Raw genomic sequence first — 439,360 nt, 5'->3', positions numbered from 1 at the left:
GGGTTCGCGGCAAATAATCAGGGAATCTTTCTAATGACTAAAAAAGCTTTTTTCAATAAGAAATTAAATCCTCCTTATGTCGGAATTCCTAAAAAAAGATTCTCAGCTTCGTTATTCTCATTCTTGAAATGGAAATTCCTAAGTAGCTTTTTTTGATCCAAATATCCTTATGTCTCTTTTTATATAAACTTCAGTCTAAAACAAAAAGAGCAATTAGAGTTACCGGATTTTACTAAGCAAAGATCTAAATTTGTATGACACCAGGTCTTTTTGAGGCTTTTCCGGATCCTGAAATCGCACTTGACAATTTATTGTGCGCTGCATAAAATTGGTCTATTCTCAGTGAAGAAAACAGAGGAAAACAATTATGGAAAAAGAAATAAAAGAAGCGCTTAACTTTGCAATTGGAGCGGCAAAATCCCTCCGTGAGCAAGCGGACAGCATCCTTCTTAAAGTTGAAAAAGAATTCAAAGAACTTGCATCGAAAGGAGCTCAAGATCAATCCGAGGTCGCTAATAATCTCAGAAAATATATCGAAGATGCTCTTCACTCCGTAGAGGGCGTTGCGGGTCAAGTCAACTCTAAGGTAGAGGAAGTCAAATCTAAAGTAGAACAAGGCGTTTCATCTGCGAAAGCAACTTTGAACGGTGCTTCAAAGTCCAAAGCAGACTCTACTACCCCTAAAAACTAATCTTTTCCTTCCTGTATTCTTAAAATGCAGGAAGGACTTTGATCCTCTCCAATTGTTCATAAATTCAATTTCAAAAATTTCCTTTCGTCCAATCGAATTATTTATAAAACCCCTTTAATTGAAAATAGAATCAAATTCCTTTTTTCAATTCGATTGATATTGCATGGTGTCAATTTTGTATATTCTGAAATTTGAATGTATTTGGTGCGTATTTGGAAATTGTTCGAATCAAAGTTGCGGCGAAAGTTGATTCTTTTAAACGGTTTTTTTGAAATCAATGATAGTAATAGAAATTTTAGTTTTCCATCTCGGAGAGCAGGTCAGGTGTAAATTTTAAATCTAATCTTAGAATTAAAGATTCTCTCGGAGAAAGTTTTTCTTCTTCCATCGGAATTTCAAAGGACGTATTCATCATCGCTACGTTCAGATCGATTTTTCTTTGAATCAGTTTTTTCAGGGTCTCTTTCTTTTTCTGAAATAATTCTTCTTTGGAAATTCCTAAGTTTAAAAATGTTTCCTCGATTAGATCGATCGTCTTGTAATCGGAAGCAATCGCAGAATATGTAAAAGAATCCAGTTCCATCTCTTCGAGAAGTGCTTCCCAGAGTTTGGCCGTTTTGCGTTCCATGTTTCTACATTCGTAACCTTGACAGATGGAAGTTCCGTAAAAAGAATAATTTTGACTCAGAGGATCGCCGCTAAAAATAGGATGAATCATACACCCGATTCTTTTATCAAATGCTCCAAGAAAGGGGCAATTGTAGGTATGTTCGTCTTTTCGTTGTATGTTTTCTTCTTTTTTCTCCCTGACTTTTCGATATTCGGCCATGGTCCAAGATTTCTGAAAGTCGACTGAATTTTTAAATTCTTTCGTTCTTTCCGAGATGAGATTTCGGATTTCATCCGGATTTAGATCTAGGTTGAATATACCGCAACAGGAGCCGCAGGAAAAATTACCGTTTTCGGGTTGGCAAAGACTCAAGGATCAACGATTCTGAATGGAGTTTTTTTCGGTCTTGAATCCTGGAAAGCTAAGTTCTAATTCCTTTGTCTCCGGATTTTCAATGACGCTACAAAGCATCGGAATGATCGTCATTCGATTCTCGTTGAATACGATTACCTTCCCTCGAAACTTTTCTATCTGTTCTCCGATATAATCCTGTTTTACGACTGGCGCTACTACGAGAGAAGTTTCTGGTTTGATTCCGCGAAAGAAAAGATGATTGTTAGAATTCGTGGAAACAAGGAAGATGCTGGTCTTTTCCAATTCTTCCAGCTCCATTAGCAAATTCTCATAATAATACTGAAATGAAATCAGATAACCGTCCGCCGAATCTTTTAGAATTTGGCCGCGTCTGTAAAGTTCGATCCACTGAATCATTTTTTGAATCGTATCTTTGTTGATTTGAAGGACTTCCTGAATGTTGCTTATCAAAGGACTGATTTCCAATTTTTTGAAATCGCTCAAACATTGATAGATTAAATCCCACCACTTTTTGATTTCAACGGCGTCATCGGGATTGTTCGGAATATATTTTCCCAAAGAATGATGCTGGTGGTCGCTGAAAATGATTCCGCCGACGATTTTGGAAAATTCTTCAAAAGAATAAATCAGAGATTGTATCAGTTCGAAAGAGGATTCAGTCTCCTCTTTTTGTCTTTGAGTGAAGTTAGAATAAGAGGCCGCGATGTTGGAAGGATAGAATTTTGCAATCAGTGATGGATTGATGATTTTCTGAATTGGTTTTCCCTTGGTAGGGTCGGTCATTATCTGCTGGTTTGGAATTCCATGCAGAGAGTAGTTGGTCCAGGTCAAGTCGTTGGTATCAAAAATTCGTCGGGCGTATTCTTTGGCTAAGAAAAGAGACTCTCCGATGCTTCTGTCGCTGAATAAATAAGAATAGAATTGAATCGTAAAATCGATCGTATTTTGATTATCTATGATTTCCCAGTTGGTTCCGATAAAACTTTTGATTCCTGACATGAGGAAGGCTCCGGCAAAGTTGTTCATCAAATCGGAGTTGAGCGTTCTGGATGCGTTTGAATTCGACTGACAAGAATTGCTAAACACCAAATCGGTGTTAAATCCCGAATTCTTAATCTCCCTTGCCTTAAGAATTTTTCCTTCGGAAATCTGCCATCCGTTTTCCAAAGGATCATCGGAGAAAAAAAGATGCCCGGAGTAGTGGATGATGTTCTTTCCTTTGATCAAAGAAAGAAGTTTCAATTTTGTGACTTGTTTTCCGCCGATGAATTCGATTTCAAGTCGGGAAGGTGAGACTTTTTCGCTCAACACTTTGAAAAGTTGTTCTCCTTCCTTTTGCGCCCATTCCAAATCTTCGGTGGGGTCCGCAATGATGAGCATTCTTAGTTTTTCTTTTTCTTTATAAGAACCTTGGCTGGATTCTCCTCTCACTGTTTTTCCAATGAAGAATTTATCGGATAAGAAGCAGGTTCCGTCGTGAAGTAATTCCCATGGAATGACTCCGAGTTTTGGATCAATATTCAAGTGAAGGTATTTTTCCGTTGTGAGACGGAGCTTTTCCTGGATTGGTGCAGGAAAAAATTGATCGTAAAAGGTTTCTCCGAGGATTTTCAACTCGTGAAGAATTTCGGTTTCGAGAGTCTTTTGACTCATTCCTTTGGAGTTTACAGCGTTGGAAACTCTGACTAAATTTTCAATTTCCTTAATATACTCTAAAATGAGGTCTTCGTCGATCGTAGATTGAAGGTGCGACTCCGACCCGCTTCCGGACGTATCTAAGATGTTAAATACGTTAACGGTTCCGACTCTGTCTATGATCAAGTTTAACATAAATATGAATCCAGGATCAGATTATAACAACGGAGCGATTTTTCCAGAAATTCTTTTTTTACGCTGAAATAAAAAACAAAAACCTTCACGGCGAGGATTTGAATTCTTCGCAGTGGAGGTTTTTATATTCGGGAACTTTTTCTAATATTTTAGGCTTCGAGCAGGATGAACAAATCCAAAGATTTGGAATGGTCCTTTCCTTGAAATTCTACGGTATATTTTCCTTCTCTCAATCCGGAGAAATTGGCGATTCCTTCGTTGTTGAATTGATTTGAAAGGATAAACCTAGTATCTTTGTAGAGATTCACTCTTTGAAAAGAGTCTGCGTCCGGAGATTCGATCTTAACGCTTAAAAACGCGGTTTCCGGAGTTTCTTGAACCAATTGATAAGTGAACTTCGAATTATCGAGAACCTTTTCTTCAAAGACTACGAATTCAGACGGATCCTTCGTTACTGCGGAACGCATGGAAGGTGCATAGTCCACTCGAGTATTGATTTGCAGAGATTCCACGAGGCTTTCAAAGATTCGCGCGCCTGACTTTCCCAGCTTTACTACGATAGACTCCTTGGAAGGGGATTTTCTCGCCAACTCCAGAGCAACATAACGTTTTAAATACTCAGGTACGTCCTTCGCCAAATATCCCTTTAGATCGGCTTTTTGCAGATCGATAGTTTCCTGAAACTCGGAATACTTTCCTTGTTGAGCGGCTTGGTTTAAATACGATACAGTCGCGGAATTAATTCCTGCTTGGATCGATTCTTCCATTTGTATGAGCTGATTCTGCAGATTTTTATCTGTTTCCACATTGCCCGACTCTCCGTTCAAGAGTGAGAGCAAAAGCTCGTTATTTTGATTTATTTCTGATCCCGAATCCATTTTGGTTCTCCAATAGGTTAAAAAGACGGAATTTTTTAAAAATCCAAATCACTAAAATCGAGCTTTTTCTGAATTTTTTCAATTAAACGCAAAAGGGTGACGCTTACGTTTCCTTCCGAAATTCCAATGAGATCGGCAACTTCTTTATAGGGCGTTCTTGCGAGGAAATGCCCCTTTTTCTTCTTATCCAGTAACTTTTTACGCTGCTCGTATTTCTTTTTCAGTGCATGCGAAGTTTTATCCACTTCCATGGGAAGAATGGGGGATATCTTCGCGGTATTTTTCTGTTTTTCTTTGAGATCGAGAATATTCAAATAAAGGGACGTAATTTTGTCCTCCATTCTAATATTTTCTTCTTCCCGATTGGAAAGCTCCGATCTGAGTTCCAGAATCTTGTCTTTGAGGGTTTGTGCGGTATGTCCGGTTTTATCGATCAGATATTGAACTTCGTCTTCGTTTAAGTTGAGGTAGTAGATATAAGAAAGTTTAAAAATGACTCTTTTATCTACGCCGATTTCTTCCAGTGCTTGGTTGAATCGATCGGAGAGTTCAACGGCCTCTTCGTGCAACTCGGGACGAGTATCCGGTTCGTCTTCTATGGTTGCGTATTCTTTCCCTTCTTTGCTGATTTTACCGAGGTTAGTAACTTTGAGTTCTCGTTTGGTTCTTTGCCAATCGATGAGCATATTCCGCAAAACTGAATAAAACCAGGTTCTAAAACTGGATTTTCCACGGAAGCTCCCAAAACGGGAACCGGTTTTCAGCCTTTCAAATGCGTAGATGAAAAAGTCTCCGGCGTCGTCCTCGCTCAGATGGAAGATCTTCATCGGAAAATTGTAAATATCTTCCGAATAGATTTCGAAAAACTGCTTGAGCGCCTCTCCATCTCCTTCTCCGCAACGGGTGACGAGGTCTATAGTTTTATCTTTTGACAAATTCATTTTGTATGAGTTACTTGCACTAGGTTTAAGTCCAAATGAAAAGATTTCTCTTTATCGCGATCTGGACCGCGTTCCATCTGAGCATGGAAGCGGAAAATAATAAAGTAATAAATTATCTAGTTCCAGTCAAAACCGATCAACTGGAAAACAAAATTACCTCTACGTTTGGCGAATCTCGAGGCGATCATTTTCATAATGGAATGGATATTTCTTCCATGAACGAGGGGGTTCTTGCGATGGCGGACGGAAAAGTCTTATACAGCCGTTACGCGGAAGATCATCCTTTTGAGGATGAACTCGGGACCGGAAATTCGGTTTGGTTGGATCACGGCGGGGGTAACTTTACCGCCTATTACCATCTAAAGGACGGCAGAATTTCTAAATTACTAAAACCTGATTTAATCAAGGCCGGAGAAAAGATCGGAGTCACCGGAAATTCCGGTCACTCCAGCGGAGCCCATCTTCACTTTGTTGTACTTCGGAAATACGGATTGGAAATTCTGGATCCTCTGAAATTTCTTTCTCCGATTCCGGATAGCGCCGTTCCTGAAATTTCGAGCCTTCTTGTTCACGTGAACGGAAAGTTTACGAATATCAACGATGGGGATAATATCAATCTTTCGAAAGAGTTTCCTTTTACGGTTTCGATCGTGGATGCCGGAGAAAAAAAATCGCAGAGAAGAGGAATCACCAAGGTTCAATATTTCTTAAACGGGGAGGCTCTCCGGTCTGCGGAATTTGGTTCTTTACAATATTCTTCATCCGAATGGAAGAATCCGGACGGTTTTGCGTTTACGAATCTCTATCATAAAGACCAGTATTTGGTCGGAAATCTCAATTTAAAATCGGGTGAAAACACGATTAAGGTCGTAGCCTGGGATTTTCGAGGGAACGTAAACGAGAGAAGTTTTACTTTTTACGTGAGTAGACTTTAGATTCTAATTATTTGAGTGATTGGAATAATCTCGCCTGAGTTTTGTTAGGTGCCGGCGAAGACGAATTATACAATAAAAATAAAATGACTAAAGAAGAAAAGAAAGCGTTACTTTATATACCTGTTGACAAATCCAACTGGACTGAGTTGGAAACGTTATTTGAATCAAAAGGCGGCCCCCATAATTGCTGGTGTATGGTATGGCGTAATATGGAAGGAAAAGACCGTTCAAACAAAACCGACAAAAAAGATTCTTTAAAGAAATATGTTGAGAATAAATTTCCGATAGGACTTCTATGTAAAAAAAATTCTGAACCTATTGCTTGGTGTTCCATTGCACCAAGAAATAGTTATAGAGAATTGCAAGGAGACAGCACACTGGATAATGTTTGGTCTTTGGTCTGTTTTTTTATCAAGAGGGAATATCGGCAAAAAGGAATAACTGAAGAACTTATTAAAGAGGCAATAAAATATGCCAAAGCCAATGGAGCGCAATACGTAGAAGCGTATCCAGTTGACCCTGATTCTCCGAGTTATAGGTTTATGGGGTTCAAACCGCTATTCGACAAGATGGGTTTTGATTTTAAATACAAAGTCGGACAACGCAGAAATGTAATGACAGTAAGTGTCTAAAAAACAAAGAATCTCCGACGATGTCTTGCTAAAAGATAAGTATAGACGCTTCGAGAAAGCAGATTACAAAGTTAATAATTTCTGATTCGGATCCAATGTAATCCTATAAAACATTTCGATGATTCCGCTTATATAATGCATTGTTTTAAAAAATACGGAATTCAAATTGTTGCGAAGTATAGATTCTTCTCTTCTCAGAAATTCGACTTGCAAGTAAGTAGTGAGTCTCATTCCTTCAAGAGCGCCTCACGTATTGAAAACATTAGAAGCAAGATCCGCGGACGTTCGGAAAAAATCCGTCGTAATTTCCCGCTTTCTCGAATGAAGAAACCATGTTCCGAGAAAAATCTGATTGAAAAAAGTCTGAATACGGACTTGAAGTCCGTTTGAGATCAGATTGCGGCGAAATAGAAATTCGAAAAAAAACTTATCCCACGTTTCCCGTGATCTTATTCTTGTTAATCGGCTTGAGTTGTTCCCCTATGGAATAAAAAACGGAACGATCTCCCAACAAATCTGCGAGTCTCAAAAAAAGTTCCTGCACCGGCTGAATCGAATACGTGTCGTGCGCCCGGATCACTCTTTTTTCCTCGGAATTTTCCACGATATGAAAGAATACGGGAGATTCTCCTTTGTAACAAGCGAGAAGAGAGTAAAGTTTTGGAATCAACTCTGGATCTTCGGTGTGTCTTTCTTCCAAACGAAGATGAAGTGATTTTTCCAGTCGTTCTTCTATGGTAGCGTCGTCTAAAATTTCGATACTATTTACTTTGATCTGACCTCTAAGTTCCGCGTCTCCAACTTCGATCTTATCGAGATCGCCCTTGATAAAGATGGCTTGGTCTTCCTTTATAAAATCCTTATATTTCTGATAGGTTCTTGCGAAGGCAACACATTCGATTTCGCCGGTTCTATCTTCGAGTTTGAAGTTTGCGAATTCCTCATTCCGCTTGCTTAGTTTTACGTTTTTGGAGGAGATAACTCCGGCTACTTCTACCTTGGTTCCCGATTTGAGATCGTCGAACTTTTCGATTGGAATCGTTCGTAAACTTTGGAGTTGTTTTTCATATTTATCTAATGGATGACCCGATAGATAAAGTCCGGCTACCGCCTTTTCCCTTTTTAATTTTTCGTCGATTTCCCATTCGAGTGCGTCTTTGGGAAGGTTGAGAGTGAAAGAGCCTTCGTTTCCTCCAAAAAGGGAAAACTGACCTTCGTTGGTTCTCTCCTGCTCTTTTTGAGCAAAAGTAAGAATCGAGTCCACAGACTCGAAAAGGCATTTTCTCGTAAAACCGAAGGAGTCCAAGGCACCGGCCTGGATGAGAGCTTCGAACACTTTTTTATTGATCAGTCTCGTGTCGATGTTGAGCGCAAAGTCTTGGATGGATTTGAAACCGCCCGCCCTGGTTCTTGCTTGAATGATACTATCGCCCGCGGATTCCCCCACACCTTTCATCGCCGAAAGTCCGAAACGAATCGTTGTATCGTCGATCACGCTGAAAGACGTCTGAGATTCGGAAACGTCCGGATTGAGAATTCGAACTCCCATCTCTCGAGCGTTATTGATGTATTTTACAATATCGGTTGTTTTTCCGTGGTCGGAAGCGAGCAAAGCCGTCAAATATTCGATCGTATAATTCGCTTTTAAATAAGCCGTTTGATAGGTGATCATCGCGTATGCGACCGAGTGGGACTTGTTAAATCCGTAACCACCGAATCTTTCCAATTGTTCGAAGATATCTTTGGCGACTTTTTCTTGTGTGCCTTGCTTAACCGCGCCTTCTACGAATTGCCCTTTCAGTTTTTCCATAAGGTCGGCTTTTTTCTTCGCCATCGCCTTACGAAGCATGTCGGAATCACCGACGGAAAATCCTCCGACAACGCGGGAGATACTCATCACCTGTTCCTGATAAACAGGAACACCGAAGGTTTCTTTTAGAATGGGTTCGCAAGCGGGATGCGGATAGGTAACTTGTTTTTTACCGGATTTACGATCCAAGTATTCGTCCAACATCCCTTCCCCCATCGGACCGGGACGATACAACGCGATCAAGGCTACGATTTCGTCGAAGTTACTTACCTGGCTTTTAGCGACTAGATCCGTGATACCCGTGGATTCTAACTGGAAGATTCCCAGGGTGTTTGCCTTTCGAAGAAGTGCGTAAGTGTTCTGATCTTCGTAGGAAATCTCGTCTAGGTTGATTCGATTTCCTCTTCTTTGTTCTATGAGTTTGATTGCGTGATCCAGGGTCGTTAAGTTTTTAAGACCCAAGATATCCATCTTGATCAGACCGATACTTTCCAGATTGTTCTTATCGTATTGAGTTACGATGGATCGAAAACCCGGTCTTTCTTTTTCCGCCACTGTGGAAAGAGGAACTACTTCTTCGAGAGGATAAGGAGAGATTACGACACCCGCAGCGTGTCTTCCCGGTTGACGATAGTTTCCTTCCAATCTTTGAGCGATCGCAAAGATCTTATGATTGATATCGTCCTTTTCGGAAAAGTTTTTGAGCTCCGAAGAAGTGTTGAGCGCTTCCGCGATCGACATTCCCAATTTGTTCGGGAACGCCTTGGTCATATCGTTGGCTTCTCCAAAAGGAAGATTCAAAACTCTCGCGACGTCTTTAAGAGCGGCTTTTGCGGCAAGTGAGTTGAATGTGATAATCTGACCGACCCGTTCCTCTCCGTAACGTCTTCGGATATAATTGATGACTTCTTCTCTCCGTTCCACGCAGAAATCTGTATCAATATCGGGCATGTCCTTTCGATCGGGATTTAGGAATCTTTCGAAGAGGAGATTGTGTTGCAGTGGTTCTACGTTCGTGATTCCGAGCGCAAATGCTACGATCGAACCCGCGGCGGAACCTCTCCCGGGTCCGACCGGAATTCCGTTTCTTTTTGCATAGTTGATGTAATCTTGAACGATCAAAAAGTAACCCGCAAATTTCATATTCTTGATCGTGTTGAGTTCGAAGACGACTCGGTCTTTGATTTCCGGGGTTAAACTAGGATATTTCCTTTCGATTCCTTCCCAGATCAATTTTTCAAGATAAGAATCGGCGTCGAACCCTTCGGGAACCTCGAACTCCGGAAGTAGATAGTTGCCGAAAGTAAGTTTAAGATTTACTTTATTGCTTATTTCTAATGTGTTGTGGAATGCTTCCGGAATTTCGGGAAAAATTCTCGCCATCTCATCCGGACTCTTCACATAAAACTCGCCGTTAAAACCGAATTCCATCGGGTCGGTGATTCTTTTCTGCATTCCGATTCTGAGAAGAATGTCCTGAGCTTCTTGGTCCGTTTTTTTTAGGAAGTGAGAATCGTTTGTAACGACTAAAGGAATGCCTGTTTTTTTACCGAACTCATAGATTTGTTTCGCGACGATCATCTGTTCGGGAATTCCGTGATTTTGAATCTCCAAGTAAAAATCTTCTTTGCGAAAGATTTCATGAAGTTTGCCGGCGAGCTGAAATGATTCGTCGATCTTTCCTTCCAGGATTTTTCGATTCACTTCTCCGGCGAGACAAGCGGTCAAACAGACAAGGCCTTCGCTGTGTCGATCCAAAAGATCGTAGTCGATTCTCGCCTTCTTATAAAAACCTTCCGTATACGATTTGCTGGAAAGACGTATTAGATTTTTATAACCTTCTTCGTTCTTTGCAAGGAGAATCAGGTGATACGCGTTTCCATCCGCGATTTTTACCATTTCGGTTTCTTGTTTGCGGTTGGGAGAAACGTAGAATTCGCTTCCAATGATCGGCTTTACGCCTTGTTTTGTCGCCTCGTTGTAGAATTCAACGGCTCCAAACATGTTTCCGTGATCGGTCATTGCAACCGAGGTCATGCCAAGTTCTTTGACGTGTTGCATGAGCTCTTTGATACGGATAGCCCCGTCGAGCATGGAGTAGTTTGTGTGCAGATGAAGGTGGGCGAAATCCTGCATTGTAAGGGACATAATAGAATTTCGGCGAATCCGACGTCAAGAGTCTAATGGTCCGAAATTTATAAGTTAGACCGATTTCCGAAACTTTTTAGAAAGAAGAAATTTTGAAGTTCGTGTAGAAAATGGAAGCGCGGATTTTAGGGAAAAATGCCGCGGTAAAACGGGCTCTCGATACGGATTCTCTTCGTTTCATAAAATGGAACCATTTTTGTTTCTCTTTTTTGGTTTTCTAAAAATATGCTTCGTTTTCAATTTCTTCGTTTGGATTCGATCTTCGTTGAATTCTCCCAAAAGTTTGAAAGGGTCGGAACTCCAATGAAAATTTAACAACCATACATCTTTTTGAAAGTTCATATATGGATAGAAAGAAGGAATCTGTGGGGACTCCGGCGTTTTTCTTGCTAGGGCTTGATAGAGGCGGATTTATTTTTAGGATTACGCGCTCTTACTTAGTTTCATAAATTATATAATTAAAATTGAATTTGTCCCTTTTGGACGAAGAAGATTTTCTCGCTTCTCGTAATTTTGTTCTGAGTCATCGTTTTGATTTTTCCGACAAATTATATGCTTTGAAAAAAACTTGCTTAGGAATCAAGGTCCGGAATCGAGCAGTTCTAAGATAGAAATTATAAAATTAAGCCTTTGGAAAAATGACCGGTTCTAATCGTTTCAACCAATTCTTAAAATACTCCTCTAACTCTTGGGAACGACCATGAGAACTTGCGTGATAGATTCGAAAATCTTTTTGGTTTTGAATCTTATCCGCATAGAGCATTTGATTTACTTCCAGAAGCGGTGAAAGTTCGATTTCATCTATGGATTGAATCGTTCTTTTCGAAAGATAGGAATTTGCCGTCTTTCGATATTCCATAACGAGCATCATCACATAACCTTCCACGTCGCTCGCTCTCGGATGATTTTCACGCAGGTCCGTATCTGATTGAAAAATCGGGTGAAGGCAAAACGCTCTCTTTGCAAATTCGCTCGCCCCGATTTCGGAAAGGATTTCCAATCCTTCATCGATATGACGGATCAAAGGAACTTGGGATCTTTCCGCCTTTTTCTCTCCATAGAATTCACGAATCCATTCGTACTCTTTCGAAGTTGTCATTTTTGGTTTGGAAGCGATTCTTTCTAAGAAACTGTCCTATTGGAAGAATTCGGTGAAGCACCGTTTCTCGATATTCTATTTAAATTGGGCTTTGGGGCCTCTTTCAAGTAGAATATCGAAATTGGAATGAGCAAAAGATTCTTAACCTTTCGGCGGCAACGGGCCTAACTTATCCAAGAGGAGTTGGTTGACTAATTCAGGATCCGCCTTCCCTTTGGAAATCTTCATCACGTATCCCACAATGGCGCCTAACGCGCGGTCTTTTCCGCTTTTGTATTTTGCGACCGCGTCTTGATTGTTTGCAATCGCTTCTTCTACGATTCTTTCGATTTCCTTGTCGTCTCTCACGACGAGAAGATTTTTTTCGGTTACGATCGTTTCGGCGTCTTTATCGGAAGTTAATAATTCTTCAAAAACGGTTTTTGCAATCTTACCGGAAATCTTTCCGTCCGCGATGAGCTTTACAAGTGCGCCGATTCTTTCCGCAGAAACAGAAAATTCTGATATTGTAATGCTTTCTTTGTTTACGATTCCGAGAATTTCGTCTTTCACCCAGTTCGAAGTTCTTTTTGCGTCTCCGGAAACTTTGAGAGCGTCTTCAAAATAATCCGCGATTTCTCTTTCCGCAGTGAGAACTTCCGCGTCGTATTTCGGAAGTCCCAACTTTTCCACAAAACGATTTTTTCTTTCGTTCGGAAGTTCGGGTAGTTTTGTGCGAACGTGTTCGACCGTTTCTTTTTGGAGAATGATTACCGGAAGATCGGGGTCCGGAAAGTAGCGATAGTCGTGACTCATTTCTTTGGTTCTCATCGTTACGGTTTTGTTCGCAACCGAATCCCAGAGTTTTGTCTGTTGTTGAAAGGTCTTTCCTTCGAGAGCCATTTCTTTTTGCCATTCGACTTCGTAGTCGATCGCCGCTTTCACAGCTTTGAAAGAATTGAGGTTCTTGATTTCAACTCTTGTTCCGAATTTATCCGATCCCTTCGGACGAATGGAAACGTTCGCATCACAACGGAGTGAGCCTTCTTCCATGTTGCAATCGGAAACTCGGATGTATTTCAGAACGGATTTTAAAGAATTCAGATAATAGTATGCTTCGTCAGAGGATCTCATATCCGGTTCGGAGACGATCTCGATAAGCGGAGTTCCGGCTCTGTTTAAATCGACATAGGATTGTGGAACGTTCGGATCCGCGGAGTGTATTAACTTTCCTGCGTCTTCTTCCATGTGAATTCTCGTCAAACGCACATAACGTGAAGATTCTTCTCCTTTGATCGTAAAGGTAACGCCGCCGCCCGTGCAGATCGGTTTGTCGAACTGGGAGATTTGATAACCTTTCGGAAGATCCGGATAAAAATAATTCTTTCGATCGAATTTCGTAAAGAGTGTGATATCACAACCGAACGCGAGTCCCGCCATGATTGCTTTTTCCAGAGCCAGTTCGTTCAGGACCGGAAGGGCGCCGGGGAGACCCAAACAAACCGGATTTGTCTGAGAGTTCGGAGGAGCGCCGAACTTGGTAGCGCTGGTCGAAAATATCTTCGATTCCGTATTGAGTTGTGCGTGCACTTCCAGTCCGATGACTGTTTCAAATTCTGCCAACTGTATCTCCTTTTCCGGATTGTCATCCCAAACCGATCGGGGATTCTATCCCTAATCCTCGGAAGACGATCTCTAAATGTAGTCTCGGGAAAGCGGAATCTACGGGCAACGGATTTTTTATGAAACAGATCCTCTGTATAGCAAACCAGAAAGGCGGAGTCGGCAAGACGACTACGGCGGTTCACCTCGCCTTCGGTCTCGCTTTGAAAGGAGAGCGTGTTTTGCTTCTGGACTTGGACGCCCAGGGAAATGCGACTTCCGTTTTCCCGGCGGAAAAACCAATTGCGTCTTCTCTCGAAGATGGAAGAGAAAGAAGCCTTTATAGAATCTTCCGAGACGGAGGCAATCCTTCCGAAGTTTTGATTTCCACAAGAATGGAAAAATTGAAACTCGGTCCTTCCCATCCGTCGCTCGCAGAAGTGGATGTGATGCTTTCCGGAAAAATCGACGGATTCTTCCAGCTGCGAGATTCTTTGGAAACGATCAAAGACGATTTCGATTATGTCATCATCGATTGTCCTCCGAGTCTTTCCATGATTACCTTAAATGCGTTTGTAGCATCGACGGGACTTCTGGTTCCTCTTCAGGTTTCGAAATTTTCCCTGGACGGAATCGAAGCCATCTTAGACGCTCATAAGAATACCGTGAAACGTTTCAATCCTTCTCTGAAAGTTTTGGGCGCAGTTCTCACAATGTTCAATCCGAGGACGACCCTTTCCCAAACCTTGGAACCGATGATCGAACCGTATTTGAAATTATTTTCCTCAAGAATTCCTCCGTCCGTAAGCGTGGAAGAAGCTCATATGTTAAAACAAACTCTTTTTGAATACCAGCCAAAAGGAAAGGCTTCCAAATGTTATCATGGTTTAGTAGAAGAGGTTCTGGCTCTTGGCTAAAAAGGATCTCCTAAAACAAGCGGCCGGGGCTCACGTTCGTAAAACCTTGGGAGGAGACAATTCTCCCGAAGGCGAATCTCACGATAATACCGCAACGGCTCCCAAGGAATCGAATTCGACGGATTCTTCCCAAGACCTTGTTACACAACCTTCCGAGATTCGTTTGGAAGAGAACGTTTTCAAACGGGAACCGGAGAAAGCCGAAAATTCATCGATTCAGAATTCATCCTCTTCCGAGGCAAGAGAGGAAAAACATTTGCCCAAAAAGAACCACCTCCACAGGATAAGCAGTGTCATGAGATTGGAAGATTATACGAAACCGGAATCCCCTGAAAGAGAAGGATCCTCACGTTTTTTAAAGATTGCCGGAGTGATTCTACTCGCGCTTGCGATTTGGTTTTTTTGGCCCGCAAAACACGAGATCTATATGGACATCGATAAGATGACTCCGGAGAAGGTTTCGGGAATGAGCTCTCAAAAAGAATACCATTTCTCTCATGGACAGGACTTCTTTATCTATTATAAGAAAGGTTGGTCCACACCCAAAAGAGTTCGTCTTTCGATTTACAAAACTGACGGCGGAAAGGAAGAATTTTCGGTTCAAGAAAAGGACTTTCGGAAGAGTTTTGAGAAGTTCCAAACCTATTACGACGATACGTTCTTCGATCAGCAGGGATCTTACGAAGTGGAGATTCGAGACGAAGACGGAGAACTCCTCGTAAACAAAAAGTTTACGATTGATTGAGTTTTTCAAACGATTCCTTATACAATATAAATTGAATGAACTTAGAGTCTAAATCCTTTCAAAACGGAATGAATTCCTTTGTCTTAAAGGCGCTTGTATTTATCTTTTTAACTTTTCTTTTTGCAAACTGCGTCAAAGAACCGATTCCGCCGAACATTCCTGCGGGTGCGAAGTTCGAGAAACAATTCAACGCCTACGTTTTTACGGAACCTGGAAGAAGAAGAATCTACTACGACAACGGAAAAATCTACCAAGATTGTGAAATCAACGAATTGGGTATAGAAAACGGGATCTGCAAGTTTTATTCTAAATACGACGATCGATTGTTGTCAAGAGGTCGTTTTGAGAATGGGGTTCGCCGCGGAGAATGGAATTGGAATTTCGACAACGGAAATCCTTACATTCGACAAAGTTTTGGAAAAGGAAATCGAAAGCCCGAAGTTTTGATGAGCGGGGACGAAGGAAATGAAGAAGGTTCTTACGAAAGATTTTACGTGAACGGCCAGGTGGAGTTGAAGGGAAGTTATTTGGACGGATATAGAAACAACCTCTGGCAGAAATTCTATCCGGACGGTGAACTGGAATACACCGGCTATTATAAGAATGGAAGAAAGATAAGAACCTGGTTTTATTATTATCCGACTCATAAAACCGAAGCGATCGAAGTTTTTGACGAGAGCGGTGACTTTCTTTCGAGGACAACTTTTCTTCCCGATGGAACTAAGAATTGCGAGATGTCAAAGGGGTCTCGGACGATCTGCGAAACATTAGCTTCCTCTAAAAAGTGAATTCGTGAAGTTTACTTTTGGAATTTTATTTCTTCTCGTAGTCTATCTAAGCGTTTATTTTTCTCTTACAATTTCCAATCTCTGGATTCTTCTTTCCACTTTCTCGGTCGTCCATATCGGGCTTTTTCAATCCTACCGAGAAACCCTGAACTTAAAATTTTATCTTCTCTGCTCGAGTCTCCATCTTTTGAGTATTCTTCTGATGAATTTGTATTTCCGACAAACTTAAAAATTGGCAAGGAAGGAACTGGTAAAACGTTCTCTCCCGCTTAGATTCTTTACAAAGGACCAATCTAATTCTATAAATCAAAGGAAAATTCTTCTGAAGTTTATACATTTGAACGTTTGAATCACCAAAGAGGAAACTGGCGATTGGTTTCGCTCGAAGGTTCTACAGATCGAAATTTCTTTTCTAAAACTCCGGAAAAAAAGAACGGTAGAATTTCTTTGCAGCAAAAAGTCTTTCCTTTGAATCCCGCCAAGTGTAATCGTAATCGTCCCAAGGATCGAGAGGTTTAAAACGACTAAGGCGGGATTAAAAGCAAATATCTCGCCTTTTATAAAATTGCGGGTGGAGTCGTTTTCTCGAATTCTTTAGCTTCGACAATCCGTCCTTTGGAGCACAGAGCATTTTGCTTTGGATCGAATTTCTGATCCAAAGCGCGGCATAACCTTACTCACAGGTTGTCTGGATCTTAAAAAAAGCCTGTCGGAACTCCGACAATTCTCTGTAAAAGTCGCCCGCCCCGCCCAAATTTCGGGTGGTGGGGAGCGGCGGCGGGAAAATCTCGGCAGACTTTCCTCTATCATAAAATTCTAATTTTGCAAGCACAATCCCCCGTGTAGGAACTCCTAAAAACCCTTGTCTCGGGAGGATTCTCTTTGTTTCCCCCGACTTATAGGAAAGGTGATGCAGATCTTGAACTCTCTGCGCGCGTTTATGGGCACTTCCGCGGGGAGAAACGAGCGATTGCGGGAAAAATCGGTTGCATTGGTTCCTATCAGTAAAATCGATCTTTCGAAAGCACAAGGTTTCAAATGTAGAAGTTCATCAAAAACTCTGAGCGGGATCTTGTTGATCCTAAATCGTTTTTTTAAATTGCGGATACTATTCTGCAAATCGGATTTGAATTTTCTCAAACTTTCAACCGAGTAAATCGATCAAGGGAAATCGAAGAGTAAGCTTAAAATTTAAATAAGTTAGAATATTCTAAAACTATAATTTATTGAACAGGGGTTTTGTTAAACCGACTTTCCGGAAGTGAAGTCCAAAATCCAGGTATTCATCGAAAGAACCGTAAATAGAAGCACCACAAAAAGGATGATCCCTATGATCGAAAAACTGATAAAGATCGTGTTTCTGATAATTCTAAACTGAAGATAACTAATCGAAAGTGTGATATTTCCCGCAGGAGTCAGCTCGTCGCTTTTTCCCATTCTAAAATAATTGCGAATGTAAAACAACATCAGAAAAAAGATCAAGACCAACAGCAGGATCCCGAATTCAAAGGAATAGTGTTTTTGCAGAAGAAAGATCGGGATGTAGACGAGATTTCCCAGAACGATTCCCGCGGCCATGATGATAACGAAATGGAAAAGAACCGGAAGCCATGAAATTTTGGAATTTGAATTGGACTGAAATTCGCCTTCTTCCCCGTTTTGCGCCGTTTCCAAGACTCCGAAACGATCTGCGATTTTTTTACCGTAAACTTTTGGAATCGCAAAACACATATAAACGAGAAATCCGGTCAAAGTGAATAAGGCTAAGGAAGAAATCGTCCCGATGATCGGGGTTTGCGGAATACTCCTCATGGGATGCTGAAGAGACATGAGCACTGGAAGAATTGAAATCAAATAAAGACTTCTATTAAGAAAAGTATAAAACCAAGCTCGGTAGTAAAGACTCAAAAAAGAAGTCACCGATAAGAATATTAGAAATCCGTAAATAAACAGCATGATCTTCTGTCCGAGAAGAATTCTGTTCAATCGGTCTACCGTGGCGTCTAACTGTGCGTCGACGGGGATCGTCTTTTCGTTCAATTCTTCCATCACTTTGGAAGTCAGTACGATTTTTGAGATCAATCCTCTTTCGATTCCCCACTGCGGTGCGAGTTCTCTTCCCGACCCTTCCAGAAGAGCTTCCATCGAATCCATATCCCTTGGATCATAAAAGACGGGTTCAAAGGATATATTAATCAGACAGAACGATAAAATGATGAAGGGAAGTATTTTAGAGAGTATTGTTTTCATAAATTGATTAGAGGAGGAATACAAAGATTGCGGTCATTGCAATTCCCAAAACGCCGAGCGCGACCAGGATCGTGATTAACAATCCGGAATCTTCGGTAGTTTGAGAACTCTGGGAACTCGCCTTGGAAGGTTGTTTTCCCGTTGGAATCGTTTTTTCTCCCGTGTATGGTTTTACTTTGATTGAATTTTCTTCTTCGTAGATTTTTCCGAATATATCGCCGCCTATCTGAACCACGGTTTCGTTTTCGACTCCGTTGTTTTTCGAAGTAATTACGGTTCCCGGTACGGGGCGAATTTGCCCTTCCGGAGTTTCCAACTTCATAGATTCTATAATCACCTGCGAAGAAGTGTCGGCTTTTAAAAGTTGAATCATAACCTTATCGCCGGTTTTTAACGAATTGATCTGAACTCCCGAAACGGGAGAAAGAACGAATTTCATCGGAATTACCCTTGCACCGGAAGGAATATACTGTTCTACGGATTCGACCGGTTTTCCAAATTCCATATTTGGAGTGGAAGATTCAAAGGAAGGAAGACCTTCGTCACTACCGCCGGAAATATCCGCTGAAATTTCCTCTGAGATATTTGAGTTGTTTTCTTCCTCAAGTTTAGCCCGATCCGAAATCATATAAAAAATTTCAATATCAGGTTTAGAATTTCCTGCGGCTTGATTGATCACCTGATTGAGAATATACGAAATCTTTTCGTTATCTTTATTCTTCAAATAGTGCATGAGCTGTTCCATAAAATCGTCTGATTTTCCATTGGCTTGAAAGAGCTCATTTAATTTGTTCGTGAGATTCTTAAGTTGTTTCCCTTCGTATTTCAATTTTTGGCAAAGATTTGCAATGTCTTTGTGAGAGGAAACGGAAAGTTGTATGGATGAGATGTTATCGGACTGACCAACTGCGACTACTTCCAGTTTATCGATCTTTGCGTTTTGAATATCGATAACGCTTGTAAAGAGAATGTGTATCGAAGAAACGCTGTCACGAGAGATAAATTGAAACGAATAGACCTGATTGGAGCTCATGTATTTTTAACTTAAGAAGGCTCCGTTTTGGAAACTTTCTTCTTTATTTTTGACATTCTGGTTCGGATTCAGAGAATTGTCAAACTAAGGAAGGTTTTAACCTTCTAAATTTAAGAGTTTTTTGATGAAGTCAAATTTGTTCCGGGGTTCTCTGATATTTCTGGTAACCTCCCGCTATATACGGGGGTCCCGGGTCGCAGGTCTCCTATCTTTAAAGTCTAGACTTTCGTTTATCGTGATGGCAGTGGGAGTTTCACTGTTGATCGTAGTCTTATCCATCTTCAACGGATTTCAAAGACAGGTAAAAGAATCTCTTTGGCAAGGCGGTCCTCACATCACCATCGAAAATAATTTCGACTCCGGTGATATCAAGAATTACGAAAAGGTCGTAGCTTGGATCAGTAAGAATCCTTACTTAAAAGAAAGAATCGTTTCCATCGGCGGGAGTATCACAAGCCACGGTCTGATTCAAAACAGCAATTCGTTTATTCCTATTATGGTTCGTGCGCTTCCTGTTGAGAACATTCAGGATTTAATCGGAAATCGTCTTCCGAACTTTCCAAGAATCGTTCATCACAACCGCGAAGAGATAATGAATTATAATTCGGAAAATCAAGTGTTGATCGGTAAGGAAATGGCCGGGCTTTATAACTTTGATTTAGGAGCGAATCTTACGATGGCCGTTCCTGGAGGAAGATTTTCTCTTGGAAAGGGTGTGGACGTTTCGATCAAAACCTTTCGTACCGTCGGATTTTTTAAGACCGGTTATTATAACTACGATACACATTACGTTTTTCTTTCTCTTCCGGTAGCACAGAGATTCTTCAGCTTAAAAAATTCGGTGAATCAGATAGCAATCAAAGTGAAGTCTTTGGATGATCTGCAAAATTGCAAAAGAGAAATTCTTAAAGAATTCAGAGATCCTGAATTTGAAAACGAGATCGGTTATTCGGCTTCCTTCGGGGTAAGAACGATTGCGGAAGAACAGGAAAACTTTTTTACGGCTCTAAAGTTGGAAAAGACGATCATCTCTATTATCGTTTTCTTATTTATCATTCTCGCGGCATTGGGAATGGTCGCCAGCGTTTACAGTTTAGTGAGAGCTAAGAGAAAATCGATCGGGGTCTTAAAGGCTCTCGGATTGCCTTCTTCCGGCATTCTACTTATCTTTACGTTAAATGCGATGGTCGTAGGGATTTTGGCGTCAATTGTCGGCGGCGTTTCCGGAATTTTTATCGCGAGTAATTTGGAAACGATCGTAAACGCGCTTTCCGAACTTATCAACATGGTCGGGTTTTATTTTTATCATTCCGAATGGACGAACGTAGAATTGGTTCCGAAGGACGTCTACTACTTTGATCATATTCCCGTCGACATAGACATTTCATTTATCTTTATGGTGACGACCGCCGCTACGATTCTTTCCGGAATCGCGGGTTATTTCCCAGCAAGATGGGCCGCCGGACTCAATCCTGTGGACACAATAAGGAACGACTAACGTGAGTCTGATACAAGTAAGAAGTTTAGTAAAAAATTATCATATTCTGGATAAGGAATTTAAGATTCTGGATCATCTGGATCTCGACGTCGAAGAAGGGGAGATCGTTTCCGTAGAAGGAAAATCGGGAATCGGGAAATCGACTCTTCTCAACATTCTCGGATCCATGGACACTTATGATTCCGGAGAAGTGAACGTTTGCGGAGTTTCCTTGGATCAAATCTCTGAAATCGGAAAAGAGAAATTTAGAGCGGAGAAAGTTTCTTTTATCTTTCAACACCATCTCCTTCTTCCTGACTTTACCGCGCTCGAAAACGTGAGCATTCCTCTTTTGATCAACGGAGTTCAACCAGGAAAGGCAAGACAACTTTCGATAGAGATGTTGGATCGGGTCGGTTTAAAGGATCGTCACGATAACTTTCCTTCTCAGTTGTCCGGAGGAGAAAGTGCAAGAGTCGGCGTTGCGAGAGCGCTTGTCGCCGGAAAGAAACTCGTTCTTGCGGATGAGCCTACCGGGAATTTGGATCGTGAGAATTCTAGAAATCTAATGGCTTTGATTTTAGAACTTCAAAAAGAATTTCGTTTTTCCATGGTGATCGTGACGCATGACATGGAGCTCGCAGCTCTGGCTCATCGAAGAAACACGATGGCCGGCGGAAAGTTACAGCCGATTTCCTGAACTTTAAAATCGGAGACGGAGAATATTTCGTTCTTGGTTTCAACAGGCAAAGGAAGCTGGAAAAAGGCTTGTAAGAAAATTTCAATCCGTCCTCAAGCTAAATCGGTAAAAGCAGAATTTCAAAAGTAAATCGATCTTTCCTACGTTCTCGTAACTTTCGACTTTGAAAAAGAAAATTCGAAAGGATTCGGGAAGATTGGTTATCTGTTTGAAAAGAAGTTATGGAGAAGGATCAGCCGATGTTGTCGGAAACTTGTCTGCATTGTGGGACCAATCGATCGATCTGGAACGAACGGGGAAAGATCGGTTGTATTCATTGTCTGAAGCTGTTTCGAAAGGAATATCGCACCCATCTTCGGAATGAGAATATCGATTTTTCCTCTCGCTACCTCCAAGGGGCTGAGTCGGAGCGGTTTTCCCGTTTTGAATCCCTCTCGGAGTCCAAAAAGATTCGAAAGTTGGATCAAATGGCTCCTCCTTTTACCTTTCGTTTTAGAATCAGCCGCAATCTATCTGGCAGAATTTATCCGGCAACCTCCGGAGTTCCGACCCAAATTCTAAGATCCTTCTTATCGGAAAGAATGGAGGTCGATCAGGCCCACCTTCGGACGAAAGACCTCCCGGTGCGGATCCCTTGGGGAGAAGGAAATCTATTTTGGGGCGACGAAGATCATATTCGTTGGGAAATTCTCTCTTCTTCGGTCGGCGAATTGTTCCGAAAAATCGAAAGTTCTCCTCTGGAAAAAATGGAGAATCAGAATTTTTTTGATTACGATCAGGAATTGGGTTATGTCACTTCTTGTCCCACAAATGCGGGGTTGGGAACCAAAATCAGCCTGAAATTCTCCACAAAGATCTGGAAAAAAGAAGGAGTTCCTACTTTTAAGGTCCCCGGTTTTTTGGAGTTTTACCTTGAAAATTCTTCAGAATTCGCCGTTTTTTATCTGAAAAATTTTGCTTATTCTCAAAAAAATTCCTTTTTAAATTTAGTTTATTATTTAGCCTTACAGGTGGAACCGGGGTTTTAGCCCGGAATTTTTACTCTAACTTCCGTTCCTTTTTTGAAAACGTTCCGATATTGAAATTAAAAGCAGAACCTCACTCTCGGGTGGGAAATTGGATGCGAATTCAGTCTAATCATTACAAATAAAACACAAAGGCGCTGTTATGCTGGAATTTACAAAAAGAGCCAAAAGAGTCATCAACGAGATTGCTCAGGATGAGGCGAAGCGTCTTGGTAGCGATTATATCGGGCCGGAGCACATCCTTCTCGGTCTTCTCAAAGAAGAAGATTCGGTCGCTATCAAAATCCTGAACAACCTCAATATTAACCTCAACGAGTTGCGTAAAGAGGTAGAAAGAAGAACGCGTGAAGCATCCGGGGCATTGCTCATGGACGTCGCAGGTGGTCAGGATCGATATCAAAAAATTATCGAACTCTCCAAGGAAGAAGCAAAACGTCTCAAACACAACTACGTAGGGACGGAGCACATCTTGCTCGCTCTCTTGAGAGATAACAATAATATCGCTGGCGGCGCTCTCTATTCTTTCAGCGTAAATTATAATGTTATAAAGAGCGAAATTCTTCGTTTGCTCGGAGCTCCTCCTACGAGTTCCGTCGGAGTTAGCTCGGCCGCTCAAACCGGGCCGCAAGGAACACAACCACGTCAGGAGAAAACAAAAACTCCGATCTTAGATGAGTTTGCACGCGACCTCACTCAACTTGCAAAGGATAAGAAGTTGGATCCTGTTGTGGGAAGAGCGATTGAAATTCAAAGAGTGATTCAAATTCTATCTCGGAAAACAAAAAACAATCCGGTTCTTGTAGGAGAATCCGGTGTGGGTAAAACCGCAATCGTAGAAGGGCTTGCTCTTGCGATCGTTGAAAAAAGTGTTCCGGATCTTTTATTCGAAAAAAGAGTTCTCTCTTTGGATCTTGCGTCTTTGATCGCAGGAACTAAATACAGAGGAGAATTTGAAGAACGTCTGAAAAAGATCATGAAGGAAATTACAACTTCCACAAACATCATTATCTTTATCGACGAGCTTCACACTTTGATCGGAGCCGGAGCTGCTGAAGGCGCCGTGGATGCTGCAAACATTCTCAAACCTGCATTAGCGAGAGGAGAACTCCAGTGCATCGGCGCGACTACGAGTGCGGAATATCGGAAATACATCGAAAAAGATTCTGCGTTGGAAAGAAGATTCCAAGTCGTAAAAGTTGCGGAACCTTCCGTGGACGATGCGATTCAGATTCTCCAGGGATTGAAAAAGGCCTACGAAGCTCACCACAAAGTGAGATATTCGGATAAGGCTCTGGAACAATCCGTAAAGCTTTCCCATAGATATATCAACGATCGTTATCTACCAGATAAAGCGATCGATATCATCGACGAGGCCGGAGCAAAAGCCCGTTTGGCGAACTGCGCCCGTCCTCAATCGATCAAGGATCTGGAAGAGGAAATCAAATCTCTCGCGACCAAAAAAGAAGAATTGGTTCGTGCGCAAGAATACGAGAAAGCCGCCGGCGTTCGCGATGAAGTGAACCGCAAAAAACAGGCGATGGAAGAAAAGATTCGTTCTTGGCAAGAGAAGATGGAAGACTTCGCGGTCAACATCGAAGAAGACGATATTCTTTCCGTGATCTCATTGTGGACCGGAATCCCATTGGAAAAAATGGAAGAATCCGAATCCGATAAACTTCTCCGACTCGAAGACGAGTTGAAGAAGCGGATCGTTGGTCAAACCGACGCGATCGAGAAAATCGCGAAAGCGGTGCGTCGTGCGAGAACAGGATTCAAGAGCGAAAGACGTCCGACTGGATCTTTTATCTTCCTCGGACCGACGGGAGTCGGAAAGACAGAGCTCGCAAAAGCGCTTGCGAATTTCCTCTTTGGAAACGACGACGCGATGCTTCGTGTGGATATGTCCGAATACATGGAACCACACGCTGTCAGCCGTTTGATCGGAGCGCCTCCCGGTTATGTTGGTTACGATGACGGAGGTCAGTTGACCGAGTTTGTCAGAAAGAGACCTTATTCTATCATTCTTCTGGATGAGATTGAAAAAGCGCATCACGACATTTTCAATATTCTCCTTCAGATCATGGAAGAAGGAAACTTGACCGATACGAAAGGCCGTAAAGTCAACTTCAGAGATACGATCATTATCATGACTTCCAATATCGGAGCGAAAGAAATTCAATCCGGTGGAAGACTTGGTTTCGAAGATCGTAAGGACGAAGCTGCGAAATATAAGTCCGATCAAACTCGCGATCAGTTGAAAAAATACTTCAATCCGGAATTCTTAAACCGCGTGGACGAAGTCATCTACTTCGGATCTCTCACCAAAGAAAATATCATGGCTATCATCGATATTATGGTGATCGATACGAACAAAAGATTCCGCGAAAAGGCGATCCATGTTTCGATTACTGGTGCGGCCAAAGATCATATCATGGATATCGGTTACGACGAAAAGTTTGGAGCGAGACCTCTTCGGAGAGTTTTTCAAAGAGAACTTGAAGATCATATGGCAGTCCAGACCCTCAAAGGCGCTTACAAGGAACCTACTAAAATCGAAATCGATTTCAAAGAAGGAAAACTTGATTTCGTGGAAACTCCTTGGACCGACTACAAACCGGCTGACGCGAAAGCCGGAGGAGACGACAATTCTTCCGGTAATCCCGAAAGGTCGGAAGAAATTGCCTTAGTCTAAAGGATGCCGATTCTCATTCCTGTATTGATTCTGGTTTCGTATCTTCTGATTCGGAGGATTTGGTTCCATCTGAGGAAAATCAGAACCATTGCAGGGATTGAGAAAATCTCTCTCTGCGTTTTTCACCCCGATTTATTTCTTCCCGAGGTACGGGTCTTCTACAAGTATTACTTTCAGGGCGGAGTTTACTACGGCTCGGGATATATGCTCTTGACCGACTTCCTCGGTCAGGAAGAATACTCAATCTATCGAAATACGGACGGTCTCCCGGTTCTCGAAATGGAAGACCAAGTCGTTCTTTCCGAAGAACAGATCGAGCATTTTCTAATGCAGAAGTATCCTAGTATCATCGTTTATATCGATCCCGTAGAACCGTTTCATTCTCTCATTGATTGTATCAATGCAAAATCGATGAGAATGACCGCCTAAAGATTCAAGAGAGTATCAAAATGCCGATTCGAAAATTACGTTCCGCCTTTCTATTTCTAAGCGTCCTTGTAGTATTTCATTCTTCTTTAATATACGCGCAACCCAGCCAAGAATATTCTTCCGCTCTGAAAGAATTCGAAGGGAAGAATTACGAAAAATGTCTGGAGATCATTCGTGCCCTTCATGAAAAAGGTGCAAGATCCTACGAATCGCATTATCTCGCAGGTCATTGTCATTTCGCGGCGGGGAGAACGAAGTCCGCGGGCACTCATTGGTCCGAAGCCCTTTCGATGAAACCGGGAGACCCGGCCGTCAGCCTGGACTTTGCAAGATTTCTTTTGAACAACGGAAGAGAAGACGACGGACTTGATATCATCGCCCGCGCCTATGAACTCAATCCACGCAACAAGGACGTTCGACTTCTTTTTGGAACGGCTCTTCTTTATAACGGCAAAGCAAAGGACGCGCTGAGTATTACCGAAAAATTAAAGGCTGAAGATTCGAACGATTATCGTCCACTGGTTTTGGAAGGTCAGATTTACTATTATCTGGGAAGTATCGAAAAAGCGGAAGTGAGTTTAAAGTGGGCGAATTCTTTAGTTCCAAATAATGCAAACATTTTAAACAACTTGGCTCTCGTTTACGAAAAGGCGTCCAACCAAGAAAACAAAAAGGGAAAGTTTTCAAATGCGAAGAACTATCTCAATTCTGCGAAGGAACAAATCGAATCCGCTTTGAAGATCGAACCGGAAAATGTTCATTTCAAAGGTAACCTCAGAAGAATCGAAGCAAAACTCAATGCCCTCTCAAATAGCTGAACAAACCGTCCTTTTTAATACTCTCGGATGTAGGCTCAATTTTTTTGAGTCCGATGGTTTGTTTTCTTCTCTCACAAAACACGGGTATCGTTCCGCGGAAGCGGAAGAACATCCCGAAGTTGTCATCATCAATACATGCACGGTCACGAATAAGGCCGATTCTCGAAATCGAAACACAATTCGGAATGCGATCAAAAAATTTCCCGGTTCGCAGATTTGGGTTACTGGTTGTTACGCGGAAACCGATCGTGAGTCGATCGAGGCAATTCCGGGTGTGGCGGGTGTTGTCGGCAATACCGAAAAATCAAAACTTCCATCGATGATACTGGAAAAGAAGGGGCTCATAGGCGCGGAAGATATGCTTGGTGTCGCGTATGATCGCTTTTCTTATTCCGATGTTTTGCCAAACGGACATACTCGCGCGTATTTGAAGATTCAAGATGGATGTAATCGAAAATGTTCTTATTGTAAGATCCCGCAAGCGCGCGGTTTGGGAGTCAGTCGGAAATACGAAGATGTTCTCGATCAGGTTCGATTTTTACAAGATCATGGAGTTGGAGAAATCACTCTTACAGGCGTGAATCTCGGCTGGTATCGAGACGCGGAAAATAAAAAAGCCTTCAACCGCGTTTTAAAAGATATCTTAAGTATATTAGAATATTCTAGACTTCGAATTTCCTCGATCGAGCCGCCCGATGTGGGAGGCGAACTCGCGGAATTGATGTCTCATCCACGGTTTACTCCGTTTCTTCATATTCCTCTCCAAAGCGGAAGCGCTGAAATCTTGAAAAGGATGAAGCGAACTTATACTCCGGAGACCTTCCGCAAAAGGGTGGAGATCGCGAAGGAAAAAATTCCCGGTCTCTTTTTAGGAACCGACGTGATCGTCGGTTTTCCCGGAGAAACGGAAGAAATGTTTCATGAAAGCGTAAGAATGGTTGAAGAACTTGGATTCGCAAAGATCCACGCCTTTCCGTTTTCCGTCAGGAGAAACACGTTAGCCGAAACCTTCACCGATTCCGTAAGTAAGGAAATCAAAAAAGAAAGGGTTCATATTCTGAATTCCCTTTCGAGAAACTTGCATAAGAATTATGCGATTGCAGAAACCGGAAAAGTTCGTGAGGCGATTCTCGAACAAGGTGGAACTGCGGTGACTGACAATTATCTTAAGGTAAGAATTTCCGAAGAAGAATTAAAGAATCTAAAAAGCGGTCAGTTTTTGAACGTGGAACTTTCGGAATATCACACGGATGACGATAAAGAAGGAATTTTTTTCGGTCGAGTTTTTAGATAAGAATTTTATATTCTCAGTTCTCAAATTTGAGTCGGTTTAAAATTCAATACGGTAATTGGAACCTTCACTTCCGAGACTTGTATAATGAAACTTTAAATTTAGAGGTAGAATCAGCTTCACTTTCAAAATTTGTTTTTACAATATCTACAGTTTCAACCTTTACGAATTTAAAAAAATCAAGATTTACGTTCATAGATGGAAAATTAATTTCCGGAATTTATCCTTTTGAACACGAAATCGGCGAAAAAAGATAAAAGCTTTTTCAAAAACTTTAGAATGTAGGAACTCCTATTAGGAAAATCAATCGACTAAGGGCGTATCCGTAGGAACTCGGCGTTCTTTTGTTCCGGCTGGATTCGTTTTTTAATCAGCTTTTCCTTGCAGATTTTGGATAAACTATAAATTAAAATTCTTAAAACGAAATAAAGTCTATGTTTTTCAACCTGATTCTTTGAGATCAAAAAAAATCCCGGAGCCCTCATTTTTGAAAGGGTAGATAAATCTCCACGAGGGCTTCCTCTGAATTATAGAATTCTAATGTTAGATACCCACCGAAAACTTTTAAGAGCGCGCTATGGATTTTCAATCCTTGACCGGCCGACTCAATGATTTCCGGTTCCCTTTTTGAGATCTTATTTTTGATTTGAATCAGAATTCCTTCCTTTTCCTGAAAAGAAATCGAAACCTTCTTCCTCTTTCCTTCTCCTGAATACGAATGACGGACTGCATTTCGAATGGATTCTCTGCACGCGTAAAAAAGGATCTCTAAAATTTCAGGTTTTGAAATCGGAAAATTTTCTTTGAGTTTGGAATCGTAATTCCAAACGAACCAGGAGATTTCAAATTCGGAACCCATGCGGAGAATCAAAGCGTCGATCAGACCGAGCCTTTGAATTTCCAAGCTTGTATCAGGTAATTCGCTCAAAAAACCCGAAACCTTTTTGTGGAGATCGGTCAAAACTTGGATCTGTTCTCCGATAATCGGATCGAATGGTAATTTCGATAATTCTAATATAGAAGAATGGATGTCCGGGAGAACTTCATCGTGAAGGATTTGTCTGGTCCTATAATCGGCGATTCTTTGTTCTTCCATGTGTTTTCTTTGCAGCGAACTTAGAGCTTGAGAGTTGCTTTCTACAAAAAGCGAATTTAACATCCAAGCGACGGCCCCTTTTGCGATTTCAATTTCCTCTTCCGCGTAAAGACCGCCGTCGATTTTTTGGCCTAAAAATAAAAATCCTGTTCCGGAATGGTCGCTCTCTGCTTTTAAACAAAGCACATAACCGAAAGAATTCTCGTCGTTTAAATAAGCGAGTCCGTCTTTTTCAAAAATTATATTAGAATATTTGAATTCAATTTTTTTCGAAGAATCGGTAGGTGTGGGGAATTGTAGAAGTAAATCCGGAATAAACGGGATTTTTTTTTCGTTTAAAAAAAATGCCTTCGAAGTTTCTAAAATTTTAGAACATAAGATTTCGAAAGAAATTTGGAATCTTATTTGAATTTCTTTTTCTTCCGGCGATTGGTTTCCGTAAATTCCTTTCGGGATCATGATAGATCTTAGAATGGAATTTTCCTCCAATCTCAAATCCTTGTTCTTTTTTAAAAGTAAGGTTCGTGAAAGAATATAAACGTAAGAAATGCAGAGAAAGAGTTCGATTTTCTGAAATTTCCAAATGCCGAGAATCAAATAGACCCCGGAAAGACAAAAAAATCCGAGAATGGCGTTTTTCCATTCACGGCGTAAGCTGATTTTTGGCAAAATTCTTCCCGTAAAAATTTCATAGGAAATCAAGGCTTTTCCTAAAACCAAAATGGCCGCTGCGACAAACAATTGAATTCCGATTAAAAACCCATAAAAAAGAAAAGGATTTCTCTGCGATTGTAAGACCGGATCCTCCGATATTCCCAGACCTTTTCCCAAAAATAAAAAGAAAACAAGAATCAAAACCCCGAGAAGTAGGAATGACGTTGTATATAAATAAGGGACCGCCTTTTCCCTTGCGATTTCAGGAAGAATCGGCTTTGAAATTCGAAAAGACTTGAGCGCTGCGATCGGAATTAGGATACAAACAAAAATATAGATCAAATAAGATAGACGGAACGAAAAAGGAACTATATTCCAGAAATTGAATAGAGATAGATTGGAATCGAATCTACGAACCCAAAAAGTAAAAAATATATAAGCAAACGTTTGAGCTAAGATTAAAATCCAAAGGATAAACCGGTAGAATCGATTCTGTTTTAAAAAACCTACGAACCAGATGATAATAAAAAACCAACCGAAAGGTATGAGAATCAATCCGAAGATTCCGGGAAAAAAATAAATTGCAGGATAACCCGAAACTTCGAATAACCCAAATTCTCCGATCCAAGAAAAAAATCCGAAAAGAAAAGAAGCAGAGATTAAAATTAAAATTGTGAAAGCGGCGGAACGATCTTTTTTCTCTAGGTTCACGTAAGTTGTCGACGAGAGCCAAAGTAGAAGAGAGGATAAAAAAAGAAAAATGGAACAGATAAAAATCTCAGGATCAAGATTCAATGTTTGTTTCCCATCGGATCCATTCTCCCGATCCGTTTCTGTAATAAGCGCTGCCGTCCTCTTCCCATTGAAGAAAACGATTCTCTCTTACGATCAAAGCCGCTCTGGTTCTAGCTACTTTTTCGTCGGAGCTGGATTCGTTTAGATCCCAAGCCGCATAAATTTGTCCGTTGATTCTGCTGATCGTACGTTTGTCCTTAAAGCCGAGACGGGTTGCGATTTGTTCGTTACTTTGTCCCGCGGCTAACATTCTCGCAACAGTCCTTTCATTCGGTTCTAAGATAGCCATAGGAGAATTGTCATCTTGATCTTTTACTTCTACGATTCGAGATTCGATTTCGGGATCGATAAAACTTTTTCCTTCGTAAGCGAGTTGAATCAAAGGTACGATCATATGCGGAAGGAGATAATTGGACTTACGGACATAAGCGTAGTGACTCAGAATTCCAGATTTTCGGAAGGTCCGGAAATATTCGTCGCTGTCCTGAATGGAATAGATGACCACGGGTTTTCTGGGAAATTCTTTTCGAAGTGCGACTATGGTTTCAATGCCGTTTAACGTTCCTGACAATCGAACATCGATGAGAATTACGTCGAATTCCTTCTTTAAAGAAACCTCGATCGCTTCTTCTCCGCTTGCACCTTCGTGAACGATCTTGAATTTACCGGTTTCCTTTAAACCGGCTACGAGAGCCTTTCTAAGCTTTTCGTTATCCTCTACGATAAATAGTTGGAGTGGATTTGCGTTCATGGAGTGACGACCAGATTCTAAGTTTTTTTGTCCTTCTCTGTCAAGCACTTGAGTGCTTTGATTCGAGCACCCAAAGGGATGAATTTCTTTTTTAAATCTTATATGGTTTCCGACATGAAAAGAATTATTGAAGTCACTCTTTCCTTCTTTGCTCTTGCGATATTCTCTCCGGTTTTTATCGCAGTGAGTTTGCTTGTTCTAATCGTCGACGGTAGATCGATTTTTTTCCTGCAAGAAAGGATCGGTTTATCAAAAAAGCCGTTTCGAATTTACAAATTCAGAACGATGAAAAACGGCGAAATTACAAAACTCGGTCATTGGCTTAGAATAACCGGTGTTGACGAATTACCGCAGATCTGGAATATTTTCAAAGGTGATATGGGAATCGTAGGCCCGAGACCGCTCACTCGATTCGATATCGATCGATTGGGTTGGAATCATAAATACTACGACATTCGTTGGACCGTGCTTCCGGGAATAACCGGCTTATCGCAGTTATACGCAGGGATGGGGTCTCGGATTTCCTTTCGATTCGATCGTTCGTATTTAAAAAATCGGAATCTAGGTTTGGATATTCGCATTATTTTATTAACATTTGTGATAAATGTATTTGGGAAAAAAAGAATCCGTGAAAAATTAAAAGTTGCCCTTAACCGTCGAAAAGAATCGATTCGTTGGAAATATTGGAGAGAACATTTTAGAAAAAATGAAAGCCGTCCTTTACCAAAAATCGATTCTCAAGTATTGGAATTAAATCCTAACGAAATGAGTTCCATCGCATATTCCCTCGCCATCTTTCAACTTGGCGAAGCCGGTGAAGGGAAGATTGCGAAACAAATCGATAAGACCATTCTTTTCGGCATCGATGATTTTTACCGAGAAGCGCTAAAACTTTTCGTAAAAGAAGAGGGAAGGCACGCAAGAATTTTGGGCGAATGTGTTCGAGCCCTCAAAGGAGAATTGATCGAATCCAATTGGACGGAACGATTGTTTCACTTCGGGAGAAGGCTCTTGGGAGTCCGTTTAAAATTGATGGTCTTACTCGCAGCGGAAGTGATCGGAATCTGTTTTTATAGAAAACTCGCCGATAAAATTCCGAACGGTTTCGTCAAATCGGCGTTATTAGAAGTAGTGAAAGATGAGGAAAAACATCTGAAATTTCATAGCGACTTTTTCAGAATTCGAGTTCGTAACTTTTTCACAAAAATTCTCTTTCGATTCCTCTGGAGATTAATCTCGCTCGCGGCTTGTGTTACGGTGATCTTGGATCACAGAAAGACTTTTAAAGTTTTAGGAATTTCGAACTGGAAAACCTTTCAGAAATTCCACGGGATCGCAAGGTCGACGGAAAATTTTATTCTCGAGGGTATCCACTGGAAGTTATCCGGAAGCCGTTTTCCGCTCTTGGATCCATAGAGATTTGATTTCAGGGATTCAATTTATTTCCTCTCGGGTTATAGATTGAAAAGAAAAATCAACGCTACGGTTCTCTTAACGTTTTCTTTTTCGATTGCTGTTAGACAGAGTTCTCTGGGAGAATCCTGTGAAATAAGAAAAAGGAGAACCTATTGTGGAACAGTGGATTGCGCTTTTTAAGAAACATTGGCTCAAAGGTATCGGTCTGATTTTACTTCTGCTAGTAAATCCGATCGTTTGTATCGGACCCGGTCATAGAGGTGTTGTAACGAATCTAGGGTCCGTTTCGGATCGAATTCTCGGAGAGGGGATTAATTTTGTGGCGCCGATACTTCAATCGGTAAAAAGTATCGACGTAAGAATTCAAAAGGTGGAGGCGAATTCAACCGCACCTTCCAGCGATTTGCAGGAAATTCATACGATGATCACACTCACGTATCATCTTTCTCCGAACCAAGTGAATAAACTATATCAGGAAATTGGAATGGACTACGAAGAAACGATCATCGTCCCCGCGATTCTTGAAACGATGAAACACGTAACCGCTCAGTTTACGGCTTCGGATCTCGTGATCAAAAGGGAAACGGTTTCGCAGAAGATTCACGACCTTCTCCACACCAAGTTAGGTAAGTTTTATATTCTTGTCGACGAAGTCTCCATGAAGGATTTCGAATTTTCTAAAACGTTTTCGGAATCGATCGAATTAAAACAAAAAGCGGAACAAGATGCGCTTCGCGCGAAGAACGAATTGGAAAGGGTGAAGATCGAAGCCGAACAACAAATTGTGAACGCTCGTGCGGAAGCGGAAACCTTAAGGCTGAAGTCGCAGCAGATCACACCGATGATGGTCGAAATGGAAAGAATCAAAAAATGGGACGGAAAATATCCGGATACTTATTTGGGTAGCGGCGCGAATACGCTTTTTCAAATTAAATAAATGGATCTGAGTTCGGAGGGTCTATTTATCTTTCTTCCGAAACGCTTGAATTTTTAATTTTTTGAAACCATTCATCTTTTTGAAGGTCGATTTGAAAATGGGAACGGACTTCTTCTTCGAATCTCGAAGCGGTTGTCTTTTCCCAATGATGAATACATCGTTTTGCACTTTCCGATTTGTATTTTAAGAGAGGACCTTTTCCAAAAATTCCACCGACATAACTGTTACATTTTTCACATTCATAAAATTCTACAGTGATCGGAGGTAATAAGTAGTAAGGTCCTCGATCGTATATCAAAGCGCATCCAATGGGAAAAATCGCGGTAAGAATGACTGTTGCAATTTTTTTGAAGTCACTCATAAAAGATCGGCGTTGGATTTTGAATTCATAAAAAAGTCTCAGTTCGAAGCGGGTTTATTTCTAAGACCGGATAAATTCGTCCGTTGTGTCTTCTTCTTCTTTCAGATCGTAAAAACCGTATTCGAAATCTTTTCCGGCAACCACTTCCAAACCGTAGACGTGCTCGGAAATTCTTACATTCTTAATGATATCAAGATGATACATCTCGGCTAAGAATTTCATCTTATCCAAAGAAATCTTATCGTTGATTTTCGGTCCTACTGAAAATTCATTTTTAACCCAATCTAAGACGATGAGTTTTCCACCCTTTCTCATCGAACGGATGAGACCGTCCATGGCAAGACCCGGATCCGGGAATGTGGATAATACTAAAGAAGCAAAGACCGCGTCCGGCGTAGGCACCCATTCCGGCAAAAGTGGGTGATCCGATTTCTCTATAAAGAACGGCGTGAAGTTGGTGATCTCGTCTCGATTTTTCCAATGTAGAATTTCATCGATCAACTCTTGCTGACATTCTCCGCCCCAAATCCAAGCTTCTTTCGGGAGTTGTTTTTTGAGTTCTAAGGTGAAGAAACCGAGGCCCATTCCGAAATCGACGAGATGGCTCACGTCCTTTAAGCTAAAGTGTTTGAAAACCACTTCCGGAGGTGTGAGCTCGCGTCGTTTACTGGAAATTAAAAATTCCTGATATTCCGGGTTTTCATAGTAATCGAGGTCGCTCATCCGTTTCTCACTCTGAATTATGTCTAATGGATTTGATAGGAAAAGTCAAACCCGAAATCAAATTTGTCCGGACCGACACTTTATCTCAAAACGAGCCCCAGTGGGATTCTTTATTAAATTACGCGGTTTCGGCTGACGATATAATAACCAAGACATTCCTTTTATGAAAATCATAACCCGGATCATACTATTATTTTCATTCTTGGCTTTGGTTTCTTTTCCGGGAGCTCAGGATTCTGTCTTGAATAACACCCAGGTGGAAAACTACAGTGTAGCAAATTTGATAAATGCGGAAATTTTAAAAAAGGATGAAAACTCGATTCGTATTTCTTGGGAGGCTCCGAGAGAAACCGGAGAAATCATCATCGCCCGTTCTTCCAGTATGATAGACACTCCTGAAAAATGTATGGTAGCAGATTCATTGGGAAAGTATCCTAGTGGGATTGCCGGTGGAGTAACTCAGATATTCGATTATAATCTCAAACCGGGAACCTATTATTATGCGGTGATTCTGGCCCACCACGTTAAAAAAAATACGATCAAACTTATACCGGGACGAAACTTTACTACGATTCCGGTTATCGTAGAGCAAGCGTTAGTTCCCGGGAACACAAACACTGAAAACAAAACTCCGGATCTTCCGGACGACGCAAGAATTACGGATCTAACTGTCAAAAAAGAAGGAAAATATCTGAGATTGAACTGGTCTCCTTATGATAAGGCGATTCCTAACGCAACCGTTTATACGGTTTACCGTTCTTCGGAGCCTATGTCCTCCTTATCATTGATGCGAAAGGCCGAAAAACTCACCGAGCTGAGTCATCCCGAAACTACGTTCCTGGATCAAGACCTCGGAAAATCACAGACTTGGTTCTATGGAGTCAGCGTTCGTTCAGGGGCAAAGGAAATTCTTCCTCTGATAAACGGGCAATCCTTTACTCGTTTTTTCTATATCGGAACTCCTAACAAAGAAAATCCCGAAAATATTACAAATTTAGAATATCCTTACGATGAAATGCATGTTAAAGATTTAACCGCAAAGCCGGAGGAGCTGAACGTTAAACTGGAATGGAAGGCGCCAGAAAAAGCGGATACAAACACTACTTATACGATCTACCAGGCTCTCAAACCATTGAGCGGGGGAACGGCTACTTTTCTCGGCGGGAACGTTCGAAAGTTAGGCGAAATCGCGCATCCGGAAACGGCCGCGCAGATTCGTTTGAAATCGAGAAGCACTCAAGTCTATTTCGGAGTGACCGTAAAACGTCAGAATAAGGAAGAATTTAGTCTTGTTGAAAACGAATCCTTTGTGGCGATCGACGCGGATCCGAACGTGATCGGTACGGAGAATCAAGAAAATGTGCAAAATGACAATAACCCAAAAGTTCAAGACGAGAACAAAGGGCAACCTGCAAAACAAGAGGAGGATTTTTCCGGAACGGACGATGAAGTTGACACCGTTCTCAGAAGAACCTATTGGAAACGAGCCTATACGGATGCCGTTCATGACTTAAAACCGTTCACCGGAAACGGAAATACGGTCGAAGTAAGAGGAAAGGCGAAATTTTTCACTGGACTCTCTCACTATAGAAAAGGCAATTATAAGGAAGCGCTTAAGTTTTTGATCAACAAAGATAGTAAATTTTACAACGCAGAACGCTCTGAATTTTGGTCGAAGCGCTGTCTGTCTCGGATCTCCGGAGGAAGTCCATGAATCGTTCTATTATATTAATTACGGGTTTTTTGTTTATTTGCGCCGGGTTATTGACCGGGGTTTATCAAACCACGATTCAAGACGAAGATTCTAAACGTAAAAACGTTTTGGAAAGAATCAAAGAAGGCGAGGAATACTTAAAACAATCCAACGCAAAGTCTGCGGAAAAAGCCGTGGATATTTTTTCCGAACTTTCAGCCAGAGAAATTCCCGACGAACACTCCTTTCGCGTAAAATACGATATGGGAAGAGCCTTGGAAAGAAATCAGGACAGTCTTCTCGCTCTGGGAATTTACAGAGAACTGAATCAGAAAGAAGGTTTATCCAGAGACGAAAGATCCAAGGTCGCCTATTCGATGGGAAATCTTCTTCTCCAACTCAATCGAGATGAGGAAGGAAAAGGTCATCTTGAGGAGGTTCTAAGAATTTCTGCAGAGCCGAAACTTCGTTCTAACGCGTTATCCGCCATTGCAGACTATTATATGAAAAAAGGGAATTACGATCTTTCCCGAAAAAACTATGTTCTCGCATTACAAGAAGATCCTGAAAACGTAAAGGCGAGGGTTCGTTGGGGGAAATCCTTACGAAGAATGGGGAAAGATTGGTCCTCATACGACGTCTACGACGATTACGCGCAAGCCGGATTCTACTTCGATCCCGAAAAGGAAAAAGTAAGCTCCGAATTTCGAAGTGGAATTTTGGAAAAAGCGAGACAGCTTTATGTTCGTAAACAGTATTATGGGGCGATTGAAACTTTCAAAAAAGCTTTGGAGATGGGAATTAGCCCGAAAGCGGAAGAACAGGCATTATTCTACATTGCAGAAAGTTACGAAGCGATCGGAAAATCGGATTCTGCACTTCAATATTTGAATCGAGTTCTGGGAAACCAAGACGGTTCTCTGGATCAAAACGCGCTCTTTCGAAAAGGCACCGTTTATTTTAAGAATGGAAAGTATGATAAAGCGGCGGCTCTTTTCCAAGAAGCGACTGACAAATATCCGGATTCTCCAGTGGGAAGAAAAGCAAGCGCTTGGAAAAAAGAATCCTTAGATCAAGTGGAAGACAATCTTCACTATAAGGAATCGGACAAGGCGAAAAGCAAAGAAGACTTGGAGACGGAAAAGTTCGACTAAGAAGAAGTCTCCGTCTTAATAAATTCTTCGTCCTTGAGTTCGATCTTAATTCCGAGAATATCGTAGATCGAATTCGGAATGTCCACGATCGCTTTGATTTTATCCTTTAGGACCTGTGTGTATTTTCCGTAAAGAATCGTGGGCACCGGATTTACTGTGTGAACGTCCACTGTAAGATCCTCCAAGTTCCCGTGATCCGAGGTTATGATCAGTTGGTCCATTTCAGGATCCAGAGCTTCGGTTACCCCTTTTAAAAAAGATTCCAATTCGCCGATATACTTTTCAGCCGCTTCCCAGTTCATCTTATGCCCGACCTTGTCGGTCAGAAAAAATTCATAGATACAAAGAGTGTAATCGTCGTTCTTGCAATTTTGAATGATCGATTTTCCGGTTTCATAGGGGTCGCGGACACGAAGAAGGTCGTCCGATTCTTCCAAAAGTCCTTGCGAGAATTCTTTTAAATATTCGTGAGTTATATCCATATAAAGCCCTTTACCTTCCCTCAGGTGCTCCATGGTTTTGAGAGGTCGATCGCTCGCCATCTGAATGAGGGTCGAAGCCGAAACGTGACGAGGATTTTTTTTGATATATTCCGCAAATGCGGGAGAATAACAGTTCAGAAGATCTACTTTGAAGCCGTGCTCATCCAGAACCCGAATGATGGAATATTTACTGATGATTTTTTTCAGAGTGAAAGTCGGAAAACCGCTCAAATGTCTTTGAAGAACATTACAAGCGTTGATTCCGGTCCAGAGGGAAGTCTGGCCCGTCGCGCTCTGAGGAAGGCCTTTGATTCCTAAAGAAGCATCCGTTTTGATAAAGGCGGTTTTTTTAAGAATTTCGGAAGATTCTTCAGGGATCGGTTTGTTTGCGAGCGGTAAAAAGAAGGATTTTGCGTATCGAGCAAAGGGATTCGTAGCCGGATCATTGGGCCCAAAGCCGATTCCGTCGATGAACATATAAAAGATCATAGTTTTCTGTCTGGTTTTCTTCTTTCAGGTTAGACCAAAAGGTCCGATACTAAGAACAGTGACGTCGAACTTTTACAAAAAAATCGTCTTTGCCCTCACACTCATTCTCTTAGGGCTGATTCCTGTTTCCATCCCTTTTTTATACGAAGAATGGAAAGAGTCTTCTATGTCGTTTCCCCTCAATCCGGTCGGAAATGAGAATTTTTTAAAAAGGCAGAACTTTCTAAAAGTATGGATGGAAGCGAGAAAGGCGCCTCTTTTTGAGGCCGGTTCCAAGATCGAATACGGACTTAGAAACGATCCGCTTCCTAAAAATGCGAAGGAACTCGGCGAAAGTCTTTTGAAGAATTTGGAGCTCAAGTCGATCAAAATTTACGATTCCTCTTATCGTCTGATTTATTCGAACGAAGAGACAAAGGAAGTATTCAACGGCGATTTGAGGTTAGGCGATTTAAGAATCGAACCCGCCGGAATCAATTTCGATCGTTCCGGTGTGCCGATCTATCGAAGTCAGGACGGAGAATGGTTTCTCTGGATGAAAGGTTTCGCTTTGGGAAAACATCTTTCCTTGCCTTTTAACATTCGGGAAAAACAAGTATATTGGATTTTCGAATCCAAAAAAAACGGAACCGATTCTTTACTCGGCTCGAACGATATTCGATCCTTGGAATATCCTGATAACATCGAAGAAATATTAGCTGAATTTAATAAACCTACCGGGGAGTGGAAGGACCGTCCCCTTTGGGAAAAAAATAAAATCGGAAACAATACGATTTTTATATCCTATGAGAAGGGATCGAGACTCGGACAATTTTTTCGGATATTTGTCTTTGTTTCCTTTTTGTTAGGTTTTTGCGGATTGGGAATGATTTCCTCTACGTTGGTGCATTCCATCATCGTAGAAAAAGAGTTTGATAATAAGGAAAAAATTCTTAAACTCAGGGACGTCTTTTTAAGAATTTTGTTACTGTTGCGGAGGGAGAACTGATGACCGGATTAAAACTTAGAATTTCCCTTCTATCCTTATCGGTAATTTCCTTTTTTTTCTATTTGCTGGTTCCTTATTTCCCGGAAGGCATATATTACAAAAATAGAATTAATTCTATATTCGTGAATTTTAACCAAGAACTCAATCGGTTGGAGTCGGGTCTGAGCGACGTAAAGTCCGTATCGGAACTGGAAAATCTACAGTTGGAATATCCTATGGTTTCTGGATTGAAGCTGATCACCGAAGCCGAACTTACCGCGAGAAAAGACCCGGATGGAAAATTATTGGCCGAAACTTTGAAAGAAGGCGCGAGTCGACTGTTCTTTCTAAAACCGTTTTTGGTTCTTTGCCTACCGGTTCCCGCGGAAAAAAGACTGATACTTGCCGAATTGAGGGAAGACAGCCTACGAGTTACTTTTTCGGGAACGGAGTCCATAATCATTCCGGATCTAAAATTCGGCGGTTATATCGAACCTGGGAAAAAATATCACGGTTTGAGCGGAGATCAGATTTCTTCTTTGCTGATCGGAGCTTTGAATCATTCGGAAAATGCGGTGAATCGAATACAAATCGGAACCGTTCCATTTATCGGATATTATTATGCGACATCGGAAAAAACAAACGGCTTTCTAAAGGGAATTCTGATTTTAAAACCAGGAAACGAAGGTCTTCCTTTTTTATTCTTATCCGGCTTTCTGGCCCTTTTGTTTCTGATCGACCTTATGATTCGAATTTTGAGGATGAAGAAGGATTTATTCTCGGATAAAGAAGGAAAAGAAATCCAGGATTTGGTGGGACAGATCTCAAAAGGAGTCAACGGACTTCAACTTGCGAAACAAAAAGCGTTGGAGTTGGTGGATAAGGACAAACACAACGAGATCAGAACCTTGTCTTCCGAAGAGGTGGATTCGGATTTGAAAACGATGCCGATCAGTCTCCAAGAAGTTAAAAAGGAAGGTGGAACTTCCATCTTTGTGCTTCCTTTTGAACTCAAGGGAGAAGGTTATATTTCTCCGGCCTATCTCCGCGACCCCGAAAAATTCAAAGTTCATCCGGTTATTTCTCCCGAGATTGAAAAGAAAAGATCGGAGATTTTTAACTCCGAATTACAGACTCTGATTTCAAAGGTAAACGAACCTTCCTCTGAAATTCCGAAGAAGCCGGAAGAGCCGAAAGTGGTTCTTCAACGACAAATGCCGGCTGAAGAACCGATCCAAAACAAACATTTGGATTTGGGGCCAGGTTATATGAAATGGTTGTCTTCGCTTCCGATCCGAGATCGAAGAAAAATCCTGGAGGTTTTGGACGAACTCGGTTACGGATTGGAATCCGAATATTCATTTATTTTAAAATACTATATCTCGGTGTTTTCTTATCTCAAACTGAGCGGTTTTGCGATCAACTACTACGATCGAAGAAACGGAAGTTATACTCCTTTTGTAACCTACGGTTTGAAAGAAAAAACCGCAGAGAATATGATATTTCTCTACGACGATCAATACATCGGGAAAGAATCCGGGAGTTATTCTCTGATCGGAATCACCGAAGAAAGAAAGAACGATCGATTCTTCCGAAAAAAATTCGATCCTGCTGATTTGGAATCTTGCATTTCGATTCTAACGATTCCACTTTCCAATTTTGGAATACCGTTTCGATTTTTCCTATTCTACAAGGATCCGCCGACCGAAGAGAACGCACTGGAGATAGAAAATCTGATCTTTCATTCTTTAGAACCTGTGATTAAAGCGTTTGAGGAATACGATCGAAAAATATTGGGGGAATTGTTCCGCGATAAACGGGACATCGTTTCCTCTCGGATTCATATGATGAGAATCGCGACCGACGGAGAAAGGGGTGTTACGAAATCCTTCAAAGTGGAATTTCACGGAAAGGATTTTAAAAAACTTGAATCCGATCGAAAGAAAGTAATGTCGCAGATCGCCGAAATTATCGGACCGGAAGATATGTGTTTTGGAATCGGAATCGGCGCTTTCGGAATGTACACAAGAAAAGATTTAGAAGAACAGGTTCGCGCGTTCTTGGATCAAACCGATCATGGTTACGACTTTACGGTCGATGTATATCCGGCGAACGGAAAAAATCTTTTCACTTATCTCTAAGAATTGTTCCGAAACGATGAATCACTCTCGTTTTACGATTCTTCTGATTCTATTCGCGGTTTCTTTTCAAACACTTGTTTCCAACGAGGAGAATCGAAAGGAGTGGAATCGGGCCGCGAAAGAAAAAATTCTCAAGATGAACGAAAAGGAAGAAACCACGGAATCGATTCCTTATCTTGAGAAATACGTGGAAAAAAATCCATCCGATCTCACTTTTAAACTCTGGTATGCGAGAGCCTTATTTTATCGTAAGGATTTGGAATTACCTGGACACGCAGAGGATGTTTTTTCGAGAATGGAGAAGCTCAAAAAGATTCGGGAAAATTATCTTCAATCCGCAAAAATTTTCGAAGAAGTTTTGGAATATCTCGCACAAGCGACTCCGCGCGATCCAGATCTTGGGAAATGGCATTTTTTATGGGCTATGTCGGAATGGTATGCGGGACGAGACGACAGAGCCGTTCAAATTTTTAAAAAGGCTTTCAAGTACGATTTTCGACTCAACGAAGCGAACTACAATATCGCGAGTATCTATCAAGCGTTGGGTCAGTTGAAGGATGCGGATATTTATTTTAGAATGTTTCTCAAGAATGATAAAGAAATGAGAGAGGAAAATTGATGGCGAGAGTAGACAAACGATTTCAGCTACTCATGACGGAAGAAGAACTCGAACTTTTAAAAAACGAAGCCGAAAAAAGAAATCTTTCAGCGGGAGAGATGTTAAGACTTTCTTTGAGGAACGAAGTCTATCGCTCCGATTCGTACGAACGTCTGGAAGCGCTCAACATTCTAACGAGTATTAAAGAAGAATGAGATATTATCTTTCAAAATCGTTACTGGAATCTTTGATCGAAGGCGCTCCCGATCAGAAAACGATTCTTCTCGAATCGATCGGGAATCTAATCAGAGAACAGCACTTATTTTATACGGGGACGATTTCAATTCTTCCGATTTTGGAAAAACAAAAGGATCCGATGCAGAAGGATATTATCTGGACTCAGGTGAAACGTCTTTGTCTGGAAATTTTGGATTTTAAATCCGAAAATCTTTCCTTGGCTCAGAAATTGTCCAAAGAATTCGGAAACGCAGATTGGATTTGGAACGAGATTGCGGTCGCGATTGAAAAGGATTTGGACGGTTTTATCACGATCGAAAAAAATCTCCCGAATCAGAAGATGATCAAGGTTTTACTCGCTCAGGAAATAAACTTCAACGGGATCACTTAAGCTCGAAACTTGATCCTTTCCAGTTTGGAAATGATAAGCCTTGTTGTACGCGCTGATTCTAAAATAATAGGTAGTGCCCTTTTTTAAAAAGAGCTGATTCTTTTCCAAAAGAATTTCCGCGTTCAGGGAAATGATCCGATTATCCACACAAGTATTGAGTTTATTATAATATTCTTGAATATTGCTTGCATTTTTACCTTCCGGCAAACCGGTGATCGGATCCAGATAGTCCGAGGCAGGATGTTTGGACCTCGTTTTTTTATTCGGGGCCTCGTTTGTCAAAGGGTAGGTTCCCCGAATGATTCCGACCATTCGGTCCGGATGGATTCCGTAGTGAATGAAATATCCGCCTCCGTTGATCACGTCTCGTTCCGGGTTGGACTTCCAAGTCAAGCAGACGCTCGGTCCGGAATCGTCGATTGAATTGTCAGAAACCATTAAGCCGAGCGGACGAACGGGGGGATTTGTCTCGCGATAGGTGAGGGCAATATTTTTCAGCTCAGGAGTTTGGTTTCCGCCCGCGTCGGACTTAAACTTGACTCTCCATTGATAGTAACGAAACGGAAGAAGATCTTCCTTGTTTTCGGAAATGCCTAAAAACTTCCTTAGGGAATTTTTGAGAGAGATTCGATATAAATCAGGGTCCAACGAATCCAGTTTAAAAGATTCTAATTTTCTTAAGTCTACTGCGATCCAAGCCGGTCCTTCCGAAGTCGGATGAAAAACCGTAGGAGATACGCGGAAGTAAAGTTCCATTGCCGAAGATTTTGGAATGCTCGCTTTGATTTCGATTTCTTCCAAAAAAGCGCTGGAATATTTGCTTTTGTAAACCGGAGAAATTGCAGTTCCGAATTTCGACTGGGTTGTGTGCGTGTCCGGGTCGAAATCTTGTATCGGGAAAGAAACGTCTTCCGCATTCGGATTCGGTTTTCCTCGGAATACGGCGAAGTTTTCCATCCATCCGTAATAAGAGCTCGCGATTCGAAACGAAGTCGTGTCTTCGGGGTGAAACCCCATTCTTATCAGATTTTTATTCGCGGGAATCGATCCTCTTGCGGATTCTTTTCCATTCAGATATAAAACGATTTCTCTTTCCGAAGGATTGAAATAGAGAAGAATTCGATTCCACTGATTTTTTTTGAGAATCGTGTTCGAGACAAGTTGAAGGGAAAGGAATCTTTTTTCTTCGGTTTCAAAAAAAGAATAAAACCCCGCTTTTAACTTATCATCCGCGATTTTGAGATCCCAACCGAACGTACTTCCCGAGGTTTCATAAAGTTTCGAAATTAAGGTCGCGTCTTTTTCAACGGTTCCCGGAAGAATGCTGAAAGCGATGTAAAATTCTTCGGTAAGGTCTTTGGAAGTAAGAACTCCCGCGTTGGAATGTGCGATTCTGATTCCCGTTCTTTTTCCGGAAAATCGAGCGCTTCTTTTTGCGTGGAGGACGTTTTCGGAATCCGGAAGAAAGGAAGAGGAAAGAACTTTATAATTTCCTGATATATCTTTTAGGTTGGCCGGTTCTCCGGAATCAAAACTGAGATAGAGATCGGATCCGAAACTTCGATCTCGGGTTTGAAGTTTAAGAGTTTTTTGTTCCCCATTTTTCCCCGAAAGTTCCAAACCGTTTCTCTGAAGATCGTTTAGAGAAAGAATCTTAGTTTCGGGAAAAATAGGAAAAAAGGAAAGAGAAAAAAAGAGAAAAGTCGGAAGGGCGACTAACGTGGTTTTATAATTCGTAATCCATCCCATCCGGTTTTCGATTATGAGTTTAACGTTTCGAGTTGATTGACTCTTCTTTCGTGGCGTCCGCCCTCGAAAGGTGTTGCGACCCAAGTACGAACGATATTAAGAGCCAATTCTTTTCCGAGAATTCTTCCGCCTAAAACTAGAACGTTTGCGTTGTTGTGGCGTTTGGATAATTCAGCGGTCAATTGATCGTGGCAAAGCGCGGCCCTGATTCCGCTCAGGCGGTTGGCTGCTATGGATGCGCCGATTCCGGTTCCACAAAGAGCGATCAAACCCTCCACTTCTTTGGAAAGAACTTTTTTACAAGCCTCTGAAATGACGATCGGATAGTCGACGGAGGTTTCGTCTTTGGTTCCGTAGTCTACGATTTCCAATTCTCCTGCAAGCGCGGTGCGGAGAAATTCCTTGAGCTCAAAGCCTCCGTGATCCGAGGCGATTCCGATTTTTTTCATGATCTATATTTGTTTATGTCCCGACCGAACTCAGGATTCAAGCAAATAATTCTTTGTTTTATCGTCAAAAGGGAGATTCGTGGAATTCTACAAAACGGATTCTTTATAAGCCTTGGGCATCGCGTCCCAAAACTCAACCTGGAGTAAGAAGAGGGAAAGATAGATCATTGAAAAGTTCTCTTCCGAGACCTTCTCTCCTTTGAGAGAATACGTAGTCGCGTCGTTCAATCTTGTGAGAAGTTCGCGTTTTTGTTTGAGATGGGTTGTGAGTAGTTCCCATTCTATAGAATTGAGGGATCTCGTTTTTTCATCCGAAAGAACATAGTTTTCGTAATAAGAATTCAATTCGTCGTAGTTCGCGAGTTGACGGTTCCAATCCGAAAATAGAATCGAATATTCCTCTTCGCTGAATTTTTTGTTTTGAATACAGTTCACCGATTGAAATCGGGTAAGTCCTTCCTTGTAAGCGATTGTTTCCGCGATCCTTTTTTTCTCCTCCAAAGATACCGTGGATTTAAAAAGATTGGAAAGCTCCGAAGACGCTGCTTCGTTTGTAAAACAATCCTGAATCGGAAGTTGTGTGAGAAAGTTTAATCCGGAAGCGTTGAGGCGACCGGATGCGAATCCCAGAAAGATAAGGATGTAAAGAATTCTTCTGAATCGCAGATTTTTCATTTCGCCTTAGATTCAAATTCTTTCATAAAGGAAATGAGTTTTTGAACTCCGGCGAGAGGCATAGAGTTGTAGATCGAAGCGCGAAACCCGCCGACCAATCTATGCCCCGCCAAACCGTGAAGGCCGTTCTTTTCAGCTTCGTCCAAAAATTTTGCGTCGAGATTCTTATCCTTCAGTAGAAAAACGGCGTTCATCCGGGAACGAGCCCGTTTCTGAACGGGACAAGTATATAGAGAGGACATATCGATGAAGTCGTATAACAACTTCGCTTTTTGTTCGTTCACTTTTTCAATGGCTTCCACTCCTCCGAGTTTTAACAACCACTCGAAGACCAGCTTCGCGATATAAATGGAATAGGTCGCCGGCGTGTTGTAGAGCGACTTATTCTTTGTCATCACCTCGTAATCCAAAAGAACCGGAATTTTTCTTCCGGAGATTCCGATCAAATCGTTTCGAATGATCAATACGCTCAGACCGGAAGGCCCGATATTCTTTTGCGCGCCTGCGAAGATAACTCCGAAATCTTTTATGTCGATTCTGCGGGAGAGTAGTTCGCTCGTCATATCGGCTACAAGGGGAATTTGTTTGATCTTTGGAATCTCAGAATATTGGGTTCCATAAATCGTATTGTTGGAGGTGATATGAAGATACTTTCCTTTTCCTGAAAGCTTGCTTTCATCGAGAAGAAGCGGAACTTCCGTGAATTTGTTTTCAGTCGCGTCATAGATCACGTTGACTCCGTTGAACTTGAGTCCTTCTTCCCAGGCTCTTTTTGTCCAGATTCCGGTGTGAGCAATGTCGAAACTTTCTCCTTCTTTGAGAAGATTGAGCGGGAGGGCGGAAAAATGAAGCGTGGCTCCTCCTGAAAAGAACGCGATCGAATAATCGTCTCCGATATTTAAGAGAGTGCGTAAGAGAGACTCCGCTTCTTTGAGGACGTCCTCGAAGAGAGGTTCTCTGTGACTCACTTCCATAATGGACATTCCGGAGCCCTTATAATTTAAGAATTCGGCCGCCGCGATTTCCATTACTTCGTTGGGTAGCATGGCCGGTCCCGCGCCGAAATTGTAAATTCTTTCCTGGAATTGATACATATAGGATAAGGTTGCAAAGGGGAGTTTGGGGATCAACTTTCTTCTCGGAAAGAAGTCTCCGGATCGGGAAAAATCCTTGTCGCGATAGAATGCTTGATGATAGCCTATCCCCTGGTCAAACGACTGCTTTCTCTTCCGGAGATGAAAAGGAGTATTTTAGAATGTTCAGAATCTTGATAACACTTGTGTGCGTTGGTTTTTCTTTCTCTTTGTTTTCCCAGGATAATTCTAAACTCGGAGAAAAAGAAATTCGTTCTTCCGGAAGGGTTCAGTTTATCAACCGTTCATCGGCCAGAGCCGGAGAAGAGGTCAAAGGAACCAATGAGAAGGTCGGAGCGGGCTTGGCCGAGATCTTAAAAAAAGAACCGAACAAAAGTCATACTCAAGGCGGGGTAAGCGTTACCCGAGTCGCTCCCGAAGACAAAAAATTCGGAGCCGATATTTTCATTCTTTCCGAAGATTCGGATTACGGACATATCAATTCGATCCAAAGAATTTTGGCAGGGTTTGTTAAATTGAATTTCGGTTACGACGATAAGAACGCCGACATTCTCGCGACTTATATTCTTTATTACAACGCGATTCATAGAAAGGATAAAACTTACATAGAAAAGAAATATTCCAATTCCGTAATTAAGGTTTTAAAACCCGCGTCGATCGGTATTTCAAAACGTTATTCCGAATGGCCGGGAAAAACGGAAATTTTAGTTCCTTTGGTGGAAGATATTCTTGGAAAAGACGTTCATACGGATGAATTGGAAGACGAAGTCAATAAAGACCTCGATAAAAAGAAGGAAGGACAATCCGAAAAGGATAAGTTCGACGATCTTCAGAGAGAAAAGAATAAGAAAGAATTAGAAGAAATCAAAAGAAGAAAAGAAGAAAACCAGAATAAACAGAAAGAGCTGAACGATAAAGAAGTCAAGACGGATAAAGAACTGCAAGAGCTCAACAAAGACCCCGTTAAAAATAAACAGGAAATCGTAGAGAAGAAAAAGGTAAAAGAACAGGTTCAACAGGAAAAGGAAGTCGTTAAGAAAGAAGAACAAAAACTCAAAGAGAAAGAAAAGGAAGTCGTCAAAAAGGACGAAGAACGAAAGAGCAATAACAATTCCAGTTCCTCGAACTCTTCCAATTCTTCCAAATCCAGCGATTCTAAAAGTGATTCCGGAAGCAAGTCCGGTAGCGATAGTAAATCTTCTTCCGATGATAAGAAGTCCGAAGCCGAACTGAAAAAAGAATTGGCTGATACCAAAAAGGAATTAGAAACCAAAAAAGAAGAAGAAAAGAAAAAAGAAGAATTCGACAAGAACGTAGTCGGAGGTAAAATTCTTTTCCTAAAAACTTTGAAGTATTTGGACAAAGGTCATTATAACAACGAGCTTCAGGTTTTAGATCCGACCAAAGACGATACGATTTTTCGAGGAGACTTTAATAAGATCTGCGGAAGAACCTTCGAGATCGTAGATGGAAAAGCCCTTGTAATCGGATTTGAGGACGGTCACTCTTCCAATCACAAACTGATCCTAATCGATCAGGAAACCTTAAAACCCACCATTTCAGCAGAGGATAACATTTTCTGGCGTTCTCCGATGATCGTAAAAGGGGATGAGATTTACGCCTTTGAAGAAGTTCAGGAAAAATACTATCTTTCTCGTTTTGGAAAGGACCTTAAAAAACAGGCAAAATCTTCCGAAGAGATTAGCCCGAATTCAAACGTAACCTTTTACGGAGAAAAGATTTATGTTACCGGAAAGGAAGAAGGTTCGGGAAGCATTCAGATCACAGTTTTTAACAAAGCAGACTTGAAACTGATCAAGAAGATCAAGCCGTAGTTAGAATTTGAAGGAAACGTTACATTCAATACGCTTATATTGTATGGCGTGCCAAGGCGACTGATCGACTAACTTACGCGTGAAGTCGGAAGGTTATTTAGAATCCACAAAATCTCAATAGAGGTTTTGTGGGAGTTCCCACATGCGAAACTTGTTACTTGCAAAAAGTGTAATTTTATTATGGAGGGAAAGTCTGCCCGGAATTTTTCCGCCACCCGCCCCGCTGCCCGAAATTTGCATAACCTTACCCAAAAGTTGAGAGGAGATATAACAAGGATCGTCACGGGGCATGAGTTTTGTTGGAGTTCCTACATGAGAATTTTTTCTTGCAAAAAGTGTAATTTTATGATAGAGGAAAGTCTGCGGAATTTTTCCACCACCCACCCCTCCACCCGAAATTTGGGCGGGGCGCACGGACTTTCACGGAAGAGCGTCGGAGTTCCGACAGATTTTCGTCCGACTCAGACAACTTACGGGTAAGACAATATTGGAAAAGTATAGGAGAGGCTAATTTAAAAAATAATAATATTGTGGATTGATAATCGATCTTTTTTGTGTCGATTTGTAAAATGCTTGCGCCAGAACTTGATCAAAAGATTTTGAAAAATTTTCAACTTGGCTTTCCTTCTGAATTTCTTTTTTAGTATTGATAGAATAAAGTAAACAGTAGATAGATGCGATTTTTCCTTTATCCGTTCATTCTATTCTTTTTTTGTCATTGCGGAAGATATATGAAAGAGCAGCCGTTCGATGGAAACGAGTCTATAAAAAAATTCTTACGGGCACAGATCCAAAGCGGAGAATTTCCGGCTTTTCAATACGTGGTCGTCAGCCCCGAATCTGAACTGTTTAACTTCAGCGAAGGCCTTTCCGATATCGCGAAAAATTCTAAGATCACAAATCGGACGACGATGATGATTTACTCGATGACAAAAGTGATCACTGCGATTTCGATCCTTCAGTTGGTCGGGGAGGAAAAGATTTTTCTTGATGACCCGGTTGTTAAATATCTTCCCGAAATCCCTTATGGTAAGGAGGTCAAGGTCCGTCATCTTTTGTCGCAAACTTCCGGAATTCCGAATCCAATTCCCTTGAGATGGGTTCATCTTCGAGAAGAGCACGATCGTTTTGACGAGCAAGCCGATCTCGCTTCTATTTTAGCCGAACATCCGAAATTGGAATTTCGTCCTGGCTTTAAATACCGTTATTCTAATATATCCTATTGGCTTTTAGGAAGAATCATAACAAAGGTTTCGGGAATCTCTTTTGAAGAATACGTTCGGACTCATATTTTGAAACGATTGGGTCTAAAGGAAAAGGAGGCGGATTTTATCATACCGGATTCTTTGTATCACGCGAAGGGTTATTTAAGGGAATGGTCCCTGTTCGATTTTTTAAAATCGTTTTTGGTGGATAAAAAATTCATCGGTCGATATGAAAACGGATGGTTGGCGATGAACGACCATTATATGAACGGAGCATCTTTTGGCGGGATGATTGCTTCGGCCCAAGCTGTATCGAAAATTCTCCAGGATTTGTTAAAGGAGAATTCGAAACTTTTAGGAAAAAAGGAAAAACATCTCCTATTTGAACGGCAAAAAACCTCGAAGGGAGAGCCAATCGAAATGAGCTTGGGTTTTCATATCGGAGCCGTAAACGAAAGGATATATTATTTCAAGGAAGGGGGAGGCGCGGGATTTCACGGCGAGTTAAGAATTTATCCGAAGGAAAAAATCGCTACCGTGATTATCGTGAGTAACAGCGCCTTCGACGTAGATTCTTTGCTGAACAGATTGGATGGAACGTTCTTGAAATGAATTCATTCTTCTTAGAAACGCGGAGGTTCGACTGTTTTCGAAAGTTCGTTTCCGATATGTTTGAAGAAAATCAAAAACCCGTTCAACGCGCGATGGAATGAAAGTGTCAGCCGAAATGAAATATAAAAATTAGCGATGAGGCTTTGAGTTTAAGGACCCCCTTAATTGAAGAGGAAAGGTTGAAAGTCGTTTAGCAATTTTTTTCTAAACAGCTTTCAACCCTAAAAAGAGATTTATTTTTTCTTTTTAACGGGAGAAATCGTCGAAACTTCCTCTAAGAATTTACGAATGTTCGAACGAGCCGCATTTTCGTTTGCAAGACGCAATCTAACTACGCCAATCAACGCATCACTCATCGTCGCCTCTCCGGAAACGTCAATCAAAGCTTCTTTGATAACTTCGTCTTTTTTGCGAAGTGTATATTTAACTTTTGTATTTACTTTAAAAGTTGTTCCGAAAGTAGGCTGATCCACGTCGACGATTTCGATTTTTAAATTCCAATTGTCGCCAAGTGTTTCTTCAATTTTTTCAAAAAGATTGGCTTCTACGATAGAGTCCTTAACTGCCGCCGTAAAATTCTCATCGGAAATTTTAGATTTCCAGAATGGAAGAGTGGTACTTCCTCCCGTTGATTGCTCTACAAAGATTTTATCTCCTACTTTATTCGGGGATTTGTAGTCTGCTACTTTCATACCTTCTCTAGTTGCGGGAAACGCGCAATTTCCAAGTGCAACGACGATGAGTAAACACAATAGTTTCTTATTCATTTTTTTCCTTTTTGGTTAGTGAAATACTAAGCCTAAATAACGGAATTTACGTTAGGCTTTCATTTATCAATTAAAATATTATAAATAAATCACATTTTAATTTTTGAAATTATTTGCATCTACTGATTCAGTTACAGTGTAACAAACGCAATAATACGGAATTAAGAAATGTTGTTTGTATTATTGTGGTGGCCGATATTCTTAAAAGGGTCTATTTCGACCCTTTGGAAACCATAAGAAATCGAGTTTGTAGTGTTACTAAAAACTTAAAGATTGACGTTTGCTTTTCGTTTGATTTTTTATCTCAGAGAAGTCAATTCTCTGTAGGCGCGAACAACTCCGTCTGCGATCGTCTTTGTGAACGTGAGAGCCACTCTCGCTTTTTCGGAAGCGATCATCACTTCATGAGCGTCCACCGAATTCGGATCGAAAACCATCTTTTGAGTCAGCTCGTCCGCTTCCACTTGAAGATCGTTTACCGAAGTCATCGCATTCTTCATGGCTTCCGAAAAGCTCTCGGCGACGTAATCGGGAGAGACCGGTTGCTTTACATCTTTGTAATGTCTATCTTCCGTAGTGAACACGTTTACTTTGTCACCTTTCGGAGTTAATGGATGCGCTTTGCCGCCATTGTAACCGGAATTATAAGTATACCAGAGTGAAGAATTAGAATTGATTTCCATGATTATGCCCTACCTATTTCCAAGGCTTTGTTAAACATCGCTTTGGATCCGTTGATCATCTGTACGTTTGCTTCATAAGATCTGGAAGCCGAGATCATATCCGTCATCTCAGTGACGATATTGACGTTCGGCATTTCGACGTATCCTTTTTTTGGTCCGATCTGAATCGAGTCCGGGTGAGTCGGGTCGTAAACCAAACGAAGAGGAGTCATATCCTTTTCTATCTTCATCACCTTTACACCTTTTCCTTCCCCGGGAGAAACTCCGAACGGATACACAGGACTATTCCATCTGGTTCTTAGATTGACCGGAGTCATGACAACTCTGTCCCTTCGGAACGGTCCGTCTCCATTCGTATTTCTCGTGGTTGTCGAGTTTGCGATGTTGTTGGAAATCACATCCATTCGCAATCTCTGCGCGGATAAGCCTGTTGCGGAAATGTTGATTGAAGAAAAAAGTCCCATGGCTACTTCCTAAACGGTAAAGTTATGTCTCATTAAAATCAATTCAAGGAAAATATTTTAGTTCTTAAGCCATTCTCATGACTTGTTTGAGATCTCTGTAGTTCTGATTGATCCTCTCGGACATCATCATGTATTGCATCTGGGAATTGGATGCTTCTACGACCTCTTTCTCGACGTCTACGTTGTTCCCATCCGCTCTCATCGTAGTCAAATAATCGATATTTGCCTTCGGTTGAACTTCCCGATAATCCAGAGGTTTGAAGAATGAAATGTGGCGGTCATCGGAAATCTGAGTCGGAACCTCTTTTACGGCCTCGATCTTTTCGGATTCGATCGCCCGTTTGATCATCGATTCGAAGATTACTTCAGACCTCTTAAAATGGGGAACATCCGCGTTCGCAATATTGTCTGAAATTACTTTTCTCTTCAAAACGGAACTATTCATTCCTCTTTCCAGTAAATCCTGGGTTTTCATGAAATGGGTTTTCTCAAACATTATTTCTCTCCCCTCAAAAAAATCGGTTGAATTTGCGTTTTCCACGAGAGATTTTTTTTAGTTAGGAAAGTTTTTTTCGTCCGAAGGAATATAAGGACGCTAACAACTTGAAAGCGAATCTTAAAATGTCAGACAATTCAGAAACAGTCGAAATTACTCCGGATCTTACCATCCTCTTTAACGACTATTATGCATTTCGAACCATGCTCATGGACGCTATCGCTAAAAAGCCGAAGTCGATCATTCTCAATCTGGGGGATATTCCGGTGATGAATTCGATTTCCATAAGCTCTCTGGTTTGGTTTTTAAAGAATGCCAGATCGGAAGGAATCTCCTGCACGATTAGCGCGATTCATCCCGACCTCCTAAATACGTTTGAGGTTCTGAACTTAAAAGAATATATCGATCATCAGTGATTCTCCCGCTTTCGTCCCCTGATTCTTCTCACAAACTGCGATCGCTTCCCGTTCTTTGACTCCGATTTTCATTGGACAAGCAAGGAAGGATCTCTATGTTTGAATCTATGAAAAAAATTGTTCTCATTCTAACTCTTGCGCTCATTCTTCTTTCCTCCTGTAAAAAGAAGGAAGAGTTGATTTTGGGGGATTGGGTAAAAGTAAAGAATTGTCCTGAAAAGGGTGAATGTAAGGATCCGGATAAAGGGAAGGGAAGTCATCTTCTCATTCTCCCGGACGGCTTGGCAAAATATGATACCTTTCATCTTACTTATAAAATGAAAGACGATGATATTCATTTTAATCTCGCGGATCTGGCCTTTGATTTGGAATATAGAATTCTGAAAGTGAATGAAAGGGAACTTCAACTCCTAAACAAAAAAGAAGATAACATAGAGTTCTTTGAAAAGAACTGAGTCGGACCGATATTTTTTCCTCTAAAAAAAAAGTATGAAACGACTTCTATTTCTTCTGCTCCTAACTTTCTGTTTCTCCGGATTTCTTTTTGCGGAAGACGAAGAGGAAAATCTTCCGGGGAACGTTTCCCCGACTCCGAACTTGGACAATTCCGGTTCGCCTACCGACGCGGCGAGAAGAAGGGTACAAATCGCGGCTCTCAATACGGAGACGGTGAATCTTATTCGGGCTAACAATCTCTCGAAGGCTTCCGCTAATATCGAAAGAATCAAGAAGTTGGATGAGAATACGGTGGAATATCATTATCTCAAGGGTTCTTTTCTTTATGCTCAGGGTCGATATCCGCAAGCTAAGAATTCTCTTCTCAGGGCGATTCAGATTCAGCCGGGGCACGACCCTTCCTATTATCAACTCGGGATGATTTTTGTTCAGAGAAACAAATGGCCGCGATCCCTGGAATACTTTCAGAAAGCCGTAGAATTATCGAATTACAATCCATTCTATAGAATCAATCTAGCTCTCGCATATTTCGAGACCGGAAATTATCTTCGCGCAAAAGCGGAAGCGGAAAGGGCGATCGAACTAAAACCGAATTTTAGAGCTGCCAAACTTCTTCTCTTAAAATCGAATTTCCTTTTGGGCAACAAGGCGGACGCGTATTCTCAGTGTGTGGAATTCGTAAAAGACGGCTTTCAATCCAGAGAATACATGCTAATCCATGCAAGACTTGTAATGGACCTTCATCAGAATTTTAGAAAAGCGATTAAAATCTACAATCTCTACGGAGAACTGCCTTTTCAGGAAAAAAGATTTTTAGCTCACGCCTATTACAATACGGGGAATTATCGCGCTGCAGCCGCGACTTATCAACAAGTGATTCAGTTTAGAATTGCGGAAGAAGAAGATAAGATCGAATATATACGTTCTCTTTCTTTTATCAAAGATTACAGGAGATTGGAATCTTTTGTGACTTCTTGGCTGCAAGAGGAGCCCGATAAGAGGAGAAAGGTGCAGGAAGCATTAGACATCGCAGAACTCCTTAAAGACAACGACTCGAAAGTTTTTCATATGTTCCCTTCCCGGTCTCCTTATTGAATAAGGATTTCAGTCGGAACTACGACGCTCCTCTGTGAAAGTCGCGCGCCCCGCCCGAGTTTCGGGTGGAGGGGAGTGGAGGCGGAAAAACTCCAGTGACTTCCCTATATCAAAAAATTCTAATTTTGCAAGAAAAAATTCCCGTGTAGGAATTCCTACAAAACCCTTTTCTCGGGACGATTCTCGTTGAATCTCCTCTGAACTGCGGGTAGGTTCTGTCCTAAGGTGGAGAGACTGGTTTGCCGGAAAAAATCGAGAGATTTCTTCTCTATCACAGAGTTGCATTTTGTACAACGATAATTAGGAGCGGGCTTTTGTCGGAACTCCGACAAAAATTTTTAAAACGTTAGCTTTCCCGTTTGGTCGGGATTCGAATCAAATAAACGACTACCAGAACTCCGATAAGAGAAACCAGAATTTTTACGGCTAAGATTGGAATAAAAAAGAAAACGGTGGTTCCGATCGATATAAAGATCATCGAAATCGCAATGATCTTGGCCCGAAGAGGAATCATCTTGTGAATTCTCCAGTCCCGAATGTAGGTTCCGAAATACCGATTGTTCATAAGCCAATTGTAAAATCGATGGGAGGTCCTCGCGTAACAAGCCGCAGACAAAAGTAAGAATGGAGTCGTTGGAAGAATAGGAGTAAAAATTCCTATGATCCCCAGGACTAAGGAAATAGAACCCGCGACAAATAGGAAAAAACGAATGAACCTGGATCTATGAAGTCGAACCTCGTCGCTATAATCTTTCTGTTCCATATTCTATAGAATGAAACCGGCTTTGGACAATTCAATTCTTTTCCGTATCCAAGCCCGGCGTGAATCCGTTCGAATAAAGTTCTTAGAAAAAGCCTGCGCTTTTCAGGAATCCTTCATGTTTCTTTCCAGGCGCGATCCGCATCCAACCAATCGTTTAAAATTTGAGCGTCTTTTTTCTTTGCGAACTCTTTCAGCGGTTCCAACTCAAGGGGAGAATATTGTTTTGCTAACTGGAACAGAACGTCCAACTGAGCCACCGTATGGTCCAAGTCTAAAGAATTTAGATATCGAAGGTAAAGAGACAGATACTTTAAATTTTTTTGAAGAAGCCAAAGAATCGCATAGGTTCCCGTTTCCAGTTCTTCGTGTGTAGAAAGTCCTTCGTCATCGTTCTCTTCGTTGAATTCGATCAAGGCTTCTATGTATTCCGAAACCGAAATTTCGATCAAAGGATCAAAGGTTCGAATTTCCGAAAATAGAGCTTGTTCGTCGAACGTTTGATCTTCGATCGTTACTCCGAAACCGAACCACGGATCCGAGTCCTCGAAGATAGGATCGGATAAAACGAGATCTTCCGCATTTTTAAGAATTCTCCTCCAAGTATCGATCGCGTTCCTGATGGAGGCCGGACTTAGATCTTCTATTGGAACTAATACAAGATGACCCGTAAACCCTACCTCGGGATCCATCTCAACGATACGAATCATAAATTCCGTTTTCATAATGTATCACCGTTAAAAGTTAGAATTAAAAATTCTAATAAATACACTCTTTTGCTTCCCCTTTTTGAAAAAAGATCATCCGAAGAAAAATTTTGAAATCGAACTTGGTTTTTTTCAAGTGAATCCAAAAGGATTCTTTTTATTTCAACTTTTAGATCGGAGCTGATTCTTTCTTTATCGTAAATCCGACGAAGGAATTGCAAAGATCGAAACCGATTTTAAAATTTTCCGCAAAAGTTCTAACGCGGATATCCTTCGAACAAAACTATAACTTTAAGAATAGATTTCCGGAAAAAATTCAATATCGAGAATTCTCTGTGCTAAGACCCGCAAAAGCATTTGTCCAAAGAGAAGTCGATCTGCTTCTTGGATTTTCACGACTTCGCAGTCTTCGTGAGATACGAACAAATAAGCGGGCTCTTTGTGGATCGTCTTTTTCAGAGGATTGCTTAAAATCCAGTTCTGACCAAACTCGATAATACAAGGAACGTCGTCCAGTGATAGTTCTTTATTTTCCAAAGCTTCCAAGAATTCTTCATTGTCACCTTCTTCGATTGCTTCCGGCTCCCATCCTCCAACATTGATTTTTCCGTTTTCGTCCAATCCGAAAAAACCGATTGAACCTCCTCCGAAGTCTTCGTAATAAATTCCATTGTGAATTTTAGTGGTTTTTACGTAGCTCTTAGGCAGACTTTTTTCGGGAAATTTGGTAAACGGGGGGCGGCAGATAAGCTTTGCGTTTTCATCCGCAAGATCCTTAATTTTGATTTCGGCGATTAAAGTTTTTTCCGTTTCATTGACTGAAAAAGAAATCAGACTTTCGGAAAGTTTTTTAAGAATGTCTTTGTCTTCTTCGTTTTCCGTCAGAAATGAGAAGTGTTTTATAAATGCTTCCTTAGGCGGATTTGAATCGAGCGTAGATTTCCATTCAGAAAGAAAATCTGCGGGAGAATCGTCCTTGTACCCTTTTTTAAGTTTTTCGTTTATAAGCTTTTCTGCTTCCTTTATACATTTATCCTCCGAATCGAAGGTTTTTGTCTGTGTTTGTCCCGCGGTTCCCGTTTTTCCAAAGGTTACCGTAAAGGAAAGTCCGGAGGATTCTAATTTCCAAAATTTATCGGATGTTTCATTTTGAAAAGTAAGTGTACGTTTGATCATGGAACCTCTTTTGAAATTGAATATATTAAAATTAAAGAATATACATTTGAATCAATATATTTAAAAAGTAAATTATTTTTGAATTTGGCATCGGATGATTTTGGAAATATTCAAGGATTGTGTAATTGAAAGAAATTGACGGCTTCCTGGTTTGCTAAAGGTTTTGCAGTCACATCGTTGATATCGAATTGATCGTTGACTGCTTTTGCCTGATCGAAACTATGATGAGCATTTGGATAGACCGTCATTGATATAGAATTGCCGGTTCCGATACCGGCGCCTAAGGTTTGCGCACGAGCGATTCTATCATCACAAAATCCACCGGTATAAAGTGGATCTAATTGCGCCGCGAGAATCTTGAGATGTGTGTAAGGTAGATAGCTGCTTGTAGAAATTCCGCCGAAAGCGCTGTTTAATCCGCAACCGGGGTAATACGAAATCACCGCTTTGAAAGGTTTTGGATATTTAGTTCTGTATTGAAGTGTGGAATTCGTATCCACGGTTGAGATTACGCTGCTTCCTCCGTGAGACCATCCTAGTAGAACGATTCTCTCGTTCTGAATGATTGCAGATCTTCGTACGTAATCTAAAGCAGCGTATGCGTCCGTCGGTCGATCTGTAACCTCGGAGGTTCCTATGCCGGATCCGTTACCACACTGATTTTGTTCTGCATTTCTTGGGGTGAAGCTATCCAAAAGCAAGGTTGCGTATCCCAGATTCTTTCCGCGTCCGGCCCACTCGGTAAAAAGAGAAGCAACACCCCTGGTAGGGTCGTTGTAAGAATAAGCGCCGCCACAGCCGTGCATCATAACGATCAGAGGGAACTTTCCGAGCCCGGCCGGTTTTGAAAAATATCCGATGACGAGGATATTTTGAGAAGGGTTAAATATTTGAATTTTGTAATTTGTCAATTCGGATTCTTGATCAATTAGAACCGGTCCGGAAATCACATTTTGATACTCTTTCGCTTGAGCAATTCCAAGAAGAGTGATGAGCGGAATTTCATCCTTCGAATCTTTACAGCTCACGAAAAGAAGAATGTTCAGAAATAGAAATGTTTGAATGGAAGATTGTCTCATGGGATGGATAACAGCGAGTTCTGAAATTATTTCAGTTTTAATCTGCTTTTTTTTATCGGATTATAGAATGAAAAAATAGTCGAGGAACCGATCGATCTGTTACCGTCTTCTTCATTCTTTTGGAATTGGGAGATTGTAAAAAAGACAGATTTCATTTTATCGAAGAAAAAAGTAAAAAGGATTGCCAATTCTAAGTTCTTAGCATTTGTCTTTGCAAGTTCGGACTTCCGCTTTGTAATTCTCAGTTTGAAGAATCCAAGGAGAAAAACAAAGAAATCAGGGCCTCTGATTTTTACCTGACTATCAGCTGAAATACTCTATCAGTACATATCTTTGAGGGAGCATTTTACCAAAATGTTTTGCGACCTCGGGACGAATATGTATAACCTTCTCCTTCTTTATGAATAGTTGGATACTTTTTCTGGATCAGCATCTTGGAAAAACGATGTTGCTACTAAAGAACAACTATAGACACTTCCAAGGATACCTTAATAGAAGTCTCAGGAAAGAGATCTGGTGCGAAATCGAATTACACAACTAATTCCAATGTATTATTCGGGAAAAATAAATTTCTTAAAAAAATCCATAGAAACTTTTTTTCTATTCTTTTCAAGAAAGCAAGGATACCGGCTCTAAAACGGTGATAGTTCCGAAAAAGATCGCACTGGAATCTTAATTTTCTCCTTTGTCTGAATGAATTTTACCCTGAATTCGTTTTGATATGGCTCGAACGAACGTAACGTTATGCGTCATTTTTGAAATCGAGTGAATATTTTTCGCAGAATGATGGATTTGTCCAAAGATGCTTTTGTTTTCGGCGGACGGATTTTCCGGAACGGCCGATAAAATAAAAAAGCCGGACTTTCTACAGTCCGGCTTTATAATTTTAGAAAGAAGGAAACCTTTTAGGTTTCTTTAAGAGCAGCTACGATTTCTTGCGTAGCTTTTTTTCCGTCCTGGAAATACATCAAAGTATTGTCTTGGATGAAAAGAGGGTTCGGAACTCCGGCAAATCCTGGGCTCAAGCTTCGTTTGATCACGATAACCGTTTTTGCTTTGTCAACGTCCAAGATCGGCATTCCTGCGATCGGGCTACTTGGATCCGTTTTTGCGAGAGGGTTTACAACGTCGTTTGCACCGTTTACGATTACCACATCGACTTGTTCGAAAGTTGGATTGATTTCATCCATTTCTTTCATCTTGTCATAAGGGATATCGGCTTCCGCAAGAAGAACGTTCATGTGACCTGGCATCCTTCCTGCAACAGGGTGGATCGCAAATTCTACGTCGATTCCTCGGTCCGTAAGAATATTATAAAGATCTCTTACTGCGTGTTGTGCTTGTGCAACCGCCATTCCGTATCCAGGAACGATAACAACTCTTTGCGCCATATCCAAAAGCATCGCAACTTCTTCTGCGGACGTACTTTTGGTTTTTCCAGCGTAGATGTCTTCTCCACCTTTGGAAGTATCAACCGCCGCACCGAGTCCTCCGAAGAGAACGTTAGCAAGAGAGCGATTCATCGCCTTACACATAATCTGTGTTAGGATGATTCCGGAAGCTCCTACAAGAGATCCTGCGATAATCAAAACGTTGTTTCCAAGAACAAATCCTGTCGCCGACGCCGCGATTCCGGAATAAGAATTCAAGAGAGCGATAACGACCGGCATATCGGCTCCACCGATCGGCATTACGAGAAGAATTCCTAAAACGGAACCAACCGCAACAACATACCAATACCATTCTATCTTCTCAGGCTCGATCACTACGAAATAACTCAGCGCGATAGAACCGAGGAAGAAAATGATTTTTACGAGTTGATCGCCCGGATAACGAACCGCTTTTTCGGAAAGAAGTCCTTGGAGTTTTCCGTAGGCTACAAAACTTCCAGTTAAAGTCACTGCGCCGATGATTCCGGAGGCCGCAGTAGAAACCGTGAACTGATACGATTTTAAAACTTCGAGATTGGTTCCTTGGTGAATCACTTCCATCACCGCCGCACCTGCGACAAGAAAGGAAGCCAGACCTCCGAATCCATTGAGGGCCGCAACGAGTTGAGGCATAGAAGTCATCTCAACTTTAACGGAAAGATAAACTCCGATCGCGGTTCCAACGATGAATCCAGCTAAGATATATTCATAGGCGAGACCTTTTTCAACGAGCGCGGCCGCGACTGCGAAGAACATTCCCACCGCACCTAAGAAGTTTCCGCGAACCGCAGTCTTCGGGTGAGAAAGAAGTTTCAATCCTACGATAAAAAGAACGGAGGAGAGAAGATAAATTAAATTGATAATCGATTTTTCCATATTCTTACTTTTCTTTCTTCTTGAACATTCCTAACATTCTGTGGGTGACTAAGAATCCACCGATCACGTTGATAGTTGCGGCAACCATTGCAACAAATCCGATGATGTTGATCAAAGGGCCGTTCACGGAATGTAGAGATAAAATCGCCCCAATGATCGTGATTCCGGAAATAGCATTGGAACCTGACATAAGAGGGGTATGTAAAAGAGGAGGAATTCTTGTGATGACCTCAAAACCTACGAATACGGCTAATAAGAAGATCGTCAGGTAACCTACGAACTGTTCCATTATAACTTTTCCTAATCAGAGATTCCTTCCCAAAGAGCATGGAAAGGCCGGGTAAACCGATGGGATCACTTTTCAGAAACTCCTGTCTCCTGAAAACCTTTTTTTCTCAAGAGACAGGCGTCGCATTTTCCACAGGCTTTGCCGTTTTGCGGGTCATAACAGGAGAATGTGAGATGAAAAGGAACATTCAATTTACTTCCCAAGAGAACGATTTCTTTCTTCGTAAGATTCTGTAGAGGAGTTATGATTTTAAGCGGAGAACCTTGACTTCCTTTTTTCGTTCCGAGTTGAATCGCCATCTCGAACATCTTAATAAATTCTGGTCTGCAATCCGGATATCCGGAATAATCCATTGCATTGACTCCAATGTAGATCGAATCCGATCCGGTTCCTTCTGCGAGCGAAGTTGCAAAGGAAAGAAAAAGAATGTTTCTTCCGGGAACATACGTATTCGGAATTTCATCCTTTCCTAACGAATTCTTCGGAACCTTAATCGACTTTTGAGTAAGAGACGATCCTAGGAACAATTCCGGTTTTAACTTTTGAATCGTATGTGGAATTCCTAGTTTACGAGTGATTTTTTTCGCAAAGGACAATTCGATTCTATGTCTTTGTCCATAATCAAAAGAAAGCGCTCGAACCTCTTTGCCATCGGCGATCGCTTGATAAAGACAAGTTGTAGAATCCAATCCTCCGGATAGAAGAACGATCGCCTTATTGCCGGAATTTTTTATTTTGGAATCGGATTTTTTTCGATTCGGATTCTTACTTATATCTGAATTCAAAACTCGCCTCTCTTTTCAGTGAGAATTTTTCGGACCTTCGTAGATACAAGCGCTTGTACAGGTTTCGTTGAGAGTAATTTTATACAAAAGAGGAAGAAGTGGTTTGAGATGATTCCAGAGCCAGATAGAAATATTTTCCGAAGTCGGATTCTCCAGGCCTGGAACGTCGTTGAGATAATAATGATCGAGATGATTTTCGATGAGAGGTTTTACGATCTTACTGACTTCCGCATAATCGATCAACCAACCGGTATGAGGATCGATTTTACCTTTGAGATGAAGTTTAAAACGAAAGCTATGACCGTGAAGTCTTTTGCATTTATGGCCGTCGGGTACGTTGGGAAGAAGGTGAGCGGCGTCGAAGCGGAATTCTTTAGTGAGTTCGATTTCTTCCATGAGGTCCTGCCCGAGTTGAAGAATACGTTCGGAAGATCTAAGAGTTTTACGGGATCAGGAGAAGAATGCTTTGAAAAAGCCGGTCTTATTTAACCAGCTCTTTCAGAATTTCTTGTCTTTTTTGATCTTTCTGATGTTCGTTCAAAACCAACCATTCTCTTTTGATTTGTTTTGAGCTTACGCCCTTAAGTTCTGCGTATTTGTTAAGAAGTTTTGCAGTTTTCTGGTTCATATCGACCAAAAAACTGGAAACCGAGTCTCTGTCAAGTAACTCCAATAGGAATCGCTTCGGAGAAGAAATTTCTGGAGGAGTTCCTACGTTTTCGAAGCATCGTCTGCTTCTGGAATCGGACAAAGGCTACTTCCATGATTCCAATGTTTCCGGAGTTCCGACTTTCTACAGGGCAGATAGAAATCGATACGCAGAGCCTTGGTCGCCCAAACGAAGTATAAGAATTCCGATTTATCTTTTAGAAGAATTCTCCGGAGGCAGATTCGAGCTCTTCTGGAAAACATAGGAGTTCCTACATTTTTATGTCTCGCAAGCTCAAAAGCGAATCCAAAGAACCAAGGGGTTCTTCTGAAGAAATCTTTCCGCGGATCTTGACATTTTCCAAAAAAAACCCGATCTTATGTCTCTTAGAAGGAAGAATTTTTTGAAAGGAAAGTTCCGCTTTCCAAGTTGTAGGAACTCCCCGGATCGGCCCTTTTTTTTCGATCGTATTCTCCTTAAAAAAAGAATCGATTTCCAAAAACAAAGGATGTTTCGAGTCCAGAGAGATTCTCGCGATCGTATTTAGATTTGAATCTTCGGTCGCAAGTAACTCAGCATCTTGCTCCCTATGGGTCGCAAGATGGGTCGGAACTCCGAAACTCAATTCCCAAAAAGTGGAGCCCTCGTTGCTCATCGCCTTTCTTCCATAAAGCAAAACGGCTCTGACGGTTTGTTCTGGGGTTTTTAATTCCAAGAATTCATTCTGATCGGGATAAAAAAGATAAGCACTTTGATATTCCTTTGACAACCTTATCTGAAATTCTCGGGAATCCATCTTCTCAGGAAGGATGCCCCATTCCATACCGCGAATCGATGGTAGCCCGGAGATAAAAATCGAATCCAGGATTTTTCTTCTTTCTTTTATTGAATTCAAAGAAAGATCTCTACCTTGATATTCCAAAATATCATAATATACAAATATATCTTCCCCTCTTCGATTTTTTTCCAACCATCCGAGGATATGGGCGTTCTCTTTTACTCTGGAGAATTCTCGAAAAAGGGAATGGAATTCGTTTTCAAAAAGAAAACCGTTTTTTGTCCAGAGAAACAAACCGGAAGAATGGAGAATGGCTTGGGCAGAAATTCCATCCGGAAAAAGAAGAAAGTGTGTTCCCTTTGAGATTTGATTTTTCAAAAAAGAAGAAGGAGAAAGCCAATTTTTGGGTAAAGAAGGATCGGTCCTTTTTGAAATGGAAACTTCGTCGAGTCTTTCGAGTTTTCGATTCGGAAACCAAGAGGAAAGAATTCTTAAAATGGGAGTCGTTTTAAAATTGAGCTTCGAAGTAAAGAAATTGTTTAGAAGAATTCCGGTTTCTAAATCAAAAAGGTCGGCAACGATCTCGATCAAAAGAGTCTCGTGAATTTTAATATTTTGTTTTCCGAGGAGAAGTTTGTGAAAGAATATTTTCTCCGGTACCGGAAAGGTATTCCAAATCGAAAACAAGATTTCTTTATCTCGGATATGCAAATTGATAATTTGATTCGCATTTTCTAAAAGGACATCGGTTCGTATCGCGGATTTGGAAGAAGGATTTCCCGTCAGAAGAGAAATCGCTTCCGGGACGTCGCCGATTTCTTCGATCGCAGATCGAATCATCCAGAGCGGTTGATTCAAATATTCGGAAACTAAGGTTAGAATTCGCTCCTCTTTCAGAATCGGTTTTTCTTTTTTCCCCGCGAGAAACCCAAAGACAAGATCCAATTCCTCCAAAGGACAATGGCAGAGAAACGACGTTAGGAGATATCGTCTTCGAACGGAATCCGATTCTTCTCTGTATTCTTGGATCAATTTTGAAAAAGATAACACTGGATTGATTTCTGGGTTTGTTTTGTTTTTTGCATAGATTTGCGGGAAGTCATTCTTTTTTGGATGAAAAAGAATCAGAAAAATAAAAACGGATAAAAACTTTTCTTGCTCAAACAGTCCGATTTTATAAAAGTAAACTCCCTTAAAAAAATAAATATTCGGTAGTGTATGAGAAACTTCAGCTTACAATTTTTAAACTTTTGGAATCGTATTCCGCTTTGGATACGCCGTTCTTTTTGGTCGATCCTTGCCATTCTCCTTTTTGCAAAGATCGGATTTTCCTTTTTGCTATTTTTAAAATCTCCTCGTTTGAGTGGAGAATTGAAAGTATCCGGAATTTCAAAACCCGTCTCTGTGATCAGGGATTCTTATGGTGTCCCGCACATTCGATCCGAAGATTCTCATTCCGCCTACTTTGCATTAGGTTATGTAACCGCGAGCGATCGTTTGTTTCAAATGGAAATTCTTCGAAGGGCAGGGAAAGGAGAATTATCCGAAGTTTTAGGAGCGGATTTGATTCCGGCGGATACTTTTTTGCGGCAAATGCTCTTAAGAAGAACCGCCGAGAAGATGCTTCAGGAAGCATCTAAAGGAAATCCCCAAGCTTGGAAAGAATTGGATTCTTTTTTGGAAGGAATCAATTTCTTTTTACAAACCGAAGCGCTGCCGATCGAGTTCGCCGTTCTCGGATACAAACCGAAACCGTTCGATCGTCTGGATGTATTGAGCGCTTTGTCTCTTTTATCTTTTTCTTTTGCTGAAGCGCTTCGTTTGGATCCGCTTCATTCCACCTTAGAGAAAAAACTTCCGAATCGAAATGTCGCGGAATTGTTTCCGCGACACGATAAAGAGGATCGATTTTCCACTCTGGAAAATCAGCCGGCTTATTCTCCAAAAGCTATGGCGGATAAAGGATCGAGTTCGATTATAAACGGAACCGCCGTTTCTTCTCTGATAAAAAGTTCTGAAGACTTTTCGGACGTTTCGAAAACTTTTCAGAAAGTGGATTCGATCCTAAGGGATCTTCCGGTTTTTACGGGGAGCAATTCCTGGGTGATCGCTCCTTCCAGATCCGCAACCGGCGGTGCAATTTTAGCAAACGATCCCCATATCGCATTTAGCAACCCCGGGACTTGGTATGAAGTTCATTTGAAAGTCGGCGAGCACGAAACCTACGGTTATCATTTTCCTATTCTCCCGTTCCCTTTGATCGCGCATAACGCGAAAAAGGCTTGGGCTTTGACGATGTTGGAAAACGACGATATGGATTTTTATCGTGAAACTCTTCATCCCACACAACCGAACTTAGTAAAAGAAAAAGGGAACTGGGTTCCGATTCAAATTCTCAAGGAAAAAATTCCGGTAAAAGGAGAAGAGGCGAGAGAGATCGAAATTCAGGTGACTTCTCACGGTCCCATCGTTTCAAAACCGATTGAAGGATACGACGGGCCCGTCATTTCGGTTCATTGGATCTTTCACCACCTTTCAGTTCCGATGTTGGATACGGTTTATAGTCTGGGTCGTTGTTCTTCTCTAGAAGAATGTTCTTTTATCGTACCTTCTCTTCCCGCTCCGGGTTTAAACGTTTCTTATGCGGACGTAAAAGGAAACATCGCTTGGTGGGCCGTGGGAAGATTTCCGATCCGAGGGAAGAAGAGCAATCCGCGAAAAATTTTAGACGGAGCATCGGGAGACGACGACGTGATCGGTTATCTTCCTTCTTCTCAAAATCCGAAATTAATAAATCCACCCGAAGGAATCATTCTCACCGCAAACCATCTTCCGGTGTATGAGTTAAAGGGTTACGGAAAACCGGAAGGTTATTGGCAAGAATCCGATCGCGCGAGAAGAATCTACGAAGTTCTTTCTCAAAGACAACAATGGTCTGTGGAAGATATGAAGAAGCTTCAGACCGATGTTCTTGCTCATTCCGCGAGAAGTATCGTACCTTTGATCGCGGGAGAATTGGAAAAAGACAAAGAATGGAACGGAGTTTTCCGAGAGGCTCTGGAAGTTTACAAAGCTTTCGACGGAGAACACACGTTAGACTCCTCCGGGGCGACGGTTTTTCAGACTCTCAATCAATTCGTAATGCTCAATCTTTTATCCGATGAATTGGATCCGAGGGAGATCGCGATTTACGGTCATAATGCGGAACACTGGAATGCGTATAAGGCGATCCTTTCCGATCCGGATTCTACATTTTGGGACGATCTTTCAACTCCGGTCATCTTGGAAACAAGAAGAGAAATTCTAATCCGGGCTTTCGAACAAACGGTTCGTTATCTTTCTCAAAAACACGGAGGAGCCGCATCTACTTGGAAATGGGGAAAGGCGCACAAGATCACGTTTGAACATCCGATCGGAAAGGTTCCGGTTCTAGGTTTGATTTTTAACCAAGGGCCGTTTTCCGTCAATTCGGGGGAGGCGATCGTAAACATCATGGCGCAACAGGATATCAATCCGGAAATGACTCCGAAAGTGGGCCCGTCAAAAAGAAGAATCATCGATCTGATGCATCCGGAAAATTCCTGGTCGGTTTTGCCGACCGGGAATTCCGGTAATCAAGGTTCCCCTTTTTACGGAGATCAGATTGAGATGTTCCTTAAAGGAGAATTTCGATCCATTCGATTTACACAATCGCAGATTGAACAAGATTCAAAACACGTATTAAAATTCGTTCCGGAATAAATATTCCAATTTTTTAATACATGTGATCTATCATCTTCGCTTCGAAATTTTGGGATCGTTTTAAAAGATTAAAAGCCTTTTTTTCGTGCAAACCTTCTATGACCTTGTACATCGCAAGGGCATAGGGGGAATTTTTATCTTCCCCCATGGAATCGTAGTGTTCCTTCCACAAAGGATAATCGAACCCGTTTTCTTCGCCGAATTCCGCAAAACCTTCGTATTTCCAATCGCCGATATAATAATCCGGATCAAAGAGATCGCTCATATTCATCGTTGCACCTTCGATCACGAATTGAAAGACGACAACCTCCGGATTTTCTTTTGCAAATTTTCGAATCGCGTCTTCCGCAAAGGCAATCAGTTTATCAACTTGAAACGATCTTTGGAAAGGATCCTTTTCCACTTTGATTCCTTTTGTTTCTAAGAATTTCAATACTTCCTTTCTCGTTTTCGAATCCGCGATGCTGAGAGCCGATTTTGGATTTTGTAAATCCGGATCGACTCCGTTTTCCAAAAGATATCGGATAAAGGGCATTTTATCCTGAGCTCCGGGGCTGCACGCAAAATGAAGAGGAGTATAGATTTCGTCTCCTCTCCAATTTGAAGGAGAATTCAAGTCTCCTCCATTCTCATGTAAGAATTTTAGAATATTTAGATGTTCATAGGGTTCGTGATTGGACGGACCGAAACAGGCTTCGTGGATGGCGTTTCTTTCGTACACCTTAACGTTTGGATTCGCCTTTTGTTCTAAGACGAGATAACGAACTATATCCAATTTTCCTAAACTGGCCGCTCTTGGTAGAAGGCTCGGTTCGAAAGTCAGACCTTGTTCGAAGAGAAATCTTAAACATTCTAAGTTAGAGAACGTGGCGATTTCCAAAAGTGTGTAGTTTTCGTTTTTGAGATTCGGATCTTTGAGATCGATTCCAAAGGTTTGATACAGTTTTAGAATTTCAATTTTGCCTTTCGCCGCGGCTTCGAGAATGTCCTTTGGATCCGGTTTTATATTTTTATTTAGAAGATAACTTACGACCTCGCTTTTACCGCGATCTCTGCACGCATAAAAGTGAAGAGAAAGATTGCCGGAATCCCTTGTGTCTAAAGAAAACCCGATGCTTTCAAAATATTCCAATGCGGGAACGTTGTTTTCGCTCGCGGCAAAGAACAAGGGAGCGGCGCCGTAGAAATCCTTTCCTCGAGTTTCGATTTCTTCTTGGATTCTTTCGATATTTCCCTTTTCAATCCATTGAATCATCCGATAACGGTCTTCCGTTTTTGCTTTTTTGAATGGTTGCTGATTTTTTTCGGTCATTGATGCTTTGTTTTCCTCGATTTCCCTGATTTCAGAGAGAAATTGGAAGATCTATTCTTTCTTACGTTTTGCTTCCTAAGTCTAATCGAGTTCTTTTCAAATTCTTCTTGGATTATAATTAGAAAACTTCGGAGTCCTTGCCAAAACCTTGGAATGTAGGAGCCCAATCAGAATTGAAGAAAATAGAAGCGTATCGAAAATCCTTAGAGTGTGGGAACTCCCCCATCAAAGGAATGATTTTTTGAAAAGTCTAAGAGAACAAAATATTGGCCGTTTGTAGGGGCAAATGCGAATTTCTTTTCGCGTTTGCAGGGGAAGTTCTCAGTCGTCCCGCAATTTTATGGATCGTTCCGAGGTAGGCGGGACAAGGTTGTCTCTTCGAAAGACTTTTGCAATTTTTGAGTACACAAGATTTTTTAGAAAAGGTTCGATTCGATTAAAAAAAGAAAAACCTGGTTTGAGAAAGAATTTCGATTTCGAATTTTCAAAGAATTTATTTCTTAAATTCTAAAAAGGAACGTTTTGAAAAATCTTCGAGTGAATATTCGATATCTTGAATTAGAATTCAGATTCTTCCGAATGAAATTTCGTTTTGAGAGTCTTTGCATTCTTCCCTTTCTCTTTGAGATAACGAACGATGGCTTCCGTATCTCCGTGAGTGAGAAGAATTTCTTCCGCTTCCGTAGAGGAAATCGTTTGAACCAATTCATTCCAGTCGGCGTGATCCGAAAGAGTAAACCCTTTGCTAAAACTTCCGTTCTTTCTATTTTTTGAAAGTTGCATCCAGCCGGAACAAAAGGCGCTTCGGATCTTTTTAGATTCCGGATTGGGAATCGGAGAACCCGGAGGAGCGAGAAAAACAAAATGATTTTTAGAATTCGGATTCCATTGATCCAAAGGTTTTGTTTTAGGAAGATGAATTCCCGATTCTTCGTATCTCGAGTTCATCGAAAGAATGGAATCGTGAACAAAAAAATCCAAGTCGATCCCTCGCTCCTCCGCCGCGATCGACAATCCTTTTAGAATTCTCTGCGCCTTCCCGAGCGAATATCCGTAGAGCAATGAGATCGAGTCTAGGTTTCTATTTTCCAAAATAAAGTTTAGAATATTCTGAAATACAGATGTAGTATTTTCCCAGATATAATACGGTTTTGCAAAGGTCGCTTCCGAAAGAAACGTATCACATTTGAGAATTTCAAACGGTTCGCAGGTAGGATCGGAAACCGTTTTGTAGTCTCCGCTGATCACGGTCACTTTCCCTTTGTATTCGATTCTTACCTGGGAAGATCCAAGGATATGACCCGCGGAGTGAAGGCTGATTCTTACCCCGTTCGTATATACGGCTCTTCCGTAAGGAAGGGTTTCGATCCGCGCTTTTTTTCCGAGGCGTTCCTGCGTGAGATGAAAACCGGATTCTGCACAGAGATAATGAGCGGAACCCTTTCTCGTATGATCGGAATGTGCGTGTGTTAGGATCGCCCTCGGCACTCCCTTCCAAGGATCGACATAAACATCGGCTTGAGGAATATACAATCCGGCGGGTGTTAAGACGATCATTTCCATTGACTCCAGAGAATTTCTTTTTCAGTCTGGATCGAACGTATTTTCATGAGCAGAGAAGAAAAAATCAGAAGATTAGCTCTCGTCCAATCCGAGGTCACCGATTGTAAGCTTTGCAAGCTTCACACGACTCGAACACAAACGGTCTTTGGAGAAGGCAATCCGGAAGCCGAGGTGGTTTTTATCGGAGAAGGTCCCGGCAAACAAGAGGACTTGACCGGCCGTCCCTTTGTGGGCCGCGCCGGAGAACTCTTAACAAGAATCATCGAAAAGGGAATGGGAGTTCCGAGAGAATCCGTCTTTATCGCAAACATCGTAAAGTGTAGACCAACCCTCGATATGAAATTCGAAAAGGATCGTCCGCCGGAAGACGAAGAGACCAGAGCCTGCGCTCCGTATCTTCTCAGACAACTCGAAATCATTCAACCCAAGGCGATCATTACTCTTGGAAATCCATCCACACGGTTTATCTTAAACACAAAGGAAGGGATTACAAAACTCAGAGGAAATTGGGGTTCTTTCTATGGAATCCCGGTGATGCCGACGTATCATCCGAGTTTTGTAATTCGAAACGGAGGGGAGAACAGTCCTCTCAAACGAGACGTCTGGGAGGACATAAAGAAAGTTATGGATTTGCTGGGTTGGAAGAAACCTTCTTAGGCTCCGCTTCGGTTTCCTTTAACCAGTTTGCGATTCTCTGATAAATATCGGAAGGTGCGTCTTCGTAAGCAAAAAGACCAAGATGATCGTAATCGATCGCCATTCCGTTGTCTCTTCCCGCTTCAAAATATTCCTTCTTCCCTTTTTTTCTTTTGTAAACGGGATGAATACTTTCCGTCGGGGAGATGTTATCGATTCTTCCCCCGATAAAAAGAGAAGGGAAATTTGTGTTTTCAAATGATTCCCACGTCTTCGGATTTTCTTCCAGAGCCGGAAGATAATTAAAGAGATTTTGATAAACGAAGAGGGTAGTAGGATCATCGGCGTCGAAAGAGATAAAACGTTTGCAGAAGCTGTCCTTGTTTTTACAGGAAGAACTGATATCGGAACCCAATCTTTTTTCGGCCTTCATCTGTTCGATAAAACTATCGTTGTATTTATAATCCATTCCCGTTCCGAGAAAAAATACCTTTGCGATGTCCGGAATTTTTTTGGCTTTGAAAGAATGGAGGAGCGATTGTCCGCCTAACGACACGCCGCCGAGAATGTATTCTTTTTTACCGGTAACTTTTTGGATTCTTCCGATCACTTCCGGAATCAAATTCTCTCCGACGTCTTTGAGGTTTATATTTTTGTGATCTTCGAAATGAAGAAGCCAAACCGAAAATCCGTTTCCGTTTAAAACTCCGATCAGACCCGATTTATCTCCAAGATAAAGGGCCTTTTTATTGATTAAAACTGGATCCACGATTAAAATCGGAGGATAAGAAGAATTCTCATAGGAGAACGTAGTAAGATAGACGTTCGGAGCTATGTTTGCCGTTTGTGAAGTGAATTTTTGATCGGTAATGACCACATAACGTGTGCACCCGATCGCCAAAACGACGAGAACGAACGCGATCGTGAAAAGTTTAATTTTTGTATATTTCATTCTTAAAATCCAAAATGGTTTTAGTTTCTTTTATCCAGCCAGGAAACGATCGGGCCGAATATTTCTTTGTCCGCGTGTTTTCCCACGATCAAGTCCGTATGTCCGTAATCGTCCGAATGTCCGTTGGATCGGGAAGCGATAAAAAGAGATTTGTCCTCGGAAGAAATCGTGTCATACGCATAACGGAGAGAATACGACATTCCCAATTTATCTCTTCTTCCCGCGACGAAAAGAATGGGAATTTTGATATTCTTAAGATTATCGGAATAGGATATCTTCTTATCTAAACTTCGCATTTCTCCGCTTTCGGCGAGATCTTTGAACTGTAGAATTTCATTCTTCGCACCCGGATTGATGGAAGTCGTTTTTACTCCGGAAAGAATCGAAGGATCGATATTGGCCTTGTGCCAAAAAAGTTCTTCAAAAGATTTTTGGGGAAGAAACGGAATTCCCGTTCCACCTTGAATGCCGGCCCAGGTTTCGGTCGGAATCACGGGCCAAAGATTCATGAGCCAAGTTAGAGACCCCCAGCGTCGAATCGCGGAACTCGGTGGATCCATGATCGCGGGAGAACCGAGTGCGACAAAGTTTGCGATTCTCTTTTCGTCCAGACTTCCCACTCTTCCATAGACTACCATTCCGCCCATGCTATGACCGATCCAATTGACCTTGTCCTTTCCGGTAGAATTTAACACGTGTTTGATGGCTGCATCCACGTCGTATTTGATATAGTCGTCCATGCTGTAAGTGAATGTCTTATCTCCGAAAAAAAGAGACGGATAACCAGCGTCCCTTCTTCCTCTCAGATCCAACAACCAAACGTCGTAACCTTCTTTTTGAAGCCTTCCTACAATGGAACTTTTCTCGTTGATCTTCAGATAGGTTCTGTTGGCGATCAATCCGTGGCATAATATAACGGGATATTTTTTTGTGATGTTTCCGGAAAGCGGAGGGAAATGTTCTAAAGTCAGATCCCAGCCGTCTTCCGTTTTTGGATGATGGATTTCGCCTTGAAGCTGAATGCTCGCTTGGCATTGGGAAATAAAAATTCCCAGGATAAGAATCAAAAACGTTCTTTGGATATTCGATTTCATTTATAAATCAGTCTATCGACTTCAATAGAGAGGATCAAGTAGAATTTAATAAACGAAGAACGAAGTCCAACCATAAACCAAGAGGAATGGATGATTCTTCTCGGCTTTCGGTTTATGGTTGGATCAAAGGTTCTTTCAAATTCTTAAAAGGAGAATTTAGAAAATTGGAATTCACTTTTTAACTTTGAAGCCGACTTTGAGAAACTTATCAATCTTCGGTTTTACAACGTAATGACAATACGTTTGTTCCGGATTGGATTGAAAATAGTTTTGATGATAGTTCTCGGCGGGATAAAACTTTTTCAACTCTTCCACTTGAGTCACGATCGGACTCGAAAAATTTGCGGAAGCTTTTTGGATCGCTTCTTCCGCTTGTTTTTTTTGTTCGGAAGAATGATAGAAGATGATCGAACGGTATTGAGTTCCAATATCGTTTCCTTGTCGGTTTAACGTAGTCGGATCGTGACAGATCCAGAAAATTTCCAAGATCTCGGGAAAGGTAATCACTTTTGGATCAAAGGAGATTTGAACAACTTCGGCGTGTCCCGTTGTTCCCGAACATACGGAACGATAATCCGGATTCTGAGTCTGCCCGCCGGAATATCCGGAAACGATCGATTCTACACCTTCCACCATTTGATAAACCGCTTCGAGGCACCAAAAACATCCGCCGCCTAGTGTTGCTAATTCCATACTTTCCTCTCGATACAATTTGCCATTACAAATCAAACGGGCAAGTCCGTTTTTGCGGAATAGAAAGGGCGTAACGAAGATTAGATCTTAACCGTCACCGCAAAGACGATAAATTTTTCTTCTTTGGAACGGGACTTGTGATAGTCAAAGACCGGGTCGTAAGAACGAAAGTATCTTCCCTCCAATCGTATCATCGCCTGTTCGTTCGGAATGTAATCGAGGGTAAGAGTTCCACCCGAAGTCAAAAATCCGTTTTTAGTTCCCGATTGTATGATCGTTTGATCCCGATCATACATTCTCTCGATACGAATCGAAGTTCTAAACTCTTCGATCGGTCTCCAAGTAATCCAGAACGTTCCGATATACCATTGTCGATATGCGTTCACGCCCGGGTCTGGAACCCTTTGGATCCCGACGTCTCCGGAACCCGCTATGATGAAGAATTTCGTAAAGTGATATTGTAATATTAGATTATTATAATATCTAGTTTGTCGTCTTTCATTGTCAGGAGCTTCGTTTCCGATAAAAGTGTTGTGAGTGATTCTAAGCTTATCCGTTACTTGAAAGTCGATTTGAGTTCCGATCGCTTTGTCCCGATTGGTTTCGGTGATGTTGGACCAGCCGTTCATCAGATGCAGTTGAAAGGAAAGTTTTTGAGAATACTGATAGGAAAGCCGAAACCCGCTCGAATAATAAGGAACATAGTCGAGCGCGAGCGCCCGGGAATAATTCCAGTTTGAATGGGAAATCCAACTTTCAAGACCGATGTTCCCGAAATAAATTCCCGTGTCGAGCCAGAGATTTTTTGCGAGTTTGATTCCTGCGTAGGCTTCTTGAATATTTCGAACCGAGAATTGATTGGAATTTTTTTCGGAAGTAACTTCGTTTTTGTAATTCGAGTTTACGGAATTACCGAATTGAAACGCGACTCTTCCTCGATATTGATCCGTCTCCACTTTTCCGTCGATATGAGCTAAGTTGACATTAATCTCGTCCCAACGTGCCGGTTGTGTGAGATATTTATTGTCTCTGTTCGGAGACGCGTAAGGGTTGTGTGCATAGTAAGAATCCGCAAAAAAACCGAACTTTGGCGCCTTTGGATCCGGCTTGGATTCTTCTTTTTTTTGATTTTCTTCCTTTGTTTCGGTAGGAAGATTCGCTTCCGGTTTATTAGAAGAATCTAAACTCTGAATCTGTGCCTTGTCCGTTTTTTCATCCTTCTTCTCTTGAGCGATGATCGAATCGGAAAAGAATAAAACGGAAAAGAGTAGAATCCAGGCCGGAATACCGAAAGAGGCGATGCGAAACATAAAATCGAAGAGAGTCCCTTGAGTTATAGAAATCGTCTTTTGCGACTTTTGTTTTTTAAAAAATTCTAACTGAAAAAGATTCTGTTTATGTATCATGATTGAATCTTATAAAATCGTTTTCAAAATTCAAGAGAACGGAATCAAATTGAGATTAGAATTCGGTTCTTGGAGTTAAGAAAGAATTAAGATCCTATAAATTCCGGGTAAAAAAATCCAGTCAAAAAGAAGAACCGCGTCCCTTGAATTGGAACGCGCATTTGTAAAACGAATTCTAAAATTTAGTCATGTAACCGAGATTGATCACGAAGTGATGTTTTGCGATGTGTTGTTGCTGGTAAGAATGGAGAAGATAACTCTTGGAAGTCGAGTCCATCGGAAGAGACTGAATCGCGGAAGCCACGGTTTGATTTACGGTTCCATGAATTTTGGAAGGATCCGCGACTTTTCCATCCTCAGCGTTGTTGTCGGCCTGTACTCCGCTGGCTTTCGGATAAACTCGATCATTGTCGAAGAGGTAAAGATCGGGACGATAGACGTCGCTGACGCTTACATTCATATCCTTAAAATTCAGCTGTAGTTTCGCGGTGATGTCGGTAACTCCGGATCTTCTGTCCGTATTGTTGTTAAAGTATTGATAACCCACTTGCATTCCGGGAACAAATTTGAAGTCCTTGTTCAATTCGTATTCGTGACTGATCGCAGCTCTGTGATGACTGTTCCCTTGATTGAGTCCGGCGGTTTCCGAAGAGATCCGATAGTTGGAAACTATTTCCGGTTTCAGAAATTCGAGAAAGTTCGGCTTCCATCCTAAGGTATAGTTGAAGAGGCTTGAGTTTGTCGGATAGTTCGCGCTATTGACGACCAAAAATCCTGTGAAGAACTGGCCGATCGAAGTATTCCATTCGTAGACGATCTGTCCGATGAAAAAATCCCTGAGTCCGTTGTTTTCTTTTCTCGGCTTGATCTGATTCGGATCAAACGTTAACTGACCGGATTGTAGGGATTGAATTACCTTACTCGTTTCGTCGGCTCCTCCAGGAGCGGATTGATAAAAGAAATCGTTATCGGTATTGGATCGGCCGACCAGAGGATTGGCCAGGATCAGGTTCATTCTAAAACCCGGAATCGGCGTGAAAAAATTTATAAACGTTCCTAAAACGAGTCCTTGCGAGAACGTTTCGTAAGATTCGTTGTTTCTTCTACTCAGTCTTTCACCGAAGAGGCTATTCCCCAAAACATAGACGTCGTTGGCAACCGTTTGACTGAATCCGAATTCAGGTTTTTTATCCGTCGCTTTCGGAAGATTTTTCGGATTGTCCTCCGGAATTCCAGACTGAATATCCGGAGTCTGTCTGTCTTGCGAGGAAACCGAAAATACAAAAATGAAAAAAGGAATCAAAGTTTTTATTAAGTGTTTCATAATATTCTTATTAACCGTTCGTGGAAGTTTCGATTTTCCGAGTCGACTCAATCCGATTGACCTTCGAGTTTACGATAAAAATTCCGGTGATAACCAGTAATGCTCCAATTATATCGAAAAGATTCAGGGATTCTCCTAAAAACCAAGTCGTCACCATGGCAACCACCGGAATCAAGTTTCCGAAAATTGCGGCTTTATCCGGACCCACTTTTTGAATTCCATAATTCCAAAAAAGATACCCGAAGAATGTGGTAAACGCGGCCATATACAAGATTGCGAACCAGGCTGAATTTGGGGTCTTAGTCCATTCTATGTGATAGTCTCCGCTGAAAAGGATCAAGACAAGCAAGGATAACGTTCCAAAAAAAGAAGTGAACGTCGTGATTTGAACGGTCGAAATTCCTTTGAGATACTTTTTCATTCCTACCGAATAAAAAGCCCAGCAAGCGGCGGCTAAGAAAATAAAAAGAATCCCTTCCCCTTCCAAAACGGATCTTATCGTACTCAGGTTTCCGTCCGAGATCACTACAAGAACGCCGAAAAAAGAAACTGCTGTTCCAAGATACTGGAGAAATACGATTTTCGTTTTTAGAAGAAGATACGAAAGAAAAATCGTAATCGCAGGTCCGAGCGCTATTATGATCGCTGCGTTGATCGGTGACGCCTTTTTCATCCCTATGAAAAAAAAGAAATTAAATCCGAACACTCCGACGATTCCGAGAAGGATAAAACTTTTGAGATGTTCTTTGTTTACCTTGAGGAGTTTTCGGTCGTTTATAAAAACAAAAATAAAAAGCAGAAAAGAGCCTAAGATAAACCTTAAGGCGCCGGTTTGAGCTGGAGAAAAATAGAGAAGCGCTTCCTTTGCGACTTGGAAGGTGGTTCCGGTAATGAATGCGAAAAGCACGAGACAAAAATACGGTTTGATCAAGTTCATCCTAATTCCTTTCTTCGTTTGCGAGAAGCGTTTCATACTCTTTGAGTTTTGTCTTGGTAAGCTTGATCGTAACTTCCAGATCTTTTTTCTTTTGTTCCAGGGCTGTTAGATGTGCGTTAAGAATTCGAATCCTTTTATTTAAGGGAGGTTTTAAATTCTCACCCTTGGAAATTTTATCCAAGATACAACCTTCTTTGATAAACTCCTTGATCCCTTCCAAAGGCATATTCAATTCCTTTAAAGTTCGAATGACTTTTAAATGTCGAATCTCCTTTTCGGAATATTTTCGATCTTTGCCGTGACTTCTTTCGGGGCGAGGTAAAAGTCCCAATTTTTCGTAATAACGAAGAGTATGCGGGCTGAAGTTCGTAATTTTAGAAATTTGGGAAATACTAAGGGTTTCACTCATCGGATTCTCCTGACTGGAAATCATAGCGCTTAGACTTAGCTCTAAGTCAAGATTCCATTCCAAAAAAAATTATTTTTTTTTAAAAAAGAAAAGGATCCGACTTAACGTCTACGATTTTTGACTCACCTAGAGTAAGCTCTAAGTTCGCTGTTTGCGAAAAACGAAGTCAAAAAAGAATCAAAAAGAGCGCCTGTTTTTTGTTATTTTTCTATGACACAGAAATCCCTCCCTTCCTTTAAAAAATCCGATCTTTCCTCGGGAAAGTTAGCCGAAATCATGGCCGATCGGATGTTGTCAAAACAATCCGATCGAGATCTTTTCTGGAAAGCGTTTCAATCAAAAAAGAAAAAAGCGCCCGCCAACTTTTTGGAGCAGTTTGAAAAACTCTACGGATTCCAACCTCCTGTAGAGGTTTTAGAATGGGAAAATCTACGATTTGCATACGAGCAGATCATGTACAACGTAAGCGATATTTGGAATATGATCGATCACGAAGGCGGACTTCAGATCGACGATGAGTCGGACGAGGACGACTATGATTCGGATTATCGCGCCGTTTCCTTTCAAAAATTCCTTTTAAAAAAATCCAAGAGCTTGGAAGAGCAAGTGAATTCGATTCTCGGATCCTATCAGGGGCTGATGTTTTTATTGACCGGCGTTGCAGACTTCGGGTCCGATGGGGGCGGGGACAGTTGTTGGGTTAATTTATTCCCGCACGCTGAAGGTTCCGCAGAAGTACATCGATACAATCACGAAATCGGAGAATTGGAAGACGAACCATTCTTCTCTATGAGTCATTTTATCGCCTCTAATTGGTCTTCGGAAGAGGACGATTACGACGACTATGACGATGAGGACGAAGAAGAGGATTCTCCGGAGGAAAGAATCGAATCCGTTTTGGACGAGAAGATTCTCAAACAATACGAAACCGATGCTCAGAAGAAATATGATAAAAGACCGTTTTACACAAAGTCCTTGGATCTTTTTGAAAGATCTTCTTGGCTCTTAGGGCATTCTTACGGAGATCCTGCCTATGCTTTCGCCGAAAAAATGTCTTCCGCGCCGAAGTTTAAGGATTGGGAAGCGGAAAAGAAATTTTTAGGAAAGTCCCATTCTCTCGCCGCATATTGGATTCTCGCCCATTACTTTATGAAGAACGAGAAGGCTTGTAGAGAAGCTTGTATGATCGCGAAAACACTTCCGGGTAAAATTCTTCCGGGAATCGCGAAATCGGTATTATCCTTACTCGACGGCCAATCGGATTCTCTGGGACGAGTGAAGGGAAAAAAATTACAGGATCTAAGGGATCAAACATTCAAAAACTGTGATATTTCCCAGATCGAGCCGGAAAACAAAAAACTTTTGGAAGAGGTGACCGGTTTATCCGGAAAGAAAAAAATCGCAACCGGGGATTTGAAAAAAAGAATTCAAAACGGAGACGATCCACTTTCTTTAATGGAAGAATTTCCCGAAGACGTGGAGACTCACGATTTTCTTTTAAAAGAAATCGGAAAAAAAGATCCGAAATTCTCGAAAACGGTGGAACAGTATTTTAAGGAAAGAACGGATTCTACTTATAACGAGTGGCCTTATAAAAAAGAAGACCTCGATCTACGTCTTTCTCTTCCGATTTCCGCTGCGTTTAGACAAGGATTGAATTACGACGTAGAAAACAAAAAGGCGTACGCAGGAATCATAAAAACGTTAGGAAAGTTCGACGACCAGAATGCGATGAACGCGTTTCGAGACGCGATCCGAAAATTAAAACAAGACGATAAACGTCTGGAAGAAGTTGTGGGGTGTTTGTTGGAAAGCGAACACGAAGAGGCGCTTTCGATCTGGACCGAGGCCGCGTGGAAATTCTTTGAAACCTTGGACGGCGCTTTGGAAAAAAAGAAAAAGGTGGAAGACGAAGGACCGAATCTAAACAACATCTTCACCGTCTTCAGTTATCTGCAACAGGCTTTGAACGAACGTCTGTTAGTTGGAGATGAAGAATCCGGGAAACTGGCCAATAAGGTACTTACTTACAGAAAAAATCTGAGTATTTTCGGGATCGCGCTTGGATATGCGTTTGCTGTTTCTGCAAAACTCGGATTTAAGGAGAATTTGGAATATATACGGATTTATTTAGAGTTGGGTTCCCAGATCAAGGGAAGCGGAAGGGACGCCTATCTCGAGTTTAATCAAATCGTAAATCTTTCCGAAGGTTCGATTGCTTGGGCGGTTCTGGATCCCGAAAGCGCCAAACCCGGATTAAAAGAACTTTTTGAAAAGGCGGAAAAAAATCCTAGTCCTGGAATTTCGATCGATCTGATCGCTTGTTATCTTTCTGGTCTTTTGATGCTGGAACCGAGCCGGGAAGAATGGATTCAAGTGGCCCATAGAATATTAGGAAATCGTGGTGAAGAATACAGAGCTTACGGTCCGATCCGCGCCGTAGGGAAGGCGAAGATTCAGGAATTAAAAAACCATCTCTACTATCACGTTTATGCGGATCCGAATCCGATGGTCGATTATACTTGGACTTACTTGGAACAAGCCGCGAGAAACTCGTGGATTCAAATCGAAGAAAAAGAACTTCCGGCTTTTGACGACGACGATGAATACGCAAATCGTCTCTCTAAAAATCCGAAAGAACTGCCTGGGGCGATTTTAAAACCCGAAAAATACAGCATTCAACACGTGTTTCAAAATATTAGGGAAAAAAAATTCGTGGATCCGAGCGTCGTCAAAATCGGAGGCCCGTGGTTGGAAGAATCGCTTCGTTATTCCGGAGACGAATACAGATATGGTGGAAACTACGATCGTTGGGAGGCTATGAAAGCTCTTTTTATTCAGGGCGAATCCGCCGTTCCGGTTTACGCAAGAATATTAGATCTTCCTTATGCTGGCGCTGATTGGAAACTTTACTGTCTTCAATTTATGAGGTTTATCGAGAAAGAATCGAAAAAATGGGCTCAAGTCTTAGGGATGAACGAAGAGTCCATCGAGGCGATCGTAAATTCAAATTCGGCGGAATGGGCGGCTTGGGGGGATCTCTTGGCCGCAAAACTATTTCTTCTCAAAGGAAAGGGGGCTTTCGAGACGATCCTAAAGTTGGTCAAAAGAAGACTAAGTTACACGGATCCAAATAGTTACACTTCTTCTTCGACGGAAGAAGCGCTTGCTTCCAGACTTCCTTCGATTCTTCCCTGGTTTGGAAGAGAAGGGGACAACTCGCTGGAAAGTTTATGGAAAGAATCTAAAAAAGAATCCGAAGGCCGATATATTTTAGATTCGGCGGCGAAAAAAAATCCCGAGATCGTTCTAAGTGAACTTCCCGAATTGGGAGAAGAAGGAATCGAACTTGAACAAAGAATCAACGGAGGAGAATACGGCCCGAGATTCTGGATTCAATTGAGTTCCAAGGAAGTAAAATTCGGGATCGAAGAATTTTATCTGCATAACATTTTGGAAAATTCGAGAGCGGAATCGAAGTTGGATTCTTCCCTACTCAAAAAGGATTCTCAAGAAATCCTCTCCGGAATTTGGAAGATGGCTCAGATTTTGGGTTACAAGGTCGCGAAGAAAAAAGCGAAGAAAAAGCGCTGAAAAGGGGATCGTTGGCCGGAGTTCCGACCTTCGCGGCGCGGAGCCGCTTGTATTCTTGAGAAAACCTCCTTGAAAATGTGTGAGTTCCTACTTTTTGGGGACTTCCGGGAAGGCTTGTCATCGCAGAGGAAGCGAAAAACTCCGGAGTTCCGACCTGAAAGTCCGCTGTTGGATCCGAAACTCCGGAAAATTCTCCCCAAAAGTAGGAACTCACACATTTTTCCTTTTCTCGGCCTTTCTTATCTCTTACACTGGTGGAATCCCCGGAGGTTCCATGATTCAGAACAATTATTTTTCGGACACTCAAGATATCCAGGATCACTTTGAACACATTCTTCCCTGGACCGAAATCATCCTCGATTACGAAAATGAATTCTCCGACATTTCAGACGGAGGTCCGACCAACCCTTCGGAAGCGAAAGAATATTATAAAACGGTTTTACAAACGGTCGGGGACCTTGCCGGAAACATTCTATCCCCTCACGTTGCACAATTGGATCGGGAAGGATTGGGATTCAAAGACGGAAAGGTAGAATTTCCGCCGAAGATGCTGGAATTGGTTTCGAAGGTCGTCGAAGCCGGGGTCCAAGCCTACGGTTTTTCCAGAAAGTATGGCGGGCTCGGAATCCCCTGGACCGTGAAATCATTTATTTCCGAAATCTTTTATCGCGTCGATGCGTCACTCGCCATTGCGATCGGATGTGTAAATCTCGCCGAAATTTTAGAACGTCACGCGTCGAAAGAGATGAAAGACGAATGGATACCACGTTTGGCCGCCGGAGAATTCGTCTGTGCAATGGGGCTTACCGAACCCGATCACGGATCCGATCTTCCCAATCTTCGAACCAAAGCTACAAAAGATCAAAATGGGAATTGGGTCTTGAACGGAACCAAACGTTTTATCACCCACGGCTGCGGATTCGGAGAAACCCCCGCGATTCTTCTAACGTTAGCTCGTTCGGGAGAAGTTGGCTCCGGAGCCAGAGGACTTTCCTTTTTTCTCGTCCAGAGCACGGACGTTCAAATTGCCGGAATCGAAAGCAAACTGGGCCTTCACTGTTCTCCGACTTGCGAGGTTGTCTTTGAGAATTCTCCGGGGCTTCTTATCGGAGAAGAAGGATATGGCCTCATAAAATATACGATGGGAATGTTGAACGGAGCGAGAATGGGAATCGCACAACAGTCGACGGGACTCGCCACAGCCGCATATTACGAAGCTTTAAAATACTCGAAGGAAAGAATTCAATTCGGAAAACCACTGATCGAAATCCCGGCCGTAAAAAAAATCATCGATCGTCTCGAAAGGGAAACCCTTGCGATGCGTTGTCTGACCTTGGAAGGGTCGAGAGTGATGGATCGTTATTACTGGCGTGCGCTTCGATTGGAAAAAAAAGGAGCCTCCGAAAAGGAAGCTAAGAACGATACCGTGGTTCGTTATTGGGAAAAGATTGCAAATGTCCTTACGCCGATTAGTAAATTCTACTGTTCCGAATCTTGTCTCAAGGTAGTCAGCGACGCACTCCAGGTTCACGGTGGCGCGGGTTATACGGAAGACTATGATATCGCGAGAATCTATCGAGATGCGAGAATCACAACTATCTACGACGGAACTTCCCAGATTCAAATCAACGCGAGTATCGGAGGTATTACTTCGGGACTGACTCATACTTTCGGAGAATATCTAACCGAACTCGTCAACCGACTGGATTCCTCACTCGCGCATAAATTGTTTCACGGATTTCAGGAACTCGTTTCTCTTTATAAGGATCTACCCGGCAGGGAAGACAAGGATACGTATGCGGAAGAAGTTGTTATGACTTGTTCACGACTTCTCTCGGGAATTCTTCTCGAACTTTCCTGCCGCAGAATTCCGGAAGAGAGAAAACAAAGCCGTCTCAAACACGCCAAGGATTATCATTTGGATACCCTTTCCATCTTAGAGGGAAATCTCGCGAAGTTAAAGGAAGTCAGCGGAGTTCCAGCTTAAATATAAAATGGAAAGTCATTTTTTTTTCAAACAAGGAAAGGATCGAAGAAGCGACCTTTCCATAAAGAAATATGAATTTCTCTTCTCGACGAAAGTCTTTTAATAAATTCTTCTCCGGAAATTCTTGACAAAAAAAGAAATTTAAGAAGATTGGATTTATTATGAGCATCTAAGCCCTCCTATATCCATAGAAAATTCAAATTCTTTAATATTCTATTTTCATTCTTTATCAACACTACTACGAATCGAACTTGTGCAGGAGGAATATCCATGCCAAATTCAAATCCAAATTCTTTCGGGCCCGACCCGTCGACTCCTCATCCCTTTCCTCAATATCCGAGGATCGGTTTTTTAAAAAATTTCATTCGATCTCCCCTGATTGAAATCGGCGATTATACTTACTACGATGATCCGAATGGAATTGAGAATTTCGAAGCAGAGAATGTTCTCTATCATTATGAGTTCAGCGGAGACCGTTTGGTCATCGGTAAATTCTGTGCTCTTGCGACCGGCGTAAAATTTATCATGAACGGAGCCAATCACAACATGAGCGCCTTTTCGACTTATCCGTTTGCGATTTTCGGAAACGGATGGGAATCTTCTATGCCGCAAATTCGAGATCTTCCGAATAAAGGTGATACGATAGTTGGTAACGACGTTTGGATCGGAACGAATTCCGTCGTTTTGCCCGGAGTAAAAATCGGAGACGGAGCCATCATCGGGGCCTACTCGGTGGTTTCTCGAGATGTTTCTCCTTATTCGATCGTAGCGGGAAATCCGGCTCGTGTCGTTAGAGAGCGATTTCCAAAAGAGATCGTCGAAAAACTTCTGAAATTAAAATGGTGGGACTGGACTTCGGAGAGAATTACAAATTCGTTAGAGTTTCTTACGGCTCTCGATTTTAAAGTTTTAGAAGAATTCGCTTAACAAAAAACTATTTTTTAAAATTCCGATTTTCGGGGGAGAATTTCAATCTCCCTTTTTTCGAATACAAGACTTGTTCTTTCTATCGAAAGGATTGGTGACGATTTCCAAATTTGTGATCCATTGTTTTCCGGTCTTTGGACAGTGATACAGGATCGCGCCCGAGCGATCGTGATAACCGATGACGTCTTGAAATAGAATTACAATTTCGGAATATATCTTTTGTTTAGTTTTGAAATCCTCCGTTTTTCCGAGTTCTTTAACGAGTGGAAGGGCCTTTCTGAAAATTTCGGAATCTTTCTCCTTCTCTCCCCCTTTTTCCAGAAGATTTTCCAGTGTCTTCGTGGCTACGGCGCCGTTTTTTTCGAGGTCGATATGATCCGTAAGTTTGGAAAATTCCTCCAATACAAAACTTGCCTTTCCTTTGTGCGCGTGTAAAGTCCCGAAACAAAGGATGATCATTGTCATCGCGAAAATTCCAGAAATTCTAAAATTGAGACTCATATTTGAAATTAAAATCGACCCGGCTGGAAATCGAAAACCAAAATTAAATTCGAATTCCCATAATTCCGATCGAAAAATAATTCACGTTTTTATAAAATTGTCCCCACTTGGATTTTGGGATATTGTCTTACGAGAACATCCCTCAAGGTAGAATTCACGTCCGGGGAACACGTTCTTCCACATTCTAAAACTAAAAGGAAATTGAATATGAAATACGATTTGGCTTTGATAACGGGCGCCTCCGGCGGATTGGGAGCTGAGTTTTGCAATCAGCTCGCGGCAAACGGAAGCAATCTAATCCTCACCGATTTATCTCCGAGTTCTCTCAAAAGTCTTCAAAACGATTTGGAGAAAAAATACGGGATCGAAGTTCATACCATTCCCGCAGATCTTTCAATTTCGGAAGGCCGTGAAAAAATCGTTTCTTACTTAACGAAAAAGAAACTAAAGCCGGATTTATTGATCAACAATGCGGGACTCGGATACATCGGCGATTTTGCGAATGAACCGGAGTCCAGTTTTCTCACAACGATTCGAGTCAACGTGGAAGCGTTGAGCGCTATGACTCGAAAACTTCTTCCGATCATGATAACAAACGGGAAAGGACGAATTCTAAACCTGGCCTCTACCGCTTCGTTTCAACCGGTTCCCTATTTTACGATCTACGCCGCGAGTAAGGTTTTCGTTTTGTATTTTACGGATGGATTGAGTTACGAACTTAAAGGCACCGGTGTGAGCGTGCACGCAGTGTCGCCGGGACCGATTCGAACTCCGTTTTTTGGCAAGGCTTTTCCGAAGGGATTCAAATCGCCGGATTTATTCTGGCTGACTCCGGCAAAAGTGGTAAAGACTGCTCTTTCCGGAATGGACCGAGGAAAAACTATCATCGTAGTCGGCTGGGTCAATCGGATTCAGCAAATTCTCACTTCAATTTTACCACGGAGAACAGCGGCTTGGATCGGATCGATCGTTTTCTCCATAGGAAAAAAAAGAGAAAATTAGAATTTTAGAATATTCTTTTAAACTCCGTTGCTCGCAGTCAGAAGGATCGGTTCCCGGTCCGTGACCACGATCGTATGCTCCTGTTGAGCGACGTAACTTCCGTCCCTAGTCACGAGTGTCCATCCGTCCGAGGTTTCCATCGCGATTTCGGATTTTGTCGAAATAAAAGTCTCTATCGCAAGAACCATTCCTGATTTTAGTTTTTGCGAATATCTTTTGTCTTCGTAACAAGGAATGTATTTCGGCGCCTCGTGTAAACTTCCGCCGGTTCCATGTCCCATTAAATTTTTGATCACAGTAAATCCGTATGATTTCGCTTCTTCGTGAATTGCTCTTCCAATGTCGCTGATTCGGTTTCCCGCCTTTGCCTGAGAGACTCCTTTATAAAGGGAGGTGCGAGAACAATCCACCAAGGAACTAAGAATCGGATGCGCCTGCCCTAAGATAAAAGAACTTCCGTTATCTCCAAAGTATCCGCCGAGTTCAGCCGAGACGTCGATGTTGATCAGATCCCCGTCTTTTAAAATCTTTTTTGAGGAAGGAATCCCGTGCGCGATTTCACGGTTCACGCTAATACAGGTGGTTCCGGGAAAATTGTATGTGATCGCCGGGGCAGATCTGGCTCCGTAACTTTTCAAGAGATTGAGTCCGAAGTCGTCCAATTCTTTGGTGGACATTCCTGATTTTGCGAACGATTTCATTTCTTTTAGGACGAGGCCTACGATTTTTCCGATCGTTTTCAAACCGACCAGATCATTTTCCGTTTCAATGGACATATAACTTTCCCCGATTCGATTTTTTAAATTCGAATTGGGAAGTCAATGGATTACTTACCCGTATAGACATTGGAAAAAAGATTCATCACAGATTATCATTTGAAAACAATAACTCTTTTGGGTTACTTGGAGCCAAATTCTTCCTTTTTTTTTCGTAAGTTTAAGAATCATTCCAAACCTTTCGTCACTTAATTCTAAATTATAAAAGAATAGAAGCAAATGCCTCCTGAATCACCTAACATATTAAATCATATTCAGCCGATCGAATACGACAAAGGTAAGGTTATTTTCCGTCAGGGAGATCCTTCCAAAAATCAGATGTTTTTTATTTCAAAGGGTTCCGTCGTTTTGTCCGAAACCGTAGATGGAAAAGAACGTGCGATATGTCGCATCCATGAAAATAATTTTTTCGGGGAAATGGCTTTGTTAACCGGCGGAAAAAGAACTGCTTCCGCAATTTCTGCGGTGGACGGAGTTCGTTTGATTTCCTTGGACAGTAGCATTATCGAAAATATGATTCAAAAAAATCCCAAGTTTATGTTTCGAATGCTTCTAACGGCGGCGAGTCGACACTATCGGGAAGAATTGAACTTCTCGAAATTGGAATACCTAGTAAAAATCGATCCTTCCAATTTGGAATTTGCGGACGACTATGAGAATTGTAGAATCCATAATCTTGGAGTCATCAGCAGAATCTACGGTCATCTTAGCAATTATTTTCCGCCCGGTAAATTTCTGTTTCGTTCCGGAGAACCTGCTTCGGAAAAACTTTGGTTTGTTCTCCAGGGAAAATTAGTACTTTGTAAAACGGCGAAAGACGGTTCCGAATCGGAAGTCCGAGACTATCATCCCGGCGATTTATTGGATCTATCTTCTCTTATCGGTTCTAATCCGAGAGTTTTTGCTGTGAAAGCGGTGGACGATACTGCGGTTGTGACTTCCATCGATCGTAACTTGTTGTATCGAGTTCTTACCTTGAATCCTAAATTATTCTTCAACGTGTTTAAGACGATAGTCTACGATTTTACGATTCTCAACCACTGTTTTAAGATGAGTAAGGTCGGAGAGTCGAATCTTTCCAACGGAGTTGTCCACGTTCCCGAAACGGAAGAAGTCAGGGGTGAGAGCGGGGAAGGGCTGGACCATTTAACCGAAGAAGCTTCCACCGCCGTTTGTGAGGACGAAACTTCTTCGGGATCAAACTCCGAGCCGGAAACGGTCGGAGCTCCGAGTAAGGAAAATTCTAGGGTCTAAATCCGAAAAAGAGTTCTTCAGACGGAAGATTTTTGCGCGCCGTAAGAATGAACGTATTGATCTTTCCTTTTCCTTTGATCTCTACGTCCTCTCTTTTTTCCATCGCAAATTCTTCAGAGATTAAATTTGCCGTGGAATGTGTGACTTGAATCTGACCGCTTAAACCGTGCGACTCCATTCTACTCGCAACGTTGACCGCGTCACCCCAAATATCATAGATAAACTTTTTAGTTCCTATTACTCCAGCTACTACGGGTCCAGTGTTGATCCCGATCCTCATATCAAGTTTTAGATTTCCTTCCTTAATTCTAAATCGTTTGAGCATATCCATCATTTCCCAAGCCATATGAGTGATTGCTAATGTATGATTTTTTCTTGGCTGTGGAAGGCCGCCTACTACCATATAAGCGTCGCCGATCGTCTTAATCTTCTCGAGACCGTATTTTTCGGCCATAAGATCGAATGCGGAAAATACCTTGTTCAAGATACGGACTACCTTTTCAGGATGAAACTTTCCGGCGATTTCCGTAAAACCCACGATATCGGCGAATAGTATGCTCGCCTCGCTAAAACTCTGAGCGATCACGGAGCTATCTTTTTTAAGTTTATCCGCGATGGACTTTGGAAGAACGTTTAATAATAGTTTTTCAGCCCTTTCCTGTTCCTTTTGTACTTTAGCATAAGCTTTGGCCAGCTCTTTTCTCGCCTTTTCGTTTTCGTCCAAGGTGATCCTAACCGTTCCAAGTACTTGATTGTATCGATCTGCGATCTGTCCTACTTCCGTAAACGGTTCCACCGGAACATTATAACTCAGGTCTCCCGTTTTTTTCTGATGTTCCATAACGAGAAATAGATCGATCAGTTCGGTCGTTGCGCGATGTTCTGAAATATTTAATCCTTGGTATTCTTCTTCAGGATCGACCCTCAATTTGAAAAATCGATTGATCGTATAAAAAAATAGATAGGAGGTTCCGAAAACAAAGGCGCCGATCGAAACAACTCCTAACAATTGTATCTGAATCTGCTGCCATCTCGTTAAGCCTGAGTTTAGAATCTGAAGGTTTCCGAAAACTCCGACACAAATCGTTCCAAAAATTCCCATTCCCAAGTGGACCGGAACCGCGCCTACAGCATCGTCAATTTTAAATTTTTCTAATATATCTTCAATCGGAGAAACGAGAATGCCCGCAAGAATTCCGATCAATCCGGCCTCCATTGCGTTGACCACGTTAGCACAGGCGGTAATTGCTACAAGGCCGCCTAACGATCCGTTTAACGGAAGAACCGCATCCGGATAACCTTTTCGAAACCAACCTACGAAAAGACCCGTGAACATGGCTGCGCCTGATGCGAGAACCGTATTTAAAAGAACGGTTGGAACGTGTTTATCAAAAGCGAGAGTACTTCCTCCGTTAAATCCGAACCAACCGACCCAAAGAATAATTCCACCTAACATCGCTAAGGGGAGATTGCTTCCGGTGACTTTGCGCGGAGGTTCGCCTTCCACAAACCTTCCGGTTCTAGGTCCGACTACTAGTAAAAAAGCGAGTGCGACCCAGCCGCCTACGCTATGAACTACGGAGGATCCGGCAAAATCCCTAAATCCTAAAACCGAAAGCCAGCCGTGAGTTTCGGATTGGTAGAGTCCGGCCCAAACCCAATGTCCCGCGATCGGATAGATAAAACCAGATATCAGAATCGTTGAAATGATATAAGAAACGAACTTGAGTCTTTCGGCAATAGCACCTGACACTATAGTGGCCGCGGTTCCGCAAAATACCAATTGGAAAAGAAAAAACGCGGGGCTCCAGATATCGTCTGGCGGAAATACGGGAAGGAACCAGGAAGTTCCGAAAATCCCTTTCCAAGACTGACCGAACATCAGACCGAACCCAAGAAACCAAAAAAGAACGGTGGCGATTCCGAAGTCGGCAATGTTTTTGATTGCGACGTTGATGGAATTTTTTGCCCTTGTCAGACCGGATTCTAAGATTAAGAATCCACCTTGCATTAAAAGGACAAGTCCGGAGCAGAGTAAGATCCACAGAACATCGGTTAGAGATTTTTCAGTCGAGCCCATAAACATTAAATGCATGCATATTTCCTGTAAAATTGAATCCCAAATTTTTACTACTTCAGATTTTTCCCAAATTCATCATCTCTAGATATACGAAAACAAACTTGTTTCGGAATATCGCAAAGATAACTTAGGGGACAGTCTTTTTTGTTTTTATAATCGGTCCGTTATGTTTCCATTCCTAGGCCCAACGGCTTGTAAGGAACAAAATGATTCTTCCCTTGGAATAAGAAACGGAACATCATAACGTTGTAAAACGATTTATTAGAATTCTTTTGAGAAGCACGTCGCTCCTTTTAGGGAGAAAGATTATGATTAAAATTGAATGCACTTTTTAATGCGAAGAGCGCAATTGATGCAAATTGCAGATTCTTTGAATAAAATGTTCACTTCTTCGGCAGAATTAAGAAGATTCTTCCGGCTGTTTGAATTCTGCCCGCTTGTTCTTCGGCCTTCTCTCCGGTCCCTAAGAAATAATCCAGCCGTCCGTGTCCGGTTATCTTCGATCCCCGATCGTGAACAAAGACCAGACGGTTTTCTTCGGTGATCACGGGCGATTCGAAGGAAATCAATACGGGAATGCCTAAGGGGATTTTCGGGTCCATCGCGACCGATCTTTTCGGAATGAGTTCGATTCCTCCGCTTCCCCTCGGCGCCGAGGATTCTTTTTGAAAGAATACATAACGGGGATTTTTTAAAATCGCGGCCTTGACTTCTTGCGGATGATCAAGAATACATTTTCTGAGATCCGATGGGATCAAACTTTGACAAACACCGTTCAGAGATTCGGCGGGGCTGATATACTTATGTCCGTTATCGGAAGAATACGTTATACGAAATCGATTCTGTCCCGGAATTTGAACTATCGCGGAGCCTTCTAACTGTGCCAAGTGAAGATCTACAATTTTGACGTAAACGATCGGCCTGGCTCTAAATTTCCAAAAAGAAGAATCTTCTATTTGGATTCTCGTTTCATAGGGAAGAAATTTTCCGTTGAGATTCTTTCCGACTACCGTTTTCGAGTTTTGTTTTTTTACGACCAAATCGGATGGTGTTTGCAAGATCGGAAAAACAAAGTCGCCTTCCGCTCGCTCTCGTCCTTCTATAATAACTTCGTAATATCCGGTAATCTTTCCTTCGTCCGGATCGGAAGTTTCCAGAATAAAGAACGATTTTTGAAACTCGATTCTTCTTTTTTCCGGATTTTCCTGTTTTAGAATACCTTTCAATTTTTCCAGGGCGGTCAAAAATTCTCTTCTATCGTAGGAATGTTTGTGAAGTTTTATTTTCCATTTCACTGGCAATCTTTCAAAGTAGGACTTTGATTCTCGAAAGGCGCGTTCTAAGTTTTCTACGTCATCCGTTCCTTGGATGGTCGGTGTTTTTTTTAAGCGAGTAAATCCCGATTCTTCCAATTCCTTTGCGTAAAATTCTGTAAAATTGATCAGGAAGATCATGCAGAAAAAGAGAAATGTTTGCATTCTTAAATCGACTCCGGATAGAGCATCAGTCTATATTCCGATGGTGTCATTCCGGTTAATGTCTTAAAGGATTTTTCCATCTCTCTCGCGGAAACAAAACCCGATCTTCTGGCGATATCCAAATGTTTTAGGTCCTTTCTCGTTTTTAAAAGGTGTTTTGCTTCTTCCACTCGATATTGATTCGTGTAACCCTCAAAAGATTGTAGTTTAGAGGTTTCTTGAATAAATTGTTCGAGGTCGAAAGGTGTGATTCTCAAGATGCTCGCTAAGTCTTCTTTAGTCAGTTCCGGATTCTTAAAAATTCTTTCTACTTTGAATAAATGATCGATGCTGAACTGAAGAGAAGGCGCTTTGTTTTTAGATTCGGGATCCGTTAGACGATCTGGTTTTCTTAATTTTTCCTGCAACTGCTGAATATCATAAGCTCGACTTAGGAACTTTCTTCTTACGAACTTTTCGCGATCCGATAAACTGATCATAACCACGACATAAATCGTGGGAAGCGCGAGGACATAAGCGTGAACGGTATATTCGTTGTATTGAAACACATCCAAATAGTAAAGAAGGGTAATCATTACACTTCCTACGATCGGAATCATACAAAGGGTGATTTTTCTCGCGGGTTTAAAGGAGCGAAAAACCAAAACGGTACAAATAATGATCAAACTGCAAGCGACGATGTAAGTCCAGGCGAATATCCGAACCGCGAGCGGACGATGAGGAAGAAAGGAAGTGTAAACCGCCAAAAGCAAAACTACGATCGCTCCTCCGAATAACATTCTTTGAAGAAATTTCGGAAGAGAAGAGGGTAAAAGGAATTGGTACATAAAATGCAAGGAACACGCAAGGGCAAGTAACGCAAAAAGCGGCGGTGTGATGTTTTGAAATTCGGGAAACATCGGCCAGAGATATTTGTATCCGCTTGCAAAACAGGCCCAGCCTTCGAGAGATACGAAAATCAAAAAGCCCACGGTATTCAAATAAATCGAATCCAAAGTCTGACGATAAACGAATATCGTAAGTAAAGAAATAAAAAGACTGAGAACCAACATAAAAAGGATGATAAGGTTTCTATAATAACTTCCTTTTTCATATTCCAAACCGGATTCCAGTAACAGCGGGAAATTGATAATCGAAGAAGTCTGAATCCAGAGATAATATATATTTTCAGCGTTCTTATCCTCCGACGGTTCCAGATGAAATACGGGATAGTAATCGTCCACGGATCTTTCAGAATACTGAAATCTGTCTCCGGAAATTTGAACCGAGGATTTGGAGAAAACCTTCGCCGCGTCCAAGGTAACCTGAGGAATTCGTAGAAAACATCTAGATCTTGGATATTCTTTGATGCTGAATCGAATCCAAACGGCTTCTTTTATAAACCCGAATTTGACGAAATGTTTTTTGAGTTCCGAATAAGGAAGATCGGTTTTCGGTTTTGTCGGAATCGAATCGGAAGGATTCCGGTCAGTCGCAATTTCTATTTTTCCGAACTCGCAGATTTCAGTTTGAGGATTCGAATAAAGCAGATTAGGCGAAACAAAGCTTAAAAATACAAAGAAGAAAACTTTGTCAGTTTTCAATATACTTTTCGTTTTTGTGAAAAAATAGAACATTCTAATAATCTAAAGTTTTAAGAAGAATGGAAACGTTCTAAAAACGAGGTTATTCCGTTTTTAGAACCTTCTTCTTAGCCGAGACCTAAGCGGTCTTATATTATCAAGGGCTCCAATTCCAGTCAAGAGTTCCAAATAATTTCGCGGACTTTTTCTGCGGTTCCTAACATCGAAGTCCAAAATTAAAGATCAAAGCTAAAGCGGGAAAGAATTCGAATTTCCGTTAATCCGATTTCGATTAAGCGAAGTGTAGAAAATTCTAAAGTTGTCGAGCCTTGGGCGGTAATTTAGACTGAAAAAAAAACGGATTTCCACAACCGTATCGAAGCTTTTATAAGAACCGATACTTTTTCGCCCTTGAGTATAAAATCATTGACTACCTACCTACTGGTAGGTAGGTTTGGTTCAAAATGAAACTCGTCGGAGACACAAGCGAAAAGATTGTCAACCTTGCCAGGGATTATTTTCAGAGCGTCGGATTTCAGTCCTTTAGCTTTCAAAACATAGCGGACGATCTCGGGATCAAAAAGTCTAGCGTTCACTATCATTATTCTTCGAAGGAAGAATTGGGTTTGGAACTTCTTGAGATATTTTTCAAAAACTTTGAAGAATATACGGAAAATCTTAAGGAAAGACCTCCGAGGGTCCGTTTGTTCGGATTGTTTAAACTCTACGAAGCATATACCGGAGATAACGAAAAGATATGTCCTTTTGGAGTTGTCGGCAGCGAATACCACGTCCTTACGCAGCCGATCCGTGATAAAGCTTTGGTCCTTCACAACCAGCATCGTGATTTTTTGATTCAAACCCTGAACGACGGTGTTAAGGACGGTTCCTTCGTTCTTCCATTGAATTCTAAAGAAACCGCAGATCTCTTTATGTCCGCGATCCAAGGTGCGATGCAAATAGCAAGGATTCGAAAAGATAGGGATTACTTTCCTAGAATAATCAAAAGTCTCAAATCGATGATTCAAATTAAGGAGCATAAAAATGCCGGCCACTGATACGATTACAAAAGTTAACGAAGAACTCGCTAGGATGTCTGAAAAAATGGCGAAAGAATACGGTATTCGTCTGGAATTGCCGCCGAAATCTTTTAAAGAAATGAAGGGAGCGTTTTTAGAAATAGAGCCAAAAAGAATTTTAGTAAGCTTTCCGTATGACGCGCGTTTTGCGAATCCGATCGGAATGTTTCAGGGCGGGATGCTCTGCACTGCTTTGGACAACACGTTCGGTCCGCTCTCTTACATAACCACGAAAAGACCTTGTGTGACTACGGATCTTTCGACTCAGTTTTTTAGATCGTTTGGACCTCAAGACTCCTATATTGAAATCGAAGCCAGAGTTGTCGCAAAATCGCCGGCGATGTTGACTATGCTCGCGGAGGTTCGGAATCCGAAAAAGAAGCTCGTTGCGACTTCCACAACGAGTATGTTGATCTTACAGGATTCTATGTTAAAACGAATGAGCGGTAGACAGGAAGACCAAGAAGAATAGGATTTTTTCTTCTTTAAAAAAATCCTCCCGTCTTCCGACCCTTGAGATAAAACCGGAAGACGTTGGGATTCTGATCCTTACATTTCATCGATCGAAATCTATCAAATCCTCTTTGGTTTTCTTTATCCGGACGACTTAGGTTCTTAAGAAAATTCGATTTATGCTTTCGTCTTTGTGAAAAGGAAACGTCGGGAATTCGTTTTTAAAAAATACTTAATTCTAAAATTGTTTTCCTAAACGTTAGTTGCAATCAACCTGGCCGCAATTGTCCCTTTCTTCCTCGGTTTCCAGAGTTACGTGCGCGATTTGAAGTCCTTTTAGAATGGTCCTTGCTTCGGATTTGATGTTTCTGCGGCGTTCCGAAGAAAGATCGTTTTTTAGAACAAGATGGGCGGTCAGCGCGTTTTCTGTGGTGCTCAAAGACCAGATATGAACATGATGAATATTTAATACTCCATCTATCAACTTGAGTTGTTCCTCCACAGTTTCTGAATGGATTGTGCCGGGTGCGGAGTCCAGACTCAGGCGAAGGCTTTCTTTAAAAAGTGGTATGTTTCCGTATAAAATGATCAGTCCGATGAGAAGTCCGGCCACAGGATCGATCCAGTAAATTCCTTTCCATTGAATGAGCAAACCGGAGACGATCACTCCCAAGGATACCATTCCGTCCGTGAGCAGATGGAGATAAGCCCCCTTTAGGTTTAAGTCGCTGTCTTTACTTTTGTGAAACAAAAACGAAGTGGAAAAGTTTACAACAACTCCTGCGAGAGCGACGATCGCGATCATACCTCCGGAGACGGGGCTCGGTTTGGAAAATTTTTGGATCGATTCGTAGACGATAAAAGCAAACGTTCCAAAAAGAAGAATCGAGTTGAAAAGACTGACCAAAATCGAAGACTTCTTCAAACCGTAAGTAAAACCGGGAGAAGGTGCTCTTTGTTGAAGTTTGATCGCAATCCACGCGAGAAAAAGAGAACTTACGTCCATCAAGTTATGCCCCGCGTCCGACAACAAAGCGAGGGAGCCCGACCATAACCCGATTCCTGCTTCGAGAGCGGCGTATAAAAGATTGCAAGTCATTGCGATCATCAACGCTCTGCTCGAACTATGATGGATATCATGAGCGTGAGAGTGATCGTGAGAATGGTTGTGCGAGTGATGATGACCCATGTTTACTTCCAAATTGAGTTAGAGTTCAGTTCCCAGATTAGCGGTTCCACCGGTTTGTAAATAGAAAAAAAATCGTTGTTGAGAATGGGTTCTCTAAAGGAGGCCATCAAGCGATCTTTCTCGAAGAAGCCGCATTTATTAGACTTTTCTAAAATAATGTTTAAACTTTTGAAATTGATTTCCTATTATCGAAAAAATTTTATTTCGTGAAATCGTTTGATTCTTCTTTGGATTCGAGTTTTAAAATCGGGAATTCAAAGAGGAATCGATTTTTGTTTTTTTTGATTGGAAATTGTCGCGCTTAGAATTTCTTCCAGCTTGAGGATTCTTTCCGAGTTGTTCAGCCCTTTGTAGGCACGGATGAGATTTCTCAGATTTTGAACGTTCTTTGGATCTCGGATTCGCAAACGTTCCCCGACGTCAACGGATGAGTGGATTTCCCCGGCTTTTCTCAACATTCTCGAAGTATAACCTAACATTTTATCATCAGAAGGGACGGCCTTCAAATATTCATACGCGCAAAAAGCGGCTTTGTCGTATTCCCTCAAACGAAAGTAAGCAAAGCTGAGTTCCTTTAAGGCCGCCGGATGTGTTTGTTTTCCGTCTCCGATTTCGTTAAAAAATTTATCCAATGATTTTTTATCTTTTTTGGAAAGTTTGATTTTTACTCTTTTAGGAACCGTTCCATTCCATTCAATTTTCATAATAGAGAGATCGTCGGTAAGGACTCCTTCTCTTTCGAGTTGCGAGTTGATTCTTTCCAGGTTTCCTTGGGATTCTTCAACGATGCGAAGAATTCTTGTCTCATCGTAATTCATGTTTTTTTTGCCGTCGATGTTTTCCAAAAGAATATCGTCTCTTCCGTCCGATCCGTTAAAAAGGACGTCGCCGGGTAAAAATTGAAACGTCTGAACGGAAAGGGTTCCCTCTACGAGTTGCGATCCGAGTTTTCTGTAAAACACATTCTCGCCCAGAAAAGAAGCGATCCCGTCTCGATAAAGAATGGAATAAGGATGTTCGGCGTTCATATAATATGTAAAGCCTGTGTCGTCTTCGATGACTCCGAGTACGATAGAAACCAGCATGGAACCTTCAAAACTTTCGAAAACTCTATGCAATTCTATGAATGCGTTTTTCAACCATCGTTCGGGATAAAGATCTTTCATAAACGCGCTGAAGCGGGTCCTTTCTATGATCGATTTAAAAACCGCGCCCAAAACCAGGGCGCCGCCGGCTCCTTGCATCGATTTTCCCATCGCGTCCGCGTTGAAAAATACGGTGAGTCTTCTTCCCTTAAGAACGATACTTTCGGTTTTACAAAGATCGCCTCCGATTTCGTTTCGGAGATTCTTAAATTGAAACTGCTTTTTCTGTTTGATAAAAAATTCGATCTTAACGTTTTCACTCTTCGCGTTATTCTGTCCGAGAGGATTGATGAGTAAGGAAGTGAGAAAATAATCTCCGTCCTGCTGATCTTTGAGCTTGCTCATTTTATCCAGAGTGTCAGTCAGTTCCCTCGTTCTTTCCTCCACTCTTTGTTCAAGATTTGCATTGAGTTCTTCGGTCTTTGCGTGAAGTTCGCTGAATCTTTCGGCGAGAATGGTAGCGATTCCCATCACGTAAAAGAAAAATCCGTATTTGCTCAGAGCCAAGCCTGTATTAAAGAATAAAGAATCCAACACGTCGAAGATCGCCGTAAACGTGATGATTACGGTGCCTAAGAACAATCTTTTTGCCGCCGGAAGTTTCAGCCTTATACCTTTGATTAGAACGTAGAAGTTTACGGGCACCGCGTAAAAGATCGCTCCCATTTGCCAAACCCTTAGCAAATATTCGGAGATATACATCGGAGTAAACAAAGTCGGAATTACTAGGAGGACGTTGAAGACCGAATAATAACGAATCGGGGAAATTGTCTTTCCGTAAAAAAGCTGACTCATAAACGTAAAATAACTCGAGATACAAATATACAAACCGATCAATTCGATTCTTTGAATCAGAGTGGAATCGATCGGATTTTCAAAGACGACCGAAGATCTGGTGTAAATATAGAGCCCGAGTAAAAGGGCGAAAAGACCGAACGAAAAATTGTGTCTTTCTTTTCTTCGTTTTAAAAAAAGAAAAAGATGGTAGAGTCCGGTGGTGATATAAATTCCGATCAGGATAAGGGCAATACGGTCCTGCTCTTTGTATATGAGTTCTTTATAATATCCGATTTCGTATCCGGATGTCAGATAAAATCCTGTATGGTCGTATTTCGGATCTCCGGAAATTTTTACGACTAAGCGGTTCCCTTTCGATTTTAGAACTTCACGATCGATTTCATAAACCTGACCTCGAACGGTTCTGTGGAATATTACTTTCTCCTTTGAGACTTCCCCTTCCTTGGCTATAATTTTGCCGTTGATGTAAATTTCGAACGTCTCTCCGATTTCCCCGAATCGAATTCCGGGTTCTAAGGGACTTTCCGCAAACCGATCCGGTAGATCGAACTCCGTATAAAAAGTAAACCGATGGAGCGACGAATTGTGAGAATAGAATTTGTTCACCCAGATCGGAAATATTGGAACGTTCTTCCATTCGGAATCAGGAACAAAACGTTCCTCCAAAAAACGGTTTTCAAATCGATCTAAAATTTTCCATCCTTTCGATCCACAATTTTCTTCCTGATCGCAATTTTTCGTCAGATCGATCGAGTTTTGCGAAAATAGCGAAGTTTGAGTAAGTAAAATTAGGATGAAAGTATATGCGAAAGTTCTAAACTGATGATTCATTTTTTTTACGGGGAAGGCCTTCCATTCGAACCGTTACGACTTGGACTTTACAAAGGATAACGCTCACGATCCGTTATCGAAGGTTTCGATTTTTCTTCCTGAATGGAAACGGAATGACCCAGGGGAGAATGAAACGGAACGCTCCGTTTACAAGCATATTTTTCGCCGGAAAACTTTCGGATTCCATTCCGTCTTTTCGGAAAGAAAGGAGAGTTTCGATTTTTCGCTGATAACGGATTGCTTTGATTTTTCGTTTTCGAAATCCGGCCTTCTTCTCTTTTTATAAAAAATGTCAAGAAAGAGGCCGGGAAAGTAAACTATTGTTGCAATTGTTGTCAAAAGATGCATTTATTGTCGATTTATGTTTGGGAAGAAATTGACTAAATCGATCTTTATCATTCTTTTATTGTTATGTCACAGCCTTGGTGCGTATCAAGAGGACGGTCATTTTTATACGGTTCAAACCGTTTTAAATAATTTCCATACCCCTTCTCCGCTTACCAAAGATGAAACGGCTCTTGTAGCGTTTTGCGCGCAACTTCCGGACGAAGTTCCGGAACTGGATGCAATCGGGGTTTATAGAAAACTTGCGATCGATTATCCCTTCCAATATCTTCTCTGGGTTTTTACGGATCAAGGTTCGCGTTATACGCTCGGAAGAATGGCTGAAGTTCAGCAACTTCTGCATGGGTTGACCGGCGGGAACAGCGAACACCTCAGAAATATCGCAATCGTGGTTCTTGATCGACTCAGAAACGAACTAACTTCTAAAAAGGAAAAACAACCTGAAAAACTATGCGCTTTAGGATTCGCTTTTCACCTTTTAGGAGATTCATTCGCACATCGTAAATTATACAATTCTAATAAAATGTATCCTACGGGAAGAGGACACGCGTCCGATATGACTCTTCCGGATCATCCCGTCCATAGCGACGACCGAGTGACCGAATGGGAAAAATACGCAAAAGGGATTCCCAATCTTTTCCGTTCCCAACTCAAAGAGATTATCGTGAAGGACGATTTCCCGAAAGTTAGAGAGCTTACGGGGAACGACAATCCTTGGCATTGTATTTTTGGAACCAAGTGTGAAGACAATATGAGGAAAATCTTATTGAACCGTTTGAAAATATCGAACTCTTTTCCAAAATATGATCCTTTACAAAAAGAAAGATATCAAGCGAGTAATTGTCAGGAATATGTTCAGAAGGTTGTGGAGTTGAGAGACATTCCGATTACTCCAAATTGTGAAAAATCTTGGAAGGCTTATAAAACCGTTTCTTTAGAAGTCTGGAAAGCGCTCGGTTACTTTCAGAACGAAGATTCTCGAAAACAAATCGAACTTTATAACGGAGACGATCTATGGTAGAAACTGTCGAAGAGGAAAGCCCTCGAAAAAAAAGAAAACGCAAGGTAAAACGCAATTCGATCTGGGGAGAAATCCTCATCGTCTTTGCGGGTTTACCGATTCTGATCGTCTGGGTCACGTTACGCACGTTTGTCTGCTGGGGAAATCTCGGCTTTTTCGGAGAATTGTTTTGCAGGGTTTCCGGCTTTATAAAACCGATTCTACTGATTTCCACGCTCGCCCTTTTAGTGATAACGATCTTTGATCTGCATAAACTGGGAGACGAATTGGAAGAATTGCCGAAATGGGCTTGGAAACGAAGTTATAAAGGATTTCGCTCTTTGGACGGCTGGGAAAAATTTCATTTAATATTCTCCTTTGTTTCTTTTTTGGGAGCTTTGGTTATCGGGATTTATCTTTTGAATCGTTTTGAATTTAGTTTATTTTAATATATTAACATAATTGTCGGGGTTGTAATGAAAAAGTACGAAGCGGTTGTGATCGGCACCGGTTTCGGCGGAGCCGTAAACGGTTGTAGATTGAGTAAAAAATGGCCGGGTCAGGTTTTGATCCTGGAGCGGGGAAAACGATATCCAAAGGGTTCTTTCCCGCGTTCTCCGCACGACATGGCCAAAAACTTCTGGAACGTTCCCGAAGAAAACAAGACAAAATTGAGACCGGGGAAACTTTCAAAGTTAAACCAGACAGGTTTATTCGATATTCGGAACTACCCGAACATGGACGTCGTTTTATCGGCTGGACTTGGTGGCGGATCTTTGATCTATGCGAACGTTTTTTTAGAACCCCCGGATCATATCTTCGACGAAAGATGGCCGGAGACCGTTAAAAAGAAAAGTCTCACATCGTATTATAAAATTGTAAAGGAAGTTCTGGGATCTCGGCCGATTCCTATCAACAACGATCCGAGAAGAAGAGTCGTTCGCACCGAACTCTATCAGAAATTCGCAAAGTCCCAAGGAAGGGAATCGAAACTCGCCGATATTAACGTATTCTTCGGAAATGATTTTAAAAAGCCGACAGAGATAGGACTTCAGGAAAAAAATAGATACGGAGCCGTTCAAACTTCCTGCACTTACTGCGCGGAATGTGATATCGGATGTAATTCCCATTCTAAAAATACCTTGGATCTTAATTACTTGTTCGTGGCCGAGAATAAATACAAAGCCGACGTTCGAACGGAACATCTCGTTCAAAAGATCGTCCCGGTTTCCTCGGATGGAACCGACGATCCGTCCGCACACGGTGAACACGGATATCGGATTTATTTTCTCGATCTTTCCTCGGCAAACCGAGGCCTTGATTCCGTTCTTACAAAAAGGGTCGTGGTCTCCGCAGGAACGTTAGGCACCACCGAGCTTCTTCTCAAGTGTAAGGAAGAATACAAAACTCTTCCCGATATTTCGGAACATATCGGAAAACAATTTTCCGGAAACGGAGATTTTCTATCCTTTGCTACTAAAGGAACACAACCGGCGGATCCGAACTACGGTCCGGTCATCACTCAGTACACAGACTATAATCTTTTCAAAAATTTCGATCCGAAAAAAGCTTTCGTTTTGGAGGATGCAAGTTATCCGGTCTTTGCCGCATATTTTGCCGAGGCTGCGATCCCGTTCATTTTTAGAATCGGTTTTTTCTTTCACATGATCGGAGAACTCTTCAAACGTTTTTTGAGCGGAAAGATATTCGGAAAAATCGGTTTTCTTATGAGCGAAGTTATGAAAGGGGATATGTCCTACACATCCCTGGTTTTACTTTGTATGGGGGTGGATCGTTCTGACGGAAGAATGGTGTTGGATCGAAAACGAGGTATTCAAGTGCAATGGCCTCAAAAGAATAGTATGCCTCTTTACGAAGCGATTTTGGACGTAACAAAAAATTTCGCCTCCTTCGTAAAGGCGAAGGCTCATTTTGCGATGCCGACTTGGGCATGGCCGATCCGTAACAATGTCTCCGTACACCCGTTAGGCGGTTGTATCCTTGGGAATTCCAAAGTGAATGCGGTGACTTCGGCGGAACCGAAAACGTTCGGTCAGGTTTTTTCGTATTCAGGGCTCTATGTTGCGGATGGAAGTCTTTCTCCGACCGCAATCGGGGCCAATCCTTCGATGACGATCGCGGCTCTTTCCGAGCGCGTTGCGGAAGGAATCACGGGGATAAAACCGACGCCAAAACTTTAATAAAAATAACAATTCTGCAAGCAAAAGCACAATACCGGGAATAATTGGTCAAAATTCTTCGTCTAACAGCCTTGCAGAATTGTTGAAACAAAAATAACATTGGTTTTAGGATTATTATGAATAGTGCAACGGAATCCATCAAAGACACACTTGAACTGATCAGACCATATCTACCGTCTGCGGTTGTCCGAAAATTGGCAGATTCCAACGAGTCGAAACTCCAGCGTTCTCAGTCGATCGAAGGCGCAGTCCTTTTTTTTGACGTCGTAGGTTTTACTCCTACAACTTTGGCTCTTGCGGCAAAAGGTACGAGAGGAATTGACGCTCTTCAAACCGTTCTTTCTAATTATTATACCGCGCTCTTAGACCACATGAATCAATGGGGTGGTGCGGTTTATCAATTTGCGGGAGACTCGGTTCTTGTAAGTTTCGAAAAAAAGGAAGACGAAACGGATGCGGACGCCGCGTTGCGCGTTGCCAATTGTGCATTAGGAATTTTTAATTCGATTTCTGAATACAGTTCCAGTCAACTTTTGGGAGAAAACGTCAATCTTCCGGCGAGAGTCGGTCTTGGTTACGGAGAATATCATGAATTCATTTTGGGCGATCCGGATCGTTTTTTAAGAGCCGTTATCGCGGGAGCGCCGGTCGACGATTCGATTTCGGCCGAAAAACTGGCGTTAGGCGGAGAGATCATTCTCAGCGCGAAACTATGGGATCTTCTTCCGGATTCAAAAACCGGAGAAAGTATAAATTCCAACTTCGTACGTCTGATCGATTGTGAAAGAATCGACAATAACTATGTTCCTCCCTCCCGTTCCGAAAACGCGGAAAGGATCTCTTCGGAGCGTTTTTTCAAACGTTGCAGACGTTTTATCGTTCCGGAGTTGTATCAGAGAATTACAAACGTTCACAGGGCGTTTTCCGGAGATTATCGGGAAGTCGCGGCGGCATTCGTACATATAGATTCTCCTTTGGAATCCAGCACCGATTCTAAGAATTTTAACGACTTTTTTGTTTATATTCAAGGTATTGTTGCCGCTTGTTCGGGAACGTTCGTTCTTACGGATTTGTCCGATAAGGGTGCGCTTTTTTTGATTCTTTTCGGAGCGCCTGCGGCTCTGGAAAACAAGGAAGCTTTAGCGGCGCGTTTTGCGCTACGGCTGACAGAAGGGGCTTCGGCTTTTCCGGCAGCAAAAAATCTACAAACCGGAATTTCCACGGGGATGGCCTATTGTGGAGATTTGGGAGCTCCTTTTCGAAAGGACTTTACCGCGATCGGAGAAATGATGAACATCGCGGCTCGTCTTTCCACGTTAGCTGGACAAACGGGAATTCTAATCGATTCCCAAACCAAAAGTAAGTTGGGTAAGAATTTTACCTTCCATGAAATCGGAGACATCGAGCTCAAAGGTGTGAGCGGCGTTAAAAAGGTTTTTCAACTCACCGGGGAACAAAAAAACATACCAGGTTTGCTCATCCAATACAGAGATCCAATGATCGGAAGAAAGGATGAGATCGATCGTCTTCACAAAATGCTCGATACTTCGATGGAGAAAGGCGGAGTCGTTTGTAGAGTGATCGCGGATGCCGGACTTGGTAAGTCCCGATTGACGAATACCTTTATCGATCAGGCTTACGATCGAGAAGTTGAGATTCTCATCGGTTATTGTTATCCTTACGAAAAATTTACCCCATTCTATCCTTGGAAAGAATTGCTCAGTTTGTTTCTTGGAATTTTCGAAGACGACTCGATCGAAACCAGAGTTTTCAAGGCGGAAAATGCATTAGAGAAATTGAATTCGTTTGATATCGCATGGGCGAAAGCTCTTGTCGCTTTGATGGGGGTTCCGGTCGAAGAAGATCCTTTGACCCGCGAGATCGACAGAAAACAAAAGAACGAAAGACTTTTCGAAATCATCATTTCCTTACTGCAAGAACGCGCGGAACGAAAACCTCTTTTATTGATTTTCGAAGATGTTCACTGGATCGACGAACTTTCCAGCCGACTTTTGGAAAAATTAGCCGCCAGACTTCCTTCGATGAAAGCCATGTTGATTTTGGTTTCCAGGCCGGAAGGGCAGTTTGCGGAAGAATCCGTGGCGCCGAACGAGGAACTCATTCGTTTGAAGGAATTTAAACCGGAGGAAGCGAGAGATTTTCTCGTTCATAAATTCAAGATGGATACGAGCCAGGAGGATTTTTTGGATCAGATTCTAAATCGATCCAGTGGAAATCCGTTTTTTCTTGAATCCATCGTTCACAATTTGATCGAAGAAGGAACTTTGAAAAAATTGGAGAATGGAACCCTTTCTCCTTCGGAAACAACAAGGGATATCCAAATACCGAACACACTCAACGACGTTTTACTCGCTCGTGTGGATCGTTTGCAGGAACGGGAAAAGATCGTTTTAAAAACGGCGTCGGTGATCGGACGTTTGATCAACGTTCAGACGCTCAATCATCTTCTTCCAGTGGAATTCCGTTCCGAAATTCAAAACATTCTACAGAGTTTGGAAGGATTGGATCTGACTCCTTTGGAGATCACCGATCCTCTTACTTACATTTTTAAACATATCGTAATCAGAGACATCGTGTACAATACACTTCTTCATTCGACGCGTGAGGATTTGCACAAACGAATCGCATCCTTTATCGAAGAAGAGAACGAAGGCAATATCGTCGAGATGGCGGATATCCTTGCGTTTCACTATCAGCAGTGCGCCGATTACGAAAAGGCTTCCAAATATTCTTTGATGGCCGCCCGTAAGGCGAGAAGTCGATACGCAAACCGAGACGCGATTTATCACTACGGTCAAGTTCTGGAAATGATCGTTCAAGCGGGTAAAAGTAAAAGTGATCTTTATTATGAGATTACTCAAGAATTGGCCCACGTTCATCGACAATTGGGCGAATATTCCAAAGCGGAAGCGCTTTTTATGGATTGTTTGGAGAATAAGTCCACTTTGAATCTGATTCGCTCCTACACCGGTTTGGGCCAGGTCTATCAAGAACAGGACGATATTCCCCGCGCGATGGAGGCGTTGGAAACGGCGCTTCGATTTACCGGAATCCGCGCACCGGGAAGCAGACCGGATACGATTTTTAAAATCGTATTACAACTTCCTTTTGTTCTTAGATTTTCCCTTTTGGGACCGTCTTATACTTCCGCCAATAAGGCTGAAAGATTACGTTTGAGATGTATGATTTTGGTGACACTCGCAAAGTTATACATCATGAAGGACATCAAAAAATTCGGTTGGTCCGTATTTACCCAATATAACGCCACTCAACGGTTTGACGATCCTGTTCGTCAGTCCCTCGCCGAATGCGCGTTAGGTCAGGTCTTCTTCGGATTGAATCTTTTCGGACCTTCCAAACATTTTTTGAGCAAGGGAATGGAGCTCGCTGAAAAAACCGGAGATCCTTATGCAAGGGCGATCGGTTTTCTCGTGCACGGAATCTATTATATGATGCAGAATCGTCCGGATTTGGGTCTTCCCTATCTTCACGATTCGGTAGCGATCTATAGACAAGTCGGTGAAAAGTGGGATCTGCTTTCAGCGCTTTCTTCCGGAGGATTCCTCTATTATTTCCAATCCGATTTTAGAACCGCAAAGAAATACTTTGATGATATCGGCGAGTTGGCGAGCGACCTCGGAGCTCAGTTACAGTTGCGGTGGACTCGTATTTGGTCCCCATATTTCGGATATCTTCTCGGAGAAGTCGATCCGTCGGATTTAGAAAAAAGACTGATGGTCGAGGCGGAAAGGGCTGCGTCTGAAAACGATGTGATGAACGAGCTTTCTACGATCAATAAACTTCTCAAACTTACGATCTACGAAGGTTGGACGGAAAAAGCCGCTTATTGGTCTAAAAGAAGTTATGAAGGATTTTTAAGATGTGAAGTGAAATTTCCGCAACTTCAAATCGGAAACGTCTATCTTGCGGAAGCAGCGCTTTTTGCACAAAGAGAAACGGGCGATAAGAGTTTGAACAAAATCATTCAATACGGTCTAAAGAACGGATTGAAATTAGGAAAGTCGTTACCGTATCTCTACGGCCCGGCTTTGGTTTTAAAAGGAAAATTAAAATTCTATTCAGGAAACGTTAAAAAGGCAGAATCGATCTTCAAGGAAGCTGAACTTTTTCTTTCCAATACGATGAACCGTTGGGAATACGCGACGGCGTTGTATGAAATCGGCCAGCTCCTAAGAGATCAAGAGCGTGTCTCGACGGCGAAATCGATTTTTCAGGAACTGGATGCGAAGAGGGATCTAAAAAGATTGGAAGCCAATCCTCTCTATTAGTCTTTTTTAATTAAGAAGAATATTCGATTTTCTGAATGTGATGACTTTGGCGCTCGCTCGCGGCTTGAAATCGGATTGGATGTCCGATTTCAAGGGGTTTCAAAAGATACTTATCGAAATTGTAGGGAAATTCGATTCTTCTTTTACTTTGCTTTTCTGCCGGCAAAGAAGGCGATCGCTCCGATCACATACAATTCATAATCCTTAAAATTCTCTTGGAGAGCCGCCTCTAAATCGGAAAACGTGTCTTGGGTATTATGAAAAACCCCTCTTCGGTTTAAATTTTTCATTCCTCTGCGAGAAAGATAATGGGTTTGTCCAAGGTCGTGTAGAGCGGTCGATCCGAAAATTACCCCTTCCGGATTTCGAATTTTGAGAAGATTTCGAAATGCAGTCGACGCCTTTTCGCGGATCGCTCCCGGAACACAATGAAAGAGAAAACTTAAACCTATGGAATCGAATTTTTCATTCGTTTGGATCGGTTCGAGTATATTGGCCCGGTAAGCGTTGAATGTACCTGCGAGATGCGATAAACGTCTCCTCGCTTCGATAAGACTGTTTACGTTTAGATCCATCACCGAAATTGCGGGTTTTTCAACCGGGAATTTTGCCTTTTGTAAAAGATAACCGGTGCCTACGCCAATGTCGAGATGATTGGCGGTGAGATATTTATTGTAGAGCTGAACCATATTCTGAGGAGGACAACGCCAGAACCATCGGCTGATGATGTGTAAAACCACTAAGTCGTAGATTCTTAAAAAACTACTCGTATAGACCTGTTGTCCTTCGATCACTTCCTGGCTGTATTTGTCTTCGGACAATCCGAGATCGATATAAAGCTGATTTTGTTGCATTTTTACGCGAGTTCCTTTTTTTCTTTTTGTATATTGAACTATAGAGTAGGCTGAAAGCGTGAAGGTCGATTCTCTATTTTTTTTGAGTAAGAATTTATTTTTGATACTTCGTGTTTGTTTTTGTTTAAAATAAAACGTAATTTGATTTTTTCATTTTACGCTTTGTTTTAAAAGTTATATCAATGTATTCTAAATTAGAAATTTAGAATACATTGCGTCCTTGTCAATTTTAATATTGGAGCTTCGGCAGATTCTTCTGATAGGAGTTTCACGGAGATTTTTCAGTTTCCTTATAGGCCGGAGCAGATCGAAGCTGCAGTATGTTCCGCTACGGCCGAAATGGTCATAACGGGGTGGAATCCGATGGAGGATGGAATCACGGATCCGTCGGCGATGAATAGATTCTTATATCCGAAAACTTCTCCGGTTTCGGAAACAACACCTTTGTCCGGATTGGCTCCTAAATGACAACCTCCCATCGAATGTACGGAAAGAATCCGATTGAACAATAGGAAAGTCGCAAGAGGACCGAACTGTCCCCCGTAGGCGTCTCCAACTTGTTGCATGGAAGCGGTCATGTTCTGAATGAGAGTTTGATTCTCCTTTGAATACTTCCATTTTACGTCGATGTCTTTTCCACATCGAACGATTCTTCCGTTTGCATTGTCTCTTCCGATTGCGAAGAGATTTGTCATGTATTTTGGATCGCCTGCGCCAGGAGCGCCTGGAGGTAGAGGTTTAGAAATCCATCCCTTCTTGAAGATGAAAGGAAGAATCCACTTCAGACTTTTCCAGAAAAGAGGGCCGATCATTCTTAAAAACCAATTCGGCTTTGCGATTCCTAAGGAAGCAAGAACCGTCATCACGGGTTCGTTGAAAGTAGGAGCCGCCATCGTATACTGAAATCCGTTCGGAAAATAATTGATCACCGTCGTTACATCGGGTCCGTCCCAGGGTTTGAGATCGGTTTTACTCGATTCGATTCCTCCCAAGAAATCCCCGTTTCCGGAATATCCTTTTCCGAGTTGTTTGCTCAAATTCGGCAACGTTTTGTAATAATCTCTGCTTTTAAAAAGAATTCGATTGGTTCCCAGCGTACCTGCGGAAAGTACAACCCTCTTTCCGGAGACTGAATGTTTTTCTCCGGTCACAGTGTTTTCATAATAAACGATATAACCTCCCTTTGGGTCGGGGGCGATATGCGAAGCCAGAGAATCCGTTTGAAAAACGGCTCCGTTCTTTTGAGCGTCTGCAATATAATTAAAATCTAATGTATTCTTGGCGCCGTGGTTGCATCCAAATTCGCATTCTGCACAACGTAGGCAAGTGGATTGTCCCGGTCTCGCAGCCTTTAACCAACTGACCGCTTCGTCCGGATCAAAGTGAGGATGTCCATTGAGATCCGCCGCCGCCTTGAACTTATTTCTTTTCGGAAGGTCCCATTCGGCAGGAACGGGTTTTACGTCGAGTTTGGAGGCGACTTTATCGTAATACGGATCCAGATATTTTCGATTGAAAGGGGCCGGCCATCTAGGATCTTGAAAAACCGCGTCGTCCGGACGAATGTGAATATTCGCGTAGATCAAGGATCCGCCGCCGAGACCGGAAGCGGTGACCGTTCCGAGTCCGCTGAAAAAATTCAGTTCATAAAGTCCTAAGGATTTTTTCTTTTTGGGATAACGCCAAAGGAGATTGTTCACGTTCTGCACGTCCCTGGGAAACATTCCCGGAGCATATTTTTTTCCACGTTCCAGAACTAAAACCTTTTGTCCTTTTTCTGAAAGACGTAGGGCGCTGATGGAGCCGCCGAATCCGGATCCGATTACGACCGCGTCGTATTGTTGTACGTTGTTGTTTGACATTCTTCCTTCCGAAAAGAGATTTAATAAATTCTAATATATTCGCTTGTGTCAGTATTTTTTCAAAGCCTGAAGTATGAGCGGATATACGTCTTTGTGGGCGTTTTTCCCAAAGATACAATCGATATGTCCGTAACCCGGTATCACGTGACGCGAGTATTGGGAGGGGTTGAAACGATTGATCAGAGTTTGATAGGTTTTCTCCGTACTTTCCGGAAGATAACATTGATTCTCAGCGCCGTGAATAAAAGTGATCGGAAGATTTAATCTTTCCATGTGTGTGACGTAATCGTCTGCGCCGGTCGCGGTTACGACCTTGTGAGCGCGGATCATCTTGGAAAGATGTTCGAAAGCTTTGATGTTCGCGACTCCGAACATTTCTCCGAGTCCGTATCTATAAGTTTCTTCATTCAAATTGTCTAATTTGTATAAACTTCCGTATAAAAACGAGATTCTTCTACTGACCGGATTGACGTCGTGGGAAAAGAAAGACTGAGGTTGAAGGGCGAGAACGGAGTTAAAAAATTTATCCAACCAATCCGCGTTATCCGTAGTATATGCAGTCAGATCTTCGATTCCCATCAAGTCCATCAACTCGGCGGTATGAAGTCCCACTTTGATATCCATCGCGGTCGGAACTTCGACATCTGCCGAGATTTGAGAGAGGACCACTGAGCGGACTCCCTCCAAACCTGCGAGTAAAGCCATCGTAAACGTAGTCGCCCCGAAACAATGCGCCACAACTTGGATTTTATCCACTCCGGTGAGTTCGCGAACTTTTTTCACCGCCGCCGGATAATCTTTGGTCGCGATCACGTCTCCCGTGTTCGGAAGAGGGGCCGAAGGAAGAGCGATCGAAGTTCTATAATCGAACATCCAGATGTCATATTTGTTTTCGAAAAGATATTCGAGCAGATTGGTTTCGATCGTATCGATGCTGAAGATCAAACTGGAAACGCCAAGACCCGGAGATAAGAGTACGGGCCCTTTATTGCCGCCTTTGTATCGCAAGAGACGGAGGTCGGCTCCGTCGTCCGCTTTGAAAAAATAAGTTTCCGGAGTGGAAACACGAAGAGGTCTTTTGGTTCTCGGTCTTGCATCCTTGTCCCAAGGAACGATCGCACTTGCAACTCCGCCGTACACGTCATAGAGCGCTCCCGTAAAAAAAGCTCCGAATTTCGCCATTCCCTTAACCGTGTCCGCGATCGACTTGGAATTGATTACTTTCATCGTAGTCATCTGTTTTGCAAAGTCTTCGGGAAGAATATGGAGAATTCCCTTTGCAAAAACGGGAGAAGTTTCCGATTCACCGTCGTAGATCGTGACAAAAAGTGTGCTCGTGTCTCTCCAGATATTCGTGAGCCCGTCGTTTTGTACCCATTTGGCTCCTACGAAAAGATAACGTTTGGATTCTTCGGTTTGGAGAATCATCTTATAAACCATGTTTCTAGTTTCGATACGATCCTCTCGGTTGACAAAAAGAAGAAAGTCACCGTTGGTAACGGTGATTACGTCTTTGGAGATCATAGGAGCTCTTACGGTGCCGAATAACGTAGCCTTGTGTTCCGGATTTGCGATCATCTCTTCCAAGTTGTTGCTTCGAATCGTAAGTAAGAATTCGAAAGAACTTTTTTCGTCCTGCCCGATTTGAAATCCTCGTTCGTAATCTTCTTTCGACTGAGTGGAATAGAATCCTTTCATACATTCTGTGAACTCGATTCCCAAAACGGATTCGTCGACGACTTCCGTATTTTTCGGATGAGAAGGAAGGCTGTAGTCAATCTTGCTTCCTTTTGCGGAAACGAGTTTTTCACAGGCCCTTTCCGAAATCGCGCAGATCGTAAGAAGTGGATTGACTCCTAAGGATCGAGGAATTACGGAACCGTCCATTACATAGAGTCCGTCGTGTGTCACAGCTCCGCTCTTTCCGGAAAAAACCTGACAGTTTTCGTTTACGACCGAAGAAGCCGCGTCTTCTCCCATCGGACATCCGCCGAGAGGATGGACGGAGATCAAGTCCTGATCCGTCAATTTGTTCCATACGGGATTCTTAATATACGTTCCATTTAATGGAATCGTGGATTCTTTTAGGATATTGCTTATCTTTTCAAAAATCGGTTTTTTGCCGACATTCGGCCAGGAAATACGAAGACGATCGTCTTTTAAAAACATCTTACCGTCGTTATCGTCGTGAGCCATGACAAGATAGGTCTGTGTGTTGCGAACGGCTCCGTGAAAAGGACCGAGAATAAAACTTATGAAAATTCGAATTTTCTCAAGAATCCAAGTTACAAAACCTCTTTTTGTTTTGATGCCTGTGAGTTTGGAGCCAAGGGCAAAAACCGCAGGTAATTGACCTCGGATCGCTCCCGGAATCGATCCTTCTTCGATGATCATTCCGTCTTCGAGTTTCGAAGCGCTTTTTCGCGTATCGATGACCCCCGTAATACAAGGACCGACCGGTCCGTTTCCATTCTGCTTTTTGCTTCCAAAACCGATCCCGTTAATCTTGGCCGTTCCATTATAAGAAAAGCCTAACATATCTCCGTTTCCGCTAAACCGAACCCCGACTTGATCGGAAAGGTTAAGTCCTTTTTCTTTGGATCTAAGGAGAATCTCGGTGGAACCCAAAGCTCCGGCGGAGAGAACGATCGTATTTGCCCGTATAAAAAGTTCGTCTTTGCTGAATTTTTCCCGATCCACTCCGAGAGGAATGAAGTGAACCAACCAATAGCCGTCCTTCTTTTCAAGATAATTGACTTTAACTTCTGTGAAGATCTGCGCGCCGAAGTTGACCGCATCGGGAAGATAATTCATCAAGGTCGTGTTTTTGGAAGAGACGTTGCAGCCCGTAACACAGTCGCCGCAGTTTGTACAAGCGTCTTGTTGAACTCCTACGTGATTGATCTTGGATTCGAAAGTGACGTTGATCGGAGTCGGATAAAATTCTTTTCCCAAATACGCTGCGGATTTTTTGAGAGCCTCGTGTTTCGGAAGATTGGAATATTTTTTAGGAATCGTATTCGGCCGGAGCATTTCTTCGGCCCTGGAATAATAAGGGTCCAATCCGTGATCCTTGGCTTCTTTGCGAATGCTCGCAGGCCAGGATTTATCTTGAAAAACTTCGGGAACGGCGCGAAGACTCACGTTGGCGTTGATAAGAGAAGTGCCGCCTAAACCGCAACCGACAAGGACATTGATGTCCTTGTTAAAGTGAAAATCGTAAAGCCCGTGTTGATGACCGATATGTTTGTCTTCGTAATTGGCTTGTACCTCTTCAAAAGCTTGAAGTTCTTTATTCGGAAATTCTCCAGGTCGAATTTCTTTTCCTCTTTCTAAAAGACAGACTTCGATTCCCGCTCTAGAAAGACGGGACGCGGCGATCGCGCCGCCGTAACCGGAACCGATAACGATCGTATCGTATTGACCTTTGATTTTTTCTATGGACTGTGATATTTTTTTAATCAATGTTTTTGCCTGGGTTAAATTGGCAAAATATTTCCAAAAAAGGAAAATATTGCAAGAAAAATAGTGAACGAACCTGCCAAGAATTGATAATATTTTGCCAAAGCGAAAGGATACTCGCGAAAAAGAGAGTTCTGGTTTGTTTCTGAATTTTGTATCGAAAAAGAAAATTTGGGGAATCGCCTTGGAAAACCAAAGGCTATTTTCGGAGAGAAAACTGGGAGGTTTACGTTTTTCTAATTCAATACCTCTTTTCGTCATTCTTTGATTGACGTTTTAGGCGAGAATCCCGGATCATGAAATTCAGAAAACTGAATATGATTGTTTGATTCCATTCTGAAATTCTAACTCCTCACGATCCTGGAAAAGGGAAGGGAGTTTTGTATCCATTTCAAAATCAGAAGGAATCAAATGTCACAACCAAATTCACTACTCACCTCGTACGGCTGGAATCCGGACCTATTTCTCCCGGAACCTTTGGTCGATCTCATACCCGCACGGGTCATTTCAGTCTACGGAGAATATTCTAAAATTCTAACGCATTCCGGAGAACGTCGCGGAATTTCGTCCGGAGTTTTGTTATCCTCCGGAGAATCTCTTGTCACGGGAGATTGGATTCTTGTTCGAGAAATCGAAGGAGACGATCTCTGTATCGTGGAACGAATTCTTCCGAGAAAGACCTTATTAAAAAGATCGAACCCCGGAAAAAAAAATCAAGCGCAGGCGATCGCTTCGAATATCGATTTGTTGCTCGTGGTCATGGGACTCGACAACGATTACAGTCCGAGAAGAATCGAACGTTATCTCTTCTTGGCTCGGATCAGCGGCGCCGAAGTCTCGATCGTTTTGAATAAGCGGGATCTTTGCGAGGATCCGGAGGCAAAATTCTTAGAAATCAAAAAAATTGCGGGCGAAATTCCCGTGATTATGATTTCCGCTTTGGATCCAGGACAAACCGAAAGTCTGATGGACTTCGTTCAACCGGGAAAGACGATCGCTCTCTTGGGTTCGTCCGGAGCCGGTAAGTCGACAATCATCAACTCTTTGTTAGGTGCCGAGGTTCAAAAAACGAACACCCTTAAGAGTAGCGACGGAACCGGAAGGCACACAACGACTCATAGGGAACTTTTTCTTTTGCCGCAAGGCGGCATTCTGATGGACAACCCCGGGATTCGGGAAGTTGGTCTTTTCTCCGGAGGAGATGAGAACGAGATCGAACTCATCTTTCCGGAGATCGCAACCGCCGCCTTGGAATGTCGTTTCCGCGACTGCACCCATCGAGAGGAACCCGGTTGTGCTGTTCAAGCCGCGATCGAAGCGGGGACGATCCAAGAGGAACGTTATGCGTCTTATCGAAAACTCCTGAAAGAATTGCAGGCTCACAAGGTTCTTACGGATCCGTCCGAAGCTCGAAAACGGAAACAAAAGGACAAAGAAATGGCCAAGGCTTTGAGGAATCGCCTGAAAGATAAGGGAAGAACGTAGATTTCGGGCTCCTCCGAGGGTTTTCTTTCGAAGAAAAATCCTTTTTTTAAAAAATCCTCGGAGGAAGATCGTTTTTTAAGAACCAAATATAAACTTTCCGGGACTTTAAATCGTATGAAAGACAAAACCTATATAGAACTTTTAGACAAGGCCAAGTCAGGAGATTTGCGCGCCTGGACCGTTTTGCAAAAAAGGTTTTCGCGTTTTGCAACTCGATTTGTATCGAAGATTCTCAAAGACGAGGATCTTTCCCAGGACGTGGTTCAGGAATCCTTTTGGGATCTTTATCGAAATCTTGAAAAGATCACAACCCCCGCAGCCTTTCCTTCCTTACTCAAAAGGGTCTTGATCAAACACGGGGATCGTATTCTTCGAAAAAAAGAAAATCAGGCTTTGATTTTTGTGGATCCGAATCGGATGGATCGGAATTCGAAAGAATTACATTCCACGTTTTTGGAAAAAGAATGTTACGATACCATTTTTAAGAATCTTAAAAAATTGGATCCGGACGATCAAAAACTGATCGAGTTGTATTATTACAAGAATTTCACGTTAGACGAAATTTCTAAGTCCGAGGGAAAGACGCTCTCTTTTATCAAAAAAAGACATCTTCATCTGAAGAATATTCTGAGAGACGGAATCGGAGAGACGTTCAGACCGGAAGCCCGTATGAGGCTTTTATTAGCGGCTTAGGAGAAGAATTTGGAAGCGACTCAATTCTATCCGAACGGACAGATCGAAAACGTTTATCTCGAACAAAGAAAGGTTTTTCTCTGGGGAGAAGTAAACGATAACTCGGCCCGATATCTGATCGATCGATTCTTATATTTGGAAGCGGTGGATCCGACAAGACCGGTCACACTTTTTATTCATTCTCCGGGTGGATCGACTTACGCTGGTTTGGCGATTCTGGACGTGATGAAAAACGTTCGAAATCCGGTTTATACCGTTTGTTTGGGAATGGCAATGTCCTTTGGGGCAGTTTTACTTCTTTCCGGCGACAAGGGAAATCGGTCAGCATATCCTCACAGTAAAGTTTTGATTCATCAACCGCATGTTATGGGAGAGTTTAAGGGGCCGGCCGAGGACATTCGAATTTTTGCGGAATCCGTCAAAAGGGAAAAGGATTTGTTAAACGAAATCATGGCAAAGGCAACGGGTCAATCTCTGGAAAGAATCGTTCAAGATACGGATCGGGATTCTTGGTTTTCCGCGAAGGAAGCTTTGGAATACGGCATGATCGATAAGATCATCGGAGGTGAATCCTAAAATTCTAGGATTCTTAGGTTTAATAAACTTTACTCTAAGAATCCGATTCTTATATCTCAAGGCTTAATTTTGAAATAGAAATCGGAAGATTCTAAGTCTGAAATCGACGTAATTTTCTAAAATCGATCGTCTCCTGTTTTACGGCGGCTTGCAAAAAGGATCCCCCTCGAAAAAACCTTTTTACTCTTAAAACGGACGGCGGATATAATACCAAAATACCCGTTTCTAAATCTGGTTTCTGTATTCAAAATGAGATTTTTCTTACTCTTCGGCGCGGCTCTGCTGCTCAATTATTCTGTGATCGCCGAGTCTGCGTCGCCGGAGAACGGAAAAGTATCTAAACTTCAAAATTCCGGAAACTTTCGAACCTTCGTACATTACTTTAAAGATGCGGGTAAGGAAGACTTCAAAGAAAAAATTTTCTCTAAGGTTTCGGGACTGGATTTTCAGAACATTCCTTCGGAGATCTTTTCGCTTGGATTTTCAAAAGAAACGGTTTGGTTTTATATTCCTTTGGAGAATGACACCAAAAATGAATTCAACGGAGAATTCGAAGTTTATAATCCTTATTTGGAAGAAGTCGACATTCACTATAAGTACGGACATGAGCGGATAACGCGCGAGATTTTAACCGGCGCCAATCGTGTTTATGAAGGGAATTTCCCTTCTCTTGATTTTTATCTGAGACCGGGAGAGTCCATTCAAATCGTAGTTCGTATCAAGAGTGGAACTCCACTTAGAATTCCACTTCTCCTGGAATCCGAAAAAAAATTCGGTCTTACGAAACAGTTTCGATTAGTGATCGTCGGACTGACTCTCGGCTTCGGGATCGCGATGAGTCTCTATAATTTTTCCCTGTATTTTTTCTTTAGAACCAGATCGTATCTGTATTATTTTTTAATGATCACCTTTTTTTCGGTCTATCTAACTTCTTGGGACGGACTGTTTCTAAATCTATTTAAGCCCGAATACGGGAAATACTATCTTACGGTCACGCTCATTCTCGTTTATACCGCGAGCCTTTTTTTGTTTTTATTTTCTCTTGAATTTTTATATCCGGAAAAAAAAAGCAAAAAAGCGAAAGCTGTCACGATCCTCTATTCTATCGTCAATTTGTCCCTGATTCCGGCCTCGATCGTAGCGCCGATTCAATTAAATCAGTTTTCGTATTATTGGATTCTAATAAATAATTTACTCATAGTCTACTTTTGTTTTTTAAGAATTCAGGAAGATTTTAAATCGGCAAAAATTCTTCTGTTTATCCATCTGATCTTTCCGACGGCTGCGATCGTAGTGAATCTAAGCGCGACCGGAATTCTTTCGATCAACTTTGTTTCACTTCACGTTTTGAAATTGGCTTTTATTTCTCAGTCGATTCTATTTTCGATTATGCTTGTACAAAGAATTAAGGATTTGGAATTTAAACTCAAAGAAGGTCTTCAGAGCGAGATCCATAAGAACATCGTTCTTCTTAAGAAAGAGATTCAACAAAGAAGAGAGACTGAATGGGAGTTGATCCAAGCGAAGGAAATGGCGGAGAAGGCTTCGAAGGTAAAGAGCAGCTTTCTTGCAAATATGAGCCATGAAATCAGAACTCCTATGAACGGAGTTCTCGGAATGGTTCAGTTGTTGGGAACCACAAAACTGAACGAGGAACAAAAAGAATACACTAAGATTCTTTCCGGTTCGGCTAAGTCGCTTTTGCAGATCATAAACGACATTCTTGATTTTTCAAAGATCGAAGCCGGAAAGATTATCCTGGATAAGGAAGTTTTCTCGATTCGTTCCGTTCTGGATGAGATCCACGATCTCCTCCGTCCTCTTGCAAAACGAAAACAGATCGAATTCAATTTGGAAGGTAAATACGATATACAAGAATTTGTTTCCGGAGATCAGCTGAGACTCAGACAAATTCTTTGGAACCTTGCGGGTAACGGAATTAAGTTTACAAATCAGGGAAGTGTGGTTTTAAAAGTTTCGCAGAAAAAAATTTCGCGGGACAAGGTTTCCATCGAGTTCGTCGTATCCGATACCGGAATCGGAATTCCGCAGGATAAGCAGAAACAAGTTTTTGACGCGTTTTCGCAGAGCGATTCTTCAACCGCGAGAAAGTTCGGAGGCTCCGGTCTGGGACTGAGCATCACGAAACAATTGATCGAGCTTCAAGGCGGAACCTTATCCTTGGAAAGTAAGGAAGGTAAGGGTTCTAGGTTCGCGTTTTCCATCGAGTACGACAACGCTTCGCAGTCCGATGTGGATACTATTTTGGAACCCGAAAAGACAAGGGAGCTGAACGAAGTTTATACGAATGTAGTTCCTAAAAAGATGCGTATTCTCGTAGCGGAAGACAATGAAACCAATTGTCTTTTGATTGAAAGGGCTTTAAAAAAACTCGGCTACGATCCTGTCGTAGTTCACAACGGCCGGGAAGTCATCGAAAGAATGCAGTTGGACGTTTTTGATATCGTTTTGATGGACATTCACATGCCCGAAGTTGACGGAATCGAAGCGACGAGTTGGATTCGTTCTCGGAAAGAAAATCTAGAATTACCGATCATCATCGCTCTGACCGCGGACGCGATCGATAGTAACAAGGAAAAATACATCGCTTTAGGTCTGAATGATTGTTTGGTTAAACCTCTGGACTTGGTAGGTCTCAAGTCAACTTTGGATTATTGGTCCGGGCGGATCGAGACCTTTCAATGGAAACTTTGATAAAACAGAATATTCTAATATTCTGTTTGGATTATTAATTCCCTGAGAATTTCCATAAAATTTTTCTTAAATAGATCGAAAGAATCAGGCGTCCATCGATTTGAATCGTAGTTTAGAAGAATCGTCATTTTTTTCTGATAAGTGGAAGCGGAAACAAAAACGGATTGGGACACGGAAGGATGCACAGTAAACGAAAGGTTTGTTACTCTGAAATTTTGAAATTTAGGTAGGTCCGGTAAAATACCCACGTTGCTCAAAACGCTAGATTGCGGAAATCTTTGCAAGAGGGCGGAGAGGGTCTTGATTCCGTTTGGTTTACTCAATATCTGATCCGCAGCCGGGATAAGTCCGTAGAAGGAGACGTCGTTGTTTCCGTTTCGGATCTGAGCTCTGAGTCCGTCCGAAATTTCTTTCGCGATCATCCAAGGATTGGAGTCCTTCCGGACAAAGATCCCGAGCGTAAGAAGGGTGATATAAAGTCCTAATGTTTCACTCGGTACTTTTTCGGATAGATTCGGTTTTAGATCCGCAGGATTGGAAAGGTTCAGAAGAATCGGGTCTGTGGTCTCAAACATAGAATACAATGCGAGCAATTGTGCGGCTCCGACGATCCCGTGGAGCGTGGTCTCTTTCTGTTTACAAAGGGAAAGAAGGATTTCCAATTCCGATTCACTCAGTTGAAAGCTCGTCAAAACTGGATTTGTTTCCCGGTTTTTTTTGGAAAACGAAGGTAAAGAGGCGATTCGAACCGGAGGTCCTTCCGAAGGGGGAGATATTTTCGGTTTATCGGAATTCTCCTTTTCGATTTTTAATAAGGAAAGAACCGATTTCGGCAGACATTTTTGATTAATAATATTAGAATAATCTAAAATATTTTCCGTTTCCTTGAATACGTCGATTAAAAACGATAATCCGGATCTTCCGTCGGCGATGCTGTGATGAAAGATAATGCTCAGGATCCAATTCCCGGAGAAGGAACGAAAAAAAACGGCACGGATCAAAGGGCATTCCCCCTCTGAAAAAGGAATCATAACTTCATGCGCTAATCGATTTTTCCAAAGCTCATTCTCAAAGTCGAGAATCTTGAGGGGAATTTTTTTTTCGAAAACCGTCTTGAACATAAGGCCAGACTCGTTTCCAAGTTCCACTTGGACGTTTGCGAGGGGGTGTTTTTTTTGAACTATATCGAGCGCCCTTCGAATCAGATCCGGGTTCAAATCCCCTTCTCCTTCCGCGATTACCGCGAAGTTCATGGAAGAAACCCGATCTAAAAGCCAAAAAGTAGATTCGGCTTTATCGAGAAGTCGTTCTTGTATGTTTTCTTGAGAGTTTTCGTTGTTCCGAGTTTGCATCGCTCGTCTTTATTCTATGTCTGCGGTTTGAAATCCACCGATTTGGAAACTTTGGAAAGATTTTCGGTCGGATTTTTAGAATTCCCTCGGAGCATACTTTTAAAATCATTAAAGCGAATTCCATAACGTTTCATCGCCGGAAGTACAAAATACGAAGTAAGTTGTCTTAAGTAGAAGGGTTGATTGACCACGAAGTGATGAATTCCGTGAGTCGCTCCGAAGTTAAAACAGAAAAGATGGAAAGGTAAGACGAACCAAGAGTTTAGAACCTGGGTTTGGTTGTAAACGTTGGATACATCGCCATAATAGTGCATATTGGAAGAGACCACCTGAATTGAAGTCTGACGGATCCAATTTGGAACGAGATAAACGACCGCGATAGTGTTTAGGATAGGAAGGATGGGATTCAGAAACGAAAGTTGACCGAACGGGTGAACTGCAATAATATTCAAAAAATAGAATGTATTTAGTATTAGGAAACAATACCAGAGGAAAAAGAAAGTTTCTCTGTAAGGGCCGATAATTCTAGGAGCTGTAATTTTGCGAAGATAGAAATGCGCGTCTTTGCCGACCTTCCATCCTTGAAGAATCAAAGCCATATTTCCGTCGATCATCGTCAAAAATCTCCGTAAACCGAAGGGCATTCCGTTTCCTATCATTCTTTCTTCCACGTCTTCTTTATTTCCCGAAACTTTATGGTGTAAAAGATGAATTTCTCTTCGAAACCAAGGGTTCACCGTGTTTGCCCTAAATAACCAGACGATCCAAAACATGCAGTTTTGAATTTTAGAATTCCCTTTGTGGTAAAGATTGTGAATCAGATCGTGTTCGATCTCGTGTAATAAGGACGAAAAGAACGCGTTAGACGCGATGCAGAGCCAAAACGGAATTTTGTCGGCAATATAAAGTCCCGCAAAAAGAATCATCAACAGTGCTGAAGCAAGTGTGATTCCCAAGCCGATCGTATCCTGGTATCGTGTTAAGAATGGAAATCGATTTCGGATTTTTGCGTCCCAAAAACGAATCCATCGTATGATCTTTACGGATCTTTCTTTTTCGGAAAGAACCTCGTAGGATTTTTTTGTCATTTTCAGAGGAGCATTCATGAATCACCTGATTTCAAGTTTAGCAGATTCGGTGTTATGCTAACTCGCTTCCTGGGATCTGTCGTCCCAGTTTATAAACCGGGTCTCTTCTCCAGAAAATTTCAAATTGGATGTAAGAAATAGGGGATGTTCCAAAAATTTCAGAATGTAGGAACTCCTATTCGAATGTTTCGGGAGGAACTCGTTCGAATGTTCACGAATCGAGAAAGAGATCTAATCTGTTGGAACTCCCGCTTTTTATTAAGAGTTTGAGTTTTGTATTCGGCGTTTTTTTTGGAGGTTTTCGGACAAGCTCTAAAAGTTCTTTTTCGTATTTTTCTCTCTATATTCCGAAGGAGGAAGTCGGATTCTTTTTAAAAAGGAACGATGAAACGAAGTTTTACTTCTAAATCCGGCCTCGTAGGCGATGTCCAAAATCGATCTTTCAGGTTCTTTTACCAAAAGTTCGCAAGCTTCCCGAATTCTATATTCGTTTACGAGCGCTGCAAAATTCTTACCCATCTCCTGATTGATAAATTCCGAAAGCTGATGAGACGTGAGCGCGAGTTCATCGGCTAACAAAGACAAGGTGAGATTCTCGTCTTTGAATAGTTTTTCTTTTTCCAAGCAGATTAGGAGATTGTCGCGGATCACGTTTAGATCCAAACCCTGCAAAAGAGAGCGCGCATATTTTTTGGCGGATTCTCTCGCAACGCTCTGGAGATTCTGAAAATATTGGGGATATTTTCTTCCTATAAGATATGAGATACAAAGACTCAAGGACATCAAAGAGGAGCTTATCTTAAGGAATATTCCATTTTTATGAAATATAAATAAAGCAGCCGTTGAATGGTTGATCGTGGTCGCAAAAAGAATGTAGAGTAGAACTCTCGCCGTCCATTCCCGCCGAAGAATTTCGATTTGAAAGAGAGTTCTACTTCCTTTTAGAATTAGTATCAGATATCCGACCAGAATTCCCAAAGGAAATACGCTGATCCAATCCGTTTTACCTCTGTTTTCGAGAAAAAATCTGATTCCATCATGAATCGTAGCGTCGGGTACAAAAAAACTCACGGCGAAAAAAAGCCAAAACATTCCCGCTAGAATCCAATGTTTTCCTTTGATTCCGAACTTAGTCTTTTCAAAATTCGGATCCTGTATGATGTTGTGGATTCCATAAAGAATCGGCCCTATCGTTCCCAAAACGGGAAGATACAAAAGAACTATATGCGGGAACGATTCTTCAGCGTTTGTCGTGATACAAAGGACGCTGACTTGCAAACAAGTTAATCCTAAAAAGAGCGCGGCCAACAAACGATTGAGCGCCGTTTTTCTTTCCAAGACGAGTTGTCCGAAACAGAGTAAAATGCCGAGATAGGATCCGAAGATGGTAAAAGAAAAGAAGAATGAGGACAAAATTTTCATAAAAATTTAAAATCGACGAAGGAGCAATATCCCATTCTAAAAATATGTCAAGGATTTACGGGATTCTTAAAATTATACAAAGAAGAATAAAGTAAAGAATCTTAATATTCTCAAAGATCCGGTTTTGATCGACGATGAAGATGTACTCGACTTCCGTTTCGTTTCGGATTTTTTAAAACGAACTCGAGTGAACATCGGAATTTTGCGGAAATGAAGATTCCGTTTCCTTCCAGTCTGGAAGAAGGATTTTTCCTCCGGAAAGAGTCGCGATTTCTTTTATATTGCAAAAAACCCTTTCAAAAATTGAATAACGAAATTTCTCCAGAGGGACTTCTCCTTGGGTTGTGGAGGCAAGGAGTACTTTTTCTTTGATAAGTTTATGAAATAATTCGACTCCGATCAAAGATCGAACTCCCGATTTTTCCAATATCGAAAGCGCATCGGAAAGGAAAATCGTCTCTCCTTTTGGGATCGTAGCACTTTTTAGAAAGTTAAGAATTCGTGTAACGATAAAAAGGGAGTAGATGTCTTCTCTTTCAAAATGTTCGGAAGGAATCGCCATGGAAGTCAATCTGGATAAGAATACGTCCGATTCGTTTCTTTCCGGAAAACCCGCCGCGATCGGAGAATTGGGGGTCAGATAAAAAAGAGAAGCCCCCATCAATACGGGTTGTCCCGCGTTGAATTGAAGGGTTTGAATCATCGAATCCAAAGTTTCCATCGGAAGCCCTAGGATTTGGTAGGAAGTAATCTGGAAACCGAGTTCAAAACCTTCTTTTACGATCTGAAGATATTTTTCGATTGTATGAGGTCTTTTTGTAGTTTCCCTTACGAGTTTATCCGAGCTGACTAACGCAAGATTTAGGTTTGTAAAACCCGCTTTCTTCATCAGAACCAAAAGTTCCGAATCCAAGCTGATATAGGAAATTCCGTTCATGGCTACAAATTGAACGTCTTTTTCAGGGAAGTTTCGGATCAATTCTTCGCAGAGTTCTTTCATCTCAGGTTTGAAAAAGGTAAGATTGTCGTCTTCAAAATCAAAGACTCGATAACCGAGTTGGTAGGATTCCTTGATTTCATTTAATACGTTCTCGACCGTGTTTCTTCGATACTTAGTTCCAAACGTAGTGTGAACCGAACAAAAACTACATCGATGAGGACAACTCCTGGACGTGATGATAAAACGCATCGGCTTTCCCTCGAAAAGATAGTGTTCTTTTGAAAGGGAAGTTAGATCGGGCGGCGGAAGTTCACGAATGGAAAAATTTTCTCCGATCGGATTGAAAATCATCTTTCCGTCTTCTTTCCAGCCGAGCGAATCAACGGTAGCATAACGTTTTCCGTTCTTAAATTCTTCCAAAAAATCACAGATCGGTTTTTCGCCCTCGCCTCGAATGATAAAGTCCACGTTCGGATCGGAAAGCATCAATTCCGGACAAGCGGAAACATGAGAACCTCCCATAAGAATCGGAACGTTCATCGTTTCTTTGATTGCCGCCGCGATTTTTAGGGCTTCTCTGTAATAAGGGGAGAATAAAGAAGAGATTCCGATAAGATCCGGTTGAAGAATTTTCACGTCCTTAACGATGTCTTCGTAAGAAGCGCCGAAGCGAAAGTATTCGAAAAATGTGGAGAAAGGGCTTTTGTCCGCAACCGGGTAGAATTGTTTTAAATATTTGAGTTCTTTCGGAATCGAAAGAGTTTTTCTCCCAGCGAGTTTATCGCCGTTGCCTCTATGAAAATCGCGAATGATCACTTCTACATCAGGCAAGAATTTTTGAACGGCGCTTTTAAGATAGCAAAGACCGATGGGTTGTAATCGGATATCGGTATCATAAAAATCCTCCACCGGCGGCTGAATGAGCAAAAGACGCATGACACCATGGAAACCGAAACGACTTCAAGATCAAGCGGTTCGTTTACCATTGAGTAGCGATTCCTGAATTTTATCCATTGACCAAAGAGGAATTTCGGGTTATACTGCGCGGGCGATTAAAGGAGAAGCGGAAATGACTTACAAACCTACGAAGCCTGCGATGGATCTGAGTAAACTTCTGGTGCAACTTGCGAAAGATACATCGGTTGGAACTTTAGAAGGAGTCCGTTCCATCTTGACTGAATCTTTCGATTGGTCTTCGAAGCAGCTTTCTCAACTTTCGGACATTCCTTTGATACAGGATACTAGCTTTGCGGAATTTCTTTCCAAATCGGGAGAATCGCTCAAAAACGCCGGTGAAAAAACGGAACAGGGACTTTCACAGGCGCTCGCTTCGACAGCGAAAGCGATGCATCAAGCGTTAGACGCGCTTGAAATGGCCGACGTTGTCGTAAAACGAACCCTTTTCGAAAATATTCCAGTCTCCAGTATCGTCGGAGAATCTTTTGCTGGAATGGTTACAACTTCTCATATCAAAGCTTCTTTTAGAATTCACGGAGCCGATGTCGGTTATCAAGATGTAATAAAGGATTGGAAAGAATCCAAACTTCCTCATCTAATCCTTTGTGTTCCCGGTTTATTTTGCGACGAAGGGCTTTGGAACGCAAAGGGGGAAGTTCCCATTTCCGAAACGATGAAAGAATCCGGATACTATCCGATCTATCTTCGATTTAATCCGGGAATTCATCTTTCCACAAACGCAAAAGCGATGTTGGAACTCGTCGAACAATTACTCGGTTCACCGGAAGTTGCTGAAAAAACGTTAGACGTCATAGCATATAGCCAAGGCGGTTTGATTTTTAGAAGCGCTCTATATCAGGCAAAGTTGAAGAATAGCGACTTTGGAAAAAGAATCAGACACGCTCTTGTAATCAATTCACCGGACGGCGGATCTTATATCGAAAAAATCGGATTTTGGCTGGGATTAGGAGCGGAATCTCTTCCGATTCTTCCGGTAAGTATCATCGGCTTTATCGGAAATCAAAGAAGCGACGCGATCAAAGACCTTTCTCACGGAATCATTCGAGAGGAGGATTGGGTTCAAAACAAGCAGATACAGAGATACGTAAACGATTCTTATTTCGGAGAATTGGACGAGATCGACGCAACCCAGATCTACAGTCTTGTCACAGAGGAAGAATCTAAATGGTCCTCGTGGATCGGAGACGGAATCGTGGAAAAACCGAGCCTTACTTTGTTAAGCGACAAGGTTTATCGTAAAAAACCAAATCCGGAAGCGAGAGTTTTTTGTCTTTTGGAAACCTCTCACTATCAAGTGATTACACATCCGCAAACGAAAGAAATCTTAAAGAATGTTTTGAAAAAACGCTGATTTTTCTTTTTTGAATTCCAACTTTTAAAAAGGAAAATCAGACCCGAAGAAAAAACGTTTCCTTACGATCGATCCATAAAAATGAAAAACCTTTCTTTCTTTATTGGAACGACTCGCGACCTTTGGGATTTTGGTAGTTTCTAAAATGAAATCGGAATAGGGAAAAATGAGTTCAGAAATCGTTTCTAAAAATGAAGTTCAAATCGTCGGCATTTCGGAAGTAACCAAAAATCAGGATGAAATATCCGGCAAGGGAAAGATTGGCGGACTTTGGCATCGATTTTTTGCCGAAGGAATTTTGGATAAAATTCCGAATAAAAAAGAACCGGCAAACCTTTTTGCGGTTTATACGGATTATGAATCGGATGAATCCGGAAAATACCGGATTCTGATCGGAGCGGAAGTAACGGACGGAAGTTGGGTTCCGGAAGGAATGGAACTTCGAAAAATTCCAAAAGGAAAATACTCGAAGTTCACGAGCGATACCGGTTCGATCGCAACCGTCGTCATCGCGGTCTGGCGAAAAATTTGGTCCGACTCCGAGTTAAAATCAAAAAGAGCCTTTCAGTCGGATTTTGAATTCTACGATCAGAGGACTTCCAATCCGGAATCCGCTCAAGTCGAAGTTTTTATTGGCATGAAATAGGCTTTGGACCGGAAGGGGACCGTTCAGAATTTCAAACCTCCCGAAAACAATCCGCCTTTTGGGGAATGTCGTTAAGTTTCCCGATGGTATTTTACATTATTTTAAAGTACAATTTTCGATTTGCATCCGCGAGCGATCGATGCGGGGTCAACAAATTATCTGGGACGATAGATTCCTTTTTATGTTGATCAATTTGTTGACCGGAGCGGAGAGCGCGGCCCTGCGCGATTTCGGATAACGCGCTTTATTCGTTAACCGGCGCAGTGGCGCGGCCAATTTTTACTCGAAAGGTCGTTCCAATAGAATTGGTTTTCTTAAAATCGATCTTAATAACAGATAACTGAGAAGTCCGAAGGGGCCGAACAAAAACGTTGTTATTTGACAGGGAAGCACTAACCAACGGGAAATTCCCAACTTTCGGGCATTCGCACTTTCCCAGGTTCCTACAAAAAGATCGAATGCGAGATAGTGAATCCAGCCCGCAACCAAAACCGTCGGGTTTTGGAAAAGCAAAGTGATTCCTTCCAAAGATCCGAAGTCTCCTAATGTTTTCCCAAAACTAGATATTAATAAAATTGAATATATCCCTCCGAACAACAGTGTTCCGAGTATTCCGGTTGTAATCAATCCTGTGTATTTCCAGTTCGGTAAAACGATTAAAAGAATCCATCCTGCGAGTGCGGTTTTGTTTACGATTTCGAATAGTAATGATAGTTCCACGATTAAGCTCCTTTCAGCGACGTTTTGATATTTTTTTTGATTAAAAACGGGAGAATGATACTTCCAATCATTCCGAATCCGCTGACATAAAGCCCGATTTGAATCTGAAGCGACGGATATAGGATACTTTCTCCGTTTAGCGCCTGTAAGGTTAGAAGTAGAATCAAACCGGTCAAGAAGACCGAAAAACTTCGGATAGATCTGACGATGTTCCTTTCCGGAAAATTGAAAGTTCCTAGAATCAATGCAATCATCGGTATCATCTGCATCGCGTGGATTCCGATAAAGTGCGGAATGCGCATATCCCCTGCGATCGTGCTCCATCCCAGGATCGGAAGACCGGGGCCTCCTTCTTCTGCGCCGAAAGTATGTCCGCCGTTCGACTTTAAAATTCCCAATTTCATCGCCTCGATTTGTTCTGGTTTTGGAATCGTCATAAAAAATCCGATAATCATCCCGAGGGCGGCGATAGCCATTCCCCAACGAAACGATTCCAAAAGGGGTTTGTTTTCCGATTTAAGACGTAATAGGTAAAAAGCGATTAGTATATGAGAAAACCATAATATTGTAATGGCGGTTCCCATCAGGCTGAAAATCATTCCGTTTAACGGGCTTGTTATATTGAAATGACTCGGTTCACCTCGGAATGCTTGTCCGTAAATCGCGACGTCTTCTATCATCAACATGATTGTAATCACCCAGGAAAGGTTTCGAATCGTTTTTTCATGTCCTTTTATATATTGAAGAATCCAAACGAGTGTGAACGAATATACGGAAGTCGAGAGCGCAAACTTGATAGGTTTGAGCCAGACTGGCGCGTTCGTCACCTGTCTTTGATCAATAAAGAAGGCGGGAAGCAGGAAAAAAAGACTGAGCATTACTAAAATTCCATTCCAAAACAAGGGGGGATTTGTTTGGGAATGTTTAAAAAGGGCGCCTATGATTCTCATAAAACCTCCAAAAGAGCCTTGACCCTTTTGACTTATATGTTTTCACTGTATACATTAATGTTGATTCCGTCAACATTAAAAAGTAGTCACTGACAACATTTTATGAAAAAAAAGATTCCCTCAAAAAAGAAAATTTTGGAAAAACCGATTCCTGATTCTTATCACCACGGAGATCTTAAAAAGGCGATTATTCTCAAATCCGAGGAGATCTTGGAAAAAAACGGAATCGAGGGGCTGAGTCTTCGTGATATCGCCGCAGATCTCGGAGTCAGTCACGCCGCACCTTACAGACATTTTCCGAGAAAGATCGATTTGCTTTTTACTCTCGCGATTCGCGGTTTTAGCGATTTGGCGGAGGAGATGCGTCTTGCCTGGGAAAGCAGCGAGGATCCGGTAGCGAGACTTCGTTCGTCCGGAACACGTTATGTGAAACTGGCTTTAAAACATCCTCGGAGAACCGAACTCATGTTTGGCGGTGCTCTTGCCTGCGAGTCGGAAGCTCCGGAGGAACTGCAGACGACAAGTAAGGATTCCTTTATGGGACTTTATAAAATCATTGAAGACGGACAGAGTCGAGGTTTTTTTAAAAGCGGGGACACGCTTGGTCTTTCGTTTACACTCTGGAGTCTTGTTCACGGATTTGCGGTTTTAACAAACGGAAAACAGATTCCTCCTCAGGTTTTTCAGGAACGTTCTCTAGATACGATCTTAGAATCATCGCTTTCCTCAATTCTCGATGGAGTGGTTCTTTAGATCCCGTTTTTCTTTTCTGTTAGAAAAGACTTGTAAGCAAAGTTTGTTCTTATTCAGTAATCTCGTTTTCGGGAATAAAGAATGAAATTTACTAAAACTAAGTTGATCCCTCTTTGGAGTGCGTTTTTCCTCTTACTCCTTGCCTTTTTTTTCAAACCAAAGGATTTGGGAAAACCATACAATCCTTACTTTCAAACTCTCAATGAAGAATTGAAAGCGCACGGACCTGGGAAACCTGTAGTTCTGTTAGATCTGGATCGTTTGGATGAGAATCTAAAAATTCTTAAACAAAACCTAACACCTCCTTTGCATTATAGAATTGTAGTAAAGTCGCTTCCTTCTTTGGATTTGCTTCGGTATATTGTCCGTTCCACCGGAAGCAGACGTTTGATGGTTTTTCATTCCGGAGATCTTGTGATGCTTTTGCAAGATTCTGAATTCAAGAATTTTGATATTCTCTTGGGTAAGCCGATGCCGGTTAACGCGCTTAAGGATATTCGTTCTAAAACTAACGTTTCAGATTTTCAAAAAATTCACTGGCTAGTGGATACTCCGGAAAGATCAAACGAATATCTTAGGTTTTCAATTCAGGAGAATCTAAAACTCTCCGTCAATTTGGAAATCGATATCGGACTTCATCGAGGTGGTTTCCCCGAACCGTCAAAGATTCTTCCTTGTTTAGAGTTGATAAAGTCAAATCCCGATCGTCTCCATTTTTCAGGGTTTATGGGATACGAACCGCACGTAGCCTCGGTTCCCGTGATCTTCGGCGATAAAAAGGAAGCGATTCAAGAATCCTTAAGGAATTCCCTGTTAGTATATTCATCTTTTGTTAAGTTATCTAAGGAGAAATATCCTGACTTTTTTCAAAAGGAAATCATTCAGAACGGAGGCGGCAGTAAAACCTATCGTTTCTATCAGAAATTTGGGAACGGTATCGTGAACGACGTTTCGGTCGGATCCGCTCTCGTAAAACCTACGGATTTCGACGTAGTAAGTTTAGATGAACATTCTCCCGCCGTTTTTATTGCCGCTCCGGTTTTAAAACGACTGGAAGGTACGAAGATTCCGTTTCTGGAATCCTTTTCGTTTCTTTTTCCTCTTTGGGATCCGAATCAAGAACTCACATACTTTACCTATGGTGGAGCATTTTCGGCTAAAAAAGAATCGCCTTCCGGGCTTCAGGATAATTCCCTTTTTGGAACGAGTACGAATCAAGGAATTTTGAACGGTTCTTTTTTGACTGGGCTTTTTCCGAACGACTTCGTATTTTTCAGACCTACGCAGAGTGAGAAGGTCATGTCCGAACTAGGGGAAATTTATCTCGTTCGAAAAGGAAAACTTTCGGGAAAATGGAAGACGTTTGTGAATTGATCTTCCATTGAGAATTCGGGACATTGTGAATTCGATCGTTGTTTAGAAGGATTGCGAACCGATTTTTGGACGTAAACCCCGTTTTGTTAAACGAATCTTGCTACGAAAGTGAAAACAGAGGAAATAGAAATGCTGAATATTAGAGAAGTTGCAATTACCGATTTGGATCCGGTCTCCCTTCTTTTTGACGAATACCGCAGGTTTTATGAAAAGACATCGGATCTTTCCGAAGCCTCCAAATTTTTAAAGGAAAGAATTTTAAAGGGAGAATCCAAAATCTTCGTCGCTCTGGACGCACGGGGTTTTTATTGCGGATTTACTCAGTTATACCCTTCTTTTACTTCTCTTTCCATGAGACGAACTTGGATTCTGAACGATCTTTTTGTGCGACCCGAGTATAGAAAACAAGGTGTTGCAAGCGCCTTGATCCAACAAGCGGTTTCTTTTGCAAAAAGCACGGACGCAAAGTATCTTTCGCTTTCCACGGCACACGAAAATCTGACCGCTCAGAAACTCTACGAATCCCTTGGTTTTATCAAAGACGAAACGTTTTTTCATTATTCTCTGGATGTTTAACTCCGTTTGAATGTGAATACTGTATGAATCTCAAAGGTTTATTTTTGATTACGGTTGAATCGCGATGAATATGGATCCTATGACATCTGAAATGGCCGGCAAACCTTGTCCTCGTTGCGGAATTCGATTTGAGTGCGGAGCGGAAGCGCAATCCTGTGCCTGTTTCTCCGTCAATCTTTCTTCTCGAGCGAAAGAATTCATCGAAAAAAAATATCAGGATTGTCTATGTGTTTCTTGTTTACTGGAGTTGAGTTCGCAAAAATCGGATTAAGACAGGCCTTGAACACGATCGATCGGTTACAAAGTAGATTCAAAAATTATAATCTATTTTTAGAAACACACTGAAAATCGTTCGTCCCGGGATGCTCGACCATTCAATCCTTCCTTCATTTTTGAGAAGAAGTTTACGCACCAGATCGAGACCGAGTCCGCTTCCTTCTCCGGCTCCTTTTGTGGTAAAGAAAGGTTCGAAAATTCTTTCAGCAATTTCTTCCGGAATTCCGGGGCCGTCGTCTTCGATTTCCACAACCGCTTCTTGATCGTTTTGGAAAAGTTTTACCGAAAGTTTTCCTTTGAATTCCATTGCCTGCAAAGCGTTATAAATCAGATGTGTCCATACTTGGACGATTTCTTCCCTTACACAAAATACGGGTGGAACCTCTTCGATGTCGGTAACAAGGTTCACACCTCTCCGAATGTAGTGCTGATAAACGGTGAAAACCGTATCCAGAGTTTCTTTGATTTGAACCTTTTTGGAAGAGCTTTCAAGGCCCGCATCGGAGTAACTTCTCAGTTCGAAAAGAATTTTGGAAGCCCTCTCGACGGAAATCTGAATTGTGTCCGAATTACGGAAATAAATTTCTTCCAAATAAACGTATTCCAGTAGGGTTTCCCGGTCCGTCATCTGGAAGAGCGGTTTAAAATCGTCGTTTATGTTTTCGATTCCCATATCCGCTATCGTATCGGCGAGTGCGTCCGGTTTTGGTATTCCCCATTCGTGTAAGGTTTTACTGATGTTCTTTCTTCTTCTCCTAATTTCCAAACCGGCGATCCCGTTGTCGCCACTTCTACAAAAATCAATAAATTGAATATAGAGCATTCGTTCCTCAGGCGTTGCCGAAGAAAGTATAGAATGCACCGTCGGTAACATGGACCTCATCTTCGGTACGGAGGCGAGAAGAGTCTGATTGGACGCTTTGATCGCACCCAAAGGATTGTTGAGTTCATGACTGATCCCGGCGGAAAGTTGTCCGAGTGTCGTCATTCTCACGGAATGTAAAAGTTGATTTTGCGCCTTTCGCAGATTTTCAAGAGCTTCTTCTAAATGTGTTTTTTGCGCCTCAATGAGTTCGTTCCTCTTTTTAATTTCATCACTTTCTCTCAGAGCCGCTTGTGTTGCGATTTTTTCTTCGAGATACATGGAAAGATCTTCCCTCATTTTATCCATCGCCGTCATGAGCGCTCCGATCTCGTCCTCTCTCGGATAATATGCCCTCGCGGAAAGATTTCCCTTTGCAATTTGTTCTGAATATGCGATGGCCTTTGAAAGACCGCTTAAAACGTATCGGTCGAAGGAAAATCGAAGTGTAAGAAGAATTAAGCCGAGGATGGCTAAAGTTGAAATTAGGGAAATGATCCAGAGATAAATTAAGTCTCCGTAATATAATGAATCCGGAATGGACACTCGAACGGCCCACGGTTTAGGGGAATCCCCCAATAAAATAGGATAATAGTAGTGGGTGTATTCATCTTTGGATTCTAAAAACGGTTTTCCTGAGGCGATTTCTTCGGTGATTTTCTTTCGTTCGATATCTTCCGAAATTAACATTCCGACCGTTTCCGGATTTTTTCCGTTTGCCGCGTAGGAGCCTTCTGGCGATATAAACGCGAGATAACCCTGATTTCGAAACGGTCGAATCGATCCGATTTTTGTTTGCATCCTTTGGATGGTTACGTCCACTCCTACCACCCCAGCGAACTTAGAATTTCTGAAGACCGGGGCTACGATAGAAACCATCAGTGTTTGTTTTCCGGATACGATATAACTCGTAGGTTCGGTCAGAAATTCTTTTTTCGTTGCCCTCGGAACCGAATAATAGAATCCCTTAGGTCCGGTGTCTTCGTAGTTTACGCAATTCTCATATACTAATTTTTCTTCGTCTATGGCTCGATTCACGTATGGGACGAATCTTCCGGAGGTGTCGTGACCTTTTGTGTATTTATATCTTTTATCCAGGCCGTCGAATGCCTGAGGTTCGAATACGGCCCAGACTCCGAAATAGTCCGGTTGGATGTGTAAGAATCTGCCAAGGGCTGAAACAAACATGGAACGATCGGGTCTTGTTTCTTCCAAAACCGCCTTGAAACTTCGGACCGCTCCGAGTCCTACATTCAAAAATTGTGATATTTCTCTCGTATATTTTTCGGAAGCGAGACGGGCTCCGGATTCGGCCTCTTGTTTTAGTCTTTGGTAAGCTACGATCGAATTGATCGTAGTTACGAGAAGCGCCCCGATAAAAAGAAGAACCGAAAGTATGATCGAAATGCGGGTCCGAATGCTCAACTTTTGTTTTTTATCAATCAGATTCCTTTTAAAAAAACCCGAGGATGGATCTCCACCCTTTGTATTTTCAAATGAATCTTTAAAAAGGATATCGTTCTTTTTCATAAAAGGCAACGAAAGGTTCTCTTTTTAAGAGAAGGCGAAAGACGTCGGCTGCAAATTATCAGACGGAATCTTTGAATGGAAAGAAGTTTACCGTTTATTTAGTAAATATTTTTCGCGTTTTATGGAAGGTGATTCTCTGATTCAAGGACTGACTCAGAAGAGAATCTTACCTCAAATTCGGATGTGAGTTTTCGGAGACAACGCACAAATATGGCGGGTCCGAAATTTTAAAGTAAATATGTATTTTTAATTTCGAGTACGTGGAATAATTCAGTAAAATACGAGGCCCGTTCCTAAATGCGTTAGAAATCTTTAAAATTTAGGATCCGGAGTCAAAAAAATCGGTCGAATGAACGTTCCAACGATTTTTTTAATTGAAGAAGACGCCAAATTCTTCCATTGAAGCCGCGCATAACAAAAGTTTTAAATTGAAGTTCGTTTTGAAACCCTTCTTCGGACGAGCTCGATAAAGAGGTTCTACTTGCTTTCCGAAGTATCGATACGCAATCCGATTTTTTCGTGGATGATGATGGCCGCGATCATTCTTTTTGGATCGATCGGATTTTCAAGAATGGGTCTATCTCAGATGCCGGACGTGGACTTTCCGGTGGTCAACGTTTCCCTTACTCTCGTCGGCGCAAACGCTCCCGTGATGGAAACCGACGTTGTGGATCCGATTGAAGAAGCTCTGATGGCAGTGGAAGGGGTTACGGAAGTGCGATCCGTTTCCTCAGATGGTTCTGCGACGATCACCGTAGAGTTGGAACTCACAAGGGACGTTGACGTTGCCGTTCAAGAGATCCAGACAAAACTCGCGCAAGTCTCGAATAAACTCCCCGAAAATATGGATCCGGCCGTGATCACAAAATCGAATCCGGACGATACCCCGATCATCTGGGTTTCACTCACCGCAGTGGATAAGACCGAACAAGAGAAGATGCTCTTTGTGAAGGATTTTTTGAAGGATAAATTCCAAAAAATTTCCGGAGTGGGAGAGATTCTATTAGGAGGTTATGTCGATCGTACGATCAACGTTTATCTGGATCCGGCTAAACTCGCCCGAAATGAAATCGCAGTCGACGATATCGTCAATACCCTCAAAGAACAAAATTTAGAAGTTCCCTCGGGAAAGCTCGAAAATCGGACAAATGAAATCAGCCTCCGTGCGGTCGGAGAGGTTCCGACTGCGGATCAGTTCGGCACTATTCTTTTGAATTCAAGAAGCGGATCACCTTTGTTTCGATCCATTCGTCTCAAGGACATTGCTATCGTAGAAGACGGGTTAGGCGAAGTAAGAAGAATTTCGAGATTTAACGGAATTTCTGCGGTCGGAATCGGGATTAAAAAACTCAAAGGGGCCAATGCGGTTCAAGTAGGAGATCTCGTTAAAGCCAAGGTAAAAGAATTAAAACCGAAATTACCGAAAGGTTACGATTTAACGATTTCAAACGATAACACCGGTTATATTCGGGACAGCGTGAACGAGTTGGAATTTACTCTTCTTTTTTCGGCGATTCTTACCGGATTTGTTTGCCGCCTTTTTTTAGGGAATTGGAAGAGCACTGGAAACGTCCTACTTGCGATTCCCACTTCGGTGATCGGAACTTTTTTATTCTTATACTTCGCCGGTTTTACGATCAATACGTTTACGATGCTCGGTCTTTCGTTGGCAACGGGGATCGTCGTCGACGATGCGATTATGGTTTTGGAAAATATTACGCGACATCGGGAAATGGGTAAATCCTGGTTTGCCGCGTCTTTGGAAGGAGCTTCCGAGATCCGTTTCGCAGCCTTGGCGGCTACGTTAGCCGTTGTTGCAATATTTCTTCCGGTAGCTTTTATGAAAGGAATCATAGGAAGATACTTTTTAGAATTCGGCGTTACGATTTCGGTCGCCGTTCTTCTTTCTCTTTTTGAAGCGTTGAGTTTTACTCCGATGCGTTCTTCTTTGTATGCCGAAGATAAGAAGAATCAGGAATCCAAGCTTACCCGTTATAATCCTTTTTCCGTGAATGCAAAGGAAAAATGGAATCTCTGGATCGATCGGGTTTCGTTTTTTAAAAAGTTGGATCCTCAGATCGAAAGATTCTTAGATTACAGTACTGAACTTTATACAAGATCCATCGACTTCGTATTAAAACATCCGAAGACGGTTGTCTACGGATCGACGGTTTTGTTTTTAATGTCCTTAGGTTTTTTCTTTCTTCTAAAAAAAGAATTCATTCCTCCTCAGGACATGGGACGTTTTATAGTTCGAGCTCGTCTGCCCTTGGGTTCTTCTCTACAAAGAACTAACGACACGATGAGAAAAGTGGAACAGTATTTGATCGGTCGAAAAGAGATCGAAAAATATATGTCCAATATCGGCGGTTTTGGCGGCACCGAATCCAATAGCGCCATGTTTTTTGTTACGATGAAAGAGATGGGGAGCCGACCCAAAAATCCAAAAACGGGAAGGGAGATCACCCAAGCCGCATTGTTTGGAATTCTTAGAAAAGATTTAAAAGAATTAGTTCCCGAAGCAACGTTTTCGGTTCAAGACCTTTCGCAAAGAGGATTCTCTGCGGGAAGAGGTTATCCCGTTGAACTCGTGTTAACCGGACCGGATTGGCAGAAGTTGTCCGAATACTCGGTTCAGATTCTCGATCGTCTGAAAGAGAGTAAAGCCGTTTTGGACGTGGATACCGATTACGTCGCCGGACAAAAAGAACTCAGACTGGTCGCCGATCGGGAAGCCGCCGCACTTCGAGGCGTAAGCATGGCTAACGTAGGGAACACCGTAGGAACTTTGATGGGCGGAAAGAACGTTAGCCGATTTACCGAAAACGGAAGAAGTTACGACGTAAGAGTCAAGATCCAAAAAGACAAAGGAGAATCGGTTTCGGTCATTTCCGAAATCGGGGTTCGAAACACGTTTGGAGAATTTGTAAAACTAAAAGAGTTTCTGAGTGTTCAAGAGAAGGAGGCGTTGAAAACGATCACTCGCATCAATCGAGAAAGGGCGATTCGAGTTTTTGGTAATCCGGCTCCGGCACTCGGACAAAACGCTTCAACCGAAAAGGCGCTCGAGATCGCAAGGGAAATTCTTCCCGACGGATATTCGGTTTCCGTAACGGGTTCCGCAAAAACGGCTAAGGAGTCCGGAAACAGCCTAACGCTTGCGTTGTTGTTCGGAATTCTTCTTTCTTACATGATTCTTGCGAGTCAGTTTAATAGTTTGAAACAACCCCTCTATATTCTTCTTGCGATGCCTTTTAGTTTTACGGGTGCGTTAGTCGCTCTTTATATATTCGGTCAGTCGTTTAATATGTACAGTTTTATCGGGCTCATTCTTCTTTTGGGTTTGGTAAAGAAGAATTCGATTCTTCTTGTCGAGTTTGTGAATCACGTTCGTTCGGAAGGAAAAAGTATCAAAGAGGCGATCAAAGAAGGTTGTCCGATTCGTCTACGACCGGTGCTCATGACTTCCTTTAGTTCGATCGCCGCAGCGATTCCTCCGGCTCTGGCCCTCGGCCCCGGAGCCGAAACTCGTATTCCGATGGCCGTTACGATTTTGGGTGGGATGACTCTTTCGACTCTCATCACGCTCTTGGTAGTTCCTGCGGCGTATTATCTGGGTGAAAAAGAAAAGGAAGAAAAGGCCGAGGAAAAATTGATTCTTTTTCCTGAACCGAGCGCAAAAAATAAAAAAAATAAAAAATGATTCGAAAAAATATTATAAAAAAAGAATATATCATGCCTTTTACGGTTTCTATTCGCAAGTCGGCGTCCGCGACGGGTAATTTTTTAAAAACGATCTTTGAAAATTCTTCGGACCCAAACGACTTCGTTTTAACAAGAAATTATTTCTTTCCGATCGTATTTTGTTTTTTGTTTTCGGTTCTGAATTGTACAGAAGATTCTGCGATTCGAACCAACGATGGGATTGTGGAGCCTAGACTGGAAGAAGTCACCGGTGTCACAACGGAAGCGATTCGAAAGATCGCTCCGGAGCAAGAACTGAGCATAGAAGATTTATACGCATTTGCAGTGGAAAGAACGGAGAGGATCGCTCTGAGAGAAGAAGCGATTCAACAAGCTGATTCTCAAAAGACCGCGGCTTTTGCGTCCTTTTTTCCTTCTTTATCCTTGGTTTATAATAAGTTCTACAGAGTTCCAGGGCCGAATCATCAATTCAATCCATACTACACGGAGCCAAGCCCATATACGGGAACTTCCTCCAGTAGTCTGCCTCCGACGGTCGGACCGGGAACTAGGCTTCTGCTTTCGATTCCGATTTTAAACGGTGTGAATCAATACACAACTTATAAGGCCGCGGGCGCTCTTACAAAGGTGAGAATGAACGAGGCTCGTTTCGAATCCGGACGGCTTTATCTCGAAATTGCACAAGCATATTATAATGTTCTCCAGTTAAAGGAAATCATTCTTTTGGAGGAAAAGAAAACGGATCTTGTCCGAAAGACGATTCAGGAAAGAAAAAGGCTTTTTTCTCTGGGAAGAATCACTCGGGGAGATCTGAGCGGAGCCGAGGCGGACTTTTCAAGATCCGAAGCTTCTCTGGAAGATTTTCGATACCAACTCAAACAGAGCGAGATGGCCTTGGAAAGTCTTGTGGGCGCCGGAGAAGGCGGCTTACGACTTTCGATTCCGAAAGAGACGATTTCGCTTCCACAGACCCTTCTTCCGGAAGAAAGAATCGCAAAACGATACGACGTCTTCGCGGCCAAAGAAAATCTCAAAATGGCGGAACTCAATCTCAAAAAAGCCTGGGGAGGGCATCTTCCTTCGGTAACGTTAAACAACTATTATACGATCCCCGAACACAACACGACTCCGAACAAAGACATAACGATGCAACTTTCCATCAATGTCCCGCTCTTGTCTGCCGGAACGATCACGGCCGGGGTCAAACAAGCCGAGTCGGCCGTTAGACAGGCGGAATTGCAGTTATCCCAAGCTAAAAGAATCGCTACCGATGAAATTCGAAAGGCCTATGAAAGTTCTCTGAATTCAGCTCGTCTGCTAAACTTATACTCCAAGGCTCGAAATTCCGCGGAAGCCAATCTAAGCAGTCATAGAAGGGCCTTCAGTTTCAAGTCGACTTCCCGTCTCGAGTTGCTCGTTTCGGAAACTTCCTTTTTGGATTCTGAAATTTCGTATAGAAAGGCCTATTATCAACATTCGCTGAATACGATTTGGTATGGAGTTGCAATCGGGGAACTCCCAAAAATAAAAAAATCGCGGGAAGAGGATAAGACCGGGGGATAGTCCCGTTTGTACGCTTGACATCTCTCCTCAATAGTTTTAACTGTTTGGCATACTTGAGAGGTAAGAATCCCCATGATCATCAGTAATTACTTTCAGGACAACGAAGATCTCAAACTCGTATTTGATGAGTTGATCGATTGGGAAGAAATTGTCCACGCATTCGAACATAAATTCGAAGACGCAGAGGAATACAAAAAGACCGGAAACGAACGACTAGCATACGCCCCTTCGAACGTAGAGGAAGCCAAAGAATACTATAAGTCCATATTGGAATCCTTAGGAGAAATTATGGGAGAATTTGTAGCTCCCAGAAGTAAGGAAATGGATCAGATCGGACTCAAATATGAGAACGGAAAGGTGACATTCCCTAAGGCTCAGGAAGAATGTTATAATACTCTGAGAGACGCAGGTCTTATGCCGATTTCCATCAGCAGAAAATACGGCGGAATGGGTTTGCCGGCGACGGTTCAGTCCTTTATGTGCGAAATTTCGGCTAGGGCGGATGCTGCGTTCTGTCTTGCCTACGGAAACGTCAACATCGTTGAAATCATGGAACGTTATGCGTCACCTGAAATGTGTGAGAAGTGGATTCCGGAAATCGCCGCCGGAAAATACAGCGCGGCTATGGCGTTGACCGAACCGAATTACGGATCCGATCTTCCGAACGTGCAGACAAAAGCGGTTCAAGACGCAAACGGGGTCTGGAGAATCACCGGAGCCAAACGTTTTATCACACACGCTTGCGGTTACATAAACGCCCCGTCCGTGATTCTTACGTTAGCGAGAACCGGAACACCCGAGAGCGGCGCGAGAGGACTTTCCTTCTTTTTGGTAAAGGGAAGCGACGTTCATGTGGCGGGAGTGGAACACAAGATGGGACTTCATTGTTCACCGACCTGCGAAGTCGTTTTCGAAAATTCTCCCGGAGAACTGATCGGAAAAACCGGATACGGTCTTGTGAAATATTCTATGGGAATGATGAACGCGGCTCGGCTAACGATCGCGACTCAATCGTTGGGAATTGCGAGCGCCGCTTATTTCGAAGCGAAGAAATACGCTTCGGAAAGAATTCAATTCGGAAAGCCGATCGAACAAATTCCTGCGGTGAAAAAAATGTTAAATCGTATGGAAAGAGAAGTGTTGGCTACAAGAGTTCTGATCGCCGAAACCGGAAAGACGATCGATCTTTATCACTGGCCTAAAGAACATCTGATCAAAGTAGAAGGTAAGACGGAAAGAGACGTCAATCAAGACGAGACGATTCGCCGTTGGGAAAAACTCGCGGACCTTTTTACTCCACTCAGTAAATACTATGCATCCGAAGGATGTGTTTCGATCGCATCCGACGCGCTTCAGATTCACGGCGGAAGCGGTTACACCGAAGACTACGACGTTGCGAGAATTTATAGAGACAGCAGAATAACGACGATCTACGAAGGAACCACCCAGCTCCAGGTCGTAGCTGCGATTGGAGGAGTCGTTTCCGGGATGTCTCCTACCGGGCATTTGAGGCAATACGGAGAAAGCGAACTTTCGAAATTTGCGGCTTCCGAAGATCTTAAAAAAGTTTGGAATGATTTGGAGAATGCGGTTACCGCGTACAAATCCATTCAAGACGGAAATGTAAAAGATTCTTTGGCCTTTGAAGTTGTCGAAGTGGCCGCGAGATTTATCTGTGGAATGCTTTTGGAAAGATCTCTGAAAGTGTTGAACGGTAAAGAGCTCGAAAAAAGAAAAACGATTTCTCAAGCATACAACCTAGATAGTCTCGCGATGGCAAATGCGAATCTGTTCAAATTGGAAAGAGCTTCGAAACAAGCAGTTCCCGCCTAACAAGAAACCCCGTCGAATTCGATTCGGCGGGTGTTCCTAAAAAAATGAAATTCGTATTCTTCCTTTATGTGATTTTAATCGGAATGTTATTCAATGAAATGATTTCCGCCGTGATTCAATCTCGCCCTTCCGAAAAAAATTCTAAGATTAAAAACGAAAATCCCCACTGCTGTTCCGTTGAAATTGGATATTCGGATTCCGTCGTGTTGGAAAGCGTTTGTCTTGAAAAGGAACGAACCGTATTCAATTTTCGTTATTTACTTTCGAACGGGATTTGTTCTTATTCTAACCGATTGGAAATGAAAGATTCAAATTCTAAACGTTACGCCTCATTGGGAACGAATCGGATCGGAGAATGTCCTAAGTTGTCCCAAGTGAAACCCGGCCATCGATTTCAATGGTATTTCGATCCGATCAAGAATAAACCTTCGACCGTCGACGTTACCGAAGATTTGACCGCGGACCCGATTTCTTCCGATTGGAGGTGGTGGCATTGGGAAAAAATAAATCTATCCCGTTGTGATCCGAAAGGATAAGAATCAATCCCCGCTGTACTGGCTTCCCACCACTGCCAGTGTAACCGTTGCCTTTGCTACGTGTTTTTCGCGGTTTTTATGGAGCGCGAAGACGTCCGAATTGACGACGATCACCGTTGCTCCGTGATAAAAAACTTTCGATTCACAACGAAGACGATTTCCGATGCCGGGTCGTAAAAGATTGATCTTAAATTCCAACGTCAAAACTACCTGTTTTTCTCCGATCAAAGTCCCTGCGGCGCCTCCGGCAGAATGATCCGCAAGAGTGGAGATAACACCGGCGTGAACGTATCCGTTCTGTTGCAGGTGTTTGTCTTGAATGTCCACAAAGGTTCGTAGTTCGCCTAACGTAATCGATTCGACTTGGATTTCCAGAAGTCGGATAAAGTTTGCCTTTTGGAATATATTTCTAACACGATCCTGATAATTCGGATCTTTCGGTCTGATTTCTTTTCCCATGGGAACGCAGAATGAAAGAGAAAACCAGAAAATCAAACGATTTCTTGGAAAGAAATGGAAATGGTTTTATATAAAATGATCTCGATTTGAAACTTTTTCTTTTGTCGAAGCCGCGATTTTCACCTTTTCGATTGAATGTGTTTCTTTTTTCGAAAGTAAATATTTAATTCAAACCTTGATCAAATCGAAAATTTGTTCTTTTTCGGGTTTGAATGCTCCAAGAAAAGTCGCAGGAGTAGAGCGGTTTTTTAAAAGAAGAATCAAGAACGAAAAGCCGGCAAATGCGGTTACAGAGAAAATGAAAACGGAATCAACTTTCTCTGTAACTTAGTATATTCGTATATTATTATTTTCTTAAAGTTTCCGTGGCGCTTCCCGCTGCCCACGTTCCTTCCAAGAGGCGTCCGCCATTCTTCACTTCGTAGATGACCGGGTCGGTTTGTCCCCAATCTACGGTAAGAGTGCTTCCGTCTAAAGAGCCTGTTCCCGTAAATGTTTGTCCAGCGACGGTCCAAGTGAAAAGATATTCTCCATTGGATTGGGTGATCGTCACCGATCCCCCGTAAGAGGAGCCGTCAGGGTTGGTTCCGGCTACCTTATATTTGCCGCTGATAGAGGATGGGTTGATTTGACCGATCTGCGCGCTCGCAGTAGAGATAAAACCGAACACGAAAGCAACGATGAAAAGCCTTGAAACGATTCGAAACATTTTCGTTTTCTCCTTAAAGATAAAAGAGTGGGTTAGTTTGTTTAGAATTTTAAAAAAGTCAATAAATTATTCAAAAAAAAAGAGCTACTCGAAAATTTCTTTATCTATGGAAGAAATTTGATATGAAATTCCGAAATTCCACCGTTTGATTCCTATAAAATGATTTGATAACTATTTCGCCTTATGAATGATGCAAAGACCTGCCCTGTTTTCGAAAGAAACGAAGGTCATTATCCGGAAGGGAGCTCGCAAGAACTATGTTTGGAATGAACTATATACAATTCGATTCGATGACTCATGTGATTCTTTATAAGAACGGTAGGGTTTCGAAAGAAGGAAGAGGACTTTCCTTTTTTTACTTTGCGCCCACGAGTTCGATTTCAGCGATTCCATTGGGGAGTAACGATTTACCGTTTATATTCAACGAGTCGACGAATGACTATCAAACCGTTTCGATTCAAGGACAAATCACTTATAAGATTTCTAATCCCAAGGCGCTATCCGAACTTTTGGATTTTACTGTCGATTCAAAAGGCACTTATAAGAAGAATGAAATCGAAAAACTCAATCAAAGAATCATCAACTATGCGCAGACTTCGACTTCTTCTTACATTCACGGAATCGGCTTAAAAGACTCGATTCGTTCGGCAAAGACGATCGAAACACAAATTCTTCAAGGACTTCAATCTTCACCTGCCATTTCCACTCTAGGAATCGAAATTCTAAACGTTAATATTCTCGCGATCCGTCCAAATCCTGAAATGGAACGCGCCCTTGAAACGGAAACAAGAGAAAAACTTCAACAAGAAGCGGATCAAGCGATTTACGAAAGAAGAAATTTTGCGGTGGAACAGGAACGTAAGATTAAGGAAAGCGAGTTGAATACGGAAATCGCCGTGGAGGAAAAGAAAAAACAAATCTCCGAAAAGCAGATGGAAGCGAAGATCATGGAAGCCGATAACAAAAGGAAACTCCGAGAAATGCAGGTCCAAGCCGATATCGCAGTCGAGGAACAGAGAAAAAAGTTCATCGATACAAAAACGGCGAATCAGAGAAAGGAGGCAGAGGCTCAGGGCTTTGTTACCGAAACAACTTTGAAACCTTTTCGAGATATGGACTGGAGAACGTTAGTCGCTTTGAATAACAATCCGGATCCGCGGTTTAACATTGCACTCGCTTTTAGACAACTCGCCGAAAACGCGGAAAAAATAGGGAACCTCAATATAAGCCCGGATCTTTTAGAAAATCTTCTTCAGGAGAAAAAAGATTCTAAAAAATGAGCGTCGAGTATGCGATCATTGTAAAGAATAAAACCCGCCTTGAGGCTCTTGTTGAAAGATACAATACAAAACAGCAAGCGAAGTTTTATATAGAAAGATTAGGCGGGAAGTTTGCAGAATACGAAATAGAGCACGAAATCTTTCACGAGTCTCTGGATACGATTCAAAAAAAAATTTCGAAAACCATAAAGTATAAAATCGTAGAAAGAATTTTTCTACCCTCGTTCCTTTTCTCGGAAAAACATCTGATCGTCACTATCGGACAAGACGGGCTCGTTGCAAATACCGCCAAATATTCGAAAGGGGTTCCGATTGTTGCGGTCAATCCGGACGCAGAGAGATACGACGGGGTGTTGCTTCCTTTCGACCCGCATGATTTTATTTCCGGCGTGGAGAACGTGATCAGCGGTCGTTATTCTTCCAAAACGGTTCGTTTTGCGGAAGCGAAGCTGAATGATGGACAAAGATTGCTCGCGTTCAACGATCTTTTTATCGGACCTTCCTCTCATACTTCCGCTCGTTATAAAATATCTTACGATCAAAACTCCGAAGAGCAGTCTTCCAGCGGAATCATCGTTTCTACTCCGGCGGGAAGTACGGGGTGGCTTAGTTCTATATTCAATATGTCTTATGGAGTTGCGGGGCTTTTTGAAAAGGATTTAAAGCTCAAACGTCCTGCGCTCAAAGAGGACCAGCTCTTATTCGCCGTCAGAGAGCCATTCCAGAGTGTTCGAACACAAATCGGAATCACCGCAGGGGTTCTTACTAACAAGTTTCCGTTGACGGTCGAGTCTTTGATGCCGGCTGGAGGAGTGATCTTTAGCGACGGGATCGAATCTGATTATTTGAAATTCAATTCGGGGATGATCGCGACGATCGGAGTTTCGAAAGAGAGCGCCACGTTGGTTCTAAAAAGCGGCTAAACGATCGTTGGAATTCTGATAAATCTTATATCTGAAAAGAATTTCCGAGCTAATACGGAAATTGATGATCTATAAAATAGAGTATGTCTTCAATCCAAAAAATAGTTGCCTTAGTAACTAATGAACGCTATTTTTGCGGAATGGTTTTAGTAAAAGACGCCTATGGATTTTTAATCGTTCGATCCAATCGTTTGTTTCGGTTGCACTTTCAAAGATTTTGTCAAAAACACGAGATAGATATCAGTCAGGAACAATGGTTTTTATTAAATAAGATCGCACACAGTGAAGGTTTGACGCAGGGTGATTTGACCGACGATCTTTTCGGAGATAAACCGAACATTTCTCGAATGGTAGAGAAGATGGAACAAAAGGGATGGATAAGAAGGGTAAACGATTCATCGGACCATCGGATCTTACGTCTTCATCTTACGAAGAAAGGGAATTTGACTCACGAAAAAATGACCAAGATCGTCGGAGAAGAACGAACTAAAATATACGCGGGTTTAAGTTCGAAAGACTTTAAGGAATTCGAAAGAATCCTCGGTATCTTGGAGACGAACCTACTTGCGAATTTATAGAAGGATTTTATGCTTTTGATAAATATTAAAAAGTTATTCAGGAAAAGATTTCTTTATTGGACGATATCTTTTTGCCCTTACATTTTAAGTTGTGGTTTTCTTATGAATAAGCCCAACCGAGTCATTCGTTCATCCGAAGTTTATAGTACTTCGGAATACGGGTTTTCTCAGGGAATTGTCGCTTATTCTCCCAGAACCATTTATCTTTCTGGGATCGTTGCTTGGGACAAGAATCGGCGTCTCCGCGAGCCCGACGATTTCGAAATGCAGACGATTCAAATTTTTGAAAATCTTAAACTCCTGCTGAGATCGGAAAATGCAACCTTGAACGATGTTCTTCGTCTGGAAGTGTTTATAGTAGGAATCGATTCCGAGAAACTCAAAACCTATTCAAAAATTGCGGGAGAGAATTTTAGCTCGGGACATAAGCCGGCCTCGACCGTAATCGGTGTGGAAAGACTTGCGAGAAAAGAACTTATGATCGAGATTCAGGTCACTGCATCAGCTCCTTAATTTTTTAAAAAATAGTTGCTATGGAAACTATATGATTTAAACCTTAGCTTAGCCCAATAGGTTGCTATAGCAACCTATTGGGGTCGGATTAAATTCTGAGGAGATTATATGAAGCTTATAAATTTTTTGGCCACCTTTTTTATGACGACTGCGCTTTTTTCGAATAACGAGGAAGCGTCTTTGAGGACGTTGATTCAAGAGTTTGTAAAAGCGGGCGACGAGAGAAACGTAAATAAATTGGAGAATGTCCTGCACAAAGACTTTCGACTATACGCTTTTGTGGGAAACGCGAGTCAGCCATGGGAAATGAATCGCGAAGGCTACCTTGGCGCATTGAAAGAGGGAAAAATAGGCGGAAAATCGAGAACGCTCAGTGTGACGTCTCTAAAAAACGAAGGGAATCTTGCTTATGCTACTTTGATTATGAAATCGAGCGAGATGAGTTTTGTAGTCAATCAACAATGGATCAAAACCGAATCCGGTTGGAGACTTTTGCAGGATTTGGCAAATGCCCAAGTTTTGAAAAAATAGCCAAGAGATTTGCGAATAAAAATTCACTTTGGGTCACGTGATATCGTATCAATGGCCCTATTATTTTATGTTTCTATAATGGAATATACGAGGTAAATTCTGTATCGATTCTTGAATCGGGTTCGTTATTTTTTTCTCCTCATTTTACCGATCAAGGAGGTTCATTAGAATGCGGGATCGTTCCAATTTTTTACGTTAGGCACCATTTTGAAAAGATTGAATCTTCCAGATTCGATATTCTTCTTTCATACAATGCCCGCAGGGTCTAAATCCGTTTTGCATTGCATCCTGGTGCGATTGGAAAAAAACTCGATTCTCTTTTTTTATTCTTTTTCCGGAGCTACAATTTAATTTTCCGTAAATTTTCAATCTAAGATTACCCCCGAATAAAAAACTTCGGTCTCTGATACGTTTTCTTAAACTCTTGTCATCGATTTCGATATGGAGAATCATTTTATCAAGTCGTTGCATCGTGAAAAATAATTCCCAGCGTATGACGTTCTCCGGAATGGATTTCGCTAACCCCGTGTTTCATCTGTGCGCGGTAGTAACCTTTGGTTCCTTGGATCGGTCTGAAATTCGTCGCGAAAAAAATCATGTCTCCTTGTTCCGGATTTAAAACGATCGCTTTGGGCTGAGTTCTCGGAATCGATTGAGTTATCACAAATTCCCCGCCGTAGTAGTCTCGATTCGGTCGGTTTAAAAAAATTGCGGCTTGTATCGGAAAGAAAATTTCTCCATAAAGATCTTGATGCAAAGAATTGAATCCGCCAGTTCCGTATTTTAGAATCAGCGAGGTCGGTTTTGTCTGTTCGTTATCGTGACAGATTTTTTTGAGTTCTAAAAACTGATCTGGAAACTTCTTTTCGATACTCAGTACGTTCATCCAGGAGTTTGCGATCGGGGCTAAATATGGATAAATATTTTCTCTTAGGATTTGTATAAAACCGGGCAATGGATAAGCAAAATACTTATATTCCCCCAGCCCAAATCTAAATCTTTCCATCACGACCGTTTTTCGATACAACGAATTTTGATCATAGAGTTGAATGCAACTTTTGGATTCGGAAACGGAAAGAAACTTCGGAACGAGTGCAAATCCTTTTTCATTCAGCTCTTTCGTCACATAAGGCCAATCTATTTTTTCGATCTTAGAATGGATCGAAATAGCGGGAGCGGATGCGGAAACCTGCGAAAGATTTTTCATTCGAAAATCATATTGCACTGAGCGTGTTTCTAAAACCCGATTCTTGCTTTTAGAGAGAATATTTTTGCGCTTTCGTTAAAAAAAATTACCGAGTAGAAACAAGCTGTTAAAGTTATACCCAATCGAATCGTCTTTTCTTTCTCAAAGACGGTTTAACCCATTCTACGGGACGATTCCTTGTTTACCTTATATCCGAGAAAGAATAAAATGAGTCCTCGCAAAGAATCCAGGAACAACGGATAGAGTTCTCCGAGAAAAATCCATTGATAGAATCCGATCATAAGAAGATAAACACAGAAAGGAACGAGCCAAACAAAAAAATTCTGATCCCCTTCTAACAAAAGAAAGAAAGAGCGAACTTGAGAAAAAATGAATATTACAGCGGCAAAAACGCTGAACATATCAAGCGAAAAAAAATCGTTTCCTTTCACGGCTTTCGGTATCGCAATCGAATAGGTATAAACGCTTCCGATTGAAATGGAGAGGAGTATGAGAATCAAAAGGCTCCGCTTTGATGGAGAGTAATTTTGATTTTTCAAGGACGAAGTAAGAAATGATAGAATTGTAAAAATCAGAAAAAGAAGAAGTGTCTGGTAAAAAAAAATCATGATTGCTGTTCCTTTGAAACGAATTTTACTCCGAGTGCGATAAAAAAGATTCCGATTGCAGAAACGTAAAGAAAAAGATCGAACCTAGGAATTCCAAAAATACTTCCCGTCTTTCCGACCCAAATCCCGTTTAAGATAAAAAGAAGGGCTCCGGTTAAAATCAATAACGCCGATTTTTTTAGATTCTTTTCCAGATGTTTTCGTTTTAAAATACTCATCGAAGAAACGATCCAAAGTAAGGACGCCGCGATTCCTACGATGAGTTTATAAATACCGCTAAAGCCAAAAATATGAGATAAAATCGAAAACGATGCGAGCGCAAATAATAGTATCGTGCTTCTCTTGTTATCGATTTGAATCCCTGTGGAAATCGAAAAGAACGGTAAGCACAAAAGTGGAAACGCAATTTCCTGAGCGACGTGTTTTAACACGGAATGAATACCCTCCGTGAAGGAAGGGAAAAAAGGAATCATGCCGTATAAAAATGCGGTGAGTGAGATCGTAAAAAAACCGAGTTGAACTAACCTCCATTTTACCGATCCGATTAAATTCCAAAATCCGTAAGCCGCAGAAAGACCTACTGGAATGTCTGCGATTGCAGTGCTGATTCTAAATTCTTCCATATAAATACCTCGATAGAAATCTAACTCATTTTTAGAGTTCGTTCCTATCGTGTTTTAACATGGGAATGGTTTTAAGTTTTTTCTTTGAGGATCGACTTTCTAAATTGGTTCGGAGAAATTTTTTCTTCCTCTAAAAAAACTCTATGGAACGTTGTAAGCGAATTGAAACCCACTTCGAGTGCGATCGTAAGCACGGTCCGTTTAGGATCCTGCAATAAAATTTGTTTTGCTTCTCGTATCCGAAATAGATTTATCCATCGATTGAAAGGAGTTTTTAGCGTGTTGTTCAGATATTCGGATAGTTGATGTGTGGAAAGACCGGAGACTTTCGCGACATCCGCAATTCTTAAATTTTCGTTTCTGTAAATACGATCGATTTCCATAATTTTATCAAGAATCTTCGCAATTTCGTTAGGATCCTTACCTTGAAGATAAGTCCTTCTGTGTTGCGGATTTTGAGCTTCCGATCTCAGATACTCCGTAAGTTCGGGATAGATTTGTCCCGTTGAATGTACAATAAAAACGATAAAGGAAGCGATCATTGAAGAAATTTGTAATGTCCGATAAATTTCCAAGATCGATAGCAATGAAAGAATCACTGCAATCAAAGAGAATGCTAATATAAAAAGGGCGAAAATTTTTCTTTTTTCCAATAAGGATCTGATTTTGATCCGAATCAGGATTTGTAAGAAAGAGAATAGGATATAAATTAAAATGGAAACGTTGCTTAAAAAAAGTACAATTCTAAAGTTCCCCCGATTTTGAAGGGAGACGATTCCGTAAAAATTTTCTTTCGGAAAAAGTCCTGAATGATATGCGAGAAGAATCAATAAATATATGAATCCAGGAATGAAATTCCGAAAAGTTTTCGAAGAAAAACGCGAAGGAGACGGTGAGTCTAAGACAGTCTGAATATAAAGATAGATCAAAGGCCCGAGAAAAAACAAAAGAGGCACGTGGACTGCCGTAAAAACTCCGACCCCGTTTTCGAAAATTCCCTGGACGAGAAGGATGAGATAGAGTTGGGAGATTCCAAAACAAAGATAGAGTAAAGAAGTGTAAATGGATTCTTGGATTCTAAACCTAAGGATTTGGATCGATCCAATCCAGATGGAAAGAATGCTTACGAACTTCGCAAATTCTAAAAGTAAAAGTTTCACGAATTCATTTGCGGAGGATCTTCGTTAAAAAGAAATATATTATTTCAAAAATCGATTTTACCGGTAGAATTTTGATTCCTTTCCCGAGTTTTTGATCGAGGTCGATTCATAATTTTTCTTTTGGAATCACGAAATTTTAAGCAAAAAGAGCACAATACGCAGATGCGGGGATTTTTCTGAAATTCTGAAATTTTTAGAATTGACGAAAATAGATATATCGTTAATTTTAGATATGTAAATATGAAAAAAAATCAAGGATTAGATTCGGACGTTCAAGAATTCTTATCCGCTTTAGCGAGCGAAACCCGGCAATCCCTCCTCTTATCCTTTATGGATGGTAAGGAGAAAACCGTTGGAGAACTTGTTGAAATTTCCGGTTTAGGGCAGTCCACGATTTCCACTCATCTGAATCAGTTGAAAAAGGGCGGAATTTTGATTCGAAGGAAATCGGGAAAGGAAGTCTATTATAAACCGAACAGGGAAAAAATTTTGGAACATTTATCCAAATTGTCAGGATATCTTCGAGGGTGTTGTTGACTTTTTTTTATTCAATAAATCGTTAAATTTAGATATTTAGGAGTATAGGTTAATGGCGATTCTAAAAAATGGCGTTAAACGGATCGGATTTCCGATTTTATTTTTCTCTTTTGTTTGGATTCTATTTCGATATCCGGGCAACGTTTGGATAGGATACGGGTCAGTATCCTTTCTTGTCTTTTTGGGGATTCTTTTAGAACGATTTCTTCCTTTCGAGAAAGAATGGAACAAAAAAGATTCCGATCAGAAATCGGATTTCGTTTTCTTTTTGATCCAGCCGATTTTAGGACCTCTTACGGGAAGTTTGGTTGCAGTCGCTACCATCGGTCTTATGAAATACTTCGAGATATCTTCTCCCGATTTGCAGAATACAACTTTGATCTTTCAAGTCGTTCTGGGGATGAGTTTATCTGGATTGATTCCTTATTGGCTTCATCGATTTGCGCACGTAGGAGGCGGTTTTTTTTGGAGAGCGCATGCGATTCATCATTCTCCAAAAAAATTATATTGGATGAACGCTTTTCGTTCTCATCCGTTCAACACGATTTGGAACACCGCGGGTTTATTATTGCCTTCTGTAATTCTTGGTTTGCACACGGATGCGGTTTTGATCGTCGGCTTGCTCAATAACTTCGTCTCGATTTATAATCATATGAATATCGATTTTCGTTTAGGATTTTTAAATACGATTTTTAATATGAATGAGTTGCATCGATGGCACCATTCCGAAATTCCCTCCGAGGGAAATCACAATTACAGTTCCGGCGCTTTCGTTATCTGGGACATTATTTTCGGATCTTATTTCCTTCCGAGTAAGAAAATGAATTCTGATTCCGTGGGTTTATTCAAACCGGAAGCTTATCCTTCCGAATCCTTGATCAAACAATTTTTGTTTCCGATCTGCAAGTGTTCTTAAATCCTTCAGCATTCGAGAGGGACGCTCTCTCGAATGCTGATCTTTAGGCACAGGTTGAGAGGAATTACAACGAGAATTGTCTCGAGAAGAGGGGTCGTGTGAGTTCCTACAAGGGGATTTGTGCTTTCAAGATTAGAATTTTGTGATAGAGGAGAATTTCCGGATTTTTTCCACCACCCGCCCCTCCACCCGAAAATCGGGCGGGGCGCGCGAGTTTCACTGAGGATCGTCGGAGTTCCGACAGGGTTCCTCTTGAGATTCAAAAAAATTTTGGGTAAGAATTTGCTCCCGAGTTGGAAAAGCGCGCAACGTTTTTTAGATCTTCTGTTGTAAGGAGAATCCAAGAATTATGAAATCATTTTTAAAAAGAAAGTTAGGCGTCATCGTAAGGGTCGGAAATTTATCGATCGTCCCTACGTTTGTGAGCTTGGGTTTTTTATTAGCCTTTTTATTCGTACCCTTTTTAAAGGAGATCTCGGATAGAAACCCGAATCTTTTTGTAGGAATCGTTTCCGTTTTCCTTCTTACGGCGGGGGCCTTTTTTGCGACAAAGTTCGGTCTTTACGTCATCATCACCGGAAAGGCAAAACAATCTTTAATTCCAGGAATTTTAGAATCGGACATTCCTGAATTTTTTGCCCGGATTCTCGGAGTGTTCTATTTTATTTTGGGCGCCTTTGCCTTTCTGATCGGAATCGTTCTGCTTCTTGTCTCCGTATTCTAAATTATAGATTTTAAAGAATAGGAAACAAATCTTGCAAGTGCTTCCCTTTCTTTTTTAAGAATTTTTCCTGAAACCTTCCAAGAAACTGATGACAGTATTCAGTAAGCACGTAAAAAAACGCTGCTTTCCCATAGTTCGTTCCCATAAGCGAGCTATTAGCTTTCTAACAAACTGGTTCCAATACATCTTAGTTCCCACACTTTGAGATTTTGTTAAGAGCTCCGATTGAGGATAGGAAAGATTCTATAATTTGCCAAGATTGACTAACATAACGTTAGGCGTTATCCGGCGTATTTTATTTTGATCGGATTAGTTTGAAGGAATCTATTCTTAATTTGTCTCGAACGTTTTTTCAAAAAAGGCTTTCCGATTTCTCCAGAGAGGAAATATCTTCGAGACAACGTTCTCCTTGGAGGCGATTGTTTCGGGAAAGGATTTGTTTTGAAACCGGATAAGCCTTCATCTTTTCTGAAGGAAAGGTTTGAAAGAATCCGGAAATGGTTTCTTTTGTTTTTATTTTTTCGTCGAGCCAGGTTTCGTATCTTTCGGGAGGAAGAAGGAGGGGCATTCTTTTTTTATCATGATAGAACTCGAAAAGTTCGTTTGCGGGTGTTGTTATGATCGAAAAAGTCTGAAGAGACTCTTTGGTTTTTGGATCCGTCCAGCGAGAATAAATTCCGGCCATTCCGAACGGTTCTTCGTTTTTCATTCGGATCGCATACGGCTGTTTGTTTCCGCTTGGTCCTTTTGATTCGTAAATCGCATCGCAGGGTATGATGCAACGACTGTGGATGATCGATTCCCGAAAGGATTTGAGTTCGAAGATGGTTTCGGATTTTGCGTTGAATGTAGTGAATTCGAATGCCGCTTTTAAACTCTGAGACCAAGGTGGAACCAGCCAGAACATCGCGTCTTCTACTGTATAATCGATTCCGGGCTTTAATATGATCAATGCCCCTTCCGTAAAAGAAACATTGTAACGATCGGGTGCTTCGTTTATTGATTTTGCAAAGCGAAATGCGTTTGCCTTGGACCATCGGGAGGATTGCGCAAATTTATTACACATAGAAATTCGATCGAATTCTTTCCAAGAATCACCGACGGTTTCGTTCCGTCAAGATAGGAAAGAACTTTCTGAGAACGAGTTTTGTTCGTTCTTTTACCGAGTTTTCAAAAATTTAAGCCGAGTCGCGTTTTTACAATTCTTTCAATCCTTTTTATGTTATAAAGAATTCTTATAAGAAGGGTTTTCTAAAAACGTAAAGTTAGGATCGAAATTCTTCTTTGATTTTTTTTCATAGCGACGTTTCTATTTGTTCAGAGGAAAAGATGAATCCAAAATTAGTGCTCAAGAAGAATATTTCCATCCAAGCCCCCATCTCAAAAGTCTGGCGCGCGATGATCGATCCGGAAGTGATTAAGCTCTATCTCTACGGAACACAGGCGATTTCCGATTGGAAGGTCGGAAGTTCGATCGTTTTTACGGGAATTTGGGAAAATCAAACCTACAGGGATCATGGAACGATTCTAAAGTTTGAAAAAGAGAAAGTTTTTCAGTATAACTATTGGAGTACTTTTTCAGGAATCCCGGATATTCCTGAAAACTATTCCGTTATCACGATGGAATTGATCAAGGACGGAACTTCGACCTCCCTCCTTCTAACACAGGAAAACTTTCCCACTGAAACCTCCTACGAACACTCGAATTCGGGATGGGATCATTCTCTGAAAATCCTAAAAGATCATCTTGAGAAATGATTTTTGCCTTAGTCGTGTTTTTGGTTTTGTCATAGTTCCTACAAAACAAGGAGAGCTTTTCTGAAATTTTCTTTGCATTAGGACTATTAGTCCGCTTTCAATTCAAATAGTGAGAATTTTGATTGGTTTCTTTTTGGAGCTTCTTTTTTTTAAACCGATGAAATGAGCCCGAAACAGAGGCTCGCTCGCGCTTTTCACCGGGTTGGGTTTCGGTCGGAACTCCGGTAACCCGAGAAGCAACTCAGGTCTTGGGTCGCACTCGTTTCTTTTCTCTTTTTATCAATCGATCCGAGAGGTTTATCATCGTCTGTATTTTTCTCGAAGCTAAAATTTTCAGAAAGGGATCGGTTTTGAATTCTTTTCATTCGGATAAACTCGATCCTTTCTTTTCCACGCGGGGTCTTTTTTGGGAGTGAGAACAAAGCGGCAGAGATGTGAAGCGTGCGAAGCAGTCGTCTCTTTTGAGACGACCGTAGGCGTTAGCCGAAGCGCGGAACAAGCTCGTTCCTGCGATTGTTAAAATCCGACACCGTCTTTTTCGGAGAATTCGAGCAGGAGCCGCCCGAAAAAAATTAAGAGGCGGTTTCGATCTTGGAAAGAATTTCTCGAATTTTTTCCTCACTTCCTTTCGGCGTTAGAATCAGAAGAACATCACCTTCTTCTAATTTAGTTTTTCCTGTTGGAACTATATGTCCGTCCCCTCGGTAGATCAAGGTGATCAGGGAATTTTCCGGAAAGTTTAAGGAATATACGAACCTTCCTACGACGCTTGATCCGTAAGGCACGATAAATTCCAACAGATTGGAGTCGCTCTGTTCCCGGTTTTCAAATTCAAACGGATAGGAGGCTCTTTGTTCAAGCGGCGCGTCGAGTCCGAGCCATTTTACGACCTGAGGTACGCTTGTTCCTTGAAACAGGAGCGAGATCAAGACGGTAAAAAATACGAGGTGAAAAATTTTCTCCGATCCTTCCACACCCTGTGCGAATGGAAACGTCGCCAGAATAATCGGCGCCGCGCCTCGAAGCCCGATCCAGGAAACTAGAAGTTTTTCCCTTACGTTGTAGCCCGATCGAAAGAGCGAAATGAATACGGCCATCGGTCTCGCGAAAAACACGAGGAAAAGCGAGAATAATATTCCCGTTCCAAACAAAGGAGGAATCCTACTCGGATAGACAAGTAAACCTAACGTTAAGAACATGATGATCTGCATCAACCACGCGATTCCATCTAAGAATCTAAGATTACTTCGTTTGTGAACAAAGGACTGATTTCCGAGTACGAGTCCCGCGATGTAAACCGCTAAGAAAGGGTTTCCTCCGATCAATTCTGTCGCGGAATATACAAAAAGAACCGAGGCCGAAATCAAAACCGGATACAATCCTTCGTATTCGAGTTTGATCCGATTGAGTCCTCTAAAGATCAGATATCCGAACAAGAGACCGGTTCCGGTTCCTATCGAAAATTGCATAAAGATATGAAGCACCAGTTCTCCGGCCTTTGGGGGATTCGGTCCTAAAAGACTCAAGATACTCACGGTCAAAAGGACTGCCAAAGGATCGTTGCTTCCGGATTCGAGTTCTAAAAGGGAAGTCAGTCCTTTTTTCATTCCAGTATTTCTGGTTCTCAGAACGTTGAATACCGCCGCCGCATCCGTGGAAGAAACCACGGCGCCTAACAGAAATCCTATGATCGGTGAAAATCCGAGGACATAGACCGAAAAAAAACCCATCGCCGCTGCGGTGATCAAAACGCCCAAATTTCCGAGGAGAATTCCTTTCCAGAGAACCGGTTTGATCTTTTGCCATTCCGTTTCCAATCCACCGGAGAAGAGGATATATGCGAGTGCAATCGAACCGACTTGTCTTGCAAGAAGCGGATTATCAAAGTCGATTCCCCCGGGACCGTCCGATCCGGCGGCCATTCCGATCATAAGAAAAAGAAGAAGAGAGGGAAGCCCGAACTTGGAAGATACGCGGAGAAGCCCGATGCTGAGAATGATCAACCCGGATAAGACGAGAGTGGTGATTTCAAATTCCATTCAATACCGTAATGTTGTAAGATTCAATTTTATGGATCGTAGACGAAAATTCGAACGTTTATCGTCGTTTTTTCAAGGATAAAAAAGATGAACCAGGGAAGCTTTTCTTTCAGGTTGTCGTTTAGACCGGGGATCGGTTCGATTCGAACCTTTTCTAAAGCCTTTTTTCTCCAAAACCGAGTTTTCGTACAGGGAATTAATTTTCTCTTCGGTCTTCGATTCTTCTTTTTTTCATGTTGAATCGTTCGAGATTTTTTTTTCCGCTCTGGAAAGAATCTTTTTTGTTCTTTCGGATCGGAACGTTCGAATGGAACATTTTCTCTCCAAAAGGATGATTGCTTTTTCAATTTCGATTTTTATCATCTTATGAATGGATCAATTTTGATTTTAAAAAAGGATTCAAATTGAAACGGGTCAGATTTTATTTTGGTTGAGTCGTGAATTTTTAAATTCATTCCAAATTTTGCATATAGGAAGGTTCACGTTTATGTATATCCCGAAAGCTTTTGAAGAAATCGAGGAAGACAAATTGCTCTCCTTTATTCGGGAGAATCCGTTCGGAATTCTTACCTCCGGTTCGGAGACTTCTCTGGAAGCGAGCCACCTCGTTTTCCATCCCGAAAAAAATGAGACCGGGAAACTTTTTCTTTTCGGGCATTTCGCGAGGGCCAACGATCATTGGAAAAAAATCAAAGGACCGGTTTTGGTGGTTTTTCCGGGAGCTCATTGTTATATTTCTCCCACTTGGATTGGAGAAGCTCATTCCGTTCCCACTTGGAACTATGCGGCCGTACACGCGACGGGCAATTTGAGTTTTTTGGATGATTCAGAAACTCAGGAAAGAATCGCGCAGCTTGTCTCTTCTTACGAAACAAAACCTTCTCCCGAATGGAAATTGGACTTCGAAGATTCTTACTTTCAAAGGACGATCAAAGGTCTGGTTGCGTTTCAAATAGAAATCACAAAATTGGAGGGCAAGTTCAAATTGAGTCAGAATAAATCGGTGGAGATTCAGACGAGAGTGGCAGAAAAGCTCGAACAAATGCCGGACGATAACTCCAGAATCATCGGCCGTTGGATGCGAGAGAATGTTAGTCGGAAGAATTCTTGACGAAAAAAAATTCCTGCCGTTGCGCCAAAAAAACGAAAAGTTTTATCGAGATTGGAATCGTGGATCCTAAAAAATTAATTTTTTTCGGAGCAAGGTCTTTGATTGGAATCAAAGACCTTGCTCCGAAAAAGTCGAACGAATTCGATGAATACGTGGAGCCACGTTATGCTTTCTTGTTTAGAAAACATAAGTTTTTAGTCCCTCCCGATCTTTCTAAAAAAAATTCGATTTATGTTGAGCGATTCTAAATTTCGCAAAATTTTCGATTTTTCCGGCTCTGAAACATAATAATTTTTCGAATTCTGAAGTTTTTCCGCTTTGTTTTCTGACTTTTCGGAACCGTTTTCGGTATGGGAATCTTATTGTTAAATTCCGATCAGGAACTTAGGTCCGAACTTCAGAAACCTCGGTGTGAAGTCGTTACCCTTCTGGTTTCGAAAGAGAGATTATTACAATATAAAGAAGAAGAGTGGAAAAGTTTACCGAAGAGAATCCCGAATCTCCTTCGGGTATACGGAAAATATTTAACTTCAGCGAAACGTTTGGGTAAGGAAGCTGGAAAAACTTCTTATCAACCGAGCGCGGGTCCGGGGAATATAGTGAGAATCAACGTTCGTTTGGGAACAGGTAGTTGGGCTTTGTTGGGAACTTTGGCGCAAACTCATGGAGTATCGCGCTGTTTCTTGTTCAATTATCTTTTGTGGTTGGATGAGGTTGGAGTTGGGAGTTCTATCGTGAGAACTGTGAATGAGGGAGGTCCTACATTTCATAATGATTACAGATATATCCTCCACCTCGATATCTTAAACAATAGGATTGTCCGACGACTAGAATGCCAACCGGAGAATACTTTTTACGTTCTGGACCCCCGAGACTGGTATGATTTTTAATTTTAATATGCTAGAACGTAAGAAGATTTAACAATTAGAATCTATCCTTTAGAAGAAAAGTCTAAGGCTCGTCGAAACACGCCTTGATAAAAACATTCTAAAATTCTAATTTTACATTCAAAACTCTCTCAAATTCGCTGCCGGAGTTGAAACGAAATGTTGTTTTCCACTTTTACTTAAATCCTGAGAATTCATAATTCCATTTCTCGAACCTCGTAGTCGGAAAAAACAGATCGAACCTGTCTTACAAAGATTCTTTTTTTTTATTCAAGAATCGAATTCATTCTTTCAATCCCGATCGAATCAAAAAAATCGAACTCCCCTTGACAGAAAAATCGACCAACTCGCATCGTGAACAAATGGAACCACTGAGCTCCCGAGAGAGATTGATTCAGACTACGGCCAAACTTCTGCAAGAGAAGGGATTTCACGGTACGGGGTTGAAAGACATTCTAAAGTTAAGCGACACCCCAAGTGGCTCCCTGTATCACCATTTTCCGGATGGAAAGGAAGAGTTGACCGCCGTAGCGATTTCAAATGCGGGAGAACGACTGGAAAAACAGATCGAGGCTGCATTCGCGCATCATACCGATCTTTTCGGAGTTCTTAAAGAATTTACGGATCACCTCGCCCAAGAATTGGAAGAATCCGGATTTCAAAAAGGTTGTCCAATCGCGACGGTTGTTCTCGAAGTTGCCGCGGACAACGATCGGATTCAGAAGGTTTGTTCAGAGACATATTTCGGATGGCAAACTCTTCTCCAAAACCTCCTCCTTAAATCTGGACTGGAAGAATCCAAGGTAGAATCCCTTGCAACCCTTGTTTTGGCCTCTATAGAGGGTGCTTTGGTTCTTTGCCGAGCCCATAGGAGCATTTCTCCCTTACAAGCTGTTCGAAAACAATTGGAAGGCCTCCTGAATCCCCTAATTTCAATCTAAGAGAAATTCCTTGACTACCTTTTGTTTTGGATAGAAATAGGTAGAACGATCTATCTAGTCATTTTGGAGAAGAGAAAATGAACCTATTTATCACAGGCGCTTCCGGTTTTGTAGGGGAGGCAGCGACTCGCATTCTTTCAAAGAATCATTCTGTAAAAGCAATGTCTCGCTCTGAAAAAACGGACGAAGTGATTCGAAAGGCAGGAGGAGAACCGATTCGCTCCGAGTTGAATTCGGTAGGGCCGGATTCTTTGAAAGGAATCGACGTCGTCATTCACAGTGCGGCCTATGTGGAACAATGGGGACCCTTCGAAGATTTTTGGAAAGTCAACGTCGAAGGAACGGCTCAACTTCTCGACGCGGCGAAAAAAGCGGGAGTAAAAAGGTTTATCTTTATCGGAACCGAAGCCGCTCTTTTTCATGGTCAATCGATGGTCGGTATCGACGAGTCTTATCCCTATCCGGAAAATTCTCCATTTCCGTATTCTCGTACGAAAGCCGAGGCCGAAAAACTCGTTCTCAAAGCAAACTCTTCGGAAATCCAAACTCTTTCCCTCCGCCCTCGTTTGATCTGGGGACCGGGAGATAAGACCGTGCTCCCGGTTCTTTTGAAGATGATCGCTGACGGAAGTTTTTCTTGGATCGATCAAGGGAACGCACTTACCAATACGACTCATATTTACAATTTGGTTCACGCGATCGAACTTTCTCTTTCGAAGGGTCAAAGTGGAAAGGCCTATTTTGTCACTGACGATGAAATATTCCATTTTCGTAATTTTCTCGAAAGTCTTCTTCTGACTCAGAATGTCACCGCGCCGACTCGTTCGATCCCGGGTTGGCTGGCTCGTTTTCTTGCGAGAATCATCGAAGGAGTTTGGAAACTCTTAAGAATTCAAAACGAACCTCCTCTTACACGGTTTAGCGCGAGTATCATGTCGAGGGATTGTACGATCAAAATCGACAATGCAAAAAAAGATCTCGGTTACAAACCGATTCTTACCGTTCGTCAGGGTTTGGAGGAAATGCCACTCCTGGGGGTTTGAATTCTTCTTTGATAAAAAGCGCTTCGTTCTTTTTAAAATCCTTGTAACTTCTTCTTTGCAGTTGCTCCGACAAAGTTTTTTTATGAAATTCTTTTTCACCGGACTTGAAAACCGATTTGGAAGAGTCCGGAAAATTTTTTTTTCGATAGAATTTCTCCTTTGAGAATCCGGAGTTCCGACCAAAAATATTCCTCATCCGGAATTTCAAAAACTCCCGAATCGTCTTGATTTCACCCTTTGAGAAGGGATGGAAGATCGAACTTCTAAAAGTCGATTTTTTTTAATTCTTATTTTTGATAAAAAAATCCAGGGATTTCCCGTTGCGAACGACTTTGATTTCGAGGAATTAAGAATCACTTTGGCTTCATTGGAACAATTCTACCGCAGAGAAAGAAGAAAGATCCTCTCTTGGATCCGATATCGTATCGCGGATCCGGAAGATGCGGAAGATTTACTTCAGGAATCCTTCGTTTCCGCTCTCAGTGAAATGAACGCCGCCGGTGAGATCGAAAATATAATCGCCTATATTTATGCGGTTTTACGAAACAAGGTCAAGGATTGGTATCGAAAACGAAAATCGGGACTTTATCGTCATTCCGCGTTAGGTGAAGAATTCTCCTTGGATTCTTATCTTCCCGATACGGCGCCCGGTCCGGAGAAAGAATTTTACAGAGCTCTTCTCTTGGAGGAGTTATCGATCGCGATCGGCGAACTTCCTGCGGATCAGAAGTTCGCCTTCGTCCAGAATTCTTTTGAAGGAAAGACCTTCCTAGAACTTTCCCTGGAAACTGGAATTGCGGAAGGAACTCTTTCCGCGAGGAAAACATACGCCAAGGAATTTTTAATCCGAAGGCTCAAAGATATGAAATCTTTATTCCTCGAAAACTTTTAAAGGATAGAATTCAATATGGACTCGGAAAAAAAACACCATCGTTGTAGAAAGGGATTTTTTTTAGGAAGAATCCTTTTTATACCGATCATCATTTTCGGAATTGGAGCGCTCGTTTGGCAACTCTGGAATTGGTTGATGCCTACGATCTTTGGTTTGACTAGGATCGACTATTGGCAAGCCTGCGGACTTTTTGTGTTGTCTCATCTTTTGATCAAACCGGGATTCGGATGGCACAGAGGGGGACACGGAAGAGGAAGAGGTTGGAAACAAAGGGTTCGTCGTCGTATGGAAGAAAGAGAATCGAAAGAGAAAAGATAGGATGTCGAAGTTGTAAGACTTAGATCCTTTCGGAATCCCCTTCGGAAAAAATAAAACGAGCTTCGCTTTTCCGGGAGCTTTTCAGAATGGGTTTTCTTTTTTTTACTCTACAAGTCTCGGAATTTCCTTCAATCAGACTGCCTCTCAGCGCCGTCTGATCTCTCCATTAAAAAGTAAATTATTGCGGATTCCAACAAACTGTTGTTATACGATACATTCAAAAAAATAAGGGAACCGTCCGAGGCCTTCTTTCTCATTGGAATGGATATCAATTTCTCCTTTGAATCTACGATCGAACAACGGTATTATACGATGATCCGACAATATATTCTTCCCATATCCGGACGTCTGAAAACAAAAAATCCGAAATGTTTGCCTATAAGGAATCGAATCATTCGAGGGATCCTTGAAAGCGTGCATAACGGACCATCTCAGCATCCAGTCGATCGGAAACGATGTGGTTTCTTATGCCTAAAAAGGTTCGGAAAGTTCCGGTTTTTCGGAACGTTCCGACGCCATAGTGATGATATCTATAAAACGGAAAAAATTAACGAACCGTATTCTTTTTCCATTCCGGATAACGTGCCCCTTTGGCGATTCCCTTCGGTGCGATCGAATCGATCTCTTTTAAATCGTCTTCGGTCAGTTTCACTTTCAACGCGCCGAAGTTTTCTTCGAGATACGGAATTCTTTTCGTTCCAGGAATTGGTACAATTTCGTCTCCTTGGGCCAAAACCCACGCCAGAGCCAATTGAGAAGGCTTACACTCTTTTTGTTTTGCAAGACTCTCGATTTTTTTGACGAGTTCTAGATTCTTAGTAAAATTTTCGCCTTGGAATCGCGGAGACATTCTTCGATAATCGTCCGGTGCAAAATCTTCATACCTCTTGATTTGCCCCGTTAAAAAACCCCTTCCTAAAGGGCTATATGCTACAAATCCGATCCCTAATTCTCTACAGGTACCGAGGATGTCGTCTTCGGGTTCCCGACTCCAAAGGGAATATTCGTTTTGAATGGCGGAAATCGGATGAACTGCATTCGCTTTTCTTAATATATCTGAGTTGACTTCGGAAATTCCCACATAACGGATTTTACCTTGTTCGACTAAACGACTCATCGCGCCTACGGTTTCTTCGATCGGAGTGTTCGGGTCGAGACGGTGCATATAATAGAGATCGATTGTTTCGACTTTCAGGCGTTTTAAACTCGCTTCGCAAGAAGATTGAACATACTTGGGAGTTCCGTTGTAGCCGCGAACCGAGGGATCGGAAGGGTCTCTTACGATTCCGAACTTTGTCGCTAAAGTAATTTCCGAACGAATCCCTTTGAGAGCGAGACTCAGTAATTCTTCATTGAGATAAGGACCGTACATGTCCGCCGTATCCCAAAAAGTAATTCCGAGTTCGTAGGCTCTCTTAAGAGTTTTTAGCGATTCGGAATCGTCTCTTGTTCCGTAAAATTCGCTCATGCCCATACAACCGAGGCCGAGCCTCGAAGTTTTCAAACCTTGTGTTCCTAATGACGTCATCTTTGTTAGACATTCCTTATGAATATTTTTATCTTGAGAAATCAAAATCGTAAAAAAACATTTTTAAGATAAGAATAGAATCTTGTTGTAAAACGAAATTCCATCCATATACTTGTGTTTGAATTCCAAACCCGTCAAGGAATAGTTTTATGCTTCGAAAATGGATTTGTATGTTTATCCTATTTGCACTGTTAGGTGTTTCCGCTTTGAACGCACAGGTTGATACTTCTCCTGAAATCAAAGCTACTAAAACTATCCTGCCCACGAAACAAGATCTAACAATGAGAAGGAACGTTCTCGAATGGCATCAGATTTCCGGGTTTATTACTTTAGGTCTATGGTTGGCCACAAATTTGGAAGGGGAAAAAGCGAAGGACAGCTTATACCGGAAATCGGATGAATTCGCTCAGGCTATGCTTCTCGCACATCCCGAATACGCAGCAAATGATCCTCTCTATGCGGTCGCCTTGTTTCAAGGTTTGAATCAGAACAGTATAGCGGCGGATTATTTTTTACTCAAGGATCCCGCGAATAATCTTCCTCTTTACTTGGCTCTAAAGTCAGAAGAAGAATGGGAAGCGAAAAGTTCGGGTTCCTTTCATAAACAATTAGCGTATGCAACATTTGGAATGTATGCTTTAACCGCGGGATTGGCTTATTTTGCGCCGAAACGGATCGTGGATTCGGAAGATTCCGACGTAAATATTTACAGCCCGATCTTTGCGCACAAAGCCCTTATCCCGATTCATCTGGCCGCGTTGTTACTCATGCCGTCCTTGGGGGAAAAAATCGGAAAGAATGGACCGGACGCCGCAAGGGAAATGCAACAAGTAGGTTGGGTGGGTTTTGGAGCGCTTTCGATTTCTTTGCTCGTGATTACTTTTTAAGGAGCCAAATCAAAATGAGACTTCTCGATCGTATCTTATTCTTATCGCTAATCTTATTTTCAGTTCCTAACTTCGCATCCGAAGTTTTAAAAAAAGAAATTACGTTTTTTGCAATTCATCCAATGAAAGAAATTCACGGAGTTTGTAAGGAAGTTCAAATCGATTCTCCAAAAATTGAGTTCGCCGGCGGAGCATATAAACTTAACACTCCTTTTCAGATCAAAGTTCCCGTTTTGAAATTTCATTCCGGAGACGAGAATCGGGATTCGCATATAATGGAAATTTTAGGTTATCCCGAAACTCCGGAAATTTCAGCTATCATCGAATCGGTTTCTCAATCGGGTGTTTCTTATTCGATCAAAGGTAAACTTACGATACGCGGAATCACACAAACTTTCGATTCCGCCGCGAAAGTGGAACCGAAAGAAGGAGGGAGAATTCGAGTTGTAGGAAAGGTGGACATTAAGTTTTCAGATTTTAAACTGGAAAGGCCTTCCCTTCTTTTTTTGAAAGCAAAAGAAGAAATCGAAATCGGATACGATTTTCTGATTCAGATCTAACAAAAAAACTCTTAGTTACCCGCAGATGCTCCTTGGTTTTTGCTCGAGGTGGTGTTTGAGTCGATTCTTAAAGAAAGAATCAAGAATTATTTCTTGACAGAGAAATTCTTTCGTCCTTAATTCATTTCGCCGGTTTTATTTTAGAACGGAGTGAATCCAAATGTCTTCTCTTATCGTCACACTCGTGTTATTCTATTTTCTTGGCATGTATTTGATCCATTACGTGGTAACAAAAAAAGAAATATGATTTTAGGTCATTACGCATCCGCGCTCATTCCGTATAGCAAATTCAAAAAGTATCCTTTCTGGATTCTTTTACTTTGTGCGAATATCCCCGAGTTTCTCTGGCTATTCTTGGCTTTGGCAGGAATCGAACCAACGATTCCGACTTCCTTGTTGGATGCGACGTTTCAGAATCTTCAAGTGCAGATGACCTATAGTCACAACTTGATTCCCGCTTTCATTCAGGGAGGAATCGTTTCCGCGGTTGTTTTTTTAGTTTTTAAGAATGGGGCCTTTTCTTTCTGGTGCGGGTTTTTGACCGTATTTCACGTGTTATGCGATTTGATCGTGGGTTTCGAACACCAGATTTTGACTCCGGATTCCACGGTTGTTTCTTTGAATTCTTATCTTTATTTTCCACACGTTGCCATTCTTATCGAATTCGTTTTCAGCCTCGGTTGTATATTTTGGTATGTTCGAGCCGAAAGGAAAAACGGATCGACGGTTTCAAAACGAAAACTCGTTTGGTTGATTCTAATTTTTGGAGTCGGAATCCTGATGTGGTTACCGAACGCAACGATTCCTCTGAAAGACTTGTTACCGTTTTAAAAGTTTCGCCGGTTGATAATTTATTATTTATTTTAGTTTGGTTTGACTAAAAAGGAACAAACTAAAGGATTCCTTTCGGAGCATTCGTTTGGAACCATTTCTCATATTCGTATTATTTTTATTCGTTCTTTACACTTTCTTTCAATCGAAGGGTTTAAAAAGAGAGGTTGAAGATTTAGAATCCAGAATTCGTATATTGGAATTCTCCCTCAAAAAAGACAAACAACCCGATACGGTGAATGTTTTTACGGAAGAAAAAACTCCAAAAGTTAAAGACCCCGCGCCCATCTTGGACGCACCGGTGCAAACGAAAGAAACTCCTTCCGAAAATATCGTAGTCAAGACGACGGCGAAAGTTCCTACAGCGGCTAAGAAGATTCCGCCGGAGACAAAACCGGAGACATCGATCGCAAAAACGCAAGAACCCATCGCGGCGAAGGCGCCGCGAGAACCCGGTTTGATTTTTCAGTTCTGGAAAAAAATCGAAAAGCCGCTTTCGGAAAATTGGACCGGTATTTTGGGCGCGGTTATCCTTGTAGCGGGAATCGGCTTTCTCGGAATTTACGCGTTATTCATCCTTTCCGCATTTTTTCGTTGTCTTCTTATTTTGGGTTTTGCCGCGCTTCTGTTCGGCCTTTCTTTGTGGCTCGGAAAAAAAGAGGAATTCAGAACGATCTCTCTCGCTCTCAAAAGCGGAGCGGCCTCAGTCTTTCTATTTGTTTCTTTGGGAAGCGGTTATATCGAAACCTTGAAGTGGTTGGAAAATTCTTATTTCGCTTTGTCGGCTCTGACATTGGGGATTTTGCTCAATCTTTTTACGGGGTATCGAGCGAAGAATGAAACATTCGCTTCTTTGCATACGATTTTAGGCCTGGTTTCGGTCTCCATCCCGCAAGCTTCCGTATTTACGTTAGGCGTAACTGCTTTGATTTGTTTGCCCGGAGTGATTTGGAATTATTCCGAAAAAAGACAACTACACCTGCTCATTGTAAGTACGGGTTTTTTTGCAGCCCATTTGTTTTGGAATCGTCAGATTTCTTCCGTTTCCGGGCCGGTAGGTTTGGATCTAGTATTTCCGATCGTTTGTGTTCTTTTCGTATTTTGCGGTGCGTTACTCGTTCATTATCGGGAAACTCTTTACGGTAAAAAAGAATTCGAATTGTTTCCTTTGGTCAGTCATCTTCTCAACTGGTCTTATCTAGGAATCAGTTTGATTCAGTATTCTCAAAAATCCAAATACAGTACGATTCTTTTGTTTTTGGCGTCGGGGATCGTCTGGATTCTATCCTCTACCGCAAAACGAAAAGAAATCCCCTGGTTGTTTCTGACGGATCGTCTGGTGTCACAATCCCTAATCGTTCTATCGATCTTTTCGCTTCATCTATGGAGTTTGGGGAATCTTTCGATCGTCGCGATTTTGGCGCTTGAGATCCTGATTTTTTCTTGGATTTGTTTTAAGGAGAGTAACCGCTTCTTGGAAAGGGTTTCTTTGTCCCTCACAACTCTTGTTTTTGGAATTTTGATTTTCTTTTCTTATAAAGAATTTTTGAATGCACCTTCTCCCGGAGTCGTGGTTCAGGATGCCCTTGCTTCTCAAATCGGATACGGTTTGCTGATACTCGCCTTGATTGGTTTTATCGGAATTTTGGAAAAGAAATTCCCGATCGTAAAAGAGGAATTGTCTCTGACTTCCTTGCTTATGACCGCCATGGGATTGTTAGCCGGTGGTGGCTTGTTTTCTCTTTATCTTTTTTTCTCCAAGGAAACTTACGGAATTTGGATTCCCACAATTTTATTAAGTGTTATTTTGATTTTGAGAGAAAGGCTTTCTTCGAGAAGACTTATTTTTACGATTTGGATCCTTACGCCGTTGGTCACATTGACGTTATGGAAATCGATCGCCGCTTCCACGGATGAAAATCCGGAAAAAATTCTCATCGCAGCCCTTCCTTGGCTTATTCCGTTTTTAACTTATCTAAAAAATTGTAAACTCGGAGAAGATAATAGAAGGATTTTTTGGCCCGGGCTTTTCGGTTTTACGGCGCATCTGATTTTCACATCTTATTTTTATCTGAATCTGAAAAGTTCGCTTCTGTTCGGACCGTTCGCGATTCTTCTTTCCCTTCTTTATCTCGAGCTTGGGAAATGGTCCCGTAAAAATGAAAAAGACGAAATCAGAGACCAAGGGAAACTTTTTCCCTCTTTTTATATTCTCGCCTTCGCATTAACGGTTTTATTTTTATTGCGACATTTCTCAGTCGAGTTCCAGAGCTCCTCGATTCTATTCGGAATTCCGGCCCGTTTCTGGATCGAAATCCTTGCGGCGTCCGTATTTCTCTACTGGGTTTTATTTCCAGAGGAAGAGTTTTTGTCGTTGTCCTGGTTGAGATCCGCACAACCTCTTTTCTGGGAACTTTTGATCGTCATCGCCGTGATTGGAATTTATACCGAAACTCCGGGAAGAATTCTTTCTTTTGCGGTGTCTCTTACAAGCTTGATTCTATTTTTTCTTTCGAGAATCAAATCCCTGAAGACTGAAAGATTCACATTGTATGTTTATTTTTTCTTTATATGGACGAATGTGGAAATTTTTCTCGGAGGAGAGTCGACGATTTTCGCGGATCAAAACGAATTCCCCTGGGAACAAAGAGGATTTCAGATCGTATCGATTTTTGTTCAACTCGGCTCGATCTTCTTTCTATTTCCAAAATTGAGTATAGAAGGATTGGAATCTCAGTTTATCGGATGGACTCGCATTTGGAAAGTTCCGCTTCGATTCTTCCAAAAATTCTATAATTTATTGCCTGGGTATTTAGGAATTTTCGGGGTTGTGTTCGGCGTTTACGTCTACACAAAGGATATCCTTTCTCCGATAACAAATCTAATCGTAGGGCCGGCTTGGGCACTTTTATCAGTATTATTTTTAGAATTGGGTCGGTTTTTCGGTAAAAGGCGCGCTTCCTTATCGAGTGGGATTATTTCCGACTTTCTCAAACGAGCTTCTTGGTTTGGTCTGATCGCTTTTTCGGGCCACTACATTTACGTGGACTTGCAGTCATCCTATGCTTTTATAGGATTTTTATCGGCGGCCCACTGGATCGGCTTGTTCGGACTTTTCTGTTGGATCTACTGGGCGACTTCGAATATTCAAGAAACTGAATCCGTTCCTTTTTGGAAGATCGTAGCTCCTTTGTTAGCCGAAGGGTGTCTTTTCTTTTTAGGATTGATCTCTTATTCCACGGTAAACGAATCCTGGGTGAGCGTCGCTTTTGCGATCGCCTCACTTTTAGTTTTGGAAGTTGGAATTAGAAAGTCCGAAACTCTTTCCCGGTTCCGTTGGTATGGAATTCTATTTCATCTTTTTGCATGTTTTTATCTAACTTTTATCGTATCTACCGAGGATAATCCTATTGTTCAATGGTATCAGGCAAAATGGATTCCCGGAGTATTGACGATTTTTCTTTTATTCCTATTCGTTTATAGGGTTTATCGAGGTTACGGAAAAGAATCGATTTCATTTCCGCGAGGACTTGGTTTTTTGAAGGGGCTCTCGGAAAAAACGGGAATCTATTTGAACGGAGTAGTATATTATCCTTTCTTTATAGGTATTTTTCTTTTCCTATATTGGTCTTTTTCGAGCGCGGTTCTTACACTTTTATGGGCAACTCTCGCGTTTCTGATTTTCCTTCTCGGATTGTTTTTGAAAGAATCCTGGTTTCGATACCTTTCTCTCGGTTTGTTGTTATTTTGTGTGGGAAGATTGGTGATTCACGATTTGTCCTCTGCAGGAACGATTTTAAAGGCTGTAGTCTTTTTAGGAGTAGGGAGTATATTGCTTTTAATGAATACGATTTATAATAAATACCGGGATCGGTTTTAGATGAAAAGATTGATTTTTTTTATTGGAATTTTGGGTTTTGGCGTCTTGCTTATGGTATTGTTGTATCGTGAACAGATTCAGACTGAACGAACTTCTACGTTAGCTCCCTTTTATCAGATTCTCGGGAAACCGATTCGAACGATGAATCGAGCGTTGACCAAAGTTTTGTCAGTGGATTCTCTGGATGAAAAAGAATATGGAGAGGCGATAAGGGAGCGTTTTTCGGAACTTAAAAAAGTCGGCGATAAAGACTACGACTATCTCAATCAATTGATCGTCTCTCTCACGGTTTATAAACAAAAACCGTTCGAATACACCGTCTATGTGATGGAAGAAGAATCTCCGAACGCTTTCGCGCTTCCCGGAGGAGTTATTTTTGTCACAAGGGGTTTACTCGAAACTCTCAAATCCGAACACGAGTTGATTGCAGTACTTTCCCACGAAATCGGGCACATAGAAAAATCACATTGTATGGACGGAATTCGATTTGAACTTTTGGCAAAAAAAATAGGAACCGATACGTTAGGCAAGCTTGCTGATTTTGCTTTTCAAACGATGACGAGACATGCGTATAACAAAACTCAAGAAGACGAAGCCGACGAATACGCCTATGATCTGATTCTGAATACCACTTACGATCCGAACGGAGTCGGGCTCGCTTTTCTCAGACTGGAAAAATACTCCCCTGAAACGGGTTCGAAAAAAGCGAAGTTGTTCAGCGAGTATTTTCAATCTCATCCGCACATGGATTTGAGAAGGGAAAAGTTTTCCGAAAGAGCTAACCTCTGGTGGGAGAATCATCCGGAAGAGCGCAGATACAAAGGGATTCGGAACTTAAAATCCAGGCTTACTTTCGAGAAAAAAGACTATGAAGAAGAATGGACCGAAGGACGGAAATCGTAAAACAAAGTTTTATAGTGTAGAATTCTAAGATAAATGTAAAAACGGATTTTGGAATTATCACCTTAACAAAAAGTATTCGAAATTTCCTTCGAAGCCGATCGTCGAAATGAATCCGAATTTCAGAATTCGAACGGGAGCCTTGGCTAAGTTCTTGTAAGACAAAAACTATGAGATCCCGTTTATTCTGTTTTTCTCCCGATGTTCTAAGGGAGTGATTTTTTGAATTTGTTTGAATACCCGGTTGAAAGTGGATTTCGAATTAAAACCGGCAGCGAGTGCGATCGAAAGAATCGAACGTTCCGGTTCCGATACAAGCATGATACAAGCTTCCTCGATTCGGTATTCATTTAGAAATTGATTGTAATTTTTTCCGAATTCACCGTTGATAAATTCCGAAAGTTGAGAGGGGGTTATCTCGAAACCGTTCTCGTTCAATTCTTTGGAAAGCATTTGGAGGCTTAGGTCTTCCGTTAAAAAAACTTTTTCCGAATCCATCAATGTAAGAATCATTTCCCTTAAGGAGTCTTTGTTTAAACCTTTGATCCGAGAATTTTTGTATTCTCTGGTTTTATTTCGGATTCTCAAGGGTTCGAAATATCTGCGGTCCAAAAGATAGATTACAAACACGCAGACGCTGGCTACAAAACCTCCCATTCTTAAAAAATTCTCACCTTCTAAAAAATGATCGCTCCACGCAGAAAAAGACGCGATTGATATCAATACGATCGAGAGCAGAAGTGCAAAGCGCATTCTCAACCAAATCGAATCCTTACGGCTCCAGAATTTAAGAATATAGTAGAGAAGAGAGCCGGAATAGAAGAGCATCGATATTTTCGGAAATGAAGCTATCCATGCGATGGAAGAAAAATAATTTCTTAAGTTCTGACTCGTTTGTAGTTGCTCCAGCAACCAATCTTGGGATTGCAAAAGATTATGCGACAAGGATTCTATTTCGATTTTTGTCTGCGGATCTATAAAATAGAGAGGAAGCATATAAATGAAAACAAGTTGGGCGGGAATAAAGTGAAGAAAAGAATTCTTTGAGATTCGAAAATTCGGATCCACGATATCTCTTAGAAAAAGATACAACAAAGGCCCGGTGCAAAATACGACGGGGATATGAGACATTCTAAAAAGCGCCGCCCGACCTTCTAAAAGTCCGTAGTATAAGGTACCCAGATAGATCTGCCAAACGCCGATACAAAACATAAGAGAAGAAAGGAGATACTTTCTTCGGTCTTTTCCTTCTGTGACAAGTTGTCCCGCCGCAGCGGTCAGAGCGAGAAAACCGCCGAAAAAAATTCCTGTTATTAAAAAGTCGTTCACATTGAGTCTCAAATCATGATCTGAGGCGACGCCCCTTGTTGAAGAATGATATACTCGATCGAGGCATGGGAAATGAAAGTTGAAAAAAATAATTTTTTCGTCAAGAGCGGCGACTCTCAAAATATAGCGGTACATTCTTACTTTTTAAACGGGAACGAATCTAAAAGTCCGCTCGTCCTGTTTCCGGCGATGGGAGTTCCCGGTAAGTTCTACGTCAAGGTTGCGCTCGAGTTGGCAAAAGCCGGAAATTTCGTATATGTTGTCGATCTAAGGGGCTCCGGTGAAAGTGGTCCGGTTCCTTCGAAAAAAAACGATTTCGGTTACAGCGACTTGATATATAAAGACTGGCCTTCTGTTCTAGGGACGATTCAATCCAGACATCCGGATACGAAACCGATTCTCATCGGACACAGTTTAGGCGGACAGCTGAGTTCTATCTACGCGGGTTTATTTCCAAAGGAGTTAAAAGGGCTTATCCTGGTTGCAACAGGAACTCCGTTTTTCAAACACTTTCCGTTTTTTCATAAATTCGTTTATCTTTCATTTTACGGATTTAGTTGGCTTCTATCCTCTTGGATGGGTTATTTTCCGGGAGACAAATTGAAAGTGATGGGTCGTAATGCCAGACAAGTTATGAAGGACTGGTCTAAGTTCGGTATGACCGGAGTGTTTCGAGATTCGGAAGGCAAAAGTCTGGAGGGAGTTTTCGATTCGATCGTTTGCCCCGTCCTTAGCATTTCCTTTTCCGATGATACCTATGCCCCCAAAAGACCGGTCGAGGATTTGTTGGGAAGGATCGGCTCTTCGGATATCACAAGACATCACGTTGATCCAAAAAACGAAGGGCTTTCATCGATCGGACATCTCGGTTGGATGAAAAATGCGGATCTTGTTTCCGGAAGAATCACGGAGTGGACTAAGGAAAAAATTAAATGACAAAATTAGAACCTCCGACTTTGAGCGAAGGGCTTTTTTCAAAAAAAAGTCTGATCTATTTTTATATCAATACAGCGATCACTCTTCTCGCGGGGAATATGTTCAATTATACGTTGATCATTTATTCGCTTGATGTCACACAATCTCAGACTTTTGCAGGTTCCATTTTTTTCGCAAACGTATTGCCAACGATTTTGTTTAGTTTTTTTGTGGGTGCGATTTTGGATCGGTATTCTCGATTGAAAATACTTTATACCTTTCAGACAAATTTTATTCTTTCCGGAATCGTTTTGGGAATTCTCATTCTATCGGGTAGAATGAATTACGACCTTCGATACGTTTTGATTTTACTTTCGGCATATAACGGACTTGCTCTTACGTTTATCATTCCCGGGAGATTGACGTTGCTCGGCAACTTGGTGGATCCGAAAGATACCGCGAAGGCCACGATGATGCTCAACATTCTTATCATCATAGGCTTCGGCCTCGCGCCTATGTTTGTGGGATTGATCAAACAGAAATATGACTGGTATGTTCTCTTTTTTTCAATTTCCAGTTTGTATTTTTTAGGATATCTGTTCTTAACTTTTGTCAAGATAAAAGAAACGGTTCACGTAGACAAGGAGACGATCTGGTTCGGTCTCAAGAGAGGATTTGTTTTTTTACGTTCGGAATCTCTGTCCATAGAATTACTCATTCTTACTATGTTCGCAATTTTTATGGTAGGGCCTATGCAGGTGGTTCTTCCACAATTTGCGAAAAACATACTATTCTTAAGTGAAAGGGGCCGAGGTCTCTATATGGGAATGCTCGGTATTGGTTTGTTGATCGGCGGGATCGGGGCGAGACTTTTGCACGATCGTTTTCACCGGGGATATACGATGCTCGGGGCTACCTTTCTTTCGGGGATCGCAGTTTTAGCGGTCGCCAATTTTCCTTACACGATCGTTTCGGGTTTTCTTCTGCTTTTTGTGGGCGTTTTAGGAGGACTGTTGAGTGCACTGATTCCGTCCACGTTGCAGATCATCACACCGGACAACGTACGCGGTAGAGTGATGAGTTTTTATAGTCTTGTATTTCAGGCGACGCCTGCGCTTTCAGGATTGTTAACGGGAAAACTCGCCGATACTTACGGGCAATCATGGTCCATCGGATTTTCGGGTGGATTTATCATCGTCTGTGCGATTTTCTGCGCGTTTTCGTTTGCAAAACTACGCGCCTTTCGATAAAAGAAAGGCGTCGCTTCGTATTAATTTTCGATCAAGGAAGAATGATATCCTTCAGGAGTTTCATATCCCATGATATCAAGGATCGTCGCAGCTATGTTTGCCAAACCGGGATCTTTGATTTTGGAATTTAGTTTGAGTTTGTTTTCGGGATCTAAGACTGAAAAAGGAACCGGATTTAAGGTATGACTTGTTTTGGGAACAGGGTGTCCGTTTGTATCCTTTTCCACGTTTCCTTTTTTATCGAGTTGATACATTTCGTCAGCGTTGCCGTGATCGGCGGTGATCATTAAAACAATATTCTGTTTTTCGCATATTTTCCAAAGCGTTTCCACACAGCCGTCTAAAAATTCCATCGCTTTCACCGTCGCGCGGTAGTTTCCGGTATGGCCGACCATGTCTCCGTTTGCGTAGTTGACTCTATAGAAATCTTGTTTGTTTTCGGTAAGGGCTTTTTCCAGGGCCTCCGTGATTAAAAGAGCCTTCATCTCCGGACTCTGGTCAAAAGGAATTACGTCCGAGTGAATTTCCTTATATTCCTCTGTCTTTGGATCAAAGTAGCCGCTTTTATTTCCGTTCCAAAAATACGTCACGTGTCCGTATTTTTGTGTTTCGGATAACGCGTATTGGGCGACGCCGGAGTTGGCCATATATTCCCCCAAGGTTCGATCGATAGCGGGCGGAGCCACTAAAAATCGCTCAGGAAGTTTAAGGTCTCCGTCATACTGCATAATTCCTACATATACGATTTCGGGAAGCGGGCCTCGGTCGAATTTCGAAAATTCCTTTTGTGTAAAGGCAAGAGAGATTTCGATCGCACGATCTCCTCTAAAATTCGTGAAGACGACGGAATCTCCGTTTAGAATCTTTCCGACCGGATCTCCATTTTCAGCGATTACGAAAGAAGGGAGATACTGATCGATCACTTTCGGATCCTCCTTTCGAAAGGTTTCGATCGCATCTTTAGCGGAGGAGAATTTTCTGCCTTCGCCTTTAACGTGGATGGCCCATCCTCTTTCCACCATGGACCAGTCAGCTTCGTAACGATCCATCGTAATCGTCATACGACCGCCGCCGGAAGCGATTTTGATATCGGTTCCATTCTTTCTAAAAGAATCCAACCATTCCTCAAAAGGATTCAAATAATCGAATGCGGATTTTTCAGGAACGTCCCTTCCGTCCAAAAGAATATGAAGACGGATTTTGGAAACTTTCTCGGCGATCGCTTGAGAAATCAATGCCTTGGTATGATCGATATGAGAATGAACGTTACCGTCCGAAAAAAGACCTAACAAGTGTAAGGTGGACTTATTCTTCTTTACGTTCTCGACAACTTCTTTCCAGGCTTGCCCTTGAAAGATGGATCCGTCCGAAATCGAATTGGAGACGAGTTTGGCGCCTTGATCGAAAATTCTTCCGGAGCCGAGGACGTTATGACCGACTTCGGAATTTCCCATATCTTCGTCGGAAGGCATTCCTACAGCTTTGCCGTGGGCTTGAATATGGAGAGTTGGAAATTGATTCCAGACACGATTTAAAAAAGGGAGGTTTGCACCCGCGATCGCGTTTCCGAATTCGGCGCCGCGGGGAGAGTAACCGACCCCGTCTAAGATAACGAGTAGAACCTTTCTAGGTAGAAAGGAGTATTTCTTGGAAAGCTTCATGTTAGATTCATGGAACCAGCCGACTATCGAAGAAGTCAAGAGAATCAAATGTGAAAAAAACTTGGAAATTTGCTTCCCTTCGGCAGTTCAAAAGAAAAAATGAAGTTGAATCAATCGAAAAGCCTTCCGAAAATTCTCAAAATTATTTCGATAGTCTAACACGGGAGAGGTGATGTCGAAACCGGTTTTAAATCCAGCGTTGGTCGCGGCAAACGCGGCGCAGTTAACTTTTTTAAAAGTTAAAAAAATCAACGAAGTTGTCAGTTATTATCTTAACGATCGATTGACTCATTCCGTATATAAGGCAGTTGTCGCACAAACAAGTTATAAGAACGCAAGATCACAAAACCTTTTTCAAGTGGATTCGAAAGTTCCCGAAGCGGCGGAACTCACTTCGGCCGAAGTTGTATTTCATATCAAAAGATTATTGGAAGACGGAGTCGCCCTTCAGTTTGCATATTTTTGTATTGATCCTGCGACTTCGGAATTAAAATTAAGACCGTGTTACGTAGCTTATCCCGATGCCGAGCTCGGAGATTTGACTCGTCTTTATCTTTCTCTGATCGATCTCTCTATCAATTCTATTCTTAGTTATTTGGAAAGTAAACCTCCTCTGAGTAAGGAAATTCTATGGGAGGATTTGGAAGCGGATGCAAAGGGTGAAAACGTTCAAAAACTCAAACTTTTCTTTAATCCTGAATCCTACTTTAAACCTCCTTATTTAAACATTCCTCTAAATCCTGAATATTCAAAGGATATGATATCCGAGATAACCGACGGATTGATCAAAAAGGGTAGAATCCGGGAAATTCCAGAATATGGTAATTTGATCGTCAAGGTAAAAGAACTTCAGAGTTTATTCGAACTCGTGGACGAATACCACCAAAAGAAAATTTTTCCAAAATACAAATGGGCGATCGCGGACGAATTTTCTACGATTGCTTACGAAGAACGAATTCATAAAAACGATCCCTCTTTAGCTCCGACCACTTCCTTTGGAAAAAGAAGAGCCGAGGCAATAGAAAGGGCGTTAAAATCGGATCCAGAAAAAAAGCAGAAAAAAAATTTTATGGGGGTCAAGCTGATTCACGGTTTGAGCGAAGAAATCGAAAATTCTTTGAGTCATTCCTATCACGATCAGATTCGAACGCGTTTCCATGAAATCAGCGATCATCTTTCCAAACAGGGAGGAAGATGGGATAAGCTGGTTCTATTTGTCCCCGATGAGGAATTTCGATCCTTTCCGGCAGAACTCAAGAGGCTTCTTACGGAAGACATTCATATCGCTTATTCACCCTGGGAAACGAAGGGAATCACGATGCATTCCTTTCTAAGAAGAGAACCGGAAACCATCAAATCCATTATCAAAAGTTTGGCGCTCGTGACTTCGGTGGAAGCTTGGAAGATTCTAAGTATCCGAAATCTCATCGAACAAAACGAGGATTCTATTCGAATCATATTCAAGGATGAAGAATTCGTCAAAAGTTACGGGAAGGTTCTTAGAAAAGGATATGTGGAATACTTTCCCTGGTATTTTCCGATTTTGGATTTATTCGGAATCGCAAAGTTGTTCCAGGACGTTTTTTTTCACACGGCAAAGGATAAAATTCGATCGGAGCAATCTTTGTTGCGGGCTAAAAATCGGGACGCGGCCATGAAATCGGAACAAGCGGCCATTCAAGAAAAATTAAAAAACGAGGAACGAATCCGATTGTTGGAGCAGAAATCGAAACTCTCAGAGGCTCTCAATCGATTCTACTTTGAAAAAAATATTCCGCCTCTTTTAAAAGACATACTCTATGAGATTGAGGGATTTTCTCCGGAATTGATTCATCAAATCGTAGATCGAGAAAAATTCGTTCTCATTCCGGATCCGGCTGGAGATAAAATGGATTCCATTCTCATCTATCCCGGAGACGAATCCTTTCGTTCTCGCGCGAGAGAAATTCATAAAATTATGACCGAAAGAAAAAGGCTTCTCGAACACAAAATGAGAAACAAGGAAGAAGATCTCTTTCACGAAAAAATTTCCAAGGTCGTCAAGTATATAGATTCCTGGTTTGATTCCAAACCGGAACAACCGAATTCTTCCACAAAAAGTTTGAAAGTATCGGGTTCCGAAGGAACCGATGATCCGTATGAAACGTTTCGGAGAGAAATCACCAAAGCCAAGGGAAAGGAAAAAATCTCCGCTTAAAAGTGTATTCCAATTTTATAAAGTAGATTCGGTTCTATCACCTGAGGAGGATTCTCGCGGTTGCAAATTTAGGATATAACTTCTTTCCAAATTCACATTCTTCCGAGCCAAAGGTTTGTTTACAAAAAAATCTCAAAATCAAGAATATTCCATTATGAGTAATCTTGTCCGGTTCTATTTTTGGGGAATTCTTTGCCTTTTACTTTCGTGTAGCAAAGCTGAAAAAGTAGAAATGGATCTATCAAAGGGCGGCGTAGGAATGTTTATAAACATTCTTCCCGTAGTATTTCCGGTTTCCGAAAATCCCTTCGACCTTACGATTTTACCTCAGAGTTTAAACGAAGGCCAATCCGTTTCGATTACTCTTACCTTAAAGACGAAAAAAGAAAATGAGGAAGAATATCGATTTGTTTGGGCCGAGACTGCGGGAAACCCGACCGTTTCGCCGACAAGTTTTGTTTATACGAGCGGTGTGAATTCTACCAATCTCACCGTGAATCCGATCGATAACGATTGTTTAGATGATACGATGACATTGAACGCGACTCGGGCCTCCGATTCCAAGGTTTTTGGTTTGAGTTTTAAGATCATCGATATGGACAAATGTATTTTTCTCGCGAGCAATTCTACCGTTCCCGGTGGAAGTGGTCCGGGTTTTACGGGAAATTTGGGAGGAATCGCAGGTGCCGATGCAAAGTGTCAGGCTGAAAAACCGACGGACCTCCCGGGAAACGCCTCCGAATATAAGGCTCTTTTAGGAATTACGGGAGTAAGAAATCCTACACAGGCGCCTTCCACACCGGAAACAGATTGGCCTTTGAAAATAGGAGTTCGTTATTTTTCATACAGCGCATCCTCTCCCGAAGGCGCTCTGATCGGAACCGGCATCAGCAACGGAGTCGGTTCGGGAAGCGGGGTCTTTTCATTTCCGCTTCATTCGAGCATCGATCATTCTTCGGATCCTTCAGCGTTGAATTTTTGGACGGGGTTAACAGCGAGTTTTGATCCCATTTCAGGAACTTACAATTGTACTTCTTATACGAACGGAGCCGCCGGGTTTGGTTACGACGGTTTGAGAGGTGTTACAAGCAGTTCCTCCATTTCCAGTTATTACTTTAATTGTTCCAGTTCGGCTCGTCTTATCTGCGTAAGACAATGATTGTAAAAGAAGAATTCTTCTCGAGTTTTTTCGAAGCGAAGCAAATTCAGTTCGGATCGTTGGGGCGATCTATAAATCTTTTCAATTCGATTTCCTTATGATACTGTGAATCTCATCTTTCCAAAGGTAAGAGAAGGTAAGGAGGTGGAAACAATAGAACCTTTGTTTCCACTATAATCTTATGGATTCTTTGATCCCACTGCACACAAGCGGAAAAAATCAGATTTGACGCAAGCAAAGGAACCGGATTGAGATCAATCTTTTGCCTGCAATTTTGAACACAAACGGAACTCCTTTTAATTCCACTTTGATTCCGACTTCTTTGAACGAGGGAGTTCCTACTTCCGTTTCTTTTATTTTGACCAATCCGCTGAGCGATTCCACAACCTATCAATTTGTTTGTATAACCTTACCCACAAGTTAAGAGGAGATACAACAAGAATCGTCCCGAGACAAGGGTTTTGCAGGAGTTCCTACATGAGAATTTTTTATTGCGAAAAGTTTGATTTTATTATATAGGAAAGTTTCCGGAATTTTCCGTCACCCACCCCACCACCCGAAGCGCGCCACTTTCACTGAAAGATTGTCGTAGTTCCGACAGCTTATCTGAAGATTCAGACAGCTCTGGGTAAGGATATGATTTGTTTGGGAGGATACGAAGACTTCTTCCACAGCTATACCGTCCTCGTTTTCAGGTTCGAACTCGAACGTTTCGGTAGGTTTGCTTCCAATCGAAAACAACTGTTTGGAAGATACGATGACTTTGAAGGTGCGAGCAGGTCATAACAAAGTATATCGATTTACGTTTTCGGTGATCGAAGCTGATAAATGTAGTTCGTAACGAGCTCCGCTTATACCTGAGATTTTAACGAATTGCAGGATGCGGACTCACACTGAGCTTCGGAAAAACCGGCTTCGCTTCTGGGAAGTTCAACCGAATGCAAGGCGCTGATTTTCGGAAGTAAAACCGTCGCTTCCGTCGCCTAACAAAGACAAGCGACCTTAATCTCTAACTGTAATATGTCGAGCACGCCGGGATTTACGAATGCTACAAATTAGGTTTTGAAGACAAAGACGAGAAATTATAGAGTCGATGTAACAACTTTGATTTTTACAACCCATACAAATGTTCCGGCGTTTTACTTTGCGATTCAGTCTTTAACGAATTAGATCGCCGGAACGACTGGTTAAATTTGGAAGGGTTTTTCTTCGGACTGGACTTCATCAAGAACCTCTTGTCTGGCAACGTTCGGTTCTTGGACATACTTCTCCGGGAATTCTTCCTAAGGAGATTTGAATTCTATACTGGCACCGCGATCTCGGGGGAGTTTAACTTGCTCCAATAGCTTCCGCATTCTTCTGCGTACGGCAATGATAAGAATTAGAATTTAACTGTATATGCGGCAGTCGGGGTGATTTCGGTGACTCCCGTGATCGGACTTTTTACAACAGAGGCGCTGAACTTCCATCCTTCCGGGTTTGGATCGGATAGTAAGGCTTGTATCTTTTCAAAATCTTTTGCAAATAAGAATGTATGAATCAACTGCAAACCGTAGACAGCTCCTAAAAGCCACTGAGCTTGATTGAATTGTGAGGTCGCTTGGCTGTAAGAATTGAAGTAAGGATTCGTTGCCGTTGCCGTTATTAAAACTCGAGTTACGAGCGCAGTCGTTCGAACCGTTTCGTCGGAAGTAACCGGATTTAAAGTTGGATCTAAGAATGCGGCGACCGTAATGGCAACGGAGTTCGATTTATAATTCGCTTCCTCTGCGGCGGCGTTTTGTCTGCAATTATTCGCATAAATCGCGGCGCCGGCAAACAGCGCAAAGCTGATTGCAGCCCATTTTTTTTGCCCAGTTCTCCATTGCCCCCAACCCGGAAGAATCGCCGATCTCGCCGTAATCGTCCATTTGTTGTCCTTCCACTTCGATACCGTCGGAGTTTCCTCGGTTTTAGTTTCCGGCTGCTTTGTGGTTGTGACTTTTTTTGTATCGTCTTTCTTAGGGTCTTTTAGATTGATTTCTGAAATTTCGGCTTTGGAAATTGTCTGCACTTTTCCATTTACTTCTATTTGTACTTCGGTTCGAGTTTGATTTACAATTTTTCCTTGAATCGTTTTTCCATTCTTAAGTATGACCGTACTCGCTGAAATCGGTAAAGAAATTGTAATTGCGAGAAATACAGCAAAGATTAGTATCTTTTTAAATGTTCGAGACATAGAGTTATAATTCCGGTGGTTATTCATCAAATTTTAGTCATCATCTTTTCTACAAGAAATTATCTTTTTGCTTGAAAAAACAAGTAGTAATCAGGGATCTTATATAACTGTGGCACATACATCCGAGTTAGAAAAGCTCTACAACCACAACAAAGATGATTTATTTCATTATATAAAAAAATCGTTTTACGACGAAAATTCTGCGCAAGATATTTTGCACGATTCGTTCTTAAACTTTTTTCGATACTATGAGAATAAAGACATCCCTGATCCAACTTCCTGTAGGATGATCCTTTTCCGTATTGCGAGGAACCTGATCATCAATCATGCAAAATCATACTATCAGAGAAATGTATCCTTAGTCGGTGAAGATACGGGCAATAATTTTGCGTCAAAATCCCCAAGTCCTGAATTTTCCGTAATGGAGAAAATTGATCAATCCGATGTCAAAAACACAATGGATTCTCTTTTGGAAGCGATTTCTCCAGAATATAAGGAAGCTTTACTTCTTCGTTATCAACAGGATTTAAAATTAGATGAAATATCAAAAATCCTCGGAATGAGCATTTCGGGGGTTTCGCGACTCATTGAAAGAGCCGAGAAAGCCTTAGCCCAAGAAGGCAAAAAAAGGGGTTTCCAAGCTGGAAACTATATATAGTATATAGAAATCTCACCGTCTTATAGTTTGAAATAATTAGAATTCATTCGAGTGGTGATAAAAAAAAATAGGAAATGGAAAAAATAGCTCAAATAGCCCTTCTTAGTTTGTTTAACAAACAGGAAGCGGGACGGAATTGAATCGCAGAACCCCGGGCAGAATGAATATGGAAAATAAGACACACACTCCCGAATTTGAAGGATACGCGCGACTCCTTAGAGAAAAGGAATCCCTATCTCAACTCCCGGCTTTCGATCCAGAGTGGATCGGAATGAAGCCTCGCTTTATCGTGGAGGACAAAGTAATGAGTGTTCCAACGGAAACAAAAATTCTTCAATTTCCAAAGATAGCCTGGCTTGCTGCGGCGGCAGTATTATTATTAACGGTTGGAGGCGCTTGGTTTAGCCTTCGAACTCCAAAAGTCGAAACCGAAATGGTTCTTCAAGGAACTCCTCTGAAAGCTGCGGTGGTTTTTGTAAAAGGAGAAGCGTCCGTTATCAGGGACGTGGAAACTAAACTACACCAAGGCGACCTATTGAACGAGTCCGACATCATTCTTACCAAAGCGGGCGGAGCCGTGGATATCGGTTTAACCGATTCCAGCGTAATCCGTGTTAAAGAAAAGAGCAAACTCATCTTAAAAGAACTTAGAGATAACAACGGATCTCAAATTCGTATGAATTTGGCGGCCGGTAGATTGTTAAACGTAGTGGAGAAAGAAAGAAAAGGAAGCAACTACTACGTAGAAACTCCGTCAGCAGTCGCAGCGGTGAGAGGAACTTCCTTCGAAGTGAACGCCTCTGAAAGTGAATCTGTCGTCTTTGTAGCGGAAGGTTCCGTAGAAGTAACTTCTCTGAATGTTTCTAAGAAAGTTTTTATCTTGGATGCGAGTAAGCTCGTAACCGTAAACAAAGACGGGGAAGTGGAATCGATCGATCTTTCCAAACTGAATTCTACTCGTCCGGAATATAAGGACATGAAGAAGAATCTTGGAACTCTGGATAGAGAACTTCTTTCCGACGTTCAAAATCTGAGAACGGCTAAAACCGAAGAAGAATTGAGCAAGATTTACGATTTGAGCATCGAACACATCATCATGAAAGACGGAAGGGAGTTGAGAGGAGTTGTGGTTTCTCAAAAAAGAGGAAAGCTGGTTGTCCAAACTCTTAAAGGTTCTTATATCTTGGATGAAGAAGCGGTAGATAAGATTAAATACTGATCAAATTCTAATAAAGAATTCTTTCTAAGAAGCCGGTCGAAGATTTTCTTCAGCCGGCTTTTTTATTTTAGAATAGGGTAAGACGAAAAAAGGAAAGAAGATACTTTCAATCTTTGCGATTTTTTCGTTCGTAGATCCAAAGAAGAATATTGATATATTTTAAAATTCTTATTAAAACTCAAGATTGTCGGAGATCCAAGAATCGAGAGACCAGGAACCTCCTCCGAAAAGAATTAATGCGATTCCCATGCAGACTGCGAGGATATGATATTCGAATCCTTCTCCGCCCTGATTTCCAAACCAGTTCATAAAAAATCCGATCTCTCGGTGGGTCCAACCTGCCACCGCTAAAGTGCAGGTGATTCCAAAAGCGGCCAAGCGCGTAAAGAGCCCGAGGACGAGAGCGATAGAACCGAAAAATTCCGAGACGATCGCTAAGAGAGCGAGAGCCGCCGGGAATTCGGCTGTATTTACAAAATAATCCATCGATGCCTCTAAACCGACTCCGCCAAACCATCCTAAGAATTTTTGAGCCCCGTGAGGAAAGATACAAATTGCGAGGCCGATTCGGAGAAAGAGAGGAGATAAGGAATCACGCGTTGAAAAAAAACTTTGTATCATAAAGTCTCCGAATTCCATCCTTTTTGAGCTGAGGAATGAGAAAGGAAATCAAAAATTAAGGATCAAAACCGCCAGCGTTCGTTTGATTCGATCTTTGCTTTTTATTCGAAACTGGTGGAATCCGGATTTTTTTTTGTGAGAATTCTTTGCGGAGTTCCGACCTTTTTTTGAAAACAGGGCGAATTCCACCTTTGTTTCAAGGTTGGTCTGGGGGATTTTTCCATTGAGGAGTTCCTACATCCTTTCTCTTTCGAAGTGAGAGGCCATTTCTAGAATTCCGATTCCATCTTTTGAGTTCTTTTGTAGGAACTCCTAGAGAATTTCTTTCGATCCTTTCTCGTTCAGGTCGAATTTTCTTTATACTATGTCTCTTATAAAGAGGAGGGTCTTCTTTTAGAGAAAAAGGAGTTCCTACTTTTCACCTTTCAAAGTAGGGCTTCGCTCCTTTGGAAATGTTTTTTAGACAATCTTCAATTCTTGTCCTTCCGGTTTGAAGAAATCTCCTCCGGAGTTCCGACCTTTCCCTCTTTCTAGGAAATCCGAAGATTCTAATCTAAAATCGGTTGTCGAAACGACCTAATCCGAAAAATCTGGCATAAGATTATTTGGCGGGAAACCTATGTCTGAAGAAACACAAGAAAAGAAAAACAAAAAGATCAACAAAATGACTGTAGCCGAGATCAATGCTGCAATCCAAGCTTCCAAAGAGAAGATGAACGGAAATTCCAGCAAATACATCCTGCACTTGAATGCAAGACTGGAAGAGCTCGCAGTGAAAGGTAAGAAATAATTTTATTCCTTTTTCCGGTCCGTCGACAAACGACGGATTCCGGCTCTGCTCTCTTTTTTCTACCTTTCTAAATCTCTCGATCCTTGCTCCAATTCATCGACATAAAACACCAGTATGCGTCCTCGGTTCTTTTTGAGGGATTCTCTTGGCATATCAAGCCGGGAGCGCGCGTTTGTCTTGTCGGTCCAAATGGTTCCGGTAAATCCACTCTCTTTAGAATTGCAGAAGGGAAATTTGTTCCCGACGACGGGACCGTATCCAAATCTAAAAATACTGAAATTTCCGTATTTCAGCAGCTTCCCGATTTCGATCCGGAAGCATCAGTGATCGATACTGCATTAGGAAAACACAAACACTATCGGGAATATTCCGAACGTCTCAAAGAGATCAATCACAAGTTCGAGATCATTTCTCACGATTCTCCGGAGTTTGCTTCTCTTCTCGACGAGCAAAGTTCTCTGGAAGAATACGCATTTACTTACGGAGTTCACGAGTTAGAGTCGAAGGCGCGCAAGGTTTTGGGCGGACTTGGATTTTCCAACGAACAAATGGCGATGAAGGTAAGGGAATTTTCTCCCGGATATCAACACCGTTTGGGGCTTTCGATTACTCTTCTCAATCCAGGCAACTTACTCTTGTTAGATGAACCGACCAATCACCTGGACAACGAATCGAAAGAATGGCTCGCGGATTATCTCAACTCAACCGGACAATCCTTTGTCTTGGTCACACACGATCCGGAATTCTTAAATTCCACCTGCGATACGATCGCGGAACTTTCTCCTTCCGGGGTGATCGAATTTCGAGGAACCTTAGAAGAATACTTCGAACACAAGAACGAACTTCAGGAAAAACTCCAAACTCAATTCGAAAAGGAAGAATCTTATCTCAAGAAAAGAATGGAATGGATCGATCGCTTCCGCGCTCAGGCTACAAAAGCGAGACAAGTTCAATCCGCGCTCAAAAAACTCGAAAAACGAGACCGTGTCGAAGCACCTCAGGAGTCTTTTTGGAATTCCAAATCGGACTATAAATTCAACTTTATCTCCTCCGGTAGAATCACAGCAAGAATCGAAGACGGCGCGTTCTCTTATTCCGGTAAGCCGCCTTTTATTTTCAGCGACGCAAATCTTGAAATATCCGCAGGCGACAAGATCGCCGTCGTCGGACCGAACGGGGCGGGAAAGTCAACCTTCCTCCGTTGTTTATTAGAAATTCATAAACTAACATCCGGCAAAATTTACTACGGACCGAAGACGAAGATCGGTTATTTTTCGCAAAATCATCATGAAGAATTGGATCCTTCCAAAAATCTTCTTCAGACAGTAATGACGACTTATCCCGATCTTTCTGAACAACAAGCGCGCAGTTTGCTCGGATACTTTTCCTTTTCGGATGACAGCGTTTATAAACAAACGGCGCTTCTTTCCGGTGGAGAACAAAGTCGGCTTCGTTTGGCGCTTCTCGTGAGACATCCAGCCAATTCGATTTTCTTGGACGAACCGACCAACCACTTGGATTTGGTCGTCCGGGACAATCTCAGACGTGCTCTGATGGCTTACGAAGGTTCTCTTCTCATCATCTCTCACGATCCGGAATTCTTAAAGGATCTCTGCAATCGAACCATCTCCGTCGATAAGGGCCAAATTCGAGATTATAACTGCACCTTCTCTGATTACCTCAAATACAACCTGAAAGAAACGGTCGCTTCCAATTCTCAGAATGGAAATGCTTCTTCTCTCAAAAAAGAAGAACCTTCTCAAACTCGTTCTAAGAAGAATGCGGATAAGAATCGTGTGAAAAAAATCCAAAAAGATCTGGAGCAGATCGAAGCAAAAATAGAACTTTTAGAAAAGTCCAAAAAGAATTTGGAAGAAGTTTTGGCTGATCCCGGTTTTTTTAAGAATCGAAGTTATCAGCTGGAATTGGATAATTTAAACGAAACAAAAAATGAGATCGCACGTTTGACTCAAGATTGGGAATCTCTTCAATTAGAGCTGGAAGAACTTTCCGGAACAGTCTAATGAAATACTTCTTTTCACGGAATCGTTTTAGAAACGTCGGTCATTTTTGATTCAATTTTATCTTTGCGAACTAAGGAACCGTTTTCAATGACACCGAAAGAATTAAAAAAAAGATTAGATCTAAGAAAGGATGGGAAAGATTCCTTTTATCTTCTCGACGTCAGAAATCCGAACGAGGTGGAAATTTGCACGATCGAAGGGACGGATCTTCTGATTCCAGTCGGCGAACTTTCCGGGCGTCTTTCTGAAATCAATACTTGGAAAGAATCCGGAAAAGAAGTGATCGTCTATTGTCGTTCGGGTGGACGCTCCGCTATGGCCTGCGGGATTTTGAACCAATTCGGTTTTGCAAAGCTGCATAACGTGGAAGGTGGAATTCTCCTCTATTCGGACGAAGTCGATTCCTCTCTTGCAAAATATTAAATACCTTTTTCCTTACCGAACGAGCGAACATTCGGATCGCTCGTTTCCGAAATAGGAAAGGATTCGAAAAGCCGTTTCGAAATTTTTTTGGCGGAGAATTTTGAAAAGGATTGAATCTCCTTTTACCAGAATCTTCGAAAAAGCGAATCGTATAAAGGGTGGGAACATCCGTTACTTCGTCGACCCTTGGGCCCTATTCTTTCTTGATTTTCCGATTTTTCCCATTACACTTTGATCCAAACATATTGGATTGAAAACGGATAGGGCTCGTCCAGAGATCCTACCTCTTCTAAATAATTCTTTCTTCTCTATAACGCGGAAGCGATTGACGCGGAGTCAATAAATTGCGATTTGAATCGATTCGTATTTTTTTGAGCGAACGTTTTGCAATTTATTGACTGGAGCGGAAAGCGCGGTCCTGCAATTCCGTGGAAGATCGTGAAGAACGAAGCGACTTCAGGATCCGCCCAAAGGATTTGTCACTTTGCGATGTCTCAGCTTTTGAATTTTTGAAATAGGATTTTGGAAAAAAAAATTCTTAGATCATTCTCCTAAGAGAATTTTTCGGAAGTAGAGAAAACCTTCCGCCAACGGATCGTCCTTTCCGCCGCGTCTTCTTTTGAGCATATTCGTAAGATCTAATACCATCAAACCGTACATCCAAGCCCACATCATTCTCGCGAGAGCGGGATATTCCTTTTTGGAAAGTTTGAATTCATGGCTCACGCATCCGTTTCGGATCGTTTCTAAGAATACTCGATAACTGGTCGGCAAACTCGGGAATGCCTTTCTGTGCATGTGCCCGTGAACGGTGTTGAACATCACCTTGTGTAGTTCTTTGTTGTTCAGGGAAAAATCCCAGTACGCTCGTGCGATTCCGGCGAGTTTCTCAAAAGAATTTTTTCCGTTCCTCTGAGCGTTTCTCAAAAGTTGTGTGAGTTCCGTTTCCCCTTTGGCGATGAGAACTTGGATGATTTCTTCTTGGCTCTTAAAATGTGAGTAAGGGCTCGCAACACTACAGTCCAATTTTTCGGCGATCTTTCTCATCGAAAGACCGTCGATTCCTTCTTCCAAGAGAATCTCCATCGCAACTTGGACGATGTTCTCCCGATTGAGGCTGTTTCTGGATCTTCTTTTGTGTCGAACTGCAGTTGTCATTTTGGATTCTAACTCGATCAAGCCGCTTTGGAAACCGGAACTCTTCCTTTCGTTGTCCAAACGTCTCGTTTTATATTTATGATCCCAACTTTATGCAACCCCTTCATGATCTGAAAGCAAAAATCGATTTCCCACCATTTATATGCGAAGTTTGGAGAGGTTGGATGTCCATGGTGATTGTTCTGATACAATTCTCCCATCGTCAAAATATCGATAGGAAGCATATTCTTTGACTCATCTTGGGTTTTAGAATGATTTATATATCCGTATTTATGTCCTCCCCAGTTCACGATCGCCCCGTGAATCGGTCCCATGAGCCAGTGGATCGGGAGAAGAAGATACCAACCCCATTGTCCATCGGGCACGAAGGCCATATAGTAGAATGCATAGAGAGAACCGAATCCGATCCGGAACCACCAGTTCTGACCGAGCATATCGATCGCTTTCCATCGAGGAATGAAATCACGGGTGAATTCCGATTTTGGAGCCACACGATCATAGGCGAAATCGTCGTAGATATGTTTCGTTTTGATCATCATCTCGAATGGATTTTTAGAATGATGGGGAGAATGTGGATCTTCTTCCGTATCGCTATAAGAATGGTGCATTCTGTGTAAAACGGCGTATCCATACGGATTCAGATAAGAAGGGCCTTGGAGAACCATTGTCAGAAGATGAAATGTTTTTTCCCAGAAACGGTTCATGGTAAACATCGCGTGGGCCGCGTATCTGTGTAGGAAGAAGGTTTGGACAAAAACCGAACCGTACCAATGTGCAAAAAATAAAATTAAAATAGGGACCATTTGGGGCCTCCTCTGTTTTTTCTCTTCAACGAACATTGTTCGTTATCGCCAGAATAAGCGAACGTTGTTAATTAAGTAAAGAGAAAAACGAAAAGAATTCCTACTTTCCAAAAATGGGTTTTTTTGAGGATTTGGATTAAAACGAGTAAAATGGGCAAATCACCTGGTTTCGGGGGCTTTTTTCTATTTTTTTTAGGTGGCATCGGTGGTAGCAAAGAAAGCAGTCAAAAAGAAATCGGTAGGAACTCCTTCCTCAAAATCCGGGAAAAAAGCGGTTTCCGCTTCCAAGTCCGGAAAAACTCCTGTGACTCGCGTTAAACTCAATGAAACGCTCCCTGAACTCCGCGGTTTGCTCCCTACGGGTCGCGTTTCAGGTCGGAACTCCGTTGGCGTTTCCGGCACCAACGGGAAAAAAAATCCTCCGATAGGATCTCGTAAGACTGATTCTTCCGCTTCTACAAAAGGAAAACACTTTCCAGCTCCTTGGGATTTGAGAGGAGAAGGTTTTCTTTTTCCTCTTTGGGCGAAAAAAGATTACAACCGTGAAATGGGATTCTTCTCCGGAGAAGATTCCAGACAATATTCCGGCGGTTTGGGTTCCTTGATGCTCGTGAACTATGAAACGAGTGATGTAGGACCTTATTACGAACTTCTTTATATTCCCGGGAATTTTTACTACAAGGATCAATCTTATAAAAGGATCACGAGAATCTTTGTCTCGAGCCAGAAATCCGTGGAAGAAGGAATTCTCAACTGGGCGATTCCCAAAGAAAGAGCCGACTTTACCTGGATTCGAGAAGGAAATCTTACAAAAATTTCCGCGTTTAGAAACGGGAAAGAATTCTTCCGAGTCACGATCGCGACCAAAGGATTTTCATTTCCGGTTTCCACAAAAATTCTTCCTTATACACTTTTACAAAAGGCTCCCGAGGGTTATTTGAGCACCCAGTTTGTCGGGAAAGGGAAGGGAAGAATCGCGACGATCCGCGAAATCTGGAGCGACGAGGCCGTGTTCCCGGACGCGATCAAGGGTGGAATTTTTAAAACCGGAATTCATTCCGATCCGTTCGAATTGGTCTTCCCGGTCGCTGACAAGGTCGACTAACGTTTTTTTGGGAATTCGAAGAAACATTCAATCATTAGAATATTAGAGTTATTAGGAGTAATCATGGAAGAGGCAGTCATCCTGGACGGGATCAGAACCCCGTTCGGAAATTTTGGAGGAACTCTCAAGGACCTCAGTGCGGTGGATTTGGGAGTTTTGGCTTCTAAGGCAATTCTCGAAAAAACGGGAGTTTCTCCGGATGCGATCGGAGAATCCATTTTTGGAAACGTAATTCCGACCGGTAAAGAAGCGATCTATCTCGCGCGTCATATCGGTTTGAAAACTGGTCTTCCTCTGGGAGTTCCCGCTTTGACTTTAAATCGTCTCTGCGGCTCCGGAATGGAAGCGATCATCCAAGCCGCTAAAAAGATTTATCTTGGTGATGCGGACGCTGTTCTCGCCGGCGGCGTGGAATCGATGAGCAACGCTCCTTACGTCGTGCGCAACGCGCGCTGGGGAGTTCGTTACGGTTCTGCGGAATTCGAGGATACTCTGGAACAAGGTCTTACCGATCAGTATGTAGGTTTGATCATGGGACAGACCGCCGAAAACCTCGCGGACCAATATAAAATTTCCAGACAAGAACAAGACGAATGGGCGGCCATCTCACAAACTCGCGCTGAAAAAGCGACTTCAGAAGGACGACTCAAAGAGGAAATTCTTCCCGTGACCGTCGGCGGTAAAAAACCGATCACATTGGATAAAGACGAATTTATCAAAGGCGCTGCTGGCGCTGAAAAACTCGCTTCCTTGAAAGCGGTATTTCGCGAAGGCGGAACCGTGACCGCAGGGAACGCATCCGGCTTAAACGACGGTGGCGCTGCCACGATCATCACTTCCGCTTCTTACGCACAAAAGATCGGTAAAAAACCTCTCGCGATCATTCGCGGTTATGGCCACGCGGGTTGTGATCCTGCAAAGATGGGAATCGGTCCTGCGCTTGCGATTCCTGCGGCTCTAAAAAAAGCGGGCTTGAAACTTTCAGATATGAGTCTTGTGGAAGTCAACGAAGCCTTTGCCGCTCAATATCTTGCAGTTCAAAAAGAATTGGGTCTCAATCCTGAAATCACAAACGTAAACGGCGGTGCCGTTGCGATCGGACATCCGCTCGGAGCTTCCGGTGCGAGAGTTACAATCACTCTTGCTTATGAACTTAAGAGAAGAAAGGCGAAGTATGGCGTCGCTTCTCTTTGCATCGGCGGTGGTCAAGGGATCGCGCTCGTTTTGGAAAATCCGGAAGCATAAAACTTTTTGATTTGATCGTTTGAAAAGCCCGGATTCATCCGGGCTTTTTATTTTATAATAATTTTTGTATATATTTCTTACTACTATGAATCAACGATTTCTACCTTGGTCAAATCTTCACTTTCTACTTTTGTTTCTCACCGGAGTCACGATCTTTCTTCTTCTGTGGATAGCGAGAAACGATTCTTCCGGGAACGTAAGTAAAAAGATAGGCCAGACCTTGGCTGGGATCTTAATTCTAAATTATATCGTTTACGTAATTTATCGAATCGATTCCGGTCATTGGGAAATACGTTACGATCTTCCGATGGAATTCTGCAACTGGGCCATGATCGTGACTTCGATCGCGCTCCTGACTCACAATCGAACGTTTGCTGAACTTTCTTACTTCTGGGTGATGAGCGGCTCGATCAACGGAGTGATCACTCCGGATCTACAAGTAACCTTTCCTCATATTTATTTTTTCATCTTCTTCATCGCACATTCGGGACTTGTGATCGCTTCTCTTTATATCGTCTTTGGTCTGAGATTGGAGCCGCGGCCTTGGGCAGTTCTTAGGACATTCTTATATTCTCAGATTTTCTTTGCTTCCGCGTTTACGATCGATTATCTCTTGGACGGAAACTACGGATACATGATGGCAAAACCTTCCGCCGGTTCCGCTTTGGATCTTCTCGGAGAATGGCCTTACTATTTGATTCAGATGCAGATGATCGGCCTCGGCTTTTTCTTCGTTCTTTATATGCCTTTCTATTTTAAGAATCGAAGCAAAGAATCTTCGCGTTAATTTTTTCATCGGAGTTGGAAGTCCCTCCGAAACGGATTTTCAAGAGATGTCAAATCGACTTCGAAACCTAGTCTAAAAAAATCCTGTTTTTTATGCCTTTGGACAAATGCTTTTTCTTTGGGGGTGATTTTTATTTTCGAAAAGAAGCACGGTTTTTAGGAGTTCCTACTTTTTTAGATTTTAAGGACTTCTGCGGATCGAATGCCGGACTGAAATCAACTTTGTGGTAGTTCCTACTTTTCTGATCCTATCAAGTTACGTCTCATTGAATCGGGTAAGAGTTCCTACATTTACCGTCAAAGATTTCTCGGCGAAAACTCGGCGGCGCAGGAGTTCCTACATTCTTTCTCCAAATGAAAAACCGAAGTTGGAACCGCTGGAACGCTGGAAACGAAGATTCTTTTTTTGACCTTCTCTTTGAAAACAATTGGATTTTTCCTCAAAAGAAGGAAACTTTTCAAGATCGAATTCAGAGCGGGTTGAAGAAAGGAGAGAATTCGAACACAATTCGTTTTCATCGGTTGGACTTCTTCCTGGACGGACGGAAGTCCTTTGTTCCGGCGTCTGGTAGGTTTTCATCTTTCGTACCTTCTTGACGGTAAAGGATTCTCTTCGAATCCTGCATTACAGAGCTCTTAATTCCAGGTTCCAATACCGATTTCGAGGCTGTACCGGTTTTCCGGCTATCGGCGATTCAGGCGGGATGCCAGGAACCATCGGACGAGTTCAAATTCGACCAAGGTGTGCTATTAAATGGAATTTGCCCTTTCCAGCGAACAAAAAGAATTACGCGATCTCGCGAGAAAATTCGCAAAAGAAGAAATGCGTCCTCGCGCGGAGCATCACGACCATACCGGAGAATATCCTATGGAAGTGCTCAAGAAGGCTTGGGAAATCGGCCTGATGAACATCCACATTGAACCTCAGTTCAATGGTTCTGGAATGGCGGAATTAGACGACGTTATCATTGGAGAAGAATTATTCTGGGGATGTTCCGCTATGGCGACCGCCATTCTCGCGAACAACCTCGCACTCGCACCGGTTCTCCTCGGTGCGAGCGATAAGATCAAAAAAGAATTCGTTCAACCTATGACGGAAGAATTCAAACTCGCGGCTTACGCCGTCACCGAACCCGGTGCCGGATCGGACGTCGCGGCCATTCGTACTTCGGCGAAAAAAGTCGGAGACGAATACATCATCAACGGTTCTAAGATGTGGATTACCAATGCGGGTTATGCGGATTGGTTTTTTGTTCTTACCAAAACGGATCCTTCCGCGGGGCATAAAGGAATCACCGGCTTTATCGTAGATGCAAAAACTCCCGGAATCATCATGGGAAAGAAAGAAATCAACATGGGTCAGAAATGTTCTGATACTCGTGGAATTACTTTCGAAGACGTCAAAGTTCCCGCTTGGCAGATGGTCGGTCGTGAAGGAGAAGGTTTTAAGATCGCGATGGGCGCGTTTGACCACACTCGTCCCGGAGTTGCGATCGGTGCAGTCGGAGTTGCGCGTGCCGCGATGGAACACGCGATTCAATACGCAAACACTCGCAATACTTTCGGACGTCCTATCATGGACAACCAAGGGATTTCTTTTATGATCGCAGAGATGGCGCGCGATATCGAAGCGGGTCGTCTTCTTTGTTACCAAGCCGCATGGATGATTGACAATAAATTTAGAAATACATACCAAGCTTCCATCGCTAAAATGTTTTGCGCGGATATGTGTATGAGAATATGTACCGATGCGGTTCAAGTTCTTGGAGGGTACGGTTTTAATACGGAATATCCCGTCGAAAAACTGATGCGCGACGCAAAGATCTTCCAAATTTACGAAGGAACTTCTCAAATTCAAAGAATGATCGTTTCCCGTTTTCTCGCGGATGGAAAGGGAATCGAGGGACCGAATTTCTGAAAGAATTCTCTCTCACATTCGAGGAGTTTTCCAAACTCGCAGAACGGGGAAACCTGATTCCGGTCTTCAAACAGATCTTTCTGGATATGGAGACTCCGGTTTCTCTATTTGCAAAATGGGGTTGCGAATCTTCAAAAAATTCCTTCCTCCTCGAATCGGTGGAAGGCGGAGAAAAACTCGGGAGAAATTCTTTTTTAGGAAAATCTCCATCCCGTCTTTTGCAAGGGAAGAACGGGCTCTTTTATATTTCCATCGGAAACGAACCGGAAACGGAAATCATCACATACGATCCTTTGGTTCTCCTGGAAAATTTACTCGGAGACGACGTCTACGTTCAAGACTATCGTCTTCCTCCTTTTGCGGGAGGCGCCGTCGGATTCTTATCCTTTTCCGCGGTTCGTTACTACGAATCGATTCCGGATACAAAACCCGACGATGAGAATGCGCCGGATTGTTATTTCGCGATCTACGACGAACTTCTCGTAGTCGATCATATCGATCATGTTTTAAGAATCGTCGTCAATGCAAGAATCGGAGAACATTCCAATCTTAAGGAATGTTACGATGCTGTGTTAAAAAAAATCGACACGATCGAGGACGAAATCAGAAACGGAATCGTTCCTGACGAAATTAAAAGACCGAAAACGGTTTCCGGAATTCTTCAGTTAAATCCGAATATTCCGGATGAAGAATATAAGAAGAACGTGGAGCGCGCCAAGGAATACATCAAGGCGGGCGATATTTTTCAAGTTGTCCCTTCTCGTAAGGTTCAGTTTAAACCGGAAGTTTCTCCGTTTCAAATCTATCGCGGTTTAAGAACTGTAAACCCAAGCCCTTATATGTATTACCTCCGTCTCGGAGAAATCACGATCGTCGGAAGTTCACCCGAAATTATGGTTCGATACGCGGGGAATCAGACCTTTCTTCGTCCGATCGCCGGAACTCGTCCGCGTGGAAAGAACGCGAGCGAAGATAAATTCTTAGAGGATAATCTTCTTTCCGATCCGAAAGAAATCGCCGAACACATTATGCTCGTGGATCTCGGACGAAACGACCTTGGCCGTGTTTGTAAACCGGGAAGTGTTCGTGTGAGCGACTTCAAAGTGATCGAAAAATATTCCCACGTTATGCACATCGTAAGTCAGTGTTCGGGGGAATTGGACGAGGAAAAAACAGTCTACGATCTGATCCGCGCGACCCTTCCTGCGGGAACGGTTTCGGGGGCGCCCAAGATCCGCGCGATGGAGATCATCGACGAACTGGAAACCACGAGACGTGCGATCTATTCGGGAGCGCTCGGTTATATTTCCTTTTCCGGAGAGAGCGATCTCGCGATCATCATTCGTACGATCGTTTTTTACGGGGACACCGCATTCTTACAGGCCGGCGGAGGCGTCGTATACGATTCGGTCGCCGAGTTGGAATTGGAAGAAACCAAAAACAAAATGGCCGCTCTCTTAAAGGCAGTTGAGTTTGCGAGAAACGGACTCAAAGGAGAATGGAAATAATGCTTCTCCTCATCGATAATTACGATTCTTTCACATACAATCTCTATCAGTATTTTTGTCAGATCGGAAATCACGTCGAAGTTTTTCGTAACGATAGAATTTCGTTAAACGAAATCAACGAACTCGCACCGAAAGGAATCATTCTTTCTCCGGGTCCGGGACGTCCCGAAGATTCCAAGGTTTGTCTGGACGTGATCCGAGAACTCGGAGGAAAGGTTCCTATTTTCGGAGTTTGTCTCGGACACCAAGCGATCGGTCTTGTTCACGGCGGAAAGATCGTCACTGCTCCTTCGATCATGCACGGAAAGGTTTCTCTGGTCGAACACGACGGAAGAGATATCTATAAAGGAATTCCATCACCTTTTGTCGCAACTCGTTATCATTCTCTTGTCATTCAACCGGAAAGTATGCCGGCGGAATTGGAAGTGGCTTCGAAAACTCCGGATGGGGTGATCATGGGAGTTCGTCACAAAACAAAAAAACATCTCTACGGAGTTCAATTTCATCCGGAATCCATTATGACCAGCGCGGGATTGGATCTGGTCAGAAATTTTTCCTCGATCGTTCAGGAGCTATGAAGCTTTTTTTCAGGCTTTTGTCTTACTCCGTACATTACAAGTATCGATTCTCTTTGGGAATCGTATTTGCACTTTTGACCGCGATCCTCAACGCAGTTTCACTCACCGCATTCATTCCTCTTTTTGATTCCTTAGGGAACGACAAACAAACTCGGTTTCAGTTGCAGCTAACGTTGCCGGAGCAGAGAATTCTCCTCAAAGAAAAGGTTTTCGGAGACGAATCCTTGGACGGCCTTGAAAGGACCAAACTACTTCTGATCGACGTTAAGGAATGGATCAACGGAAGAACCAAAGGTCTCGAACCGAAAGAAGTCGTTTGGGCGATCTGTATCATCGTGATGCCGCTCTATCTTTTAAAGTTGATCACTTATCTTTTATCCGTATTCTGTATCGCTACGGCGGGATACAAAGCCGTTCGGGACATTCGACAGGAATTGTTCGAAAAGAATCAGCTTCTTCCTCTTACTTACTTCTTCAAAGAAAAAACCGGGATGATGATGAGTAGAATCATCAACGACGTGGAAGTCGTGGCCGCTGTGATCTCGAGCAACTTCCGCGACGCGACGATCAACTTCTTCTACGTGATCACTCACTTAATGGTTTTATTGTATTTGAATACGGAACTGCTCATCGTCGCCTGTCTCACGGTGCCAGTGATCATTCTTCCCGTAACTCTTTTTACGAGAAAGATCACGAAGTCCACGATGCGTTCCCAGGAAAAGATGGCGGATCTCAACGCCAACATCCAAGAGATGATTTCCGGAATCAAGGTGATCCGTGTTTTTAACACGGAAAGTTACGAGCAGGGAAAATTCGGAAAGATCAATCACAACGTTTATCGCAGAAACTTCAAAGGTCAGTTTTATCTTCAGATCGCGCCTTCTCTCGTCGAGTTGACTTCTTCGATCGTGGTTCTCGGCTTTTTTGCCGCGGGGGCGAGTCTCATCTACAACGGAAGATTCACTCAGGGAGAATTCATGGCGTTTCTCCTAACGTTGCTTTTTCTTTTGAGGCCGTTGACCCAGCTCTCGCAGATGGTCGGAAAGATCACGCAGGCGATCGCTTCCGGAAAACGAATTTTTGAAATCATCGATTTGGAAACGGAAGATCACAGCGAAGAAAGTAAAATTTCAGCCCCTCCTCTGGAAACGAGCATCGAATTTAAGAATTTATTCTTTTCTTATCCGGGAACAAACGCGGCAGTTTTAAAGGACATCCATCTCAAAGTAAAAAAGGGTGAAACGATCGCGCTCATCGGAGCCAGCGGTTGCGGGAAGTCTACGCTCATGGACTTACTTCCCCGCTTCTTTGATCCGACCTCGGGTTCGATCGAATTTGACGGAACCGATATTCGAGATATCAGTCTCGGTGATCTTCGTAAAAAGATCGGGATCGTAACTCAGGATATATTTTTATTTCACGGATCCGTTGCGGATAATATCGCCTATGGAAAACCGGGAGCGACGCGCAAAGACGTGATCCGCGCGGCACGACTTGCACACGCCCACGACTTTATCAAAAAGATGGACAACGGATACGATAGCATTCTCGGAGTAAGAGGACTCAATCTTTCCGGAGGTCAGAGACAAAGACTCGTGATCGCAAGAGCGCTTTTACGCGACCCCGAAATTATGATCTTGGACGAAGCCACTTCCGCGTTAGATGTGGAATCCGAACGTCTGGTAAGTGACGCGCTCCGACGTCTGTATGCGAATCGTACAACGTTTGTGATCGCGCACAGACTTTCTACGATCAAAGACATTCCAAGAATCATAGTGATGGACAACGGAAAAATCGTGGAAGAGGGGGATCACAATTCTCTCTATGAGCAAAATGGAATCTATCGAAAACTATCGGACAATCAATTTACGGCAAATAACGGAGTATTACCATGAAAAAGATCGTTTTGATCGTAGACGATAACGACCGCTATGCGAACAACCTCAAAGTTTGGTTTGAAAAAAACGGTTTTGAAACTGTGAGAGCCGTCGACGCGGCTCAGGGTTGGGAAATTTATTCCCAAGATAAGAATCGATTTCATACGATCGTGACGGACATCACGATGGAAACCCAGACTTCCGGTCTTTGGATGATCCGCAGGATTCACAAGGATGGATATCAGGGAAATAAAATCATTGCGACCACAGGTTTTGATTTCCCGGGAGTGATGTTTCTTTCCGGTTCCATTCTTCCAAGCTTTGCGGGAATCGGATGGATGGTTCCGAAAGTTCCTCTGAAGGAAGGAAAAGTGATCTTCCTTCCAACATCTTTAAAGAAAAAAATTTCCTACGAATCAGTTCTCTAAAGGAGGGCCGCTTTCCGGCGTTTGTTCCGTGTTAGACGGAGCGGCGGGATCGGTCTCTTCCATGTCGGACGCCGGAGTAAAATTCACCGGTTTTCTCTTGTATCTTTTTCCCTTTTTTTCTTTAGGAGGAGCGATAATCGTTCTGATCTTGAGATAAGGACCGAAAACCCAGGACTGGACCGTCTCATAATAACTTTCCGGATTCTTAGATTCTAAAAGAAGTAAATAGTAGTGATCTTCGACGAACTTATCTCCGGTCTTTTGGATAAATCGCCGCTCGCTTTTTTTTAAGACTTTTCCAACTTCGCCTAACGCGAGATTGCTGATTTTGCGGGAAGTCGGATACGGATTTTCCTGCGAGTAACCGCCTTCCACTTGAACGGTTCCGAATTGGTAGAACGCTTTCCTTAAATTGAGCTGAGCCAAAATTCTTTGAGCTAATTCTTCAGAAGGAGAACTTTCTAAAATACGGATAAAAGAAAACGTTCCGTAGAGGCTGGTGTTTTGTCCGATCGCTTCTATGATGTTTTTGACGTATTCCGGTTTTGTTTCGAGAGTTTGTTCCAAAATTCTCAGAGAAGCTCTTGTTTTATGAATTCCCAAAGCTTCGATTGCCGTCTTTTGCAATTCAGGATCGTCCGAATCCAAATACGTTTTGAATAACTTGAGGTCTTCGTTTACTTGAAACGCCGCCAGACCTAGAAGGGAAGCTTTGACGATTTCGGTTCTTGTGGAACGGATTCCTTGACGGATGAGCGCGTCCCTTGCCGACGGATCCTTGGTTTTTCCCATTCCTCTCCAGGACGAAAATTGGATATCCGGATCGTTCGATTTGATTCCTCTAAAAAAATAATCCAGAGAAGAAGGGGAGCCAATATCGGCTAACGCTTTGTAGGCGGCTTGTCGCACCGCTTCCCCGTCTCTTTCGATCACGTGATGAAGTGTTTTTACACCGCTTCTTCCCATTCTTCCTAACGCTAAAACGGCCGCTGCACGAACTCTGGGAATCGGATGAGTAAGGGCCATTCGATCCAAGGTCTTATAACGTTTTTCGGTTTCTGCTCGGAATACGGTAAGAATTCCTTTTTTGAGTGAAAGATCGTAGTCGATTTCCTGTCTTTCTTTTGGAGTTAGATCCTTTCGTTTTCTGCGTTCGTAAGAAGAAACCCCGTCGGATTCTTCCGTAAGATTTCTCGGATCGTCTATGTTCAGACCGTCCGATGCGGTATTTCCGGAAGAATCTCCCGAATTCGGTTCCGTTCCGGAATCCTCCGGCGCGTCCACCGTCTGCAGAAGTTTGGATTCTTCCAATCGATCGATTCGGGATTCCGCGTTCAAAGAGGAACTCAAAATAATGGATACGATTACGCAGAAAAAATACTTTTGAAGTTTTGAATATAAGAACATCGGGTACCTTTGAATGGTAAAATTTTTGCTGAGATTCTATTTATAAGTTCGTCCGATTTTTCAGCTTTTTCCTGTTTTTTTCCGTGACAAGCATGATTTCCGAGAACCGGAATGCTTGACGGAAGACGGGAAACCTGCTAAGTTTTGGCAATCAGGAGAATTTCTTTATTAGCAAGCTCAGCGGTAACCTCAACGGTCTCAAATCCAACCAAATCCAAAGACTGAAAAAAATTTCCGAGAAAAGAATCCGGGAAGACCTAATCATTAGTCAAGAAATTTCACGCACTCTCTGCGAATTATCCTTAGAAATCGGCAAACAAATCGGAATTCTCATCGATCGCTCCGGCTACGTTACGCACGTGTTAGTCGGATCCGATACGTCGATCGAAATTCCCTTTTTAGACAGGTTGCGGACGTCCGAGGCGAGGCTAAGAGGGCTTCGTTTTGTTCACACCCATTTGAAGGGAGAAGCGCTCAATCAAGAAGACTTAACGGATTTGGCACTTTTACGTTTGGATTATATCACCGCGGTAACAATGGATTCCTCCGGAAATCCGAACGCTTATTTTTCCGCCCATTTTAATCCTGAATCGGAAGAGGAGCTTTGGACCGTTCTTCCGAAACAATATCCCGGACAACTCAAGGAAGGGATTCACGAGGAAATTATGGAGATAGAATCTCAACTTTCCCGTTCTAGAAAAAATCTCAAAGATGCACAAAAAGAAAACCGGGCCTTTCTTGTAGGAGTTTATCCCGAACGAAACATCGGAAGACATCCTTCTCTTTCGATGGAAGAATTGAAGGAGCTTTGTAGAACCGCGGAAGTCCACGTCGTCGATACTTTTGTCCAGAAAAAAAATCGTCTGGATCCATCGACCGTTTTGGGAAAAGGGAAACTGGAAGAGATCATCTTAAAAGCGATTCAGAAACACGTAGAACTTCTCGTCTTTGATCTCGAACTCACTCCTTCTCAGGCGAAAAAAATCTCCGATATCGCCGATATCAAAGTGATCGATCGGACCCAACTCATCCTCGATATCTTCGCCCGAAACGCAAAGAGTCGGGACGGTAAGTTACAAGTAGAACTCGCGCAGTTGAAATATCTCAAAGGAAGACTCACCGAACTCGACGATAACATGTCGAGACTAACCGGTGGAATCGGAGGAAGAGGGCCGGGAGAAACCAAACTCGAAATCGGAAAACGAAGAGTGGAAGAAAGAATTACGAGGCTCGAAGTCGAACTCAAATCCCTCAAAAAAAGAAGGGAGATCAATCGACGTCAGAGAAAGAAAAATGAACTTCCCGTGGTCGGTATCGTGGGTTATACGAACGCAGGAAAGTCCACATTGCTCAATGCCCTTACGAACAGCGAAGTCCTTTCCGAAAACAAGTTGTTTGCAACTCTCGATCCGACTACGAGAAGAATCCGGTTTCCCGAAGAAAGAGAAATCATCATCTCGGACACGGTCGGATTTATTCACGACCTACCTCCCGAGTTATCCAATGCGTTCAAAGCGACTCTGGAGGAATTGGGAGATTCCGATCTTCTTGTGCACGTCGTGGACGTTTCCAATCCGGATTACAAATTGCAGATGGAAGCCGTGGAAAAGATTTTAGAAGAATTAGATCTTTCTCATATACCGATGATTCAGGTTTTTAACAAGATCGATAATTTGGAAAAATTTAAAATTCTCGCGTCGCAAGAAGGGTATTCCAGCGAATTCAAAAAAACATCTAAGAATTCTGTGAATCACGGACCAGGCTTGGAAGCGATTGCGGATTTAAAGGAAGATTTGGGGATCGATTCTCACGCGGACACCGTCTTGGTATCCGCCTATCAGGGATGGGGTTTAAAAACTCTTTTGGATCTTTTGGAAGAACGAATTTACGAAAAAGCTTTTTTGGCTTCTTCCACAGAGTTGTAAATTTCGACTTTTTTCGGAAGTTCCATCAGACGAATTACGTTTTCCAAGAAATGGTTGAGTCCGCCGATTACGATCTTTCCGGAATGTTGATCTACGGTTTTGATCAGAGTAAGAATTGTTGCGACTCCCACGCTGTTGATGTATTCCAAGCCGGAAAGATCTAAAATAATATTATAGACTTCTTCTTCGAAGATAAAATGTATCTTACGGGAAATCTCGAAAGAATTGGAGTTGGTCACCTTACCGTTGAATACAACGAGAAGGACTTCCTTATTTGGAAGACTGGATTTGGTGGTCTCTATATACAATGAATCGAATTCTACTCTCGCCATGAAAATTCCTATTTTATCCTTCAGGATAAAGTTTCCCATCTCTATATTTCAGTCGGACTTTCTCTCTTATCAGAAGTTCATCGACTCTATACTTCCCTCTCAACACAATTTCGATTCTTCCTCTTTCGGGAATCGAACCTTCGTATTTCAAATACTCCCTTCTATGAGAGCGTTTTTTTTCAAATTCTACAACGCGTCCTTTTAGAAAATCATCCAGATTCTCTTGAGAAGAACCGAAGGTAAAAAGTTCCCGGTTTTCGCCCGGATCCAGGAATAAGTCCAGATGTCCTCCATTCTTCTCAAAATGCAAAGACAAAGTGAAATCTTTCCAATCCATCCTCGGAATTTTTAGAGTTTGTCCTCTAATCGAATCGCAACCGACTCGTGGCGAATCAAGGAAAGACCGTCTATAATCCTCAATGATTTCTTTATATTCTCTTCGGTTGCCGGATGTGTTATAACAACAACCTCGACCGGTTCTTTTTCCACTTCGTTTTGTCTTACGGAAGAGATGGAAATTCCGTGATCTCCCAAAACTTTCGAAATTTCGGAGAGAACTCCTGGAAGATCTACGGTCGTAAATCGGAGATAGTAACGAACCAAGGAACCGTTCGCTTCCGAGACGCTCGCCGGCGGAAATAAATTTTTCTCCGGAACCAAACCTTTCTTTCTTCTAGCACCGTAATAGAGAATATCCGATACAACGGAGGAGGCGGTCGGCAAAGAACCCGCGCCTTTTCCTACGAACATTCCGGGACCCGCATAAGCAGTCTGATAATAGATCGCGTTCATCTCGTTCATAATATTCGCGAACGGATGTTTTACGGGAATCATCACTGGTTGCACTCTTGCTTCCAATTGATCCGCTATCTTTCGAACCAATCCGAGGAGTTTGATTCTATATCCGAGTTCGCCCGCAAATTGAATGTCCAACCTACTAATCTTTGTTATACCTTCGATTTGAACGCTCTGTAAAGGAATTTTTTGAGAGAAGGCCAGGCTTCCTAAGATGCTGATTTTATGTGCGGTATCGATTCCTTCCACATCGAAGGTCGGATCCTTTTCCGCGAAGCCGAGTTCTTGTGCGATCTGAAGAGCTTCCGAATAATCCAGATGTTCCAATTCCATTTTAGAAAGAATGAAATTCGTAGTTCCGTTTAAGATTCCATAAAGAGAAAGGAAAGAATCGGAGCCGAGCCCTGTCTTGATGGAACGTATCACTGGAATGGATCCTGCAACGGAAGCTTCCATTCCTATTTCCAAATCTCTTTCTTGAGCAAGAGCGAAGAGTTCTTCTCCTCTTTGAGAAAGAAGAGCTTTGTTTGCGGTGATTACGGTTTTTCCGTTTTTTAGGGCTTCGCTTACGATCGTATAAGCGGTGTCAGTCCCTCCAACGAGTTCTAAGATCATATCGATCTCGGGATCGGAGACGATTTTTTTAAAATCAGTTTCTAATTTACAATCGGGAAAGTTCAGTAATTCTTTTTTGATTTTATCGGGAGTTCGGGTGGAGATGGAGGAGAGGATCAGATCCAGACCGTATTTTTCGCGATAGGCGGCCCTTTCTTTTTTGAGAATTTCGAGAACCCCAGATCCAACGGTCCCAGCTCCAATCAATCCGATTCGAATGCGTTCCATGGATTACCATCTTCGAAATTTGCAGGGAAGATTCACTCCATTTTCATGGGAAAAGCGAACGTTCCGGAAGGATTGAAATTTTAATTTACAACATTTCATTTCTCTGGTACGAATCAAAGATAAGTTTTTAAATTCAAAAACACAGGTCCAAATGGCAAACAAAAGAAGGCCTCCCAGAAAGAAACATAATTCAAATCCAAAAGGTTCGGGGGGAAATGAGAAGAATCGGGAAAACACCGATTCCAACCGAGGTGGCAATGAGTCCAGAGAAGGGAATCGAAGACATTCTCATCAACAACGCCAACAACAAGGAAAGAATTTTCAGAGAAACCAGGAGTTTCACCGTAAAAGCCAAGAATTGGCGATGGAAAAAAATCCTCCGAAAGTAAGGGCTCCGAGAGAAGGAGGTCGATACTTTGCGGGTGCGATCCTAACGGGAAGTATCGTACTTTTAGGAATCTTTAGTTATTTCATTTGTGAGAACTATCACACAAAAACTCCTGTTTACGGAAAACGAGGCTGGGACGATACGTTTCAAAAATCCGTAACCTGGTCCGAAGCAAAAGAGATTTGTGATGAAAGATCGAAACGTCTACCTGGCAAAGATCAACTCAAGAATTTCAGCAAAAGAGCGGATTCTAAACTTAGAAACGCGGGAGTCTTTTGGTCTTCCAGCCCGGAAGGGGATTCTGGATATTACTATTCCGTAAATTTCAAAGACGGAACGGAAACCAGCAGTCTTGGAACGATGAAGTATAACGTGATCTGCGTAAAGTAAAATTGTAAATAAGAATCCGAAGGAGAAGAGGAATGGAAAGCTTCTCTTTCGGAAAAGGTAATTCCTCTTAGCATTCAATTTTTCAACTTCGAAAAATTCTTCTCCTTCGAAAAACAAATTCAAAAAAAAGAATCCAGTAAAACAGGAACCCTTGATGATCAAAAAAATATCCGGAAGAATCGTAACACACGAAGAAGATTTTCATGGGACGGTGGAATGGGATTCTTCTACGGGATTGATCCGGTCGGTTCTTGTCGGTTTGGAATTGGATGTCTCTGAAGAAAAGAGAAAGGATGAAGTCTGGTTTGATCCGGATGAAACGGTGATCTTTCCGGGATTCGGCGACATTCATATACACGCAAGGGAAGACGAGAGCGGAAAACATACTTACAAGGAAGATTTTCTTTCAGCCAGCGCGGCCGCGATCAACGGAGGAGTTGTTCACGTCGCTGACATGCCGAACAATCCGATTCCTCCCGTAGACGCGGAAAGTTATTTCAAAAAACGTACACTTGCTGATAAGTCTCCGATTCACATAACGTTGTACGCGGGGATCGGACCGAATACAAAACCTCTGAAAGAATCGGTTCCTTACAAAGTATTTATGGGTCCGAGCATCGGAGAATTATTCTTTCATAACAACGAAGCTCTTGAGGAAACGATCCGTAATTACGAAGGCGAGAATATCAGTTTTCACTGTGAAGATCCCGAGATTTTGGAAAAACATCAGGATGAATCTTTGCACGAAGATAGACGCCCGGCGGAAGCGGAAACCATGGCGACCGACTTTGCTTTGTATTTGATCGAAAAATACAATCTCCGAGGAAAACTCTGTCATTATTCTACCGGAGACGGTTTGGAAAAAATCAAAACCGCAAAAAAGAAGGGATTGAAGGTTACTTGCGAAGTGACTCCGACTCATTTATTTTTCGACAAATCGATGTTAAACGACGAGAATCGAAATTGGTTTCAGATGAATCCACCTCTCCGGGGAAAAGAAGATCGAGAGAGAATGCTCGAAGGCGTCAAAGAAGGCTGGATCGATTATTTGGCGACCGACCACGCTCCTCACAGTGTTGAAGAAAAACAAAAAGGAACCAGCGGAATTTCTCAGTTGGATACATATTCACTTTTTGTAACATGGATGATTATAGAAGCTGGGATCGATTTAAAAACGATCGCAAGAATTTGCGCTACGAATCCCGGAGAATTTGTGAACGAATATTTGCCTGAAAAATACGGAAAAGGTTTTGGAAGAATCGAAGTCGGCTATGCCGCAAACTTTACGGTCTTAAATTTGAAAAAACCGAAAACCTTTCGAAAAGAAGAGATCAAAAGTAAGTCTGGATGGTCTCCGTTTGAAAACTTTACCTTTCCCGGTTCGATAGAAGCCGTTTATTTTATGGGGAATACGATACGATCAATCGAATTATAGGGGAGGGTCGGCGTCGGCGAATCTTGTAGGAGTTCCGACAAAATTCGAGGAGAAATTTTTTTTGTAAGAGCGCAATTTTCATGATAGGGAAAAACTTTCCATTTTTCCCGCGAGTCCGTCTCCACCATCTTGAGGGCGTTTCCTTATTTGCCACAAGTTTCTTGAATCTCAAGAAAATCCGTCGGAACTACGACGCTCCACTGTAAAACTCGCGCGGGCCCCACCCTGATCTTGGGTGGAGGGGCGCGGTGGTGGGAAAACTCCGACGGACTTTTCTTTATCACAAAATTCTAATTTTGCAAGTAAAAAATCACCCTCTAGGAACTCCTACAAAATTCCGCTTCTCTGACGCTTTTGTCGGAACTACGACGCTCCACTGTAAAACTCGCGCGGGCCCCACCCTGAACTTGGGTGGAGGGGAGCGGTGGCGGGAAAACCTCGGTCTTTCCTCTATCAGAAAATCATACTTTTTGCAAGAAAAAATCCGCCTGTAGGAACTCCAAAAAAACTTTCTTTTGGATCCATTCTCGTTCCAGTGCCTCTCAACTTGTGCGTGTAAGGTCCAACGAAATTTGGGCGGGCGCACCGCTTCACGGAGAGTCTTGTCGTATTTCCGACGGGTGCTCAGATTTATTAACTTGCGGAAACGTCTTCGGTTTCTAAGAACGCTCGTTTTCAACTCCAATGACGAAGAAGCATCGATTTTTTAAATCCGAAATTCTCATAGATTTTCTTTCCCATCTCGGTTGCGTGTAAAATGATGATCCCGGAAAATTCTTTCCTAAGTTCTTCTAAAATATTATTTACCAAAACGGACGCGTAACCAAAACCTCTTCTCTGCGGATCGGTTGTGATCGAATACAATCCGAATGATTTTCCGTTAAAGAACGTCATTCCTGTCGTGACCAAGGATTGATCGATAAAACCTCCGAAGATACGAAAGGAATTTTGATCCAATAGTTTCAGATAAAGATTTTCTCGATCATCGGATTCGAAGGAGGCGTTTACGATTTTGAGCCAGTTTTTTAATTCTTCGTCACTTTCTATTTTTCTAATATTTAAATTGTTTCTGAAATTATTTTTATCGAAAAGAATCGGCTCTCCCGATAAATACATCCCGAGTTGACCGTTACAATCTTTGTATCCCAATTCTTTGAGAATATTCTCGTGATCTCTTGAAGGTAAAAAGTCTAAAACATCGGAGGAATAACCGTCTTCTTTCAGTTTGAGAATTTCCTCTTTTAGTGAAATCGGTGAGAGTGTTTCTTTTAATACGATTCTCGTGAACCAATTCGAATCCACGTTGGAATAAAAGATAAAATTCTCGCGATCCAAAATCGGGCAATTTAACAGAGTTGAAAGGGTTCCGTGCAGATCGGTATAATTTTTAGCGATTTCAAAAACGTCCGAAGTCATCGATTAAACTGGAGAAAGAATTTTTTTCTTCCAATGATGCGCGTTTTTTCTTCCTTCTTCCAAGGCTTCCTTTCCGTGTTTGAGTTGATTAGCGTCGATATACGGAGTTACTGTTTCGATTCTTAGAATTTGTTTTTTATAATGTTTCGCCAACATCTCTTTCAATTCTCTCGTTTCATTTTCTATGATTTGAACGGAAGAATGGAAAGCGCGGATCATCGCCCTTTCGGAATGTCCTTTTTTGGTTCGAACGCTATGAACCACGATTTTACGAATCGATTTGTCTAAGATCAATTCTTTGATCGGTTCCTGGTCTGCAACGCCGCCGTCTATGAATTCTTCTTCACCTAACTTTTGTATTTCGAACAAGAAGGGAAAGGTCATCGACGCGAGAATTTGATCGATTAGATCCCCTTTTGTTTTGAGTTCTCGGATTTGTTTTGTGATGTTAGAAACGGAAACTCCCATCGGAACGGGTAGGTCTTCGATCTTCTTATGACCTAGATGTGGTTTTAATAATTCTTTGATTTTTTTTCCGGAAAGAATTCCGGAGTAGTTTTTGAGGCCTTTCCGAATGGGTTTCACAAAATTTGTAATTAGATTTCCTTCCCAAAAATCCTTTTTCTTTAAGTTTAGAATCAGGTCTGTCATTTCTTCAGGAGGAACACCGGCTGCGACCAAGGAACCGATCAAGGCGCCGGAGCTGCATCCGGTAATCTTAGAAGGATGAAATCCGATTTCGGATAATCCTTTTGCAAAACCAGCGTGTGCATAAAAACCGAAAAACGCAGAGTTGAAAGTAAGTGCGGTAAATTTTTGTTTAACGTGTATTTGAACCATATTCTATTTATGGAATGTAGTTTATTCCGGAAGAATTTCTTCGAATATCCAGTTGAAATAATCTCGATTTCCTTCCAATAGAGGAAGGCTTACGACACAAGGGATCGAATAACTGTGCAAAGATTTCACTCTTAGTGTGAGTTCCGTCATCAGCTCGCTTTTAGTTTTTAAGATGAGGAGGACTTCGCTGGAGACGACGACTTTTTTTTCCCAGTGATAAATCGATTTCATCTTAGGAAGAATATTCGCGCAAGCCGCCAATCTTTCTTCAACCAAAGTCCTTCCGATGTTAAGAGCTTCTTTTTCGTTCTTAACGGTGATATAAACGAGTCTTGCTTCCATAGGGGCCTAAGATTATTTTTCGACAGAATTCCGGATTTTTTCCGAGAGTTTTTTGGTCTTTTCTCATGTTTTAGAGAATTCTTACGAAACTATAAGTATGAAGGAATTACTCAAAATCCGGAATACAAAACCTATCTACAAACGTTTCCTTCATAGGCCGAAAACGTTCCTTCTTCTTTGGACGTTGGTGTTTCTTGTGCCTCTTTTTTCCGAAGAACCGGAGAAATTTCTTTTTCGTTGGAAGTTGATACCGGGTGAAACAGTTGAATTAAACGAGTATCATAGAGTTCAGTTGGTCAGTCAGGGAAGAAAGATCAGGAGAGAAGATAAGAATCGAATTCTCTTGGAAACTCTTTCCTGCGAAAAACAAACCTGTCTCCTCGACGGATTCTTCGATACATACAGTCGTTTTCCGGAAGTTGATCCCGCGTTTAGAAAAGATAAAACGTATAAGAGTCAATTTCAAATCACCGAAATTGGACAGTATAGAGTTCCTCAAGAATACAGTATGCCTAACCTTCGTTCGCTTCCGAGTTTTTCCGAAAAGCCAGTTGCGATCGGCGAAGAATGGACGCAGCCCGCGACCGAAAGTTTTCAATTTCCGGGTGGAAGAGTGATGATTACGGTTCTTGCAAAGTATAAGTATCACGGTCCGGATCAATGGCAATTTCAAAAACATTCGGGTAAGGCGGATCGAATCGAATATAATTACACACTTTATTATGATTCTCAAATGGGTCAAGAGGGTGTTCCTTTTAAAATATACGGATTTGCAAGGGGGATGGTTTATTTTGACAGAACTCTGGGACTTCCTCAATACAAACGTGTGCAACTTGTCTACACCTTCGTTTACCAAAACGGTTTAGCGCAGGAGATGTCATTCGATATACACGGAGTTTATCGAAAGGACGTAAAGTTGACCGATCTTGATAAGGATAAGTTTGCGGAGGAGATCCGAAAGATTCTCGGCGGCAAACTTTCCACCGAACTCGAACAAGGAAAGGACGTAGTTAAGAATCCGAAACGTCCGTCCGGTCGCGAGAGTTTAAATTGGCCTGAAGAAGAAGACAATCACGCTCGTCCTCAATCCGAAAAAAGTTCGGAACCTCCGGTTGAAATTCGAAGAACCGAAGAAGGTATCGCGATCTCTTTAAACTCCGTCCTTTTTGATTACAACAGTTCCGAATTAAAAGAGGAGGCAAAACAAGAATTGGAAAAGATCGCCTCCGTTCTAAAAAAGTATGGCGATCGAGAAATTCGGATTAGCGGTCATACTGACAATTCGGGTGGAGAAGAATACAACAGAAAACTTTCCAGAGAACGGGCGCTTTCGGTTCTAAAGGAACTTCGCGATAAACAAGGTCTGGAAGAAAAGAGATTGTCTTACGAAGGTTATGGAAAGAGTAAACCGATTGCCGACAATACTACGATTCAAGGCAGACAGAAAAATCGTCGTGTTGACATTACTATCGTTATGGAATGACTACTTTTCTGTGCTGATCAAATCTTTAAAAAGGAAACTTTCGAAACTTTACTTTGACGGTCATCAGCTAACGGGGCGGATACGAACTAGCCTTATTCCTTTGGAAATATTTTATCGATCTGAATCTACCTCGGGTCTCAAATTTCTTCTCGATTCGATCTATTAATTCTTGCAAATTCTGATTTGTCGTTTATCTAAGACGCTTCGGTGAAAGCAAGGTGAATAACGGTTATGCAAAAAATGGGAAGTCAGTTCGATATCGATTTCTCTTATCAATTTTGTTATTCGTATCGCATGAACTTTTTTCTTTTCCGACCGTTCTTACTAAGGATTGGATTCTATCGGTAGGCAGGAACGTTGATTTGTCTGCGGACGATCCGGCTTGGAGAAAATTAGATTCGCTCCCAATCCCGAAAGAGACGCTTAGAAACCTTTTTCTCCCCGAGGATTCCCTACATACGATAACTCTGCTTAGAGAGGTCGAAATTTCCAAAACCGAGTTCGATGAACTCAACTCTGACGGACTTTCGGTGCACTTCCCTTTATTTACAAACGTTTATGAAGTTTTTTTTAACGGCGTGAAAGTGGGCGAAGGAGGTTTTATCTCCGGAGGACGAATTCTTAAAAACGGATTTAGGAGACACGTCATCCTTCCCCTTCCAGAGGATAAGATTCGAATCGGTAAAAATGAAATCAGGGTCGTACTTTCTGCGGATCCGGGGGAAGAATTGGATGCATACGCGAGTTTCGATTCTACTCCTCCGCTCTTAGATCTTCGAACTCGAAACATGTTGATTCTTTCGGAACGTTCTACTCTGATGCTTTTGTTTTTATATCTCTTCGTCGGTTTTTATCACTTCCTCTTTTATTTTAAACGTCCTCAAGAGAAATATAATCTTTTCTTCGGGCTTTTCTCTATTCTACTTTCTGCATATATTTATCTCCGAAGCAATGCGGTTTACGAGTTAGGCTTGGATCCGTTTTTGCAGATGAAAATTGAATATATGATAGTATTCAACATTCCGACTTTCTTTCTGTTATTTCTGGATTCTTTTTTCGAATTCAGGATCAGTTCCGTTTCGCGTTTTTATCAATTTTTTGCGGTTGCTCTGACTTCTTTGATTCCGTTTTCGAGTAGGGTTGTCTGCGTTTTTTTACTTCAGGTCTGGCAATTCTCGGTATTCGTATTTGTATTCTACTCTTTATTTATCATGTTTAGAGCGTTGATACGAAGGAATCAGGACTCGGTTCGTCTTTTTACGGGTTTTTTGATCCTTATCGTTTCTGCGATTGCGGATTTGATCGGATCTATGCAATGGTTTGATTTTTTAGAAAATTATGGACTTCTAAAATACGGATTTTTTACCTTTGAGCTCGGCATCGTATTCATCCTGGCGAACCGTTTTCTTCGGGTTCATAGTGAAGTCGAAGAATTGAATCTCGACCTAGATCACAAAGTAAAAGAACGAACCAGGCAGTTACAAGAAACTCTCAGTCAAATTCAAGAACTAAAGGTTCAACAAGACGGGGATTATTTTTTAACTTCCCTTTTATTGGATCCGTTAAACCGACATCATCTTCTAAACGATTCTATTTCGTTGGAAGGCTTCAGTCGTCAGAAAAAACATTTTGAGTTTAAACAGTGGAAAAAGGAGATCGGTGGAGACATCATAATCGCCGATGAAATAGTTTTAAAAGATCGTAGTTATCTCGTTTTTGTGAACGGGGACGCGATGGGAAAATCCATACAAGGAGCGGGCGGTGCTTTGGTTTTGGGAGTTGTGTTCCGTTCCTTTCTTTCGAGGACTAAGACGATTTCGTCCTATAAATCAAAACCACCCGAAGTTTGGCTCAAGGATTGTTTTTCAGAACTTCAAAATATCTTCGAATCCTTCGATGGATCCATGTTGGTTTCAGTCGTGTTAGGTTTGGTAGATCTACAATCAGGTATTCTTTATTTTTTAAACGCAGAACATCCCTGGACGGTCCTTTACAGAGATGGAGTCGCTTCATTTATCGAAGATAAATTAGAACTTCGTAAAATAGGAATTACCGGTTTGGAAAGTAAAATGAAAGTAAAAACATTCTTTCTTGAAAAAGGGGATTCCATCTTTATAGGATCGGACGGAAGAGACGATTTGTTATTAGGAATCGATCCTGACGGAACTCGTTTGATCAACGAAGACGAATCTCAATTTCTAAAACGAATCGAAGAATCTAATGGAGATTTAGGTTTTCTTGTGCAATCTCTTCGTAATTTCGGGGAATTTACTGACGATTTGAGTATTATTAAATTATCATATTTACGATCTCCGATGCGCTTTAGGTCCGCTGAAAGTCCGACATTCAAAAATTTTCCGGATGAGACTTATTTAAAACATCTGGAAAATGAAAACTGGGAAGAGGCGGTTTATTATCTCGAAAATCAAAAGAATAAATTTTCGGGTCAAGCAATACCCTCGGTGTTAAAAAAGGAGCTGGCAAACGTTTATTATAAGACCGGAAAGTATGAGGAGGCCCTTGTTCTTTTTGAAGAACTGATTTCAAATTTCCCCGAAGACGTTGAAAATATGTTTTTCGCCTCCCTGATTTATAAAAAATTCAATCGTTATCGTCAGGCAGTGGAATTGGGTGAAAGGGTTTTGTTGAGAGAACCTGAGTTTTTGAACAACGTAGCTCACCTCGCAGAGTCGTATCTTTTTATCCATAAACGTGAAACCACGATTCAACTTTTGGAAAAGGTAGATCAATTGGATCCTACGAATTCCCACGCCAAAAAGATAAGAATTCAACTGGGGAAGCCGCTTCCTGATCACAGAAACGGTTAAAAAAGATTTTCGCTTAACAATTTACTGACGTCGATCTGATTGCTGATATGCGCAATCGTGTTCGTGGTTGCCACGAGTTCAACTCCTGAATTCATTAATTCTTGATATGAGTCTTCAGCAAAAATTCCGTGAACGCATATACAGATCGCGGGTTTCATCGTTGCTTCTTTTAGGTGCCCGATCGTTTCGAGTAAGGTTTTTCCTGTCGAAATGATGTCGTCTATCAAAACCGGCGTGTGATCTTTGTATTTTTCCAAATGTGGAACGCTGACTTTCACGTCTCGGTCTCCCCTCCTTATTTTTTCCAACACCGTAAAGGGGGATTTGGAAAGTTCAGCGACTTCCTTTACCCATTGTCGGCTCTCCGAGTCGGGTCCGATCAAAACCGGGTTTTTAATTTCACTTTGGATATAGTTTGCGATCAAAGAGGTCGCGTGCAGAGATTTGGATGGAATCTTGTAGATCTCGTTTAAATCCTTGATTCTGTGAAGATGGGGATCGATCGTAAGTAAAGAATCGAAGTAACGGGACAAGAGAACGGCGAAATATTTTGCGGTAATCCCTTCGCCGGTTTGAAAGACGTTGTCCTGTCTCATATAACAAAGATAAGGCGAGATTAGGTGGATTTTTTTCGCTCCCAAAGACCTTGCCGTTTCGCAAAAAAATATCAAAGCAAGAATTTTAGAATTCGGCTGATTCAAGGAGCAAACAAGATAAATTTCGGATTCTCGAACGTTCTCAAGAATCCGACAATGGGATTCTCCATCCGGATAAAGTCCTAATTCAACTTCTCCGATGTTGATCGCGGAAAGCAAGGAAATGGATTTTGTCAAAGAATCGTTTTCAGGAAAGGAAAATAAAAATCGTTTCATATATCGTTTACTTAAAGAATCGTCACGATGTCTTTTTGTGTCCTCAGATATTCGGACGCGTATTCCAATTCACCTATGGATTCTGCGTGAATTGTATAAAGCAGTTCTTCTTTTTCGACCTTTCTTCCGATCGGCGATAAAAAGTGAACTCCCGCAGACGGTGAACTTGGGGCGCCTGCAAGTCTCGCGATTTTAGCGATTCTTCGATTGTCTATTTCCGCAACCAGACCCGCTTTTTCCGAAAGAACATTGAGATAAAACTCTGCGACGGCCGGTTCCTTCATCCCGCCTTGGGCATTGCAAATCGCTTCAAATTTGTTCCACGCCTTTCCTGACTCTAAGATTTCCTTAGCGATCTGAAATCCATTTTGACGTTTGAATAAATCAGAAAATTCTAATATAGAACCGGCCATAAATAGCGCTCTTTCTTTTAGATCCGCTGGCGCTTCCCGCTCGTTTTTCAAAACTGAAATACAATCTCTTATTTCCAAGGCCGGACCTATTCCCCTTCCGATCGGTTGTGATCCGTCCGAAATGATAACTCTGACTTTTAATCCAACCGATTTACCGACGACCGTGAAATAGTATTTTAGTTTTTCTGCATCTTCTTCCGTACGAATTTTAGCGGTCTTTCCGACGGGAATGTCGATGACGACGTGAGTGGAACCGGCTGCGGCTTTCTTGGATAGAACCGATGCGATCATTTGACCGAGGCTATCCACTTCCAATGCACGTTCGACTCGAATCAGAATATCATCGGCAGGACTTAGGCCGATGGATCCGCCCCACGCAATACATCCGCCTTCTTGCTCCACGACCGATTTCATTTTTTCAAGGGTCAAGTTCACGGTGGTGACAGCTTCCATCGTATCGGCCGTTCCCGCAGGAGAGGTGATAGCCCTCGAAGATGTTTTGGGAATCGTAAGTCCAGCGGCAGCAACTATGGATACTACAATCGGGGTGGTTCTGTTTCCGGGAAGGCCGCCTACGCAGTGTTTATCGACTACAACTTTGCTGTTCCATTTTAGAATCGATCCCGCGTGAATCATTGCTTTGGTAAGAGATTTGATTTCTTCCAGATTGAGATGATCTCCCGAACAAGCCGTGATAAACGAAGCGATTTCAATATTAGAATATTTCTCATCCTTAATGTCTTTTATAATTCTATGAAAGGCGGCTTCGTCCAGACGGTTTTCATACATTTTGGATCGGACGTCGTGCATCGATTGAACCGGTTGTAAATGCGCGAGCTTGACGAGATCTCCTTCTTTTGCGTTTACGGCTTTCCAGGCGCTATTCGAAAGTCCGGCCTCGCCTCTGTGAAGGATCTTATTCTCGATTATGTTCAGAGAGGCGATGATCGTTTTATCTCCTACCGTGACCTCCACTCGATTAAGCGCCACGAATCCTTCCGATTTACAAACAGGGCAATCCCTTCTTAAGAAAATTACGTATTCTTGGTTGGTATCAATTCCTAAATTTTTGAGATAAAGAGTTTCAATCCTTTCTTCCATTCTATAATTCCAATTCTTTAATATCGAATAAGTTCGGTACGGTGCAGTTCCAATTCAAAAGATCGCTTAGTTTAACGCGAAGAGCGTCCGATGCGCCTTTTTCACCGTGAACGATAAAGGTTTCGGTGGGTTTGTTTTCTAAGTTGTTTAACCAATCTATAATTTCTTCTTGGTCTGCGTGGGAAGACAAACCTTCTACCAATCGAACCTCAGCCTTAACTTTATAAAATTTTCCATAAATCTTAACTTCGTGATTTCCTTCTTGCAATTGTCTACCTCTTGTTCCAGCCGCTTGAAAGCCGCACAAGAGAACCGTAGCATTCGGATCCTCCAAATAATTTTGAAGATAGGTGAGAACTCTTCCTCCGGTCGCCATTCCGCTTCCCGCAATCACGATCTTAGGCGAACGATCTTCTGCGAATTGCAACGTTTCTTTCATCGATTCCGTTTTTTGAAAACAATCCCAAACTTGCGAACATTCTATCGGAGAAAGTTTATGCCATTTTGTATGAGTCTGAAAGACTTCGAAAACGTTTCTTCCCATAGGACTATCCATTATCATCGGAATGTCCGGAATTTTAGATTCCGATTTTAATTTCCAAAGAAGATACATCAAACTCTGCGCTCTTTCTACTGCAAAGCTGGGAAGAATCACGGTTCCTTTTCTTTCCAAGGTTTCGTTTAATATTTTTATTAATTGCTCTTCCGGATTTTTAGGATGAATCCTATTTCCGTAAGTACTCTCGATAAAAAGATAGTCTGCTTTTTTAGGTTTGTGGGGAGGATACAGAAGTAAGTCCTCCGGTCTTCCGATATCCCCGGAAAATACGAAGAGTTTTCCAAAAATTTCTAACTCGATAAAAGTTGCGCCGAGGATATGGCCGTTGTATTGAAATCTTGCGCGAACTCCTTCCCCCAAATCCTTCCAGTGATCCAATTCGCAGGAATATAAATATGTAAGAGAAGCGGTTGCTTCTTTGAGATCGTAAAGAGGAACTGCGGGTTTGTGCTTGGAGTAGCCTCCTCGATTGGCGCGATCCGCTTCTTCTTCTTGAATCTTGCCGGAATCTTTTAAGATGATTTCCGCAATTTCAAGAGTCGGTGCGCTCCCGAGAATTTTACCGCGAAATCCTTGTTTGACGAGTCTCGGGATATAACCCGTATGATCGAGATGACCGTGTGTAAGGAGCACCCAGTCAATTTCGGAAGCGTTGACCGGAAGTGTGCTCCAATTCAAAAGTCTGAGTTCTTTAAGCCCTTGGAAGAGCCCGCAATCAACGAGGATTTTTGTTTTGCCTGTATCGATTAAATATTTGGAACCGGTGACCGTGCCCGAAGCGCCTAAGAAATGAATTTGAACGGTTGAACTCATTGCTTAAGGGACGCTTTCGAAATGGAAAAAAACAATCAGAATATTTCTAAGGATTCTTGATATAAATCAAATCATCGAGCCGCTAAAAATTTTCCCAGACCTTTTTTCTTTCCAACGTCATCCAAGACGTTTCCGTTTTGAACGCAGAGATTTCCGTTTATAAAGACCGCGTCTACGGCCTTGTCGTTTCTTCGAACCAAACGAACGATTCCACCCAATTCTTCCAGAGGCGCTTCGTGAATTTCTTCGACCGAATTGTCCAAACCTTCCGGGTTTAAGATTACGATATCCGCTCGAGAACCTTTTTCCAGACGACCTGCGTCGATTCCAAACCAGTCAGCAATTTCACCCGTTAATCTCCAGATCGCTTTTTCCAAAGTTAAGAATGGTTTGCCTTCTCGGATTCCATCATTGACGAGCCGTAACATACGAAGAGGAAAGTTGTAATGAGCCATTCCGCGAAGATGAGCGCCCGCGTCCGAAAAACCGATCAGGACATCCGGATGACTGATGATAAACTTCAAAGGTCCGGGTCTATCGTTGGCGATCACCGTGTACCATCGGATATCGTTTCCGTATTCCGCGCAAAGATTGAGAAACGTATCGACGACGTGTTCTTTTCTTTCTTTGGAGATTTGATAAAACGTCTTACCGATCAAAGAAGAATCCGGACATTCCACGACGGTTGCTTGATTGAAATCGCGGTGAAAAACTCTCGGAAGAAAAAAGTTGGTCCATTGTTTTCGAAACCACTTTCGATATCCTTTGTCGAGAAGGAGTTTTTTTCTTTCCACAAGATCGGCGAGATGGATCGCGGCAGTGCCGGCTCCGAATTCTTCAAACACAACAACGTCGACTCCATCCGCATAAAGATCGAAAATTTCCGGTAAGGCTTGGAAGCGAAAGTCCGCGCCTAAGAATCGATTGATCAAACGTGCGAGTCCGGCCACGAGTCGATAGAGAGTTCGATTGGATCTCGGGTCCATCAAAGAGATGATCGTAGTTTTTAGTTTTTTACGGAAGACTCCGATGCTTTCCCAGAAGAAAAGGATAACGTTCACTTTGGTGGAAACGTTAGGCACTCCTTGAAAGATTTTTCCATTCTCCCTAAGAATCCGATTGAAACTTCGAAACTCGGACCAAGAGGCGAACGTGGAAGGAAGAGGTTTACTTCGAAAACGGGTTCCATCCATTTTATCCCAACGAAGAGTATTGATCGAAAGACCGAGATAACCCGCGTCGATTCCTTCTTGGAGAAGGGCTTTCATACGAGCCATTTCTTCCTCACTGGGTTTGACACCTTTGCTCAAAGATCTTTCGAGACCCATCACATACGCACGAATGGAAGAATGGCCTACAAAGGAAGTGACATTGGGTCCGAGAGGCAATTGATTTAGGTGTTCTGTATATTCTTTCAGAGTATTCCAGGTTTTTTTCTTTTGTAAAAGCGGAAGCACTTGTTCTCTGGGAATCGCTTCGACCCTGGAAAACATATCCGCCAAATCTTCCGGAGATCCCAAAGCCAGACTCAGAGAACAACTTCCGAGCGTTACGGTCGTAACTCCGTGACGAAGAGACTCCGAAAGGGATGGAGCGGCCTCGATCTCGGCGTCATAGTGTGTGTGAAAATCGATAAATCCTGGCGTGACCCAACGACCTCGCGCATCCCAAACCGCTTCCGCAGAATTTTCATCCAAGGGAGAAACGCTGATTTCCAACAGTTGTCCATTGGCAATTCCGAGATGACGAATCTCCGGAGGAGCCCCTGTTCCGTCGAAAAACAGTCCGTTTTTTATAATCCAGTCATAGGTTTTCATTCTTAAAAATTTTCTCCCCAATGCGTACGTTAGGTGCGCTTTTTCAGTGGATCGAAAGCGTTTTTAGGTTTTAGTCAAACATTTTAATTTTGTGGAATTCCATAGTTCATTGTAATAATAAATAATATATCGATCGTTATGGATAGAATAGCTAAAAATTGCAATTCTGGCCACTCTACGCTATCTCTTGAGAAATGCGAAATTATAAAACGACCTAAATATTAAAAAATGAATGAACTAATGTTCATTATATAAAAGTTATATTTTTTATACGAATGCTCTTGACAGAGTTTTGGCGGGGTTTAAATTCTTACTTCGGTGTAACAAGCACTATAAGCGAAGAAGACCAAAGCGAAATCTAGAAAAAGAGAAAATACAAATAGTGAAGAGAATTGAGGTAATTGAAATGCGCAAATTAAGCTTATTGATCCTTATGAGTTTCCTTTTAACAGGTTCTTTAATGGCATCCGGTGGTGGGTCTTCTTCGAAACCATTATCCGGTTCGTATCCGATCGTTCTTTCCCACGGATTATTCGGTTGGGGAGCGGATTCTAGCGGAGTTATCAACATCGTAAATTATTGGGGTGGAATGGACACTTACTTGAGAAATCAAGGTGCGACCGTCTATGCTCCCACTAAAACTGCGGCTCAGTCTAATGAAACAAGAGGCGCGGAGTTAAGAGACAAAATCAACGTTTACATGGCGGCTAACGGCTTTAGTAAAGTTCACATTCTCGGTCACTCACAAGGTGGTTTGGATAGCCGCTACATGGTTTCCAATTTAGGAATGTCCGGAAAAATTTCCACTCTGACCTCCCTGAATTCCCCCCACAGAGGAAGTCCGATCGCAGATATCGTAAGCGCCGTGATTCCAAGCTGGGCAAAACCTTTTGTTTCTGCGGTTCTTGGCGTTGTGGTTCAGTTGGTTTATGGTGGTGGACAACAAGACGCAATCAAAGCATTGAATTCTTTGACTACCAGCGGAATGGCGGCTTTTAACGGTTATACACCGGACAAAGCAGGCGTTAAATACTATTCTTACGGGTCCACGATCACTATTCCGGATCTCATTCAACACCCATTGATGGGGATTCTTTATCCGGCATGTTGGGCGGGTGGAGTTTTTAATGGACAAGGCGGTTCTAACGACGGTCTCGTTCCTGCTACTTCTCAAAAATGGGGAACTTGGAAAGGTGGACCTTCTTACGGAATTTTAACCACAGGTGTGGATCACCTTCAGGCTTCTAACACTCTCCTTTCCGGTCAGACTTGGTATGACGTAGAGGGATATTTCCTCGCTATGGCTTCTAACGCAAAAGCGAATCAGTAGTTTCCTAAAATTCCAGTAACCGTGCAAGATAGGATTCCGCGTTCAAACGCGGAGTCCTTTTTTTTATTTTTTCTCCGCTTTTGATCGACTAACTACCAATAGTTGTAGAATTAATTCCCGAGTTCCGATTTAATACCATTCCCTATGAAACCTTCGTTTGCAATTTTAGGCTCCGGAAGTATCGGAACTTATCTCGGATGTAAATTGTTAGCCGCAGGTAATTCAGTAATTTTTTATGGTAGAGAAAGAATTCAAAATGAATTGAAAACTTTCGGAGCCAAAATCACGGACTTTACTGGTAGTGAAATACTCGTTTCGGCGGATTCTATTTCCTATACGACGTCTCTTCAGGGAGTTTCCGATGCTGATGTTTTTTTTGTCACCGTTAAATCGAGGGACACAAAGGATCTCGCGCAGGAGCTGGGTGGAATTCTTGAAAAAAGACAGAAAAAACATTCGGTTTCCAACGCGCTTCCGCTCGTAATCAGTTTTCAAAACGGGGTTAGAAACGCGGAGGTTCTCAGAGAAGGTTTAAAAAATCTTCCTGTGGAGGTTTTGGCGGGAATGGTTCCTTTTAATGTCGTTTCCAAAGGAAACGGCCACTTTCACCAAGGGACCAGCGGAAATCTCGTAGTCGAATACTCTCGCTCCGGACGTTCCATCGTTTCTATTTTAAACCGCGCCGGTCTTTTTGCAAACTCTCATAAAAATATCGGGGGTGTCCTTTGGGGAAAATTGATCTTTAACTTGAATAATTCTTTGAATGCCTTATCAGGGCTGACCCTGAAAACCGAAATTTCAAAACCCGGTTATAGGAAAATTCTTTCCAAACTTATGAAAGAATCTCTTGAAATTCTCAGACTCGCCGAAATTCGTCCGGTTCGTTCCGGAAAGATGATTCCGACGCTGGCTCCTTACATTCTGAATCTTCCGGATTTTCTTTTTTTTAGAATCGCATCCGGAATGGTGAAAATCGATCCTCAGGCACGTTCCTCCATGTGGGAAGATTTGATTCATAAAAGGCCGACGGAAATCGATTCTCTAAACGGAGAAGTGATCAAACTCGCGGACGTTATGGGTCATCCAGCACCGCTCAATCGTGAAATCGTTCGTTTGATCAAAGAGGCGGAAACAAATTCTAACGTTTTGAATTTGAGCCCGGAAGAATTGGCGAAAAAAATGAAAATTGTATTGGATTAGTTTTTTAGAATATTCCAAATTGATTTAGTCTTATCAGTTTCTTTCCGGACGTATTTTTGTTCCCATTCTTTCAAAGTCAGACCTTCCTTTTCCGCTTGTTTTTCTCTAAATCCGTTTAACAAAGTTTTTGTGATCGGATAACCTGCTATTGCGGAGGGGATTCCTATTAAAAATCCTCCTAAAAACATAGGTGCTCCCATATCGTTTATCAAAAAAATACTCCAGTATTTTAAACCTTCGTATAATTCCAAAGAACTGGAATGATCGATGACAGCCAAAATACGGTCAAAGCTGATCACGGACATACTCCATCCGAGAAGGTTGTATGCGCCGGCTCCGGTGATATAGAAAATATAATAGAAAAAGGGAAGTGTTACGGGATTCGTAATCCAAATCATCGCGATCGCGATCGGCATATAAAAGCGGATTCCGGCCAGCCGCAGGACGACCCAGGTGATCAGACCTAGATACATTTGAATCCCGATCAGCGGTGTGAGTGACCAGAAAAGTCCGATCGAAGTTCCTAAACAAACCTCTTTGACAGGAGCGTGCGACTGTTGAAAAGGAACGATGATTTGTTGGTGTATAAGTCTATAAACTGCTTTTATCATGATCGAAATCAAAGATTGGATTTGATTCTTTCCTTTGTGTAGGTTTGTAAAGCATTCAGATATTCTTTGTGGAGCGGGAAGATCTCGATCGCTTTTTTAATTTCTTCTTCCGCTTTGACCGAATCTTTTCTTTTTTCAAAATAAAATTTAGATAACAAAAAGTGAGATTCCGATTTGAGGGCTCTTCCCCGGAAAACTTTGGTAACTCCTTTTTCCAAAGAAGAAATCGCTCCTTCCGAATTTCCTTCCATAATCAAACACAAACTAAACCCGTAATAGGCGTCTCCTTTATCGGAAAGGGAAATCGAGTTTTGAAATTCGCTCAGACTTTGTTTTCTTAAATTCTGACGAAGATAGAGACTTCCTAAATTCTCATGAAGAATCGCCTCACTGTCCGGACCTTTTTCCTTTGCGATTACGAGCGCTTCTTGAAAGATTTTTTCTGCATCTTTGTAGTCCTTGTTCGATTCGTAGACGAGTCCCAATCCTCTTTTGCAATCCAAAGATTTCGGATCTAAGAGAAGACATTTGGAAAAATCTTTTTCGGCAGCGACCTGATTTTTTTGGAGATAACGAATCCAACCTCGAACATACAGGAGTTCCGCTGTATCTCCTTTTTGTTTTAAACTCTCTTCGGCTTTTTGAAGGGCTTCAACAAGATTGTCTTTTTCGGTAAGATCTCGGATTTCCAAAACGGAAATCGAATCCTTCTTATTACAGTTTGCAAGGAAGAAGAATAATGAAATCGCGATCCAAGCGAAACTAAGAAGAGTTCTAAAGTTCGAAATTTTTTTTTTCATAAGCGTATAAAAATCCATTCCTCGAGGAAGTGTATCCTTCCATGTAAAAAAAGTTGAATCAAAAGGAAAATCTGTCGTAACAACGACAGATTTTTCCGTGAAAGTCGCGCGCCCCACCCTGATCTTGGGTGGAGGGGTGGGTGGCGGGAAAACCCCCGGGTGACTTTTCTCTATCAGAAAATCATTATTTTGCAAGGAAAATCTCCCCTTTCTAGGAACTCCCACATACAGGCTTCATTGTCAGTCCCTTGATTCCAAATCGCTTCCGAACCGGATGGAAAGATTTTCTACGGAAATCGAAACTCCTCCGGATCTTCGCAAAAAATATCGACGGTTCTCCACTTGCACAGAAAGATTCTAAGATCGTTCGATTAAAGCAATCCGGAAAGAACTACAAAATATCTTTTTTCAAAGAACGTTCGATTCATTCTGATTTTGAAATCTGAATCAAAGCTGGTTTTCCAGAAAGCTTGCGACCAATTCAGCTGATTTTTTTCCCTCTTCGATACATTCTTTCGCTCTATGAAATTCCATAAGACCTATGTTTCTAAGTCTCGGCGCGATGATTAGATCCGGCGGGTCTCCGGCCATTCTACTCCGAGTGATTCGGATTTGCATAACGTTGACACTCTTCGACATTACTTCGATCATTCCCGGTTTTTCATCCTTTTCTTTTTGGAGATTCTCATCCAAATCCTTTCCCCAAAAACGTGAAAGGAACGATTTTCGATCGTTTTCTTTTTCGCTTACTTCCTCCGGAGAATCCTTTCGATCTAGAAGATCTTGGTTGAGATCGACGGCGATTACGAATTCCGCACCCATCGCCTTACAGAGAGAAACGGGAACCGGATTGACAAGACCTCCGTCCACGAGCCAACGTTCACCTAATTTTACGGGAGAAAAAATTCCAGGGAGAGAAATGGAAGCCCGAACTGCTTGTGGAACTGAGCCTTCTCGCAACCAAATCTCCGCTCCGTTGTCTATGTCGGTTGCGATTGCGCCGAACTTTTTTTCGAGATGTTCGAAGTTGAGGTTCTTGAATTCTTTTTCAAAAAAATCGAAAAGTTTTTTGCCGCTGATCAGCCCCCCTCCGAAAGATATGTCCATAAATCCTAAAATATCTTTCCATTCTAAGGTTTGAACCCATTCTTCCAGACGATCGAGTTTGCCTGCTGCGTAAAAAGCTCCTACGATCGAACCGATCGAGGTTCCACAGATAATATCGGGCTTCCAACCGTAGGATTCCAAGACTCGTATAACGCCGATATGCGACCAACCTCGGGCCGAACCGCTTCCTAAAGCCAATCCTACGATTCTTTTTTTGTCCTTTTTCAATGGGTTCCCCGCTTTTTTTATATAAGATTCTTTGAAAAAATGAAAAAGATCCAGTCAGATAGAAATTTTTTACGTTTAATATTCCGTCAGTTGTTATATGCAATTGACGACCATCAATTGAATTTCAACTTTAATTCGGAACGGATCTAAATTCGAGATGCAATTTTCAAAAATATTTTTTTTCCTAATTGGTCCGTTCGCCTTGATTATTTTGGTAATGATCTCTTCCCCCTGGCAGGCCGGGGACGGACTTAAGGCTTACCAAGGTAAAATCGATTTGAGAGGAATCCAAGATCCGGATTTCGGGATGACCAAACTCAATGGAGAATGGGAATTCAATTGGCTTCAAGAACCCGACGATCAGATAGAAAATCGTTCTATAGGATTTATTAGCGTTCCGGGTTCTTGGACGAACGAGAGCAAAAATCACCAAGCCTTTCCGAAATTTGGTTATGCAACTTATCGGCTCAAAGTTTTTCTTCCCGATGTATGGAAGCATAAGATTCTTTCGGTTTCCTTAGGGAGTGTTTCTTCGGCATACCGCGTTAAGATCAATGGACAACTGATCGGAGAAGGCGGAGTTCCGGGTCTGACCGCTGAGACCACCGTTCCAAGAATCGAACCCAGAGACTTCCTATTCGCGGCCGAAGAAGGCGAGGCTCAGATCGAAATTTTTATCTCCAATTTTACTTCTACTTTGCCCGGAATCTTACTCCCTGTGTCGATCGGTCCGGCGGAGTCCGCAAGCGTTTCCAAGGCGATTACTCTTTTCTTCGATATTTTCTCCTTCAGTAGTCTTTTGATTATGGGGATCTATCATATCTTCCAGTATCTTTATCTGAGAAGTAGCGTTTCCCCTTTGTATTTCGGAATGTACAGCTTGGTGATTTGTATTAGAACCTCCTTGATCAATTCAAAAATTGTAATGCTTTTTTTTCCGGAAGTTCCTTGGTCTTGGATCAATAAAATCAACCACCTAACTTTGTCGGTGAGTGTTCCATTCTTCTTATTATTTTTTAGCTCAGTCTTTGCTCCCTATGTAAATCGAAAATACATCAATGCCGGGGTCATCTTTTCGATCTTATTTTCGATCGTAACTTTGTTCGGAGATATGCAATTCAATAATCAGAATATTTCGATCTATCACTACTTCATTCTTCTTACGATCTTCTATCTTTTTTATACGATTCTAAAAATCGACTTCGACAAAGAGAGAAACTACACTTATATCTTGTATGGTTCCGGAATTTTGTTCATCGCGGTGTTGGTGGATTTATTTTACGCCCGTGTTTTAAAAACGGGAAGTATTCAAACTTCGCACTACGCACTCGTGTTTTTCGTCTTTTTACAATCGCTTTTGTTGGCATCGGAAAGATCCCGCAAATTTGCGGAAACAAGGGAATTAGCGCTCAACTTAAGGACTTCCAACTTAGAATTGTTCGAGATGAAGGAACAACTCGTACAAAAGATCGAAGATCGAACCAGAGTCCTCAACGACAACATCGTTCAGATCAACCGGGAATTGGAAATCGCCCAAAACGTTCAGAGAAAGATACTAACGCCGCTGGATCGAACGATATCGGGAATTCGATTTTTTTACGAATACATGCCGCTTGAAAAAGTGGGCGGGGACTTTTTGGACGTCTCCGAAATTCTTCCCGGAAAAATTCGAGTGATGATCGCGGACGCGGTCGGTCACGGCGTGCAAGCGTCCTTGATGACGATGGCTTTAAAAACGGAATATGAAGAACTCAAGAATTTGGAGAATCCGGCCCAGATTCTCAAAGAATTGAATTTTCGATTTTTGAAAAAATTCGATTCTTTGGAAAGTATCTTTCCTTGTTTGATCGGAGACATCGAGATCGAAAAAGAGGAATTTACGTACGCTTCTGCGGGACATCCCGATCAAATTCTTCAAAGACCGAATGAATTTCCGTCTTTGATTCATAAAACGGGGCCGATTTTAGGACTTTTTGAATCTCTCGAAATTGCGTCCAACACGATTTCATTTCCGACTGGATCCCGTCTTCTCCTTTTTTCTGACGGATTGATCGAGAATCGTATGAAGGATTCCTTAAATACGAAACAATACAATATGGAATTGATTACGAAATGTCTTCACGAAGGAAGAGAGAATAGTCTGAATACTTTGATTCAAGAGATCATAAAAATCGAGGAACTGACGAGAGGAGACAATCCACGCTACGACGATATCACCGTCATAGCCGTGGAATCGTATTCTACAAAAAAAGGTTAAGCGACAACGACCAGTTCGCCGGAGCATTTTACTTCTCCGGAATCGTCGGCGGCTTCTAAAGAAACGGTAATCAGTTTTTCGCCGTTTTCTTCCTTCTTCCTTTTTACCTTTCCGGTGCAGGTGAGTTTTTGTCCCGGTTTGGTCATATTCTTAAACGTAACTCCGAATTCGCGGATTTGTTTTTGATCCGCCCAAGAAGTACAAAGCCTTCCGAGTTGTGCCATCACATACATTCCGTGAGCGATCGTTCCGTCGAGTCCAGTCTTACGCGCGAAGTCGGGATCGTTGTGGATCGGATTAAAATCTCCGGAAGCTCCCGCATAACGCACAAGGTTCGCGTGTGTGATCACGTCTGTTTTGAGAGGAGGAAGTTCGTATCCGACTTCAATTTTATCAAAATCAATCTTACTCATATCAGGCCTCCGGTTTTCTGATGAAAATAGACATTTCAGCTTCTACGATCGATTCACCTTTCGCGTTTCGAATCGTAGTTTTGAAAGTCATCGTATCCATCTTTCCGACAGTAACGTTTATACATTCTCCCTGAGAAGAAACTCTTCCGGGAAGAATGGGTTTGAGATAGGTGTATTTTTCTTTGAGGTGAAGAATCCGAGACGTATCCACTCCCATGTTTTCCATATCCTGCCAAATTTTAGGATAACCCCAGAATTGGATCACAGTTGCATAAGTGGGAGGTGCGGGGATGTCTTCGTATCCCGCTTTTTTAGCGGCTTCTAAATCAAAATAGATCGGGTTAGTTTCCCCGATGGCCTGACAGAATTCGCGGATCTTTCCTTTTTCTACGTCGAATTCGTAGCGATCCAGCTTGGTTCCGATCAGGTCTTTGGATATTCCTTTTACTGACATATAAAGTTCCTGAGAATTGTTTTTAAAAAGGGCTTTCGACCGGATTCAATGTTACCAGAAAAGAAGAATCCGGTCGATGATTTTTTTATGAAAAAACAGAACAAACGTTCTGTCTGTTAGCTGGAGTGTGCCTCGAGCCAGTTCTTGAGATCGGTAAGAACTCTGGTTCTATCTTCTAAACGTTCGTTCATCGTTTCGTGATAAAGACCGTCGTAAATTTTCAAAGTTTTATCGGAAGAGCCGACCGCTTGAAAGAAGGCTTCGCTTCCGGTATAAATGGCGATCGCATCCTCTTTTCCATGAAAGATGTAGATCGGAATTTTAATTTTTCCCGCGTTTCCAAGGATCGGGGTTTCCGAATTGAGAAGCATATTTCCAAGATAACTCGAAGCCATTCCGTGAACCAATGGATCTTTTTTGTAGGCTTCCACCACCGCTTTGTCGCGACTAAGAGCATTTACATCTAACCCGGTTGGCAAAGTAAGATTCGGTAGAATTTCCGAAATGAAAGGTGCGATTCCTTTTTTAATCTTCAGACTGAAATCCATTTTAGCTCGGATCGGAAGCGCGGAAACTACCAACGTATTGAGATTTCCCTGATTGGTTCCTTCCTCGGCGTAAAGAGTGACGATGGCCGCTCCCATGGAATGTCCCAAAAGAGTTACCTTGGAAACCTTTTCCTTTTCTTTAGCGATCGCGATGAGTTTGTCTAAGTCGGAAAGAAAATCCGAAAAAGAATCCACTGCGCCTCGTTTTCCTTCCGATCGTCCATGACCGCGAGAATCGATCAAGTAAAGAGCGGTTCCGGTTCCGGCGAGGGCTTCCACTAAAAATTCATAACGGCCGCTGTGTTCTCCGATTCCGTGCTGAACCACAAGAACCCGGTTTCCCTTTCTCCCTTCCTTGGGCTGATAGGTGCGATAAAAGATTTTTGATCCGCCGCTTCCTGCGAAGGTATCATCCTGTAGATTGTAAGAATTACTCCATGACATAGCGAAACGTGTTATAACCGGAAACGATCCTTTGGAAAGAGAAAAAAATTTCATTTGTTAAAAATTCACAGTTCTAACGGGGTTCTTTTCAGTTGTCGATAGGAAGGAAACGATTTTCCTGGATTCATGTTCTCATCCCGAGCATTCTTCGATCACAAAAGATTCTGGAATCGTTCGATTTTTCTTTTAGTCTTATTGAATTGCAACCCGATCCCGGAAACCGAAAGAAACGTGGTCAAGGGCGATCTTACGAGACTTCTGAAAAACTCCGATTTTGTGTGTTCCGGAGACACAAATCGAGACATTGAAAAATTTCGCACACATTGGAAGAAGAATCCGGGAAGATATTCCGGCCTGGATCCGAAAGATCGCTGGAAGAATGTTCAGCTAACACTCTATGTCGATGAGACACTTTTTATCAACGAGTCTCAGGATTCTCTATTTATTCCTTCCGGAGAAGAATGTTCCTTAAAGATGAGGGAACGTTTTTCGACTTCGAATTCGGCTTTTTTTCAATTTTATGCCACGATTCTATCGCAAGGTTTTGGAGGATCGGCTCCCGGACAATTACAGATCTTAGAGGAAGATAAAGAAATTCTATCCTACGATTTTAAGATTCAAAAAGAAGAATGGAAAAAGTTCTCTCTTCCTTTGAACTCAAAAAAATTAAACGAACATTCAGTTTTTAAAATCAAATGGAAATCCAAAAACGGTTCCGGTTTGTTTTTGGGATCTCCGGTTTTATTGGAAAAGGAAAAAACAAAAAAACAAAACGTAATTTTAATCGTGATAGACGCGCTTCGTCAGGACGCGTTGTCTTCGGGAGGATCTCCGTTCCCCACCACTCCGATTTTGGATTCTTTGTCCAAGGATTCGATCGTGTTTCAGAATACGATCGCAAACGGAAATTGGACAAAACCTTCCATGCTTTCTTTTTTTACATCCGAGGTGGCGTCTAACTTAGGTTTGGGGAATGCCTGGTTTTACACTTCGGGACAACAGAGAAAGATATTCTATTCCAAAAAACCTGCAACCCTACCGAATAAGTTTCGAGATGAGGGATACTTCACGGAAAGTATCATGAATAACGTTTTTCTAATGGATTACACTTCGGTCGGCGTCGATTTGGGATTTCATAAAATTCAACAGGTTGGAAAGGATACGTTGGATACTGAAGAATTGGTTTCCAGAACGGAAATCTTTTTTCGGGAACATAAGGACGATCTATTCTTTTTGCATCTTAACCTAAATACTCCTCACTGGGGTTATCGCCCGCCTGTCCGCTACTTTCAAGAATTGAAGGACCAAGCCGATCCCCGATTATGGAAAAATCTCGACGAGTATCAGCAAAAGTATTTGGGGGAAGTTCGTTATACGGACGCTCTTTTAGGAAGAATTTTCGAAGAGCTTAAAAAACAGGAATTGTTTGAAAACTCCTGGATCGTCGTTACGAGCGATCACGGTGAGTTGTTGGAGAAGTCGCATTATTATCATCATCATTTTATCACGGAAACGGTTTACGCACACGGGGAGACCCACTACGAAAAAGAAATTCGAGTTCCGTGGATCATTCATCCACCGAAAAGTTTTCACGGTCAGATTCGAAAAAAAGAATTTCCCGGACAGGTTTCTCTTTTGTCCTTGATGCCTACGTTGCTCGGCTTGAACGGAATCGAATACGAAAAAGAAAAACTAAAAGGCAACGACTATTCGAAAGCGATCTTTGGAAAAGACGGCCCCGAGTTTGAGCCAGTCATTTACACGGAAGGACGTTATTCGGAATCGATTCAAACCCAGAATTTCAAATATCTACGAAGATATCCCGGCTATGATACTGTAAGAAGAACCAGGGAAGGAATTCCGCATAAAATGCCGGAAGAATTATACGACTTAAAATCGGATCCAAACGAACTCTCAAACATCGTCGAAAAAAAACCGAAATTGTTAAGCGAAGCTCGAAACATTCTCAAAGAAAATCAACTCGATAAAAATGTTTTTACTCTTCGCCTTCCTAAATGCGAAAATGATTGTGAACGTGAAATTCGTTTTTTTTCAAAAGGTGGAATCTATCGTTTTGATTTTACGGGCGAGGCAAAAGTGATCGGGGAGGATTCCAAAAATCTAAACTTGTTTCTTCCAAAAGAATCCAATCGTTTTGAACAAACCCTTTCCGTCAAAACCGTGGACGTGACCCCGATTTTTAGGCTTCAAATTCTGAAAGATGGAAAAAGCGAGGATTTTCGCGTCGGGAAGTGGGGGATTCGATCCAACGCTGCAGCGGGAATTTTGGCCGCGGTGCCGGATAACGTTTCTTTAGGAAGAATTCCTTATCGTTACGCGTCCTCCAAGATTCCTTTTTTGTATTATCACACAGGGTTTTCCGGCGGAAAAGAGTCTGCGGAAGAAGCCGCGATGGGGAAAGAAGTCCGCAAGATCTTAGAGAGTTGGGGTTATATCCATCAGTGAGCCAATCTTCCATAACGGAAATTCTCCTGTCATTTGGTATTACGGTAAAGTCAATGTGACTGAAATAAATATTGAATTTTACTTATATTCTTCCTCCTGATATTTTTTGAATCAGTTTTAGGAACCGGGTCTTATTATAAATCTGTTTTTCACTCATTCAGGTTTCAGCTTCGACTTAGAGTTCTTCAGTGGATTGTCTGGAGCTTTTAGAAAGGCCTTCAAAATGTAGGAACTCCTATAAGAATCTAACGGTACAGATCTGTTCGGAAATTGATAAGCCGCCTCAGGAACAGAATCTGCGGGAACTCCAGCGGTTTTTACAATTCCGGCGAGGCCTGAAAACGTTATTTCAGGTTTTGGGACTTGTTCTTTTTTCGGATTGGATAAAGCTGCTTTATTTATTAATTCTTTTTTTAGGCCATAATTTATAATAATTTGATTTGACTAATCAAACTAAATATGTTTATCCTGGTGAATGGCGACGGATTTTGTAAGTCAGATTCTTGAATTTTATCCGAGAATCTTTTTTGCTTGTCATACGAGACACATCAAGGATCCGAAAACCAAACAACTGTTAACCGCAAATCAGGCGAGTATTTTGGATCATCTCGACGGAGACGAACCCGTAAGTCTTTTTGATCTCGCACTCCACATGGGTGTAACTCCTTCTACGATGTCGATTACCGTATCCCGTCTGGAAATTCTGGGATATCTTCTGAAGGAAAAAAATCCAAAGGACGGAAGGGGAACTCTGATTCGTTTAACAAAATCGGGGGAACGTATAAAAAGTAAAAAATCGGTTTTAGATCCCGCCTTGGTCAAAAATCTGCTCAAACGATTGAGCAAGGAGGAACAGGAAGCCGCAGTAAAAGGTCTAGGCTTGCTCGCTTTTGCTGCGGAATTGGAGATGAAAAACAAAAGTCTTTCCCGATCCTGGTCCAAAAGAAAGTGAACGATATTCTTTAAAAATAGAATATTCAATTTATAAAATATTAGAAGGTTTTGCTTATGATGTATACGATTCTTATTTACACGATTTGTTTTTTGATCCTCTTGGCTATAGGTATCTACGGCATTGGAGCGATTCTCCCGATCGAACATTCCTCTTCGTTGGAACGGTCTTTTGCCGCGTCTCCGGATCGTATTTATTCACTCATTCATAATTTCAAAGAATATCCGTCTTGGAGACCGAATCTAAAAAAAATCGAAGTGATCTCTTCTTCCTCTTGGAAAGAAACCGATTCGCATAACGAGGTAATGACGTATTCCTTCGTTCAGGATCGTAAGAATGAACTCGTCGAATCCAAGATCATGGACGAAGACAAACCGTTCGGGGGTTCTTGGACGTTTGTGCTGAGTTCCGTACCTAACGGCACCAGACTTAAAATTACCGAGAATGGAAAGGTCTTTTCACCCGTTTTCAGATTCTTTTCTAAATTTGTTTTCGGTCACACGGCGACAATTCGGTCTTATCTGGATTTTATGGAAAAAGAAATTTTGAAAACGGAGAAATGATCATGGCCGGATATTCTGGTAAACCGCTTGGGGATAAGCTCGGTCTCAAACCGGGAATGAAGGTTTATTTCAAGGACCTTCCGGAAGAAATTCGTAAGGACCTTGAAGGTTATCTTTCTCAAGTCGAACTCGCAAATTCTCTAAAGGGTTCTCAGGATTATCTGCATATTTTTACAAAAGAATCCAAGGAACTTCAAAAACTATTTTTGAAATTGGTAGATTATCTCGCCGAAAAAGGAATGATCTGGATTTCTTGGCCAAAGGGTTCTTCTAAAATTCCCACGGACTTGAACGAAAATGTGATTCGGGCTATGGGATTGAAATTGGGAATCGTGGACGTTAAAGTCTGCGCCGTCTCCGAAATCTGGTCCGGTCTCAAATTCTATAGAAGAAAAACATAATTTTCTGAACTCACGATTTCGTTCTCTACGGATCAATCAACCGGAGCGGCCCGCCTTTTCGAAAAATGAATGAGGAAGAATCCGGAACATGCCCGGTCCCGCGCGTTTTAGCGCGGGCACCGTCCAAAAAAGCTACAGAAATTTATTGGTAATTGGTTTCGTGCGTCAGAACGGGTCTTCTTCTTTCTTTGTTAGCCTTCATCGCTTCCATAAGATTTTTAACCATACTCGGTTGATCTTTGAAAAGATTCGCGAGTTGTTTCGGCGCCGCCTTCGCAGCTTCGTATGCTTCCCGATTGAGAGATCTTTTGGTTTCTTGAGTCGCGGAGGCCGGAACTCTGTTGAGAACGCTGATCTTGCTTAAAGATTTTTTTCTCAGCTCTTCCAAGGAAGCGCCCACTTCGGTTAACAATCCGTTTTGTACCGCTTCCGCAGGTTTGTAGAGCGCTCCTTCCAAAGCAGCTTCCGCCGCCGCCGAAGGTAACATCGTTTGTCTTAGACGAATGACCAGTGAAGATGATAACGGAAGGCCGACTAACGGTTCCGCGAATCCGATTCTTCCTTTTCCGTCCACCATGTATCTGTAGTCGCAAGTATATGCGATGATTGCCCCTCCGCCGACCGCGTTCCCGCCGACTTCGGAGATCAAAGGTTTTGGAAAGCTGATCAGAGATGCGAACATATCGAAAACTCCGGTCATAATTTTTCCGATCCCTTCTTCATTCGTATTTAAGATCGCATCCGGATCCAAACCCACACAGAAATCTCCGTCCGGGCCTGCAATAATTCCGGCCCTGATATCTTGATCTAAGGTGAATTCTTTTAGGATGGAATCCAGTTCCTGCATCAGAGAAAGAGTCAAGGTCATCGGACCGTCCGGTACTAATTTCAAAACTCCGATTTTAAAATCTTTTACTGTGATGATTTCCTTTGCTAATTTCATAAGAGTCCTCTTTGATTGAATCTAAATTTTTTTCTCGTTTTACTGCTTTCCAAAATTTGGTCTAGATAGTTTTGGATCAAACTTTATTTTTGGAAATGGGGAATAAATTAATTTGGAATTAAAACTATTTATGGAGGCGGTGGCTTTTTGTAGTTCGTATCTTTGCACTTTATAGATCGAGTGGAAGTTCTATGATAAATTTTGTTCCAACTCCTTCTTGACTTTCCATTCGAATCTTTCCTTTGTGAAGTTCAACGATCACCTTTACAATCGACATTCCTAATCCGGTTGTTTCTTCTCCTTTGAGTCCTTGACGTTTCGCCCTTGTGAACTGTTCGAAGATAAGCGGTTGTAAACCGATCGGAATTCCGATTCCGGAATCTTCCACTTCTATGATTGCATTGTTGTTTTCAACATAAGAACGTATAAGAATTTCTCCTCCTTCCTTTGTAAACTTTAGAGAATTTGAAATTAGATTTTCCAGCACTCTCTGAAATTTGAGCAACTCTATCTGAACAGGAATCGGATCTGTTCCGAGGTTTGTGTACAACTTGATTCCGTTTTTTTCGGCTTCAGTCACGTTTTGTTTGACCAACGCTTCCACAAGATGGTTGAGATTCGCTTTTTCTAATTTTAATCGATAACTTTCGTTTCCCATCTCTGCGATCTGCAGGAGTTCCTGGATGATATTGAGAGATTTGCTTCCGGCTCGAAGCATCATGTTGAGCAATTCTATATTGTTCTGATCTGTCGTTTGGTCCTTTATAAACTCTGTCAGACTTAGAATTCCACTGATCGGGTTTTTGAGATCATGGGCGACGGCGGCAAGAAGACGATCCTTGGTTTTGATACTATTGATCGTTTTTTGTTCATAAATTTTTCTTTCGGTGATGTCCCTGATATAGACCGTTGCCCCGGATACGGTTCCTTCCCGGAAAGAATGTCCGTCGAACATGACGTCTGATATCCGCGGAATTTCTTCTTTTTGAAATCGAAGATTCGACGAAACGGAATCGCTTAGAATCGGATAAGTTAGAATTTCATAATGATTAGAAGTTTCGTTTTCGATTTTTATTTCCAGCTCCCTGCGGATCGATTTTCCCGAAAAGGTTTCTTTGTAGATGTCTTTCCAATATTTGCTCATTTCGGAATCGAATTGTTCGACGATATTCTCTCCCGCTTTAAGATCGATATCGTATAGTTGATGAATCAATTTTTGGAACGAACGATTTATTACAAGAATCTTATATTCCCTGTCTATGGAAAGAATGGAGTCCTCCGTGTTTTCGATCAAAATTCTTAGATTGGCTTCCGACCTCGCCAGTTTTTCCGCCATCGCCATTCGATCAGTTATGTCCTTGCAAAATACGGCGACGCCCGCGATCTCTTCTTCCTTTTTGATCGGATTGAAGGATAATTCTAAAATTCTCCCATCCATTTCGTGGTCGTGTATGAATTGTTCGTTTTGAAACGCTCGTTCGAATAATTTTCTGAATAAACCGCTCTGTTCTGGGTTGGGAGCAATTTCCTCTAAAGACATTCCCTTTTCGATCTGGATTCCGGAAAGTTTTTCATAACGTTTTCGCATCGCTTCGTTAAAGTATGTGAGGCGATAGTTTTTATCCACGGACCAGATCGGATCGTTCGTATTCCCTATGATGGAATGAATTGTGGAACGTATTTTTTCCATCTCTCCTTGAAGTTGTTTTTCTCGAGTGATGTCTCTCGCGATTCCTTCAAACCGGTCAGGCTTTCCTTCTTCGTCCAATACGACCCAAGAACGATCGCAGAGGTGGATGATCTCCCCGTTTCGCTTAACAACTCTGTATTCCACTTCCACAAAACGAGTTCCGGAACTTAACTCTTGCAGTTTGTGCTGAATGATATTCTGGTCTTCGGGATGGGCCATTCGCGCCCACAGTCCGTTGTCCTTGGCGAATTCTTCAGGATCCACTCCATAGATCTTACGAGCCGCTTCGCTTACAAAAAGCGGAATGTTTTGCTTTGCGTCGGCGGACCAGATCAGGTCGTCGATCGTTCCCAAAACCTTCTTGAGCAGATCCTCTTTTTCTTTTACGTTGGATTCTGCGGTGACTTCCTTGGTCTTATCGGTGCCGACCGCGAGATATCCCTGAAACTGATTGTGTGTGTCGATCACAGGATATACTTTCCATTCTACGTTTAAGAAAATTCCTTCCACGTTTCGAATTTTGTAAGAATGAGACTCGGGAGTTAACGTATTTTTTACTTTCTTTAGTATTTCATAAATTTTGTTTCTGGCTGGTTCCGAAAGAAAATTTATCCACCGAGCCGCGTAGAGTTGTTGTTTGGTTTTTCCAAAAGTAATGCAGCAACTTTGGTTGATGTAAGTTAGAGTCGTATCTGGAAGAAATTTACAGATCAAGATCGGCAGATGATCCAATATCTCCGATGATTCGGGAGAGAATACGTTTCCTATAATCGTTGAATTTTTTGGATTCAATTTTTAAATCCCTTACCTTTGAAATTCCTCTTTCATTGGACGAGGAAGTTTTGAACGTATCTACGGTTTATATTCTAACACAAAAAGGTGATTTCAAAAAATAACATATATCTTGATGTCTTTGTCATACTTGACATCTTACTTTTAGAATCGGATCCGACGGCGTTTCTCGGGAGGAAAATAGAATCCGACTCCGCATTTTAAAGAATCAAATTTGAGTTTTTCAAAACGGAACATTACCGATTTCGACGAGCTAAATCAGTTTCCGATTTTGATTTCGATAGGAAGTTTTTTCTTATGATTTATCAGTTCAGGCAGGCGCCCTTTTTCGAAGTAACTCGATTTTTGTCGGTTTTTTAGGCGAAACGGCAAGTCGAAAAATTCAGTCCAGGAAGACTTTTCCCTTAAAATCGTAAGTGAAAACGCGGTTTTAAAAATACTTCCTCTTGATCCTCCTTAAGTCTTACAAAGAGAATATTGTCTCTTAAAATCGTAAGGAATTCTTAAAATCAAATTGACCGTATTCGTTTTTTAGATCGATTTTGTATGCAGCCGGATCGAAAACGAAAAAGAATTTCGATTTTCTTTCGATGCGGATTGTTCTTTAGAAAAGTTTAAACTATGATGCGAATAAAAATTATTTATTGGATACCAATGACATTCTTATTTTTGAATGTTTCCCTCTTTGCCGATATCATCTACTTCAAAGACGGTCGAGTCATCTTTGTATAAGTGCTCAATCAGGATATGGAAAAGGTCACCGTTTCCAACGAAAAGGAAACTTGGGAGGTGGAAAAGAAAAAGATCTCTCGAATTTCGTTTAACGAAGACGAGGAAATCTACGTTCGAAATCAATTGCGTGAAAAGGATCGAATGATCGGCGAAATCGATTTTCTCAAAAAATCGCTCACACAAAAAGAGTCCGAAGTATTCTTAAAAAAAGAAGAAGTTCAAAAAAATCAAGAACTTGCGAAATCTTCTCTTTGGAGAAGTGCTATTCTTCCGGGTTTGGGACAATTTTACAGAGGCGATTTTGAAAGAGGATATTTTTTTTCCGTCTCTGCGGGGCTAACTTTTCTCTACTGGTTTCAAGCCGATTCAAAGTATAAAAAAGAAACTCAGGAATTGAACGATACAAATCAACTTTCTCTTTTCACCGCGGCGAGCGGTGATCCGGGTTTGATCTCGTCAGCCTTTTTGTATGCAAATGAAATCAGGAATCGAAGATTTCAGACGGGGATTCAGGCCTCCGGCGCCTTGGTTCTTTTTCTGACGATCTATACGTTCAATTTGATCGATGCCTGGTTGTTCGGAAGACCTTGGAATTTTTTCTCAAAGGTTCCGGAAGAAAAGAAAGAATCGATCGAGATCCAAGTAACGCCCGATTCTTCCCAAAACCCGGCGGCTCCGGCAGTCCCGGATTCTCCGGAAAAAAATAATATTCCTATGCTGCCACAAGCCGCTTTTCCCGGTAGTAGTTTGAGTCGTTGGGAATTACGATGGAGAATCCGTTTTTGATCGGATTCTCCATTCTATTTTCTGAATGTTATTTTTTCGGTTTTTTTGGGGTCGTTTTTTTCGAAAAAGATTCCTCTTCCTGCGCAAGGAGTAATTCTTTTTCGTATTCCATCTGACCGTTCGAAGGATGTGAGGACGGATGAACCAAAGAAGCATTCATATCGTAGTCGGGACGGAACTTGGATTCGATCCATTCTCTAAAACGATCGATAAATCCGAAAATCGAAGGAACTACTACGAGTGTGACCACGGTGGATAGAATCAATCCGCCGATGATCGCGATTCCCATTGCGGTTCTGGATTTCGCCGCTTCTCCGAATCCCAAGGCGATCGGAACGGTTCCCATGATCATCGCGAGAGAAGTCATTAAGATCGGTCGAAGTCGAACCAAACCGGCTTGATAGATGGCTTCGTTTCTCGAGAGTCCTTCGTCTCTCATCGCTTGCATCGCGTAATCCACAAGAAGAATCGAGTTTTTCGCGACGAGGCCCATGAGAAGAATCAATCCGATCATCGAAAAAAGATTGAGCATCTCATTCGTGAGAGCGAGTGCGAAGAAGGCTCCCGAAATCGCGGGAGGAATCGCGAATAGAATCGTTACCGGTGTGATAAACGATTCATATAAGGATGCGAGAACGAGATAGATAAAGACCAGCGCCAACCCGAACGCCAAAACGATATTCGCCAATAGCTCCTTAAAGTCTTCGGATTGTCCTTGGAAGTTGTAGCGTACGCCCGGAGGAGGTGGTAGTTCCTTTTTAAGAATTTCATCCGCCATTCTGGTCGCGTCCTGAACCGCTCCTCCCGGAGCTAAGTTTGCGTTGACTACGATGGTTCTTGCACGGTCGATACGATTGATTCGAGAAGGACCTGCGGTTTCTTTTCCGGTACTGATCGCCGAAAGAGGGATCAACTTGTTGGCGATGTTCGGAACCTTTGTTTGTCCGTACGCCATTCTCAAGTTTCTTTGATCCGGACGAAGTCTCATTCTAACCTCGTATTCGATTCCCTTATCGTAATATTTGCTTACCTCGTCTCCGGCGATCTGATAACGAAGTTCGGATCCTGCGACGCCGGGGAGAACTCCGACCAACTGCATTCTCATGTTATCCAGATGAATCTGGTATTCCGGTTTGCCGGCCCTATAATCCGTATCCAAATCGGCGAGGTCCGAAATTGACTTCAATCGCTCTACCACCTTTTTGGAATATACTTCCATTTCCGCCAGGTTCTCGCCTTTGATTACAAGCTGGAACGGATATTGAATTCCGCCTCCAACCGCGCTATAATCGGAAACGGCAGGTCTTGCAAACGTGAACTTTTTGAGAATTTCCCGAATATCGTCTTTGACTTGGGTTGTAGTACGTTTTCGTTGTTTAGAATTTACTAATGCAATGGCAAGGGTCGCCGCGTTCGGTTCTCCTCCGTCGGGTTTCCCGATCGTAACCGCGATCATATCCATCTCTGGAATTCTTTTGAGCACGTCCAGAACCTGGTCCGCGACCTGCTTTGTTCCTTGAAGACTGGTTCCCGGAGGAAGATCTAAGGTTACTAAAAATTCTCCTTGGTCGTTTGCAGGTAAGAACGTACTTTTTACGAACTTCAAAGAGAAGATCGAAAGGATAAAAATTCCAAGAGTTCCTAAAAGTACGAGACCCGGTCTTTTCAGAGCGACCCTCATAACTCGTCCGTATTGTGTTTCCAACCAGGTTTGAAATTTGTCGAAAGCTTCTACTGCTTTGTTTTTCTTAGCGTTGTGGTCGATCTTTCCCGCGAAGTAAGCCGAAAGCATCGGAGCGACGGCGAGACCGTCGAAGAGGGAAATTAGCATCGCAAACACGACGGTTAAGCCGAACTGTTTGAAGAATTGTCCTACTATTCCGGAAAGGAATCCGACCGGTAAGAATACCGCGATCACCGTGAGGGAAGTTCCGATGACGGCTAACGTTACTTCGGTGGTTCCTTTTTCGGAGGCTTCTAAAACCCCCATTCCCTCTTCGAGCTTTCGAAAGATGTTTTCTCGAACTACGATCGCATCGTCTACGAGTAATCCCACCGCCAAGGATAAAGCTAAGAGTGTCATAACGTTGATCGTAAAACCCATGACCCACATTAGAACGAACGCGCCGAGCATCGAGTTTGGAAGCGCGAGCCCCGTGATCACGGTGGAACGGAAATTCCCTAAGAAAAAATAAACCGTGACTACCGCCAGAAGCATACCGATCACGATCGCTTCGGTTACGTCCTCAACGTTGTAACGAATCCACTTGGAACCGTCTCGGATTAACCGAATTTTCGGTTTTCCTTCCATGTCCTTGATTCCGTCGTTGAGTTTCCCGATTCTTTTGAGGACTTCATCCGCAACGGCGACCGTATTTCCGCCGGATTGTTTGTAGACGTCGATAAAAAGCGCGGGTTTGATTTCTTTTGGAACCTCTCCAACTTCCTTTTTTCCTTTGAAGAGGTTGCCGATCTTTGCGAAGAAAGAAGTTTTTTCTTCTTCTACGTCGCTTTTGGAAGCCCAGAGGTAACCGATCGTTTCTTCATCTTCGGTTCCGTCTCGAACGGTTCCCAATTGTTTGATTAAGACTGCGTTTCCGACTTCACCTCCGAAGGAGACGATCGTGTTTTCGATTTGAGAAAGAGATTCGTATCTTCCCAGGGTTCGGTAGGAAGTTTCTTTGGAACCGGTTTCGAATTTTCCGACGGGAACGTTTAAGCCCGCGTTTTTCAATCGATTGGCGATGACGACCATCGGCATTTGATAAGAACTGAGTTTGTTTCGATCGAGTTCGATCTGAATTTCCCTTCTGGTTCCCCCTACAAGTTTCACCGAACCCACACCTTGTACTTGTTCGAGTCTGGCTTTGATCGTTTCCTTTGCTAAGTCATAGAGTTTTGCCTGATCCAATTCCGCAAAGACAGCAAGACGAATGATGGGCTGATCCGCCGGATCAAAACGAACCACTTTCGGTTCTCTGATCCCGGTCGGGAGTTTCGGTTTTACAAGACCGACTTTATCGCGAAATTGTTGTTCTGCGTATTTGATATCCGTATCGAGAGTGAATTCTCCAAAGACTACCGAAACCCCTTCTTGGTTTCGAGAGGAGATTTTCTTAAGACCGGAGATGGAGGAGAGTTCTTCTTCCATCGGTTTGGATACGAGCTCTTCGATTTCCTCCGGACCGGCTCCTGGATAGATGGTAGTTACAGATACTACGGGAATGTTTACGTCGGGAAAAAGGTCGACCCCCATTCTTCCCAATGCAACCCAACCGGTGAGAAGCATGAGAAGAACGATGCTCGAAATAAAAATAGGTCGTTTGATCGAAAGCTGGGCGATATTCATGGATTACCTCAGTGTATCTACCAGATACCGACTTCCTTCTTAAAAAGGAAATCACTATCAATTTATCTGTAGAGAAAATTTAGAATTCGAGTCCAGGATGAGAAAGGTTAGTTTGCAATAAAAAACAATTCAAGAAGAGTGTTGGAAAATATTTCTGTAGTAAAGAACGGAGCTGAGAAAGTAAAAAAGAAGGAGTTCCTACTTTTTGGAAAGTAGGAACTCCTTCTTTTGGTTTTTTGGGGAAACTAAACGTTTGCGTTAATAAATTCTACGAATCGCCTGCGAGATTCTTTGGATATTGTCTTTTGTAAGGTTCGGATAAACCGGAATACAATGTCCCCTTTGGAAAAGTCTTTCTCCGTTTGGAAAATCCGAATTGGAAAGTTCCAAGATATGATGAATCGGTTCTTCGGAAGCTCTTTGCGTTCCGATTTGAAGAGAACGGAAATAGCGTTCCACTTGTTCGTAAGCGCCGGGGGCGATGATGATAAAACGATTGAAAGAATCCAGATTCGGATCCCCGTACCAAGTGGTAACAGAGGTGCCGGAGATCGATTGGAGATAAACCTGAGCGATCTTTCTTTTTCTTTCTAAGATGATTCCGATTTTGGAGAGTTGTTCGATTCCTAAAGCGGCTTGATAGTCGATTAAGTTATAATCTAATTTTGGTTGTCCTTCTTTTCTTTGGTAAGGTTCCTTTCCCGCTTTCATCGCACGCATTTTTTTTGCGAGAGCTTCTTGGTCCGTGATGATCATCGCTCCGTTTCCAGTCGTAATCATCTGGTCAACGGAAAGACCGCAAACGGCGAGGCTTCCTTGTTTTCCAGGAGTAAAGGTTTCGCTCTGAGCTCCTAAAACTTCCGAGATATCTTCGATGACAGGAATTCCTTTGAAGTCATATCTCTTTGCGTCGGCCACCGCACCGAAAGCGTGATCCAGGATGATCACTTTTACGGAAGAATCCTCCAGCGCGTTTTTCAAACCGTCTGCGCTGAGGTGAAAAGAATTCTTATCTAAATCCACAACGAGGGGGATCGCTTTGAGAAGGAAGATAGCATCGAGTGCGGAAACCGGTGCGAAAGTGGAGAGGACAACCTTGTCCCCGGCCTGGACGTCCAATGCGAGAAGGGCAAGGTGATACGCGGAAGTAAGATTGCTGCTTGAGACGACTTGTTTGAAACGAAAAGTGGAGGCAAAGACCTTTTCGAATCTGGTTGTTACATTTCCCGTGGTCAGATGGTCTTCCACAAGACATTCTAGGACTGTTTTTAGATCCTCTCTGGAAAGAGTGGGCTTGTGAAATTCAATCTCCGTCTTTTTTTTGGGATTCTTTTCTAGAATTTCAGTTTCGGTGCTACTCATATCCAACTCAAGCTCATATAATTTTATTATGTCGCATTCTATGCAAAAGAAGAATCTCGTAAATTCCTTTTTGAGAGGCTGCAAACGGAGATTCGTAGATACCGGAAAAAGTACAAGAAAAATCTTCCCTTTTAGAGGGATTTTTGTAGGAACTCCCGCATTTTAGAAGTGGATCCCGATTGTTCGGCAGGATTCGCCGTTTTTCGAGCAAAGGTAGGAACTCCTATCGAACGGAACCTAAGAAAAGCGCTCGGCTTTGATTTGGAAAAGTAGGAACTCCTATCGAACGAAGCGGATTGTTTCTTTTCATCGCTCAAGCCTGGAGAATTCTTTCTTTAAACTTCGATTTCGTTTTTCGAGAAAAAAGTAGGAACTCCTATCAAATGTCTGGATGGAAGAATCTCGTTCTTGGGAGGGAACCATTCTCGTTTCAAAAAGAGAAACTCGAACAAGAACGCAACGCCCAATCAAAGAAAACCGGAATTGCTTCCGGCTTCTACTTTTTAGTCTTTCTTAAAAAGATTTCTGACTCCGATCCAGATTTCCGGAAGATAAGCTCCGATTAAAATTAGAATCAAACCGCCGACGGTCCATTTTGAGATGAGAACATTCTCCGTAAAACGAGTGAGCCCGACGTTTAAGATGCTCACATACCATCCGATCGCTATGAGCATGAGTCCAACGATGTGGGGAATGACGTAATTAAAGATCGTATTCATTTTGGTTCCTTTTTCAAAACTAAGAATGAGGAGATTTTGCAGAGAAAGCAATGGGATTCAAGTGGTTTTCGAGTTGCTTAGAATCCCGATTCTCGGAAAGTTTCAGCTATGTCTCAAAATGAAAACTGGAACGACGAGGAAGAGGATTTTCCGATTCCCGTAAAGGAAGCTGGAAGAACGGAATCCAGGCTTTCCGCGCTCTTATTCAATCTTCTCAATCATCATTCTCCCATGAGTTTTACAAAAATCCGTTCCTTACTTCCGGATCATTATCAGAATTTGGAGAATCCCGATTCCGATCGAAAAAAACTTTCTCGGGACGTGGAAGAATTGGGAGAACTCGGTTTTTTCGTTCGTTCCACTCAGGAAGGTTATGTCTTGGATCGAAACGTCGCCAATCGAGAATTAAAACTGGAAAAGGAAGAATTGCAGGTTTTGGCGGAGACGATTCTAAGATCCTATCAAGAATCTCCATCTCTCGAACTCTATTCCCTTTCTCAAAAACTCTTTGAAGGTAAGTTGGACGTTTATCCAGAGTTGGAGATGGATTTAAAAACCCAAAAAACTCTCAGCCAAAACGAAACCAGTTTTGCCGAGGAAATTCTAAAAAAACTTCTGGAGTCGCTCAAGACGAGATCTCCGGTTCAATTTTTATATTACAAAACATTCCCCGAAGAAACGTATCGGGTGGAAGTCGATCCGATTCGATTGATTCGAAAGAATTCGGAAGATTATTATCTTTTGGCTTACGATCGAAAGAAAAAAGAAAGAAGAAGATTTATCATTCCAAAAATCTCCAAATTAGAATCGATCGCGGAGAATTCACTCTATCAGCCGTTAGGACTCAAAAAAGAAACCTCTCAGGATTGGTCGCTCCATCCCGCGCTCTTCCAGATTCACGATCCGATCGAAGTAGAGTTGGTCTGCGATCCGGAGTTTTCATATAAGGTAAGAAACGGAATATCAGAAATCCCTTATGAAGAACTGGCAGGAGATTCTTTTCGGTTAAAGATCACCAATCAGGAAGGCTTGTTTCCTTTTTTAATCGAAGCAAGGGATACGATTAAAAAAATTCTTCCGGAAACCTTGGCGGAGGCGTTCCGGAAGAACGTCGAACAAATATCGTTCAATTATCAATCGTTTTCGGAGAACGTTTGAATCGAAATCGGAGTTCTAATTTCTAAACTCGGAATTTTCTAAAACGATTGCGATACCTTGTCCGCCTCCGATACAAAGTGAGGCCACTCCGATTCTTTTGTTTTTTCTTTTTAGTTCGTAGGCGAGAGTTAAGGTGATTCTCGCACCGCTCGCTCCGAGAGGATGTCCAATCGCGATGGCTCCTCCGTTTACGTTTGTTTTTTCCGGATCCAACTTGAGTTCACGGATTACGGCTAACGTTTGAGAGGCGTAGGCTTCGTTGATCTCGAAAAGATCCACGTCTTCGATTTTGATTCCGGCATTGGAAAGCGCTTTGGGAACCGCAAAGACCGGGCCTAGGCCCATCATCTTAGGATCACAACCGACGTTCGCATAACCAAGAATATGCGCCAACGGTTTTAACTTTGAGTTTTTTGCCCAGACTTCGGAAGAAAGAAGAATGGACGCGGCGCCGTCGTTGATTCCCGACGCGTTTCCGGCCGTAATACTTCCGTCCTTTAAGAATGCGGCCGGAAGATTTTTGAGTTGGTCCACGCACTCGGCGCCTCGGATCTGCTCGTCTTTTTGAAGAAGAATCGACTTTTTACCTTTGGTCTGAATTGGAATCATTTCCTCGGAGAAAATTCCCTGGATCGCGGCTTTTTCAGCGCGGACTTGAGAGACGCCGGCCCATTCGTCTTGTTCGGCTCTGGAAATTTGAAAGTGATTAGCGATGTTTTCGGCGGTCATTCCCATCGTAAGATCCGCAAAACAATCGGTGAGGCTTTGGGCAAGCCGATCTTCTGTGATCGAGTTACCGTATTTATTTCCCCATCTCGCGTTCTTTAAAACGAAAGGCGCGTTGCTCATCGATTCCGTTCCGCCAGCGAGAATCAAATGATTCTCTTTGGAAAGAATCTTTCTCGCGCCTGCGATGATACTTTCCAGCCCGGAACCGCAGAGCCGATTGAGAGTCAAGGCGCTCGAACTTTCAGCCAGGCCGGATCGAAGTGCGATATGTCTTGCGAGATATGCGGAATCTTGATCATCCTGTATTACATTTCCGTAAATCGCTTCCTCGATCTCCTGGGGATCGATTTTCGTTTTACGGATCGTTTCCCTTGCGGTGATCGTCCCCAATTCGGAAGAGCTGAAATCCTTGAGCCCCCCTCCAAATTTTCCAAAGGGAGTTCTTACTCCGTCGATGATAACTGCCATTTGATTAACTCCTATATAGTGTATATACACCATATTGTTTATAGAAATTAGACTGAGAAATCCTTCCGATCATTCCTCGGAAACCGTTTTTAATACTGGAAGTTTTCTGATTTCCGACAATATTTTTAGAGTTTCTCTGAGTTTAATTTTTCCGAGGTTTTCCGTAAGAGAATTTTGGGCTTCTTTCCAGAGTTCGATTCCTTCCGAAAGTTTGGATTCTCCTTTTTTGGTGAGAAACACGGAACGTACATTTCCCGTATCTTTTTTTTCGATTCGGATCAAGCCGTCTCGATTTAGAATTTCCAAACTTCGTTGAAGGGTGGTTCGATCGATATCGGTAATTCTTGCAAGATCGGTTATGCTCGGTTCTTTTTCATAAGCGATGCTGGCTAATACTGTGAATTGGGTGATTCTCAAGCCGGAAGGCCTGAGAATAAAATCGTAAAACGTCGTTACCAACCGAGTGGTTCTTCTCAGGTTGAGATTCAGACAAGAAAGGCCGATGATTTTTAGATCTTCGTTTGAAAATTTCACGATCTTGCACCCCTTTGGAACCAATTTCCGATTCTCGAAACAAAATACAACCCGATCCCGAATGGAATGGAATCGTATCCGAATTCAAGGAACGAATTTTTCGGTTCCATTTTTACCCTGTGGTCCGCTTGAAATCGGAAAGAATTTTTTTTAGACCAAAGCGGTTTCCTTGTTCTCCACGTTGAATTTGAATTCTCCCATCTTTTCCAAAACCTCCGTCGGCAAGAATGCGGGCTTTTTGGTTTCAAAGTTAATCCACATTCCATAGGAGCGGACCTTGCTTACTACTTTTCCGTCGGATTCTCTTTCCAGCTGTTGATGAAAGATCGCACGAGTTCTTTTGATAAATTCAACTCTGGTTCTTACGATCACAGTATCGGGATATTTTAGATCGGAAAGATATTCATACTCGGCTTTGTAGACGATCGGCCCGATTCCACTTTGTTTGGTTTTTTCCATGTCGATCCCTGAGCTTATAAAAGCTTTCATTTTAGCTTCGTCGCAGTAGGAATTGTAATTTTGATTGTTTACGTGTCCGTTGACATCCGTATCACTGAATCGAACCGGGATTCTGGATTCAAATCGAAATGTTTCTTCCATCTTAGTTTTCTCCTCCCTTTTGACTTTATATAGTGCATATACACTATATAAAGTCAAATCGAATTTGTCTCAATTTTTCCGCTTCGTTTCCTTTTTAGAATTAAGATCTCCGCTTATTTTTGTAGAATCGGATTTTCCGGTTCCAAACATTTGTCTCAAGATCGGGCTGAGAATTCTTTCAATCATTCTTGGGAAGCCATTTTTGATGCCGGAGGTTTTTTTAGAATTTGTCCCGAAACTCAGAATTCTCCGTGAAAAAAATTGATGGCTCTAAATAAAAAGGATGGAGTTCCTTCGTATTACGTCTCTTAAGCGATCAAGGGATCTTGTAAAGAATTGATCGCTTATAAAGTTTGATTGGAGTTCCTACACTATGAGGCCATAGGGCAAGTTCTGATTTCCGAAAGTTTTCACCACGCAGGGGATTCTGAAAAAGGAAAACTTTTTGCGGTAAAAAAAGGAAGGCCGTATGTTTCACTTCTGATTTTGGAAAAGACCGAATTCTAAAATCGAGAGTTTCCTCCTTTATTTCCAAAAACGTCGATTCGGTTTTGTATATTCTTCCGGCTTTCGTTTTTCAGAAAGAATTCAAGAGGATTTATAGATTCTTTCTCGGAGAGAAATGTCGTTTTTCTTTCCGAGATAGTTTTGTAGAAAAAAAGAGAATCCAGATCGAAAGAAGGATCTTTTTGAGTCCGTTTCAATCTTCGACGATTCGGGATTCCGATTCTTTGAGGATGAGAATCGGTTTTAAGAATTCTAAGCTCACCATTCTCCCGTATTGGGCATGGAAATCCAAGGTTCTTGCGGTGAGAGCGCGTGTCCTTTTTGAAGAAGTTCTACGGAAATTAAATCCGGTGAACGGATGAAGGCCATTCTTCCATCCCGAGGAGGGCGGTTGATCGTGATTCCTCTCGCGGAAATTTTTTCGCAGGTTTCGTAGATATTCTCCACTTCGAATGCAAGATGTCCGAAGTTTCTTCCGCTCGTATAAGGTTCTTTCTGACCCCAGTTGTATGTAAGTTCGATTTCCGGTGCGTCGGGTTCGCCCGTTGATAAAAATACGAGCGTGTATTTTCCCTCCGGATGTTCTTTCTTGCGCGAGACGACGAGTCCGAGAGTCATACAAAAAAAATCGAGAGCCTTTTCTAAATCTTGAACTCGAATCATTGTGTGAAGGTATTTCATGTTTTCTCCAGTTACAAGAATCGGATATAGGATAGAATAGACAATTCGTAAAAATAGGAAATTTCTTTCCTATTTTGTTCGATTCCTTGGATCCAAATTGTGGGTGTGATTTCGTTTTTTTTTTCAGAATACGATTCGGTCTTGAGAGTAAAAAGGATCGAGAAAGGTTTTTTTTTCGAAGTCCTTTAAAAAAAGATGTCGTCCTTTTGAGCAAATTCGGTATGAACTCCCATTTTTTTCTGAATCTTCGGGATCGTCTTTGGCCGAGTGCGGGGTGAGGGTCGCGTCTTTTTATAAAATTTGGTCCTGGTATTTGGATCGCACAAAGTTTGATGTTATATCTGGTTTGAATTTGTAGGAACTCCTAGGGTTTTTTCTACTTTAGAGACATAATTTTATAGATAGCGAGAAGGAGATTTGTCATGATTTAATAGAATTTGCTCTTTTCTTGGATAGAAATTCTGTTTTTTGATTCCTTCTGCTGATTTATTTAGCAAATTTTTTAAAAAATAAATGCTTAAAAATAGAGCTAATTAGTGAGATGGGGCAACTATCGCAATTTTTCTTAAAAAAGAAGGTTTAACAATAATTTTGGATACAATTTCTCCTAGAGGTTGCGCGATTTTGGAGAGAGCTGTTTATAAAATAAAAGCGAATGTGTTCAAACAAAACAATCGCGTTTTGATTCAGCAAGAATTCTACTTTTGTATGCGTTCCATTCAAACTTATACTAAACATTGCAAATACTAAGCTATACGAATACGCTCTGTCTTCTTTTGAGTCAGAGTTACGTTTTGTTGCTTAAATAAAATAGAATATTCTAAAAGCAGAATGTGTTTCAAGGGTTCGTTTGTTTTTTTTGCCACAAGAAGAGTGTGGAATTGTTTTTTTTTGATTTATTTCTTTAAGAGCTTTTGTCTAATTGGTATTGAAGATTCGTTCTTCAAAAAAATAAAAACTCACTTGAGGTTTCAATATCATGACAACAAACAAACTGATTTCTGTGGTTTCCCTCCTTGGCCTTTTGGCAACTAGTTCCGCCTTTGCCGTATCCGAGGAAGTTGAAGATCAACTCCTGGAAAAAGCAATCGTTGAAAGCGCGGTTACCAAGGAACAAAAAACTGCGGTCGGAAACTATCTGAAAGCCGTTGCCCAACAAAAAGCCTTCAGAGCGGAGGAGCTTCGTGAGCTTGCAAGAAGATCCACTGGTGGAAAATTTCTCGCGAGCAACGTTCAGTCTCAAAAATACATCAAACAAGCACAAGCTCTGGAAAGAGAAGCCCAAAGATATCAATCCGTTCTTGGAAGTCTTTAATTTTTAGATCAGTCTGTTTTTCTTAGACTGAACGAAAAAGGCGTCTTGTAAAAGACGCCTTTTTTATTGTAACCATTGGTTAAGAATGTTTTGTCGTCTTTGCTCCGAAGGTGGAGGGGGGTTAGGGGATTAATTTTGAATTCCTCAATCGAGTCGGATTCTTTTAATTCGTTTTTGGTTTTGAGGCCGCCGCTTCTCGATTCGGATTTGCAAAACAGCTCAAGGAAAGTCCTTCCACAAGATAGCAGGTTGCTTCCGGAGAAATACATTTGTGACCGTCGTCATAGGTCTGGCCGTTGATGATAAGCTCGATCTTTTGACAGACCATTTTTTCTTTCACTATCGGGCTAGCTTCTTGGGCCAAAAAACCGGCGGAAGGAATGGAAAGGATCAAGAGGAGAATGGATTTCCGAAGGAGGTTGTGGGGATTCCGTTTCATAGCAGTTCTTCTTTCTTTGGGATTACTTTAGAATATTCGTTCTTATTTACTTTCTCTGTCAATCAAAGGTTTGAGACCATTCACGCCATCTTTTTTGTTCCGGATTTGGAAGACTCCGAAGGCGAGGAGAGGCAAAAGAAAGATTCCTATCCAAAGCCCGTTGATGGGATTTCTCCAGGAATTTTCAAGATCCGTCCAAGAGGGCAAATAAGGAAGAAGCGATTCCGGAAAGAAACCCGCTCTTTTTTGGGGATCGGGTTCCATTCTGTGATAGAGCGAGGCTGTATGATCAAACCAGTATCTTCCAATCCAAAGCTGATAAAGAACCGCAAGAATCAGGATTCCTTGAGAGATCATTTTAGAGAGGTTTTTGAGGAGAATCCAACCTCCCAAAAAAGGGACAAACCAAAGCGTTGCGGACCCCCACTGAAATCTTCCGGGCAAAGCGAGGCATCCATAAGAACAAGGATGACCTGCGTTTAACGCCCATTGAATTCCTAAAGTAAGGAATAAAAGGATTCCGAATTTTCTTAGATTCGAACTTTGGAAGAGGTAAAACCAACCGATCAAGCCGGGAATCCAAATCAAAGGGTTTTGGAAGAAAAGCCCTTGATTGCGATCCATAAAGAGTCCGAAGCCGACCGTTACCCAGTGTTCTATTCTGGAATCCAGTCTTGGCGGTGCATTTTTTGCCGCGAAAAAAGATCCTCGGATCGAGTCATACCAGAGATAATTCCAGAAGAATAGGCTAAGAATTAGGAGAGCTGCGATTCCTAAAGAGAGGATTTTTGGCTTTAATCGCCATTCTTTTTTGAATAAAAACCAGAGTAAAAGCGGAATCATTGTCGGCATATTCTTTATGTGAAGCCATGCCAGTAAGCCGAAGCCGATTCCATATGCAAAAAATAGAATATTCTAAAATTCTTTTTTGTTTGAATCGGTCTCCGCATAAAAGAGAATATAAAAAATGAAAATGAATAGAATTCCGGACGGTAAATCCGGGAAAATCTGTCCTGCAACCAGCGGAAAGGGAAGGCTGATCGAATAGATAAGGCTCAAGAGTGCTGATTCGTTTTGAGGTAGGTGAAACATTCTTCCGATTTTATAGAATACAAAAGGAAGAAGCCCCGTAAGGATCGCGAGGAGAATTCTTGCTCCTCCGATTCCGGACAATGTATATCCGAATAAGACAAGCCAGGAGGTTCCGATAGGATGAACGCTGTATAACTTTCCGTTTTTTGGAATCGTATGATTTTCTACGTCGGTCGGACCAAGGATCTTTTTTGTAATCGAGTCCTCTTCGTAATTATTTTTGAGGTCAACGTCTCCATCTCGGAGGATACTTTCCGCGATGATGAGATAGTGTGGTTCGTCTCCTGTGATCGGAAGTTTTTTCTTTTTCTCCCAACTCAAGAGTGTTCCTGTATAATAAAGGCCTGGGAGAAAAAGAAGGGCGATCCAGATATACTTTCGCATCTTCTAAAAGTTTATGCAAATAAGGATTTGTCAATCAGGATGTTTGTAAGCATTTTCTCTTGCTAGGGATGTGTTGTGTTAGATGAGAATTTCCTATTTGTAAAAAATCCTGATGAAATTTTTGAAAAAAACGTTTAGAAAATTAATATTTTTTCAAAAATTTTGATCTTTTGGGAAAGTCCTAAGAACCGTTGAGAGTAATGGAATTGATATTTTTAAGTTCTGAGGAAAAGATCGAATCTCCGCTCGCTGAGAGAAATGAAAAAGTAGTCACTCTTTTGATTCCCGAAAACTACTTGAATGGTTTGTCCTTAGACGAACAGAGAAAGCTTCCTAAGAAACTTCCTTACCTATTGAGGAGATATTCCAAATTCATAGCTTCGAGAAGTCGGTTGAATTCAAAGGCGGATTCGATTCTTTATCAAAATCCTGGGAAAATGAGAAAAATGAATTTCAGAGCGAATACCGGTCACTGGTCAATGCTGGGGGCTTTGGCTCAAGCTCATGGGGTATCCAGGTGCTTTCTTTTTAATTTTCTCTTGTCCCTGGAAGATGCTGAGGTGGGTGATTCTATTGTGGAAGTTTTAAACGCGGGAGTTCCTACCTTTCATGACGTTTACAGATATATCTGGCACCTAGATCTAATCCAAAACACAATCACCCGGTCCCTTGAATTCGATCCAAATCCGATAAGTCCCTTTTTTGATATGAGTTTTCCTTGGGCTCGCACAATTCCAAATTCATAGAGAATCGACTTCAAATCCAGAAAACGGAAGATTTTTCGCTCGCCCGATTCGGTAGGAATCTCCATATCCAAAAAGAATTCGGAAACAATCTAACGATTCGGAAATAAAAAAACGATGGAGACTTCGCAATTACAAAGTTTTAATTCCGATCTTCGAGGCACTCTCGCGTCTTCCGATTTTTTTTAGATCGGAGCCCGGATTTAATAATCGCATCTTGCATCCAAAAGCCGGCGGAAAAGAATTTTCACAATTCCTGTTTACAAGAAAGCCCGGCGAATTTAGTCTTGAGGACATTCCATGAATCCAAGTACGGTCCGTCTAAATTTTAAACTGAATCTCATTCGTCATCTCCGAGATGGAAAACGGATGACTCTGGAAGAACTCTCGAACGTAACCGGAGTGACCAATCAAAAGGACCTCAAAGAACAACTTGGAGAATTATTTTTTCTCGGCGCCACTCCTCACGTAGCGGATCTGATTCAAGTGGATTACGATTCCGAAACGGATACTTTCGGATTGATTCTACCCTTTCGATTCGATTCCAGCCTTAGACTCAGCATTCGAGAATGGCTCACGCTTCGCAATATTTTAGAAGAAACATCAGAATCCAACATCGATTCACAAACGAGTCCTATAATCAAACGGATGCTTCAGAAAATCATCGCGATCCTTCCTATCACCGGACAGGACACCCTCAAATCTTATAAGAATCTGATTCAAGACGCGATTCAAAACGGAAAAACCCTGATCATAGAATATCAATCTCGAAACGATGAGAAACCTTTGCAAAGAAAAGTTGATCCTTGGTTCCTCTTTCATTCTTTGGAAGATTATCTCTTGGGATATTGCCACGAAAGAAAGGCTCCTCGCAATTTTCGATTGGATCATATCCTTTCCCTAAAGGTCGGAGACGAACCGATCTCGCAACCGTCCGGTCGAACAAAATCGAAATACCTTCAAGAGTTCGAAGAATTTAGAAAGAATCAGGAGAATTCTTCCGGGATCGCCGAGATCTGGCACACAAAGGAAGTTTTTTATAATCTCGATCGTAAGCTGGGACTCGAAAGAACCGGAGAAACCAGAACTCTCGAGAATGTCGTTTATCATTTGTCCAAAGCCAAAATTCGGGAAGAATCCTGGTTTTTAGAAACCATTCTTCCGTTTGGAAAAAACGTGATTCTCAAAAGCCCTTCTTCTCTTGTAAAAAGAGCGATCGGTGAGATCGAGTTGATGCTACGTTAGGGAACATCGTTTTGCTTTCTCCGGCTAAGATCAATCTCGGTTTAGAAATTCCCTACAAACGTAACGATGGATTCCACGAGATTCGAAGCGTCTTCTTAAGAATTTCTTGGGGAGACGAGATCGAAATCGAACCCGCGGGGAACGGAGTTTTTGAACTCATCTCACAAAACGAAATTATATTAGAAAAACGTAAACTTTATGATCAAGTCTCCGAGCTTGGAGATTATAAAAGGAATATTCTCTACAAGACCTTTCAAAAGGCTCGATCTCTTTTTCCCGAACTCCCCGGAGTAAAAATTCATATTACAAAAAGAATTTCTCCCGCAGGTGGCTTGGGCGGCGGAAGTACGAACGCCGCTTCTCTTCTTTCTTTTTTCTTTTCTTGGCGTTCTTTTTTTACTACGGACGAAATGAAAATTCTCGCCGCCGAAATCGGATCCGACGTCCCCTTTTTTTTAGGGGAAGGAAACGCTTACGTTACGGGAAGAGGTGAGAATTCTCAAGAAATCGAAGTCCATTCAGGACAAGGAATTCTCGCGCTCACTCCGCAAGTCATGAATACGGCGGAAATGTATTCCTTATTGAAAAAACCTTTACAAGAGGGGCCCTCTCAGAAAAATGGGAATACGCTGTCGGAAAATCTGGTTTCTGTCTTAAAAAACGGGGATTGGAGCGCTCTGCAGGGTAGGCTCTTGAATGATTTTGAGCCGGTTGCCTTCCAACTTCATCCGGAATTGGGAGTTCTTAAGGACAGATTCCTGGAGTTTGGATCCAGTTATTGTTCTCTGACCGGTTCGGGTTCGAGTTTGTACGGGCTGGTCCAGGGCCTTGAGATCCAGGAAGAACTGTTGCACAGGCTGAGACAGGAATTCCCAAATCTCACATTCGTACGATTCAATTTTTAGAAACTGGGCTGTCGCCAAGTGGTAAGGCAGCGGTTTTTGGTATCGCCATTTCCTAGGTTCGAATCCTAGCAGCCCAGCCAAATTGTATTACTGACATTGATTAACGATGAAACCTACTCAGGATAAGGTCGCTGTGGTATTAGCCGCAGGGAAGGGCACCCGTATGAAGACGGATCAGCCTAAGGTGGCGGTGGAGCTGAATGGCAAGCCGCTACTTCTCCACGTACTCGATCACCTGAGAGCCTCCGGCGTAGAACGAATCGTCGTCGTTGTAGGCTACAAAAAAGAATTAGTTCAAAATCTTTGCGCCGAAATCCCAGGTGTTTCCTTTGCAGAACAGACCGAACAACTCGGAACCGCTCATGCTCTTCTTTGCGCTGAAACTCAACTGAACAACTTTCGCGGTTCCGTGATCGTTGCCTGCGGCGACGTTCCCATGATCACCGCAGAAACCTTTTCTAATATCGTAAAAGAACACAAACAAAACGAATTTTCAGCAACGATTCTTTCTGCCGTTGTGGAAAAGCCGACGGGTTATGGAAGAATTATCCGTAATTCCTCCGGTGACGTTACGGCGATCGTGGAAGAAAAAGATTCTTCTTCCGAAGAAAAACTCATCAACGAAATCAATACGGGAACTTACGTTTTTGACGGAGAAGGTCTTTTTGATTCTCTCAGACAAATCGGAAACTCCAATGCTCAGGGAGAATATTATCTTCCCGACCTCGTGAAATTATATAGAAATTCAGGAAAGAAACTCGGTGCGATGAAGTTAAAGAATCATCTTGAAAGTCATGGAGTGAATTCTCCCGAAGACCTGCAGATGCTTTCCGCCATGATCAAAGGGGAGGCCGTCCATCCATGAATGGAGATATCGCCGTATTTGCGGGAAGTTCCAATAAAGAAATTGCCGAAGAAATCTGCGCTCATCTAAAGATTCAACCGGGGAAAATCAATCTGAAGAAATTCTCCGATGGAGAAATTTCCGTAAAGATCGAAGATAACGTTCGAGGAAGAGAAGTTTTCGTCGTTCAGTCCACTTCTGCGCCGGCTAACGATCATTTGATGGAATTGATTCTTATCATGGATGCTCTTCGCCGAGCATCCGTTTCGAGCATCAGCGTTGTGATTCCTTATTACGGTTACGGTCGTCAGGATCGGAAAGTAGAACCGAGAGTTCCGATTTCTGCAAGGGTCGTCGCCGATCTTTTGGAAGTAGTTGGGCCGAACCGAATTCTTACCATGGATCTTCATGCGGATCAGATTCAGGGTTTTTTTAGAGTTCCAGTGGACAATCTTCACTTTGCTCCCGTTTTAGCGGAATACATCAACACAAAGAAGATCGAAGACTTGGTCATCGTGTCTCCGGATTCTGGCGGGGCGGAACGCGCTCGCGCTTTCGGTAAAAAAGTCAACGGTTCGCTTGCTATCATCGATAAGAGAAGACCGAAGGCAAACGAATCCGAAGTGATGAACGTAATCGGTGAGATCGAAGGGAAAAATTGTATTCTTCTCGACGACATGATCGATACCGCAGGAACGATCTGCAAGGCCGCGGAAGCCCTTCTCAAACACGGAGCGAAGTCGGTTTATTGCGCGGCGACTCACGGAGTTCTTTCCGGCGAAGCCGTGAATCGAATCAATGCGACGAACTTCACGGAAGTTGTCCTTGCAAATACGATCGCGATTCCAGAATCCAAAAAGATCAACAAATTGAAATCATTGTCAGTAGCTCCTTTGCTCGCAAACGCGATTCAAAGGATTCACACAAATCAATCAGTCAGCACTTTATTCGATTAAGGTTAGGTAATAAAAATGAGCCAGAACACTATTCACAAGATCGCAGTTAAAAAAAGAACGGAAACCGGTAAGAACGAAAACAATCGTCTTCGCGCGTCGGGACTTGTTCCTATCAACATCATCGGAGCAGGCGTTGCAACTTCAGGCGCGGTGAACGAAAAAGAACTTGAAAAGATGGTTCATTCCGGAATCCGTCAGTCCACTCTGATCGAGTTGGACGTGGAAGGCCAAGGATCTCAAAAAGTGTACGTAAAAGAAATCCAAAGATTTCCCGAAGTAGACAGAATCCGTCACGTAGACTTTTACAAAGTTGTTCCAGGTCAAAAGATCGTAACGAAAATCGGTATCGAAACTACCGGTGTTGCGAAAGGTTCTAAGACCGGTGGGCAATTCGAACATATCATTCACGAGCTTCGTGTAAAAACGATTCCGGAAGATTTATTAGAAAATCTTACGATCGATGTGACCGATCTCGACGTCGGCGACGCGATCAAGATCAGCCAACTCAAAGTTCCTGCAAGCTGGGAAATTTTGATCAACGGAGATCCAATCGTTACTTCCGTAAATAAAACCAAAGCTCTTCTTGCTGCGGAAAGAGCCGAAGCTCAAGGCGCGAAAGACGACGCTAAAGGCAAAAAAGGCAAAAAATAATACGGAACTGATTCGGGTCTAACCTGAAAAATACAGATAGGTATTCATGAAGCTGATCGTCGGACTCGGGAATCCAGGAGACAGATACAACAATAACCGCTCAAACATCGGTTTCAAAATTTTAGATGTTATCGCAAATAACATCAATGTTGAAATCAAGACCAAGAAGAAGAAATCTCTGATTGGTCGCGGTGATTTTGAGGGGGAAGAAGTTGTACTCTTAAAGCCGCAAACTTTCAGCGACCTTTCGGGAGAATCCGTTCTCTACATCGCTTCGTTTTTAAAGATACAAGTGGGAGAAATTCTTGTCATCCAAGAAGACTGGAGTCTCCCTCTTGGAAGAATCGTCGTAGACAAGGGAACTCAGGAAACCGATCATCCCGGGGTAAAATCCATCATTCAATCGCTTCGTTCTCCGAATTTTATCCGAATTCGAATCGGAATTTGGAACGATGGATTCGATCTCAAAGTGAGGGATTCTTTCTTAAAGGAAGATTTCGAACCGATGGAAAACTTGAGCCTGATTCAGATCATCAACGACGCGGAAGCGGCGATTCGTTCGATTTCGCTCGGAGATATCGACGACGTGATCGAGAAATATCATCTTTGATCTAGGGATCCGTCCTTAGGAAAGATTATTGCCGTTTGTTTTTTCGGTAAGGGAATTCGAATTTTTTAAGACGTCGTAAAAAATTTCCCGCGAATTTCATTCCAAGCGTTTTCCTTTTGGCGGTTTCTCTCAATTCTTCCTTGCCTTTTTGAAGAAACGTGAAATCCTAACAGAAGGAACCTCTTGCCTGTTTAATGTATCTCACAGGCGTCTAAGTTACAGGAGAACTCCATGAACAAGAACGTAAAAAATGTATTCTTTGTCCTAATCATTATGATGGTCGTTTTGATCATCGCTTATAATTATGAGAACAATGCCGGCGCGACTAAGGATATCTCCTATTCCGACTTTTTGAATATGTTGGAACCGGTAGAGGGGAAAAAACCTCTCGGTAAACTTTATAAGGGAACCGTTGACAAATACAACAAGATCCAGATCGAAAAAGACGTAATCGAAGGATTTTACATTCCGGCGGAATATTCGGAATCTAAAACTGCGAAACCGGTTAAGTTTAGAACGACCGTCGCTCCGCTGGATAAGGATTTGATTGCTTCTTTAAGAAGAGCGAATGTTTCTTTTGACGCGCGTTCCGCGGAAGAAGGAAAATTCTGGAGCGTCATCGGAAGCAATATTCTTCTGATCGTTATACTGATCGGTCTTTTCTGGTTCATCATGATGAGACAGATTCAGTCGACCGGAAACAAAGCATTCTCCTTTGGAAAATCAAAAGCAAAGATGACCGTCGATCCGAAAGTAAAAATTACTTTTGAAGACGTCGCGGGTTGCGAAGAAGCAAAAGAAGAATTAGTAGAAATCATAGAATTCTTAAAAGATCCGAAAAAGTTTCACGCGATCGGCGCGAGGATTCCCACTGGTGTGTTGTTAGTCGGTCCTCCGGGAACCGGTAAGACGTTGCTTGCAAGAGCGGTTGCAGGCGAAGCAGGAGTTCCATTCTTCTCCATCTCCGGTTCCGACTTCGTAGAGATGTTCGTGGGTGTGGGAGCTTCTCGTGTAAGAGACTTGTTTGATCAAGGCAAGAAGAATTCTCCTTGTATCATTTTCATCGATGAGATCGACGCGGTCGGTCGTTTGAGAGGCGCAGGTCTTGGCGGCGGTCATGATGAAAGAGAACAAACTCTCAACCAAATGCTCGTAGAAATGGACGGCTTTGAAAAGAACGAAGGTGTGATCGTGATGGCGGCTACAAACCGCGCTGACGTTCTCGATCCTGCCCTCCTTCGCCCGGGACGTTTTGACCGCCAGGTGATGGTGGATCTCCCGGATATCAGAGGAAGAGAAGAAATTCTAAAAGTACATTCTCGCAAAGTTCCGATGACCAGCGACATCTCCCTCCATTCGATCGCGAGAGGAACCCCTGGTTTTACGGGAGCGGATCTTGCAAATCTTATCAACGAAGGTGCTTTACTCGCAGCTCGTAAGAATAAAAAAAGAGTCACTCAGGACGAACTCGAAGAAGCGCGCGACAAGGTGCTCATGGGTCCGGAAAGAAAATCGTTCTTCATGTCCGAAAAAGAAAAAGAAGTCATCGCTTATCACGAAGCGGGTCACGCGATTTTGGGAACCCTTCTTCCTTATACAGAACCGGTTCACAAGGTTACGATCATTCCACGAGGACGCGCTTTGGGACTCACTCAGTCGTTACCGAAAGAGGACAGACATATTCTTCCAAAAACGTATTGGCTCGATCAGATCGTAGTCGCTATGGGCGGGTTTATCGCAGAAGAATTTAAGTTCGGAGTCACTTCCACAGGTTCGAGCAATGATATCCAACAAGCGTCGAACATCGCACGGAAGATGGTTTGTGAATGGGGAATGTCCGAAAAACTCGGAACCGTAAACTATGCGGGCGACCAAGCCAATGTATTCGTGGGAAGAGACATGGGTCATAGCAATAAATATTACTCGGAAGAATTTGCCGCGATGATCGACAAAGAAGTCCGTGAAATCGTTCAGACCTGTCTGAACAAAGGACGCGATCTGGTTCGTAAGAACGCTTCCAAGTTTGAAGGATTGGCGAAAGCCCTTCTCGCAAAAGAAACCATTTCCCATGACGAGCTGATGCTCATCGTTCATCCTGCGAGCGAAGACGGCGCAAAAAAAAAGCCGGAAAAAACGGTTAAATCGAAGAAACAAAACGGAATCAAAACAAACCCCGCCTACAACGCCGGAATGGAATGAATCACTGGTTATTTAAAACAGAACCCGACGTTTTTTCAATCGATGACCTGTACAATTCTCCTTCCCATATCGCTCCTTGGGAAGGGGTAAGAAATTATCAGGCGCGCAATTTCTTGCGTGACAGTATTAAAAAAGGGGATCTCATTCTCTTTTACCATAGCCGGGCTAACCCCCTTTCCATCGTTGGAATCGCCGAAGTTGCAAAACAAGGATATCCGGATCATTTCGCATTTGATCCTTCTCACAAATACTTCGATCCGAAAAGTAAGAATGAGAATCCAACGTGGTACATGGTAGATGTAAAATTTAAAAAAAGATTCCCTGAACCTGTCACGATGGAAGAAATGAAAAAGCACAAACAACTTAAGAATATGGTGCTTCTACAGAAAGGTTCTCGCCTTTCTATTCAGCCAGTTTCTCCCGCGGAGTTTCAGTTCATTCTGGGACTTGCGGGTGTGAAACTTTGAAGCTGAAAGTTCAAACCCTTCTTCTTCTGTTTTTCTGCGAAACTGCCCTGCTATTCGCCGATTCGGTATCGATCACCGATAAATATTCTTCTCCGCTCCAATCCGCGTTCTCCCTTTCGGAAAAAATGAATGGGGAATTTTTAGGAAAAACTCTTCAAGTATTAGAAGATTCTAATGGAACGATTCGTATCGAGGATTTTTCCAATCCGAACTTTCATCCGGAATGGAAGAATTTTGAAAAGGAAAGCCTTTCTAAAGGATATACTCAATCTACGTTTTGGATCCGTTCCAAGATTCATTTTGAAAAGATCGGTCACGGTTTTCAACCTTGGTTTTTAGAATTAGCCAATCCCGCTTCCGAAGAATTTATACTCTATAAAAAACTTTCTCAATTTCCCGTCCGTTATCAGGAGATCAAACGCGATCAGAGCATTGAATATTTTCATCCGGTCTATCGTCTTGTCACTCAATACGGAAACACGGAAGAATATTTGATCAAGGTCTCCACTAGAAGATCCTTGATCCTCAATTTAAAGGCTTGGACCGCGAACGAGTTTATCACAAACGTTCAAGTTCAGAATATCCTTTTCGGTTTGTTTTTCGGGGCCTTACTCGTGATGCTCGTTTACAACGGTTTTGTCCTTTCTACTGTGAAAGAAGCGGGTTATCTTTTTTACGTTCTTTATCTTTTGTTTTTCGGTCTCTGGCAACTTTCCGTGACCGGGGTGGGAAATCAGTATCTCTATACTTCGGCCCTCAAAACGTGGAACGATTTTCTTGTTCCTTTTGCGTATCTTGCGATCGTCTTTTCGATTCAATTCACGAGATCGTTTCTTCATACCGGCAGGACGATGAAGATTACGGATGTGATTCTGATTTTGTTTATGATTCCGGGAGTTGTGGGGATTCTTCTTTCCTTCTTCCCTATATTCTATTTTTGGAATATGCAGGCATTGACCTTGTTCCCGATTTTTACTTCCGTAGTCGTGATCTACGCCGGAATCGATCGTTATCGTCAAGGTTATCGTCCCGCCCGTTTTTTTCTTCTCGCATGGTCGGTTTTGGTGGTTTTTATTTTGATCACGGTGCTTAGAAACTTATCCGTTTTGCCGAGTAACTTGTTTACCAATTGGGGTTCTTTGATCGGTTCCCTTTTGGAAATGACTCTTCTTTCCTTCGCTCTGGCAGATCGTTTTAAATCTCTTCAAGCGGAGAGTTTACAGACGAGTATCGACGCTTATGAGAATCAAATCAAACTTTCCGAGATCGAACAGGAACTGAAGATCGCGAGAGAGCTTCAAGAATCCATTCTTCCCGATAAACTTCCGAAAGTGGCAGGAATCGAACTTTCCGTAAAGATGGAATGTGCGAGTTCCGTCGGCGGAGACTTCTATGATTTTCACGATTACGGAGACGGAAGGCTCGGAGTTTTTATCAGCGACGTTTCCGGTCACGGGATTCCCGCCGCGATCATCGCCTCGATGGTGAAACTCGCGTTTTCGATAGAAGTCAGAAAAGCCGCGGAACCCGCCGAAGTTTTGAAAAATATTAACCGCGCTTTGATGGGAAAATACGGGAAACACTTTATAACCGCAGCGTATTTGATTATCGATATGCACAAAGGTATCATAACGTATTCGAACGCGGGACATCCTCCGATCGCGATTCTCAATCATGGTAAAGGAGAATTCAGAGAGATTTTTCTTCCAGGTTGGATCATGGGAATCGACGGAAATCTGAAGAACGGTCAGTTGATCATTCCGATCAAAAAAGAAGATCGTATCATCCTGTTTACCGACGGCGTTACGGAAGCACGAAATCAATACGGACAGATGTTCGGTTATCAAAAATTCTACGATTTCTTAAAAACAAATTCCGCGATGCAGGGCAGAGCCTTAAATCAGCTCGTTTTCGATACGGTAAAATCCTGGTCGGGACGCGGGGATCAATTCGAGGACGATATCACTCTGATGATTTTAGATTTGAACGGAAAGTTTGAAAAGGAAGAAAAGGTGATCCCGCCTCTTTATCAAGAAAGTTCTCGAACCGGATCCTAACCCGTTTGAAAAACGAAAAACTTCCGAAACGGAATGAGATTCAATTTCGTTTTGGAAGTCTTCCTTCGGAAATTGGATCGGTTATTTTTTAAGTTCTTTTAGATATTGGATCAGTTCGGGAGAAACCTGAATCGGTCTTTTACGATAAGTTTTTTTGTATTCTTTTTTAAATTCTTTGTGACAGGTTTTGCAGGACTGTTCGTAGTCTTTTGTTTTGAGCGCCTCTTGAGAAATTTCGGTCCACTTTGCCTTTTGTTCGTCCAAAGCAAAATTTGGAAGTTCGGCTAAAATCTTTTCTATGTATTCCGGTTTTCCTTTTTTTGCAGCTTTTACGGCCAGTTTTGGATAATCTTCCATGAAGTCATGGACCGTTGTTTCGATTTTACGTTCCGGTTGTGCGTTTAAAGAGGGTACAAACAACGCGACTAACGCAAAGACGGAAAGGGAAAAAAGGGAAATCGTTTTTTTCATTCAGGAATCCTTAAATAGTGTCCAATGTCACAGGCTTATCTTACAAGACGCCGTTTAAAAGTTGGACAACTTTTTGAAATTCAGGTTCCACGTTTTTGAAAAATCTGTCAATCTTAGAAGGGAAAGTCGGACTCGATTCTTTTTTTCGTTTTTACCAGGCGTTTCGCAATGAGAATATTTGAAAAAGAGGCTTATCGGCAATTCGTTTTGTTGAAGTTTAGCCTTCGCTCTTCGATCGGATATTTTTTACCGGAAGACCAAAAGACGTTTTGTACAAACTTATTTCCGGAATGGTGTAATCGGGTAATCTCGTATTTCATATTGAAAGCGAACTTCTTGTTAGCTTCCGCTAATCTCAGGGGCTTCGAATCAACTAAATTGAGAACTAAAAAGTAGATTGACAGGCGGAAGTTAAAAGAACTAAAACCTTCTACGAAGTCGAGAATCACCGTAAGAGCTTTTCATCGTATTTTCCGGTTTTGATTCGAACCAAAAAAACTCAGGAGCCGCCTATGTTCACCTCATTCTTTTGGAGTAAGAAAAAATGAAAGATTAAGGAGTATATCAATGAAATTCATTCCCATTCAACCCGATTCGAGCGAGCTACTAGAACTCGAAAAGAACGCCGTTGTGCAAGACGTCGTGTCCAGTGTATTCAGAATGTATAATGCAAACGACCGGCAGCCCGTAGAACCTTGGATTGCTTATTTGTATGTCCAAGGATACGATGTACTCGGTACTTGTGCATTCAAATCACCTCCTCAAAACGGTCAAGTGGAGATCGCCTACTTTGTCTTTCCGGAATACGAGGGAAAAGGGTTAGGAACTTTTTTTGCGTCCTTCTTGGTTGCTCAGGCGCGTTTAGCGTTGCCCCAGGTGACCGTTACGGCACAAACGTTGCCGGAGAACAATGCCTCTACCCGTATCCTGGAACGTTTGAATTTCGAAATGACAGGTGAGCTGATTCACCCCGAAGACGGCAAAGTCTGGCAATGGTTACGGAGATAATTCACTACAAATTTTGACTTCGGTTTCTCGCTTCGATCTCGACGTAAGGACCCCGCGGCAGAGATCGAAGCGGTGTCAATAAATTGCTTTTTTGAAAAATACGTCTTGAACAGTCGAATCCAATTTATTGACAGGAGCTGAGAGCTCGGTCCTGCAATTACTCTTCATTCTTTTTTTGCTAGAAAAACTTCAGGAGCCGCCCCGAGCCAATTTTCCGATTTCTAATCTAAGATTCGATTCCATTCCCGATCGTAATATCGTACGAGAGCTTGATTGTCCAATCGATTGATCTCCACCGGAATTTTGGACATATCCAAAGGAAAGATTTGAATCGACTTGAGTTCTTCCGAATTTAAGTATCGAAGATCTTCCGGAAATTTTTCTTGGAATCGAATCGGTCTCTGTCCGGCAAGAACGAATCCCCATTCTCCGAAAGAAGGAACGTAAACGTGCAGTGGAAGCGTCTGAAATCCCAAGGACGAAATCGTTTTTTCGATACACCAATAAGAAGAACGGGCGAAGAGTGGAGACGTCGATTGTATCTCCAATACGGACGTTTCGTTCATCCTTCTTTTGAGAACGTGAAAGAATGCGGTCGTGTAGAGTTTTCCGAGCGAGAAGTTGCTTGGATCGGGAAAGTCTATGATCACAACGTCAAAGGTCTGATCGGATTCCTCCAGCCATACGAAAGCGTCCGTGTTTATTACCGTTACTTTAGGATTTTTTAAACTTCCATCGTTGAGTTCTTTCAAGACGCTGTGTTCGGTAAAAAGGCCGGTTACGGCGGGATCAAGATCGACTAACGTAACCGATTCTACCTTTTTGTGTTTTAGAATTTCCCTCACCGCCAATCCGTCTCCGCCTCCCAAGACCAAAATTTTTTTCGGCGACGGATGTGCTAAGATCGCGGGATGAACCAAGGTCTCGTGATATCTGTATTCGTCTCTGGATGAAAACTGAAGATGTCCGTTTAAAAAAAGTCTTATTTCATTTTTCCATCTTGTTACGATGATTCTCTGAAACTGGGATTGTTTCGATAGAATGATCTCGTCCGTATATAAGGTTTCTTCGCTATAATATGTGATCAGGTCCGAAAACGAAAATCCGAGAATCAAAAGTGTGAGGACGATCACGGATTGCGCTCGGAGCAATATCATTCGAGATTGTCTAAGAGGTAAGGCCCAGGTTCCCCAGAGTGCGACCGCTGCATTCAAAATTCCGAATATAAAACTGGTTCTTATCAATCCGAGTTTCGGTGCGAAGAAAATGGGAAATAAAATCGACGCGAGCAGAGCGCCCACGTAATCCAGACTTAAAACCCTGGATACGAGTTCTTTAAACTGGAGTTCTTTTTTTAGAATTCTTAGTAAAACAGGAATTTCAAGTCCGACCAGGATTCCAACGAGGATAACGAGGAGGAACAACGGAATTTGAAAAAAACGAATTTGTCCGAAACTCAAATAAAGAATCGCCGCGCTAAAACCTCCCACGAGTCCGATCGCGAGTTCGATCTCCAAAAATTTAGGGATCAAATCCTTTTCCAAGTATTTGGACAACCAAGAGCCCACTCCCATCGAGAAAAGATAGGTTCCTATGATCAATGAAAACTGTGTTACGGTTTCTCCGAGGAGATAAGAAGCGATCGTTCCGGCCAACAGTTCATAGACGAGGCCGCAGGAGGAGATGATGAGGACGGAAATATAAAGGGCTGTTTGCAAAACGGTCTTACTTTCCTCCGGAATATCTCATGAAGTTCGTATAATGAGACCTATAAACTCCGGGATTTTCTCTTACCGTTTTCGGAACGTTCTCCACTTCATCCACATTGCTCGAACCTCCTCCGAACATGTTTGTGTATGTCAGATAACCCGTAAGCCCCAACGCGTAGAGAGGATACAAAAGTGGTTTTAGATATTTCATTCTTTTTGTCCTTGGATTTTATCGAAATATGGATCGATCCGCGATTCTTTTTTTCATTTTCCTTCCATTCTCAATCATCGCTGGAAGAATAGGAAGAATCATCCTCGTCGGAATCGCCCGAACTTTGTGGGGCAAAATCGCTATTCTCGTTTCTGGAAGCTTCAAAAGAAAAACTTCGAAACATAGAATACGGAACCGGAAGCCAGATTCCCAGTAAGAAAAGAAGATAGTAATACGACTGGTCTACGTCTCTTCGGATGCTGAAATGTGCCACCGTTCCCGTTCCTCTTGGAAAATCGGATTCGGATTCGATTCGAAGATAGTATTCTCCCGGAGGGATTTCTCCTAGGATGACGTCCGCAGACTTATCTCCTTCCGTCCAACTTTCTCCGTCGTCAACGCCTTCGTAGTAGCTGACTTCAAGACCCGTATCGTAAGCGATGTCCGTCTGAGTGTTGATCAACGCTAAGGAATAGTAGATATAATGATTGGAAAGATTGGGGACTTCCACCTTGATCTGAACGTTCTGCCTCGAATTTCCCTCAAACTGAAAACTCTCAGTAACAAACGAAGGATCGGTGGTTCCTCCCGGAGCCGGTTCTCGAACGTAGGAATAGTCTTTTGAGAAAATCTCTTTGTCCTGAGCGCTCAGACAGAATCCGATCTGGATTACTAGCATGATCGCAGAAAGCCAAGTTGCGATTCTTATATTCCGTTTTCTTAATTTAGTATAGGGGTTCGGTTGTGCTGTGCCGATACCTTCCGGTTCGGGAAGATCGGCGTCTCCTTGGATCGATTTTTTGAGTTCTTCGACCGGGACGTATTCTCCAATGGACCAGAAGAGTTCGTTCGGAGTTTTTTCGGAAGAGAGCATTTTAGGCGGAGCGATAAAGTCCGCGAGTTCGGCCGTGTCTCCCGCGTGAATCTTATAGTAGAATTCTCCGAACGCAAAGTCGGTTCCCGCGTTGGAAGAATTGAAAAGTCTGTATTCTTCTTTTTGAAACGTTTTTTTCGGAGGATAGGTTCCGATGATCGTCCTTGGAATAAAAGGAACCGGTTCGAAGACGGTCCAGTGACCGCTCGTTTCGTTTAACCAGTAATAGCCTCCCGTAAAATGGAGAAGGTATTCCGTCCAAGGAAAAATTTGTCCGTCCGCGTGGACCGATTTTTTTACAACGCCGAGGACCTCACATTCTTTGCCTTTGAGAGTGAGCTTTGTTCCGGGAAGAAGGTAAATTCTATCCTTGATGACTTCCTGAAACTTGGAAAGAATTTTGAGTTCGTCTTTGCTCGTATCCATCACGGTTCCGCAGTATTCGCAGGCGACGGATTTGGAGAAGTCCGGGCTTCTTTGGCTCAAGGAGGCGCCGCAGCCGAGACATTGGATCGCCTTTGCCTCCTCCACTTTTTGAAAACCTTGGAACGCTTTCGGATCTCGAAGATTGATAAAATCGATCTGATCGAAACTATAAACTTTTCCACGGAAATAGAGGGGAGGTGTATGAGAATAATCTAATGTAGCAAACCAGCCCTCGTCGTTTGCGAGATCCAAGAGGACCGAAGTTGTTCCGGATTCGAAACCTACGGGAAGTTCTCCTTCGCCTCCGATACAGGTCGCAACGCCGATTTCGCGGATCATCCAATAGGAGTTTTCGAGTAATAGGGTATCGCCGGCTCTCAGGAGTTGTTTCGAAGTTTTGGAGGAGATAAAATAAACGTCGGGAGGAGTTTCCAGATCCCGGATCGGATCGTGTTCCGGGAAGGTTTCGTTCTGAGAAGTGGGGCGAAGTTCGGTAATCATGAATTGGCCCTGTGCTTCCGCGAGCCACATGGATTTCCCTTCTTGAGAAATCGCGTGCCATTCGTTCCAGGTTCCGAGGCTGTAGCGTTGTTGAATTCTTCCGACGATTTGAAACTGAATCCCGTCTTTTGTTTTCCCCGAGGTTCCTACTTGAATCGGAGAAAGATCCGGGACGAGTTCTCCGGCTTTTCCTAGGCTTTCTAAAGATTGGTTTTTTTGAACGGTGAGAGTCTTACAGTTCGGACAGACTCCATAAATCGAGGCTTTGTTTTGAAAGGGGACGGGCGCGCCGCAGTTCGGACAACTCAGTTCTAACACAAGGATAGGTTGTATCTAGACAAGAATTCCCTGTCACCTGAATTTCTAAAATAGGAAACGGAAAAAATCAATTTGGGCGCGTGGGCGGAGAAGCTCGGAGGAGAAAAATTTACATTCCAAGCGCCCACCGGGCTCTCGGCTCTTATCAACAAATTGGAATCGACCTTGAAAGAATTTTTTTCCAAAAAACCAATTTGTTGATACCGCGTCGATCCCTCGCGCATTGAAGTTCAGCGTTTTGCTCTGCGACGATCCCGGAGATAGGCGGCGTCGACTTCTCCCAAGGGTTTTTCCAGTTCTTCGAGAGCCGGATTTTGCCAATAAGTGTCGTAGAGGTTTTCACCGGAATAGGCGTGGAAATGATTGTCAAAATGGATTCTTGCAAACTCGTCCTTGCGGGAAAACATCGCTCTGTTGATCTCGTTCAGGATCCCGAGAAAGTCTTCACTTTCAGGATCGGCCGGAAAGTCGGAAAGAAATTCCATGGAAAGTAGGATCACATACTTTCTGGATTGTTTGAGAAGTTTTAGAGATTCGTAAAGTAGTTCCAATTTGATCGGTTGAAGATACGGTCTCGTATTGTCAGCGATCAATTTTTTTTGTTCCGCCGCCGCCAGTTCCCGATAAGCCATCTCAAGGTGTTTTTTTGGTCGAGCTTCGGTTCCTCGAATCGCTTGATAACCGAGCGGGATCAGTTCGGTTCGAACGGTTTTTTTACTCCCTTCGATGACATTGGAATACAAAATCACCAGAAGGTCTTGGGTCCTTTTGAGTTCCGCGTAGGATCTTTCCAGATCGAACTGGAAGTAGAGTTGGTTTGTCTCTACGTGGTGTTGGATGATTCTTTTGTAGAGGGCTTTGTCCGCCTCGGAGCCGATGTTTGAGATCGAACTGTTCATCGATTTGATGAGAAACTCGTTTACCTTGAGACCTTTTTCAACTCGGACCAGATGTGTGGCTCCGTTGCTCGCGAGGTCCGCGGATATGGAAATGGGGATCCAAAGTAAAAGAGCGATTCCGATTCCCAGGGAGAACTTCATACAACTAGTTTCGGGAAATGTGAACCTATAATTCAATAGTGAAACGAATAATAGATCATTCCGGTTTTTAAGACTTATGTCCGCTGCCAAGGTTTCGATTGAAAGGAATTCTTCCCGAATCCTTGATTTTGCCTTCTTTTCAGATACTGCCTCCGGTTTCTAATCAGATTATCTTTTACACAAAAAGGAAAGGGAAAATGGAAGAAACATTCCTTTGAATCACAAAGAAATAAAAGCGGCCTCTTTTTAAATTATTAAAGATTCGATTTGTATTTTTAAAAAGATAAAAATACATTCCAAATACTTAATTTTCTAAACGAGGTTTTATGGTTCCGGATCGAATTTGTTCTTTGTTGTTTTTTTATGTTTCTATTTTGTTTTTTTCATTCTGTTCTACGACGCAAAAAATCCATCTTTTGTCCCAAGGAAATTTAGAAGGGAAAAAAATTCCCGAGAATCTTCAAAACCTTTCTGGAGAAATCAAAGAAGGTAAGGATTGCGGATTCTACTATAGCCTTGCGAAAGCGTTTGAGAATGCGATTGCGAATACAAAATACGATACGATTCTGGAAGCGGAAGTTACGCACACGACGGGGCCTTTTGCTCCGATGCACTGTATTTTTATCAAAGGTTTTGCGCTGAACAGCGACACAATTCCACGGGGCAAATGAACATGAAACTCACTTTAAAATTATTAGCGTTTTTGTTTTCGATTCTCTTTCTGAGTTGTTCGCAAACACCGAGAAAGATAAGTTATGTGATTTTAGAAAAACCGAATCAACCGATCGGAGTTGAAATTTCAAAAACGAGACGGGTTCAATTCGGAAAGTATAGAATCGGTTTCGGCGGACTTTTTCCGGTAGGATTGAATTCTTATCTGAAGGAAGCGGAAATTTCGGAATCCTTTTTAAGAAATGTGGAAGTCGATATGAAGTTTCCGGTTTGTATTTTGCCTTTGGTTCCGTTTGTTTGTTTTGCGCGTTACGAAGTGATCGTAGAAGGCGAAGAAATTCCAGAACGATAATTGAAAGTTCGATCGATTCTAATTCTTCTCAAAAAGCCGACGGAAACTTGTTGCTCTTCCAGAAAGATCAAAAAAGTTTCCGGAGGTAAAATGGAGTTCGATTCGAATCAATACGATTTAGTTTTATTTGTTTTGCTTGTGATTTCATTTTGTGTCGGAATGTTTACGATCCTTTTTTCAAAGAAGGAAATTATCAATCGGGGAATTCTTTTTCCGATCCCTGCCTCTCAAAATCAAAGTTTAAGAATTCCATTCGATCTATTGGTATCGTTCGGTTTCGTATCGGAATACCAAAAATATCGCGTAAATTACAAAAAGGAAACCCTAAAAATCGGAGTCGTAATTCTATCGGAGAGTTTTTTTCTTCTATATAAAAACTTCGGAATTACGAACGATGTTCTGGTCAGCCTGGTCAAGTTAGTCGTTTTTGCCTCGATCGTGATCGGTCTTTGGATCATCATTAAGGAATATAAGAATGAGCCGAACGAAAACTCGCACGGGCTTCTGAAAATCCCGGATTGGAAAATTGTGGAATCGATTTTAGAACTTTTGAAAAAGGAAAAAATAAAAATCAAAGACTGGAATTCGTTCGCCGAATACTTTCCGTTTTTTGCATACCTCTTACCTATTGAAAAATTTGAGAAGGACGAAAACTTTTCTTTTACGATGAATTTCGAAGATCTATTTGGAATCAACGGAATCGATCAGGAAGCGGCCGCTCGGATGTTAGAGACTGTAAAAAGAACGAACGGCCTGTTTTTCAAAATTCCATTTCCTCAAAAGAAAAGATCGGGATCTAAAAAATCCAAAAGGAAACGATAAACGATCATTCTACTTTAATTCGTAGATCGCTTGGTAAAAGGGTAAGGTCTTTTTAAAACGAAATTCTTCTATAGGCTTAAATCCTGCGGCCTTTAGGATAGAAGCCGGATCTCTGTTCAGATTGCAGCCTTGTGCAAAACGATTCCAAAATGGATTGAGAAGATTTTGTAAAATCTGTCCGGCTTTTGAAGTCGCCTGAACATGTTCCAGAATCAGAATTTTTCCCCCGCGTTTCAATCGGGATTTTGCGAATTGAATCGCATAGACCGGATCGGGAACCGTACATAAAACGAGAGTAAAAAGAATCGCGTCCATACTTTTCGGTGGAATTAAGGATTCTAATTCCGGATTTCCAAGACCTATAACTTCCATTTTGATCCGTGCGTGCCGACTGGAATCGGAGGAACTTTGGAAGGAACGAATTCTTTCCTTTGCTTTTTCCATCATGGAGATTGAAGGTTCGATCGCGATCACATCCGCCTTGGACGAATAGATCGGAAAGTTAATTCCGGTTCCGCTTCCGATCTCGAGAATTTTTCCCTGTAAAGGATGGATGAGATATTTTCGTTTTCGGTGGAGAACCGTCCTTTCGATTCTATCCATAAATCGGTCGTAAAATCGAGCGAACATCTTCGCATAAAAGGATTCCATTTCGGGTGCGGGAATACTCTGAACTGGAATCTTTTTGCTTGGCGTTTTTGTTTTTACCGTGCGCGTCGTGTTCTTTGTTTTCTTTTTCGGAGTTTTCGGTTTCATCTGCTATATTGTTTTCGGAAAAAAGGGTAGAATCAATCAAAAAATGGAATATTCCGAGAATTGAATTTTGTCGGATTTAGAAAGTGGGATCGAAAATCCGGAGAAATGTCTTATTACGTGCGGGAAGAAATTTTAGTTGAGTTTCTTTTCTTTTTCAAAAAATTTCTTGTGGATCAGCTCTTGGATTTCGTTTCTATGATCGTCTGCGATGTTTACAAAGATGCTGTTCGCTTTTTTCCCGGAAGAACGGATGATCTCCGCCTCAAGAGTCATCTCTTTTCCGTTGATTTTTGCGTGAAGGTGAATCCGATCACCTTCGAACATCGTCATTCTTGAATCCAGAGCGACTCCTCCGGTTCCTATATCGAGAATCGTAACGGGATGTCTTTCCGATTTTCCTTTGATCGTCATTTCCGCGTCTAAGGTGATTTTAACTCGAGCATTCTTTCTTTTTTGAATCGCAGGATCTCTGTATTCAAAAGAATCGTCGAATAAGGACTTGGTGCCGGCCATATAAAGTTCAATTATCCTAAGACCGAAAAATCCGTCAAAGTCAAATTAAGAACTTCCGGATCCGGTGATTCACAAGGTTGACCATCCTGATATGTGACCGTCAACAACTTCTCCGTTAATACGACTTCGGTTTTTGAAACCGAATGAGCGTCTCTTCGGTGCATACAAGCGGAAAGGGCTCCTTTTTCGGGAATATGCGAAGTCAGAAAATTTTTCGATAAGCGCAAAAAATCTTCGGAGTTTGGAAGAGTTTTCGGAAGGAAATGTTCATTGAAGACGGCTTCTCTCGAAGCCTGAGCCTTCGGCCCTTGTGTAAACGAACTCCCCATGATTTGAAACGTTTCTTCGTTAGTCGTTACGGCAAGCTCTTCGCCGTCCCAAATAAAAACGTCGGTTTTTTCGAGGGTGATCCGCACTAATTTGAAAGGATAAAAGCTGAGTAGGTCTACTTTTTTAAGTTTGTCGGGATCGACTTCGTTTAACAAACAAGAACGAACGAGTAAACCGCGGCTGGTGGGATTTCTCAAAAGTTTTAGAGTCGCTTCGTAAAAATTCAGAAGACAAAAAATTTCCCGAGAGGAATTGACCCCGATCCAAGTTCCGCCGTAGTCTCCATCCAATGGAGAGATTGCGTAAACGGGGCCGTTTCCGATTTTCTGAGGAAGTGTAGAAGGTTTTCTTTTAACGGATTCGTCCCGATTAAAACCCAAACCGAGAATTTTTTCCTCCCGATTTCTGTAGATGATCGCAGTGCACATAACGTTATTGAGGTGAAAGATAAAAATCGATTCTCTGATTTTTATCGGCTTCGTATTTTCCGGAACCCGGAATCAAAGGAAGAGTTTCTCCGTAACCTCGAAACCGAATTCTACCGAACGGAACGGATTTGGAAAAGAAATATTCAGACGCGATTCTCGCGCGTTCTTCGGTGGTCACTTGATTGACTTCTTCGTCGCCTTGGTGGGAAGAATGGGATTGTACTTCGATTTTATATCCGGGGAATTCGTTTAACAAAGATCTGACTTTTCCGGGAAGGGACCACCACCTTGCTTCCACCTGCGATTCCGGGATCGAAATTCGGAGATGGCTATCTTCTTCTAAAACCAGAATTCCGGTTTTAAATTCCGCGCCGCTGCCGCTCGATTCTCTTCCCAAGACGTCGGTAAATTTCCAGTCGAAGTAGAAGTCGCTCAACGAGCCGACCCTAACGCCGGTTTCGTCCAATCCTTCCCAGTGAATTTCTTGACAAGGCGCGCCGTTACCCGACCAGGTTTTGATCTTTTTTTTCAAACCCGTATAAGGCGGTGTTTCGTATAACGTGATTTCCCAGAATTGAAGAGGAATCCCTTGCGCGTCGAGGGAGATTTTTAAGACGTCGTTTTTGCCGTCGTTATCGGGAGTGAATTCTTTCGGAGAAACCGAAACTGAAAGTTCGAAAGAATCTTTTGTGATCTGAAAAAAAGACGGAAAGGACTGATAACGTTCGTATCGACTGTGAATCGTTAGTCTGTAATGATAAATGCCCGAGGAAATAAAATCTCCAGCCTGATTTCTGAGATCCCATCTCCATTCCGGAGACGGTTCTCCCGTATCCCTGAGACGATAGACGTTCTTTTCTTCGTTTCCGTTTTTTTGAAAAATTTCGATTTCATAAGAATCGGATTTGATTTTCGGAGAAATAAAGGTATGGAACCTTATCGAATTTTTCACACTCCCGGGAAGATAGGAATACAATTTTGAATCGGAATACAAATCGACTCCCGAGGTTTCGTTTCGAATCGTTAAGTCGTTTAACAAAGTTATGGATTCGTTTTTTCCTTTGTCAAACGCGGTCAATCGATAGGAATAGATACCGCTCGGAAGTTGTTTATTCGAATAATCGGTACCGTCCCAACTCAAGTTGGAAGGCACCTCTTTGTACTTCCAAGAATAGGATTTTACTACCTTTCCTTCGGAATTCAAAAATTCTCCAGTGAAGTTGTCTCCGGATTCTCCGATCGCTTTTTGCGAGATGTTGATTCTGGATGAGGAACGGTCTCCTGTTAAAAAAAGAACCCTCGTTTTCGAGCCGAGTTCCGAGTTCGGAGGATGAGAATCAAGCAGGATGGATTTTTCTTCCGATAAAAGATTTTCCTTATTCTCCGTAACCAATCGTAGTCTGTATTTGTATTCCCCATCCGGTAATAAAAAACCTTTCGAATCTTCACCGCTCCAGAGAATCGATTCCGGAATCGTAATCTCTAATGGAGAAAGTGTATTCTCGTCTTGCAAAAATGGAAGAAGGGAGAATCCTCTTTTTCTTCTGTGATCGGCTCGAAACGTTTTTACGATATCATCACCCGCGTTTTTGACGACCAATTCCCAGTCGAACAAACGGGGAAGCGCGGATTTGGAAATTCTAAATTCTACCGTATCGTTTCTTCCGTCCCAATTCGGCGAGAACGACTCGGAACTCGTTTTGATAAAAGTGTCGGCATTGAGAGAATAGGAAAAGAATAAACACGAGGCTATGATGAATTGAATCCGGTTCCGCATGCAGTACATTCTAATTTGGTACGTTTTTTTTCCTATGTTTTTTTTAAGAATCGGATTCAACGTAAGATCAGGATTCTTTCGAAGGAGGATGGTTTTTTCTTCGAGTATTCCCCAAGTGAAAGGAGTTTTTGTCCGGCGAATCGACATATTGTCTGAGAGCGTAATAAACCGAATTGAAAGCGAGTTCTTCCCAAGGGATTTCACTTGTGGAAAAGAGTTTTACTTCTTCGGATTCGGAGCTTTCGGAGAATTTACCGTCCACGAGATCCGCTAAAAAAAACATATAGATCTGGCTGATCTGAGGAATGCTGTAGATACACTGAAGTCCGAGGATGTTAATCTGCGCGTTCGCTTCTTCGCCCGTTTCTCGGATCGCTCCTTCTTCTACCGTTTCCCGATTCTCTAAAAAACCGGCTGGAAGAGTCCAGTATCCCTTTCGAGGTTCGATGGCCCGTTTGCAGAGAAGAATTTTGTCTTCCCAAATCGGAATACTTCCCACTACTACTTTCGGATTTTGGTAGTGGATCGTTCCGCAGTTGTCGCAGATATGCCTGGGCCGATTGTCGCCTTCGGGGATTTTTTGTGAAACGGGCGAGCCGCAAGAACTACAGTATTTCATACTTTTCTAATGCGATTCCAGGTAAGACCGGCTTCTATCAAAAGCCAAACCGTGAGTACGATCAAGGTTCCGCCGACTCCGGCGAGAAGAATGTTCGGGGAAGGCCCCAGCAAGAAGTCGAAAAAGTTTCGAATCATCGCCCAAACGGTCACAGTTAAAACAAACAACATCGGAATAAAAGCTACTTTGATTCTTTTCTTCGATTTGAGGAGGAAGACGGTTACAACCAGAAGTGCTAGGCCCGCCAAAAGTTGGTTGGTGGTTCCGAAAAGTTTCCACAACGCAAGTCCGGCCGGCTTTTTCTTTCCGTCTTGTTCTATCTCCATGAATGCAAACAGACCGATGGCAGCACAAGCGATGAGGCTGGAAACATAACGATTCCCGACGAGTTTTTGAACCCACACGATACGAGTCGATTCGGCGATTTCTTCGATGTTGTAACGCAGAAGTCTTGTTGCGGAGTCCAAGGAGGTCAGCGCAAAGCTGATTACGATGAGCGCGATAAAACCTTGTCCGAACGTTTCCGGAATTCCGATCTGCGCCAAAAATCTTCCGGTTCCATAAATGTATGCGCCGACCTGAGGAGCCAATCCCTGAATGCCGGACCAGGAACGATAGAATCCGGACCATTCCGAAGCGGAACTAAATCCGATCGTGCAGGCGATAACCGCAGAAAGACCTAACAACGATTCGCCGATCATACCTCCATAACCGATAGCTCTCGCGTCCACTTCTCTGTCCAATTGTTTTGCGGTTGTCCCCGAGCTGACTAACGCGTGAAAACCGGAGACCGCTCCGCAGGCGATCGTGATAAAAACGAACGGGATTAGATCCAATCCTATCGAATCCGTACGAATCGCTTCCGCGTTGAACGAAGGAAAATTTTGGAGAACCGCACCCGCAAAAAAGCCGAGATAGATCAGAGTGATTCCCAGATACAACAAGAAAGAATTGATGTAATCGCGGCTTTGTAAGAGCAGCCAGATCGGAGTCACCGATGCTAAGAAAGCATAGAATAAAAGAATATATTTCCAACTTCCCGTAGAAGGAGACGTATCTACCGATGCAAGTCCGGTGGCTTGCAGAACGGAATCTTGCATTCCCAAAACCATAGAAGCTAAAGTCGCAAGAACGCTGACGATCGTAAGCGGAGTCAAACTCATTCCTTTTTTGTAATGTAGATACCCTACGATAATCGCAAGGATCATAATCGCCGCAGAAGGAATGACGGCCTCCGGAAAATGGCTTCTCAGACGAATCGAAGGTTTTTCTTCGGTCCGAATTTCTCCGGGATGATCGTGTGCTTCCTTGGACGGATTTTTAGGGTCCACGGTTGCGTTAGCCGGAATCTTAGCGGTTTCCGTAACGAAGGTCGGCTTAGAAGTTGGAATCGTTTTCGGATCCGCGGAGAACATCTCTGCGAGCACAAGAACGAACACTCCCATCGCGAGGGCGACCAAGAAGAAAATGATCGCGTGGAACAAACTTCTCGCACGATGACCGAGAAGGTCTTCGGCGACTTGACCGATACTTTTGCCTTGGTTGCGAACGGAGACGACCAAGGCTCCGAAGTCGTGGACACAACCCACAAAAATACTTCCGAACACGACCCAAATCATAGCGGGAAGCCATCCCCAAATGACCGCTACCGCAGGTCCAAGGATCGGAGCCAATCCCGCGATGGACGCGTAGTGGTGACCGAATAAAACGATCGGTTTTGTGGGAAGGTAATCGACCCCGTCGTTGAGCTTATGAGCCGGGGTATCTGTCGTATTGTCTTTTAATTCGAAGATGGATCGAGATATATAACCTGAATAAAATTTATATCCAAGAAAATAGGCAATAAAACAACCGAGCACGGCGATGAGTGGAAGCATATTAGGATGGATGGGGTTAAGAAAGCATCCGAGCAAACCTTTTTTCAACGTTCAGGAAGAATTCCGTTTCGGATTCTTAGAGAAGAATCTGAAAAAGAATTGATGAACGGATTTAGCGGGGTTGAAAATCTGGAAGTAGAAGAGAATGCAAACTCGAAGTTTTGAACAGATTCGCTCCTCTCTGGAGGACATCATTTTCGACATTCAATCCGGATGTACGAACTGCGAGTGGTATATCTCCGTTGAAAAAATTATCTCCGCTTTGAACATTCGTAAGGAGGATTATTATAGAATTTTTTACGACCTTCGAAACGAAGTTCATTTTTCCTCCAGGGCCGCTTCCGGGTTTAATGAGACTCAGGCGGATTCTCTCATACAATTACTCTCGAAAATTCTTAAGATAGAAGGGATCGGAGAGGAATTTGCAAAAAGTGGAATATACTTCGACGACAATCATCTCGCAGAACTTCAAATCAACCTCAAGGAAAACATCCAGAATCGACTGGAAAGACACGAGCTGGATAAGGAACTTCTTTTGCTTTTGTCCTCCGCAACGATCGACTTTGACGATGCGTTCGATTCTTACTTCGATGATAAATTTAATTTTGAAAGAATCGTAGAGAACGGAATTTCCGATTTTATGGAATTGAAATCGATTCAAAACGATTTCGGTGCGGATATCTTTTTAAAAAACCATATCTTTTCGATTCTCAATACAAAGCTGTTTCATCTTCGCGAAATCACAAGAGAATACAGAGACCGAGCTTATTATGAGTTGTTCGGAGCGTTTCGCAAAAAACCGAAAAAGAAAAAACCCGTATCCGTGTTTCAAGAGATGGATCCGGAAACACAAAGACATCTCGACGTTCTCGGATTTGACGCGCCTTGTACTTTGGAAGAATTGAAAAAAAGATTCAAAGAGTTGATCAAGAAGTATCATCCGGACATCAACAAGGATGGATTGGAAATGACTCAGAGAATCATCGCTTCCTATAATTTTTTGATCATGAGGATGAGTTAGTTGTTCTTCTGGATTTCTCGCGGTGTTCCGGAACCTTATATTCCTCCCGCGCGACCGGAGATCGTTCATCCTTTGCATGCGGTTCCGCCATCAAAGGCTTCTAAAAAAATAGAAACTGAAGACAAATCGGAGAGGGAGACTGTTTCCAAAGGTTTTTCCGAGGGAGCGAGTTCCGAATACAAAGCCAATTCTTCTTTGGGAGAAGTAAGATCCAAACAAGGAGAATTTTTGTCCTCCTTGACTGCTCGGGATCTGATGAGTTCTCCCGTGGTCAGCTTTGAAGAAAACGATCCGATCGAAAGAGCGGACGAAATTTTTTTTCAAAAAGGATTTCGACACGTTCCGGTGATCAAAGAAGAATCTACATTATGCGGCATTCTCTCTGATCGGGATTGGATGCGATGGCAGTTGACCCGGGGCAAAGAAGTCGGGTTAGCAAAAACGATAGGCGACATTATGAAAACAAAAGTTCTCTCGGTTCAGATGTATGCGGGAATCGGAGAAATTTCGAAAGTTCTTTTTGAGGAACGAATCGGTTGTCTTCCGGTCGTGAATGAACAGACCCAGGTGATAGGAATGATCACTCGAAGCGACGTTCTTCGCGCCATTCTCAAGGTCAATGAAAGGGAATTTCTCGCTTGAGTCGGGAACAAATCCTTGTAACTTAGAGCGAAAATCAAATGGGGAAAACATTGAATTCATCGATCATCATTCGTTCGGCCCAACCGAAAGACGTGGACGAAATTGTTCCTTTGATCTATTCTTCCGGTCCGGCCGCTTGGGATTACGTTTTTACTCAAGGATCTAACACTCCTTTTGATTTTCTGAGCACTTCGTTTATCAAAAGAGGAAACACGATCTCCTACAAAAATCACTTTGTGGCCGAGTTAAACGGGGAAGTTGTAGGCGCGATCCTGAGTTATCGTCAACCGTCTTTTCTCTTGTTAAACGGAGGAACGGCTCTGAGGATCCTTGCTGTTTATGGTTTTTCCGCTCCGAAAGTAATCGCTCGAGGTCTTGTTACGGAGGGAATGATACGTCCTCCAAAAACCGGAAGACTTTACTTGGGACATATCGCGGTTTCCGAAAAACATAGAGGAAAGGGAATCGGAAAAGAATTGATTCGATTTATGGCAAAGACATTCCCCGAATTCAAAACTCTTTCCTTGGACGTTTCGCAAAAGAACGAAACGGCGATTCAACTCTACAAAGGATTGGGTTTTCGGACAGTGGATGCGAGAAGTTTCGGCGGGCCGACGGGAAAAGTGCCCGATCATTTCTACATGGAAGTGGAAAGAAGTATATTAAAATAATCGAATGGAAAATTTAAAAACACCAAGTCAGAGTTCCGTCGAAACTAGACATATCGTTATGCCCGATCAGGCCAATCATTATGGAACCTTGTTCGGAGGAACTCTCATGTATTGGATCGATATGATCGCGGTCATGGTAGCTCAAAGACATTGCGGGAAAGAGGCCGTTACCGCGAGCGTCGATCGGTTGAATTTTATTGCGCCGATCGAAGTCGGAGATCACGTAATCTTAAAAGCGAGCGTGAATTATACCGGAAGAACTTCAATGGAAGTCGGGGTTCAGGTCTCGAAAGAAAATCCTTATACGGGAACGGTCGTACGCGCGACCACTGCTTATCTCACTTTTGTCGCGTTAGACGAAACGAAAAAGCCGTGTCCCGTCCCGCAGATCAAACCGGAAACTGAAGACGAGACAAGAAGATTTAAGAATGCGGTGTTAAGACAGGAATCCAATCGGGAGTTGGTGAAAAAAATTCGAAATTCCAAATGAAAATACTTTTTTCACCATGTGATCCGGAGTTAACGCCTTGGATCGGATGTTATTGGGGTTGGGAGTCCGATTCCGATTCGGCATCGATTCAGATCGAGTTCCCAAAAATTTTCCCTTCCGTCGAGAATGAGATTCATATTTCCTATCGGGATCCGATTTTATTCGGAACCGTTCAGGAAGGAATGGGAGAATGGAATTCTTCCCAGGGACATATCATCGGAAATCATCTTTCTCCCTTTCTGATTTCCCCCCAGGGGAAAGTCGGTTTTTTTAATATAAGAATGTTTCCCGGATCCTTTTATGAATTTTTCAAAATTCCCGGAAAAGAAGTTCGGAGCCATTTGAACGATCTGCAGATCCCGAACAACAATCGATATTCGGATTTCGTAAATCGAATCCGGGATTCGAATTCTTTCGATGAGCGCGTGGTGCTTTCAAACGAGTACTTTAGAAAATTATTAAATTCTAAAAAAGAAACGGAGCCTGTGATCGTCGAGGCAGTGAGAAGGATCGCGAATAGCAAAGGAAGGATTCCGATCTCGCAATTGACTCAGGATTTGGGTGTGATCAAGAAAACTTTGGAAAGAAAATTCCAAGAAAGAATCGGATACAATCCGAAAGAATTTGCGAGAGTCGTTCGTTTTCAAAACGCCGCTTGGATGAAATTGGAAAATCAAAATCTCAGCGAACTTGCTCTTAGTGCGGGTTATTACGATCAATCTCATCTGACCAAAGAATTTGGCGCTCTTTCCGGTTATTCTCCGTTGGTTTGGTACGGGGTCAGGGATCGAGTTTTGTCTCTTTTTTACAATACAAGACCGCATTCTTTCTAGTATAATATACGAAGTTAGCGGTAGTTCGAATCTACTTCGGCTAGGGAGAGGGAAATGAATCAAAACACATTGCAAGAAAATTCGAATCCGGAACTCGCTATTTCTTTTTGGAAAAGGTTTCTCTTTTTTAGAGCGATTAAACAGGGAAATACTTCTCGTTTGAGAAACCTTCTTCTGAGCGGATTGAACCTGAACGGATTGTCGTATTACGGAATGAGTCCCGTCTCTCTCGCCGTTAAATATCAGAATTTGAGAATCGTTGAAATCCTTTTTGAATTTTTAGCCGATCCGAATCAACCTGATGAAACCACGGGTTTGACACCGTTGATCCATTCTATTTTGGAAGATTCTTCGCCCGAGCTTTTATCCCTCCTGATTTTTTTCGGAGCGGACCTCAATCAAAAAGATATAAACGGGATGAGTCCTCTTCATCACTGTGTAAACGAAGGAAAACTTTTACCTTTTCAAATTCTTTTGGAGAAGGGCGCGGATCCGAATGTGCAGGATTTCGACGGAGTAACTTGTATGAATTTGGCGAAGTCCTCGCACGGAATGTCGGAGTTCGCGGAGCTTCTTCTCAAACACGGAGCCGATCCGATGATCAAGGACAAACACGGAAAAATCTATCTGATGTAAATACTTCGAAGAGCGAATTCAATTGACAGACCGGAGAGGATCAAAAGCCTGAAAGGAGAATGAAACCTCCCGCTAGTCAGTCCTGTCAACACTACCCGGAATGCGCCGGCTGTGATCGTTTGCATATCGGTTATGAAAAACAACTTCAGCTAAAACAGGATGAGATTGAAAAACAATTCGGCGGGTTTAAGGGATTGGAGATTAGAACGATCGTAAAAAGTCCCAAGGATCAGATGTACCGTCATAAGGTTCAACTTCCTTTTGGACATCGTAAGATCGGTAAAAAGACGATTCTTACTCTCGGACTGCACAACAAGGAAAATACTTTTATCATCGATCAGAAAGAATGTAGAATTCAGGACGCTGACTTGACAACCGTAGCTTCCGCAATTCGACACTGGGCTAGAACTGAAAGTCTCAGTCCTTACTTTGAAAAAAACGGGAACGGTCTTTTAAGACATATCGTTTTGAGAAAGGCACACGCGTCTCAGGAAATTCTCGTAGGAATCGTTACGAATGCGAGCGAAATTCCGGGAAGGAAGAATATAACAAACAGCTTACATTCGTATATTAAACAATTCTTAATCCAGGAAAAGTCGAAGGCGGAAGTGGTCGGAATCCTGCAGAATGTAAATCAGAGAAATACAAAAGTGGTCCTCGGGGAAAAGGAAACAACCTGGTACGGAAGACATTTTATCAAAGAAAGAATAGGGGGGCTGAATTTCCAGATCGGCCTTTCCACGTTTTTCCAAGTGAATCCGTTTCAGATTGAAAACCTTTATAACCTTGTATTAGAAGACCTTCCGTCCAATTCCGTCGTCGTGGACGCATATTGCGGGATCGGTACGATCACCCTTTACTCAGCTTCCAAATCCAAAAAAGTGATTGGTTTGGAGGAAAATCCGAATTCCATCCGTTCCGCGATCGGGGCCGCAAAAGCGAATCAAGTGGAGAACGCGATCTTTATGAAAGGTAAAGTTCTTCAGACGTTACAATCGTCTTTGAATGAAAAACCGGACGTCGTTATCGTGGATCCGCCGAGGGAAGGATTGGATCCGGAAACCAAAAGAATATTATTAAATTCTAAAGTTGGAAGAATTCTTTATGTTTCCTGTAATCCGGAAACTTTGAGGAGGGACGCGTTGGAACTTACAAAATCTTTCCAATATCAAAAATTGACTCCGGTGGATTTATTTCCGCATACGAGTCATCTGGAAAGTGTCGCGGTTTTTACGAGATAATTTGAATTCACGTAATTTGAAGTGTTTTTGATTTCGAAAGAAACACGATGAGAAAGAGACTATGATACGTTTTCTCTCGAAGAGTATTCAGTCCGAAAAAAAATAAGAATCCTATTTCAATGTCCTGTATTCTATCGTTTGGATTCGAAAGAAACCTCTGCTGTTCCCAATCGTGTTTTCGCCGGTGAAGTTTTTGAGAACGTTTTCGTTTTATTCTTTCCACATTTTAAAATTTGAATCAGTAAACTTAACGGAATTTTCGACGGATTTCCGAAAACATCTTTTTTCTAAAGGACTTAAAACGGCTTTCGGGTTCATCCGAAGTAAAATCAAGATTCAAAATTTTCGGTGCGAGAAGGTATGCGTCTTCAATCGGTTGACGTAGAATAAAAAAAGTCAATCGTATCTTCAACTTCGTAATTATAATCCGTTAGGAAATATTCGATAAAGCCGTTTGACCATAAATTTCCATTCTAAATATGACAATTGTGATGGGGAATCTTTACGATAACTCACAAATGAGCTATGGATAGTTTTGAAGGATTGTGTGAAAGTTTAAACCCAAGGAGTTTATAAAGAATGAAACTTTCACATCTATTTCTTTTGCTAAGAATTTATCGAGCGGTCTTACGCTGTTTCCTTTTTCTAAGTCTGAACGTTCTTTTTACGGTTTGTGACAAAGGACCGAACGTTAACGACGGAACAACTTTCGCCGCACTTTCTGTTTGTTCCGGTCCTGATTGTAAACATAAAGATTCAGGATCGATTGTTGATTCGATTTTATCCACGTTTGGAATTCTGACCGGTAAAGAAAATTCCCAGTTTGGGATTTTAGACGCCGATCCTTTAGCCTGCAATCAGCGTGAGACTTCTTTGAACTGGGAACGACCTCTTCTATATACTTTTTTAGGAAGCGGATTCGGAGACGGCGACTTTTTCAATCAGGGTGTAACCGCGTTATGCGTCGCTGACGTTCCTGATTCTGGAAGCACCGAATATATCATAACAAGTCAGGAATTCCCCGCATCGGGTGCGGAACCCAATCTGCTGGTTCAAAGAGTAAATCAGTTCGGGCATTTGGTGCAAACGAAACTGATTTCTGGCGCTGGCACACAAACCGCCGTCGCGATTGAACGTGATATAACGGGAGACGGGGGTTTTATCATTGCAGGTACTTCGAACGCAGATATTCCTACGATCGATGGTCTGACTCCCATTCTGCGTTACTCCGGTGGAGTGGACGGATTCGTTCTCAAACTCAAACGAGATTTTCAGGTGGAATGGTACACCTTTTTAGGAGGAGCCGGAAACGAAAATCTGCGCGGACTTTCGCAGACACATTGGAACAGCTATATCCTTGTCGGAGACGGGGATTCAGATGCGACGCTTGGAGAAGTCAGGCCTATCCAAGTTCATTCTTCGCCAGTCAATGGTACGAATACGGACGGATGGGTGATTCAACTTGCTTCCGACGGTAAAGTTTATTGGCATACTTATCTAGGCGGTCCTTATCGGGACACTTTTTATACGGTCTCGAAAGAATTGCTGAATACGAACCAACGGTTTATCGTCGCAGGTATTGCGGGTGGAGAAATTACGAGTATAGGCGATATTTTTACGCAGGTGAAACATTCTCCGGGAGTCAACGACGACGCTTTTTTTGCTCAGTTAGATTGGGGTGGAAATCTGATCTGGTTTTCCCAGTTCGGCGGCTCAGGCCAGGAAAGAATTTTCGCAAGCGCTACAGGAAGCAGTAGCCAGGTGATCGGACCGGATCAAACCTATTTGGTGGGAGAGTTGGCGCAAGGTTCCCTTCCTTTTGGCAATTCTTCGCTTCCGGGTAGCGGTTTGGCGTGTAGCGATACAACCGGTTCGGAAGCTTTGTTGATGAGCGTCAACAATATAAACGGAGAACCCATGTGGTACACCTGCGTCGGCACTCCCAGGAAATTGGATCGCGCCACTTCCGTAGTCAGCAATCGATATGGAACCTCTTTTATGGTTGCGGCTCTGATGCAAGAGAACATACCCGAATTGGTCAAGAACCAGTGGACCACTTTACTCCCGGCGGTTCAGCATTCGAACGTAAATACGAATACGAACGGAAAGTTTTATTGCGATACATTCCTTGGAAACTTCAATCTTAATGGAAGAGTGGAAATGTACACGTTTTTTGGAAGTCCTTACGGTTGTGACTGGCCGATTGGAAACGACGCAATTGCGGATCATTTCGGAGGAGTTGCTTACGGAGGAGTCGGCGCCGGCGAATTGTTTTCTTACGGTCCTAACGGAACCGCCCCCGTTCAACAATACGCATCCTATCGTCGGAATTTACTCGTCAACTTCGATAGTAAGGTATTAAAACCCTGCACCAAGGAACCGATCAATCCGGAATGTGTATCCATCTACTAAGGTAAAAATCTTAGGCTTTACGAAATCGGATTCGCGACGGTCCGTGTTCGAATTCCGGGAAAAGAAACGATATCGATTCTCGAATGAAATAGAGGATTGAAGGAAACAAAAAGTGATTGGAGAAGTGAAGAAAACTCGAGCCGAATTCCGGCTCGAGAGACCGAGAATTAAAGTTCGGGAAAAGGAGAATCTAAGATAACCTTATCCTCTTTCAAGGAACATTTGGATTGAAGAACGATCGTAAGAGGAGCTCCGATCAAATATCCGCTCAATCCCTTGATTTCCAGGATACAATCGTCTACTTCCGATTTAACGTAAACTCCGTCGGATTTGATACCTGCTAATTGGTCCGATAAGATAGAAAGGATGGAAACCGATGCACGGCCGTTCAAAATACTTGAGTTGATCAAATCGGTGACGATCGCGGCGTCTCTGATTTCACCCGCGGCTTCCGAACCCTTGATTCTTCCCGGTGCAAGACCGAGAGTATCAAAAAATAAGCAGTTATAAACTTGGGAAAGAAAAAGCAAAATGAGAATTCTACTGAATAGAGTTTTCAAAGTCGACCTCTGATAATATGTTTAAGAAAGATCGTCCTTTACGAACGAACTCAAGGTCAATCAGAAATAAATTTCACGGATAAAAACGAGTCCGATTTTACGTTTTACAAACGACGCGGAAATGTAGACGTTCGTAATATTCTAAAAAACCATTATCTTCGACTGGAATGGAAAAAAGATTTAAGAATTTTGCATATTCCGAATTATCTCCGAACTCAAATCGGGTTTGAAGCCCGAGTCCGTCCTTATTCAAGGGAGATTTTTTTTGCCTTTGGAAAAGTTTTGAAAATCGTTTCCGAAAGTTCTTCTTGTTTTGTAAAAAAACAAATCTGATAATCGGTTTCCTCTTGAAAACTTTTCAAGTAAGAAAGAGCGGATTGAATTCTTACCGGATCCAGATGGACAAAGGGTTCGTCCAACAGTAGAATTCCGTTTTTGGGAACCGTCTTTCGAGCCAAAAAAAGTTTAAAGATTAGATAGAACGTCGCCAAGGTTCCGCCGGAAAGGTGTTCGATGGAACGAAGTGTTCCCGCTGCGTCTTCCATTTTGATCAGTTCTTTTTTATCGAGCGCTTCGAATGAAACTTCTCTTTTGGGAAGAAGAAGGTTGAGATCTTTGCGTATTTCGGATGCGATCGAAACAAATTGAAAGGACTGATCTTTGGAAATGTCCTCTACGATTTCCTGCGCGATCTTCGCGGATTTGCGTTTGGATTCTAAACTCGAAAATTCTTTTTCTTTTTCCGCAAGAAGTTGAAGAGTAGAGATTAGATCCTTTTCTTTTTCCGGAAGAGAATCTTGGATTCTCGTGTCCTCGACTTTGATTTCCGTCTTGAGTTTGTTCAATCTTTCTTCCAGAGATCGAAGTTCCGTTTCCAATTCTTTCTTCTGTGCGTTTTTGGAAAGCCTTTCGGTTTCTGAAAGTCCTTGTGTCGGAATTTCCTCAAGCAGGGAAATTTCCGCCTTCCATTGAATTTCCAATTCTTCGGGATTTTTTCCTCCGTTTGCGGATTGAAGTTTTTGAGAAGATTCTTTGAAAATTTTGGACTGGGATTGAAACTCGGCAATTTGTTTGTGATAGTCTTGAATGGACGCGACCCTTCTTTCTCCGAGCCAAGAATTTCGTTTTGTCTGAAGTTCCGAAAGTTTTTCTCTTTCCAATTTACTTTTGGAAAGAATCGAATCCAAGGTTTCGATCAAAACCCGGATTTCTTTCTCCAAGGTTTCCATCTGCTCCGATTTAGATTCAAAATTTAGAATCTGTTTTGCTAAGAATTGTCTGAGAATATCCATTCTTTCGATCGGAGAAATCGGGTTTTCAGGGAACGTTAGATTCCATTCGTTTAATCTTTTGGAAACCGCTTCCCTTTCTTTCGCGGAACTGTAACGCATTTCTAAGGATTCTTTTTTCTGAGTAAAAAGATAAAGACCGATTCCGATTGCACCCGCCGAAACCAAGGAGCCGATTAAAAGTCCGAACGGAGAAACGTTGGCAACCAACAAAAAAACCAAAACTCCCATCAGACCTAAAAAACCAAAGCCTGCAATTCCTCCTCCGATGACTTTTTGATTGGAGTTGGAAAGATCGGTGCGAACCTCTTCGGTAAAACCTTCTTCTCTGAGAGTTTTATCGATTTTTTCGATCGATTCTTCCGCTTTGACTTTCATCTTTTGCAAAAGGGAAATTTGATTTTTGAGGGAATCGGATTCTTTCTTTTTGAGATCGATCGCCTTTTGTTTGTCTTGCAATAAAGTTTCCGAAGAAGTAAGAGAAGATTGGACTTTATCGATTTCCTTTTGAAGATTTTCAAAAACGGAAGATTCGTCTTTGGAATAGAGAAAGTTTTTTTTGAGAGTTTCTTCCAGAGATTTTAATCTTTGGATTTTGGAAAGAGAATCTAAAAGTTGAATCTTCTTTTGAATTTTGGAATCCAAAAAGAATTCCTTTTCGAGTTGTGAGAGTTTTTCTTGGATCTCTCCGGCCCTTTTCCGATCTTTGAGATGTTTTTCTTCCATTTCCACATTGTTTTTGTTTCGGGAATGAAGAGATTCGATTTTCGAAGTCAGTTGAATTCTTTTGTCTTTGAGATCCGCGATTTCCTTTTTGAGGGTTTCAAAAGTTTTATATTCTCCGCTAATCGATTTTGGAGAATGAATTTTGCCGAGCGACTTTGAAATTCCCTCCAAGTTCACTCCGTTGTTGAGGAGTTTACTCCGTAAGAATTCGGGCTTGATCATCTTTTCGTTGTTAAACGCAAATTCCAATTCTCCTTCACGAAGCGAAATACAATGCACATACTGAGGAGCCGCATCTTTGGAAAGTTCGGGAATCTCACCCAAGAGCTGATAACCTTCCAAACTCTTCTCCCCGTAACGGGAAAGAATACTTTTTTTCGGTTCCTGACTCGCGGTAAGAAACTTGCTTCCGATTCCGAGACGGAGCGCGTCAAAGATCGTGGTTTTGCCCGATTCATTCTTCCCTTGAAAGATCGTAACGGAAGGACTGAGGTCGAAGTCGGATTTTTGAAACTTTCCGAATTTAAGAAGTTGTAGTTTGGAAATCATCTTTCGTTTTTTCCCGCGTTTTTTTCGATTTGTTCCAAACCCAATACCAAAATTTCATTCCAGTCGGGAGCATCCGCGCCGGACCAGTTCCGCTGACGTTCTATTAGATTTTCGTAAAATAGTTTTGCGACTGGGTTGTCGATAAGCGCCGAAGAGGTTTTGAGATCGGAAGTTTTGATTTCAATTTTTCTACAACGCGCGGACTCGCTAAAACGATTTAAGGCTTCCGAGACGACGTGTTCGTCTTCGACGATTCCCGAGACGGTGATTCGAACCGTGTCCATTTGCGAGAAACGAGAAGCCGTTTTTTCGAGTTCGGGAATTTTACCGGAAAGAGTGACGGAAAGAGAAAAGTCCTTAAATTCTCCGGCGGAAACGATCGCCCTTTCTTTTAAAACCGGAGTTCCGTTTTTACCGAGGGAAACGATGTTTACGGTGCGAATTCCGGATTCTCCCAAAGAAACGATCCGAGGCGAACCCGGATACGCTTTGATCAGAGAGCCGGAAACCTCCGAACGTTTAGTATGAATATGACCTAACGCGAGATAGTCGAACTTGGCTTCGAGAAACGGCCCGGAATCGAGAATGGAATCCGCCTCTTCCGGAGAAGGTCCGAGATATTCCACCATTTTGGTTTCGGTGCCGTGGAGGAGCGCGATCCGGTATTGAACCTTCTTTTCTTTAAATTGAATATTCGAATAATCTAAATTTCTGTTAAACGGAAATCCGAAAAATTCAGCGGAGACGCCGTCCGATTCTTCCAACCAGAGTTTCACGTTTTCGCCTTTCTGAGGATAGAGCATCGGCGAAAGATCCGCGGAAATCGGGTAGGTTCCTTCTGCGAGACCGAGTTCCTCGTGATTGCCGGGAATATAGAAAATTCTTCCGGAAAAGGATTTGAGGATCGATTTGACTTCTTCTTTGAGCGCTCCGATATCGTTGTTTCGATCGAAGAGATCCCCGCAAAATAGGATATGAGTGCATTGTTCCTCGGAAGCGATCGAGACGATCTCTTTGAGGACGGAAAGGGAATAGTCCTTTTCTTTTTGGCTGAGATGCAGATCGGCGCTGTGTAAAAATCGAATCATGGGCTAGGTCCTAATTTCTAAGAATAGGGTTTTCCCCTGACAAAAATTCAAGGGAATCCGATTCTTTTTGAATTTTTTTTTCGAAACTTTTACGGGGCTTCCCGGCCTGGGAGTTGTAACCTCAATCGAATCTTGGGAATGGAATTGGAATGAGAGATCCCAAACGGAGTTTTTGTCGTAGTTCCTACAAGGGTTCGGGGCGGGGAATTTTACTTGCAAAAAGTAGAATTTTCTGATAGAGAAGGATTCCCGGAGTTTTTCCCGCCTCCGCTCCCCTCCACCCAAGATCAGGGCGGGGCCGCCAAGTTTCACAGAAGAGCCTGTAGGTTCTCCTACAAGAGTTTGAGAGATCCCGTTCGATTTCAGTTATGGGTTTGTGGAAGAGGGCTCCAGATCGCAAAGCCGGGGTTTAACCTTGATCCAAAAAAGGGATGAGATGTTGTTCCGTGTATTGAATGACTTTTTGGATTCGATCTGAGGCGTTCCATTTTTCGGAAATCATCCGAGGAGCTCCCCAGAGAAAAATCGCTTCGATAAAAATTTTGCGGGGATCCGGAAAGAAGGATTCGATTTTGATTTCGATTCCGTGGTCTTCCGGATCCTGAGGATTGAGGGGAGGAAGAACAAAACGAAGTCCTCCTCCTAAGATCGGTCTTCCGAGTTGTTGTAAGCTGTCTCTGTTTTGTTTGAGGCGTTTTTCCCAGATCTCGCCGAACGCGTGTTCTGTGGAAGAGTCGGTGAGGAGGCGAACGGTAAGATCGCTCTTTACTACATTCTTCCCTTGGATCTGCCAAACCTTGTCGAAGGCTTCGATGACTCTTTCAAAATCCTCTTCGATGGATTCCAAAGAGCCGTCGGGGTTTTCGGAAATGATTAAGAGTTGTGTAATATTCGGTCCCGCGTTGATCACTTGGATCGTAAGAACCGACTGAGAAAGTTGTCTCGTGAGGACGTTTTGATTCGGACCGTAGTTGGTGCCCGTGATTTCGATTCCCAATTCTTCTAATTTACTTTGGAACAGAAGAATTTCGGACTTGGATCTTACGACGATCGGTAAAAATAAATCGCTGAGTCCGACGTGAATGATGTTTCGATTTCGATTCATGATTTGCGTTCTTAAGATCCTTTCTAACAAGAGGATCTTTTTTGAATAGAAAAGAAATTCTTTCGTTTGTCGATTATCGATATTTGACTAAAAACGAATCCTGCACTCCTTTGGGCGAAAGTCCGTTGATCGTTGCAGTCGAGAAACCTGTTCCATACAGCGCACCTTCTGGATCGGTGAGGATTCCGTTACCCAGTATGGTCGCGCCGACGTTTCCGACCTGACGAACCCATTTTTGTTCGCCTTGTCCGTTGTGTTTCGTAAAAAATAAATCGTTATTCCCGAGGGATGGGCCGGAACCCGTCAACAGATTCCCCGTCGTATTTCCGGTTGAAAAAACGTTTCCAGCCAGATCTGTAGTTAAGGACGCGACCGTGGTGGTCGCAGATCCGTTATTGACGCCGAATTGCTGAACCCACTGTTGCGTTCCACTTTGGTCGAACTTAAAAATGGTTCCCGCATAGGTGGTTCCCGGGTTTCCGGAACCGAAGTCCGCGTTACTCGAAGCTCCCACAAAAATATTTCCCGTAAGATCGAGAACAATCGCTCCCGTGAGAATTTCTAAGGTCGCTTGACCTACGTGTTTGAAAAATTGTCTATTTCCGGCCGAGTCGTATTTGAAGATGAAAAGGTCGTTTCCTCCGATACCGGGAGCGGTTAACGTAGAATAATCGGCGCCTCCAAAACCCGTTACAAATACGGAATTGGACGAAGGATCACATACAACGCTACTGGCAGTGGTATTCGCTCCCGTAACGGAAAGTTGAGTCGCCCAGGATTGATTTCCGGAAGAATCAAAACGAACCACAAACATGGTTCCTCCGATCGCAACCGGGCCGCCGAAAGGTCCGTTCGTGTCTCCTACGACGTAGGAATTTCCGAGATTGTCCACGCAGATATCCGTCGGATTTAGAAAATAACTTCCTCCCGTTGGCCCCACTTGTTTGCTCCAAATCGGAGTTCCGTCCAAAGAAACCTTGATTACAAAAAGATCCTGACCGCTCAACAATGGGCCGGCAAAGGTCGCGTTCGTAAAACCGGCCAAATACACATTTCCGAACGAATCCGTCGCAATTCCGACAACGGTAAGAAGGGCTCCGGATGCGCCCAACTGGAAAGACCAGGCTCGACCGCCGAAGGGATCATATTTAGCAAGGATGAGATCCTGAGTTCCAATTGCACTACCGTTAAAAACGGCCCCATCCGTTTCACCCACAACAACGACGTTCTGAAAAGGATCCAGGACCAGATCCTTGCCCCGACTGCTTGCTCCTGTTGTTCCTTCGAGGATCGTCCATTCTAAGGTTCCGGTGTTTTCCCGAAAGACAATAGGATTGGTCCCCTTGATCCCCGCGAGAAACTGGCTGATCCAATATTCGCTCGTTGTTGGATTTCCGGAATTCATGGAATTGGTCGGATTACAAGCCTGGAGAAAAATCCAAAGAACCGGGATCGTAAGATGGGATTTCATTTCGCACCTAAAAAATTCTAAAATAGCGTTCTTACTTCTTCCAAGAATCCAAGGAAGAGGGAACTCCAACGAAGAGTAAGATTGGTAAATTCTAAATATCTTGTTATAATTTGGAAAGAAATTTACCGTCTTCGAGCAAGGTTCTCCGATGGAAAAGCGAATCTGGATTTGACGGAAAGAGATCGACTTCTCGAGGCGGACTTGGTATCCGTACTCATTATCCTAAAAAGAGTTTTTCATAGATGAACTTAGAGACTGAAATCAGACAAGAAACGAATCTTTGCGATAAATCCGGGAATCTGAATTTAAACGCGGTAGGGTGGTCCAAAAGACCTTTGCATCGATGCAATTTGAGCGGACATTACCTGAGAAAGAAGAAATGGAATTATTGGTGTATCTATGACGAAAACTTCTTGGCCTCGTTTACGATTTCGGACGTTGACTATGCGGGAGTCATCTTTGTCTATTGGCTCAATCGGAAAACGGGAGACTTCGAAGAAGGAACGATTCTTACTCCTTTTGGATCCGGTGTGAGTTTGGGACAACTTTTGGGAAGTAACGCGACTTATATCGGAAACAACGCGAGACTTCAATTTTTTCGGGAAGAAGAGGGTTATCGTCTTTCGGTCAATTTTTCGCCAAGAAATAAGATTCCGGTTCATGCAGAACTTTTGGTTCCCGTTCCAGAGAATTGGGAAACGCTCAACGTAGTCGTGCCTTGGTCTAAGAGAAGATTTCAGTTTACGGAAAAATTATTCGGAGTAGGCGCGAGTGGAACCGTTCGCTACGGAGCAATGGAGCATAAATTCGAACCGGAGACTTCCTTTGCCTGTTTGGATTATGGAAGAGGGGTCTGGCCTTATTCCACAAAATGGAACTGGGCTTCGATGATGGCGGTTAACGCAGGTGAAAGAATCGGAATCAATCTTGGAGCCGGATGGACTGACGAAACCGGAACCACCGAAAATGCGATTTTGGTGAACGGAAGAATTTATAAGATTCCGTCTAACGCGGTTTTTGAGATCGACAAAGAAAATTGGATGAAACCTTGGCATTTGTACACAAACGATTCGCAGGCGATCGATCTACAGTTCATTCCCGAATTTCATAGAAAGGCAAACACGAACACTGGAATTCTTGCTTCTTCCGTTCATCAGATGATCGGAAGGTTCGAAGGTATTATTCGATTGGGAAAGAATGAATATAAGATTACGAACGGTCAAGGTTGGGCCGAAGACCATATCGCAAGATGGTAGTAGGGTCTTCTCCGAAATACATCTACAATATCGCTTCTAAAAAAGAATATGAAGAAGCGGTAAGGACCGGCTTTTATATTACAGATTCCCTTTCAAAAGAAGGATTCATTCACAGTTCAAAGAAGAATCAGGTGGAAGAAACCGCGAACCGGATTTTTTTCGGAAGAACGGATCTGCTTATTCTCGTTGTAAATACCGAAAAATTAAAGTCGGAATTAAAATACGAAACTAGCGAGTCTTCCAAATTTTCGAAAGAGGAGGAGAAGAATATTTTCCCTCATATTTTTGGCCCCTTGAACGTGGACGCGGTCGAGCAGGTTTACGAGATAGAACCGAACGAAGATGGAAGATTTCGTTTTTCATTCTTAGATTGAAAATCCGCTGAAATCCTCTTCGAGATTAAGAATAAAAAAAATGAAAAGTAAGTCCGAAAAAATTCGATGTGCTTGGGCGACGAAAGATCCTCTTTATATGGATTATCATGATAAAGAATGGGGAACTCCCGTGCACGACGATGGAAAACTTTTCGAATTCTTGATTCTAGAAGGGGCACAAGCTGGGCTTTCCTGGATTACGATTTTAAAAAAAAGAGAAAATTACAGAAAGGCTTTCGACGGTTTTGATCCTAAAAAAGTCGCGAATTACAAAGAGAAAAAGATTCAATCCCTTCTTAAAGACGAGGGGATCATCCGAAATCAATTAAAGATTCGTTCTGCGGTTACAAACGCACAATTATTTTTGAATATTCAAAAAGAATACGGTTCTTTTGACAGATATATCTGGTCGTTTGTGAATCAAATGACGATCTATAATTCTTGGAAGACGATCCGAGACGCGCCGAACGAAACGCCGGAGTCGAAAGCGATGAGCAAGGACTTAAAGAAAAGAGGCTTCAAATTCGTGGGTTCTACGATTTGTTATGCGTTTATGCAGGCGACTGGAATGGTTATGGATCATACCACCGATTGTTTTTGTTTTGTAAAAAAGAAAAAGTGAGCTTTTTCCAGATCGAAATCCCTATTTTACTTTGAAAGTGTAGCGGCCCACTCTCGATTTCGCTCCCAAAATTTAGAAAAGAATTGTGCGACGTAGGAAGCCTTTAGGAACTTTTGTCGGAGTTCCGACGAGAAAAATTTTATTTGCAAAAAGTATAATATTCTGATAGAGGAAAGTCTGCCGAGGTTTTTTCCCGCGGACCCGCCTCCACCACCCAATTCAGGGCGGGGCGCGCGACCTTCACGGTGGATTGTCGTACCTCCGACGAAGCCGAGAGGAATTTTACTTTGCAAAAAGGTTCATTTTCTTTCGTACATCGTTCCCCGAAAGTTGAATCGCTCGTTTTTGGAAGCTTCCTTAAAATGGTTAAGGAAAATTCTTTCTGATCGCTTCCTTAGAAAAATTTCCGTCCCAATCCGTTTGAATCAAAAGGGCGTCCACGTATAAGGCCGGTTTTTTCTTCGTATAAGCAAGAATAACGTATCCCTTATCGTTCTTTAGAATCTTGCTCGCCATATAGATTCTCTGCGAATGTTTTTTTTCCCAGATTTTTTTACCGAAAGAATCGAATTTTATCAAAACCATCGGTCCTTCTCCGTCGGAAAGAATTCCTAGAAAACCTTGATCCGGCGTCTCGATAATCGGATCCAAAAAGTTGTGTCCGCCTAACCTTTGTTTTACTTCCCAAATCGTCTCTCCATTGGGAGAAAGTTTTAAGAGCCAGACGGACTTGTTACCCGCACCGGAAATTCCTCCTGATAAAAGAAGATTCCCATCCGTAAGTTTGAGTAAAGAAATTGCAAAATCTTCCACACCCTGAGTTCCGAATTTTTTCTTCCAAAGAGGGTTCCCGTCCTCGTCGTATCTCTGAACGATCACGTCTCTTTGAGATTCTTTTCCTGATACGTTATCCGTGCTTACTGCAAATGCAAAACCCCCGTCGGAAAGAGGAACCGAAGCGTCAGGGGCAAAACTTAAATCTGGAATGTATTTCGAATTCTTAACGGAACCGTCTTTCCCGAAAAGAGTATAAAGAAAGCTTGTTTTGATTTTTGTGGAAACCACGGTCGTGTTTCCTTCCTTCTCGGTAGTTTCCACTTTATGAGAAACGGAAACAAGACCCCTGAACTTTCCGTTGGAAAGCTCCTGCAAGTGGTAGATCTGAGGATCTTCTAATCCGCAAAAGTTGTCGCAGAATTCATTTGCGTTGATAAAACGATCTTCCACGAGTTCGCCTTGAGCGTTGTGTTTTGAAAAAGAGAGTTTTCGATTGAGAGTCGAACCTCCTATCGATCCGGCCGCGATAAAATCTCCGTTTTGAGTAACGATGAGAAGTTCTCCTCGATAACTGTCATGGTCGTGCAGTGCGATCGAATAGCCGTCCATATCCACAGGTTTACTCGGGAATAGATATCTCCACCAAACCGGATTTCCATTGGAATCCACTTTCGCTGCCCAAGCGGCTCCGTATTTTTTTTGTTCAATTTTAGAATTCATGTCTTGTTTGGCGCAACTATTGGAAGAGCCGACGATGACAAAGCCGCCGTCTTTGAATGAACCAATCCCGGAAGGAAGTTCCTCGGGACATTCATTCGGTTTGAGTCCGTTGAATTGTTCTCCTCCGAACATGGTCTGCCAAAGGGAAACGTTCTGGGCAAAACTCGAAGAAAGAATAAGAAAGAAAATGGAAAATAAAAACAATCGTTTCATTGTAAGCGGTTATCCTCGTGCGAAAAGAATTTCCAAAAAGAATTTAGAATTGTAAAGAATTTATTTAAAAATGAAGTCGAACTAAGCGAAAGGAACGGATAAACGAAGAATAAAACGCGGACCGTTCTCAAAAAATCGAAAGGAAAAAACGATGCAACCGACAGAAGACATTCTCGGACATAAAGAGACTCGCTCTTTTCGAATCGGCTTTGTGCTTAGAATGATCATAGCCGCTTCTTTTATTCCGCCGAGTTTGATTATTTCACAAAGTATGACGGAAAAAATAGCGATTCTGATCTTGTATTCCGGAACAGCGTTTGTTTCCGCAGGGATGCTTTGGTTTTTAAGAAAGGAAAGATTTTGTCTGAAAGACGACAATCGAATCGCGGGATGGATGGGGGTGTGTCTTGATATTTTGATTCTTTCGATACTTCCTTGGACTTGGTATGATTCCGTTGGAGGCGAGGCGGTTCCTAGAACCTATCTTATGAAGACGGGTTTTATTCCGATCTCTGCGGTCTTTATACTTGTGAACGGCCTTTCTTTAAAACCGGCTTATCCGCTTTTGGTTTCTTTGGGATCGATTGTAACTTCCATACGGATGTTTCTTTATGTTCAAGGAGATCCAAATGTGGAATGGACGTCGAGCCTTTCGGAAACGTTTCTATCTCCCAAAGCCAATCCGCAATATCATTTTTCAATGACCGCCTTACTTTTGTTATATGGAGGTATCACCTCCTTTATCGCTTTCACCGCACGCTCTCTTCTGAAAGAATCCGTAGTTTTGGAAAGGAAAAGTTACCAGTTGGGAAGATATTTTTCACCGGGTGTAATCCAGAGAATCACCGCAGAGGACAATCTTTTTGCGCCCGGGGGAAGAATTCAGAAGATCGCCGTTTTGTTCTGCGACATTAGGGATTTTACTGCGATTTCCGAAAAACTTTCTCCGGAAGAGGTCATTTCGCTTTTGACGGATTATCATAAAGAGATGGTTCGAGTCGTTTTTGAAAACGGAGGTTCGGTCGATAAGTTTATCGGCGACGGAATTTTGGTTACCTTTGGGATTCCTGAATCCGGAGAAGAGGACTGTCGTAATGCAGTTCTTGCCGGGATCGGAATGAAAGAAGAATTAAGAAAATTGAATATTCGGAGATCCGAAAGAGGTCTCTCCGAGATCAGGCAAGGAATCGGAATTCACTTCGGGGAGGCGATCTGCGGTAATATCGGCACCAAAGAAAGACTCGAATTTACTGTTATCGGAGATGCCGTGAACGCGGCTTCTCGAATCGAATCTGCATGCAAAGAATTGAATGCGGACTTTTTGATTTCTCAGGAAGTTTTGGATCGGATCGGAAGCGGTTTTCGGACCGTCGAGATAGGAGAGGTGCAGGTAAAGGGAAAAGAAAAACTTCTGAGTCTTCATTCCGTGATCCTGTCCGGACTTCCAAAGGATACTTCTGCCCTTTGAGTTTGATTTTAAGATCGAGAAACTTTCAAATTTCCTGAAAAAAATACGGAAAGTTTATACCTCCTTACACAATTTTGATCCGGAGGTATAAACTAAAACGAAAGAGAGTTTTTTATCTTCCGAATTTTGCGATCAGTTTTGCTTCGCCGATTTTCAACTGGTTGATATAAAAGCCGATCAGAGCTCCTGAAGAATTCTGATCCGCTCCGATTTTATCTTTTAGAGCGTAAACGGTGAAAATATATCGATGAGGTTTGTCGCCTTTGGGAGGACAAGGCCCTCCATAACCGCCGGTTCCAAAATCCGTTCTGCTTTGAATGGTTTCCTTCGGTAAAAGGTCCTTCTCAAGATTTCCCGCATTTGCAGGAAGAGAAGTGGTCGTAGCCGGAAGATTGAATACGACCCAATGCCACCAGCCGCTTCCAGTGGGGGCGTCAGGATCGTAAACGGTGACAGCGATGCTCTTCGTATCCTTTGGAAGTCCGGACCAGGAAAGAGAAGGGGAAACGTTCCCGCCGGTACATCCGAAACCGTTAAACACTTGTTCGTCGGCAATCAGCTTACCCTTAGTCAGTTCGGGGCTTTTGAGTTGAAAAGGCTCTGCTTGTAATACGGAAGCGGATAACAAGAATGCAAATGCAATTCCTTTAATTTTCATGAATCGAAATTCTCCTTTCTAAACATTTTTTATTCAACAGTAAATTAAACTTTTTGCAATTCTTGTTTTAAGAATTTATAAAAATTCTTTTGAATCGAATTCGGATTCTTCGGACAAAATCCATGAACGACTGATTTATCGGAAGAAAGAAGCCCGCTTATTTTGCTTCGGGCTTTCTAAAATTCTAAATCAACCAGACTTTTTTATTGTCGTTTGCATACTGATCGAAAGAGATCGGATCTTTTCCCGTAATCTCCCTGACGCCTTCTGAGATAGGAGCTACATGTCCTTCTTTCAGAAGACCTGCGAGGTAAACCAAAACGTTCGAGTAATCTTCAGGAACACCGGCGCTTAGTAAGTTCTTTTTAAATTCTTCCTGTGTGATATCGGCAAACTTAATGTTTAAACCCGTCGCTTTGGATATTTTTTGAGCAACTTCGTCGTGTGTGATGGAATCTTTTCCGGTAAGCGTAAATTCTTTACCGTTACGGGAATCGTCGAGTAAAAGAGATATGGCGGAAGAAGCAATGTCTCTTACGTCGATAAAGCTTGTTTTTGCCTGACCGCCCGGAAAGTAGATCTTCTTATCCTTTAAAATTCCAGAGATCCAAAACGTCTGAAAGTTTTGCATAAACCAATTCGGCCGAATGATGTTGAATGGAACCCCCGAATTTTCCAGCGCGATTTCTAATTTTCTAAGTGGTAAATCGTCCGGAGAATGTTCAACGCCTACTGCGGTCATGAGTACAACTTTCTGCAATTTTTTAGATTTCGCTCTTTCTATCCATGGATTTAGTGCCCCAAATTGATCCGTAAAGCCTGTTGGGGAAAGAAAAAAAGCCCTATTCACTTGATCCAAAACTTCGAGCCCAAGATTCGGTTGTGATGCGTCCGCTTTTACCCAGTGAAGATTAGGAACCTTTTTGCCGGATTCCGGCGTTCTTGTGCCTGCGTAGACCTCATGACCTTTTTCTAATAAACCTTCCACGACTAAACCCGATACCGATCCGCTTGCGGCGTATACAAATATTTTCATAATTCATTCTCCTAAAAACATAGTAGCCTGTGAGGAAGAGATTGGCTATGTCCTATAATCTAAAAAGAATATCCAATCGTATAAATGAATCGACTTTTGGACATTTTGGGATAAAGTTGATCTATGGATTTACTTTCTGAAATTCTTACGTCCGCAGCTTGGAAGACAGATATTCTTGTTAGAAGGTCGATGTATCGAGCCTGGGGGCTTCGATTTCCATGTGAGAAAAGCGGAGGATTTCATCTTCTTTCTCAAGGTTCTTGTTTTGTTCGATTTCAGGGAAAGTGTATTCCTTTGGAGAAAGGAGATATTCTTTTTATCGCAAGGGGATTCAATCACGAGCTCGTGTCCACTCCGAATCACAAAGCAATGGATATCGGAAAGTTCAACGAGTTCTTGGCGAAAGAGGATTCCAAATCCGACGGAGTTCCGATTACAACCTTTGTTTCGGTTCGTTACGAGGTTCCCGAGACGACACAACATCCTTTTTTTCTCGAACTCCCGGATCATATACTCATTCGTTCCGGAGAAATTCCTCCCCATCATCCTTTGCACACGACGTTGATTCTGATTTCTCAAGAAGTCGATTCGGAACTCGGATCGGATCTTATTCTACAAAGATTGACCGATATTCTTCTTTATTACGTTATTCGCCATTGGTTAGAAACTCACCCGTCTCTTTCTCCGGGATGGAGGAGCGCGTTTAAGGATGGGAAAATATTGGCCGCGTTGGAAGCGCTTCACAAAAAACCGGCGCACTCTTGGAGTCTTGAGAATCTCGCAAGGGCCGTTGGAATTTCCAGAGCTTCACTTGCGAATCGTTTTCGAGACGTATTAGGTTGTACGCCTATGGATTATCTCGCAAGACTTCGAATTGAAAAGGGGAGAACTCTGATTCAAGATCAAGGAGCTACCCTCGAAGAAGTTGCGAGGATCGTAGGTTATTCTTCCGCGTTTGCTTTTTCAAAAGCATTCAAAAGAATCCACGGAGTTTCTCCCAGAAAAGACGAATCACAAAAAGCCAGACAAGTCTCTTGAAAGAGGAGAGGAAAAGGATTCAATCTTACATAATATAATTTGAATTCTTTTTTTTAAATTTTTTTTTCGGAGATGGAGGTGATGATTTGCTTCGATTTGAATCCGAACTTGAAACGATTTTGTTTTTCATGGATTCAATTCTTTGCTCTCTTGTAAGCGTGGTTTTAGGGAGTTGAAGATGAATTTGAAATTAATAGCTTGGATTGCGATGATGAAGATTGTTTTTGTATTCTTTTCTTGCAAAGAAGATCTGATACAAGTGACTCAGTTAGGCGCAATCGATCAGAAAACAAAAAATCAGACTGCGTTTGTGTTTCGGCCGGAAAATCTTTTGATGATGATTCAGACGGATACGGATTTGGACGGTCAAACGGATCTTTGGACCTGGGTTCGTGGAAATCGTGAAAGCCCGGAATCGAGTCTTGTACTTTTTGAGGAAATGAAACGAAAAGGAAATCATAGTAGGATTTGGTATGGGCCTGGGAATCGAAAATTGATCGAACAAGACGATCTAAACGAAGATGGTCGCTGGGAATCGATTCTATACTACAATTCTATGGCGATACCGGGTGAAACTTTGCGAATTGTGGGTCGGATTGAGGTCGATCTGAACGGAAATGGAAGGCCGGACCTGTGGATTTTTCCGGAAGCGAGGATGGAATTGGATAGAGACGGAGATGGAAAACCGGATCACATTCTCTCTAGAGAAATTCTAATGCTCGAAAATTTTAATCTGATCACGCAAGAAATGAAAATCAAAGAATCCGATTTTACGCAAATGAAAAAAGAAGATTCTTGGGTTCTTAGACCGGAACGAATCTTAAACCCGCGTTACCAATCTCTAATCACGATCAGCATTTTTCCCACGGGATCGAAACAAGAAAAAAATCACGATCGCTAAATTAAACGTCCCCTTCTACTTTCATTTCATAAAAAAAAAGACCGCTCTTCCGAAGCGGTCTTTTTTTATCTAAGTTTCTAACCGAAAATCAATATTTTGGATAAGACGCCGGACAAAGTCCGTTGTTTTTTACGTTCGTCTCGGTTCCGACCGTGCTTAAGTTTGCGGCGGCTTCTTCGTTAAAATCTCCGTATCGACAGGTAAGATTTAGAAAAAGAACTTCCTTCACCGCTTCCGCTTGAGCCGTAGTGATGATTTCACCGAGAACTCCACCGGTCATTGCTCCAGTGAATCCCCCAGCTACATCGTGAAGGGAAGCTGCAATTCCCTGAACTGCTTCCGATTCGTTTGCAATGAGGGCCTTTGCACACGCGCGAGCGGTCGTAGCCCCTGCCGCGTTTCCGCCTACGATAGCCGCTGCATTGATCTGTTGCGCCGTACCAAAAGCAAGGAGTGTCGCCCCAGCTTGTCCGGAAGTCGTAAGTTCGGAAACATTGATCAAGCGTCCTGCGTTCGCTGCTTCCGCAGTCCACTTGAAGTTACTCGCAGCGACCGCCGCAGTTTTTCTCCGAAATGTCAAGTTGGTTGCCATATCGGTTGCTGCAGAACCGGAAACGGTAGAGATGTTAAAGCTCGAAAGAAATTCCAAGTATTTTGCCTTTGCTTGTTCGGAAGAACAGGCGATCACGGTTTTTCCAAAATAAGCGGGGTCGATACTCACAACGGTTCCGCCAAGAGCAAGCGGATTCAGGTTCCAACCTGTGCCGGCGGGCATGCAGAATGCGTTTGCTGCTAAGGTTTGATCTACTTTAAGAGCTGTGACTGCGTCCTTGGTGGCTTGCAATGTGGCAACCGTTTGACCGGCTCCCGTGCAGTTTGCACCGCCCGCGTTTGCCTTATCGATAGCAGCTTGGTAAGAAGCCTTAGAGGACTCCGCTACGGCTTCCGAGTTGCCTACGATAAAGACTGTATTGAAAGTTCCGTTACAAGCCGCTTTTGGTCTTGTGGTAGCCGTTGCCGTATAAGTTGGGAGTCCGTCGCCGGGTCCACCGGGAGCAGCGTCTGTTTTCGAGAGGGTAACGCAGTTCCCGCTTGTTTGGTCTGCTAAAAAAGCCAGAGCTAAAAGCAGTTCCGTGTTATCATCTTCTTTCGGTTTACAAGCTGCTAATGCAGTCATAAGCGCAAGCATTGCAGTAAACTTAAAAATATTTTTGTTCATTCAAAAAATCTCCTTAATTCACCGCGATAGAGTGATTGATCGTAAACGCGACAACCATTAATAGCCAAGAATGGATTCAAGGTGACAAATTTTATATATATGATTGGATTGTAATGTATATTTAATTTATTTACTTCTATTATTAATAAAATTGAATATTTAATAATTATTATTCAATTGATATTATTAAATAATTGATTTTGAATGATTTCTTTTGTGACAAAGTGTAGGTTGTTCGAATTATACTTCGAATTGTTTTATAAGAAGGTCCAACTTTTTCCCTAAGAGTCGAATTTTCTCTTCGGTTCAGGGTTTGAATTCGTAGAAACTGGAATGAGTTTGATAATGAAAGACGAAACGTAGGTTTTGAAAGCTGCTTGTACTTTCAAGTGAGTGGAAGTTTTAAACCGAAATCCGGTTTTTCAAAGGTTTTTTACAATTTCGAAATCTTATTTTGGTTTTGTTGAAGAGATTTAGAAACTTGGAATTCTATCGAGTGCAAAGAGATTCGGTCGAGAAGAGAAAGTTGAATCGGTGTTATTTCAGAAAGTGAAGAATTTAAAAATGACCGATCCTCGTTTTCTTACATTGAAAAAGGAATTATGGCTTTCCAAGTTTCATCGGGAATGAGAAGCGGGTGAAGCGCCCAAGACTGTGGAGATGGTAATGGCTGGACCTTGAGAAGTGGAATTCGTTTTCCTTTTTTGAAAACTTGACCGATTGTATCCGGATTCTCACTGAAAGTATCAGGGATCGCGTCCTGATTCGTATCGATCTCGATTCTTTTCATTGGATAGATCCAGATGTCTATTTTTTGATCTTTATCGGAATCGATTTCAATTCTGGCTACGATTCCTGAGTTCACCTTAGGTTTTGCAAATCGGTTGTAGTATTGTGTAGTTTCGAAAAATCCGTCTTGGTCTCGGTCATCTTTTTCGATGAGTTTTAAATTTCCGGGCCCGAACCAGATCTTAATATCCACCTTCAAAGGGTCTTTCGATGCGATTTCATTATAAAGGGATTGGAATGCTTTTGGATCCTTAGGATCCATTTTTAACCACATCCAGTCGTCAGGAACATCTTTTTGTTTTTCAAAGGTTTCCATAAAAATGGATACATTCGAGTCGCGTTTCGTATACAGTATGTTGTCAATTTTTCCGTCTTTGTTTTGATCCATCGGGGTCACATTAAATTCCGATCGGCAGCCAAGGAAAGAATATAAGAAAAAGGCTAATAGAAGTGAACAATGCTTCATGGAGATTAAAGATAGAATGAGGCTGAAAAAGTAAAACAAAAAGACATCGATGAAGATAACTTTTTGTTTTACTTTTATAAAATGTCTTCTATATCTTTTACGACTTAGAATTCAGTGTTAAGGGTCGTACATTTGGTCGCCGCAGGGGCTGCGCTTCCGTATGGGCATATTGCTGAAGAGATTCCGGTTATGGTCGCTTTTGTAGTCGCCGTACTATCTAAACCGAGGAAACCAGCAAATGCGGTTTTATTATTGTTTGTAATCGCAGTTACGCAAGCTACGTCTCCAGCTCCAGCTGCAAGCAGTCCTAAGGATTGAGTAGCTGATGCCAACTTTGTTTGCTCTAAAGTCAATACCTTGAGAGCAAGTATTTCTGCTGGGCTAAATCCTAAGAGTGTCAGTTGTGAATTAGTAGCCGATAACACGCCCAATGCTTCTACTCTAAGATCAGAGATAGGGAAGGGTTTAAATCCCGCAACAAGAGCGTCAAAAGTTGCCTGTGTAGTTGCGAGAATGTTGTTTTTCGAATTTGCAATGGCATTGTTTGTTGCAGCAGAACAGTTCAAAGAGGCAGAAAGTGCGCTGACTGCATCGGAATTAGCGGTTTGAATTACTTTGTAAGAAGCCAGATCGCTACCGATAAGTGTTGCCTGGTTGCATCCACCCTTTGGGACAGCAGAAAGGGTGGCGATGTAGGTAGTCGCATTTACCTTGAGCACTTGAGCACAATTGCCGGAGGTTTGGTCAACGAAAAATGCAAGCGCCGCAATGGTCGTTGTATCGTCATCTTCCTTGGGTTTACAAGCGGTTATGGCAATAGCGAGCATCATAACTGCTGCCAGTTGAATCATCTTTTTATTCATGAAAATTTTCTCCTATAGATTTGCACTAACAGAAGTTGAGCTTATTAAATTTCAAATAAAAAACAAACTTAGCGACGAATTGATGTTAGGTTATTATAAAAATATTAGAATAATATAATACGATATTTAATTTATTATATAAGCGCATTTATTTGCATTTAGTTTTTCCAGAATGAGATACGGAATCATAATTCGATATTATTTTGGGGCGATGCGGCTCTTAGTTTACCGAATTAGATGTATAGAGTAACGGTATCATATAACGTTACTTATGGACGAGTCTGAATACCCTTCAGAAATGGATTGTTTGTTCACGTTAATTTTATTCCCTGAATGAAGACTGAAAAAAGTGAATTTTCTTTTTATCTTCTATTCTTGAGGAGCTTGCTTGAAATTGTATTTCTCAGAGAATATTTTCAAACCCAGTCGTATTTTTTCTTGAAGAGTTCGTAGATTTGGCTCCAGCTGCATTTCTAAAATGCGCTTACGCTAAAGTTGGATGAGGCGCTCCAGATATTTGATCTCTCTGAGGTTTTCGAACTTTGGTAATCCGATGTTCGATGACTTCATTTCTCTTATTGAATGAGGGCCGATCGCTCCTGGAATTTTGTCCGGAAAGCACTTCTAATCAATATGTATGGATTTTTTTTCGAATTTCGTATTGTGCTAACGAAACTATCCCAATGCTTTTTCGAAAAAACGAGTACCAGCCCGACTTTTCGGTAAATACCTCGCTATATATTCTTAGCTCACCAAAGGTTTTATGATTTGAGCCTTGCGTCTGACCTTTGTGGAATCTTTCTAAGTGTTAGAGTCGCTGCAAAGATCCACCGCAATCGGAAGTCTGGTCTTTGTATACGCGAAAAGTTTTAAACCGAAATCCGGTTTTTCAAAGGTTTTTTACAATTTCGAAATCTTATTTTGGTTTTGTTGAAGAGATTTAGAAACTTGGAATTCTATCGAGTGCAAAGAGATTCGGTCGAGAAGAGAAAGTTGAATCGGTGTTATTTCAGAAAGTGAAGAATTTAAAAATGACCGATCCTCGTTTTCTTACATTGAAAAAGGAATTATGGCTTTCCAAGTTTCATCGGGAATGAGAAGCGGGTGAAGCGCCCAAGACTGTGGAGATGGTAATGGCTGGACCTTGAGAAGTGGAATTCGTTTTCCTTTTTTGAAAACTTGACCGATTGTATCCGGATTCTCACTGAAAGTATCAGGGATCGCGTCCTGATTCGTATCGATCTCGATTCTTTTCATTGGATAGATCCAGATGTCTATTTTTTGATCTTTATCGGAATCGATTTCAATTCTGGCTACGATTCCTGAGTTCACCTTAGGTTTTGCAAATCGGTTGTAGTATTGTGTAGTTTCGAAAAATCCGTCTTGGTCTCGGTCATCTTTTTCGATGAGTTTTAAATTTCCGGGCCCGAACCAGATCTTAATATCCACCTTCAAAGGGTCTTTCGATGCGATTTCATTATAAAGGGATTGGAATGCTTTTGGATCCTTAGGATCCATTTTTAACCACATCCAGTCGTCAGGAACATCTTTTTGTTTTTCAAAGGTTTCCATAAAAATGGATACATTCGAGTCGCGTTTCGTATAAAGTATGTTGTCAATTTTTCCGTCTTTGTTTTGATCCATCAGTTGTTTTGACTGGAAAATTGCAATAGAGAGGGAAGAATCCAGGACGCGATCAAAAGAAGAAATTTTTTTGAAAACTTAAAAACCGACCAAAAAGTATTATGATACGAAAACAAAGGTCACCCGTTTCGGGATGACCTTTGTCTCTCTGGATCAAAAGAAAACTTTCGATTAGAATTGAGTGCTCAGGGTTGCACAAGTAGTATTCGTCGGAGAAGCGCTTCCGTATGTACAAGTATTGATCAATGGAAGTGTTGTGATGGTTGCTTTTGTAGTCGCATTGGCATCCACACCTCTCACGCCCGCGTAATCCGCCCTTATTTTATTTGTTGTAGCAGTAACACAAGCAGTGTCACCTGCTGCAGCCGCCGCTTGACCAAGTAAGGATAGGGGAATGAGGTTTCTGTAAGCGTCTAATCCGATTACTTTAAGCGCAAGAATTTCAGCTTGAGAAAATCCCAAAGGAGAAAGTGCCGTATTTAAAGCTACGATTCCTTCCACTCTTAAGTCCGCGATTGGGAAGTATCTTGTTCTTTCTGCGTTAGTATCAAAAGTAGTCTGAGCAGCTGCGGTGGAGTTTGCGGTCGCAACAGCTTCTTTTGAAGTGGTGAGTCTTGCGCTTGTGCTAGCGTTACATGAGAGGGAGGTAGCGATGGTTTGAGCGGTATCGTAGTTCGCTTGGGCAATTAACGTGTTTGCCGCAAGAGTGGTCCCTGCAAGTGTCGCTTGGTTACATCCACCCTTTGGAATTACGGTCAAACTTGCCGTATACAAAGTTGAATTTGTTCTAGATACGATCGCACAGTTTCCGGTAGTTTGGTCCAGCAGAAAGAGCAGAGCCGTAGTTGTGTTGTCATCGTTATCTTTTGGTTTACAAGCCGCAAATGCAACAGTGAGTGCCACAATCGCCGCTAGTTTCATGATGTTATTTTTCATGTAGAAGGTTTCTCCTATTTATTTCCACCAACCACAGAATGTATGGTTATTTTTTGAATTGTTATTTGGTTGTGTGTTAAATTAATATTACATATTTATAAAGTGATTAGATTTCGTTTAATAAATACGAATTAGTGATTTATCATTGATATTCTTTTTATAAGTTATTTCTACATTTGGAAAGTAGTCTTGCTGATGAATCCATATTTTACTTTTAAGAAGCTATATTCTCTCCTGAAGTTGAATGTGTTCCGGAAAAGGAAGGATTTTTGTCTCGAGATGCAAAATCGGTTTCTATTTCCCTCGTAAATGAAATCGAATTTTATCATTCAGTTCCATACTTATCGATGTAGAAGATCGATCCCCATTTGTGTTTTATAAAAACAAAATCCAAATATTTTAAGGAACGTGTTTCGCTTTCCTAGGACCAAACGATGGTCTGAGTTATCAGAACTGTTCTATCGAAATCCGATGCATCGGCTGTAGTTAATCTCAAAATTTCATCTTTTGTACAGATGTTTCCTCGTGTTACCCAGGGGTGATCAAAGAGCCCTGTTTACTCATGATTTTTTTAAATGTTCTGGATATTTCTATAGCCTTGCGTTAGTTGCAATTGTATCGTATTGTATTCGATGTTAGAGAAATTTTAACACGATCAACCGAGCAATGATTTTTTGCAAAAACCGCACTGACCGGATGTGAGAGTTTAGATTGGGAGATCGAGAGCTGATTGCATCCGACTTTTGGACTTTCAAGGATAGAATTTGTTTCTTGGAAGCCTCGATTGGAAGTTCGGGAAACTCGCGGATTTTCACTGATCTTTCCTCGCTGCCCCGTCCGTCGAAAAGTGAAAAAGTATAATCGGGAGCCCGTTTCTGGATGTATCGATGGAAAGTGATTTCAGCCTTTGGGTCGGGAAGGGTTTTACAAAATAGAGGGTTGATTCTCGAGAGATCCCAAATGGAAAATCAATTTCTGAACATGAACGTTGTTTCGAAATGTTGAATGAATTTTCCGTAAAATATTTTCTTCGACGAGCGGTATTTGTGGAAAAACGTTTCGGGAAAAAAATATAGTAAGATTTTCTTTCGATCAATAAATTACGTCCTAAATCTAAAAGTTCTTGGAATTCTCATTCTTCTATGAAAGATTCACCGGGCGATGATAAATGCCCACGATAAAGAAACCTATTCTTCTTATTTAGAACTCGAGATCAATTCTACATTACAAAAAGTCAGTTTCTATTCTTTCATTTTAGGAACAACTTCGGCAGTAGCTCTTATTTGGATGCAAAGACAGGAAATTGTCTTTCAGATGCAGGTCCCGATTTTATGGACCACCATCGGAGGTGTTGTGTCCTTTTTCTTTTATCTTCTTGCAAAATTCAAAAAGGCAAAAGGGTCTCGGATTTACGTCGTAATCTTATTCTATTCCACACTTCCGGGAATTTTGTATCTTCTCGCCGAAGTCTATCTTCCGTTAGGCGCCGCAACTTATATCACCGGTCCCGCCTCCTATCTTTATTTTTTTATGGTGATCCTTTCCGGTTTCGCATTGAATGAAAGGCTGTCGATTCTTTCCGGTTCGTATTGCGGATTTCAATATCTTGCTTTCTATCTTATCTCGAGGGATGGAATATCAGAGATTCATTCCAAAGACGTTCTCCAGTGGCATGATCTTACCGATCCTCCGATCTATTTTTTTAAATCGATGATGATGATTTTTTCAGGCATCGTGGTCGGCGTTCTTGTGAGAAACACAAAACGTCTTCTTTCCGAAGTTCTCGAAAGAGAAAAAGAAAAATCCAATATATCCAGGCTCTTCGGACAATTTGTTTCGGAAGAAGTAAAAGAAAAATTGTTAAGCGAAGGGGTTACGGACCGCACTGAAAAGAAAAAAGTTCTCGTTCTCTTTTCCGATCTAAGGTCGTTTACGTCTTTGAGCGAAAAGTCCGATCCTGATCGATTGATTCTCCAACTGAACGAATACTTTGACCGAATGGCGGATTGTATCACGAGAAACGGCGGAACCATCGACAAATTTATCGGAGACGCGATCATGGCGGTATTCGGCGGATTGGTGGAAGTCGACTCCCCTGCGGACGCCGCTTTACGAACGTCTCAAGAGATGCAGAGGGAATTGGAAGTTCTCAACAATGAATGGAGTCTTTCTCGATTTCCGATCTTAGAATCCGGCATCGGCCTTCATTATGGAGAAGTCGTTCAAGGCGCAATCGGTTCTAAAAATCGTTTGGATTTCACCGTTATAGGAGACAGTGTGAATATCGCTTCGAGGATCGAAGGCCTTTGTTCTTCTCTTCAGGAGAAAGTTCTTTTTTCCTCCGCCGTTTACGAACTTCTTTCCGAAGAAAATCGAAAACAATGCAGATCGCTTGGAAAATTCAAAGTGAAAGGAAGAGAAACTGAAATTGATTTATATAGTTTGAATATTCATTGACCGTTTCGTTTTACAAAGCAGAATATCATTTCACAATCGGAACCCGATTTTTTTAGAACGAGTATGAAACACAAACTCTTGCAGAACTCTTTTTTTCATCGGAAAACCTTCTTTCCGATTCGAATTTTCGGATAAGAATATGAAAATTCCGAGGATCTGTTCTTCGATTTTTATTTTTATTTTTCTTTCCTGTTCTTGGATGGAATCGATTCCGTTCCCAAAGGCGGAAAAAGGAGTTCTCGATCTCACCGGATGGAACTTCGATGAAAACGGACCGGCGCTTCTTGAAGGAGAATTTCGATTTTTATGGAAACATTTTTCGCAGGAACCCTGGACTGAAAATTCTACCTTTGCAACGGTTCCGAAGTCCTGGGTGAAATTCGAAAATGTTGATGGAAATAAATTTTCATCCGAAGGTTATGCCACTTATCTTCTAAGAATAAAACTTCCCGATTCACTCGTCGGACAAGAATTAGCTCTTCAATCCGATATTTCCGAGACGGCGTATGAAATTTCTATCAATTCAAAAAGGCTGGGATCGGTTGGAACTGTAGGAGAAAGTTCGGAAAGTTCAAGACCGGAGTGGAACAAAAAGATTTTTTCATTCTTAAATTCCGAAAAGGAGCTTGATCTAAAAATTCTCATCTCGAATTTTCACCACGCGAGGGGAGGTTTGACAGGAAAGTTTTTTATAGGTAAAAGCGCATCCATTCAATCGATCCGTGAGAAAAGACTTACGATCGAAGTTTTCGTCTTCGGAAGTTTGGCGATCATGGCTCTTTATCATCTTACGTTATTCTATCTTCGTAGGGAGGAAAAGTCGGTCCTGTTTTTCGGGCTTCTTTGTTTAGTTTATTGTTTTCGTGCGATCAGTACGGGGGAGAATCTGATTCAAATTCTTATACCGGGTCTGGACTATTCGATCCACAGCAAGATCGTGTATCTTTCTTTTTATTTGACAGTTCCCATCTTCGCCGCGTTTTTTCGTTCCTTATTTCCTTCCGAACTCAACGAATATTTTTATTATGGAATTCTTTCTTTCGGAGGCCTTGCTTCCGTTATCGTTTTGATCACTTCCCCTTCTTTTTTTACGGGGACTATCGACGTATATTACGCTTTTACGTTTCTCACTTTTTTTTACGGGTTTTATATTCTAACGCTCGCGATCGTAAGAAAACGAAGCGGAGCCGTTCTTTTATTAAACGGTATGTTGATATTTTTTCTGGTTACTGTTCACGATACCCTTTACAATAAAAGAATCATCAACACTGGGTATTTTTCTCCGATCGGTTTATTGGCGATGCTTTTTACCCAGGCGTATTTACTGGCGCGCCGGTATTCCCAGGCTTTCGGTGCTATCGTCGATTTAACGAATTCATTAAATAAAACGAATACTTCCTATGGCTTGTTCGTTCCAAGGGAATTTTTGAAAATTCTCAACGAGAATAGTTTCATAGATGTCAAGTTAGGCGACGTCGCGGAAGAGGAGATGACGATTCTTTATAACGAGATCCGGCCTTCTCAGTCGATTTCCGATCAAACTTCGGCAAAGGAGAATTTCGAGTTTATCAATTCTTATCTCGGAAAAGTTGGCCCCTTGATCCGGGATAAAAACGGCTTTATCGATAAGTATTTTGGAGACGCCTTTCTGTCCTTGTTTTCTCAGAAGACGGAAGACGCTCTTGACAGTGCGATTGAAATCCAAGGTATATTAAGAGAAATTAATGTGCAGAGAGTCGGGAACGGAAGAGAGGCCGTTCGCGTGGGAACCGGTCTTCATCGCGGCCCGATCGTTTTGGGAACGATCGGAGAATCGGAACGAATGGAAGGCGCCGTGATTTCAGCTTCGGTGACGCTTGCGACTCGAGTGGGACAACTGTGTCGTCTGTTCGATTCTTCCATTTTAATCACGGATCATGTACTTTTTAATTTGGAAAATCCGGAAAAATATCGGATGAGGGTATTGGATCGGATTCAACTCAAAGGTCATAATTCTATCGTAACCATTTTAGAAGTTTTTAATGGACAACCGGATTCTCTTCTGAATCTTTTTATGGATACAAAAGAGGAATTTGAAAGAGGAATCGCACATTTTAGACAAAGAAATTTCGAGGAAGCCTGCGTTGTGTTCAATCGGGTATTGGAAAGAAATAAATTAGATCAACCCGCTCGTTGGTATCTCGAAAAATCGATCCATTACTGTAGATTCGGATCTCCCAGCAATTGGGACGGGATCACCGTATTGGACGTATGAGGATATTTCCGTAATTCGAAAGACATATTTATTTTTTAAGAATGGAATTATAACTCGCTAAAAAACTCCATTCAAAGAAAGTAAAGAACCTGATCCTCAATATTCTTATTGACCAAGAGGAAGAGTGCGAAGGAGAATCAAGAAAACCTCCTATGATTTTATTTAGATTTTACCAAAAGAAGGTTTTGTTTTTTCTCGGTCTGATTTTTGTTTTGAGTCAATGTCTGACCGAAACTGAACGTCCTCAGGCATCCGCCGTATCGGGAGTATTGGATCTATCCGCTTGGAATTTTGAAGAGGGCCCCGTGGCTTTGCAGGGGGATTGGATCTTTCGTTGGAATGAATTCTCCGAAAATCAGGATGTTCAATCCGAAAAAAACCGTATCATGCCCGTTCCAAAGGCTTGGACTCGGATTCAAACTCCGGAGGGAAACAACTATCCGGGGACCGGAATCGCAACATATTTTTTGAAAGTGATTTTACCTCCGAGTCAAGATCCTAGAAAGTTCGCTCTTCTTGCCGAAACTTCCGAAACGGCTTACGAGATTTGGATCGACGGTAAAAAAATCGGATCTCATGGAGTTCCCGGAAGAACGCAGGATACTTCGATCCCAGAATGGAATGTAAGGGTGATTCCATTTCAAATTCATAAAAACGAATTTCAGATTCGAATCCCTCTTTCGAATTTTTATCACGCGAGGGGTGGTCTTACCGCAAGATTAATTTTCGGAAACGAAGATCAAGTCATTCGTTTGAGAGAAAGAAGAATGACTATGGACGTTTTTCTTTTCGGTTTTCTCGCGGCGATGGCGTTATATCATTTTACCCTTTATTTTTTGAGAAAAAAAGACGCCGCTCTTTTGTATTTCGGAATCATCTGTTTTGTCTTTTGTTTTCGAGAACTCAGCACAAGCCAGAATCTCATTCAAGTTATTTTTCCGGGCATCAATTACCATCTTCACATGAGAATTGTCTATCTCAGTTTTTATTTGATTCCGCCGCTTGCCACCGCCTTTTTGCGGGCTTTGTTTCCGGATGAAGTTAAAAAGGAAATACATTACGCAGTGGTTTTTATAGCCTCGATTTTTTCCTTGATCGTAATTTCGCAGGATCCGGTTCTTTTTACGGGAACGATCGAATACTATTACGTTTTTACATTCCTATGTTTTGCTTTCGGATTTTACGTTTTGATTTTTGCGTTGATTCGAAAAAAACCGGGATCGGTTTCGATTCTGATCGGATTATTTCTTTTCTTTTTAGCGTATAGTCAGGATATTTTTTACAATAAAAGAATCATTCCTACTTTTATTTTAGCGCCTTTTGGTTTGATCGCGTTTATCTTTTCCGAAGCCTATCTTCTCGCAAAAAGATATTCCCTTGCGTTCGACGCGGTGGAAGAGATGTCCGAAAGTCTGAAAAAGGTAAATTCTTCCTACGGACTTTTTGTACCAAGAGAGCTTTTGAAAATATTAAATAAACATGATATATTTGATATCAAACTCGGAGATACGGTGGAAGAAGAGATGAGTCTTCTCTACAACGAAATTCGCGCGTTTTCGGATATCTCTGAGAAGATGAACGGAAAGGAGAATTTCGAATTCATCAATTCTTTTTTAGGAAAGGTGGGGCCGATCATTCGAGAACGAGACGGGTTTATCGACAAATATTTCGGAGAGGCTTTTTTGGCGTTATTCCCGCCTGAGCCGGAGAAGGCGTTGGACAGCGCGATCGAGATTCAGAGAATTTTAAGGGATTTTAATCGGGAAAGAATCGCCAATGGAAAGGATCCGGTTCGTTCCGGAACCGGAATTCACACGGGACCGATTTTGTTGGGGACGATCGGTGAGGCGGAAAGAATGGAGAGTACGGTAATTTCCTCTTCAGTAAGTGTTGTCACCAAAATAGGTCAGCTCAGTCGCACTTATGAATCTTCTCTGCTGATCACGGATTCCACCTTATTTCGCTTAACAAATTCCTCCAAATATCATTATCGGGTTGTGGATCGAATTCAGATCCGAGATCAGAAAACGGTTCACACGGTTTTGGAAGTTTTTAACGGCCTCTCCGAAAACTTAATCGATTCTTATATGAACACTAGGGAAGAATTTGAACGTGGAATTCTTATGTTTAGGGAAAAGCATTTCGAAGAGGCCTGCGTCGTTTTTAACCGAATTCTCGAAAAGAATCGTGCGGATCAGGCCGCGAGGGTATATCTGGAGAAGTCGGTGCATCATTGTAGATTCGGGGTTCCCGAAAACTGGCAGGGTGTGACTCTTCTTGGAGAATAGTCAAAATTTCTAATTTAGAATTTTATCATTGAATATTCTTGTTTCAAAATCGGATAAGAATTCTTCTTGAACCTTGGACTCGATCGCTCTTTCACTTCTGGATTCCCGCACTAAAGAAATCGCTTCGCTCGCACTCATTTTTGCCTTCCAAATCGAATAAGCCGCGGCGAGCGTTCCCGAACGTCCCAACCCTCCAACACAATGAATCAGAAGTTTTTCGTTTTTTGAGAGAGCCTCATCCATCCATTTCAAAACTGGAATCGTTTGTTCGAGCAAAGGTGCAGCTTGATCGAGGACCGGACAATAGTAAACGGTCAGTCCTCGGTTTTTGTATTCTTCTTTGAGATCTTTTACGCCATATTCCGCAAATTCGTTTTCCGTAAGAAGGCAGAGAACGTGAGTGATTTTTTCCTCCAGGATTGTTCGAACATCTTCAATCAAATTTCTTTCTCTGTCCTTTCTACCGGGAAGAATCGTGAGTCCGATCCGAGAAAGATTTTCGTTTGGAGAATCGGACCTGAGATAGTCGATTCTGAGAATTTTGGACCTTTGAATATATTCTCTGATTCCGGTAACACAAAGAGTTCCCGAGTAGAGGGCCCATTTTTTTTGCCAATCGTTGGACTCGTCGAAAGAAAGGGTATGCATCGCATAACGTAAGGCTCCCGTATGCAGCTGATATGGATCTCGATCCATTTTTATTAGAAAAGGGTAATACGATCTTAGATGAGCTATTACCGAATACGCTTTGTTGATCTTGGAGTGTTTCCACGGTTTTTTCGGTTCTGCGGGAAGCGGAACCCCAAGGTCCGGAACCTTGAGAAGAAGGTCGCTGAGTTCGATCGCTTCCTTCCATTCTTCTAAATTTTGAATTTTCGTGAAGATATAGAGAATGTCGTTTTCGAGCTTGATTAAGTCTTTAAGAATATGGCCTTTGTGAGTGTGAAAAAAATCGATCAACCAAACGTTATTCTGCGCATCCAAGATGATATTGGCGCCGTTCAGATCTCCGTGAATATAGGACGTGTAGTGTGAAACCGCCGCGTATTCTTTGAGATTGATCAGATCCGTTTCGTAAAATTTGCATATATTCTGGACCGTTACGCCGGATTCGATTTCGATCGTGTCTTCCGTCGCGGGTTTGCCCGTAATCAGCTCGACCCTTTTTCGAACCCCCGGCGCATATCTCGACTGAAAATCATAATATTCTAATAGATTTAGTTTTTCCTGAGAGGAAGCCTCGTAGAGTTTTGAGAGTTGTTTTAGAAAGACGATATCAAGAATCGTCTTTAGTCCTTGAACGTCGTCCGTAGAATCGAATGTTTTTTGAAATGTGCGGACGTTGCCTTCCAACATGGCCGCATAACGGTATTTGATTGCACCTCTGTCTTCCAATTCCGCGAAATCGACGATGGAGGGAGCGTTATTTCCTAAAACCTCTTCGATCCTTTCAAAGGAGATTCTTTCCCTTGCGATAAGATCGCGGGGGCCGATTTTGATTACGGAAGGAACTTGGCTGTGTCCTATATGATCCACGGACTTGGATTTTAATACGACGTTTCCCGAAAAACCGCCGTCCAGACATTTGAATTCAACTTCCTTACAATCTCTGAATAGATAGAGAAGAAGCTTTTCGTCGGTCGCGGCGACTTTGTAGTTTTCCTCGTATCGAAAATGATCCGAGGATATTCTGGAATGTGTGATTCTTTTTTCCAAATTCGGAACCGTTCCGTTTAAGAAAGAGGTAAAGGCTCCGATGGATGGAAAGATTTTTACCCCTAAAATTTCTTTCATCTGATCCAATGCTATGAAGTGCATTCCAATCGAAGAAGAGGCCGTAAGCGCGGAGCAAATCGCTATTTCCCATTCGGGATATCTTGTTTTGATATCATAGGCAAGAAATTGAACTTTGGCTTCCGTCCAAACTCCTGAAATTCCCACTTTTAAGGGACGTCCCTTTAGAGGTTCTAAAATTTCTTCCAGATTCGTCTGTACGAAGTCGTTTAACCCGGAGGCGTTTACAATTTGATGTCTTTTTTTTTGATCTTCTCGGATCCAGGACTCGAATACGAATTCGGCTCCCTTCGTATTTTGAATGCAGTGAGGTCCGAATTGGCCGAGATGATCCTTTTGAGAAGAATCCGAAATATCATGCCAGTCTCGAATATGAATGATCCAGAGATCGTTCGGATCGACCGCATACGCCCATTCGATCAGTGAATGAACCGGGCCATATTCGACCATTTCGCCCAACAATCGTTTTGCCTCTTGATAACCGACGTGCAGCGCATTCGGAAGCGGATCGTACTTTTCAAGAAGGGAAGTAAAATCGTTTTGAAGACATTGAGTCAGAAGAATCGCTTTTGGAATTTGCATCGGGTTCCGTTCAAGGGAATAATCGGAAGATTCTAAAGTCGGGATTCGTATTCTTTAAAAAAACGAACCTCGATCGTTCCGGTGGAATGAAGAATTTATATAGGGAAAGAAAAAAAGCAATTGGTTTTTTGAATCGTTCAAATGGCGAACCATTCTATGATTCAAAAGTAATAAACAAAAAAACCCCCGAGATCCTTTTCGGACTTCGGGGGCTTTACGAATTACCGATTTGGAAATTATTTTTTTCCTAATCCCGGTTTGTCCGCTCCCACTAGGATAGACATATTTCCAGCAGGATGTTTGTTTTCTTTCATCAATTGGTGAGAAGCTGCCGTCTCGTTCCATACAAAGGTTTTGGAAAGACAAGGATCGACTTTTTTCTCGATGACTAAGTCGTTGATACCTTTTGAGTTTTCATCGTTTGCAAAGTGAGAACCTTGAAGACGTTTTTGTCTCATCCAGAGATAACGTAAGTCAACGGTCGCGTTAAAACCGGTGGTTCCAGCACAGATGACAACCATACCTCCTGTTTCACAAACAAACATAGAAGTAGGGATCGTGGTTTCTCCCGGATGTTCGAAAACGATCTTCGGGTTATTTCCTTTTCCGGCTATGTCCCAGATCGCCTTTCCGAATTCGCGAGCGGCCTTTGTCCATTCTGCGAATTTTTCCATCTTGTTGATCTCGGAAGTCAAAGCTCCCCAGTGGTTGAACTTCTTACGGTTGATGACACCCGCGGCGCCTAACTTCATGCAGAAGTCGAACTTATCGTCTTCGGAAACGACTGCGATTGGAATTCCACCGGCGGCTTTTACGATTTGAATCGCCATTGCACCGAGTCCACCCGCTCCTCCCCAGATCAAAACGACGTCGTCTTTTTGTACGTCGTTCGGTTTCCAGTGATGGAGCATTCTATAAGCGGTCGCACCGACTAACATGTAAGCGGCGGCTTCTTCCCAAGAAAGGTGTTTCGGTTTTGGAAGACACTGATGGTCTTGCACTTTGCAGAATTGCGCGAAAGAACCCCAGTTCGTTTCGTATCCCCAGATCAACTGAGAAGGTGCGAACATTGGATCTTTTCCCGCTTTTACCCAAGGATCGTTTTTATCCCAGATTCCGCAGTGAAGAACAACTTCGTCTCCGACCTTTACATTCTTAACATCGGCGCCGACTTTATAAACGATACCGGATGCGTCGGATCCGCCGATATGAAACTTCTCAGGTTCACCTTTTTTGTTTCTTGCGCCGATTACATCTACGGGAAATCCGAGAGCGGCCCAAACATTGTTATAATTTACACCGGCGGCCATTACCGCGACGAGCACCTCGTCCGGAGCTATTTCTGGAACATCGATGAGTTCTTCCTGAATTGCTTTGATCGGATCTCCAAAACGTTCGGGACGAACGACCTGTGCATACATTTTTTTAGGAACCTGTCCCAAGGGTGGGAGGGTTCCGATTGGAACGGATTCAATTTGGCTCATGTGCACAGATTTCTGAACTTTGGTATTTCTTCTACACCAATTTTTAGGGGAGTTCCCGCGTTTTTTCGGAAGAATCAGTCTTGTTTACGGGAGTTCCTACATTTTTCGATAGAGGATCGCACTTGAAGTGAAGGGAACTGGAGGAGTTCCTACATTTCTCGATAAAGGATCGCACTTGAAGTGAAGGGAACCGGAGGAGTTCCTACATTTTTCGATAGAGGATCGCGCTCGAAGTGAAGGGAACCGGAGGAGTTCCTACATTTCTCGATAAAGGATCGCACTTGAAGTGAAGGGAACTGGAGGAGTTCCTACATTTCTCGATAAAGGATCGCGCTCGAAGTGAAGGGAACTGGAGGAGTTCCCGCAAAAAAAGGCCCTTTCGGAGAATTCCGAAAGGGCCTTTTCCTAACTAAGAGGGACCAAACTTACTTTTTCAAATGCGTGCGATCGAATTCACATTTTTTACTTTTTTACGTTGCTTCTATCAATTTGTCGTTTGGAAGTATTCTCCTTCTCCAGGGTGTGATTGGAGCTGAATTCTTTGAGCGTCCTATTTACGAAAGACCCGAGGCTGGAATCGTAGCGGTATTTTCCTAAAAACGTTTCCACCTTAGAAATCTGTCCTTTTTGAGAGATAGCGTAACTTCGAATCGCGAATTTTCGCACGGACTCGTGCTCGTTGTTGGCGGAAATTTTAGATTCTAAAAATTGGGAGTTCGTCTCGGAAGGATAGAATTGTAACAAATTCAAGGCTCTCGTTCTGATATAAACTCTGGTTCCGGATTCTTGAATGATCGCGATCAAATATGGGGAAGGATCCGCTTCGTAGATCTCTAAGTTTTTCTTTAGTTCGCTCAAGTCCTCCAAATGTCTCGTCCCGGATAAAACGGAGCGGATTTCGGAGAGTTTTTGCGGATCTAAGTTTCCCGCGGATAATGGTATAAAGAAAAACGTCAAAAGGATCCATGTGGTAATTATATTTTTCATATATTCTATTTTCCTAATTAATTCTAATAAACTAGAGGGTTAAGTCTTAAAACCCATCCTTGTTCTCCGGTGAGTTGTGTTTGTTGGGTCACCCCGTCCCCCGCCCAAAACATAAGATTCAAGGATCCGGAATCAAAAAAGCCCGTCCCGCTGCACTCGCTGATATCGACCCTTCCGTTCCCGTTCGTGTTTCTCGAGGACGTACAAAGCGGAGTTTCAATCAGAGGATCCATCGTATAATTCGGAGTACCCGCCCCGCTTTGACCTGCGCTTTCCACCGTGTGAAAGAGGCCTAGAAAGTGTCCCGCTTCATGCGCCATCGTATCTCCTAAGAAATTCTGATCTGCAACGCTAAGAATGGAACCGAGAGCGCCCGAAGAACGATGAGGTTCGATAAAGACCACCATCCCGGATTGAGGAGTTCCTTTGAGACCGACGGAACCGGGGATGCCGCCGGAAATTCCAAGAACACCTCCCACTTCCGTTTCTTCTCTTGCGATATAAAGATTTAATGCGACATCGGATTGAACGGAGGAAGTGGAAGAAAATAACTTTCCTAAACTTCCGTTCGTGTTATAGAAGTCGGTGGATAACGAAGCAAGACTTAGAAACTCCGCAGAATCCAACTCAGCCACGGTGAATTGAATATCTATCTTAACCGAGTCTTGGGAATAAATCGCTTTCCAGCGGTTGAGGGCGGTTTGTAAACCTGATTGTGTCGGATCCGGATAAGCCCGGGTATTTCCGTCTTTAATAAAGATTAGGTTCACGTTCAATTTCTTGCGGTTCGTCCAAATTTTGCTCATTCCATTTGTGCTGGAAGAACCGCCACTGGCAGAAAAGGATCGTTCGTCGGAATCCAGAGTTCTACAGTTTGTTATGATCGAAGCGCTTGCGTTGGTCGTTGCGGGATTTGTAGGAAAGTTAAAATCGACCGCGTTGATTTGGCCCGCGGAAAGAGTATTGTTAATGAACTTGTTCACGTAGTAGAATCCGTTGTAACCGTAAGGACTCATGGACGTTACCGTGAACACATTCCAACCTTCTCTTCCTTGATAGTTGCTTCCGTTCGAATCGTAGAATGTAGGGAAGACCGGTCTATAATCGGTGTTAGGATTTGTAAACGGATGATCCTGCTTTGTATAGAATATGGAGGAAGGTTTCGACGGAGACAAAGTATAAGTTTTAACGCTCGAATAAAAATAAGGGAGACCGCTGAAAGTCCATGCGGTCGCACTCGAGATCGTAAAGGAATTTTTTTCCATACAAGGCGCAACCGAAGTCGTCGGAGTTGTAGTCTTGCCTGATCCCGAACTTGTAGATCCGCCCATGAGTAAAAATAGGATCGGCGTAATATCGGAACCGCCCCCGCCGCCCGGACAATTGATAAACGAAGTGATGAGAACCAAACAAACTAGTAATTTTCTATTCTTCTTTTTCATATCGAACCTTTCTTTATTCATATCAGAATGCAAGTGAAGGACAGACAGGAATTCTCCGAAATTCTAAAAAAACATAAAATTATAAGATGACATTCTTGCGGACCGGCGTGTTTCGTAGGGAAATGAAATCGAAAGGAATTAAAATCGAAAGTAGAATAAAAAAATATTTCTTTAAAAATAAGAACATTATAACATTCGAAGCATGCACTTTTCATCTCTCTCCGATCTTCAAAAACAAATCTTTCATCGACCTTGGCCCTTACCGGAGACGAAACCGTTTATGGTTCAGTATTGGGAAGAATTGGCGTTCTTGCACTGGGAAGTCCCAAAGGAATTTTTAGAAGAGGTATTACCGAAGGAGTTGGAGGTTGATATTTTTGAAGGAAAAGCCTATATAGGATTGGTTCCTTTTCGAATGAAAGGAGTGAGGCCGATCTATCTACCACCTTTGCCTTGGATTTCTTATTTTCCGGAATTGAATGTTCGAACCTATGTGAAGAACGGCGAGAAACAAGGAGTTTACTTTTTTAGTCTGGACGCGGGCAATCGTCTAGTTGTCGAAATCGCAAGAAAGTTTTTTCATCTCCCTTATCTCAACGCGAAGATGTTTTTTCGAAGAGAGAAAGGCCAAAAAGAGTTTTTCTCTTCGAGAAAAGATGCTCGAGCCAAACCGGCTGAGTTTTATGCGAGATACGAACCGATCTCGGAAATCTACCAAACGAAAAGGGGCACGCTTGAGAATTGGCTTACTGAAAGATATTGTCTTTATTCAAAAGATCCAAAAGGAAGAATCTATAGAGGAGAAGTCCATCACATTCCCTGGCCGCTTCAAAAGGGGGAATGTAGGATTTATAAAAACGAGATTCTTCAAAGCTACGGTATTCCGATAGCGGGGGAGGATCCTCTGGTTCATTATTCCGATTCGATTCAGGTTTTACTCTATCCTCTGGTCCCTCTTTCCTAAAGAGATCCGTATCGGAAAGAATGGGCTTTCCTGTCCGAAAAACCACTACGACAAAAGGGTTAGTAAAAAAGGATTCGAGTCGAATTTTAAAATTTCAAAAAGAAATTTTATACAAAGGGTTCGAAAGAATTCTCTTTCTTCGTCTATTGATGCATCTTTCTGCAAAACGAATTTGTTGGGTCCAATTCCATTTTTTTGGAACTGAAAACGGTTAGAAAAGACAATCATAGAAATCGGAGAAACGAAGGCATGCTGGCACACTTAAGACCGGATCAGCTTTTTTGCAAAGACGAAGAGAAGGAACAGAGTTTAAAGACTTTGGGAATGATGCTTGAACTCTGCGAAAAGTGTTACGTTTTTGGAAAATACTTTTTAATCGACGAGTTCAATTCTGAAAAACATCCGTTTATCTTGAGGAAAGGTTTTGAACTCTTAGGAATTGGAATGGATTCCGAAAACGTTCGCAACATTCTGAAAGGTTATATTCTTTCCGGAGGTTACGAAGGAAGGGAGCTTTTGGATAGAATTATCATTCTCGAGGGAATGGAGACGATTCAGAAAGAACTGCATATATCCATTTTCTTAGAAAGAATCGCTTCCTATTTTGGGGAATCCTATCAGGAAAAATTTTGGAACTATGTGATGGCTAAAAGAAAGGAAATCGATACGATTCTCCTCAATGATTTTTACGCGGAGTTTTGTAACTCCAAACCTCAGATCGACTCCGATATTCTTTTGAGCCGCGCTTTTCATTCTCTTTCCCATAACGAACTCAAAGAACTCTTAAGACAAGTCAGCCTTCCCGATCTGGCCGGCGCACTGAGGAGTGTACGCGAGAAACTTGTAATTCAAGTTTTGGATTTTATGGACAGAGAATCTTCTCGCTGGTTGATGAAAGAACTCATGAAATCCGATGATTCTTATGACGGTTCCGAAAAAGTAAAGGAAGCCCAGTTGAAGATTCTCGGTTTGTTTGCTTCGAAACGGGAAATGAATCGAGACTTTTAGATTCGAAGCTCCGTAAAAAAAGGATTCTTTAGTTAGAGAATGATAAAAATACCGGGTGAAAGTCCCGGTTTTTTTTTGCAAATCGAAACGAGCCGAGTTCAATTTGTGAAAGAGATTACAATCTTTTTTGGGAGGTTTTTTAAGAATTCCTACTTAGAGTTTTTCTAAAACCTTAGAAGAAAGCGCTGAAGAACTTCTACGAATCCTATAATAAAACGCAGGAGCTCCCGTATATTATACGTCTCTGAAGCGGTTTATGAACTTTCTATGAGATGATTACCGTGACAAAACTTCCTCTATAGAATTTGTTTACCGTTGATTTGAAAAATTGCGTTCCAATTCTCTTGGAAAAAAAATTCCGAATCCATAAAATTCGAAATTGGATCTAAGAAACGATTTTCTCCAACTCCTTGCAGATAATTTTTGCAACCTTATAATTTCGATACCACTTCTTATCGGAAGGAATCAGATTCCATTCTTGCTCTTGATCCTTTTCATTAAAGATAGTTTCATAAGCGGCTCGATAGTCCTCCCAACGATCCTGAGTAACCTCGTCCGAAGGATCATATTTCCATTTTTTGTCGGGGTTGTTGATTCTTTCCTCGATTCTTTCTTTTTGTATTTCCTTCGAGATATGTAAGAAGAATTTCAAGATCAGTGTATTGTTTTCTTTTAAAAGATGTTTTTCGAAATTACGAATCGACTCCATTCTTTCTTTGATTCTTTTTTCCGGAAGATTTTTTTGAACGATGGGCATGATCACGTCTTCATAGTGAGAACGATTGTGAATATAGATCGTACCTTTCGAAGGAACGTATTTATGAATTCTCCAGAGAAAATCGTATTGAACTTCCTCCGAATTCGGTTTTGACCAAGCCTTTACCGAACATCCCTGAGGATTTAAACCGGCAAAAACGTGTTTGATCGTTCCGTCCTTCCCCGACGTATCCACTCCTTGTAAAAGAATTAGAACTGAATGTTCCTTTTTTGCGTATAACTTTTCCTGAAGTTTGTAAAGATCCTTAAGATATTCTTCAGTTTTGAGAAGGACTTCTTCCTTGTTTTTGTCGGCGGACGGAAGAGTGGAGACGTCTTTTAAGTTCATCTAAAAAGCCTGCCTATACGGTTTTAATTTTTAAAAAGTGCGATCATGGATAAAATCGATTTTCGAACGGAGCGAAAAATCGGAAGAGAAGAAAGTTTGAGAAGTTGAAAAACCAGATCCAAACCTTTATCGATGAGCGCTTCCGTCTTTTTCTTTTTTGAGGAAGAATCGAATAACCAGACGTAGATAAATCCTAATTGTAAGAGCCAGAATAAAAAGGGAAGCTCCTCGGTTAAATCGGCGGAAACGGAATCTTTAGAAGTTTCGATGGCGCTTCGAAAAAGGGAAATCGCGTCTTCTCGAATTTGTTCGGTCTCATCACTAAAGGGGGAAAGCGGATGTTTGGGATCTCCGCCGCTTCGGGCAAGAACGTGTAAGAATTTTTCGTATCCTTGAAATTGTCCGAGTTTGAATCGAATGATATTCTTTACCCTGGCTTTTAATTCGGATTCGGATTTACAAAATTCAATATTTTGAATATTGGCTTCTTCTTGGGTAAGTCTATAAAATTCCAAAACGATATCTTCTTTCGTTTTGAAGTGATAGTAGGTGGCTCCCACTGCAAGGCCGGCCTTTTGCGCGATAGCCCGCATCGTTGTTTCATCATATCCTTCTTTTTGAAACAACGAGATTGCGGTTTTAAAAAGAAGAGACCGGGTTTGTTGAGACTTCCCGGTTTCTCCCGTAGATTTGACTTTTTTACGAATCATACTCTGGCTTCAGTTTCTCCAAAACTGGATGAGATTTTCCTTCTGAACTTCGCAAACAAGAACAGGTTGAAAAAATGCATCGCTCCTAAAATCAAAAGTACAACTCCGACTTTTGTGGTTAAGACTTCGATACATTCTGCCAGATCTAAAGGCTTCTGATTGGTAGTCAAGGAAAGGCTTATGTAACCGATATTGATCAGATAGAAACCGACGATCAGAAGATGATTGATAGAATCCGCGAGTTTCTCCTCTCCATTGAACATTTGCACCAAAAAAATTCTTCCGTTATTAAAAAGAGTCCTCGCTACCCAAATGGTCATCAGAATACTAATGACGAGATAAGCCCCGTAAAGCCCGATTGTAAAGGGACTTGATTTGGGCTTGGAGGTTTTTAAGCCTTTAGCCATTAGGTAAGCCGCTGCATTCGTGTTTCCATATTCTAAAGCGACATCCAATGCATTCTCTCCGTTTCGATTGAGATGTTCCAGATACGAATCGCGTTCTACGATTAATTCTATCAATTTGTTATCAGAATATCTTGCGGCGAAATGGATCGGATACTCTCCTGCGTTATCGGCCCTGTCGATCGAATTGTATCGATCTAAGATAAACTTTAGAACCTTAGGATTCGAGCTTTCAATCGCATAAAACACGGCGCTTCTGCCTCTGCCGTCGGTAAATTCTATCAGCTCCGGTTCCTTGCTAAGCGCCTTTTCGATTTTGATCAAATCTCCTTTACGAACTTCTTCAAAAAAATCGCTTTGAGAATCCCCGAAAACGGAGGAAGCCGCTCCGAAGAATAAAATGAGAAGAATGAGCTTGGATGTTTTCATAATTTTTCTCCAAAAAATGAACATGTTCAAATAATTGGACTCGTTGAGCTTTTTGTAAAGAATAAAAAATGAACATGTTCAAAAATATTTTCAAGAGGTATTTTTGATTTTAGAAATTCTTTTGGAATAAAGGAAAAAAGGGATTGAATGTCGGAGGAATTCCCCCAATCTTTGGGGCGATTTTAAGGAGGAAATATGAGAATTTTCGGAATTTCAGTTCTCGTTTTGATTTTTGGTTTGACCGGATTCTTATTTTATATGGGAGCTTTCGATCGGGTTCAGGTTCAGGAAGAGAAGCTTGGACCGTTTTCCGTCTTATCCCACGAACGAATTGGCGATTATAGAAACGTGGGTCTTTCCTATGAAATTTTGCAAAGAGAATTACCGCCCAAAGGAATTCAGAATTTTAAACTTTTCGGAATTTATTTCGATAATCCGAATGTCGTTCCAAAAGAGAAACTTCGATCCGAAGTCGGGGTGATTTTGGCGGAGCCTTTGTCGAAAGTTCCGGAAGGTCTTTCGATAGATTTAAAACTTCGAACGATTCCGGAAAAAAAATATGTCTTTGCCGAGTTTCCTTTGAAGAATTTTCTTTCGATCTTTTTAGGTATCTATAAGGTTTACCCGATCGTTTTTCAAGCTTGCGAAGCCAGAGGTTGTAATTTAAAAGAAAAATCTTCGATGGAAATCTATGAACCCTTGACCGAACGTAAGACGACTTATTTGATTCCTTTGGATTAGGTCGTTTGCGCCAAAACGGAAAAAAATTCGTAAGAGTTCCTACAAGCATCTTACATTTCACGCAAGATTTTACCGTAAGGATGGATCCGTGGATCGAAAAACGAAGGAGTTCCCGCAGTTTCGGATTTTGGGACAAGTTTTAAACCGTTTGTAAAGTAGGAATTTGCGGAAATGTGTGAGTTCCTACTTTTTACTTTTTCAGAAACTCAAGAAGTTTGGGAAGAATTCTTTCCGGAGACTCGAAGTGAGGGACATGTCCTGCTTTTTCCAAAGGAAGAAATTCGATTCCTCTGAAAATTTTCACTGCCATCTCACTATTTTGAAAGGGAATGACCTTGTCGTCCTTTCCCCAGATTAACAATTTCGGAATTGGATTCTCACTCAATTTTTCATATTGGTTTTGAAAGGACTCTAAAGGCATATTTCTCAAACTGGAAAGAATCGCTTTTTTGAAACCTATGTATTTCATTTGCTCTTTATAGATTGAATTGAATTCAGGAAACTTTTCCGGAGCGAAGAAATTCGTTTTCGAACCCTTGAGCAAAGCCCTGTCTCCAAAAGCTTTTGTAAAATAGTCGCCGATCCAGGGAAGTCTTGTCAATTTTCCCACAAAAGGAATGGGCATGGGAAAACCCGCGGGTGCGATCAGAGCGAGTTTTTTAACTTTTTCCGGATGTTTTAAGGTAAACTGAGCTACGATAATTCCACCCATCGAGGTTCCGATTAAATTTACAGGTTTTTGAATATTCAAAGAGTGGAATAGATAAAGCAACTCTCTTTCGAAAAGTTCCGGATTGTAATCTGCGTCGGGACGATCCGAAAGTCCTCTTCCAAAAAGATCCATCGTGAGAACCCGATATCCTTCTTTTTGAAGAATTTTCGATAGCGGTTCGAAAATAAAAAGCGGATTAGAGAATCCAGGAACTAAGACTACTATCTCCCCGTTTTCGGGTCCTTGGAACACGTAGTGAACGAAGCCGTCCGGCGTTTCTATAAATGTCCCTCGACTTTGGGAGCGAACTCCGGAATCGATGATTTGTTTTTCCTCATTCGCAACGAAAGGAAGCGCGATCAAAAAAACTAACAAAAACGAAAGGATCGATAGCAGAATACGTTTCATGGTCCAAGGAATTTGGAGCTTTATAAAATAAAGTCAAGGATCTTTTACCGTCTCGAAACCGTCTTAGAATCTCTTGGGAACCGATAATTGAGTCGTTATTAGGGCATGATTTGTCTCTAAGGTTTACTCTTTTTTATATAAAAAAACTAAATTGTGTCCTGAATAATTGTTGCATAGGCAATAATTTAAGTCTAATCTATAAATCAAAAAGAAAGGAGAGCTTTATGAGACTAAAAACCGGAGATAGCGCGAAAGAATTTACGGTAAAAGATTATCTCGGAAAAACGATTCAACTCGCGGATCTAAAGGGAAAATACACTCTATTGGCGTTTTTTAGAAACGCTGAATGTGCGCTTTGTAATTTAAGGGTTCATCAACTTCTAAACGTTTATCCCGAACTTCAGAAAAAAGGACTTGGGATATTGGCCGTATTCGAATCTTCCGAGGAAAACATTAAGAATAGCGTCGGCAAGAAGGAAATTCCGTTTTCTTTGATCCCGGATCCATCCAATCGGCTATATAAACTTTACGATGTGGAACGATCTTGGCTCGGTGTTATCAGTACGATTCTGACCGGAAAAAAAGAAATTAAGGAAGCTGAGGAATTGGGTTTTGAAATGAAAAGAGTGCCCGGTATGAAAATGGATCGTATGCCTGCGGAGTTTTTGATCGGACCGGATTTAAGGATTGAAATCGCCAAGTTTTCAAAAAAAGTAACGGATCACATCTCTCTGGAAGATTTAAAAGCTTATCTCAATTAAAATTTAATCCGTCAGCAAAAATCAATTTTAGGTTCTGAAACGACAAAACGATCTATATTCTTCCATCCAAGACGTTGTTTTCGATCGTTTCAGAAATCTTTTTGAGGACTTGTAGATCGGAATTGCTGAGTCCCTTATAAACGGACTTTCTCTCCTTTAGCATGAGAGGAACCGTTCTTTCCAAAAGTGTCTTTCCCTTTTTAGTAATGATCACTTGAAACTTTCTTCTATCAGCGGGATCGTCTTCTCTTTGGATTAAAGCCTTTTTTTCCAAACCGTCCAAAAGGCGTGTAACGTTCGGTCTATCTTTGAAGGTTTTATCGACGAGATCCGTTTGGGAAGCCGATCCGGTGACCGAAAGCTGATTCAGAAGAATCCATTGTTCCACCGTTATGTCTTCCTTGTAGTCGGACATGAGTTTCGTAAAATGAAGCCTTAAAAGCCGATCGGTTCTATGAAAGTAGTAAGCGAATGCTGTGTCGATAAGTTGTGAGGTTTTTTGGTCTTTGGATCGGGGCATTTTTTATTCTCTCTTACGATCATTGTATTGGAAATGATTACTTCAACAATAAATGAAAAAAATCAAACTGGTCTTCATAAATTTCGTAAAAATTCGATTTTGGAGCCGGATTGCATCAACTTCGTATAAACTTCAATTTCGATATTGGAAAGTATTTTTTCTTTTCCGTTTCTCATACAAATCCGAAGTTCCTTGATTTCAGGATCGTATCCGATGGATTCGATTTCGGGAGAAGAAATATAATGTGTTTCTAACATTCCGGATTCTACTTTAACATTAATACGAAATGATGCGAGGAAATGATCATTCTTTCCCTAAGATAAAATCGGTGAGCGAAATATCTTTGCACACCGCTGTCCAGATGGAACTGATCGCAATTTTTCTTTTTTGCTTCGGAAACGAGCCAATCAAAAAGGATCTTTCCGAAGTTTCGGGACCGTTTCGTATCATCCGTAACAAGATCGTCCACGTATAAATACTTACCGCGCGCGAGCATGGTTCCGAAACGATATCCGGCTACAGAACAAATCTCCGAATTCTCCAAAACCGCTGCGAGCAAGTAGCCTTCTTTCATCATCGAAGACACGAGCGTAACGTATTCTTCTTTTTTTAAATCGGGCCTCAATTGATTCATCACCGGAAATGTGGAAAGAATTTCTTCGGGACTTTCTATCGACTTAACTTGGATGGAATTCATGGATCCAAAATTCAATCGAATTGCCGGTTTAAAAGCGAAAAACCAAAACTCAAAAATTTTGTCTTTTACGATCCTATTTTGTTCTGAACCGGATTGGAAGGGTGAATTTTGATATTTTTTCGACTGAATCTGGTATGTATAAAAAGGATTTTTCAGAGAAATTTCTGCATCCAGCTTAGCAAATTTCTGAGTTTGATTTTTTCCAGTCGATCCGTTGCAAACTGAGTCGGAGCGATTCTTTCGATTCGAATACCGGTGGGTAAAATCCCGGTTCTAAATTCGAAAATCATTCTTTTTTGATTTTCCGCGCCGATATTTTCCCTTTCTTCTCCTTGGATTGAATGATTCAAAATATTTAATATTTCTTTTTCTGAATATAGTTCTTGGCAATAATCTCGAATTCCAAGTGAAAGATCTTGAAAAAGATTTTCTCTTTTTACATCTCTGATTCCGATGATCGGAGGAAAGGTCGGTCTTTGGGGAAGGTTTTTGAGTTGTTCGACCCCGTCCTTGACGTTCAGTCTTTCCCAGTCTAAAAACAAAATTCCCGGTTCGTATTCTTTATATCGATCTCTGAGAAAGGAAAGTTCTTTGCAAGGATACGTTTCCCAGCCCATCGCTCTTAAATGGGCGCGGATTCTCCGATACAAAAAAGGATCGGGACTGACGACGAGGGAGTTCAATCCTTTTTTTTGAGGAATGTCCTCCAGAGGAATATCTATAATTTTAGAAGATTCTAAATTTAAAAAGTAATTCAAACCGTGATTGAAAAGATTCTCTAAAAGTTTAGAATCGATTCTACCGATCAAGAGAGGTTGTTTCGACCAATCGAAAGATGTCTGCAAGGAATCCGATTCGATCGATTTCCGGATCACGATTTCTCCCGTTTTTGTCTCTGGAAATCTTCCAGAGGTCGACCATTCCACAAAGGAAATTTCTTTCCAATCCAGAAGCGAGAGTAGAAGTTTTTCCTCCTTTTTTGTGAGTCCGTTTAGGAAGAGACAATCGAACAATAGGCTTGGCATGGGTATTTTGCTTGACCGAAGGGTTTTGCGACGGATTCTAGAATTGTGCGATGCGTAAAAGACGCAATCAATTAAAATGAAACTTCTCAAACGATACGCGAACCGAAGACTCTATGATCCCGAGACGAGTAAGACCATTACTCTCGAGGACGTTGCCGAGATGATCATCAACGGAGAGGAAATTCGCGTCATCGATAATATGTCGGGTTCCGATATCACTCCGAAGATTCTCGGGCAAACCTTTCTCAAAGTCTCTTTGGGACAAAGAAACGAGGAATTCTCCAACTTTATGCTTTCGGCTCTGATCCGCGAGACCGGAAAGGACATCAGCTCTCTCTTTGGCAGATTGGTGCTTGGAGGAATCGGAGCGAGTTATCTGACCCGAGATCGACTTGAAAAAATTCTTCAATCCATGATCTCTCTCGGAGAACTTAAACTCGAGATGGCGACGGAATACAGGGACGATCTTCTCACTCATATGGCGACCCGCGCCTCCGAAAATAAACTCAGGATCCAAGAAGACCTCAAGAAAATCGGAAAAGAGCTGGAAGAATCCACCGAATCCGATTTACCATTGGAAGATCTTTCGGAAAAAATCCGTAAAATTGCGGAAAGTGTAAAAGAAAAGGAAGCCTGAAACTTTAACCCGAGATTCTAAAAACCGATATTACAAGAGAGGGAATTCCATGTTTAAGAATATTTCGATCTCTATCTTTCTGTTTTCCGTCTGTACCGCGTCCTTATTCTCTTCAGATAAGGCAGTGGAATACGCGGATAGAGCCTACTTCGATCAAATCCGAAAGTTAGAATCCGGTTCTTACGAAGAGAAAGTGGACGCCGCCGATTATCTCAAATTTGTCAGCAATAAACTCGCGGTTCGCCCTTTGTTAAACGCTCTCAAAGGAAATCCGAAAGTTCCGAAGTCGATGGAGAATCATCCTTATCTAAAATATACGGTAGCTCAAGCTCTTTCAGTGATGGACCAGGAAGTCGCCATAAAACCAACGATCGAAGAATACAAAAGGATCGAGCCGACGATCACCGAAAAAGACGAACCGTATTTTACGAATAAAGACGATTATACGATGGTCATCGCCGCCGGTGAAATTCTAAGGACGATCGGAAGTTATCCTTACGCGAAAGAATCCGAAGACGTTCTTGTAAACGCTCTCAGTCACCCGAATTTTTACATCCGAGCTTCCGCAGCAGACGGATTAAAATATATGAACCGTAAAGAAACAGTAAATTTTCTAGTCTCCACTCTGGAAAAGGAAAAGGATGATTTTACGCGCGCGGCGATTCTAAACTCAATCGTTCGAATTTTGAAGGTTGCCGATAAGAATTTTTACGTTCTCTGCGATATGTTGAAAAGCGAAAGTCCTATGGTTCGTTACAGAGTTTCTATGGCGTTGGGAGAAGTGGACTTGAAAGCGGCTGAATTTTATCTGCGTCAAGCGCTTCTCGTCGAAGACAAACAAAGTGTTCGAGATCAAATCCGCAAAGACTTAGGAAGCGTTCTCGGTTTTAAACTTCCGTCCATTTCAGTAATCTCTGCGGAATAAGGAAGAATCTGAATTCTACATTGAATCGTTAAATAAAAATCAAACCAAACAGGTGTATGAAAGCTCCTGACTTTTTCAGGAGCTTTTTTGTTTTTTGGGGGATTCGGAGAAAAAAAGATACGAACCCGCAAGAAGAGCAACGATTCCGGAAGCGGTGAGTGCGACGGTCGAATTCCATTGTGTCCAAAGAAATCCGGTGATTGAACTGGCCAAAATCATACAAAAACTCTGAAACGCATTAAAGGTTCCTAATGCAGTTGCGGTTTCCGTTGGAGGAACAAGATTCGTAATCCAAGCCCTCGAAATCCCTTCCGTGGAAGCCGCAAACACTCCGTAGATTGCGAAGGAAACCCAGAGAACCCAAGAAGTAGTTCCGAATCCCATTCCGAAATAAACGAAGGCGAAACAAGTTAAGCCGAAAATAAAAAGACTCTTCAATCCGATCTTATCGCCTAAGATTCCTAAAGGATACGCAGTTCCCGCATAAACGACGTTATAAAAAATGTAAGCTCCGATGGAGGCGGAATCGCTCATCCCGAATTCTTTGAGCCGGAGAAGAAGAAAAACGTCGGATCCGTTAAAAAGAGAGAAGAGCAGAATTCCTTTGCAAAGATTTCTGTAAGAGGACGGGGAAGTTTTCCAATATTGAAAGAAAAGCAGAAAAGAACGGGAGTTTTCACCTTCTTTGGGAAGTACCGGTTCCCTGTATTTTTCTCGAATCAAAAACGTAAACGCGATCGCGAGGAATCCCGGAATAAACGCGAACAGAAATAATTCTTTGTATCGGCCCGGATAAAAATATAAAAAGATCAGTGCGCCGACGGGGCCTAACACCGCGCCGAAAGTATCCATGGATCGATGAAAACCGAAGACCATTCCTTTGTTCACGGTCGTGGTCTCGTCTGAAAGAAGGGCGTCCCTTGCCGAAGTGCGAATTCCTTTTCCAAGACGATCGGTCGTTCTGATGAGAAAAACCCAAATCGGGGAGATAAAAAATGTCATCATGGGTTTGGAAAGAGCGCTCAAAAGATAACCCCAGCGGACAAAGGGCAATCGTTTCCCCGAGAGATCGGACATTCTTCCAAACGAGCCCTTGCTAAAGCCCGCGGTGGCCTCCGCGACTCCTTCTAAAATTCCGATGAGAAAGATGGAGAATCCGATCTCTTTGAGATAGATGGGAAGAACCGGGTAAAGCATCTCCGAAGCTACGTCCGTTAAAAGGCTAACCAAAGAAAGAACAAGAATCGTCTGCGTGATGATTTTTTTACGTGAATCGGGCATATTGAGAATCTTAAAACGAATTCCCGATGCGAAAAAACAAGGTTCGAAGCGTTTTTCGAAGGAAGGGTTGGTGGGAGATACTGGGATCGAACCAGTGACCTCTACCATGTCAAGGTAGCGCTCTAACCAGCTGAGCTAATCCCCCTTACCTTGCGTTCCAGAATTTGTATCCCTTGTAATTCGTAAAGAAGATTCCTGGGTTCAAACTTCGGGAGAATGTTTTTTCAACGTAGAATCCGGATTCTTCCTTCAAAAATACTAGCCGATTTTGAAATCCATAAGCGCTTTTGGAATTCGGACAGAATCAATCTTGAAGATCTGGTATTCTTATCTCGCGTTGGAAACAAAAAAACTTTTTAGACGAAGAGGGTTGGAAATGAAAAAAACGTTTACTAAAACGATCGATGGAAACGCTCCTTCCGTCCGCAAGATGGACTTTGAAGCTTTAGAGAATGTTCCGAGATACTACTTTAATGACAACGCAATCATGACACACGCGATAAACAGCTTTCACGTGATATTTCCGGAGGGAGAAAGATTTTTTATTCGAAGTGTGAAACCGTTTCAAGAGCGAATCCAAAACGAATCTTTGAAGAATCGGATCAAAGCCTTCATCGGCCAAGAAGTGCAACACGGAAAGGAACACGAAAGAGTTTGGACTTCGATTCGGAATTTCGGATTGCCCCTCGATAGAATCGCGAGGTTCTATCATTTCACCTGTTACAAGATCATCTTTAATGTGCTCGGTTTTTTATTCGGACCGAAGATCAACCTTTCGATTACCGCTGCGTTGGAACACTATACAGCGAACCTCGGAGAAATATCTCTCAAACACGATCTGACTAAAGACGTACAAGGGGATATGAAAAAACTTCTAATCTGGCACGCTTGTGAAGAGATCGAACACAAATCCGTCGTATACGACGTTCTTCAGGAAGTTGCCCCGAGTTATTTTTTAAGAATCGCCGGATATATGATCGCGACGGTCATGCTCTGGTCTTACGCGATTTTGTTTCAGTATTGGTTTTTACTCGCGGATAAGAACGTTTCTTGGAAAAAATTCAAAAGCGACCGCGTCTATGCGCGGGAACAGATGAACATTTCGGTTCCACCTTTGTATGATGGATTTCTAAAGTATTTTAAAAAGGACTTTCATCCGGATCAGATGGGTGGATACGAACTCGCGGAAGCAAAACTCGCGACCTTGTAATCATCTCACTTTTTTTCACTCACGTATCCATCCGAAACACTTGCTCTCGGACTTCGGAGTTCTTCGGAATTCCGAAGTCTATTTTTTTTTGTCTTCTCGATTTTTGTTTTTCCCGAAACGAAAACTCCAGTATCTTTTTTGAAAGGAATGTAACAAAAATTCTGATTTTTTTAAACACGCTTTAGAAGGTTTTATGTAAGATCACGAAACCCCTTCCGTATTCAAAAAGCTGCAATGATTTGCGATGTGCATGGCGTGCGCTTGGTCGTATTCTTCTTTGGATAAATTTCCGTATGCAAAATGGGGTTTGAGTTCTCCGCCATAAGATTGAAATTTTACAATGGTTTCCTTGAGGAAAAAAAGACTTTGTTTCCAATCCGTATTCTCCGGAATTTCTTTCGCTCCCGGAATCGGAGCCTCCAAGTCGTGGGACATCTTTCTGGAAAGGGAGAATTTTAGAAAGACCAGTTTGCCGATCGTATTTTGAAATAAGGCGCTTTTGTTTTCAGGATAACCTTGAATTGAATATTCTATCGATTGAGCGCAATGGAGAAATATCCTTCCCGCGTCCCAATTCCCGTAGCCGGAAATCGAATTCGATTTTACTAATGTGTCTAAGTATTTTAAAGAATCGGAAAGTGAATCAAAACTGAGTCCCTGGTTTCTCGCTCCGTCAGGCGCGGAAGAACAGTTGTTAACATTCGGAAGAATCGCTCCCGATGTTCCTAATAAGACAAATAGTTTTGCGGAAGAATGTAAGAATTCTTTTCTAGTATAGGATTTTGTGTCGAGTTGTGTTTTCACATCGGGCTCCTTAAAGACGAAAATTCTAAACCGTTTTTCCACGGAGTCAAACGTTTTGTATAAAACGACTTCGGTTTTGAAACGGACGGAACGATTCGATTTGGATTCTAATCAGAATAAAAAGAACGGGATTTTAGTCCCGTTCTGATCGAAATCTAATTCGAATTCGTTTAATAAAACTGCTAAGGCGAAACTGGCTAATAGGAAATTCCTACTTTTTTGTAGAAGTAACTCAGACACCAAGCCGGTCCTATCAGTAGAAATTGAAGATCTTTGAAGAAAGAGGGTTTTTTGCCTTCGATCTTATGCCCGATGAACTGAAAAATCCAGGCTACTACAAAGACACCGACTGAAATGCTGATCAACGTGGCGACTCCGGAAAGAGCGATGTAGTAAATTCCGGATAACATCAAGGCGGCCATGAGCATCATTCCTAGAAACATAGGGATGGAAAGTCTAAGATAAAAAATTCCAGTAACGAGTGCGAAGACGGTCGCCCAGTTCAAAAATAGACGGGCCTGGCCGAAGGATTCCGGAAGGAGGTTTTGGACGGATTCCGATGGAATCGACCATAACATTCCTAATAAGGTAAACATGATGGTAGGCACCATGATCCAGTGGATTCTTTTGTTGATCTTGTTTTGATGACTGTCCGCGTATTCATTCAGCCATTGTTCGATTGGTTTCATTTTCAACTCCCTTCATCTTAGTTAATAACCTCTTCTCGATCGATGAGAGACGGCTTCTTTTAGAGTTGCATATCATCCTCGAAATCGCAGAAGATTACTTGAACGGAACTGCTATTTTTTAAAAAAAGCGAGGGTTTGAGACCGAACATTTCCCGAAACGTTCGGCTCATATGAGCCTGATCGGCAAAACCGGCTTCGTGAGAAGCGACCGTAAGCGAATTCCCTTGCGAAAGGGAAAGAACACACGTTTTGATTCTCAACCACTGAATGTATTTTCTCATGGGAATTCCGACTTCATCTTTGAACAGATGCATCAATCTGCTTTCGGATAAACCCGTCGATTTGATCAATTCTTCCAAAGAAACGATTTCCGGAACCGAGTCGGAAAGTTTTTGAACCACGTTTTCGATTCTCGAATCGCGTTTTTCCGATTTGTTTCGATCCATTTTGAGTTCGTTTAATATTTTCTTCCAAAGAAGGATCGCTTCCTCTTCGGATTTCGGGGCTTTTAAGAATTTTAGAATTCTTTCATAAAGAATAGAATCCAGTTCCAGGAATTCGGAGGAGAACTGGAAAAAAACGCCGTGAACCCTTATGCTATCGGGATCGAAGTGAAAGATGAATACGTCCTCATTCTGGGCGTCCAGTTGTTGTTCGACGTTGGGCCGTACGAATATGGATCGGGATTCTATCCAATCGCTGGTTCCGGTTCTGAATCGAAACGGTTTACCGTTGCTGAGAATCAGGGAGGCGCTGTAATGTTCGTGCAGCTCGTTCAAAATCGGAACTCCCGTCAGGAGCACGTTCGAGCCGATAAGAAAAAGCTTTCCTGCCATCGCAGGAAAGCTTAGGAAGCATTCCACTCATTGCAACTCATTTTGAAATCGGAGATTCCGATTTCGGAGGCAATCGAATTCTAAAGTTAAGACATCGCCTTGTCCATCGCGGCGTCCAAGTCGAGTGTGATTCCTATCAGTTTATCGAGTCTTGTAAGTTCGAAGATCTTCTGAAGATGAGTCGGAACGTTGAAGATGATGATCTTTCCTTGAGCTTCTTTGAAAAGTCTCGCTTGTGTACTGATAAAAGCCGCCAAGCCGGAAGAATCGATATGAGTCGTAGTGGAAAGATCCACGAGGAAAATGTTAACCCCGTTTTCAATCCTATCCGTCATCGCTTCTTTAAACTTCTTCGCTGAGAAGAGGCTGATCTCTCCGGTAGTTTTCAAAATCGCCATGTTCTTTTTAAGAACTCCGGCCACGTGAGAATCGGTGATCTCTTGAACCTGTAGTTCGTCTTTAGAGGCTACTCCGCCCGAGTTTGTGTTTTGCATAAGTTTCTTGTCTCCTAAAAAGTATACGTCATTTTAAATTCGATGTTTCTTTCCTTCGTCATCGCATACGGAATACTTCGTTCGGTTGCCGCGATCGAAAAGACGGCAGGGAACGAAATCAGAGCCGTATTTAATAAATAATTAATTGATAAAGAAATCAAAAAAAGGTGATTTAGCTGTTTGTGCCTAGAATACTCGGAGTTGCTTTGGTCGAAAAGAAGAAAAGTTCCGTTTTCTTGAGGAAGTAACAACGGTTGTTTTTCTTTTACGTTGATACCCGCGTAGTATTCGTAAGCCGCGCCCGCCATAAAAAAACCGGTGAGCCCCATCATCGCGTATCCGGACTTCGTATAATTTTTTCTCTTCAAATAATAACCGGGAATCAGATAATCCCAAACAACCAGGCTAGTTTCCGGATTTTTAGGAGTTAGGTCTTCGGGTTTGTAGACTAATTTAGAAATATTCTTATTTTCTAATATTACCGGAGATTCAGCTTCTCCACGGGTCACCATGATCGATTCGTCGTTTAGGATGGAGATTTTGGAAAGAATATCGTCGTCGGTTTCGGAAGAAACAGTGAACTTTAAATTCGTTTTCGAAAGTTGTTGTAAAATTCTCGGCGACGGTTCCTTGATCTGAGCGAATTTCACCCGGTCCAATGCAACTCTTAGGTATTCTCCGGCTTCGGTAACGTAAAACAGGGTTTGCGGGTTTATCTTTGTCAGCTTATGATTGCAAGTCCGTTTAGGATCTTCATCCAATTCAAGGCAAAGAAAGTTTCCTGCTTCCTCGAAACGCATTTCGGAGATTTCGGTTTTTTTGATTTTTCTTTCGCCGTCTTCGGTCTGAATCGTAATCTCTTCCAGAGTCGGATCGTTTTCGGTCACGTTACCCGTAATCTCTTCCCCGGTTTTTAATATGATTCTATGGGCGGAAATTTCCAGGGAGAAAATACAAATCATAAGAATCAGAACAATTCTATTCATGGAACCACCTCAATCTTGATGGCAGAATCGATTGGAACCTTTTTTTTGGAGGTTTTATCGATCACGGTGATGGTGTCCTCATCAAAGGAAGCCTTTAAGAAGGATTGTTTATTCGTATCTTTTGTCATTACTAGTTTTGAATCCTTTGTGGCGTTCTTATCCATCGAGATGGATTCGATCGTAAACGTTGGAAGAGTGATCGGGAAGTGTGATGAAAATAATTTCGTTTGATCTCCATTGATCACAATTCTGTTTGCATAAACCGGCTCCGCATCGGAGACGATGATCTTGATGAGGGCTTTCGGCGGTGCTTGTGCTTCCGCCTTTTTTAAGAATTGATTCGATTTTTGAAGTACTTCTTCCAAGACCGCTTGGTTCTTTTTCGAAATTTCAATGTCCAATTTCGAATCTTGCTTTTCTTCCGAACCTTCCATCAAACGACTCGGTTGTTTTAATTTTTCAGAGGAAGTTTTGATTTCTTTCGCTTCCGAAGTGTCCCCGAGTCTTTCCGCGTTTTTATCGGAAAGACTCGCGATCTCCGAACCGGCGTTGTAATAATAACCGAGCATCAAAAGTCTGCGATTCGCTTTGATCGCGATTTCTTTGTTCTTATCGGAGAACGCAAGGCTTGCGTATTCTTTGATGGCTTCCGGTTGATGTCCCGTTTTTTCCAAAGAATAACCTTTGATGTAGTTCATCTCGGGAGAATTGAGATTGGTCCTTTCGATTTCTTCCAGAGCCTTCGCATAGTTTCCTTTTGCAAAATAGGCTCTCGCTCTTTTTTCGGGATCGTCTTCGCTCGATTCGATTTCTTTTTCACTCTGTTTCGCCTTGAGAATCAAGGAGATTAGGATTTCCGCGTCGCTGGAAAGTAATGTCCCCGGATGGTTGGCCTTCACTTCATAAAGAGGTTTGAGCGCGGTGTCGAACTCACCTTGGACCGCGAGACAAAAGCCTTGGTGGAGCTGAATAAATCCGCCTTCTTCCGATTCTTTTCCGAACTGATCAAAGGATTCTTCATAGGTTCTATAAGCTTCTTTATAGAACTGATTTCTTTCTAGAGCGAACGCGTGCTCGAGAAGACGGATTTTAGAGGAATTAAGATGAAGATTGATGCCCGCTTTTAAAGAAAGGGAACGAACAGAATTGATCAAAACGGCTCCGGTTTCGTGTAAAAAGGAAGGCTCCAAAGAAACCGCGTCCTGGGAATTGTTGATCATCGAACTCTGCAGGTGATTCAGTTTCATTTCCGCTTTTATGTTTTCTTTGTTCGATATGATACCTTCGAACTTGGAGCGCAGGATTTCGCTTGAAAATGAGAAATTAAGAATTTTACGTCTTTCTAATATAATTCTCAACTCGAAAAGTTTAGTTTCCAGAACGATAAATCCGAGAGGAAGAATCAATAGGAATCCTATGATGGATATTGCGATACTCTTCTTCATAATTATTGAATTTCGATAATTCCGAACGTGACATCGTCAGGATAATGATCCGCGAAAATATCGACTTCCTTTTTGATAACCGACGTGATTTCTTTTGCATCCAGATGTACGTTCGATTGAAAAATTTGAAGAAGACGATCATCCCCGAATTGTTCTCCGGTCGGAGAAGTCGCATCGAGAATCCCGTCAGTATAAACTAAAATTTTATCTCCGGGTTCCGTTTTAATTTTCAGAACTTGATATTCTTCCGGGATTCCGATTCCGAGGATATGACCCGTGGAATCGAGGGTGACGATTTTATCTTTGTTTTTTCTAAAGTAGTAGATCGGATTGTGGCCTGCGCTGCAGAAATATGCGTATCCTTCTTTGTCAAAAAGGACAAAAATGCCGGTGGCGAAAAAAGAACCTTGCAGTGTATCGAAAAGCCTTTCGCTCAGACGAGTAAAGATAAAGGAAGGGTTTACGGTCTCCTTCATGATGTTCTCGATATTATAATGGATGATGGATGTAATAAGCGCCGCTGAGACTCCATGTCCCGTTGCGTCCGCGAGAAAGAATACGGTTCTATCCTCGTTGATTTCAATTACGTCGTAGATGTCTCCGCTGACTTCCCGCATCGGTTTGTAGAAAATGTCCAAGGTAATCAGATTGAATTTTCTTCTTTTACCGGGTAATAAACATTCTTGAACGTTCTTGCCGATTTCTAATTCGGTTTGAATTTGATTATTCTTATATTCTAAACTTTCCACTTGAGAGGAAATTCTTTCCACCATTCCGTTGAACGTGGTTCCTAACAGATCCAACTCGTCTTTGGAAGAAAAGTTCCAAAGTGCGCGCGCACTTAGATCTCCCGTTGCCATAGTTTCGCTTACTTCTTTGAGAATGAAAAGGCGAACGAAGATTTTTCTATAAAGAAAAATTCCGAAAAGAATATGAAAGATGATTCCCCAGAGGAGCAGTAACCCCAGCTGGATGTAGAGCGAGTTGAGACGATCTAAAATTTCCTTCACCCGAACTTGAGAGACCAAGAAGGTTTTTTCGGTAAGATAAAATATAAGACTTACTATGAAATTTTCCGAATCAAGTTCGATATCATAGGAACTGTTGATTGCTTCTTTGGCGTTGATGATCGTAGCCAATTTGCTCTTGAGATAATCGATGGATGCGGGGGTTCCGTGTTCGAGATTGATCTTGAATTTTTCTACGGAACGATCCTCTACGGAGACGATTGAAAAATTTTCAACCCCAATGCTCAGTAGTTTGTTCTCGATATCCGCTAATTGATCTTTATCTTCATAGTTTTGGGTTTCTAACCCTTCGATTTTTTTAAGAATTTTTCTGGCAATTTGATCCGACTCCAGAGTAAAGTTGTCGATCAATAAATCCGTCTGATTCTCAAAGATCATTACGGCAACAAAGGTGAGATTGATCACTGTCAGTAAAGAATAGATCGAAATTATCTGGAGTCTCAGTGATCGTTTCATAACTATTAGTAGTATACGGTTTTTTTCGTATATTAGCATCGTTTCTTATAAAACGACAATTGTCAGATATATAGCGCTATTAAGTGTGTTTTTACGGTTTACTTTAGAGGTATTTATTATAAAACAACTGTTTTTGCGCCAAAAAAGTAAGCAAACTGAGTTCCTGAAATTTCAATTTTTCGACTTTATGTCAGTAGCATATTTTGAGTCGTTTTTTTAAATTCCAAGGATGGACTGATTTTAAAAGTGCAATCTTGCTTACTACTTACCTACGCACAGAGAGTTCTGTGCGTATTATAAATCAATTATTTTTCGAAAATTTGAACTTTATTGGAAATAGGTTTCGAACTCATGAGATAGTCGAAGATAGCTCCCAAGTCTTGGTCCGTCATACCGGCGTATTCCAACCAAGGCATTACGCTGTTGAACTCTCCGGGTTTGATATTCGGGCTAGTTTTCGCTCTCTTTGCATTGGCTCTGAATCTTTCGATAAAAGTTTCTCGGGTCCAGTTGCCGATTCCGGTTTGAACATCGGATGTAATGTTAGCGCTTCTTACTTTTCCGCCGGTGATCAGAGCAAATTCAAAACCTCCTGCGTATTCCATTCCTTCAACCGGTTTGCCTTTTATCTTTTGTGTATGGCAGTTGTTGCAAGCCGCGGCTGTGAACATATACTTTCCATAAGCGACCGTATCCTTCGGCTCTGGCCTTTGTGAGAATTCAGGAGCCTTGGGTATGGTTCTTACGATCAAGTTTACGGGAAAATTTGCCTTCGACTTTTCCACTTGATTTTCGACCGCTGGAATCGTTCTGATGTAAGCGATCATAGAATAGATATCTTCCTTATCCATTTGTGCATAATTTTCATAAGGCATCAGAGGAAAGAGTGGAGTTCCGTCTTTGGAAACTCCGGCTGTTATCGCATAAAAAATGTCCGTATCCGTCCAATTCTTCAGACCGGTGAGCGCAGGGGTTATGTTTTTAGAATAGAAAGTTCCTGGTAAACCTTCTTCTTCCCCGAATTTTAAATTTCCAGCTCCCGCGTTTTTATCGAATGGGTAAAAAAGTTTTTGAGGATCTCTTTCCCCCGTATGACAACCCATACAGGCAGCGACATTTTTTACCAGGTATTCACCTCTTCGAACTTGTTCCGAAGTGTGTGCGATCTTGATTTCTTCTTTTTTTCCGATGTCCGGATATTTTATATATAGAAAACTCAATCCGCCGATTACGATCAAAATGAGCGTAATCGCCGTTCTTTTTAAAAGGACTCCAAAAAATTTCATCATACTCTCCAGCTATATTTATTCGTTAAACAACGTCGTAAATGAATTTTGTCTTAAATTGGAGTTTCTAAATTCCCAACTTATAACATTTTGAATATATGATAATTTTTGAATTCTCGCATCAAAACGGATTCTTGTCTCGGGGAATTCGGATGCTCGGTGGAGTCGTGTCCCAATTTCGGCTAACTTTAAATTCTTATACAACTTGAACGAGCAGGAGCGCTCTTTTTATCGCGATGTGTTTTTGTTTCGATAATTTCTTTTTAAGAATTCTATCTCACTGAAACCGATACAAACGAGCGTTTTGGGTTTAATGGGAATAAAAGTCGAAGATTTTCGAACGAAAAAGGTCGGCTTTGGTAAAAAACCAAATTCTCCCCGTAAAATCTATTCAAAAAAAGGAAGATTCATTGTTTCGAAAGGTATGATGTTTCGAATTTCCTTTTACCTTTCGGTTTTGTATTTGTTTTCCTGCTCATCGGCCCAAACGCAAGAACCTGAAAATCACAATAAAATTGAAAAAATACAAACTGCGAAAACTCTCGTTGTTGAGTCTTTTTCCGTTGATGCCGTACGCGAGATTTGCTCCAAAACTATGGATCCTGAATTTTTGAATCCTGAAGATGAATCTTGCGTTCGCAATAGACAGGATGAACTCTGGAGAAAAGTTTATTTACCTTCTCCAAAAGAGAAAAATCTGACGAAGGCTTTGGAATTGGTTCTGGCTCTTAAGAAGGTTTTTCCTAAAAAGAAAATGTTGATCGGTAAAGACGCCGAAATACACGTTAGGCACATTCAGCAAAGAGTGGAATACTGCGATCCGACACAAACAACTTGTGTGCCCGTCATTCATAACTTGATTTCTTTTTCAAATTCGAATGTTCACGAAGTCAATCAAACCTATACTCTCATTCCGCAAGCGAGTTATTTGGAAAAAGAAGACAAAAGTCTCCCCGTCGCAAAATGGAACGAACGTTTGGATCTGATCTCGAAAGAAAATATCGAGTTTATGCTCAACGCTTGTTTTACTTTGGAATAAAGATGTAGGGTTTTTCGATCGAAGTATTTTTTTCAAAGAAAATTTAAAGTCGAATTCTGGAAGTTTCCGTTTTCAAATTCGGATCCGATCGATTTTCTAAAGATCCTAAATCAAAATTTATCCGACTCGATAATCTTCCGCAGGCGATCTTCCTGCGGAAGAAATCCATTCTTAATACGGTCCGCTTACACAACGGACATAGGCATTCGTATTTGTTTTCGGATATTCGACGACACCGCCGAGATCAAAATCCACGATGTAGGCCATCGATCGATAGCTAGTGGATTCGGGAATTCTGTAGTGTTGTTCTTTGTTATCACTTGATGCAACGTATTGCATCGGGTCGTTTTCCTCGTTTCCAGTCGGTCTTGAGGAAAGATTGGGAGTATTTCCGGCCGCAAAAGAATTGGTCGAGGTCCAATATTTTCCGGTTGTAGTGTTCGGGAAGAGAGTTGCGTTGATGATCGGTCTTGCGGTCACTCTGTAATCTACGATTGAAATCAACTCTTTGACGGACGGAAGGCGCCATTGTCTTCCGTCTCCTAAAGCCGTTCCCAAGCCTCTGCAATAACTCAGGGCAGAAGTCCAGTTGCTCGTTTCTGCAGGCCCGGAAGTTGTAGAACAATCGGTGTAATTCATTCCGGCGGTTCCTCTTCCTCGAATACATTTTCTCCAGAGCAAACGATTTCCGGTGTCATTGATTGTTCCGTCGCCGGGATCGGTAAAGGGGCCACCGATGGCCATCAGGCCGCCGACGATTCCAAGCAAAAGGGTAAGAAGTATAGACGTTCTAAATGATCTCATTGATTTTTCTCCTTCTTTCAATCGGCGATACACATAGCAAGAGCCGGATATTTGTTCAGATACCAGTTTCCCCAAGAGTAGGCTTTCCCTTTGTTGTTCATGTGGGTTCCACCTCCAAAGATCGAAATTTGCCAAGCTCCCCAAGAATTTCCACCAGTGGAAAGTGTAAGATCCGATGGAGCTAACGTGATTCCATTTGCAGCAATAGCGGTAATCGTGTTGGTGGAAGTCCAATACCTTTGATATTTATCATTCGGCATACCGGGAAAGCTGGAACTCGGCACGGCTTCGTTTCCTAAGGAGCCTTCGTATATGAGAATCGACATTTGTTCGCTGAGTGTCGGAAGTCTCCAGGTTTTTTTACCTGCGAAACCGGCTCCTGCGTTGTTTAGGTTGAGCTGTAAACAATACGCTAAAGAATCATTCCAGGTAAGATCTAAGATTCCGGAACCCGTATTGAGTCCGATCAGCGTTGCATGATAAGCATCGACCGTATCTTGAACGCAGGTTGCGCCGGACCATACATACGTTGGAGCACAGGTTTTCCAATACTTTCCATTCAAGGTGTCGGGCGTGACTCGATCGTTTGTATAAGCTCCTAACGTTGTAGGTGTTCCTAAACCATACGGAGTCGCGGCATTGAATTCGGCGTCCTGGCCCGAAGTTGCACAGGCACTTGCGTTTCCGGAAGAATCATAACAGGTAGCCTGAAGAGTTCTTGAGATTAAAGTAGAATTTGTTTCCACAAAAGAGCGGTAATCGAGTTTGATTTTGTTTGCGGACACAAAGGCGCCCGTTACCGTGTTTCCGGCTTTATCCTTGAAGTTAGAGTCGTTGAATTGAAGATAAAATCTGTGCCATTCCGGTAATTTGCTGTTTAGGCTTACGGTATAAGTAAGCCCGTCGGTTGACCAAGCACCGGTCATAGTCGGCCAAGCGATCTGTGGATTTCCGCTCACACCGCTGTCGTGATGTTCCGGAAGTGGGGTTACACTTTTGTCCATTGCTTCGCTAAAAACCAGAGAAAACGTGTTTTGATCCACGCTCAAATTGGTAGTATTGTTTGCCGGAGAGGCGGAACTTACGGTAGGGGCCGTATTGTCCACAGTAAGAGTTCTCGAATTGCTTCCTACGTTGCTACCAGAAGTTGTAAGGCAAATCCGAACTGTATTCGCTCCGACGGCTAAAGAGGAACCGGGAATCGTAGAAGTAATCTCTGTTGCCGCCGCGGCGCTTCCGGTGATGGCAGGGGAAAGAGCCGTTCCATTTGTGCCGGCAGCGCAGTTGGTTCCACCTAGTCGAAACTCGTAGTTTCCTGCGATATCGGATTCCCATTTGATAACACTGCTGTCCACACTACGAAGATCGACTTTCGAAACGGAATTTACGGTGATGGTAGGATTTCCCACAGCAACCACGTATTGGCTTGTGCTTACGGCGCTTTTATTCCCCGCCTTATCGATCGCGATTACCTTTACATCGGTTGTGGCGTTGTTTGGAACTGCAAACGCCGCAGAATAGACGGTAGAGCCGGCAGGGGCGGTTCCATCGGAGTTGATCGTCGGGTTGCTTCCGTCGTTTCTATAAGTCATTGCAAGACAGCCTGCGGATCCCGTATCCGAGCAAGTAAGAGTAATATTCGGAATAGAGGCTCCGTAAGTTCCGGCGGCAGGAGAAAACGCGATGGTAGGAGCGGAGTCGTCTCGGACCGCGCTGATACTTTTCATATCCCAATTCGCAGAGCCGTCGGCGCTTTTCAAGCAGAGTTTAACGGCATTGGTTCCGGCCGCAAGATCACTTGCTTGGATTCGATTTGTGATCGATGTGGACGCTGTAACTGTAGAACTTGTATTCACGGTTCCATCGCTACAGTTTGTCGCACCAATGCGGAGATCATATTGCCCGTTCATATCGGAGGACCAAGAAATATCGTAATAAGAGATCGTTCCTGCGACTCCGGTTCCGCTCACATACAACGTTGTTGCGGAAGAGTAGGTTATGGAACCTGTAGGAGCCACGGGTGTGAGCGCTGGCGCTGACGTTCCGGTGGAAGAATCTCCTCCGGGAAAAGAAATACTCGAACTTGGGAGATAAAAAAAGTTCATTCCTTTCTTACCGTCTCCCGGCAAACAATTGAGAAGGACGAAAAATAAACCTAGGCAAAGGCTAAGAATATATAAAACGCGAGTTTCTTTTTTAATTTTCGCATGTTGTTTCTTTCTTTGTTCGATCATGAGAAGATCCTCCACAACATTTACATCCGCAAAATTTGAGTGATGTGAAGTTAATTTACTCTTTTTTTTTGCTTAATACGTCACTGAATATAATAAAGGAATTAGCCGCTTATAAATAAGGGAAACACGTGCAAAAAGAGTATTTCGTTTGGTTTGAATAGGGCAAAGTCATTGAAAAAGTTTTGAATTCTGCTTCAAGTCTGTGTGGAAAATATGTTTTTCTAATCTTCGCTTTTGGGATTCAAGATCAGAAAGAATTTTATGTTTAGAGCCTATTTCTGCAGGTTTCTTTTTCTTACGGAAAGGAATCGGGGAAATTGCGGGCTTCCCAAATTTTTTTGCAAGCCTATTGAGTTATTATTCAATAACTTTTCCTATAAATCAGTAAGTTTTCACGTTTCCGTTTTTTCGGACATTATTTTGGCATTTTTTGGTTGGGTACTCGTATCAATTAAAGATCGGAAAAAGAGACTTTTATTTTTTTTGGGAAGTGACGATTTATAATTCTCAAGAATATAAAAAAAATGAGCAAACGCTCGGAATCCCTTTGTTACCAAAATATCTGGTAAAAATACAAATAAATAACTACTTAAGGATTCGGATGTGGAAGAGGTTAAATACTACTCTTTAGCTGCGATGCTCTATTTTATCATCGCGGCATTTGGACTATTTAAAAGGGATCGGAACAAAAGGTTCAGTACATCGGTACTGTTTTTTTTGATGGCCTCTCTCTTTTGGTCGTTTACGGCTACTATTTTTATCACTGAGTTTGCTCTTGCGAAAAAGCTGGCTCAGTATTTATACGCTTTTTTCTCCGTAACGGTGATATTCTTTTTTATGAATCTTACCATGACGGCGAAGAATGGGAATTCTCAAATCGCCGAAGGGGACTTTTCCGCGCTGAGAAAGTTGCTTCTGCGCAGCTTTGCGGCGACCGCCGCGATCGTCGTAGTATGGGATTTACTGGATGAATTTAAGATTCCTAACTTGTCGGAAATGATTTCCCTGGGGAGTTTTTTGTTCTTTGCGTATTTGCTTTTTCAGGTTTTGGTTCCGTTGCGTTCCTCGGAAAATCGTGGAAATGTCTTCAAAATTCTTCCAGCGATCAGCGTATTGCTCGTGATCAAATTGACCGAAGTGATTCGATATTTCGAAGGCGCTAAGATCATCGAACCGATTAACACGATCAATTATTACTTTCTAATTCTTTCTCCGATCATTTTGAGCGAATTTATTCCGATAGTCGCCGATCTTCAAAGGGCAAACGAGGAATTCTCAAAAGGAAACTTGGGTACGAGAGACTTGAGTTTGGAGAAGAATTTCGAACAAAGGGATTCCAATTTAGAAAAAAGATCTCTTTTAGAAGACTTGAATATAGAAAAAGTCGAAAGCAAGTTGAACGAGTTGATGCAAAACGAAAAAATCCATCTCGATGAAGAACTCAGACTTCCTTCTTTGGCTTCTGAAATGGGCCTTTCCGTACATCATTTGTCAGCTTTTTTAAACGAACACATGGGGATGAATTTCAATTCGTTTATCAATCACCACCGAGTCAAGGAAGCAAAAGTGATGCTTCTGGACGAACCCGATCGATCGATTCTTTCCATCGGAATGGCTGTAGGTTTTAGTTCTTCTTCGGCATTTCACAGGGCATTTTTGAAAGAGACAAAAAAATCTCCGAAGGCATTTCGAGAAGAACATCTTACGAATTATAAAAACAAAGAAGATGAAATGGGAGATCTGGATTCCAGATACTCTCATTCTATCTAAGATGATTCGATTCACGTTCTTCTTTGATTTATAGGATCAAAGGAGAATGTGAAAAATATCGATTCCCACGATTCTTCAAGTCTATTTTTTCAGAGCGGGTTTTATTCAAAATTCTCTCTGAAAAAATAGGAGTGGTGTGGATTCTAAATAAATTTTTCTTTCCCATAAGAAAGACGATTTTGAAAATGAAAAAGAATTCAAAAACCCATGAAGTATCTTATCTATAAGTTAAACGATTTGAAAGAGAAGTAATCGAAAGCATGAGGCGAATCTCATTTTATAATTTTGCACTATTCTTATCGCTTTTGAGCGCTTTGACAGCCTGCGCTCAAGCGGATCGTTTTTCTCTGGACGGTCCCAATGGCGCTTTGATTACATTGGTTCAGGAAGTTGCGGAGACCGCTTCGATTTCTTCCGCTTCTGTGATTACTCCCGGTTTTCAATTCAGTGGAACCGTACAAGGTTTGAAGTCCGGCACCGTTCAGATTCAGTTGAACGACGAAATTCTTCCCGTCTCCGCCAATGGAGGATTTCAATTTGCAAATCGTGTTCTTCAAAATAAAACGTATCAATTGAGGGTGAATTCTTCCGCTCCCAATCATTCTTGTAAAATTTATTCCGATACGACTGAAAATCCCTCCGGAAGCGTCGTCTCCGACGTTTCGAATCTTGTGGTCTATTGTTCTACGGTTTTGATCAACGGAAAAATTCCGGGTGAGACGATCGAAATCAAGGAGGACGGAACCGCCTTGAATTTCGATGTTTCTCTCAGCGGACCGACCGGCCCCAACGATCCGGTTGCTCACGTCGGCCTTTCCACAAGCGCGACTATCGATCATTTTAGCCCGGGGCCGGAGAATTATGATATGAACTTTGCAAATCCGGATTCTATTTCTGTGATTGCGAGCGATTTGACTCCGACCGGAGCTTCGGATTATTTTGATCAAATCTATACTTTGAACGTGGCCGTTACCCCTTCCAATCTTGCCGTTTCTTTTAACCTAAAGATTCTCAATAATGACAAGAAGATCGGATCTATTTCGAGGGCCGCCGCTGGAAACATGCAGTATGGCGGGAGTCACTTGGGTATTTTCGGAGGTGATGCGGCTTGCAGTGGGGAAGTCGGTTTTATTTCTAAGGTGCTCGCCGGGGTTGCGATACGGATTCCGGGAAATGCGGCGGCATGGCCGATCGCTAAGAATACGAAATACTACCGCGCGGATAACAATGCGTTCATCGCAACTTCCGACAATAACGGTTTGATCCCCTATAACACTCTTTACAATAGCACGGGAAATCCGCCCGCCGATTTCTGGTCCGGTTTTAATACGGATTGGACGATCAGCGCAAATAACTGCAACGATTGGGCGGACAACACTTCCGGAAACGGACTTGCGGGCGACGCGTCGACTTTGATTCCTTGCACAACCGGATTTAAACGTTATCTTTGCATCGAACAGTGATTTCACCGAGATCCTAAACTTTTCGTAAAGTAAGTTTCGCTTTTCGGACCGAAAAGATAAATTCTTATTTTAGAATATGATGGAAATGAAATGGAGTTTGAAATCTGTGGGTTCGACTGAATTCCGGATTTAGATTTCGTTTTTATCCGATTTTTTTTGTAAACGCTGGGGATTTCATATTTTATCCAAAGGACCGCGAGGATGACTCGCAGATTTATTTGAGCCAGGTTCCCTATCAATGATCGGCTTTTCGAAAGATTAAGAATTTTCCCGCAGATCTATTTGAAATCGCAACCAAATTTAGATAAGCTCGTAATTGGAATGCGGTAGTTCCCGCAGTTTTTCATAACTTTTGCGGTTTGTAGACTTTCGATCGGACTTCTCATTGTTCAATTCTGATTGGAGTTCCTACATTTTTGAAACTCAGTGTTTCGCTTTAATTGGCGCTTGACAGGTTTTGGACAAGTTCAGAGCCAACGACTGAAATTCCTCTTTTGAAAAACCGGTATTGTGAGAGTTCCTACATCGAAGGACTTGAGGCCCGGTCCTACGCTTTTTCCGGTCAAACGGTTTGTCGAAACAGGAACGTTCGTTTCTGATTTTGGATTTTAGGGCGAACCAAATTCTACTCTTTTTCGCCGCGAAGGAAGGTGATTTCGTCTAACGTTTTCGGTTCCTTCCGATGATCGAGTAGAGTCCTTTTGCGACGCTCTGAATCGTTCTCGTCATCACACCTTTGAGTTTGATCTTCAAAAATAATTCTAAGATCAATTCCCGGAGCGCAAGATCGAAGGGAAGATTGTAGTTCTTCCAATCGATCACAAATTGAAACGGATAACTCTGCTCGGGTTTATCGTTGGAGTTCGGTGCAAAGTGTATCAGAGTTCCTTCAACGGAAGTTTGATCTTCGTTGATATGTTTGAATTCCACGTAGATTTGAACTCTGTTTTTGAGAAAAGGAAGGGGAATCACTTGAAGACCCGCGAGTTCGGACCAGGTGATGTCGCTTAACGATAGAAAACCCCTCGTTTCTCCGGCCAAAACGCCGATTCTAAGGGTTCCTCTTTTTCCGAGTCTGCAGGAGCCGCTTTTGGTTCGAAAGAGTAGTTCCAACGGAGAACCCGAATCCATGTAGCCGCCTTCGATTGCGATATCCCGGAGTTGAATCGAATAAGTTGGAGTTAGGGTTTTATCTACGATCGATATCGATCCGTTTTCTATTTTCATATTTTGGAATATGATTCTTCCACGTTTAGGCATGAGTCCTATTTTTTTGTGAGGACTGACGATGTTGGTATAATCCATGTGGAAGTTTCGAAAGTAAGAGGACGGAATTCTCAACTTGCCTTTGAATAAGGAAAAAAAATCGATCTGAAAGTTCAGGGAGGAAATTCTCGTGTAAACCTGATCGGTTTTAAGAATCCCCGGAAATTCTATCGTAAAGTTTTTGGAAAGGACGTAAAAAACCGGAAGAAGAATTCCCGAAGAAGACCACTTGAATTTGAAATGCCGAAACGAAAAAAAGTTAACGAGCAACTGAATGACCGGACCCGACATCAAGAACTGAAGTCCGGCGTAGAGGATCAAAAGATAGAACGACGTTTCCCAGACCCAGTTCATCGTAAAGGTTTTCCGGGAAACAAGGATCTGATCTGTAGGAAACGATTCTGCTTCAAAAGATGGATTTACTTCTTTTTCTCAAGAATTCGATTTTCGATATTCTTCTTATCCATCGAAGATATCTCGAGTTCTTTTGCTAAATCGTCTAAAAATTCTCTTTCTTTTTTTGTAAGAGCGCCGTCCATCGAAACGATGACACAAGCATCTTCGTAAAAACCTGCGGCCATGATCGGATTTCCTTCCGAAAAGTTTCGGATCGTTTTTACGGGAAGAGGATTTTCAAACACATCGGATAGTTCGCTGATGATGGAAGTTTTTTCGCCTTGGTGATCAAAGAAGATACAACCTTCCTCAAAAAGAGCTTTTACCATCTGACCAACGAGACTTCCTTCTTTCTGATGAAAGATTCCGTCCGCCATGCAGGAATAAGACCAAACACTGACGAGGACCTTGGCATAATTCATCTTCAGTTGAAAGATTTCTTGTTCGGGGTCTAATTCTTCTCTGAACTTTTCATAGAATTCATGCCCCGGCAGGACTTTGCTTGCAAGGGATGAAAGATTCTCCATTGGCATCGGGAGTTCCTCCAGGTTTTCAGAAAATTCTATCCTAACCATTGGATTTGCAATGAAAATCTGAAAAGAAAGACGTTGATTTTGACCTAAATTTTAAGAACCTGACTTTTGTGAACTCTTCTCTTCAAAGAATCCCAAGAAAGATTCTAGTTACATCGGCGCTTCCCTATGCGAACGGCCCGATTCACTTAGGGCACGTGTTGGAAGGCATTCAGACGGATATCTGGGTTCGTTTTCAAAAAGCCAATGGAAACGAATGTTATTTTTTCTGTGCGGACGATACACACGGCACTCCGGTAATGCTCGCGGCCCGCAAGGAAGGAATTACTCCTGAACAGCTGATCGAAAGGGTTCAAAAGGAACATTACAGAGATCTGAGCGCCTTCGAAGTTCAATATGATAATTATTATTCCACAAACTCCGAAGAGAACAAGGTTATCTCGGAAAAAATTTATTTAGAACTCAAAAAGAAAGGACATATCGCAAAAAAAGGAATCGAACAATCCTATTGCGAACACGATCAGATGTTTCTTCCTGATCGTTTTATCAAAGGCACTTGTCCGAATTGTAAGTCCAAGGATCAATACGGAGACAACTGCGAAGTCTGCGGCAAAACTTACAGTCCGAAAGATTTGATCGATTCCCACTGCGCTCTGTGCGGAACCGCTCCGGTTCTTAAGAATTCGGATCATATCTTTTTTAAATTGGAAGACTTCCAAAAATTCTTAAAAGAATGGATCGAAGCGGGAAATCACGTAACCGAAGGCGTGCAAAAAAAATTGAAAGAATGGTTCGAAGCCGGCCTGCAACAGTGGGATATATCGAGAGACGGACCTTATTTCGGTTTCGAAATTCCGGAAGAGAAGAATAAATACTTTTATGTTTGGCTCGACGCTCCAATCGGCTACATGGCTTCTTCCTTAAAATTCTTTCAAGGAGATTGGAAAAAATTCGATTCTTTTTGGAAGGATGAAAACGCGGAGATCGTTCACTTTATCGGAAAAGATATATTATACTTTCATGCTTTGTTTTGGCCGGCGATGTTACACGGGAGCGGATACCAAACTCCGAAGAATGTTCACGTTCACGGTTTTATCACCGTCAACGGAGAAAAAATGTCCAAGTCCCGCGGAACGTTTATCAACGCGAGTACTTATACAAAGTATCTGGATCCGGAACACCTCCGGTTTTATCTCGCGGGAAAATTGAGTCCAGGGATGGACGACCTGGATCTTTCCTTTGATGATTACGCAGCCCGAGTGAATTCCGATCTTATCGGAAACTTGGTCAATCTTGTTTCCAGAATTTCCACGAGCATCTTGGATCAGTTGGATCGAACGTTAGGAACCCTTCCGAAAGAAGGGAAAGAATTGTTAAACGAATTGCTCAATCAAACGATCAAATCCGGAACCGGAGAACAATCCGTCCAAGATATTATAAAAAACGCATACGAACAAAAAAACTACGCGAGAGTGATGAGAGAAATCACTCGTCTGGGAGATACGGTAAACCGTTATGTGAACGACAACGCTCCTTGGAAATTGATCAAGGAGAATCCGGAAAAGACCCGAGAAGTCGTAACGACCGTTTTGAACGCGAGTCGAATTCTTGCAGTTTATTTGTATCCGGTCGTTCCGAAAGTTTCCGAAAAAATCTACGCTTTGCTCGGATTGAAAGAAACTCCGAAGTTCAAAGACTTAACAAATTTTAAGGCATTAGAAAATACGAAAGTGAATCCGTACGAGATGATCACAAAACGTGTGGATGAAAAGGCGATCAACGCAATGTTAGAAGAAAACAAACAATCCGTAACGGAACATTCCAAAAAAGAAGAAGAAGCAAAGGCTGCAAACGCCGCGCCCGAGGAAAGGCTCGAGATTTCGATCGATGATCTCGCAAAAGTCGAGTTGAGAGTCGGTCAAATCGTAGAAGCAAGTCCGGTCGAAGGCGCCGACAAACTCGTAAATGTAAAAGTGGATCTCGGAGAACTCGGAATCAAAAACGTCTTCGCCGGAATTAAAGTCGCTTATCAACCGGAAGCTCTGAAAGGTCTAAAAGTTGTGGTTGTGGCGAATCTCAAACCGAGAAAGATGAAGTTCGGAATTTCGGAAGCGATGCTCCTTGCTTCCGGTGAAGGAGAATCGTTGAGTTTGTTCGTTCCTCACAAGGACGCAAAACCCGGTGATAAATTGAAATAAAAAAGGGGATCATCCGTGATCGTTCTTAATTTCCGCATATCTTTGCCATACGTTGAAGAATAGCAAAGGAATGAGAACAACCCTTGGGGAAGTTTTGTGGGAATTCCCACAAAGGGAGAGAGGAGACTTTTTACTTGCAAAATTATGATTTTCTGATAGAGAAAAGTTCCCCGAGTTTTCCCGCCACCCACCCCTCCACCCAAAGTCAGGGTGGGGCGCGCGATTTTTACGGAAGGATCGTCGTATCTCCTACAGGATTTATTCCGGGATTCTCATTTGTTGGATAGAATTCGGTTTCTTTCTGGAGTCGGCTTTCATTCGGAGACAAGAGATTTTCTTTCGAGATCCTTTGTCGGACCAAATAAATCGGTATCAAAAAAAGATTTACAAAATGGATACGGCTCTTTTGAGAAATCGGACTCAGAGTCGATTGAACCTACGGGAATGGAATTTATTTTTAGGAATTTAGATGCCCTTACAATTAGATATCTCTTATAGTTTTCAAAGACTTCTGGAAAAAAGTAAGAACGTCGGTGGTCGTCTGGTTTCTCGTCAACTTACTCACATCGTAGATTCGTTCATTCTTTCCAAGTTTGAAACTTCCGGGGTTGAGTTTAAATCCGGGGATGAAATCTGTCTGGTGGCGATGGGTGGTTATGGACGGATGGAAATGGCCCCGCATTCCGATATCGATCTTTTGTATCTTCACAACGGAATCAAAGAAGAAAAACTCGCCGCTCTTATCTCCAAGATCAACACTTATCTTTACGATTCCGGAAAAGAGGTTGGACATTCCTGTAGAACGATCAAGGAATGCTTTCAATATCTCGACGATATGTCTTCGTATCATGCCTTTTTGGACGCGCGTTTTCTTGCGGGATCGCGCGCGCTCTTTGAAAAATTCAAAACTGACTTTTTGGAAAAACTTCCTGAAAAAAGAACGAAAAGTTATAACCAAACGAAAGAAGAAATTCTTTCCTCACGCTTTCTCAAAGAAGAACGTCCGATTTTGTTAAGCGAACCGAATCTTAAAACCGACCTTTGCGGTCTTCGGGACATTCAATATATGTTTTGGATGGAGAAGTCGGTTCGAAATCTTCCGTCGTTAGGCGGTCTTTCGATTCTTCCGGTTTTTCAAAGAGGAGAGATCCAACTTTTGCAGGAAGCTTACGACTTTCTTTTGAGAACTCGGATTTCGATGCACGTGATCACATCCAGAAAAACGGATCGGCTTGATCTCAATCTTCAGCAAGAAGTCGCTGAATATTTGGGCTTCGGTAAAAAAAACGAACTTTCCTCTGTGGAAAAGTTTATGTACGTTTTATACGGACATCAGAAAAATATCTACTTCATCATTCGTACTTATTTGGACTCGATCATCGAAAAAAGAAAGAGCTCGGAAGGGGAAAGTTTTCCTTACGAGGATCTTCATTTTTTTAAAATCGGTAAAACGGTTTTTCCGCCCGTAATCGGAACCTTGTTTACGAACCCTCATACGCTTTACCGAGACGTTATGATCTCTTTTCGGATGATACAAGAAAAGAATCTTCAGGTTTCCGGAACTCTTCTCAACGAATTTCGTTTCGCTTCCAACTTTTTGGACGACGACTTTAAATATTCGCCGGAGGTGAACGAAGAATTCCTTAAAATTTTAAGAACTCCTTCTCAGAGAGGAAGGGTTTTGAAGCTCATGCACGAGTCGGGGGTACTGGGGGCGATTCTTCCCGAGTTCGGGGCTTGTACAAATTTTCCTCTCTTTAGCTATCATCACGAGTTTACCGTCGACGAACACACACTTTTGATCTTGCACGAATTGGATCTTCTCGATAAGGGAGAATTTCAAGAAGTAGAAGTGCAAAAGGCGTACGAAGAATGCTCTAAGATAGAACTCCTCGCATTAGCAATTTTGTTACACGACGCGGGAAAGGTGAAGGAAGGAGATCATTCTCAATATGGAGCGGAGCTCGTTTCTTCAGTCGGGGATCGCCTGGGTCTAAACGAAGAAGATCGCGACCTATGTCGTTTCCTTGTGGAAAAACACACTCTTATGTCGGAGTTGAGTTCGAAGAGAGATATCGGAGATCCGAAGTTGGTCTTTGATTTTGCGAGAACTGTAGGTAATAGAGAAAGATTAAGAAAACTCTATATTCTTACTGTAATAGATACCAAATCTGTCGGTTCCGGCGTTCTTACAAATTGGAAAAGTTCCATCTTGAATACACTATATCAAAACACGATTCCGTATCTAATCAGCGATTCCAGCGGAAATTTCGGAGAAGTCGGACCCGATCGAGACGTTGAGCTTGAGAATTTAAAAAAATACCTGATGGGGAAAGAAGGTTTGGAAGAGGAGATCTCCAAATCCATCGTCCAGTTTGCGAACGAAGTTACTCCTTCTTCGTATTTGAATACGATTTCCAATCGTAAAATATTAAAAAACTTTAAATCGATCGGAACTCTCGCTCAGGATGCTGGCAGAGGATTGATTTTCGACGCTGAACAGGATCCTGCTTTTGTAACGATCGATGTCGTAACCGTCAACCAACCCGAAATTCTTTTGGATCTTTCCTGTGCCGTTTCTTCCGAAGGACTCAGTCTTTTGGGGATGAAAAGTTATACTCTTGGAGAATACTGGATTACCTCGATTCAAGTCACGGATTCTACGGGCGGGGGAAATCTTCCTCCCGAAAAAATGGATCGGATCGAGGCCAAGCTGAAGGCGATTGCCTCCGGCGATCTAAAAAGAGAAAGTATCGCCTTTCAGAGAGCCGATTGGAATCCAAGAAAACCGACGCCTGAAAGTATAGTGAACAGATCCGTTATGTTTTATAACTCCGATCTTCCGGACGTTACAATCATGGAAGTGAGAATGCCCGACGTGGTCGGTTTGGTTTATAGGATGCTTCAAATCATTCTTCGTCTCGATTTGAAGGTCAGATATCTGAGAGTTTCGACTAGCGCAGATTATGCGTATGATTCTTTTTATATCCAGACGAGCAACGGAACGAAACTGGAAGACCAGGAAGTCTTGTCAAAGCTGAAAGATAAAATTCTCACCATACAACTTTCTGAACAAATGTTGGATGAAATTTCGATCTGAATTCGATTTTGTTTTTCTGGATGGTTTTCGATTCAAAAATTCCGAAATCGAGCACGTTAGCTCTTCTCTGACTCGCTTCTTTTTTCGCTCGCTTGGAAACGAGGGCGGCGTTATACTTTCCTAAAATCTATATTTTAAAAAAGTATAAACCGTCAATTTTTTTAGTTAGAAGAATTTAGTGAATGAGGAGATAATACTTTGAATAATACATCTATCAACCCGGGGCTTGCACCTTTTGATATTTCCGACTATAAAGGAAATCGGGGAAAGAATTTTTACGAAGAAGACAGAGTATTGCAAACCTTGGTTGAAAAATATTCCCAAGGTTATGACCCTACCCACAAAAAAGCGATGCAGGATCATCTCCTCGGTTACGGCGCTCTTGTAGGAGGAATCCTAGACGAGCTTACGGAAGCTTCTCATAAAGAAGGCAAATACGGAGAGGTTGTTAAATACGATCGAACCGGTAATCGTATCGATCAAATCGTTTATTCCAACGAACAAAAACAATCCAGAAAGATTTCCTATGATTACGGGATCGTAAATTTAAATTATCATTCTTCCTGGAAACATCCTTTTACGGATCTTCATCGATATGCGTTAGCTTATCTTGCCAATCAAAACGGAGAAGGTGGAGTGACCTGTCCTCTCGCAATGACCGAAGGAATGATCAAGGTTTTGGAATCGATCGGAACTCCCGAACAAAAAGGGAAATATTTACCGTTGGTCGCCGGAGAGGGGAGTGATTCTCATTTTATGGCCGGTCAATATGTGACAGAGAGGGTCGGCGGTTCCAATGTAAGCGCGAACCGAACCATTGCGAGAAAAAAGGAGAATGGAAAGTGGATTCTTACGGGAGAAAAATGGTTCTGTTCCAATCCCGGTGACCTTTGGGTAACAACCGCAAGAGTGGAAGACACGAATACGATCGGACTTTTTTTGGTTCCGAGAATCAAAGAAGACGGTACATTAAACGGACATCATATTCTTCGTAAAAAAGATATCATCGGATCCAGAGGAAAACTCACCGTTGAAATCATCTATGACGGAGTCGAAGCGGAAGCATTGGGTAGACCCTCGCACGGGATTTCGAATCTGATCAAATATGTGATCGGGATTTCAAGACTGCACGTCTCTCTCGCCGCTTCCGGAATTTCGAGAAGAGCTTGGATGGAAGCCTACGAGTACTCAAAGTTTCGCTCCGCATACGGAAGCAAAATTTTAGAATTCCCCTCCTTGCTAAAACAACTCAGCGATCAAAGATTGAAACACACGGCCATGTTGACTTCCGTTTTTAGGCATTATCATACGCCTGAAAATTTAAGATTGGCTGGAGAAGTTTTGGCTCCTCTTTTGAAATACAAATGTTCCGCGACATCAACGGAGATCACATACAATTCGATTTTGGTCTTGGGAGGAAACGGAATCGTAGGGGATTTTTCAGCACTTCCTAGACTTCATAACGATTCCATCATCAACGAAACTTGGGAAGGGACCCACTTATTGTTAAGCGAACACGTTCTGAGGGGATTTAAAAGAGAGAAAGTGGCAAACGCATTTTTCAAATACGTGGAAGAGTTAACCGATACGACGACTGAAGCTTCTGAAACGATTCGTACCAAGTCCGGTCTTTTGAAAGGATTCTTAGAAAAATCCGGTGCGGAAGAACTGGATCTCAATCGAATTTATATTTCCGATTTGGCTTTTGAAATTTTCGCGTTAGCTTCTCTTTGTGATGCGTCCGGAAAAAAAGCGTCGAGCGCTCAAAGGGATCTTTCGTCCTTCCGAGACGGATATTTGGATCTTGTAAGTTCTTCTCAGAGTTTTGCGAAACAAGGTAGTTTTTCGGGGGATCCTGAAAAATTGAAATCGGTGATTCACTACTGAGGTTTTCTAAAGAAATCTCGTAGCCTTCTTCTGTAGGAAATAGTTTACGAGTGGGGGAGTTCCCGCAAAGTTTGCCTTGAAAACGAAGAGCCCTTTTGTTACCGAGGGATTCATCGTCTTTCTCTGCAAAAGTGGGGAGTTCCCGCAAAGTTTGCCTCGAAAACGAAAAGGTCTTTCGTTAACGAGGGATTCGTCTTTCTCTGAAAAAGCGGGGAGTTCCCGCAAAGTTTGCCTTGAAAACGAAGAGCCCTTTTGTTACCGAGGGATTCATCGTCTTTCTCTGCAAAAGTGGGGGAGTTCCCGCAAAGTTTGCCTCGAAAACGAAAAGGTCTTTTGTTAACGAGGGATTCGTCTTTCTCTGAAAAAGCGGGGAGTTCCCGCAAAACTCACCTTCAAAACAAAACGATCCTCACATCGGCAAAGCCGGACGAAAGAAAATCTTTCTCGGTCTAAGGAATCGCTCAAATCGGAAGGATTCTTTCGTTCAAAACCAACTCTTCCGCTTGTAGGATCTCCAACGGATAGGAATAAAAATAACCTTGGCCGAAGTCACAATTGAGTTCCTGTAAAAGATTGTGTTGGATTTCATTCTCCACTCCCTCCACGATGATCGCCTTTCCCATTGCCTGAACAAGATTGACCAAAGAAGTGATAATCGTCCTTGTGGAAGTCTGGAAATAATTAAAAAGAAAAATCTTATCAAGTTTGATATAGTCGATCGGAAGATGGATCAATCTTCCCAAAGAGGAATAACCTTTTCCGAAATCGTCGAGTGCGAATTTAAAACCGTGATCTCGCAACGAGTTTACCACGTTCCCAATTTGAGTTTCGCAAGAATCGAAAGAATTTTCAATGATTTCCAGAATGATACGATCCGGTTGAATCTTATAATAAGCGCTCGCTTCCTTAAGAAGCGGGACGATATTCTTATCCCCCAATTGTTTCGGCGAAATGTTCAGAGAAAGGGATATATTTTTGGATTCTAAGATTGAATTTTCGTAGTATCGAAACGTTTCCCAGATCATCCATTCTCCGATTGTTTTGATAAAACTGGAATTCTCCGCGATCGCGATAAAACTTCCCGGAAGGAGTTTTCCTTTTTGCGGATGATTCCAACGAACCAGAGTTTCCATCGAAAAAATTCGATTCTCTCTCATATTCATAATGGGCTGAAAGTGAATTTCGAGCTCGTTTCGGTTTAATACTTTCCGAAGATCGATTTCAATCTTCGCCTTTTCCGAAGTCGCGGAAATCGCATTTCGATCATAATAAAAATGAGAATTTGGTCCGATCAGAAAAGAACGGTGTAGGGATTCCTTTAGAATTCGGATCGCATTCAGATCGCTTCCGGATTCCGATTTGAAACGCGAGTAGCCAATATTGACGTTGAGATGAAATTCCCTTTCTCCGTAAGAAAAAGGAAAATTAAAAAGTACGACGATACAATCGCAAAACCACTCGGCTTCGGGTTCCGAATTGATTTGCGCGCAGGAAATCAAAAAGTTATCTCCGTCGAGTTTAAAAACCGAATCCTTTGGATTGAGATACTTTTTTAATCTCTCCGCGACTTTTATGGACATCGAATCAAAATAAGAATTCTCCTCCTGCAAAGCGACAGCGTCCGGATTGGAGAAAGAAACTAAAAATACGAAATGTCCTTCCGCGTTCCGGGGATTTTGAGAAACGAGTTCTTGAAACCGTTTCAAAAAGAAATTCTTATTCGGAAGATTTGTGACCTTGTCGAAGTCATTCGAATCGAATTCCTTTTTTGGAAGAATTGAAATTTCCGGTCTAAAACGGATCATATAAGAATGCCCTAAATCATGGACCGTCCACTGAAGCTTTAAATTGGATTCGTTTACGAAGGATGGAAATTCAATTTCATTCTCTTCTAAAACCGAAGGCATCTCAAATTCTTTTTCCCAAGTTTTTTGGGAGCGTAAGATCGGAATAAAATTTTCAAACAGAATTCGAAAACAAGGCGCCGACCAGTATTTTTGAAATTTAGAATTGGAATAGATCGTTTTCCAGTCCCGATCCAGAACCACAATTCCTTCGATCGATTGATCGGAGAAATACAACAAGGACTTTTGTAAGGAAGGAGAAATGTTCTCCATTTGTGGATCCATGTTTAGCATTTTATCGTTAAAAGATTATAATGAAATACGTACTATAAATCAAAATATTCGCTATTATAAGTTTGCACTTTTAGGAATTGCTTTCGTTTTGATGACTTATCGAATCAAATTTTATTTTGAAAGGAAGGAACGAATTATTTTCTTCTTTAGAAAAAAAAATCTTTCCTTGAATGCGGACTTAAGATTTGCTCTGTAATCCGTCGAAAATCCCGCTTTCTGATCTTTGGGCTCCGAGGCTGATTCTTCCGCGTTCAATTGAAAAACTCTCATACGAATTTCAAATTCGAAATCGATCGCGAAATTTTTTAAGGGAAACCTTAGATTTTCATTCGAATATTTCTTTGCTATGGGGTTGACCACGATTGGACATCGAATTTTATAAAAATCAACATGTCGAACTTCTCGATCGTTTGAGCAAAATTGAAAACAGATTGGAATCTGAAATTTCTGAAAGTATTGAAATCTTGTTACACGAACTGGCCGGTTTATCGGCGCGATTGATTCTTCATATAAGTATGGAGGAGAATTTTGTTTTTCCCAGATGGAAGGATTTGATTCTAAAAAAGGAACGCGCCTTTCAGGAAGAATATCTCAAAAAAGCGACGGACTTTAAGATCGCCTTCAAAGAATACAATAGTAAATGGTCGCTTCCGTCTTCGATTCTTCAACGCGAGTCGGAATTTCGAAAGGAAACGAGAAGGTTGATCGTTTCCTTACGAATGATTGTGAAAAGAGAAGAAGCCGAAATCTATTCTATTTTAGAAAAAGAATCCGATTCTAATTAAAGCTTCTCACAAGACCAAAAAAAGCCGCTTCTGATACTCGGCAAGCTCGTAAAAACGCTGGAGTTCCCGCAAAATGCCTCTTTTGAACGGCTTATGAACTTTCAAATAGCCTTTTTCATTCTTAAACTTTTATTGGAGTTCCTACATTCTGAAGGTTTTGGGACAAAATCTTAACGTTTTCCCATCCATTCGATACAATTTTCTAACATTCTTCGGATTTCCTTTTTTTCTTTATACAAAGGTGATCCGTGTCCCGGAAGAATTCGTTCAAAAGAATATTCTTTCAGTTTTTCCATGGACTTTTTTTGTTCCTCCCAAGAATACCAACAGGCATCTCGAAACGCGATCAACCGATCCTTTTTGGGATCGTAAGCAAGATGATCTCCGGTAAAAAGAACTTCTTCCCGATACAGCAGGACGGAGTGACCTTTTGTGTGACCGGGGGTCGGAATGATTCTTACGTCCTCGGCGAAATCTAAGATTTCATTTCCTTCGAGTACGAGCTCTGCGTTTGGAACGGCGTGCCGATCTCCTTCGTGGATGATCCTTTCACATCCGAAGGCCTTTCTAAATTTTTCGTGATCCGCTACGTCGTCTTGGTGTGTCATGAAATGATATCGGATTCCTCCGAGTCTTTCGATCTTTTCGGCCAGGGAAGGAACAAATCGGGGAGAATCGATTAAGATATTGCCTTCCCCTCTTTGGATCAAATAGGAAAAGGCTCCGAAAGAATCTTTTGAATGGTATCCGCAGTAATAGACATTTCCTTCGATTTTATTGGGGAAACTTTCTTTGGCCTCTTGAAGATCCATTCTCTTTTCCGTTCCGATCGAGGTCGTCGGGCAGGCGAGAAGTGCTCTTTGAGCCGAAATCATTTCCCAGTCCGTTTCCGGTTGTTTCCATACGAACGAAGCCCCGTTTTTTTCGGAGAATGTGGAAGGTGCGATGATTCTGCACGTTTCACAATCGATACAGGAAGAATCCACGTAGAAGTTGCCGTTCGGATTCTCCTTTCTCCTTTTTGTCAGATGGGCCATGTTTTTTAGACTTGGGACTTTCTCCGATTCCAGAATCTCTTCCCCGAATTTGTTTTGAAAGCGGGAATCCGATCCCTTTCCCGTTTTGGGATTGTTACAAAAAATTCAAGGCCCTTGTCCATGTAATCAAAATGAAACATTTCTCTCATCTAATTGTAATCTAAATGAAATATAAATTCCCTCAGGATTACAAAAAATACGAACGGAGAACGGATTTATTACATTCGGATATCTTACAGTGAAAATAAAAGAAAAGAATCATAAAGTTAGGCTTACATTATTACAAATCGGATTTCAGATTTTTGGATTTTTTGCTCTTTCTCAGACCTCCCTTTTCGCTCAAGAGAAGAACGCACCCGCCGCGGACACAATCAATCAGCAGGAAAAGTCCGCAGTTCCGAGTTCGGCTTCGGATTCTTCCAAACCTCAAGAAAAACCAAAAAAGGAATTTTACGAAGACAACGATTCCGGTTTGATTTATACAAAGCCAGGACCAAATCGAACCAAAATCGATTCTCCGGAAAGGATCAGTTTTCCGGATCGCAAAGAGATGCAACTTCCAAATCACTTCAAGCACAGACCTGAAAATCTAAACGAAGAAAAGTTGGTGATCGCCGCAAGGACTCAATTCCGCGGTGTGAGCGGGGATCGACAATCCCCTTTTTCCGGAAACGAAGACTTCAATACGGCGGATGCGAATTTCAGAAGACTACGTCTCGGTTTCTTTTACCAAGGCGCGAAGTGGTGGGGATTTGCGACTCAGCTTCGTTTGGAAAACGCACTCAATAGCCAGTTCTTAAAGGTTACAAAAGACAAAACCTCGGGCGATGTTCAGGAAGTTGCCTTGAATGACGCTCGCGGATTCATTCATGAAGCCGTGGTTTGGGTGAACATTCCGATTCTAAGCTCGCGTCTGACCTTGGGTCAAATCAACGTTCCTTTTAACAGAGAATACATTCAAAGTTCCGCGAACTTTATTTCCTTGGAAAGATCGCTCGTCACAAACGTCCTTCCTCAGTTTGATTTGGGTGCGATGATCGCGATCCATCCCTTGGAAGCGCTCGATAAAAAATATACGAGATATTTATCTCTTCACGGTTTTGTCGGCAACGGTCACGGAGGCGGCGGAGATTACGGTTATGGAAGAAGACAAGACAATACGGCGGCGCGTCAGAATCTTCCTCAGCTCCTCGCTCCTATTTTTTATGGAAGAGCTCAATACAACGTCTTCGGTGGTCTGATCAAAAAAGAAAAGGACATCGGTTGGCTGGAAGGGGATGAGATCTTTCAAAACGATCCTAAACTTTCTTTCGGCGCTGCCTTTGCACAAACAACCCAAGTCAAAACTTCTCAACCGGTTCCGATCGAATTTTTATATAAAGATCAAGCTCCTACAAAGTTAATTCTTCAACAAACAACTCCTACGAACGGAATCGATCCTACAGGTCTTCGTTCCGATTATCTCGCCGATGCTTCGATTACTACTCCGGGAAGACCGAATCTTGGGATCGTCGGTCATACATACGACATGACCTTTACTTGGAAGGGATTTTATCTCAACGGAGCTTGGAGTAAGTTTTCAGGTTCCGCCGCCAATCAAGTGATGGGATATCACGGAATGATCGGTTATAATTTTCATCTCTGGGATTCGAAATATATCATGCCCGTGATCAAGGTTGAATTCTTAAAAGGCGATTGGAACCAAAATAAAACTTTCGAACCGGGGGAAGCCTACTACGTCTATTGGGCGGGAATCAACCTGTTAGGGGATTATCACCTTTTTAAGGTTCAACTTTTTTATCAATATATGCATTCGAACTCCGCTAAGAATTATTTCCTGCATACGTCAGACAATCGGGATTCGAGAACGGTCTATCTTCAGTTCCAAGCGAACTTCTGGACCGGAACTACTTCCCCTGAAAACGTTTCCGGAGGAGCGATCTACAGACAGGATTATTGATCGAGTTTGGAATCCCTTACGAAAAGGGCCTGATCGAAAAGTTTGAGAATCGAGTTTATTTCGACGTTTCCGCTCTTCGAACAGAAAAACGAATAAGCCTGGTTGATCGTGAAGCCGTCGATCAGGTATCGAAACATCACGTAGATTTCTTCAGTGTCAAAATTCGGATTTAGCAGATTCAATTTTTGGGCGAGTTTGATGCTTCTTCGATGATATCTCTGATACAAACGGTTGTAATAATCGGTTTTTTTCTGCAGTTTTTCTTTTGTAAGAATTTCGTTCGTCAGAAATTGATAACAGACTCGATTGAGTTCTTTTTTGGAATGTATATCCAAAAGAATCGGTTTTAGATACTGGTCCCGAATCGCGACGGAACTCGTACACTTTTGAAAGAGGGATTGTGTGATCTCCAAGTCCTTTCTCGCCGCGTAGTCGATAAGAATGTAGATGAGATCGTCCTTGCTGTCGAAGTGTTCGTAAAAAGTCCCTTTTGCAAAACCCGCTTGAGCGGTGATGTCTTCCACTCTTGCCTCATGAAAGCCCTTGCTTCCAAAAACGGAAAGAGTCGCTTCTAAAAGTTTTTCCTTTGTCTCGAAGGATTTTTTGGATTCTTTTTTAGAAGCGGAAGAAGAAAACGAAAACCCGAGAAATGTCCTTTTTCTCGGGCGGATTTTCGATTCTTCTCGGGAAGATGGTTTCAAGGTTTTACTTCTTCTTACCGTTTTTCTTTGAGAATTTAGAACCGAGTTCGTGAAATACCGAAAGTGTCACAGGAACATAGAGAAGACTTCCTAACGTTCCAAAGCCCAATCCCCAACCCAAGGCCAAGGTCATCGGAATCAATACGGGATCGGAACCGCCGAGGCTGTAAGCGGTCGGGAGAAGACCCGCGACTGTGGTAAGAGTTGTGAGAAGAATCGGTCTGAATCTTCTTTGACTCGCTTCGATAAGGATTTCGTCCATGCTCGCTTTCGATCCCTTTTGAATCGAATCGATACAGTCTACAAGGACGATCGACGCGTTTACAAGAACTCCCGCTAATCCGATGATTCCGATCATCGCGAGGAAGCTGATCGATTTTCCGGAAAGAGGAAATCCGATTACGATTCCTATGATTCCTAATGGAATCGTACTTAAGATTAGGATCGGTTTCCAAAAACTTCGGATCGTAAGTGCGAGAATCCCGAAAATTCCGAAGATCGCGATGATTCCCGCTTTTCCCAGGGAAGCCATCGATCTCTGTGTGTCTTTTTCTTCTCCACCGAAGGATATGGAAATGCCGGGATATTGTCTTTCGATCAAAGGTTTGAATTCGTCCGCGACCTTTTGATTCGCGTCGTGAGCCGTGATTTGATCTATCTTCACGTCGCCGTTGACCGTGATGGCTCTTTCGAAGTCTTTGTGAGCGAGGAGTTCAGGAGATTCTATCAAATCCATACGCGAGATTTTCGCGAGATGGGTTATGTTTCCGGCTTTGTTGCGGAGCGGGATCGATTTGATCTCGTTCGGATTTTTTCGAAAGTCACGATCGTAAACGACTCTCAGATAAATTTTGGTTCTTCCTTTCCGAATCGAACCGGCTCTTTCTCCGTCGTAAGCCGCGCGAAGTCCGTTTGCTGCCGCAAGAGTGGAAACTCCCGTAAAACTTTCCAAGCCTTCGTCCAATTGGATGTACATTTGTTTGCGGCCGAATCGATAATCGTCTCGAACCGAAAAGACTCCCGGAATTGATTTTAAGAATGTCTGAAGTTCGTTGGAAATCTTCTTTAGAGTTTCGTAATCTCTTCCTTGGATCGATATCGTAATCGGGGCTCCGATCGGAGGAGCGTTTCCGAATTCTTCCAAGTAAAGATCGGTGATACCGGGAGTTTTACGAAGTTCCGGTTCGATGGAGCGAAGAATTTCGGAAGCCTTTCGTTCTCTTTTTACTTCCGGCGTGAGATAGATAAGAATCACCGCTAAATTCTCTCCGAATCGAGAGAGGGGATCGTCCGGATCCGTTTGTTGAACTCCGATCTTTGTCGAATAACTTACCAATTCGTCTTTTGGAATTTTCTGAACGATCCCTTCCATATATTTCATCTTCTCCCGCGTCTGAAAGATTCTGGAAGTTGGAGGAAATTCCGCTTTGATCATGATGATCTCTATGTCTTCCTTCGGAAAAAGGATGAAGTCCATTTGAGACATGGCTCCGCAGGATCCAAATACAAGAAGAATGATCACTGCAAACGAAGCCTTTTTGTGTTTGATGTTAAACGAAACGAGTCTCGAGAAGGAACTTTCGAGAGAAATAAAAAAAGAATCCATCTTTTGACGAAATCTACTTTTCACTTTGAGTTGTTCGGGCGTTTTGGCGTAGGCCGCAATTCGAGCCGGTAAAAAGAGGAAAGATTCGATGAGGCTTGCGGTAAGAGCTACGATGACGACTAACGGAATTTCCCAGATAAATTTACCCATGATTCCGGTCATAAAGAGCATAGGAAGAAAGGCCGTTACCGTGGTAAGATAGGATCCGAAGATAGGAACGATCATTTCGACGGTTCCACGAATGGAGGCTGTATGAGAATCGTTCTTCTGATCCAGGTAGGTGTAGATATTTTCCGAAATTACGATGGAATTATCCACGAGCATTCCGAGAGAAATGATCAAGCCCATCATCGAAATCATGTTAAACGAAACGTCGAAAAAGGGAAGAACCGAGAATGTCATCAACATCGAAAGCGGAAGCGAGAGAGAAGTAAGGGTAGCGGTTCTAAAATCTAAGAATAGGAAAAGAATACCGAAGACGATGATGAATCCGATAAGAGCGTTAGACGAAACGACGCTCAGTCGGTTTTTGGTTCTTTTGGCTTCGTCGTTTAATATAAACGTTTTCATCCCGGAAGGATAAGAAGCCGAAAGAGTCTCTAATCTTTTGTGAACGGTATCGGCGACTTCGATTGCATCTGCTCTTTCTTTTTTGATTACTGAAAGAACGAGTCCTTGTTTTCCGTTTGAGATTGCTAAGAAGCGGGGATACTCAAAAGTATCTTCGATTCTTGCGAGATCGCCTAACTTTACTGCGGAAAAAATTTCATTGGTTCTAGTGGGGATTCTCCCGATTTCGGAAGGATTTTTAAATTCTCCATCGATTCTAAGGTCGAAAGAATCTTCAGAATCCACGGATCCTGCCGGAAGATTGATGTTTCTGTTTCTTACTGTATTGACTATATCGGATAAATCTAATGAATACTGCTTTAGCTTATTTGCATTTACTAATATTTGCCATTCTCTGTCTCTTTTTCCAAAAACGTCGACTCTCGCTACTCCGGGAATTTTTTCCAATTCGAGTTCTATAAATTCTGCGGTCGTATGAAGTTCGATTTCGTCTTTTCCTCCGGAAATCGAAAATTCAATAATCGGAAAAGAACCCGATTTTCTTTCAGTCATCTTCGGCTTTTCCGTTACTTGAGGAGGGAATTCCGACATTGCGTTATCCACTGCACGTCGTATTTCATTGAGAACTTTTTCCGGATCTTTTTCTTCCAAACTAACTCTGACGTCGATGTCCGAGACGGAGTTTCTGGAAAAGGAACGGATTTCGTCGATCCCGTCGATTTCCTTGAGTCGTTGTTCAATCGGATAGGTAACCCGAAGTTCGACGTCTGCGGGGGATGCTCCCGGAAACTTTGTAGAAATGACCATCTGTTTCATGTCCACGTTGGGGAATGCGTCTCGGCGAAGGCCTAAGAGAGAAACGACTCCGGAGAGGACAATGAAGACCATTCCGAGATACATAAAAAGGCGGTTTTTGATAAAGGATTCAATGATTGATTTCATAGGTTCTGACTGACTGGTCAGTTTTCCGAGGTGTTCGTTTTACAGTCAAACTTGAAATTGCGGGAACTCCCCAAAAAAAACGGATTCTGGAGAATCCTGTCGGAACCAAGTGGAGCTCTCGAAATCTCAAAGAATTATGTCTCATTCATAAGAGAGAAAAGCTAAAAACGAATCGGAGTTTTCTTTTGAAAACGGGACTTCCCGGGATTCTACTTCTGCCTCCTCAGGGAATTTGCGGGAACTCCCCAAAATCCCTCCTCTTTCACAGGAAAATCCCGAGGCATCCGCGATTCTTATTTCATTGACACTCTCGAAAGGGGAGAATCTGATCTCAAGAGTGGAAAGAAACCGTCTTGCTTTAGCGATTACATTTGTTCTTACAATCTTGTCCGTCCTGATCGGGCTCGTAAACATTTCCCTCTCAACGACTACTTCGAAATACTCCAAAACTTCCGGGGGAACTTTTTTTAGTACGGCCCCGATCGGAGCCGCGCTGATAAAGGTGGAGGGAGAGATTCATTCCGGACATTCGACGTTCGAATCCACGGGGGCCGAGAGCATTCTTCAAAAACTCAGGGATATAGAACAAAATCCGAATATTAAGGGAATCTTAATCGAAATCAATTCTCCCGGAGGAACCGTAGGAGCTTCTCAGGAAATTTACAATGAACTCATGAGACTTCGAAAGACTCGTAAGATCGTGGTTTCCATGAAGGATATGGCCGCTTCCGGAGGATACTACATCGCTTCTTCTGCGGATAAAATCTTTGCTTTATCGGGAACGATTACCGGCTCGATAGGAGTCATCGCGATGGCTCCTAACGTCAAGGGCCTTCTCGATCGTTACGGCGTAAAGATGAGAGTTTACAAAGAAGGAAAATATAAAGATTCGTTGTCTCTCTTTCGCGATTCGACTCCGGAAGAAGACGAGATGATTCAGAAGATGCTTTCCGACACTTATAACGAATTCATACAAGACGTTGCGAAAGGAAGAAACCAAACCGTAAAGTCGATTCAGACTTTGGCGGAAGGTAGAATCTATTCCGGACAAGACGCGTTTCGAAACAAACTCGTGGACGAAATCGGTGGAAGAAAGGAAGCTTTAGAGGAATTATCAAGGCTCTGTCAATACGACGGTGAGATTCCTCTTTATGAAGAAGAAGAGTCTCCGTTTGACAGACTTTTTATGATGTTAGGCGCGAAGATGAATTCTTTTTCGGGTGAGAGAATTTTCTTTAAAGAATTTAAGAATTCTCCGGTTCTGATCATTCTTCCGCAAGCGCTAAGGTAAGAATCCTTGAAAGATTTACTCAATTCTATCATTGAAGTTTTGGAATCGGTTCTCTACGAACCGATTCGTTTGGAAGCGGCTCTTTCCAATCTTTCGGAAAAGAATTTGAATTTCTTTTCCTGGATTGTTTTGATTCCGAGCGCTCTTAGCATTTCCGTGGGCGCGACGTATCTTTCTCCGCCTTATACGAGCGGTTCTATGGGAATGATTGCTTTTGCATTTTTGGCAAATCTTTCCATGATCTCCTCGCTCCCTCTGATTCTCGGAGCGGTGATTGATTTTCATGCTCAGAAAAAAGAAAGGACGGGTAACGTTCGTTTTTCTCATAATCTCTGTCGTTTCGGAATGGCGATCTTCGTATTCTTTACTCCTTTGGCGATTCTTCTTCGTGAAACGGGTTTGACGGGAGGAGTCGGATATTTTCTCATTCTTCTCTTTTTAATCGTTTATTACGTCGTAATCGTTTCCAGAGGAATTCAGTTTATCTATGATCTGAAAACTTCCGATGCGTTTCGTTTTTCCCTGACTTCGATTTTGATCTCTGGAATTTTTCCTTTTGTGTTTTATTTCTATATTTCCGGATCCATTCTACATTTGATTTTATGAATATACTGATTACGAATGACGACGGGATCGCGTCGTCGGGAATTAAGGCTCTCGAAAAAGTTCTTCAAAAAGAACACAATACATTCTTAATCGCTCCTCTTCGTGAAAGATCCGCCACTTCGATGGCTTTGTCGATTTATGATTCGATGAGAGTGGAGAAGATCAACGATAATCATTATATCGTAGACGGTTATCCTGCCGATTGTGTGAACATCGGTTTGCATGGAGAAATCTTTCCCAAAATCGATCTCGTTTTATCCGGAATCAATCGCGGTGTAAACATGGGGCACGACGTTCATTATTCCGGGACGGTCGGCGCCGCGAGACACGGCGCGATTCACAATCGTCTTTCCCTTGCTGTTAGCTCGGGAAATATAAATCGTGATTACGATTATATTCAAGAAGCTGAATTTGTTTTAGGATTCATAAACAGTTATTCTTCCGTTTTGAAAACGGGAACGGTTTACAATATCAATATTCCTCCCGACTTCGTTTCTTCTCTGGAGAATCTTCGGATCACAAAGCTGGGAAGAAGAACCTACGAAGACACTTATTCCAAAAAAAACATTATCGGTGGAATCGCGGACTTCTATTTAGGAGGTTCCGAGTTGGGGCACTCCGAAGAGGAAGGAACCGACTTCTCCGCATTCTTCTCCGGAATGATTTCCCTGACTCCTTTATCTCTGGATCAAACGGATTCTTCTCTTTTAAAAGAACTCTCTGAATCCGTGAGTAAGAATGTCTGAGAAAGAGAACAAAAAGAAAGCCGCTTCCGCGAAGAAAAGAATTCTCCAAGAAATCAATAAGGAGAATTTTCTTTTTGCACTCACTTTGATTGATCGGGAAATTTCTTCCGGAAATGACGATCCTGAACTATATTACAATTTTGCAATTTGTTGTGCGAGAACCGATAACTTTAAGAAATGTATTTCAATTTTGGAAGAGCTCTTGGAGAAATTTCCGAGATTCGGAGAAAGAGAAAATTCTATCTTGATGATGATCTATTCCTTGATTCAGAGCAAAGATTTTAAGAAGGCTCTAGAAAAATGCGAGGAACGGCTCAAACTTCAAGTCGACGATATCCGAATTCTTTCTATGAAAGCGTACGCTCTCGAGAAGTCTGGTAAAATCGGTGAAGCGATCGAAACTCATAAGAGAATTTTGAGACTTCGTCCGGAGTATAAGAATTCTTTAAATTCTCTCGGTTATCTTCTCTTGAATAACCGAGAACCGAATCCAGAAGAATGGAAATTGGCCACGGATTGTTTGAAATCTATCCTCAAAGAGGAGCCTGAAAATCCTGCGTATTTGGATTCGTTCGGAATTTTTCTCTTGAAAGCGGGTAAAAAAGAAGAAGCGATCAAGGCTCTTCAGAAGGCTCTTCGGAAAGCTCCGACACATCCTGAGATCTTGAGACATATTGAAAAAGTTGAAGAGTCTTCTTGACACTGAGGGTGTTTTTAAAAACATGGAGTCGGAAACGGGATGTAGCGCAGGGGTAGCGCATCTGCCTTGGGAGCAGAGGGTCGTAGGTTCAAATCCTATCATCCCGATTTTCCAATCCTCCCAAGACTCGGTAGCTCAGTTGGATAGAGCAACTGCCTTCTAAGCAGTGGGTCGGGGGTTCGAATCCCTCTCGGGTCACCAAAGGACAAACAAGAGATGGAGAACGTAGCTCAGTTGGTAGAGCTCCAGTTTGTGGTACTGGCTGTCGCGGGTTCGATCCCCGTCGTTCTCCCCAGTCTTTTGCGGGAACTCCTTCATTTTTCGAGGGGATTTAGTTCTCGCTCAACCAAATATCTTCTAAACAGAGTGTTCTGTCTTTCGAATGATCGTTTTGGTTATCTACCCAGGTACCAAAAACTGTCCAGATGAACATTTTTTGCGGGAACTCCCTACTTTCTTCAGGTTGGAAGTAAGGCTCTAGAGGAATTTCGAAATGCTTTGATTCTGAAAATTTCAAAATTTTCTCCCCTTTGATTTCATCTTTTGGCAATCTTAATTCTTTATCCATATCGATTGATTCTCTCAACACCAAATCTATCTTTAGAATCCCTTTGGTTTCAGGGCAGGCGATTATTTGGAGGGACTTCCAATTCGAAATCTTCGGTTTACCTTGATTTAAATGGTGAGTTTGTCGCAACTCCAGTTGAAAATCCTCTTTTCGAGAAGAATCGCGAACTTTTGTCCAAGTCGTTTCGGGATTCTTGTCTAAGAGATTGAGAATTCTAGAATTATTCCTTTTGAGGTAGGAATTCGTGAAATCAAAAGCGAGGAAAGGTGGTTTTGATTCAAAAATTTCGATCTTATTGTTGGTTGAATTGAAAAGAAGAATATTCCCAGCAACGATAGAAATCGGGAATATTAGAGTTAGGAGAATGATGATACTTTTTTGTTGAACCACGAATCATAGTTGCGGGAACTCCCTTCTAATAGCAATCAGGATTCGCGGGACTAAGAAAGACATTTTTGATAGGTTTATTCAAAAGGTAAGAATATGAAAATTGGGATTTCGGGTGGGACTGGCTTAATCGGTAAAAATCTTACGCTCCGTTTGTTAGAGCAAGGATTTCACGTTCGAATTTTCACTCGCTCCTCAAATGTTCCGACTTCCTTTCTAGGGAGACTAAATTTAGAAATTCTAAGAGGCGCATCTCCGAGGATAAAAGACCTAGAAGGTTTGGATGGAATGATAAACTTGGCAGGAGCTCCTATCGCAGGAGTTAGATGGAGTCAAAAAGTTAAGAATGAAATTCGAGATTCCCGGGTTAGTTACACGAAAGAATTAGTTCAATCGATTTCGAAAATTGCGGGAACTCCTTTAAAATTCTTCTTACAAGGATCTGCAATTGGTTATTATGGTTCTTATGAAAGAGAATCTCCTGTCTTTTCTGAATCTTCTTCTGTTGGAATCGATTATTTAGCCAATCTTTGTAAGGACTGGGAGGATGCTTCGGATGAGATCTCTACGATGGGGATTCGTCGGGTGAAGATGAGAACAGGAGTTGTTTTAAGCCTTCAAGGTGGAGCTTTAAAAAGTATGCTTCCACCGTTTAGATTTGGGATAGGGGGGCCGATCGGATTCGGGGAACAAATTTTAAGCTGGATTCATCTGAAGGATTTGATAAGTTCTATCTTATATATTATTCGGGATCCAAATCTTTCCGGCGCATTTAATCTGGTTGCTCCGAATCCGGTTAGCAATCGTATCTTCTCGGAAACTCTTGGAAAAACTTTGAATCGACCTGCTTTTTTTAGAGTTCCCGCATCTGCCCTATATGGATTATTTGGAGAAGGCGCCGATGTGGTCCTAAAAGGTCAAAATGTAATTCCGGAAAGACTCTTAAAAGCAGGGTTTTCATTTTCGTATCCTACAATAGAAGTCGCCTTGCGGGAACTCCTTAGATAAAAGAGATATTGAGGCGAAACTCAAATATTTCAAAAAACTTATGAGAAGATTATTTTTTTTCCAAAATCCTACTCAAAATGCAATTCCTTGGAACCGTTTCGGGTATGAGGAAAAATAAAAATGAAATACTATCTTCTAATTTCGATAAAACAAAAATTACCTGTTCATTCTTAGTTCCGAAATCCCTTTACAACGGGCTTCCTCTTAAGAGCAGAAAAGGAATCGGTAGGAATTTAGAATATCTCTTAAGAAAATATAGGAATCGAATTCTTAAGATTAAGAGAATTCATAAGAAAACAGCGACAGCTCTTTATCAGGAAAAAGGAAATGACCTGATAAAGTTTAATGTGAGAATCTCCCCTATTTTTTGGGAAGAATTGACGATTCTTTCTCGATCTCATGGAATCTCAAATTGTTATTTATATCACCTTTTTTTGAAGTGGGAGCTCTTGCATGAAAAAGGAAATTTAATTTTCCAGACTCATCCTCATTTGAGAACCAATCAAAAGCTTGTCTTAATTTGGATGATCGATTTTAAAGAAGAATATTCGCAAAGAATGGCTCAGTTAGTAAATGAATTCTCATCGAAAGTAATTCAATAGATCTTTATATAATCTTAAAAACATTATTTGAAAATCAAAGATCAAAGGAGAACCTTCGATTTTTTTACTTTGCGATGACGCTTTTTTCAAAGCGAAAGAAATTACTCTCTCAATAAGAATACCTCTTCGTCTTAAAATTTTTTCTTTTTGAAAACGTTTCATTCTGAAATTTGAGATTTATCTTGATTTTTGGGATCTTTTTCGATCGAAATCGAGGAGTTCCCGCGGACTTGACTTTACAAATCAAATTCCTGCTTAATGACGGGGTGCTCTCTTAGAAGATTTAGCGCTTTTTGAATTAATTTCTTTCCTATCTCTGTGTGATTCCAAACATTGAGTCCAGAGGGGTGCGGCAGCGGCACCCAATCCACCCGTATGCCGTAGAGTTCCCGCGAAAAACGCCCCCCAATCACGTCTTCCAGCTTATAACTTCGGTTCTTGAACAACTGGTCGATCGCAAGTTTCCCAATAGGAATGATCAGCTGAGGTTTGTGAAAACGGACTTCGAATTCCAAAAACTCAGAGCAGTTGAGAACTTCTTCCGGGCTCGGTTTTCGATCTCCACTTTTAGCCTTACCCGGAAAACAACGGCAAACAGCTGACATATTCACTTTTTTTCGAAAGACTTCCTCTTCGATTCCGATTTTTCGAAACCAACCAAAGAGAGTTTTTCCGGCGGTGTAGGAAAAAGGTCTTCCGAATCTTTCTTCATGAATACCCGGCGCCTGGCCGATGCTTATGATTTTAGTGGAAGGAACACAGCCGTGTATTGGTTTTCCTTCCATTTTCGGACACTTTTTGCAGCTAAGTAAGTTATTTAGATATTTAGAATATTCTTTTTTCTTTTTGTTCATTCTTTGGGGTCATCAATCGATAAGGACATCGATCGCGTCTTTGAGAGTGCCCGTGACTCGAATCAGAGATTTTAACTTCGTCAATTCTAAGATTTTATTCACTTGGGATGAGGGTGAAAACATCGCGATTCCGCCCTTTCCGTTTTTTATAAGTTTTGCATGGGTACTCATAAAAACAGCCAGACCGGAAGAGTCGATATAGCTGATATTTTCCATATTCACAAAGATATAGATAAAACCCTTGTCGATCAGATCGAAAATTTTTTCTTTGAGGGCGTGAGCGGAATAAAGATTGATTTCCCCGCCGATTTTCAGTGCGACGGCATTCTTTGGAAAATTCTCCGGGATATCTTCTTTCTGAAGATTTACGGTCAACTCGTTGATTGAAAAATCCACATCCCCGCCGTCGAGGTTAAGAGAATTATCTGCTCCCATCTCGTATCTCCCTCAGTTTCACTGAAATTCTTTCATTAGAATTCTTTGACGCCGTCTGAAATTCGGAAAGTATAGAGCTGGGGTTCGTTCTTAAATTCTTTCCAATAGAGCGTTTTTAAGATAGCAAACACCTTATCTCTTCTACCTTTTTTGTCCAGTATCAAAACACAACCTCCAAAACCGCCGCCGATCATTCTTGCACCGAGAACTCCTTCTTTTCTTAAGTGTTCGACTATAAAATCCGTTTCTTCACACGAAACTTCGTAGTCTTTAGAGAGAGAGTCATGGCATTCAAAGAGAATTTCCCCAACGATTTGGGCGTTCCCGTTTTTGAGATTTCGAATCACCTTTTCGGTTCTCAGTCTTTCGGTAACTATGTGTTTTGCCCTTTTTTTCTCGATCGGATTCAGTCCGAAGGATTCGTTTTCTAAGTCTTCCAATTCAGCTTGATAGAGATTTTTGAGAGAGGGTTTTCCTGTTTTGAGCTTATCGAACGCCGATTCAACCTCAGTTCTTCTTTCGTTATAAGCGCTGTCTTTCAAGGAATGTTTTACTTTCGAGTCTATAAGATAGAATTCGGAATCATCCAAATGCATTTCATGATATTCGTATTTAAGAGTTTCCGTATCGAGTGCGATACAAAAGCCTTCTTTTCCAGTAGAAATGATGAACTGATCCATAATTCCGCAGTTCACACCTACGAATCGATTTTCAGCCCTTTGCCCCAAAAGAGCGAGTTCTTCCTTTTTGATTTTCCAAGAATGAATTTCGGAAATCGCAAAAGCGGTGGCGACTTCAAACGCAGCCGAAGAAGAAAGCCCTGCACCTTGCGGAATATTTCCCCAGACAACAAGATCGAATGGATCCGACTCAAATCCAAGCTTTCTGAATTCTTGAACGACTCCGAAGACATAATTGACCCAGGGATTCTTTGCATTGTAAGCGATGATTTTCGCTTCAATCTTCTCTCCGGATTCTGCGGAAAAAATTCTAAAGAAGGAGCCTCGATTTTTTCGAATCGCGATTCTTATGGAAACGTCGATGGCCGCAGGAAGAACGATTCCACCGGCGTAATCGACGTGTTCTCCGATGAGATTGATTCTTCCGGGAGCTGAGAAGAATCGGATCGGTTCTTCTTCCGGAGAGGATGAAAATTTTTCTCTGAGAATTTTTGTGAGTTCTTCTTTGTCCATGACCGGTTCTTACTTTTAAAAATCCCGGAAAGATTGAATTACACTTCCTTTCTCGTCAATCTTTCTCCGTATTTTTATCCTTTCTTTCCAATTGCTTTTTTCTTGCCCCGCATCTTCATTTTACTAAACTGTTCCAGCGTCCTTTTTTTCGACGGTTTTTGGAATAAGAATTCAAATCATAAGTTGCGATTTGAGATTAGGAACCGATATAAATTTTAGAATCTTGGAATCGAATGGAATCAATCCGAGATGGGAATAGAGAAAAAGAGATTTTGTAATTCATTATGATCCGATTAGAAACAAGATTTGCATCCGCGTTTATTCATGCCCGAGAATTCGAAACCTTTTTGAAAGGAGCCGTGTCCTCGAGAAATACATTACATTCTTTTCAAGGAAAAGGAAACGGATTTTTGGGTTGGTTGAATCTTCCGAACGAAATTCAAAATTCGGAGATAGAAAGAATCATTCAGACTGCGGAAAAAATTCGAGCTTCTTCGGAGGTCGTAGTTGTGATCGGGATCGGCGGATCGTATTTAGGATCTCGAGCGGTTTTGGAGGCCAGTCTTCCTTTTTTTCGTTCCCCAAAAAAGGGAAATCCGGAAGTTGTTTTTGCGGGACATCATTTAGAATCGAGATATTTTTCCGAGTTGCTCGAGTATCTTAAGGATCGGGATTTTTCCCTCAACGTAATCTCCAAATCCGGAACGACTACGGAGCCAGCGATCGCGTTCCGACTTCTCTGGGATCTCCTCGTAAAAAAATACGGGAAAGGCGCTTCCTCAAGAGTGGTCGCTACGACCGATTCCAGTAAAGGTGCTCTCAAAACTTTTTCGGATTCGGAAGGATTTGAAACGTTCGCGATTCCGGATTCAGTTGGAGGGAGATATTCGGTTCTTACTCCCGTCGGGTTGTTTCCGCTTGCAGTGGCTGGAATTTCTATTCGAAAATTTATATTAGGATTTAAGAATATTCTGGAAGTATTGCATTCCGAGGAAGATCCGATCGCGAACCCGGCCGTCCACTATTCCGCTCTTCGGAATTATTTTTTATCTTCCGGGAGACATATCGAAATATTAGCAAATTTTAATCCTTCTCTACGTTATCTTTCCGAGTGGTGGAAACAATTATTTGGAGAAAGTGAAGGAAAGGAAAACAAAGGGATTTTTCCGGCTTCCATGGATTTTACAACCGATCTACATTCTTTAGGTCAATATGTGCAAGAAGGGAAACGAATCTTATTCGAAACGGTTTTGAGTCCGGCCCGGATCCATTCCGACCTCACTCTTACTTCCACAAAAGAGAATCTCGATTCTTTGAATTTTCTTGCCGGAAATACGATTGAACACGTAAACGAACAGGCCCGATTGGGAACTCTTCTCGCACATGCGGATGGGGGCGTTCCTTGTTTAGAGCTGATATTCCCGGATATCTCTCCCGAGTCGCTGGGGGAAATTATGTATTTTTTTGAATATTCCTGCGCGATTTCCGGATATTCTCTAGGCGTGAATCCTTTTGATCAGCCGGGGGTCGAGGCTTATAAGAAGAACATGTTCGCCCTTCTCAAAAAAGAAGGTTTTGAAAAGGAAGGAGAAATTCTTCGAAAGAGAATTTTCGGAAACTAATTCGTTTTCGCTAACCCGTTCGTATTAATTCATCTTTGTTTTTTTCGAGAAGGATCTTTTTGTTGAATTTTTATTTACTGCTTGACGCTTTTTAAAATTTAGAACTCGATGAGGTTATGAAGAGGCAAAGAAACAAAGTCGGTTTTCCTCTAATCGCTTGCGCGCTGGCGGTTTTGTTTCTGATATTTTCTGTCACCTCTTCCAGCAATCTTCCTGGGAAGTTGCCTACCCAAAAACAAACAATAGACGGTATTGAATCCGAATATAAAGAGATAGTTCAACTGGAAGAGGAATCCGAATTTCTCTTTAGTTTTCTATCTCTTTCCCATAAAAATATTCTATTCGTATTCAAGGGCAAAATCACTTCCCTCCAGGATAGGTTCCAATTCCACTTCTGTAACATCCAAACTCTAAACCTGCTGAATTTACCTCCGCCCGTTCTCGCGTAACTAGTCGAATTTTCTAGTTTTATCCTTACGGGGGAAATATGTCCGACAATCCAAGCTCAATCGTAGTTTCAATTTTTTATCTTTTTTTCTTTGAAGAATCGTTTAGAAAAGGATTTGGATTCTTTTTGAATTTTTTTTTCGAAGGGGAGAAAACGAGCGTTTCGGAATTCAGAAGAGAGGAATTTTTCGTTTCTCAGGATTTTTTGGAAAAGTCGGGGGAGTTTCCGCGTTCTCTCCTCCAAAATCCCGAATCGCGAGGATCCGTCCCCATTGGAGCCCAAGAAAAGCGCGGAGTTCCCGCACTTTTTCCCATTTCAAAGTTTTCTTCCTTCCATTTAGGAGTTCCTACCTTAGAACCTCAAAAGAACTCGCGACTCATATTCGTCCTTATTACTGTTTGCAACTTACGGATCTCCAAATTATGCCAATCCCGGTCTCGGGAAACTACTCGTTCTCAAGATTGGGGTTGGCATCCTTTTTTCAGATTCTCCTGAATACAAAAAAGGAACTATCTTATAAGAATGGGGGACAAACCCCCTTACATTTCTTTTTCCGCACACAATCTAAAAATGGGTTTTCTTTCTCTAAAAATTCGGATAGTTTTTCGGAGGATTTTTTTTTGAAAGCGAAATGGATCAAGAATTTAAAAGATGGACCCGCCTTCTCGGAGCGATAGAGGCCGGTAAAAGAATCGAACTTACCGGATATATTTTTAACGACTCTTTTCGTCTGAATCTCGAGAAGTTCCTCAAACTTTGTCTCGAAAATTACAACAAAACCGATCTCACCCCCGTCGTCTACTCTGTGATCCAGGAAATGCTCCTTCGATCCGCGACATCCAATCTCAGAGAAGTTTTCGCTTTTGAAAGAGGTCTGAATCCTCTGGATGAAAATGAATACGATTCAAGCGAAGAAGAGTTTAGAAAATTTTTAAATACTTTTGACATCGCCACGATCCGAAACTCTCTAAAAGAAAAAGGGCTTTTTTTAAAAGTAACGATTCGTCACAATGAAACTGGAATGGTCGCGGAAGTATTACATAATTCTAAAATGATTCCTTTTGTGGAAGAACGTCTAAGGAAATATCTTTCAGCGGCTATGGGATTTAAGAATTTGATGGAATACTACGATCTTTATCCCGACGATTCGGAAGGAAGAGAAATCGGGTTGGCCCTCTCCATTTTGATGCTCCGGGAAACAGGGATGAAACCTGAACTTTTAAGAATCGGCTCTGGGCCGGATATACAAACCTCTCGTATCGAAATCCCATTTGGAGAAGGATACAAGAGTATACGTAAGAAAATTCTGAACGACGAAGAGATTCTTCCATTTCCAAAGGAAATACACGAAGAATCGGAACTACCTTGGAAAACCAGCCATTGCAGTTATTGCGGGCGGACAGTGGACGATCGGATTTTCTTTTCTGAAATTCCGAAAGACATTCAACTCAAAAATCTTCCGGAACCAATTCGAGTCGGAAATGGAATTTGTGCCTGGTGTCTTTCCTCCTATCTCTAATTAGGAGAGGTCGCAGAGTTCTAAAAACTCTTTCCATCGAGGATTCAATTTCGGAGAAAAATCCTGATCCTTTAGGGAAATATAATATTCTTTCTCGCCTAAGTCCAGGGCTTCTCCCGGAAAGAAAACACCACCTAATCTATGTTTTTCGGAAAGTCTCTTAAAAGTTACGGAAAGATCCGCGAAAGTATCGGGATCCACGTCTATCAAAACTGAACTGTTTAAAACTCCGATTCCGACATAAAAAAGATTCCCTTTGCCGAAACGAACTTTTCCTTCTTTTAGCTCGAGTCCGGTGTATCCTGCTGTTTTCGGCTGAGGAAGCAGATAGAGAAGGCAATCCTCGTTCTCCAAAGTTTTCGGAAGATAAAAATCATCTTCAGGAAAGTAAAGAAAATCCGGATTGATGATTCCGATCGTTTCTCCCATCCAAGCAGCTTTTTCCAAACCGGTTCGAATTCCTCCGGCGGTTCCCAAAATTTCTTTTTTTTCCTCAGAGAAAATCAAAGGGAAAAGGGAAAAGTTTTCTAAAACTTTGCGGATCTTTTCTCCTTGATAGTGAAGATTGATCACCGCTCCTTGTGCGTTTTGAATCCAGGCTTGAAAGAGCGCGTAATAAATCAACGGAATCCCGCGAACCGGAAGCAAAGGTTTCGGAAGATTTTGCGTGAGTTCTTTCATCCTGGTTCCGAACCCCGCGGCTGGTATGAAAAATTTCAAGGAAGAGTTCCTCGCTTATTTGTTTTTGATAAAAGAATAATTGGACAAAAGTTCTTCCTTGAGAAGATGGAAAAAAACAAAAAGCTGATCCGGAAATAATCCCGCCTGAACGATTTCTATCAGATTGTCCAAACAACTCAGAACGCTTTCCCTGTATTTATCCATTTTCTTGTCAGAGACCAGGTAGAAATAAGATCCAAGCGCCTTATAAGAACGTTGAAGACATTGAAGATAATAACATTCTTTCGAACGAGGATAGTTCTGATCGCCTAACTTTACAAAAAGTTGATAGAGTCCCTGTCTCATCGAAAACGGAATCGGTCTGTATGCGTCGTATAGGATGCTCGCGAGGTCGTAGAACGGAGTTCCCATTCTCGCGTCCTGAAAGTCGATCATACAAATTTCGTTTTGAGAATTGATCAAAAGGTTACGCCCATGAAAGTCTCTGTGACAAAAAACCTTCACCGGGTATTCCGCCAAATAAGCTGAACACTCCTCGATAAAAATTTTCACTTCGCTCCTCAATTGGGTCTGAAGTTGAAATTGCTTTTGGAATTTTAGATAATTAAAATATGTGAATTCGCTTTCGAAGTGGAATTTTTCGACGTCGAACTCTCGGGAACTTACGGGAGGCATCGGATCCGTCTTTTGAAGTTTTACGAGAATCTCCAACGATTTCACGAGCCAGTCTCTGTATTCCACGTCGTCCGTGACCGAGGTAAGATCTTTTTCTCCTCCGTCGGTCATCAGGATCAAATAATGAATCAGATCTTTTTTGAGTATTTCGGGGACGATAAAATTCTCATGGCTTAGAAAATCCGCGATTTCAACGAAGTCGTGTTGGAATCGAACGTCTTTGCAAAGAATCCGAGTCTGATCCGAATACTGAACACGAAAGTATTTCCTTTCCGAAGCTTCTAAAGTGATCGGCGTGATTTTCTGAGGGAGTTTTCCGGAGAATTCTAAAAATTTTAATTCTCTGTCGGTAAGAGAAACGGAAGCGTTCATGATTTTTTTATACCTTATCCGGGAAAACCAAACGAAATTCGGTTCCCGAGTTTGGCTCCGATTCGATTTCGATTCTGATTCCGTATTGATCGGCGATTTCTTTTGCTACGAACATTCCTAAGCCGGTTCCTTTTCCGATTCCTTTCGTTGTAAAATAAGGTTGGTAGATTTTTTGGATCACTTCTTCGTTCATTCCGATTCCATCGTCCAAAATCGATACAACCGGATGATGGTTTCTAATACTTACTGAAATTGTAATATTCCCTCGGTTGCCTGTCGCGTCGGCGGAATTCAACATGATATTTGACAACAAAAGTGAAAGTTGATCCTGATTCGATTCCACCAAAACCGGCGTCGGTTCCGGTTTGAAATGAATCTGACAGTTTTTCAATCGAGAGGTTTTTTGAAATACGTCGATCACACTTTCCACGGACTCGTTGAGGTTGATCGGTTCCGAATGTTTTTTTAGGCTCTCTCCGGGTTTTCCAAGTTGAAGCAGGTTGTTCGTAAGAGTTTTTAATTTGATCAATTGGCCCCAGGTGATCTGGATCGCCTTCTGACGAATTACGTCAGTCGAGTCTGGAAGTTTTGCAATTTCGATATGGCCTTGGATCGCAGTCAGAGAGTTGTTGATTTCATGTCCTATGCTGGAGGCGAGTGTGGAAAGGAAAGCCCTTCTCTCTGCATCAATCAGTTTTTCGGAGATTAAAAGTTTGTTTGTAATGTCCCTGGCGATTCCGGTATAATAAGTCTGACCTTCCACGTCGTAGTAACAAACGGATATGTCATAGGTTCTTACTTCGCCGCTTTTGCTCTTCAGATCGGAATGGCTGATTCTTGCGATTTGTTTTTTTCCTTTCCGTTTTAATAGCAGCCCAACCTTTTCCATATAAAGACTTTCTTTTCCGGGAGGAATCAGAATGCTGATATGTTTGCCGAGAATTTCTTCTTCCGTATAACCGAATGCGTTTAACGCGGCCTGGTTTAGGCTGGAGAATTTCAGATCCTGGTTAAGAGTGATTACGCAGTCGCTCGTAGCGTTGAGAATATTATAATTTTGTAAATAAAGATCTTTTGCTCTTTGGGCGAGTTTTGTGTTTTCTGTCGTCGATTGGATTAGGGATTCGGTATGTTTGTCTCTGGATTCCTTTTCGACGCTGGCTTTTTCCAAAACTTCCAGGATGTTTGTCCTTCGGATGGGTTTGGAGATGTAATCGAAGGCCCGGTTTCTTACGGCTTCTTCTGCGGTGGTGAGATCTGGATTTCCGGTCATCAGAATCACAGGAATGTTTTCGTTGATCTTTCTGATTTCTTTTGTAACTTCGATTCCATTTTTACCGTTCATGACGATATCGGAAATTACGACGTCTATATCGTGATTACGAATGATTTCTATAGCGGAATCGTAGTCCTTTGCAAGAAAGACATGATACCCCTCTCTGGAGATGACTCTTTCAAGAACCGTGCGGATATCGGATTCGTCGTCTATAACAAGTACTGATGTATACTTAGATTCCATCGGACTTAGATTTTTACCTCTAAGAAGATCCTTAATTTACCAAAAAATCCATTCTATATGGGAAGGCGAATCAAAACCCTAGTTCCGTTATCGGGAGAAGAGTCCAAGGAAATAGTCCCGTTGTGTTCGGAAATAATTCTTTGAGAAATGGCGAGTCCTAAACCGGTTCCTTGTTTGCCTCTTCTCGTAGTAAAGAGAGGTAGGAACGCTTTATCAAGAACTTCTTTACTCATTCCGGGGCCGTTATCCGAAATCATAAATAGAATTCCATCCCGGTTTAAGTGAAATTCCTTGCGGGCAGTGATCGTAATTTTGGGGTTCGCCGGTTTGTTTTCCATTTCGGAGATTGCGTTGATCGCGTTCACTAAACAATTGATCAGAACTTGTTCGATTTCCTGCCAAGCGACTCGAATTTTTGGAAGATCCGGACTTGCGACTCGTTTTAATTCGATTCCGTTTTTTTTACAGGAAACTTCGATCAATTCGCAGGCTCTCAAAAGAATATAATAGGGAGAGACCAGTTCTTTTTCTCTCGCGACCGATCTTCCTAAATCCAAAAGGGATTTGATCAGATCCCGGATACGAATACTCGCAGCTTCGATTCGTTGATAAATTTTGAGTCTTTCGGCGGGATCGGACTCTTCTGCTTCGATGAGATCTTCAAGATAGAGAAGGCTCGCTTGAAGAGGATTGTTCACTTCGTGTGCAATACCGGCCGCCAATTCTCCGATGGAGGCAAAACGAGCGGTTTCATACAGTTGTTTGTCTAAAAGTTTTGTCTGAGTCACATCGGAGAAAATGAGCATGACGGCTTCTCCGTCGTCCCTGTATTTTTTGAGAGGAAGAATTTTGATGGAGAAGAAGTTTTCTTCGCCTTCGATGAATTGAATCGGAAGATCCAAGAAGACAGCACGTTGTGAGGTGAGACAATTTTCGATTCCTTTTTTGAGTTCGTTGGAAACGGATTTTACGAAAAGAGAAAAGAAATCCTCTCCCGGATTGACGTTTAGGATTTGGAAAAGAAGAAATTTGAGAATGGGCGCCACTTCCAAGATGATTCCGGTCGGAGTTAGGATTACGATTCCGTTATTCATCGCGGAGAAAAGATTTCGAAGTTTGATTTCGGAGGAACGGATGAGTTCTTCATTCTTCTTTTGCTCCGAGATATCCAAAAGAAGAAGAATCGTTCCGATCGAATTCCCATACTCGTCCCGGATTCTGGAAGATGCGAGGAGCATCGGGGCTTCGATGTCGGGAAAAATTTTCATCTTGATCTCGGTTCTGAATTCTTCTTTGGAAAAACGTTCGATCACTTCTTGGCTGAGATTCAAAAATTCTCCGATATGGAGGTCGATAAAATCTTCTTTATAAACTCCTAATATTTTCTCTAAACTTCTATTTCCGTAGGTGATGTAACCTTCGTCGTCCGTCGAGATGAGGGGAACTTCGATCGAGTTTAAGAGCGCGCCTTGGAACTGGAGTTTTTTGGAATTTTCGATCCGAGTCCTTTCCGTTTTCGCGTTTTGGAGGGAAGTCTGAACGTCGGAGATGATTTCTTCGTAGAGAAAATTTTCGCCGGAGTCGAAGGCCATTCCTTCCAAGGAAAGAATTTCGATCCCTCCTAAAAGTTTTTCCTTATCTCGGATTCCGATCGAAAGACTTCTTCGAAACTTATGATCGGAAAAGATGGATTCCCATTCCGGATATTTACCGTTTCCGAATTCGTGAATGATAAAGTTTTCCTTAGAGTCGATGAGATTTCTCATCGGGAAGGGAAAATCGGACGAGATGAAAGAATGAATTTTTTGTTTTAGATCCGGATTGAGATCTTTCTGCCCTAAGACCTGAAGTTCACCTTCTCTGAAGAAAAAAGCCCAGACTAAAAAGTAGTGGGGATTCTCCTTTAAAGTATCGCAGAGTTTTTGAAAGACTAAGCTTTCCGATGTCAGATAACGTAGGTTTTGCCTAAGGAGTCTCAGAGTCCTTAAAACGCTTTGCATATAGTAGAGACGAAGTTCGGTCTGTTGGATTTCGGAGCGATCGGTAAAATAAAATAAGAAGACGTCTTTCCCAAGAAAATTGGAAGTGTTTACGGTGAAGTTAACCAGTTTTCTTTCACCGTTTTTATCGCGGAGTTGCCAGTAAACTTTGAGCGGTTCGTTTCGTTTGATCGTGAGGGTTTCGCGGGGTTGAGTCGGGCTCGGCAAGATAAAGTCGAGAGGTTTTCCTCTGAGTTCATCGGCAGAGTAGTTTAAAAGTCTTTCGAGAGAAGGATTGAGATAGAGAATGGTTTCGGTTTCCGTATCCAACGCGAGAATTCCTTCCTTCACGGGATAAAAGAAAGAATGGAGAACGGAGAGTAAAGATTCAGGCATTCTGATTCCGGTTCAATAGTTCTATACCTTCGATCGGTCGGCAAAAGTTCAAAGTTACTCGTGACTTCCGAATCTAAATTGAATTTCGGTCGATTCCGATTCTTTGCAAGAACTAATTCCGGATTCCCGGCGGCGGAAGGATTTACAACGAAGAAGAGGATGGAATTTTTGTTCTAAACGTCGTCTAAAGAATTCATTCCTATCCGAATGATTGAAATCAAAGGATAGAAATGGAATCAAAAGACAATTCTAAAATTAAGAATCGGCTTTTATGAAATCATTATTTAGTTTCTTTCTCACTTATTACAATTGGAAAAAAAGAAAATATATGAAAGAGGTTCTCGGCTTTCGGGAACTTGAAGTGGAGACCGGAGGAAACTCCGTCTATTTTTTGGAGAAGAATGGAGAGAAAGAGAAAACGATTCTTTTGATTCACGGACTTTTGGATTCCGCGACGGGGCTACGAAGGGTCGCGCCAAAAATTCGACAAGACTACCGGATTCTTATCCCCGATATTCCCGGTTTCGGAAAGAGTAAATTACCCGATCTAAAATATCTCTATCAGGTGGACGTGTTCGGAGATTTGATTTACGAAGCGATCCGAAAGATGGATCTCAAGAATCTTGTGTTAGGCGGCCATTCGATGGGCGCATTAATCGCGATGCACATCGCGTTAAGAGATCGGGAGAAAAGAATTTCCAAGTTGGTCTTGATCGCACCGGGAGGAATTCCTCATCCGAAGAGAGACGAGATGAAAGAACTTTTGTTTCCAAAAACGGAAGAAGATATGCTGAAACTCATAGAGGCCCTTTATTACGAAACCCCGGAGTTGCCCGGAAGAATCGCGAGGAGGGCTTTGATTCAATCTTGGAACGAACTCCCGAATCAATTTTTGACGATCAATACTTTGGAGAGGGAAGAGGAGATTTTCCTGGGAAAAAAATTGGGGGAAATCAAAATTCCCGCGTTGATCGTTTCCGGGAAAGACGATCCGATCACGGACGTTTCGATGACGAAAAAACTCCATTCTTACTTAAAAAAGAGTAAACTCGTTTTTATACCCGGTGCAAAACATGCGATCCACATGGAGAAGCCCGATGAACTTTCTTTGGAAATCAATCGGTATCTGGATTAGATACCGTTGAAGATTTCTTTGACCGCTTTGACAACGTCATGAATGTCTTCTTCTTTCATTCCCGGGAAGAGGGGAAGGGAGAGAGATCTCGAATACATTGCGTTCGAATTTGGAAAGTGTTCTTTCTTATATTCGTAACGGGCGCTGTAGAAAGGATGTTCGAAAAGAGGAATGAAGTGAAGACTAGAACCTATATTCCGTTTTTTTAATTCAGAAGCGAAGATATCCCTGTCGATTTTGGAGGATGCACGATCGACTTCCACACGAAAGAGGTGCCAAGAATGTTCCCCGTCCGGAGCGGAAAGAGGAAGATGGAGAAAGGGAAGATCCGAGAATTCTTTTTTGTAGAGCTCGGCGATTTCGATTCTTCTTTTCCAGAGGTCGTCCGCTTCGGAGAGTTGGACGATCCCCAGGGCCGCGGCTATGTCGGTCATATTGTATTTAAAACCGGGGGAAACCACTTCGTAATACCAGCCGGGACGATCGTAGGTTTCGCGGTTGATTCCGTGAAGACGCATGAGTTTGATTCTTTCCGCGAAGTGAGAATGATTGGTCGTAACCATTCCACCTTCTCCGGTTGTGATTCCCTTGGTCGCGTAAAAGCTGAAGACTGTGAAATCGCCGAAGGTTCCGATCTTTCTTCCTTTGTGAACGGCGGGGAATGCGTGGGCCGCGTCTTCTATTACATAAAGATGATATTCTTTTGCGATCTCTAAGATTCCTTCCATGTCGCAGATAACGCCTGCTAGATGAACCGGAAGGATCGCTCTGACGGTTTTACCGGTTTTTTTATGAAGAAGAGAACCGTTTTGATAAATGCATTCTCTTTCGATCGTCGCGCGGAGAGTTTCGGGAGTCATAAGATTGAAGATAGGATCGACGTCGGTGAGGATCGGCTCTGCGTCGAAGTAGCAGATCACTTCTGCGGTTGCTGTGAAAGTGATTGCCGGGCAGATCGCCGCGTCGCCGCGACTCAGGCCGATGGCTTCCAGAGCAAGATGAAGTCCTGCGGTCGCTGAGTTGAGAGCGAGTGCGTAGTCTGCGCCTGTGTAACGTGCAAATTCTTCCTCGAATTCTTTGACTTTGGGTCCGGAGGTAATCCAGCCGGAACGAAGGACTGAGGAAACTTCTTCGATTGCCTTTTCCGAAATGGAAGGAAGTGCGAAGGGAAGAAAAGTTTTGCGAGCTGTGATCATATCGGACATAACCCCCGGTGCATTCTTAAACTTCGGCAGATTTTGATTTTTCCTGAGCTGGAAATTGGTTTGAAGATCGGAAAAGTGCGGGAACTCCCGCGAATTTTCCGGCCGCATCCTGCGTGATCTGTGCTCATGAGGATGATACACCGAGGAAAAGAAGGAGTTCCTACTTTCGATTCGCAGGACCGGGCCATTCCGGGCTCGCGGAGTCCCGCTCGGTCCTTTCGGACCAAGCCCTGCATGTCCCTTGCGGGTTGAGAAAGATCGGAGCGACGCTTTGGAGGCGGAAGAAATGCGGGAACTCCCGCGGTTTTTAGAAAAAGTCGATCGAAACTCAAAGATCTCGGTGAAAGTAGGAACTCCTATTTTTCAAAGGAAAAATCGATTGTCGGCGCCATCATTCTTGAGCCGAAACAAATGCCGGAACTTTCGGAAAATTTCGAAGAGAATGGAGGGGCCAGAGAAAAAATAAAAAAAGTAGGAACTCCCTCTGCCAGCGAATCAATCTTGACGTGGGAAAAAATGCGGGAACTCCCCGTTCTCAATTCAGAATTGAAATCTTTTGGTAGGAAATATATTTTGCCTTAGTGGCTCTAACATTTGGAGAGATCTTAGAAAGAATCCGGATCATCGATCGAGATGTAACCGAACTCAATCGTCTCAAGTCACGACTTCCTGCAGACCGCCCTTATTCTTCCTCTCTCCAGATCTCTTTTGACAAACAGATCAACGAACTCTTAAACGAACGCGTCGGGCTCATGGAACTCGAGGTTCTGGATCCGCCTTCTTGGATTTTAGGAGTTCCTACAGTCGGGGTACCACAGGAAACTCCGGTTCCGATCAAGGGACTTTTTCCTTCCGGCGATCTTTCGAAAGAAAAACCGGACGACCAGGACGTAATCAATTTCCTCCGAGAACTTCCAAAGACTGAAATCCATCTTCATCTCGAAGCCTGCGTGAACAAAGACACGATGAAACAACTCATGGCGAAGAATGGAATCACGGTTTCAGACGAAGAATTCGAAGCGAAGTTCAACTTCAAAGATCTCAACGGATTTATCCAAGTATTCTTCTTTATCCAATCTCTTGTCAAAGAACCCGCTGACTTTTCTTACTTTGTGGGAAGCCTCGCTGAATACATGCGGGCAAACAATATCGTCTATACCGAAGTATTCTTTGCCCCTTCTAAGTTCATCCAGAACGGACTCGACTTTGACGAGATGGTCGACTATCTCGTAAATAGAATTCGAGAAGAAAAAGAAACCGACGGAATCACCATACGTCTGTTAGTCGATGTCTCTCGATCCTTCGGACCCGAGAATGCGATGAACAATCTCAACCGTGTTCTCAAAATAAGACATCCTGAAGTGATCGGAATCGGACTCGGAGGCGCGGAGCTTATGGGACCGGCCAGAGACTATCAGGGAGTTTTTCAAAAGGCAAGAGAAGCCGGACTTCGTGTTGTCGCACATTCGGGAGAAGACGACGGACCGTGGGCGATCTGGGAAGCGGTGGAACTTCTCAAAGCCGAAAGAATCGGACACGGAACTTCTGCGATCCAAGATCCTGAACTCGTTCGATATCTCAGAGAAAAACATATTCCGATCGAGATTTGTGTGACGTCTAACGTGTTCACCGGAAAATACGTAAGAAAAGAACAGAATCACCCGGTTCGCTACTACTACGATCAGGGACTTCCTCTCAGCATCAACACGGACGATCCCGAAATTTTCAACGTCAATCTTACCTACGAATATTTCAAACTCTGGAGATTTTTGGATTTTTCTTTGGACGAGATCGTGGACTTGATTCGTCAGGGAGTTTTTGCTTCCTTTCATCCGAACAAAGAAACTCTCTGGACCGAAATGGAAAAGAAAATCAACGTCGTAAAAGCAAGATACGGTCTTAAAAAATAAGACCTTTCTGAATTCTCAATCTCTCTACAATCTTCTTTTTTAATCTTCCAATTTAAGAATAGAATATAAATTCTTTATCTTCGAACCGAATTCTTCTTTTCGAATCGTTTCTCATTCCGAAGGATCGAACTCATGCAGCCAAGAATCAATATCATCACTCTCGGAGTTGAGAACTTAGAAAAAGCGGTTCGTTTTTATCAGGAAGGTCTCGAGTTTCCAAAAATGGAATTCGAAGGGGATATCGCCTTCTTCACGTTAAATGGAACGTGGTTTGCACTTTATCCTTGGGATGAACTCGCAAAAGATATAGGGATTCCTTCCAAGGGAAGTGGATTTAGAGGATTCACACTCGCGTATAATGGAACTTCCAAAAAGGAAGTGGATGACGTGATCGCCAAGGCGAAGAAAGCGGGAGCGAAGATCGTGAAACAACCGCAAGACGTTTTCTGGGGAGGGTATTCCGGATATTTCGAAGACCCGGAAGGTTACTACTGGGAAGTAGCTTGGAATCCTATCTTTTATCCCGGACCCAAGGATCTCCGATAAAAATCGTTACTTCTGACAAAAAACTTGGACGGTCCTTCTCGTATAAATTCCGCCGATCGTCCAATGAAGAATACTATCCATTAGATTTCTCTGAATAAAGATCTGAGGCTTTCCTTCCTTACAATGAACTTCCGGCGCTTTAAAGTTTTCAATCAATCCGACTGCGTATCCGCCTTGTATATAAGTTGTTTCCGGTTTTTCCCGGATCGGATTTAGGATCGGAGTTTGGTTTGGATAAATTTGCAGAGAAGTATTGTGACAACCAAGGCCAAAAAGAAAAAAGGAAAGAATGGAGATTCTTTTAGATAGGTTCATAAGTAAATCCTTTAGTTGTAACAAATCAAAACGAGGGTTCTTGGTGAATAGATTCCGACCGTGAGTTGTTCGTAAAGGGAATCGAAGAAGGTCGAGTATTGGTGTGCTTCCTTTACTCCGCCGGGACAATAACCGGTAGTGTCGATCGGATAATTCTTAGGGCTCAGGCCCCAAAAATAATAAGGTTGAGGAATTACGTGCAAGTGAGAAGGTTCCGCATTGAGCCTTTCTCTTTCTTCCAAAGCGTGTTTGCACTTTTTATCTGCTTTTATCGAAAGGCATTCTTTTGGAGGATCCTGGTTAAAACGAACCCGGACGTGCTGACAAAAAGATAAGCCGGTCAATATCAAAAGAATTATAAAATTCTTAAGTAGAATGTTTTTATTCGATCTGAACATAACCTTTCCCGAAGATTCCCGCAAAAAGATTAAAATCGGACTCGATCGAATTCGAATCTCCGAATATTCTCAGCTGATAGCCGGCTTTTTTCAGAGATTTTACTTCTATTTTGCAGGAATACGTGTTTCCTGAATTTGTATTTGTACATTCCGTCTCTGTGTCGAATGGGAAAACCGTTTGGACCAAACGAATCCTTAATTCCGAATCCGTGGAATCGATCTGAAAAACTCCTTGGACATTCTCCGCTTGTTTGAGAATGAAGCCGTAATTTTTTTCGTTTCGATCTATTCCTATTTTTCCGTGAACAAACGCCTGAAAACGAATCATTCCGTTTAGATTGTTTTTTAAAAAAGAAAGCTTCTCCGAATCCTCCGTTTTGCAGAAGGGAATTTGGAAGAATAAAAATAAAATTAGTATTTTTGAATATTCTTTCATTTTAATTATTCTGTTGTCTGTAAACTCGAACTGGCTGATTGTTTTTTCCAACGCTTACGTAGATATAATTTACTCCCGCATCGGTTCCGGAGATTGAGGAGTAGATTTGACGGTTGTTTGTGTCGCCGAGTCCGTTTGTTCCGATTTGTTCCCAGCTCGAAGAAGCCGAACCCGGATTTTGAACGTTGGTCCTCCAGATCTGAACACCACTTTCGTTGTCAAAACCGATATAAAGATAGGAACCGTTTCGAACCGCCATCGTAATGCTGTGATTGGAAACGTTTCCGAAATTCGTAAATCCGCCTCCATCGTCTCCGACCAAAGACCAATCGCCGGAATCACAATTGGAGTTGTTACCGTTCAAGGTCGGATCGCATTTCCAAAGCTGAGGCCTTCTATTGTTATAGTTTCCGTTCGTACAACCGGCGATCGTCTGTACTGAATTTCGCAAACCGGAGTTGTCTTGAGGAGTGAGGCAGATCGTCCTCGTAACGTAAAGTTTTCCGTTAAACTCCGCAAATTGAGAGAATGCCTTATCTGCCGGAATCAAATCATAATACTTAGTAAGTTCGAGAGAGAACCAGTTGTTATCGGATCCGTTATGCCATTTTGAATCGGATCTCGGAGCTACGTCCGTCCAGTTGTTGCAACTATCCAAATCGTCGCAGGGGGTCGGGTTTCCGTTCGTAGAACGGATGATACTTCCGTTGTGAGAAGAATTCGGAAATCCTCCGTTTGCCGCATAGATTCTTCCGTTAAAAACGAACAAAGAATCGATTCCGACGTAGTAAGCCCAGTTGATATGCGAATTATTTCCTTCGGAAGAACCTCCTCCGAAATAAGGCATTCTATCGATTCTAAAACGGTCTCCTCTGGTTCCGTCGTTCGCGTTGCAGTTATTTCCGATCGTACATCTCGAAGTATCAGAAGAATTGAATGTGATTTTTCCGAAATCCGGCGAATTTGTATTTTGGTTCCGTTTAGCAAAACCGGAATAGATGCGGTCGTTCATCACCGTGATGGAAGATGTTCCCGCTGTTACGGTGCCCGTGATGGATCCCATATCGATGTATTTGAAGTCGAGACCCGAATCAGTATCGGAAGAATAATACAAGTAGTTGAAATTTTCCGAGGATCTGGAACCCGCCATCAGTATATGTTCGATTCCGCCCAAAGAGCCCGTTGAAAAAACTCCGCGCCCGTCTTCGTTATCGGGTCCGCATCCGGTCGTTTGATCCGCGTTGTTTATGGAACATCCGGTGTGACCGATCGTAACATAAGGAGGAACTCCGATTCCTCCGTCTCTCGAAGAAGCCGAGTTAGACGAAACCCCGGAGCCGCCGGAAGAAGTTGTATCTTTTGTAAAGGAAAAGGAAACTGATTCTGGGAGGGTTCCATCGTAATTAAAACGGACTGCCTGATTTCCGTTTGTGTTCGGACCTATATAGATTCTTCCGTTATAACCCGTAAGATAACCGAAGGAGGAATCGTCTGCGAACGGGTTGTTTGCGATCGGACCTTCCGTAAAATTTACCGGTGAACTTCCACAACCGATAAAGCTGGTTCTGTCTTTGGGAGAAGACTGAAGATTCTCCGTATCGGAACCGTTACGAATCGCGCCCCAGGACATATTGTCAAACCCGTCTCCATCCAAATTGTTTGCGGCGATCACTGTGTATTGACCTCCGCTCTGAGAAAGGGAATGTGTTAGACACACTTTCGAGGAATCCGCAGGCGCTCCTCCGCATACCGTCCCGTCCAAAATTTTCGCGCTTGTTATATTTCCTAAGGAGGATACTCCCGTGAGTTTATATCTTAGAGCACATTGAGTCGCATTCGAACATTCCGCCGATTTTGGAATGTCCGCACCGGGATAAACGGATTTCGAGAAAGAAACAATCACCTTTCCCACCGAATTACAAACCGCACCGGAAACTTTAAGCTGCTCCTGGCCGGTAAAGTCCGCATTGTTGGGACAACCCAAAAGATTTGGAACAAAAGAAAGATCGTGAATCGCGTTCTTGTCGACTACGAGTGTATAAGTTTTTCCTGATATTTGAGAACTCGAAAGAATGATCGTAAACGTATTTCCGCTTCCGTTCACGCTGCTTAAAGAAAAATCTCCAGTTTGCGGATTTGCGCTAAAGTCCGAATTGTCAGAGCAGGTGCCCGTCAAAGAAGAGCTGTTTACAATCTTATAATTAGAAAGATTTAAGGCTTCCTCGTTGTTTACGTTTTCGGAATATACAACTCTAATTGTGGTCGGAGATAAGGAAGTTACGGATATCAGCGTAGGTGGAGAGATATCGATCGGATTTACCGTTAAAGTAGTGCTTCCGGAAACTGAGCCATAAGTTGCGGTGATGATCGAATTTCCCTCGGCGATTCCGGTCGCAAGACCTTGGGTTCCGGGTGCGTTACTCACCGTTGCCAGAAAAGTCTGAGAACTTGACCAAATCGCAAGGGAGGTTAGGTCGACCGAACTTGCGTCCGAATAAGTTCCCACAGCCGTAAATTGTTTTGTAGCGGTTGTGTAAATCGCCGGATTTGTCGGAGACACAGCAATGGAAGATAACGTTGCCGGGGTGATCGTTAAACTTGTGGATCCGGAAATGGAACCTGAAATTGCTGAGATTGTATTGGCGCCGATTTGCAGAGCGCTGACCAAACCTTCGGTCCCGGAAGCGTTGGAAACGTTTGCGGATAAAGGATTCGAGCCGGACCAGGAAACTGAGGTTGTGATGTCCTGGGAGGAAGCATCCGAGTAGATTCCGAGAGCGCTGAATTGTCGACTCAATCCTTTTGCGAGATTAGAATCCGAAGGACTGATTTGGATCGAAACCAGAACGGCCGGAGTGACCGTAAAGCTGACCGTATTGCTGGTCAAAGAATTGAAAACCGCGTAAATATTTGTAGAACCGGTGGAAAGCGCCGTAGCCGATCCGACACTTCCAGTTGCGTTGCTGATCGGAGCGACGTTCGTATCGGAAGAATACCAAGTCGCCGACTCAGTGAGATTTTGACTCGTGCTATCGGTAAAGATTCCGTTTGCAGTGAACTGCTGAGTCAGCCCTTTCGGCTTTGAAGGAGAGGGAGGGCTGACGACCACGCTCACGAGTTCCGCCGGTGTGACCGTCATCATACTAATCGCGCTCTGGATCGAACCGTAAGTTGCAATAATATTCGAAAATCCTAATGCATTTGCCGAGGCCAAACCCTCCGAACCGGATGCGTTGCTAATAAGAATTTTGGAAGAATCCGAAGAAGACCATGTCGCAAGCAAAGTCAGATCCTGCGTGGAGTTGTCCGAGTAAATACCGGTGGCCGTGAACTGTTTGCTCAGGCCTTTTGCGACGGAAGGGTTCGTAGGAGCAACTTGAATCGTAATCAAAACCGCCGATGAAATCGTTAAGTTCGAAGAGCCCGAGATCGATCCTAACGTAGCCGTAATCGCGACATTCCCAACGTCAAGAGTAGAGGCAAGTCCTTCACTCCCCGTCGAATTGCTGATCTGAGCCTTTGAAGGATTAGAGGAAGACCAACTAACGGAACCGGTTATATTTTGGGTTGTGTTGTCAGTATAAGTTCCGGTCGCAACGAATTGTTGTGAAAAACCTTTTGCAACGGAAGGGTTCGGAGGTGTAACCGAAATCGAAATTAATTCGGCGGGAGTCACGACAAAAGGAATCGAAGGACTTGAAACGGATCCTAAGGTTGCGGTGATATCGCTGGAACCGGGAAGAAGAGCGTTTGTGAAACCTTTGTTTCCGGGTAAGTTTGAGATCTGCGCGATGATGGTATCCGAAGAAAACCAAGTCACTTGTTCGGTAATGTTTTGTGTGGAATGATCAGTAAAGACGCCCGTGGCCGTAAAATTCTGAGTCAATCCCTTTGCTCTGGTTGCGGAGGAAGGAGTGATTCCGATCGAAACTAGTTCCGCCGCCGTTACGGATAACGTAGCGGGGGGACTTGAAATACTTCCCAAAGTCGCCCGTATGGAAGTGATGCCGACCTCGTTTCCGAAGGCGAGACCTTCACTACCGCTCGCGTTGGAGATCAAGGAGATGATCGGGTCGGAAGAAGACCAGGTAACCGAGGAAGTAATGTCCAAATTGGAAGCATCCGAATAGATTCCAGTAGCTGTAAAAATTCTCACTAAACCTTTTGCTAAAGAAGAATCAGACGGGGTCACCTGGATCGAAGTGAGAATCGCCGAAGTGACTGCGAACGTAGTGTTCCCGGAAATACTTCCAAAGGTCGCAGTAATGATCGTAGTTCCAATGGAAATAGTCTGGGCAAAACCTTTTGCGCCGCTTGTATTGGAGATACTCACGATCGACGAGGAAGAAGTCCAGGTAACGGAATTCGTAATGTCTAATGTAGAGTTATCGGTGTAAGTTCCCGTTGCAAAAAATTGTTCAGTAAGACCTTTTGCTTTGGAAGAAAGAATCGGAGTCACCGAAATCGAAACGAGTTCTGCCGGAGTCACCGTAAAATCGGTATAACCTTCTATACCTCCGATCAAAGCGGAGATTGTGACCGTACCCGGATTGAGAGAAAAACCCAAGCCATGAGAACCGGAAGCGTTTGAAACGGCGAGAATGTTAGGGTCCGTCGTCGTCCAAACTACCTGATCCGTAATATCCAAACTCGAATTGTCCGAAAGAATTCCTATTGCTCGAAAGGAAGTCGATAATCCCTTGGCTCCGGACGAATTGACTGGTTGAATCGAAATGGAAACGAGAGACGCCGATGTTACGGTTAACGTGGATAAACCGATTTTGGATCCTAAAGTGGCAAATACGGAGGTAGAGCCGATATCCATTGTCTGAGATAATCCGTCGTTTCCAATCGTAGCGACGGCTGTATCCAATACCGTCCAAGTAACTGAGTTCGTAAGATCTTGTGTGGAATTATCGGAATAGATTCCGGTCGCAAGGAATTGTAGATTCGCGCCCAAGGGAACACTCGGATTAGAAGGAGTCACTTGAATCGAAGAAAGTGTGACGCCGTTGGCCGTGGTTAGAATAAAACCTTGTTTGGAAGCGAAGGTGGCGCGGATGCTGACAGTACCGGAAGAATGAGCGGTAGCTAAACCCGAGACGTTAACCGAAATTATGGAGTCGTTGCTGGAAGACCAGGTTGTCAAAGGATCGTTCGTCAGATCTTGATTGGAACCGTCCGAAAAGATACCGGTAGCCGAGAATTGTCTGCTGGAACCGATTGCTAACGGACCCGAATCCAAAGTCGTTACTTGAATCGAATTCAAAAGAGCCGGTGTCACAGAAATCGTCAATCGAGAAGTAAACCCTTGGTAGGCGGCTTCTAAATCGGAAGATCCTACGGAAAGACCTCTTACGGAATTTCCTTCGATCGCGGCGATCGAAACGGAAGAAGAGAAAATAGTAGAGGAACTCGTGACATCACGATTGGTTCCGTTTTCAAAAACTGCGGTAACGTAAAATTGAGAGCTTGTTCCCTTTGCTATCGAAGTGTTTTGTGAAGTGAGTTCAATACGAGTGATCGCAGATTCGGAACCGCTGGACGGAAGAAAGAACAACGGAGTTCCACCGCTTTTTTTTCCTACCGCTAAGCCGACGGCTCCGGTCAACATAGGCCAAGCCATACAACTTTGTAAAAATAAAAACAGGGGAACGAGGATTAAAACTTTTTTCTTCATCAATCTGGCCTGTTGAGAGTTAGGACGATTCGATCTATGGATTTCCGGCATGATGCTTACTTTTTTAAAATTAAATGATTATTCCGATGATGATGAATGATTACGGATTTGTTTTTCTAAAATGAAGTACATAAAATTACTTTAAATTGCCATAATCTAAAAAGACTCAAACGATCATGACTTGCTTATGAATCCGATTTTGTTCTATGTCACTCAAGTAGATAAAAAATAACAGCTATGGAAGAAAGATGATCAAAAATATTATAAAAATTTAATATATAGTCGAATAGTTAGTAACTGACGGCCGTGATACAACATCGGATTTGAAAAAGGAAGCATTAGGGCCCTTGAAAATAATTTCCAAATTTAGGGAAGCGAAACTTGTATTTTTGGAAATTCATCAAAACTGTGTTTCTTTTTACTGCGGAATGTGTCTAAATAACAGTATGAATCCAGTTTTATTCTTAGGTCACGGATCGCCGATGAACCTCGTTATTCCATCCGAATTCACTCGAAGTTTGGAAGCCTTCGGTTCTAATTTGGAGGGAGTGAAAAATATACTCGTCGTTTCGGCGCATTGGAAGACTCGAGGGACTTATGTGACAATTTCCGATCCGCCGGAACAGATTTACGACTTTTACGGATTTCCTGATACGTTGTATGCAATCGAATATCGACCGAAAGGAGATCCGTCGTTGGCCAATCGTGTGAAAGAACTCGTAAAGACGGTGTCCATACAAACCACGTCAGAGTGGGGAATCGATCACGGAAGTTGGGGTGTCCTTTATTTTCTTTTTCAAAAAGCGAATCTTCCCGTGGTACAACTGAGCATAGACGCAAACCTGAGTCCCGAACAACAATACGAGATTGGACAAGAATTAAGAAAGTTGAGAGAAGAAGGAACTTTGATCGTAGGAAGCGGAAATATCGTTCACAATCTTGGAAAAGCTGACTTCCACAATATGAACGCGACTCCGGCGGACTGGGCGATCGAGTTTGACGAGTTTGTCCGCCAAGCTCTGGAATCCAGAAACGATAAAGCAATATTAGAATTTCAAAAGAAAGGGGACATAGCCAGGTTGGCCGCTCCTTCCACGGAACATTTTGAACCGATCTTTTATGTTTTAGGCGCTATGAGGCCGGAAGAAAAGGTAAAGTTTATTCATCATAGTTTTCAAAACCGATCGGTATCGATGCGGTCCTTTGTGGGTGTATAACGTTAGTCTTCATCGCCGGAAAGAACCCATTCCTTGTTTAAGAGAGAGTTCGTAACTTTCATGAGGTCTCTTTCCGGATCGATCAAAACCTGACTTTTTCTCCCGTTTAAAGAAACCATCACATCCGCGTAGACGGAAACGTCCTGGCCCGTTTTCACCTTTTCGATTTCTCCGATCCAGTGCGCAAATTGAAGAATCAAATCTGGTTGATAACTCATCATAATCCTTTGGATTTCGTTGAGATGAGATTCCGGAAGTATTACCGTGGTTTCACCGGTCTGTTGATTGACTACACGAAAGGAGGCGATCCCGTTTTTTTGAACGAGCATGATCTGCCAGGAGAATCTAAATCCTTGTTCTGTCCAGAGATGATACCCGGGATATAAAAAATGCCTGAGCGGAAAAAGAATCTGAAGAAGAATATAAAAAATCCAGAAATAACGAAAGGAACGATCTGATAAAATCAAACTGAATTTTTTTCTCAAACTCGATCCTGTTGAAAAAAGAAAATTCTCCGATTGTAAGGATTTCTTTTCCAAGAAGCTTAAGGACCTTTCTATAAAAGCAAAAACGGATATTCTAAAATGAATCGGAAAACGGGTCCATAAAAAAAGAAGAATGTTTTCTCGATTTGGAAGCATACTTCTGGATTTAAGAAATCGAAACAGATCCAGGGGCCAACTGGGGGAAAAGAATAGGGTGGCGTTTAGAATCATCACCCAAGGAAACATTCCGATCGGAAACAATTTCCAAGTCAAAAAATGGAATATTAGAACTAAAGAATATCCCAGGGCCCTTGTTTTTCTATTTAAAAGCAAGAATGGAACCGTAAGATCGAAAATCAGGCCGACGTAACTAAAAAGGTAACCCGTAGCCGGCATCGAAAGTGTGGAACCGAAAACGGGAATATCGGAATTACGCAAGAGCCAGATCCGCACCGGCTGTGCGTCTATTAACCAGTCCGGCACGAGTTTTCCGATTCCTCCGAAAAAATAGACGACTCCTATTTGAAAACGCAGAATATATAAATTCCAAGCTGGAATCGGTTCTATCTCTTGAATCGCTCTGTTTTTGAATATTCTAAAAATATGAAATATGTTGAGGGCTCGGTCCGCCGGAATCCAGACCAATAAAAATAGAATCAAGCAAATGAGGTAGTAATGATTGAGATAAACAGCGACTTCCAAAAGGTTGACATAACCGAAGATGACGAAAAAACACAGGATCGAAATTCTGTAAAAAATCCCCAAAGAGATAAAGATCGCGAAAAAAAGAAGAGAAACAAAGAGAGGATATAAAATCCAAGAGGGAAGGACACCCACCCAGGAAAGTCCGTAGAATTTAAAGTGGAACGCGGGGTCTAAGAAGTATTTGGAGATCCATCCATTTGAAAAATAACGAAATGCTAATATAAAAAGCAATAAACCGAATACAATTCTGTAAAATCCGAGAGACCAAGCCGGAACGGGGTCAAAGGCCCGGGAATAAAGATTGGGAATTCGTTTTTCTCGCATAGTATCCGGATCCGATAGGTTTCCACTCGCCAGAAAAACGTTTCTTTGTAAGTTCTGCAAGCATTCCCGGGATCGCCGATTGAGAATCGGGCAAAAGCTCGTTTGTATGAAAGACTTCCTCCATTCCCAAAGAGATGGTGTTCAAATCCAAAACGTCGGCTCCTTCTCGGATTAAAAGTTCTCCTCCTTGATTTCGAGTTTGGCTCGGATGGGAGAAGATAAAGATCTGACGATCCTGTTCGAGTGCGTTGTGCGCGGAGGAGACGGCTCCCGATTTTTCGGGAGCTTCTAAGATAAAAACCGAAGAGCAAATTCCCGTAATGATTCGATTTCGTTTTGGAAAAGAATATTTTAATGGGACATGACCGGGAGGATATTCCGTAAGGATCAAAGCTCGATTCGATTCTTTCATGCTCCGATACAATTTTCTATTTTCGTTCGGATATTCGGTTTCCGGTCCGGTTCCCATCACGCCGATCACGGCGAGGTCGTCTTCAAGTGCGGAATACATGGCGACTGCGTCGATTCCTTTTGCAAAACCGGAAACGATTCCGGAAACTTTCTGAGTTTTGAAAAACGAAGGAAGTAAAGTCGCGGCAAAGGAGGAAATCGGAGAAGGTTCTCTCGTTCCCACGACGGCCACAAAATTCTCAAGAAGAATCTTTCGATTTCCTTTTGCAAAAAGGATCAGAGGAGGGTCGAAGATTTCTTTTAAGAGCGGAGGATATTCCTCGTCGAAGATGGAAAGGATCGAGAATCTCAGGTCTTGAAGTTCTTCCGAAATTCTTTTGGAAAAAGATTCCGCGTTCCGCAAAATGGATTCCGGAAGGGAAGAACGTAGATTGACTTGAGCTTCCTCCCAAGAATTCCATTTTTTGAATATTCTTGTGCGAATGCAAAATTGCGAGACCTTGGGATCCGCGAGAACTAAAAGATTCATTCTTCCTTCGAGGAGCTTTCGGAGATTTTTTTTAAATTTTGAAGAACGTTCTGATAAGAATCGTTTTTATTCAGACCTTCTCGAACCAAACCGGCGTCGTTTAATTCTTCGATCGTCTTTTTGATTTTAAGATATTCTTCCTTTGCGTCTTCGGTTTTTCCGAGTCTGTATAAAAAATTGGCCTTTGCAAAACGAGCGGGGACGTTCCTAAATTCCTTTTTTAGAATATCGTCCAAAATTCTTAACGCCTTGTCCTGATCGTGAAAACCGGCTGAAACTCCTTCCCAAGAAGAATCCGGCATGGAAGAATCGAAGTAGATCAGAGCCAATTGAAATGGAAATCGAGAATCCCTCGGATCCTGGATCGCAAGATGGGTAAAAAGATCGATTGCAATCTGTCTTCTTGTGGTTTCCCAGCCTCTGTCTTTGGAAGCGTTCGCGTAAGCAAGAGCGGTCTCGTATAACAGCTGTTGGTCGATCGGCTTGAGAAGAAGCGCTTTTTCAAAATACGGGATTGCAGGTTCGAAAAAATGAAGTTCAGCTCCTACGATTTCGACTTTTTTTCCTTCGTTGTTTTCTTTGAGAGCGCGGTTATAGTATTTTACTCCCATATCGTAATCGCCGATTTTCATATAACCTTGTGCGATCTTCCAGCTCAAGGCGCCGGCGGATCGAGTCTTTTGGGCCATCGCTGAGATTTTTTTTTCCAGTTCTATGATTTCGGCTTCGTTTAGGGCTAGTCTTTCTTTCCAAGCTTCCAGATCTTCTACGGTGGGAGGTCGATCTCCCCGATTCTGAAATCCGAAGTTCTTGGATCTTTCGCAGGAAACAATAAAGAGAACCGTAAAAACGATAAGAGAGCGTAGAATTTTTTGTGACATGAAACTTCCTCGCAACGGGTGAGTCTTCCTTAGTAACTATCGGCTAACGGAAAAAATCTCATCTCCCTAATTGTTACGGTTCTCGGATCGAAAGGGGGGAAGGGGGTTTTGAAAGGAAAATGAAAAAAAGCGGAGGAAAAACCCCGCTTTTTTTAAAAAAAGGACTTAGTCTTTTGTGGAACCGGCGATCAAAAGAGCCGCACCTAACAAAGAAAGGTCTTTGAGAAAGGAAACCGTGGACATTTGATTTCCGGCCGCCGCCCCCGGAAGATGGACCAAAACGATAAAAATTCCGAGAAGAACCGCAAGAAGGATCGTCGCGAGATGAGTTTTGATTCCGGTAATAATGGAAACGGAAGCCGCGAGCAAGGCCAAGCCGATGAGGTAAACCCAAATTACCGGAAAGGGAATGTAAGACGGAACCATCCCGGACATAGCCGGAGCGGAAAGGAAGTGAAACAATCCGAAAATCGCAAAGGGAACCGCGTATACGATCTTACCTATTTTTTTCATACGAACTCCTTAATTCTTAAGATCCCTAAGAAGAATTCAATCTTCTCGAATATGATCGGTGCTGAATCTTGATTGAACATTGGACTGCTGCAATCAGAATTTGACTGTAAAATCAAAAAGGGTTTCAATCTTTTGGAAGTAAAAAAGCTCGATAAATCGGATTTGAACTGGCTCTTCCCACTTGAAAGCTCCTGTTTTGGAACTCAAGCCTGGACCGAAGCCATGATTCTTTCCCACTTTGTGGAATCGGAAGGGATCGGCGTTAAGGATCTTGGTTATGTGCTCTACAAACTCGTTGGAGATGAAATCGAAATTTATAAAGTCGCAGTCGATTCCTCCCAAAGAAGAGAAGGAAAAGCCAAACAAATGTTGGAATTCCTGCTCGATTCTCAGAAAGACAAAACTTTTTTCTTAGAGGTCAGTTCGAATAATCTTCCCGCGATCGGTCTTTATAATTCCTGCGGATTTCAAAGAATTCATATAAGAAAACACTACTATAGCGACGGTTCGGACGCGCTCATTTTCAAAAAAACTCCCGTCGATGATCTGGAGAATTTTAGTTTCGACATTCCTTAGTCAAAAGAAACTTTCGTCCACTTCGGTTTGACGTTTCTGTTAAGCGACCAGAGTCCATTGAATAAAGAGTCGAATACTACTCGAATGAGTGAGATGGTTTTTCTCAAACGGCAATTTTTATGGAATAGAAAGCCGGTTCTGGGGAATAAAATCACTTTTTTATACACTTTCCGTTCTTCTTTTTGAAATTTGGATGCAAGATCTGATTTCTGGGTTACACTGCTTTCTATTGGAAAGTTATAATATGAAAAGATTTATTTGCATACTCCTTTTGATTTTGGTGAGTAGCCTTTCTACAAACTGTTTTTTAAATCCTCTTTCTCAATTTGTCACCGAGTCGATTTTTCCTACCAAGGAAAACTGTCCTGATTGTACAGAACAACAATTCGTGGCTTTGGCCTCCGTGGTAAAACCGAACGCCGATGGAATTCAAGGATTTGCGTTCGATTTTTCTTCTTCTTTTTCGAACTATTGCGGGGCGGGGATTTGCGCCGGAGGAATCACGGAAGCACAACCGAATTCTACGGTTACGGTGGCTGTTCCGAATGGAGCTAGTGTAACAACTCTAAAACCCACGTTTCGAATTCCGGAAAATTCTTCTCTGGAAGTGGATGGGGTAAAACAAACTTCCGGTATATCGGTGCAGGACTTTACGAACCCCGTGATCTACAAGTTTACGGATGAAAAAGGGGCCGTTCAAAATTATACGGTTACCGTAAAACAGGCGTTACCTGGAGATCGTTTGAATGGAACGGTTCTCTTAGGAATGTTGCTTTGGACGAAGTGTTCTTACGGTCAAATCTGGAGACCAGGCTTTAACGACTGTCAGGGGAAAGGAAGTGCGGAGGACAATTACGGAGCTAACACTGAGATCGCGTTTTGTGATACCGACGACGGCGCCTGTGACGCTTACGGGAAGCCAGCATTTCAAAATGCCTGTCATGAGATGCAAACTACTTTATCACCTCCTAATATACCCCCAAGCGTAATGCGTCCGGGTTCTTTCGACGATATGAACCTTTTGACTTCTTGTAGTCCTTATTCGAAAGGGCCCTTGTGTGGAACCGGAGACCAGTGCTCCGGCAATACCGGGTCTACGATCAACGTAGAATTATTTCCGCAAACCGTGAACGGTTACTATTGGACGTTTACTCCGAGCGGATGTACGACCGCAACGATGCAAGTGATTCAATTCGGCGGCGTAAGCAGGACCACAACACATACGAAAAGCAGCAAAGGAAAGGCGATACGTTGTATGTATAATCTCGCTTCTTAATCTTTTGGGATTAAATCGGTTTCGGAAAACAAAGTATTATTTTTTATACAAGGTCGTCGTTTTAAATGAAAGTTAAACTCTATATTCTATTCCCATTCTACTTTTTTGTTCTTCTCTCTGATTGTAAGATCGATCAGAGATTGAGCGAGGATAAAAGTCATAGAACGATTTTGGCTTCAGCGGACGCAACTTGCAAGATTGCTTCCGTAGAACCTCTTTATTCTTTTTTATTCGGTTTGGTTCCCGTGTTTCGTAAATCCGAACCCAATCTTCCCGCGGGTCAGACTTTGAGAGTCACGGAGGTCACGAATTGGAAAGACTATGCGGTTACTCTAATCGGAGGTTGGGCGATCACTCTCGTAAGAAGAACGAGGACAATAGAATTTTGTGACGAGAATTTATTTGCAAATAGTTGGAATCCGGAAAAACAATCCGTGGATCAGACTCTTTATCAACTGGCCGCATCCGGAAAAGTTTCCTTATATCTGAAATCCGGAGAGTCCTTGTCCCAAGTGAAAATTCTTGCGTTTGATGAGAGCTCCATCGACGTCGAGGCCGTGTTCCCCGATCCTAACGGCGGCTTTACGGATCGTGCGATTTTGCGAGACGGTTCCAGCATCGACGGAAGGCAGATCGGTCAAGACGACAAAGAAGTTTTGATGGAGAGTCTGGAAGGAAAAAAAATTTCCATTCAAAAAGCGAATCTACACAAGATTGATATGCGGGTTCCAAAAACGATCCGAGAAAAGAAAATTTTTTTGAAAGCTGATATTTCTAAAATTGCCTTTGAAGATTCTTTAAAAAAGTAAGAGTTCCTACTTTTGAGCAATGGACCATTCCTCTTTTCTTGTATTTAAGGCGGTGTAAGAATTCGTGTTCGAATCGCAAAAGAATCGATGTTTCTCCTTTGATTTCGTATTTGCAGACCTACGTCCGGGTATAAGAATCGTTCTCGTAAATACGTTTATCTAACCAAGAACAAATCGTTGGTCGTTTCAGACACAGAATCAGAACTCCCCCCCCCCCCCAAAAAAAAAAAAACAGGAAGTTGTGGGAACTCCTCCGTTTTTAATCGACGAAATAATCTCTCGAAAAGGTTAGATCACGAGATGTTGGGTTTTGCGGGAGCTCTTAAAAAATTTCTTTTTGGTTTTCGGAAAAAATCTCAATAAGAATCCGAATCAAATCTTTGAATTCTTGCTCAGAAGAATCGTACAGAAAGTCCCGATTCCTTCCTGTCTTCCAAGAGCGCCCATCTTTTCGGTAGTCGTGGCTTTTACGGAAACACAATCCAAGGGTAGAGACAAGAGTTCACTTAAGGATTTTGTAATTCTTTCTTTGAGAGGGGCGATCTTTGGTCTTTCTCCGATCACCGTACAGTCTACGTTGACAAGTTCGAAATTTCTTTCTCTCATCAGCTCCAAACACTTTAAAAGAATGATCTTACTATCGATATTTTTTAGTTTTGGATCGGTGTCCGGAAAATGTTGTCCGATATCGCCGAGGGCCAGGGCTCCCAAGATCGCGTCGGATATCGCATGAAGAATGATGTCTGCGTCCGAGTGCCCCACGAGAGCGAATTCCGATTCACATTCGATTCCTCCCAAAACGAGTGGACGTTCCGAATTGATTTCCAGTTTGTGAAAGTCGATTCCGTTTCCGATTCGATACATTCCTATATTCCTAAATAATAATTCTTTCTATCAGTGTAGAATTTTTGATTTTTCAACGGTGCTGTTTTTAAAAAAGTCAATGTTTTTTACCGGGCTTGATATTTGTTCCGACAAATCAATTCCTTGAAGAATCGGCGCCCTTAGAAAGTATGAGTTCCTACTTTTTAGAACTTTCACTTAGCAGCCTTGTTTTTGAGAACAAAGTATGAGCTCCTACTTTTTAAAAGAAAGATCCAACATTCTCTGAACGGACATTCTTCCTTTCTCGATGACTTCCGGATCCAGATGAATCTCAAACTGATCAAAGAGAAGCGCGTCCCTGATTTTTTCCAAAGTGATTCTTTTCATGTGAGGACAAACCTGGCAAGTGGAAACAAAATGTTTCTCCGGAAACTCGGAACGAAGATTGTCTCCCATGGAACATTCCGTAATCAGAAAGATATTCTCCGCACCGGATTTACGAATGAATTCGCTCATCTGAGAAGTGGAACCCGAATAATCGGAATGATCCACGACTTCCGTCTTACATTCCGGATGAGAGATGACGGTAACTCCGGGAAACTGTCTTCTCGTAAGTTCGATATCCTCCGCGGAATACATCTCGTGAACCATACAACTTCCGGGATGTGTGATGATTTTTTTCTTCGTAAGATTCTGAACGTTCGCCGCCAAATATTGATCCGGTAAAAAAATGACGGTATCACTTTCGAGAGATTCCACAACCTGTAATGCGTTCGCCGATGTGCAACAGATATCGGTCTCTGCTTTTACGTCCGCCGTGCAGTTTACGTAAGTGACCACTGGAACTCCGGGATATTTTTTCTTAAGATCCACTACGTCTTGTCTTGTAATACTTTCCGCGAGAGAACAACCAGCTTTGAGATCCGCGATGAGAACTTTTTTTTGCGGGGACATAAGTTTTGCGGTCTCCGCCATAAAGTGGACGCCGTTAAAAAGAATGATTTCAGCCGTGGTATCTGCGGCCACCTTACTCAGATAGAGAGAATCTCCGGTGATATCGGAAACCCCATGAAAAACGTCCGGAGTCATGTAGTTGTGTCCGAGAAGAACCGCATTCTTCTCTTTTTTTAATTTCTGAATCTCCTGGATCAGAGGAAGTTTTTCTTCCACTTCGTGATCCATATAGGTGCTCTTGAGCGCTCTTGTGATTTCGTCGAGGGTTTTCATAGATAGGGCCAATACGTTGTGGTAGTAGAAATTCCTTTTAGCCTTGGAAAAGCGGGATCAACACCCGTGTTACAATTAGACTGGCATTGTCTCCAAAGATTCCCGCTGTTCGAGGAACCGGATCGTTTTGCGTTTTCAAAATCTTTCTCCGTCTCGAAGGCACAAGATCCGTTTGAGGAAACGTAATTCAGATAGAATGTAGAATTGCACTTACTCCAGCAGCGAAGCAGCTCTCCCAGGGTATTTCTGTTCTGTAGGCCGGCGGGTTGGATTCCGTTCTGAAATCGATTCAACTCCGTTTCTGTGCATTTTTCACCGGTGGCTACGGGAGTTTTGAGACAAAGATTCCCTTGAGTATAGTAATCAACGCAGGAGGGATCGGAACCGGAAGCGAGGATCCAGCTTATAAGTTGTTGATCTTTTGCGTCGGATTCTTTCTTCGATGCAAAACATCCGATCGCTGAGAAGATAATAAGTAGAATCAAAATGGATCGTTTGTGCACAGCAAAACCCGTTTCCTTTCAATTTCCCTTAAGAGAAGTCTTGCTACAATCAAAAAAATAGGATGAGAATCGGCTCGGATTCAAATTGCAAACCTTCATTCTAAAATATATTGACACGATTTATTTCGAGTTTTAAATGAGACCTTATCCCCAAAATCAAACAGGATTGGTATTACTTTCCATGAGAAAATTATCTTCTCTAATTTCTGTGTTAGTTCTCCTTATGTTCTTAGGAAATTGCGCAGACACAGTCGATGTAGAATATCCGGTATTCCCGAAAGATAAAGAGGGCCGTGCCCTTCAGAAATTCCTCGGCACGATTCGTAACGTAGGATTAGCAGTTGAACCTCCAAAGAAAAGCCTTTGGGAAGCGATCTTCGGAGAAGGTTCCAGCTTTATCGATCAAATGCCAGCGAAAGTTTTCGAAGCATTCGACAAAGAATCTTATTACAAACTGATCGACCTCAGCAAACGTGCGGACGTTCTCAACGAAGCGACTCTTTCTCTTACTGGGATTACTAAATCCAGAGCAAAGATCGGAAATCTTCTCGGTGCGGAAGCGATTCTTTACATTGGATATCAAAAACCTTACACTGAGTGTGGTAGCGAAAACAAAATCGATATGGTTGCGGCGGGAATGAAAGTTGCCGGTTTCGCGGCTTCTATGGCTACCGGAAAAGACGTGAACACTGGAAATGATCCTGTTTCTAAACCGACAGGTGTTCGTTACATGTTGATTCCTCTCGATGCAACTCTGATCAAAGTGGATACTGGAGAAGTGAAAAAAGCGGTTGTTTCTAATCCTGCAAAAATCTTCAACAGCGTCGGAAACTTAGAATGTCCTTCCATTTTGGATTCTTTCGGACAAGGTCTGGACGAAGCTGCCGGTTACATCAAGAGCAGACTTTCTCCAATCGTAAAAACTGAAAAAATCGAAATTTTCGTAAAAGATGAAGATGAAGAAGTAAAAGAACTTCTTACTGAAGGTTACGAAGAAATCCAAGGTGAAACTCCAAGTTTCAAAAAAGCAAAAGAAGCTTGGGAAAAGGCCGATAAAAAAGCGAAGGGTCAGTCTTGGGGAGCGAAAGCAAACCTCGGAACTTATTACTTCTCAACCGGCGATTTCGAAAAATCGATCAAACTCTATGAAGAAGCTATGAAGATCAACGGAGCTAAAAAAAGCTACCTGAGAGAACTTAGAAAGAGAGTAGAAGCTACTTTCGCGGTTGACGAAAGCAACGCAAAGTAATCGATTCCTTTGAAGTCGATTGATTGCAGGAAAAGCGGGCGCAAGTCCGCTTTTCTTATTTCTATATTCTCATTTTGTTTTCTCTTTTTCGGGGACTGCAGAAAAATCCCGACCGAAGAAGAATGTGTCGAAAATCAAATGCACAATGTGAAGTTGATTGCTCAAGCTTCCGAAACGGAAATTCCCACGGGAATGCGACAGCTGATGTTGAAGCAGATTCTTCAACCGGATATGTCGAGAGCCATTGTTTTGCGTTGTATGTCGGACAAAACTTTGAAACAGGTTCAGTGTGAACTTGGAAAGGAAAAGTTTTTAGATTTGAAAGAATGCAAACAATTTGGGAAGGAAGAGGAAAAGTAGGAACTCCCGCTTTTTACTTAAAACGACAACGGAACACTTTTCAAAAAAGTCGAAAACCCGTTGAAAGTCCGATCCGTTTCGAATAAGAAAAACAAATCTTTTAAAATAAAAACGGCCCAATTCTTTTCGGGCCGTTTTTATTCTCGATGACCGAACTTCTAACGAAAAGAACCCATCGAAAGAATCCTACAAAAGTAGGAACTCCCATAAAAACTTCTCAGTTCGGTGAATTGTTTCTTCGAAGATAGGCTGGTATATCGTAGTCTTCCGACTTCGGAACGTTGGAAGAACGAAGTCGAAGGGAACCCGGAGTCGCACGGACCGTTTCTCCTGAATCTTCCTGTAGGAACTCCTTTCTCTCATTCGGAGATTCCATTCCCACAGCCTTTCTCTGAAAACCGTAGTTCTCCTGAACTCTTGTACTGAGATCCTGATTTTGAATCAGTTTTCCGGAAGGATTACGCTTGCTAAAGCCGGTTGCGATCACAGTGACCCGGATTTTGTTCGCTAGGCTTTCGTCTTCGTGAAGGCCGATGATGATATTCGCATTCGGATCCACTTGAGAAGTGATGATTCCCGAAACTTCGTTCCAATCGGAGATCGTAAGATCCTTTCCGCCGGAAACGTTGATGAGAAGCGAAGAAGCTCCCGCGATCGAAGAAGAGTCTAACAGCGAATTGTTGATCGCAAATTCCACTGCCTCTTTAACTTTTCCTTCTCCGCTTCCTTCGCCGACTCCCATCACCGCGTCGCCCGTATCGCGCATGATAGTCTTTACGTCCGCAAAATCCACGTTGATCAAACCGGGGTTGTTGATGATATCGCTGATTCCTCGTACGGCGTTGAGAAGAATATCGTCTATCACCTGAAAGGCGAGATCGATCGGAGTCGATTTGTCCACGACTCGAAAGATAGAATCGTTGTTGATCAGAATGAGAGTATCGACGTGCGAACGAAGTTGTTCGATTCCTTTACGAGCGAGTTCCATTCTTCTTCTTCCTTCGAAGGAAAAGGGAAGAGTCACCACTCCAACCACGAGACATTTCATTTCTTTTGCGATCTTTGCGATCACCGGAGCCGCGCCTGTTCCGGTTCCGCCGCCCATTCCCGCGGTGATAAAGACCATATCAGATCCTCTCACGACGGACTGAATTCTTTCCTTATCTTCTTCTGCGGCCTTGTAGCCGAGTTCGGGATCGCCGCCCGCCCCCATTCCGCGCGTGATCTTGGTTCCTAAGATGATTTTATTTTCCACGGGAGAACGAAGTAACACCTGTTCGTCGGTGTTGAGAATCGCGAACTCGACTCCTTTGAGAGTGGAGTTGGACATCCGCGTGACGGCGTTCATTCCGCCTCCGCCGACTCCGAAAACTTTTATAACTGCCGGGCTTGTTTTTGTTTCTTCTTCAAAACGGATCATTGTATTTTTCCTTTTGGAGGACGGTCAAAGATTCTCTTCGATCCATCGTCTGATTTTTTTCGTCCAACCTTCCGATCGGTCCACGGATTTCTGATCCATGTCCGTCATTCTATCTGCGTATTTGATCATTCCGATCACGGTGGAGAATTCGGGTGAAGAGGCTTTTTCTGCGAGTCCGCTGATTCCGCCCGGTCGCGCTCTGGATGCCGTTAGACGAAACACGTCTTCTGCGAGAGTATCAATTCCTTCGAGAAGACTTCCTCCTCCCGTAAGAATCACTCCGCCGGCGAGAAGTCCTTTTTTACCGGACTTTACGAGTTCCTTATCCACCATCTCGAAGATTTCTCTCATTCGCGGTTCTATGATTGCAACCAATTCTTCTCTGAGAACCTGTCTCGCGGGTCTTCCGCTGATCGGCGGAATTTCGATCGTTTCCGTAGGATCGATTTCGGAAAGAATGGTATGTCCGTATCTTTTTTTGAGAAGTTCAGCAGTTTCTAATGTAGTTTTGAGTCCGATCGAGATATCGCTCGTGACGTTGATTCCACCGAAAGGAATCACGGAAGAATAAGAAATTCCTCCGTCGACGTAGATGATCAAATCGCAGATCCCCGCGCCGATATCAAGAACTGCGGTTCCGAGATCTTTTTCTCCCGAAGTCAAAACGGCCTCGGAAGAAGCGAGGCTGGAAAGGATCATCACTTCGCAATGAAGTCCAGAAGATTCAATACACTTTTCTAAATTATGAATTGCTGTTATACCCGCGGTGACGATATGGACTTCCGCTTCCAGACGAACACCGGTCATTCCGATCGGATCTCGGATGCTCGTCTGATCGTCGACGGAAAATTCTTTGGAAAGAACGTGAAGAATCTGTTGATCCGCCGGAACTCGAATCGCCTGTGCGGCTTCGATCACTCGCACCACGTCCGGTTCGGCTACGGTTCGATCGCGGTTTGTGATTGCGACGACTCCTTTAGAGTTATCGGCTTTGACGGTCTTCCCTGTGATATTGACCGCAACCGAAGTGATTTCTTGTCCGGACATGAGTTCCGCTTCGCTCACTGCTTCGATGATGGAACGGGTTGTGGATTCAATATTGATGATGGATCCATTCTTCACTCCGGAAGAAGGATAAGCTCCGGTTCCGATGATTTCCACTTCGTATTCGGAGATAGGTCGGGCCACGACTACTTTTGTCAAAGAAGTCCCGAGATCCAGAGCGGCGATGATTCTATCTCTTGGTTCCAGCATGTCAGTGATAGACCGCGTCTTCTCCTCTGATATCTACGAGCTCGGATTGAATTTTATCTTTTTCAAAATAGGCTAAAATTGCGTAGAGTTTTCGGATTTGGTCTTTGTGAAGAAGGGTTCCGATTTGGATTCTCAATTGAATCGGCTCGTCCGCGAAAAAAAAGATTTCTCCGTCTTCTTGGAGAAGAACTTCGGAGATTCTTGGCTTGAGAGCCGGATACATTCTAAAAGCCTGTTCAACGGAATTATAAAGATCCCGAAAGCTTGCGTCTTGGATGAATCCTTTTTTTACGGGAAAGTTTCCGGAAAGAACACAGAGATCCTTTTCACGGACGTCGTCTTTCGAAAGAACTCTGTGTTCGGAATCGATCTCGTAGAGATGTCCGTCCGAGTTGACGATGAAGGAAGCTTTTCTTTCGGTGAGTTCTATGAGGAGTTGGTCTTCCGACTTTTTTGTGATACGGGCAGAATTCACTCTCGGATGCCTGGAGAGTTTTTTTTCCAGAAGATCCAAGTCCAGAGTATCAAAGGAGGTCCCGGGTTGAATTTCAAGCATTCTGACGATTTCTTCCGTTTTGAGCTTTTCGTGCCCCGTAATGATTAACTTATTCAGTTCTCGGGGAATTCCTTGAAAACGAAATCCGAGAATCGCCCCAACGCTCAAAATACAAATGAGAAGAGCCAAGAGGAGAATGTTTCTCCTTTTCTGCACGAATTCTCTTAGAAAGTCAATCAGATTATGTCTCATGGCCAGATCTTGAGGTAAATTTCTTCTCTGGTTCCAATATCGGGAATTTCTTTCTGAAGTACAGCTTGTTTTTGACGGAGAGTTCCCGCAATCTTGGGAAGGATTTGCAATTGGGAAGAATCCTTCGATTTGAAAGGCGGTCGTTTTCTCCGAGGCGCTCAAAAAAAGGGGAGTTCCCGCATTCTTCCGGAATACAAAGGAACTCTGATTGCAAGGGAAGAATTTTTGGTCCTAGAATCCGGTGCTTTTTCGGCGGAGAGAATTCTTCTTGGGACATTATTTTTTCGGAAAAAAGAATTCCTTCTTGGAAAGCAAAGAATTGAATACCGATCTTATAAATATACCAATTCGTTTATGAATCTCTCAAAACACATCGCGGTCCTTACGGGCGTCATTTTCTTTTTAGGATTCTCCTTAGGGATGTATATGGCCGTGGTCGAAAAGGCCGGAACCATAGACGATTATCCTTATACGATGAAAATTTATTATCCACGTCTGGAAGGAATTCATCCGGGAGCACCGGTACGGATTCTCGGGGTGGAAAGGGGAATCGTTCGAAGTCTGGATGTCGTCCCGATCGAAGAAGTGGGTGATCAGAGATTCTTAAACAAGGATCAAACCAAGGCGATCGAGATCGTCATTCGTCTCAAGGAACCGATTACTCTCTGGGACAATTACAAGATTACGTTTCAGACGAATACGATTCTTTCCGGAAGAACGATCGACATCGATCCGGGTTCTTCGGAGAAAGAAGATACCACATTCTTCCAGCCTACTTATCTCGAAGAGGAACAGCGCGCTCCCGACTTCCTTCCTTCTGCGGATTACTTCGAAGATTTTTTCGCTGCTTCGACGGGAGTGATTCGTGAGAATCGAGAAGATATTCGCGCTTCTTTTACAAACCTCTATGAGATCTCCGAGAAACTCAAATCCAATCGTGGGACGATTCCAAGGATGATTCATTCCCCGGAAACCTATGATAATCTTTTGGAACTTCTTACGGATGCGAGAATTTTCGGAAACGACGCTCGGCGTTATTCGGAAGGATATCGCAAATTGGAACGTTCCGCGCCGACTCCTTTTACGATCAATTTGTATCGAAGAACAACTCTCATAGGGAGTGTTGGAAACGATTATTATTTCGGAAAACTCTAAAGATTTTTTTTCAAGCTTACGATTCTTGCTTAAGCTTTTTTTCTTCCAAGTCTTTCAAAGATAGAACTCCTCCATTCTCTACTTTTAATGATCCAAGCTCTGGAACATTTCAAAGAAAGGTAAGTTCAATCCTTTCTGCATTTCAAATGCTTGAAACAAAAGTGAGAAAGAAAAATGTTTTTTAATTTGAGAATTTTCTAATCTCTATATTCTGATTGAATCCAGTGGAGTTCCTACTTTCAAACATCTCAAGTCAGAAATGATCGATCGATTTTTCGGAGTATATTCGAAAACAAATTGGAGGTCCTTAAAGAAGGATCTTTCTCAAGGCCCAAACTGGGGTTTTCCCGGGAGAAATCCTGATAGCGGAATGAAGAACAGCTTCGTGGAAGTGATTCGGTTTTTTGATAGGGTGAGTTTCCTCATGGTAAATCCAACGTAAAGGTGGAGAAGTGGATCGTCGCCGCGAACGAAGACTACGTTATCGAAAGCCAACACATATTTGCAAACAGAGAAGAATGGGATCGATTTGGATCATCTTGTTTGTGTTCTCCGGAAATTTTCCGAGGAAAAGATTGTGGAAGGTGTCATTTCTTTGCAAGTCCGGTGGAAGCGGGTTCTTTTTTACAAAAATTTCTCAGAAGAATTTAGAATAGAATCCAATTCTTCTTTCGGGCGTGATGAGAATCTGAATCTCCAATCGGGTCCTTAAAAATTTTGTCCTTGGTCGTTCGGCAAAGAAAAATCTGAATTCTTAAGTCCCGTCGTATTTTGAGACATTTCTCGGAAAATCTGGAAAGGCGATTCTTTGTCGGGACAACGGCTTTGTGTCATCTTAAGACTGTAGTTAGGAGTTCCTACTTTTTCAAGAATTCCCATTGATCACCGAACTTCGAACGAAGGAGTTCCTACTTTTTAGAATCAGGCTTTTACCGAAAAACCTCGAACGGGGAGTTCCCGCACTTTTCAGAATCACAAAGAAACAGGGGAGTTCCTACATTCTTTCCAAAACAAGTTTACGAATAGGTTAGAATTTTTTCTATAAGCGCTTTCCTAAAAAACCGAATCGCAAATGGAGAGGAATTCCCACACTTTCGCGATCTCCTTGGAACGAGCGCCTTCATCATAAACAGAGGAGTTCCCACACTTTCTCTCAACAGAGAAATCCAAAATCTGCCGATGAAACCAATATGAAAGTTGCAATCATCCATGACTGGCTCAACGGAATGCGAGGGGGAGAATTGGTCCTCGATTCTCTCTTCAAAATTTATCCTTCCGCCGATCTCTTCACTCTATTCTACACTCCGGGAAAATTAAATCCTCGGATCGAACAAAGAAAGATCACAACCGCCTTTACAAACAACCTTCCCTTTAAGGATTCCAAGTATCGTTGGTATCTTCCTCTCTTTCCTACTGCGATCGAGTCCTTGGATCTGAAAGGATACGATCTCGTTATCTCTTCTTCTCACTGTGTCGCTAAAGGGGTCATCACCGATCCTGACTCGGTACATTTTAGCTACGTCCATTCTCCGATGCGTTATGTTTGGGATCTCTACTACGATTACTTTCCTTCTCGTAAAGGTCTTAAATTTTTCGCCTTCGAACTCATCTCCAATTATCTGAGAACCTGGGACGCGGCCTCTTCTTCCAGAGTGGATTCTTTCTGGTCCAATTCAGAGTTTGTCGCGAGAAGAATCCAAAAATTCTATCGTAGAGAATCGAAAGTCATCTTCCCACCTTGTCTTCCTGAAAAATGGAAAGTTGTTTCCGAGAAGAAGGACGATTTCTATCTCATCGTTTCCGCATTCGCGCCTTACAAAAGGATCGATCTCGCGATCGAAGCGTTTCGTAAGAATGGAAAGAGGCTCGTCCTCATTGGAGGCGGCCAGGAGTTTAAAAAGCTGACTTCTCATCTTCCGAAGAATATCGAAGTTCTTCCTCATCTCAAAAGGGAAGAAGTATTAGAATATTACAAAAAGGCAAAAGCTTTTATCTTCCCCGGAATGGAAGATTTCGGAATCGCTCCCGTCGAAGCCCAGGCCTATCAAACTCCGGTGATCGCTTTTGGGAAGGGCGGCGCGCTTGAAACCGTGGTCTCGGGAAAAACGGGAATCTTCTTTCAGGAACAAAGCGTAGAGTCTTTGAACGAGGCGATCGATCGAGCCGATCGTATTTCCTGGAAAACCGCCGACTTTCAGAAGAACGTAAGCCGATTTACCGAGGAAAAATTCATTATCGAAATCCAAAAGCAGGTCGAGAATAGAATGAGAACTCCGAGGAAAAAGGGCTAATTGTTTTGATTCTACTTCACAGACTGAAAGGGGACGAATTCGTGCTCAACGCATCTCATATCGAGTGCCTTGAAGCCAATCCTGATACGACGATCACCCTTTCCAACGATAGAAAGTTTGTGGTAAAGGAATCCATTCCCGAAGTCATCGAAAAAATTTTAGAATATAAGAAACGGATTCTTGTGTTTCCTCTGGGATCTTCTCCGGACCAGTTCAAAAGGGTGGAATAAAAAATTATGGATTTTGGAACAGTAGTTGGTTTAGGATCGGCGGTTGTCCTCATGATCTTCGGTATCATCTCAGCAGGATTAAGCCCAATAGACATTTTCGATATTCCATCGGTCATCATTACGTTCGGAGGGGCGACCGCGGGAACGATCATGGCGGTCCCTTGGGAATCCACACTCGCGGTCGGAAAAGTCACCCAAAAGGTTTTTAGAACCGAAAAACACGACCTCATCGAATTGATCAAAACGTTAGTCTCCTTTTCGGAGAAAGCCAGAAGAGAAGGTCTTCTCGCGCTGGAAGACGACGTAAACGAACTTCCCGACGAATTCTTACGAAAAGGAATTACTCTCGTCGTGGACGGAACCGACCCCGAGCTGGTTCGTAACATTATGGAAACGGAGATGGGAAACATCGCCGCGCGTCATAATAACGGTAAGGCCTGGTGGGAAAACTGGGGAGCCTTGGCTCCCGCCTTCGGGATGATCGGAACCTTGATCGGACTCGTACAGATGTTAAAGAACCTTGGTTCCGGAGACCCTTCCGCGATCGGAACGGGGATGGCGGCGGCCTTGATTACGACGCTTTACGGATCCATGGGTGCGAACATGTTCGCTATTCCCGTGATGAAAAAGCTGATGCGTAAATCCGAAGACGAACTTACCATCAAACAGATTATGATCGAAGGAACTCTTTCCATTCAGTCCGGGGATAACCCGCGGATTGTAAAAGATAAACTGTCTTCATTTCTTCCTCCTTCAGAAAGGGACGTACTCAAGGACGACAGCGAGTAAACTCGGGCTTTTATTATGGCAAAAGGAAAATGTCCGGAATGTATTCAGAATATCCCCGAGTATATGCTTACCTACGGGGACATGGTGACGCTTCTTCTTTGTTTCTTCATCATGCTCTACACAACCGGTAAAACAAACGCGATCGAGATGCAGATCATTCTTTCTGCATTCAAAACTACGACTGGTTTTTTCGACGGAGGTCAGACTCTTTCCAAAGGAAAACTTGAGGAAATGGGAATGAATATCGAAAGCCTTCCATCTCAGACGACCGGAAAGACGCTTTCAAAATCCAAAAAACTCGCGACTGAACTTTTTAAACCCGAGGTAGAAGCGGGTAAGGTAAAAATTACCGAAGACGAAAGAGGTCTGATCATCTCTCTCGTCAGCGCCGATTATTTTAATCCGGGCTCTGCGGTTCTAACTGATTCGATCAAGATCGCATTGAAGAAGGCGAGTTCCTTGATCAAAGAACTCGATCGTTTTGTTCGAGTAGAAGGGCACTGCGACGCGGATGCCGTCAATCCCGGAGTCGCGCCCGGAAAAGAAGAAAGGGCTTATATCAACAACTGGGATTTGGCCGGAGCAAGGGCGATTAACGCGACGGACTATATCATCAACGTGGAAAAATTGGATCCTTCATGGTTCCAAGCGGTGAGCTTTGGAGCGTTCCGACCCTTGGTTGTGGAATACTCCGGAACACCGGAAGCCAAGGCATACAATCGAAGAATCGATATCGTAATCATGACTGATAAGTCTACCAAGAGAAGTCCATACGAAACCAATTTCGGACTTCCAAAAACTAGGATTCCCGGTTCCGAGTCGTCTACACCAGGCAACGAGTAACCGGAAGAACAACTAACGTCAAAATTCAGGAGGCAAACCAATGGGTGATGCGGAAATAGATGAGGAAGAAGGCGGGCTACCCGCCGCCGAAGGCGGCGGTGGAACATCGCCCATAATCAAATGGCTTCTTTACGTAGCCGGAGCGATTTTTGGAATTATCATCGTAGCCATCATTGCAATGGTCGTCGCAAAACAAACGGCGACCAGTACATTCAAACAGATGAAGAACGTGGCGTTGGTAAAACCGCCTCCACCATTAGCGAACTATAATTTTACGGAAGAATTTCGGATCAATACTTCGGACAAAGGAGAGGCTCACTTCGTTAAGATGAAGTTGGCTTTTGGAATTGCGAAAGAAGATCAAACCTTGTCTGCGGAGCTTGCGGAAAGAAACGCGCAGATGCGGGATTTGATCAACTTGATCGTAGGACGAAAATCCAAAGACGAATTGATCAATATCGAAGACCAGTTGGATCTTCGGGAAGAGATCAAAGCACAAGTGAATCATATTCTTACCGAAGGAAAGATCCAGGAAGTCTACTTTACGGAATTTATCGTCAACTGATGAGAAAAATTCTCGGGGTAATCCCGGCGCGTTATGCGAGCTCTCGGTTTCCGGGAAAGCCGCTCGCGAAGATCGGCGACAAAACGATGATCGAGTGGACATACCGGAATGCCTCCCGGTCTTCCACTCTTTCCGAATTAGTCGTGGCGACCGACGATCAACGCATTCATGACGTTGTACTCGGATTCGGAGGTAAGAGTGTTCTTACGAGTCCGGATCATCCTTCCGGAACGGATCGAATCATAGAAGTCGCGGAAAAATTTCCCGACTTTCCCGTCGTCGTAAACATCCAAGGAGACGAACCCGGGATCGAACCGGAACTCATCGACGGAGTCGCTAGTATCAAAGTCTCTCATCCGGAATGGACGATGAGCACAGCCGCAGTTCCGCTTTTGGATCCGACGCACGGAAGCGATCCCAACCGAGTCAAAGTTATCATCGATCAGAATGGAAAGGCGATCTACTTTTCAAGATCACTCATACCAAGTCAGTTCAAGGCAACGGTTCCACTCTATCGTCATTTGGGAATTTACGGATACGATCGAGAATTCTTATTAAAGTACAATTCTCTTCCGAAAAGTAATTTGGAAGAATCCGAATCGCTGGAACAACTCAGGGCGATCGAAGCCGGTTATGGAATCGGAGTTTTTCTTGCAAAGGAAGCGGGATTGTCCGTGGACACGCCCGAGGATCTGGAGATCGTAATCCAGGATTTTAAAAAGAAAGGTTGGGTTACTTAAGAGCTTCTTGAAGAGTGTTGTGGATCAAGACGAAATCGGTTAGACCGACAATATCCATCACCTTTCTAAAGTGTTCGTTGAGACCCGCGAATTCGATTTTGCCTTTTGTCTCGGAGGCTCTCGTAATCAAACTGATGAGAGTTGCGATTCCCGCCGAATTGATATACGAAGTCCCTTGAAAGTTCAAGATCACTCTGCTTCTTTTCTCTGCGGGAATAGATTCATACTTCCCTACGATTTCCTCGTCGGCTTCGGAAGTAATCTCGCCTTCAATGTGAATGATGGGAACAGATACGGTGAGATCTACGAAAATTTTGAAATCGTCGGACATAAGGAATCTTTCCACTAAAAACAGCTAAATTCTATTAAAGTCAATCGAATTACGCATAATTTCCGAGTTCGATTGCCGACAATTGGTCGAATTGCTTGCCGCATTTTTTACAGAAGAATTTAACTTCCTTGGGTTTAGATGAGATTCCAAAAAGAATCAAAAAGATTCCGAGTTTGGTGTAAGTCTTTTTTTCTTGAGCGTTCGGAGAAGTTCTGCTGATTCCGCAATTTTCGCCGCAAGGAGGCAGCTGGTTGTTTGAGTTCACAAAAGTAGAATCCTTTCGGGCTGTAAAAAATACCAGTCGAAAAACCGGAAGGGGGTCGGAAAATGAAAATCCTCCGACCCAAAAAGGGAAGTCTTAGTTTTGAGTCAGATAAACTACGTATTTCGCAAGTAGTTTGATATTCTCATCCCCTAAGAATTTGTAAGCGACCATCGGACCACCGGGAATCCCGTTGTTCAGAGTTTTCAAAACTCCAGCTTCGGTGTTTCCGTTTTTCCACTGTCCGGCTGGAGCCTTATAGTTACGAGGTTTCGGATTCAGGCTTGCCGCAGCGGCTCCGTCTCCAGCGCCTTTTTCACCGTGACAGGAAGCGCAGTTTTGCAGAAAGATTTCCTGTCCTTTTTGAAGTTCGGGGCTGAGGGTAGAAGCTGTAGTTTCGGTTGCGGCGGGCGCAGAAGTTTCAGCTGGTTTTTCGGACTTATCTCCGCAGTTCAAAAAAAGAACCAGAGAGGTAAGAGCAATCACGATGGAAATGATCATATTTTTGGAGTTCATCGAAAATCACCTCTATTTGTGTAACCAGCATATCTTGGGAGGAAATTTCACGATAGAATTTTTTTGTCAGGTAATTGTCACGGGACTTGATTTTTCTCAAGCTCCGATCGTGATCAAGCCGGCGTGAAAATGAATCCCGTTCCGGATTCTTCTTTTGAAAATCGCACGGGAAGATCGATTTTTACGGATTCCGTAACCGGAACACCGGAAACTTCTCCTTCCAAAAGACCCATCGTCTTGATTCCTTCTTCTAACTCGATGACCGCTAAAACATAAGGCGCTCTTTTTGCGAGATGACCAAAGCCCACGTGAACGACCGTGTAAGTATAAATCTTGCCTTTTCCTGAAAATTGAATTTCCGAAGTTTCCGAACTTCCACAACTCGTGCAGGCGACAGAAGGTTCGGTCATCTGAAAACCGCAGGAATTGCATTTCTTTCCTTTCAAAATTTCTAATATAGTTTCCGACATTGTTAAACCCTCTGAAGAATATGAATACAACTGACAGCGCCCGGTCCACCCAAGACATGCGTCATCGCAGTTCTTGCGTTTGTAACCTGACGTTTACCGGCTTCGTCCCTAAGTTGAAACGTCATCTCTACGATCTGGCCGACTCCGGTGGCTCCAACGGGATGTCCTTTCGCTTTGAGTCCTCCCGAAGTGTTTACGGGAAGTTTGCCGCCGAGGCGAGTGTGACCTTCCATCGTAAATGGTCCACCCTTTCCCTTTTCCACAAAACCAAGATCTTCGATGTTGATGATTTCGGTAATCGTAAAACAATCGTGACATTCCAAAACGTCGATGTCTTCTCTTTTTACACCGGACATTTTGAAGGCTTCCGCGGCCGCTTGAATACTCGCGGGAAAACTGACGGAATCTTTTTTCAGAGCCACGTTGAAATAATCCCCTCCGATGCCGGAACCTTTGATCGCGATCGGATTTTTACGAATCGATTTTGCTTTATCCAATGTGGTGATCACGATCGCGGCACTTGCATCCGTGACTAAAGAAACGTCGTGGAACCCGAATGGAGTCGTGACCATTCTTGCTCTCATGATATTGTTAAACGAAATCTCTTTTTGTTTGTGAGCGTATGGATTGAGACTCCCGTGATAATAATTCTTTTCAGCGACTTTGGAGAGCATTTCTTTTGTGGTTCCGAACTCGTGCATGTGACGGGTCGCGTTGAGCGCGAAACCGGAAGGGCCGGAAATACAATAGCCGCCTTCCACATCCGCGTCTTGTCCTCGAGCGACGATCTCCATCGTAGTCTCCGGATCCAGGCCGTTCATTTTTTCGACTCCAAGAATCAAAACGGTGTCATAGATTCCTGCGGCGACGGATAAGAATCCCTGACGAACCGCGATTCCTCCGGAAGCACAAGCTCCTTCGGTTCGAATCGCTGGCTTATCGCCTAATCCGAGTAAGTTGGACGCATAAGAACCCATCGTATTCTGATGATTGAATTCGTTTCCCGCGTAATTGCCGACAAAAACGGCTTGGATTTCTTTTCTATCGATTCCGGAATCCAAGATGGCTCCGTTTCCGGCTTCGGTTACAAGGTCTCGTAAGGTTCGATCCTTGTGATTTCCGTGTTCGGTTTCATAGGCGCCGATGATCGCGACTTCTCTCATGGAAAATTCTCCCTGGGTTGAATCGATGGTATTAGAATCGAGTGAACAAAAGTTCAAAGAATTTTTCAACACCTTCGAAGTTTTTGACCGAAGAATTTAGGAATCCTTGAAGAATGCACTTCTTTTTTACGTTGAAAATCACAAGCCCAAAGCGATTTCTTTTGAATTACTTATTTACCGAGGATCCGTAGGATTGCTTTTTAAGACTACGGGAAGACCCTTTAAGAAAAAAGATTGGCTCCGATGGATCGAGATCGAATCGGATTCGATAGGGAAGGAGAATGTCCAATTTGGCAAATTTTATCTTTGTATTAAAAGCGATTACGGTCGCACAACTGGGTTTTCTGATTCTTAACTTCTTGATAAGAATTAAAATCACATATCGGACCGCTCTCGGCAGTCTTTTTTGTACGAGCCTGATTGCGTATTTTCTATGCCCCGCGCTCTCCCATGTCGAAGTGAATCCGTTCGTTTTTGTGATCGTACATATCGGGTGTTATTCCGTTTCGATATTTTTTTATCTTTTTGTTTCGAGCTTGTTTGCGGACGGATTCCGATTCAGGATTTGGCACGGGGTCCTGTTTTTTCTTATCAATCTTTTTAGTTTTTATATATTCATTTTTTCGAATATACGAAACGAAACTTCCGTCACGGCTAAAATTCTATATAGTATGCCTCAGCTGCTCTATTTAGGGCTCATCCTTTTCGCGTTAGGCGGCGTTTTGAAAGATAAGAATGTGGATCTTTTGGAATCAAGGCGGGAATTTCGTGTGATCTTTGCGGCTATTACCGGAATCTACGCCATCTCGGTAGTAATGGTGGAAGTGATCATGAAAAATTCGGAATATTCGATCGAATTGGATTTGGTGAATTCGGTTTTGATCGCCGCGCTCGTTTTCTTTTTTTCGTTCCAACTTTTTGAGTTCAGAGAGAACACATTTTTGGTTTCGGAAAGGAAACAAAAAGCGGATGAAGAACCCCTGGATGAGAATTTACTCAAAAACTTAAATTCACTTCTGGATATACAGCGTATCTATCTGAAAGAAAATCTAACGATCTTAAGTTTTGCTCGGCAGATGAACGTTCCCGAAAAGAAAGTAAGAAAATTGATCAACCAGGGATTGGGTTATCGAAACTTTAACGAATTCTTAAATCACTATCGAATCCGCGAAGCAAAGATGATCTTGTCAGATCCTTCCAAAAGTGAATTGCAAGTTCTTCGAATCGCGATGGATCTCGGTTACGGATCTTTGGCCCCGTTCAATCGAGCGTTCAAGGAAATCGTAGGCGTCACTCCATCCGATTTCCGAAGACAAAATCTTTTTCAAAAAACAAGCTGAGTTGATTTTTCAGTTTTGTTTTCGTATCTGAAAGAGAAAGAAATTTTGAGTCGGTAAAAAATCGAAACGATCGATTTCTTCAAGGCCGGCTTCTTTCATTTCTTTGATCAGGGTTTCTCTTGAAGACCAGTGGTCCTTTGTTACAAGAACACGAAGGATTCCGGTTAGGTCGTCTTTGTGGTCGATGATCGCGATCCTTCCTTCCGATTTTAGTAATTTTTTTAGCTCCGAGAAATACGCCGAGCGATTCTCGATGTGATGATAGGTATTGCAGGAAAAGATTAGATCCACTTTTTCGGGAAGATTTGGATTTGTTGCGTTTCCGAGAATGATCTGAACGTTGGAAGGTTGGTGATCGGAAAACTTTGTTCTGAGTTTTGAAACCATATCCGGCTCCACTTCGATTGCGTAAACTTTTCCGGTTTCACCGACTTCTCTGGAAAGATACTTTGTAAAATATCCGTTTCCCGCGCCTAAGTCTGCGATGATCTGTCCACGTTTGATTTTAAGCGTTTCCACTACTTGTTCCGGAAGTTGCCATCCCGCTCTTGAGTAAATCTTAGAATACTGAAGTTGGTTCATTCCCGCGCAGGAGATGGTGAACAAAAAAAACGTGATCGTCATAAAAGTTTGTCCTAATACGGGTACAAAACCTCCTAGCTTGAGATTTTCGATAAAAAAAGCTAAACTTTTTGTAAAGACGGTAAGTTTCATATTTATTCCTCAATCGTATTTTTAATTAATATATTCTGATTATTGAATATTTTTAAATCATTGTATATATTTTTATTGTCCGCCGCAAGCAGGGCAAGAGCGGCCGTTTTATTTTAGATCTCCGGATCCTGAAAGTAGTGATCGAGACCGATTTCAGTGATTATGATTCCATCGGGTATGATCGAATCGATCGTCAATGTCAGTCCGTCATTCGGGCCGAACGGTTTTAAAATCTTATAACGAGATCGGATTCTATCGTTCACCTGTGATTCCAGCAAAACTCCCTGAAAATGAATCACCTTAATCGTGTCTGGAAAAAAATATTTTCCGGATTCTATCCAGTCTTGTTTTCTTTGTAGATCCTTTACGAGTTCGGTCGATCTCCCGCGAAATCCCAGAAGAATTTTCGCCAACAACCATTTAGGAAATTTTGTGAATTCATCCGCAAGCAAGGTTCCTCGATTGATTCCTCCGATATTGACCCACGCGTGAATCCGTGTGATTTCTTCCGGAGAAGCGATTTCATTCAGATACGCGAGAACATCCTGACTTCCTTTCGAGGCGCTGACTAAAATTATTTTGCGTTTATCGGAATAAGTCGCCAAATATTTCCGGATGATAAACGCATTGTCTTTCGCAAGACCGAACTCATCGGTTTCTATAAGAACGGTCTTGATTCCTTGTTTTTCAAACCATTCGCGTTGTCTTGCAAAATCCGCTCCCGTAGAAGTGTCGAGACGATAAGCGAGTCCTGGAACAAAAAGAAATTGGAATTTGTCAAGCCTGACGAGATCTCGTTTCGAGAGGCCGGATGTTTTCAATCGTTCGGCAAAATTCAAATATAGTTTTTGGGATCGCTCCTGGAACTTGTTTGAATAGATGGCTCTCAGAAGAAAAATCGTTGCATAATCGGAAGAATATCGTTTTACCAAAGAGGAAAGTTCTTTGAGTGATGGAATTCTCAATTCCGCTTCCGATGACTGAAGTAGTTTTACGGCCGCATCGCTGTCTACGGTCAGTTCTCTTTCCTTTCCGACCAGCATCCCTTGTCCGCGGTAGGATTTTTGTGTCTGCTGACAAAAGAGACTAAACAAAATCAGTATTCCGATGATGGCTACGTTCTGCATTTCTTTTCACAAAAACTTAATTGGATCGGGTTTCGACTTCTCGCGAAAGATTGATCGGTTTTCGTTCGGTTATATTCTTAAATGTTTGTTCGTATTCCGGATGAACGGTCCCGAACATCTCATCCCAAATTGTAGAATAGAGTCCGAAGTTATATCGAAAGTATTGGTGATGCATATCATGATTCGTATTCGTATTGATATACTTTAGAATTCGATTGGAGATTATCCAGCTTGGGAACATTTCATAACCGCTGTGACCCAATACATTTCTGATGATCTGGAATGTCATAAAGATCACGAGCGCAAGCGTGTGGACTGGAAATAGGGAGACCACGATCGGCATGATCATTGCGTGAACGAGCGCTTCCCAAGGGCTAAACGAATACGCCGTCCAAGGAGAAGGTGTCGTGGAATCGTGATGAATTTTGTGAAAGGTTTTGAAAAAAAGCCGAGTGTGCATCAAACGATGAGTCCAGTAAAAGTAAAAATCCTGAATCAACAGAATGAGAAATACGCTTAAAAGAAGATAACCCCAACCATAGTCTTCGATTCTATCGTAGAATTTAAAAAATCCGTATTCTTTCAGAACCAAGACGATTAAGGTTACGGTTGTATAGACTACGACTGAAGAGACGGAGTATAAAAACTCTTTTCTAAACTGGGTAGGTTTTGCGTTTTTAGTCTGAATCTTTCTGTGTTGAAAGGGATGTTTCCAGATATAGAGTCCCGTAAATGCAAGGCCGGCGAATATGAAGTATCTGAGAAAATCGATCAGAAAGATTTTCGGCACGTGAGGGATTAGCGCCGATACGGTTTGAAGAAAGTGGCTTTGTTCGTTCATGTTTCATCCTTAAGTTCGGTGTTTGGTTCGAACTTACGAACGATTAGAACCTATTTTCCGGTTCCGTTCTTATCGAATCCGGCAAAAGACTGATCAAAGCCGGATTCGATCAGTCTTTTCCGCACTTTTTGCTTTGGAGAATGCAAGAAAGAATCCGCGTTCTGATTGTTAATTCTATTTTCGTGCGAGGAAGCCGTAGTGATACGGAGGAAGGTCGATCGGTTGAGCTGTTTCGATTCGGAATTTTACTTCTTTCGCGCGGTTATAAATTTCTTCCGGTTTGGGACGAATATCCATTTTGGGACCGCGAGGTGTTTTCGGATCGTAGTTCCAATGAACAAGTCCCGCATACGCTCCCGGTTTTAGAATTCGGTGCGCTTCTTTCAAAATTGCGATCGGGTCTTCGTGGTGCAAAAGATTGAAAATCATAACATAATCTACGGAATCCGGCGTGAGAGAAGTTCCGTCCGCAATGATGTCCTTTTCGATCGGAATGAGATGGTCCAATCCTTCTTGTTTTGCTTTTTTTTGAAGATCTTGGACTAAGTCGTTTTCAATTTCAAAGGCAAGGATTCGATTCTTATGATTTTTTGCCAATGGGAGCGTAAACGTTCCGTAGCCGGATCCGAATTCTACGATCGTTCCGATTTCTTTTAACAAATTCATTCTTTCTAAGATTAAGGGCACATCAAAAAGGGTGCCCCAATACTCGGCTTCCGGCATGCCGCTGTCTCTTACTTTCATGGTTCAAATCTAAAAAAGAGGATTGACAGAGTCAATCAAATATTCAAATATATGTTTGAATATTTGAGGAAATATGGAAAATCAAAAATCCGGTCGTGAATTTAAGAATTTTATCTATGCCGTTCTGGCAAAATACGGGAAGGCGATTTCGGACCCAAAACGAATCGAATTGCTGGATCTTCTGCTTCAAGCCGAGAAGAACGTCGATCTTTTATCCAGGGAAATCGGAATGAGCGTGGCAGCGACCTCGCACCACCTTCAAATCTTAAAAGAGGTGCGTCTGGTAACGGATCGCAAGGACGGGAGAAATATTTTTTATCGCATCGAATCCGCTGGAATTTCGATCTTCGAGAGTCTATCCTCGACGGGAGGGGAATTTAGCGCCGAAATCAAGGTTGCAATGGATTCTTTTTTTGATTCCGAAGAAGAATTAAACGAACTCGAATATAAGGATTTTTTAAAACGAGTTTTTTCGAAAGACATCATACTTCTCGATGTGCGTCCCGAAAACGAATACAATTCCGGGCACGTTCCCGGGTCGATTTCCATTCCTTTAAGCGAACTCAAATCAAAAATGGACACGCTTCCAAAACGTAAGAAGATCGTGGCCTACTGTCGAGGTAAGTATTGTGTTCTTTCCAAAGAAGCCGTGGAAATTCTAAGGGCGAAGGGTTTGCATGCGTATCGAATTCCGCAGGGTCCGCTCGATTTCAAAAATCACGGTATTGAATTGATAAAAGAAGGAGAGGATTAAGATGAAACGAGTCGTGATCATTGGCGCCGGAATTGGCGGAATTGTTGTCGCGAGGGAATTGAGAAAAAAGAATCGGAATGTCGAAATCATTATGATTGATCGTTCCGAAATTCATACGTTTTCACCTTCTCTTCTTTGGGCATTGGTGGGTAAAAGAAAACCGAACGATTTTCAAAAAAAGATACGATCCAAAGGAGTGAATCTGATCGTCGACTCCGTTTTGAGCATAGATTGGAATCAAAAAATTGTAAATACGATTTCAAACGAACTGTCCTATGATTATCTCGTTCTATCGCCCGGTGCGGATTTGAATCCTGAAAAGATTTCAGGGTTTTCAGACGGTGCATTCAATTTGTATTCCGTAGACGGAGTTATGAAAGCAAAAGAAAAGCTTTTCGCTTCTTCCTCCGGAAACGTAACTATCCTAATCTCTTCGCTTCCTTTCAAATGTCCCGCCGCTCCATACGAGGCCGCATTGTTGATCGATTCGTTTTTTAAAGAAAGAAAAATACAACCAAAGATTACGATTGTAACTCCCGAAGAGATGCCCATGTCGGCAGGTGGACCGGAAGCCGGAATTCAGGTCGTTGAACTTCTAAAACAAAAGGGAATTTCTTTTCAGAATCAAAGAGCTGTTACGAAAATCGATTCAGATCGGAAGGAATTGATTTTTTCCAACGAGGAAAGGCTCGATTTCAATCTCTTAATCGGAATTCCCGCTCATTTGCCTCCGATGTTTTTGAAGGATTCACCGATTGTAACGGAAACAGGTTGGGTAAAAGTGGATCCGGTTACTCTAAACACTTCGCTCCCAAACGTGTATGCGATCGGAGACGTTACTACAATCGCGCTTCCTTCCGGTAAACCGCTTCCGAAAGCGGGAGTCTTTGCTCATGCTCAAGCTGAAATTGTTGCGTCCAGAATTGCGGATGAAATATCTCTTCGAACTCCTAAGGATCTGTTTCGCGGAGAAGGAGGCTGTTTTTTGGAAGTGGGCGCCGGAAAGGCTGGGTTTGCTACCGGAAGATTTTATTCTAAAGACGGCCCGGGGGTTTCTATTCGTCGTCCTTCTCGATTCTGGCATTTTGCAAAAGTTCTTTTTGAAAAGTGGTGGCTTTGGCGATGGGTATAAGTCGTAGGAAAGTGTTCAATAGAAGAAAGGAAGATTGGCGATGAAATTAGGAATTGTCGTTTATTCGTTGCAAGCGGAAAGCATTTACAATGCGTTTAGAATCGGAAACTTTGCTTTGAAAAAAGGAGATTCCGTAAAAGTTTTTCTTTTGGGTGAGGGAGTCGAATCGTTACGACTCGATTCTTCCGAATTTAAAATCAAGGATCAGATCTCGTTTTTTCAGGAAGGGAGCGGAGAAATTCTCGCGTGTGGAACTTGTTTGGATTTGAGGCAAACAAAAGTGGAGAATTTTTGCAAGTATTCCAACCTCGCCGATCTTTACGAAATCATTTCCGAAAGCGATAAACTATTGAGTTTTTAAAAATAGATTCAATTTTTATAATGTTTTTGGAAGCGGTTTAATAAAGAATTCTTAAAAATGGATAAAACTCCTATGTCGAGTGCCTCTGAATTCTTATTTTTTAAATATTCTATAATTATGCTCGAGTCTTTCCCGTTGAATTCCATCCCGATCGTTCCATATCAATTGGAATGATTTACAAAAAGATTTCGCTTTAGATCCAGATAGGCGAGGGTCGGATTGGTCGTGAAATCGTCTTTGTTTGCGAGGGCTGAAAGTGCGAAATTTCTTTCCACTTGGATTCCCACACTTCCTTGATTGAACATTCCGCCGAGGTCGCCGTAGAAAGAAAATAATCCGATCGTCGTTGCATAACGAAAATCGAATGTAGTCGAATAGATATTTGAATTGTATGTAAGTCGTTGCTCCCGATCCATTTTCGAGGTTGTCCCGAAAGTCGGATGTTTGTCGGCTTTCGATCGTAAGAATGAGGGCTGATCGTCTGAATCGATTGGAAGATTCCGAGCGGAAGGAGAGTGCGTCTTTACCGTTCGTTTCGGAAGAGTTCGAAGAAGATTAGAATGGAAAGTATCTCACGTTGATGCCGATGTTCGCAACTTTTGCGTGAAGGTCGGTCTTTCTCAGTTTTAGAAAGGGAACGTTTTGTTCCGAGAGTTCGTAGGGAAAATAGTGGAAGTGAATGTTCCATTTCGAGAGTTGCGGACTCGGACCTTCGAAGAGGTTTCCTAAGTTGAAACCGAAGTTGACCAAAGGAGAGGCGGCCATTCCTTGTTTGGGGAGTTCCCGCATTCCGAGTTCTCAAAGAAGTAGTTTCTCGGGTTCAAATTGATCTTGCGATAGAATAACCTGCACGATCTTCTTTTGGTAAAAATCGGCCTTCCTAACATGGAAGAGTTGATATTTTGCAATGCAGCGGCTTTTCCCACGGAAAGTAGGAACTCCTTTGTGTAAACCGCGTCTAAAGTTGAATCGATGAGGTTAGCACCGAAGGTGATTTCGCTCGCATTCGACGCAGATACAAAGCGCTTCGGAACCTATGTTTTTTGAAAGTAAAAACAAAAGAGAATTATAAAGACATAATGTTTCAAGTTGGGAACAGTTTACGAAAAAGAAAGTTCTTAGGAAAGGGTTATATGGAGGATGGGAAAGGATTTCGCTTAATGAAAATTGATCTTCGATGGGTGAAATTCGAATATTCAAGACTCGGTCGCGTATTTTGCGGCCGAGTCTTGAAATACGATTCTCGCTGGTTTCGAATTTTAGCGAAGTTTACTTTTGATCGTTGGAAGTCTGAAAACTAAATTCTTACGTGCGGAGTTTTGTAAGTTATCCGTGCCGTTTGTTGCGTTCGGTCGATCGTTTGCATCTGATTGCGGAGAAAACGTGTTATTCGTATCCGGTGAATCCCAGAATAATACTTTGTCCAATGCGAGATCGATCTGAAGAACGTTTTGCCCACTATCAGAAGTTTTGTAATCCACAACGAGAATATAAGGATCTGTTGTGGCTAAGTTATCGATTTCGGGCGAAGTCTTAAATTTTAAAATTTTGGTTCCCATCGGATCGTTTACAAGTGCGTTGAGAGGACGGTTACGATTCGCATAGTTTGCATTCGTAAAAAAATCAACCGTAGTCGAGGTTAATAAGAAATTTCCGGAAGAAGAATCGATCCTTACTCCGTCCCCGAAACACTGAGTGCGATCATAATCGTAATTCGCCGAAAAATAGTAGCCCGGTGAGGTTATGAATTCTGCGGGACATGCGTTCGTAAAAATTTCGGCAATGACTTCTCCTCTTTGATAAATGGGAAGCCCATTTGGATCAAATGCAGGATTCATAATCAAATTAAGGTATCGATACGAATTTTCGGGAACATCTTGCGGGTCGAAGTAATATCCAAACGATCTTGCGATGATTCCGATACGATCGTATTGTGTTCTTTCTTCTTCGGGAATCTCGACGGTTTTCTCGAACAGGGTGGAGGTCTGTTGATCCAGATTCTTACCTTTTAATGCGACACTGATGGCGATCGGACAAGGACCTTTTTTATCGGTATTTTCGAGTTCTTCTGCGCTTAAGGTGCTCAACGGATTGTGGAGAATTTTAGACGCGTTCTTAAACGTTTCAGTTCCTTTTTTAGGACCTCCGTTGCTTTCCGATTTATATGCTAAAAGATAACAAACATCGATTTTAACGGCCGCCGGAGTTGCGAAGTGGTCGTTAAAGCCGTCGCCGTTTCCGTCTCCGTAGTTTTCGATGTTGTCTCCCGAAACATCGGTTAGAAATCCTCTTCCGGATCTTCCGCCTCGAAGGCTCTGCGAATGTCCGCCGGCGACCGTGCTTTGATCGGAAAGTCTAAATTCAACTTTGGTTTTCCCTGCTCTCGCCAATGCCAACGCGAGGAATAAAAGGTTTTCCTTATCGTCGTTTCCGTTTTTCTTACAACCCGCGAGCGAGTTGAAGAGGAATGCTACACCCGTTAAAAGAGCAATTAACGTGATTTTATTTTTACTTGGTTTCATATACAGCCTCTTTGAGCTTAATATACAAAATTGTTAAGATCGTTGAGACAAAACGTGAAAAAAAATGGATTAACCTTTCGAAATATATTTCGGAACAGAGTTAGGCATCAAAATGTGGGTGACGCTTTTTTATTTTCCGTTTTATATAATGATAAGTTTGAAATTTGGAGACTGGAAAACTTTGGTCGAAAACGTATAAGGATTTATAAGAACTAAGAGCGGTTGACTTGAATCGATATTTTGATTTTAAAATATTTACTTTTGAAAACTTCCACTCGTAGATTGGCGTAAAGTTTACATTTGGTTCTCCTGAGCATGATCGGACAGGACCCTCATCGGCGACGGTCAAAGAATTAAAGTGAAAATGTATAAGTTGAAGTGGCAAACTGACAAAAAAACAAATAACGCGGAGTTAAAAAATTTTCCCTCCGCGTTGAAAAGATTACATTCCGATCGCCGCGCCGCCGTCTACTCTTAAGTAGGTTCCGGTGATATAATTGGATTGATCACTTAAGAAGAATTTTACCGCGTTTGCGATCTCTTGTTGTGTTCCCGGTCTTCTCAGAGGAATGAACATAGGATCGGTGAGTTTTTTCTGAACTTCTTCCGGTAAAGAAGCGGTCATGTCGGTTTGCACGTAACCAGGACATACTGCGTTGACAAGAACGTTTCTTCCGGAAAATTCTCTTGCGGAAACTTTCGTGAGAGCGATGACTCCCGCTTTCGAAGCGGAGTAGTTCGCTTGTCCGGGTTGTCCGGTAAGACCGGAGACGGAAGAGATGTTCACGATTCTTCCTGATTCCGCTTTGAGAAGAAGTTTCGATGCGGACTTAGTCATCAGAAAAACGCCTTTTAGGTTTACGTCCATCACGAAGTCGAATTCTTGTTCGCTCATTCTCATGAGAAGATTGTCTTTGAGAACTCCCGCGTTGTTCACAAGAAAATCAAGTTTTCCGAATTTTTCCTTAATTCCCGCGATGACCGCGTCGCAGTCTTCGGGCTTTGTTACGTTGCACGGAATTCCTAAAGTTTTTACGCCGAATTCTTTCGCGATCTCTGCGGCCGCTTGTTCGATATGTTCTTTGTTGAGGTCGCATACTACTATGTCCCCTCCCTCTTTAGCGATTGTATTTGCGATCGCTCTTCCGAGCCCGCGTGGAGACGCCGCTCCGGTAACGAGTGCTACTTTTCCTTCGAATTGTTTAGACATGATTTCCCTCGTGTCGAGATACTGATTGGCTTTCCATTTCCGTGAGAGAAATAGAATTGCCAAGTAAAAACTTTCTCCCGAATTTCCTTTGCCTTTCTAAAACGAAAATATATCATCGTTAGATGAACATTCTTTCATTTTGAATTTGGAGAATCAAAACATGCAATCTTCATACAACCGTCCTTTAGAATCGATCGGTCCGATCGAAGCCGTTTATCTTCCCGGAAATTCGGAAGCCTACACCGTGATTTTGTTTCACGGATACGGCGCGAACGCATACGACCTATCTCCTCTCAGCGCTTATTTGGATCTTCCCGAAGGAACCAACTGGCTTTTTCCAAACGGGATTTTAGAAATCCCGGTGATGCCCGGTTACAATGGAAGGGCTTGGTTTCCGATCGATATGGAAGCTTTGCAGAAGGCGATGATGACGGGAGGATACAGAGATTTTTCGGATCGTTATCCCGCCGGACTTGAAAGCGCTCGCGAGAAGGCGGTCGAAATGATTCGGAGTTTGGGACTCTCTATGGATAAAGTGATTCTCGGAGGCTTTAGTCAAGGAGCGATGCTCGCAACCGACATTGCGCTTCATTCTGATATCGATCCTGCTGGACTTCTTATCTTATCCGGAACTCTGATCAGTGAAACCGATTGGAAACGTTTGGCGGAGAAGAAGAAGGACTACAAATTTTTTCAGAGTCACGGCAGAATGGATCCCGTTCTCGGTTATCCCGCGGCGAAAAAGTTGGAACAACTTTTGATCGGAGCCGGATGGAAAGGGGAAATGATCGCGTTTCCGGGTGGACACGAAATTCCTGAGATCGTACTTAGAGGAATGAACCTGTATCTCAGGAACATCACCGGATGACAACGACACTCGTAGAAAAATACGTAGCTCTCAAAAACAAGTATCGAAATTACGATACAAAAGAAGCTCTCAAGCGGATGCAGGCCTTTCGAATCGCCCTCAAAGAATTGCAGGAGAAAGGCTTTCATACGGGTGTTGAAATTTTAGGTTCGATCAATTTTGGAATTGTGGAAACCGCTTCCGACATCGACTGTATCCTACTTCATTTTTGCGATCTTCACAAAGATGTGGAATGTCCGGAATACTGCCCCAACTTTCTCTATGAAACCGAAGAGATCAAAACCTCTCTTCGAAAACGTCTGAACGATGAAAATCTCAAAGTCGAGTTTTTGGATTGTATCAATCTAAGAATGGTTGAAAAGGCCTTAGAGAAAAAAGAAAATCTGAAAGATAACGATCTTATCAAAAGACTTATGTTTTACAGAACGATCGGAAGGCCGGTCAATCGTCCGCTTTTTATTCCTTATTGTGAAAAGCTGGAGGAAAATGAGGAATTTATAAAGGATATTTTAGACTGGGGTTCCGAAGCATTGGAAGATTACATTCGAACTTCGAGACATCGTTTTTCGTTTAACAAATACAACGAAAGAATCGAAGGCGCCGGTTTAGCTTTGCCCCCCGGTCTGAAAGAAGAATTAAAAAGTTATCTGGATGAGGTTCCGGAAGTATAAATTTTATTTTCGATTCCATTTTTGCGAAAAAAAAACCTCATCATCTTTTTTCCAATCAGTCGCGAATTTACTCAAAAGTCCTTTTCGAAAAGTGAGGCCGAAGACTAGAGGGAACGGCTCAGGATCCAGAGACTTTCGATTAGATTTAAAGAGAAATGGGCCGAGAAAACTACCCACAAGGATTTCGTATAACGTTTTACGATTGCAAATGGAATTCCGACTACAATCCCGGTTAGAAGAATATACCAGAAACCGCCTAACCAGTGTAAGAGGCCGAAGAGAATGCCGGATCCCAGGATCGCCGCAGTATTTCCGAATCTTTCTTCTAGGGCGCATAACGTCATTCCCCTATAAATGGATTCTTCGATCCAAGGAGCCAAAAAAGAATTCGTAACGATAAAAACCCAAACCGGTCTTTGAAAGGAGGAGAACATCTCTCCCGGAGGAACCCAATCCCCAAATTGAGTCTGTAAAAACGAATGAAAATCGACTAGAATAAAGATGTAAAATAAGGACATCCCTGTTCCCAAAAAAAAGCCGAGCCCGATCATCTGAAGGGTTTTCGAAAAAGAGACAATCCTCCATTCCTCCCGAATGCGGTAGTGTTTGTTCCGATTTAGGAGAATAAAAAAAAGGAGAAAAATTTGGATTTGAGAGAATAAAAGTACCAGAGGGACGTTGGTTTGAATCTCTTTTGAAATGAGATCCGGTTCTTGCAATCCGGAAAGAATAAAAAAGACGGAGAATCCGAGAATCGAAATCAAAAAACTCAATGGAGGGAAAAGAATGAGAAACCAAAGGGAGGAACCGGAGGTAATTGATTTTGTGGAACTCATAAAGTTGTTTACCTTTTTCGAAAAAAGAATCTAATATTACTTCGTAAAGAATAAAGGATCCAAAGAATTCGAAGTAGATACGTTCCCTATTCTTTCTTTTTCCAGAGGACCGTTTTGAATGAAAACATGGTTAGATACGATTAAACCCGTCGATCAAAAAAAAATGCAAAAAAAGGTTTTTACACTTTGGAAAAAAATTTCCAGATCTGAAATTCTTAAAATCCATTTTATAGTCTTATTTTCGAGAAGATCTTCCCTTGTCTTTTTTTCGATTTTTCTTCTGGTGGTGTCTTTTTCGACTATGGGCGATTTCATACCGTTAGAAGCTTCCAGAAAATCCTCTCCGGAAACCACACTGGACGGAAAATTCAAATACTACAACGTAGGAATTCAGGATCAATTTGCGTATCTTGAAATTTTCGGACAGATTGAAAATCGGTCCGGGAAGGACTACGCTGAGGCCTTTTTTACGGTGAATTTTTACGATAAAGAAGATTCTCTTTTGGAATCTTGTCAAATCGCGATCCAAGGTCTTCTCGCGGGTCATAAGAGAGATTTTTATGGAAGCGCGAGGCATGTGGATCCTAAATTAATCGTTCGTTTTACGATAGAATTCGACGGAAACAACTAAATCAAAAAATAGGAATATAAGAGTTTACTTATGAATTTCAGAAAACTAATCTTCATTCTTTTGGCCACACTCACCCTTCAATGCGGTGCGACGGTTCGTCCGGGTGAAATCGGATTGTTTTGGAAACCGTTCGGATTTTCCGAAGTCGGGCTCAGTAAGGATCCTGTTTTTAACGGGTTCTACTGGCTTCTTCCATGGAACGATATTTATACATATTCCACACAATGGAATTCGTATAAGGAGAAGGTGGATGTCCTTTCAAACGACGATCTTAAAATCGACGTTCAGGCTGTCATCATTATGAGGCCGATCAGGGAAGAAGTATATCAGCTTCATATCGAGGTCGGTCCAGAATATTACAGAAGTATTGTGCAACCGGAATTTCGCGCATCGATTCGAAACGTAGTTTCTCATCATCAGATGATTCAAATTTCTAAGAACAGCGCCGTTCTTGCAAGGGACATCAAAACCGCGGTGATTGAAAGGACTAAGGGAAAACACATCGAAGTTTTCGACGTAATTTTGGACGATATCGAATATTCTCCAAATATGTTGCACGCAATCGAGGCGAAGCTTACAAAACAACAGGAACTAGAACAACAAAAATACGAACTTGAAATCGCCGAGAAAAGCATAGAGATTGCGAAAAAGAAGGCGAGGGCGGACGCGGAAGCCCAGATGATTCGCGCGGATGGTCAAGCGAAGTCGCAGGCGATTATCAACGATAAGTTGACTACGAGATATCTTCAATACAAGGCTTTTGATAATCCGAACTCGAAGTTGATTTTTGTTCCCTTGGATAAGAACAATCTTCCGATCGTAGTAAGTCCAAAAGAATAAAAAGAGATTGTTTGTTAAGAATCGGTAAAAAGAGGGTCTGGTTCGAATTCGATCTTTCGAGAGATCGCCTTTTCAACCAGATCGAGGTGCCAGATATAGCTGTAAGAGTTGTGGAGGGGTGGACATCCCACGTTCAAGGCTGTATCGATAGAGTCCCCGACCCCGGAGTCTTCCAACCACAAAAGATAGTTCAACATAAAACACCGGGAAACACCATGCGCCGCAGAAAGAACTCCCAACAACAACCAAGCTTCGGATTCGATTCTTAGATTCACGCGAATCAGTTTTCCCCGATCTCCTTTCTGATAAAGAGTTTTCCCGGCTCTTGGATTGATTCTCCTTTTGGATAACATGAACTTATGATATCTTTTCAGAAGAGGAAAAATTTTTCTCGGAAGATTTTTTCTCCCTTCGGCGGATAAAGAATTCAAAAATCTCTCCGGAAAAAAGATCGTCTCCACTTCCTTTTTGGATTCGAAAAAGGAAGAATGAATTTTTCTGTTTCTGTAAAAAAGAATGGTTCCCATACACAAGACGGTTCCCGACCGAAATCTCAGAAGGGGATTTCTAAAAAAAAAATCTTTATCCAAAACTCGAGTGGAGGAAAAACTTACATCCGATCTTTAGAACGAATTCTAAAGATCATATTTGTTGTTAAAAAGAAAATCGAAGAAAAGGCAAAGGTGATCGCAGAATAAAGCTGGATAAGAATTCCGACATACAACAGAGAATAGGGAGGATCCAAACCGAACACACCTCCGAGACGTTTTCCGAGAAAGAAGCTGAAGAATGAAAGCAGAAAAACCCAAAATAAACTCATTCAAAATACCGTTTTACAAAAGGAAAGAATCCGATTCATAAAATTCAAAGCTCTTTTCTTTTTTCCTTACGTTTATTCAATGACCGACTAACGCGTGAAATTCCGGATCCTCTCGAAAATTATCGAAGTCTCGATCCTTAAAATCGCTTTTCGGTTTTCCAAGTGCCAGAGCGATCTGAGTATAACGAAGCATCTCGGCCCTTTTTTTTTCTAAAGAATTCAAACAGGCAAGGTTGAAAGCGAGACGGCTGTCTTTGATTTCGGGAGGAAGAAGGTTTTCTACCAAAGCGAGGAATTTTCCACCGCCGTATTTGGCAATGTAAACGATGATGTCTCCGGCAAAATATTCGGCCGTGTTGTACATTTTCCCGGAATCGTTTCCTTTTACAAGGGATTGAGTGTTGATCCCTAACTTCTCATAAATTTCATGATAACAATTGAGAACCCAACCGGCGACATCGGGTTTGTTTTCCTTTAAAAAACGGTTCAAAGCGATGGAACTGATCTGCATTCCTAGATCGCTTAATCTTTCTTTTTCCTCTTCTTTGGTGACTTTTTCTCTGTATTCTAAGATACGATTAAATTCTCTCTGATACCTTTCCTGATTCTCGTGAAAGTTCTTGTCGAGACGTTCGATGGATTGTTCCATCGTGCTTTTCCAAACTCCGACGTAGTCTTCCATGACGTCGCCGAAGATATCGTCCAAGAGTTCTTGTTCTTCTTCCGAGATTTCCTTTTTTTCCTTAGGTTTTTCGTCCTTTGGAAAGTATTCATCGAAGAATTTTTTCTCGATTCCTTTTTGAGAATGATAAGCGACACTCGCGTCTTCGTCGTGATAATGCGAATACGCGAAATATACTCCCTCTTCTTGATTGACTTTTTTAAATTCTTTTCCGTGAGCGATGGAAATAAAATTCTCAATGGATAAGAACGCGAGAATATCTCGAACGGAATTGTAATCATCTCCTAAAATTTCCACAATCTCACCCCCGGAAATTTCCGAAGAATCATGATTGTCTAATATACTCCGATAGAATCCCGTGAAATTCAGAATGTATGCGATAACGTTCGCTCCTTCCGAAATCGCGTCTTCGTAGTCGCTTCCCGCGTGCCAATCAAAACCGAGGTAAACGATTTCCCCCGCGTCGTCCCAATAAGAATCAAAGACGCGAATTTTTTCTTTTACGGCGCCTTCTTTTCCAAGGCTTCTCACCCATTTCAAAATCGTTCCGTGAATTTTGAATGCGAGAGAATGCCAGTCGAATTCTAAAATCCTTTTTGCGACGTCGGAATCGTTCTCGGAAATCTGAACCGCTTTGTGGGCCATAAATTCTTGAAACTTTCTGGAAACGATCGGAGTTCCGTCAAAACTCAATTCTTCGTCCGAATCGGCATTGATGTCTCGGATCCAGCGACAAATTTCTCTGAGTAAGAATCCGCCCATTCCGTAACGAACTATAGGCGGCTCCAAATCACAAATTCCGTGATCGACACAAGAGATGGCAGATTCTCCGTGTTTGTTTTTGATGAAGGGATGGTAGACGAGCCAGTTCTGGCTGTCGTCAAATGCGCCTAACGACTGTACGTCGGATATGCTCTTTCCAACGATTTCCAAAGGTGAGATCCACCAGCTATCGCCGTCTTCCAGGATTTCCTCATCCCAACCGAAATCTTCTTGTACGACTGCGGGTTGATCGGGAGAATCCGGATCCGGTCCGATCCCACGGATCACAAAGGTCGGATAATCGTCATTGTCGTATTTGATTTCGATTCCGTTGAAGAGGCAGACGAATTCCGCCATCGAATCGGGAACGGAAGTATGAATTTTTCCCAGAAACGGTTTTTGCCAGCAGAGATGAACCGGAGTTTTCTCGTCGTAAGACCAAGGCAAAGTAAGAATCAATTGATCCTCTTCGATATTTACGTCAGTGATTTTGGAAAGAATTTGATCTAGGAGTGATTTGCATTCTTCCGTTTCGATCAAAAACTGAAAATGATTTCGAAGCGCTTCCTTGCGATCGGAAGATTTTACGATTTGATCCCAGCTTTCTAAAAAGTTCGGATCACCGGAAAGAATTTTATAAGAAGGAATCCGATTGGATTCTTGAAATCCTTGTTTCGTTTTTTCTTCGACAAGTTTTTGGAATTCTCTGCTACATTCTTCTCTCTTTTCAAAATTGAGAATTCGTCTTTTCCCAATCGAACCTGTTTTTCCAAACGAAAGAAGGATGGAATATCCGGACATCTCGATTTGCCAGAATCTCTCGAGCCCGTTCTGAGTTTGAGTAAAGTGTTTTCTCATGATAAAACCTAATTCTTAGATTGTAAGGATGACGCGTCAAAAGTATAACTCATTGCGGAGATATAGGCTTATCACCTTATATTCTGAAATGAACAGAATTATACATCCAGAAATTCTAATTTGAGTTGGTAGGAAAGAAGTTTCAGCCCGTTTTTGCGATTGCTTGAACCGGATCCGAAACGTGACGAATGTCCATTCCCGTATTCAAACGGACCAATTCTTCCGCGATGTTGACCGCATAATCTCCCGTTCTTTCCAAACAAAGGATGAGACGATATACATCCGCAAATTGATTCTTATCCAATCTAGGATCCATTACGAATTTTAAGAATGCGGACTGACAGAGATTGTTGATCTCCTCTTCGACCGAATGAACGCTTCCGTAAAAACGATTCTTTTCTTCCACCAAAGATTCAACTGCCATTCCGACGATCGTTATAACTCTGGACAAAAGTTTGTTTAGAATTTCCTCGTCGCAGAAAAAACGTTTCGGGATCAGACCTCTTCGAAAACACTTCGCGCAGTTTACGATCTGATCCCCCATTCTTTCCAGGTTTCTTGTGATCCGGATCGCGGAAAGTGCGAAACGAAGAGGATCTCTTTTGAGAATGACTTCTCCGTCGACTTGATCCATTCCCATAGAATTTCGATTTGCGACCGCTTCTAAGATTGCGTTTTGAGAAAGGTTGTCGTTTTGTTTTTCAAGGTTGTCGATGAGATCGTCCCGGTCGATTAGCTTTCTTGCAAGTTCGGAATCGTCGGTTTCCAGAGCGTCGTCGAGAATGAGTACTTGTTCGAGACAAAGCTCCGCCATACTGTAGAGATTTTTGCGGAGAAAGTCAAACTTGGAAGTCATAGATTTTTTTAAGACCCGTAGATTTGATAACAAGGTTCCGAATCGATTTTATCTCGGAAAGTGGACAAAAGTTCAGGTACTCAGGAATGCTTCCTAAAAACCGGTTTTGGTCAAGAAGATTTTCTTTTGAGCAAAATCTTGTCCCCGATTTCCTGGATCTTGGAGGAGGGGATCTTTGTTCTTTCTTTGGAAAGTGGACCCAGCGACGTTTTCACGAGTAAGAATTCTAACTTTCCGTTTTTGGAAATCACTTCTTCTACGATTCCGGCTTCGGAACCGTCGCTGTTTAAAACCTTGAGGCCTTTGTATTTTTCAAAAGGAATCGTATTCAGAAGAATCGCGTCCACTCCTAAAGTACGGACAAAGTCGATTCCCACGAAAAGATCGGGTTTCATAAAACCCTGGTCGATCGTAATTCCGGTGATTTTTTTTTCATTCCGATCGATATGAAGTTTGACCACGACCCCGAGAATCTGACCTTCCGGATCCAGGGCTTCCTTTCCGAGAATATCATCGGAAGTGATTATGTTACTTTCGTTTGGCATAATCTTTCTTTAATAAGACATTCTTAATGGAGGTTTCAATATCTTCGGGATAAAATTCGATTTTTTGGGAGAATGGAAATTTTCGTACCCAGAAGCGGATCAGTTTGGAAGTTCCCGGAGAAACTTGAATTGCAACCACGGATCCGAGAAACCTTGCGTTTTTATCATAGACTCTTTTTCCCAAGAGATTGCTTGGAGGATCGATTTTTAAGAGGATTCTTTCTTTGGAATCGGACTTGAGATATTCTTTCGAAAAGTAAATTTTACGAAAACCTTTGAGGACGACGATACCCGAGAGAGTTCCGGAAAGAATTCGGACGTCGATCAATCTCCCGGAGTTCTCTCCGGATTTAGAGAGAACGTTTCTTCCGAGGGAGGTCCAAAAACTTTTAGAGTCTTTGAATTCTTTTTCTTTGTCCGTAAATTGAATCATCGGATTCCAGAATTCAGGAGAATTCTAAAGAATCCAATTCTTTTTGTAATTCAGATCATTCCGGATTTTTGGAGAATCAACCAGACCAAATAGAGAAAGCTTCCGTATTGAACGACAAATCCGGTAAAACGTATGTTTACCGCCATCTCGGAACCGGAACTCAAATGAGCCGAGGACTGAACCAATCTCGCGCCTAGGACGATTTGACTGACAAACGCGAATGTCGAATCCAAAACTCCGGTGAAGGCCCCGATCAAAACTAAGGCGGCAAAAATCGGAAGATTTTCGATGCAGTTGTTGTGAGCTCTGTTCAATCTCCAATAGAAATTACTTCCGTGTTGAACTCCGGAAGGAAACTCGTTCGATTTTTTTTCACCTTTCAAAACCTTAAACGTACGGATGCTGATCACTCCGATTCCCAGAAGGATGGTCCAAATCGTAAAACCTATTAACGCGATGATTGCCGGATTCATTTTTTCTCCATTCTTTGTTTTTCCGGAGAATGGAATCAATCTTGCTCTGAATGGCAAGTAGGATTTTCAATTTCGAAATTTCTTCCTTAAAAAATCCTTTCTTAAGTTGTTTTTTAATTTCAAGGAAGGGCGTTTGAACACAATACAACCGAATCCGAAACTAAGGGTCCGATTTAGAATTCGTATGATCTATATCGTATTTTTTTGTGGAAGTCTACACGAAAGAAAAAAAGGAGCCTAGAGAATTATGATTTTATAATAGAGTATTTTTTGCAGACTCTGCTCCCGTCAGACCTCTAAAAAAAGGAGCCTAACTCCGAATCGATTGCGGCGCAGGGAAGGAACGCGACTTTCCGGGAGTTTTTTGTTTTTATCATTAGAGTCGATGATTCTCAAGATTCGATTGGTTTTCGGTAAAGATTTGTAAACTCGGAATCGATCGGCTTAAAATTAGGATCGATACGAAGGAACACAAATCCTCGATTGGGAAGCGGGCCGATTTTGATTGGAAAGGTTTTAGAAGAATTGAGTTTTCTCTCTATTCTCCTCGGATTAGATTCGAAATTTCTTTTTTCCGTTCTTCCGATTCAAGGCTTCCCGTCACTCTCCATTCGAACATTTCAAATCGGGAAGAACGATTTAAGAATATGATAAAACTTTGATTTTCCGTATCGATCTTTTCCGATTGTTGCGAAGAATAAGAAAGATAAATGGGTGAAATCGAAAGCCCGGTTCCGTAATAAAGAATGTGCAGCTCCAGAGAATTAAGAAAATTCGCCGGAAGAACCGAGATCGTTTTTTGATCCCAGCTTCCCTTTAAAACTTCTTGAATCTCATAGTGTGCGATTCTTCTTTCGAAATCGGGAACTTTTTTTTGAAGTTTTTCGTGTATGCCCAATTCCTTCAAAAGTTTGGATTGGATTTTAATCTTGGTCACCGAGAAGGACGGGGTCGCTGCGGAGACTATAAAAATATAGGGGGAACTTTGAACCAATTCTTCCAGAGTGACTTGTTGATAGTGA

Annotated in this window: 383 protein-coding genes, 5 tRNA genes and 6 pseudogenes (1 of these 394 running past the window's edge); 191 read left to right on the top strand and 203 right to left on the bottom strand. The window is 42.2% G+C overall.

Features of this window, described 5'->3' with window-relative positions; genetic code table 11:
* The first annotated feature begins 367 nt into the window (after positions 1-367).
* Positions 368-691 (top strand): phasin-related domain-containing protein, encoded by a 324-nt coding sequence (locus JWG45_RS20800; protein WP_205281505.1) that lies wholly within the window; start codon positions 368-370, stop codon positions 689-691.
* Positions 692-986: 295 nt separating this feature from the next.
* Here the strand turns inward: JWG45_RS20800 and JWG45_RS20795 are convergent, their stop codons facing one another.
* The 4 genes from JWG45_RS20795 to JWG45_RS20780 form a co-directional block, all read right to left on the bottom strand.
* The gene (locus JWG45_RS20795) at positions 987-1,673 is read right to left on the bottom strand and encodes a hypothetical protein (RefSeq protein WP_205281504.1); all 687 of its coding nucleotides are present in this window, start codon (positions 1,671-1,673) and stop codon (positions 987-989) included.
* A gap of 3 nt (positions 1,674-1,676) precedes the next feature.
* On the bottom strand, positions 1,677-3,506 hold the full coding sequence (locus tag JWG45_RS20790; protein ID WP_205281503.1) for a CHAT domain-containing protein: 1,830 nt from the start codon (positions 3,504-3,506) through the stop codon (positions 1,677-1,679).
* 149 nt (positions 3,507-3,655) lie between these two features.
* Positions 3,656-4,384: a hypothetical protein gene (locus tag JWG45_RS20785; protein ID WP_205281502.1), complete on the bottom strand. Its 729-nt coding sequence runs from the start codon at positions 4,382-4,384 to the stop codon at positions 3,656-3,658.
* Between the two features lie 35 nt (positions 4,385-4,419).
* Positions 4,420-5,325, bottom strand: a complete 906-nt coding sequence (locus tag JWG45_RS20780; RefSeq protein WP_205281501.1) for an RNA polymerase sigma factor — start codon at positions 5,323-5,325, stop codon at positions 4,420-4,422.
* Positions 5,326-5,360: 35 nt separating this feature from the next.
* Here JWG45_RS20780 and JWG45_RS20775 point away from each other — a divergent pair, with 35 nt between their 5' ends.
* Entirely contained in the window at positions 5,361-6,260 is a 900-nt protein-coding gene (locus JWG45_RS20775; RefSeq protein ID WP_205281500.1) for a M23 family metallopeptidase, read from the top strand.
* An 83-nt stretch (positions 6,261-6,343) separates the two neighbouring features.
* Positions 6,344-6,892: a GNAT family N-acetyltransferase gene (locus JWG45_RS20770; protein ID WP_205281499.1), complete on the top strand. Its 549-nt coding sequence runs from the start codon at positions 6,344-6,346 to the stop codon at positions 6,890-6,892.
* Between the two features lie 427 nt (positions 6,893-7,319).
* On the opposite strand, the gene dnaE is transcribed toward JWG45_RS20770, so the two are convergent.
* The 3 genes from dnaE to gatB all read right to left on the bottom strand — a co-directional run bounded on the left by dnaE (position 7,320) and on the right by gatB (position 13,551).
* On the bottom strand, positions 7,320-10,838 hold the full coding sequence (dnaE, locus tag JWG45_RS20765; RefSeq protein ID WP_205281527.1) for a DNA polymerase III subunit alpha: 3,519 nt from the start codon (positions 10,836-10,838) through the stop codon (positions 7,320-7,322).
* A 634-nt stretch (positions 10,839-11,472) separates the two neighbouring features.
* Positions 11,473-11,949 carry a hypothetical protein gene (locus tag JWG45_RS20760; RefSeq protein WP_205281498.1) on the bottom strand — a complete coding sequence of 159 codons (477 nt, stop codon included), beginning with the start codon at positions 11,947-11,949 and terminating at the stop codon, positions 11,473-11,475.
* A 141-nt stretch (positions 11,950-12,090) separates the two neighbouring features.
* The gene (gene gatB, locus JWG45_RS20755; RefSeq protein ID WP_205281497.1) at positions 12,091-13,551 is read right to left on the bottom strand and encodes an Asp-tRNA(Asn)/Glu-tRNA(Gln) amidotransferase subunit GatB; all 1,461 of its coding nucleotides are present in this window, start codon (positions 13,549-13,551) and stop codon (positions 12,091-12,093) included.
* Positions 13,552-13,670: 119 nt separating this feature from the next.
* On the opposite strand from gatB, the gene JWG45_RS20750 reads away from it, so the two are divergent.
* The 4 genes and pseudogenes from JWG45_RS20750 to JWG45_RS20735 all read left to right on the top strand — a co-directional run bounded on the left by JWG45_RS20750 (position 13,671) and on the right by JWG45_RS20735 (position 16,209).
* A complete protein-coding gene (locus JWG45_RS20750) occupies positions 13,671-14,447 on the top strand; it encodes a ParA family protein (RefSeq protein WP_205281496.1) in 777 nt (258 codons plus the stop codon).
* A gap of 202 nt (positions 14,448-14,649) precedes the next feature.
* Positions 14,650-15,192, top strand: a pseudogene (locus tag JWG45_RS20745) (hypothetical protein); the annotation flags it as partial.
* Positions 15,193-15,227: 35 nt separating this feature from the next.
* The gene (locus JWG45_RS20740) at positions 15,228-15,980 is read left to right on the top strand and encodes a toxin-antitoxin system YwqK family antitoxin (protein WP_205281494.1); all 753 of its coding nucleotides are present in this window, start codon (positions 15,228-15,230) and stop codon (positions 15,978-15,980) included.
* A 4-nt stretch (positions 15,981-15,984) separates the two neighbouring features.
* Complete coding sequence (locus JWG45_RS20735) at positions 15,985-16,209, top strand: hypothetical protein (protein ID WP_205281493.1); 225 nt, start codon at positions 15,985-15,987, stop codon at positions 16,207-16,209.
* A gap of 1,013 nt (positions 16,210-17,222) precedes the next feature.
* On the opposite strand, the gene JWG45_RS20730 is transcribed toward JWG45_RS20735, so the two are convergent.
* The gene (locus JWG45_RS20730; RefSeq protein ID WP_205281492.1) at positions 17,223-18,230 is read right to left on the bottom strand and encodes an LIC_10230 family protein; all 1,008 of its coding nucleotides are present in this window, start codon (positions 18,228-18,230) and stop codon (positions 17,223-17,225) included.
* Positions 18,231-18,237: 7 nt separating this feature from the next.
* On the bottom strand, positions 18,238-19,263 hold the full coding sequence (locus JWG45_RS20725; RefSeq protein ID WP_205281491.1) for a hypothetical protein: 1,026 nt from the start codon (positions 19,261-19,263) through the stop codon (positions 18,238-18,240).
* A gap of 124 nt (positions 19,264-19,387) precedes the next feature.
* On the opposite strand from JWG45_RS20725, the gene JWG45_RS20720 reads away from it, so the two are divergent.
* The 7 genes from JWG45_RS20720 to mtaB all read left to right on the top strand — a co-directional run bounded on the left by JWG45_RS20720 (position 19,388) and on the right by mtaB (position 27,698).
* Positions 19,388-20,761 (top strand): ABC transporter permease, encoded by a 1,374-nt coding sequence (locus JWG45_RS20720; RefSeq protein ID WP_205281490.1) that lies wholly within the window; start codon positions 19,388-19,390, stop codon positions 20,759-20,761.
* 1 nt (position 20,762) lies between these two features.
* Positions 20,763-21,440 carry an ABC transporter ATP-binding protein gene (locus JWG45_RS20715; RefSeq protein ID WP_205281489.1) on the top strand — a complete coding sequence of 226 codons (678 nt, stop codon included), beginning with the start codon at positions 20,763-20,765 and terminating at the stop codon, positions 21,438-21,440.
* A gap of 239 nt (positions 21,441-21,679) precedes the next feature.
* The gene (locus JWG45_RS20710) at positions 21,680-22,468 is read left to right on the top strand and encodes an ATP--guanido phosphotransferase (protein WP_205281488.1); all 789 of its coding nucleotides are present in this window, start codon (positions 21,680-21,682) and stop codon (positions 22,466-22,468) included.
* Positions 22,469-22,607: 139 nt separating this feature from the next.
* Positions 22,608-25,157: an ATP-dependent Clp protease ATP-binding subunit gene (locus JWG45_RS20705; RefSeq protein WP_205281487.1), complete on the top strand. Its 2,550-nt coding sequence runs from the start codon at positions 22,608-22,610 to the stop codon at positions 25,155-25,157.
* 3 nt (positions 25,158-25,160) lie between these two features.
* Positions 25,161-25,586: a hypothetical protein gene (locus JWG45_RS20700; protein WP_069608803.1), complete on the top strand. Its 426-nt coding sequence runs from the start codon at positions 25,161-25,163 to the stop codon at positions 25,584-25,586.
* Positions 25,587-25,606: 20 nt separating this feature from the next.
* On the top strand, positions 25,607-26,404 hold the full coding sequence (locus tag JWG45_RS20695) for a tetratricopeptide repeat protein (protein ID WP_205281486.1): 798 nt from the start codon (positions 25,607-25,609) through the stop codon (positions 26,402-26,404).
* Positions 26,385-27,698 (top strand): tRNA (N(6)-L-threonylcarbamoyladenosine(37)-C(2))-methylthiotransferase MtaB, encoded by a 1,314-nt coding sequence (mtaB, locus tag JWG45_RS20690; protein ID WP_205281485.1) that lies wholly within the window; start codon positions 26,385-26,387, stop codon positions 27,696-27,698. Before JWG45_RS20695 ends, mtaB begins: the two co-directional genes overlap by 20 nt.
* A 478-nt stretch (positions 27,699-28,176) precedes the next feature.
* On the opposite strand, the gene JWG45_RS20685 is transcribed toward mtaB, so the two are convergent.
* Together JWG45_RS20685 and JWG45_RS20680 are read right to left on the bottom strand one after the other, a co-directional pair.
* Positions 28,177-30,240 (bottom strand): ATP-binding protein, encoded by a 2,064-nt coding sequence (locus JWG45_RS20685; RefSeq protein WP_205281484.1) that lies wholly within the window; start codon positions 30,238-30,240, stop codon positions 28,177-28,179.
* The gene (locus JWG45_RS20680) at positions 30,230-30,991 is read right to left on the bottom strand and encodes a response regulator transcription factor (protein WP_205281483.1); all 762 of its coding nucleotides are present in this window, start codon (positions 30,989-30,991) and stop codon (positions 30,230-30,232) included. Before JWG45_RS20680 ends, JWG45_RS20685 begins: the two co-directional genes overlap by 11 nt.
* A 114-nt stretch (positions 30,992-31,105) precedes the next feature.
* On the opposite strand from JWG45_RS20680, the gene JWG45_RS20675 reads away from it, so the two are divergent.
* Both JWG45_RS20675 and JWG45_RS20670 read left to right on the top strand, forming a co-directional pair.
* Positions 31,106-32,407 carry a sugar transferase gene (locus JWG45_RS20675; RefSeq protein ID WP_205281482.1) on the top strand — a complete coding sequence of 434 codons (1,302 nt, stop codon included), beginning with the start codon at positions 31,106-31,108 and terminating at the stop codon, positions 32,405-32,407.
* Positions 32,408-32,561: 154 nt separating this feature from the next.
* Complete coding sequence (locus tag JWG45_RS20670; protein ID WP_205281481.1) at positions 32,562-33,344, top strand: prohibitin family protein; 783 nt, start codon at positions 32,562-32,564, stop codon at positions 33,342-33,344.
* A gap of 25 nt (positions 33,345-33,369) precedes the next feature.
* On the opposite strand, the gene JWG45_RS20665 is transcribed toward JWG45_RS20670, so the two are convergent.
* The gene (locus tag JWG45_RS20665) at positions 33,370-33,705 is read right to left on the bottom strand and encodes a hypothetical protein (protein WP_205281480.1); all 336 of its coding nucleotides are present in this window, start codon (positions 33,703-33,705) and stop codon (positions 33,370-33,372) included.
* Between the two features lie 60 nt (positions 33,706-33,765).
* Positions 33,766-34,428, bottom strand: coding sequence for a class I SAM-dependent methyltransferase (locus tag JWG45_RS20660; RefSeq protein ID WP_205281479.1), 663 nt, complete (start codon positions 34,426-34,428; stop codon positions 33,766-33,768).
* 163 nt (positions 34,429-34,591) lie between these two features.
* Here JWG45_RS20660 and JWG45_RS20655 point away from each other — a divergent pair, with 163 nt between their 5' ends.
* Together JWG45_RS20655 and JWG45_RS20650 are read left to right on the top strand one after the other, a co-directional pair.
* Positions 34,592-36,142 (top strand): hypothetical protein, encoded by a 1,551-nt coding sequence (locus JWG45_RS20655; RefSeq protein WP_205281478.1) that lies wholly within the window; start codon positions 34,592-34,594, stop codon positions 36,140-36,142.
* On the top strand, positions 36,139-37,275 hold the full coding sequence (locus tag JWG45_RS20650) for a tetratricopeptide repeat protein (RefSeq protein WP_205281477.1): 1,137 nt from the start codon (positions 36,139-36,141) through the stop codon (positions 37,273-37,275). The genes JWG45_RS20655 and JWG45_RS20650 overlap by 4 nt, the downstream gene beginning before the upstream one ends.
* On the opposite strand, the gene JWG45_RS20645 is transcribed toward JWG45_RS20650, so the two are convergent.
* The gene (locus JWG45_RS20645; RefSeq protein ID WP_205281476.1) at positions 37,272-38,246 is read right to left on the bottom strand and encodes a metalloenzyme; all 975 of its coding nucleotides are present in this window, start codon (positions 38,244-38,246) and stop codon (positions 37,272-37,274) included. The two genes, JWG45_RS20650 and JWG45_RS20645, sit on opposite strands and share 4 nt — an antisense overlap.
* Before the next feature lie 58 nt (positions 38,247-38,304).
* Between JWG45_RS20645 and JWG45_RS20640 the strand changes: the two genes are divergently transcribed.
* From JWG45_RS20640 to JWG45_RS20620, 5 genes are read left to right on the top strand one after another with little or no spacing between them, the layout of a single operon-like run.
* Complete coding sequence (locus tag JWG45_RS20640) at positions 38,305-39,234, top strand: hypothetical protein (protein WP_205281475.1); 930 nt, start codon at positions 38,305-38,307, stop codon at positions 39,232-39,234.
* A complete protein-coding gene (locus tag JWG45_RS20635; protein WP_205281474.1) occupies positions 39,234-41,354 on the top strand; it encodes a hypothetical protein in 2,121 nt (706 codons plus the stop codon). Before JWG45_RS20640 ends, JWG45_RS20635 begins: the two co-directional genes overlap by 1 nt.
* A gap of 16 nt (positions 41,355-41,370) precedes the next feature.
* The gene (locus JWG45_RS20630; protein WP_205281473.1) at positions 41,371-41,973 is read left to right on the top strand and encodes a hypothetical protein; all 603 of its coding nucleotides are present in this window, start codon (positions 41,371-41,373) and stop codon (positions 41,971-41,973) included.
* On the top strand, positions 41,973-42,167 hold the full coding sequence (locus JWG45_RS20625; protein ID WP_205281472.1) for a CopG family transcriptional regulator: 195 nt from the start codon (positions 41,973-41,975) through the stop codon (positions 42,165-42,167). The genes JWG45_RS20630 and JWG45_RS20625 overlap by 1 nt, the downstream gene beginning before the upstream one ends.
* Positions 42,164-42,580: a hypothetical protein gene (locus JWG45_RS20620; RefSeq protein ID WP_205281471.1), complete on the top strand. Its 417-nt coding sequence runs from the start codon at positions 42,164-42,166 to the stop codon at positions 42,578-42,580. The genes JWG45_RS20625 and JWG45_RS20620 overlap by 4 nt, the downstream gene beginning before the upstream one ends.
* Here JWG45_RS20620 and JWG45_RS20615 read toward each other — a convergent pair.
* The 4 genes from JWG45_RS20615 to serC all read right to left on the bottom strand — a co-directional run bounded on the left by JWG45_RS20615 (position 42,542) and on the right by serC (position 46,583).
* The gene (locus JWG45_RS20615; protein WP_205281470.1) at positions 42,542-44,329 is read right to left on the bottom strand and encodes a glucanase; all 1,788 of its coding nucleotides are present in this window, start codon (positions 44,327-44,329) and stop codon (positions 42,542-42,544) included. The genes JWG45_RS20620 and JWG45_RS20615 overlap by 39 nt on opposite strands.
* Before the next feature lie 11 nt (positions 44,330-44,340).
* Positions 44,341-44,778 carry a ribose 5-phosphate isomerase B gene (gene rpiB / locus JWG45_RS20610; RefSeq protein ID WP_205281469.1) on the bottom strand — a complete coding sequence of 146 codons (438 nt, stop codon included), beginning with the start codon at positions 44,776-44,778 and terminating at the stop codon, positions 44,341-44,343.
* 87 nt (positions 44,779-44,865) lie between these two features.
* The gene (locus JWG45_RS20605) at positions 44,866-45,453 is read right to left on the bottom strand and encodes a hypothetical protein (protein WP_205281468.1); all 588 of its coding nucleotides are present in this window, start codon (positions 45,451-45,453) and stop codon (positions 44,866-44,868) included.
* Entirely contained in the window at positions 45,450-46,583 is a 1,134-nt protein-coding gene (serC, locus tag JWG45_RS20600; RefSeq protein WP_205281467.1) for a 3-phosphoserine/phosphohydroxythreonine transaminase, read from the bottom strand. Before serC ends, JWG45_RS20605 begins: the two co-directional genes overlap by 4 nt.
* A 125-nt stretch (positions 46,584-46,708) precedes the next feature.
* Between serC and JWG45_RS20595 the strand changes: the two genes are divergently transcribed.
* Positions 46,709-48,382, top strand: a complete 1,674-nt coding sequence (locus tag JWG45_RS20595; protein ID WP_205281466.1) for a P83/100 family protein — start codon at positions 46,709-46,711, stop codon at positions 48,380-48,382.
* Between the two features lie 114 nt (positions 48,383-48,496).
* On the opposite strand, the gene JWG45_RS20590 is transcribed toward JWG45_RS20595, so the two are convergent.
* The gene (locus JWG45_RS20590) at positions 48,497-48,796 is read right to left on the bottom strand and encodes a hypothetical protein (protein WP_205281465.1); all 300 of its coding nucleotides are present in this window, start codon (positions 48,794-48,796) and stop codon (positions 48,497-48,499) included.
* Between the two features lie 317 nt (positions 48,797-49,113).
* Between JWG45_RS20590 and JWG45_RS20585 the strand changes: the two genes are divergently transcribed.
* Complete coding sequence (locus JWG45_RS20585) at positions 49,114-50,199, top strand: serine hydrolase domain-containing protein (protein ID WP_232380782.1); 1,086 nt, start codon at positions 49,114-49,116, stop codon at positions 50,197-50,199.
* Positions 50,200-50,432: 233 nt separating this feature from the next.
* On the opposite strand, the gene JWG45_RS20580 is transcribed toward JWG45_RS20585, so the two are convergent.
* From JWG45_RS20580 to flgB, 4 genes are all read right to left on the bottom strand, one after another.
* Positions 50,433-50,966 (bottom strand): hypothetical protein, encoded by a 534-nt coding sequence (locus JWG45_RS20580; protein ID WP_118980598.1) that lies wholly within the window; start codon positions 50,964-50,966, stop codon positions 50,433-50,435.
* A 299-nt stretch (positions 50,967-51,265) separates the two neighbouring features.
* Positions 51,266-51,649, bottom strand: coding sequence for a flagellar hook-basal body complex protein FliE (gene fliE / locus JWG45_RS20575; protein ID WP_069608779.1), 384 nt, complete (start codon positions 51,647-51,649; stop codon positions 51,266-51,268).
* 2 nt (positions 51,650-51,651) lie between these two features.
* Entirely contained in the window at positions 51,652-52,113 is a 462-nt protein-coding gene (gene flgC / locus JWG45_RS20570) for a flagellar basal body rod protein FlgC (protein ID WP_069608778.1), read from the bottom strand.
* Positions 52,114-52,177: 64 nt separating this feature from the next.
* Complete coding sequence (gene flgB / locus JWG45_RS20565) at positions 52,178-52,609, bottom strand: flagellar basal body rod protein FlgB (protein ID WP_100787055.1); 432 nt, start codon at positions 52,607-52,609, stop codon at positions 52,178-52,180.
* A 125-nt stretch (positions 52,610-52,734) separates the two neighbouring features.
* On the opposite strand from flgB, the gene JWG45_RS20560 reads away from it, so the two are divergent.
* The 3 genes from JWG45_RS20560 (at position 52,735) to JWG45_RS20550 (ending at position 54,576) form a co-directional block, all read left to right on the top strand.
* Positions 52,735-53,025, top strand: a complete 291-nt coding sequence (locus JWG45_RS20560; RefSeq protein WP_205275069.1) for an STAS domain-containing protein — start codon at positions 52,735-52,737, stop codon at positions 53,023-53,025.
* A 107-nt stretch (positions 53,026-53,132) separates the two neighbouring features.
* Entirely contained in the window at positions 53,133-53,480 is a 348-nt protein-coding gene (locus JWG45_RS20555; RefSeq protein ID WP_232380802.1) for an LIC10301 family lipoprotein, read from the top strand.
* Between the two features lie 34 nt (positions 53,481-53,514).
* On the top strand, positions 53,515-54,576 hold the full coding sequence (locus JWG45_RS20550; RefSeq protein WP_205281462.1) for a tetratricopeptide repeat protein: 1,062 nt from the start codon (positions 53,515-53,517) through the stop codon (positions 54,574-54,576).
* Positions 54,577-54,922: 346 nt separating this feature from the next.
* On the opposite strand, the gene JWG45_RS20545 is transcribed toward JWG45_RS20550, so the two are convergent.
* The 10 genes from JWG45_RS20545 to JWG45_RS20500 form a co-directional block, all read right to left on the bottom strand.
* Entirely contained in the window at positions 54,923-55,339 is a 417-nt protein-coding gene (locus tag JWG45_RS20545) for a YbaN family protein (protein ID WP_205281461.1), read from the bottom strand.
* 113 nt (positions 55,340-55,452) lie between these two features.
* Positions 55,453-56,061 (bottom strand): hypothetical protein, encoded by a 609-nt coding sequence (locus tag JWG45_RS20540; RefSeq protein ID WP_205281460.1) that lies wholly within the window; start codon positions 56,059-56,061, stop codon positions 55,453-55,455.
* A 273-nt stretch (positions 56,062-56,334) separates the two neighbouring features.
* Positions 56,335-57,219 (bottom strand): WGR domain-containing protein, encoded by an 885-nt coding sequence (locus JWG45_RS20535; protein ID WP_232380781.1) that lies wholly within the window; start codon positions 57,217-57,219, stop codon positions 56,335-56,337.
* A gap of 110 nt (positions 57,220-57,329) precedes the next feature.
* Positions 57,330-58,298, bottom strand: a complete 969-nt coding sequence (locus JWG45_RS20530; protein WP_205281459.1) for a dienelactone hydrolase family protein — start codon at positions 58,296-58,298, stop codon at positions 57,330-57,332.
* A 905-nt stretch (positions 58,299-59,203) separates the two neighbouring features.
* Positions 59,204-60,604 (bottom strand): NAD(P)(+) transhydrogenase (Re/Si-specific) subunit beta, encoded by a 1,401-nt coding sequence (locus tag JWG45_RS20525; RefSeq protein ID WP_205281458.1) that lies wholly within the window; start codon positions 60,602-60,604, stop codon positions 59,204-59,206.
* Positions 60,605-60,608: 4 nt separating this feature from the next.
* Entirely contained in the window at positions 60,609-60,893 is a 285-nt protein-coding gene (locus JWG45_RS20520; protein ID WP_069608768.1) for an NAD(P) transhydrogenase subunit alpha, read from the bottom strand.
* Positions 60,894-60,958: 65 nt separating this feature from the next.
* Entirely contained in the window at positions 60,959-61,678 is a 720-nt protein-coding gene (gene queC / locus JWG45_RS20515; RefSeq protein WP_205281457.1) for a 7-cyano-7-deazaguanine synthase QueC, read from the bottom strand.
* A 15-nt stretch (positions 61,679-61,693) separates the two neighbouring features.
* Positions 61,694-62,074 (bottom strand): 6-carboxytetrahydropterin synthase QueD, encoded by a 381-nt coding sequence (gene queD, locus JWG45_RS20510; protein ID WP_118967256.1) that lies wholly within the window; start codon positions 62,072-62,074, stop codon positions 61,694-61,696.
* Positions 62,075-62,159: 85 nt separating this feature from the next.
* Positions 62,160-62,351, bottom strand: coding sequence for a hypothetical protein (locus JWG45_RS20505; protein ID WP_125231968.1), 192 nt, complete (start codon positions 62,349-62,351; stop codon positions 62,160-62,162).
* A 247-nt stretch (positions 62,352-62,598) separates the two neighbouring features.
* Positions 62,599-64,155: a DNA ligase-like domain-containing protein gene (locus JWG45_RS20500; RefSeq protein WP_205281456.1), complete on the bottom strand. Its 1,557-nt coding sequence runs from the start codon at positions 64,153-64,155 to the stop codon at positions 62,599-62,601.
* Between the two features lie 168 nt (positions 64,156-64,323).
* Here JWG45_RS20500 and JWG45_RS20495 point away from each other — a divergent pair, with 168 nt between their 5' ends.
* Positions 64,324-66,846 (top strand): penicillin acylase family protein, encoded by a 2,523-nt coding sequence (locus JWG45_RS20495; RefSeq protein ID WP_205281455.1) that lies wholly within the window; start codon positions 64,324-64,326, stop codon positions 66,844-66,846.
* A gap of 13 nt (positions 66,847-66,859) precedes the next feature.
* On the opposite strand, the gene JWG45_RS20490 is transcribed toward JWG45_RS20495, so the two are convergent.
* Together JWG45_RS20490 and JWG45_RS20485 are read right to left on the bottom strand one after the other, a co-directional pair.
* Complete coding sequence (locus tag JWG45_RS20490) at positions 66,860-68,158, bottom strand: ankyrin repeat domain-containing protein (protein WP_205281454.1); 1,299 nt, start codon at positions 68,156-68,158, stop codon at positions 66,860-66,862.
* A 558-nt stretch (positions 68,159-68,716) separates the two neighbouring features.
* A complete protein-coding gene (locus JWG45_RS20485; protein ID WP_205281453.1) occupies positions 68,717-69,721 on the bottom strand; it encodes a ligase-associated DNA damage response exonuclease in 1,005 nt (334 codons plus the stop codon).
* Positions 69,722-69,766: 45 nt separating this feature from the next.
* Here JWG45_RS20485 and JWG45_RS20480 point away from each other — a divergent pair, with 45 nt between their 5' ends.
* The gene (locus JWG45_RS20480) at positions 69,767-70,378 is read left to right on the top strand and encodes a uracil-DNA glycosylase (RefSeq protein WP_205281452.1); all 612 of its coding nucleotides are present in this window, start codon (positions 69,767-69,769) and stop codon (positions 70,376-70,378) included.
* On the opposite strand, the gene JWG45_RS20475 is transcribed toward JWG45_RS20480, so the two are convergent.
* The 7 genes from JWG45_RS20475 to JWG45_RS20445 form a co-directional block, all read right to left on the bottom strand.
* Entirely contained in the window at positions 70,344-71,309 is a 966-nt protein-coding gene (locus JWG45_RS20475; protein WP_205281451.1) for an alpha/beta hydrolase, read from the bottom strand. The two genes, JWG45_RS20480 and JWG45_RS20475, sit on opposite strands and share 35 nt — an antisense overlap.
* A 20-nt stretch (positions 71,310-71,329) precedes the next feature.
* Entirely contained in the window at positions 71,330-72,403 is a 1,074-nt protein-coding gene (locus tag JWG45_RS20470) for an alpha/beta hydrolase (RefSeq protein WP_205281450.1), read from the bottom strand.
* Between the two features lie 171 nt (positions 72,404-72,574).
* The gene (gene msrA, locus JWG45_RS20465) at positions 72,575-73,096 is read right to left on the bottom strand and encodes a peptide-methionine (S)-S-oxide reductase MsrA (RefSeq protein WP_205281449.1); all 522 of its coding nucleotides are present in this window, start codon (positions 73,094-73,096) and stop codon (positions 72,575-72,577) included.
* Between the two features lie 80 nt (positions 73,097-73,176).
* Positions 73,177-74,502 (bottom strand): porin, encoded by a 1,326-nt coding sequence (locus JWG45_RS20460; RefSeq protein WP_205281448.1) that lies wholly within the window; start codon positions 74,500-74,502, stop codon positions 73,177-73,179.
* A gap of 175 nt (positions 74,503-74,677) precedes the next feature.
* Entirely contained in the window at positions 74,678-75,826 is a 1,149-nt protein-coding gene (locus tag JWG45_RS20455) for a hypothetical protein (RefSeq protein WP_205281447.1), read from the bottom strand.
* Between the two features lie 10 nt (positions 75,827-75,836).
* The gene (locus JWG45_RS20450) at positions 75,837-76,763 is read right to left on the bottom strand and encodes a DMT family transporter (protein ID WP_205281446.1); all 927 of its coding nucleotides are present in this window, start codon (positions 76,761-76,763) and stop codon (positions 75,837-75,839) included.
* 1 nt (position 76,764) lies between these two features.
* Positions 76,765-77,172: a MerR family transcriptional regulator gene (locus JWG45_RS20445; protein WP_205281445.1), complete on the bottom strand. Its 408-nt coding sequence runs from the start codon at positions 77,170-77,172 to the stop codon at positions 76,765-76,767.
* 210 nt (positions 77,173-77,382) lie between these two features.
* On the opposite strand from JWG45_RS20445, the gene JWG45_RS20440 reads away from it, so the two are divergent.
* From JWG45_RS20440 to JWG45_RS20430, 3 genes are all read left to right on the top strand, one after another.
* Positions 77,383-80,766 (top strand): hypothetical protein, encoded by a 3,384-nt coding sequence (locus JWG45_RS20440; protein ID WP_205281444.1) that lies wholly within the window; start codon positions 77,383-77,385, stop codon positions 80,764-80,766.
* 274 nt (positions 80,767-81,040) lie between these two features.
* Entirely contained in the window at positions 81,041-82,753 is a 1,713-nt protein-coding gene (locus JWG45_RS20435; protein ID WP_205281443.1) for an acyl-CoA dehydrogenase family protein, read from the top strand.
* A 270-nt stretch (positions 82,754-83,023) separates the two neighbouring features.
* A complete protein-coding gene (locus JWG45_RS20430; protein WP_205281442.1) occupies positions 83,024-83,680 on the top strand; it encodes a CatB-related O-acetyltransferase in 657 nt (218 codons plus the stop codon).
* 42 nt (positions 83,681-83,722) lie between these two features.
* On the opposite strand, the gene JWG45_RS20425 is transcribed toward JWG45_RS20430, so the two are convergent.
* The gene (locus JWG45_RS20425) at positions 83,723-84,145 is read right to left on the bottom strand and encodes a hypothetical protein (RefSeq protein WP_205281528.1); all 423 of its coding nucleotides are present in this window, start codon (positions 84,143-84,145) and stop codon (positions 83,723-83,725) included.
* Positions 84,146-84,388: 243 nt separating this feature from the next.
* Here JWG45_RS20425 and JWG45_RS20420 point away from each other — a divergent pair, with 243 nt between their 5' ends.
* Positions 84,389-85,183, top strand: a complete 795-nt coding sequence (locus JWG45_RS20420; RefSeq protein WP_205281441.1) for an SDR family NAD(P)-dependent oxidoreductase — start codon at positions 84,389-84,391, stop codon at positions 85,181-85,183.
* A 17-nt stretch (positions 85,184-85,200) separates the two neighbouring features.
* Here the strand turns inward: JWG45_RS20420 and map are convergent, their stop codons facing one another.
* The gene (map, locus tag JWG45_RS20415) at positions 85,201-85,959 is read right to left on the bottom strand and encodes a type I methionyl aminopeptidase (protein ID WP_205281440.1); all 759 of its coding nucleotides are present in this window, start codon (positions 85,957-85,959) and stop codon (positions 85,201-85,203) included.
* Between the two features lie 219 nt (positions 85,960-86,178).
* Between map and JWG45_RS20410 the strand changes: the two genes are divergently transcribed.
* Positions 86,179-87,213, top strand: a complete 1,035-nt coding sequence (locus tag JWG45_RS20410; protein ID WP_205281439.1) for a cyclic nucleotide-binding domain-containing protein — start codon at positions 86,179-86,181, stop codon at positions 87,211-87,213.
* On the opposite strand, the gene amt is transcribed toward JWG45_RS20410, so the two are convergent.
* The 3 genes from amt to JWG45_RS20395 form a co-directional block, all read right to left on the bottom strand.
* Positions 87,203-89,308: an ammonium transporter gene (amt, locus tag JWG45_RS20405; protein WP_205281438.1), complete on the bottom strand. Its 2,106-nt coding sequence runs from the start codon at positions 89,306-89,308 to the stop codon at positions 87,203-87,205. The genes JWG45_RS20410 and amt overlap by 11 nt on opposite strands.
* Before the next feature lie 368 nt (positions 89,309-89,676).
* Positions 89,677-90,771: an MltA domain-containing protein gene (locus JWG45_RS20400; RefSeq protein WP_205281437.1), complete on the bottom strand. Its 1,095-nt coding sequence runs from the start codon at positions 90,769-90,771 to the stop codon at positions 89,677-89,679.
* Positions 90,772-90,773: 2 nt separating this feature from the next.
* Positions 90,774-92,387: a 7TM diverse intracellular signaling domain-containing protein gene (locus JWG45_RS20395; protein WP_205281436.1), complete on the bottom strand. Its 1,614-nt coding sequence runs from the start codon at positions 92,385-92,387 to the stop codon at positions 90,774-90,776.
* 410 nt (positions 92,388-92,797) lie between these two features.
* On the opposite strand from JWG45_RS20395, the gene JWG45_RS20390 reads away from it, so the two are divergent.
* Both JWG45_RS20390 and JWG45_RS20385 read left to right on the top strand, forming a co-directional pair.
* On the top strand, positions 92,798-93,391 hold the full coding sequence (locus JWG45_RS20390; RefSeq protein WP_205281435.1) for a TetR/AcrR family transcriptional regulator: 594 nt from the start codon (positions 92,798-92,800) through the stop codon (positions 93,389-93,391).
* Positions 93,378-93,884 (top strand): PaaI family thioesterase, encoded by a 507-nt coding sequence (locus JWG45_RS20385; RefSeq protein ID WP_205281434.1) that lies wholly within the window; start codon positions 93,378-93,380, stop codon positions 93,882-93,884. Before JWG45_RS20390 ends, JWG45_RS20385 begins: the two co-directional genes overlap by 14 nt.
* Positions 93,885-94,124: 240 nt before the next feature.
* Here the strand turns inward: JWG45_RS20385 and JWG45_RS20380 are convergent, their stop codons facing one another.
* Both JWG45_RS20380 and JWG45_RS20375 read right to left on the bottom strand, forming a co-directional pair.
* Positions 94,125-95,054 (bottom strand): cation diffusion facilitator family transporter, encoded by a 930-nt coding sequence (locus JWG45_RS20380; RefSeq protein WP_205281433.1) that lies wholly within the window; start codon positions 95,052-95,054, stop codon positions 94,125-94,127.
* 254 nt (positions 95,055-95,308) lie between these two features.
* A complete protein-coding gene (locus JWG45_RS20375; RefSeq protein ID WP_205281432.1) occupies positions 95,309-97,828 on the bottom strand; it encodes a SpoIIE family protein phosphatase in 2,520 nt (839 codons plus the stop codon).
* A gap of 361 nt (positions 97,829-98,189) precedes the next feature.
* Here JWG45_RS20375 and JWG45_RS20370 point away from each other — a divergent pair, with 361 nt between their 5' ends.
* The 4 genes from JWG45_RS20370 (at position 98,190) to JWG45_RS20355 (ending at position 105,684) form a co-directional block, all read left to right on the top strand.
* Positions 98,190-99,194, top strand: a complete 1,005-nt coding sequence (locus JWG45_RS20370; protein WP_205281431.1) for a hypothetical protein — start codon at positions 98,190-98,192, stop codon at positions 99,192-99,194.
* Positions 99,188-99,622, top strand: coding sequence for a hypothetical protein (locus JWG45_RS20365; RefSeq protein ID WP_205281430.1), 435 nt, complete (start codon positions 99,188-99,190; stop codon positions 99,620-99,622). The genes JWG45_RS20370 and JWG45_RS20365 overlap by 7 nt, the downstream gene beginning before the upstream one ends.
* Before the next feature lie 27 nt (positions 99,623-99,649).
* On the top strand, positions 99,650-101,374 hold the full coding sequence (locus tag JWG45_RS20360) for a GMC oxidoreductase (RefSeq protein ID WP_205281429.1): 1,725 nt from the start codon (positions 99,650-99,652) through the stop codon (positions 101,372-101,374).
* Between the two features lie 116 nt (positions 101,375-101,490).
* Positions 101,491-105,684, top strand: a complete 4,194-nt coding sequence (locus JWG45_RS20355; protein WP_205281428.1) for an adenylate/guanylate cyclase domain-containing protein — start codon at positions 101,491-101,493, stop codon at positions 105,682-105,684.
* Between the two features lie 143 nt (positions 105,685-105,827).
* Here JWG45_RS20355 and JWG45_RS20350 read toward each other — a convergent pair whose 3' ends face one another.
* The 3 genes from JWG45_RS20350 to JWG45_RS20340 all read right to left on the bottom strand — a co-directional run bounded on the left by JWG45_RS20350 (position 105,828) and on the right by JWG45_RS20340 (position 111,865).
* The gene (locus JWG45_RS20350; RefSeq protein WP_205281427.1) at positions 105,828-106,538 is read right to left on the bottom strand and encodes a class I SAM-dependent methyltransferase; all 711 of its coding nucleotides are present in this window, start codon (positions 106,536-106,538) and stop codon (positions 105,828-105,830) included.
* 290 nt (positions 106,539-106,828) lie between these two features.
* Positions 106,829-108,400: a GMC oxidoreductase gene (locus JWG45_RS20345; RefSeq protein WP_205281426.1), complete on the bottom strand. Its 1,572-nt coding sequence runs from the start codon at positions 108,398-108,400 to the stop codon at positions 106,829-106,831.
* A 48-nt stretch (positions 108,401-108,448) separates the two neighbouring features.
* On the bottom strand, positions 108,449-111,865 hold the full coding sequence (locus tag JWG45_RS20340; protein ID WP_205281425.1) for an alpha/beta fold hydrolase: 3,417 nt from the start codon (positions 111,863-111,865) through the stop codon (positions 108,449-108,451).
* 408 nt (positions 111,866-112,273) lie between these two features.
* On the opposite strand from JWG45_RS20340, the gene rsgA reads away from it, so the two are divergent.
* From rsgA to JWG45_RS20320, 4 genes are all read left to right on the top strand, one after another.
* Entirely contained in the window at positions 112,274-113,347 is a 1,074-nt protein-coding gene (gene rsgA / locus JWG45_RS20335) for a ribosome small subunit-dependent GTPase A (protein WP_205281424.1), read from the top strand.
* A gap of 114 nt (positions 113,348-113,461) precedes the next feature.
* A complete protein-coding gene (locus tag JWG45_RS20330; RefSeq protein WP_205281423.1) occupies positions 113,462-114,040 on the top strand; it encodes an RNA polymerase sigma factor in 579 nt (192 codons plus the stop codon).
* Positions 114,041-114,049: 9 nt separating this feature from the next.
* Complete coding sequence (locus JWG45_RS20325) at positions 114,050-114,616, top strand: ClpP family protease (protein WP_205281422.1); 567 nt, start codon at positions 114,050-114,052, stop codon at positions 114,614-114,616.
* 249 nt (positions 114,617-114,865) lie between these two features.
* Entirely contained in the window at positions 114,866-117,331 is a 2,466-nt protein-coding gene (locus JWG45_RS20320) for a hybrid sensor histidine kinase/response regulator (protein WP_205281421.1), read from the top strand.
* A gap of 14 nt (positions 117,332-117,345) precedes the next feature.
* On the opposite strand, the gene JWG45_RS20315 is transcribed toward JWG45_RS20320, so the two are convergent.
* From JWG45_RS20315 to JWG45_RS20300, 4 genes are all read right to left on the bottom strand, one after another.
* Complete coding sequence (locus JWG45_RS20315) at positions 117,346-118,683, bottom strand: phthiocerol/phthiodiolone dimycocerosyl transferase family protein (RefSeq protein ID WP_205281420.1); 1,338 nt, start codon at positions 118,681-118,683, stop codon at positions 117,346-117,348.
* Positions 118,684-118,697: 14 nt separating this feature from the next.
* Positions 118,698-119,789 carry a fatty acid desaturase gene (locus JWG45_RS20310; RefSeq protein WP_205281419.1) on the bottom strand — a complete coding sequence of 364 codons (1,092 nt, stop codon included), beginning with the start codon at positions 119,787-119,789 and terminating at the stop codon, positions 118,698-118,700.
* A gap of 294 nt (positions 119,790-120,083) precedes the next feature.
* Positions 120,084-121,193, bottom strand: a complete 1,110-nt coding sequence (locus JWG45_RS20305; protein ID WP_205281418.1) for an AraC family transcriptional regulator — start codon at positions 121,191-121,193, stop codon at positions 120,084-120,086.
* Between the two features lie 172 nt (positions 121,194-121,365).
* A complete protein-coding gene (locus tag JWG45_RS20300; RefSeq protein ID WP_205281417.1) occupies positions 121,366-123,069 on the bottom strand; it encodes a B12-binding domain-containing radical SAM protein in 1,704 nt (567 codons plus the stop codon).
* A gap of 133 nt (positions 123,070-123,202) precedes the next feature.
* Between JWG45_RS20300 and JWG45_RS20295 the strand changes: the two genes are divergently transcribed.
* Positions 123,203-124,462 carry an esterase/lipase family protein gene (locus JWG45_RS20295; RefSeq protein WP_205281416.1) on the top strand — a complete coding sequence of 420 codons (1,260 nt, stop codon included), beginning with the start codon at positions 123,203-123,205 and terminating at the stop codon, positions 124,460-124,462.
* A 166-nt stretch (positions 124,463-124,628) separates the two neighbouring features.
* Positions 124,629-125,108, top strand: coding sequence for a GyrI-like domain-containing protein (locus JWG45_RS20290; protein WP_205281415.1), 480 nt, complete (start codon positions 124,629-124,631; stop codon positions 125,106-125,108).
* Positions 125,109-125,387: 279 nt separating this feature from the next.
* On the opposite strand, the gene JWG45_RS20285 is transcribed toward JWG45_RS20290, so the two are convergent.
* Complete coding sequence (locus JWG45_RS20285; protein WP_205281414.1) at positions 125,388-125,828, bottom strand: ABA4-like family protein; 441 nt, start codon at positions 125,826-125,828, stop codon at positions 125,388-125,390.
* A gap of 2 nt (positions 125,829-125,830) precedes the next feature.
* Positions 125,831-126,778 carry a hypothetical protein gene (locus JWG45_RS20280; RefSeq protein ID WP_205281413.1) on the bottom strand — a complete coding sequence of 316 codons (948 nt, stop codon included), beginning with the start codon at positions 126,776-126,778 and terminating at the stop codon, positions 125,831-125,833.
* Between the two features lie 102 nt (positions 126,779-126,880).
* On the opposite strand from JWG45_RS20280, the gene JWG45_RS20275 reads away from it, so the two are divergent.
* The 4 genes from JWG45_RS20275 to JWG45_RS20260 all read left to right on the top strand — a co-directional run bounded on the left by JWG45_RS20275 (position 126,881) and on the right by JWG45_RS20260 (position 129,752).
* Positions 126,881-127,531 carry a TetR/AcrR family transcriptional regulator gene (locus JWG45_RS20275; protein WP_205281412.1) on the top strand — a complete coding sequence of 217 codons (651 nt, stop codon included), beginning with the start codon at positions 126,881-126,883 and terminating at the stop codon, positions 127,529-127,531.
* An 81-nt stretch (positions 127,532-127,612) separates the two neighbouring features.
* Positions 127,613-128,905: an alanine racemase gene (locus tag JWG45_RS20270; protein ID WP_205281411.1), complete on the top strand. Its 1,293-nt coding sequence runs from the start codon at positions 127,613-127,615 to the stop codon at positions 128,903-128,905.
* A 132-nt stretch (positions 128,906-129,037) separates the two neighbouring features.
* Entirely contained in the window at positions 129,038-129,481 is a 444-nt protein-coding gene (locus JWG45_RS20265; RefSeq protein WP_205281526.1) for a GNAT family N-acetyltransferase, read from the top strand.
* Positions 129,482-129,545: 64 nt separating this feature from the next.
* Positions 129,546-129,752: a cysteine-rich CWC family protein gene (locus JWG45_RS20260; RefSeq protein WP_205281410.1), complete on the top strand. Its 207-nt coding sequence runs from the start codon at positions 129,546-129,548 to the stop codon at positions 129,750-129,752.
* 39 nt (positions 129,753-129,791) lie between these two features.
* Here the strand turns inward: JWG45_RS20260 and JWG45_RS20255 are convergent, their stop codons facing one another.
* Positions 129,792-132,149: an ATP-binding protein gene (locus tag JWG45_RS20255; protein WP_205281409.1), complete on the bottom strand. Its 2,358-nt coding sequence runs from the start codon at positions 132,147-132,149 to the stop codon at positions 129,792-129,794.
* A gap of 481 nt (positions 132,150-132,630) precedes the next feature.
* Between JWG45_RS20255 and JWG45_RS20250 the strand changes: the two genes are divergently transcribed.
* The 4 genes from JWG45_RS20250 to JWG45_RS20235 all read left to right on the top strand — a co-directional run bounded on the left by JWG45_RS20250 (position 132,631) and on the right by JWG45_RS20235 (position 139,786).
* On the top strand, positions 132,631-135,852 hold the full coding sequence (locus tag JWG45_RS20250) for an efflux RND transporter permease subunit (protein WP_205281408.1): 3,222 nt from the start codon (positions 132,631-132,633) through the stop codon (positions 135,850-135,852).
* Positions 135,853-136,004: 152 nt separating this feature from the next.
* Entirely contained in the window at positions 136,005-137,417 is a 1,413-nt protein-coding gene (locus tag JWG45_RS20245; RefSeq protein WP_408611665.1) for a TolC family protein, read from the top strand.
* A gap of 72 nt (positions 137,418-137,489) precedes the next feature.
* On the top strand, positions 137,490-139,250 hold the full coding sequence (locus JWG45_RS20240; RefSeq protein ID WP_205281406.1) for an acyl-CoA dehydrogenase family protein: 1,761 nt from the start codon (positions 137,490-137,492) through the stop codon (positions 139,248-139,250).
* 44 nt (positions 139,251-139,294) lie between these two features.
* Positions 139,295-139,786: a hypothetical protein gene (locus JWG45_RS20235; protein WP_205281405.1), complete on the top strand. Its 492-nt coding sequence runs from the start codon at positions 139,295-139,297 to the stop codon at positions 139,784-139,786.
* A gap of 3 nt (positions 139,787-139,789) precedes the next feature.
* Here the strand turns inward: JWG45_RS20235 and JWG45_RS20230 are convergent, their stop codons facing one another.
* Together JWG45_RS20230 and lfb1 are read right to left on the bottom strand one after the other, a co-directional pair.
* The gene (locus tag JWG45_RS20230; RefSeq protein ID WP_232380780.1) at positions 139,790-140,281 is read right to left on the bottom strand and encodes a PaaI family thioesterase; all 492 of its coding nucleotides are present in this window, start codon (positions 140,279-140,281) and stop codon (positions 139,790-139,792) included.
* A gap of 310 nt (positions 140,282-140,591) precedes the next feature.
* Positions 140,592-140,954, bottom strand: a complete 363-nt coding sequence (gene lfb1 / locus JWG45_RS20225; RefSeq protein WP_205281404.1) for an LIC10280 family protein — start codon at positions 140,952-140,954, stop codon at positions 140,592-140,594.
* Positions 140,955-141,220: 266 nt separating this feature from the next.
* Between lfb1 and JWG45_RS20220 the strand changes: the two genes are divergently transcribed.
* The 5 genes from JWG45_RS20220 (at position 141,221) to JWG45_RS20200 (ending at position 144,779) form a co-directional block, all read left to right on the top strand.
* Positions 141,221-142,234: an SPFH domain-containing protein gene (locus JWG45_RS20220; RefSeq protein ID WP_232380779.1), complete on the top strand. Its 1,014-nt coding sequence runs from the start codon at positions 141,221-141,223 to the stop codon at positions 142,232-142,234.
* Positions 142,231-143,157, top strand: coding sequence for an NAD(+)/NADH kinase (locus tag JWG45_RS20215; RefSeq protein WP_205281402.1), 927 nt, complete (start codon positions 142,231-142,233; stop codon positions 143,155-143,157). Before JWG45_RS20220 ends, JWG45_RS20215 begins: the two co-directional genes overlap by 4 nt.
* A gap of 140 nt (positions 143,158-143,297) precedes the next feature.
* Complete coding sequence (locus tag JWG45_RS20210) at positions 143,298-143,735, top strand: MarR family winged helix-turn-helix transcriptional regulator (RefSeq protein ID WP_205281401.1); 438 nt, start codon at positions 143,298-143,300, stop codon at positions 143,733-143,735.
* Between the two features lie 102 nt (positions 143,736-143,837).
* Complete coding sequence (locus JWG45_RS20205) at positions 143,838-144,248, top strand: RidA family protein (RefSeq protein WP_205281400.1); 411 nt, start codon at positions 143,838-143,840, stop codon at positions 144,246-144,248.
* Between the two features lie 108 nt (positions 144,249-144,356).
* The gene (locus JWG45_RS20200) at positions 144,357-144,779 is read left to right on the top strand and encodes a nuclear transport factor 2 family protein (RefSeq protein ID WP_205281399.1); all 423 of its coding nucleotides are present in this window, start codon (positions 144,357-144,359) and stop codon (positions 144,777-144,779) included.
* 195 nt (positions 144,780-144,974) lie between these two features.
* On the opposite strand, the gene JWG45_RS22640 is transcribed toward JWG45_RS20200, so the two are convergent.
* The 5 genes from JWG45_RS22640 to JWG45_RS22535 form a co-directional block, all read right to left on the bottom strand.
* Positions 144,975-145,232: an Ada metal-binding domain-containing protein gene (locus tag JWG45_RS22640; protein WP_408611664.1), complete on the bottom strand. Its 258-nt coding sequence runs from the start codon at positions 145,230-145,232 to the stop codon at positions 144,975-144,977.
* A gap of 4 nt (positions 145,233-145,236) precedes the next feature.
* A complete protein-coding gene (locus JWG45_RS20190; protein WP_205281397.1) occupies positions 145,237-145,986 on the bottom strand; it encodes a 2OG-Fe(II) oxygenase in 750 nt (249 codons plus the stop codon).
* A gap of 152 nt (positions 145,987-146,138) precedes the next feature.
* On the bottom strand, positions 146,139-146,486 hold the full coding sequence (locus JWG45_RS20185; protein ID WP_205281396.1) for a hypothetical protein: 348 nt from the start codon (positions 146,484-146,486) through the stop codon (positions 146,139-146,141).
* Positions 146,487-146,590: 104 nt separating this feature from the next.
* Complete coding sequence (locus JWG45_RS20180; RefSeq protein ID WP_205281395.1) at positions 146,591-147,217, bottom strand: hypothetical protein; 627 nt, start codon at positions 147,215-147,217, stop codon at positions 146,591-146,593.
* A 71-nt stretch (positions 147,218-147,288) separates the two neighbouring features.
* Positions 147,289-148,377: a helix-turn-helix domain-containing protein gene (locus JWG45_RS22535; RefSeq protein WP_205281394.1), complete on the bottom strand. Its 1,089-nt coding sequence runs from the start codon at positions 148,375-148,377 to the stop codon at positions 147,289-147,291.
* A 240-nt stretch (positions 148,378-148,617) separates the two neighbouring features.
* Between JWG45_RS22535 and JWG45_RS20170 the strand changes: the two genes are divergently transcribed.
* The 3 genes from JWG45_RS20170 to JWG45_RS20160 all read left to right on the top strand — a co-directional run bounded on the left by JWG45_RS20170 (position 148,618) and on the right by JWG45_RS20160 (position 150,554).
* Positions 148,618-148,914 (top strand): ArsR/SmtB family transcription factor, encoded by a 297-nt coding sequence (locus JWG45_RS20170; protein WP_205281393.1) that lies wholly within the window; start codon positions 148,618-148,620, stop codon positions 148,912-148,914.
* A 52-nt stretch (positions 148,915-148,966) separates the two neighbouring features.
* A complete protein-coding gene (locus tag JWG45_RS20165; protein WP_205281392.1) occupies positions 148,967-149,830 on the top strand; it encodes a sterol desaturase family protein in 864 nt (287 codons plus the stop codon).
* A 349-nt stretch (positions 149,831-150,179) separates the two neighbouring features.
* Positions 150,180-150,554 carry a hypothetical protein gene (locus tag JWG45_RS20160; RefSeq protein WP_205281391.1) on the top strand — a complete coding sequence of 125 codons (375 nt, stop codon included), beginning with the start codon at positions 150,180-150,182 and terminating at the stop codon, positions 150,552-150,554.
* A 352-nt stretch (positions 150,555-150,906) separates the two neighbouring features.
* Here JWG45_RS20160 and JWG45_RS20155 read toward each other — a convergent pair whose 3' ends face one another.
* Positions 150,907-151,620, bottom strand: coding sequence for an SOS response-associated peptidase (locus JWG45_RS20155; protein WP_205281390.1), 714 nt, complete (start codon positions 151,618-151,620; stop codon positions 150,907-150,909).
* Between the two features lie 263 nt (positions 151,621-151,883).
* On the opposite strand from JWG45_RS20155, the gene JWG45_RS20150 reads away from it, so the two are divergent.
* Positions 151,884-152,312, top strand: a complete 429-nt coding sequence (locus JWG45_RS20150) for an SRPBCC family protein (protein ID WP_205281389.1) — start codon at positions 151,884-151,886, stop codon at positions 152,310-152,312.
* Between the two features lie 572 nt (positions 152,313-152,884).
* On the opposite strand, the gene JWG45_RS20145 is transcribed toward JWG45_RS20150, so the two are convergent.
* Positions 152,885-154,351, bottom strand: coding sequence for a potassium/proton antiporter (locus tag JWG45_RS20145; protein ID WP_205281388.1), 1,467 nt, complete (start codon positions 154,349-154,351; stop codon positions 152,885-152,887).
* 487 nt (positions 154,352-154,838) lie between these two features.
* Here JWG45_RS20145 and JWG45_RS20140 point away from each other — a divergent pair, with 487 nt between their 5' ends.
* From JWG45_RS20140 to JWG45_RS20115, 6 genes are all read left to right on the top strand, one after another.
* Complete coding sequence (locus tag JWG45_RS20140; RefSeq protein WP_205281387.1) at positions 154,839-155,462, top strand: FMN-binding negative transcriptional regulator; 624 nt, start codon at positions 154,839-154,841, stop codon at positions 155,460-155,462.
* A gap of 350 nt (positions 155,463-155,812) precedes the next feature.
* Positions 155,813-156,352 carry a DUF1564 domain-containing protein gene (locus JWG45_RS20135; protein ID WP_205281386.1) on the top strand — a complete coding sequence of 180 codons (540 nt, stop codon included), beginning with the start codon at positions 155,813-155,815 and terminating at the stop codon, positions 156,350-156,352.
* Positions 156,353-156,711: 359 nt separating this feature from the next.
* Entirely contained in the window at positions 156,712-157,290 is a 579-nt protein-coding gene (locus JWG45_RS20130; RefSeq protein ID WP_205281385.1) for a TetR/AcrR family transcriptional regulator, read from the top strand.
* Positions 157,291-157,367: 77 nt separating this feature from the next.
* The gene (locus JWG45_RS20125; protein ID WP_205281384.1) at positions 157,368-158,333 is read left to right on the top strand and encodes an NAD-dependent epimerase/dehydratase family protein; all 966 of its coding nucleotides are present in this window, start codon (positions 157,368-157,370) and stop codon (positions 158,331-158,333) included.
* 247 nt (positions 158,334-158,580) lie between these two features.
* Complete coding sequence (locus JWG45_RS20120) at positions 158,581-159,225, top strand: RNA polymerase sigma factor (RefSeq protein ID WP_332476810.1); 645 nt, start codon at positions 158,581-158,583, stop codon at positions 159,223-159,225.
* A gap of 15 nt (positions 159,226-159,240) precedes the next feature.
* The gene (locus tag JWG45_RS20115) at positions 159,241-159,543 is read left to right on the top strand and encodes a hypothetical protein (protein WP_205281383.1); all 303 of its coding nucleotides are present in this window, start codon (positions 159,241-159,243) and stop codon (positions 159,541-159,543) included.
* A 547-nt stretch (positions 159,544-160,090) separates the two neighbouring features.
* On the opposite strand, the gene JWG45_RS20110 is transcribed toward JWG45_RS20115, so the two are convergent.
* Positions 160,091-161,071: an aldo/keto reductase gene (locus JWG45_RS20110; RefSeq protein WP_205281382.1), complete on the bottom strand. Its 981-nt coding sequence runs from the start codon at positions 161,069-161,071 to the stop codon at positions 160,091-160,093.
* A gap of 149 nt (positions 161,072-161,220) precedes the next feature.
* Between JWG45_RS20110 and JWG45_RS20105 the strand changes: the two genes are divergently transcribed.
* The 5 genes from JWG45_RS20105 to JWG45_RS20085 all read left to right on the top strand — a co-directional run bounded on the left by JWG45_RS20105 (position 161,221) and on the right by JWG45_RS20085 (position 168,132).
* Positions 161,221-161,958 carry a hypothetical protein gene (locus JWG45_RS20105; protein WP_205281381.1) on the top strand — a complete coding sequence of 246 codons (738 nt, stop codon included), beginning with the start codon at positions 161,221-161,223 and terminating at the stop codon, positions 161,956-161,958.
* A 14-nt stretch (positions 161,959-161,972) separates the two neighbouring features.
* The gene (locus JWG45_RS20100) at positions 161,973-162,518 is read left to right on the top strand and encodes a YceI family protein (protein ID WP_205281380.1); all 546 of its coding nucleotides are present in this window, start codon (positions 161,973-161,975) and stop codon (positions 162,516-162,518) included.
* A 243-nt stretch (positions 162,519-162,761) separates the two neighbouring features.
* Complete coding sequence (locus tag JWG45_RS20095; protein ID WP_205281379.1) at positions 162,762-163,349, top strand: hypothetical protein; 588 nt, start codon at positions 162,762-162,764, stop codon at positions 163,347-163,349.
* A gap of 88 nt (positions 163,350-163,437) precedes the next feature.
* Entirely contained in the window at positions 163,438-167,229 is a 3,792-nt protein-coding gene (locus JWG45_RS20090) for a DUF2339 domain-containing protein (RefSeq protein ID WP_205281378.1), read from the top strand.
* Positions 167,230-168,132, top strand: coding sequence for a M48 family metallopeptidase (locus JWG45_RS20085; protein WP_205281377.1), 903 nt, complete (start codon positions 167,230-167,232; stop codon positions 168,130-168,132).
* Between the two features lie 165 nt (positions 168,133-168,297).
* Here JWG45_RS20085 and JWG45_RS22530 read toward each other — a convergent pair whose 3' ends face one another.
* Entirely contained in the window at positions 168,298-169,458 is a 1,161-nt protein-coding gene (locus JWG45_RS22530) for a helix-turn-helix domain-containing protein (RefSeq protein WP_205281376.1), read from the bottom strand.
* 72 nt (positions 169,459-169,530) lie between these two features.
* On the opposite strand from JWG45_RS22530, the gene JWG45_RS20075 reads away from it, so the two are divergent.
* On the top strand, positions 169,531-170,394 hold the full coding sequence (locus JWG45_RS20075; protein WP_205281375.1) for an alpha/beta hydrolase family protein: 864 nt from the start codon (positions 169,531-169,533) through the stop codon (positions 170,392-170,394).
* Positions 170,391-171,623, top strand: a complete 1,233-nt coding sequence (locus tag JWG45_RS20070) for an MFS transporter (RefSeq protein WP_205281374.1) — start codon at positions 170,391-170,393, stop codon at positions 171,621-171,623. The genes JWG45_RS20075 and JWG45_RS20070 overlap by 4 nt, the downstream gene beginning before the upstream one ends.
* Before the next feature lie 20 nt (positions 171,624-171,643).
* On the opposite strand, the gene gpmI is transcribed toward JWG45_RS20070, so the two are convergent.
* The gene (gene gpmI / locus JWG45_RS20065; protein ID WP_205281373.1) at positions 171,644-173,284 is read right to left on the bottom strand and encodes a 2,3-bisphosphoglycerate-independent phosphoglycerate mutase; all 1,641 of its coding nucleotides are present in this window, start codon (positions 173,282-173,284) and stop codon (positions 171,644-171,646) included.
* A 172-nt stretch (positions 173,285-173,456) separates the two neighbouring features.
* On the opposite strand from gpmI, the gene JWG45_RS20060 reads away from it, so the two are divergent.
* From JWG45_RS20060 to JWG45_RS20050, 3 genes are all read left to right on the top strand, one after another.
* Entirely contained in the window at positions 173,457-175,481 is a 2,025-nt protein-coding gene (locus tag JWG45_RS20060) for a hypothetical protein (protein ID WP_205281372.1), read from the top strand.
* 232 nt (positions 175,482-175,713) lie between these two features.
* Positions 175,714-176,640: a DUF1554 domain-containing protein gene (locus tag JWG45_RS20055; protein WP_205281371.1), complete on the top strand. Its 927-nt coding sequence runs from the start codon at positions 175,714-175,716 to the stop codon at positions 176,638-176,640.
* Between the two features lie 262 nt (positions 176,641-176,902).
* Complete coding sequence (locus JWG45_RS20050) at positions 176,903-177,064, top strand: hypothetical protein (RefSeq protein ID WP_205281370.1); 162 nt, start codon at positions 176,903-176,905, stop codon at positions 177,062-177,064.
* 957 nt (positions 177,065-178,021) lie between these two features.
* Here JWG45_RS20050 and JWG45_RS20045 read toward each other — a convergent pair.
* A complete protein-coding gene (locus JWG45_RS20045; RefSeq protein ID WP_205281369.1) occupies positions 178,022-178,858 on the bottom strand; it encodes an LA_0442/LA_0875 N-terminal domain-containing protein in 837 nt (278 codons plus the stop codon).
* Positions 178,859-178,967: 109 nt separating this feature from the next.
* Between JWG45_RS20045 and JWG45_RS20040 the strand changes: the two genes are divergently transcribed.
* Complete coding sequence (locus tag JWG45_RS20040) at positions 178,968-179,516, top strand: RNA polymerase sigma factor (protein WP_100786809.1); 549 nt, start codon at positions 178,968-178,970, stop codon at positions 179,514-179,516.
* 166 nt (positions 179,517-179,682) lie between these two features.
* Positions 179,683-180,735 (top strand): FecR family protein, encoded by a 1,053-nt coding sequence (locus tag JWG45_RS20035; RefSeq protein WP_205281368.1) that lies wholly within the window; start codon positions 179,683-179,685, stop codon positions 180,733-180,735.
* Between the two features lie 171 nt (positions 180,736-180,906).
* On the opposite strand, the gene JWG45_RS20030 is transcribed toward JWG45_RS20035, so the two are convergent.
* Positions 180,907-181,356 (bottom strand): DoxX family protein, encoded by a 450-nt coding sequence (locus JWG45_RS20030; RefSeq protein ID WP_205281367.1) that lies wholly within the window; start codon positions 181,354-181,356, stop codon positions 180,907-180,909.
* Positions 181,357-181,975: 619 nt separating this feature from the next.
* On the opposite strand from JWG45_RS20030, the gene JWG45_RS20025 reads away from it, so the two are divergent.
* The 3 genes from JWG45_RS20025 (at position 181,976) to JWG45_RS20015 (ending at position 184,593) form a co-directional block, all read left to right on the top strand.
* Positions 181,976-182,146 carry a hypothetical protein gene (locus tag JWG45_RS20025; protein WP_156781872.1) on the top strand — a complete coding sequence of 57 codons (171 nt, stop codon included), beginning with the start codon at positions 181,976-181,978 and terminating at the stop codon, positions 182,144-182,146.
* Between the two features lie 83 nt (positions 182,147-182,229).
* Positions 182,230-184,170, top strand: a complete 1,941-nt coding sequence (locus tag JWG45_RS20020; protein WP_205281366.1) for an ABC-F family ATP-binding cassette domain-containing protein — start codon at positions 182,230-182,232, stop codon at positions 184,168-184,170.
* A gap of 87 nt (positions 184,171-184,257) precedes the next feature.
* Positions 184,258-184,593, top strand: a complete 336-nt coding sequence (locus JWG45_RS20015) for a rhodanese-like domain-containing protein (protein WP_205281365.1) — start codon at positions 184,258-184,260, stop codon at positions 184,591-184,593.
* A 543-nt stretch (positions 184,594-185,136) separates the two neighbouring features.
* On the opposite strand, the gene JWG45_RS20010 is transcribed toward JWG45_RS20015, so the two are convergent.
* Entirely contained in the window at positions 185,137-185,751 is a 615-nt protein-coding gene (locus JWG45_RS20010) for a TetR/AcrR family transcriptional regulator (RefSeq protein ID WP_118967990.1), read from the bottom strand.
* Positions 185,752-185,768: 17 nt separating this feature from the next.
* Positions 185,769-186,554: an acyl-CoA desaturase gene (locus JWG45_RS20005; RefSeq protein ID WP_205281364.1), complete on the bottom strand. Its 786-nt coding sequence runs from the start codon at positions 186,552-186,554 to the stop codon at positions 185,769-185,771.
* A 205-nt stretch (positions 186,555-186,759) separates the two neighbouring features.
* Between JWG45_RS20005 and JWG45_RS20000 the strand changes: the two genes are divergently transcribed.
* The 8 genes from JWG45_RS20000 to JWG45_RS19965 all read left to right on the top strand — a co-directional run bounded on the left by JWG45_RS20000 (position 186,760) and on the right by JWG45_RS19965 (position 195,999).
* On the top strand, positions 186,760-187,659 hold the full coding sequence (locus JWG45_RS20000; protein WP_332476805.1) for an acetoacetate decarboxylase family protein: 900 nt from the start codon (positions 186,760-186,762) through the stop codon (positions 187,657-187,659).
* Positions 187,660-187,722: 63 nt separating this feature from the next.
* A complete protein-coding gene (locus JWG45_RS19995) occupies positions 187,723-188,904 on the top strand; it encodes an acetyl-CoA C-acetyltransferase (protein WP_205281363.1) in 1,182 nt (393 codons plus the stop codon).
* Between the two features lie 85 nt (positions 188,905-188,989).
* The gene (locus JWG45_RS19990) at positions 188,990-189,691 is read left to right on the top strand and encodes a YwaF family protein (RefSeq protein WP_205281362.1); all 702 of its coding nucleotides are present in this window, start codon (positions 188,990-188,992) and stop codon (positions 189,689-189,691) included.
* Positions 189,692-190,444: 753 nt separating this feature from the next.
* Positions 190,445-191,608: an acyl-CoA dehydrogenase family protein gene (locus tag JWG45_RS19985; RefSeq protein ID WP_205281361.1), complete on the top strand. Its 1,164-nt coding sequence runs from the start codon at positions 190,445-190,447 to the stop codon at positions 191,606-191,608.
* An 86-nt stretch (positions 191,609-191,694) separates the two neighbouring features.
* Positions 191,695-193,116, top strand: coding sequence for an anthranilate synthase component I (trpE, locus tag JWG45_RS19980; protein ID WP_205281360.1), 1,422 nt, complete (start codon positions 191,695-191,697; stop codon positions 193,114-193,116).
* Positions 193,116-193,694, top strand: a complete 579-nt coding sequence (locus JWG45_RS19975; RefSeq protein WP_205281522.1) for an anthranilate synthase component II — start codon at positions 193,116-193,118, stop codon at positions 193,692-193,694. The genes trpE and JWG45_RS19975 overlap by 1 nt, the downstream gene beginning before the upstream one ends.
* Positions 193,691-195,589 carry an ABC transporter ATP-binding protein gene (locus tag JWG45_RS19970; protein ID WP_205281359.1) on the top strand — a complete coding sequence of 633 codons (1,899 nt, stop codon included), beginning with the start codon at positions 193,691-193,693 and terminating at the stop codon, positions 195,587-195,589. Before JWG45_RS19975 ends, JWG45_RS19970 begins: the two co-directional genes overlap by 4 nt.
* Positions 195,586-195,999, top strand: a complete 414-nt coding sequence (locus JWG45_RS19965) for a response regulator (RefSeq protein WP_205281358.1) — start codon at positions 195,586-195,588, stop codon at positions 195,997-195,999. The genes JWG45_RS19970 and JWG45_RS19965 overlap by 4 nt, the downstream gene beginning before the upstream one ends.
* Here JWG45_RS19965 and JWG45_RS19960 read toward each other — a convergent pair.
* Complete coding sequence (locus JWG45_RS19960; RefSeq protein WP_205281357.1) at positions 195,988-197,406, bottom strand: HEAT repeat domain-containing protein; 1,419 nt, start codon at positions 197,404-197,406, stop codon at positions 195,988-195,990. The two genes, JWG45_RS19965 and JWG45_RS19960, sit on opposite strands and share 12 nt — an antisense overlap.
* Positions 197,407-197,618: 212 nt before the next feature.
* Between JWG45_RS19960 and hflX the strand changes: the two genes are divergently transcribed.
* Entirely contained in the window at positions 197,619-199,331 is a 1,713-nt protein-coding gene (hflX, locus tag JWG45_RS19955) for a GTPase HflX (protein ID WP_456298544.1), read from the top strand.
* Here the strand turns inward: hflX and JWG45_RS19950 are convergent.
* The 3 genes from JWG45_RS19950 to JWG45_RS19940 are packed head-to-tail and all read right to left on the bottom strand — an operon-like array spanning position 199,292 to position 201,301.
* Positions 199,292-199,663 carry an STAS domain-containing protein gene (locus tag JWG45_RS19950; protein WP_069608659.1) on the bottom strand — a complete coding sequence of 124 codons (372 nt, stop codon included), beginning with the start codon at positions 199,661-199,663 and terminating at the stop codon, positions 199,292-199,294. The genes hflX and JWG45_RS19950 overlap by 40 nt on opposite strands.
* Before the next feature lie 13 nt (positions 199,664-199,676).
* Complete coding sequence (locus JWG45_RS19945) at positions 199,677-200,000, bottom strand: hypothetical protein (protein ID WP_205281356.1); 324 nt, start codon at positions 199,998-200,000, stop codon at positions 199,677-199,679.
* 11 nt (positions 200,001-200,011) lie between these two features.
* Positions 200,012-201,301: a homoserine dehydrogenase gene (locus tag JWG45_RS19940; protein ID WP_205281355.1), complete on the bottom strand. Its 1,290-nt coding sequence runs from the start codon at positions 201,299-201,301 to the stop codon at positions 200,012-200,014.
* Between the two features lie 151 nt (positions 201,302-201,452).
* On the opposite strand from JWG45_RS19940, the gene JWG45_RS19935 reads away from it, so the two are divergent.
* On the top strand, positions 201,453-202,079 hold the full coding sequence (locus tag JWG45_RS19935; RefSeq protein ID WP_205281354.1) for an LIC_10572 family protein: 627 nt from the start codon (positions 201,453-201,455) through the stop codon (positions 202,077-202,079).
* 154 nt (positions 202,080-202,233) lie between these two features.
* Complete coding sequence (locus JWG45_RS19930; protein ID WP_205281353.1) at positions 202,234-203,514, top strand: amidohydrolase family protein; 1,281 nt, start codon at positions 202,234-202,236, stop codon at positions 203,512-203,514.
* A gap of 675 nt (positions 203,515-204,189) precedes the next feature.
* Here the strand turns inward: JWG45_RS19930 and JWG45_RS19925 are convergent.
* From JWG45_RS19925 to cutA, 3 genes are read right to left on the bottom strand one after another with little or no spacing between them, the layout of a single operon-like run.
* Complete coding sequence (locus tag JWG45_RS19925) at positions 204,190-204,930, bottom strand: GNAT family N-acetyltransferase (protein WP_205281352.1); 741 nt, start codon at positions 204,928-204,930, stop codon at positions 204,190-204,192.
* A gap of 3 nt (positions 204,931-204,933) precedes the next feature.
* Positions 204,934-205,770 carry a patatin-like phospholipase family protein gene (locus JWG45_RS19920; protein WP_205281351.1) on the bottom strand — a complete coding sequence of 279 codons (837 nt, stop codon included), beginning with the start codon at positions 205,768-205,770 and terminating at the stop codon, positions 204,934-204,936.
* A 21-nt stretch (positions 205,771-205,791) separates the two neighbouring features.
* On the bottom strand, positions 205,792-206,112 hold the full coding sequence (gene cutA / locus JWG45_RS19915) for a divalent-cation tolerance protein CutA (RefSeq protein ID WP_205281350.1): 321 nt from the start codon (positions 206,110-206,112) through the stop codon (positions 205,792-205,794).
* 202 nt (positions 206,113-206,314) lie between these two features.
* On the opposite strand from cutA, the pseudogene JWG45_RS19910 reads away from it, so the two are divergent.
* Positions 206,315-207,595, top strand: a pseudogene (locus JWG45_RS19910) (OmpA family protein); the annotation flags it as partial.
* Positions 207,596-207,813: 218 nt separating this feature from the next.
* On the top strand, positions 207,814-210,423 hold the full coding sequence (locus JWG45_RS19905; RefSeq protein ID WP_205281348.1) for a SpoIIE family protein phosphatase: 2,610 nt from the start codon (positions 207,814-207,816) through the stop codon (positions 210,421-210,423).
* Here the strand turns inward: JWG45_RS19905 and JWG45_RS19900 are convergent.
* The 4 genes from JWG45_RS19900 to JWG45_RS19885 form a co-directional block, all read right to left on the bottom strand.
* Positions 210,420-211,295, bottom strand: a complete 876-nt coding sequence (locus tag JWG45_RS19900) for a ribose-phosphate diphosphokinase (RefSeq protein WP_205281347.1) — start codon at positions 211,293-211,295, stop codon at positions 210,420-210,422. The two genes, JWG45_RS19905 and JWG45_RS19900, sit on opposite strands and share 4 nt — an antisense overlap.
* Positions 211,296-211,306: 11 nt before the next feature.
* The gene (locus JWG45_RS19895) at positions 211,307-212,809 is read right to left on the bottom strand and encodes a thymidine phosphorylase family protein (protein ID WP_205281346.1); all 1,503 of its coding nucleotides are present in this window, start codon (positions 212,807-212,809) and stop codon (positions 211,307-211,309) included.
* 1 nt (position 212,810) lies between these two features.
* Positions 212,811-214,181 (bottom strand): MBL fold metallo-hydrolase RNA specificity domain-containing protein, encoded by a 1,371-nt coding sequence (locus JWG45_RS19890; protein WP_205281345.1) that lies wholly within the window; start codon positions 214,179-214,181, stop codon positions 212,811-212,813.
* A 71-nt stretch (positions 214,182-214,252) separates the two neighbouring features.
* The gene (locus JWG45_RS19885; RefSeq protein ID WP_205281344.1) at positions 214,253-215,998 is read right to left on the bottom strand and encodes an N-acyl-D-amino-acid deacylase family protein; all 1,746 of its coding nucleotides are present in this window, start codon (positions 215,996-215,998) and stop codon (positions 214,253-214,255) included.
* A 406-nt stretch (positions 215,999-216,404) separates the two neighbouring features.
* Between JWG45_RS19885 and JWG45_RS19880 the strand changes: the two genes are divergently transcribed.
* Both JWG45_RS19880 and JWG45_RS19875 read left to right on the top strand, forming a co-directional pair.
* Positions 216,405-217,328, top strand: coding sequence for an esterase/lipase family protein (locus JWG45_RS19880; protein WP_205281343.1), 924 nt, complete (start codon positions 216,405-216,407; stop codon positions 217,326-217,328).
* 144 nt (positions 217,329-217,472) lie between these two features.
* On the top strand, positions 217,473-218,528 hold the full coding sequence (locus JWG45_RS19875) for a 2-dehydropantoate 2-reductase (RefSeq protein WP_205281342.1): 1,056 nt from the start codon (positions 217,473-217,475) through the stop codon (positions 218,526-218,528).
* On the opposite strand, the gene JWG45_RS19870 is transcribed toward JWG45_RS19875, so the two are convergent.
* From JWG45_RS19870 to rssA, 3 genes are all read right to left on the bottom strand, one after another.
* Entirely contained in the window at positions 218,525-219,139 is a 615-nt protein-coding gene (locus tag JWG45_RS19870) for a DUF2062 domain-containing protein (RefSeq protein ID WP_205281341.1), read from the bottom strand. The two genes, JWG45_RS19875 and JWG45_RS19870, sit on opposite strands and share 4 nt — an antisense overlap.
* Before the next feature lie 8 nt (positions 219,140-219,147).
* Complete coding sequence (locus tag JWG45_RS19865; protein ID WP_205281520.1) at positions 219,148-219,939, bottom strand: tetratricopeptide repeat protein; 792 nt, start codon at positions 219,937-219,939, stop codon at positions 219,148-219,150.
* Positions 219,940-220,386: 447 nt separating this feature from the next.
* Positions 220,387-221,274: a patatin-like phospholipase RssA gene (gene rssA, locus JWG45_RS19860; protein WP_205281340.1), complete on the bottom strand. Its 888-nt coding sequence runs from the start codon at positions 221,272-221,274 to the stop codon at positions 220,387-220,389.
* Between the two features lie 157 nt (positions 221,275-221,431).
* Here rssA and JWG45_RS19855 point away from each other — a divergent pair, with 157 nt between their 5' ends.
* The gene (locus tag JWG45_RS19855) at positions 221,432-223,531 is read left to right on the top strand and encodes a SpoIIE family protein phosphatase (RefSeq protein ID WP_205281339.1); all 2,100 of its coding nucleotides are present in this window, start codon (positions 221,432-221,434) and stop codon (positions 223,529-223,531) included.
* On the opposite strand, the gene JWG45_RS19850 is transcribed toward JWG45_RS19855, so the two are convergent.
* From JWG45_RS19850 to JWG45_RS19840, 3 genes are all read right to left on the bottom strand, one after another.
* Positions 223,528-223,944 (bottom strand): MaoC family dehydratase, encoded by a 417-nt coding sequence (locus JWG45_RS19850; RefSeq protein WP_118967376.1) that lies wholly within the window; start codon positions 223,942-223,944, stop codon positions 223,528-223,530. The genes JWG45_RS19855 and JWG45_RS19850 overlap by 4 nt on opposite strands.
* Position 223,945: 1 nt before the next feature.
* A complete protein-coding gene (locus tag JWG45_RS19845) occupies positions 223,946-224,398 on the bottom strand; it encodes an FAS1-like dehydratase domain-containing protein (protein WP_205281338.1) in 453 nt (150 codons plus the stop codon).
* A gap of 116 nt (positions 224,399-224,514) precedes the next feature.
* The gene (locus JWG45_RS19840) at positions 224,515-225,390 is read right to left on the bottom strand and encodes an alpha/beta hydrolase (RefSeq protein WP_232380777.1); all 876 of its coding nucleotides are present in this window, start codon (positions 225,388-225,390) and stop codon (positions 224,515-224,517) included.
* A gap of 126 nt (positions 225,391-225,516) precedes the next feature.
* Between JWG45_RS19840 and JWG45_RS19835 the strand changes: the two genes are divergently transcribed.
* From JWG45_RS19835 to JWG45_RS19820, 4 genes are all read left to right on the top strand, one after another.
* The gene (locus tag JWG45_RS19835; protein WP_205281336.1) at positions 225,517-227,856 is read left to right on the top strand and encodes a sulfatase; all 2,340 of its coding nucleotides are present in this window, start codon (positions 225,517-225,519) and stop codon (positions 227,854-227,856) included.
* A 475-nt stretch (positions 227,857-228,331) separates the two neighbouring features.
* Positions 228,332-228,808 carry a MarR family winged helix-turn-helix transcriptional regulator gene (locus JWG45_RS19830; protein ID WP_205281335.1) on the top strand — a complete coding sequence of 159 codons (477 nt, stop codon included), beginning with the start codon at positions 228,332-228,334 and terminating at the stop codon, positions 228,806-228,808.
* A 56-nt stretch (positions 228,809-228,864) separates the two neighbouring features.
* Positions 228,865-229,371 carry an LIC10604 family protein gene (locus JWG45_RS19825; RefSeq protein WP_205281334.1) on the top strand — a complete coding sequence of 169 codons (507 nt, stop codon included), beginning with the start codon at positions 228,865-228,867 and terminating at the stop codon, positions 229,369-229,371.
* Positions 229,372-229,373: 2 nt separating this feature from the next.
* Positions 229,374-229,772 (top strand): DUF3052 family protein, encoded by a 399-nt coding sequence (locus JWG45_RS19820; protein ID WP_205281333.1) that lies wholly within the window; start codon positions 229,374-229,376, stop codon positions 229,770-229,772.
* Positions 229,773-229,914: 142 nt separating this feature from the next.
* Here the strand turns inward: JWG45_RS19820 and JWG45_RS19815 are convergent, their stop codons facing one another.
* The 3 genes and pseudogenes from JWG45_RS19815 to JWG45_RS22520 all read right to left on the bottom strand — a co-directional run.
* Positions 229,915-230,715 (bottom strand): enoyl-CoA hydratase-related protein, encoded by an 801-nt coding sequence (locus JWG45_RS19815; protein ID WP_205281332.1) that lies wholly within the window; start codon positions 230,713-230,715, stop codon positions 229,915-229,917.
* Positions 230,716-230,884: 169 nt separating this feature from the next.
* A complete protein-coding gene (locus JWG45_RS22525; protein ID WP_332476853.1) occupies positions 230,885-232,006 on the bottom strand; it encodes a sensor histidine kinase in 1,122 nt (373 codons plus the stop codon).
* 42 nt (positions 232,007-232,048) lie between these two features.
* Positions 232,049-233,137: pseudogene (locus tag JWG45_RS22520) on the bottom strand (PAS domain-containing protein); the annotation flags it as partial.
* A gap of 792 nt (positions 233,138-233,929) precedes the next feature.
* On the opposite strand from JWG45_RS22520, the gene JWG45_RS19805 reads away from it, so the two are divergent.
* A complete protein-coding gene (locus tag JWG45_RS19805) occupies positions 233,930-234,715 on the top strand; it encodes a DUF5683 domain-containing protein (RefSeq protein WP_205281330.1) in 786 nt (261 codons plus the stop codon).
* A gap of 28 nt (positions 234,716-234,743) precedes the next feature.
* Here JWG45_RS19805 and JWG45_RS19800 read toward each other — a convergent pair whose 3' ends face one another.
* The 3 genes from JWG45_RS19800 to JWG45_RS19790 all read right to left on the bottom strand — a co-directional run bounded on the left by JWG45_RS19800 (position 234,744) and on the right by JWG45_RS19790 (position 240,145).
* Positions 234,744-238,064, bottom strand: a complete 3,321-nt coding sequence (locus tag JWG45_RS19800; protein ID WP_205281329.1) for an efflux RND transporter permease subunit — start codon at positions 238,062-238,064, stop codon at positions 234,744-234,746.
* Positions 238,065-238,322: 258 nt separating this feature from the next.
* A complete protein-coding gene (locus JWG45_RS19795; protein WP_205281328.1) occupies positions 238,323-239,426 on the bottom strand; it encodes a DegT/DnrJ/EryC1/StrS family aminotransferase in 1,104 nt (367 codons plus the stop codon).
* Between the two features lie 503 nt (positions 239,427-239,929).
* Entirely contained in the window at positions 239,930-240,145 is a 216-nt protein-coding gene (locus tag JWG45_RS19790; protein ID WP_205281327.1) for a hypothetical protein, read from the bottom strand.
* Between the two features lie 108 nt (positions 240,146-240,253).
* Here JWG45_RS19790 and JWG45_RS19785 point away from each other — a divergent pair, with 108 nt between their 5' ends.
* A complete protein-coding gene (locus tag JWG45_RS19785; protein WP_205281326.1) occupies positions 240,254-241,303 on the top strand; it encodes a helix-turn-helix transcriptional regulator in 1,050 nt (349 codons plus the stop codon).
* A 15-nt stretch (positions 241,304-241,318) separates the two neighbouring features.
* On the opposite strand, the gene JWG45_RS19780 is transcribed toward JWG45_RS19785, so the two are convergent.
* The 4 genes from JWG45_RS19780 to JWG45_RS19765 all read right to left on the bottom strand — a co-directional run bounded on the left by JWG45_RS19780 (position 241,319) and on the right by JWG45_RS19765 (position 244,822).
* Positions 241,319-242,500: a thiolase family protein gene (locus JWG45_RS19780; RefSeq protein WP_205281325.1), complete on the bottom strand. Its 1,182-nt coding sequence runs from the start codon at positions 242,498-242,500 to the stop codon at positions 241,319-241,321.
* A 69-nt stretch (positions 242,501-242,569) separates the two neighbouring features.
* Complete coding sequence (locus JWG45_RS19775) at positions 242,570-243,034, bottom strand: MarR family winged helix-turn-helix transcriptional regulator (RefSeq protein WP_205281324.1); 465 nt, start codon at positions 243,032-243,034, stop codon at positions 242,570-242,572.
* 150 nt (positions 243,035-243,184) lie between these two features.
* Complete coding sequence (locus JWG45_RS19770) at positions 243,185-243,634, bottom strand: acyl-CoA thioesterase (protein ID WP_205281323.1); 450 nt, start codon at positions 243,632-243,634, stop codon at positions 243,185-243,187.
* A gap of 765 nt (positions 243,635-244,399) precedes the next feature.
* Positions 244,400-244,822 (bottom strand): VOC family protein, encoded by a 423-nt coding sequence (locus JWG45_RS19765; protein ID WP_205281322.1) that lies wholly within the window; start codon positions 244,820-244,822, stop codon positions 244,400-244,402.
* Between the two features lie 979 nt (positions 244,823-245,801).
* Here JWG45_RS19765 and JWG45_RS19760 point away from each other — a divergent pair.
* Positions 245,802-246,137, top strand: a complete 336-nt coding sequence (locus JWG45_RS19760) for an LIC10421/LIC12816 family protein (protein WP_205281321.1) — start codon at positions 245,802-245,804, stop codon at positions 246,135-246,137.
* A 163-nt stretch (positions 246,138-246,300) separates the two neighbouring features.
* Here the strand turns inward: JWG45_RS19760 and JWG45_RS19755 are convergent, their stop codons facing one another.
* Both JWG45_RS19755 and JWG45_RS19750 read right to left on the bottom strand, forming a co-directional pair.
* Positions 246,301-246,576 (bottom strand): hypothetical protein, encoded by a 276-nt coding sequence (locus JWG45_RS19755; RefSeq protein ID WP_332476804.1) that lies wholly within the window; start codon positions 246,574-246,576, stop codon positions 246,301-246,303.
* A 42-nt stretch (positions 246,577-246,618) separates the two neighbouring features.
* Positions 246,619-248,052, bottom strand: a pseudogene (locus JWG45_RS19750) (ArnT family glycosyltransferase).
* Positions 248,053-248,252: 200 nt separating this feature from the next.
* On the opposite strand from JWG45_RS19750, the gene JWG45_RS19745 reads away from it, so the two are divergent.
* The 11 genes from JWG45_RS19745 to JWG45_RS19695 all read left to right on the top strand — a co-directional run bounded on the left by JWG45_RS19745 (position 248,253) and on the right by JWG45_RS19695 (position 258,729).
* Positions 248,253-248,798 (top strand): DUF1564 domain-containing protein, encoded by a 546-nt coding sequence (locus JWG45_RS19745; RefSeq protein WP_205281320.1) that lies wholly within the window; start codon positions 248,253-248,255, stop codon positions 248,796-248,798.
* Between the two features lie 297 nt (positions 248,799-249,095).
* The gene (locus JWG45_RS19740; protein ID WP_205281319.1) at positions 249,096-250,040 is read left to right on the top strand and encodes a helix-turn-helix transcriptional regulator; all 945 of its coding nucleotides are present in this window, start codon (positions 249,096-249,098) and stop codon (positions 250,038-250,040) included.
* Between the two features lie 11 nt (positions 250,041-250,051).
* The gene (locus JWG45_RS19735) at positions 250,052-250,945 is read left to right on the top strand and encodes a 4-(cytidine 5'-diphospho)-2-C-methyl-D-erythritol kinase (RefSeq protein WP_205281318.1); all 894 of its coding nucleotides are present in this window, start codon (positions 250,052-250,054) and stop codon (positions 250,943-250,945) included.
* 4 nt (positions 250,946-250,949) lie between these two features.
* Positions 250,950-251,025: transfer RNA gene (locus JWG45_RS19730), tRNA-Gln, on the top strand.
* A gap of 26 nt (positions 251,026-251,051) precedes the next feature.
* Positions 251,052-251,810, top strand: coding sequence for a sugar phosphate nucleotidyltransferase (locus tag JWG45_RS19725; RefSeq protein WP_205281317.1), 759 nt, complete (start codon positions 251,052-251,054; stop codon positions 251,808-251,810).
* On the top strand, positions 251,807-252,745 hold the full coding sequence (locus JWG45_RS19720; protein WP_118967402.1) for a ribose-phosphate diphosphokinase: 939 nt from the start codon (positions 251,807-251,809) through the stop codon (positions 252,743-252,745). Before JWG45_RS19725 ends, JWG45_RS19720 begins: the two co-directional genes overlap by 4 nt.
* Before the next feature lie 15 nt (positions 252,746-252,760).
* A complete protein-coding gene (locus JWG45_RS19715; protein WP_205281316.1) occupies positions 252,761-253,396 on the top strand; it encodes a 50S ribosomal protein L25/general stress protein Ctc in 636 nt (211 codons plus the stop codon).
* A 46-nt stretch (positions 253,397-253,442) separates the two neighbouring features.
* The gene (gene pth / locus JWG45_RS19710) at positions 253,443-254,006 is read left to right on the top strand and encodes an aminoacyl-tRNA hydrolase (RefSeq protein ID WP_100786752.1); all 564 of its coding nucleotides are present in this window, start codon (positions 253,443-253,445) and stop codon (positions 254,004-254,006) included.
* A gap of 231 nt (positions 254,007-254,237) precedes the next feature.
* A complete protein-coding gene (ftsH, locus tag JWG45_RS19705) occupies positions 254,238-256,205 on the top strand; it encodes an ATP-dependent zinc metalloprotease FtsH (protein ID WP_118967404.1) in 1,968 nt (655 codons plus the stop codon).
* Positions 256,202-256,672, top strand: coding sequence for an EVE domain-containing protein (locus JWG45_RS19700; protein WP_205281315.1), 471 nt, complete (start codon positions 256,202-256,204; stop codon positions 256,670-256,672). Before ftsH ends, JWG45_RS19700 begins: the two co-directional genes overlap by 4 nt.
* Positions 256,669-258,729 carry a 7TM diverse intracellular signaling domain-containing protein gene (locus tag JWG45_RS19695; protein ID WP_205281314.1) on the top strand — a complete coding sequence of 687 codons (2,061 nt, stop codon included), beginning with the start codon at positions 256,669-256,671 and terminating at the stop codon, positions 258,727-258,729. The genes JWG45_RS19700 and JWG45_RS19695 overlap by 4 nt, the downstream gene beginning before the upstream one ends.
* An 81-nt stretch (positions 258,730-258,810) precedes the next feature.
* On the opposite strand, the gene JWG45_RS19690 is transcribed toward JWG45_RS19695, so the two are convergent.
* A complete protein-coding gene (locus tag JWG45_RS19690; protein ID WP_205281313.1) occupies positions 258,811-259,200 on the bottom strand; it encodes a hypothetical protein in 390 nt (129 codons plus the stop codon).
* A gap of 567 nt (positions 259,201-259,767) precedes the next feature.
* On the opposite strand from JWG45_RS19690, the gene JWG45_RS19685 reads away from it, so the two are divergent.
* Positions 259,768-260,208 carry a GNAT family N-acetyltransferase gene (locus JWG45_RS19685; RefSeq protein WP_205281312.1) on the top strand — a complete coding sequence of 147 codons (441 nt, stop codon included), beginning with the start codon at positions 259,768-259,770 and terminating at the stop codon, positions 260,206-260,208.
* Between the two features lie 221 nt (positions 260,209-260,429).
* On the opposite strand, the gene JWG45_RS19680 is transcribed toward JWG45_RS19685, so the two are convergent.
* The 4 genes from JWG45_RS19680 to JWG45_RS19665 all read right to left on the bottom strand — a co-directional run bounded on the left by JWG45_RS19680 (position 260,430) and on the right by JWG45_RS19665 (position 265,287).
* The gene (locus JWG45_RS19680; protein ID WP_205281311.1) at positions 260,430-261,926 is read right to left on the bottom strand and encodes a polyamine aminopropyltransferase; all 1,497 of its coding nucleotides are present in this window, start codon (positions 261,924-261,926) and stop codon (positions 260,430-260,432) included.
* Between the two features lie 7 nt (positions 261,927-261,933).
* Positions 261,934-262,128: a DUF4806 domain-containing protein gene (locus JWG45_RS19675; protein ID WP_205281310.1), complete on the bottom strand. Its 195-nt coding sequence runs from the start codon at positions 262,126-262,128 to the stop codon at positions 261,934-261,936.
* A gap of 70 nt (positions 262,129-262,198) precedes the next feature.
* Entirely contained in the window at positions 262,199-264,247 is a 2,049-nt protein-coding gene (locus JWG45_RS19670; protein WP_205281309.1) for a DUF4178 domain-containing protein, read from the bottom strand.
* Positions 264,248-264,477: 230 nt separating this feature from the next.
* Positions 264,478-265,287, bottom strand: coding sequence for an adhesin OmpL37 family surface protein (locus JWG45_RS19665; RefSeq protein WP_205281308.1), 810 nt, complete (start codon positions 265,285-265,287; stop codon positions 264,478-264,480).
* A 326-nt stretch (positions 265,288-265,613) separates the two neighbouring features.
* On the opposite strand from JWG45_RS19665, the gene JWG45_RS19660 reads away from it, so the two are divergent.
* Genes JWG45_RS19660 through JWG45_RS19650 form a run of 3 tightly spaced genes read left to right on the top strand, consistent with a single transcriptional unit; the run spans position 265,614 to position 267,133 of the window.
* Positions 265,614-265,958, top strand: coding sequence for a hypothetical protein (locus JWG45_RS19660; RefSeq protein ID WP_205281307.1), 345 nt, complete (start codon positions 265,614-265,616; stop codon positions 265,956-265,958).
* 2 nt (positions 265,959-265,960) lie between these two features.
* The gene (locus JWG45_RS19655; protein WP_205281306.1) at positions 265,961-266,311 is read left to right on the top strand and encodes an LIC10260 family lipoprotein; all 351 of its coding nucleotides are present in this window, start codon (positions 265,961-265,963) and stop codon (positions 266,309-266,311) included.
* On the top strand, positions 266,312-267,133 hold the full coding sequence (locus JWG45_RS19650; RefSeq protein ID WP_205281305.1) for a hypothetical protein: 822 nt from the start codon (positions 266,312-266,314) through the stop codon (positions 267,131-267,133).
* A gap of 9 nt (positions 267,134-267,142) precedes the next feature.
* Here JWG45_RS19650 and JWG45_RS19645 read toward each other — a convergent pair whose 3' ends face one another.
* From JWG45_RS19645 to JWG45_RS19620, 6 genes are all read right to left on the bottom strand, one after another.
* On the bottom strand, positions 267,143-267,889 hold the full coding sequence (locus JWG45_RS19645; protein ID WP_205281304.1) for a class I SAM-dependent methyltransferase: 747 nt from the start codon (positions 267,887-267,889) through the stop codon (positions 267,143-267,145).
* Between the two features lie 132 nt (positions 267,890-268,021).
* The gene (locus JWG45_RS19640) at positions 268,022-268,402 is read right to left on the bottom strand and encodes a PilZ domain-containing protein (protein WP_205281303.1); all 381 of its coding nucleotides are present in this window, start codon (positions 268,400-268,402) and stop codon (positions 268,022-268,024) included.
* Between the two features lie 11 nt (positions 268,403-268,413).
* A complete protein-coding gene (locus tag JWG45_RS19635) occupies positions 268,414-269,160 on the bottom strand; it encodes an NRDE family protein (protein WP_205281302.1) in 747 nt (248 codons plus the stop codon).
* 4 nt (positions 269,161-269,164) lie between these two features.
* Entirely contained in the window at positions 269,165-270,937 is a 1,773-nt protein-coding gene (locus JWG45_RS19630; RefSeq protein ID WP_205281301.1) for a FlgD immunoglobulin-like domain containing protein, read from the bottom strand.
* Positions 270,938-271,004: 67 nt separating this feature from the next.
* On the bottom strand, positions 271,005-271,556 hold the full coding sequence (locus JWG45_RS19625) for an NUDIX hydrolase (RefSeq protein WP_205281300.1): 552 nt from the start codon (positions 271,554-271,556) through the stop codon (positions 271,005-271,007).
* Positions 271,553-273,433: a carbon starvation CstA family protein gene (locus JWG45_RS19620; RefSeq protein ID WP_205281519.1), complete on the bottom strand. Its 1,881-nt coding sequence runs from the start codon at positions 273,431-273,433 to the stop codon at positions 271,553-271,555. Before JWG45_RS19620 ends, JWG45_RS19625 begins: the two co-directional genes overlap by 4 nt.
* Before the next feature lie 145 nt (positions 273,434-273,578).
* On the opposite strand from JWG45_RS19620, the gene JWG45_RS19615 reads away from it, so the two are divergent.
* The 8 genes from JWG45_RS19615 to JWG45_RS19580 all read left to right on the top strand — a co-directional run bounded on the left by JWG45_RS19615 (position 273,579) and on the right by JWG45_RS19580 (position 281,379).
* Positions 273,579-274,454 (top strand): J domain-containing protein, encoded by an 876-nt coding sequence (locus JWG45_RS19615; protein WP_205281299.1) that lies wholly within the window; start codon positions 273,579-273,581, stop codon positions 274,452-274,454.
* Positions 274,455-275,096 (top strand): CBS domain-containing protein, encoded by a 642-nt coding sequence (locus JWG45_RS19610; RefSeq protein WP_205281298.1) that lies wholly within the window; start codon positions 274,455-274,457, stop codon positions 275,094-275,096. It abuts the gene before it with no gap.
* Between the two features lie 38 nt (positions 275,097-275,134).
* The gene (locus JWG45_RS19605; protein ID WP_205281297.1) at positions 275,135-275,767 is read left to right on the top strand and encodes a GNAT family N-acetyltransferase; all 633 of its coding nucleotides are present in this window, start codon (positions 275,135-275,137) and stop codon (positions 275,765-275,767) included.
* 4 nt (positions 275,768-275,771) lie between these two features.
* Positions 275,772-276,257 carry an acyl-CoA thioesterase gene (locus tag JWG45_RS19600; RefSeq protein WP_205281296.1) on the top strand — a complete coding sequence of 162 codons (486 nt, stop codon included), beginning with the start codon at positions 275,772-275,774 and terminating at the stop codon, positions 276,255-276,257.
* A complete protein-coding gene (locus JWG45_RS19595; RefSeq protein WP_205281295.1) occupies positions 276,254-277,090 on the top strand; it encodes an AraC family transcriptional regulator in 837 nt (278 codons plus the stop codon). Before JWG45_RS19600 ends, JWG45_RS19595 begins: the two co-directional genes overlap by 4 nt.
* Before the next feature lie 54 nt (positions 277,091-277,144).
* On the top strand, positions 277,145-277,726 hold the full coding sequence (locus JWG45_RS19590) for an ankyrin repeat domain-containing protein (RefSeq protein WP_205281294.1): 582 nt from the start codon (positions 277,145-277,147) through the stop codon (positions 277,724-277,726).
* Positions 277,727-277,785: 59 nt separating this feature from the next.
* Positions 277,786-278,967 carry a 23S rRNA (uracil(1939)-C(5))-methyltransferase RlmD gene (gene rlmD, locus JWG45_RS19585; RefSeq protein WP_205281293.1) on the top strand — a complete coding sequence of 394 codons (1,182 nt, stop codon included), beginning with the start codon at positions 277,786-277,788 and terminating at the stop codon, positions 278,965-278,967.
* A 579-nt stretch (positions 278,968-279,546) separates the two neighbouring features.
* Positions 279,547-281,379 (top strand): hypothetical protein, encoded by a 1,833-nt coding sequence (locus tag JWG45_RS19580; protein WP_205281292.1) that lies wholly within the window; start codon positions 279,547-279,549, stop codon positions 281,377-281,379.
* Positions 281,380-281,546: 167 nt separating this feature from the next.
* Here the strand turns inward: JWG45_RS19580 and JWG45_RS19575 are convergent, their stop codons facing one another.
* The 5 genes from JWG45_RS19575 to JWG45_RS19555 form a co-directional block, all read right to left on the bottom strand.
* Positions 281,547-281,939 carry a TIGR04452 family lipoprotein gene (locus JWG45_RS19575; RefSeq protein WP_205281291.1) on the bottom strand — a complete coding sequence of 131 codons (393 nt, stop codon included), beginning with the start codon at positions 281,937-281,939 and terminating at the stop codon, positions 281,547-281,549.
* Between the two features lie 245 nt (positions 281,940-282,184).
* The gene (locus JWG45_RS19570; protein ID WP_205281290.1) at positions 282,185-284,503 is read right to left on the bottom strand and encodes an ATP-binding protein; all 2,319 of its coding nucleotides are present in this window, start codon (positions 284,501-284,503) and stop codon (positions 282,185-282,187) included.
* Positions 284,500-285,591: a metallophosphoesterase family protein gene (locus tag JWG45_RS19565; RefSeq protein WP_205281289.1), complete on the bottom strand. Its 1,092-nt coding sequence runs from the start codon at positions 285,589-285,591 to the stop codon at positions 284,500-284,502. The genes JWG45_RS19570 and JWG45_RS19565 overlap by 4 nt, the downstream gene beginning before the upstream one ends.
* Positions 285,592-286,000: 409 nt before the next feature.
* Positions 286,001-286,696 (bottom strand): hypothetical protein, encoded by a 696-nt coding sequence (locus JWG45_RS19560; protein WP_205281288.1) that lies wholly within the window; start codon positions 286,694-286,696, stop codon positions 286,001-286,003.
* A 73-nt stretch (positions 286,697-286,769) separates the two neighbouring features.
* Positions 286,770-288,167, bottom strand: a complete 1,398-nt coding sequence (locus tag JWG45_RS19555; protein ID WP_205281287.1) for an SBBP repeat beta-propeller lipoprotein, LipL53 family — start codon at positions 288,165-288,167, stop codon at positions 286,770-286,772.
* 242 nt (positions 288,168-288,409) lie between these two features.
* On the opposite strand from JWG45_RS19555, the gene JWG45_RS19550 reads away from it, so the two are divergent.
* From JWG45_RS19550 to JWG45_RS19540, 3 genes are read left to right on the top strand one after another with little or no spacing between them, the layout of a single operon-like run.
* Positions 288,410-289,423 carry a DUF2804 domain-containing protein gene (locus tag JWG45_RS19550; protein ID WP_205281286.1) on the top strand — a complete coding sequence of 338 codons (1,014 nt, stop codon included), beginning with the start codon at positions 288,410-288,412 and terminating at the stop codon, positions 289,421-289,423.
* Positions 289,417-289,797: a DUF952 domain-containing protein gene (locus JWG45_RS19545; RefSeq protein WP_205281285.1), complete on the top strand. Its 381-nt coding sequence runs from the start codon at positions 289,417-289,419 to the stop codon at positions 289,795-289,797. Before JWG45_RS19550 ends, JWG45_RS19545 begins: the two co-directional genes overlap by 7 nt.
* A gap of 40 nt (positions 289,798-289,837) precedes the next feature.
* Positions 289,838-290,419 carry a DNA-3-methyladenine glycosylase I gene (locus JWG45_RS19540; RefSeq protein ID WP_205281284.1) on the top strand — a complete coding sequence of 194 codons (582 nt, stop codon included), beginning with the start codon at positions 289,838-289,840 and terminating at the stop codon, positions 290,417-290,419.
* 366 nt (positions 290,420-290,785) lie between these two features.
* On the opposite strand, the gene JWG45_RS19535 is transcribed toward JWG45_RS19540, so the two are convergent.
* Positions 290,786-292,129, bottom strand: a complete 1,344-nt coding sequence (locus JWG45_RS19535) for a hypothetical protein (protein WP_205281283.1) — start codon at positions 292,127-292,129, stop codon at positions 290,786-290,788.
* 151 nt (positions 292,130-292,280) lie between these two features.
* Here JWG45_RS19535 and JWG45_RS19530 point away from each other — a divergent pair, with 151 nt between their 5' ends.
* Positions 292,281-293,597 (top strand): adenylate/guanylate cyclase domain-containing protein, encoded by a 1,317-nt coding sequence (locus tag JWG45_RS19530; protein WP_205281282.1) that lies wholly within the window; start codon positions 292,281-292,283, stop codon positions 293,595-293,597.
* Between the two features lie 112 nt (positions 293,598-293,709).
* Here JWG45_RS19530 and JWG45_RS19525 read toward each other — a convergent pair whose 3' ends face one another.
* Complete coding sequence (locus tag JWG45_RS19525) at positions 293,710-294,255, bottom strand: YbhB/YbcL family Raf kinase inhibitor-like protein (RefSeq protein ID WP_205281281.1); 546 nt, start codon at positions 294,253-294,255, stop codon at positions 293,710-293,712.
* A gap of 184 nt (positions 294,256-294,439) precedes the next feature.
* A complete protein-coding gene (locus tag JWG45_RS19520; protein WP_205281280.1) occupies positions 294,440-295,291 on the bottom strand; it encodes an NmrA family NAD(P)-binding protein in 852 nt (283 codons plus the stop codon).
* 123 nt (positions 295,292-295,414) lie between these two features.
* Between JWG45_RS19520 and JWG45_RS19515 the strand changes: the two genes are divergently transcribed.
* Both JWG45_RS19515 and lsa25.6 (JWG45_RS19510) read left to right on the top strand, forming a co-directional pair.
* The gene (locus tag JWG45_RS19515) at positions 295,415-296,329 is read left to right on the top strand and encodes an AraC family transcriptional regulator (protein WP_205281279.1); all 915 of its coding nucleotides are present in this window, start codon (positions 295,415-295,417) and stop codon (positions 296,327-296,329) included.
* A 178-nt stretch (positions 296,330-296,507) separates the two neighbouring features.
* Positions 296,508-297,230: an Lsa25.6 family adhesin gene (gene lsa25.6 / locus JWG45_RS19510; protein ID WP_205281278.1), complete on the top strand. Its 723-nt coding sequence runs from the start codon at positions 296,508-296,510 to the stop codon at positions 297,228-297,230.
* 88 nt (positions 297,231-297,318) lie between these two features.
* Here lsa25.6 (JWG45_RS19510) and JWG45_RS19505 read toward each other — a convergent pair whose 3' ends face one another.
* From JWG45_RS19505 to JWG45_RS19485, 5 genes are all read right to left on the bottom strand, one after another.
* Positions 297,319-298,449, bottom strand: coding sequence for a lipoprotein LipL36 (locus JWG45_RS19505; protein WP_205281277.1), 1,131 nt, complete (start codon positions 298,447-298,449; stop codon positions 297,319-297,321).
* Positions 298,450-299,032: 583 nt separating this feature from the next.
* Entirely contained in the window at positions 299,033-299,626 is a 594-nt protein-coding gene (lsa25.6, locus tag JWG45_RS19500) for an Lsa25.6 family adhesin (RefSeq protein ID WP_205281275.1), read from the bottom strand.
* Positions 299,627-299,808: 182 nt separating this feature from the next.
* Positions 299,809-300,567 carry a hypothetical protein gene (locus JWG45_RS19495; protein WP_205281276.1) on the bottom strand — a complete coding sequence of 253 codons (759 nt, stop codon included), beginning with the start codon at positions 300,565-300,567 and terminating at the stop codon, positions 299,809-299,811.
* Positions 300,568-301,617: 1,050 nt separating this feature from the next.
* On the bottom strand, positions 301,618-302,211 hold the full coding sequence (gene lsa25.6, locus JWG45_RS19490; protein WP_205281275.1) for an Lsa25.6 family adhesin: 594 nt from the start codon (positions 302,209-302,211) through the stop codon (positions 301,618-301,620).
* A gap of 171 nt (positions 302,212-302,382) precedes the next feature.
* Positions 302,383-303,132, bottom strand: coding sequence for a hypothetical protein (locus JWG45_RS19485; RefSeq protein ID WP_205281274.1), 750 nt, complete (start codon positions 303,130-303,132; stop codon positions 302,383-302,385).
* Between the two features lie 1,176 nt (positions 303,133-304,308).
* Here JWG45_RS19485 and JWG45_RS19480 point away from each other — a divergent pair.
* The 3 genes from JWG45_RS19480 to JWG45_RS19470 all read left to right on the top strand — a co-directional run bounded on the left by JWG45_RS19480 (position 304,309) and on the right by JWG45_RS19470 (position 310,146).
* Entirely contained in the window at positions 304,309-305,604 is a 1,296-nt protein-coding gene (locus JWG45_RS19480; protein WP_205281273.1) for an adenylate/guanylate cyclase domain-containing protein, read from the top strand.
* Positions 305,605-305,743: 139 nt separating this feature from the next.
* Entirely contained in the window at positions 305,744-307,858 is a 2,115-nt protein-coding gene (locus tag JWG45_RS19475; protein WP_205281272.1) for an adenylate/guanylate cyclase domain-containing protein, read from the top strand.
* A gap of 152 nt (positions 307,859-308,010) precedes the next feature.
* Entirely contained in the window at positions 308,011-310,146 is a 2,136-nt protein-coding gene (locus JWG45_RS19470; protein WP_205281270.1) for an adenylate/guanylate cyclase domain-containing protein, read from the top strand.
* Positions 310,147-310,155: 9 nt separating this feature from the next.
* On the opposite strand, the gene JWG45_RS19465 is transcribed toward JWG45_RS19470, so the two are convergent.
* The 4 genes from JWG45_RS19465 to JWG45_RS19450 all read right to left on the bottom strand — a co-directional run bounded on the left by JWG45_RS19465 (position 310,156) and on the right by JWG45_RS19450 (position 316,435).
* Positions 310,156-312,522, bottom strand: a complete 2,367-nt coding sequence (locus tag JWG45_RS19465) for an isochorismatase family protein (protein WP_205281268.1) — start codon at positions 312,520-312,522, stop codon at positions 310,156-310,158.
* A 236-nt stretch (positions 312,523-312,758) separates the two neighbouring features.
* Positions 312,759-314,006: a crotonyl-CoA carboxylase/reductase gene (gene ccrA / locus JWG45_RS19460; RefSeq protein ID WP_205281266.1), complete on the bottom strand. Its 1,248-nt coding sequence runs from the start codon at positions 314,004-314,006 to the stop codon at positions 312,759-312,761.
* Between the two features lie 462 nt (positions 314,007-314,468).
* Positions 314,469-314,993 (bottom strand): hypothetical protein, encoded by a 525-nt coding sequence (locus JWG45_RS19455; protein ID WP_205281262.1) that lies wholly within the window; start codon positions 314,991-314,993, stop codon positions 314,469-314,471.
* Between the two features lie 23 nt (positions 314,994-315,016).
* Entirely contained in the window at positions 315,017-316,435 is a 1,419-nt protein-coding gene (locus JWG45_RS19450) for a M43 family zinc metalloprotease (RefSeq protein WP_205281261.1), read from the bottom strand.
* A 202-nt stretch (positions 316,436-316,637) separates the two neighbouring features.
* Here JWG45_RS19450 and JWG45_RS19445 point away from each other — a divergent pair, with 202 nt between their 5' ends.
* The gene (locus JWG45_RS19445; RefSeq protein WP_232380776.1) at positions 316,638-317,399 is read left to right on the top strand and encodes a YqjF family protein; all 762 of its coding nucleotides are present in this window, start codon (positions 316,638-316,640) and stop codon (positions 317,397-317,399) included.
* A 249-nt stretch (positions 317,400-317,648) separates the two neighbouring features.
* Positions 317,649-318,407: an LIC10244 family PerRA/PerRB upregulated protein gene (locus JWG45_RS19440; RefSeq protein WP_205281260.1), complete on the top strand. Its 759-nt coding sequence runs from the start codon at positions 317,649-317,651 to the stop codon at positions 318,405-318,407.
* A gap of 385 nt (positions 318,408-318,792) precedes the next feature.
* Here the strand turns inward: JWG45_RS19440 and JWG45_RS19435 are convergent, their stop codons facing one another.
* The 3 genes from JWG45_RS19435 to JWG45_RS19425 are packed head-to-tail and all read right to left on the bottom strand — an operon-like array spanning position 318,793 to position 321,055.
* On the bottom strand, positions 318,793-319,512 hold the full coding sequence (locus tag JWG45_RS19435; RefSeq protein WP_205281259.1) for a PPK2 family polyphosphate kinase: 720 nt from the start codon (positions 319,510-319,512) through the stop codon (positions 318,793-318,795).
* 23 nt (positions 319,513-319,535) lie between these two features.
* On the bottom strand, positions 319,536-320,222 hold the full coding sequence (locus JWG45_RS19430; RefSeq protein ID WP_205281258.1) for a TetR/AcrR family transcriptional regulator: 687 nt from the start codon (positions 320,220-320,222) through the stop codon (positions 319,536-319,538).
* Positions 320,219-321,055 carry an ankyrin repeat domain-containing protein gene (locus JWG45_RS19425; protein WP_205281257.1) on the bottom strand — a complete coding sequence of 279 codons (837 nt, stop codon included), beginning with the start codon at positions 321,053-321,055 and terminating at the stop codon, positions 320,219-320,221. The genes JWG45_RS19430 and JWG45_RS19425 overlap by 4 nt, the downstream gene beginning before the upstream one ends.
* 195 nt (positions 321,056-321,250) lie before the next feature.
* On the opposite strand from JWG45_RS19425, the gene JWG45_RS19420 reads away from it, so the two are divergent.
* Positions 321,251-321,796: a GyrI-like domain-containing protein gene (locus JWG45_RS19420; protein WP_205281256.1), complete on the top strand. Its 546-nt coding sequence runs from the start codon at positions 321,251-321,253 to the stop codon at positions 321,794-321,796.
* 190 nt (positions 321,797-321,986) lie between these two features.
* On the opposite strand, the gene JWG45_RS19415 is transcribed toward JWG45_RS19420, so the two are convergent.
* Positions 321,987-322,916 (bottom strand): alpha/beta fold hydrolase, encoded by a 930-nt coding sequence (locus JWG45_RS19415; protein WP_205281255.1) that lies wholly within the window; start codon positions 322,914-322,916, stop codon positions 321,987-321,989.
* A gap of 224 nt (positions 322,917-323,140) precedes the next feature.
* Between JWG45_RS19415 and JWG45_RS19410 the strand changes: the two genes are divergently transcribed.
* Positions 323,141-323,677 carry a redoxin domain-containing protein gene (locus JWG45_RS19410; protein ID WP_205281254.1) on the top strand — a complete coding sequence of 179 codons (537 nt, stop codon included), beginning with the start codon at positions 323,141-323,143 and terminating at the stop codon, positions 323,675-323,677.
* A 52-nt stretch (positions 323,678-323,729) separates the two neighbouring features.
* On the opposite strand, the gene JWG45_RS19405 is transcribed toward JWG45_RS19410, so the two are convergent.
* From JWG45_RS19405 to JWG45_RS19390, 4 genes are all read right to left on the bottom strand, one after another.
* Positions 323,730-324,197, bottom strand: coding sequence for a MarR family winged helix-turn-helix transcriptional regulator (locus JWG45_RS19405; RefSeq protein WP_205281253.1), 468 nt, complete (start codon positions 324,195-324,197; stop codon positions 323,730-323,732).
* 74 nt (positions 324,198-324,271) lie between these two features.
* A complete protein-coding gene (locus JWG45_RS19400) occupies positions 324,272-324,454 on the bottom strand; it encodes a KTSC domain-containing protein (RefSeq protein WP_205281252.1) in 183 nt (60 codons plus the stop codon).
* Positions 324,455-324,462: 8 nt separating this feature from the next.
* Positions 324,463-324,894 carry a GNAT family N-acetyltransferase gene (locus JWG45_RS19395; RefSeq protein WP_205281251.1) on the bottom strand — a complete coding sequence of 144 codons (432 nt, stop codon included), beginning with the start codon at positions 324,892-324,894 and terminating at the stop codon, positions 324,463-324,465.
* Between the two features lie 152 nt (positions 324,895-325,046).
* Positions 325,047-325,919, bottom strand: a complete 873-nt coding sequence (locus JWG45_RS19390) for a response regulator (protein WP_205281250.1) — start codon at positions 325,917-325,919, stop codon at positions 325,047-325,049.
* 76 nt (positions 325,920-325,995) lie between these two features.
* Between JWG45_RS19390 and JWG45_RS19385 the strand changes: the two genes are divergently transcribed.
* Positions 325,996-326,556 carry a polyhydroxyalkanoate synthesis regulator DNA-binding domain-containing protein gene (locus JWG45_RS19385; RefSeq protein WP_205275434.1) on the top strand — a complete coding sequence of 187 codons (561 nt, stop codon included), beginning with the start codon at positions 325,996-325,998 and terminating at the stop codon, positions 326,554-326,556.
* Positions 326,557-326,605: 49 nt separating this feature from the next.
* Positions 326,606-327,481: a HEAT repeat domain-containing protein gene (locus JWG45_RS19380; RefSeq protein WP_205281249.1), complete on the top strand. Its 876-nt coding sequence runs from the start codon at positions 326,606-326,608 to the stop codon at positions 327,479-327,481.
* 75 nt (positions 327,482-327,556) lie between these two features.
* Here JWG45_RS19380 and JWG45_RS19375 read toward each other — a convergent pair whose 3' ends face one another.
* Both JWG45_RS19375 and JWG45_RS19370 read right to left on the bottom strand, forming a co-directional pair.
* Positions 327,557-328,762 carry an MFS transporter gene (locus tag JWG45_RS19375; RefSeq protein ID WP_205281248.1) on the bottom strand — a complete coding sequence of 402 codons (1,206 nt, stop codon included), beginning with the start codon at positions 328,760-328,762 and terminating at the stop codon, positions 327,557-327,559.
* Positions 328,763-328,830: 68 nt separating this feature from the next.
* Positions 328,831-328,907, bottom strand: a tRNA-Val gene (locus JWG45_RS19370).
* Between the two features lie 165 nt (positions 328,908-329,072).
* On the opposite strand from JWG45_RS19370, the gene JWG45_RS19365 reads away from it, so the two are divergent.
* Positions 329,073-329,972: a metal-dependent hydrolase gene (locus tag JWG45_RS19365; RefSeq protein ID WP_332476790.1), complete on the top strand. Its 900-nt coding sequence runs from the start codon at positions 329,073-329,075 to the stop codon at positions 329,970-329,972.
* Between the two features lie 201 nt (positions 329,973-330,173).
* Here the strand turns inward: JWG45_RS19365 and JWG45_RS19360 are convergent, their stop codons facing one another.
* From JWG45_RS19360 to JWG45_RS19325, 8 genes are all read right to left on the bottom strand, one after another.
* Positions 330,174-330,776, bottom strand: a complete 603-nt coding sequence (locus JWG45_RS19360) for a DUF1569 domain-containing protein (protein ID WP_205281247.1) — start codon at positions 330,774-330,776, stop codon at positions 330,174-330,176.
* 197 nt (positions 330,777-330,973) lie between these two features.
* Positions 330,974-331,465, bottom strand: a complete 492-nt coding sequence (locus tag JWG45_RS19355) for an Mpo1 family 2-hydroxy fatty acid dioxygenase (RefSeq protein WP_205281246.1) — start codon at positions 331,463-331,465, stop codon at positions 330,974-330,976.
* Between the two features lie 59 nt (positions 331,466-331,524).
* Positions 331,525-332,301: a helix-turn-helix domain-containing protein gene (locus JWG45_RS19350; protein WP_205281245.1), complete on the bottom strand. Its 777-nt coding sequence runs from the start codon at positions 332,299-332,301 to the stop codon at positions 331,525-331,527.
* Between the two features lie 86 nt (positions 332,302-332,387).
* Entirely contained in the window at positions 332,388-332,795 is a 408-nt protein-coding gene (locus JWG45_RS19345; RefSeq protein WP_205281244.1) for an STAS domain-containing protein, read from the bottom strand.
* Between the two features lie 14 nt (positions 332,796-332,809).
* Positions 332,810-333,781: an LB_137 family protein gene (locus JWG45_RS19340; RefSeq protein WP_205281243.1), complete on the bottom strand. Its 972-nt coding sequence runs from the start codon at positions 333,779-333,781 to the stop codon at positions 332,810-332,812.
* Positions 333,778-335,226, bottom strand: a complete 1,449-nt coding sequence (locus tag JWG45_RS19335) for a tetratricopeptide repeat protein (RefSeq protein WP_205281242.1) — start codon at positions 335,224-335,226, stop codon at positions 333,778-333,780. Before JWG45_RS19335 ends, JWG45_RS19340 begins: the two co-directional genes overlap by 4 nt.
* Before the next feature lie 2 nt (positions 335,227-335,228).
* The gene (locus JWG45_RS19330; protein ID WP_205281241.1) at positions 335,229-336,710 is read right to left on the bottom strand and encodes a SpoIIE family protein phosphatase; all 1,482 of its coding nucleotides are present in this window, start codon (positions 336,708-336,710) and stop codon (positions 335,229-335,231) included.
* A gap of 305 nt (positions 336,711-337,015) precedes the next feature.
* The gene (locus JWG45_RS19325; protein WP_205281240.1) at positions 337,016-337,999 is read right to left on the bottom strand and encodes a c-type cytochrome; all 984 of its coding nucleotides are present in this window, start codon (positions 337,997-337,999) and stop codon (positions 337,016-337,018) included.
* Between the two features lie 592 nt (positions 338,000-338,591).
* Here JWG45_RS19325 and JWG45_RS19320 point away from each other — a divergent pair.
* Positions 338,592-339,035, top strand: a complete 444-nt coding sequence (locus JWG45_RS19320; protein WP_205281239.1) for a hypothetical protein — start codon at positions 338,592-338,594, stop codon at positions 339,033-339,035.
* Between the two features lie 171 nt (positions 339,036-339,206).
* On the opposite strand, the gene JWG45_RS19315 is transcribed toward JWG45_RS19320, so the two are convergent.
* The gene (locus JWG45_RS19315; RefSeq protein ID WP_205281238.1) at positions 339,207-339,839 is read right to left on the bottom strand and encodes an Lcl C-terminal domain-containing protein; all 633 of its coding nucleotides are present in this window, start codon (positions 339,837-339,839) and stop codon (positions 339,207-339,209) included.
* Positions 339,840-339,856: 17 nt separating this feature from the next.
* Positions 339,857-341,944: an Lcl domain-containing protein gene (locus JWG45_RS19310; RefSeq protein WP_205281237.1), complete on the bottom strand. Its 2,088-nt coding sequence runs from the start codon at positions 341,942-341,944 to the stop codon at positions 339,857-339,859.
* A gap of 732 nt (positions 341,945-342,676) precedes the next feature.
* Between JWG45_RS19310 and JWG45_RS19305 the strand changes: the two genes are divergently transcribed.
* Entirely contained in the window at positions 342,677-343,843 is a 1,167-nt protein-coding gene (locus JWG45_RS19305; protein ID WP_205281236.1) for a helix-turn-helix domain-containing protein, read from the top strand.
* A 260-nt stretch (positions 343,844-344,103) separates the two neighbouring features.
* Positions 344,104-345,306 (top strand): DUF1554 domain-containing protein, encoded by a 1,203-nt coding sequence (locus tag JWG45_RS19300; RefSeq protein WP_205281235.1) that lies wholly within the window; start codon positions 344,104-344,106, stop codon positions 345,304-345,306.
* Positions 345,307-345,966: 660 nt separating this feature from the next.
* On the opposite strand, the gene JWG45_RS19295 is transcribed toward JWG45_RS19300, so the two are convergent.
* Complete coding sequence (locus JWG45_RS19295) at positions 345,967-346,926, bottom strand: hypothetical protein (RefSeq protein ID WP_205281234.1); 960 nt, start codon at positions 346,924-346,926, stop codon at positions 345,967-345,969.
* Between the two features lie 65 nt (positions 346,927-346,991).
* Positions 346,992-347,495 carry a tellurite resistance TerB family protein gene (locus JWG45_RS19290; RefSeq protein WP_408611663.1) on the bottom strand — a complete coding sequence of 168 codons (504 nt, stop codon included), beginning with the start codon at positions 347,493-347,495 and terminating at the stop codon, positions 346,992-346,994.
* A 116-nt stretch (positions 347,496-347,611) separates the two neighbouring features.
* On the opposite strand from JWG45_RS19290, the gene metG reads away from it, so the two are divergent.
* The 3 genes from metG to JWG45_RS19275 all read left to right on the top strand — a co-directional run bounded on the left by metG (position 347,612) and on the right by JWG45_RS19275 (position 354,686).
* Positions 347,612-349,699: a methionine--tRNA ligase gene (metG, locus tag JWG45_RS19285; RefSeq protein WP_205281233.1), complete on the top strand. Its 2,088-nt coding sequence runs from the start codon at positions 347,612-347,614 to the stop codon at positions 349,697-349,699.
* Positions 349,700-350,168: 469 nt separating this feature from the next.
* Positions 350,169-352,799: a [protein-PII] uridylyltransferase family protein gene (locus JWG45_RS19280; protein ID WP_205281232.1), complete on the top strand. Its 2,631-nt coding sequence runs from the start codon at positions 350,169-350,171 to the stop codon at positions 352,797-352,799.
* Between the two features lie 198 nt (positions 352,800-352,997).
* Complete coding sequence (locus tag JWG45_RS19275) at positions 352,998-354,686, top strand: acyl-CoA dehydrogenase family protein (RefSeq protein WP_205281231.1); 1,689 nt, start codon at positions 352,998-353,000, stop codon at positions 354,684-354,686.
* Between the two features lie 461 nt (positions 354,687-355,147).
* On the opposite strand, the gene JWG45_RS19270 is transcribed toward JWG45_RS19275, so the two are convergent.
* Positions 355,148-356,815, bottom strand: a complete 1,668-nt coding sequence (locus tag JWG45_RS19270; protein ID WP_205281230.1) for a GGDEF domain-containing phosphodiesterase — start codon at positions 356,813-356,815, stop codon at positions 355,148-355,150.
* A gap of 371 nt (positions 356,816-357,186) precedes the next feature.
* Between JWG45_RS19270 and JWG45_RS19265 the strand changes: the two genes are divergently transcribed.
* Positions 357,187-357,609 (top strand): hemerythrin HHE cation-binding domain protein, encoded by a 423-nt coding sequence (locus JWG45_RS19265; RefSeq protein WP_205281229.1) that lies wholly within the window; start codon positions 357,187-357,189, stop codon positions 357,607-357,609.
* Positions 357,610-357,779: 170 nt separating this feature from the next.
* Here the strand turns inward: JWG45_RS19265 and JWG45_RS19260 are convergent, their stop codons facing one another.
* Positions 357,780-358,646, bottom strand: a complete 867-nt coding sequence (locus JWG45_RS19260; RefSeq protein ID WP_205281228.1) for an MBL fold metallo-hydrolase — start codon at positions 358,644-358,646, stop codon at positions 357,780-357,782.
* A gap of 244 nt (positions 358,647-358,890) precedes the next feature.
* Between JWG45_RS19260 and JWG45_RS19255 the strand changes: the two genes are divergently transcribed.
* Complete coding sequence (locus JWG45_RS19255; protein WP_205281516.1) at positions 358,891-360,606, top strand: hypothetical protein; 1,716 nt, start codon at positions 358,891-358,893, stop codon at positions 360,604-360,606.
* Here the strand turns inward: JWG45_RS19255 and JWG45_RS19250 are convergent.
* Both JWG45_RS19250 and JWG45_RS19245 read right to left on the bottom strand, forming a co-directional pair.
* Positions 360,600-361,307, bottom strand: a complete 708-nt coding sequence (locus JWG45_RS19250) for a TetR/AcrR family transcriptional regulator (protein WP_205281227.1) — start codon at positions 361,305-361,307, stop codon at positions 360,600-360,602. The genes JWG45_RS19255 and JWG45_RS19250 overlap by 7 nt on opposite strands.
* 4 nt (positions 361,308-361,311) lie before the next feature.
* Positions 361,312-364,425 carry an efflux RND transporter permease subunit gene (locus JWG45_RS19245; protein ID WP_205281226.1) on the bottom strand — a complete coding sequence of 1,038 codons (3,114 nt, stop codon included), beginning with the start codon at positions 364,423-364,425 and terminating at the stop codon, positions 361,312-361,314.
* A gap of 337 nt (positions 364,426-364,762) precedes the next feature.
* Here JWG45_RS19245 and sppA point away from each other — a divergent pair, with 337 nt between their 5' ends.
* The 7 genes from sppA to JWG45_RS19210 all read left to right on the top strand — a co-directional run bounded on the left by sppA (position 364,763) and on the right by JWG45_RS19210 (position 368,063).
* Positions 364,763-365,716, top strand: coding sequence for a signal peptide peptidase SppA (gene sppA, locus JWG45_RS19240; protein ID WP_205281515.1), 954 nt, complete (start codon positions 364,763-364,765; stop codon positions 365,714-365,716).
* A gap of 6 nt (positions 365,717-365,722) precedes the next feature.
* Positions 365,723-366,322: a hypothetical protein gene (locus tag JWG45_RS19235; protein ID WP_205281225.1), complete on the top strand. Its 600-nt coding sequence runs from the start codon at positions 365,723-365,725 to the stop codon at positions 366,320-366,322.
* Positions 366,319-367,068: a 5'/3'-nucleotidase SurE gene (gene surE / locus JWG45_RS19230; RefSeq protein ID WP_205281224.1), complete on the top strand. Its 750-nt coding sequence runs from the start codon at positions 366,319-366,321 to the stop codon at positions 367,066-367,068. Before JWG45_RS19235 ends, surE begins: the two co-directional genes overlap by 4 nt.
* On the top strand, positions 367,061-367,768 hold the full coding sequence (locus JWG45_RS19225; RefSeq protein ID WP_205281223.1) for a tetratricopeptide repeat protein: 708 nt from the start codon (positions 367,061-367,063) through the stop codon (positions 367,766-367,768). Before surE ends, JWG45_RS19225 begins: the two co-directional genes overlap by 8 nt.
* Positions 367,769-367,803: 35 nt before the next feature.
* A tRNA-Pro gene (locus JWG45_RS19220) sits at positions 367,804-367,875 on the top strand.
* Between the two features lie 17 nt (positions 367,876-367,892).
* Positions 367,893-367,969, top strand: a tRNA-Arg gene (locus tag JWG45_RS19215).
* 18 nt (positions 367,970-367,987) lie between these two features.
* Positions 367,988-368,063 (top strand) — tRNA-His (locus JWG45_RS19210).
* Positions 368,064-368,099: 36 nt separating this feature from the next.
* Here JWG45_RS19210 and JWG45_RS19205 read toward each other — a convergent pair.
* Positions 368,100-368,726 (bottom strand): hypothetical protein, encoded by a 627-nt coding sequence (locus JWG45_RS19205; RefSeq protein WP_408611658.1) that lies wholly within the window; start codon positions 368,724-368,726, stop codon positions 368,100-368,102.
* Between the two features lie 93 nt (positions 368,727-368,819).
* Here JWG45_RS19205 and JWG45_RS19200 point away from each other — a divergent pair, with 93 nt between their 5' ends.
* Both JWG45_RS19200 and JWG45_RS19195 read left to right on the top strand, forming a co-directional pair.
* Positions 368,820-369,731, top strand: a complete 912-nt coding sequence (locus tag JWG45_RS19200) for a TIGR01777 family oxidoreductase (RefSeq protein ID WP_205281222.1) — start codon at positions 368,820-368,822, stop codon at positions 369,729-369,731.
* A 104-nt stretch (positions 369,732-369,835) separates the two neighbouring features.
* On the top strand, positions 369,836-370,333 hold the full coding sequence (locus tag JWG45_RS19195; RefSeq protein WP_205281221.1) for a DUF1564 family protein: 498 nt from the start codon (positions 369,836-369,838) through the stop codon (positions 370,331-370,333).
* A gap of 236 nt (positions 370,334-370,569) precedes the next feature.
* Here the strand turns inward: JWG45_RS19195 and JWG45_RS19190 are convergent, their stop codons facing one another.
* From JWG45_RS19190 to galK, 3 genes are read right to left on the bottom strand one after another with little or no spacing between them, the layout of a single operon-like run.
* Positions 370,570-371,187, bottom strand: coding sequence for a uracil-DNA glycosylase family protein (locus tag JWG45_RS19190; RefSeq protein WP_205281220.1), 618 nt, complete (start codon positions 371,185-371,187; stop codon positions 370,570-370,572).
* Between the two features lie 12 nt (positions 371,188-371,199).
* Positions 371,200-371,622, bottom strand: coding sequence for an STAS domain-containing protein (locus tag JWG45_RS19185; RefSeq protein WP_205281219.1), 423 nt, complete (start codon positions 371,620-371,622; stop codon positions 371,200-371,202).
* A gap of 35 nt (positions 371,623-371,657) precedes the next feature.
* On the bottom strand, positions 371,658-372,815 hold the full coding sequence (galK, locus tag JWG45_RS19180; protein WP_205281218.1) for a galactokinase: 1,158 nt from the start codon (positions 372,813-372,815) through the stop codon (positions 371,658-371,660).
* A gap of 284 nt (positions 372,816-373,099) precedes the next feature.
* Here galK and JWG45_RS19175 point away from each other — a divergent pair, with 284 nt between their 5' ends.
* The 3 genes from JWG45_RS19175 to JWG45_RS19165 all read left to right on the top strand — a co-directional run bounded on the left by JWG45_RS19175 (position 373,100) and on the right by JWG45_RS19165 (position 376,404).
* Complete coding sequence (locus JWG45_RS19175; protein ID WP_205281217.1) at positions 373,100-374,437, top strand: glucose-6-phosphate isomerase; 1,338 nt, start codon at positions 373,100-373,102, stop codon at positions 374,435-374,437.
* Between the two features lie 116 nt (positions 374,438-374,553).
* A complete protein-coding gene (locus tag JWG45_RS19170; RefSeq protein WP_205281216.1) occupies positions 374,554-374,886 on the top strand; it encodes a hypothetical protein in 333 nt (110 codons plus the stop codon).
* A 630-nt stretch (positions 374,887-375,516) separates the two neighbouring features.
* Positions 375,517-376,404, top strand: a complete 888-nt coding sequence (locus tag JWG45_RS19165) for a hypothetical protein (protein WP_205281215.1) — start codon at positions 375,517-375,519, stop codon at positions 376,402-376,404.
* Here the strand turns inward: JWG45_RS19165 and JWG45_RS19160 are convergent, their stop codons facing one another.
* The 4 genes from JWG45_RS19160 to JWG45_RS19145 are packed head-to-tail and all read right to left on the bottom strand — an operon-like array spanning position 376,405 to position 382,026.
* A complete protein-coding gene (locus JWG45_RS19160) occupies positions 376,405-377,124 on the bottom strand; it encodes a sugar phosphate nucleotidyltransferase (protein ID WP_205281214.1) in 720 nt (239 codons plus the stop codon).
* A gap of 15 nt (positions 377,125-377,139) precedes the next feature.
* On the bottom strand, positions 377,140-378,132 hold the full coding sequence (locus tag JWG45_RS19155) for an aminoglycoside phosphotransferase family protein (protein ID WP_205281213.1): 993 nt from the start codon (positions 378,130-378,132) through the stop codon (positions 377,140-377,142).
* Positions 378,133-378,139: 7 nt separating this feature from the next.
* Complete coding sequence (locus JWG45_RS19150) at positions 378,140-379,651, bottom strand: hybrid sensor histidine kinase/response regulator (protein WP_205281212.1); 1,512 nt, start codon at positions 379,649-379,651, stop codon at positions 378,140-378,142.
* Positions 379,652-379,704: 53 nt separating this feature from the next.
* On the bottom strand, positions 379,705-382,026 hold the full coding sequence (locus JWG45_RS19145; RefSeq protein WP_205281211.1) for an ATP-binding protein: 2,322 nt from the start codon (positions 382,024-382,026) through the stop codon (positions 379,705-379,707).
* Between the two features lie 328 nt (positions 382,027-382,354).
* On the opposite strand from JWG45_RS19145, the gene JWG45_RS19140 reads away from it, so the two are divergent.
* The gene (locus tag JWG45_RS19140; protein ID WP_232380788.1) at positions 382,355-383,161 is read left to right on the top strand and encodes an alpha/beta fold hydrolase; all 807 of its coding nucleotides are present in this window, start codon (positions 382,355-382,357) and stop codon (positions 383,159-383,161) included.
* Here JWG45_RS19140 and JWG45_RS19135 read toward each other — a convergent pair.
* The gene (locus JWG45_RS19135) at positions 383,158-384,366 is read right to left on the bottom strand and encodes a DegT/DnrJ/EryC1/StrS family aminotransferase (protein WP_205281209.1); all 1,209 of its coding nucleotides are present in this window, start codon (positions 384,364-384,366) and stop codon (positions 383,158-383,160) included. The genes JWG45_RS19140 and JWG45_RS19135 overlap by 4 nt on opposite strands.
* A 581-nt stretch (positions 384,367-384,947) precedes the next feature.
* Between JWG45_RS19135 and add the strand changes: the two genes are divergently transcribed.
* The gene (add, locus tag JWG45_RS19130) at positions 384,948-386,276 is read left to right on the top strand and encodes an adenosine deaminase (protein ID WP_205281208.1); all 1,329 of its coding nucleotides are present in this window, start codon (positions 384,948-384,950) and stop codon (positions 386,274-386,276) included.
* A gap of 132 nt (positions 386,277-386,408) precedes the next feature.
* Positions 386,409-386,822 carry a VOC family protein gene (locus JWG45_RS19125; RefSeq protein ID WP_205281207.1) on the top strand — a complete coding sequence of 138 codons (414 nt, stop codon included), beginning with the start codon at positions 386,409-386,411 and terminating at the stop codon, positions 386,820-386,822.
* A 6-nt stretch (positions 386,823-386,828) separates the two neighbouring features.
* On the opposite strand, the gene JWG45_RS19120 is transcribed toward JWG45_RS19125, so the two are convergent.
* From JWG45_RS19120 to JWG45_RS19105, 4 genes are read right to left on the bottom strand one after another with little or no spacing between them, the layout of a single operon-like run.
* Complete coding sequence (locus tag JWG45_RS19120) at positions 386,829-387,137, bottom strand: LIC_10461 domain-containing protein (protein ID WP_205281206.1); 309 nt, start codon at positions 387,135-387,137, stop codon at positions 386,829-386,831.
* An 11-nt stretch (positions 387,138-387,148) separates the two neighbouring features.
* Positions 387,149-387,535: a Bor/Iss family lipoprotein gene (locus JWG45_RS19115; protein WP_205281205.1), complete on the bottom strand. Its 387-nt coding sequence runs from the start codon at positions 387,533-387,535 to the stop codon at positions 387,149-387,151.
* Entirely contained in the window at positions 387,519-387,971 is a 453-nt protein-coding gene (locus tag JWG45_RS19110; RefSeq protein WP_232380774.1) for an LIC_10463 family lipoprotein, read from the bottom strand. The genes JWG45_RS19115 and JWG45_RS19110 overlap by 17 nt, the downstream gene beginning before the upstream one ends.
* 1 nt (position 387,972) lies before the next feature.
* The gene (locus JWG45_RS19105; protein WP_205281512.1) at positions 387,973-393,651 is read right to left on the bottom strand and encodes a beta strand repeat-containing protein; all 5,679 of its coding nucleotides are present in this window, start codon (positions 393,649-393,651) and stop codon (positions 387,973-387,975) included.
* Positions 393,652-394,097: 446 nt separating this feature from the next.
* Between JWG45_RS19105 and ygiD the strand changes: the two genes are divergently transcribed.
* The gene (ygiD, locus tag JWG45_RS19100; RefSeq protein ID WP_205281204.1) at positions 394,098-394,868 is read left to right on the top strand and encodes a 4,5-DOPA-extradiol-dioxygenase; all 771 of its coding nucleotides are present in this window, start codon (positions 394,098-394,100) and stop codon (positions 394,866-394,868) included.
* A gap of 2 nt (positions 394,869-394,870) precedes the next feature.
* Here ygiD and JWG45_RS19095 read toward each other — a convergent pair whose 3' ends face one another.
* From JWG45_RS19095 to JWG45_RS19080, 4 genes and pseudogenes are all read right to left on the bottom strand, one after another.
* Complete coding sequence (locus tag JWG45_RS19095; protein ID WP_205281203.1) at positions 394,871-396,382, bottom strand: HTTM domain-containing protein; 1,512 nt, start codon at positions 396,380-396,382, stop codon at positions 394,871-394,873.
* Complete coding sequence (locus tag JWG45_RS19090; RefSeq protein ID WP_205281202.1) at positions 396,339-397,322, bottom strand: DNA-processing protein DprA; 984 nt, start codon at positions 397,320-397,322, stop codon at positions 396,339-396,341. Before JWG45_RS19090 ends, JWG45_RS19095 begins: the two co-directional genes overlap by 44 nt.
* Positions 397,319-398,164 (bottom strand): annotated as a pseudogene (locus tag JWG45_RS19085) (tetratricopeptide repeat protein); the annotation flags it as partial. The gene JWG45_RS19090 and the pseudogene JWG45_RS19085, both read right to left, overlap by 4 nt.
* Positions 398,165-398,368: 204 nt before the next feature.
* Positions 398,369-398,716, bottom strand: a complete 348-nt coding sequence (locus tag JWG45_RS19080; protein WP_205281200.1) for a DoxX family protein — start codon at positions 398,714-398,716, stop codon at positions 398,369-398,371.
* Between the two features lie 132 nt (positions 398,717-398,848).
* On the opposite strand from JWG45_RS19080, the gene JWG45_RS19075 reads away from it, so the two are divergent.
* From JWG45_RS19075 to JWG45_RS19065, 3 genes are all read left to right on the top strand, one after another.
* Positions 398,849-399,292, top strand: a complete 444-nt coding sequence (locus tag JWG45_RS19075) for a GNAT family N-acetyltransferase (RefSeq protein ID WP_205281511.1) — start codon at positions 398,849-398,851, stop codon at positions 399,290-399,292.
* Positions 399,293-399,536: 244 nt separating this feature from the next.
* A complete protein-coding gene (locus JWG45_RS19070; protein ID WP_205281199.1) occupies positions 399,537-400,568 on the top strand; it encodes a glycoside hydrolase xylanase in 1,032 nt (343 codons plus the stop codon).
* Positions 400,569-400,633: 65 nt separating this feature from the next.
* A complete protein-coding gene (locus tag JWG45_RS19065; protein ID WP_205281198.1) occupies positions 400,634-401,377 on the top strand; it encodes an LIC_13076 family protein in 744 nt (247 codons plus the stop codon).
* A 372-nt stretch (positions 401,378-401,749) separates the two neighbouring features.
* Here JWG45_RS19065 and ispF read toward each other — a convergent pair whose 3' ends face one another.
* The 3 genes from ispF to JWG45_RS19050 form a co-directional block, all read right to left on the bottom strand.
* The gene (gene ispF / locus JWG45_RS19060; protein WP_205281197.1) at positions 401,750-402,241 is read right to left on the bottom strand and encodes a 2-C-methyl-D-erythritol 2,4-cyclodiphosphate synthase; all 492 of its coding nucleotides are present in this window, start codon (positions 402,239-402,241) and stop codon (positions 401,750-401,752) included.
* A gap of 213 nt (positions 402,242-402,454) precedes the next feature.
* On the bottom strand, positions 402,455-403,429 hold the full coding sequence (gene nadA / locus JWG45_RS19055; protein WP_205281196.1) for a quinolinate synthase NadA: 975 nt from the start codon (positions 403,427-403,429) through the stop codon (positions 402,455-402,457).
* Entirely contained in the window at positions 403,426-403,932 is a 507-nt protein-coding gene (locus JWG45_RS19050; RefSeq protein WP_205281195.1) for a hypothetical protein, read from the bottom strand. The genes nadA and JWG45_RS19050 overlap by 4 nt, the downstream gene beginning before the upstream one ends.
* A 181-nt stretch (positions 403,933-404,113) precedes the next feature.
* Here JWG45_RS19050 and JWG45_RS19045 point away from each other — a divergent pair, with 181 nt between their 5' ends.
* Entirely contained in the window at positions 404,114-405,181 is a 1,068-nt protein-coding gene (locus JWG45_RS19045; protein WP_205281510.1) for a lipoprotein LipL41, read from the top strand.
* Positions 405,159-405,541 (top strand): annotated as a pseudogene (lep, locus tag JWG45_RS19040) (LipL41-expression chaperone Lep). The gene JWG45_RS19045 and the pseudogene lep overlap by 23 nt, the downstream one beginning before the upstream one ends.
* Before the next feature lie 217 nt (positions 405,542-405,758).
* Here the strand turns inward: lep and ftsZ are convergent.
* Genes ftsZ through JWG45_RS19025 form a run of 3 tightly spaced genes read right to left on the bottom strand, consistent with a single transcriptional unit; the run spans position 405,759 to position 408,963 of the window.
* Positions 405,759-406,961 (bottom strand): cell division protein FtsZ, encoded by a 1,203-nt coding sequence (ftsZ, locus tag JWG45_RS19035; RefSeq protein ID WP_205281193.1) that lies wholly within the window; start codon positions 406,959-406,961, stop codon positions 405,759-405,761.
* Between the two features lie 24 nt (positions 406,962-406,985).
* A complete protein-coding gene (ftsA, locus tag JWG45_RS19030) occupies positions 406,986-408,215 on the bottom strand; it encodes a cell division protein FtsA (protein WP_069608492.1) in 1,230 nt (409 codons plus the stop codon).
* A gap of 1 nt (position 408,216) precedes the next feature.
* Positions 408,217-408,963 (bottom strand): cell division protein FtsQ/DivIB, encoded by a 747-nt coding sequence (locus tag JWG45_RS19025; RefSeq protein ID WP_205281192.1) that lies wholly within the window; start codon positions 408,961-408,963, stop codon positions 408,217-408,219.
* A 354-nt stretch (positions 408,964-409,317) separates the two neighbouring features.
* On the opposite strand from JWG45_RS19025, the gene JWG45_RS19020 reads away from it, so the two are divergent.
* The 7 genes from JWG45_RS19020 (at position 409,318) to kdsB (ending at position 415,576) form a co-directional block, all read left to right on the top strand.
* Positions 409,318-410,118, top strand: coding sequence for an MlaD family protein (locus JWG45_RS19020; RefSeq protein ID WP_205281509.1), 801 nt, complete (start codon positions 409,318-409,320; stop codon positions 410,116-410,118).
* A 1,190-nt stretch (positions 410,119-411,308) separates the two neighbouring features.
* The gene (locus JWG45_RS19015) at positions 411,309-412,409 is read left to right on the top strand and encodes a glycosyltransferase (protein WP_205281191.1); all 1,101 of its coding nucleotides are present in this window, start codon (positions 411,309-411,311) and stop codon (positions 412,407-412,409) included.
* Between the two features lie 5 nt (positions 412,410-412,414).
* Entirely contained in the window at positions 412,415-412,639 is a 225-nt protein-coding gene (locus JWG45_RS19010; RefSeq protein ID WP_069608486.1) for a flagellar FlbD family protein, read from the top strand.
* A gap of 6 nt (positions 412,640-412,645) precedes the next feature.
* Complete coding sequence (locus JWG45_RS19005) at positions 412,646-413,428, top strand: motility protein A (protein WP_069608485.1); 783 nt, start codon at positions 412,646-412,648, stop codon at positions 413,426-413,428.
* Between the two features lie 15 nt (positions 413,429-413,443).
* Positions 413,444-414,271: a flagellar motor protein MotB gene (gene motB, locus JWG45_RS19000; protein ID WP_069608484.1), complete on the top strand. Its 828-nt coding sequence runs from the start codon at positions 413,444-413,446 to the stop codon at positions 414,269-414,271.
* A gap of 40 nt (positions 414,272-414,311) precedes the next feature.
* Positions 414,312-414,836 carry a flagellar basal body-associated FliL family protein gene (locus tag JWG45_RS18995; protein ID WP_010573664.1) on the top strand — a complete coding sequence of 175 codons (525 nt, stop codon included), beginning with the start codon at positions 414,312-414,314 and terminating at the stop codon, positions 414,834-414,836.
* Complete coding sequence (gene kdsB / locus JWG45_RS18990; RefSeq protein WP_205281190.1) at positions 414,836-415,576, top strand: 3-deoxy-manno-octulosonate cytidylyltransferase; 741 nt, start codon at positions 414,836-414,838, stop codon at positions 415,574-415,576. The genes JWG45_RS18995 and kdsB overlap by 1 nt, the downstream gene beginning before the upstream one ends.
* Here the strand turns inward: kdsB and JWG45_RS18985 are convergent.
* The 5 genes from JWG45_RS18985 to JWG45_RS18965 all read right to left on the bottom strand — a co-directional run bounded on the left by JWG45_RS18985 (position 415,569) and on the right by JWG45_RS18965 (position 418,318).
* Positions 415,569-415,907: an STAS domain-containing protein gene (locus JWG45_RS18985; protein WP_069608482.1), complete on the bottom strand. Its 339-nt coding sequence runs from the start codon at positions 415,905-415,907 to the stop codon at positions 415,569-415,571. The two genes, kdsB and JWG45_RS18985, sit on opposite strands and share 8 nt — an antisense overlap.
* Positions 415,908-415,956: 49 nt before the next feature.
* A complete protein-coding gene (locus tag JWG45_RS18980) occupies positions 415,957-416,172 on the bottom strand; it encodes a hypothetical protein (RefSeq protein ID WP_205281189.1) in 216 nt (71 codons plus the stop codon).
* A 93-nt stretch (positions 416,173-416,265) separates the two neighbouring features.
* Positions 416,266-416,685 carry a c-type cytochrome gene (locus JWG45_RS18975; RefSeq protein WP_205281188.1) on the bottom strand — a complete coding sequence of 140 codons (420 nt, stop codon included), beginning with the start codon at positions 416,683-416,685 and terminating at the stop codon, positions 416,266-416,268.
* Positions 416,686-416,798: 113 nt separating this feature from the next.
* Positions 416,799-417,155: a Zn-ribbon domain-containing OB-fold protein gene (locus JWG45_RS18970; RefSeq protein ID WP_205281187.1), complete on the bottom strand. Its 357-nt coding sequence runs from the start codon at positions 417,153-417,155 to the stop codon at positions 416,799-416,801.
* Between the two features lie 2 nt (positions 417,156-417,157).
* Positions 417,158-418,318: a thiolase domain-containing protein gene (locus JWG45_RS18965; protein ID WP_205281186.1), complete on the bottom strand. Its 1,161-nt coding sequence runs from the start codon at positions 418,316-418,318 to the stop codon at positions 417,158-417,160.
* 281 nt (positions 418,319-418,599) lie between these two features.
* On the opposite strand from JWG45_RS18965, the gene JWG45_RS18960 reads away from it, so the two are divergent.
* Entirely contained in the window at positions 418,600-419,658 is a 1,059-nt protein-coding gene (locus tag JWG45_RS18960; RefSeq protein ID WP_205281185.1) for an AraC family transcriptional regulator, read from the top strand.
* Between the two features lie 9 nt (positions 419,659-419,667).
* On the opposite strand, the gene JWG45_RS18955 is transcribed toward JWG45_RS18960, so the two are convergent.
* From JWG45_RS18955 to JWG45_RS18940, 4 genes are all read right to left on the bottom strand, one after another.
* Positions 419,668-420,372: a class I SAM-dependent methyltransferase gene (locus JWG45_RS18955; protein ID WP_205281184.1), complete on the bottom strand. Its 705-nt coding sequence runs from the start codon at positions 420,370-420,372 to the stop codon at positions 419,668-419,670.
* A 113-nt stretch (positions 420,373-420,485) separates the two neighbouring features.
* Positions 420,486-421,499, bottom strand: a complete 1,014-nt coding sequence (locus JWG45_RS18950; protein WP_205281183.1) for a hypothetical protein — start codon at positions 421,497-421,499, stop codon at positions 420,486-420,488.
* A 16-nt stretch (positions 421,500-421,515) separates the two neighbouring features.
* Positions 421,516-422,340: a sterol desaturase family protein gene (locus JWG45_RS18945; RefSeq protein ID WP_205281182.1), complete on the bottom strand. Its 825-nt coding sequence runs from the start codon at positions 422,338-422,340 to the stop codon at positions 421,516-421,518.
* Between the two features lie 174 nt (positions 422,341-422,514).
* Positions 422,515-423,084 carry a class I SAM-dependent methyltransferase gene (locus tag JWG45_RS18940; protein ID WP_205281181.1) on the bottom strand — a complete coding sequence of 190 codons (570 nt, stop codon included), beginning with the start codon at positions 423,082-423,084 and terminating at the stop codon, positions 422,515-422,517.
* 73 nt (positions 423,085-423,157) lie between these two features.
* On the opposite strand from JWG45_RS18940, the gene JWG45_RS18935 reads away from it, so the two are divergent.
* From JWG45_RS18935 to JWG45_RS18925, 3 genes are read left to right on the top strand one after another with little or no spacing between them, the layout of a single operon-like run.
* Positions 423,158-423,838 carry an ArsR/SmtB family transcription factor gene (locus tag JWG45_RS18935; protein ID WP_205281180.1) on the top strand — a complete coding sequence of 227 codons (681 nt, stop codon included), beginning with the start codon at positions 423,158-423,160 and terminating at the stop codon, positions 423,836-423,838.
* A 1-nt stretch (position 423,839) separates the two neighbouring features.
* Positions 423,840-424,970, top strand: a complete 1,131-nt coding sequence (locus JWG45_RS18930; RefSeq protein WP_205281179.1) for an NAD(P)/FAD-dependent oxidoreductase — start codon at positions 423,840-423,842, stop codon at positions 424,968-424,970.
* 40 nt (positions 424,971-425,010) lie between these two features.
* Complete coding sequence (locus JWG45_RS18925) at positions 425,011-425,331, top strand: DsrE family protein (RefSeq protein ID WP_205281178.1); 321 nt, start codon at positions 425,011-425,013, stop codon at positions 425,329-425,331.
* Positions 425,332-425,492: 161 nt separating this feature from the next.
* On the opposite strand, the gene JWG45_RS18920 is transcribed toward JWG45_RS18925, so the two are convergent.
* The 4 genes from JWG45_RS18920 to JWG45_RS18905 form a co-directional block, all read right to left on the bottom strand.
* Positions 425,493-425,747, bottom strand: a complete 255-nt coding sequence (locus JWG45_RS18920) for a hypothetical protein (protein ID WP_205281177.1) — start codon at positions 425,745-425,747, stop codon at positions 425,493-425,495.
* Positions 425,748-425,886: 139 nt separating this feature from the next.
* Entirely contained in the window at positions 425,887-426,120 is a 234-nt protein-coding gene (locus JWG45_RS18915; RefSeq protein WP_205281176.1) for a hypothetical protein, read from the bottom strand.
* A 470-nt stretch (positions 426,121-426,590) separates the two neighbouring features.
* Positions 426,591-427,853: a sigma factor sigX-regulated lipoprotein SrpA gene (gene srpA / locus JWG45_RS22335; RefSeq protein ID WP_232380773.1), complete on the bottom strand. Its 1,263-nt coding sequence runs from the start codon at positions 427,851-427,853 to the stop codon at positions 426,591-426,593.
* Positions 427,854-428,295: 442 nt separating this feature from the next.
* The gene (locus JWG45_RS18905) at positions 428,296-429,063 is read right to left on the bottom strand and encodes a beta-ketoacyl-ACP reductase (protein ID WP_118968006.1); all 768 of its coding nucleotides are present in this window, start codon (positions 429,061-429,063) and stop codon (positions 428,296-428,298) included.
* A gap of 160 nt (positions 429,064-429,223) precedes the next feature.
* Between JWG45_RS18905 and JWG45_RS18900 the strand changes: the two genes are divergently transcribed.
* Both JWG45_RS18900 and JWG45_RS18895 read left to right on the top strand, forming a co-directional pair.
* Complete coding sequence (locus JWG45_RS18900; protein WP_205281175.1) at positions 429,224-429,931, top strand: alpha/beta hydrolase; 708 nt, start codon at positions 429,224-429,226, stop codon at positions 429,929-429,931.
* On the top strand, positions 429,928-430,602 hold the full coding sequence (locus JWG45_RS18895; RefSeq protein WP_205281174.1) for a hypothetical protein: 675 nt from the start codon (positions 429,928-429,930) through the stop codon (positions 430,600-430,602). Before JWG45_RS18900 ends, JWG45_RS18895 begins: the two co-directional genes overlap by 4 nt.
* A gap of 104 nt (positions 430,603-430,706) precedes the next feature.
* Here the strand turns inward: JWG45_RS18895 and JWG45_RS18890 are convergent, their stop codons facing one another.
* Positions 430,707-431,438, bottom strand: coding sequence for a CPBP family intramembrane glutamic endopeptidase (locus tag JWG45_RS18890; protein ID WP_205281173.1), 732 nt, complete (start codon positions 431,436-431,438; stop codon positions 430,707-430,709).
* Positions 431,439-431,739: 301 nt separating this feature from the next.
* Between JWG45_RS18890 and JWG45_RS22635 the strand changes: the two genes are divergently transcribed.
* Positions 431,740-432,069, top strand: coding sequence for an FxLYD domain-containing protein (locus JWG45_RS22635; protein ID WP_232380785.1), 330 nt, complete (start codon positions 431,740-431,742; stop codon positions 432,067-432,069).
* Positions 432,070-432,099: 30 nt separating this feature from the next.
* Positions 432,100-432,909 (top strand): prohibitin family protein, encoded by an 810-nt coding sequence (locus JWG45_RS18880; RefSeq protein WP_205281172.1) that lies wholly within the window; start codon positions 432,100-432,102, stop codon positions 432,907-432,909.
* A 14-nt stretch (positions 432,910-432,923) separates the two neighbouring features.
* Here JWG45_RS18880 and JWG45_RS18875 read toward each other — a convergent pair whose 3' ends face one another.
* The 8 genes from JWG45_RS18875 to JWG45_RS18840 all read right to left on the bottom strand — a co-directional run.
* Positions 432,924-433,436, bottom strand: a complete 513-nt coding sequence (locus JWG45_RS18875) for a DUF1564 domain-containing protein (RefSeq protein ID WP_205281171.1) — start codon at positions 433,434-433,436, stop codon at positions 432,924-432,926.
* A gap of 83 nt (positions 433,437-433,519) precedes the next feature.
* Positions 433,520-433,729 (bottom strand): hypothetical protein, encoded by a 210-nt coding sequence (locus JWG45_RS18870; protein ID WP_205281170.1) that lies wholly within the window; start codon positions 433,727-433,729, stop codon positions 433,520-433,522.
* A 76-nt stretch (positions 433,730-433,805) separates the two neighbouring features.
* Entirely contained in the window at positions 433,806-436,031 is a 2,226-nt protein-coding gene (locus tag JWG45_RS18865; protein WP_205281169.1) for a WGR domain-containing protein, read from the bottom strand.
* Between the two features lie 142 nt (positions 436,032-436,173).
* Positions 436,174-436,887, bottom strand: a complete 714-nt coding sequence (locus JWG45_RS18860) for a phosphate signaling complex PhoU family protein (RefSeq protein WP_205281168.1) — start codon at positions 436,885-436,887, stop codon at positions 436,174-436,176.
* A 110-nt stretch (positions 436,888-436,997) separates the two neighbouring features.
* On the bottom strand, positions 436,998-437,432 hold the full coding sequence (locus JWG45_RS18855) for a PRC-barrel domain-containing protein (RefSeq protein ID WP_205281167.1): 435 nt from the start codon (positions 437,430-437,432) through the stop codon (positions 436,998-437,000).
* Positions 437,416-437,865, bottom strand: a complete 450-nt coding sequence (locus tag JWG45_RS18850) for a hypothetical protein (RefSeq protein WP_205281166.1) — start codon at positions 437,863-437,865, stop codon at positions 437,416-437,418. Before JWG45_RS18850 ends, JWG45_RS18855 begins: the two co-directional genes overlap by 17 nt.
* Positions 437,866-437,915: 50 nt before the next feature.
* Entirely contained in the window at positions 437,916-438,338 is a 423-nt protein-coding gene (locus tag JWG45_RS18845) for an MAPEG family protein (protein WP_205281165.1), read from the bottom strand.
* A gap of 538 nt (positions 438,339-438,876) precedes the next feature.
* Positions 438,877-439,360: the 3' portion of a hypothetical protein gene (locus JWG45_RS18840; RefSeq protein WP_205281164.1), read on the bottom strand. It continues 11 nt past the right edge of the window; only the last 484 of its 495 coding nucleotides appear in the window; the start codon falls outside the window, past its right edge — the gene reads right to left on this strand; it ends in the stop codon at positions 438,877-438,879.

Source organism: Leptospira ainlahdjerensis, from assembly GCF_016919175.1.
In the GTDB taxonomy this organism is placed as follows: domain Bacteria; phylum Spirochaetota; class Leptospiria; order Leptospirales; family Leptospiraceae; genus Leptospira; species Leptospira ainlahdjerensis.
This window is presented reverse-complemented; position numbering and strand designations above follow the sequence as displayed.

Coding starts and splice junctions, on each gene's coding strand:
- JWG45_RS20800 (WP_205281505.1), top strand. CDS start 368: ATGGAAAAAGAAATAAAAGAAGCGCTTAACTTTGCAATTGGAGCGGCA.
- JWG45_RS20790 (WP_205281503.1), bottom strand. CDS start 3,506: ATGTTAAACTTGATCATAGACAGAGTCGGAACCGTTAACGTATTTAAC.
- JWG45_RS20785 (WP_205281502.1), bottom strand. CDS start 4,384: ATGGATTCGGGATCAGAAATAAATCAAAATAACGAGCTTTTGCTCTCA.
- JWG45_RS20780 (WP_205281501.1), bottom strand. CDS start 5,325: ATGAATTTGTCAAAAGATAAAACTATAGACCTCGTCACCCGTTGCGGA.
- JWG45_RS20775 (WP_205281500.1), top strand. CDS start 5,361: ATGAAAAGATTTCTCTTTATCGCGATCTGGACCGCGTTCCATCTGAGC.
- JWG45_RS20770 (WP_205281499.1), top strand. CDS start 6,344: ATGACTAAAGAAGAAAAGAAAGCGTTACTTTATATACCTGTTGACAAA.
- dnaE (WP_205281527.1), bottom strand. CDS start 10,838: ATGCAGGATTTCGCCCACCTTCATCTGCACACAAACTACTCCATGCTC.
- JWG45_RS20760 (WP_205281498.1), bottom strand. CDS start 11,949: ATGACAACTTCGAAAGAGTACGAATGGATTCGTGAATTCTATGGAGAG.
- JWG45_RS20750 (WP_205281496.1), top strand. CDS start 13,671: ATGAAACAGATCCTCTGTATAGCAAACCAGAAAGGCGGAGTCGGCAAG.
- JWG45_RS20740 (WP_205281494.1), top strand. CDS start 15,228: ATGAACTTAGAGTCTAAATCCTTTCAAAACGGAATGAATTCCTTTGTC.
- JWG45_RS20730 (WP_205281492.1), bottom strand. CDS start 18,230: ATGAAAACAATACTCTCTAAAATACTTCCCTTCATCATTTTATCGTTC.
- JWG45_RS20725 (WP_205281491.1), bottom strand. CDS start 19,263: ATGAGCTCCAATCAGGTCTATTCGTTTCAATTTATCTCTCGTGACAGC.
- JWG45_RS20720 (WP_205281490.1), top strand. CDS start 19,388: ATGAAGTCAAATTTGTTCCGGGGTTCTCTGATATTTCTGGTAACCTCC.
- JWG45_RS20710 (WP_205281488.1), top strand. CDS start 21,680: ATGTTGTCGGAAACTTGTCTGCATTGTGGGACCAATCGATCGATCTGG.
- JWG45_RS20705 (WP_205281487.1), top strand. CDS start 22,608: ATGCTGGAATTTACAAAAAGAGCCAAAAGAGTCATCAACGAGATTGCT.
- JWG45_RS20700 (WP_069608803.1), top strand. CDS start 25,161: ATGCCGATTCTCATTCCTGTATTGATTCTGGTTTCGTATCTTCTGATT.
- JWG45_RS20695 (WP_205281486.1), top strand. CDS start 25,607: ATGCCGATTCGAAAATTACGTTCCGCCTTTCTATTTCTAAGCGTCCTT.
- mtaB (WP_205281485.1), top strand. CDS start 26,385: ATGCCCTCTCAAATAGCTGAACAAACCGTCCTTTTTAATACTCTCGGA.
- JWG45_RS20680 (WP_205281483.1), bottom strand. CDS start 30,991: ATGAACGCAAATCCACTCCAACTATTTATCGTAGAGGATAACGAAAAG.
- JWG45_RS20675 (WP_205281482.1), top strand. CDS start 31,106: ATGAAAAGAATTATTGAAGTCACTCTTTCCTTCTTTGCTCTTGCGATA.
- JWG45_RS20665 (WP_205281480.1), bottom strand. CDS start 33,705: ATGAGTGACTTCAAAAAAATTGCAACAGTCATTCTTACCGCGATTTTT.
- JWG45_RS20660 (WP_205281479.1), bottom strand. CDS start 34,428: ATGAGCGACCTCGATTACTATGAAAACCCGGAATATCAGGAATTTTTA.
- JWG45_RS20655 (WP_205281478.1), top strand. CDS start 34,592: ATGAAAATCATAACCCGGATCATACTATTATTTTCATTCTTGGCTTTG.
- JWG45_RS20650 (WP_205281477.1), top strand. CDS start 36,139: ATGAATCGTTCTATTATATTAATTACGGGTTTTTTGTTTATTTGCGCC.
- JWG45_RS20645 (WP_205281476.1), bottom strand. CDS start 38,246: ATGATCTTTTATATGTTCATCGACGGAATCGGCTTTGGGCCCAATGAT.
- JWG45_RS20635 (WP_205281474.1), top strand. CDS start 39,234: ATGACCGGATTAAAACTTAGAATTTCCCTTCTATCCTTATCGGTAATT.
- JWG45_RS20630 (WP_205281473.1), top strand. CDS start 41,371: ATGAATCACTCTCGTTTTACGATTCTTCTGATTCTATTCGCGGTTTCT.
- JWG45_RS20625 (WP_205281472.1), top strand. CDS start 41,973: ATGGCGAGAGTAGACAAACGATTTCAGCTACTCATGACGGAAGAAGAA.
- JWG45_RS20620 (WP_205281471.1), top strand. CDS start 42,164: ATGAGATATTATCTTTCAAAATCGTTACTGGAATCTTTGATCGAAGGC.
- JWG45_RS20615 (WP_205281470.1), bottom strand. CDS start 44,329: ATGGGATGGATTACGAATTATAAAACCACGTTAGTCGCCCTTCCGACT.
- rpiB (WP_205281469.1), bottom strand. CDS start 44,778: ATGAAAAAAATCGGAATCGCCTCGGATCACGGAGGCTTTGAGCTCAAG.
- JWG45_RS20605 (WP_205281468.1), bottom strand. CDS start 45,453: ATGAAAAATCTGCGATTCAGAAGAATTCTTTACATCCTTATCTTTCTG.
- JWG45_RS20595 (WP_205281466.1), top strand. CDS start 46,709: ATGTTCAGAATCTTGATAACACTTGTGTGCGTTGGTTTTTCTTTCTCT.
- JWG45_RS20585 (WP_232380782.1), top strand. CDS start 49,114: ATGAAAGAGCAGCCGTTCGATGGAAACGAGTCTATAAAAAAATTCTTA.
- JWG45_RS20580 (WP_118980598.1), bottom strand. CDS start 50,966: ATGAATAAGAAACTATTGTGTTTACTCATCGTCGTTGCACTTGGAAAT.
- fliE (WP_069608779.1), bottom strand. CDS start 51,649: ATGGAAATCAATTCTAATTCTTCACTCTGGTATACTTATAATTCCGGT.
- flgC (WP_069608778.1), bottom strand. CDS start 52,113: ATGGGACTTTTTTCTTCAATCAACATTTCCGCAACAGGCTTATCCGCG.
- flgB (WP_100787055.1), bottom strand. CDS start 52,609: ATGTTTGAGAAAACCCATTTCATGAAAACCCAGGATTTACTGGAAAGA.
- JWG45_RS20560 (WP_205275069.1), top strand. CDS start 52,735: ATGTCAGACAATTCAGAAACAGTCGAAATTACTCCGGATCTTACCATC.
- JWG45_RS20555 (WP_232380802.1), top strand. CDS start 53,133: ATGAAAAAAATTGTTCTCATTCTAACTCTTGCGCTCATTCTTCTTTCC.
- JWG45_RS20550 (WP_205281462.1), top strand. CDS start 53,515: ATGAAACGACTTCTATTTCTTCTGCTCCTAACTTTCTGTTTCTCCGGA.
- JWG45_RS20545 (WP_205281461.1), bottom strand. CDS start 55,339: ATGGAACAGAAAGATTATAGCGACGAGGTTCGACTTCATAGATCCAGG.
- JWG45_RS20540 (WP_205281460.1), bottom strand. CDS start 56,061: ATGAAAACGGAATTTATGATTCGTATCGTTGAGATGGATCCCGAGGTA.
- JWG45_RS20535 (WP_232380781.1), bottom strand. CDS start 57,219: ATGATCAAACGTACACTTACTTTTCAAAATGAAACATCCGATAAATTT.
- JWG45_RS20530 (WP_205281459.1), bottom strand. CDS start 58,298: ATGAGACAATCTTCCATTCAAACATTTCTATTTCTGAACATTCTTCTT.
- JWG45_RS20525 (WP_205281458.1), bottom strand. CDS start 60,604: ATGGAAAAATCGATTATCAATTTAATTTATCTTCTCTCCTCCGTTCTT.
- JWG45_RS20520 (WP_069608768.1), bottom strand. CDS start 60,893: ATGGAACAGTTCGTAGGTTACCTGACGATCTTCTTATTAGCCGTATTC.
- queD (WP_118967256.1), bottom strand. CDS start 62,074: ATGGAAGAAATCGAACTCACTAAAGAATTCCGCTTCGACGCCGCTCAC.
- JWG45_RS20495 (WP_205281455.1), top strand. CDS start 64,324: ATGAGAAACTTCAGCTTACAATTTTTAAACTTTTGGAATCGTATTCCG.
- JWG45_RS20490 (WP_205281454.1), bottom strand. CDS start 68,158: ATGACCGAAAAAAATCAGCAACCATTCAAAAAAGCAAAAACGGAAGAC.
- JWG45_RS20485 (WP_205281453.1), bottom strand. CDS start 69,721: ATGGAAATGATCGTCTTAACACCCGCCGGATTGTATATTCCTCAAGCC.
- JWG45_RS20480 (WP_205281452.1), top strand. CDS start 69,767: ATGAGCAGAGAAGAAAAAATCAGAAGATTAGCTCTCGTCCAATCCGAG.
- JWG45_RS20475 (WP_205281451.1), bottom strand. CDS start 71,309: ATGAAATATACAAAAATTAAACTTTTCACGATCGCGTTCGTTCTCGTC.
- JWG45_RS20470 (WP_205281450.1), bottom strand. CDS start 72,403: ATGAAATCGAATATCCAAAGAACGTTTTTGATTCTTATCCTGGGAATT.
- msrA (WP_205281449.1), bottom strand. CDS start 73,096: ATGGAATTAGCAACACTAGGCGGCGGATGTTTTTGGTGCCTCGAAGCG.
- JWG45_RS20460 (WP_205281448.1), bottom strand. CDS start 74,502: ATGATACATAAACAGAATCTTTTTCAGTTAGAATTTTTTAAAAAACAA.
- JWG45_RS20455 (WP_205281447.1), bottom strand. CDS start 75,826: ATGAAACACTTAATAAAAACTTTGATTCCTTTTTTCATTTTTGTATTT.
- JWG45_RS20450 (WP_205281446.1), bottom strand. CDS start 76,763: ATGAACTTGATCAAACCGTATTTTTGTCTCGTGCTTTTCGCATTCATT.
- JWG45_RS20445 (WP_205281445.1), bottom strand. CDS start 77,172: ATGAGTGAAACCCTTAGTATTTCCCAAATTTCTAAAATTACGAACTTC.
- JWG45_RS20440 (WP_205281444.1), top strand. CDS start 77,383: ATGACACAGAAATCCCTCCCTTCCTTTAAAAAATCCGATCTTTCCTCG.
- JWG45_RS20435 (WP_205281443.1), top strand. CDS start 81,041: ATGATTCAGAACAATTATTTTTCGGACACTCAAGATATCCAGGATCAC.
- JWG45_RS20430 (WP_205281442.1), top strand. CDS start 83,024: ATGCCAAATTCAAATCCAAATTCTTTCGGGCCCGACCCGTCGACTCCT.
- JWG45_RS20425 (WP_205281528.1), bottom strand. CDS start 84,145: ATGACAATGATCATCCTTTGTTTCGGGACTTTACACGCGCACAAAGGA.
- JWG45_RS20420 (WP_205281441.1), top strand. CDS start 84,389: ATGAAATACGATTTGGCTTTGATAACGGGCGCCTCCGGCGGATTGGGA.
- map (WP_205281440.1), bottom strand. CDS start 85,959: ATGTCCATTGAAACGGAAAATGATCTGGTCGGTTTGAAAACGATCGGA.
- JWG45_RS20410 (WP_205281439.1), top strand. CDS start 86,179: ATGCCTCCTGAATCACCTAACATATTAAATCATATTCAGCCGATCGAA.
- amt (WP_205281438.1), bottom strand. CDS start 89,308: ATGCATTTAATGTTTATGGGCTCGACTGAAAAATCTCTAACCGATGTT.
- JWG45_RS20400 (WP_205281437.1), bottom strand. CDS start 90,771: ATGCAAACATTTCTCTTTTTCTGCATGATCTTCCTGATCAATTTTACA.
- JWG45_RS20395 (WP_205281436.1), bottom strand. CDS start 92,387: ATGTTCTATTTTTTCACAAAAACGAAAAGTATATTGAAAACTGACAAA.
- JWG45_RS20390 (WP_205281435.1), top strand. CDS start 92,798: ATGAAACTCGTCGGAGACACAAGCGAAAAGATTGTCAACCTTGCCAGG.
- JWG45_RS20385 (WP_205281434.1), top strand. CDS start 93,378: ATGCCGGCCACTGATACGATTACAAAAGTTAACGAAGAACTCGCTAGG.
- JWG45_RS20380 (WP_205281433.1), bottom strand. CDS start 95,054: ATGGGTCATCATCACTCGCACAACCATTCTCACGATCACTCTCACGCT.
- JWG45_RS20375 (WP_205281432.1), bottom strand. CDS start 97,828: ATGAATCATCAGTTTAGAACTTTCGCATATACTTTCATCCTAATTTTA.
- JWG45_RS20370 (WP_205281431.1), top strand. CDS start 98,190: ATGTTTGGGAAGAAATTGACTAAATCGATCTTTATCATTCTTTTATTG.
- JWG45_RS20365 (WP_205281430.1), top strand. CDS start 99,188: ATGGTAGAAACTGTCGAAGAGGAAAGCCCTCGAAAAAAAAGAAAACGC.
- JWG45_RS20360 (WP_205281429.1), top strand. CDS start 99,650: ATGAAAAAGTACGAAGCGGTTGTGATCGGCACCGGTTTCGGCGGAGCC.
- JWG45_RS20355 (WP_205281428.1), top strand. CDS start 101,491: ATGAATAGTGCAACGGAATCCATCAAAGACACACTTGAACTGATCAGA.
- JWG45_RS20350 (WP_205281427.1), bottom strand. CDS start 106,538: ATGCAACAAAATCAGCTTTATATCGATCTCGGATTGTCCGAAGACAAA.
- JWG45_RS20345 (WP_205281426.1), bottom strand. CDS start 108,400: ATGTCAAACAACAACGTACAACAATACGACGCGGTCGTAATCGGATCC.
- rsgA (WP_205281424.1), top strand. CDS start 112,274: ATGTCACAACCAAATTCACTACTCACCTCGTACGGCTGGAATCCGGAC.
- JWG45_RS20330 (WP_205281423.1), top strand. CDS start 113,462: ATGAAAGACAAAACCTATATAGAACTTTTAGACAAGGCCAAGTCAGGA.
- JWG45_RS20320 (WP_205281421.1), top strand. CDS start 114,866: ATGAGATTTTTCTTACTCTTCGGCGCGGCTCTGCTGCTCAATTATTCT.
- JWG45_RS20315 (WP_205281420.1), bottom strand. CDS start 118,683: ATGCAAACTCGGAACAACGAAAACTCTCAAGAAAACATACAAGAACGA.
- JWG45_RS20310 (WP_205281419.1), bottom strand. CDS start 119,789: ATGAATGCTCCTCTGAAAATGACAAAAAAATCCTACGAGGTTCTTTCC.
- JWG45_RS20305 (WP_205281418.1), bottom strand. CDS start 121,193: ATGAAAATTTTGTCCTCATTCTTCTTTTCTTTTACCATCTTCGGATCC.
- JWG45_RS20300 (WP_205281417.1), bottom strand. CDS start 123,069: ATGCGTCTTTTGCTCATTCAGCCGCCGGTGGAGGATTTTTATGATACC.
- JWG45_RS20295 (WP_205281416.1), top strand. CDS start 123,203: ATGACTTACAAACCTACGAAGCCTGCGATGGATCTGAGTAAACTTCTG.
- JWG45_RS20290 (WP_205281415.1), top strand. CDS start 124,629: ATGAGTTCAGAAATCGTTTCTAAAAATGAAGTTCAAATCGTCGGCATT.
- JWG45_RS20280 (WP_205281413.1), bottom strand. CDS start 126,778: ATGAGAATCATAGGCGCCCTTTTTAAACATTCCCAAACAAATCCCCCC.
- JWG45_RS20275 (WP_205281412.1), top strand. CDS start 126,881: ATGAAAAAAAAGATTCCCTCAAAAAAGAAAATTTTGGAAAAACCGATT.
- JWG45_RS20270 (WP_205281411.1), top strand. CDS start 127,613: ATGAAATTTACTAAAACTAAGTTGATCCCTCTTTGGAGTGCGTTTTTC.
- JWG45_RS20260 (WP_205281410.1), top strand. CDS start 129,546: ATGAATATGGATCCTATGACATCTGAAATGGCCGGCAAACCTTGTCCT.
- JWG45_RS20255 (WP_205281409.1), bottom strand. CDS start 132,149: ATGAAAAAGAACGATATCCTTTTTAAAGATTCATTTGAAAATACAAAG.
- JWG45_RS20240 (WP_205281406.1), top strand. CDS start 137,490: ATGATCATCAGTAATTACTTTCAGGACAACGAAGATCTCAAACTCGTA.
- JWG45_RS20235 (WP_205281405.1), top strand. CDS start 139,295: ATGAAATTCGTATTCTTCCTTTATGTGATTTTAATCGGAATGTTATTC.
- lfb1 (WP_205281404.1), bottom strand. CDS start 140,954: ATGTTTCGAATCGTTTCAAGGCTTTTCATCGTTGCTTTCGTGTTCGGT.
- JWG45_RS20220 (WP_232380779.1), top strand. CDS start 141,221: ATGAACTATATACAATTCGATTCGATGACTCATGTGATTCTTTATAAG.
- JWG45_RS20215 (WP_205281402.1), top strand. CDS start 142,231: ATGAGCGTCGAGTATGCGATCATTGTAAAGAATAAAACCCGCCTTGAG.
- JWG45_RS20210 (WP_205281401.1), top strand. CDS start 143,298: ATGGTTTTAGTAAAAGACGCCTATGGATTTTTAATCGTTCGATCCAAT.
- JWG45_RS20205 (WP_205281400.1), top strand. CDS start 143,838: ATGAATAAGCCCAACCGAGTCATTCGTTCATCCGAAGTTTATAGTACT.
- JWG45_RS20200 (WP_205281399.1), top strand. CDS start 144,357: ATGAAGCTTATAAATTTTTTGGCCACCTTTTTTATGACGACTGCGCTT.
- JWG45_RS22640 (WP_408611664.1), bottom strand. CDS start 145,232: ATGATTCTCCATATCGAAATCGATGACAAGAGTTTAAGAAAACGTATC.
- JWG45_RS20190 (WP_205281397.1), bottom strand. CDS start 145,986: ATGAAAAATCTTTCGCAGGTTTCCGCATCCGCTCCCGCTATTTCGATC.
- JWG45_RS20180 (WP_205281395.1), bottom strand. CDS start 147,217: ATGGAAGAATTTAGAATCAGCACTGCAATCGCAGACATTCCAGTAGGT.
- JWG45_RS20170 (WP_205281393.1), top strand. CDS start 148,618: ATGAAAAAAAATCAAGGATTAGATTCGGACGTTCAAGAATTCTTATCC.
- JWG45_RS20165 (WP_205281392.1), top strand. CDS start 148,967: ATGGCGATTCTAAAAAATGGCGTTAAACGGATCGGATTTCCGATTTTA.
- JWG45_RS20160 (WP_205281391.1), top strand. CDS start 150,180: ATGAAATCATTTTTAAAAAGAAAGTTAGGCGTCATCGTAAGGGTCGGA.
- JWG45_RS20155 (WP_205281390.1), bottom strand. CDS start 151,620: ATGTGTAATAAATTTGCGCAATCCTCCCGATGGTCCAAGGCAAACGCA.
- JWG45_RS20150 (WP_205281389.1), top strand. CDS start 151,884: ATGAATCCAAAATTAGTGCTCAAGAAGAATATTTCCATCCAAGCCCCC.
- JWG45_RS20145 (WP_205281388.1), bottom strand. CDS start 154,351: ATGGAATTTGAAATCACCACTCTCGTCTTATCCGGGTTGATCATTCTC.
- JWG45_RS20140 (WP_205281387.1), top strand. CDS start 154,839: ATGTATATCCCGAAAGCTTTTGAAGAAATCGAGGAAGACAAATTGCTC.
- JWG45_RS20135 (WP_205281386.1), top strand. CDS start 155,813: ATGGGAATCTTATTGTTAAATTCCGATCAGGAACTTAGGTCCGAACTT.
- JWG45_RS20130 (WP_205281385.1), top strand. CDS start 156,712: ATGGAACCACTGAGCTCCCGAGAGAGATTGATTCAGACTACGGCCAAA.
- JWG45_RS20125 (WP_205281384.1), top strand. CDS start 157,368: ATGAACCTATTTATCACAGGCGCTTCCGGTTTTGTAGGGGAGGCAGCG.
- JWG45_RS20120 (WP_332476810.1), top strand. CDS start 158,581: ATGGAAGATCGAACTTCTAAAAGTCGATTTTTTTTAATTCTTATTTTT.
- JWG45_RS20115 (WP_205281383.1), top strand. CDS start 159,241: ATGGACTCGGAAAAAAAACACCATCGTTGTAGAAAGGGATTTTTTTTA.
- JWG45_RS20110 (WP_205281382.1), bottom strand. CDS start 161,071: ATGACGTCATTAGGAACACAAGGTTTGAAAACTTCGAGGCTCGGCCTC.
- JWG45_RS20105 (WP_205281381.1), top strand. CDS start 161,221: ATGCTTCGAAAATGGATTTGTATGTTTATCCTATTTGCACTGTTAGGT.
- JWG45_RS20100 (WP_205281380.1), top strand. CDS start 161,973: ATGAGACTTCTCGATCGTATCTTATTCTTATCGCTAATCTTATTTTCA.
- JWG45_RS20095 (WP_205281379.1), top strand. CDS start 162,762: ATGATTTTAGGTCATTACGCATCCGCGCTCATTCCGTATAGCAAATTC.
- JWG45_RS20085 (WP_205281377.1), top strand. CDS start 167,230: ATGAAAAGATTGATTTTTTTTATTGGAATTTTGGGTTTTGGCGTCTTG.
- JWG45_RS20075 (WP_205281375.1), top strand. CDS start 169,531: ATGAAAGTTGAAAAAAATAATTTTTTCGTCAAGAGCGGCGACTCTCAA.
- JWG45_RS20070 (WP_205281374.1), top strand. CDS start 170,391: ATGACAAAATTAGAACCTCCGACTTTGAGCGAAGGGCTTTTTTCAAAA.
- gpmI (WP_205281373.1), bottom strand. CDS start 173,284: ATGAAGCTTTCCAAGAAATACTCCTTTCTACCTAGAAAGGTTCTACTC.
- JWG45_RS20060 (WP_205281372.1), top strand. CDS start 173,457: ATGTCGAAACCGGTTTTAAATCCAGCGTTGGTCGCGGCAAACGCGGCG.
- JWG45_RS20055 (WP_205281371.1), top strand. CDS start 175,714: ATGGATCTATCAAAGGGCGGCGTAGGAATGTTTATAAACATTCTTCCC.
- JWG45_RS20045 (WP_205281369.1), bottom strand. CDS start 178,858: ATGTCTCGAACATTTAAAAAGATACTAATCTTTGCTGTATTTCTCGCA.
- JWG45_RS20035 (WP_205281368.1), top strand. CDS start 179,683: ATGGAAAATAAGACACACACTCCCGAATTTGAAGGATACGCGCGACTC.
- JWG45_RS20030 (WP_205281367.1), bottom strand. CDS start 181,356: ATGATACAAAGTTTTTTTTCAACGCGTGATTCCTTATCTCCTCTCTTT.
- JWG45_RS20025 (WP_156781872.1), top strand. CDS start 181,976: ATGTCTGAAGAAACACAAGAAAAGAAAAACAAAAAGATCAACAAAATG.
- JWG45_RS20015 (WP_205281365.1), top strand. CDS start 184,258: ATGACACCGAAAGAATTAAAAAAAAGATTAGATCTAAGAAAGGATGGG.
- JWG45_RS20010 (WP_118967990.1), bottom strand. CDS start 185,751: ATGACAACTGCAGTTCGACACAAAAGAAGATCCAGAAACAGCCTCAAT.
- JWG45_RS20005 (WP_205281364.1), bottom strand. CDS start 186,554: ATGGTCCCTATTTTAATTTTATTTTTTGCACATTGGTACGGTTCGGTT.
- JWG45_RS19995 (WP_205281363.1), top strand. CDS start 187,723: ATGGAAGAGGCAGTCATCCTGGACGGGATCAGAACCCCGTTCGGAAAT.
- JWG45_RS19990 (WP_205281362.1), top strand. CDS start 188,990: ATGAATCAACGATTTCTACCTTGGTCAAATCTTCACTTTCTACTTTTG.
- JWG45_RS19985 (WP_205281361.1), top strand. CDS start 190,445: ATGGAATTTGCCCTTTCCAGCGAACAAAAAGAATTACGCGATCTCGCG.
- trpE (WP_205281360.1), top strand. CDS start 191,695: ATGGAGACTCCGGTTTCTCTATTTGCAAAATGGGGTTGCGAATCTTCA.
- JWG45_RS19975 (WP_205281522.1), top strand. CDS start 193,116: ATGCTTCTCCTCATCGATAATTACGATTCTTTCACATACAATCTCTAT.
- JWG45_RS19970 (WP_205281359.1), top strand. CDS start 193,691: ATGAAGCTTTTTTTCAGGCTTTTGTCTTACTCCGTACATTACAAGTAT.
- JWG45_RS19965 (WP_205281358.1), top strand. CDS start 195,586: ATGAAAAAGATCGTTTTGATCGTAGACGATAACGACCGCTATGCGAAC.
- JWG45_RS19960 (WP_205281357.1), bottom strand. CDS start 197,406: ATGTTCTTATATTCAAAACTTCAAAAGTATTTTTTCTGCGTAATCGTA.
- JWG45_RS19950 (WP_069608659.1), bottom strand. CDS start 199,663: ATGGCGAGAGTAGAATTCGATTCATTGTATATAGAGACCACCAAATCC.
- JWG45_RS19945 (WP_205281356.1), bottom strand. CDS start 200,000: ATGGATTGGAAAGATTTCACTTTGTCTTTGCATTTTGAGAAGAATGGA.
- JWG45_RS19940 (WP_205281355.1), bottom strand. CDS start 201,301: ATGGAACGCATTCGAATCGGATTGATTGGAGCTGGGACCGTTGGATCT.
- JWG45_RS19935 (WP_205281354.1), top strand. CDS start 201,453: ATGGCAAACAAAAGAAGGCCTCCCAGAAAGAAACATAATTCAAATCCA.
- JWG45_RS19930 (WP_205281353.1), top strand. CDS start 202,234: ATGATCAAAAAAATATCCGGAAGAATCGTAACACACGAAGAAGATTTT.
- JWG45_RS19925 (WP_205281352.1), bottom strand. CDS start 204,930: ATGACTTCGGACGTTTTTGAAATCGCTAAAAATTATACCGATCTGCAC.
- JWG45_RS19920 (WP_205281351.1), bottom strand. CDS start 205,770: ATGGTTCAAATACACGTTAAACAAAAATTTACCGCACTTACTTTCAAC.
- cutA (WP_205281350.1), bottom strand. CDS start 206,112: ATGGAAGCAAGACTCGTTTATATCACCGTTAAGAACGAAAAAGAAGCT.
- JWG45_RS19900 (WP_205281347.1), bottom strand. CDS start 211,295: ATGAAACGATTTTTATTTTCCTTTCCTGAAAACGATTCTTTGACAAAA.
- JWG45_RS19895 (WP_205281346.1), bottom strand. CDS start 212,809: ATGGAAGAAAGGATTGAAACTCTTTATCTCAAAAATTTAGGAATTGAT.
- JWG45_RS19890 (WP_205281345.1), bottom strand. CDS start 214,181: ATGAGTTCAACCGTTCAAATTCATTTCTTAGGCGCTTCGGGCACGGTC.
- JWG45_RS19885 (WP_205281344.1), bottom strand. CDS start 215,998: ATGAAAACCTATGACTGGATTATAAAAAACGGACTGTTTTTCGACGGA.
- JWG45_RS19880 (WP_205281343.1), top strand. CDS start 216,405: ATGCGCAAATTAAGCTTATTGATCCTTATGAGTTTCCTTTTAACAGGT.
- JWG45_RS19875 (WP_205281342.1), top strand. CDS start 217,473: ATGAAACCTTCGTTTGCAATTTTAGGCTCCGGAAGTATCGGAACTTAT.
- JWG45_RS19870 (WP_205281341.1), bottom strand. CDS start 219,139: ATGATAAAAGCAGTTTATAGACTTATACACCAACAAATCATCGTTCCT.
- JWG45_RS19865 (WP_205281520.1), bottom strand. CDS start 219,939: ATGAAAAAAAAAATTTCGAACTTTAGAACTCTTCTTAGTTTCGCTTGG.
- JWG45_RS19855 (WP_205281339.1), top strand. CDS start 221,432: ATGCAATTTTCAAAAATATTTTTTTTCCTAATTGGTCCGTTCGCCTTG.
- JWG45_RS19850 (WP_118967376.1), bottom strand. CDS start 223,944: ATGAGTAAGATTGATTTTGATAAAATTGAAGTCGGATACGAACTTCCT.
- JWG45_RS19845 (WP_205281338.1), bottom strand. CDS start 224,398: ATGTCAGTAAAAGGAATATCCAAAGACCTGATCGGAACCAAGCTGGAT.
- JWG45_RS19840 (WP_232380777.1), bottom strand. CDS start 225,390: ATGTCATGGAGTAATTCTTACAATCTACAGGATGATACCTTCGCAGGA.
- JWG45_RS19835 (WP_205281336.1), top strand. CDS start 225,517: ATGTTCTCATCCCGAGCATTCTTCGATCACAAAAGATTCTGGAATCGT.
- JWG45_RS19830 (WP_205281335.1), top strand. CDS start 228,332: ATGGCGACGGATTTTGTAAGTCAGATTCTTGAATTTTATCCGAGAATC.
- JWG45_RS19825 (WP_205281334.1), top strand. CDS start 228,865: ATGATGTATACGATTCTTATTTACACGATTTGTTTTTTGATCCTCTTG.
- JWG45_RS19820 (WP_205281333.1), top strand. CDS start 229,374: ATGGCCGGATATTCTGGTAAACCGCTTGGGGATAAGCTCGGTCTCAAA.
- JWG45_RS19815 (WP_205281332.1), bottom strand. CDS start 230,715: ATGAAATTAGCAAAGGAAATCATCACAGTAAAAGATTTTAAAATCGGA.
- JWG45_RS19800 (WP_205281329.1), bottom strand. CDS start 238,064: ATGAATATCGCCCAGCTTTCGATCAAACGACCTATTTTTATTTCGAGC.
- JWG45_RS19795 (WP_205281328.1), bottom strand. CDS start 239,426: ATGAGTAGCACCGAAACTGAAATTCTAGAAAAGAATCCCAAAAAAAAG.
- JWG45_RS19790 (WP_205281327.1), bottom strand. CDS start 240,145: ATGAATACGATCTTTAATTACGTCATTCCCCACATCGTTGGACTCATG.
- JWG45_RS19785 (WP_205281326.1), top strand. CDS start 240,254: ATGTCTCAAAATGAAAACTGGAACGACGAGGAAGAGGATTTTCCGATT.
- JWG45_RS19780 (WP_205281325.1), bottom strand. CDS start 242,500: ATGGCAGTTATCATCGACGGAGTAAGAACTCCCTTTGGAAAATTTGGA.
- JWG45_RS19770 (WP_205281323.1), bottom strand. CDS start 243,634: ATGGAAGAAACATTTCGATTTGAATCCAGAATCCCGGTTCGATTCAGT.
- JWG45_RS19765 (WP_205281322.1), bottom strand. CDS start 244,822: ATGAAATACCTTCACACAATGATTCGAGTTCAAGATTTAGAAAAGGCT.
- JWG45_RS19760 (WP_205281321.1), top strand. CDS start 245,802: ATGACAACAAACAAACTGATTTCTGTGGTTTCCCTCCTTGGCCTTTTG.
- JWG45_RS19755 (WP_332476804.1), bottom strand. CDS start 246,576: ATGAAACGGAATCCCCACAACCTCCTTCGGAAATCCATTCTCCTCTTG.
- JWG45_RS19745 (WP_205281320.1), top strand. CDS start 248,253: ATGGAATTGATATTTTTAAGTTCTGAGGAAAAGATCGAATCTCCGCTC.
- JWG45_RS19740 (WP_205281319.1), top strand. CDS start 249,096: ATGAATCCAAGTACGGTCCGTCTAAATTTTAAACTGAATCTCATTCGT.
- JWG45_RS19725 (WP_205281317.1), top strand. CDS start 251,052: ATGAAACCTACTCAGGATAAGGTCGCTGTGGTATTAGCCGCAGGGAAG.
- JWG45_RS19720 (WP_118967402.1), top strand. CDS start 251,807: ATGAATGGAGATATCGCCGTATTTGCGGGAAGTTCCAATAAAGAAATT.
- JWG45_RS19715 (WP_205281316.1), top strand. CDS start 252,761: ATGAGCCAGAACACTATTCACAAGATCGCAGTTAAAAAAAGAACGGAA.
- pth (WP_100786752.1), top strand. CDS start 253,443: ATGAAGCTGATCGTCGGACTCGGGAATCCAGGAGACAGATACAACAAT.
- ftsH (WP_118967404.1), top strand. CDS start 254,238: ATGAACAAGAACGTAAAAAATGTATTCTTTGTCCTAATCATTATGATG.
- JWG45_RS19700 (WP_205281315.1), top strand. CDS start 256,202: ATGAATCACTGGTTATTTAAAACAGAACCCGACGTTTTTTCAATCGAT.
- JWG45_RS19690 (WP_205281313.1), bottom strand. CDS start 259,200: ATGAAAAAAACGATTTCCCTTTTTTCCCTTTCCGTCTTTGCGTTAGTC.
- JWG45_RS19685 (WP_205281312.1), top strand. CDS start 259,768: ATGAAATTCATTCCCATTCAACCCGATTCGAGCGAGCTACTAGAACTC.
- JWG45_RS19675 (WP_205281310.1), bottom strand. CDS start 262,128: ATGAAATATCTAAAACCACTTTTGTATCCTCTCTACGCGTTGGGGCTT.
- JWG45_RS19665 (WP_205281308.1), bottom strand. CDS start 265,287: ATGAAGTTCTCCCTGGGAATCGGAATCGCTCTTTTACTTTGGATCCCC.
- JWG45_RS19660 (WP_205281307.1), top strand. CDS start 265,614: ATGGTTCCGGATCGAATTTGTTCTTTGTTGTTTTTTTATGTTTCTATT.
- JWG45_RS19655 (WP_205281306.1), top strand. CDS start 265,961: ATGAAACTCACTTTAAAATTATTAGCGTTTTTGTTTTCGATTCTCTTT.
- JWG45_RS19645 (WP_205281304.1), bottom strand. CDS start 267,889: ATGAAACCGAAAACTCCGAAAAAGAAAACAAAGAACACGACGCGCACG.
- JWG45_RS19640 (WP_205281303.1), bottom strand. CDS start 268,402: ATGGCCGGCACCAAGTCCTTATTCGACGATTCTTTTGAATACAGAGAT.
- JWG45_RS19635 (WP_205281302.1), bottom strand. CDS start 269,160: ATGTGCACTGCGATCATCTACAGAAATCGGGAGGAAAAAATTCTCGGT.
- JWG45_RS19630 (WP_205281301.1), bottom strand. CDS start 270,937: ATGCGGAACCGGATTCAATTCATCATAGCCTCGTGTTTATTCTTTTCC.
- JWG45_RS19625 (WP_205281300.1), bottom strand. CDS start 271,556: ATGAAATACTGTAGTTCTTGCGGCTCGCCCGTTTCACAAAAAATCCCC.
- JWG45_RS19620 (WP_205281519.1), bottom strand. CDS start 273,433: ATGCTTCCACTCATCGCCGTGCTCGGTTGTTTTATTGCCTATTTTCTT.
- JWG45_RS19615 (WP_205281299.1), top strand. CDS start 273,579: ATGCAAACTCGAAGTTTTGAACAGATTCGCTCCTCTCTGGAGGACATC.
- JWG45_RS19605 (WP_205281297.1), top strand. CDS start 275,135: ATGGGGAAAACATTGAATTCATCGATCATCATTCGTTCGGCCCAACCG.
- JWG45_RS19600 (WP_205281296.1), top strand. CDS start 275,772: ATGGAAAATTTAAAAACACCAAGTCAGAGTTCCGTCGAAACTAGACAT.
- JWG45_RS19595 (WP_205281295.1), top strand. CDS start 276,254: ATGAAAATACTTTTTTCACCATGTGATCCGGAGTTAACGCCTTGGATC.
- JWG45_RS19590 (WP_205281294.1), top strand. CDS start 277,145: ATGAATCAAAACACATTGCAAGAAAATTCGAATCCGGAACTCGCTATT.
- rlmD (WP_205281293.1), top strand. CDS start 277,786: ATGAAACCTCCCGCTAGTCAGTCCTGTCAACACTACCCGGAATGCGCC.
- JWG45_RS19580 (WP_205281292.1), top strand. CDS start 279,547: ATGAAACTTTCACATCTATTTCTTTTGCTAAGAATTTATCGAGCGGTC.
- JWG45_RS19570 (WP_205281290.1), bottom strand. CDS start 284,503: ATGATTTCCAAACTACAACTTCTTAAATTCGGAAAGTTTCAAAAATCC.
- JWG45_RS19565 (WP_205281289.1), bottom strand. CDS start 285,591: ATGATTCGATTTTTACACAGCGCCGATCTGCATCTCAGCCAAAAAGAA.
- JWG45_RS19560 (WP_205281288.1), bottom strand. CDS start 286,696: ATGAATCGAAATCGAAACATCATTCACGTCGGACTCAGCGATTTATTT.
- JWG45_RS19555 (WP_205281287.1), bottom strand. CDS start 288,167: ATGAAATCCCATCTTACGATCCCGGTTCTTTGGATTTTTCTCCAGGCT.
- JWG45_RS19550 (WP_205281286.1), top strand. CDS start 288,410: ATGAACTTAGAGACTGAAATCAGACAAGAAACGAATCTTTGCGATAAA.
- JWG45_RS19545 (WP_205281285.1), top strand. CDS start 289,417: ATGGTAGTAGGGTCTTCTCCGAAATACATCTACAATATCGCTTCTAAA.
- JWG45_RS19540 (WP_205281284.1), top strand. CDS start 289,838: ATGAAAAGTAAGTCCGAAAAAATTCGATGTGCTTGGGCGACGAAAGAT.
- JWG45_RS19535 (WP_205281283.1), bottom strand. CDS start 292,129: ATGAAACGATTGTTTTTATTTTCCATTTTCTTTCTTATTCTTTCTTCG.
- JWG45_RS19530 (WP_205281282.1), top strand. CDS start 292,281: ATGCAACCGACAGAAGACATTCTCGGACATAAAGAGACTCGCTCTTTT.
- JWG45_RS19525 (WP_205281281.1), bottom strand. CDS start 294,255: ATGAAAATTAAAGGAATTGCATTTGCATTCTTGTTATCCGCTTCCGTA.
- JWG45_RS19520 (WP_205281280.1), bottom strand. CDS start 295,291: ATGAAAATATTTGTATACGCCGCAAGCGGATCGGTATCGGGTTTAGTC.
- JWG45_RS19515 (WP_205281279.1), top strand. CDS start 295,415: ATGGATTTACTTTCTGAAATTCTTACGTCCGCAGCTTGGAAGACAGAT.
- lsa25.6 (WP_205281278.1), top strand. CDS start 296,508: ATGAATTTGAAATTAATAGCTTGGATTGCGATGATGAAGATTGTTTTT.
- JWG45_RS19505 (WP_205281277.1), bottom strand. CDS start 298,449: ATGAACAAAAATATTTTTAAGTTTACTGCAATGCTTGCGCTTATGACT.
- lsa25.6 (WP_205281275.1), bottom strand. CDS start 299,626: ATGGATCAAAACAAAGACGGAAAAATTGACAACATACTGTATACGAAA.
- JWG45_RS19495 (WP_205281276.1), bottom strand. CDS start 300,567: ATGAATAAAAAGATGATTCAACTGGCAGCAGTTATGATGCTCGCTATT.
- lsa25.6 (WP_205281275.1), bottom strand. CDS start 302,211: ATGGATCAAAACAAAGACGGAAAAATTGACAACATACTTTATACGAAA.
- JWG45_RS19485 (WP_205281274.1), bottom strand. CDS start 303,132: ATGAAACTAGCGGCGATTGTGGCACTCACTGTTGCATTTGCGGCTTGT.
- JWG45_RS19480 (WP_205281273.1), top strand. CDS start 304,309: ATGATAAATGCCCACGATAAAGAAACCTATTCTTCTTATTTAGAACTC.
- JWG45_RS19475 (WP_205281272.1), top strand. CDS start 305,744: ATGAAAATTCCGAGGATCTGTTCTTCGATTTTTATTTTTATTTTTCTT.
- JWG45_RS19470 (WP_205281270.1), top strand. CDS start 308,011: ATGATTTTATTTAGATTTTACCAAAAGAAGGTTTTGTTTTTTCTCGGT.
- JWG45_RS19465 (WP_205281268.1), bottom strand. CDS start 312,522: ATGCAAATTCCAAAAGCGATTCTTCTGACTCAATGTCTTCAAAACGAT.
- ccrA (WP_205281266.1), bottom strand. CDS start 314,006: ATGAGCCAAATTGAATCCGTTCCAATCGGAACCCTCCCACCCTTGGGA.
- JWG45_RS19455 (WP_205281262.1), bottom strand. CDS start 314,993: ATGAAAAATATAATTACCACATGGATCCTTTTGACGTTTTTCTTTATA.
- JWG45_RS19450 (WP_205281261.1), bottom strand. CDS start 316,435: ATGAAAAAGAAGAATAGAAAATTACTAGTTTGTTTGGTTCTCATCACT.
- JWG45_RS19445 (WP_232380776.1), top strand. CDS start 316,638: ATGCACTTTTCATCTCTCTCCGATCTTCAAAAACAAATCTTTCATCGA.
- JWG45_RS19440 (WP_205281260.1), top strand. CDS start 317,649: ATGCTGGCACACTTAAGACCGGATCAGCTTTTTTGCAAAGACGAAGAG.
- JWG45_RS19435 (WP_205281259.1), bottom strand. CDS start 319,512: ATGAACTTAAAAGACGTCTCCACTCTTCCGTCCGCCGACAAAAACAAG.
- JWG45_RS19430 (WP_205281258.1), bottom strand. CDS start 320,222: ATGATTCGTAAAAAAGTCAAATCTACGGGAGAAACCGGGAAGTCTCAA.
- JWG45_RS19425 (WP_205281257.1), bottom strand. CDS start 321,055: ATGAAAACATCCAAGCTCATTCTTCTCATTTTATTCTTCGGAGCGGCT.
- JWG45_RS19420 (WP_205281256.1), top strand. CDS start 321,251: ATGAGAATTTTCGGAATTTCAGTTCTCGTTTTGATTTTTGGTTTGACC.
- JWG45_RS19415 (WP_205281255.1), bottom strand. CDS start 322,916: ATGAAACGTATTCTGCTATCGATCCTTTCGTTTTTGTTAGTTTTTTTG.
- JWG45_RS19410 (WP_205281254.1), top strand. CDS start 323,141: ATGAGACTAAAAACCGGAGATAGCGCGAAAGAATTTACGGTAAAAGAT.
- JWG45_RS19405 (WP_205281253.1), bottom strand. CDS start 324,197: ATGCCCCGATCCAAAGACCAAAAAACCTCACAACTTATCGACACAGCA.
- JWG45_RS19400 (WP_205281252.1), bottom strand. CDS start 324,454: ATGTTAGAAACACATTATATTTCTTCTCCCGAAATCGAATCCATCGGA.
- JWG45_RS19395 (WP_205281251.1), bottom strand. CDS start 324,894: ATGAATTCCATCCAAGTTAAGTCGATAGAAAGTCCCGAAGAAATTCTT.
- JWG45_RS19390 (WP_205281250.1), bottom strand. CDS start 325,919: ATGCCAAGCCTATTGTTCGATTGTCTCTTCCTAAACGGACTCACAAAA.
- JWG45_RS19385 (WP_205275434.1), top strand. CDS start 325,996: ATGAAACTTCTCAAACGATACGCGAACCGAAGACTCTATGATCCCGAG.
- JWG45_RS19380 (WP_205281249.1), top strand. CDS start 326,606: ATGTTTAAGAATATTTCGATCTCTATCTTTCTGTTTTCCGTCTGTACC.
- JWG45_RS19375 (WP_205281248.1), bottom strand. CDS start 328,762: ATGCCCGATTCACGTAAAAAAATCATCACGCAGACGATTCTTGTTCTT.
- JWG45_RS19355 (WP_205281246.1), bottom strand. CDS start 331,465: ATGAAACCAATCGAACAATGGCTGAATGAATACGCGGACAGTCATCAA.
- JWG45_RS19350 (WP_205281245.1), bottom strand. CDS start 332,301: ATGGCAGGAAAGCTTTTTCTTATCGGCTCGAACGTGCTCCTGACGGGA.
- JWG45_RS19345 (WP_205281244.1), bottom strand. CDS start 332,795: ATGCAAAACACAAACTCGGGCGGAGTAGCCTCTAAAGACGAACTACAG.
- JWG45_RS19340 (WP_205281243.1), bottom strand. CDS start 333,781: ATGAATAGAATTGTTCTGATTCTTATGATTTGTATTTTCTCCCTGGAA.
- JWG45_RS19335 (WP_205281242.1), bottom strand. CDS start 335,226: ATGAAGAAGAGTATCGCAATATCCATCATAGGATTCCTATTGATTCTT.
- JWG45_RS19330 (WP_205281241.1), bottom strand. CDS start 336,710: ATGAAACGATCACTGAGACTCCAGATAATTTCGATCTATTCTTTACTG.
- JWG45_RS19325 (WP_205281240.1), bottom strand. CDS start 337,999: ATGATGAAATTTTTTGGAGTCCTTTTAAAAAGAACGGCGATTACGCTC.
- JWG45_RS19320 (WP_205281239.1), top strand. CDS start 338,592: ATGGATCCTGAATTTTTGAATCCTGAAGATGAATCTTGCGTTCGCAAT.
- JWG45_RS19315 (WP_205281238.1), bottom strand. CDS start 339,839: ATGAGATCATTTAGAACGTCTATACTTCTTACCCTTTTGCTTGGAATC.
- JWG45_RS19310 (WP_205281237.1), bottom strand. CDS start 341,944: ATGAACTTTTTTTATCTCCCAAGTTCGAGTATTTCTTTTCCCGGAGGA.
- JWG45_RS19300 (WP_205281235.1), top strand. CDS start 344,104: ATGAGGCGAATCTCATTTTATAATTTTGCACTATTCTTATCGCTTTTG.
- JWG45_RS19295 (WP_205281234.1), bottom strand. CDS start 346,926: ATGAACTGGGTCTGGGAAACGTCGTTCTATCTTTTGATCCTCTACGCC.
- JWG45_RS19290 (WP_408611663.1), bottom strand. CDS start 347,495: ATGGAGAATCTTTCATCCCTTGCAAGCAAAGTCCTGCCGGGGCATGAA.
- JWG45_RS19280 (WP_205281232.1), top strand. CDS start 350,169: ATGCCCTTACAATTAGATATCTCTTATAGTTTTCAAAGACTTCTGGAA.
- JWG45_RS19270 (WP_205281230.1), bottom strand. CDS start 356,815: ATGGATCCACAAATGGAGAACATTTCTCCTTCCTTACAAAAGTCCTTG.
- JWG45_RS19260 (WP_205281228.1), bottom strand. CDS start 358,646: ATGGCCCATCTGACAAAAAGGAGAAAGGAGAATCCGAACGGCAACTTC.
- JWG45_RS19245 (WP_205281226.1), bottom strand. CDS start 364,425: ATGAAATCAATCATTGAATCCTTTATCAAAAACCGCCTTTTTATGTAT.
- surE (WP_205281224.1), top strand. CDS start 366,319: ATGAATATACTGATTACGAATGACGACGGGATCGCGTCGTCGGGAATT.
- JWG45_RS19225 (WP_205281223.1), top strand. CDS start 367,061: ATGTCTGAGAAAGAGAACAAAAAGAAAGCCGCTTCCGCGAAGAAAAGA.
- JWG45_RS19200 (WP_205281222.1), top strand. CDS start 368,820: ATGAAAATTGGGATTTCGGGTGGGACTGGCTTAATCGGTAAAAATCTT.
- JWG45_RS19195 (WP_205281221.1), top strand. CDS start 369,836: ATGAGGAAAAATAAAAATGAAATACTATCTTCTAATTTCGATAAAACA.
- JWG45_RS19190 (WP_205281220.1), bottom strand. CDS start 371,187: ATGAACAAAAAGAAAAAAGAATATTCTAAATATCTAAATAACTTACTT.
- JWG45_RS19185 (WP_205281219.1), bottom strand. CDS start 371,622: ATGGGAGCAGATAATTCTCTTAACCTCGACGGCGGGGATGTGGATTTT.
- galK (WP_205281218.1), bottom strand. CDS start 372,815: ATGGACAAAGAAGAACTCACAAAAATTCTCAGAGAAAAATTTTCATCC.
- JWG45_RS19175 (WP_205281217.1), top strand. CDS start 373,100: ATGATCCGATTAGAAACAAGATTTGCATCCGCGTTTATTCATGCCCGA.
- JWG45_RS19170 (WP_205281216.1), top strand. CDS start 374,554: ATGAAGAGGCAAAGAAACAAAGTCGGTTTTCCTCTAATCGCTTGCGCG.
- JWG45_RS19165 (WP_205281215.1), top strand. CDS start 375,517: ATGGATCAAGAATTTAAAAGATGGACCCGCCTTCTCGGAGCGATAGAG.
- JWG45_RS19155 (WP_205281213.1), bottom strand. CDS start 378,132: ATGAACGCTTCCGTTTCTCTTACCGACAGAGAATTAAAATTTTTAGAA.
- JWG45_RS19150 (WP_205281212.1), bottom strand. CDS start 379,651: ATGGAATCTAAGTATACATCAGTACTTGTTATAGACGACGAATCCGAT.
- JWG45_RS19145 (WP_205281211.1), bottom strand. CDS start 382,026: ATGCCTGAATCTTTACTCTCCGTTCTCCATTCTTTCTTTTATCCCGTG.
- JWG45_RS19140 (WP_232380788.1), top strand. CDS start 382,355: ATGAAAGAGGTTCTCGGCTTTCGGGAACTTGAAGTGGAGACCGGAGGA.
- JWG45_RS19135 (WP_205281209.1), bottom strand. CDS start 384,366: ATGTCCGATATGATCACAGCTCGCAAAACTTTTCTTCCCTTCGCACTT.
- JWG45_RS19125 (WP_205281207.1), top strand. CDS start 386,409: ATGCAGCCAAGAATCAATATCATCACTCTCGGAGTTGAGAACTTAGAA.
- JWG45_RS19120 (WP_205281206.1), bottom strand. CDS start 387,137: ATGAACCTATCTAAAAGAATCTCCATTCTTTCCTTTTTTCTTTTTGGC.
- JWG45_RS19115 (WP_205281205.1), bottom strand. CDS start 387,535: ATGTTCAGATCGAATAAAAACATTCTACTTAAGAATTTTATAATTCTT.
- JWG45_RS19110 (WP_232380774.1), bottom strand. CDS start 387,971: ATGAAAGAATATTCAAAAATACTAATTTTATTTTTATTCTTCCAAATT.
- JWG45_RS19105 (WP_205281512.1), bottom strand. CDS start 393,651: ATGAAGAAAAAAGTTTTAATCCTCGTTCCCCTGTTTTTATTTTTACAA.
- ygiD (WP_205281204.1), top strand. CDS start 394,098: ATGAATCCAGTTTTATTCTTAGGTCACGGATCGCCGATGAACCTCGTT.
- JWG45_RS19095 (WP_205281203.1), bottom strand. CDS start 396,382: ATGCGAGAAAAACGAATTCCCAATCTTTATTCCCGGGCCTTTGACCCC.
- JWG45_RS19090 (WP_205281202.1), bottom strand. CDS start 397,322: ATGAATCTTTTAGTTCTCGCGGATCCCAAGGTCTCGCAATTTTGCATT.
- JWG45_RS19080 (WP_205281200.1), bottom strand. CDS start 398,716: ATGAAAAAAATAGGTAAGATCGTATACGCGGTTCCCTTTGCGATTTTC.
- JWG45_RS19070 (WP_205281199.1), top strand. CDS start 399,537: ATGAAAAGATTTATTTGCATACTCCTTTTGATTTTGGTGAGTAGCCTT.
- JWG45_RS19065 (WP_205281198.1), top strand. CDS start 400,634: ATGAAAGTTAAACTCTATATTCTATTCCCATTCTACTTTTTTGTTCTT.
- ispF (WP_205281197.1), bottom strand. CDS start 402,241: ATGTATCGAATCGGAAACGGAATCGACTTTCACAAACTGGAAATCAAT.
- nadA (WP_205281196.1), bottom strand. CDS start 403,429: ATGAAAACCCTCGACGAAATCACAAGAGCGCTCAAGAGCACCTATATG.
- JWG45_RS19045 (WP_205281510.1), top strand. CDS start 404,114: ATGAGAAAATTATCTTCTCTAATTTCTGTGTTAGTTCTCCTTATGTTC.
- ftsZ (WP_205281193.1), bottom strand. CDS start 406,961: ATGATCCGTTTTGAAGAAGAAACAAAAACAAGCCCGGCAGTTATAAAA.
- ftsA (WP_069608492.1), bottom strand. CDS start 408,215: ATGCTGGAACCAAGAGATAGAATCATCGCCGCTCTGGATCTCGGGACT.
- JWG45_RS19025 (WP_205281192.1), bottom strand. CDS start 408,963: ATGAGACATAATCTGATTGACTTTCTAAGAGAATTCGTGCAGAAAAGG.
- JWG45_RS19020 (WP_205281509.1), top strand. CDS start 409,318: ATGAATCTCTCAAAACACATCGCGGTCCTTACGGGCGTCATTTTCTTT.
- JWG45_RS19015 (WP_205281191.1), top strand. CDS start 411,309: ATGAAAGTTGCAATCATCCATGACTGGCTCAACGGAATGCGAGGGGGA.
- JWG45_RS19005 (WP_069608485.1), top strand. CDS start 412,646: ATGGATTTTGGAACAGTAGTTGGTTTAGGATCGGCGGTTGTCCTCATG.
- motB (WP_069608484.1), top strand. CDS start 413,444: ATGGCAAAAGGAAAATGTCCGGAATGTATTCAGAATATCCCCGAGTAT.
- JWG45_RS18995 (WP_010573664.1), top strand. CDS start 414,312: ATGGGTGATGCGGAAATAGATGAGGAAGAAGGCGGGCTACCCGCCGCC.
- kdsB (WP_205281190.1), top strand. CDS start 414,836: ATGAGAAAAATTCTCGGGGTAATCCCGGCGCGTTATGCGAGCTCTCGG.
- JWG45_RS18985 (WP_069608482.1), bottom strand. CDS start 415,907: ATGTCCGACGATTTCAAAATTTTCGTAGATCTCACCGTATCTGTTCCC.
- JWG45_RS18975 (WP_205281188.1), bottom strand. CDS start 416,685: ATGAACTCCAAAAATATGATCATTTCCATCGTGATTGCTCTTACCTCT.
- JWG45_RS18970 (WP_205281187.1), bottom strand. CDS start 417,155: ATGTCGGAAACTATATTAGAAATTTTGAAAGGAAAGAAATGCAATTCC.
- JWG45_RS18965 (WP_205281186.1), bottom strand. CDS start 418,318: ATGAGAGAAGTCGCGATCATCGGCGCCTATGAAACCGAACACGGAAAT.
- JWG45_RS18960 (WP_205281185.1), top strand. CDS start 418,600: ATGTCCAATTTGGCAAATTTTATCTTTGTATTAAAAGCGATTACGGTC.
- JWG45_RS18955 (WP_205281184.1), bottom strand. CDS start 420,372: ATGAAACTTACCGTCTTTACAAAAAGTTTAGCTTTTTTTATCGAAAAT.
- JWG45_RS18950 (WP_205281183.1), bottom strand. CDS start 421,499: ATGCAGAACGTAGCCATCATCGGAATACTGATTTTGTTTAGTCTCTTT.
- JWG45_RS18945 (WP_205281182.1), bottom strand. CDS start 422,340: ATGAACGAACAAAGCCACTTTCTTCAAACCGTATCGGCGCTAATCCCT.
- JWG45_RS18940 (WP_205281181.1), bottom strand. CDS start 423,084: ATGAAAGTAAGAGACAGCGGCATGCCGGAAGCCGAGTATTGGGGCACC.
- JWG45_RS18935 (WP_205281180.1), top strand. CDS start 423,158: ATGGAAAATCAAAAATCCGGTCGTGAATTTAAGAATTTTATCTATGCC.
- JWG45_RS18930 (WP_205281179.1), top strand. CDS start 423,840: ATGAAACGAGTCGTGATCATTGGCGCCGGAATTGGCGGAATTGTTGTC.
- JWG45_RS18925 (WP_205281178.1), top strand. CDS start 425,011: ATGAAATTAGGAATTGTCGTTTATTCGTTGCAAGCGGAAAGCATTTAC.
- JWG45_RS18920 (WP_205281177.1), bottom strand. CDS start 425,747: ATGGATCGGGAGCAACGACTTACATACAATTCAAATATCTATTCGACT.
- JWG45_RS18915 (WP_205281176.1), bottom strand. CDS start 426,120: ATGCGGGAACTCCCCAAACAAGGAATGGCCGCCTCTCCTTTGGTCAAC.
- srpA (WP_232380773.1), bottom strand. CDS start 427,853: ATGAAACCAAGTAAAAATAAAATCACGTTAATTGCTCTTTTAACGGGT.
- JWG45_RS18905 (WP_118968006.1), bottom strand. CDS start 429,063: ATGTCTAAACAATTCGAAGGAAAAGTAGCACTCGTTACCGGAGCGGCG.
- JWG45_RS18900 (WP_205281175.1), top strand. CDS start 429,224: ATGCAATCTTCATACAACCGTCCTTTAGAATCGATCGGTCCGATCGAA.
- JWG45_RS18895 (WP_205281174.1), top strand. CDS start 429,928: ATGACAACGACACTCGTAGAAAAATACGTAGCTCTCAAAAACAAGTAT.
- JWG45_RS18890 (WP_205281173.1), bottom strand. CDS start 431,438: ATGAGTTCCACAAAATCAATTACCTCCGGTTCCTCCCTTTGGTTTCTC.
- JWG45_RS22635 (WP_232380785.1), top strand. CDS start 431,740: ATGGGCGATTTCATACCGTTAGAAGCTTCCAGAAAATCCTCTCCGGAA.
- JWG45_RS18880 (WP_205281172.1), top strand. CDS start 432,100: ATGAATTTCAGAAAACTAATCTTCATTCTTTTGGCCACACTCACCCTT.
- JWG45_RS18875 (WP_205281171.1), bottom strand. CDS start 433,436: ATGGGAACCATTCTTTTTTACAGAAACAGAAAAATTCATTCTTCCTTT.
- JWG45_RS18870 (WP_205281170.1), bottom strand. CDS start 433,729: ATGAGTTTATTTTGGGTTTTTCTGCTTTCATTCTTCAGCTTCTTTCTC.
- JWG45_RS18865 (WP_205281169.1), bottom strand. CDS start 436,031: ATGAGAAAACACTTTACTCAAACTCAGAACGGGCTCGAGAGATTCTGG.
- JWG45_RS18860 (WP_205281168.1), bottom strand. CDS start 436,887: ATGACTTCCAAGTTTGACTTTCTCCGCAAAAATCTCTACAGTATGGCG.
- JWG45_RS18855 (WP_205281167.1), bottom strand. CDS start 437,432: ATGCCAAACGAAAGTAACATAATCACTTCCGATGATATTCTCGGAAAG.
- JWG45_RS18850 (WP_205281166.1), bottom strand. CDS start 437,865: ATGATTCAATTTACGGACAAAGAAAAAGAATTCAAAGACTCTAAAAGT.
- JWG45_RS18845 (WP_205281165.1), bottom strand. CDS start 438,338: ATGAATCCGGCAATCATCGCGTTAATAGGTTTTACGATTTGGACCATC.